This is a genomic window from Prochlorococcus marinus str. MIT 9515 (genome assembly GCF_000015665.1).
Classification (GTDB): domain Bacteria; phylum Cyanobacteriota; class Cyanobacteriia; order PCC-6307; family Cyanobiaceae; genus Prochlorococcus_A; species Prochlorococcus_A marinus_P.
On sequence record NC_008817.1, the window covers coordinates 343,980 to 805,352 of the forward strand.

A 461,373-nucleotide genomic window follows, 5' to 3' on the forward strand; every position below is an offset into this window, starting at 1 on the left:
GGGTATGTCTTTATTCATATTAATTCTGTTATTAAGTTTTAATAGAACGATGAATAGACTTACTAAACCAGTGAGTGCTCTATTGATCTTTTCTTTATTGAGTTCTGCTTTGATTAGTTCATTCCTCTATTTAAAAAAAATTGAGGGCGAAGTCTTTTTGTCTAATTATCTAAAACTCTTTGAAAATTCAAATTTAGTACTTCACCTAAATTCTTTAACTGAAAAAATCGTAATATTTTTTACAGTAATAATGGCAATAGTGATTGGATTTCTCTTTTACAAATTGCCAAGGCAAAAAGGTTATGTCTCAATGATTGTAGGAATTATCTTGATTTCTTCATCGGTAATTTTTGCATTAATGTTTTTGGACTTTTCAGTTTTAATTTAGGATTGAGTTATCACCGCAGAGGCTCCAGTAAGTTCTTCAACGTGATTAACTCATCTTGTGCAATTCCTTTTATCCTTTGATCATCAGGGTGTGTTTTTAAGAATTTTGTATAAGTATTTAATGAATCCTCTTCGATCTTGATGTTTACTTCATAAGCATTTGTTGGAGAACAGAAATAATAAATAATCATGATCCAATAATAGATTAAGTACAAGATGCCTCGTTAAAAAATAATCGATCCAAAACTTGTCTCCTTCCCTTCTCTCCATTTCTTTAAGGTGCTACGTTTCATTAATGTCTTGGTAAAAATGTTCTTTCATTAAAAACATTTTGATTCCATTTCTTATTCCAAGTGATTCTTTGAAATGAAGAACAGAAACAAAAGCAAAATAAGGAGAACTTGCAATAACTTCTAATACCCAAAATCTCTTTAAGTGCTTGTCATAATAAACAAGTCAAGAATTTTAAAGGTATTATTTACTATTAATCAATTCAAATACTTCATAATGAGCCCCTTTTTTATAGATATAATTACCTAAACATTAGATATCTCAACTTTTAACTGATAATTAATATTGTTAAAGGTTAAGCAAATTTACAATTAGGTATTGAAAAAAAATTTTTTTAATGCATATTTTATATAGTTAATTTGTTTAAATGACTTCAACTGAAAAGATTGCCAATGCAAAAAAAAGAATTAATGAGTTAGAGAGACTTATTAAATATTGGGATGATTCAGAAGAGAAAAATATCAAGAAAATCGGTTTTAAAGTTAATAATGAAAAAATAGCTGCTTAATTCTGTCGAGATTGAAATTATCTTTATTAGTTTTTATATCTTTAGTACATTATTTACTTTTTAAATATTCATATCATTCGTTTTTGATAATTTAGAGCATTTAAACCTATTTTCAAAATTCAAAATTACAAATAATCTTATTAGTTATTAGGTTTTCTATGAATACATTTTCTAACAAATACTTGTTTCCTATAAAGTTACTTCCTTGGCTATTTTGGGGAATTATCTCAGTTGTTAGTGTTTATTTATTCTCTAATGCATGGATAAATTAGAGATTGAATGGTTGCTTAGCTCCTTTTAATCCAATCAGGTGAGCCTCCAAACCAGTGAGGAATTTCATCTTTATTTGGATTGAAATGATTCTCTCCATCTAAACCATCGATGCCAAGCGATTGAATAAGTTCATTAATACTGCCTTTGCTCTGTGCTCCATATCTTCTGATACTAGTTGCTTTTTTTAACCAAAGAGATATTGTCGAATTTTTTTTTGCATATTGTTCAACGTATATTCTCTCTTTTAATGTCACTTCTTCATTTAAAGAAATTCTCCTAACTATTTCTTGAATTTTTAACCTTTTTAATTTACTTAAAAGCATTAGATGATAAATAACTTAATTTCTGAAGGATTCTATTTAAAAGTATATTGATTTTAATAGATTTCAACTTTTAAAAGTTTTTCAGGAGTATTTGGTTGTGAATTGTTCAAATAAGAGGTTAATTACCTTTCTTCATAGCAAGAAATATAAAAAATTTTATTAGGACGTGCGCTTTCAGAAACCCTAACTTGCGAAAATAGTATTCATGTACTAGTATTAGTACATAAATACTATTGAAATGAAAATTCTTTCCTCTTCCCCCTACGCTGCATTTGATCCGAAAGAGTGGAACTCGTTGTCAAAAGCTAATCGCAGTTTCTCTAACACTCCAATAAAAATTAAAAAAAAGTTTTTTAGTACCTTTAACAAGGAAAAATCTTCTAAAAATCCGCAATTAAATAAAGACCTCCCTAAACAAATACAACTTGCTTTTACTTGACTAAAAGTTTAACTAATATTCAGTTTTCTGAAAAATATTTTAAGAATCCCTATTCTTTGTTAGATTAATATAAATACAAAAGGTTTTAATTTGTCTGTAGATCGTGAACTTTTGAAAGAAGTTACCCAAGAACTTTGGAATACCGTTAAAAAACTAAGGCCTGAAATTGATAGGGAAACACGCCTTCAATTGGTTTTAAAAGCCTTATTAACTATTGGTGATTTACCAGATCAACTGCAAGCAGCAATGGTAGTAGGAGTTTGCGCCGAAATGGATAAAAGTGATAACAAAAATGTTGATGGTAATTCCAGCATCAAAGAAGATAATAGTTCTTCCTCCGTTGATACTTCTACTGGAAGAAAAGTTTTTAGAAGAAGTTCAGCAAAATAAAAGCTTCTTCTATAAAGTTAACCTTTAACTTTTTTTGATTCTTCTTTTGATAATTTTAGAAATAGAAAATATGAAATTACTAATAAAAGTGGTACAAAGATAGAATGTAAGGTCATCATCAGCTCTGTTTGACTCATTCCTATTAAATTTGAATCTTTTGGTAGCTGCTCTGACCATGTACCAGCTAAATGCCAAGCTTGAGGAATAGATAAGAAAAACATATAAAAGCTATAAGTAAAAATTATATTCAAATAAAGAATATCATCCTCAAAAAAAATTTCTTTTTTTCTTCTTATTTCTTAACTAAAGATCAATTAATTAATATTGCCGTATGTTTTAAAGATCTATCATTTTAAGAAGATTTTTATATTCTTTCTTTCCAATAATTTTTTCAGCAGCATATGCTCCACTTGCTGAAACTGCCGGTATGCCTATTCCTGGAAAGGTACTGGCGCCACAAGTAAGCAAATTTTTAATAGGAGTTTTACATCCGGGAAACAACCCTTGAGCTGCCGATAAGGCTGGACCGTAGCTACCGCAGTAAGTATTTGTAAATTTTTTATGTGTTAGAGGGGTTCCAAGCAACTTGATCTCAATTCTGTTATCTATATCAGGAATTATTTTTCTCAAAGATTTGAGGAATATTGAGCATCTTTCTTCTTTAAGCTTTTTGTAAGTTAAATCATTTGAGTTTAAATTCTCCCATATTTCCCATGGTTCATTGGCTGGAGTGTATCCATGAAGAACATGTTTCCCTTTTGGAGCCATACTCTTATCTAGTACAGAAGGAATTGAAAAGACTACTACATTTCTTTCTGCAGTAATCCCTCTCCCCCAATCATCAACATGTATTGAATGAATAGGTAAATTTTGTAAACCTGAGGCATCAAAACCTAGATGAAGGTGAAGAAAGGAACCACATTTATTTATATTTTTAGCCTTTGGCTTCCATTTTTTTTGGAGTTCTTGTGGAATTAATTTGCGAGAAGTCCAGATATCGGTATTCAGTACGACAAAGTCTGAAGTGAATTTGGAACCATTTTCTAACGTTACACCTAAGGCAATATTTTTCCTAAAGTTTATAGCTTCTACTTTAGATGAAACAATTAGTTCACCACCATTTTTTTTGAAAGCATTAATCAGAGCCTTTACGATGCTTTCACTTCCTCCCTTTGGATATTCTAAATAAGATGTAGGTTTAAACCATTCATCAAATAGGGTTGCCATTGCAGCAGAATTTGTATCATGCATTGGCATCCCACTTATTAAAAAACTAAGCAGATCTACCCAATTTCTAAGGAAAGGATCTTTAAGATGATTGTCGACAATATCCCCAAAGCCTCCATTAAGTTTTGGTAATAAATTTAGGTTTGGTAAGAATTTGGATGCTAACTTTATGAATCCTAAAATATTAATTGTTTCAGGTGAACTAGATAGGAGAGGAATCTCACTAACTAATTTACTAAGGGGTTTTATTGCTGACATCAATGAATCCCACTCTTCAACTGATCTATTACCTCTCAATAGCTTTATTCTTGATTTAAATGGCTCTTCGCCTACTTCTAGGTTAAAGTTGCCCTCAGGAACGTTTACTAGCCATCCTTGATATTTAATAAGTTCAACTTTTTCATCAATTAATCTAAGTATTTGTCCTAAAGGATTTGTAGTAGGCCACCTACCTAAACCACTCCATAATGAAGGGCCTGATTCAAATTTATAACCTTTTAAATTGAAGCTATGAGCAACGCCACCGGGTTGTGAATGTGCCTCACAAATTAAAACTCTCTTCCCAGCTAAGGCTAATATAGATCCACAACATAAACCCCCTATACCACTACCTACAATAACTACGTCATATTTATTCATTGATAACAAATTAAGCTCTAGAAATTGTAAGAATTAGGGCTTAAACGAAAGTATTTGTTGTGGTAGTGATGCTTAAAACAACTGCAAGAAAGAAGATGTAAGGAACCGCCTTAAGTGGTATATGCTTCTGTCTTTTTGAAATAAAATCCATTTGCTTGGTTAACTAATGTTAAGATAATAGCGAAAATTTGTTACGTATGTGTGACTCAAATCCATTTTTTTAGAAATATTATGAAACATGGAAGAAGGTTTAAAACTTTTTTTTGAAAACTTTCTTTATTATTAGTTAAATTTGCAATTGAAATGATTTTAGGGCCAAAAAATTTACCACAATATAAAGAGATAAAACTTTTAGAAAGTATTTCTATCAAAGAAGGTAGTGGTATAGATAATGAAGATTTAATAGGAACATGGAAATTTAATTCTGTTTGGAAAAAAGGTTCGGAAGAAATAGACAATATATCTAGTTCCATTCTCCAAGTATTATCTGCAAAATTAGAATTGAAGAAAAATAATTCTCAAAATAAAAGCTTTGATTTTGAGATTATCAATTCAATTAGTTTTGGGATATTATCGATTATTTTTTGTGGTCAAGCATCATTAAAAGGTAAAAGACCTTTATTGCCCTTTTTCTTTGAAAAACTAATCATAAATATTGGAAATTTCACTTTAGTTAATAAGCCTTTAAAAAAAATAATAGAAAAGCAAAGACCTTTTTTCTCCTTAATAGCTCTCAGTAAAGAAAATAATTGGATGTGTGCTAGAGGAAAAGGGGGAGGACTTGCAATTTGGATTAAGTCTTGATCTTTTAGTGATATTCCCCTGGATGATCAACTTTTCTGACAGTAACTTTATCTACTGTTTGGCCATTGAATCTTAAGAGATCATCTCCGGAAAAGTTATAACCAAGTTTTTGCGCAATAAGTGCTACATCATCGGCAGTTGCAGAAGAAGTTACATCTTTTTTTAAATTATCTTCTGATTGCATTTGTTTTAAAAATTTTCTTATTTCAGAGAAACTCATTTTAACTTTTAATAATAACTTTATATTAAAGCCTTAGAAAAAAATTAAATTGCTTCTTTTAAAGACCACTCAACCTAAATAAATACTATATTAAAAGCATGACTTACTTATTTTTATATGTAGTTGGGTTGGTTTTAATATGGTGGATATATCGTGTCGGTTGGATTGAGGCTTTAAAAACAGTAATTAAAGTTTTAGTACCTTCAATTTTAATAATTTTATTCAATATTAAAGCTGGAAGATTACTTTTCAAAAATCCCTTAGTTGGTATAGTGAGTGCTCTTCCCACTTCGATTTTTATTTATAAAGGATCTCTTCCATTAGTTGCATCTATTAATAACTGGATTGATACTAAAAGAAGCAATTATGATGAGTCCAAAGACGTAATAGATACAGAATCCGTTCCTTTAGATGATTAATTAACTTAGCTAATCAAAACCAAGAAATAATTCTTTGTGTACTACAAGAACATCGAATAAAGATGTTCCATGGGTAGGACTTATTGGGACTTTATCAACATTTAATGCCTCTGCGCATATTAGATGACCATCCCATCTTGTATTGTGTTCACTTATTTGAACTGACCAATCAATTACTTTGGTAAAATGTTCAGGCATTTCTGATCCAATTTTCCTGCATATTTGGCATAGATTTGTTAACAAAGGTGGTTTGGAGGGCCTTTTTAAATCTTTAACAAGACTTGGTTGGGTAAAAACACTAGTGTATCTAATGTAGTCAATCAACTCATAATCTGCCTCTGAAAGTTCTGCTTTATTTAATGCTATTTCAAATTCTTCGACAGGGGTAATTGGCCTCTGAATTATCTCATTTATCATTATCTGATTTTGATAAATCGGTTTGTTCTGATTCTTTAGTTAGTTGATCGAGATTATTTGTAAAATTTTCCCGTGGAGATTTTGGTAAATCTTCTTTTCCTGACTCGTTAATTACTTGATCGATCTCTTGTTGAAATTCGTTAGATGCTTTCTTTAGGCTTTTCAAAGTTTTGCCCAATTGCTTTCCTAATTCTGGTAATTTTTTAGGACCAAAAATTAATAGAGCTAAAATTAAAATGACTGTTACTTCTGGTAAACCTACTCCAAAGATGTTCATGATAGAAGTCTATTTAATCCATTATTAAAACTACTATTTAATATAATCTAACGATTTGGAAATATCTTTTTTTAAAATTGCTTTGTTACTCTTCAAAAAAGTTTGTTAAAAATAATTGTGATTAGTATGCCCTTAAAAAAAACCAACCAAAGTAGTTGATAATCGCTTAAATTAAATTTTTTCTGATACCAGTTTATGAATAAGCGGTGTCTTTTAAAAATTCTTTTGATTAATTTCAAAAACATACATTTATTACTTAATTTTAATTTTATATCAGAATTTATAGGATTAAATTGATTAATTAATAAATTTTTATTATCAATTAGACAATTTTTCAATAAGGAATCATATTTTGAAAGTAATTCTTTTTAGTCCCTTATTTTATAAAAATTAGCTTATTGTAAAATTAGTTATATTAAAAAAACTTTAATTAAATTATTTCAAATAACATGAAAATTTTATTGGTTCCTTTTTTATTATTTGCCTTTATCTCTCCATCAAAAGCTGTTACTACTAAAATGTTTAAAGTATTGGATACATGTGCTAGATACAGGCTTAAAGAAATTGATGCTAAAGCAGCTGTAGAAAAATTAAAATTAGAATCTAACAATTTCTCTGAACTTGGCTTAAGGAATATAGTAAGCAAGTACTGCTCTGTATTTACACCAAATCAAAAAATAGAATTCTAGATCTCATTATTATAGATATTAAATTCTTATAAACCAAGTAAAATTTTTTTATTTTTTTATTTCACTAAGTCTCTTTTTTCAGTTTATTTAAATGAAAAAGTAATTCAACAAATACAACAAGAAAGAAAATAAACCAATACTGTGAACTCTATGAGAATAGATTCATTGAATAGGTTAGTAAATTAAAAGAATCTTTTGGTATCTTTTAGTACAATCTATGAAAAATTTATCCAAAACTTTGTTGTTTTAGGCCACAGAAAAATATTAGTTGCTTCTACAATAAAGTTTTATATAAACTACTTTGAAGATTGGAGATAAAGTTCCACTTTTTTCTTTATTAGATCAGAATGGAACTAGAAGAACAAATGAAGGGTTAAAAAGTCCACTAGTTTTATTTTTCTACCCAAAGGATGACACCCCAGGATGCACTATAGAAGTTTGCGGATTTAGAGATAAGTATGACCTTTTTAAAGTACTTGGCGCTCAAGTTTGGGGTGTAAGTAACGGCACTTCATCAAGCCACTTAGCATTTGCTAATAAAAATAAATTACAATATCCTTTGTTGTGTGATATTGATGATTCATTAAGAAAAACATTTAAAGTGCCAAAAGTACTTGGTTTATTAGATGGGCGCGTTACTTATGTTATTGATAGAAACGGATTTGTTAAGCATATCTTTAGAGATTTGTTGAATGGCCCTGAACATATAAAAGAGGCTATAAGAGTCTTAAAAGAAATTCAAAATCAGTAAATTACTTACCCAAAATTTAAAAATTAATATCTTTTCATATAAGATAAATTCTGGAACCAAATTGATTTATGAAAAAAAAAGGGATGCAAGCGGTAGACGATGCAATAAAAAAAGGCATTGATTTAGATGGGACTCCAATTCCTTCAAAAATGCTTGAACTTTATAGCAGAATTATGAATGCGGAAAATCAAAGAGAAAGAAGCGGAGTCAAAAAATCTATGCGAAATAGATGCGTCAAAACAGGTTCTAAGCATTTTGATAAAGAAACATTAAATCAATTATTAATTGATTCTGGTTGGGAAGGATTAAAAGAAAAAGAAATTTTATTTTTCTACAATTAATTCCACTTGAATAATATATTTAATTAAACTAACTAATTTTGATATCCAAATAGTTTAGGTATCGATGATTTTGAATAAAAGACTATGTAAAATATATTATCTTGAAAAGGAATCAAAAATATTTTCAAAATTGAATTGACTGCTATTACTTAGATATACCTAATTTCATTATTGATATGGATCTTACTGAGTATTTATCCAAAATTTTTTTAGGACAGGAGTCAGTAATGATGAGTAACTTTATTTATGTAGTTTTTCCTGTTTTATCATTAACAGTTTTGATGTTTAGTTTAAGAAGTATTTTTCAAGGTTCTTATACTTCAAAAATGAAAAAAGAATAATTAACTAGACTTGTCTAAACTTTTGGAAGTTAAGGTGAATTGATTTATTTAAACCAACCTTTTTTAGTAGGAGAATTTGTTTCTTGCACTTTAATGTTGGCTATTTTTACAGCCTTTTTAAAGGCTAAGTTGGCTTCTACTAAAGTTATTGTTGATATTAAGAATAAACCTGCGATCCCTATTAGTTGGTTTGTTTGAGTTGGCTCTTTATCGCCTTGCAAGATTATCCCAATTGTGAACCATGCTGTTACTGCTCCTGCAGTTAAAAAGTATGGTATCCATCTTCTTTGGTAGAGATATCCGGTACCTACTCCTGGAAAGAAATTTAATAGGGATGCAACCCATCCGCTTGAAGTTGCAAGAACTTGTTCTCTTGAAAGTTTGTCCATTAATATTTATGTGTTTACTAAATGGTTATTAATGTAAGCGAAAGAGATGGCAGCACAAATTATCCAACTGAAAGGTAAAAACATTCTTACTCGCTCTTTATTTATATTCATGATTTTATTATGTATAAGATTTAATGAATTCGTGGTTAATTAAATTAAAAAAAAGACAGGTAAAAAAAACCGTTTTACTATTAAATGATTAAATGACGAAAAAACTATGCTTTTCCTTTAGTCCCAGAAATGAATTTAAGTTCATTCTTGACTTCTTTTCTCTTTCTTAAAGATGTTTTAGTTATGAATTAGAAGCATCTTCAAGTCTTTTCTTTGGGAAACAATATCATCAAGTTCTTTTTGCTGATCGGTTTCTTTAGTTCTTTCATGTCGCTATATGAGATGACATATAGGGGAAGATATGAAAGATTTTAAGAGCAGCAGATCAAACATTGAAGAAATAGTGCTATTTTTTTAAGAATATTTCAAATATCTTATAAAAATTTGAATATTGTAAGAATATAAACTGAAGAAAATAATACTCAAAATCAATCGAATTTCGATTTGCAATTCAAGACCGGCCAGTATTTATAGGCCTATATTTAATTGGTAATCAAACTCCTCTGTATATTTAGAAAGGAACTGAGAATTTTTTAGAAATAAAAATGGATTTAATTATTACACCTAAATTAGTAATTCCTTCAAGGGAATTAAAATGGCTTTTCTCAAGATCCTCTGGGCCGGGAGGTCAAAAAGTAAATAAAACTAATACTAAAGTAGAGATAATTTTTAATATCGAAGAATCAATAATATTAAATGATTATCAGAAGATGGTTATAAAGAAAAATCTGAAAACCAAATTAATAAATAATTGTATACGTCTAACCGTTCAGGATCAAAGAAATCAATTAGTAAATCGTCAGATAGCAATAGTAAGGATTAGCTCTCTTATTAGAAATTCATTAAAAAACTCATCCAAAGTAAGAAAATTAACTAAACCATCTTATGCTGTACAAAAAAGAAGAATCGATGCAAAAAAAAAACGAGGAGAATTAAAGAAAAATAGACAAAGAAAATATTAAATTAGTTAATTTAATTTTGATATAAATATTTTTTTAACTTTTGATATATAGGATTATTAATTTATTATTATCTGTTATTAACTTGTTTGAATTTAACTGCTTAATCAAATGAAAAAAGAAAATGATTTTTGGTTAATAGATTCTAACTCTGTAGGAGTTATTCGTTTTTATAAGAAAAATAAAAATAAAAAGGATTTGATCGAATATATGTTTATTGAGGAGGGTATTGTAATGGGTATTCATGGAGAAAATCCACCATTAATGAAAACGACAAAAGAAATAAAGATTGAGGAAGCAAGAATGTTTTGGGAAAGTTTAATAAATCAAGGATGGCAAAAAACTAATCCTCAATGGTGAATAAATTTTTAAAAAGCGTTTAAGATCATTTATTCTTAATAATCTTATTTTATGTAGCAGTTTAAATTTTAAAATCCATAAAGTAGATTAATTATTATTGAAAAGCCAGTTAAGTATTTAAGAAATGTACTTTACATAAATGGTATAAAAACTTAGAGATAAATTATTAATTCAAGTGATTGTAGGATTTATAAATCTATAAATTTATAAAAGTACCTTTAGGATATAAAACTGAAATTTTATTTCTTTGGAAAATTTTTCTTTTCATTAGATCATTTTCATATCTTCTTAACATCATTAAGTAATTTATGATTCCAAATAATATCAAAAAAATAATGAACTCAAAACCTGCCTCAAAATTCATATTTTTTATTTGATCTTTTTTAAAGATTGCAAATTTGTAATAAAAAATCATCAGTATTTATATCTAGTTAATTGAATTCTTAATATTTTTTCATTCTTTATTAGTAATTATTTTTTTTAATGTTTAAGATTACAATATCTAAAAATTTATATGGAAAATATACAAAAAGCTGAAAAAGCTTTTAATCAACTCCTATTGCACATAATAGGAAAAAATTTTCTTGAAAACTTATCTACGGACAAATTTGATGCAAAATCAATTATTGAAAAATCCATAGAAGAAATAAAAGAAGAGTATTCTTATTCATTATCATTACAAGCTCAATGTGTTCCTGATGCTGGAAGACTGATTAGCCAAGCAAAAAGAAAATTAGAAGGTCTTGAGGCATTACTTACTCTTGCGAAATTGTTATAAATTTAGAAATCTTTTTCTTATATTTAAAAAAATTATAAAATAATGTAATTATTAACAATGAGATTCCATAAAAACCTCCTAAGGGGTTTGTATTTATATAACCCGGACCTATTAACCAATTAGGAGCATCTAATGATATTTCCACTAAACCATTATTCATGAGAAACCATATTCCTACAAGACCTCCATGCATTCCGGCGCAACCCCACAAGGAATTATCATCTTTGATTCTTATTATTGATAATAAAATGCCAAGTAAAAATAGTCCAAAAAGGATACTGATCATTTGCCAAAAAGGCATATCGAAGCCTGTATGAGCCATACTAAATACTAATGATTGAATAATACAGGCCTTTTTAAATCCGTATTGATTTTTTAGTTCTTCTAAAAGCCAACCTCGAAATATTAGCTCTTCCGCAAAGCCAATCCCAATTATTAAAACTAAAGAATTCAATAATATTTCAGGTGATAATCTACCTAACCAATTTCCCCATTCATTACTAATAATTGGAATTAATATTAGGGATAACAAAATAAATGCGTATAATAAACCTCTGAGAAAATATATAAATCTTTCTGGCTTTTTATCAATTTTATTAATGCCTAGAAGCATCCACGTATCATTTAATCCCCAACGTATTTCAAACCATTTAGGCATTGCTGTAATAAATAATAAGAACGTAATAATGGTTCCTATTAGGGATATCTTATCTTCCCCTACACCTGTAAACAATAAAGGATTTGCTAATAGCCAACCTAATAAATAAAGGCAAGGCATGAATAAAATTATCGTTAATATTCGAGGTTTTATCAATAAGAATTTTTCATATATTGTTTTTATTGAGTTTAAAATATAAAACATATTCAAGGTTTATCTTTTTTTATAGATATCAAAAAAATATAAAAAGTAATCATAATATAATTTATGAAATTTTTCACATTTTATATTAGTACTTAATTAAGTATTTCGATTGAGTATGGTTTCATTTGGAAGGATTACTCTTTTTTCTTTTAATGAGAAATTTTCTGGTACTATAAATTCTTTCTTTGTAATTGATAGAAAAGATGCCCACCATGAAAAAGTGCTATTACTTAAAATCGCAAATTTTGAAGATCTTATGAGATTAAAATCATTTTTAATTGTATCTGAGTTTAACATTGAGATCTTTAAATCAATAAAGCATTTTTTTATTTCCTTTAAAAATTCTTTTCCATATTGTTGATCTTCCGAAATTAATTTGAAGGATCTATGTCCCTTTGAGATTGCATATTTTATTGATTTTTTATAGTAATCTAATTTACAAATATTTAAATCTGATATTTTGAGAAAATCACTTCCTCTTAAATGAATAACTACATCATTATCGCGAATCTTAAGATATTCATTATTTAATTCAATCGGTCTTAATTTTAATTGACTAAAGTAATTTTTAAGATTGGAGTAAGTCCATTTTTGATTAAAATATCCATCTAAGAACAAAAGTTTTTTTTCATTAAAATCATAATCCCTTGAATTGAAATTTCTATCATTAACACTTATTAATGGCATGAAACTCCCAAATCTTAAAGACGCTGATGTTTTAGCGACAAATTTTTTTAAAATATTTAGATCCTTTGAATTATCATAATAAAGCCAAGTAGGTTTCTCGAAAATAGAATTTAAACAATTAATTCTTTTAGGAATATGAATATCACCTAAAAAAGAAATAATGACTTTTTCTCTTGGTTTTCTATACTTTAAACATGCAGCGGTTTGGAATAGTTGATTGCCTAGTCCACCCACCATTCTTGAAAAAATCATTTCAAAAAAAATTATAAAGGGATTTAATTTGTTAATGTAAAAAACTTAATTTTTGGCTTTTTAATATTTAAACTACTATAGAGTAATTATATATAATTTTGAACAAATTGAAAAAAGAGCTTGATCCCATAGAAGAAAATGAACTTTTATTTAATATCATAGTGCCAATATTTAATGCAGAAAAATATATTGAAAAATGCCTTAACTCTATAATAAATCAGTCATATAAAAGATTTCAAGTACAAGTGGTTGATGATTGTTCCGGGGATTCTTCTTATGAAATTGCATCCTCGATATGTAAAAATAATAAGAATTTAAAAATCGTAAGGAATCCTAGAAGAATTGGAGCATTGAATAATATATCTAATCTGTTAAATAATAATATAAAAGAACCTAGCAAAACAGTAGATTTGATAATTGATGGCGATGATTATTTATATAGCGGTGATGTCTTTAATATCCTTAAAGAAAAGTATATGGAAACAAATTGCTTAATTACTTATGGTAGCCATATATCTTCCAAAGGCGTACAAGGGAAAAAATATCCTAGATTAATTCGAGAATTTAATTTATTCAGAAAATACTTCTGGTACGCTTCGCATTTAAAAACATTTAGACATGATTTATGGTTGGCTCTTAATCCTAAAGACTTAATTAATAAGAAAGGGGAATATTTTTCAGTAGCCTCTGATTTGGCAATAATGTTTCCAATGCTAGAGATGGCAGGCAATCGACAGGAGTTTATAAGTGAAATTTTATATGTTTATAATGATAATAATCCGATAAGTGATCATAAAATCAGAAGAAAAGATCAAATACTATCAGCAAAAGAGATAAGGCGAAAAAGAATATACAATAAGAGAACTTTTTCTTAAATATTTGAATTATGTAATTCTCGATTACTGTAAGAAAAATCTTATTTGGAAATTTTTAATTTTCTGATAAATTTCACCTCTCGGTATTTTTTATCTCTGATTAAGTAAAGTACTTTGTCAAGAAAAACTTATTTTTTTTTTCTATAGTCAAAAGAAATTATGAGAATTTTTAATATATTTCTTTTATATGTCAACAATAGAAATTCTACTTATTGCCAACACCTCAAATTAGTGTTTACTTAATTTGTATATTTACTTAGATTAAATGGAACTTAATTTTAAGACTTTAATGTTTACAGCATTATCTCCAATATTGATTGTGGCAGCTATTGTAGTTGTTTATTTATTCCATTAAATAGTATATTTTATTTAAAGCTTTACTTTTTAAAGTTTAAAATTTTTAAGGATAAATCATCCCTGCTTTTTCTAGAATAAAGGATAAGATTGCTATTGCTGCCATTAGTGAAAGGATCTTGTTTTTTTTAATGAAATCCATATTGAATATAGACAATTAATAGCAAGAGATTTTATTAAAAGTTAATTTCGTTTAGTCTCTAAGTTCTATACTTGATTTAATATAAATCAAATTTTATTAAAAATATATTTTTATAAAGTTATATTCTAATCTTTACATTATATTGTAATTAATTGTAGGTATAGATTGATGGATAAGAAAGGAGCAAAAGGTTATTGGATATCAACGGCAAAAATAATTAATCAAGAATTATTTGATGAATATGTTAATCAGGTTGGTCCATGGCTAAAAAATGTTGGTGGAGAAGTATTTGCTAAAGATAAAGAGCCAATTGGAAAGGAACGAACGGAAGATTCTAATTTAGCCGTTATTTGTGAATTTCCCTCTATGAGGGCAGCGGTTCAAGCCTACGAATCTAAAGAATATGCAGAACTTTCAAAGCTAAGAAAAAAAGCAACTGAAAACTCTACATTTACCATAATGGAGGGTTTGGATGAAGCTGCAAAGTTAAGAAGAGCCATGGGAAAATAATTTTAAATTAATCATTTCGTAAATTTATATATATAATATTCAATAAAATAAAAATTACAAAATATCAATGGAACCAAATTATGTAGGAGATTTAATACCTTCTATTGCTTCTTACCAGAAAATTATTGATAAATACGAAAGGGGTTTAAAAAAAGGTGAATTCTATGATGAACCTACTGGGGAAGATTTGATTTATCCAGATTGGTAATAATGCTTACGACAAAAATTACCTATGCACTAGCGGATTGGATAAGAGAATGGCGAAAATTCAGAAAAGAGAATCCATCTCTAGATGATTGTATAAAGTTTGCAGAATGGAAAATAAAAAATTATAAATTAACTGATAGTGATCTTATTATAATTGAGAGCATTTTACTTTATGAAACTGAAGAAAGTTGAAACTTTTAGTAATAAGATTTTAAGTATAGATTGCTCCCTTCCATTGCATCAATATATCTATATAAATTAAGACAATCAGATTATTCATCTTCGTATAAATCGATAAATAAGTAAATCAGCATTTTTACGGATTTACTTCAAATCGAGATAGTAGTAATTTATGAATGTTGAGTTGGGAGGCAATCTAAATGATTGATAGTCCGCCTGAAATTTAGTAAATTTACAAATATAGGAAGCGTATTCCTGACAATGGGATTATTCGAAAAATAAAGTTCAATCAATTAGTCTGATAAGACTTCGCTTTATAATTACTAGCGACAAACGGGACTTGAATTTATCGAAAAATATCCCTTAACTCACATATTTTAAAGTTTATGAGTAAATCAACTTTATATTATGTATTGCTAAAATCCTGTAAGTAGGAAATAAGAAATCTAAAAGGGGCTTTTTATTAAAGGCCTCTTTTTTCATGATTTATAAAATTACAAACACTTTAGTGTAGATAATATTAATTTTCTATTTGAAATAATTTATATTTATGGAATGAAAGAAAAAAAATTATTCCCCATAATAGAACCAAGAGAAAAGGGTTTTTTGCAAGTAAGTAGAATTCATTCTATCTATTGGGAAAGATCAGGAAATCAAAATGGTAAAAAGATACTAGTAATTCATGGCGGTCCTGGTGGAGGAAGTCAGCCAAGATATAGAAGATATTTTAATCCTGAGAAATTTGATATTATTCAATTTGATCAAAGAGGTTGCGGTGCCTCAAGACCTTTTTCAGAATTAAGAGAAAATACAACAAAAGATCTAGTAGATGATATTGAAAAATTAAGATTAAATCTTAATATAGATTCTTGGCATTTGTTTGGAGGATCATGGGGATCTACGTTAGCTTTGATTTATGCAATAAAACATCCATCTAGGGTCAAAAGTATGACCTTAAGAGGAATATTTTTATGTAGAAAATTTGAACTCTCATGGTTCTACCAATATGGTGCAAGTGAAATTTTCCCAGAAGAGTTTGAAAAATATATCTCAGTTATTCCTAAAGATGAAAGGTCTGATTTGGTATCTTCTTTTTATAAATATTTAACATCTCCTAATATCGAACTTAGATCAAAAGCTGCGGCTGCGTGGACAACTTGGGAACTTTCTACAAGTCATCTTATTAAGAGAGATATTGATGTTGGTAAAAGTAAAACTAATTCCTTTTCAGATGCTTTCGCAAGAATAGAATGTCATTATTTCATAAACCATATCTTCTTAGAGGAGGATTTTATTATGAAAAATATAAAGACTATAGAATCTATTCCAACTAAAATCATTCAAGGAAGATATGACGTGGTCTGTCCTGTGAGAAGTGCTTGGGATCTAAATAAAAAATTAAAAAATTCAGAATTAATAATCATTGATGAAGCTGGTCATTCTATGAGTGAAAAGGGAATCACATTGAAATTATTAGAATTAGTTGAAAAGTTATAAAATTTTTGGTAAAACTTTATTTAATATGATTTCATCAATATTTAGAGACCATTATCTTCAATATTTTTAGCAATACTTCTTAGTAATTCAACAATATCAGAATCTTCACATTCAGTATCCTCTTTAAGCAGGATACATTCGTCTCTAATACTTACATTAGTACTCCACCAAATTCCAGAACTATTAGTGTCGTCCCATTCAAATCTGTTAGACATTTTCCTACGATTTTATATTGACTTCTTCTTGCTCCTTTATATTTTCTTTGATTTCTTCCTTGACTTCTTCTGGCCATTCAATATCAAATCTTGCATACTCTTCTGTTGCAAATCCTTCAGGATGCCGCTTACAAACTTTTTTTCTTCTTACAAAAACATGATCAACTCTTTTTTCTTCATCCGGAGTAATTATCCTTTCAAGTTCTATAACTTCAGTAAATTCTGTTGATTTTAGTTCAATTGTAGGTTTCTTCATGCTTTGATAACTAACCTTAATACATTAATGCTTGCTAATAAGGATCGTGGATTTCAAATTGTAATTTATTTAACTTGAATCATTTTTATAAAATATAAAATTTTTTCTATTAAAAAAAATCAAAGTTTGTTTTGCCTTTAAAGTTTTAATTTATTTTCAAATTAATTAAATTAGTAAATCAAGATTTAATTGATTTTGAAGTTCTCTTTTTTTTCTCAAATTACTCTTTTTAGGATAATTTTTTCTCTTATTTAGAGCTTTTCTTCTTGAGCCATGTTTCATATAAATTCCTTTTGAAATATCCCAGTAACCTTCTCTTTGGGTTATTTCTTGAATTCTTTTTCGTGCATTTTTAGTTGTTTCTGAGAGGTTAATTATTGGTTTAATGTATTCAGAGTTTTCATATTCTTTGGAATTAAATTTTTCCATCAACCAAGGTTCATGGACGAAATTTTCAGGATAATTTTGTATCTCAGGAACCCATTTCTTAATAAAATTTCCTTTGGGATCATGATCTTTCCCCTGCTTAATAGGATTATATATTCTATTTACATTTATAGATGTTGTACCTGCTTGCATTTGACACTGATTCCAGTGAATTCCTGGCTCATAATCGAGAAATTTGCTTGCCAATTCAGAACCGGATTCTTGCCAAGGTATCCATAAATTATAACTTGCAAAAGACATTAGCATTGCACGCATTCTGAAATTAAGCCATCCATGAAAATTTAAAGATCTCATACAAGCATCTAAAAAAGGAAAACCGGTTTTACCTTCACTCCATAATTTGAGTAAATGACTATCTTTTTTTCTGATTTTTTGGAAATAAGGATGAAATTCTTTAAACTCTAATTCTGGTTCACTCTCAAGTTTTTGTATAAAGTGACAATGCCAAGTTAATCTGCTTTTTAACATTTTAGAATTGGGATTTGTTATTGAATTTGCTTTATGAATAATCTCTTTTATAGAAATACATCCCCAACTTATATAGGGAGATAATCTTGAACAGCTATCGAATGATTTCTCTGGGCTTGAAATATCTTTTGAGTAATAACTTAATTTATTACTGAAAAAATATTCCATTCTCTTTAGACCAATTTCTCTTCCACCCTTTAATCTCCCTTTGCAGAAATCATCTTTGAAGCAAAAGAAATTATCTGGTGGGATTTCTCCAGGATCAATTTCTATAGGATTAATTTTTGAAGGTTCAGTAAATAGTTTTCTCTCCATATTTTTTTTCCATTTTGTTGACCAATTATTTCTATCTAGCTTTCCTCTAAATACTGAAAATTGTAAATATTCTTTCCAAATAATTTTTTTCATAGAGGCCCATTTTCTAACTTCTTGATCTCTTTTATATGTCAAATAGTCTCCAGTTTCTTGATGGCTATAAATAGCTTTAATTTCAAAATTATTAGATATTTGATCAAAAATCTCAATTACTTTACCCGTTCTAATTATTAAAGGTTGACCAATATTTGCAAGTGAAATTCTTAAGTCTAAAAGACTTTCCTTGCAAAATTGCCATTGTCTATCTGAATAAGTTTTTTGACTCCATATTTCTTTTTCAATTATGAATATAGGTATAATGTCTCTATCCTTTAGAGATTCGATAAGAGCCTCATTATCGTTTATTCTTAAGTCTTTTTTAAACCATAAAATATTAATATTTTTCATCAAAAAAGTTTTTTCTCATTATAAAAAATTAATTATTAATTAGTAACTAAATACGAAATTTAATCTTTTTGGAATAATTTTAAAAAATCTTTATTATCCATTCCTGAAAAACTTTTTTCCTTTATGGATTCAATCACTTTTGTGTAGTATCTGTATTTAATTTGATACTCACTCATTAAGAGAATAATACGCCAATTTTCCATAGGAAACCTTCTCTGTATTTCATCATATTTTTTTTTATCAGTTTTTTCTAATTCCTCTTTACTACTTAAATATTTTTTTTCTATCCACTCAAATATATCTTTAATTTTCCCGTTAATTTTTCCGTTAGTTATCCATTTTTTTATATAAAATTCATCTCCATCTTCTAATTCAAAACATTTTTCTGGAGAAGGGAGCGTGTAATTATGAAATCTCTCTGTGTAATCTTCTATTAGCTTCATAATACTAATCCTTCTTATTAAGTTCTATTTCACGCATAAACATAAAAGCACCAAATGAAAAAGCAAGTGAGATTAAAAAAGTTAGGGGAAAATAAATTCCCCATAATTTCAATTTTAGTCTTTTCCCCTCTGCAACATAAAATATAAATATAGCAATGAGTAGTATAACTGTGTCAGCTGATATAAACCCTGAGGTGGGAGTTATCCATGCATCATCAAAAAATGCAGTTCCTATATCTATTACAGAACCCTGAATATTACCATTTCTCACTAAGCTAATGAATTGAATAATAAAATAAAATGGCCAAAGTAATCCTGCCAGACAAGTGGCTCCATAAATGCCAAGTCTAATTTTTGTCCACATAGTTTAATTTTATTTATATATTTATAGCTGATATTAGTAAATATTTGATGTATAAAATAATTCCAATCATTAGTTTTTTTTTAATAATACTAAGTTACCCCTAATATCCTTGATGCCATTTTGAATATTATCAATTTAATGATTTATATTCAAAATATACATGTTAATGTTTCTATTTTTTTTTAATTTGTTTAAAATTTTCTACAGTTAAGTGGAATTACTCACATCTTAAAATATGACCATCAGCTATAAATAATAATGAATAAAAAGATATTTATGACCCAAATTTATTTTGTTGATATTATTTTGGCTTGTTTAGGAGTATTGATTTATTTATTTGGTCTGAAAAAATTATTATTTAATCAGCCAAAGACTTTTCAAGACTAATAATACATGACGAAAAATAGTAAAGGAATGCCAATTGAAATAGGCATTAAACGTCTTTCTTTATTAAAGAAGAGAGGATTAATAACAGAGGAAATTTTCTCTGATGCAGAGGAATTACTTATTAAAAGTGAAATTGATATTTCTTCGAAAAAATAATTTTATTCAAACTAATATTACTCAAAATTTTAATTTATCCTTTTAAATAATTAATATAAAATCTTACCTAATTAAAATAAATGTTAGTAACGAAGAGATTATGGGAAAGTAATTTAAATCTTGCTTTATCAAGTTTGCAAACAAATTTTGTGCAAGGTATCAAAAATGGAAACTTGCCAAAAAATATATTTCAAGAATATTTGGCGCAAGATTATTTCTTCTTAGAAAGTTTTGCAAGGGCATATGGTTTAGCTATTTCTAAATCTAGAGATAAAAATTCAATTAAGGCTTTGAGTCAACTTTTAGTTGGAGTATCAGAGGAATTGATTCTTCATGAGACCTATTCAAAAAAATGGGATATTAATCTAAATAATAATCATATAAAACCAGCTACTCAAAATTATACGGACTTCTTAGAAGAAGTTTCTAAGAAAAAAAGTGCTGTTGAGATAATGTTCGCGATGACTCCCTGTATGCGTTTATATTCTTGGATAGGCAAATCTTTGTCAAGTAAAGTTTTAAATAATCCATACAAAGAATGGATAATTACTTACTCTGATGAAAACTTTGATAATCTTGCAAAATCTTTAGAAAATCTTATTGACTCTGCAAAGGAAGAATACGATACTAATCAAGCGAATTATTTATATAAGAGAGCAATGGAATTGGAATTAGAATTTTTTAATGCTTATTCCAACTACTAATAAAGAAACTTTTAAATTTTAAATAAAACTATGTATTCAAAAATTGCTCTTTCTATTGGTGGTAGTGATTCCGGGGGAGGTGCAGGAATTCAAGCTGATTTGAAAACTTTTATGGCTCTAAATGTTCATGGATGCTCAGCCATAACATGTATTACTGCTCAAAATAGTTTTGAAGTAAGCTGCGTAGAAGCGGTCCAAAAGGAAACTTTAATAAGCCAAATTGATACTTTGTTCTCGGATTTTGATATTAATGCTTTAAAAACTGGCATGCTTTTGAATGAGAGTATTATTGATACTACGGCTTTAAAACTAAAATCTTATTCTATACCCAAGATTATAGACCCTGTAATGGTTTCAAGAACTGGGTCAAAATTACTTGAGGATGCTGCAATTAATGCTTACAAAAAATTGCTTTTGCCAATAGCTGATATTGTTACTCCAAATATTTTCGAAGCAAATCTTTTATCAAATATTGAAATCAAAAATAAGAAAGATATAGAGCTCGCAGCACATAATATTATTGAACTTGGAGCCAAAGCAGTATTAATAAAGGGTGGAGGATTAAAAGAGATGCAAGGAAAGGATTTTTATTTTGATGTCACAGGAAAAAGCAAATGGTTTATTAATAAATTTATAAATACTAAAAATACGCATGGAAGTGGATGTACTTTAAGTTCGGCAATTTGCGGTTATCAAGCCTTGGGATTTGAATTGATAGAATCAATTGAAAGAGCGAAAGCATTTATTGAAAGATCCTTGGAGAAATCTTATAAAATTGGTTCTGGTCCAGGCCCCCTTGGACATTATCAATCACTTTAGACAAATAATAAGAGAATTTTGTAGCCTAAATTTTTTTGAAATTTTTTTAAAAATCGTTTTTTTATATTTATTATTTTTATAAATCAATAAATTTTTATTTACTATCCGCCTATTTTTTATTAAATATATTCCAATAATAATAAATTGCTTTCTCTGCTTGTTAAATAACTGAATATATTATCAAAGGCATCAAACCTAATTCATATCAAACCACTCTATTTTGAATTTAATCAAAGGTCTAAGCATGTGATTTTTTTCCTAAATAAGCTGTAATGCTTCTTCATTTCAAAGGAATGATTCTATGTTTGGATTTAATAATATCTAATTGGTATTAAATGTGACTTAAAAAAATTGATAGTAATTAAGACTTATTTTCATGAAATGCATTATTAGTTATTTTTAAAAATAATGATTCTGATTTTTTATGAGAAACCAAGAAAAGCCTATGCTAAAAACGATTGTTAATGTCGGATTTTGTGAAAGTAATTCGGAGTGGCTTAATCGTATAATGACTGAATTAGCTGATGAAAATAAAAATTTTGTAGATTTATCAGTCTTATGTGCTTAATTTAAATTTTGAAAGTTAATCTTTAATTGTTTTTTTATGGCTTCTTTTTTTTAATATAAACTCATGAATTTAATAAGTAATCAATTTATATATTCAATAAATTTTCTAAAAATAATTTAGCTAAGCAGGCGCTCACAGGTTATCTTTACAACAAATTAGTAAAAGTCTTTAAAAATAAAAAATTAATTATTTTATAAATAATTTTTTGATCTTCGAGCTTAAACAGAAAAATCTTATACTGACGATAATTTATATTATCTGGCTTTTCTAAAATAAATATTAATTTTTTAAGAGTTTTAGTTAATGACTTTAAAAATATTAGGATAAGTAAATAAAACTCTTAAAAAGTGAATTTCGATAAAAATACTTCTGATATTATTAATAAATTCAAATTGTCTATTCACCCGGAGGGCGGATGGTATAGAGAAATCTTCCGAGGTGAAAATTATGTGACAAGAAAAGATGGTCAAAAAAGAACGAATATTACTAGTATTTATTATTTGCTTTGTAAGGGAGAAAATAGTTCTTGGCACCGTGTTAATAATGCTGATGAGATATGGATTTTTCTTCAAGGTTCGCCTCTGAACTTAAGGTGTTTAGATGAGGATAATAAAAAAATCAAAAATCTAAACTTACATACTAATAATCCAATTGAAATAATTCCAGCAGGATATTGGCAGTGTGCTAGTACAAGTGGAGAATTCACTCTTACGAGTTGTTGCGTTGGCCCAGGATTTGATTTTTTGGATTTTGAAATGCTAAGAGATCTAGATCCTTCTTTAAGGCCTAGTAAAGCTATGAAGGATTTTATTTAATAAATTAATTTTTCCTGATTATTTTCTTTTAATGAATAAGGACAATATTAAAATCATTGGCAGAAGACAGATCTCAAGAGAAGAAGCTCTATTTTTCAATTTAAGTGAAGTTGAAGGACTGTATGATACTTTTGATAAGGATTTTTCTATATGGTCTGATTTTGATAGCTGGAAAAATATTAATGCACAACAATGGATTTTTTCTAGAGCTATAGATGTTTATGGAGGAAAGAAAATAGATATTAAATGTGAATGCTGTGAGTCTATTTATCTAACTAAAAGTGATTTAAAAATTACTCCGAATCAAAAATGCTATGGGGTTAAAAGTGCATATATGATTCAAAAAGTTTTGGAAGAAATCATATTGGCTAAAGTCAGAAGAGAGCATGATGGTATATATTCAGCATGAAAACAAATAGAATGGTGATGATCTATTGAAAAATCAATGAGAATTAATAGTAACTATGCAAAACATTTTATTTGATTCATAGTTAATATTTTATTTCCGAATTTTCCTTAAAAAGTTAACTATGGATTTAGGCATAATCCTTTTTATAAGACCTGATATAGTTGATTTTCTTAATTTAATAATTAATTGAGTTAATTGCTTAGATTCTTCTACCCTTATTTGATATAAATCTGGATGAATATAGTTCATAAGGGCTGTTTCTCTAATAGGCTCTATACCTTTTTCTTTAAATATTTTTTCAAATTTTGAATTACTTTTTAGGTATAAAAAAGTATTTTGACGGTACCAAACTTCTATCTCTTGATTTTCCCATACCTTTGAACGAAAAAGATCATAGGGCAAGTAACCATTTTTGATGAAAATTTTAGCCCAGTAAGAATGCGGTCTCTCATTAAAATGATCAGTACCTCCTTGACCACTAAAAGCAGCGCTAAATAGAATTGTTTCAGAAAAGTTTGTTAAGTAATTGACAAAGGTAGTTGCTTGTTCTGGTTTTAAATGCTCGGCCACTTCAAGTGACATGGCAAGATCAAATTTCTTATTAACAGGATTTTTAATGACAGTAGAACTAAGATCTATTGAATGGAATTTGATTTTTTTATCAAGCATATTTTCTTGGCAGACCCAATCACCATCTATCCCAACCAACTCTTTTGCACCTGAATCAGCAAATGCCTTTAACCATGGCCCTCGGCCACATCCAATATCAACAACTTTATTAGGTTTTATAAGTACAGAACTTAAAATAGATACATAATGCTTGGCACTAATATATGACCCATTTGTTAGTGATTTATAGAATTGATCATTATAGTTACTCCCTACATTCATATAATCTTTTCTCGAGAAATCATTAACCTAAATAATATAGCTTATTACAAAAGTTTTGATTCAAATAAATACATAATCTACAGGTTCTGCAAAATAAACTATTGATTCTTAATTAATAATCTTCTACCTTATTTCGCATCAATAGCTATTATTTCTGCTAAAAAGGTTCTACTTTTACTTATTGCCCTCAATTTTTAGTTAAATTCCTATCTACATTAAATACATCTTCAAGACTATATTCCAAATAAGAAGAACATTCCCAGTGAGATATTGTGACTAAAACTATTGTAGTCAGGGTGAATTTGATAAGAAAAACATAGCACTTTAATTCGCAATAGTTAAATAAATTTAAACTGAGTTTATTTTGCGGTTCAACAACTTCTAAAATATACTGCCTCTTTTAAGAAGTTTATTATTATGTTGAGTTAGATAAGTTTTTCATGAAATAATGATCTATAAAACTGTGCTTTTTAAGACCTAATATGGAAAGTCATCCGCGGAAAAAGAATTATCCATGTAACATAAAAAAGTCTTAATATTTTCTTAATATTTGATGGTTATAGCAATGACAAAGGGCTACAGCGAGCAGACCGCTGGGGCTAAGCTGTGTATTGACCTCGCAAGTGATTGGGCAGGTCAATGTATCGAAGCTTTAGATATTGAGAATAATTGTTTTCTCATGGATTATGGTGCTGCAGATGGTGGAACAGCTTCTGAATTTTGGGGAAAGATAATAAAAGATATTAAAGAACGAAAAACATCATCGCAAATCTCACTCATCGGAAATGATCTTTTTTCGAATGATAATCAATCTCTTATAAATAATCTCTCCCTACATTCTTCTGGTCAAGAATCAGCCTTTACTCTGATTTGCGCTGGCAGTTTTTATGAACAGCTTGTTCCAAATGGTTTAATTGATTTTGGTTTTTCCGCTACTGCTATGCACTGGCTAAACAAGAAGGTGGACACTCTTGATGATCATACCCATGTACTTGCATCAAATAATAAAGTTGCAAAAAATGATTTTCTGGAACAGGCGTTGTATGACTGGAATCAAATTCTTGAGATGAGAAGTAGAGAGCTAAAAGTAGGTGGTAAATTACTGACAGTAAATTTATCGAGAGATTACGAAGATAGATACCTTGGAAATAATGGGGGAAGAACAGTAAATGTTCATGACCAAATTCATTCAATTTGGAAGGAGTTGCTCAATGAAAAAATTATTTCTGAAATTGAATATAAGAATGGTACAATTCAAAATTTTTATAAGTCGCCCGAAGAATTTACTTCACCTTTAACCAATGAAAATTCAGCAGCCTATAAAAATGGCTTAAGACTTTTAAAGGAAAGAACAGTTTATGTAGATTGCCCCTATAGGAAAAAATGGAAGGAAAACCAAAATACTGAAGAATTTTCAATTGGATTGATGGAGACCATTCGAAGTTGGAGCAGGCATAGTTTCGTAGCTGCTTTGGATGAAAATAGTGAAAGAAAAGTCAATCCTGTTGATTTGCTTTTTGATCGATTAACTTGCCGAATAAATTCTGATCCTGAAAATTGGAGTCTTGATTATGTAGAACATCATCTGATGATGGAGAAAGTTTAATGGTTAATTTACAAACTCATTTAAAAAGTGAAGTGGGCGTTCTTGCTGAATATATAAGCGAAGAATTATCAGTTTTCATAGTCGCTGAAAATAAACCTGTTCAGTATCCTTCTAATGGAGGTTTAAGGCTTCTAAATTATGAAACAGATATTGAATGTCTTCAAGATGGATTTAGACTTGCAAATCTTATGAAGAGTAAACATGATATTTATTCGACAGGTTTTTCAGGTGGAAAAGTGGTGGCAAGATCACCAAATATTTCATCAGTTAAAGAAAAACTTATCTCAGTAACATCTGAACTTTTAGAAAATCTTGGTGGCAGAATGATTACTGGATGTGACTTAAATACTGATATGAATGATATGGAAAAATTATTCAAATTAACTCCTCATGTACTTGCCGCGGTCAATAGTAAGGTTGATGCTAGTACTGCTACTGCAATGGGTGTAATAGGAGCCTTTGAGGCTTTTAAGGAATTTATACCTTACGATCTTCCCAATGGTGTTTTGGTTCATGGATGCGGATCAGTTGGAAGTAAAGTCGCCTCTGAATTAATTAAACGAGATATAAAGACTTATGTCGTCGATATAGATACCGAAAAAACTTATATTAATGGTGCTATTTCCCTTGGGAATGATAAAAATTGGTATCGTAAGACTTTTGATGTTATATTACCTTGCTCTATATCAGGTCTTATAAATACAAATATTTCTCAATTTCTTCTTAAGACTAAAGCTATAATTTCAGCTGCAAATGCTCCTTTTGGAAATGATGTGATTCCTGAAAAGTTGAGGAATTCAAATGTTATTGTAATTCCCGATCCTTTAGTAAATGCTGGTGCGGTGATAGCTGATTCAATTGAAAGATATGCGCCAGTTAAATGGTCTAATACAAGACCTGAAAAGATTTATGATTTTGTCAAGAATGAAGTAAGAAAAAAATGTATTTCTTACCTAGCCTTGGAACAGAATGGATTAAGTTCTCTTGAAATTTTAGAACTAATAAAAAATAAAAAACAGCAAATCATAGGAGAGAAATTTTAAATCAATGAATATAAAGATCCCTGAACATGTTGATATAGCCATAATAGGTGGAGGTATGGCAGGCTTAAGTGCAGCAGCATCATTAAGTGAAATGGGAGTAAAAAATATAGCTGTTTTTGAATCTGAAAAACTTGCACATTCCGAAGGTAGCAGTTTTGGGGAGTCCAGAATGTACCGCGAAATGTATTCAGATCCTGTGTTATGCAAACTTGCTAAAGAATCAAATAAATTATGGGCCGAACAGGAATCAATAGCAAAATATTCTCTAAGAAAAGAACATGGATTATTGTTTTATGGTGAATCCTGGGATGAAGAAACCATAGAAGGTTCTATTCCTGGAGCTCAGAAAGTGATGGATGAGCAAAATATACCCTATGAATTTTTAACATCTGAAAAAATTTCTGAAAGATTTCCTATAAAACCTAAAGAACATTTTGTTGGACTTTTTGAACCAAGTGCAGGATCAATTTTAAGTGATAGAGCTATTGAAAATTGGATTAAAATCATAAGAAGTAATGGTAATCAGATTTATGAAGGTTGCAAAATTAAAAGAATAGAAGAAAAAAATAATTCTCTTGAAATAATAGGAAATCAATCTGTAAGTTTTGATCAATTAATAGTTGCATCTGGAATGTGGACTAATGAATTATTGGAACCAATAGGTTTAAAACAAGATGTAAAAATCTGGCCAATGCTTTGGGCACATTATCTGGTTGACGAAGATTTCATAAATAGTTATCCTCAATGGTTTTGTTTCCAAAAATCAAGAGGAGATGATGGTGGATTGTATTATGGTTTCCCCGTCTTAAGTCGAAATAAAAATAATATACCCAGAATAAAAGTTGGAATTGATTGGACCTCTCCAAAACTAATTGGTGGTGATGAGGGCGCAATGAAAAAACCTTTTATGGAACCTCTAATAAAAATGCTGGATGATTTCATTATCAACAATTTCGAGGGTGTTATCGTTTGTGATGAAACTTTTGTAAGTCCTTATACAATGACAAATGATGTTAATTTTATTCTCGATAAACCCAAGTCAAATATTACTGTTTTTTCTGGCGGATCTGGCCAGTCATTTAAATTTGCACCAATAATTGGTAAATGTCTTGCGGAAAAAGCATTAAATAAAAATTGTAGTTTTGATATAAGTTGCTGGGAATTTGACAGATTTCTTACAACAAAATAACATTTATTTTGTTTAAGCAATATTTTTACAAATTAAAATTTTCAAATTTATCATTTTTAAAAACTATGTCTACAGAAAATAATCTAGAAAAGAGCAGTCAAGATTATAAAAAATCTCAATATGGTAGTTGGTATAAAAAAAATGCTGAAAATAAAAAAAAGGATAAAAAAGAAGAAAAGAATAAAAAAGAAGTAAAAATTTCTTTTTTTAAAAAAATAAAGAGCCTTTTTAATAATTCTTGAATCATATTATTTTCTTTGATAGATAGATGAAATTATTTGATTTTTTTTTCAAAAATTTGAATAAAAGAGCAGAAATTATTTCGGAAGAATCACTTGATAATTCAAATGATCTTTGGGCTGATTCTGTAACAACTGGTTGGGAATATACCTGTAATTTATCATTAACAACTCCAAAAATTTGTATTGTAAATGATGGTTTTATTACTAACGATACATCAGTCAAACCAAAGTTAATAGGAGAACCAAACAATTTTGGAAAAGATGGAGACCCCTCAGGTGATTTTGGTTCTTGGATAAGAAGGCATGGACATGAAGAGGAATTTGAAGAATTGGCAAATATTTCTCAAGATATGATTTATGCAAGACCAACTGATATTGGAAGAATCCCACCGAAATCAAAATTAGAAGTTGATTTTAAAAGTTTTTTAATCGATTTTAGAAGTATAGTTGAGTCCAATATTTCTGTAGAAAAAAAAATTATTTATGATAAATGAGGAACTAAGTATTAAATCACAAGCTTATAAAGATATTTATAAAAAATTAGTAAGGGAAAAGAAATTTCCTGATTCTTTCTTTATCAATATTTTGTGCGAACTGAATGGAGTAGAATCTAAAACTGCTTCAATATTATGGGAATATGGATACCTTACAAAAGAACAAGTTTTGAATGCACCTTATAGTGAATTAATAGAGATTAAAGGTCTTGGAAAAAATTTGATTTCAAAAATAAAAAACTAAAAAAATGAATACTTGTAGCTCAGTTAATTCAATATCACTAGGAAAACTTTTGAAAAAATATAATTTAACACCAAAAAACAAACAAAAAGTAATACTTTCGGCTCAAAGAAAAATCTCAACTTGGTCAGGATTACATAGACTAGCGAGAAAGCTAGAATTTAAGCAATCAGCAGAAAATCAAAAACTATTGAATTAATGACTGAACAAAAAGATAATTTAGAAAGGATTTATCAGAAATTAAATGAAGAAGAAGATACTGTTTTAAAAAGATGGTATGAATCATTAATTCCCAAGATAATATTATTATTCCCCCTAATAGCCTTTGCCTTAACTTTTTTAAAAGTAAATACCGATAAATCGATTTTTGATTTACTTATTTTTATCGCCCTCGGGGTATTACTAGTTATGGGAGGAATATTGTTTAATTACTTTTTATCAAAGGGTGAATAAAGTCATAGAACCAAAGTGAACATAATGTAATTTCTATTCCATTTAAAAAATTTAAACTTCATTAATTGGTGGATTTAAGATACTTCCTATCAATCAGATTTCTTATAATCCCCATACTAAATATCAATATTACGCTTACTATAAATACAATCAAATATTCTCTTTGAAGTGAGGGTACTTCTCCATCAATAATTTTTTTAATATTGAAATTCTGATTTTGTAATTCTCTAAAACCATTTCCAGTAGCAACAAATGGCAGATCTGAAAGTAGAGAGCTAACGATTAAAGCTAGAAGAAATTTTCTAAACCTTAATTTAGTAAGCCCAACACCATAACTGACAAAATCAAACCAACCCGTCATTAGAAAACCGGTTAAAAGAAACAAGTTTTTCTCTAGATATTTCTTAGACAAATTTTCAAATTTATCTAAATATTTTTTTGACATAACTCGTTGCAGTATTTTTCTTCCAAATCTCCTTGATAATGAAAAACTAATCGAGCATGCTACTAAATCTGCGATAAAGCTTATTAGTAATCCATTTACTAATCCAAAAAGATATCCTGAAATTAATAAGCAATATGTACCCGGCAAGATAGGAATAACAATGCTTGTAAATCTCAAGAGTAAAATTAATAAAATTCCCCAGTTTCCTGATAAAGCTTCAACCACAAAAATCAATCTATTTTTAAATAATATATTTGCAATAAATACTTTTAGTTGATGAATAAATCAAAAGTTAATACAAAAAGTAAAATAGCTTTATTTCCAATGTATTTGTTTCCACCATTCTCTTACTTTTGAAGAGGAGCAATACCAGTTATTTCCAAAAAGACCACCATGTACTGTTTCAGGAAGAATTATTTGCTGTGAACCTTCTAAAAGAGATGATGACAAAGGAACTAAGCCGTCTCCATTAGCATTCTTATCTCCAGAAATTGATTTATATGATCCCCTCGCAACAAGTTTTGTTATTAATGATGTTTGTTTAGATTTAATTTCTACTTCACCTCCAACTGAAATATAATTTATATTTTTGAAGAAATTTCCTGGATATTTTTCATCCACAAATTTTCTCAATGCGGTTGCTTTTACAGCTTGATGTGGGCTACCTAATGTAATTAAATTTTTAGTATGAGACTTCCCATTAAATATCTTATTGTTAAAAGGTTCATCAGAAAGATAGAGTCTCATCATTACTCCACCAGAACTATGACCAATAAAATCAATTTTTGTAGAATTGTTTTCTACCAGTGCAATATTAACTGTATCTTTAACTTTATTTAAAATATCTACCCAACCTTGTACAGAATTGCTTTGAAACCAATCTTTTCTAGTTACATCTACTACATACACTTTTCTGTTAAAAACATTCTCAATTATATTTTTAGCTTCGTTATAGGCTTCTTTAGTAATCAGAAAACCACCGAGAATAATTATTGGATTTTTAATTTTTTTAATAAGTGTCTTTGAAAAATATACTCCGGTTTAAACCTGTCATAGGAAAAATGTTTATATTAAAAGATTTTGTAAATTTTAAAAATCTATATATCCTTTTCCCAAAAAAGATAAAGATTTGAAAATTGGTTTTTGGTTTCTACAACTGCTGTGGTAGTAGAAATTAACTTCCACCCTGCTGCATTACGTATTTTCATGATTGAAGCTATTTCACTTTCTTGTCTTTTAGTATTTGAATTTCCAACCGCGTAATAAATATCAATATCATTTATCGTGTTTGCCATTTTAGATTTCAGGGGTTTTTATAAGATTAATATTAGGAAATATTTCATCTATTCCAAAAAGTTTTAGATACGTTTGTACATATAATTTGTATATGTTTTTAATTTCTCTTCAAAATCGCTATTTTTTTATTGCTTATAAGTCCTGGTAATTTAGTCCCTTTTGATTTTAGATTTGAACTTATGAAAAATAAAAAGTAAATAATGTAAATTTGATTTATATTTAATTGAAAATGTAAGGTTAAAATATGTTTTTTTTTCTACTAGTCTCAATAGTAACTTTTATGTTAGCCTTAGGCACTTTCTTGATTGAAAGATATAGTTTCAATAATGCGCCTTTTCTTGAAAATAATAATTCTGAAAAACCTATAGAAACAAGTCTTACAATAATTGTCCCCGCATATAATGAAGAATTAAATATTATCAAGTGCTTAAAATCATTAAGCGAGATTAAAAGGCCTAGTGAAAATTTTAAAATATTAGTCATAGACGACTTAAGTACTGACAAAACTTTTTTAGAAGCAAAAAACTTAAAAGAAAAAATATTTAAAAATTCAAAAGAATTAGAAATCATTTCATCTGGAGAAAGGCCTCAAGATAAAAATTGGGTTGGTAAAAATTGGCCGTGTTATGTAGGGGCACAAAAAACAAATTCCAAATGGTTACTTTTTATTGATGCAGATGTAATTTTAGGAAAAAATTGTATTCATAATGCCCTCTCCAAAGCCTGTGCAGATGATATTGATTTATTATCTCTAGCTCCCAAAGTTAACTGTAATTGCTTAGCAGAGTGGATGGTGCAACCAATTATGACAAGCTTATTAATGCTAGGTTTTCCTATATATGCTACTAACGATAGTAAAAATAATTCATCATTTGCAGCTGGTCCTTTTATGCTTTTCAAAAGGCAATCTTATGAATTTATTGGTGGACATGAAGGCACTTTTGATGAAGTTGTTGAAGACATTTCTTTAGCTAAAAAGATTAAAAGTAATAATTTAAAATTAAATTTTTTAATAGCAATTGAAGATATTTCACTTAATATGTATCGAGATTTTAATTCCTTAATTGAGGGTTGGAGTAAAAACTGGTTTTTAGGTTTAGAGAAAGATCTCTTGAAATCAATATCAGGATCAATATTTGTATTTTTAAACTTTAGTGTTCCTTGGCTATTATTTATTACGTCAACGACTCTTTTAATAAATAATTACTCTTTCAAAATTTTCTGTATAAATTTAATTTCAGCTCTCTCTTTAATCACTTATCTTTTTAAAAGACTTTGGTTAAAGGCGAAGTATGAAATTCCCTCAAAATATTGGTATTTAAATGGAATAGGAGGGGTTATTGTCGTTTATATAAGTCTACTATCGATTTATAAAACATACACTGGAAATGGTTGGACTTGGAAGGGAAGAAATTTATTTAAAAGTTAATTAATTATTTAAATAAAATTGCTTTTTATTAAAGCATAAAATTTGTAAAAACATACCAAAAGTCAATAGTAAAATATCACAGCATTATGATATGTTTGACACTCCTTTTTTTATGATTATTTATTAGTTTATTTAAAACATTAAAGATATTGGAAATTACTCTGGTAGGAATTGGTTTATTAATTGGATTAGTCCTCAGTTGGATTATGGGACTTTCTGGTGGTGATGTTTTTATATGGATTTTCTGCCTATATTTTGGATTAGAAGTAGGACAATTAATTTTCTCAGATGATAGTAATGATGATGATGATGATTTTGATGGCGGTATTTTAACTCCAGTATTTCAGAGTAATTAATTTAGAACTAATCCTCCATCAACTACTAAATTTTGCCCAGTAACTGCCCTTGACCAAGGGGAGGCAAAAAATAATACAGCATCAGAAAAGTCCTCAGTGGTAGTTACTTTTCTTAAAGGTGTGATGCTTGAAATATACTCAAAAACACTATCGGGAGTTCCTTTGCTAGCATCAGTAACTTTTAATAAACCTCCTGAAACCATATTTACTGTGATATTAAATTGTCCTAGATCTATTGCCGCAGTTCTCGTAAGTGATAATAAACCCCCTTTGGCGGCAGTATAATCGTGATATGGGATCACTGGATTTTGAAATAAGTTAGTTCCAATAGATATGAATCTTCCAAAAGAATTTTTTTTCATGTTTGGGTTAAAAATATTCAGCAGATTTAAAAATCCTTTCTGAGAAGTTTCAATTTGGTTTTGGAAATCTTGCCACTCTATAGTATCAATTTTTTTTCTTTGATCACCATTAAAAACAAAATCATTTATTGCATTATGAACTACTGTATCCACTTTGATATCTTTATTATGCAATTCATCATGCATTTTAGAAACTTGATCTTTTTCTCTAATATCACCTTGGATTAAAATTACATTTTCTCCCAATGAAGCAGATAGTTTTTGGGCACTTTTAAATGACTTTCTATAATTGATTACTACTTTTGCTCCCTCTCGATGAAAAGATTTTGCTATTTCGGAACCTAAGCCTCTTCCAGCTCCTGTTATTAAAACAGTCTGTTCTTTTATTTGTAAATTCATAAGTTTTTCTGAAAAGGGTATTTAAAAAGGAAATAACTGAAAATTTGTTTATTAAATTTAGGTTCTACTTTTTCCCATAATATATATATCTTATAATTGTTAAAGTAAAAATTTTTAATAATTCGGAAATGCGGTCAAATATTCCTTGATTTTTCAGAAAATACTCCTAAATATAGATTAAAAAATTGTAAAGCTATCATTATTAATTCTGCAGTAAATTTCAAGATAATAATCTTTATAATTCAATGGTTGTTAAAGAAGTATATTGTCTCTTTCACATAAGAATTTAATTACTTTTAAGCAGTTTTTAATAAACTATTATGACTTTTAAGTTTTGATGAACTTAATTATAAAGAACAAAAGAGAAATTCTAGGTCAAGAAACTCTATTAAAAAAGAGCTACTATTTACAGCAGCCCTTATCCTATCTGATTATCAAATTAATTTTAAACTACGAATCTTGCAGTTTCAAATCTTTTTGAGATTGCTTAATTCTCTTCATAAAAACAGATATTTTATAAGGAGTGACTTCTCCATTTTTAGTTGCTAAAAGTTTAGCTTGGTTGAGTCTTCTAGCTTTGTTGATTTTTTCTCTAATGAGTACGAGGTCATTCATGTCCTTTGCAGTAAATGGAAATCCCGTTCCCTATTTCCATGTCATGCGTCCGTAAATTCAATTAGGATGAACGTAAATAAATAATAACATTAGCTTTATTTAGTCGTGAGAGTAAAAATCCCTAAACATTTTATCTTTTAGTTGCCATTCAATTAATTTCAATTATTAAATAATTGCTATAAAACAAGAATTTGATTGTTTAAATAGTTTTTGGCGAGCCTGTCTTCTCTCCATAAGCCTCTTCACCATGTTGAGAGATATCTAAGCCATCCTCTTCATCTGTTTCATTTACTCTGAAACTGCAACCAAGAGATTTTAAAACCAAAGCAATAATTAAAGTTCCGATTGCAGCAATTGCATATGCAATGAGAACAGCCTGAAGTTGACCAAGAATCAAAGCAATCCTTCCCTGTTCTTGAAGAACTAATCCTGCGGGATGAGTAGCTATCAACTCTGACTTAGCAAAAAGTCCAGTTAGAAGAGCTCCAACTGTTCCTCCAACACCGTGCACCGCAAAAGTATCTAAAGAATCATCAAAAGATAATTTAATTTTTAATTTAAGTGATAAAAAACAAATACCTGAGGTAATTGCTCCAATTAACATTCCACTTGATGGATTTACGAAACCAGCTGCAGGGGTAATTCCTACTAATCCAGCTACAGCACCAGTAGCCATTCCAATCGCAGAAGCTTTTCCATCTTTTATTGACTCAATTAAGGCCCAAGTTACTAGTCCAGCTGCGGCCGAAACATGAGTGGTTGTGAAAGGGAGCTCTGCTCCTCCTACGCTTAATTGACTTCCTCCATTAAATCCAAACCAACCAAACCATAGCAAACCAGTTCCTAATAGTATTTGAGTAATATCGTGAGGTGGCTTAATGCCTCTAGGCCAATTTCTGCGAGATCCAGCCAGACTAGCAAGAACTAAAGCAGAGACTCCAGAGCTTATATGAACAACTGTACCTCCTGCAAAATCAAGATCTTTTCCTAATAGTCCCCCTCCCCAAACCATATGAGCAAGTGGTGCATAAACAAACAAAATCCAGATAGGTGTGAAGAAACACCAAAAACGGAAACTAATTCTTTCTACAAGTGCCCCAGATATTAAAGCAGGAGTGATTATTGCAAACATGCCTTGAAAAAGAGCAAAACTAAGACCTGGAATTTGTAATCCCTCCCAATTAAGCGGAAGATTCTCTAAGAATGCATAGGTTGATGGATTTCCTATAAATGCATTTGAAGCTCCCCCATCAGAGAAGGCAAGACTAAACCCCACTATTGACCAAACAAGGGTAGCTATCCCCATCATCACAAAACTCATTCCCATCGTATTTAGAACATTCTTGGCCTGCGTAAAACCTCCATAGAAAAAAGCGAGACCAGGAGTCATTAGTAAAACCAGAGCAGATGAAGTCAAAATTAATGTATTGTCAGCATCTGAAATATTTGATTCAGAAGCGTGGATGGGCGCGAGCGATGCAAAAATAAGCTGAATTGCTGGGACAGTAAGAGTTGCTATTGCTATCTTGGCGGGTAGTTTTTTAAACAATATAAGAAAGTAACTGTTGCTACATTATTAGATTGAGGCGCAATAAAAAATGTTCACAATGAACATTTTTTATTAATTAAGTATTAACTCATATTCTTTAATATTCTAAATTCTTAAAATAAAATTTAAGGCTTGAATATAGTTCATATAATGCTTAATTACTTTTTATAAACTCTTATTCTTACTTAACTTATATTCTCCACTTTGTTAGTTTTTTTGGTCTGGGTGGAAATATTAGATCTACTGCCCCTATTAGGAATGGCAATGTATCTAGAGTATCGTATAAATGCAATTAATGAGCCTATTTATATTTGATGAAAAAATATGCATATGTGATTAGTAGAGGGTTCGCCGAAATCTTTTATGAAATAAAGCTTTTGGAGTCAAGCCAAAAGAATTATGATTAGATAATAAAATATGATTTTCCTAGTGTTTTGATTAATCACATATGACGAATTATTAGCAAATATTCTTGTGATCAATTAGTGATCAAATCTTTCTTTATATATTAAAGGAAGATAATTTCTCTTTTTTATGACTAATAAATTTTATCAATGGTGGAAAAACCATAGAAGAGTTGTAACATTTGGAGGTTTTTTACTCTTACTAGGTTTTTATTTATCTCCAGTAATTAAAGAAGCAAAATATAAAAACATATGTATAAGTATTTCTGAAAAAGGTGCTTTAAATAAATTTAAGGGTGATGATATAGGGGAAACACTCTTGAAAGAAACTGGTTTAACTATTGCGGAATTAGCAAAAATAGAAGGTTATAAGAATTGCATAAAATGAAACGTATACAATTTTTTTTTACTTAATAAATAATGAAACCTAAAGAAAATAAAGTAAAAGCTATTGATCAAATAATAAAAATAATTCATGATTTTAAGTACAATAATGAATTAAGTGAAAAATATAAAAGAGAAATTTTAGACCAAGATAAAATATATGAGTGAAGAATATTGTTTGATAAATACCAAAAGATCAAGAGTAAAAGGATTCTTAAAAAATAAATTGATTAAATATAAATTCTTTGAATATATATATATTTTGATTCACGGAAAATTGTTGTTTTAATAAAGTAACAACCACCTATCATAAAAACAAAAAAAGAACTAAAGATACATAAACAAGAGAAGAATGGAATAATTTTATGGATAAAGGTTGGATTGAAAATAAAGCAGTTTGGTAAATAATTTTATAACTTTTTATCAAACTGCTTCCTTTGGTATTAATCTTTACTTGCTAAATATCCATTCGCGCGTCTATAAATTCAAAAAATAAATAATTTATTAGTTTTGACTTGAAAATCTTTGCTGATTATCACTCTTTTCTTCCATTGCTTCTTGTCTATGAAATATTTTTTTATCAAAATATTTTGAGATTATAAAATTTAAATATTATCTAAATTGAAGTGTTTGAGAGTCATTGAATTAATCATTGTTCGGATTTTTATTTTTTAAAAATAGCTGTATAACAAAAATGGATGATACTGATGAGTTTAGAAAATAATATTAAAAATTAATATCTACAAGAAAATATGCAAACAGTTTATGTAAAAACAATCAAGGATTAATTTCTCTGCAGAAACATTGAAAATCTAAATTCAGAGACAAATTAAAGGTTTCTAAAATAATTGTTGTTAGATCAATAAGTAACTAATTATGATTTTTCATAGGACTTCTTAATACCAAATTCATGGATTAATTCCTGATGGTAGATTTAAGCTTAAGGTGAAAAAATGTTTAAGTAATATATTGCGTTTAGTGCATTTCACCCAAGGATAATTATGAAGCATTCAAATTAAATAAGTAAATTCCATGCTCCTGAAATAGCAGAAGTTTATGTGATTTTCAAAGCTAATAATCATTTAGCAATATCGGGAAATTTCGGAGTTTAGAGCTAAATTCGTACTTTAATGATTAATTGCTGCTAATTTAAATGATGAAGCGGAAATTAAAAGTAATAAGCAAGTTGCTGATGCAGTAGTTTCTAATGGATAATTAAATTGATTGACAGTTGATCTAAAATAAGGGGCAATTAGCTCCCTTTTTTATGCGCAAATTTAGAAATCTTTTACTCTCAGCAATAACAATTTCATCAGTTCTTCTCCCTTTGGAAATTGCTAAAGCTCAAGAGAAGATTGAAGTAATACCTCTTATTAAAAGTACAAAGGGTTTAGGAGGTAAAAAGATTTTTTACCCAAGATGGAAGCAAGCCGAGCTTAGATTCTTTAAAGTAATTATCCCAGTTGGCGCAAAGACTCCAATTCACATACATCCAGCACCAATGGTTGTTTATCTCGCTCAAGGAGAATTGAAGCATACAAGGGGAGATGTTATAAATTACTTTTCATCAAAGCAATCTTTAATAGAGAGCAATAATGGCGATGAGCATTTCGTTGAAAATATAGGAAGTAAACCAGCTGTTCTTTATGTAGTTGCGGCATCTGCCGTGGGACTTCCTACAACTATTAATAAGTAGAATCTCAATACTTTTATGATTGATCTCATCTAAAATAAAGGCTAATTGGCCGCTTTTTAAATGGAAAAGTTATTTATCGTTTGTACCTTCGATTGCTCTTTTCAGTATTATGAGGAGACTATTCATAGATGGGTAAAAGAACAGGGGGAGGGGACCGTAATAGATTATGAGCTAGTTAAAATAAATGATCATAAGTCTCATTCCTTTTTTACGGTTTCAAATTTAGAAGAGTTTTCAGAGATATTAGATTCAGAATGGGCTAGGGAGTGGGACAAGGCAAATAATTGTAAGGATATAGTTTATAAAATTGAGCTAATTGAATAACTCATATGTGCGGCTTCACAATATTTTGAATTTCTCAGCAGCGGAATGAAGGATTTTTCTCACAATTTAATTTCCAATAAATTACTTTTATATTTGCTCCATTATCTGAATCATTAAAAGTCTTGAAGTATTTAGGAATAATGGTATATGGAATATTTTTGTGCATGATTTTCTCTTGATTTATACATAAACGTTAACTACTAACTTATATCATTTATGAGTATCGATATGTACGGTTTAAGGAAGAATAAGGTACGGAAAGAGGACTAAATTTTAAACTTTTATTTAATTGCAAGTTCTAGAATGAAATTGGCTATGATGATACAGTCGCTGAGATGCAAATGCAGTAACAATAAGCTATTAAAGCTAAAGTTAACGCAGTCAGAAAAAGAGCGAGAAAGTAAATGATTACTAAAAAAGAAGAAACAGAATACGAAAAACCAAAATTATTTAGGATTTGGAATGTTCTTATCTATGGAAGTTTTTTTTCCATTGGTGCTTTCTTAGTTTATTTGTATTCTGCTTATATTTTCATAAATAAATAATTGAAATTGACTGGCAAATTCTAATAGATCAGAATTTAAAATATTTATGAAAAAATGATAATAGTATTTCTGAATAATTGGCGTATTTGTTTGATGAATCTGGAAAAAGAGTAAGAGTATAAATGAGAGAATTTCTTTCAAAGATAATAATAGTTTCTTTGCCAATAGATTTAGCTATAGAAATTTATGAAAGATTACTTTCTCAATTTTGTAGAAAAATAAAAATATTTTGGTGAGTTGTTTGTAATTGATATTCGATTTAAGATACGGAGAAATTAGCAAGTTTTTTATGTCCTCTACAATGAGAGATTTCTTGGATAAATTTTTTGATTTATGTAGAGAATATCAGGAAGAGATTTCACCTCAAAAGATGGCTGAAGTTTTAAGAGATTATGCAGATAGGTTAGATGGATAATATTAAATACTGATTAAGCAAATGGTTTTGTCAATTGATTACAAAACTGGAAAAATCTATTAAAGAAAATACTAAACCAAATGAATTTATTCGTTTGGATGGAAATATAAAAATGGATGAATCGCCCTAAGAGATAAGAGTTTAATTATAGGTATGTTTAGACATTAGTCAGAGCAATAATTACTTACTAATTTCAAGTGCATTTAGCCCCAAATACTCTCACATCTTTTTTCCCTAAATCTAATCCCTTTTGTAAGTTCTCATCTCCATGAATTAAACTTTGATCCAATGGAAAGGTTTGAATAATTACATAAGAGTCTGTCATTCTGTACCTGGAGTGACTGCATGATATATAAACTTTTTTCCTCTTTGGTTTCAGTTCTGAGAAGTGTTCGAAATAATGCCAAGAATGAGGATCTCCCATTAGTCATATGCATATTATTCCTCAAGCTTAATTACAACTCCATTAAAGAATTCTGCTAATAACTTTGATGGGTTTTGAAAAGATATTTCCCTATCCTTTTTGGATGGTTCTTTTTTAATAAGATTTAAGTTTTTCATGCTGATTAAGGTAATTCAAGTTCTTCAAAAGTCCAACCTTCTAATTGAAGGTCATGCCATTTATTCCAGGCATCGTCTAAATACATTTGACTTGATGATTTAATTGCCATGGGTTCACCAAGATCATTTGTATAATACGTATGGGCAAAAATCCTGATATTGTTTCTGCCTGATTTTTTGTTTCTTGTAAATAAAATTAGTCTGCTGCGATCTGGTTTAAGCAGCCAACCACTTGGGGACTCATTACGATAACCATAAGAAAAATTAGTCCAAACATTAGCTCCTCCTAGAGTCATTTAGCGAATAATACACTTGTACTATATATGTTGGCAGATGGGGATTAAATCGTCAAGTATTTTCAATAAATAAATTGATCACAATCATCAAAAGAAAATATCGTATTGATTGTAAAGATAATATTGAAGAGTATAAAGTATATTTTTTTAATGGTTTATTTTTTGATTAATGGGAAAAGAAACTTCTCAACTAACAGAAAAGGAAGCTTTGAGTATCTATGCGAGAATGATGCATACTCTTGATTCATCTGAGTTCGAATCGTTTTTGTCGGAAGATTTCTCATACTCCTCACAAAAAGTCTTGACCGATATGAACTCAAAAGATGAGTTCATTGAATATATCAGACCAAAGCTTGAAATAATAAAAAAAACTAAGAGTGCTGTTTATGCCGAATTGGGTGTCTGCCCAGCCTATGGTCATACCGATTGCCTTATATTGGCTCAAGGCGATAAGTCTAATTTACTTGGAGTTGCCTATGCTTCAGTAGATAAAGGGAAAATATGTAGTCTTGCCTTGTGCATTGTTCCAACACATAATTCGGCTGAGCGGAGTGGAATTTATCCAGGTCTTTAAGAGATGGAATTGACATTAGATCTAAAATAAGGGGCAGTTAACTCCTCATATAAGGAATAATTTTTCTGAATTTTAAAAGTAATGATAGATCTTAAAAGAAATAGTAAAAAGGAACCTGTTAAAGCAACTGGATTAAGAACGCGAGCATCTTCTTCTTATTCTCCTAATCAGAAACAAGATTTTAAAATTAGTAGAGGAAGGTTTTCTAATTTTTTAACCTGCAAAAGATGTTTTTACCTGGATAGAGTTAAAGGATTAGATCCACCAGGAACACCTGGATGGACTTTAAATGAGACTACTGATTTACTATTAAAAAAAGAGTTCGATTTTTGTCGAGAAAGACAAATACCGCATAGATTATTTATTGATAATGATTTAAGTCATCTAGTTCCTTTTGATCATCCTCAAATCGATGATTGGCGTAATTCTCTTCATAAAGGATTGATGCTTCGTCATAAGGATACAAACATTATATTGACTGGAGGAGTTGATGATATTTGGCAGCATAAGATTACAAAGCAATTAATAGTTGTTGATTACAAATCTCAGGCAAAACTTGGAAGAGTAGATAAAAAAGATTATCTTGATGATCCTTATCATGCAGGATATAAAATTCAAATGGACTTTTATGCATATCTTTTAAAAGGTATGGGATTTGATGTTCATAAAACAGCTTATTTTCTAGTTTGTAATGCGAAAAGAGATGATGAAGAATTTAATAAAAGAATGAATTTTGATGAATATTTAGTTCCCTATGATTGGAATGTTGATTGGATTGAAGAAGAAATAGATGAAATGGTTGCTTTGATGAATAATGAAAAGATTCCTGAACCAAATTTGTCCTGTAAAAACTGTGCTTATTCTGAGCAATATGCCAAATTGGTCTATAACCCTTTAAAAATTGAGGGTGAAGAAATTCAAGGAAATCTTTTTTAAGAAAAAGTATTTCTATTAATTATTTAATTCCATTTACTTTTCATAAAACCTAATTTTTATTTCCAAAATATTCTTTATATAGTTTATTAAACTGTCGAAGATTTGTTATTTTTAGACCTTTTTCGCAAACTTCTTTTGATTTATCAGAACCTAATTTGTCATTTACTTTTCTTCTTAGTTTTGGTAAAAACCGACTTTGAGTAACTATATCTTTTTGCTGCCACTTTTCACCATAAAAATAATATGAGTTATCAATTAGTGGCATTAAGTCACATTCTTTTTTCATAAATACTTCTAATCTGAAATCTTTGTTAGAGCATATATATTTTGGCTCTAGACAATAATACTTATCGCTTTTACTTTTTACATTTTTGTAAGGCAGCATACAACAGCCCCGAATATCATATTCATCTACTTCATCCCAGACTTTAGGGCTTGAATAATCATAAACAACAATTAGAAAGTGCTATTGCCGCAACTTTGACATTAAAAGGGTTTAGCAAATCTAATAATTCTTTTTGGAAGTCCTCTTTTTCCATTACATCATGTCATTTAGCATATAATTCCAATCAATAACGCCCCCATCTCTTTTGGTCTCTTGATCTAATTTGCGTAATTCTTTCCTGATTTCTTGCATTTCTTTGCAATATTTATGGTCATTCTTTGCATCTGGGTCACTAGTATAATTGCCGATATTTTCTCTAGTAAATAATTCCATAGTTTTATTATCGAGATATTTAATTTTAAACCAGGGTCTCAGTTCTTAATAACTATTCTCATAATACAAATATACTTCTTGCGCACCATTATTTCATTTGGCAATATAAGTAACCGACTCCATAATTGGCACATCAACTTAAGATGTTTCCCTTAATGGCCAGATAGAACTGAAGGATTGGAGATCAGGTTTTTAAAAATATTTTTCTTTCGGTTCAGCTGTTAAAAAGTTCCTACACAAATACTTCTAGACAATGAAAATCATTAAGAAACTCAGGTCGCTACCGAGCGATTCTCTGAGCGTTATTCGCCGCACCCCGCCACTTGTTTTCGCAATGGCTGTACTTTCTCTCGGAGGATTTATAGGCGCCTCTACTGTCCTTGTGAAAGGGTTCAGAACAGTTGAGAATACTATCACTGTAACTGGTGCAAGCACAGAGAGTTTTGAGAGTGACATAGCAAAATGGTCAGTCCAGGTAAAGACCTCAGGTAAAACTCAGATTGACTCATTTACTAAACATAAACAGTCCATTAAAAAGACAATGGAATTCCTAAAAGCCAATGGAATTGAGGACAGCGTAAAGCAGGATGTTTATCTTGGGCCTGCAAGTATTAGTGAATATACAACCAAGCATCCGAAGACTAATGAAATCATTAGAACTGAATGGATTACTTATCAGAATATTGAGATTGAAAGTAGGGATGTTTATAACATCCAGAAGACTCATAGTCAGATAACAGAATTGCTTGGAAAAGGTGTGAGAGTTAAGCCAAGCCGTCCTGAATTTACTTATTCCAAGCTTGCTGATAAACGCGTTGATATGCTTGCAAAGGCTGCAAAGGATGCGAGAGTCAGGGCTGAAGCTATCGCTCTTCAGGCGGGCTCTGAAGTGGGTGGATTAAAGAGGGTTAATACTGGAGTTTTTCAGATAACAGTTCCTAATTCCACGAGGGTAAGCAGCTGGGGTTCTTATGATACTTCAACAATAAAGAAAGACATCACTGCCGTTATGGGAGTGACTTTCGCGGTTAAGTGATGACTTAGGGAGTCTTCTTTTTGCCTTTAAGAATCATCAGCAAAGGCAGACCAATAAGCATCAGACTCCCATCAATTAATAAAAAAGTATTTAGATTCATTTATCCATTCCATCAGGAATATCCCAAGTAAGGGGTATTCCTTTTTTAACAGCATCCTTCTCTATCTCATCCATTTCTTTTCTTAGCTTGTTGTAATAGGCCAACTCTTCTGGATCATCAGAACCAAGACCATAATTCATGATCGCTGCAAGATAAATTTTATGCATTCGGTATGACGATAATGGCATTACTGAAGACAATCTCTATTAAATATATCTGAATTTAAGATAAAATGCTGACCTATCAGATCTTAGTCATACCAGTCAATTACGCAACCCCACCATAATACACGGGGGGAAGGGGTAAAAGACAAGAAATTGACTGGTACTAATTAATGGATGTGTATACATCATCATTGTAAGTAGGGGCAAAAAAACATAATCCCACCACCACTAAAACACCTATATAAATTACGTGGGTATGTGTGTAAACACATAATGCACGTACTGTATATAGGTACCTTTAGGGTGATGGTGATTATATTGTTTAAAACTGATTGGTTAGATGAGTAGTGAAGTAATACATAAGGTAAGTGAGCAGAGATCAAGGAATATGTCTGCCATTAAATCTAAAAATACAAAGCCTGAAATCGCGGTAAGAAAACTTTTACATTCAATGGGATATAGATTCAGATTACATAGAAAAGATTTACCAGGTTCTCCTGATATTGTTCTGCCAAAATATAAAACAGCAATTTTTGTACATGGATGTTTTTGGCATAGGCATGCGAATTGTAAGTATGCATCAACTCCAAAAACAAGAAAAGAATTTTGGGAAAATAAATTTAGAGCAAATGTAAAAAGAGATTTGGAAATTCAGGAAAAAATAAAAATTATGGGTTGGAAATCTGTCGTTATTTGGGAATGCGAAATTAAAAATAAATCTATCTTTGAAAAGAATTTTAATAATCTTTTTTTAGATGATTTTTAAATAGTATCATTTTCAATCTTTTTATTTGGGATATATTTTTGTAAATTTAGAATTCTCTCCAGTAGGTTTTCTGGACTCTCTTTATGAGCGCTAACTGATCTAGGTATAAGTAATGCATTAAATAAAACTGATAATTTTGCTGAAGCAATGGTAGGAGCTAAACCTCTTTGATCAACTAGTATACTAAATGCTTCTAAGTAGCAAATTCTAAATAATGGAGAGCCCCCAAACTCTCTGTCGAGAACATCAAAAAGTGCTTGTGATTTTTTATTTTCTGTGATTATCTTGGTATATTTATATGGGTCTTCACATCTAAAACATTCTAATTCAGAATCCTTTTCCCAAGGTGCATAAGTAAGTTCAGCAGCCCACCATAATCTTGATAAACCATTCCTTGCCAATGCATTTCTTGGTGATCCATCTAAATGCCATCTTGATAAAATTTTGTTATTCAAATTAGTACCCTTATCTGAATCTTTTAAGTTCCATCTTTTTTGCATATAGCTCCAAGAGTCTCGATGGGTCAAAGTAATCCATAATCTAGAATCGGAGGCTTGAATCCTATCTATTTTTAATGTTTCGAAAAGATATTTAGCCGTAATAAAATCATTTGATGAATCTAAAAATTTTTCTTCAATTGGTTTTAATTGAGTATCGAAAAATTCATATTGTTCTAATTCATTTAAAAAAGGATTTGAATAAGAACTATATTTTTGAATATTTTCATTAGCAAGATTTGCATCGCTGGCTTTTCCAGTTAATAAACTTACAGAAGATCTAGTTAGTAATTTTAAATTATTCATTCGCCCAATATTTCATCATCAATTTGTGATTGATGTTCTTCGTACTTGCTTTTTATTAAACTAATTAATGGAGATTTAAGAATTTTATTTGCTTTTTCAAAAGGGGTACCCTGTAAGTTATTTTCATCTATTAATTCGCAAAGATTATTAAACCAACCTTTGTTTACATATGAAGCATATTCTATCTGAGCATTAAGCTCAGCTTCACTCAATTTTTCTTCTGCAGATTTTAAAATTTCTATATAGTGAATAGCCATTTGAAGCGCTGGCAAAACAATATTATTGTAAATAAATGGTCCTAAAGATTTTCTTTTTATCGACTGGTATTGTTTAAAAGTATCTTCAGGTAACTTAATTAATATTTTTTCTTGAGTAAAGTCATGAATAGGCTCTTTTATTGTCTTATTCGTATTTGGCGTAATTAAGAAAATACTTTCTGGTTCTGCCTCAAATGGGTCGAAGCGATGTGGAATATTTTCAAATTTACTTTTGCTTTTACCGAGAATATTTAATTCTTTTGCTATGAAGTTTCTCTTTGGATAATCATTTGCCAATAATGTTGGTGCTACATCTAATTCTTTAATTGAAGATAGGAAAAATCTAACTCTAACCCGATTATTTAATACTCCATAATCAAAAGTTATTTCCTCTTTATTTTTATTATTGAAATCTAGTTCTTTGCAGATGAGGCTAAAAGTCGCAGGGCTATTTAGCTCTACGAAAAAACTTAATTGGCCTTCATCAAACAAATTTTGTATTTTTGTATCAGATATAGAAGGCTTATAAAATCTAAAAATTATTTTCTTTGGAAACTTTTCAACAGCATAATCAATATCCATTTTTGCAGTTGATTGATAATCACCTTCATTACCAATTACTGGACATGGATATGAGATTTGTTTGGATGTTGAGCTAGGCATTAGATGGTGGAAATTGCGAATTCAGCAGAATTTGGGAGTACAATCTCGCAGTCATAAAATTCATTAGTCTGCATCTTAATATCTTTAATTTTATTTTCATGCCATTGAATTTCTTTTCTATTAAATGAAATTTTCGACTCTACGGGTAAGGGCACGCAGCTCTTTTTTTCATTATTTACAACCATTCCTAAATTGATATCTCCATGTATATCTTGTAATGCAATTATTCTTAAAAGATATCTATTTTCGGTTGAAGAATTTCTTAGTAATCTTATTTTTATATCTTCATTAATAGTTAAAGATTCTTTCTTACCTTTTGGATCAAATTTAGCATTTCCTTGTTTATCTCCAGCACCGCTTCCTGGATTGCCACCTTGAGGGTTAACTTTTTTGTCAGTTTTTACTGTGCCTACAGTCCCGCCTGAGGTCCCTTGACTGCTTGCAGTTCTTTTAGTTGATATTGAGGAAGAATTTTTTTGAATGCTTGTAATAGTCGATTTATTGCTATCAGTAATTATTGAGGGATTGAATCCTTCCTTATTATTTGTATTCGGAATGCCTTCTTGAGAAGAGAAAAATGAACCATCTCCTATCCCAGTTCTAAGATCAGGGATTAAATCTGCCAGGCCTGGTATATCTTGCGTTTGACTAGATAAAGGATCAAGATTTTCTATTATAATTTGAACTTTTTTACTTAAATCTTGATAAATACTCCAATATTCATTTACATATTCTTCATCACAATAATCTCTTACTAATTTGAGATGAGTTGGATCCTCTAAATCCATAAAAACATCATTACCTTTATCAGATAAGACTTTTACAACTGCATTAAAAGGAATACCTATTGGTTTACTGAAATTTCTTATTTTCATAAGAGGTTGTCTCATTATGCACCATTCTTTCGTTAACTTTTGATCATCCTTATCTTGATATAAGGTCATTTCAACCTTTCCTATTTTTTTAACATCAATCAGATGAGTTGATCTTTTGCCTGTTATGGAAATTGAATGCTCGTTACACGTTGTTTTTAGAAATCCATAAATAGATTGCATTTCTTTGTTCCATGCCTTGCTTGATAGTCTCTTTTTAACTTGGACTTCCAAAGTAGAATAATATTCGTCTAAATTTTCATGATTTATTTCATGAAGAATTTCATTTGTATTATCGTTTATTATTTTGAAATTAATTAATTTTTCTCTTATTGCAGCAAAGAATCCTTTAATTAATCCCTTAGCCAATAAAAGATCCCAGTTATCAGATTCATGTTTAAAACCCCAAATATAGATATCAGTTCCATTAGTAGATCTTTCATAAGGAAAGTTAATATTTAAAAGATCATTATTTCTATAAGAGACAAATTTATTCGGGTTAATGACGTTACCTATAAATCCTGTTTCTTGAGTCTTATAGTTTTGGGTTGGATCAATGTGTGAACATAAGATTGAGTTGCCTGCAAATAAAGTTTCCTTTTCTTCGTATTCGTTAGTAAATTGAGAAAATAATGTATAAGCTTTTATATCAGATTTGGCAACTAAAGCATTTTGTCCATGACCAAAGCGTCCAGCTTTTGTACCTTGAGCAGCACTTATACCAGTTGACTTGATAAGACGAAAATATGGAGCAAAGTCTTCATCTTCTCCCCCTTTGAGGCCCTTAGTTCCATAATCTCTTATTGTTAAAACAGGAATTGTATCTTGATTTAGTATTCTCAAAGCTCTTGATAATTGTATTATTTCTTTGCCAATAGGTTTGTTTGATCCTGAAGAAGCTTCTTTATTTTGAAAATATTCAATTGCAGATTCTAATCTTTTTTTGTAGTCTTCAATTCCAGGGAAAAATCTACTTTCTATATTTTTTAATCGATATTCAACTGATACCTCAACATCTTCACCATTATCATCTTTCATACAGGAGTTTCTTGAATTTTGTGCTGTCTCAAGCCCAACGTTATCCAAGTGCTTAAATATGTCACTTGCATTATTCAGGCCTTTTTCCTTGCCATAGCCAAGGCTTGGAAAATTCCAGGGGTTGGAGTAATTAAAAATACTCATTTATAAAAGTTTGAATGAAGAATCGTTGTTAGTACCGGAATCAAATTTTCTACAGATCTCGTTAACTTTATCTTTAAGAGCTTTTTTAATTTGTTGCGATTGTTGCTCTGTGTAGGAATAGTTGCTTTTGTTTGCAAGATTTCCAACTAGGTCTAAATATTTGAGAGCTTTTGGAACTCTCTTATTAGCCAATTCAATAAAGTGTTCAGAGTTATTTTTTGTAGCCAATTACTTTTCCTGTTTATGAGAATCTAATTATTGCATTAAAAATTAAATGAAATATATGAGATTTAGGCTTTCAAAACAAAAGTCTTTTTTCCCGTTTCATTTGCAGGGGTAAAAGCTGCAAGTGCTTTATCAAGTTCAGATTGAAGGAATTTTTTGATATTTTTAATATCTTCCTCTGTGTAGTCTGACCTTCTTGATGAAAGTTTTGAGAGGATATCCAGAGCATAGGCGACTTTTTCTACGCGGCTGTTGGCCAATCTACAGAAAATATCTCTTCTGGATTCGACCGAATTTAAGTCTTGAGCAATAGATTTAGAAGTCATAATTGAAAAATAGAATGAATAAATGAGAGTAAATCTGGTGCTCACTCAGGAAAAACCAATAAAACCTGCCCTGCTTTACCCCATATCAAGGGTGCTATAGCTCTCAAACTACGTACAGAAGTCATCAGGACACCAGATAAACTTACTATGTACTATATATAGGTCAATTATATTTGTCAAGAAATTCATTTAGAGCGTACATATGTAATATGTACGGGCAGTAAATTATCAGGCAGCTTCTATCTTTTGCTCTTTTGGTAATAATTTTAATTTATTCTGGATAATTTCATCTGTATCTTCTTGTTTAGATAAAGCCAGTAAGGAGCAATAACCAGTACCTTCACTGTCTTTCTCTAATAAATGACCTATATGTATCTCTCTGTTCATGTTGCTGAATTTCAATTTCTCATAATCTAAATCCATCAACTTAGAAATAATTTTTGTTATTACTAAGGATTGTTTTATCTCAGTGGTCAGACCAACTGTTGCAAGAGCTCCTCTTACTGAATTCCTAGAAAATAAACCATAATCTTTTCTGGCTATTTCACTCCAGTCAATTTCATCTTTGTTTAAATCTTCAGCTAAGAGTTCTAGGGAAGGAATATATTTTTCAAGACTGAAACTTTTTATTTTCATCGTCCGCATTTTTATATTGTCATGAAGAAAACTTTCGGGATTAGGCCAGGACTTTTTCAGCTGTCTATATGTTTCCTTTTTTCTACCTTCCAGGTTTTTATCACTTTCTCCTACATTTTTTTTCTTTTTATCCTTATGATCCTTTTTGAAGGTTTCTGGGAGTAAGATTCCAAGGCATGCATTCCATGCTCTTACTTCATTTGGAATAATTTTTCTACCTTCTCTTTTTTTTGTCCAGATAAGTTCAACTTCTTTTTTATTTAATTCATACCAGCTAATAAGATTTTTTCGTAGTTGAGGAACTAAATCTGCCTGCATATAATCTTTTTTATTTTTTATCGATTTAATTAATGCTTTTCCTAGTTCATAAGCAACTATGGGTGCAACTGCTTCTCCAATTTGATGGAATCTATTAGAAGGTCCTCCATGAAAATTAAACCCATCCGGAAATGATTGAACTCTTGCTGCTTCTCTGACTGAGAGTGTTCTATTTTGTTGGGGATGGATATACCAGTATCCATCTTTTGACATATGAGCAGTGATTGTGAGACATGGTTCATTTGGTTTGAGAATATTATATTTATCACCAAAGCTATTCTTTTGATTTTCCTTTACTTTCTTGCCTTCCCTAAAAGCTCTGCTGGTTACTGAATATCTCCTTTGAGCTTCTGATAGTTGAGAATATTTAACTCCAGTGGATCTCATTAATTTAAATGTTTCTAGATCATCCTCTCTAACTTTTCTTATCAGGTGATCATGAATTACGTCATCATCAATTTCTAACCATTCTCTCATAGATGTTTGATAAGGGGTTATGGGGCCTCCATAGCTATATCTCTCATCCCACTTCTCGTTCCATCCTCCCTCCAAAGGAGGTAAATCAGAAATCGCATCTTCCAATGTAACTGCTTTATCAACGGAATTGTATGTTGGCTTTGGCCATTTCATTGGAGCACATTCATTTATCTTTGTTCCTGAAATAAATAATCTTGGTCTGAGTTGAGGGACTCCATACTGCCATGCATAAATCAATTTGGGGTCTATACGATAACCGGCTTTCTCAGCTCTATTAATTATTGATCTGAATATTTCCTGCTCTCCACCCTGGGCAATATCAGAAACATTTTCCATTAGAAAAGCTTTTGGCTTTACCTGCTCAACTATCGAAATAAATGATTCCCATAATTCTCTTCTATCTTCATTAAGTTCCTGATGTTGAGCCGAAACTTCTTCATTATGTTTCCTCCATTTGATATTTCTCGAAAAAGGCTGACATGGAGGCCCACCTGCAATAAGTGAAATTTCTCCACATTCGTTAAGTTTGTCAGCAATTTCATTAACAACCTTTCTTTTACTTAAATCACATTCATACGAGCAACCGCCAAAATGATGCCTGTGAGTCATTATTGAATCATTTCGAATATCACATGCAAGAATTACATCAAAATTTGCTCGATGAAGCCCAAGACTTAAACCACCAGCACCTGAAAAAAGATCAACAGCAAAGTTTGGGTCTTTTTTAAGACTACGAACTTTTGCCGCATAACCAGGAAGTTCATCAAATTCGCATGAATCAATATGAGGATCAAGTTCTGTTGAAGGACCTCTGACAGGAGTTAATCTATGTGGATCAATTTTTCCTACTGCATTCTTATGTATCATGAAGCCTCCTTATCCTGAATATCAATTAATTTTTGCAGTTGTTCTTCACTCAATAGATCAAGACATATAGAGCCACCCAGAGAATTAAGTTTTCTTATCGCAATTCTTACTTTGCTGTCTGGCAATTCAACAAGCTTTTCTGTTAATACTCTATTTATCTTGGGTATCAAGCCAAATTCTCTGTCACTTAAACCGAGATGAAGTTCCTGACTCGTGAAAAGTTTTTTGACCAGAGTGTAGTCAGATTGACTTTTATCCATCATCCTATCTGCGGCAAAGAAAAGTCTGGAAAAGGTATTTCTCCCATGACCATTAATTGAAGATGTCCCAAGAAATCTTATAGAAGGAACATGTTTTTTGCCTGTTCCAACCGTAAATCCATCTTCAGGGTCAATAGGAATACTCCCTCTCCATCTAAGCCAGGGAATGTTTGGATATTTTATTACGCAAAGCCAATGCCACATTCTCATATCAGTAAGAACATGAGAAGGAAGCGGTTTAAATGTTTTATGAACGCACTCGACCAATCTCTCATCCAGGTTTGAACCTTTTATATTTTCAAGGATTAGTTGATCTACAAGTTTTGAGAGGTCAGTAAGATCTACTTCGGATTCTACTTTCTCTAAACCTATAGACTCTGGATATCTTAAAGCTGAAATAAGTCCACTATTTATTAAAGGATTCTTTAATCTGAAAAGCTCTTCTCTCATGCGACCTCCTCTTTCTTAGGCATCTTTGAACTCTCTGATTCAAAACTACAACCTCTTGCCATTATTTCTGCTAATTCCATTATCTTTGTTTCCTGTTGAATTATTGAACTCATTTTTAGAATCAAATTTTGAAACGATTCAGGAGATCTAAGCTCATTAGCAAGTGCAATAACGGCTTCGTTCGGAGAAATATTTGTTTCAAGGAGACTGTTAGAGAATAATGAGAGTGTCTGAAGTTGGGATTGTGGGAGCTGTTCAATAACTTCTTCGCTGCTAAGTTCTCTGTTTGTATTGAGAATATTTTGAATGGAGTTCATTGCAGTTGCGACTAGCATTGTCCAAACAGTGGAACAGATTGATGTGAAAATAACATCTCTCTGTAAACAGTTGGTATCTTTTCTTAGAGATTTGCTCATCAAGAGCTTTTTAAGAGAAGCTGTTACATCCTCATTCATTTCAATCACTGGAGGTTCACTTGGGATTAATCTCCATAATTGATCGCGACTCTCAGACGGAAATGATTGCCACCTTATATCAAAAATTGACTCATTACTGATTTCAGCGTTTGCAAAACGAATTGTATGGATAAGACTTCTTCCTATTATCTGCCCCATCTCTGAAGCGTACCCACTTTTTGAGTCTGAACCTTTAAACTTTTCAGTCCTTACAAGAAGAGCTTCTGCTCTTATTTCCTCTCCATTCATAAATGGAATGTAGGAAATTTCGGAGAAGAAAAATCCACCCCCACCATCTTCCAAGTCTATGGTTTCTCTTCTTCCAGTTGAGCGACTTATTAAACGACAGATAAATTTAACAGGTGGATTCTCCCTCTCTGATGGATGAATTGTTTCTTCCCATTCATACGGAGCTGTAAGAAGTATTTCCAGTTTTGTCTTCTCAAGTTTGCCGTTGAACTTGAAGATAATACCATTGCTGACTTCTTGAATCACCTCTTCAGAAATACTCTCAGGAGCAGTGATTCTAAATGCTCCATCAAGATCGATTGTTCTCCAGGGGACGAAATGCATAACTAACCTACTTTCCTGAATCCAGCAATTTCAGGGTTCACTCCTATTGGAGGTTTGACTGTGCATTCAAAAGGAACTGATGAGAATTGATTTTCCGCAGAGAATACAAATCTTTTTGAATCTGAGTCATCTAGAGAAATATGTTTTTCACTTCCTAAAATCTGCATATCACTTATCCCCCACATTTCCCCCTGTCCACTGTCTGCGATGCTTTGAAAAGATAAATGAACTTTTGCAGATCTTTTTGAATCCCCTGATCTCACTAATTCTCCAGTTATTCTCCAGCCATTAGTTTTCTTGTTGAAGAAGGATCTCTGCCTGTCTATTACAACTTCAAGAGAAGAATTTCTAGCCTTTGACTGAATCTTCTTTTGCTTCATTCCTCTCCCTAGATTAAGCATTCTTCTAAGCATCTCAGGCCCTTCATCAGGACGAGAAACGAATGAGGTCAAAAGGTTTTGAATAAGTATTTGTCTGAGTTCGTATCGTATTCCTCTGAGTCTGTTTGCATGACCTTTCCAGGTATAGCTCTCCCTAAGTCTTCTGGTTGTTGGCAACCAGTCATCATGGGTGACAGGTTCACCAGCTCGGAAATATTCTTCAGCAAATAGAGCATTCTCTTTATTCAATTCAGTTTTTTCAGATTCAGCAATTTCATTCAATGATGTACCGACAAATGCAGCAGCGCAGTAGGAACCCCCATCATTTAATCTTGTCCCTTCGGCATAATCGACAACCATTCCCGAACCCCTTATAAGGGCGATTGTTGAACGGCAAGGTAAACTTTCCTCCTTGGATGAGACTCTTGTAACTCCAAGTCTGACAAAGCTTTTAAGCTCATCATGAAGAAGTTCTGGGTTGTCTGAGGGCTCGACTCTTGCAGGTATTGGAAACTCAATGTCTATTGAGGAACTATCCCCGGGGAATAATGATTTTGTATTTTCGAAAGGCTCAACTCTTCCACATTCAACAAATGAAGACCATATCCCATTAGCCGCAGCCTCAGATACAAACTCAGCCGATTTACCCTCTTCACGAAAAACCCTTGCTTTGAAATCAAGCCTTTTCCAGCTGATTGCCGGCCAGAACCATTTCGATGCAGCTTCTGTGAAATCTCTGCAGAGTTCTTCAGGCTCTCTTATCCCTGATGAACCTGTATCATCACGATCCGGTTCATGAAAAGTTGGGATGAGAATAGTTGTTCCGCATTCGGTTTCATTGTCACGATTAAGGAGAATTTTTTCTGCATCTCCATCTTTCAGCCATGTTGATTCTGCTACAGGTATTCCATCTTTCTTAATTTCAGAACCCATATAGGCTCCATCAAGCCAGGACTTGCCATTCATTTCATGAGCTGGAAGTTCACTTCTCCCAAAGATTCTCAGATCCTTTTCCCCTTCAATTCTGGAAGAGAAAAGAACAGTGAATATTCTGGAATGCATCCAACTGACTGCTTTCCCAAGACCAAAACTGCCCCCTAACCCTGACTCTTTCCCAGTTGAGAAATTCTGTACACAGAGCTTTCGGAAATTTCCTTTCTCATCCCAGTCATCACCAGTAAGGCCGTCAGTACCATAATCACTGATTCTCAGACAGACGAGGTCTGAGGATTTCATCGATTCCAATCCTGCTTTCAGAGTAAGAGCAGTTCCACTGGAACCTTTCACTGAAGAAAGATGAGGGATAAGAGTTTCACTGTTTATTGATTTCAGAAATTCCTCTTTTTTCTCTCCCTTGAGGATTATCAGATCAAAAAATATTTTCACCTTTTTATCCTTTCTCTGATCAAGACTGTTCTGACATATCTCTCTTACCAGGGTCTCGAGCAGAGAACGTTTTCTCTGAGAAGCACCTGCCTCAAATATCTCACTCGCAGCATTACCCCCACTGGATCTACCCTGACCCAGGGATGGCGTTCCAATCCATTTAAGTGGTGTCTTAGTTGTGTTCAAGTCTTCTTCAGACACTATATAAAGCGTTAATAAATAATAGTTGGGATAATTTTTTTTTCATCTTAAGGCCAGAGAATTGCAACATTTGGAAGTCAAAATCTCAAAATTCATTACAAATTTTGCTGAACGTTTTATACGTCCCATCATTTGATAAGTCCCCCCAATAGGGTAATTCATTATTTATATGGAAAGTTGAAAGTGGCTGTAGCTCATGAGCATTTTTATATCTCTGTGACTACTGCATGCACTTATCTCCGTGGCATTCATTCCGGAACTCCACATTCTGCTTATGGCAATATGCCTTAGATCATGAAATCTGAGAGTTTCAAGTCCCGCTTTTTTTCTGGCTTTATCAAATCCATGCCTCGCGCTACCTTTTGTAAGATCAATTATTCTTCCTTCCCTTTCCTGTAATTCTTCAATTATCTCTCTGGCTTTATCCGGTAAAGGAACAACTCTCATCTCAGATGAACTGACTCTGGCGGTACAATTCTTTTGATATATAGTAATTTTTTCTTCAGATCAATATTTCTTCAGGTCAGACTTAAAAGTTCGGACCGACATAATTCTTCTTTCTGATAAGGACCTGCCAGCCGCTGCCGCTTCTTCTGATTGTTGCCATTTGGTTTCATCGTTTGTGTGATGCACCTCCAGATATTTACCTTTAAAACAGAAAAGTGGACCCGTAATCGGACGTCCACTTCTGATGAATTCTTTTTAGCGATAGTGGTAATGCCACTGATACCAAGCTAACCAACGAGTGCCCTCGTCGGGACTTGAACCCGAGACCTCTCCCTTACCAAGGGAGTGCTCTACCGCTGAGCTACAAGGGCTGAAAATAAAGTGGGCCGGGTTGGATTTGAACCAACGTAGGCAGAGCCAGCGGATTTACAGTCCGCCCCCTTTAACCACTCGGGCACCGACCCCCACCATAAAAATTTATCAGTTAATGGTCACTTTGTGTGAAAATGTTTTGGTTTTTTTGTTTCTTTCTAGATAGGATTTAGAAGAAATTAGTTTCTTTTTAATGAATATTTTATTAATAAATGGACCAAATTTAAATCTATTAGGTACTAGAGAACCTGAAATATATGGTAGTAAAACCTTGAATGATATCGAAAATGACTTATCTAGTATTGCTAACGATAAAATAATTAATCTTGAATGTTTCCAAAGTAATCATGAGGGTGAAATTGTAGATAAAATTCAGGATTCTATTAAGAATGTTCAAGGAATACTTATAAACGCAGGAGCTTTTACTCATACTTCAATATCAATTAGGGATGCTTTGATCGGCTCTAAAATTCCATTTGTTGAATTACACATTTCAAATATATTTAGTAGAGAAGAATTTCGAAAAGAATCTTTTTTGACAGATAAGGCAATTGGAATTATTAGCGGATTTGGTATATCAAGCTATTCTCTTGGTTTATACGGAATTATAGAGTATTTAAAAAATAAAAAGTAAATGATAGTTGAAAATAAAAGACCTGATTTTCAAATAAAACATTTAACATCGTCAACTTCAGATGTTTGGATTAAATTAGCTTTGTCTAATCCTATCGATATCCTAATTGATCATGCTCATTGTGAAAGAAAGGCAGCAGGTGTTGCTATTCAATTGATGTTTAGATATCCAACTGAACCCAATTTATCAGAGGTTTTGAGTCCTATAGCCAGAGAGGAGTTGGAACATTTTGAAAAAATACTTTACTTCTTAAAGGATCTTGGACATTCTCTTAAAGCTCTAAAGCCGCCCCCATATGGTTCAGAATTGGCAAAGAATGTAAGAAAGGAAGAACCGCATAGGATGTTAGATAGTTTTTTGATTGCAGGACTCATTGAAGCGAGAAGCCATGAAAGACTAAGCATACTCTCATTAAACTCGGAAAATAAATCTTTTAGAGTCCTCTATAAATCTTTGTTAGAAAGTGAGGCAAGACATTTTGGTATTTATTGGAAGCTAGCGAAAAACAAATTTTCTAAAGATGAAACAGGTAAAAGGTTAAAGGAGCTTGCAAAAATCGAATCAGAAATTTTATCTGAGACATACTTTTTACCAAGGGTGCATAGTTAAATAATACTTAGGATATATTTTGAAAATGATGAAAATAAAAAATTTTCTTTATAGATTTTTAATTAAAAAAAGTAATTTTGGCTCGTTAACAATCGTTGGTGTTGGACCGGGACATTCTTCTCTCTTGACTATTGCGGCAGTTCAGGCAATAAAAAAAGCAAAAGTTATAGTTTTCCCAATTTCAAGTGATGATAAGAAGAGCTCAGCAGCTGAAATAGTTAAAGATTATATCAAATTTAAGAAAAAGATTCCTATTGTTTTTCCAATGGCTAGACAAGAATTTGAACCAGATGAAATATGGTCTAATGCTGTAGATATAATTGTTAAGTCTATAAAAAATAATAAATCAGTTGCTTTACTTTGCCTCGGTGATACTTCAATTTTTGCAAGCTCATCAAATATTCTGAGAATAATTAAAAATAATCACCCTGAAATAATTACTAGAACTATACCTGGGATATCATCTTTTTCAGCAGCAGCAGCATTAAGCAATTTTAATTTGGCTTCAAAAGGTGAGACCTTAATTATTAAAGAATGCCCTTCCCATAAAAAAGAATTAGTTGACTTGATAAGTATTAATAGAGAAAAGAAAACTGTCTTGGTTTTGTTGAAAGTGGGTAAGAGATGGGAGTGGGTTAAAACTTTATTAAAAAAAGAAGATATTTTTAGTAAAACAGTGATTGCAATAAACGTTGGAATGCCTAGTCAAATTGTGCAGGAGGCTTCTAAATTTGATCTTAATAAAGTGCCTTACTTCTCTTTATTGCTTATGAGATTTAATGATGATTAGAAAAGCTTATTATTTACCAGAAAAAAAATTTACTTGGCCTCTAAGTAAAAAATTACTATTCTCGATTCTTGATGATCAAGTAAGTGATGTGTTTGTCTGTGAATTAATTTGGGAGAGACTTTTTTATATTAAAGAAAAGCCTATTGAAAATTGGATTTGTAGTGAATATACCCCTTCCTATTGGTCAGAAAAATACAATAATTCTCCTCAAATAATTTCTGAGAGGGGTGCCTCAATTCATCTGACACGCTCTATACCTAAGGATCATAAACAAAATTTAAAAAAAGTACTTGATTTTAAAGGTTATAAGATCAATGAACTAACTCCAAGGAAAACTAGAAGAGCAACGGCAGTTAATTGGTTGATTTGTTGGGTAATTGAATATGAATCTATGCTTAAAGAATATGATAAGTTACCAATATTATCTTCCCCTCCCTTTAATCCAATGCATGGACATAAAGGAGATCCTGAAATTAAATAAATTTTCTTGTTTAGAGTAAAAGATCTTATTGAGGGTATAGTTATACTAGATCTGATTTTTTAAGGGGTATAATTGACTCTTCCATCAATAGCAATAATAGGAAGACCCAATGTTGGTAAATCGACCTTAGTTAATAGGTTATGCCAAAGTAATGATGCGATTGTATTTGATAAACCAGGAGTTACTAGAGATAGGACTTATCAAAACGCTTCTTGGGGTGGAAAGGAATTTCAAGTTGTTGATACAGGAGGACTAGTCTTTGAAGATGATAGTGAATTCCTTCCTGAGATTCGTACTCAAGTTTTTCTAGCATTAGAGGAGGCTTCTATTGCTTTATTTGTAGTTGATGGAAATCAAGGTGTAACTACGGGAGATTTATCAATTGCAAAATGGTTGAGGAATTCAGATTGTAAAACAATTGTTGCAGTAAATAAATGTGAATCTTTATCTTTAGGGATTTCTATGGCCTCTGAATTCTGGAAATTAGGTTTAGGGGAACCTTATCCTGTATCTGCTATTCATGGCTCTGGAACTGGAGATCTTTTAGACCTTGTTATTGATGAACTTCCTAAAGATTTTGATGTTGAGGATAAAGAAGATAAAGTAATGATGTCCATAATTGGAAGACCAAATGTTGGAAAGTCTAGTTTACTAAATGCTATCTGCGGAGAAAAAAGAGCAATAGTTAGTGATATAAGCGGGACAACAACTGATTCTATAGATACTCTAATAAAGAAAAATTCCCATCTTTGGAAAATAGTTGATACTGCTGGAATAAGAAGAAAAAAAAATGTAAAATATGGTACTGAATTCTTTGGTATTAACAGAGCTTTTAAATCTATTGATAGAAGCGATGTTTGCGTCTTGGTTATAGATGCTATTGATGGTGTTACTGATCAAGATCAGAAATTGGCAGGGCGCATAGAAGAGCAAGGGAGAGCATGCGTAATTGTTGTGAACAAATGGGATCTTGTAGAGAAAAACAATTCTACAATCTATCAAGTAGAGAAAGAACTCAGATCAAAATTATATTTTTTGCATTGGTCAAAAATGATTTTTATATCAGCTTTGACTGGTCAAAGAGTTGAAAATATTTTTGAGCATGCTCTTAATGCTGTAACCCAACATAGAATGAGAGTCACAACATCTGTTGTTAATGAAGTTCTTAAGGAGGCTCTTGGCTGGAAAAGTCCTCCAACTAAGAGAAGCGGTAAACAAGGAAGACTTTACTATGGCACTCAAGTAAAAAACCAGCCTCCAACTTTTACCCTTTTTGTTAATGATCCCAAATTATTTGGAATAACATATAGAAGATATATAGAAAAACAAATTAGATTAAATCTCGGCTTTGAAGGTTCTCCAATAATTCTACTTTGGAGAGGAAAGCAGAAAAGAGACTTAGAAAAGGAGACATCAAAAAAGAATATTAATATTATTCAAAAAGATTAATGAATATTCTTACTAAATTTTCTATTGGACAATATGTTGATGGGAATAGAAGTTGGTTAAGAATTATCGACAGTAGATTAAAAATAATTGCAGTATTGATTTTTCTAATTACGCCAATCTGGGCAGGTCCATTGTGGCGATTAAGTTTAGTTATTTGTCTGATATTAATTACTTTTGTAAGTTTGTTACCTTCTAGAGTTTGGTGGCGATCACTAGCCTTGCTTTTAGGATTATCATTATTAATTGGATTTTTATCATTAATAGCAGCTGCTGATATTCAATCTCTTGATAGCCCTTACAGAGATCCGAATGAATTGAATTTAATTTTAGAAAATCAGGAAAAATGGAACATTCTAGAAATTTCATCTAAGAAAATAGGATTTATAACAATTGGTCCCTATAACTTATCAAGGAAAGCTTTTGAATTAGGAATTAAAACGTCGACTTTAATTTTTACTGTTATTCATAGTGTAAATTTGATGCTCTTAACAACATTGCAAGAGGATATAGTCTGGGCATTCAGTTGGTTTATGAATCCTTTGAGAAAAGTTGGATTACCTATTGACAAATGGCTTTTTCAATTATTATTAGCTTTGCGCTTTATTCCTTTAGTCCAAGAAGAATTCCAGAATATCCTTAAATCAGTATCAGTAAGATCAATAAATCTTAGAAGTTTAGGATTTAAGAAATCTATTAATGTTTTGTTAACTATGTTTGAAAGACTATTTTTAAATATATTCTTAAGAATTGATCAAGGAGCTGATTCATTGCTGTCCAAAAAAAATATCCTTATAAAAACAAATAGACTAAAGACAATTGATAAAAAAAATCATCTAACTTTGATTATTAATTCATTATCGATATTTTTTATTTGCGTAGCAATTTTCCTTAGAAAACAGTATGGTGCATTGTAAACATCACAATATTTAAATTTGAGTTCAGAGAGTTATTTAAATCATCCAACATTTGGAATGCTATATCAAGTTTCTCCTGGAAATGAGGGGAAGTATATTTATGCGACTTTGTATGCGCAAAAAATGTTTTTTTTAGTCGAAAATAAAGAACGTGAATTTTCTTTTGAAGTTATACGATATTTAGATGCTAGAAATCAGTCTGAATTGAATTTGCAAAGATCTAGAAAAAAAACACCAGAGGATTATCAAAAATGGGAGAATTTATTTAAACAAACTTTTTTATAAAATTTGGAAATTTCAAATTACCTACAAATAAAAAAGGAATTACCACTTAATGTCAATTTACTTGCTGTGAGTAAGGGGTTTGGCAGTCAAGATATCAAAATTATTAATGATAAAGGTCAAAACGATTTTGGTGAAAGTAGATTTCAAGAAGCTATTGAAAAAAAACTCTTATTAAAAGATTTTAAAGATATAAAATGGCACTTCATTGGAAGAATTCAGAGTAATAAAATACGTAAAATAGTACAAAATTTTGACTATATACATTCTGTAGACTCATATGAAAAGTTACTAAAGATTTCTAATATTGCATTTGAAGAACATAAAAACCCATTAATAATGTTGCAAGTAAAATTAATGGATGATCCAAGTAAAGGAGGTTTTAATCCCAAAGATTTGTTAGGAAAATGGGATGAGATTAAACAATTGAAAAGTATCAAAATTAAAGGGCTTATGACTATTAACCCAAAAGGTTTAAATTCAACACAAAATATTAAACTATTTAAAGAATGCCGTAATCTTGCTAATTCACTAAAACTTCATGATTGTTCAATGGGAATGTCCCAGGACTGGAAGGAAGCGGTTGAGGCAGGCTCTACTTGGTTAAGACTAGGATCTATAATCTTTGGGAATAGATCATATTAGTCAGTAATTAATCATATTTTATAATAATCTTGTTTTTAAACTTGCGATTAACTATAACTAACGTTATTTAAGTATAGGTAGTTTATTCATTTATAAAAGATGGATGGATTACTTAAGGTTTTAGCCTTAGTTATCAATTTCAAGAGGATTTTAAAGGTGTCACTTATTTCTCGATTAAAGGCAGTTGTTGCAGGGGATGATTATTTAGATGATGACTTCGATGAGTTGGATTATGCATCAGAGGATGAATTGAACGGAGTTAATGATTACAAAGAAAATCGAAAAAACTCGAATGCTCTTTCTAATTCAAATCCATTCGACTTTATGAATAATAATAGATCATCAAATGTGGTCGGAATGCCTGGGATCTCTAATTCATCTTCTGAGGTCAGCTTGATGGAACCAAGAAGCTTTGATGAAATGCCTCAAGCCATTCAGGCATTAAGAGAGAGAAAGACTGTGATTTTAAATTTGACTATGATGGATCCTGATCAAGCACAAAGAGCTGTTGATTTTGTTGCTGGAGGTACATATGCAATAGATGGTCACCAAGAAAGAGTTGGAGAAAGCATTTTCCTTTTTGCTCCAAGTTGTGTAAATGTAACTAGTTCTTTTCCAGAAGAGGTTTCTCCTTCAAATATTTCAAGTAAAAAGACCTCTCCATATAGTTTAGAAACTAATACAACTCCAGAACCAGCTTGGGGTGAATCTAAATTATCTGCATTTTCTTAATTAATCTGTGACAAGTAAAATCGCAGTTATTGGTTTTGGAAATATTGCAAAAGCTATAATCACGCCTCTATTTGATAAAAAGATACTAAATCCAAAAGATTTTTATTGTTTAGTTAATACGAAAAAAAGTTTAGAAAATATTAGAAATAACTATAAATATAATATTAATATTTTTCAGGCGAACTCTAAAGATTCAGAGATTATTTGGGATTGCCCAGTTAAAATTCTATCTGTTAAGCCCCAGCAACTTAAAAACATAATTGAATTAGAAAAAAATAAAAATAATAGAAATTTATTGGTATCTATTTTAGCTGGTGTTTCTCTCGAAAAACTTATCAAAAGATTCCCAAATCATAAATGTGTTAGGGTCGTGACTAATATTCCAATAACAATTGGTAAAGGTTCAACTGGAATTGCTTGGGGTGATGAAATATCGGAAAATCAGAAGGAAGCTGTCAGAAGATTATTTGAAAATACTAGTAAAATAAATGAATTTCCTGAAGATCTACTCGATATTTTTTTAGCATTAACATCTTCGGGACCCGCTATAATTGCATTGATTATCGAAGCTCTAAGTGACGGAGGGTTAAGCGGTGGATTGCCAAAACAACTGTCTGAAGAACTTGTGATGGATATGATCTTAGGAACTATAAGTTTAATAAGAGAAACTAATTTAACAACTACTGAGCTTAAGAATATGGTTACTTCTCCTGGGGGTACAACAATATCAGCACTAAGGGTGTTAGAAAATAAGAGTTTAAGATCTGCTTTGATTGAGGCAGTTGTCTCTGCAAGTAATCGTAGTAAAGAATTTCGTTAAACTTTAGATGCTTTTATAATGTCTAAGTAAAGTTGTTCGAGAGCTTGGATGTTTTTTTTAATGGTATATCTTTCAATTACTCTCGCACGTCCCTTTTCCCCCAGAGCCTTAGTGAATGAAGGATGATCTATCAAAATTGGAATTATAGTTTTTAGTTGGGTAACAACATTATCTGTAGAAATTACAATACCTGCTCCCTTATCTAAAACTTCTCCGTCAGCTCCTGCATCAGTTGCAACGCATGCAGTACCAGTGGACATTGCCTCTAAAAGTGATAAGGATAGTCCCTCTATTAAGCTCGGTAAAAAAAATACCTCTGCGATTTGCATGATCGCTACTCTGGTTTCCAGATCAATTTCTGATCCCCACCAAATTAATTTATCTTTTCCTAAGTTGGAAAAACTATTTTCTAGTGTCGGTTTCATTGGGCCGTCTCCTACAATGACTAGTTTGCAATTATTAGTTTTTGTTTGACGCCAAGATTTTAAAAGGGCCTCAATATTTTTTTCGTTAGCAATTCTTCCCATATATATAAAGATTCTTCCTTCTCCTAATTTACTTTTAACTGAATTATATTTTTTACTTTTTACTTTCATAGGTTGCCAAATATTTTCATCAACTCCATTTGGAATAATTATTTGCTTTTCTTTACTAACACCTAAGTTTTCTAGAAGTGTTTTTTGAGGCTCTGAAAAAACAATAATTTTATCAAATTTAGCTAAAGACGGCGCATAAAGTTGATAAGTTAGTTGTTGAGTGCTTGCAGTTAAGTTTCTATTCTTTTTATCAAAAGCAGGATGAAATGTTCCTACTAATGGAAGGTTTATTTGTTTGCAAAGTTCAGGTAATCTAAAGTCTAAAGGAGATAAAGTTAAACTTGCATGAACTATATCTGGCTTTAATCTCTCTAACGAATGTCTTAATTCTGTTTCTGCTCTTGGAGAAGGGATTGTGTAAACTTGTGATTTAATTAAGTAAGGAAGACTCACTTCAGGATCGTTGGCTAAGAATAAGGGTTTAGATTCGTTTGCGCTAGATGGATTATCAAAATGGATAAAACTTACTTTATGACCTTTAACCTTTAATTGTTCAGTAGTTAAATTTCCATAACTTACGTTTCCACAAAAGGGAGATTTTTTACCTAACCAGGCAATATGAACCACATCAAATAAATTAACTATTTATAAAGTTAACAGTCAAAGTTCCAATCATCGAGATCTTTTAATTAAGTAACAATTTAAGACTTGATTAACTATAAAAGTCTCTTAACATTTTTAGTGATGATAATTCTTTTTCTAATTGAGCCGCAATCCAACTTTCAACAATTGACAATATTTTTAACCAAACGTTTTTGGGTCCTAATAATTCTCCATTTGACTTTATTGGTAATTCTGCGAAAATAAGCCTTTGTAGAAGAGCAATTTCAGAAGCATTCACTTTTAAAGCACTTTCTGTCTTTTCTACCGTGGAAAATCCTTCATTCGGTAAATAAGAACATTTCCAATCCCAGTTTCCTAAAGGTGGAATGATAGGCTCACCCGTGCTACAGCAAAAATTTACAGGGATATTTATTCCTCCAATAGCTAATAAATGAATTAAAGATTGAATACTCATTGAAAGCATTTTGAAGTCATCTTCACTTTCAATTTTATATTCATAAATTCGATCTAAATGAATAAGTAGACTAGGTAAGTAATCCTTTTGCTTATCGTTGTTGCCTACTAATAAAAAAGTTAATTCAGTTATTGCTTGGGCTGCTGCAAGACATTCAATATTTTTCCCCAAACCGTTATAGCTTTTGAGTATCTTAATCTGGCGAACAGACTTAAGGCTTCTTTTTCCAAAGATCTGAAAACTTAAATATGTTAAAGGGGTTGCTGCGGCAAGACTACTTTTTGGACGTCTTGCTCCTGGTGCTGCAAGCCTAATAATACCTTGTTCATCTGTAAGAACAGTTATTAATCTTCCACTTTCACCTAAGGGACTTGCTTTTATACAGAGACCTTTTAATCTACTTTCGCCTAACATTTATATCCGTTTAATTTCTTTAAATATCTCATCAAAATTTGACGTTCCAATACAATCTATACCTAAATCAAAAAAGTCAATAACCTGTGATAGGGTTTTGATACCTCCTACCACTTTTATAGAATTCTGGATACCTACAAATTTTAGTATTTCAACTATATCAACATTAGAAATAGCAGGTCCAAAACCATCTCCAAATTGAAAATTTGTTATACCTAGTTCTAGAGAAATTTTTATAGCTTTTTCAAAAAGTTCTTTGTCTAATTTACTTTTATTTATGATGATGGTGACTTTTAATTCGGAAGCATTAATACTCTCAATTTCACTCGCGAAATTATTTAAATTATTTTTAGAAAGATTAAGAAAATTAGGAGTGTATTCTATTCCTGTTGCACCGGCGTCTTGAGCATAACAAACAAATTCATCAATAAATTCAAATGGTAAATCAGCAAATGGATAAGAAATAAGAGAATTTATATTTAATTTATAATTTCCTAATACATTTTTTATATGACTTAAAAAGTTAAGGGATGTAGAAACATTTTTAATATTGTATTTTTGAATTAAAGCGCAGTTCGCATTTAATTCTTCCAAAGATAAATAAGGATTAATTATAATCGCATGTATTTTTTCATTTAATTCATAATCGATATTAAACATTTTTTATTATTTAGACTGGATTAAACCATAACCACCATGTTTTCTTTTATAGATAACTTGTAGTTCATTATTTTTCTTATTTCTAAAAACATAAAAATCATGATCTATTAAATCTAGTTGTTTTCTAGCCTCTTCCAAAGAAATAGGAATCATTTCAAAATATTTATTTTTAATAGATGGTTCAGGTAATTTTGCCTCTCTTTTATCATTAAATATATTTTTATCTATAGAATCTAAGTGTTCATTTGTATTAGTAAAAGAATGTTTATTTTTTTCAAGATTATAATTTAAATTTTTATAGTGTCTTTCTTTATATTTGCGTAATTTTCTACAAAGTTTATTTGAAACTAGATCAATACTAGAATATAGATTCTCTGTTTTTTCTTCAGCTCTAATAATGGTACCACTAGCAAAAATTGTAACTTCAGCTGTTTGGTATGAAAGTCTTGGATTCTTTTCGATTGAAAGATGTATATCTGCTTCTTTAACGATATCCTTGTAGTGATGAGTTGCTTTTTCTATCTTTGCCTCGGTATATTCTTTCAATGCACCTGTAAGTTCAATATTCTTCCCGTGGATTAAAATTTTCATAATAAATCTAAAAATATGTTCATACTTACTAAATCTACTTACATATGATTAATAGAACATCAATAATTAAACAACCTGATAAAATTTCATCTTTTTGTGATGTATATAAATTACAAAAAAAATATCAGGACGCATTAATTTCAGGTAAATCAAATATCGATTTTATTTGGTTAGGAGAACATCAACTTTGTTATACCATTGGAAGAGGATCGAATATGGGTAACTTACTTTTCTCATTAGACGAGCAAGATGTATTTAAAATTGATAGAGGAGGGGAGGTTACTTGTCATATGCCAGGACAGTTAGTCACCTATTTGGTTTTAGATCTGCATAATTTTAATAAAGATTTAAATTGGTATTTAAGAAAAATTGAAAAAATAATAATTAAAGTTCTCAGTAGTTTTAATATTGATTCCTCTACTAAAGATGGATTTACGGGGGTATGGACTGGAGAAAGAAAAATTGCTTCTATTGGAATTGGATGCAAAAGATGGGTCACAATTCATGGCTTTTCAATTAATGTAAACTGCAAATTAGAAAATTTTGATAAAATCGTACCTTGTGGTATCCAGGGTTGCCAAATGGCAAATATGTCTGATTACAAAAAAAATTTAGATATTAAAGAAGTTAAAATAATTGTTAAAAAAATCATTCAGGAAGAATTTTATTTTAATTTTATATCAGAATAGATACTAAAAATAGTTTGGAAAGATTATAAATATGAATGAACTAGCATATTGGCCCGCATCAAAATCTCATCCAAAAAATGAGAAATTTATTAGAGAAAGAAAGTACATAAACAATCTTGTTCACGTTGATCAAATATGGGAATACTTAAAGTTTAAATGTGGTGATACTTTAGCTATTAATGATTTAAGAGGAAAAAATAAAGAAAAATATTCTTATTCTGAGTTGGCTAATTTAATAACTAAAGTTTCTCTATCTTTTAAAACATATGGATTAGTTAAGGGTGATGTTGTCACAGTAATATCTGAAAACTCACCGAGATGGTTAATAGCTGATCAAGGGTTGATGCGTTTAGGAGCAATTAATGCTGTAAGAGGAATTAATTCACCTTCAGTAGAATTAGAGTATATTATTGACCATTCCAAATCTGTTGGTCTCATAGTCCAATCTAAGGAAGTGTGGTTGAAATTAAATGAAAAAGAGAAACTAAAAAAAAGATTTAAATTTATTATTAATCTGGAAGATGAACAATTTGAAGATTTAATAAATTGGCAAGAATTTATCAAAGTAGGAGATAAAGGATATTTTGAAAATAATAGTTTTGAAAAAGATAATAATCAGATTAATGATATTGCAAGTATTCTTTATACCTCAGGGACAACAGGGAAACCAAAAGGAGTTCCCTTAACACATGCAAACTTTTTACATCAAATCATAAATTTAGCCTATATCGCCGATCCGGAAACGGGAACTTCCGTATTGAGTGTATTACCTATTTGGCATTCATACGAAAGAAGTGCAGAATATTTCTTTTTTTCATGTGGTTGTACACAATTTTATACAAATCCAAAATTTTTGAAAGATGATATAAAAAAAGTCAAGCCAGTTGTTATGGCTACTGTCCCAAGGCTATGGGAGGCTATTCATGATGGTTTTTTCTTGGCTTTAAAAAAAATGAATCCTAAAAAACAGAAAACTATAAAGTTTTTGATAAAGAATAGTTCCATTTTTAAAAGAAATCTTAGAAAGATCAGAAATATAGAAATTAATCAAGTAAGTTCTCTAGCAAAAATATGTTTGATAATATCTGTCTTGGGTAGATTTTTTCTACATAAGATATCTTCTACTTTTTTGTGGCCAAGCATTCTGAAACAATTATGTGGAGAAAAACTTAAATTCCCAATTAATGGTGGTGGTGCTTTACCTGAACATGTTGATTTATTTTTTGAATCTTTGGGTATAGATGTTCTTGTGGGTTATGGGCTTACAGAAACATCTCCAGTACTGACTTGTAGAAGAAGAGAATTAAATGTAAGAGGATCTTCTGGACAGCCTTTAGCATTTACTGAAATTAAAATTGTGAATGAAGAGAAAGATAAGATTTTGGAGTTTAGAGAGGTCGGTAAGATTCTTGTTAAGGGACCACAAGTGATGAAAGGATATTTGAATAATGATTCCGCTACTAAAGATGTTTTATCAAAAGATGGTTGGTTTGATACTGGAGATTTAGGTTTTCTTATACCAAATGGATCTTTGGTCATAACAGGAAGAGCTAAGGATACTATAGTTCTCTCTAGTGGAGAAAATATTGAGCCTAATCCTTTAGAAACTCAAATTTTAAGTTCTGAATTTATTAATCAAGTTCAATTAGTAGGCCAAGATAAAAAATTTTTAACAGCGCTTGTAGTTCCTAACATTGAATTAGTAAAAAATAAATTCTTTGCGAATGATCTTTCTACATTAAACTCGAATAAAAATATTGGTTTATTTTTTAAATCTGAGATAAATAGTTTGTTAAAAAAAAGATTAGGAGCAAGATTTGAGGAACAGATATTAGATTGTTATTTTGTTGATGCTTTTACTTTAGAAAATGGTTTATTAACTCAAACTCTTAAGCAGAAAAGAAGAGAAATAGTAGATATGTATTCATCAAAGATAGAAGATATGTATAAAAAATAAACTTAAAAAGAAAATTCTATTTGGTGTATCTATATTGAAAGGGTAATTTAATTTTTTATGGAAACAAAAAACTCTATATCGATCAAACGTTCAATAGCTATAAAAGCTATAGTTACTCCTATTTGGAAAGAAGACGCTGAGAAGGAGTTAAGCAATGCGATTTCAGCTGTTGACCAACAATTATCACAACTTGAACAAGAAGGTCAACAAATAGTAAGTAATATAAGATCCCAATCAGTAAATCCATTAGATCCCAGAGTTCAAGAGCAGGTTGGTCAAGTTCAGCAACAAGTTGGTGCGAAAAGAAACGAACTAGAAGAGCAAAAAAGAAATCTATTGCAACAACAAAGCCAAGTTCGTGATTTAAAAATGGATGAAATTGTTGATCAAGGGCAGGTTGATAGCTTTTGCGATGTTTCCGTTGGAGACAATTTAATTAAGAAGATGCAAGTTTCAATAACAGTTAAAGATGGGATAATTCAATCGATTAATAACAATGAATAAATTTAAAGTTTTAATTTCCTTTTTGAATGTAAATCATAGTTTCCTTAGCGCTATTTTTTTGTAAAATATAAACATAACTATCTTTATTAATTTTGTAAGTTCTTAAAGTTAGTAAATTTTTAATATCTATCTGATGTCTCACGAAATATTTATGCCAGCTCTTAGTTCTACTATGACTGAAGGCAAAATTGTTGAATGGTTGAAAAATCCTGGAGATAAAGTTGAAAGAGGAGAATCTGTTTTAGTCGTTGAATCAGATAAAGCTGATATGGATGTGGAATCTTTTCAAGACGGATATCTTGCGGCAGTTCTCATGCCAGCTGGGAGCACTGCTCCAGTAGGGGAAACCATAGGACTTATTGTAGAAAATGAGGATGAGATAGCTTCTATACAAGAACAAAATAAAGGTAAACAGATTGAAGTATCCAGTGATGCCCAACTCAAATTGCCAAATAAAAAATCTGAAATAATAGAAGAGAAGCAAAAAGAGCTGCCTCAAATTAATGAGCAGCAAGTCGAGATTAAAAGGGAAAAAGTGATAAATACTTCTAATGAAATTCAATTTAATGCTTCTACTAGTAATAATTCCTCGAGAGTAATAGCATCTCCAAGGGCAAAAAAACTTGCTTCAACAATGGGAGTTGAATTGACAAAAGTGCATGGATCAGGACCTCATGGAAGGATTCAGGCTGAGGATGTATTGAAGGCAAATGGGCAACCTGTTTCTATCCCATGGATTGGAGAGGGGAGTTCTCCAGCTAGTATTGGCAGTTCCCATGTTCAAGCTGAAAGTAAGTCAGAGACATTAGGGAATAGTTTTGGTAAACCTGGAGAAACTGTTAAATTTAATACTCTTCAAAAAGCTGTTAATAACAATATGGAATCTAGTTTAAATGTTCCATGTTTTAGAGTTGGTTATTCAATTAATACTGATAAATTGGATAATTTTTATAAGAAAGTAAAGCAAAATGGTGTTACTATGACTGCATTATTAGTCAAGGCCGTTGCAAAGACACTTAAAAAACATCCCCAAGTTAATTCAAGCTTTTCAGAAAACGGAATTTCTTATCCAGAAAATATAAATATTGCTGTAGCTGTTGCTATGGAAGATGGCGGATTGATAACTCCAGTATTAAAAGAACCTTGTAACACTGATTTATTTGAATTATCTAGAGAGTGGAAAGACCTTGTGAAAAGATCTAGAGCAAAACAATTAGAACCTGATGAATACTCAACAGGAACATTTACGTTGTCTAATTTAGGAATGTTTGGTGTTGATAGATTTGATGCAATACTTCCACCAGGTACGGGTGCTATTTTAGCCATAGCATCATCTAAGCCAACAGTCGTTGCTAACAATGATGGTTCAATATCTGTTAAAAAAATAATGCAAGTAAATTTAACCGCTGATCATAGAGTGATTTATGGTGCTGATGGTGCTTCATTCTTGAAAGACTTGTCTTCTCTCATTGAAAATGAGCCAGAGACACTTGTTTCCTGATTTTAATTGAATTTTGAAATTTATAATGAAGAAATAGATCATAAGCTTGAAGCTTATGATTATTGTCTTGATGAATCATTAATAGCAGGTAAACCCTCTAAAGTAAGGCATGAATCTAGATTAATGATAGTTAGAGATAGTTCGCTAAAAGAAGATTATTCAACAAATAAATATACCAAGGATCTCTTGGCTGAACTTAGAGAGGGGGATCTGGTAGTCATAAATGATACAAAGGTGATGAAAGCGAGGTTAAAGGTTGAATTAGAAAATGGACAATTAGTGGAATTATTAGTGTTGGAGAAATCAGATCAATCTACTTGGCTATGTTTAGCAAAGCCTGCAAAAAAGTTAAAAATAAATAAACAATTAAATTTAAAGTCACCCTTTGCGAAAGATATAAAGTTAAAAATTTCTGGGATTGATGATGAAACTGGAGGAAGATTCATCAAGTTTCCAGAAAACATAAATGATTTAATTTCAATGAATAAACTCCTTGATATATTCGGAGAAATTCCAATCCCTCCATATATAAAAAGTTCTGAGGAAGAATCTTTTCATGAAAATAGTTATCAAACTGAGTATGCATGTAATCCGGGAGCAGTTGCAGCACCCACGGCAGGATTACATTTAAGTAAAAGTCTTATCTCAAATTTAAAAAAGAAAGGAATATTGGTTATGCCTATTACTTTGCATGTAGGTTATGGAACATTTAAGCCAATTGATCAAGAAGATTTATCTGATTTAAAACTTCATAAAGAGTGGGTCAGTGTTAGTAAAAAAGTAGTAGAAGAAATAAAAAGAATAAAAAAGACAGACAGACGAGTAATAGCTATTGGTACTACTAGCGTGCGAGCTCTTGAAAGTTGCTATTCATATGCAATGAAAGACTTTATTCCTATAGCTAAGTATGTTGATTTAGTAATTAAGCCAGGCTATAAATTTAAGGCAGTCGATGGATTATTAACCAATTTTCATCTCCCTAAGAGTTCATTATTACTCCTAGTAAGCGCGATGATTGGTAGAGAGAGGTTATTAGATCTATATAAAAAAGCCACAAAAGAAAAATTTAGATTTTTCTCTTATGGCGATGCTATGTATATTTCACCAGATTCATTTCTGGAGAAATAATATTTTTAAGCGTTAATTGGTTCCTCAATTATGCCGCTTGGGACTTCAGTAAACATTATTGATGATAAATATCTTTCCGCTAAATCAGGAAGAACAACGACAATAGTCTTGCCTGCATATTCATCTTGTTCAGCTAATTTAACAGCAGCAGCAGCAGCAGCTCCGCAAGATATACCAACGAGCAAGCCTTCCTCTTTAGCCAATCTTAAAGCCATTTCTATAGATTCATCGTTTGTAACCTGTTCAACTTTGTCAACAATTGATAAATCAAGATTTTTAGGGATAAATCCTGCCCCTATTCCTTGAATTTTATGTGGTCCTGATTTCACTTCCTCTCCATTAAGTGTCTGAGTAATAACAGGACTATGAGATGGTTCAACTGCTACAGAAGTAATATTTTTACCCTTTTCTTGTTTAATGTATCTTGAGACTCCTGTTATTGTTCCACCTGTTCCAACTCCTGCAACTAAAACATCAATTGCACCATCGCAATCATCCCAAATTTCAGGCCCAGTTGTTTTAAAATGAATTTCTGGGTTTGCTGGATTATCAAACTGACCTGGCATAAAATATTGAGAGGGATTGCTTTCCGCAATCTCTTTGGCTTTAGCAATTGCTCCTGGCATACCTTTTGAAGCCTCTGTTAAAACAATTTCAGCCCCTAATACTGCCATCACTCTTCTTCTTTCTATCGACATAGATTCTGGCATAGTAAGGATTAACTTATAACCTCTTGCTGAAGCAGTAAAAGCTAGGGCAATTCCAGTGTTTCCAGATGTAGGCTCAACAATTGTTTTATCTTTTGTGAGTTTCCCGCTTTTCTCAGCGTCCCAGATCATGTTTGCACCAATTCTGCATTTAACACTATAGGCAGGATTCCTTCCTTCAATTTTTGCTAGTACAGTAGCTTTAGCATTTTTAGTAACTGACTTTAATTTTACTAATGGAGTGTTTCCAATAGCAAAGCTGTTGTCCTCATAAATTTTTGCCATTTATGTTTTAAGAAAATATATTTTAATATTAACTATTTTTCGTAAAAAGAGTATATAAGTTTCTATACGGTAAATACTAGGGATTTAAAAATTATTTAATGCTTCAGAAAAGGTATGCCATAAGTGATTTTCGTCTTCTAGTCCTACAGATACCCTTAAAAGGTGTGAAGGTACACCAAAACTCTCAGCCCACTCCAATTCTTCATAATGAGCTAATAAAACATAAGGACATACAAGTGTAAATTTCGTACCTAAACTAGGTCCTTTAGATATTTGAAGAGAATCATAAAACTTTTTAGCTTTTTCTTTTCCTCCTTTTAATTCAAATGATAATAAGCAACCATATCCCCCATCAGAAGTTAGTATGGAATTGAAATTGGGACAATTTTCTGGATGGAAAATATTTTTTACTTCTTTATGGGTCTCTAATCTTTTTTTTAATTCCAAACAAGCTTTATTTTGCTGAAAAACTCGTTGTTTTACATCTCTACTAACTTTTTCTAAAGAAACTATATCTCCATCTGAAAGTATTGGAAGGTTAATTTGCTTTAATGCATTTCTAAACTGATCAATCCATCTGCTTTTTGGATTTAGTATTAATGAGCCAGCCAGAATATCTCCGCTACCTGAAAAGATTTTTGTAAGTGAGGTGAAAACGATATCTGCATGTTCTAGGGAATTTATATTCAAATTTGAACCAATGGTATCGTCAACTATCACAGGTATATTTAATTTATTTGCTATTTTTGAAATTTTTTTTATGTTTACACATTTGAGCATTGGATTACTTGGTAATTCAATAATCAAGGCTGCTGGATTTATTCTTAAAATTTCTAATTCAATATCCTTGCAATCTTCTTCTGTTATTAGCTTGGCTCCATGAAAGATATTCATTGGTAATTTAAGTACATCAACATATGGGAAACCAATTTGTAGAGTAGGTTTTTCGGGAAATAATTTATATATAATTTCTAATATTGTGTATAACGCAGACATGCCTGATGAAGTGAGGTGAATATCATTAGAGTCCGTTTTTGTAAACTTGGAAATTCTATTTTTTATTCTTTGATAACTTTCATTGGCTAAAGATTTTGATGGGCAATGCTCAAGGCCTAATTCAATTGCTGCCGCTCTTGAAGATAGACCAAGACCCGAATGTTGCCAAAAAGATCTTGCATATATATTTGCTGATTCTTGAGTGATTAATAAAGTAAAATTGTGCCTTCTTTCTATATATGAATATCCTTGAAAAGTATTTTTATCACAGTATTTTTTTGCTTTTAAAGCTATTCTTTCATCTGGATATGGCCAAATATTCTTATTATTGAATTGACTTTCTTTTTTTATCTTTTCACATAATCTTTTTACTAAAGGATTGAGTCCAAAACGAGGATAGATTGACTTTAATGCTTCTATACATTTTGGATCTTTTTCCTCATAGTTAATTACATCATTCCAAGTTGGTAATGCTACAGAAACAGCATGTTTACTATCAGGGATCGAAAAACCCAACTCTAAATTTCTCCATATGGGATTTTTAAGTAAATCTCTCAATTTTCAAAATTTATTTAAGGCAAATAAGATATCTGAGATTAAATCATTTGTATCTTCACAACCAACCGATAATCGTACAAGAGAATCGTCAATACCTAGGAGATTTTTTGTTTTATCATCAACAGATGCATGAGTCATTGTTGCGGGGTGGCAAATTAAACTTTCAACTCCACCAAGACTCTCTGCTAATGAGAAATATTTGAGAGATTTACAAAAATTAAAAGTGTCTGCTTTATTTAAGTTCAATTTAAGAGTGATCATAGAACCACCAGATTTCATTTGTGATTTTGCTAAATTAAATTGTGGATGTTTTTGATTAAAGGGATAAAGAGCTTTTCTAATGATCCTATGGTTTTCAAATTCCTTAGAAATTATTTCTGCACTTTTTGTTTGTTGCTCGATTCTTAGAGGGAGAGTTTTTACTCCTCTTGTAATTAGCCATGAATCAAAGGGCGAGGGTTGAAGTCCTAAAGCTTTTTGAGAGAAAAGTAGCTTACTATTCCATTCCTCATCATTAGTTAGCACCGCTCCACCAAGAGCATCACTATGACCATTTATAAATTTTGTTGTACTTATTAGCGATAGTGTTGCTCCAAGTTCTAAAGGTTTTTGAATGAGAGCTGTAGTAAAGGTATTATCTAGAACCACAGGTATTTTGTGTTTATTCGCTTCGTCACAGATCGATTTAATATCAAGTATTTTTAATAGTGGATTTGTTGGACTTTCGAGCCATATTAAAGTTGGCTTAAAGTCCTTAATTTTTTTGATACTTTCTTTATCCGTAAAATCTGTGTATAGAGTTTCTATCCCAAATTTTTTGAAAATTTTATCAAACATTCTTACCGTACAACCATAGAGATTAGACTCGCAAAGTATCTTATCTCCTGATTTTAATGTGGATGTTATTGCAGTTACTGCACTTATGCCGGATCCAAAAACTGTACAGTATTTAGAATCTTCTACTGATTTAAGTATATTTTCTAGAATTTTAAAATTTGGATTACCTGACCTGGTGTAATCGAAATTTTGTTTATTTCCATATTTGAAAGTAGATGTTGAGAAAATTGGAGGCATAACACAACCTGTCTCTTCGGCAAATGTTTCTCCATGGTGAATTGTTAAGGTTTTGACGCCTGGCTTTTTGATATTATTTTCCTTATTTCCCATTATTTTCAAAATAAGAATTTAATAAAATCTCTCTTCTTATCGAGGAGAGATTTAATAATCCAAAGAAAAGTTTTTTTAAACTTTTCTTGAATAATATTCAACAACTAGTAGCTCGTTTATTTCAAGAGCAACCCATTCTCTATCACACTTGCCGTTTATTTTACCTGTTAATTTAGGTTTATCTAATTCTATATGCGGAGGGACATTTGCTAAACCGGGGAATTCAATATTTCCTTCAACAAGTTTTTTACTTGCTTTTTTTTCCTTAATGCTAATTACATCTCCTGATTTACATTGGTAACCAGCAATATCAAGAACTTTGCCGTTAACAGTAACATGCCCATGATTTACTAATTGTCTTGAGCCAGGGATTGTCCCACCAAAACCTAATCTAAAACAAACATTATCTAATCTGTTTTCTAAAAGTCTAAGGAGGTTGGTTCCTGTAGAGCCTTCTTGAGCTCTAGCTTTTTTAACGTAACGAACAAGTTGTCTTTCAGAAACTCCATAGTTGAATCTAAGTTTCTGCTTTTCTTCTAGACGAATTGCGTATTCTGATCGCTTGCGACGGGCTTGGCCGTGCTGACCTGGAGGATTTGACTTCTTTGAAGCTTTCCTAGTGAGACCTGGTAGTTCTCCCAAGCGACGCGTAACCCTTAATCTTGGGCCGCGGTATCTTGACATAGGTTTAAATTAAAATTGAGATTTGCAATAAATTGGATAATTGATTAAATTCAACTAAACTAATTACTACTGAACTGTTATTTTACATCATTAAAGTGATTAAAAGCGTCAACAAACTAATTACATCTATACTTCTTTTAATGATTTCCTTCTATCAAAAATGGTTTTCGCCTTTTTTTGGACCAAGATGCAGATTTATACCAAGTTGTAGTTCTTATGGATACGAGGCTATTACAAGGCACGGCCCTTGGAGAGGTGGATGGTTGACCCTAAGAAGATTAAGTAAATGTCATCCGTTAACTCCATGCGGTTGTGATCCTGTTCCTGATTAAATGAATGAAAATATTTATTTTTGTTAGGCAGGGATGCTGCCTTTGTGATTCATTAAAAAACAAACTGGCAAAAATAAATCTTGATGAGTTATTCCCTAATCTAGTGGAGCTTAAAGAAATTGATATTGATAGGGTCGATTTATACAAAGATAAATATAAAAAATATGATTATGAAGTACCTGTTATTGCAGTTGAAGGAATTAGGTCTAACGAAATTATAGAATTGCCTCGTATTTCTCCAAGATTGAAGGATGATCAATTAAAGAATTGGTTTCAAAAAAATATTAATACCATTCTGAATAAATAATTTTTTATATGAGATCTGTAAAATTACATAAACTTTTAGATTTGGTAGGAATTATTCCTTCATTAGATTTAATCGATCATAAAATCAATAACATTTCTTTTAACTCTAAAGAAGTACAAAAAGGAACTTTATTTTTAGGTATGCCTGGTTTAAATGTTGATGGAGGAAAATATTGTATTGAGGCAATTGAAAATGGCGCAGAGGCTGCCATTATTGGGTCTGCTGCAAAACAGAAAATTGGATCTATTGATAGAAAAAGGATTTTGGTTATAGAGGATAATTTAGATTATATTTTTGGTCAAATAGTCGCTGAGTTTTGGAACAGGCCTTCAAGAAAACTTAAACTTATTGGTGTTACGGGTACAAATGGAAAAACGACAATTACTTTTTTATTGGAATATCTTTTAAAAAAATTAGGGAAAAAGACTGCATTATATGGGACCTTGTTCAATAGATGGCCTGGCTTCTCTGAAGTAGCCTCTCATACAACTGATTTTGCTGATAAACTTCAAAAGAAATTGAATGCTGCTGTTGAGGCAGAATCTGAATTCGCGATATTAGAGGTGAGTTCTCATTCTATTGCTCAAAATAGGATATCAGGATGTGAATTTGAGGCGGCTATTTTTACTAATTTAACTCAAGATCATCTTGATTATCACTCAGATATGGAATCTTATTTTCAAATAAAAAGAAAATTATTTTTCCCACCTTACTTAACAGAAAAGGATGGAATTTCTGTTTTAAATATTGATGACCCCTGGATATCTAAATTATCATTTGATCTTGAAAAAGGATCTTCATTAGTCTCTACAAAGATTACTGATAGTGAATTTGAAAAAGATGATTTTTTTTTCGTAACAGATAAAAAATTTACTGAAAGTGGCTCCACCTGTATTTTTCATACACCTAGGGAAAAAATTAAACTGTTTGTTCCACTTGTTGGTGAATTTAATTTAATGAATGCGATTCAAGCAATAACAATTTTGTATAAACTTAATTTCTCTTTAAAAGATTTATCAAAGTTAATACAATCTTTCCCCGGTGCTCCAGGGAGGATGGAGAAAATAGAAATTGATAATGATGACGTTTCATCATTACTACCAACTTTAATTGTTGATTATGCGCATACACCTGATGGATTAAAGAAAGTTTTGAAATCAATTAAAAAACTTTGTGAGGGGAAACTTATAACTGTTTTTGGATGTGGCGGAGATCGAGATTGTAGTAAAAGGCCTTTAATGGGATCAATAGCTGCAGAGTTTTCAGATCACTTGTTTATAACATCAGATAATCCAAGATCAGAAGATCCTCAAAAGATAGTAAATGATATTTTGATGGGTATAGAAAAAAGAGATCAAATAACAATCGAAATTGATAGATTTAAAGCAATAAATGAATCTATTAAATTTGCCAATAAAGAAGATATTGTTTTAATTGCAGGAAAAGGTCATGAAGATTATCAAATTCTCAATGATAAAGTTATTGATTTTGATGATAGGAAAATAGCTTATAAATTATTACAAGAAAAAAGCAAATCTAAATAAAATTTTCTAATCATATAAGAAATATCTTTACTCAAATCATAAGAAAAGTTTCTTAGAATCAATAAAGTTATTTTTTAATAAAATGAAAGGGTTAGCCTTAATTGTAGGCGCGGGTGGAATTGGAACGCAAATAGCTAAAGATTTGAGTGAAAATGAAAAAGACTTGGAGGTTATTTTGTGTGGAAGAAAAAGTGAATTTAATTCTTTTTGGGAACTAGATATAGAGGATTCTCAATCTCTTTTGCAGTTGAAAAATAAAATATCAAATCATCCTTCAAAATTAAGGTTAGTTGTTAATGCTACAGGGAGACTTCATAGTGATTCACTTCAACCAGAAAAAAGATTACAACATCTTGATAAAAAAAATATGATGGAAAGTTTCTCAATTAATGCCTTTTCTCCTATTTTGTTAGCTAAAGCAATTGAAGAATTTATCCCAAAAGATTTTTATTTTAATTTTGCAAGTATAAGTGCAAGAGTGGGAAGCATTGGAGATAATCAAACTGGAGGTTGGTATTCATATAGAGCTGCAAAATCTGCCCAAAATCAATTTTTTAAATCTTTAAGTATTGAGTGGACTAGACGTTTCCCAAAGGCTACTATTACGTTGCTTCATCCAGGAACAGTTGATACTGATTTATCTAGACCTTTTCATAAATTTGTTCCAAAACATAAATTATTTACTAAAGAAAAATCATCCAAATTTTTGATCAATATTATTAAAAATCAAACTCCAGAATTTACTGGAAAATTTATTGCATGGGATAGCTCAGAAATAATATGGTAAATCAAATTACTGTTGTTGAAACGGATAGAAAAGGATGAAAATATAAAATTGTAAATTGTTATCCAGATAAAGATCCTAAAAAATCGATAATTAAGACAATGAAGACTAGTTACAAGCTTTAAGTCAGTATTTTTTTAATTTCTTTAGAGAGTAAATTAATCTCAGCTTCTGTTGTCATTTGATGTACACATGCTCTAAACCATTTTGGATCTTCTAAAACTCTAATCCAAATTTTCTGTTCTCCAAGTCTCTTCACAAATTTGTCCTTATCTACAACATTTCCGATATTAAAGCTGACTATCCCATTTAAGTATTTTTTTTCTAAAACTAATTCAACTCCGTTTAATTGATTTAATTTATCCCAAAGTTTTCCACTTAATCTTTTGATGTTTTTGGTTTTTTCTTTTTCATGGCAATCTTTATCCAAAAGATCTAAAGAATTCCTGAGCCCAGCAAGTAAAGGAATACAAGATGTAGCCACTTCAAACTTCCTTGCATCTTCATGAAAAAGATTATCTGGCGGCTCATAAATTCCTTGTTCTTTTTTTAATGATTTCCAACCAATTATTGTTGGATCTGTTTCATGAATAAATCTATCTGAGACATAAATAGCTCCAAGCCCTTCAGGACCACATGCCCATTTATGAGAAGTTATGGAATATAAATCAGAATAAAAAACATCATCTTCAATTTTTATATGGCCAAAGGTTTGAGCACCATCAACAAGTAGATAAGAATTTTCTCGATTATTTTTTAATTCGATAGAAATTTTTTTTAAAGGAATTTTATATCCAAAGTTCCACAAAATATGAGAAATAATTAGGATCTTAGTCTTACTATTTAGATTTTTTTGAATCTCCAAAATTATATTTTCGTCATTTAGATTTTTAATTTTTTGGATTGGTAAAATTTTGAATATTAATTTATTTCTTCTGCAAAATTCTCTACTTGCAGCTACTACTCCAGGATGTTCACAGTCACTTATTAACAATTCTTCTCCCTCTTTTACTTTTATACCCCAAAAAGGCAAAATCATTCCAGAGGAGATATTCTCAGTTAAAGCTACATTTTTTGAATTAACACCTAATTTTTGCGCAATAATTCTTTTTGTAGTCAATATTTCTTTATAAATAAAAGGCCACATATTATTTGTAAATGGTCCTATATCTTGAATGATTTCCCAAGTTTTAACTATTTCTTCTAGAGAAGATTTTGGTAATGGTCCTTGACCTCCATAATTGAAGTAATATTTGTTTTTTAATGCGGGTATTTGTTCTCTTAAATTAATTGTCATTAAAATTTTTAAATTAAATTTCTTGAGAAGGACTAAATATTCCCTACTAAAGTAACTGTTCTAAATTCAATATCTTCAATAACTTTCCAAGGTTCATTACTTCTTTCAGCGAATTCTAAGTTTTTAAAACCTAGATCTTTAAAATCATTAAGGAATTCCGGCTCATACCATGCTCCACTTATACATCCTGTCCATAGATCATGATCATTTTGCAATCTTAAAGGAACTTTTTTACTTGAGACAATATCGCTAATAGCTATTCTGCCGTTACCTTTAAGAACTCTTTTTATATTTCTTAAAAGATTATTTCTAGATTCAGGATTTACTAAATTTAAAACACAATTACTTAAAATAATATCAATTGACTTGTCTGCTATTAATGGATTTAAATCTTTATTTAATTCATCGAGATTTTCAATTGACCCTTTAAGAAATTCTGTATTGTTGAAACCGATCTTTTCTGAAAATTTTTTGGAGGCAGATCTTGATAATGTAAGCATATCAGGATTTTGATCAACCCCAATTACTTTCCCCTCTTCCCCAACAATTTGAGAACAAATAAAGGCATTTTTGCCACTCCCACTACCAAGATCTAAAACAATATCATTCTTCTGTACATATTTTGTTGGATCACCACATCCATAATCTCTTTCAATAACTTCTTCAGGAATTGCTTCAAGTAAAACAGGATTAAAACCAACAGGAGTACAAAGACAACTCTCTTTTTCTAATGCAGCAGAACCATACCTTTCTTGGATAGCATCTTTATGATCAAGACCTTTCAAATTTTTATTTGACTCATCAGTATTGCAGCAATCGCTAGACATAAAAGTAATCTTAATACTTAAATAAATATAGCCAAAAAAAAACCCCTAAGAAGAGGTTTTTTTTTGGAATTAAATTATTTAGTGTAGCTTACACCTCGGTAATTTAGTTCTGCTTTTTTATTACTTAAAGAAGCCTCATTTATCCTATTGGTGTAGACGTTTCTTCTGTAAGTAAGTTCAAAAAGTTGCTTTTTAGCAGCCTTCTTATTTTGAAGGTAGTTTTTACCTCTGTAAGTTAAAGTAATCATGTTTCGATGTGACAAAACGGTCATCCCCCGTTCCCTGGTATGACTCGAACTGCGCCCAATATTATGGGTGAACGAAATGTAGCTATCACTACATAATTATTATAAAGGTATTTTTGTTTTCCCGTCCAGATATTACAATTAGAAATAAATTAAATTTTTAATAAAATTTTTTTAATTTATTATTTTTAGTAAATTTTATTATAAATAATATCTAAAACGTATTAAATTTAAATTTAGTGTTCGCTTTTTTAATTAATTTAGATTTATGACAGGGTTTTTATATTTTTTGGGTAATACTTTAAGATGGCCCGCCTTAAAACCGAAAGAATTTTTTTCTTTACATGCATACTTTACTATTATTTATTTGATAACTTTTACATTAAGTAAAAATGAAGTTAACCAATCAAATTTAGTATTTACTTTAGGCATCTTGGCCCCCCTTTTAATTGCTATAGGTCAAGGTCTCCCTATAAATTGCTTAGATTATAAAACTTCATTAATGAAGGAAATAGGCAAAGAGTCATAAAAATTTTTGGTAAATAGCTTATAAAACTTGGACAACTTCGCTTATCTCAGGAATCATTTCTTTTAATTTTCTTTCTATTCCCATTTTTAATGTCATAGTACTGCTTGGGCAACTTCCACATGCACCTTGAAGTCTTACTTTAACAATGGGTCCATCAATTTCCGCTATTTCAACATTTCCTCCATCTGAAATTAAGAATGGTCTTAGTTCATCTAAAACTTTTTCTACATTCTCGTTTGTGAGTGGTAATGTTTCAGTACTCATGATTTTTAGTTATCCTTATGATTAGACTAGAAAGAAATTTGATTTATTGCAAAAAATAAGTTTTCTGTTGTGACTTCAAAAAAATTTTCTGATAAAAAAAATAATTATGATGCGATATTGGTAGGAGCCGGAATAATGAGCGGGACACTTGCCTTACTTCTCACAGAAATTTTGCCTGAGCTAAAAATTTTAATTATAGAAAAGTTAAAGATTCCCGGTAGCGAAAGCAGTGGGGCATTTAATAATGCAGGAACTGGTCACGCTGCAAATTGCGAGTTAAACTATACCCCTTTGGATGACTATGGTCATTTAAAAATAGAAAAAGCTCTTTCTATTAATCGTTCATTTGAAAAATCGATGTCTTTATGGGCTTCATTGTATTCATCTCAGAAAATAGATATTAAAAAATTTTTAAAATTTATTCCCCATATTAGTTTTGTCACAGGCAGTGAAAATGTTTCTTTTTTAAAGAAAAGATTTAAAAAAATGACTGAATATAAAGAGTTTGAAGATATGGAATTCTCATCATCATTTAATCAAATCTCTTCTTGGGCTCCCCTTATTACAAAGAGTAGAAATCCATTAGATGAAGTTGCTGCTACCAGAGTAAAAAGAGGAACAGATATAAACTTTGAGGTTTTAACAAGAGAATATTTAAAATATATTTCTAAAAATAAAAATGTTGAAATTAGTTATGAAACAGAACTAAATGACTTGAAGAAAACTAGTAATAAAGAATGGGAATTAAATATTAGTATGGAGGGCAGAAAAGTTAATTTGAAGACTTCATATGTTTTTCTTGGGGCTGGTGGCAAAACAATAAACTATTTACAAAAATCTAATATTCCAGAAGCTAAAGTCTATGGAGGTTTCCCCGTTAGCGGTAAATGGCTTATTTGTGAAGAGAATTCTTTAACAGAAAAACATAATGCAAAAGTTTATGGAAGAGCGGATATAGGATCACCTCCAATGTCTGTTCCTCATTTAGATACAAGATGGATTGAAGGGAAAAAATTTCTTCTATATGGACCTTTTGCTGGTTTTACAACAAAATTCTTAAAACAAGGATCTTATCTTGATTTGTTTAATTCCCTCAAAAAGAATAATTTATTATCTATGCTTGATGTTGGAATAAAGAATAATGATTTAATTAATTATCTTTTTTCACAATCAATAAAAAGTCATAAATCAAGAGTTGAGAACTTAAGAAATATGATGCCATCTGCTGATCCTTCAAATTGGTATTTAGAGAATGCTGGTCAAAGAGTTCAAATAATAAAAAAAACGAAAAAAGGGGGATCTTTGAAATTCGGAACAGAAATTGTTAATGCTGCAGATGGTTCCCTTTCAGCTTTGTTAGGTGCTTCTCCTGGGGCGAGTACCGCAGTTTCAATAATGATTGAGGTTCTAAAAAAATCTTGTCTTTTTACGCTAGATAAAAGTATTCTTGAACAAAAAATAAGTCATCTTCTTTATGAATCTGAATTAAAAAATCAAAATGAAAATGACTTTTTAGAAAATTTAAAAAAAAGAAATAATTCTATTTTAGGTTTCCATCCATAATCTTAATTAGCTAGTATTAATTAAGAAGATAAGAAAGGAGTTGTTCTGAATTTTATATGACTGATATATCCGTTTCAAAAATAAGAAATTTTTGCATAATTGCTCATATCGATCATGGTAAATCTACTCTCGCAGATAGATTACTTCAAGATACTGGAACTGTAAAACAAAGGGATATGCAAGATCAGTTTTTGGATAGTATGGATCTTGAAAGAGAAAGAGGTATAACAATTAAATTGCAGGCAGCGAGGATGAAGTATAAAGCTGAAGATTCGCAAGAATATATCTTAAATCTAATTGATACCCCGGGGCATGTTGATTTTTCTTATGAAGTAAGTAGATCTTTACAGGCTTGTGAAGGTGCTTTATTAGTTGTTGATGCAAGTCAAGGTGTAGAAGCACAAACTTTAGCTAATGTTTATCTTGCTTTAGAAAACAATTTAGAGATCATACCAGTTTTAAATAAAGTTGATTTGCCTGGTGCAGATGCCAATAAAATAAAACAAGAAATTGAAGAGGTAATAGGATTAGATACTTCTAATGCAATAAATTGCTCTGCAAAAACTGGAGAAGGGATAGAAGATATATTGGAAGCAGTTGTTAGTAGAATTCCTCATCCTCAAAATGAAATAAAATCTCCAACTAGGGCACTTATTTTTGACTCTTATTATGATCCTTATAGAGGAGTAATTGTTTACTTCAGAGTTATATCTGGGTCAATTAATAAAAGAGATAAGATCTTACTAATGGCGAGTAAGAAGCACTATGAATTAGATGAAATTGGAATAATGGCTCCTGATGAGAAGCAAGTTGATGAACTTCATGCTGGGGAAGTTGGTTATTTAGCGGCTTCTATTAAGTCTGTTGCTGATGCAAGAGTCGGAGATACAATTACACTATTTAATTCGGCAGCTAAAGAGCCCCTCCCTGGATATAAAACAGCTAACCCAATGGTTTTTTGTGGATTGTTCCCAACAGATGCAGATCAATATCCAGATCTAAGAGAGTCTCTAGAAAAGCTTCAATTATCTGATGCTGCACTTAAATATGAACCCGAGACTAGTAGCGCTATGGGCTTTGGATTTAGGTGTGGTTTTTTAGGACTACTTCATATGGAAATTGTTCAGGAAAGGTTAGAGAGAGAATATGATTTGGATTTGATCGTAACTGCTCCTTCAGTTATTTATAAAATTAATTTAAATGATAAGGAACAGATCTTTATCGATAATCCCTCGACAATCCCAGACCCACAATCAAGAGAATCCATAGAAGAACCATATGTGAAAATGGAAATCTATTCTCCAAATGAATTTAATGGAACACTAATGGGTTTATGCCAAGAAAGAAGAGGTATTTTTGTTGATATGAAATACATCACAACAGATAGGGTGACTTTGATTTACGAAATACCTTTAGCTGAAGTTGTTACAGACTTTTTTGACCAAATGAAAAGTCGAACTCAAGGATATGCATCAATGGAATATCATTTGATTGGTTATAGAAAAAATGATCTTGTTAGATTAGATGTTCTTATAAATTCCGAAAGAGCTGATCCTTTAACTTCAATTGTTCATAAAGATAAGGCCTATGGTATTGGTAGAGGTTTAGTAGAAAAATTAAAGGAGCTTATACCTAAACAACAATTTAAAATCCCTATTCAAGCTTCAATAGGTAGTCGCATAATTGCGAGTGAAAGTATAAGTGCATTAAGAAAAGATGTTCTTTCGAAGTGCTATGGGGGAGATATTTCTAGAAAAAAGAAACTTTTAAAGAAGCAAGCTAAAGGTAAAAAGAGAATGAAAGCAATGGGTAAAGTTGATGTACCTCAGGAAGCTTTTATGGCAGTTCTCAAATTAAATCAGTAATAAATTTCAAATTAAAAACTAAAAGCTATTTTATCTTTCAAACAATAGTTATATTTTAGTTGATTCGAATAATCATAAAGCTGTGAATGCAAATCCATCAAGTCAAGTTGCTAAGAATATTAGAAAAACTGGATTTGTAATTGTACTTGTATATCTTCTAATAGTATTGATTATGAAAGTACTAGAGGCTAATAACTTTTTTGGATATTCTGTATCATCATTTAGTAGTGACGTTTTTTCACCACCTTCCCTGAAACATTTATGTGGTACTGATAGGTTAGGCAGAGATGTTTGTTTACGAACTTTACAAGGATCATCTATAGCTATTGAAGTTGTATTCCTTTCTATTTTCTTTGCTTTAATTTTAGGCTTGCCTTTAGGATTATTGAGTGGATATTTTGGAGGGATATTTGATAAATGCTTATCACTCATAATGGATACTATTTTTTCTATCCCAGTTATTTTACTTTCAGTAGTGGTAGCTTTTGTACTGGGTAAAGGGATTATTAATGCCTCTATCGCATTATGTATTGTTTATTCTCCTCAATATTTCAGGTTAATTAGAAATCAAACAATACTAATAAAATCAGAGACATATGTTGAAGCTGCAAGAGTATCAGGAGCTGATATTAAAACTATAATTTTTAAATATATATTCCCAAATGTTATTACTCCATTGCCTATTCTTCTTACTTTAAATGCTGCCGATGCGGTTTTAGTTTTGGGAAGCTTAGGCTTTTTAGGTTTAGGAGTTCCCGCAGATGTTCCAGAATGGGGCAGTGATCTTAATCTTGCTCTTGCTGCTCTACCTACTGGAATATGGTGGACTGCTTTATTCCCTGGATTAGCAATGTTTTTTTTAGTCCTAGGTCTTTCTTTTATAGGAGAAGAAATAGAAAATATTTTTGAGAAGCAATAGTTGACTTTTTTTTATTATTGTTTTTTTATAACTTCATTAATTTCTCCATCCTGATTAAGGGTTGGATATTTATTTCCAGACTTTTTATAAATAGAGGCTAACTCAGGATAACTCCATTCAAATAATGTCTTTTGATATTCTTTTTGACTTAAACCTTCCCCATTTAAAGGAAGTAAACTTTTAATTTGTCTTTGGCGAATAGCTTCAAAAAGTAAAATAGAGGCAGCTACTGAAACATTCAAAGATTGGACCATTCCTGTCATAGGGATAAAGATTGATTCATCAACCTTGGAGATAAGTTCATCACTTAATCCCCACTTCTCTGCTCCTAAAACAAAACATGTATTTTCTGCATAGTCAAAATTCCTGTAATCAGTAGAGCTATCATTAAGTGTTGTTCCATATAATTTAAATCCTTTCTTTTTTAGATGAGATACTGCAGAAATTGTTGTTTCATGATTATTCAATTTGACCCATTTTTGACTACCTTGAGCTGTACTGTTAAAAGTTTTAACTTCATCTCTTTTACAAATGAAATTCGCTTCAAAAACTCCTGCTGCATCACAGGTTCTTAATATTGCAGATAAATTATGGGGCTTATTTACTGCCTCTACTAAAACAGTTAAGTTTTCCATTCGACAATTTAAAACATTTTTTATCCTCTCAAATCTTCTTGGTAAAATCGACATTTGAAAAATGTTTTAATTATGATCTTAACTATATTAATCCCAAAAAAAATTTTTAAATATACAAATTTTAGTTTGAATAATTAATTATCTTTTACTACCAATTTAATAGAGGTATTAAATTGGATGTTATCTCCCTTATAATAAATCAAAATTAAATAGGATTAAATGGCTTACATCGAATGGGATTATACAGTAATAAAAAGTATGGTTGAAACACAAGGTTGGACATTGCCTGAACCGGATTCAAAAGAATATAAAAAATTTAGTGATGAACTTGGAGAGAAGATGAGAGGAGTAGGTATAGTTTTCGAGAAATATTGTAAGTTTGCTCCGGAAATTGGAGAAGGTGTACATTTATTAGACGATTGAACCTTAGAAAAAATTTAACCATTGATGTATCCCTTAATCAATGGCTATTAACTAATAACATAAGGGACTTTTGAATAAATTAGAGTAGGAAATTATTAAGGATTTATAAAGTTTATTTTGAAATTTGATTGTGGATTTAATAAAGAGATTTTTAGAAAAAAATTTGTAATTTTAAATTTTCCACAAAAAGCTTTTTAAAATTTTATATTAAATAAAAAAGAAAGATGCAAAATAAATTAACATTTTTGTTCGATGGTGGTTGTCCGTTATGTTTAAGAGAAACTAATTTTTTAAAAAAGAAAGACGCTCTTAATAAAATAAGTTTTGTTGATATCAATAATCAAGACTATAATCCAGTTCTTTTCAAGGACATTTCATATCCAGAAGCAATGTCAAATCTTCATGGCATTTTAGAAAATGGAGATATTATTAAAGGACTAGACGTTTTAGCATATTCATACGAATTAATAGGACTCGGCTGGGTTTACTATCCTTTAAAAATTAAATTTGTAGCACCAGTTTTAAGAGTGATTTATAAATATTGGGCAAAATATAGACTTAAACTTACTGGTAGATCAAATCTTGAAAATCTCTGTACCTCTGAATGTGAACAATAAATATGGAAATTGTTGATATAGATAGAGTTATTGAGATGTGTTGGGAAGATAGAACTCCATTTGAAGCTATTGAACACCAATTTGGTTTAAAAGAAAATGACGCTATAAAAATTATGAGAAATAACCTTAAACCAAAATCATTTAAAATTTGGAGAAAAAGAGTTTCAGGAAGGAGAACAAAACATATGGAGCTTAAGGATTCGACTAGATTTAAATCTACTCATAAAAGAAAATTATAAATTTTGAAAAATTTACCTAGCAAAACGTGTCCAGTTTGCAATAAGACATTTGATTGGCGCAAAAAATGGAAAGATTGTTGGAAAGATGTTAAATACTGTTCAAATAGATGCAGAAATAGGAAATCACTAGTATGAATCAAATATCAATCATCTTCCCAAATCAACTTTTTAGAGATAGTCCTATCTTAAAATTAAATTGTGAGATCTTAATGATAGAGGATTCCTTGTTTTTTGGAAATGATAAATTTCATAAGTTAATTAATCATAAAAACAAATTAATTTTTCATAAAGCTTCAATGCTCGCATATAAAAAATATTTAGAAAATTTAGGTTATAAAGTTTTTTATATAGACAACAAAAATAATTTTTCCACAGTTGATTATTTATCAAATTACTTAGAAAAAAAATATCAAAAGATAAATATTTATAATCCTCATGATTTTTTAATTATGAAAAGAATAAATAGCTTTGTAAAAGCCAACAAGCTTAAATTACAAATTTTCCAATCCCCAATGTTTATTACTAAAGAAGACTTAAGAGAGTCATTTAGGGTGAATCCCAAAAAACCTTTGATGGGTAGATTTTATGAGAATCAAAGAAAAAGTCAAAATATATTAGTTAATCTTGATGGCTCACCAAAGGGAGGTAAATGGAGTTTTGATGAATTAAATAGAAAAAAATTACCAAAAAAAATAACTATTCCTGAAATTCCAAGATTACCAAAAAATGAGTTTGTAATGCAGGCTGAAAATTTAATTACTGATTTAAATATTGAATTCATCGGGGAAAGTAATCATTTTATATATCCAACTTCTTTTTCTGAAGCAGATAATTGGCTTCATGATTTTTTCGAATCTAGAATTTTTTTATTTGGAGATTATGAAGATGCAATTAGTAAGAAAAAAGTTTTTTTATGGCATAGTTTGCTTTCTCCTCTTTTAAATAGTGGTTTATTAACTCCAAAAGAAGTTATAAATAAGGCATTAACTTTTGCTGAAAAAAATAAAGTTCCTATGAATTCTTTAGAGGGTTTTATTCGTCAAATTGTTGGATGGAGAGAATTTATTTGTCTTGTTTATGAAAAGCATGGTACCAAAATGCGTACTACCAATTTTTGGAATTTTGAGAACAATCCAATGCCTGATGTTTTTTATACAGGAAATACAGGGATTGAGCCAGTAGATATTGTTATAAACAATATTATTAAATACGGTTATTGTCATCATATTGAGAGACTAATGATCGTAGGCAACTTTATGCTTTTATGTCGTATACATCCAGATCAGGTTTATAAATGGTTCATGGAAATGTTTATAGATTCTTATGATTGGGTAATGGTACCCAATGTATATGGGATGAGTCAGTTTAGCGATGGAGGCATCTTTTCAACAAAACCTTATATTTCCAGTTCAAATTATGTAAAAAAAATGTCTGATTATAAAAGTGGATCTTGGTGTTCAATTTGGGATGGATTATTTTGGAAATTCATAAAAGATAATGAAACTTACTTTAGAAAACAATATAGATTGGCGATGTTAACAAGGAATCTAGATAAAATGAGTGACGAAAAGTTAAATGGTCATTTGACAACAGCTGAGGTATTTATAAAGAATCTTTATTAAAGAAACAACCATTTTTGAAAACTTAAGAGAACCTTACATTCTGATGAAAAATTAGATGTAGATGCTAAGTTGGTCCAAATTTAGAAATTAAATGAATATTAACGTTTTTTTTTGAATATAAATTTTAATCTAATTGCTTGAAACTTTCTTATCTAACTTATTTATGAAAAATAATAAAAAAATTAAATTATTATCTAGAGAAAAACTGCACTCTTTAAATATATATTTATTTTTAGGATTTAATTTTACCCTGGTAACTATTCTTGGTTTTATTTTGTTTAATACTACAATTAATAGTTAACTTCAATATTGTCAGTAAATAGTATATTAAATATATATATATTTTTAAATAACTTTAAGACACTTTGGCAACAGGATACCTTCAAAGAAAAGCATCTTGGGAAATTTTATTAAAGGTAAGTTCTGGTATCTATTCAGACCATGCACTTGAGAAGGTACTAAAAAATTATGAGTTTAATTCATTAGATATAGCCTTCATAACTGAATTATCTTTTGGATGTATAAGATATAGAAAATTTCTTGATACTTGGATAGATCACATCTCAAAACTTTCTCATCAAAAACAACCTCCAAAACTAAGATGGCTTTTACATATTGGTTTATATCAATTATTGAAAATGGATAAAATACCTTTTCCTGCCGCTATTTCCTCCACAGTAGAAGTAGCAAAGAGAACTGATTTAAAAGGTTTAGCTGGTACCGTGAATGCAATATTAAGAAATACTGTTAGAAATATAGAAAGAGATAATTGCCCAAAAATATCTACTGACGAAATGGAAAAGTTATCTTGTCTTGAGTCATTGCCATTATGGCTTGTAACTGAAATTGTTAATTGGGTAGGAATAAAAGAAGCTAAAAATATCTTTAAAGCATTTAATAAAAAACCTACGATTGATTTACGAATTAATTCACTGAAAACTAATTTCAATAAAATTTTGAAAGAACTTAATGAATGTAATATTCAGGCAGAGCCTATAAATCAATTAAATAATGGAGTTGCTTTAAATTCAAATCCAAGATCTATAAAAAATCTTCCAGGGTATAAAGATGGCCTATGGGTGGTTCAAGATAGATCTTCTCAATGGGTGGCTCCTCTTTTAAATCCGAAGAAAGGAGAAAAGATTCTGGATGCTTGTTCTGCTCCTGGAAGCAAAACAACTCATTTAGCTGCATTAGTAAATGATGATGCTGAAATTCTAGCTGTTGATAGATCAGAAAAAAGATTGAAAATACTACAGTCAAATTTAGAAAGATTAAATATAAAAAGTGTAAAAACCTTAGAAGCAGATGCCACAACTTTGATTGATATTAAGCCAAATCTCGCATCTTATTTTGATAAGATTTTAATTGATGCTCCTTGCTCAGGAATCGGAACCTTTGCAAGAAATCCAGATACAAGATGGTCTTTAAGTAAAGATAAAATAAATCAATTAATTATTCTTCAGGAAGGATTACTAGACAGTATTTTCCCTCTTTTAAAAAAAAATGGAACTTTAGTTTATTCAACGTGTACAATTTGCCCTGATGAGAATAACTTACTCATTAGAAGATTTTTGTCAAAAAATAAGGAACTTAAATTAGATAGTGAAAGACAAATTTTACCAAGATTTGATAAGCCAGGAGATGGATTCTATGCAGCAACAATATCCTATAAGTAAAACTAAAACTTTTTATTATTGAATTTTTAAATCAAAAATTTTACTTATAAATTTTTTCCAGAAATAAGCTGCATTACCACTTGATAAGTTAGATTTTTTGTTTTCATCAAAACCTATCCAAACTCCAGTAGTAAGATTTTTAATTGAACCAATAAACCAAAGGTCTCTATTCTCATCCGAGGTACCTGTCTTTCCAAATATCCTTTCTCCTTTTATTGAAGCTCCTATCGAAGTTCCTTCTGATACAGATTTCTCAAGTAGATTATTTAAATTTTTGTTTACTTTAGGAGCTAATATTTTCTTATGAACAAATTTGTTTTCCCAAATTAATTCTTGATTTTTTGACTCTATTTTTTCAATAATGCTAGGCTTATAGAGATTTCCATTGCTATTCAAAACTGCATAGGCGTTTGTAATATTTAGAAGGTTATCTCCATAAGATCCAATAGCTAATGGTAGAAATTCTTCAAGCTTTTGTTCATATCCTAGTCCAAATAAATTAGCTAAATTTATAATTTTTTTTAGGCCTATATTATTAGCTATTTTTAATGGAACTATATTAGAAGATTTTTTAAAAGATTCAGTTAAGGATATCTTACCAAGGTAGTTTTCAGAAAAATTGTTTGGACAATAATCTTTCCAGCAAGTAGGAATATCCTCGAATTTATCACTTAACTTTCTACCTTCTATAAGTGCTGCTGCATAAGGAATAATTTTAAAAGTTGAGCCTAAAGGTCTTACTGCTGAAGTGACTCTATTAAATTCGTTTATTGATGGATTTTTGCTGGTGATCATTGTTCTAATTAAACCTGTATTGGATTCAATTGATACCAAAGCTATTTCAATATTATTAGGACCTATATACTTTGAAATATGTTGTCCAATTTCTTGCCAATTTTTGTTGATACTTGATTTGATTTTTAAAAACTTATATTTTTTATGAGTCTTAATAATTTTATTTGCTTCCTCCAAAATATAATTTACTAATAATTTATCGTTAAGATTTTTGTTATCTATTTGATAATTTAATTTAACTTTTTCCTGAAGAGCTGAATCTTTTTCACCTAATGATATGTGGCCATCTAAATACATAGATTCTAAAATTTTATTTCTTTGTTTAATAGCTAAATCAATATTTTCATAAGGTGAATAAATTGAAGGAGCAGGAGCTAAACCTGCTATTAAGGCAACCTCAGATAATGTTAATTCGTTAATAAATTTCCCAAAATAAACTTGAGAGGCCTCATTTACTCCGTAAGCTCCAGATCCTAGGTAAATATTATTTAGATATAATTTTAAAATCTGGGATTTACTGTATTTAAAATCTAGTATTAAGGATATTATCATTTCTTTAATTTTTCGTTGAAAACTTAAATCATTATTTAAAAAAATTAATCTAGCTACTTGCTGCGTAATAGTACTTCCACCCTCCTTAAAGGACCTACTTTGAATATTATTAATCAAGGCTCTTGATAAACCTATTAAATCAATTCCATTATGTTTAAAAAATCTTTTGTCCTCTCCAGAGATAAAAGAATATTTTAGGAAAAATGGTATCGAATTTGTATCATCAAGGACATCAAATTTTCTACTTAATTTGCTTAATATTTTATTATCAGAAGATAATATTTCATAAGAATAGGTTATTGATTTTGAATTATTATTATTTTTAAGTGGATTAGAATTTAAAGTAAACCTAATTAAATTAATTACGGGGAAAAATATACCAAAGAAAATAAATATTGAGGGGGTAATAATAAGATATTTGTATTTTTTTTCATTCACTTTAAGCTACTAAAAAACTATGTCCTATTGCTAAGGCAGTTACTAACATTCCAGTTATTAGGAATGGCTGTGCGCTTGCCTGATATTTGACATCAAATTTTAGCGGGTCTCTTAGTAACCACATATCTTGAAACGTAATTTGAGGAATTACCAGTAAAACTAAAATTACTGATGCTAAATGTTGACCAATAACAATTAATACAATAACCATCGCCAATTGAAAAATATCAATGAGACCAGCACTTATTCGACTAGCATTTTTAATTCCAAATATTACAGGTAATGAATTTAAACCTAGTTTTGAGTCCCCTTCAACACTTTTAAAATCATTTATTACTGCTATGCCTAGCCCAGAAAGACTATAAGCAAGAGTTAGCAATGCAGTAACAATCGTTAATTTCCCAAATAAAGCTTGCCCTGCCCACCAAGGAAGAGCTATGTATGATGCTCCTAAAGCGTAATTTCCTAGCCAGCCATTTTGCTTCAATTTTAAGGGAGGAGCAGAATAGATGTAACTTACGAAAGAACCACCTAAAGCTAGAAGGAGGACAGAAGGAAAACTATGTTTTGCATATAAATCTAGTAAAAAAGAAACAACTAATCCAGAAATAAGTAATACCCAGATTTGTGTTTTCACTTCCTTAATCGAAATTTTTCCAGAGGGGATTGGTCTATTAGGTTCATTAATAGCATCAATATCTCTATCAAAATAATCATTAATAGTTTGTGTATAACCTGCTAAAAGTGGTCCGCTCATAAGCATGCATGCTAGTGAGGCTAAAACGTTGCTTATAGTCCACTGAAAGTTTCCGCTTGCAGCGGCTCCACAGATTACACCCCATATTAAAGGTATCCATGTAATTGGCTTCATCAATTGTATTCGGAGTTTCCAAATACTTGAGGTCTCTGAAGCACCTTTAATGCCTAATAATTGTTTTGGATCATTCACTTTAGCTATTTAACCTTTCTCAATTTCTTCAGGGAAAAACCAATTTTCTTCTCCATTTTGCAATCTAACAGTAATGCCAATACTTCTACCATCAGTCATTTTATATCCAGTTGTTACAACTCTTGGGTTTGATGATATTTGATCAATTAGCTTTGCAGGTAATCTATCTTTAACCTTGTTAATGTTGATTTTAACTTTACTACCAATTTTAGGTAATAATTTTGTTTGAGCCATAAGAGTTAAAATGGAAGCTATTATGCAAGATTAACAGTCTTTGGACAATTTTTTTTAAAATGGTAGCTCTTCGTTTAATTCCTTGTTTAGATGTAGCTAATGGCAGGGTAGTTAAAGGTGTCAATTTTGTAAACCTTAGAGACTCCGGCGATCCTGTTGAATTAGCTTGTAGATACTCAGAAGCAGGGGCGGATGAATTAGTCTTTTTAGATATTAGAGCTAGTGTGGAAAATAGAAAAACATTAGTTGATCTTGTCTCTAGGACTGCGAAATCAGTAAAAATCCCTTTTACTGTTGGTGGTGGAATAAATTCGATAGTCACAATAAATGATCTCTTAAGAGCAGGCGCAGATAAAGTAAGCTTGAATTCATCTGCAGTTAAGAATCCAAAAATAATTTCTCAAAGCTCTAAAAAATTTGGAACACAGTGTATTGTGATAGCTATTGATGCAAGAAAAAAACATAATGTATCTAATGAATGGGAAGTCTACGTTAAGGGGGGTAGAGAGAACACTGGTCTAGATGTGGTAAATTGGGCAAAAAAAGTTGAGGAATTAGGAGCTGGAGAAATTTTATTAACTTCTATGGATGGAGATGGGACACAAAATGGATATGACTTATTATTAACTAAAACAGTTGCGAAGGCAGTTAATATTCCTGTTATAGCTTCAGGAGGTGCAGGCTCTTTAGAAGATATTTTTGATGTTTTTACTGAAGGTGAAGCATCTGCAGCACTTTTAGCATCCTTACTTCATGATAAAAAACTTACCATTGAAGAAATAAAATCTTTTCTTATTAACAAGAAACTAATAATAAGGCCGAATGAAAAATAGCTTATTATTATTAATTTTTAAAATGATTAAATATGAGGCATAAAAAAATTAATGAGGTCAAAACTATTTTTAATAATATTTCTTGTAGTTATGACTTTTTAAATAGTTTATTCAGTTTAGGATTACATAGATTTTGGAAAAATAAATTAGTTTATTTATTAAAACCAATTGATGGAGAAGATTGGGCTGATCTTTGTTGTGGAACTGGTGATTTATCCTTTCTGATTTTTAAAAAAGTTAGTCCTAATGGAACTGTTACTGGTATTGATAGTGCAAAAGAAATTTTAAATATTGCAAGGAAAAGGTCCAAATTGATTGGAAATAAATATATATCTTGGGAAATGCAAGACATCTTTGAAATAGATGAAAACTTAAAAAATTATGATGGAATTTGTATGTCTTATGGTTTAAGAAATTTGATGAATGTAGAGGAAGGATTAAAAAAAGTCTTTAATCTTTTAAATAATAGTGGTAGAGCAGGGTTTCTAGACTTTAATCATTCTAAGTTGAATTCTTTAGCTGATTTATTTCAAAAAATATATTTAAGATCTATCGTGGTCCCAATTTCAAAATTTTTCCAATTAAGTAAAGAATATTCTTATATTGAAAAAAGTATTAAAAGTTTTCCGGAAGGAAATAAACTCATGCTTATCGCGAAAAAAGTTGGTTTTAAGAGGGTTGAATATAGGACTATTTTTTTCAATCAAATGGGAATATTAATAGTAGAAAAATAAAAAATGATCTTAACCATTTTTTCTCCAACAAAAAGTACATTTCCCCCATCTTGATATTTCACCTTTTGGTGCAGGACTATTACATAGTTTGCAAATAACCATATTATTATTCTTTATTCTGCTGGGATGATTCTCCCAGATGATTTTTGCGTTAATCTCTTTTTTATCTAAAGTTTGGACTTCATAATTTTGTATTATCTTGATTTCATTTAAACTAATTCCAAATTTGCTAATACTCTCTTTTAAACGGTGCTTGTTATAAATCAATGCCTGCCTCCATTGTGGATGATTTACAGCAATAGTAAGATTTTTTTGATCAATTTTTAATGGTTTGCATGCTCTAGATAATTCAAGACCAATTAACTTTTCCCAATTTTCATTTAGTTTGGATAATTTATCTAGGTCTTCCCATGATTTTTTGAAATTATCAAGACAATTTCTCATTGAAAATGGATATCTTTTATTTAATATTGGTAAATATTTCTTATTCAATTTGTTTAATTAAAACTATAAGATTTAAGATAATTTAATCTATTAAAGATTGCTTGTTTTTTAATATTAAGGTTTTGTGAAAGTTTTAGGTTCTGTAGCTAGGACAGCATTTTATTTCAAAAAAATTCAGGGATTGTGCCCAGATTGGAAACTGCAATACAAATTCAAATGTAGAAGTACTGAATATGAACTAACAAATTTGCTTCAAGATTCTCCTGTCCAGAGAAATAAACCAATAGCAATAGTGGCCAAAGAGCAATTATCAGGGATAGGTCAAAATTCAAGATCATGGTTTTCTCCTAAAGGAGGAATTTGGCTTAGTGCAGCTTATCCAATATTCTCCTCAGAATTTTCAAGTGAGACTTTGAGTCTTTCATTCGCAATTAAGTTATGTGAAATGTTTCAAATGGAATCTATAAATGTTGATTTGAAATGGCCAAATGATATTTTTTATGATTCTAAAAAATTAATTGGATTTTTACCTAGGGTCATAACAAGAGGAAAAGAAATTATTTATATGAGAATTGGTTTGGGAATGAATTTTTCAAATAAAACTCCATTAGAGGGGATTGCTTTATCAGAAATACTTAAAACTAAAAATATATGCGAACATTATTGGACTGCGAAAATTCTTAAAACTATTCATGATTCAGTCGAATTTAATGGTAAAAAAGAATATATTATTGAGAATGCAAATAAATACCTTACAAAAAAACAATTACCTAGAGGGTATAACTCCAAGTACTGGAAAATAAAAGATGTAGACAATAATGGGAATTTGAGAATTTATAATCAAACCCAAGAAAAAGTATTAAAAAGATTTTAAATTTATTTTATTTTTAATTCAACTATTTTCCCATCTTTAAACTTTGCAACTTTTTTTGCACGACTTGCAACTTCATCTTCGTGAGTTACTAAAACTATAGTTATCCCTGATTCATGTAATTTATCAAAAAGGTCTAATACATCTTCTGTTGTCTTTGAATCCAATGCTCCAGTAGGCTCATCTGCCAATAATAGTGAAGGATTATTTATAATTGCTCTTGCAATTGCGACACGTTGTTGTTGTCCTCCGGATAACTGATTAGGACGATTATCAATTCTCTTAGAAAGCCCAACTTTATCTAATGCGTTTTTAGCTCTTTCTTCTCTTTCAATTGGATTGACACCCGCATAAATCATTGGTAAAAGTACATTTTCTAGTGCTGTAGCGTCTGAAAGAAGATGAAATTGTTGGAAAACGAATCCTAATTTTTGGTTTCTTAACTCAGCTAATTCGTCATCAGATAAATTTTCAACTGGAGTCCCATTTAATTTATAAACTCCCTTGGAGGGCCTATCTAGACAGCCAATAATATTCATTGCAGTACTTTTGCCTGAACCACTTGCACCCATAACAGCCAAATAGTCACCTTTATAAATTTCTAAATTTACATTATCTAAGGCTTTTACAATAAGATCATCTTTACCGTAAGTCTTAGATACTTTTTCTAAGGTCGCAACTTTTTTAGTCATTTATGAATAATTTTTTAGAGCATATTATTTGTTACAGCTAAGATATCCTGTAAAAAAGGAGTTTCTGATACTGCTGAATTAGCTAATTTGAAAAGAGGGTTAGAAAGTATTCCTCCTAAAGCTGTCACAGCTATACAAGTATATAAAGCAATTCTTAACGGAGGTAATCCTATTATATTCCATTTGATTTCAGGATAGGATTTTACTATTTCAGAAGCTTCTTGGGGCTCTTTTACTACCATCATTTTTATAACCGAGATGTAGTAATAAATTGAAATTACTGAAGTAACCAATCCAACAACTACTAAAAGATATTGATGATTAGCCCAGCCTGCAAAGAACAAATATATTTTCCCGAAAAAACCTAACATAGGCGGAAGTCCTCCGAGAGAAAGAAGACATAAACTCAAACCCAAAGTAATTAAGGGATCTTTTTGATACAGGCCTGAATAATCTGAAATTCTATCTGAGCCAGTTCTAAGAGAAAAAAGTATTACACATGAAAAAGCTCCTAGATTCATAAATAAGTAAGCAGCCAAGTATAAGACAGCAGCTGAAAGACCATCTTGAGTCCCGGAAACTATTCCAATCATTACAAATCCTGCTTGACCAATTGAACTATAAGCCAACATTCTTTTCATTGAGGTTTGGGCCAATGCAACAATATTTCCTAAGGCCATACTTAAAATAGCTAAAATGGTAAATAGTAATTTCCATTGTTCATCAAAAGAAGAAAAAGAGGTGGTTAAAATTCTTATTGCAAAAGCAAATCCAGCAGTCTTTGAACCAACTGACAAAAAAGCTACTACCGGCGTGGGAGATCCTTCGTAGACATCGGGTGTCCACTGATGAAATGGAACTGCAGCAATTTTAAAAGCAACAGTTGATAAGACAAAGACTAGAGATAAGGATGTAATAAAAGATGGCTTATTTATTATCTCTACTCCAATAGTTGATAAGTTTGTGGAACCACTTAGACCATAAAGAAATGAGGATCCATATAAATAAATTGCAGCTGCTGCTGATCCGACAAGAAGATATTTTAAAGCGGCCTCTGAGCTTCTTGGGTCTCTTTTGAGGTAACCGGAAAGCAAATAACTTGCTACTGATAAAGTTTCTAAAGATATAAATACACTTACAAGGTCAGTAGATCCACACAAAAGCATGGCTCCTAAAGTTGCCGATAAAACTATTGCAGCAAATTCTCCGATTGGACTTCCACTCTGCTCTGTATAACGCCAACTAATGAGTAAGGAAATCAAAGTTGATAATGCAATGATTGATCTAAATGCAATAGCTAGATTATCTGAATTAAAAGAACCAAGGAATGCGTTATTAACAGGGTTACTCCACTGAAAAGCGAGACTTACCAGAGAACTGCCTAAAGAAATATAACAAATCACAGGCGCCCACCTAGAGGCTGTCTTTTCGCCAGCTAGATCAACAAGAAGAGTACCAACAATACCAAGCAAAATGAAAGCTTCTGGAATAATTGCTTGAGCATTTAAATTAATTGTAAAGATTTCGTTAGGCACTTAATTAAATTGAATGTTTGATTGTAAGGATGTAAGAGTTAATCTTAAGTTGATTATAATTTGTGGGTATGATTTTTGAAATTCTTGAGCAAGTTTGTTTTAAGAAGTTTCAATTAATCATAATATGCCCTAATTGATTAAAAAAACACCAATTATTTGAAATAGACCTTGGATCACACACTTGTTATTGTTGAAAGTCCCACAAAGGCAAAAACTATAAGAAGGTTTTTGCCTCCTAATTATGAAGTTTTAGCTTCTATGGGGCATGTAAGAGATCTTCCAAAAGGAGCTGCTGAAATCCCTGCATCAGTAAAAAAAGAAAAATGGTCAAGAATAGGTGTAAACACTACAGAAGATTTTGAACCACTTTATATCGTTCCTAAAGAAAAAAAGAAAGTTGTTAAAGATTTAAAAAATGCCTTAAAAGATGCTACCCAATTACTATTAGCAACTGATGAAGATAGGGAGGGAGAGAGTATAAGTTGGCACTTAATGCAAATACTTAAACCCAAGATTCCAACTAAACGGATGGTTTTTCATGAAATTACTAAAAAGGCTATTAATAAGGCTCTAGATGAAACTAGAGAAATTGATATGGAATTAGTTCAGGCCCAAGAAACAAGAAGAATTCTTGACAGGCTTTTTGGATATGAACTTTCCCCATTACTTTGGAAAAAGGTAGCCCCTAGGCTTTCTGCAGGTCGTGTTCAGTCTGTATCTGTAAGATTGCTTGTTAATAAAGAAAGAGAAAGGAGAGCTTTTAAAAAAGCTACTTATTGGGGATTAAAAGCCACTTTACTTAAGGATAATGTTTTTTTTGACAGTAAGTTATCTAGCCTATCTGGTCAGAAAATCTCTAACGGATCTGATTTTGATGAGAAAACCGGTAAATTAAAAAATGGTAATAAATCTTTAATTTTGAACGAAGAGAGAGCGAAGAGTTTGCTCAAGTCTTTATCTGAAGAAAAGTGGAGAGTTATAAAAATAGAGAAAAAACCAACAACTAGGAAGCCTGTTCCACCATTTACTACTAGTACCTTGCAGCAGGAGGCTAATCGAAAACTTCGATTATCAGCAAGAGAAACAATGAGATGTGCACAAGGCTTGTATGAGAGAGGTTTTATTACATATATGAGAACTGATTCGGTACATCTCTCAGAACAAGCAATAAGAGCGGCGAGAGAATGTGTGCAGTCAAGATACGGAAAAGAATATTTATCAAGTTCAGTTCGTCAATTTAATTCAAAAGAAAGGAATGCTCAAGAAGCTCATGAAGCTATTAGACCTGCCGGAGAAGTATTTAAAACACCCAGCGATACAGACTTGGCGGGAAGGGATCTTTCCCTATATGAATTAATTTGGAAAAGAACTGTTGCCAGTCAAATGGCTGAAGCAAGATTAACTATGGTTAATGCTGAAATAGAAGTGGGAGAAGGATTATTTAAGTCCAGTGGAAAAAGTATTGATTTTGCAGGATTTTTTAGAGCTTACGTCGAAGGTAGTGATGATCCAAGTGCATCATTGGAACAGCAAGAAGTAATTCTCCCAAATTTAACTCTTGGGTCTACTCTTGAGGTGGCCAGTAAAGAGGCTACTTATCATGAGACTAAATCTCCAGCCAGATATACTGAGGCTGCATTAGTTAAAGTTCTAGAAAAAGAGGGCATAGGCAGACCTTCTACTTATGCAAGTATTATTGGAACAATAGTTGATAGGGGTTATGCAAATATTTCTTCAAACTCTTTATCTCCTACCTTTACTGCTTTTGCTGTTACGGCATTACTAGAGGAGCACTTCCCTGATCTAGTAGATACTACTTTTACGGCAAAAATGGAATCTTCATTAGATGAAATTTCTTCAGGTAATCTAGAATGGCTACCATATTTAGAAACTTTTTATAAAGGTAAAAACGGTCTTGAGGTGAAAGTTCAGAAAACAGAAGGTGATATTGATGGGAAAGCATATAGACAAGTTGATTTTGATGATCTCCCTTGTGTAGTTAGAATCGGATCAAACGGGCCATGGCTAGAGGGAGTAAAAATAGATGAATCAGGAAATGAAATACAAGCAAAAGGAAATCTCCCTATGGATATTACTCCTGGAGATTTAGATAAAAAGAAAGTTGATCAAATACTAAGTGGCCCCTCAGATCTTGGGACTGATCCAAAAACAGGTGAGCAAGTATTTTTGAGATTTGGTCCTTATGGACCTTATGTTCAGCTAGGTAATATTGAAGAGGGTAAAGCCAAGCCAAGAAGGGCTAGTTTACCCAAAGACTTGAAAACTGATGACTTGTCATTATCGGAAGCTCTAGAACTATTAAGCTTACCAAAATTGCTTGGAGAGCATCCCGAGGGTGGAATTGTTGAGGCTGACAGAGGAAGATTTGGTCCTTATATTAAATGGATCAAAGATGAAGATACTTCTGAAAATAGATCTTTAAAAAAAGAAGATGATGTATTTAAGGTTGATCTTAAGCGTGCATTAGAAATCCTCGCGATGCCAAAATTAGGGAGAGGGGGACAAGAAGTAATAAAGGATTTTGGGAAACCTAAAGAGTTAAATGATAAAGTTCAAGTTTTAAATGGAAAATATGGAATATATGTGAAGTGTGGGAAAATAAATGTTTCTCTGCCTAAAGATACTGATTTAGAAAAATTTACAATTGAAAATGCCTTGATTCTTTTAGAAGAGAAAATGAAAGATAAAAAGGTTTCTGTTTTCAAAAAAAATAAAGTAATTAGTAAAAAGACCAAAAAAAATAAAAAAATTAAAAAATAAATATGGGTTTTAAAATAAAAAAAGTTTTTTTATTGATAATTTTATTTTTATTGCAATCATGCTCGGGAGGGAGAGTTGGAGATTTCTTAGAATCTAGTTTTAAAAATGTTGAAGAATCAAGAATTAAAGAAGATGCTAAAAATAATTTAAAAAATAAAAAAGTATTTAAACTTGAGGAAAATATTGAAAATATACAAATTATTAAAGAACAAATAATCAAAGATGATGTTAAAAATAATTTAAAGAATAAAAAAGTTATTAAGCTTGAGGAGAAACAAAAAAACACCAAAAAAATTAATAAGCAAAAAATTTCGATCCCAAAAAGAAAATATCAGCCTCAATCATACAAAATTATTTTTATTTTAAAAGATGTAGATCCAAAAGACCCTATTGAAGATCTAAGTAACATTTTAAGAAATTCTGATGTAAATTTCGAAATAGAAAAGATAGAACGTTTTCTTGACTCAAAAAACGAAAGTATAAAAAGGGATTAAATAGCGTGAAAAATCATATGAAATTTTTAAGAAAAAATGACGCACTTAATATTGTTGAACCTTCCTATTTAGCTTCTCTTTCTTCTTTACTTTGGGTCGCTTTATATTATTTACCTATAGGTGGAGCATTGTTGAGATTAGTATTACCACTCCCTATGATCTTGTTGCACTTGAGAAGAGGAACTAGTACTGCCTTGGAAGGCCTCATAATACAATTTCTTTTGTTATTAATACTTATGGGTCCAATTAGAGGGACTTTATTTTTATTCCCATATGGAATATTAGCCTTTTGGCTCGGATGGTCTTGGTTCAAGCAAAAAAACTGGTGGCTTAGTTGGAGTGTAGGTTTTATTCTAGGGACATTAGGTTTTTTTATAAGAGTATTTGCATTATCAACGTTAGTTGGTGATAATCTTTGGATAATAATAACAAGAGCAAGTTATGGACTTTTAGACAAATTTATAGAATTATTTAATTTACCCTTTTCACCTTCGATCAGAATTATACAATTAGTCGCACTACTATTAATAATTTTTCAAGAAATGGTTTATGTCTTAACTATACATATTCTTTCATATTCTCTTTTCCCTAGATTAAATTCAAATATTCCTGATCCTCCAAAAATAATGAATGGATTTGTTGATTTAGGTCTTTGATATAAGATTAAATAATGCAGAAAACGTATTTAGGAATAAAGTTATTTGGTAGTAAAATTAATCAAAAATTATGTTCTGAAAGAGTAGAAACTCTTAAAAAAGAAATTGATAATTTTATTTTCTATCTTGTTATTGCAGGGACAGAAACATCTCAAATTCGAGGTATATCTGCAGCCGGAATTAATTCAAAAGCTAGAAGGAAAACTGCATTAGCAGATGCTGAATTTCTTCTTTTTGGTGCCTTTATAGATCATAAATATAAATTACCTTTTTTAAATGCAGGAGTTACCCCAGCATTGATAAGTTATGTGTGCTCGAAACTGATATGTGCGAGTCCAATAGTTGTCCCCATAGGAATAAATGAAAAACCTTACTTTAGACATTTGATTGTGGAAAACTATTCGGTAGGTCCCTCTAAATGCTTAACTACGGGAAAATCTATGAATAAAAATAGAGTTTTGAGTCTTTACAAAAAAGGACTAGACATTGGAAAATCTACAAATCAACCCATATTTATTTCAGAATCTGTCCCAGGAGGAACCACTACTGCTCAAGCAGTAATGGAAGCTTTTGGTTTGAATGTAAATAAATTAATAGGGAGTAGTTTGATAAATGCTCCAAGGGCCTTAAAAACAAAAGTAATTAAAGCTGGGCTATTAAATTCAAATCTAAATTATGATTTTGACTCATTAGATGTTATTTCTTCAGTTGGAGACCCATTTCAAGCTTTCTCTATGGGACTATTGATTGGTGCAAGATTAGCTAATCAAACCGTTGTACTTTCTGGAGGTAGTCAGATGTTGGCTATTGTTTTACTTGCATTGGAATTTATTGACTCTAAAGAAAAACAAGAGTTTGTTGATTTCGTTTTTATTGCAACTACAGGATGGTTAGTTAAGGATAATGCATTGAATGATTTATTAGATTTAATCACTGAAAAACATAAAGTAAATTTAATAGGTTTAGCAAGTCCTTTAAATTTCGAATCATCTAAATATGAAGAATTAAGTGATTATGAAATAGGATATGTTAAGGAGGGTGTAGGCGCTGGAGGGATGTCAATTTTTGCTTTTCTTAAGGGTTTTAGCAATGAAGAAATAGTTTCTATGTGTCAAATTAATCTAGAAAGGATGAAGAAGTTAGGTCAAATTTCTTTAGAGGAAAATTTATAAATGCTTAAAAATTATTCAACAAGAAGGGAATTTCTTAACTATGGAAAACTATCGCTTCTTTTATTACTAAATTCATGTAGTAATTCCTCAAGAAAAATAAGTATTTCTTTACAAAGCTCTTTTTATCCTCAATCTTTAAAAGATACTTTGCCTAAGAGTTGGGAAAAAGAAATTATTAATTTGAGTAAGCTTGACTTAATAAAAAATAAAAAATTATCTAATTCTGATTATATGTTGATTAATGATGGATGGATAAACAGTTTAAATTTTGAAAACTTTCAGAGTTTAAATAATTTATTTAATAATGATAGATTAGATAATAGGTCTAAAGAATTTCTAAATGATTTTAAAGAATATCAAAGTAATAAATTATTTCCAATAGGTGTAGTTCCATATGCAGTAGTTATAAAAAATAATAAAAATTTAATTAGTGATGCAAGTCAGTCATGGGATTTCCTTCTCGCTGAAAAGTTGAAAGGAAAAATTATATTTCCTCAAAGTCCGAGAATAATAATGTCTATTTTAAAAAAAATTAATGCTAAAAATTCTTTTAGCAAACTTAAAAATCAAGTAATGTTATTTGATGATCAAAATTCAATAAATTGGTTAATTAATTCTCAGGCAACTGTTGCTATTGTTCCATATTCTCAATGTGTAAAATATCTCAAATTTGATTCAAGACTTTCTATTGTTTTTCCTAATAAAGGTGTTCCTTTAATTTGGTATTTCCTTTTAAGTAAATCAAAAGTTAATAATCAAATTTTAATTGATTGGATTAAATCTTTTGAAAATAGGAAAACTATCGACTTATTGGCAAATGAAGGTTGGTACCTACCTTTTAATGATGAATATTCTCAAAATAAATATAATATCAATTCTAAATATAATAATTCTGGCCCATCAAAAATTTGTTGGGAAAATAGTTGGTCTTTGCCTCCTATTAATAAAAAAGAAAAATCTAATTTGGAAAATTTATGGAATCAATCTTCAACCCCATAATCTTTTTTTAGGCTTTTCAACTAATAGGTTGTGAGTTTGTTTTAATAATTCTGGAATATTTAATTCACTTGGACATTTTGGAACGCATTCATTACACTCTAAACAAAAAGAGGCATTTTTCTCTTCCCACCAGTGGCCAGCTCTACCTATTAAATTATATCTTTCTTTAGCAAACTCTATCTGGCCATAACCTAAAGAGATATTTCTTAAACGAAGTATTTCAGGTATAGGGATTTCACTTGGGCATGGAAGGCAAGATCTACATTGCTCACATTTTGAGGACTTTAATTCTTCATTAGCGACCTTTTCGATATTTTTTAATGCATTAATTTCAGAAGAAGTAAGTTTTTGACTTGAATTAATAAGTTTTTCTGCAATATAAAAATCTTCAATTTTTGAAGCTCCTAAAGATAGAGTTGTAATTCCTTTTGAAAGTAAAAATCTATAAGCCAGTGCTAAAGGATGGTATGGTGCAGATGCTTTTAATAAAGTATCACTTGGTGCATATAATCTTCCGCCTTTATCAGCAGGGGATATAGCTAAAACACCCATTTTCTTTTTTAAAGCTAACTGGGCAAGGCTTATCTTCGATTGATCTAAAAAATGTAAATGAAGATTGCAAAAACTAAATACTTCACAATTAATTGCTTTTTCAATAAGTTTATAACTTCCATGCGAACTAAAACCAACTTGATCAACTAGGTCATTCTTAATTAACCACTGTAAAAACTTTACCCCCTCTCCATTTAAAACCCAATCCAAATGCTCATCTAAATTTATTCCATGAATAGCAAGATTATGAATTTTTTTTAGCTTTAAATTTTTTAGAGAATTTTTGAAATTTTTTTTTAGATAATTAAAATCTCCTTTAGGTAAAACTTTAGTAGTAATTATCCATTCTTTCTTCGTTATTTTTTCGGAATTTTCTAACTTATTTAATACTTCCCCTATCAGGATTTCTGCTTTTCCATAAGATGCAGCTGTTTCTAAATGATTAATGCCCGCTTGATGAGCCCTTTTTATCAGAGAGTACATTTTATTAAGATTTTCAGTCGCTCGCATTGTGCCTAAAGTAAATAAACTTACATTGCAACCTTTGCCAAATAATCTTTTCTGAGAATCAATAATCATCTTTATATAATTAATTTCTACTAAATAATTCTTTTATTTATTTATAGTTGATATTGGTTTAAAGTAAATTAAAATTAATATTTATTCTAAAAAAAATCTTTATTTAAAGTTATGTTTACAGGAATAATTCAGTCAGTAGGAAAACTTAAAAAAGAAAAAGATTTCTTAATTATTGAAATTCTTGATGAACCTTTTGATATGCAAATAGGCGATAGTATCGCAGTTAATGGGATTTGTTTAACGGTAAAAGAAATTTCAAATAATCAATTTAAAGTAGATGTAAGTGAAGAAACTTTTAAAAAAACTACTTTAGGAGATAAATCAAGTATCAATCAAATAGTTAATTTGGAACCAGCTATCCGTCTTTCAGATCGTCTTGGGGGGCACATAGTAAGTGGACATATAGATGGTTTGGGAAAAGTTGAAAATATAGAAAAACTAGAAAAATCATGGATGTTAAAAATTAAGTGGCAAAATAAAAAATTTTCCAAATACATAGTTGATAAAGGAAGTATATGCGTAAACGGAATTAGTCTGACAATTGCAAAATCTGAGAATCAAGGAGAAATTTTTACGATCGCAATTATCCCTCATACCTGGGATAACACGAATCTGAAAAATTTATCAATTGGCGATAGTGTAAATCTTGAAGGAGATGCATTAATTAAATACGTCGAAAAATTACTTCTATTTAACAAAAATAGAGAATCAGATAACTTTTCTGAAGAAATCTCTTCAAATTGGCTTAAAGAAAATGGCTGGGATAAATAATTTTTAATTAATTGGAATTAGGGAAATAGTTTTAGTATCTTTTTTGAGATCAATTTTATATTCTTGACCAGGCTCTAATCCTAATTTCTTTGTATAGGCATGACCTATTAATAAGTTGCCATTGCAATGAACTTTTGTTTTGAATTCTGCTTGTCTCCCTCTTGAAGATCTATTCCCTGGCCTTGTATTTCCACTACTACTTAACTTGTAACCCTTAGCTTCAACAAGTGCTCTATAAAAATTTTTTCTTAAGACTCTCCCACTTGGTCCTACATAGCCACAACCTCTAGCTATTTCATCCTCAGATTTATTGCTGAGTAATTTAGATTTTTCGAGAAGTTCTTTTCCTACAAGCATTATATAAATTATTTCTAATTATATATTCTTACTAATAATGAGAATTGTGGCAATATAAGTTAATAAAAAATAGACTTTTAAATAATAATTTTTAAATTATAAAAGATATAAAATAATAAATAAAACAACCCATATTCCATCTACAAAATGCCAATATAATTCAACAGCTTCTAATGGAAACATATTTTGATTGGTAATTCTTCCTCCCTTTGATCTTGCTTGCCAAGAAATAATTAATATCATTAACGTTCCTAAAGTTACATGGAGACCATGAAAGCCTGTTAAAGCATAAAAAGTACTTGCAAATAAATTATCCGTTAAACCGAAAGGTAAATTAAAATATTCGAATAATTGACATATTAAAAAAACTATCCCAAGAAGAGCAGTAACTAATAACCATTTCTGGGTATCGGAATTTTTATTTTTAAGAAGCGCTTTACCTGCTTTATGAAAGGTTGCACTACTTACAAGTAATAAAATTGTATTTAAAGTAGGTATAGGCAATTCTAATTCGTAGATAGCACCATCCGGCAAAGGATTGACTGCTTTATATGTGAGGTAGGCAGCAAAGAAACCAGCAAAAGTCATCCCATCAGCTATTAAAAAAGTGATTAATCCAAACATCCTGAAGTCTTCATGATGTTCCCTTAGCTCACTCTCATTTTTTTTAATTTCTTTTGAACTATCTAGAGTTGTCATACTTTTTGATTGATTTTATTTAGAGATTGGTTTTCCATAACCATAAGGTTCTTCTACTAAAGGTGCTTCTCCTTCCCAATTCTCAACGGGTGGAGGAGAGGTTGTTAACCATTCAGGAGTTAAAGCATCCCAAGGATTATCCCCAGAATCCTTACCATTTTTAATACTTGCATATATATTGATCAAAAAAGGGATAGTACTAATAGCCATTAAGAGAGCACCAAGGCTACTAATTTGATTAACAAATTGAAATTGAGGATCATATTCTGCCACCCTTCTAGGCATTCCATTAAGACCAAGCCAATGTTGAGGAGCAAAACATAAGTTAAATCCAATAAAAGTTATGGCAAAATGTAATATCCCTAGTTTTTCATTCATTAACTTACCTGTCACCTTTGGGAACCAATGGTATATGGATGAGAAGATAATAAAAACGGTCCCTCCGTAAACGATGTAATGGAAGTGAGCTACAACAAAATATGTATCATGGACATGAATATCAAAAGGTACTTGAGCTAGAGCAACTCCCGTAATACCTCCAAATACAAAATTAATTATAAATCCACATGAAAATAACATTGCACTATTGATAGATATTTTCCCGCCCCACAATGTTGCAACCCAATTAAAAAATTTAATTCCAGTTGGAACTGCTATAAACGCTGTCGCGATGGTAAAGAATAATCTCATCCAAGGTGGGGTTCCACTTGTAAACATATGATGAGCCCAAACAACTAGACCAAGAACAACTATTCCCATTATTGAAAAAACCATTGTGGTGTATCCAAAAAGTGGCTTCCTTGAATGTACTGGAAGGATTTCACTAACCAATCCGAAAGCAGGAAGTACCATTATGTAAACAGCTGGGTGAGAATAAAACCAGAATAAATGTTGATAAACGACTACGTTCCCACCCAAAACAGGGTTAAAGAAACCGGTATGAGCAACAATATCAAAGCTAAGCAATATTAATGTTCCAGCTAAAACTGGAGTTGACAAAACTACTAATAAACTTGTCCCTAACATCGCCCAACAATACATAGGTAGTTGCATAAGCTTTAATCCTGGTCTTCTTAATTTGATAATTGTTGCAATGAAATTTATCCCTCCAAAAATTGAGCTGCCTCCGAGCAATAAAACACTCATTATCCAAATTATTTGTCCCGATTGTGGGGTTGTTATACTCAAAGGAGGATACGCAGTCCATCCTGCCTGTGCAGCTCCTTCAACAAAATAACTAGCCACTAACATTAAACCGGAAGGGGGTATTAGCCAAAAAGCTACAGCATTCAGTCTTGGGAATGCCATATCTCTTGCTCCAACATAAAAAGGAATTAAATAATTCCCAAATGCACCATTTACTACAGGTACAATCCACAAGAAAATCATTATTGTTCCATGTAATGTTAAAACTTGGTTATATATATCTCTAGGCATAAAGTCCGACATTGGACTTGTTAATTCAATTCTTATAGCACTTGCCAAAGTTCCTCCAATTAAATAAAAAAGAAACCCACATACTAAATATTGGATACCTATTACTTTATGATCAAGACTAAAGCTAAAATATCTAAGCCAACCTTTAGGTTGAAGACTCTTGTTATTGGAATCTTGTGAATCAATTAATATTGTCATAAACTAACCTCAGTTTTTGTATTTTTGTTAAACCAATCTTTGTAATCAGATTCTTCTTCAACTATTATTGATGCTCTCATGCCTCCGTGATAAGGACCACATAATTCAGCACAAATTATTGGATATTTCCCAACTTTAGTAGGAGTGAAATTTAAAATCGTAGGTTGGCCTGGAATGATATCTTGTTTTATTCTGAATTCCGGAACCCAAAAAGCATGAATAACATCTTTCGATTCCATCTTCATAGAGACCTTATGATCAACTGGAACATGAAGCTCCCCAGAAATAAATTCACCTTTTGGATAATTAAATAAAAAAGCAAATTGCATTGCTGACACTTCAACAGATAAATTTTTATTTGCAACTTCATTATTTGATGTTTGGCTAATTCCAGCCCATATCTTTTCTGTATTTGATTTCATCATTTCATGGCTGTGATTAAGTTCTTTCATACCTCCCATACGATCGTAAATGTTATAGCTATATAAACCTATTATTAAAACAATAATAGAAGGGATAATTGTCCATACAATTTCAAGGCTTAAATTACCTTCTAAAGCTATCCCATCTCCGAATTGATCTTTCCTTTTTCTGAATTTAAATAAACTATATACAACAGCTATTGTCATTCCTATGAAAATTATTAATCCAATAATAAAAAGAATTTTAAAAAGCTCATCATATATTGGTGCATTTATACTTGCTTCAACAGGAAGTAAATTAACATTAAATCCGATCCAAAAAGATATACCAAATACAGCGGAAATTATAAGTATTAAATAAAAGTTTTTATTTAACAAGTTAGAAAAAAAGTAGTTATTTATATTTTCAAGATATTCTTTTTTTTTAATTTTGCATCGTTTGTTAATGGAAAATTATTGAAATTCACAACTTCTTAAGATTTATAAAATAAAAGAACTGTTATCAGTAACTTTTATAGATTTATGTCAGGAAAAAAAGATTAAAAAAACAAATAAATTTTTAAAATAAAACATTTACTTTTAATTAATGTTTGTTAATTGAATCTAAATTAGTATGCAAAAATAAGACCTTTGATTAACTTGTTCAATAACAAAATACATCAAAAAAGATTCAAATCAATTTTTCTGAAATTGGGAAATCATTGCGTTTTGGCATTAATAGCTTTAATAGTTATTGGAGGAGCTACAAGAGTTATGGAGGCAGGTCTTGCTTGCCCTGATTGGCCCTTATGTTATGGGACTTTTCTACCTCTAAATCATATGAATTTAAGAGTTTTTCTAGAATGGTTTCATCGCTTGGACGCCTTTCTTGTTGGTCTGTTAATTCTTTCTCAATTCATACTTTCATTAGTATGGAGAAAAGATCTTCCAAATTGGCTACCAAAGACATATTCAGTATTAGTTTTCTTAATAATTGTTCAAGGTTCAATTGGAGCATTAACAGTAATTAATTTACTTAATTCGTATGCAGTTACTGCACATCTTTTGACAGCTTTTTTACTCCTTATAACGACAATAACTATAAATCAGAACCTAGAAAATAATGAGGTGAATAAATCATTGCGTTGGTGGCGAATATTATTATTTGTTCCACTAATATTAACTTTAACTCAATCATTTATTGGAGTAAGGCTTTCATCAACTTGGTCTGCTCATCTCTGCTTATCTTTTAATAAACAATGTTTCATATTAAATACCCATAAATTATTTGCTATCCCAATTTCTGTTTTGATTGTATCTATTTTGCTCATATCAATATACAAACAAAATTTGTTCCTAAATAACTGGAAATATCTTTGCTCACTTTTTTTGCTTTTGATTTCCCAGATTTTTCTAGGGATATTAAGTCTTAAAACCAATTTAACTGAACCTATGCTTGTTATTGGTCATCAACTAAATGCTTCATTATTAATTGCGATCCTAACAGCATTGATTTTTAGAAATCCTAAGTTAAATAAAAAAATCAATCAATCATTTAATCCAGTAATAGTATCTTTAAACTCATGAAAAGTAATTTAGAAAACTTTAATTTTCAGACTTCAATTCGTGAACAAGTTGTACCCTCAAGAAAAAAAGTAATACTTCCTGCTTGGCTTGAAGTTGCCAAACCAAGATTGATTCCATTATTACTAGCTACAACTTTAGGTGGTATGGCATTGACGGAAGAATGGCCTTTATCCTCTCCTAAACTTATCTGTACTTTAGGAGGCGGTGCCTTGGCAGCTGCGGCAGCTGGAGCTCTTAACTGCTTATGGGAAATGGACCTAGATAAGAGGATGAAAAGGACAAGTAATAGAGCTTTACCTTCAGGTAAATTATCATTTAATACTGTATTTTTAGGGGCCGTATCTTGTACATTTGCAGCTGCAATGCTTTTGATAAGTGGAGTAAATTATTTAGCTGCCGGATTAACATTGCTGGGATTATGTAGTTATGTGATTTTGTATACGATAATTCTTAAACCAAGAACAACTCAAAATATTGTTTTTGGTGGAGTTGCAGGGGCCATACCTCCTTTAGTAGGAGCTTCAGCAGCTACAGGACATGTAGGTCTTAGTGGTTGGTGGCTATTTGGGTTGGTAATGCTTTGGACGCCAGCACATTTTTGGGCTCTTGCAATTTTATTAAAAGATGATTATGCGTCTGTCGGAATACCCATGCTTCCTTCCGTTAAAGGTTCAGCTTTTACAGTCAAAGCTATTTCACGTTATGGATGGGCAACAGTATTCATGAGTATTCTAGGTGTCTTTGCTTTACCTGAAGGAGGACTGCTTTATGTGATAATGCTTTTACCTTTTAATGGAAGACTTTTACAATTAATCAATAGATTGAAAAGTTCACCTGATGATTTAGAAAAAGCTAAAGGATTATTTAGATGGTCAATACTTTATATGTTTGGTATTTGTCTTTTACTTTTAATTTCAAGAACCCAACTTTCTGTTGATTTTGAGCAGCAGTCTATGCAAATATTCTTATCTTTGAAGGCATACTTTAATATTTAGATTGATGTAAAATGTTGATAGAAAAAATTCTGGTTTGATGAATTATATACAAATTACGGATCTTTCAAAATCATATTCTGATATTGAGGCATTAAAAAAATTATCAATGGAAATTAATGCTGGTACATTATTTGGAATCTTAGGTCCAAATGGTGCAGGCAAGTCTACTCTCATAAAAATTCTAGCGACTCTAGTCGAACCTGATAGTGGAGAAGTTTTTATAAATAATATTAATTTAATAAAAAATCCTAAAAAAATTAGAGAATTAATTGGTTATGTAGCTCAAGATATTGCTCTCGATAAAATTCTTACAGGACGTGAGTTATTAGATTTTCAGTCAGATTTATATCATATGAAAAAAAAGGAAAAATACGAAAGAATAAAATTATTAATAAAGCAATTAGATATGAATGATTGGATTGATAGAAAATGTGGAACATATTCAGGAGGAATGAAAAGAAGAATAGATTTAGCAGCTGGACTTTTACATTTACCCAAAGTTTTAATACTAGATGAACCAACTGTAGGTTTGGATATTGAGAGTAGAAATATAATTTGGAATCTTTTGAAAGATTTGAAGAATGATGGAATGACTATTATTTTAAGTAGTCATTATCTTGATGAAATAGATAAATTAGCAGATAGTTTGGTAATTATTGATGATGGGAAAGTAATAGCACAAGGAACACCTATTCAACTGAAAAATAAATTAGGAGGAGATAGGATTACTTTGAAAGTAAGAGAATTTAGTTCTGATGAAGAGTCTAAAAAAATATGCGAGATTTTATCTTCAATAGATGGAATTAGTCAGATTGTGACAAATAAGGCGCAAGGTTATTCACTAAATTTTGTTGTAGATAAGGATAAGGATTTACTCACAAAACTTAAAGTAGAATTAGCTTTTTCAAAGTTTGAAATTTTTTCTCTTGCTCAAAGCCAGCCTAGCTTGGATGATGTTTATCTACAGGCTACTGGCAAAACATTATTAGATGCTGAAATTTCCATGACGGGTAAAAGAGATCTTAAAAAAGAATCGAAGCAATCAATGAGATAAAGTAATAAATTTTTTGATATTTAATTATAATATCTATTAGAAGACACTACAAAATGGAATTAAATCAATATAGTTTATTTTTTTTGTATCAAGAAACTATTGCTTTAACAAAAAGATTATTCATCCAATTAAAAAGAAGACCCTCAACTCTTTTAGCAGGTATATTGCAACCTATAATATGGCTGTTTTTATTTGGAGCTCTTTTCTCAAATGCTCCTGAAGGTTTTCTCCCGGGAGTAGATTCTTATGGAAATTTTTTAGGAGCAGGACTAATTGTTTTTACTGCTTTTAGCGGAGCATTAAATTCAGGCTTGCCTTTAATGTTTGATAGAGAGTTCGGCTTTTTAAATAGGTTACTTGTTGCACCTTTAGCAAGTAGGTTGTCAATTGTTTTATCCTCTTTTTTTTATATAACTATTCTGAGTTTCGTTCAGAGTATCGTTATAATGATTGTTTCTTTTGTTTTAGGTTATGGATGGCCTGACTTTTATGGTTTAGGAATTGTATTTACAACATTAATACTATTAGTACTTTTTGTGACATCAATTAGTCTTTGTTTGGCGTTCATATTACCTGGTCATATCGAATTAATTGCTCTTATATTTGTAATAAATTTGCCTCTTCTCTTTGCAAGTACTGCATTAGCTCCTATTTCTTTTATGCCAAAGTGGCTAGGGTGGCTCGCCTCTTTAAATCCTTTAACTTTTGCTATTGAACCTATCAGGATTGCTTATACTCAAAATATGAATTTAGGTTTAGTGGCTTTACATGCACCTTATGGTGACTTAACTTGTAAGAGTTGTATCTCAATTTTATTTTCCCTAACAATTTTTTCCTTAATCATTATCAGACCACTTTTAAATAGAAAATTAAATTAGTAAATTTATGTTCTTAAAAGATCATTTAAAAGATTCTTATCAAAAAGCATCTTTTGATAAAAATAATTTAAAGATAGAAAATATAATTAATAGATGGGTACATAGGTTTGATATTGAATCTTTGAATGAGCTAATAGCTTCAAATCAAGATCAAATTAAATTATTAGAGGAAGATAAGCTAGTTTCAAATCAAGATCAAACAAGATCGGAATTATTAGAAATTGTTCAAAACGAAATAGAGGTAAAATTTAAATCTAATAAAGAAAACAAATATAAAGAAAATAAAATTAATAATAAAGATATTTATGGTTGTTATAAAAACAAGAGTGAAGATAACAAATTAAAGGAATTACCGCTGCCTAAAATAAATAATCTCAGAAAATGGATTAACAACGGTAAAAAAGCCAGCTAGCCTACATCATACCAGGCATACCCATGCCTCCCATGCCAGGCATACCCATGCCGCCCATGCCAGGCATACCCATGCCGCCCATACCAGGCATACCCATGCCTCCCATGCCAGGCATACCCATGCCTCCCATGCCGCCCATGCCTCCCATTCCACCCATCGGATCTGCTCCGGGTCCTCCAGGTGCAGGTGCCTCTGGTTCTGGGATGTCAGCTACTGCAACTTCTGTTGTAAGAATCATTGCTGCGATTGATACTGAATCTTGAAGAGCTAATCGAATAACTTTAGTTGGGTCTAATATTCCTGATTGATTTAAATTTTCATATTGTCCATTATTAGCATTAAAGCCTTTATTAAGTCTTTTAATATCCGCAATAACTACATCCCCATTAAAACCAGCATTTCTTGCTATTTGTTTGGTAGGTTCTAAAAGTGCTTTTGTAATAATTTTAATACCTGTATTTAAATCAACTGATTTTTCTTTGCCTAAATTAGAGAGTTCTTCTGAAATCTCTATTAAAGTTTGCCCTCCCCCTGAAACAACTCCTTCTTCTATGGCAGCTTTTGTTGCATTAAGTGAATCTTCTATTCTTAATTTTTTATACTTCATCTCTGTTTCCGTCGCCGCACCAACTTTAATTAGAGCTACCCCACCAGCAAGTTTTGCTATTCTCTCATTAATTTTATCCTTGTCGTATTCTGATTCAGTTATTTCTACTTCCCTTTTTAATTTTTCAACTCTTGCTTTTACTAAATCTTTGGTATCGTCAAAAGCCACGATGGTTGTTTTATCCTTTGAGATCGTTATTTTCTTTGCTTTCCCAAGATCATTGATGGTAACCTCTTCTAATTTCATTGATTGATCTTCGCTAATTAATCTAGCCCCAGTAAGAATCGCAATATCTTCTAAAGCAGCCTTTCTTCTTTCGCCAAATGATGGAGCTCGAACAGCTGAAACATTTAATACCCCACTATTTTTATTTAAAACAAGGGTCGTTAATGCCTCTCCTTCAATGTCTTCAGCTAAAACTAAAAAAGGAGAAGAGGATTTTTGAATTTCTTCGAGAATAGGAACTAGGTTTGTTAACGTTGAAATCTTTTGGTCTGTGATTAAGATCTTAGGATTTTCAAGTTCACAAATCTGTCTTTCTTGATCTGTTACAAAATAGGGCGAACTATAACCTCTATCAAAAGACATTCCCTCTGTGATATCTAATTCCGTCTCTAGTGATTGGGATTCTTCAACAGTTATAACCCCATCTGAAGTTACAATATCCATTGCTTTTGAAATTATTGAACCTATCTCTTCATCTCCTCCTGCACTTACTGTCGCAACTTTTTGAATATCTGAACCGTTTATTTTGATACTCTTTGATTTTAATTTCTCTAAAACAATATCTAATCCTTTCTCCATTCCTTTTTTGAGCTCGATTGGACTAGCTCCAGCTGCTATATTTTTTAAACCTTCTTGAACCATTATTTGAGTCAAGATTGTTGCTGTTGTTGTTCCATCCCCAGCACTCTCTTTAGTTTTTGAGGCTACTTGTTCAATTAATTTTGCCCCTAAATTAGAGATTGGGTTGTCAAGGTTGATTTCTTTAGCAACAGTAGATCCATCTCTCACTATGTCTGGTGAACCAAATTTTCTCTCTATTACAACATTCTTTGCTTTGGGTCCAATAGTTACCTTAACAGCATTAGCTACAGTATTAACTCCGTTTTCGAGCGCTTCTCGTGAGTCGTTCGAAAAGCTCAGTTGTTTTGGCATTTTATTGAAATCTTTAAGTTCTTATTATAATCTCCCATGAAATTAAATTTAAGGGATACTTAATTAAGTGGGGAAAGCCGAATTTCTCTTAAACAGCTATCCAAATTAGTTAAATTATGAGTATCTTTAGGTTATGGATAAAACTGATAATCTTATTTTTACTTTAACTGCTACCCTTGCAGTTGCAATGACTCTTATATACTTTCCTTTAAGATTTTTCTTGACTTTAACTGCTAGAAGTCGAAGATTAAAGTTATTACAAAAAATTAGAAGATTAAGGGATGAGTTAGGCCAACCATACGAAAGGAACTAATTAAATACTCATTCCACCATCAATACTTATTGTTTGTCCTGTAATGTAACTTCCAGCATTACTCGATACTAAAAATGAAACTAAGTCAGCTATTTGTGAGCAGCTACCTAATTTACCTAATGGTATAGCTTTGACTATTTCCTCATTATTTAATTTTTCAGTCATTTCTGTTTCTATAAAACCTGGAGCTATAGCATTAACATTTATTCCTCTTGAAGCAAATTCTTTCGCACATGTTTTTGTAAAACCAATTACACCTGCTTTTGCAGCAGAATAATTTGCTTGTCCTGGATTTCCAATTATTCCAACAATAGATGAAATATTTATTATCTTACCGCTTCTTTTTTTAAGCATAAATTTTGAAGCATACTTAGTACAAAGAAAAACCCCTTTTAGATTTGTATTTAGAACGTCATCCCATTGCTCTGATTTCATTCGCATTAAGAGCCCATCTCTTGTTATTCCAGCGTTATTAATAAGGATATCTATGGATCCATTGATTTTTATAATTTCTTCAAAAGCTTGACTAACAGATTCCTCTTTTGAGACATCAAATTTTAATTTATGAACTTTCCCTCCTAAACCTTTAATTAAATTTAAAACTTCTTCTGCTTTCTCATCGGAAGAGGAATAATTTATAATAACTTCTGCTCCCAAATTGCTAAGTTCTAAGGCAATTTCCTTGCCTATTCCTCTACTGGCACCTGTAATTAACGCAACTTTCCCTGTTAAAGATTCTTTATTTGACATTTGTAAATTTTTATAATTTAAGATCGTAGTACTTTTTGTGCAAACATATTGCTTTTATTTATAATTATCTAGAAAATATAAATTCAAATTATTGTGCATGTATTAATACCCGCTGCAGGTAGTGGCAGAAGAATGGAAGCTGGAAAAAATAAATTACTTATTGATTTAGAAGGTGAATCTCTTATTTATTGGACTTTAAAATCTGTATTCTCTGCAAGTTTGGTAAGTTGGGTAGGAATAATTGGACAACCAAATGATAAAAAAAAATTATTAAATTCAGTAAAAAAATTTTCTAATGAAATTGAATGGATTAACGGTGGAAATACAAGGCAAGAGTCTGTCTTTAATGGTTTAAATTCACTACCTTCTAATGCTGAGAAAGTTTTAATTCATGATGGTGCAAGATGCTTAATAAATCCTGACTTGATCAATAAATGTGCTTTGGAATTAGAAGAAAATGATGCAGTTATTTTAGCTACTAAAGTTACAGACACAATAAAAATAGTTGATAATGAAGGTTATATCCAACAAACGCCAAATAGACAAAATTTGTGGGCAGCTCAAACTCCTCAAGGTTTTCTAGTGAAGAAATTAAGAGAAGCTCATGAAATGGCGATTGAGAAAAATTGGAAAGTTACAGATGATGCCTCACTCTTTGAAATGTTGAATTGGCAAGTGAGAATTATTGAAGGGAATTCTTCGAACATAAAAATCACATCTCCATTAGATTTGCAAATAGCGAAACTATTTTTAAAAGATTATTAGTAACAAGGAATAGAAATACTAAGTATTCCATTATTTCCATTTAATGTAGCTTTACAACCAAGAGGAATGCATGCATTCCCAGATATATGTCCAATTGGGAGATCAAAAAGAATGGGAATATCAAATTCTTGAAATCTCTCAAAAATTAAGCTTTTGAGTAATTCTTTCCACTCAGGGGTATATAGATCATCTGAAAAACTTCCGAATCCAATTCCTGCAATTTCGTTTAATTTTTTTGTCATTCTCAAATAAGTTAACATTCGATCAATTTTATAAATATCTTCATTAATATCCTCAAAAATTATTATTTTTCCTTTTAATTCCGGAAAGTGATTAGTACCAATTAAAAAAGAAACAATAGTTAGGTTAGATACAATAATTTCTCCAGTTGCTTTTCCTTTCTGTAAAGGGATCCCCTTAATATCCTCAACATACCCCTCAAAAAGTAAATTTCTTAGTCTCCTTAAACTCCATTCAGGTTCTTTAAAAAGAGTAGTGATCATAGGGCCATGAATCGAGCCAAAGGATCCTTGTTTATATTTTGATAACAATAATGAACATGTATCAGAGAATCCCATCATCAAGCCATCACCCCAGTTTGGATTTTTTTCTAAAAGTCTTGCGGATCCCCAGCCTCCTTTAGCGAAAATGATAAGCTTACTATTTTGTGCTTTTTTGAGTTCTTCAAATCTAGTTTGATCATCTCCAGCAAAATAACCAAATTTTTTTGAGAGGTTACCGTTGATAGCAATTTTTAAATCCCATGTTTTTAAAATATTTATGCCTTTTGTAAAATTTTCTTCTTTATCGATAAAAGAAGCAGGCGCTAAAATGTTGATTTCATCGCCTTTTTTTAATTTAGTTAACATTAGTTTAATAATTTATGAGGAGATTATGATTCCCAACAAAATTAATCCACCATATATTGTTTGGTTTTTGAAATGATTACCAATTTTTTTAATGGAATGATTACTTTCAGGGAAGATTTTTAAGATATCTTTTTGCATTAAAAAAGCTGTTATTAACCAAATGGGCCAAAAAATTAAATTTAATTGATTGATTAAAGCACAAATTGCAAGAAAACTGGAAGTCAGAAAATAACAAATTTGTATGGTGATTTTTGTATTAGATGCAAGGTTAACCGCAGAACTATTCACCCCAATTTTAAGGTCATATTTCATATCAGCCAAAGCATATACAGTATCAAAACCAAATGTCCAAAAAATTGTAGCGAGCCAGCAAAAAAGTAAAACAATACTTTTAATATCCCCTTCGTTAGCAGCCCAAGGTATCAAAACTGCGAATCCCCAGCATAATGACAAGATAAGTTGGGGATATTTAAACCATCTTTTTGCAGAAGGGTAAATTAGGATTAACGGCAGGGCAAAAAAAGCAAGTGAAATAGAAAGTAGTCTTCCATTCTCTGGAAGTGACAAAGTTAAAAAGAAACTGCATATTATTAAAAATATAAGAATTAAATAAGCTGTTTTATTACCAATCTTATTTGCAGCAAGAGGTCTGTTTTGGGTTCTTAAGACTTTTTGATCTATTTTTTTATCCCAAATATCATTAGCAATACAACCTAAACCACTAACTAATAATCCCCCCATTATTATTTTCAATAACATATGAAAGCTTGGATTTGATTCTGGAGTAAGATACAAACTCCACCCAGCAGGGATAAGTAGAATAAGTCGACCAGTTGGTTTATTCCACCTTAGAAGTTCAAAAAGGATATTTAATTTATATCTGAAGTCTGTATTTATCACGAGTTCTTATATTTCATAACTTTAAATAATCTAACTAGTATTTAATTAATTCTATAATTTAATAATCAATTTTAAGTATATTAATTACGGTATTTAGGATCTCTGTTTTTTAGAGAATAAAAATGATACAAGAAAACGAATTAAGTAATTTGCAAGAAAAAAATATTTTAGTAGCCTCAATCGATATAGGAACAAATTCTACTCATCTTTTGATTTCAGAAGTTAATTTAGATCTCAAATCCTTTTCAATAAAATTTACTGATAAATCTACAACCCGCTTAGGAGAGAAAGATGAAGAGGGAAATCTTACTGAAGAATCAATTCAAAGAGTTTTATATACCCTTAAGCGGTTTAAGGAATATTGCAATAGTAATGGTGTTAATCAAATAGTAACTGCAGCGACAAGTGCTGTTAGGGAAGCTCCAAACGGTCGAGACTTTCTTAATAGAGTTCAAAAGGAATTAGGTATTCAAATAGAACTAATAAGCGGATCTGAGGAGGCTAGGTTAATTTATCTTGGAGTATTGTCTGGAATGGCTTTTGAAGATGAGTCCTACGTAATTATTGATATTGGTGGTGGCTCTACAGAGTTAATACTTGCAGATAAAAAAGACGCAATAGCTCTTACAAGTTCAAGAGTTGGAGCAGTTAGGCTTAAAAATGATTTTCTTAATGAAGAACCCATCAGTAATGAAAGATCTAAGTTTTTGAAGACTTTTATTAGAGGGTCTTTAGAACCATCTGTTGAAAAAATAAAAAGGAGACTACATAAAGAAAAAAGTGTTGCAATGATTGCTACAAGCGGAACTGCGATCTCACTAGGGAATTTGATTTTGTCTGATCTTAGTCAGCCAAAACAGAAAATGCATGGTTATAAATTTAAAAAAGATAATTTAGAGGTTATTTTGGAAAAATTAATTAAAATGCCCATCACTGAAATAAAGAAAATTCCATCATTGAGTGAAAGAAGAGCAGAAATAATAATCCCAGGAGCATTAATTCTTAATACTTCAATGGATATGCTGGATTTTAATGAGTTAACAATAAGTGAGAGGGCTCTAAGGGAAGGTTTAGTAGTTGATTGGATGCTTCGCCAAGGAATAATTAAAAACGAATTTAATATTCAAAGTAATATTAGAAAAACCACCATAGTTCATCAGGCTAGAAAGTTTGGTGTTGATAAAAATAGATCTGAAAAAGTTACTAATATCGCTTTTCAAATATACGACCAAACTAAAAATATCTTTCACAGCGATACTGACTCAAAAGCAAAAAAGCTCCTTTGGGCAGCTTGTCATCTTTATAGCTGTGGAAAATATGTAAACATAAATTCGTACCATAAACATTCTTGGTATTTAATAAAACATTGTGAATTATTAGGTTATTCTCAATTGGAAACAAATATTATTGCTTCGATTGCTAGATATCATCGAAAGACTTTGCCTAAAAAAAGACATGAATCGTGGCAAAGTTTAATTTCAAAAGAAGAAAAAACAATAGTACTTGAAATGTCCTTGATTTTAAGATTAGCGGCGTCCTTGGATCAAAGACCTGAGAATGTAATATCATCAATAAAAATTAAATTACAAAAAAATGCTCTTTCAATGGAAATAATACCTTTTAATTCAAATCAAGATCTTCTTCTTGAGAAATGGAGCTTAGAATCATGTCGCAATGCGATTAAAGAACTCAAAAACTTAGAGTTAAAAGTGGTTTGATTTTTCTTTTTAAGTTCTTGTTTTGGAATTTGATTTTGGAAAGAGTTTGAAATGACATTAAAAATTAGAGAGGAGGCTAAAAGGCCTAAAATTCCCGATATCAGAATAAACAAAATAGAGTTATTATTCTTGATTTTTTTGTTTTGTTTAGTTTTGATTAAAACTTCCTGAACAATTTCTTCAACTTTTACTTCCGGTCTTTCAGTTTTAAATTCGTTCATTATAAATTCTGTATCAACTTTAAGCTTTTCTGAAATTCTACGAACCATTGCTTTTATAAAAACTTTTTCTGGTAAATGTTCTTCATTACCGCCTTCTATTGCTTGAAGTTGGTGAGTTCCAATTTTTAAATCAGTAGCTAATTCTTCAATTGAAAGATTTCTGCTTAATCTGGCCTCTTTGATAAAATTCCCAATTCTTTTTAAAGAAGAATTATTTATTGAATTATTGTCTGAATTATTAGAATTTATTTCGTTCAAAGCAATTGATTTTTTCTCAATTATAGTGATTTATATTTATCTATCAACTTTAATCGATTATTTATTCCTAAAGAGATGATTGTAAGAAGGGTTATAAAGATTAGACCTATTTGTAATATTTTTAATTGCAGGACTAACAATATAAATAGTAGTTCTAATAATCTCTTTTTCACGAGTAAATTTTTCCATATCCTTCAATTCAATTAGAGATGTCCAACCATCATCCCAAGAGACTCTGTAGCCAACGATTACTTTAGTTTCTGGAGGGTAAAATTCTAATAAGATTTTTTGAGAATTCTTTACGTGCCTAGCACTTAGATAAAGACATAAAGAGGATTTGTGCTTCGCAAGTTCCTTAAGAGATTCTTTCTCAGGCATACCAGTTCGGCCTCCTGCTCTCGTCAGAATTATAGTTTGAGTAATATCCGGAATTGTAAGCTCAGCCTGATGATACGCAGCAGCAACTTGAAAAGCACTTACACCAGGGATGACTTCAGTCTTGATGTTGTTTAGCTTTAGTATTTCTATTTGTTCTTTTACTGCTCCATATAGGCATGGATCTCCATCATGCAATCTAATTATAGTTTTACCTTCATTGTATCTTTTTATCATTATTGACGTTATTTTTTCTAAAGTAAGCGTACTTGTTTTTATTTTTTCAGAACCCTCAAGTGAAAAATTTATAATTTTTTCAGGAATTAAAGAATCAGCCCAAAAGATAACCTCTGCTGATTTTATTTTTTTTAACGCTTTAATTGTTAATAAATCAGGATCGCCTGGACCAACTCCAATAAATGAGATTTTTTTATCCATTCTTTCTTGTTTTTTTATTATATGTTTTTAATCTTAAAAAAAATATTCCAATTAATCCAGAGGAAAATAAAACAATACTAATAAACTGAGCCATCCGTAATCCCCCATCGCAAAAGGGTGGGAGTCCCCCAAGACATAAAGGATCAATTCTTAAACCTTCAATCCAGAATCTTCCAAAACTATAGCCAATTAAATACAGACAACTTATAAAGCCAGGTCTTAATGAGCTATTAGTATTCTGTTTGTAAAAAATAGAAATTAATAATATAAAAATCAAAAAATTCCATAATGATTCATAGATAAATGTTGGATGAAAAAACTGATAATTTATAAACTCGATTGGCCTATTTTGGAGAGGTATAAATAACTTCCATGGTAACTCTGTCGGTATTCCAAAAGCTTCGTTATTAAAGAAATTGCCCCATCTACCAATTGATTGACCAAGAATAATGGATGGAATTAGTATATCCATAAAGGTCTTAAGATGAATATTTTTAGATTTGCAAAAAAATAAAATAGATAAAAATCCTCCAATTAATCCTCCATGGATTGCTATGCCCCCTTCCCAAATAGCAAGAAAAGAGGGTATTTGAATTACGTTATCAAACAGGTTAAAAGAAGTAAAAAAGTTATTACCACTATATTGTTTCCATTCAAAAATTACATAATAAAATCTAGCGCCGATGATTGATGATATTATTAAAGAAGGTAGAATATCACTTATATATTGAGGGTTAATATTCCTTGATTTTGCAAGCTTTTTAGAAATAAAAATTCCAATTAATACAGATAGGGAAATTAGCAGTCCATACCATCTAATAGTTAGAAAACCTAAATTTAAAAATGTATCTCCAGGTGATTGAATAAAAGCTTGATGTGTAAGCATTTAAAGCCTAATTAAATGCCCTCAGCAGCTTGTACTTTTTCAACTTGTTTCTTCTTAAGCACTAGTAATATTTGAGTTAGGCCTACACCGATAAAAAATGCAATTAAGCCTATAATTCTATAAGGGCTTTGTAATACTACTTCAGCATCTAATTGTCCAAAACCTCCGACATTAGGGTCACTAGTGAGAGGGGCTCCTACAGTTATTTGGTCTTGTTCTTTCACAATTAGTTTAGGACCAACTGGAACAGCCTCAGTAGTTATTTCCCCGTTCTCATTCTCAATATTGATCTGATAACTACCGTCTTCTATAGTTTCTATTGAATTGATAGTTCCTGCAGAAGAAGAAGTGAATATTACATTGTTACTCTTGTCACCAGTTGGATAAACTTGTCCTCTGCCTCTATTCCCTCCAATATGCAAGGAATACTTCCCATAGTGATATTCTTTATTGGTAGCTGGATTAGGTGAAAGAACTGGAAAAATAATTTCTTTATTAGTATCGCCGGGTAATGGTCCAACAATAATTATATTCTCTTTTTCTTCGCTGTAGTTAGTAAAGTATACCCCTTCCGTTTCTTCTTTTATTTCATCAGTCCATCTCTCCTGAGGAGCTAATTTAAAGCCGTCAGGCAGCATAACCACAGCCCCAACTTGTAAAGGTACCTCTGAGCCATCAGCGCCTATTTCCTTTATGTCATCTTTATAAGGTATTTTGACTACAGCTTTGAAAACACTGTCAGCCCCAACAGCTTGCGGTACTTCTGCAATAGTTGGCATTTGCGCTAAATGGCAATTTGCGCAGACTATTTTTCCTGTAGCTTCTCTAGGAGATTCGTAATTTTGCTGCGCCCAAAAAGGATAAGCCAAAGAAGATCTTGGGGCAATTAAAATACTGGAAACCAAGAGCATTGCGCAGAGAAAGAAAGTTGTTTTTTTCATTATTTGTTTTTTAAAATTAATCATTCTCTTAAGCCCACCATGGATTTTCATTAGTTCTAAAATCTGTTTCTGACCACTGTTTTACAAGCACAGCATCATCATCTACATCAACATGCGCCAAGGCCAAAGATAAAGGAGCAGGTCCTCTAACTACTTTCCCATTCGTATCATATTGACTTCCGTGACAAGGGCATATGAATTTATTGGCACCGCTGTCCCAGGGGACAACGCATCCTAAATGGGTACAAATTGCATTTAATCCAAATTCTCCTATATCTCCCTCACTATTAACAATTAAGTAAGTTGGATCTCCTTTGAGACCCTGCACTAAACTTCTATCTCCTGCTTGATGATTTGCTAGCCAGCCAGTCTTTGTAACTGGATTACCTAATTCATCTTTTGCAGAAGTTCCGCCACCACCACCACCAGCTCTTAGTGGCATGAAATAATTTGCTACAGGATATAAAGCTCCTAATGCGACCCCAGTTGCGGTACCAAATGTAAGAAGATTCATAAATTGCCTTCGACCCATGGAGGGGACGTCATTGGAACTTAATTGAGTCATTCGATACTTTGGACTGTTATTTATTAGTTATTATGGATCAGATTGCGCGATTTCTGTTGCAAATAGATAGGACTTTTAATATTTTAAAGTATAAGTTTTTATGAGATCGCTTAATTATTAAATTATGAAACCATTGGTAGTAGATGAGATTATCCATTACTTGATTCATCGATGGGGTAAAAAATATGACTTTAGACTTTTCAAAAGAGGTAAATATTTATATTTTCAAATGATGTGGGGTTTTTTAGGACAAGAATCTTTCCCATTAAATGAAGTGGAATACAAAAAATCAATTGCAGATAAAATTGAAATATTAAATAGATGTGGCTATTCAGATGAGGTAAGGGAATGGCTTAAAAAAGTAAATTCAAGACCAAGACTAGGAAGAGCTGTAAGCCTTCAACTTAATATTAATGAGAGGATGAAAGAGTTTTTGATTTAAGGTTTTCAGATATATAAGTTAGCCCAGCCCCTACAAAAAATAAAAAAATAATCGAAATTGAGAGTAATGACATAGTTAAGGGATCTGTTGAAGGTGTAATTACTGCCGATAGGATTGCAGATGAAATTACAACTATTTTCCAATTTGAAAGCATTTTTGCTGTAGTAATAATTCCAAGTGAACCAAGAATAAATTGCAAAACCGGTAATTGAAATGCTATCGCAGTACTTGACATTAACAATAAAACAAAGTCAAAGTATCTCTCTATGGACCATGTCGGTTCAACAATATCAGCTCCAAAATTTATAAAGAAATTGATTGCTGCTGGGACTAAAATCCACCAAGAAAAAAGCAAGCCAAGAAAGAATAATAAACCTGATCCAAAAACTGCGGGTAAAATTAGATTTTTTTCTTTTTTACTTAATCCTGGAGAAATAAATAATATTACTTGATAAAAAATGTATGGAATAGAGACGATTATCCCGCTATAACCGGCTACTTTGATGGCAACAAATAAAAACTCACCAGGGGCAAGTTGTAATAAATGTATGTCACTTGCAGGAATCTCTAAAAAAGAAATTAACGGCTTAATTATCAAAAAACTAAAAAAAATGGAAATTAATATCGAATAAATGGAATTTAGTAATCTTTGCCTGAGTTCATCTAAATGATCAGTAAAACTCATCGAATCATATTTATTATTTTTAATATCTTCTTTTCTCTTCATTATTGACCTTTTTATGATTTGAAATTAATAATCATTGATATTTATTTTTAAAGCATAATTTTTTATTATTTGGTTGCTAATTATTTACTTAATTTTGGATTGGTTGGATCAGGTAATAAAAATGGAGGAGCGTCATTTAAAGAGGACTCTCCATATGTTTCATATTCTCTATATCCACCCATTTTTCCATTTGTTTTCATCAAAGCACTTACAAAAGCAAGTAATAGAAAAACAGTTGGTGCTCCAATAATTAATGCTGCTCCAAATAAATACCCTACAATAAACTCTGGAAAGCTATGATTACCTAAAAATTCGTGAGTTCCTAGTAAAAAATCTAACATTTAAAAAATAATTTTTTTTAATTATAGGCTAAATTAGTCTTTTAAGATTTTTTTTAATGTAATCTTTTCCTCTTGTAGGATTACCCCAAATAATTTCTACATTGTGGAACGAAACACAGCCAGGACCGCCTTTAGTTATTTTTTGGAGGTCTTTTATATTTACAAGACTTATAGGGACTTTAATATTCATTTTTGCTTTACTAAATAAAGCTGCTAAATCTGCGGATATTTGAATATCTTCATCTGAAGGTTTTTGAGATGAGGACTTTAAAACAACATGACTTCCAGGTGATTCTTGTGCATGGAACCAAAGATCCCCTTTTTTTGAAAACTTAAAACTTATTAGATCATTTTGCCTCATATTTCTTCCTATTTGTATTTTTAAGCCTTTAGGAGTATTTATTTCTATTGGGGCTGACTCTAATCTAGACAAGTCTTTTTTTTGCGATCTTGTATTTCTGGTTCTCACATTAAACTCTCTACAAATTTCATCTTTAATTTCTTCCAGTAAATTGATTCTAATTGTCAGATTTTCATTTTTTAAAGAATTTAAGTTATCCACTAGAGCACTAAATTCCTCTAATCTATCAAGCTTGTTTTTATAAATATCAATCCTCTCTTTGATTAAATTTTGTGCTCTTTTTAGCTTTTTTGACTTTTTATAAAGCTTTTGGCCTTTGATAATATCTTTTTTTTGTATCTCATGAGTCATAAATATTTTGTCAGCTTTTTCTTTATATATTTGATAATTTTCGGAGTTAATCAAAAGATCAGATTGCAAATTAAAATTCTTTTTCTCAAGATTTGTTTGTTTAAAAATTATTCCGTCAATTTTTTTTATTAAGGCGTCAATTTTTCTTTGTTTTAGATAAAAATCATAATAGTTTTCTAATCCATTAATTTCATCAATATTATTGATGTTATTTATTTCACTCTTTAAAAACCAAACTGAATAAAAAAAACTGTCAAAAATTGAAAAATTAAAATTGTTATTATTAAACCTATCAATCCATATTTTCCAACTTTGGTATATCTTTTTTAAGTTGACTTCACTTATGAAATCAATATTTTTATTCATTATTTCTGAACTACCTAGATTACTAAAAGCCTCAAGTTGCTTCGTTAATATTGGACTTACACCTTGATATGTATTTATTAAGCAGTATTTAAGAGTTTCTGGAACTGAAGATATAGACTCTTTCCAATTTTCATAAGATTCGTCTGGACTGGGCTCCTTTTTCATGTTTTTGGGAGGCTCTGAATAGATAGAGCCTGTAGAAACGGTACGAAAGCTAGATTGATTAGAGTTTATTTGTTTGCCAACTGCAATTATTTTTTGATTATTATCTAAGTAAAAAATATTACTATGTTTACCCATTAGTTCAAAAATTAAGTACTTGTTTATCTCATCTCCAGGCTTTTTCGCAAATCCAAATTTAATAACCCTCTCAAATTTATCTTGCTTTATCGTTACTAAAGCCATATATTTCAAGCCAAATCTCAATTGTTTTGAGAGTGTACTTTCTGCTCCTAATTTTTCAGGCCTATTTATTTTAAGTATTCGTGCAGAATCACTGCTCCAAGATACTTCTATCCAAGTTTGGCTATTTATTCCTCTTAAACAGAATTGAATTATATTAGGTTCGGGTTGTTGAGCGGTTTCAAACCTTGAGGGTAGAATTTCTTCTGATAATTCATGCAACACAGATTTTATAGATGTAATATCCATAATCTGAGGTACACCTTTTTGCATTATTTCTTGTAGTTAATCACCAAAACCCACTTTACTGTAAAAATTTTAATATGAAAAATTTAAAAAAACTCATTATTATCACAGGCCCAAGTGGAGTTGGGAAAGGTACTGTTGTTAAACAACTTTTAGATAGTAAAAAAGATATATGGCTTTCTATCTCTGCGACAACAAGAAACCCCAGAATGGGAGAGAAAGATGGTGTGAATTATTACTTTATTAGTGATGAAAAGTTTAAAGATATGGTCGATAAAAAAGAATTTCTTGAATGGGCTCAATTCGCAGGTAATTATTATGGAACTCCACTATCTACTGTAAATGAAAAGATTGAAAGTGGATTTATTGTTTTACTGGAAATTGAAGTTGAAGGTGCCAAACAAATTAAAGAAAAGTTCCCAGAAGCTTTATCAATATTTCTTCTTCCTCCTAGCGATGAGGAATTAGAAAAAAGAATAAGAAATAGAGGTACTGAAAAAGAAGAGGCAATAAAAATGAGACTTAGGAGAGCTAAATACGAAATTGCTTCCTCAGATAGATTTGATTTTGTTTTAACAAATTATCATGTTGATGAGACAGTTAAAAGAATTTTCGAAATAATTAAGTCTTGAAATTTTTTTGAAAATCTCAGCTCATTGGATGGAATAATAAATCAGGAAAAAATCTATTAAATTCAATAATTATTCCAGCGGTGAGGCTTATCCAAATTGCCGCAACTATTGGGGCAGACCTCATGAATTTTGTATTAAAGATTTTGAACATTTGATTTTAAAATAGTGTTGAAAGGTGTTTTATCTAGGGCCATTTAGTGTGATATTTTTATCTTTCTCTCTTAAATCTCCGTTTCTTCCTTGTTTATTAGCTAATAAAGGCCATTGAGCACCTTTGATAAGGCATTTTCTTGCTAGGTCTAAATCAATAATAATTTCAAGGTCTGCTGGATTCTTAGTCTTTTTGGATTCAATCAAATACTCTCTCCCAGACCAACCTATTATTCCAGCTATGTAGATAAATAGTACACCTGGGATAAGGAGATCTCCTTCATGTCCTCTATTTAAGAGAGCTCCAAAAGGTTCAAGAGGCGGTCCTATTATTAAATGAGGTAATCCATCATCCCCACAAGCTGCTTTACCATATCTTTCAAATCTTGTGATATCTTTTTGGGTTTTAGCCGAACTTGCTCTTTCAATAAATTTAGGATTCTCTGAACATGTTGTTAAAGCTGATGCTGTGAATTCTGTGCTTGCTCTATCCGGATTTAATACTTGACCTTTAGCAGCCAAAGCAATTGGAGTTATTCCAAGAAACAGAAAAAACGAGAGTATGATTGAAAAAAAGAATTTCATAAGTTGCAATCTTTAATTCCTTTTGATGTTTTAATTAAGAAATTATTATTAAAATAGAACAGTATCGAATCAAATATGCTCAAAGTTCTGGCTATTGAAACAAGTTGTGATGAGACGTCAGTCTCCGTTGTCTCTAATAGTAATGATATTTATAAAATACATTCAAATATTGTTGCATCACAAATTGAAGATCATTCTAAGTGGGGAGGAGTGGTACCAGAACTCGCAGCAAGAAAACATTTAGAGTTAATTCCTTTTGTCCTTGAAGAGGCTCTAGAGGAATCAAAAATAAGTATTGAAGAGATTGATGCTATAGCCTCGACCGTAACTCCAGGATTAGTAGGCTGCTTAAGAGTTGGTTCCATAACTGCCAGATCACTATGTACTTTATACTCAAAACCGTTTTTGGGGATACATCACTTAGAAGGACATCTATCTTCAATATTATTTTCAAAGAATTATCCCAAGCCTCCTTTTTTAACCTTACTTGTTAGTGGGGGACATACCGAATTAATTAAAATTGGTGAGAGAAGAATAATGCAAAGACTTGGCAGAAGTTATGATGATGCGGCTGGGGAAGCCTTCGATAAAGTTGGAAGATTATTAGGACTTAGTTACCCTGGGGGGCCTGCAATTGCGGAAATTGCCAAAAAAGGCAATTCCTTAAAATTTAACTTACCTAAGTGTAAAATCTCTGACAAGAAAGGGGGTTTTTTGAAATATGATTTCTCTTTTAGTGGTTTAAAAACGGCTGTATTGAGGTTAGTTGAAAAAATAAGGTTAAATGGAGATGAAATACCAATTCCAGATATCGCTGCTAGTTTTGAGAGGGTTGTGTCAGAAGTATTGGTAGAGAGGACAATAAAATGCGCAGTTGATTATGATTTAGATAACGTTGTTGTTGTAGGTGGAGTTGCGGCAAACGATACGTTAAGAAAAATGATGATTAGTGAAGCAGGTAAAAAATCTATTAAAGTTCATTTAGCTCCATTAAATCTTTGCACCGATAATGCTGCGATGATTGGAGCCGCTGCCTTATTTAGACTTAAATTTAAGGCACATGAAAGTTCTCTTGAATTGGGTATTTCAGGAAGACTTCCTATTGACCAAGCAAATACTCTTTATGCAAACAAACCTCCTTTCTAATAACTAATGAAAAAACAAACCAAAATAGAGCTTAAAGAAACAAAAAAGTTTGTTGATAAACAAGAGCTTAATTTATGGAAAAGAGGTTTTACTCCTCAAGCAGAAATTTGGAACGGAAGAATGGCGACGATAGGTATAGGAATAATATTTATTGTTATTTTTTTTATTAGTAAATTTTCTTCTATATAGAAATTATTTAAAAATTTTTTGTTTTTTTTCTTTAAAAGAGAGGTCTGATTTCCTTAGTCTTTAATTAGATTTAATTAATAAATATTCTTTATAGTAGACTTGAAATAAGATTATTGATTTAATCAAATTAATTAATATTTTTATTAAAAGAAACCTTTATGACTCCTGAAAAGCTTGGCTTACTTTGGGGTATAACTGTTTTCGCAGGAGCATGCGCACGTCTTATCTCTTCTGTATTTGGTTTTCCAAGTGTTGTAATTTTACTACTCTCTGGATTATTCATTGGTCGTTCAGGTTTGGGACTTGTTGAGCCACTTGATCTTGGACAAGGACTAGAAGCTATTGTTGGACTTTTAGTTTGTTTGGTTTTATTTGAAGGAGGGTTAAATTTAAAACTACCGGAAGGAAACATAAGAAATACTGTCTTAAAAATTTCGTTAATCAGATTATTTATTTCATTATCAGCAGGAATATTTGTGGCTCATTGGTTAGCGGGACTATCTTGGCCAGTAGCTGGAGTATATAGTGCGATAGTTCTTGCAACTGGACCGACAGTAGTTTCACCTTTGGTCGACCAAATAAAATTAGTCTCCCCACTTCCCGAGGTTCTAAAAGCTGAAGGATTGGTTCTTGAGCCCATCGGTGCTGTCCTCGCTTTGTTGCTGTTAGAGTTGATATTAGGAGATTTGCATGGGATTAAGGAGGTGTTTATTGCTTTAATGCAGAGATTAGGTGGAGGGGTTTTGATAGGTTTAAGTTCTGGATGGTTGCTATCTGAAATTTTAAAGAAAATAAAAAACGAGGCATCATTTGGAATTGAGCTTCAAGTTACATTAGGTTTTATTTTCCTTGTGTATGGAATTTGTGAATACATTTTGCCCGAATCAGGGTTGCCTGCATCTGTTGCTTCAGGGTTTATTGTAGGTAAAAGAGAAATTATAGATAAAGAAAGATTAGATAATTTGATTGGTGAATTAGCTCAACTTGCCATTACAGTTCTTTTCCCTCTATTGGCATCAGATGTTTCTTGGGGAGAATTAAGCCCTTTGGGTTGGGGTGGTATTGTTTGTGTATTAATGCTGATGTTGATTGTAAGGCCAATTTCTATATCTTTAGCAACTATGGGAAGAGAGTTAGATATTAAACAAAGAGTGTTTTTAGCTTGGTTGGCGCCCAGAGGAATAGTTACTGCCGCTGTAGCATCTCTTTTCTCAATAAGACTTGAGCAAGCAGGTGTACTTGGTGCCGGACGTCTTCAAGGTTTGGTATTTCTTACGATACTCATGACAGTTGGGATTCAGGGTCTTACAGCAAGACCTCTCGCGAATTTTCTGGATTTAATAGAAAAGAAAATATAGTTAAATAAGACATCTTTCAATTAAGGTTATATCACTTTTGTTTTCAGAGAATAATTCCCAACTTTGAATTAAATCTGGTCCGCTAAGACAACCAAAAAAAGCTACCCTCAATGACTTCATTAAAATCCCTTTTTTTATAGAGTTTTCAACAGAAATTTTGTGAATTATTTCTTTAGCTTTATTACTATCAATGGTTGATATATTTTCTTCTTTTAGATAGCAAAGGATATATTTTAAAGACTCTCTTGTCTCATCTTTATTGTTCAGAAATTCTTCCCCCTCTTTTTGCATTTGAGACAAAGTAAAAAATGGTTTTGATTGATCAATTGCATCCTTTAACAAAAGCATTGAGTCTCGAATTAGATTTATTAGTTTCAAATCCCATTCTGCTGAAGGAGATTCCCAACCCATATCATCCCAGTAATTTTTTATGAGTTGTCTTAATTTTGTTAATTCCATTTGCTTAATATATTGAGAATTAATCCAATTAAGTTTTTCCCAATTAAATTTTGCACCAGCTTTATTTATATCTGATAAATTAAAAACTCTAGATATCTCTTTTAATGAGAGAATTTCACTTTCAGAATCTTTTATTGACCATCCCAAAAATGCCATGTAATTGGCTAAAGCTTCTGGTAAATATCCCATTTCTCTGAATTCATCAATTGAAGTTACGCAATCACGTTTTGAGAGCTTTTTACCTTCACTATTCAATATAAGAGGAGTATGAGAAAAAATTGGCAATTTAAAATTTAAGGCCTTATAAATCAAGATTTGTTTTGCAGTATTTGAAATGTGATCTTCACCCCTTACAACATGAGTAATATTCATGAAATTGTCATCTACCACGACAGCAAGATTATATAGTGGATCTCCTATTTCATCGCCTAAAGCTCTTCTAGACAAAACCAAATCGCCCCCAAGATCCCTCCCTTTCCATTTTATTTCGCCTCTAATCTGATCTTCCCATTTGATTTCTGTTTCATCATCAATCTTAAACCTTATGACTGAAGATCTTCCTTGAGATAAAAATGCTTTAATTTCGTTACTCGTAAGATTTCTATGTCTATTGTCATGCCTTGGTGGCAACCCACTTGATTTTTGCTTTTCTCTAAGCTCAGAAATCTCACTTTCTGAAGTAAAGCATCTATATGCAGCTCCAATTTCCAAAAGTTTTTTAATATTTTTTTTGTAAATAGAAATTCGTTTGCTTTGTTTAATAGGCTCTTCATCCCAAGAAAGTCCTAACCAATTTAATCCATCTAATATGTTGGTTGTATATTCAGACTTAGATCGGACAATATCAGTATCTTCTATTCGAATAAAGAATTTTCCATTAGTTTTTTTTGCATATAACCAATTAAATAGTGCTGTTCTTGCTGTACCTATGTGTAATAAACCAGTTGGACTGGGCGCTAACCTTAAACGTTTTTCCAATTTCTTTTTAGAAAAGAACGGGACCGACGGGATTCGAACCCGCAACTTCCGCCGTGACAGGGCGGTGCTCTAACCAGTTGAACTACGGTCCCAGAATTTTTGTTCTAATTAAGGAACTGACTTTAAAATTATCAGATAATAATACTTAATTAATGTTGTTGTAATAAAAAACATTCATTCATTTGTGGATTTAAAGAAATAATTAATTTTTTTTACAACATAGACAATAATTAATTTTGTTTAGGGCCTAAAGCCTGCAGGCTCTATTAATCTAACTTGGTTACCCCGAGCTGTAAATTCTCTGCCTTGATCGCTTTGAACAACAACTCTTCCTCCAGATTTTACTCTGATAACCCTTGCACGAACCCATCCTAAAGCGGCTGATTCTAGGACTTTAACCACATCCCCTGGTTGAAGGTCTAACTCCATCTCAATGAAAATAATAATTTACAAAATGTTGATCCAAACGCGCCGTGGAGGACTTGAACCCCCGACATCAGGTTTTGGAGACCTGCGTTCTACCAACTGAACTAACGGCGCAATAAAAAATATTATAAGCGCCTTTATGACCATTAGGTTGAAATAACTTTACAACCTTATCGATCAAAGCGTTGTTTTACGCGAGTAGCTTTTCCTACTCTATCCCTTAGATAGAATAACTTAGCTCTCCTTACTTTACCTCTACGTTCAACTTTTAGAGAGGCAACTTGCGGACTATGTAGCATAAATACTCTTTCGACTCCAATTCCCTGAAAAATTCTTCTTACTGTAATCGTTTGGTTAAGACCGCCATGTCTCTTTGCAATAACAACTCCTTCGTAAGGTTGAACCCTTTCTTTGTTACCTTCTGTGATTTTCACTCCGACTTTAACTGTATCTCCTACATAAATTTCGGGTAATTGTTTTTTTAACTGTTCACTTTCAAATTCTTTTATTAAGTTTGATGAACTATGAATTTTTTCAGTTTGGGAAATAGATGCTTTTTTTTCATTTTCAACAGTAATTACTGTAGATTTGTCAGTTTGGTTAATGATTTCTGACTCATTTTCTTGTTTCTCTTTTGCCATTTTATGCTCAATAATTCTACAAGATTCTTATTTTAACCTTTCAACTAGCCTTTAGTAACCTTTTTAGCAAATACAAATTTTTTTGAAAACATTATGAACCAAGTTATTGGCATCCAAATAAGTCCTTAAGAATGTAAGGTTACACAAATTAATCCTTCATTATCTCCAAGTCACTCTCCTTCGTATAGAGGCATTAACCACTGAATATTATCTCTTGAATAGCCTAATAAATCTCTCAATATGCTTTGAAAATAACCCTGTCAAAGCTGAAATGAATAACGGGGGGAAACCCAAGGTGCCAATGATTTATGAAATTGCCTAGAATTCTTAATAAAATTCATTTTCTGTTTTCTTACTGATAGATTAAAATGGCCAAGCAGTCTATGGCTATTTTGATGATATTTACCTATTTCCATTATTTATTCCAATGAAACATTTTGCAGATCTTTTATTAAATAAAAATAATTCAAGATCTAACGATCAAGTCCCTTTTATTCAAAGAAGAAGAGGAATAGAAATAAAGTCTTCGAGGGAAATAAAATTAATGAAGAAATCTAGCAGGATCGTAGCAACTGTTTTGCGAGAAATAAATGACTTGATAGAACCTGGAATGAGTACAAAAGATTTAGATGATTTTGCAGAAAAGAGAATTAGAGAAATGGGCGCAGCGCCAAGTTTTAAGGGTTATCATGGTTTCCCATCCAGTATTTGTGCCAGTATAAATAATGAAGTTGTGCACGGCATTCCAAATAAAAATGTAACAATTAAAGATGGAGATCTTGTGAAAATTGATACAGGAGCTTATTTAGATGGCTTTCACGGTGATAGTTGCATCACTATTTGTGTTGGTCAAGTAAGTGATCAAGCCAAAAAACTTAGTGAAGTAGCCTTAGAAGCTTTATTCTCAGGACTTTCGAAAATTAAATCGGGAAATACACTGCTTGATGTGGCTGGAGCTATTGAGGATGTTGTGAGATTAAATGGGTTTAGTGTTGTTGAAGACTATACAGGTCATGGGGTGGGACGAAATCTTCACGAAGAACCATCTGTTTTTAATTTTCGAACTAATGATTTACCGAATATCATTCTTCGTGAGGGGATGACGTTGGCTGTTGAACCTATCGTTAATCAAGGCAGTAAGTTTTGTAAAACTTTAAATGACAAATGGACAGTAATAACAAAAGATGGGAAATTATCAGCACAATGGGAACATACAATTGTCGTAATGAAAGATGGTATTGAAATATTGACAGACAGAGAATTTTAACTACTAACCTTTGATATTATTAGAAGCTTACAATACAAAAAAATGTATAACTCTTTTAAAGGAAAAAGAATGTATGAAAGTGGATTTGGACTAACAATAATCAAAAAAATATTTAAATTTGCAAAATCGTAAATTCTGTTAGACACAAACTTTGGATTCATAATTCCTATTGGGTTCAATTCTGACTTAAAAGGACCCAAAATGATTTTCTTTATTTTTAATTTTTTCTTTGTATTTTTATCGAGAAGGTTTTTTTTAAAGGATACTAATTGTCCAATGAGTGATTTACTTACTTCGTAGGATGGATTTAGAGCTGGTAATATTTCCGCTTCCGAAGTATTTATCCAAATTTCTTTTACAATGGGAGATTTGTTTTCGCTAGCAATTGTTTCAAATAAATTTAAGAATTTAAATTTGCTTAAAGCATTTATTTCTATTGAATTTTCATAACTTGAATTGTGTTTTTTTCTCACATCATAAATTCCATGGTTCAAAATTAAGATATCAATTTTTTTAAGATGTTCCTGTAATAAGAATTCTTTCCCAACTTCCCATTTTATCCATTCGTTTGGAGAATGATTATTTATTTCATTATTATTTTTACTATGTGTAAATCCGATCACTTTGTATCCTTTATTTCGAAATATTTTTGTTAACTCTTTTCCTAATGCTCCAGAAGCTCCCGTAATACCAATAGTTTTTCTCTCACTCATGCATTCAATGGAATTTTGTTTAAACCTGATAATAGATCAATTCACCTAAAATTAATTGTCTTTTAGCGTGTTTTTTAATTTATTTGATTAAAAGTCATAAATAAATAATTGTATACCTCTAAAAATAATATTATCTTGAATCTATGGATAAATTTATTTAATTCATTATGAGTCAGATATTGTTAATTGGTTCATGCGAACCATTTAGTGGTAAGTCAGCATTAGTACTTGGAATATCAAAAAAACTTATAGAGGAGGGAAAAAAAATCCGTATAGGAAAACCACTAGCAACTTGTACTGAACTTACTAATCTTCCTGCAATGACTTACGAAGGGCTTATAGATGATGATGTTAAATTTATTGGCTCTACCTTAAATATTGTAGAAGAGAACTTAATTCCTTCAGTAGGTTTATTAGACAATATCTCTGCGGAGAAAAGAATTGCTAATCAAGACTTAAGCCCAGGTAAAGGATTTAAACAAATTGAGGCATTAGTAAATGATAATTTTGATGGATTAAATATTCTTGAAGCAGCAGGTAGCCTAAATGAAGGGATGATTTATGGTTTAAGTCTTCCACAACTTGCAAAACAATTAAATGCAAAAGTCCTAATTGTTAATCTCTGGGAAGATAGTAAAAGTGTTGATGCATTACTAGACGCAAAACAACAACTAGGAGATCATTTTGTAGGAGCCGTTTTGAATGCTGTCGTACCTGAAGAAGTAGAAAAAATAAAAAACATAATAATACCATCTCTCCAAGAGATGAATATGAAAATTTTTGGGGTGATGCCCAAATCTCCATTACTTAGAAGTGTCACTGTAGGTGAACTGATAAATAGATTAGACGCTCAAGTAATTTGTTGCCCTGAAAAAGAACAATTACTGGTTGAAACATTAAGTATTGGTGCCATGGGGGTTAATTCTGCAATGGAATTTTTTAGAAGAAGGAGAAATATGGCTGTCGTTACAGGTGCTGATAGAACGGATATTCAACTTGCAGCATTGGAGGCTTCAACTCAATGTTTAATTCTTACTGGTTTAGGAGAACCTTTATCACAGATAATCCATAGAGCAGAAGAATTAGAAGTTCCAATATTAAAAGTAGAGTTAGATACTCTTGCTTCAGTAGAAATTATTGAACAAGCTTTTGGGCATGTCAGGATACATGAATCAATAAAGGCATCATATGCCGTCCAGTTAGTTCAGCAGCATGTAAATCTACAAAATATTTTTGAAACAATAGATTTCCCCTGCAATATCTCAGATCAATGCTAATTTCAAATATAGAAACAATTTTATTTTGAGTCGTTCTCTAGACCTACCCTCAACCCAAGGTGTTGACACTTTAGCTCAAGAACTAGCAAAACTTCAGGATAATGGGAAAAGAAGGATTGCTTTTTTGGGTAGTAGACACGTACCTGTTGTAGATATTCACTTGATCGAATTAATCGCAAGGTCATTAGCTGAAGAGGGACATACTATCATTACCTCTGGCTCTCAGGGAGTTAATGCTGCAGTAATAAGAGCTGTTTTGGAAATTAATCCATCTTTGTTGACTGTAATTTTGCCACAGAGTTTAGATAAGCAATTACCTGAAATTAAAGATCAATTGAAGAGCGTAATGCATTTGGTTGAGAAGAGTGAAAATAATGAATTACCTTTACCGATGGCAAGTAGTCTTTGTAATCAAGAAATTATAAATAGATGCGATCAATTAATTTGCTTCGCTTTTCATGATAGTGAAACAATACTAAATAGTTGTAGATGTGCTGAAGAAATGGGTAAGGTAGTTAGTTTGTTATTTTTTGATTAAATAAACTTTTTTTTTATTTTTTTTACTTTATTTGGAGTAATAATAAAATTAATTTAAATTTGAGTAATGGCAGAAAATTTTTCGTTTGATGTGGTTTCCGATTTCGATAGACAAGAATTGGTAAATGCTTTGGATCAAGTCAAAAGGGAAATTTCTCAAAGATATGATCTAAAAGGAACAGAAACCATATTGGAGTTAGAAAAAGAAAATATTTTTATAACTACAAATAGCGAATTAACTCTAAATTCTGTAATCGATATTATTAGACAAAAGGCAATAAAAAGAAAACTATCTTTAAAAATCTTTGAATACAAGAGTATTGAAGCTGTAAGCGGAAATAAAGTAAAGCAAACTATAACTTTAAAGAAAGGACTTAATCAGGAAATTGCGAAAAAAATAAGTAAAAATTTGAGAGATGAAATTAAAAAGATCAATGTAAGTATTAATGGAGAAACATTGAGAGTAATGAGCAAAAGCAAGAATGATCTTCAATTGGCAATAAAGTTACTTGAAAATTTGGAGGAGACATATAAAATTCCTCTACAAGCAAATAATTATCGATAACATGTTAATAATTAAAATCTTACAATGTCAGACTATACAAAATCACTTATTGAATCATTGAGCCTAAAAATAAAAGATTATCCACGCTTTTCTTTAACAGAAATTGAGAAGTTTTGTTGGATGGCGGCCCATGAACATAAACATGGAGTCCTACCTTCTGAATACGATATAAGAGAAATAGATGAGGATCTTTATTTGCTTCTATTACAGAAATTTAAAGTAAATAATTTATAGGATTCATTTGTAAGACAAGTAAAAGAATTATTAAAAAAATATTTTAATTAAATACCTAATTAATGCATAAATTAATTTCTTTAAATATGATTAATAAAAATCAAAATTAAATGTCAACATCTTTTAAGAATGTCACTCCAACGGGGCCCGGAGGGACAGCAACACTATTAATTGTTTTATCTTTTACTGGATTCCTTTTACTTACTCAATCTTTATTTGTAGTGCCTTCTGGACAAGTTGCCGTTGTAACTACCCTTGGAAAAGTTAGTGGAGGTTCAAGAAGAGCTGGATTAAACTTTAAAGTCCCCTTCGTTCAGTCCGTCTTCCCCTTTGATATAAAAACTCAAGTACAACCTGAGAAGTTTGAAACCTTAACAAAAGATCTTCAAGTTATTAGAGCAACAGCGACTGTCAAATATTCGGTTAAGCCAAATGAAGCAGGAAGGATTTTTGCAACAATTGCAAGTAGAAACAGTGATGTTTATCAAAAAATAGTTCAGCCTTCTCTACTTAAAGCATTGAAATCTGTTTTTTCACAGTATGAATTAGAAACAATAGCAACTGAATTTAATGTTATTTCTGAAAGGGTTGCTGATACCGTTGCTGAGGAATTGAACTCTTTTGATTACGTAGATGTTAAAAGCTTAGATCTTACTGGGTTAGAAATAGCTGAGGAATACAGAGCGGCGATTGAACAGAAACAAATTGCGGGACAGCTTCTTTTAAGAGCTAAAACAGAAGTAGAAATTGCAGAACAGGAAGCCTTGAGATACGAGACCTTAAATAAAGGCCTAAATGATCAGGTTTTATTTAAACTATTCCTTGATAAATGGGACGGTAGCACACAAGTAGTTCCCGGACTTCCTGGAACTAATGGAGGAACTCCACCTGTAATAGTTGGAGGAAATAATAGATAAAATTAATTTTTTATAACGCTAAAAGATTGATCGAATGCTTCTATGGTTCGATCAATTTCTTCTTCACTATGAGCTAATGAAGTAAATCCAGCTTCAAATGGACTTGGAGCTAAATATACGCCTCGTTTTATCATCTCCCTGTGTAGTTTTCCAAAAAGTTCTGAATTATTTGTTTTAGCTTCTTCAAAGTTTCTTACTGGACCTTCGCACAAGAAAAATCCGAACATTGCACTAACGCTTCCACCATTTATAGCGATACCATTATTCTCAGCAGATTGCATTATACCTTCAATTAATCTAGAGGTAGCTAACCCCATTTTTTCATAAGTACCTTCTTGTTTAAGTAGCTCAAGAGTTTTGATACCTGCTGTCATTGCTAATGGATTACCACTTAATGTTCCTGCTTGATATACAGGACCTGATGGCGCAACCATGGACATTATTTCTTTCCTTCCCCCATATGCTCCTACAGGTAAGCCTCCTCCAATGACTTTGCCTAGGGTCGTTAAATCAGGCGTAACTCCGAATTTTTCTTGTGCTCCTCCATAGCTAATTCTGAAACCAGTCATTACCTCATCAAAAACTAGTAAAGATCCATTTTCAGTTGTGAGTTCTCTCAATCCTTCAAGGAAACCAGGTTCAGGGGTAATAAATCCTGCATTACCAACTATAGGTTCAAGAATGACTCCAGATATTGCATCAGGATTTTCCGAAAATAATTTTTTTACAGCTTCAAGATCGTTGTAAGGTGCAGTTAGAGTGTTTGCTGTTGTAGTTCTTGGAACGCCGGGGGAATCTGGAAGGCCTAAAGTAGCTACTCCAGAACCAGCTTTTACCAAAAACATGTCAGCATGGCCATGGTAACAACCATCAAACTTTATTACTTTATCTCTTCCTGTAAATGCCCTCATTAGCCTTAGAACTGCCATGCAAGCTTCTGTGCCACTGTTGACAAATCTGACCATCTCTACCGAAGGAACAGCGTCAATCACCATTTCAGCAAGTTTATTCTCTTGAACACAAGGAGCACCAAAACTAGTGCCTTTTTCTATTGCCTCTTGCAATGCTGTAATCACTTCAGGGTGAGCATGCCCACAAATAGCTGGTCCCCAACTACCTATGTAATCGATATACCTGTTCCCATCAACGTCCCAGGCAAATGGGCCTTTTACTCTATCAAAAACAATGGGCTGTCCACCAACAGACTTAAATGCTCTTACCGGAGAACTAACCCCTCCAGGCATCAATTTTAAAGCGGAAGAAAAAACTTCTTCAGAATGAGTGATATTAAATATGTCAGTCAAAATTTAAATAAATAGATTTTTGAGAAAGTTTCGTCATGTTCTAAGTTAGAAATAAGTAAAAATTTTGTCAATCAATATAAAATTCTACATTATGATATTTTTATCGCGATATTTTGGAATGTAAATAATTAATTATGGAGAATTTTGACATTAATCTAATTGATTTCGAAATTTTTCTTTAATAATAAGCGTTTTGAGGGTTGATTTAAATACAAGATCTTTTTAACTATATTTCGAAAAGATCGTCATCATCATCAAAGTAAACTTCACTTTGATTATCGATTTCTAAATTAATTAATACTGGAGCATGGTCACTAGGTTGTGAATTTTCTCTTTGACTCCTTTCTATTACACAGCTCTTAAGTTGTGAGGAAAGATTATTACTAATATAAATATGGTCTATCCTCCAACCTTTATTTAGTTCATAGGCATTATTACGGTAATCCCACCAACTCCAATGACCGGTATTTTTCTCAAAAATCCGAAAAGAATCAATAAATCTTCCTTTGATAACTTTTTTTAGCGCTTCTCTTTCGATCTTTGAAGCCATTATTCCTCCTTCGTATTTCTGAGGACAATGAATATCTATGTCAAAAGGGGCTATATTAAAATCACCTACAAAACAGACTAAATCATCCTCTCTCACTTGCTTATCTAAGAATGATGATAAATGATTCAACCATTTAATTTTATAATCGAACTTGTCAGAGTCTAATGAAGATCCATTTGGCACGTAAACATTTATTATTTTTAACCCATTGATATCTGCCGAAATTAATCTTTTTTGTTCATTAAAATTTAAAAAATTGCTTTTTTCTTCATTTTCATTTGTAAATCCTTTTATGATATTTTCAATCTTAAATTTACTTATAATCGCAACACCATTATAAGATTTTTGACCATGTACAGTAACTTCATAACCTAATTCCTCGAAAGGTGTCAAAGGAAAAGAATTGTCAATAACTTTAGTTTCTTGAAGACAAAGGATATCTGGATTGACATTTTTTATCCAATTTATAATTTGAGAAAGCCTAGTTCTAACAGAATTTACATTCCAAGTAGCTATTAACAATTTATTATCAAACTATGTAAAATTAAAATAGCAAAAATTTGTTATCTTTAATTATTTTGAAATTAATCAAAATGAAATTCAATTTAAATAAATATATATACATATCAGCTAAATTTTTTATTTTTTTTATTGCAATAATCAGTATGAGATCCACAATATTAAACGCAGAAGACTCATACTTAAATGAACTTGAAATTGATAGTTCCACAAAATTTGATAAGAGTAGTTCAGAATTACCTTCTAATCCCTTTGAAATAGTTGAGATGCTCAGAAGGGCGAATAGTATGAATGAAGCAACTAAGCCTTCTATTGCCATTGATGATGCTTTAGAATTATTTAATAAAATCGAAGAAAAAGAAAATCTTTAATTCGATTAAAATAACGTTCAAAACAAAAAAATTCAAATACAAACAAATATGATCAAAAATCCTATTCAAGAAGTTACAAATAAATTACAGTACAGAGCAATAGGTATTGTTAAAGGTGTTTACAAGCCAAATGATGCAGAAAAATTAAATCGAGGAACATTAACCGATAAAGAAGGAAAAATAATCGACACAGTTGTTCTTGGTAAAGCTTTATCTCTATTAAAAAAATATATCAACTTAGAGAGGAATTATTTTTGGATAGTTTATCCAAGAAACAAAAGTACTAATAACCTACATTTACAGGTAGCAGGTATATGGGATCCATATCAATTAAATCAAGTTGATATTAGTGATTCTGAAAAGGATCCCAACGACTTATTAGATGAATTAAATTTAAACAATAATTATTTTTCTATTAGAGGTGAATTAGTTTATGTAAATACACAAAAGAAAGAGATTGTTATCAAAATCTGTTCTTCTCCCCGTTCAAAGAGGTCAAAAAATACAACTTTTAAAATAATTATTGAGGGTGAAATTCCTCTTCAATTTTTGAATAATTTTATAAGCCTTGATGTAACTAGAGATGGAAATACATTACGTATGGTTAAGTACGAAGTTATTGAAAAAATAAAATCTAAAAAAGTATAGTATTCCATATGATTAGAAATTTTTTATCTGTGAATTTTTATTATTAAAAATCTATAAAGGGCTATGGAAGAAATATTTATTGAATGTTCCCCTGGGGTCTCTGGCGACATGTTACTAGGAGCCTTTATCGACTTGGGTGTACCAAAAAATATAATTGAAAAAACTCTTACATGTTTTGGACTAGAAAAATTATATTACTTAAATTTTAGGGAATCGAAAAGTTGTTCAATTCGAGGAGTGAAGGTTGAAATTGAAAAAATTGATCAAAGCACAAAAAGAGATTGGAGTAGTATCAAAAATTTAATTTTAAAGGCTCAATTAGAAAAAAAATTAAAAAAAAGAATTTACGAAGTTTTTGAGTCTTTAGCTTTTGCAGAGGGAATAGTTCATGGTATTGATCCTGAGAAAGTTCATTTTCATGAGATTGGTGCAATTGATTCATTAGTCGATATCATTGGCGTTTGCGCTTCAATTGAATATTTAAAACCAAAAAAGGTTTTTTGTAATGAACCAACATTAGGGAGAGGTTTTGTTCAAACTGATCATGGCAAACTATCAATTCCATCTCCTGCGGTTATAGAGTTATTGAGAAAAAAAGATATTAAAGTGATTTCAAGGATTGATGTAATAGAGGGGGAATTGTCAACACCAACTGGAATAGCTCTCCTTTGTAATTTAGTTGAATCTTTCAATATCCCTAATAAATATTCTATTAATTCCTATGGAGTAGGTATTGGGAACTTGGAACTGTCATGTCCAAATTTGGTAAGGGTTTTAAAAATTAATACTGATAATGAAAATCTAATACATAAAAAAATCAGCCCAAGATATGAAGAGATTTCTATTCAAGAGGCATTGATTGATGATCAAACATCTGAAGAAATTGCAAATCTTTTAGAGATATTTAGAAAACAAGGAGCTCATGATGTTTCTTGTCAGACAATTAATATGAAAAAAAATAGAACTGGTTTTTCGATCCAAGTTATCTTACCTATTGAAAAGCAAGAATATTTCAGGAAATTATGGTTTCAATATTCCAACACAATAGGATTGAGAGAAAGGAAAGAATTTAGGTGGGTTTTACTTAGAAGAAGAGGAGAGTGTTTAACTACTTTTGGAAATATTAAGTTTAAACAATCAATGAAACCTGATGGAACTATTTCAATGAAACCAGAAAATGATGAAATTTTAAGATTGCAGATTGAACATAATAAAACAGCGCAAGAGGTAAGAAGAATTATTAAAGAGTCATGCAATGAATTTAAAGCCTTTGAAGATTGGAAATAAGATTTAAGATGCAAAAAGATTTTTTGATTAAGGTTCTTAAGAATATTAATTTTGAGATGCTTAAGAACCTTTTTTTTCTTTTGAGTTTATCTTATTTCTGTATTTATTTTTTTAAAAATTTTGATCAAATTTCATTCAATGTAGATTTCGCTAGAAACGCTAACTATATATTGTTATCATTTTTGCTTTGTATATTAAGCATTTTTTTTAACGCACTAGCTTGGAAAAATATAGTTATTTGGTTTGGTAAAACTAAGACAAAAAATAATTTAATTTCCTTTTATGCCATTACGAATATTCTTAAATATGTTCCGGGTGGTATTTGGCATTTTTTTGAAAGATATAGCTTTTTAAAAGATATTAGTAATCCTCAATTGGCTTTCTACACTTCACTTATTGAACCTTATTTTATGTTGTGTTCATCTTTTCTCTTGGCTTCGGTCGGAATAATTTTTTCCCCATTTTATTTTTTATTACTATTACCATTGCTATTTCTCAATAAAAAATTAATCTATCTAATTTTACGAAGGTTAGAAACCTTAAAAACTAAGACAATTAGCGTTTTGAAAATTAAAAATGCCAAGTATCAATTTAATGAAAGAATAAAAATAATTTCTTTCTTCCCTTCCAAAGCCTTTTTTTTTGAAACTCTTTTTGTTTTATCAAAATTTATTGGATTTATTATTTGCCTTTACATAGTAAATTTTGAGCAGCAATATAATATTTTCTATTTATTAGTAATTTTTTGTATGTCTTGGGCTATAGGTTTAGTAGTTCCAACTGCTCCTGGAGGGATCGGTGTCTTTGAATCTTGTTTCCTTTTTTTTGTTGGGAAAAACATTCCACAAAATCCAATCTTTGTAAGTTTAATTTATTTTAGATTGATATCTACTTCGGCAGATTTATTATTAGGCCTCCCTTTCTTATTTAGAAAACTTTTAAAAAGAATTTAATTCTTTTTTTCTAAACTTGGAATCAATGTACTCGATGCAATTAAACCCACAATCGTTATGAAGAGTGCTGGTAATAGTGCTTCAGCCATTCGCTCATCTCCAGCATATTGATATATCCTTACGGATAATGTATCAAAGTCGAATGGTCTGAGAATAAATGTAATTGGCAATTCCTTAATTGTATCTACGAACACTAAAAGTGAACCAACAAATATTGGTCCTTTTAATAAGGGAAGATGTATCTTTTTAATAACATCAAGCCAATTAGAGCCTAAGCCCTTTGCAGCCTCATCAAGACTAGGAGATATTCTCTCAAACCCAGAATCAAGAGTTCCTTTTGAAATAGTCAAAAATCGAACTATATAACCCCAGATCAGAAGACATAAAGCTATAAAATGGAACTTTGTATTAGAAATAGTTATTAATGATATCGCTAATACTGTACCTGGTATTGCATATCCTATCCCTGCAGGGAATGTTATGAATTTAGTTAGTAAGCTCTTACTTTGACGATTAGCTAGTGTAAATATTAGAGAGAAAAATAATGTTAATAATGCAGCAATTATTCCGAGGCTAACAGTTCTCAAGGTTAGAGAAAGTAATTCTGTCGTAAATCCTTTTTTTAACTGATCAATATTTAGTAGAAACCATGAAAATGGAAGCCCAATCGAAAACAATGGAGGAAATAAAGTTACTAATACTGCTAAGTAAGATCTATATCCTCTTAATTCCCATCCAAGCGAATCTAATGATGCAGGATTTTCACTCCAACGCTTTGTTTTCTTTCTTGAGAATTTTTCAAACAAAATTAAAGCAAATACTATCAATAGGGCAACTAATGATAATCCAATATCACTCTTAGGATTCCCCTCAATAATCCAGTTCTCTGTTATACCTTTAGAAATACTTGGGATATTTAATAACTCAACTGTTCCCAGCTCATTCATAACTTCCATACACATAAGGCTGATTCCAGTTGTCAATGCAGGCAATGCCATTGGGAGTGCAATTTTAAAAAAACTACCCCATGGTCCAATTCCTAAACCTCTACTAGCATTAATTTGATTAACTCCAAATTTATTAAAACTTTCATTGGCAAGTATGAAAACATAAGGATAAGTAGTAATAGAAAGTATAAGAACTCCCCACCATAAACCAGTTATTTGATATCCCAAAATACTTCCTAAATCCTGTAAAACTGCAGTAATCAAATATGCTGGAGTTGCCAGTGGAATTAGTTGAAAAATACGAAGATTTTTCCTTAATCTAAATTCACAATTTGAGAGTAACCATCCATTTAAGGTTCCTAACCCACCTCCAAAAAAACTAGTTAGGATTAAAAGTTTCAATGTGCCAAATATTTCTTTTCTACCTGAAAATCCTAAAGAAAAATTTCCTCCTAAAACATAACCTATGCCTTCAATCAAGAAATTAAAAATTGGAATTATAACTACAACTGCAACAATTAAAGATGCAATATCTAAAGGTTTTAAATAGGTTAATAATTTTTTTGTATGTTTAATAATAATTTTCAAAAATTAAATTAAAACTTTATTATGCTTCGTCTCTCGAATTAAATCTACAAGAATCAAGTTGATTCTTAATAGTTTGATGATCTAAATTTTTTCCTATGAGAACAATTTTATTTAATTTTTCATTTTCCCACTCATAATCGTCAAGTGAAAAACGTTTACCTGATAAATGAAAAATGTGTTTTCGTTCGCTTTCTACAAACCATAAAATTCCTTTTGCTCTAAAAACATTTTGAGAGATTTGATTATCTAAGAAATTTTGAAACTTCCTTAAAGAAAATGGTTCAATCGTCTTAAAAGAAACTGAAGTAAATCCCTCTATATTATTAATTAAATCATGAGAATGGGAAGAGTGATCATGAGAATGGGAAGAGTGATCATGAGAATGGGAAGAGTGATCATGAGAGTGGGAAGAGTGATCATGAGAGTGGGAAGAGTGATCATTCAAATCTATATTTTTCTTCATCTTCTCATTAAATTGAAAAGTATCTGTTTCAAAAAGTCCCACACTTATTATCGTTTGCAATCCCACTTCACTATTTATCGCCCTCAAAATTCTTGGCTCTTTTTTTATCCCATTAATGTATTTTTCAATCTTATTTAACTGTGCATCAGTTACTAAATCGCATTTATTCAGTAGTAAGATATCACCGTATAAAATTTGAGAATAAGCAACACTAGAATTTTTTATATCAAAATCAAAGTTATCGGCGTCAATTAAAGTAATGATAGAATCTAATCTTACTTTTTCTCTTAGATCCCCTCCTGCAAAAGTCATTGCCACGGGTAGTGGATCTGCAAGGCCAGTAGTCTCAACAATTAAATAATCTATTTTTTCAGGCCTTTCTAATATCTTAGAAACAGTGTTTAATAATTCTCCATTTATTGTGCAACAAATGCATCCGTTATTTAACTCAATCATATCTTCAGCAGTTTTGATAATTAATTCATTATCAATTCCTATCTCTCCAAATTCATTAACTAAAACAGCAGTTTTAATACCAACTTGATTTTTTAAAATATGATTAAGAAGCGTAGTTTTCCCTGATCCCAAGAATCCACTAATAATGGTTACAGGTATCAATTTTTCAATCATTTAAATTATGATCTTTTGAAAGAATAAAGTAATTCTATATTAAATTATTTTTCGAAAATTTCATTAATTTCCGAAGCAATTTTCTGATCTAAATTTGTAATACCTCCTAAATCATGTGTACTTAGTTTAATAATTACTTTCGAATAGACATTTTCCCAATTGGGATGATGATTATATTTTTCACAAATTAAAGCAATCTTTGTCATAAAGGAAAAAGCTTCTATAAAGTCACCAAAATTAAACTCTCTTTCTAAGTGATTTGAGATGATTTCCCATCCGGGTATTTTGGCAATTAGTTCTTTTAATTCCTCATTTTGTAGAAGGTGTGGTTTCATTTATATTTAATATTGCTGAATATCATTATAGATATTTTAACTTTTTGAACCAATAATATGAACACTTATAATTCTTTCTTTTTTACTAAATCGATGTTCCCATAAATAAATAGCTTGCCAAGTGCCAAGTATGATTTCACCTTCTTGAAAACTTAAAGACAAATTAGTATTAGTTAAAGCTGTTTTAATATGAGCTGGCATATCGTCCTCTCCTTCCTGAAAATGTTCATAGTATATTTCCTTTCTTTCTTTCGATAAGGAGGTATAGCAATTGTTAGGGACTATACTTTTCATGAATTTTTTTAAGTCCTTTAAAACATTTGGATCAGCATTCTCATTTATAGTTAAACTACAACTGGTATGAAGTGATGTTAAATTTAAAATACCTGATTGGAAGTTACTTTTTTGTATAAATAAATTTAAATTGTGAGTAATATCAGTTAACCCCTCTCCATTAGTTTTAAAGATTAATTTTGAAAAAATTTGTTCCATAAATATTTAAATTCCATATAATTAATATTCTATTATGCATATAGTTTTAAAATTTTTACACTTTCTTCAAAAATTTTGTTCTAAGATATTTACTAATAATATAAATATTTTTGGCTGAAACTGAATGGAATAAGCTAGGTGCTTATCTAAAAGAAACTCAAATATTAGGCTCAATACAGAGTACATTATATTGGGATCAAAATACAGGGATGCCCAAGAAAGGAGCCTCTTGGAGATCTGAACAACTTACCTACATTGCCAAGAAACTTCATAAAAGAAATTCCTCAGAAGAGTTTTCAGATTTAATAAAAAGTGCTGAAGATGAATTTGTTAGTTCCCTGGAAACATTATCGAGTCAAGAAATTATTCAAAGTAAAAAAAAGAATCTTGAATTATTAACCAAAGAGTTTAATAGGCAAAATAATTTAGATCCTAAATTAGTTGAATCTCTCGCTAAGGCTAAATCAAAAGGTTATGAAAGTTGGCAAGAAGCTAAATACAAATCAGATTTTAAAATTTTCTTGCCATATTTTGATGATTTGATCAAATTACGTATTGAAGAAGCAAACCAAATCTCTGAAAAATATACAAATTGGGAAACTTTAGCTCAACCATTTGAACCTGAAATAACCCTAGAGTGGTTAAATAATATTTTCATGCCACTTAAAGAAATTATCCCGTCTTTATTAAGTGATCTCAAGAAAGGAGAAAAATATCACTGGGATTTAAGTCCCAAATCTCAGCAAAATTTGTGCTCTAAATTACTTGATGAGTTTGGGAGAGATAAAGATATAGTCGTAGTTGCAAAATCTCCCCATCCTTTTTCTATAACCTTAGGTCCAAATGATTACAGGATTACTACAAGAATTGTTGAAGGTGAACCATTCTCTAGTTTTCTGGCTACTGCTCATGAGTGGGGACATTCGATTTATGAACAGGGTTTGCCTTCTCAAAGTCATCAATGGTTTGCATGGCCTTTAGGTCAAGCAACATCAATGGGTGTACATGAAAGTCAATCATTGTTTTGGGAAAATAGGATAGTTAAATCAAAATCTTTTTCAAAAAGGTTTTTCAGGCATTTTGTTTCTGAAGGTTGTTCTTTGAATAATCATTCAGAACTTTGGAAATCTATTAATCATTTGCAAGCAGGCTTAAACAGAGTTGAGGCAGATGAATTAAGTTATGGGTTGCATATTTTAATTAGAACTGAATTAGAAATAGATTTGATTGAAGGAGATCTAAATGCAAAAGATATTCCATCAGAATGGAATAAAAGATATGAAGAATTATTAGGTATTAAGCCATCTAATGATGCAGAAGGTTGTCTTCAAGATGTTCATTGGAGTGAAGGTGCTTTTGGATATTTCCCTTCATATTTATTAGGACATATTATAAGTGCGCAAATATCTTCAAAAATGGAAAAGGAAATAGGATTAATTGATAATTTAGTTGAAGATGGAGAATATGAAAAAATAATCTTTTGGTTAAAAAATAATATCCATAAATATGGAAGATCTCTTAACTCTATGGAGTTAGTGAGAAATGTGACAGGAGAAGAATTAACATCAAGTTATTTTGTTAATCATTTAAAATCGAAGTTAAAAGATTTTTGCTAAAAATTTACTTTATAGATTGTGATTGAGTGTAAGGATGTAGGATAAATAAAAATAATTTTTTGATGGCAAACCTTAATCAACCTCCTAGCAGAGTTACTCCTAATTTATTGCATATTTTAGATGCTTTTACAGACAGTAAAAAATCAGTAGTTAATACAATTGTCGAATTGAATTCTAATACCATAAATAAATATGAGCTAATTACAGAAACTGGACATTTGAAACTTGATAGAGTTGGTTATTCCTCTCTTGCATATCCTTTTGCTTATGGCTGTATTCCAAGAACTTGGGATGAGGATGGCGATCCTCTTGATATTGAAATAGTTGGAGTAACAGAACCATTAGTACCTGGTTCAATCGTGGAATCAAGGATAATTGGAGTTATGAAATTTGATGATGGAGGAGAAGTTGATGATAAGGTAATTGCTGTTCTAGCAGATGATAAGAGAATGGATCATATTAATACTTTTAAAGATCTTGGAGAACATTGGCTTAAAGAGACCAAGTATTATTGGGAACATTATAAGGATCTAAAAAAACCCGGAACATGTAGAGTTAATGGATTTTATGGAATTGAGGAAGCTGTAAAAGTAATTCAAGATTGTGAATCTAGATATCACAAAGAAATTGAACCTAAATTGGTTGATTAATAAAAGATTATTTATCCCTAAATTGTTCAAATATTTCCGAGAGAATTTTATCTGCTCCTTGAAGTTTCAGCTTTTCAGCTAGTTTTTTACCAACTTCCTCTGGATATTTAACATTTCCACTTGATTCATCCTTAATAAGTTTTTTCCCATCAATAGATGCGACCATTCCTTTTAGGCATATTTCATCATTTTGAATACTACTATTAACTCCAATTGGAACTTGACATCCACCTTCAAGTTCTCTTAAAAAAGATCTCTCTGCTAAACATTTTTGGCTTGAGGCCTTATCTTCTAAGACACTTATAATTTTTAGAACTTCTTTATCCTCAGATTTACATTCTATTCCTAAAGCCCCTTGCCCAACTGCATGGAGGGAAATCTCGTTAGGAATAATTTGGTGTATTCTTGATTCAAATCCCAATCTTTTTAAACCCGCTGCAGCAAGAATAATACAATCAAATTCTCCGGAATCTAACTTTTCTATTCTTGTAATAACATTTCCCCTGATGTCTTTGAAATTAAGATATGGGAATTTGTACCTTAATTGAGCCAGTCTCCTAAGAGAACTAGTTCCAACAATTGAACCCGCGGGAAGACTCTCTAATTGATAAATTTCATTTTTTTTATTAACTACTAGAGCATCAGAAGGATCTTCTCTTTTTGTTATACATCCTAATTTTAGTCCGTCAGGTAAGTTGGTTGGCAAATCTTTTAAAGAATGCACCGCAATGTCCGCTTTACCAATGAGCATTTGAGCTTCAAGTTCTTTTGTAAAAAGTCCTTTATCTCCTATTTTTGCTAATGCCACATCGAGAATTTTATCCCCTTGTGTTGCCATGGACTCTATGGATACTTCCAAGTTAGGAATATTTTTTTCTAATTGCTCTTTAACCCATAATGTTTGAACCATTGCTAATTTACTTCTTCTACTAGCTATCTTTAATTTTAATTTAGTCATTAAATGATAAGTTTAAATAGGTTTAAGATAAAGTCGAATTTATCTTAAGATAATTTTTGGCAACTTTACAAAGCTGAAAATTATATTTAACTTTCTTATTTAATATATTCCTTTAAAACCCCATTTCTGTTTGGATGTCTTAGCTTTCTCAGTGCTTTTGCTTCTATCTGTCTAATTCTTTCCCTTGTAACATCAAATATTTGCCCTATCTCTTCAAGAGTTTTCATTCTTCCGTCATCAATTCCATATCGCAATCTAAGGACATCCCTCTCTCTTGGACTAAGAGTCGCTAAAACTCCCTCCAAATCTTCTCTCAATAAGGTTTTGGATACATCTTGTTCTGGGTTCTCAATATCAGCCTCAATAAAGTCTCCAAGCCTTGAATCCTCTTCTTTACCAATAGGAGTCTCTAGAGAAATTGGAAGCTGAGCACTTTTAGCTATAAATCTTAATTTCTCAATTGTCATCTCCATACTCTCAGCTATCTCTTCTTCACTAGGTTTTCTTCCGAATTCTTGACTAAGAACTTTTGTTGTTTTTTTTATCCTAGAAATCGTCTCATATAAGTGAACAGGCAATCTGATAGTTCTACTTTGATCTGCTATGGCTCTCGTTATCGCTTGACGAATCCACCAAGTTGCATAAGTAGAGAATTTATAACCTTTTTCATGATCAAATTTTTCTGCAGCCCTTATTAAACCTAAGCTTCCTTCTTGAATTAGATCTTGAAAAGATAACCCTCTATTCATGTATTTCTTAGCTATGGAGACAACTAATCTTAAATTAGATTGAACCATCTTCTCTTTAGCTCTTCTACCTAAGAGAAGTCTTCTTCTGAATTTTGAAAGAGGCATGTCTATTAATTCAGCCCATTCTCTGACTGAAGGGAAATGTCCCTTCTCAGACTCGAATTGTGTAGCTAACTCTTCAAGTTGGAGTAGATCAGCTATTTTTCTAGCAAGTTCAATTTCTTCATCGGGTCTTAATAGTCTTATTCTTCCAATTTCCTGAAGATAAACTCTTATAGAATCCTCTGTATAAATACCTTTTGGTCCTAGCTTTATGTTCCCAAGAGCTTTAGCCTCTTCATCAGAACCACTAAATTCTTCATTATTCTCGATAATTTCTTTATCCTTCAAAGAATTTTGTTGCGAGTTCTTAACAGGATCTAGATTTGTAGTAATTTTCTCTTCTTCTTGACCGGTTTTTAAATTTGAATTAATTTTTTTATTAGTTTTTTTCTTAGAGCTAGGACTAGAGTTTTTTGATTTTGCTGCAACTGGACACATAATGGACTCCTTTCTACGGTGAATTTAACTAGGTAAAATTTTAATTAGGGCAATTTTATACAATTAGTAGTAAAAATTTGCCTTAAGGACTTAGAAGAACTAACTCACAAAAATTGTGAATAGATAAAGTTTTTTTTAAATTGTTGAAAAAATTAAATAGTGTTATAGATTACCTAAAGTAAAAAGTCTTGGGATTTCTCAGACTGGCAGATCATTTTTTGAATTTTCACTCAATGATCAAAGCTTCATGTCTCCCTTAAGAACAGGATACTTACAATGTGCAAAAACACTTTGTGGAATGTTCAACAATCCAATACTAAGAAAAAGTTTTGATGACGGCAAGTAATAATTTATCAAATACCTCTTTTAAGTTTGAGGTCTTGCTTGATATAGGTAGTCATAGTAATAGTTTCTCTTATTTAGACGGTAATAATCTCGGAGTAGAAGTTGGTGATATTGTTTCAGTAAAACTTAAAGGAAGATTATTAAATGGATTAACGATTGCTAGAAACCCTTTCTTAAAAAGGGATAAAAATGGAAAAGATTTTGATGAAGAATCTAGGTTTAGATATTTGTCTATAGAAGGTATTGTGCAAAAAAAAGTGATTCAAGACTGGTGGAGAGAATGGCTGGAGACTTTAGCTTTATCTTATCGAGTAAGCAACTTAAAAATGTTTAAAACAGCTTTTCCTCCGGGATGGATTGGAAAACATAAAAAAATATCTCAAAAATATAGATATCAAATATGGATTAAATTACAACCTAATTTTCACTTCAGGAATTATGAATTAAATAAGAGAGAACTTTCATTAATAAATTTTCTAGGTCTTAAAGGGAAATGGCAAAGCGAATTAATTAAGTTTGGTTTTAATTCAAAACTTATAAATTTAATGATTAGTAAAAAACTTTTGATAAAGACTAAACGAAAAAAAATATTTAATACCAAATTAAGTTCTTTTAAAAATGATTGTATTTCAATTAAAAAACCAAATCTTACACAGGAGCAAAAAAAAGTATATGTGGAAATGCAAGAGATGCAACCTGGAGAGGTCTGTTTGCTCTGGGGAGAAACAGGTTCTGGCAAAACAGAAGTTTATATGAGAATGGCTGAAGATCAACTACTTAATAAAAAGAGCTGTTTAATATTGGCTCCGGAAATTGGCTTGATTCCTCAACTTATTGATAGATTTAGTAAAAGATTTCAAAGTGAGGTCATTGAGTATCACAGTAATTGTTCTTCAAGGCATAGGACTTTAGTTTGGGAAAAAATAATAGATGAAGATGAACCCGTTATTGTTGTAGGGACAAGATCTGCAGTATTCCTTCCTATTCGGAATTTAGGCTTAATAGTGATGGATGAAGAACATGATGTTTCCTATAAGCAAGATAGTCCAATGCCTTGTTACGATGCGAGAGATGTTGCCCTTGAAAGAGTAAAAAGAAATCCAACTAAGCTAATTTTTGGAAGTGCAACTCCTTCAATGAGAACTTGGAAAAGGGTTGTTTATGAAAAAAAAATAAGGTTAATAAGAATGAAGGAAAGAATATCTACTACAGAAATACCCGAAATTAAAGTTGTTGATATGCGTAGTGAATTTAAAAAGGGAAATACAAAAATTTTTTGCAGCGAATTATTAGAATTAATTTCTAAGCTTAAAGAGAATCAAGAACAAGCAATAATTTTGATTCCTAGAAGAGGTTATAACGGTTTTCTAAGTTGTAGAAATTGTGGATTTATAATCAATTGCCCTAATTGTGATGTACCTTTATCCGTTCATATGGGATCAAAAGGTAAACAGTGGCTTAGCTGTCACTGGTGTGACCATAAAGCAAAACTTATTTACTCTTGTCCAGATTGTAAATCAAATGCCTTTAAGCCTTTTGGGATAGGAACTCAAAGAGTTATTGAGTTCTTGAATAATGAATTCCCCGAATTGAGGGTACTTCGTTTTGATAGAGACACTACCTCAGGTAAAGATGGTCATAGAAATATCCTTTCAATGTTTTCTAATGGGAATGCGGATATTCTTGTAGGAACTCAAATGTTAGCAAAAGGGATTGATATTCCCAATGTTACTCTTTCTGTGGTTATTGCTGCAGATGGACTTCTTCATCGTCCAGACATTTCTTCAGAAGAAAAATCATTACAATTATTTCTACAATTAGCAGGCAGAGCAGGTAGAGCTGATAAAACAGGAAAGGTTGTTTTTCAAACATATAAACCAAGTCATCCTGTCCTCTGTTATCTCAAAAATAGAAATTATGAGGGTTTTTTAGCTGAAAGCTCTATCTTAAGAAAAGATGCAAAACTATTTCCTTTTTGCAATGTATGCCTTTTTAAAGTTTCTGGAAAGAACTATGAATGTACTGAAAATACTGCAGCTGAGCTGGCAAAATATTTGATGAGTTTTTGTCAAGGAGATAAGTGGACGGTAATTGGTCCTGCTCCAAGTTTAATTGCAAAAGTTGGGAATAAATTTAGGTGGCAAATATTAATGCATGGTCCAGAAAACTCGGAAGTCCCTTTGCCAGATAGGGCTAAATTATGGCAATTAATTCCCAAAAATGTCTTTTTATCACTTGATCTGAATCCGGTAGAGCTATAGCTAATTGGAAGGAAGTTCTGGAAAGTTAGAACCTATCTGGTATCTATAAAATCTTATTAAATAAGTAAGTAATATCGATACTAAGATAAGTAAAAACCCTAAAAATAATTTGTTCCAAATCCAAAATGTGAACTCCAGGCTATTTAATTCTCCAGGGATTAATTGCCATTTTATAAAATTTTTAGATAATTCCACCTTATTTTCATCTAGGTCACGAACTCTAACTCTATTTGGGTTAATAATATTCAAAGTTAGTTCTAAATCATCAACATATAAAAGATTATGAAGATCAAAATCTATACTATAAATATATTTTTTAAAAAAGAAAAAATTATTTTCAACACTATTAATTTTTAGATCAGTTGATTCTCCTAATAATGTACTCGCTGTTTTTTCTATTTTGTAAAGGGTTTCTTGAGCTGTTTCGATATTTAGATTTTTATTTGTAAAAGAAAAATCTAAATTTCCTTCTGATATTTCAGCATCAGGAAAAATTTCTTTGACTTTCTGTTCGAAATTTATTTGCCAAGGAAATTTTTTAATATATTTGCTTTCAATTTCGAAACTATTATTAATTGAGTCAATCTCACTAAGATCTAGGGTGTCATCAATTTTAACGCAGCCGCTTAAAAGAGGAATTAGTAATAATAATAAAAAAGAAATGATAAATAGAAATCCTTTCTGAAATGGTTTTGTTTCACCTGTTGGAATATTTGAGATGTTTATAAACTTTTTTTCCTTTTTATTTTTATTCGGTTTTATAGAAGTAAGAGATGTTTTGTTTAAGTTGGAATTACTTTCAATGGTAATATTCCAATTATCAGGTTTCTTGATTTCAGGAGAATCGATGATTTCCATTAAATACTTTGCATTATCTCTCACTTTAAAATCATGAGATTTTAAAAGTTCCTTACAAAATATTTTTGCCTCTTCCTTTTTATTAATTCCAGATAAGGCTGTTATCATTATTGTTCGTAAATTAACTCCTTCTTTACTTGAGGGAGGGTAAGATTCGATTATTGGGTATAAATATTCAATACAGAAACTATATTCACCTTTAATAAGAGCAAACTCTGCTGTCTCAACAACTTGCTTGTATGAATCCATTATCAAGCATTAATCATTGTTCCAATCCCTGAGTTTGTGAAAATTTCTAGAAGTAATGAATGCTCAATTCTTCCATCAATTATGTGAGCAGCTCTTACTCCTTGAGCTAAGGCTCTAATACAACATTCGGTTTTTGGGAGCATCCCATTAGAAACAATATTCTTTTCAATAAATTTTCTGGCTTCTTTTAGGTTGATTTGTTTTGCGAGACTATTTGGGTTATTTCTTTCTTTTAGTATCCCCGGAGTATCAGTTAGAAGAATAAGTTTTTCGGCATTTATTGCAGCAGCAAGTTCACCTGCAACGAAATCTGCATTGATGTTATGGGAAATGCCATCTGTTGTAGAGCCAATACTTGATATGACAGGAATATATCCTTTCGCAATAAGAGGTTCTAATAATTCAGGGTTGATTTGTGTGACTTCTCCAACTAATCCATGACTCCCATCTCCTAATTCTCTCGACTGAATTAAGTTCCCATCGAGTCCTGAAATACCTACAGCTAATGAGCCTGTTTTGTTGATTCCTCTCACAATCTGTTTATTTACTCTTCCCATAAGCACCATCTCAACTATTTCCATTGTTTTATCATCTGTAACTCTTAGCCCCTTCTCAAATTTTGGAGATATTTCTAATTTGCTAAGCCATCGATTGATTTCGGGACCACCCCCATGTATAACTACTGGACATACACCAACACTTGATAAAAGAGCAATATCTCGGAAGAAAGCTTTTTTTAATTTTTCATCTTCCATAATGGAACCACCATACTTAACAACAATTTTTCTACCTGAAAAACTTTGTATGTATGGAAGTGCCTCGCTTAATATTGATACTCTTAGAGAATCATCCATAATGACAAGAATATTGAAATTTGATTTAATTAATTAATTGAATTTTCCTAAATATATTCCAATATTTAATAAAAGAAAATCAAATCGAATTCCTTTTTATTATCGTTGATAATAAATTCTGATTCAAGCCCTTTGACGAAAAACCTATTTAATCTCTCTTGTTTCTCAATCCATTTTTCAAAGGGAACATCATTGATTTCAAAACGCATCTTAAAGCCATTTTTTTCCTCTTTTGAAATTTCTTCAATCTCTTTTAGTTGGGGTGGATTATCTTCATTCCATAAATTTAATGCCTCTAGAGAAGATTCAAGATGCGCTTTTATTCCATACCTCCATCTAGTTACATCTCTAACTAATTCGGTTAATTCTTTTGGTCTATTAAATCTATTTGCCTTGAAATCGTTTCTATTTATTAATTTAACTGGAGGTATTTCAGAAGTTTTCAAGCCAAGTCCAATTAGCAAAATTGGAACTCCATAAAAGAATGTTGGCACGCTTAGATTAACTGAGTCAGTAAAGTAGGCTGTCATCCCAATAAAAGCCAAAACTCCTCCTGCGACTGTTATTATGTTTGCAGGAGATAGGTATTTCTTCATTTTGTTTTATTAGAAAAGTTATTGAATATTATGCAAGATCATAATTCTACAAATCAAGAAGATTTAATTTTAAAACTTGATCAAGAAAGATCATGGTTGTTGGAGAATCTTGATAAAGGAAAATGGTCTGAGATTAGGAGTGAACTTGCTGATCTCGAAAGAAAAATAAGCAAACTCATTATACGTGTTCAAGAATCAAATATTGATACTTGATTTTAAAAGGGTATTTCGTCAACTTCAGGTACTAGAGGAGAACTATTCCATTGCGTATTTTCTGTATTTCCAGATTTCTCTTCAGAAGAATTGCTATCTTTGGTTCGAGAAATATTAGTTTCTTTTCCCTCTGAGGTTATTTGTCCTGCTGGACTTATATTATGAATTCTAGAAGCTGTAAGTTCAGGCTGCTTTTCTTTAGTGCCATCTTGTCTGGTTATTGAGTTCATTCTAAGACGTCCTTCAATAACTATGTTTTGACCTTCTTTTAATTCGCTCACCATTTCTTGCGCAATATTGCCCCAACCTAAAACTTTTAATTCTCTGGATGGATCCTCATTGCGTAATCCTTTGAAAATAACAGTCATTTCAGCAATGGGTGTTTTATTATCTTTGGTGTATCTCATCTGAGGAGAGCTATTTATTACAGCTTGAATTAAACAATGATTCATGAACTTTCTATTTAATTAAAGACATCTTGATGCACAATTCAGAAAATTGCCACGAAAATGTGTGGATCCTTTCAGGAACTTCAGATGGACCAGCCATCGTTAACAAACTTTTAAAACTGGATTATGTAGTATTTGTAAGTGTTGTCACCCATAAAGCGAGTATGTCTTACTCTGAAAATTCAAAGTTACACATCATTACAGGAAAATTAAATGATTCGAGAGAAATTATAGATTTTATTGAAAAAAATAAAATTAATTATGTAATAGATGCAACTCACCCATTTGCCTTAATAATTTCTAAAAATTTAAATGAAGCATGCAAAAAAATCAAAAAGCCTCTTTTGGCTTTTGAAAGGAAATCGGAAATAAAACATTCCAAAAACTTTAACTATATAAATGGTTTAAAAGATATAAAGCGGCAAGGTCTAGTAAATAAAAATATTCTGTTAGCAATAGGATCTAGATTACTAAATGATACTGCAAGTTATTATTTAGAATGCGGTGCAAATGTATTTACAAGAGTAATTCCAACATATGAGAGTATATCTAAAGCTTTTGCCTCATGTATTAAAAATTCAAACATAGCAATACTTGAACCTAGTAAAAAAAAAGGAAATATTTTAGAAAAAAAACTTTGTGATCATTGGGACATAGATTATATACTTTGTAGAGATTCTGGAAGTTATGCACAAATGAATTGGGAGGCAATTGTTTATGGAAGTGATATCAATTTATTTTTAGTTAAAAGGCCAAAACTAAAATTTAAAAATCCGCTACTGTTTTTTGATTATGATGAGTTGATAAACCAAATAACTAAAAATTAATACTTTAGGATGAAGCCAGTCTTACTCGTGATATCAACTGAACTAAATAAAAAATCAGCTAAAAAAATTGCTAAGTTATTAATCAAAAAAAAACTTGCAGCATGTGTCTCCTTAAAAGATATTAATTCAATTTATGAATGGGAAGGAAAAGTTGTGGAGGTTAATGAGGTTGAGATTACAATAAAAAGTAAACTGGAATTGAAAAATGATTTGATAGTTTTCTTACGAAAGATGCTGTCTTATGATTTGCCCCAAATCGTTTATAAAAAATTTAAATCTGAAAAAAATTATATGAATTGGATAAACAAATCTTGCTTAAAATGAGTGTTCTTGTAATAAATTTTTGAGATTAATATTAGATCTAGAACCTAGCTGAGTAATTATATGACCAGCGCAAATTGAACCTAATTCTCCACACTTCTTTGTAGGATAGTTATTAATTAATCCATGAATAAATCCACCAGCATAAAGATCTCCCGCACCTGTTGTATCAATAATCTTTCCTAATATTTTGGGATTTATTTCTTCAAGCTTACCGTTATTGATAATTAAAGAGCCTTTACTGCCTAAAGTAATTATCACTAATTCGCAAATTGAGGAAATAGATTTTTGACAGCTTTGTAAATTATTTTCTTCAAATAGACTCAATACTTCAGATTCATTACAAAAAACTATATCTACATAGTTATCAATTAATTCTAAGAAACTTTCTCTGTGCCTATCTACACAAAAAGAGTCCGATAATGAAAGTATTATTTTTGTATCTGATTCTTTGGCAAGCTTAGAAGCTTTAAGAAAGGCTTTTTTGGCTAGATCACTATCCCATAAGTATCCTTCTAAGTATAAATATTTGCTTTCTTTAATTAAATTATAATCAACATCTTTAGGCTCAAACTCAATAGATGCTCCTAGATATGTACACATAGTTCTTTGAGCATCTGGAGTTATAAAAATTATTGAATGTGCACTTGATGGTCCTTTTTCTATTGGCGGGGTGTTAAAAATAGTATTACTTTTTTTAATATCAATAGAGAAGAAATTTCCAAAATTATCATTCTTCACTCTTCCAATAAATTGAACATTATTCCCTAACTCAGCCAGGCATACGACAGTGTTAGCAGAAGAACCTCCTGATATTTTTTTAATTACTGTGCAATTTTTTAACAAAGTTTCAGATTCATTAGAGTTGATAAGATTCATAGATCCTTTTTTAAGATCATTTATCTCGAGAAAATTATCGTTAACATTTACGATAATATCTACGATTGCGTTTCCCAAACCAATAAGATCAATACCTTTTTTTTGATCAAAATTTTTATTTTTTTCTTTCATTTAATTTAAAAATTTTTTGATTATCTTAGAAGAGCTCTCTTCGGACCGTGGATAGGATCTTCAATCACTATAGTTTGATCTCTATTGGCACCTAATGAAACGATAGCAATTGGTACTTCCATTAATTCAGCAAGAAATCTTAGGTAATTCATTGCATTTTCAGGCAGATCAGATAGTTTTCGGCAGTTAGCGGTAGAACATTGCCAGCCTTTTAATTTTTTAAATATTGGTTTGCATTTTTTTAAGTCATCAGAATTTGTGGGGAAATAATCTATTTCTTTTCCATCCAATTCATAGGCAATACAGACTTGAATTTCATCTAACTCATCTAGGACGTCTAGTTTTGTTACTGCTAAACAGTCAAGACCATTTACATAAACAGCATACTTACCAATAACTCCATCAAACCATCCACATCTTCTTCTTCTTCCTGTGGTGGTTCCAAACTCACTTCCTCTATCGCAAAGTTGATCATTAATACTTCCTTGTAATTCTGTAACGAATGGCCCCTCCCCAACTCTAGTAGTATATGCCTTTGCCACTCCTATAACCCTATCTATAAGCGTTGGCCCAACTCCAGCTCCGATACATGCTCCTCCAGATATAGGATTCGATGAGGTTACAAAAGGATATGTTCCATGATCTAAGTCAAGTAATGTTCCCTGTGCTCCTTCAAATAGAATGTTTTGCTTATTTTTCGCGGCTGAGTGAATAGTTCTCGTACAGTCAACTACATGCTTAGATAACCTCTTCCCATAATCTAGATATTCTTTAATTATTTCATCTTTACAAAGAGGTCTAATGCCATATATCTTTTCAAGTACTCCATTTTTTTCTTTAAGTGGGATCTCTAAAACATCTTTTAATCTATCTTCATTGAGTAAGTCTCTTATTCGAATCCCATTTCTCTGTGATTTATCAGCATATGTTGGGCCAATTCCTCTCCCCGTTGTTCCTATTTTATTTGAACCTCTATCTGCTTCCATAGCTTCATCTAATAAACGATGGTAAGGCATTGTTACATGCGAAGTAGATGAAATTTTTAGTCCCGAAATATCTATTCCATTCTCAATTAACATATCTATTTCTTTAAGCAATATCTTTGGGTCAACTACTGTTCCTGATCCAATCAAACAGGTAGTGTCTTCATAAAGTATTCCAGAGGGAATTAAATGTAACTTTAATACCTTATCATCGACAACAATGGTGTGCCCAGCATTCACACCTCCTTGATATCGAACAACAACATCTGCTGATCGACTTAATAAATCGGTTATTTTACCTTTTCCTTCGTCACCCCATTGAGCTCCGATAACAACAACATTAGCCAATTTTAAAAAAGCATTATTTTTGTACGAATATATAATATATTCAAAATTCTTGTATAACTCTAAAAAAGTAAATCATTTGTATTAACTTTCTCTGAGAACCATTTTTTCGGCAAGTGAGAATTCCTTAGTTAAACGCTCTTTAAGTTTATCCGGTAGAGGCCTTGTTGCAAAATTCTTGTAATGACCAGCCATAGCATTTAATGCTGTCTGCATTGTTGTAAATGATTGAGTTTTATTAACCATACCCCTATTTCTATATCTTGAAATATAGTCAGTTATTAGAGCAAGTGATTCATCTCTAACCTCGTTCTTATTAGGAGAATCTTTTGGTGTGTCAACTGCAATTTGTAAAGTTTTAACGACAGATATTGTATCTTGAGTGTAATCCCCAGTCATAGATGTCTTTGCTGCATATGAAGGGGAATTAAATAATGTGAAAAAAATAGATAAACAAATGGTAAAAGATATAACTTTTGCAAAAAAATCAGGAAATAATAAAGGCTTTTCTTTAACTAACATAACTTTACTCCGAATAAAATTTAGCTTTAAGAATTTTCATTGTACAGTATTTTTGATTCGGAAATAAATTTTTCTAACAAATTCTGTGAAGAAATCTTAATTTTTCTTTTGCTTGATCTGCATATAAATTCTACTTCTTTATTGATCGAATCTCTGCCAATAATTATTTGAAAAGGAATACCAATTAAATCCGCATCTTTGAACTTAACTCCTGCTCTAACATCTCGGTCGTCAAGTAACACATCAATTTTTTTGCTTTCAAACTCCTTGTAAATCTCTTCAGTAAGTTTTGTTTGATATGGATCTTTTAAATTAGTTGGAATAATTAAAATCTCAAAGGGAGAAATTTGAATTGGCCAAGAAATACCATTTTCATCATGATTCTGTTCAATAGCTGCTTGAGCGATTCTTGTAACGCCAATTCCATAACAACCCATCCATAAATTTTTCAATTTACCATCCTTGTCAGAGAATTTTGCATTCAATTTCTCGCTATATTTTTGACCTAATTGAAAAATATGTCCAATTTCAATACCTCTTTTTTCTTTTAACTCTTCATTACTTTCAAGGCTAATACGATCTCCTTTTTTTGCATTCCTTATATCTGAGATTAGGAATTGATTATCAATGAATGAAAATGTTTGGAATACTTTATGAAAATTAACTTTATTGCTACCACTTACAAAACTTGAAAGATTATTGGCAGAGTGATCAGCGATTCTTATCCAACTTTTGTCCCAACTTGAACTATTTTTTATTACTTCATCATTAATGTCTGGTCCAATGTAACCTAATGGAAAATTGGTTAGATTTTTTTCAATAGTTGCATTGTCTTCAATTATTTCTAGGCTAATCAAGTTTGAACTATATTTTTTGCTAATCAAATTAAAAAGTTTAATTTCATTTATATGTTGATCTCCTCTTATACATGTGAGGATTGGAAGTTGGGACTTGTTTTCAAATTTAGCGACGAATATAACGACTTTAACTATTTGGCTAGCATCCAAATCATTTTCCTTACATATATCAACAATTGATTTTTGATTAGGTGTTTCTAACCATTCAGTTTCAAAACTTTTTAAAGGAATCTCTTTTGAAGGTAAAGAAATGGCTTTTTCAATATTAGCTGCATAAGAACCACTTTCAGTAAATAAAATATAATCTTCGCCGGCATCTGCTGTTACCATGAATTCTTTAGATGCGGCCCCTCCAATAGCTCCACTATCTGCATCTACTCCAACTGTATCTAATCCACAATTTTTAAAAATATTTTCATATGATCTTTCCATTTTTTCATAAAAAGATGACAAATCTTCTTTTGAAGAGTGAAAAGAATAACCATCCTTCATTATGAATTCCCTACTCCTCATCAACCCAAATCGTGGCCTTATCTCATCTCTAAATTTTGTTTGTATTTGGTAGAAACATAAAGGTAGCTGCTTATATGAATTAATAATTTCTGATGCAATATTTGTAATTACTTCTTCATGTGTTGGTGCCAAGCCAAATTCTTTCCCTTGCCTATCCTTGAGATTAAACATTATTCCTTCCCCGGCTGTATAACCTTCCCATCTTTCACTCCTTTTCCATAACTCTGCTGGGTGGAGTTGGGGTAAAAGTAATTTTGAACAGCCATTATTATTTAGTTCTTTTTCAATTATGTTCGATATTTTTTCAATTACTTTGAGCATTATCGGCATGTATGCATATATTCCACTATTTACTCTGCGAATATAACCCCCTTTTAAAAGTAATTGATGAGAAATAATTTCTGCTTCAGAAGGAGTATCACGAAGCGTCCCCAGAGGAAAGGAGGTGGTGACGCGCATATAAATAAATTTGTAATTATGTTTAATTTTATCAATTAAGTCGTAAAAAAAATTTAAAGTATCTTGAGTCCCTGAAGGCAGGTAGTTTAGATTGAGCCTTTCTGCTACTTTCTTCAATAATAAAACTTAAAATTTTTAGGTAATTTCATTAACCTTGAAGGCATTTTTAATAAAGTTATGGACAATATAGATTCCAATATTTCTAGTTCAGAAGAATTAGTTGGTATTGATGAAGTTCAAAAATTCCTTAACCGATCAAGAGCCTCTGTTTACAGATACACAAATACAGATCTAAGGAATTTAAATCCTAGTTTCAACCCAAGAAAATTAAACCCAGAATATAGAACGGATCAAAAAGATCCATTACGTTTTCACCCAAATGAAATTGCCAGATTTGCAAAAGATATTTTAAGAATTAAAGAAGTGACTGTAGAAGTTTTTAATTCTCCATCTTCTGCTGCTCAAAATATACTTTCACAAATACTTGAAGAATTAAAAAGTATTAGATCGTTACTCGAAAAAAATTAGTTTAAAATTTAATTTTTTAAAATACATTTTGATTTATTTACTTTTTAATTGTAAAATTAAATTTGTTAAGTTTAATACTCAACTTTTAGCAAGTAAAACTCTTGAAATACTCAAATTCAAAGAAGTTTGTCGAAGGTAAATTAAGCGAAAACTCCTCTCTTATTAATACTCCAAGTGAATTAATAAGGGATGATGATGATGACCCCTTAAGTATGAGGAGCCTCTCTATATCTTTTCTTGGGATCATGATTGCTTTTCTTACAATTTTATTGCCTTCAATAAGTATTTTGCTTGGTAGACCTTTATCTCAAGGAAATGAGATTACTTCTTTTCACTTAATTAAAAAAGATGGATCTTAGTTTGATACCTCCATCTCCAACGAAGGGTATAGTAAATTTAGTGGTTGAAATACCAGCTGGGAGCAGGAATAAATACGAATATTGTTCTCAAGCTGGAATTATGGCACTTGATAGAATTTTACATTCTTCAGTAAGGTACCCCTTTGATTATGGTTTTATTCCAAATACACTTGCTGATGACGGGGCTCCGCTTGATGCAATGGTAATAATGGATGAACCAACATTTGCAGGTTGTTTAATTAAAGCAAGACCTATAGGAGTTTTAGATATGCATGATTGTGGGCATTATGATGGCAAACTTTTATGCGTTCCTGTAGCTAATCCAAGACAAGATAATATAACTAGTATTAATCAAATAGCTCCTAATCAATTAGAAGATGTCGCAGAATTTTTTAGAACAAGTAAAGGTTTAGACGGAAGAACAGTTCAAATAGATGGTTGGAGAGATTTTGAAGTGATTGAGGAACTTTTAAGAAAATGTACATCTTCAAAAAAGAAAACCTTTAAAGTTCTAAAAAAATCATCAATAGTTAAATAAATTGAAAAAAGTAATTTTTTATAGCTATCCAAAATGTTCAACATGCAGAAAAGCATCAAAATGGCTTGATCAAAATAATATAAACTATAAATTTATAGATATAGTTAAAGAACCTCCTTCAAAAAAATTTTTAGAAATTGCTTTAATACAATTTTCGTTTGATATTAAAAAAATATTTAATACAAGAGGTAAGAGTTTTAAATTAATTGATTTTGATATTTTTGACTTAACAAAAAAGAAAATTATTGAACTATTATCAAATGATGGAAAATTAATAAAAAGACCATTTTTAATTATTAACGAAAGTGAATTAATACTTGGATTCAATGAGTCTGAATATGCCGCCAATTTCAAATAGAGCTTTAATTTTAAAATTAAATAAATTTTATGAATTCATCCTATAAAAACAAACTTCTTGAATGGGGACCACTACTTTGTTTGACTTTTTTGGTTTCTTCTTGCAGATCTTTTATAGCAGAACCGCGTTACATTCCATCAGGTTCAATGCTACCTGAATTACAAATAAACGATAGATTGATTATTGAAAAAATTTCTTTAAAAAAGAAATTACCTCAACGAGGAGATATTGTTGTTTTTAAATCACCTTTTTCTTTCGATGAAAAACTTGTTATGTCACGATCAAATCCTTTGCCAAATAAAAGGTATTGTTTTTTTATGAGTTTTCCTCCCATGTCATTCATCCCTGGATTTAGAGATCAGGCTTGTGATGCATATATAAAGAGAGTAGTAGCTTTGCCTGGAGAATTAGTAAGTGTAAATGTTAAGGGTGAGGTAACAATAAATAATAAAAAAATTTTTGAGCCATATGTTACCAATTTCTGTTCCGAGTCCTATTTTAATAATTGCGGAGGATTTAAAAGTTTGAGAGTACCAAAGGATCATTTTTTGGTACTAGGTGATAATAGATCAAATAGCTGGGATGGAAGGTATTGGCCTGGAGGGAAATTTCTTCATAAAAAAGAAATTATTGGGAAAGCCTATTTTAGGTTTTGGCCTTTAAACAATTTTGGTTTTTTTAGAAATCAAGACCAACCTCGATCACTTTCCCTTTAATTAATTCATTCTTCTTAGGAAAATTTGAGGGGGAATCATATCCTAAATTTTTTTGACTATTCACCCATTTTGTATCAGGGTCAAATATAAGCCATCTTTTACTGCCTAGAGATAATTTCTCTTGATTTATATTTAATAAATTAGAGGAATTAAAACTTAAATAATTCCATAGCTTTGAGATCGGCCAATCTCTTTTGATAATAAATTCTTTCCACAATAATGGTAAAACCAATTCAAAAGAGCTTATTCCAACGGACCTATCATTTATTGGGATAAAGGTATTTTCATCATTAAATCCAATTGAGTTTACTGCAATAGCCTGAATTAAATCTTTTTCTAAACCTTTTATTAAAAATTCTCTATTTTCCTGAGAGCCCAATGGAGGATCTACTTTCCAACCAAGATCATCTAACTCCAAATTATTTGTATCTGCTATTAAGCTCCACCAACTAATGGTTGTTGAAATTGGAATTTTTTGCTTTTCAATTTCTTTAAGAGAATTTGAATCTGAGATATTTTTAATTATTATATTTTTACTTTGAAAAAGGTTCTTGAGTTCTAAGATGTTCTTAACTTCAGAAAGTTCATTATTATTATCAATAACGTAAAACCCCGATTGAAGTGATTTAAGATCTTTATTAACAATTCCTTTTTGAACTGAATTTTTTTTTGTTAATGAAAATATTATTGGAGATGAATTGACTGTATCAAGAGACAGGCCTTTGAAAATTATTGGAGAATCAAAAAAATTTCTTGTGCAGAGACCTATTGAACCTGATTTTAAAAGTTCATCATGAGGAGAAAGATTTATTCCTTCATCACCTAAACTAAAACTTCCCCAAAAATAAATATTTAGATCGAAAGAATTATTATTCTGAAAGGGTATTTTTTCAGGCTTATCTCTCCAATTGTCACTGTTTGGAAGAAAGGCAATTGCCCCAAAACCTGATTTTTTTGCTCTAGACTTTAATATTTCTAAGTTATCATTAGAACCTGTTAATGGATCTTTTAAAAATGAGTGAATATCGACCAGCAGCGGGGCAACTAATTTATTACCAGATTTAGAACTCTCAATATTTTTTTTTAAGGCTCGTTTTTTAGCTTCATCACCAAATGCTTCTATTTTTCCATCAATAATTAACAAACTATCTTTATATGCCTTTGTATTGGGGCCCATTAAAATGTTGATATTTTCAAAAAAAAATGTTTTCTCCATTTTTAAAGAGCGCCAGATGCTGTGGAATCTAATATCCCTCCAAGATGTGTAGTGATGTTTAGAGCACTTATAACATGATCTTTTTGGGGATCATTAAAAAGATCAATAATAGTTATACCTCCATTACCTTGTTTTATCATCCATATGTTGGAATAATCAATGCCTAATAAATTACAAATCAGAGTTTTGTTGACTGCATCATGTGCCACTAATAATGTTAAGTCATATTTTTTTTGATTAAGACAAATTTCTTCCCAAGCCTTAATAGATCTCTCAGATACTTCTCTAATAGACTCACCTTTAGGCATTGTTACCTCTTCAGGTTTTTCATGCCAACTTTTAAGTAATTCTGGCCATTGTTCTTTAATTTCATTTTCTAACTTGCCTTCCCATAAACCATGACTTATCTCTACTAATTTTTTAATTTTTTTAATTTCTATATCTGATTTGTTTTGAAGAATTATCTGTGCTGTTTCATATGGCCTATCCATTGAACTTGAAAAAGCTTTGTTAAAGTTTACTTCCTTTAAGTAAGTAGAAGCTTTTTTCGCCTGATCTTTCCCATTATCGTTTAATGGGATATTAATTTGCCCCTGAAATCTGCCTTCTTTGTTCCAGTTAGTTTCGCCATGTCTTACTAGGAATATTCTAGAGTCGCCAATCTGATCAGGTATTTTCTTATTTAGATGAGATGTCTGATTAAGACACTCAATTTGTGTTTTAAATGAATTTCTAAACTTTAAAATGTTGAGGATTGAAAAAGAGGCATTATCCAATTTTAATTTTCTAAAACCTTTTTGAGGTCTACCAATTAATGAGAGAATTAAACATCTAAGAATTGCATTGTGGCCAACAACTAAAATGTTAACTTCATTTTTTTCTAAATAGATATTTAAAATATTCTTGATGAATTCATTTGCCTGAGAATATAATTCTTGGATCGGTTGATACGGCAAATTATCATTACCATCTAATTTTAAATTTTCAGGATCAGTTTTCCAAAGAAGATATTTTTCTGGATATTTGTTTTTTATTTCATTAATAGTTAAACCAGACCATTTACTAAGATCTACCTCTAGTAAATTTTCGTCGTATATTATATTATTTTCTCCTTTTAAGTTTTTTTTAATTGTTTTTGCTGTCTCTGCTGCTCTTGAAAGTGGAGATGAATAGATCTTGTTGAAATTGATATCTGATAATGCCTCCCCCGACTTCAATGCCTGTTCATAACCTTTATCGGTTAAATATGATTCATCTGTCCTACCTTGGATTAATCCCTTTTCATTAAAACTGCTAAGTCCATGCCTAACTAAAACTAGTCTAACGCTCATTATATAGATTTAAGAATTGTAGTATTTTAATCATCTCATGGCGTGATAAAAATAGGTATAAGATTATTAGAAATTTCAATGAAAACTAAATTTAGTTTTATAATTTATTATCGTATATATGAATAAAAATACCTCAAAGACAAAAATATTTTTGGTTTTTATTTCCTTAATAATAACATTTCTTGTCTGGCAACAAGGACTTCGCGATAGTCTTAGCAGACCTTCCGTTGGATTTGATATAGGTCAAAAAGAAAAAGAAATTACAGAATTAGCTTTGCCTGCAATACCTGATGAATTTAGAAAAATTCTTGTTGTCAATGATCCAATTGAAGAGATTAAAACTTCTCTTTCTGAGATTTCTTTTAGTGAATTAACAGAGAGGAATAAATTAATTTGGATAATTTCTTTAAGTGACAATGAGATAAAAGATAATGATGAATACCTCAATAGCTTTGACAATAAAAAATATAAATTGGTAGTAAAAGATTTACGGAAAAGTAATATTGATAGTTCATATAAACCTGACGATGATTTACTAGATTTGTTCAAAGAGGATAGATTTCTATACCACTTGCTAAGTAAAAGATTTGATTTTAATGAGAGTCAATTGATAACAAATGCGCTTTCTAAAAAAATGTTTTTAAAAATCATAGTTATTAGATTAGTACCTATATTAACAATAGTTTTGGGTTCAATACTAGTCCTAAGAACATCATGGAGTCTTCTAGTCTCAAGAAAAATTGAATGGGGAGAATTCAAACCTCTAGATTTAGATTTGTTGGATATGATTTTGTTGATATCAGGAGGATTTGTTGTTCTGGGAGAAGTGATTTCCCCTTTGTTTTCTATAACTTTAGTTGAATTGTTCTCCTCTAATCTATCAATTGAGTTAATACAATCATTAAAAATATTTTTTGGATATCTTTTTATGGCAATTCCTCCTCTTTTAATTATTTATTATCAAATAAAGTCTTTCGATAATAAATTTATTTTTAAAAAAGATTATTTTCAATTTAAATTTTTACCCATTAAAGAATCGATATTTCAGGGATTCAAGGGTTTTTTAATGATAATACCTTTTGTTTTGTTGGTATCATTAATTATGAATCTTTTAATTGAGAATCAAAATGGGAGTAATCCGTTGCTTGAAATCGTTTTAAATAATAATAATTATTTTTCTTTTTTCCTTTTGTTTTTAACAACTACATTTTTAGCTCCGTTGTTTGAGGAGGTTATTTTTCGAGGAGTTTTGCTACCAATTTTATCAAGAGAATTTGGTATTATATTGGGTATTACGATTTCTGCTTTTATTTTTGCCTTGGCTCATTTGAGTATAGGTGAAATGCCACCATTGTTTACGTTAGGGTTGGGGTTGGGAATTACAAGAATGATTTCAGGAAGATTATCATCTTCTATAGTTATGCATTCTTTATGGAATGGAATGACTTTTTTGAATTTGTTACTATTGAGAACATAAAGATTGAGATATATTCCTTGCATAATAATTTAAAAGATGTTTACTTGATGCATAACACTTTTTATCTTTTTAATAATTCTTAGAGATGAACATATTTGAGAATGAAAATTCTTTAAGCAAAAATCTCTATAATACTAATCAAGAAAATTCAAAAAATATATCTTTATTTAATTTAAAATTAATCCATAAAATATTGAATAGCATAAATATTTCATTACTAATTTTAATTTTTATGCTTTCTTTTATTTCTTTTAAAAGTCAAAGGAACTGGACAATCATATACAAAAATCTAGCCAAAACAAGATCAAATAATAATAATCTTATAGATTACATTTCTAAGACTGAAGAGTTTTTTATTAATGAAGTTGAGTCCCTTAATACATTTAAAAAAACAACTCCAAAGGATTTAATTTACCTCGATAAGCAAATTCCTAAGCAGAAAAAAAATGAATTAATTAATAATATTCGAGATGGATTAAAGGATAGTCAATACCAAAGAGGCTATTAATGAAAAGAAATAAGAAAATTGTTAAACTCGCCCCTCTTAAAGCTCGAAGGTTTAAGGTCACGTATATATTTTGTTTGACATTAATTTTTGGACTTTTTGGCAGACTTGTAAATCTACAAGTTTTTAGTGCCTCTGACTTACAAAAAAAAGCTAGGTTAATTCAATTTACTAAAACTATTTCTCTAAGAAGTAGAAGATCAATAGTTGATAGGAATAATAGATTGATTGCTTATGATAAACCTCTTTATAAATTATGGGCTCATCCAAAATACTTTAACTTCCCTGGAGATCCTACTCAGAGGTTAAGAAGCATTGAAGAGGTAATTAATATATTGTCCCCAATTTTAAATGTAAAAGAAGAAATTCTCCTCTCAAAGTTTGATAATAAAATAACAGGGATAGAATTACTTGATGAAATAACAGAGAATCAAGCAAAAAAGATCAAAAGCCTTCATATAAGTGGTCTAGATCTAGTGAAATATTCTCAAAGATATTACCCTCAAAGTAATTTATATTCAAATCTCATTGGTTTTGTTAATCATGATAATAAGGGTTCAGCTGGTTTAGAACTGCACTTGGACAATCAAATTAAAGTATTTAATAAAAGTAATTTGCTAAAGAAAGGTGGAGACGGAACTCCTCTTCCAGATAATTCGGGTCCAAGAGATTTTATTAATGATTATCAGAGCTTAGGTTTAACAATAGATTCAAGATTGCAGAAAGCTTCATTTCAAGCTTTAAATAAACATGTAATGAAGTGGAAGGCAAAGAAAGGCTTCGCAATAGTTATGAATGTTAATAATGGTGAAATCCTATCGTTAGCGTCAATCCCATCTTATGATCCAAATAAATATTGGGAATATAATTCTGAAATCTTCAAAGGTTGGTATTCTCAAGATTTATTCGAACCTGGCTCGACTTTTAAACCTATAAATCTAGCTTTGGCATTAGAAGAAAAAGTAATTCAAAAAGATGGTTTAGTTGAAGATAGTGGGAAGGTTAATGTTGGAGGATGGACCCTTTCGAATTGGGATAAAAAGGGTAATGGATATATCGATTATCCAAAAGTTTTACAAGTTTCAAGTAATGTTGGGATGGTAAAAATAATGCAAAACTTACCGCCTAAAACCTATTGGGATTGGCTGAATAAATTAGGAATTAGTAAAAATATAAAGACAGATTTGTTTGAATCTACGGCAGGTCATTTAAAGTCAAAAGATATATTTGTTAATCAATCAATTGAGCCGGCAGTTGCTTCTTTTGGAAAGGGGTTTTCCATTTCGCCATTGAAATTAGCTCAACTTCATGCTGTCTTAGCTAATGGGGGGGTTGAAGTGATTCCTCATGTAACTTTAAATTTCAAAGATAATCTTAAAAATAAATCACAAGAAGAAATCTTCTCTAATGAGGTCTCTAGAACTGTTCTTGAATGGATGGAAAGTGTTGTTGATAAGGGTAGTGGAATTGGCGCAAAAATTGAGGGCTACAGAATTGGAGGGAAAACTGGAACCTCTCAGAAGGCGATTAATGGAAGATATACAAGTAAGAAGGTTTGTAGTTTTGTTGCTACTTTTCCTATAAATAATCCTAGGTATGTTGTACTTGTTGTCATTGATGAGCCATCTAAAGCCTACGCTTATGGCTCAACAGTTGCTGTTCCAGTTGCAAAAGAAATTATCGAAAGTCTAATTGTTATTGAAAAAATACCCCCGCAAATTGAAAAGAATAGATTAATTGTTAAAAAACCATGAAATTATCCGATTTTAGGTTTAAATAGTTGATATTTTAATGAATTCATTTTGAATTGAGGCTAACTTAAAGGTATACATGATTATCTAAAAATGAAATCAATTTTAGAACAATTGTCCTCTATTACTACTGTTGTTGCCGATACTGGAGATTTAGATGCGATTAAAAAGTTTCAACCCAGAGACGCTACTACTAATCCTTCCTTAATATTAGCTGCGGCTAAGAATCCTGATTATGTGAAATTAATTGATCAATCTTTAGAAAGTTCTAGAAAATCACTGCCTAATGGAGTCTCTGAAAGTGAATTAATAAAAGAGGCTATTGATCAGGTCTCAGTATTTTTTGGTAAGGAGATTCTTAATCTTATTTCAGGAAGAGTATCTACAGAAGTTGATGCAAGACTTAGTTTTGATACTGATGCCACAGTTAAAAAAGCAAGAAAGTTAATAAACCACTATAAAAGTTTTGGAATAGATAAAGAAAGAATTTTGATAAAGATCGCTTCAACTTGGGAAGGAATTAAAGCAGCTGAAATCTTGGAAAAGGAGGGTATTAGATGCAATTTAACTTTACTTTTTAACTTCTGCCAAGCTGTAGCCTGTGCGAATGCAAAAATCACCTTAATCTCCCCTTTTGTTGGAAGAATATTAGATTGGCATAAAGTAAAAACAGGCAAAGATAATTTCTCAGGGAAGGAAGATCCAGGTGTTATTTCAGTAACCAAAATCTACAATTACTTTAAAGAGAAAGGTTTTAAAACTGAAGTAATGGGTGCAAGTTTTAGAAATGTTGATGAAATAAAAGAATTAGCAGGGTGTGACCTTCTAACTATTGCGCCAAAGTTTTTAGATGAACTTAGTAAAGAAGAAGGGGAACTAATTAAAAAATTAGATGAAAATATTCAATCTAAGAGCTCAATTGACTATGAGTTTGATGAAAAAGACTTTAGATTAAGTATGTTAGAAGATCAAATGGCTAGTGAGAAGCTAAGTGAAGGAATAACAGGTTTCAGTAAAGCAATAGAAGAATTAGAAGAATTGTTACTTAAAAGATTTTCAGAAATTAATAATCAAAAATTAATTTCAGCAACTTAAGTTTTATCAACTTTTAATGGCAAGTTAACCTTGACTATTTGTTAATAGCCTCTTTATAACTCTCTTAGCTATATCTTCATAACTCATTTGACCAGATAATATTTGAGCGATTCTTTTTGGAGCTGTTTTTCGTTTGACTCCTAATTGATACCCAGTTTTTGGGAACCTATAAAAGATTTGAGCAATTCTCTTGCCCCATGCCATAGATTTCCCCCATTCATTATTAATTTTTATTGAATAAGTATTTAAATCACTTTTATTACTAGATAAACATTGGTGGATACTTTCTGCAGCGAAATAACTACTAATTAAAGAAGGCCTTATCCCTTCTGCTAAAAATGGATCGCAAAGGGATGCAGCATCCCCCACTGCAACTACTCTATCTCCATTGAGTTTGTGAGTGCCATTCCAAATCCTTAGTTTTTTATGAACTTTTTCAAAAGATAAATCTTCAAATCCGAAACTTTTTAATACTTTATTATTCAGGGCTTCGTCTTCTAAAAGCTTATTGTTTATAAAAGTGCCTAATCCAATATTGACACTATCTTTTAATGGGAATGCCCACGCAAACCCATATTTTATAAAACCAAACTCAAATCTAACTGAATCTTTGGGAATATTTCCTAAACCTTTTAACCTTAAGGCAATAGTGTTGGCAAATTTTGGTTTTCTTGGACCCAGATTAAAATAGCCTGCCCATTGTGATTGTGAACCGTCAGCGATAACAAGATATTTAGATTTATAAATATCTTTATGACTGCATTTTATTCTCCAAGTCTTATTTTGAGATATTATTTCTTCAACCTGCGCTGGTCTCAGTATTTCAATGCCATTCTTTAGAGCTTCATCAAGTAATAATTGATCTAATTTTTCTCTTCTAATTATCCAAAAAGGTGATTCGCCAGAAAGGTCAGCGTTAACATTATCAGATGATTCCCATCTGAATTCAACATTCCTTATTTTGGATTCTATTGCTTGATCAATATCTAATGGGAGATATTGTTTCATTGAAGATGCCATCCCTCCTGCGCAGGGCTTAATAATTCCTGTTGCTTCCTTTTCTATAATTAAAACTGAATAACCTTTTTTTGATAGGTTTAGAGCTGTTGAAGATCCAGATAAACCACCTCCAATTATTATGGCGTCAAATTCCTTCAAACTTTAAGTATCTCTTTCTCTTTTTCAGATAGTTTAGTTTCTATTAAAGAAATATATTTGTCAGTAAATTTTTGTATTTCTAATTGGTTATCCCTTGATTCATCTATTGATATTAAACCTTCCTTTTCATCTTTTTTTTCTTTATCAACAGCATCTCTTCTTATATTTCTGAGGGCTACTTTACCTTCCTCTGCATATTTCGAAGCCAACTTGCAAAACTCTTTTCTTCTTTCTTCAGTTAAAGGGGGGACATTTATTCTTATTACTTTTCCATCGTTATTAGGGGTGATCCCTAAGTCACTCATTGATATTGCTTTCTCTATAGCTTGTAAGCAAGAAATATCAAATGGCTGTATTGAAATTGTTTGTGAATCGACAGTAGCTATAGAGGCTAACGATTTTATGGGAGTTTCTGCTCCGTAGTATTCAACACTAATTCGGTCTAGTAAGGAAGCGTTAGCTCTCCCAGTCCTTATTGTATTAAAGTTTCTTTGAGTGGCCTCAACACTTTTATTCATACTTGATTGAATTTCTTGTTCTTTCATAATTAAAAAAGTAATTAAAATAAGTTTTAACTTATTAAAGATCCTATGGACTCTCCAGCAACAGCTCTCGAGATGTTCCCTTTTTTGAAGATATCAAAAACCATTATGGGAATATTATTATCTTTGCATAGAGCGATAGCGGTACTATCCATTACAGCAATTTCATCACTAAGAACTTGTTGATAACTCAGAGAAGAGTACTTTTTTGCTTCATTAAATTTATTTGGATCACGATCATAAACCCCATCAACTTTTGTAGCTTTCATAACAACTTCAGCATTTATCTCGGCAGCCCTCAATGCAGCAGTCGTATCAGTAGTAAAAAATGGGTTTCCACAACCACCTCCAAAAACTACAACTCTGCCTTTCTCTAAATGCCTCATTGCTCTTCTTCTAATATAAGGCTCGGCAATTTCTTGCATCTCTATGGCTGTTTGAACTCTTGTTTCTACCCCAACTCTCTCTAATCCATCTTGAAGGGAAATAGCATTCATTACTGTTGCTAACATTCCTACATAATCTGCTGTAGCTCTATCCATACCATCAGCAGAACCTTTTAGTCCTCTAAATATATTGCCCCCACCAACAACTATTGCAAGTTGAACATTATTTGCGATTACCTTCTCTACATCTTCAGCAATTGATTGGACTATGGCAGGATCTATCCCATACGGTTTATCACCCATTAGTGCTTCGCCACTAAGTTTTAAAAGAACTCTTTTGTAAGTCATTCACTAATCAATCTTTTAAGACTTTAGCAAGTAAATATAAAGAATTCCTTTTTTAATATGATATTGCTTGCGTCTTTAAACATTTCTTTGTCGGATAATGTGAAATTTAAATAAAATTCTGCTTATCAACCCTAAAACTCAATGCATTTCTGAGCTTTTATACCTTGCTCTTTAAAGGGATGCTTAATTAATTTCATCTCTGTTACTAGATCTGCTTGATTAATTATTGATTCGGAAGCCCCTCTACCAGTTAAAACAATATGATTTTTTCTTTTATTTACACTTTGTATGAAAGTAATTATTTCTTTTGGAGAAAGATACCCAAGTTTTGTTGCGATATTAATTTCATCAAGGATTATTAGTTTATAAGATTCATCTTTGATGAATGTTTTAGCAACTTGCCAAGCTCCTTTAACTAATTCTTCGTCCCTTATTCTATCTTGTGTTTCCCATGTGAATCCCTCTCCTAATGCATGCCAAGAAATATCTGGGGATAACATTTTAAGTGCTTTTTCTTCACCAGTAGTCCAACCACCCTTAATAAATTGAATAATAGCTACTTTATGACCATGGCCAATAGTTCTTAAAGCCATACCTAAGGAGGCAGTTGTTTTCCCTTTGCCATTACCAGTAAAAACAACTAATAATCCTTTTTTTGTTTTCCTTTCTTTTAATCTCTTTGATTGAACCTCTTTTCTTTGTTGCATTCTTTTTTTATAAAGGCTCTCATCGTTTTCAGGAGATAACTTTCCTCCAATCCCAAGTTTTTTAGCCTGAAGATCTAGACTGGTTGTTTTCCTAGAAGAGGTTTGTTCTTCACTTGGCATAGAAGTGCTTTATTTATCATTATAGTGATTTGAAAATTTCACGTTTTTTATATTTTGAAAGAGCATTATTAACTGCTTGTTGTTGATCACGTTTAGTTATCCAATGGTGATATGTTTGAGTATGAAGGCTAACGGAATGACCCATCATTCTGGCTGCTACTGTATCAGGTAAATCATAAAAAATTGTCCTTACTGCCCAAGCATGTCTAAGATCATAAGGCTTGATATTTAGAGAATAACGTTTAAATTGATCAGTTATCTTTTTCCCAATTTTTTGCAAAGTTGTATCTTTAAGATCTCTATTGATATTTGGCAGCAATCCTGGATCTTTTCCCAATTTACAAAGTTCGAATTTATCTATCCATTTCGGATGGAAAGGCCAAACCTGATGTTCCCCTGTTTTTGTTGTTGGTAAAACCCTTATGATTTTATCTCCATAAATGTTTAATGAGCTTAGGTCACAAAAAAAAACTTCATGATTTCTTAAGCCATAAGTTGCCATAAGCCCAAAAACATATTGCCATGATTTGTTTGGTATTTTATCCCATAGGTCTTCAATTACTTCATCAGAAGGAAGATCTCTAAAGCTTGCCTTATTTAAACCATATCCTTTAGCCATTAATTTCCAATCTTCTGGAAGTTTATGTCCTAAAAATTTCGCCAGAACACTAAGAGATGTTGCACATTGTTTTCTGCTTCTAGTACCTTCTTTGTAGGTTTTTAATGTTGCTATAAAAATATCATTTAAATCTTCAGTATTTGAATCGCTTTGGATGGAAATTATTCTTTTAAGGTATGGCTTATAAGAACTTCTCCAAGTTGTTTTTCTAGTACTTGATAAATATTCGTTCTTGTTTTCCTTGAAAAAAAATTCCTCAAATTCCTTAAGTTTGACTAGTAATTTAAATTCATTTTTAATTTCTTTCTTATCGGTTTTTTTTACCCAATTGATCCAATTAAATTGATTTAACTCTAATTGCAAAGTTATCAATTGTAATTTTTTTTTCGCTTCTTCTAACCCATTAAAATCTGCATTTAAACCGAGAGCTATTCGTTGAACAGAAAAATCATGTTCGTTTTTTTTTGAAGGCAGTGAACCTCTAATATTTAATTTCTCGCCCCTTTTTTCAATTTTAAGTTTGCTTCCTTGGGTAGCAAATTTATCATTGACATTATTGATTTCGTGAATTATGTTCATTAACTTATATAATTGACCTTATAATGACGTTTCTAATGTTTATTTTCAATATCCATATACTTTAAATGGAAAAAATAGGCGTCTTATTGATGAATCTTGGAGGCCCTGAACGCATTACAGATGTGGGTCCATTTTTATATAATTTATTTTCCGACCCTGAAATAATAAGGCTCCCAGTACCAGCTTTTCAGAAACCTTTAGCCTGGCTAATAAGCACACTTCGAAGTACTACTTCACAACAGGCCTACCTTTCGATTGGTGGTGGATCTCCTATTAGAAGAATTACTGAACAACAAGCCAGAGAATTGCAAAGTAAATTAAGAGATAAAGGTTTAAATGTCACAACTTATATAGCTATGAGATATTGGCATCCTTTCACAGAATCTGCAATAGCAGATATGAAAGCAGATGGGATAGATCAAATTGTTGTACTGCCTCTTTACCCTCATTTTTCTATAAGTACAAGTGGTTCTAGCTTTAGAGAATTAAAAAAATTACGAGACTCGGATTCCGATTTTAAAAAAATACCAATGAGATGTGTAAGAAGCTGGTTTAGTCAATCAGGTTATTTAAAATCTATGGTTGAACTTATTTCAGAGCAAATTTCACTTTGCGAATCACCTGCTGATGCACATATATTTTTTACCGCTCACGGTGTTCCAAAAAGTTATGTAGAGGAAGCTGGAGATCCATATAAAGAACAAATTGAAGATTGTTCATTACTAATTATTAATGAACTTGAAAAATATTTAGGCCATAGTAATTCATATACTCTCTCATATCAAAGTAGAGTCGGTCCTGTTGAATGGTTGAAACCTTATACTGAAGAAGTTTTGACAGACCTTGGTAAAGCGAAAGTAAATGATTTAATTGTAGTGCCCATAAGTTTTGTAGGTGAACATATTGAGACTTTGCAGGAAATTGATATTGAGTATAAAGAAATTGCCGAGAAAGCAGGGATTGTTAATTTCAGAAGAGTAAAGGCTCTAAATACACATCCTACATTCATTGAGGGTCTTAGTGATCTCGTTGTTTCTAGCCTAAATGGACCAGTTGTCAATATAGAAAAAGCTTCTGAGTTACCTGAAAAAGTTAAACTTTATCCTCAGGAAAAATGGCAATGGGGCTGGAATAATAGTTCAGAAGTTTGGAATGGGAGGGTTGCAATGATTGTTTTCCTAATACTTTTTATTGAACTAATATCAGGCTCTGGACCTCTTCATAAATTAGGTATTTTATAAATTACACTCCATAAATAAAAATCTAAACTACATTTAAAAATATTTAATTTAGAAGTGGTTCCTGACATTACGTTTCTAAATTAGGCAAAATTTTTTAATTAAGTTTAAGATTTATATAGAATTATTTTTCTTAGTGACTCTTACTTCTCCACCTTTGTCAAAAGGTGATTCAGAAAAAAAATACCCAAAATGGATTACAGGTGCAGAAGCACTTATGGATTCACTAAGAATCCATGGTGTGAGAGTTATATTTGGATATCCCGGAGGAGCTATACTCCCAATTTATGATGCTGTATATAAGGCAGAGAGTGATGGATGGTTGAAACACTATATGGTTAGACATGAGCAGGGAGGTTCCCATGCCGCAGATGGGTATGCGAGAGCAACTGGTGAGGTAGGAGTATGTTTTGGAACTTCAGGCCCAGGAGCTACGAATTTAGTAACGGGAATTGCAACAGCTCAGATGGATTCAGTCCCATTGGTGGTGGTCACTGGCCAAGTTCCAAGACCTGCTATCGGAACAGATGCTTTTCAAGAGACTGATATTTTTGGGATAACACTTCCTATCGTTAAACATTCATGGGTAATTAGAGATCCTTCAGATATAGCGAAAGTAGTTTCAGAAGCTTTTTTCATTGCATCCTCAGGAAGACCCGGCCCAGTTTTAATTGACATACCAAAAGATGTGGGTCAAGAATTCTTTAATTATGAAAGAATTTTACCAGGTGAAATTATTCCTAAAGGTTTTAAAAGGAATGGTGAAATTAATGATAATGATATCGATAAAGCAATTGAATTAATTAAACAGTCTGCAAAACCTTTGCTCTATGTGGGTGGTGGTGCTATATCTTCTGGGGCTCATAAGGAAGTGGAAATACTAGCAAAGAATTTTCAAATTCCTGTCACAACTACTTTAATGGGGAAGGGAGCTTTTGATGAAAGGGATGATTTATCTGTGGGAATGTTGGGTATGCATGGAACTGCATATGCAAATTTTGCAGTAACTGAATGCGATCTTTTGATTACTGTTGGAGCGAGATTTGATGATAGAGTCACTGGCAAATTAGATACATTTGCTCCATCTGCAAAAGTTATTCATATCGATATTGATCCCGCAGAAGTTAATAAAAATAGACGTGTTGATGTTGCAATCGTTTCTGATGTGGCTGTAGCTCTTTCAAAAATCAATGAAAAATCTTTAAGTAAAAATACTTCGTGTAATACTAGAAATTGGTTAGAAAAAATAAATTCTTGGAAAAATAAACATCCTTTATTTATTCCTCCTGAAGAAGGAGAAATTTACCCTCAAGAAGTACTTTTAAAAGTTAGAGATTTGTCCCCTGAAGCTTTCATTACAACAGATGTAGGTCAACATCAAATGTGGGCTGCGCAGTATCTCAGAAATGCCCCAAGAAGGTGGATTAGTAGTGCAGGCTTAGGAACAATGGGCTTTGGATTACCTGCCGCAATGGGAGTAAAAGCTGCATTACCAACATCTGAAGTTATTTGTATAGCTGGTGATGCAAGTGTTTTGATGAATATACAAGAATTGGGTACTTTATCTCAATATGGTCTAAAAATTAAATTAGTTATAATAAATAATCGCTGGCAAGGAATGGTTAGACAATGGCAAGAAAGCTTTTATCATGAAAGGTATTCTTCTTCCGATATGAGTTGTGGAGAACCAGATTTCGTTAAGCTAGCAGAATCCTTTGGAGTTAAGGGATTTTTAATCTCCGAGAGAAAACAATTACATAATGAATTTAAGTCTGCTTTAGATTTTGATGGTCCAGCCTTAATTAATGTTCGAGTTAGGAGGGGAGAAAATTGTTATCCAATGGTTCCCCCAGGTAAAAGTAATGCTCAAATGGTTGGTTACGTTAACTGTAAAAACTAATTATTGTTTTTGGATAAAATTAACAACTTATAATAAAAATAAATTATTGAGTTTACCTTAATTGAAAAAAGTTATATCGATATTAATAATTTTTGTTTTGGTTATTTTTTTTCCAATTAGAACATATTCTGCCGAAATTCTGCAGATAAATAGTTCAAGTAATATTTTAGTTGGAGATCAAAACAGAGATCTTCCAATTAAATTATTTTGTGTTGAGATTAATGATAAAGATAATGAACAAATAGCTATAAATCTTCTTAAGAAAGAATTCCCAAGAGGAAGTAAAGTTAAGATAAAACCACTTGGTTTCAAAGAAAATATATTATTAGCAAGGGTTTTTGATATTAATGAAACTAAGGAAATGTCAGAATTGTTATTTGCAAAAGATTTATTAAAAGAGAACTGTCAAAATTAAAGTTTTCTAAGGACTTATGAAACTCCATTGACGTGAATAGGTCTTAGATCTTCTCCAAGAATGAAAGTCATAATTTGATTCGTAGGTGCATAAGTCGGAGATATCAATATTCTTTTTTGGGATCTTTTCGTTAATAAGTTGAAGATGAGCATATTTTTTTAGATCTAATGCATTTAAAACTTTATTTTTATTATTAACTAATTTTTTTAACTTAAATAAAGTAGGCAAATTATCTATCAAGGAAATTGATTCATTATGAGGAACATATCTATAAAAATTTTCTAGGGTTTTATTATCTACCAAATAATATTTTTTTGATATTGATGGTCCTATTGCCACAATTAAATCTTCATTTGAACAACCATTATTATAAAATTTATCGATAATATTTTTTATTATTTTGTTTTCTAAACCTTTTCTTCCACAATGTATTGCCCCAACCTGTCTTTTGCTTTTGTCAGCAAACAAAATTGGCATACAGTCTGCTGTATAAATCCATAAAGTTTGGTTGTGTTTGTCGCTAAAAATACCATCTGCTTCTTCAATTTCGCTTCCTTGGGTCTCAGATCCAAATACAATTTGATTGCTATGAATTTGATTTAAAATGCAATCCTTATTATTTTCATTAAGCTGTTTTGATAAGACTGATAGATTGGTTTCAGAACTTGTTTTTGTAAAAAACCCATGTTTAAAATTATTTTCAACAAAAATAGGAGATAAAAAATATTTAAAAGATTTATCTTTTATTTTTAGGTCTTTTTCTTGAAATTTTTGTTGATTATCATCCATTGTCCTTCCATTATGAAATCAATTCAATATCTCTTAAAATCCAGAATCCTGCGAATTTTTCAATAAAAGGAGTTGATTGTATTGAAATAAACTGATATCCAAAAGAATCATTTTTATTTTGAGTGAATTTATTATTTAATTCCTTGGCAACTTTTTCTGATAAATCTGTTACCAACCATTTATTATCTTCTGAGGCCTCAAGTATGAGTTGATTCTTTTCGATATGCAGCTTGACTGGTTCTAAACTGCTAAACCAAGCGGCCAGAGCTAGTGATCTTTCTTTACTAAAAAGTCTAAGACCAGGCACTAAGTTCTCATTTTTAAGAGACTTTTTGATTGGAAAAATATCTCCAAATTCAATAGGCCAATTTTCAGCAGATTTTAATTCCTCTATAGATATTTCTGAAATTGTTAATGCATCACCTCTCACTGCTTCAGGCAAAGGAGTGGGATCATTAGCAATTCTTGATGTGAAAGTCGGAGCCAATACTCCTCTTACATATCCATTCTCGAGAGGGTAAACCTCTTTTTCTAGAAATTCAATTCTATCAAATAATTCATATGTCCTTCTACTAACAAGAGCCTCAATTCCAATATTCTCAATAGATTTCTTAATTATGGATTTCATTGATGCTCTCCAAAATCTTATCTTCGAGGGTTTCTCCCAACCCTTTCTTTCGGCGTCGTTTAGCGCTTCATTTAATGATTTTGTAAGCCATATCGAATTAACCTCGTTTGCGGGGCATATTTTATTCCAAAGAAATATATCCTCTGTTTTGAAGGTTTTTGAAGATGAAATAATTAATTCCCATCTTTTTTTACCGTTTTTTTCAATAATAGGCCTCGAATAAAAGTCCAATTCCCAATCTGATTTTTTAAAATTTTGAATCGAATCGATTTTTTTATTGGGAGTCATTTTGTAAGTTTTTTTTATCGAAAAGTGCTTTTGCTTTGAGAGCTCTTTCAGAGGCTTCAAGCATAACTTTTCCTTTATCAACGATTAATTCTCCAGGAGAGTTTTCTAATAACGCTGTATTTAAGCCAATTCTTCCTCGTTCTAGATCAATTTCTGTTATGAGCGCTTTGATAAGCTCACCCTCCTCAAAAATTTCTCTTAAATTACGAATCGAGCCATTTGTTATGGAAGATTGATGAAGAAGACCGCTTGCTCCTCCTAAATCTACAAAGAAGCCATAGGGTTTTATTCCTAAAACCTCGCCTTCAATTAATTGTCCTAATTTTAGACCTGAAAATTTAGAAACTAATAATGCTTTTTTTTCTGACAAAACAAGTTTTCTTGACTCTGGATTAACTTCTAAAAATGCAACTTTTAAAGTTTTGTTTACTAAAGATTGATAGTCTTGGCCATCTTCAAGTTGCGATCTTGGGATAAACCCTCTTAATCCATCAACATCGCAGGTAAGACCACCTCTATTAAATCCATTAATTGAGACTTGAATTAATTCTCCATTTTTTGCAGAATTTTCAACTTTTTCCCAACTTTGTCTAAGAATTAAAGCTCTTGAACTAATAGTAACCATCCCATCAGCATTTTGTTCTTTGATAACTAAAACTTCCATTTCAAGACCAATGGGAAATTTTTCCTTGAAATTGGTGATCACTCCTAATCCACATTCTTTTTTAGGCATGAACCCTGGTGCTTTCCCTCCAATATCTACATACAATCCATCACTTTCTAAGGCTATTATTTTTCCCTTTATTGTCTCTCCAGTGGTTCCAATAGGTTCATTTTCATTTAATGCTTCTAAAAAGGCATTTTCATCAAAATCAAATTCATCAACCTTCCTTTCTATTATAAATTCTTGATCTTCATCTTTAAAATTCACAGGCTTTGCTAACTCTTGATAACTTTTGTTCTCAAGATTAATGTTTGCGGAATGGTTTTCTTTATCTTCATTTAAAGGGGCTTCAATAATTTGTGGCTTTGTTGCATTTATATCTTTCGTAATTCCATTTGAAAGTTTTTGATTATCATCAAAATTTGCCTCTTTTTCTTTTTCGCTATCTTTTTTACTTATGTGAAGAACCTGAAGAGGTTTTTTAACATCGTTTTTTTGGCCCTTAATTTTCTTATCATTTTGGGCACCCTTATCATTAACTCCCTTCATAGGTAAAATAGGACTAATTTATTATTAACATATTCTAAATGCTAGTACTTACAATTAAAAATAATGAACTTTAAATCAATACCTAGTGAATTTGAATATTTATCTTGGCCAGAAGTGAAAAATATTTCAAAAGAGAAAAGATCCACAATTATCTGGCCATTTGGAGCGGTAGAACAACATGGTCCACATTTGCCTTTGGCTACAGATAGTATTTTTGTGGATGAGATAATTTGTGAAGTTTTAAAATTAATTCCCTCTGAGACACCCATAAAAAAACTTCCAACTCAATACATAGGATTTTCTCCAGAACATAAGGGATTTGATGGGACTATATCTCTTTCATCAAACCTAATAACCCTAATGATTAAAGAAGTTGGATCTCAATTAGCTGATATGGGTTTTAAAAGATTGGTGTTAATTAATGCACATGGAGGGCAAATTTCTTTGCTAAATACAGCAGCAAGAGAATTAAGAAGTATTGCTCCAAAACTTTCAGTTTTTCCATGCTTTTTGTGGAGCGGTGTTGATGGGTTAAGTGAATTGTTAACGAAAAAAGAAATTGAGAATGGATTACATGCATCTTTAGCTGAAACGAGTTTGATGATGGCTCTGAAATCTGATCTTGTTGGAGAGGAAAGACCATTTGAAGAAATTGAAAAGCAAATTCCTGAGGGCTGGAGTTTAGAGGGAAATGCTCCAACGGCTTGGTTCACAGACGATTTAAGTAAGTCTGGAGTTATCGGGGATAGCAGAGGTTCAAACAAAGAATTGGGTATCACCCTAAAAACTCTTTTGACTAATCATTGGTACAATATGATTAATAATTTAATGCAATCTGATTGGCCAAAATGATATTTTCATTATCATTTATTAATGAATAAGTTTAAAATTGAAACTATTTCCATCATATATTTATATTTTCATTATAATTGTGTAAAATCATCGCAAATTGATCAAAAGCTTTTCTGAAATGCAAACTCTAGAATCTAATAAAAACATCCAAATAGGCTCATCACCTGAAAGTGATTCAGCTAATCTTCCTGATTTTACAACAGATGCTTACAAAGATGCATACAGTAGGATTAATGCGATAGTTATTGAGGGTGAACAAGAAGCTTATGACAACTACATTTCAATTGCGACTCTTTTACCCAATGATTCGGAAGAATTAACAAAATTGGCCAAAATGGAGCTAAAACATAAAAGAGGTTTTACGGCTTGTGGTAAAAATTTGGGAGTAGAAGCAGATATGTCTTTTGCCAAGGAATTCTTTTCAAAACTACACGGTAATTTTCAGGCAGCGTTAAAGAATGAGAGTTTAACTACTTGTCTTCTAATACAAGCCATTTTAATTGAAGCTTTTGCAATTTCTGCTTATCACGTTTACATAAGGGTTGCTGATCCATTCGCAAAAAAAATTACTCAGGGTGTGGTTAATGATGAATATCTCCATTTGAATTATGGTGAGAAATGGCTCAAAGAAAATCTTAGTACATGCAAAGATGAGTTAATCGCTGCTAACAAAGTTAATCTTCCTATTATAAAAAAGATGCTTGATCAAGTCGCAGATGATGCGGCTACCTTGGCTATGGATAAAGAAGAGTTGATGGAAGAATTCATGATTGCTTATCAAGACGCACTTCTAGAAATGGGTTTAGATAATAGAGAGATAGCAAGAATGGCAATGGCAGCAATTGTTTAAATAATTAAGAATTTACATATATACTTCATAGTTATTTTTTATTTCTTTTAAGTAAATAGCTCTATGCTATTGTTCATAAGAATAAATAGTTTTACTTAATAAATTATCCATGTTTGGGCTTATTGGTCATTCAACTAGTTTTGAGGATGCAAAAAGAAAAGCTTCATTATTGGGCTTTGACCATATTGCTGATGGAGATTTGGATGTGTGGTGCACAGCTCCACCTCAATTAGTTGAAAATGTTGAGGTGAAAAGTGCTACAGGAATATCAATTGAAGGTTCTTACATTGATTCATGTTTTGTTCCTGAAATGCTTTCTAGATTTAAAACAGCACGAAGAAAAGTTTTGAATGCTATGGAATTAGCTCAAAAAAAAGGCATTAATATCACTGCTTTAGGAGGTTTCACTTCTATTATCTTTGAGAATTTTAATCTCCTTCAACATAAGCAGATTAGGAATACCTCTTTAGAGTGGGAAAGATTCACAACTGGTAATACTCATACTGCTTGGGTTATTTGCCGACAGTTAGAGATAAATGCTCCTAAGGTAGGGATCGAACTTAAAAAAGCAACTGTTGCTGTTGTTGGTGCTACAGGTGATATAGGCAGTGCTGTTTGTCGATGGTTAATTAATAAAACAGGTATTGGGGAACTTCTTTTGGTAGCAAGACAAAAGGAACCTTTGGATAATTTACAGAAGGAATTAGATGGAGGAACTATCAAAAGTTTGGATGAGGCATTACCCGAGGCAGATATTGTTGTATGGGTAGCAAGTATGCCAAAGACCATGGAAATTAATACAAATAATCTTAAACAACCATGTTTAATGATTGATGGAGGATATCCAAAGAATCTCGATGAAAAATTCCAAGGTAATAATATACATGTTGTTAAAGGAGGTATTGTGAAATTCTTCAATGATATAGGCTGGAATATGATGGAATTAGCGGAAATGCAAAATCCCCAGAGAGAAATGTTTGCCTGTTTTGCAGAGGCTATGATTTTAGAATTTGAAAAATGTCATACTAACTTTAGTTGGGGAAGAAACAATATATCCCTTGAAAAGATGGAGTTCATTGGAGCTGCTTCTGTGAAACACGGATTCTCTGCTATTGGCCTTGATAAACATCCAAAAGTATTAGCAGTTTGAACCATGCCAAGACGTTATCTTCTAGATTTTGAAAAACCTCTTGTGGAGCTTGAGAAGCAAATCGAGCAAATTAGAGAATTAGCTAGAGATTCAGAAGTAGATGTTAGTCAACAGTTATTACAACTAGAAACACTTGCCACAAGAAGAAGAGAGGAGATTTTTAGATCTCTCACCCCAGCTCAAAAAATTCAAGTAGCCAGACATCCACAAAGACCAAGTACTTTAGATTTCATTCAAATGTTTTGTGATGATTGGATCGAACTTCACGGCGACAGAAATGGAGGAGATGATATGGCTCTAATCGGAGGTTTAGGTTCGGTCAATAATCAACCTGTGCTTTTATTGGGCCATCAGAAAGGTAGAGATACAAAAGAAAATGTAGTTAGAAACTTTGGCATGGCAAAACCAGGAGGTTATAGAAAAGCTTTAAGGTTAATGCAGCATGCTGACAGATTCTCATTGCCTATTCTTTCTTTTATTGATACTCCGGGGGCATATGCAGGCCTTTCTGCTGAAGAACAAGGTCAAGGTGAAGCTATAGCTAGAAATCTAAGAGAAATGTTTGGTTTTAAAGTCCCAATAATTGCTACTATTATCGGTGAAGGCGGTTCTGGAGGTGCTCTTGGAATCGGAGTGGCTGATAGATTGCTGATGTTTGAACATAGTGTTTATACGGTTGCCAGCCCCGAAGCTTGTGCCTCAATACTTTGGAGAGATGCTGCAAAAGCTCCTGAAGCTGCAACCGCATTAAAAATCACTGGTAAAGATCTTCTTGAATTAGGGGTAATAGATGAAGTTTTATCAGAGCCCGCAGGAGGTAATAACTGGGCCCCTATAGAGGCTGGGAATACTCTTAAAGCTTCAATTGAGAGGCATCTTAGTGAATTATTGAAAATGAGTAAAGAGGAACTTTTAGAACAAAGATATTCAAAATTCAGAGTTTTAGGGAAATTTATTGAATCAAGTAGTGTTGAAGAAATTAAGGAAGAATTCACTCAAAAAAAAGAATAAATTGAAATTAGCATTTATTACAGGAGCATCAAAAGGTATTGGAAGATCTACCGCAATTACTTTCGCAAATGCTGGATGGGATTTAATTTTACTTTCAAGAGATTTAGAGATGATGGAAACATTAAGAGATGAACTATCAGAAACGAAGTCAAGAATCAATCTTGTGAAGTGTGATTTATCCAATTCAAATGAAATAGAAAGTTCTGTCAAAGAATCTATAAAAAAATATGGCTGCCCTTCCGTTCTCATAAATAACGCAGGAGCTGCTTTTAATGGGAATTTAATAGAAACGTCATTACAAAAATGGCAGGAAATAATTCAAATTAATCTGACAAGTATTTTTCAACTTTGTAGTTTAATTGTGCCAAAAATGCGGAAAAATGGCGGTTTGATTATTAATGTTAGTAGCCATGCTTCTTATAATCCTTTTCCACAATGGGGCCCTTACTGTGTTTCAAAATCTGCTCTTGCAATGTTTACTAAATGTTTAAGAGAGGAGGAAAGATCTAATTCAATTAGAGCATGTACAATTACTTTGGGTTCAGTGAATACACCACTATGGGACTCGGAATCAATCAATTCAGATTTCGATAGAACAGCGATGCTTTCCTCAACTAAAGTCTCTGATACGATTCTATATATCGCTGAGCAACCTGAATCACAATTAATAGAAGATCTAACTCTTATGCCTGCAGGAGGCGCTTTTTAAATCGAAGACCAGGATTTAAAATGTTCTTAAAGTGATCTTTTATTAGTCTAAATACACCCTAATGAACATTGAGATGTGATATAGTGTTTAGGCAATTTAACTAAAAGTAGATAAAGTAATTAAGTTTGCAGACTATTTTCTGATAACATTTCTATGACCTCTACAGTACCTAACGATAATCTTAAGGAGAATTTAGGCGATCAAATAAGCAATAAATTAGTTTCTGAAATAATCAGAAATAGAATTAAGGTTAATAAAAAAAGATTCCATGCTAACGACAACATCTCAGATTTCATAAATCCAGGAGAATTAGATATTCTACAAAAGGAGGTGGCCTCAAAAGTTAAGGATTTATTAAAGTCTTTAGTAATTGATATTGATAATGATCATAACTCTCAAGAGACTGCTGAAAGAGTCGCAAAAATGTATTTGAAAGAAGTTTTTAAAGGTCGTTATCAAAAAAGACCTGATGTCACTGACTTCCCTAATGCAAAGAAATTAGATGAGATATACACTCTTGGTCCAATAAGTGTACGCTCTGCTTGTTCTCATCATATGGTGCCTATTATTGGTGATTGCTGGATTGGGATTAAGCCTGGAGATAAAGTTATAGGAATTTCAAAATTTTCTAGAGTTGCTGATTGGGTTTTTTCTAGACCACATATTCAAGAGGAAGCTGTCATGATTCTTGCAGATGAAATTGAACGTTTATGTGAACCAAAAGGTTTAGCAATTCTTGTTAAAGCTAAACATTATTGCATGTGTTGGAGGGGAGTAAAGGAACCTAATACAAGTATGATTAATTCCATTGTAAGAGGGGACTTTAGACATGATATAAGCCTAAAACAGGAATTCTTTGAGTTAGTTAAACAACAACCAAATGCGTTATCTTGTTATTAGATTAGCGAGAAGTTATTTTTTATAGTTGTTTGATATTAATTATTTAAGAAATAGATTATTTATTTATTTCTCTAATTATATTTTTTGTTTTTTCTAAATCTTTTATTCCTGGAGAGATCTCGACGCTACTTGAAATATCAATCCCATTTGGTTTTATCTTTTTTAAAATCTCATATATCCATTCTTTAGAGACACCTCCAGCAAGCCACCATGGTTTACTAAAACTTAATTCCTCTAAATAACTTTTTTCTATTCTCTTACCAGAACCTCCATATGTTTCTTTATTCCATGAATCTAAAAGTATTGCGTCTACAAATTTTTCATAGATTTTGATTTTTTCAATATCTTTTTTATTTTTTATCCTAAACGCTTTCCAAATACCAATGTTCGGAATTTTTTGCCTTAATTGTTGACAGTAATCGACATCCTCATCTCCATGAAGTTGAATTATAGTTTCGTTTGGCTCTCCTAAGAAATTTTTAATAATTGATTCAATAGGGCTATTCTTTACTACCGAAACTCTCTCAATATTTGGATATAAAATTTTTAAAGTTTTGAAGATTTCTTTTTTTTTTTCTGGGGAAATATATCTTGGAGATTCATTAACAGAAATAATACCTATCGCATTAGTTCCTAATTCAGCTATTTGAACAGCTTGATCAATAGATGTTATTCCGCAAATTTTAACTAAAGTTTTGGTCTTAGGCATATCTTTATCATATATGTAGAATTAATATTATTTGTAAATATAAAGGAGATCTTTTTTGAGAAGTTTGCAAATTTTTAAAATATGGGGAATCCCCTTTAAAATCCATCCATATTGGTTTGCAATTCTTTTTTTATTTTCATGGAGCATTACTAATCAAGTTAATTTAACTTCTAGCGAAATTTATAATATCAAGGAAGCTTGGTTAATTGGTTTTTTAACCTCTTTTTTCTTATTGACGACTATTATATTTCACGAGGTCTTTCATACTTTTGTTTCGCTAAATCATGGAGTAAAAATAAAAAAAATTACTTTTTATTTCCTAGGGGCTATTTTGCAAATAGATAAGGAGTGCCAAACAGCTTTAGGTAATATAAAAATTGCTATTGTAAGGCCTTTCTTATGTCTCTTTACTGCTTTAATTCTTCTTTTAATAAGTTATCTAAGTAAATCTAATGAACATATATTCACAAATATAGTTAACAGACTTGCCATATTAAATCTTTTTCTAGCTTTTCTAAACTTGATACCGGTAGGTTCTTTAGATGGAGGTAATTTGTTGAAGAGTATTATTTGGTATTTTTCAGGGAGTAAAAATAAAGGAAGGAATTTTTTAAATAAATTTACTTTAGTATTATCAACTTTATTTTTTTTATCAGGCATTGCAATTTTATTTGGTCTAAATTTTTACTATGGATTATTAATATCTTTTTTAGGTTTATTCGGTATTAATTCATCAAAATCTGAAAGTCAATTTTTTAGAATTGAGAATATTCTCAAATTCAGTAAAGTTTCTGATCTTAAATTTAAGCCATTAAGAAAAATTGAATTCGATTCAAATTTTGTCGAGTTAAATAATGTTGTCAAAAATAAAAAAGATAATCAAGATAAATATTTATTTCTGACTAATAGTGGTAGATGGGATGGCTTTGTTGAGGAAAAGATTTTAAAAGATGTTTCAGTAAAAAAATGGAAGCATACTCTTGTTGGAGAATTTAAGAAGCCAATTAAAAATTTTATTAGTATAAGAGGTAGTACTGAATTATGGAGAGCCATTGAAAAACTAGAAAGTACTAATGAAGGGTTCTTACTAGTACTAAATTCTGCTGAATTACCTTTAGGAATTATTGACAGAAACAAAATTGGTTATTTTGTCTTTAGTAAATTAGGAGTTGAATTACCTTACAATCTAATTAGTAAATTCAATAATAAGAATCAGTATCCTTTAGGAATTGAATTTCCTAAAATCATCAATTTAATGAAACAGAAAGGAGATATTTAGTTAATTCAAGTCATAATAATTTTTTTATATCACTTTTTTTTAAGAGGATTTTTTCGATTTTTAAATTTGTTTTGGATTCTAAAAATGATTTCATTAGATATTTTATTATTTCCTCATTAGTAAGATTCAAATCAATCTTTGTAGGAGGCTCTTCTCCAAATATTTTGAACCATAATTCTCTTGGGGGGTTGAGTTGAATTTCACCATGCTGAAGAAATGCTCCTTTCTTTCGGTATTGGGCGCTTCCTATACGTTTAAATCCATATTGATCAACTAAATCAGATATGTAAGAAGATCCAAAGCAGTTTTCTTTTATAGTTGATTTTCTTAAATTACCTCTTTCTAAACCTAAACCTAATTCATTAAAACTTTTAATTAACCAGTTATTTACAAGCTCATAACTGAAGCTCTTGTAAGAGGACTTTTTAAATGTTAAAGCGTATGTTATTCCTCCAGAATGAAGGACGGCTCCGCCTCCTGAGGGTCTTCGCACGATTTTTATGATTCCATCTTTGAATAGCTTTTCCCAATGAGGCGGAATTATTTTTTGATGATAACCAAGAGAAATCCAATCTCCCTCCCAATAATAAAACCTTAATGTAAAAAGAATTTCAACTTTAGAAATAGTTTTTTCTAGAAAATGCAAATCCAGAGCCATTTGTTCAACTCCAGTTAATTTCATTGTTGGAATAATTAAAGCTTGATTATCTATTCTCAAAATTATTTTTTAATTTAATTACGTAACAGCAATTTGTAATAGTCTATCAATTTTTCGCTTTTGGGTAGAGAATATAGAAAATAAATGTGTATTTATTATGGAACCATCTCAATCAATCAATTTAATTATCCTTGGTCTAATTGTAGTAATGCATGCAGGAGTATTAGCTTTAAGGCTTGGCATAAGTTTAGCTAGAATTTAAAATTAATTTTGAGTCCTAATAACTTTATGTTATTAATAAAATAGGACTTTTTTACTAGGTCTTTTAAAAATTCTTAAAAAAATTTGTCTAGAAATTATTATAAAAGCATAGCTACAGATAAAAGATCTTTAGCATCTGCCATTGAAAAAAATTATAAAGATCAAGAAGATTTTGTAAGTTCTGTTTTTTTGGGGTTAAAAGTTTGTTTTACTCTTTTAGCTATGGTTAGTTTAATAAAAATTGGATATAGCTCAAAAATTAGATTAACTAGATTGAGGGAGATTAAAGATTCTTATTTATATGAAAAATCAAGGTTTGATGTTTTAAGTCGTAGATTTGATGATTTAATCTCATTTGAAGGCGAGCAAAGATTTATGAAGGATCAAGAGCAAATGATTTCTAGAGACATAATCAGAGTAATATGGCGTTGATAAGTATGATTATAAAGTCATTCAATTATCGAATTTTTAATTAATTTTCTTAGCTAGTGGGTAATAGTACTAAAGGCCTTGTTTTAATAACAGGAACAACATCAGGAGTAGGATTAAACACCCTAAAACCTTTATTGAGATTTGGATGGGAAGTTATAGCAGTTAATCGCTCAAATAAAAGAGCAATAGAAATAGCTCACCAATCCTTGACAGATTCCGAAATGAAAAATATGCATTTTATAGAAATTGATTTATCTGATTTAGATGATGTAAGAAATGGTTGTGACGAAATATTGAAAAAATTTAAAAAACCTATAAATTCGATGATTTGCAATGCTGCAGTTTATAAACCAAGATTACGGAAGCCTGAAAGGTCTGCCCAAGGGTTTGAAAATTCTATGGCAGTTAATCATTTTGGACATTTTCTCATGATAAATCTTCTCATAGATAAGATTTTGTCTTCTGAGAACGAAATTTATTTAAATGGTAAAGTTACTAAATTCAAACCAAGAATAACAGTATTAGGAACTGTCACTGCAAATTATTCAGAACTAGGTGGAAGAATTCCGATACCTGCCCCAGCTAATCTTGGAAATTTATCAGGTTTTAAAAATGGATTTTTAGCTCCAATTAGCATGGCTAATGGGAAAAAATTCAAACCGGGGAAAGCCTATAAAGATAGTAAACTTTGCAACATGATTACGGTACAAGAATTATCAAAAAAATATTCCAATGAAAGAATAATTATTAATTCTCTTTATCCTGGATGTGTCGCAGATACAAAACTTTTTAGAAATACCCCTTGGATTTTTAGATTTTTGTTTCCAATCTTTCAGAAATTTATCACAAAAGGATATGTCTCTCAAAGATTAGCGGGAGAAAGGGTCGCGCAAGTAGCTACTTTTAAAAAATATGCTAAACCAGCAGTTCATTGGAGTTGGGGAAATCGTCAAAAGTCGGGAAGAAAAGCCTTTTCTCAAAAATTGTCAAAAAGAATAATAGATTCTGACATTTCAAAACAAACTTATGAATTAACTAGAAAATTAGTTGGTTTGAATTAGGGTAGTTAGTCGAATCCCAATAAATCAAAGATTTCTCTATCTTTCAGTGGGGTGCCCTCAAGTGGTTCTACATTTTCTAACATATTTTTAGCGAGTGATAAATATTCATTTTGTACCTCTATTACATCTTCAGTTGGTTCCATTTCAAAAATAGTACACTTTTTGAGCCTTGATCTTCTAATAGCATCTACATCTTTAAAGTGAGCCATGGTTTTTAAACCAGTTCTATCATTGAACTTATCAATTTGATCTGTATCTTTGGATCTATTGGCGACTACGCCACCTAATCTGACTTTATAGTTCTTTGCTTTGGCTTTAATTGCAGAAACAATTCTATTCATCGCAAATATTGAATCAAAGTCGTTTGCAGTAACAATTAGACAGTAATTAGCATGTTGTAGGGGGGCTGCAAAACCTCCGCAAACAACATCACCTAAGACATCAAAAATAACTACATCGGTATCTTCTAATAAATGATGCTCTTTTAAAAGTTTTACTGTTTGTCCTGTTACATAACCTCCGCAACCTGTACCAGCTGGGGGACCGCCACTCTCTACGCACATTACTCCATTAAAACCTTCAAACATAAAGTCTGTTGGTCTTAACTCCTCGCTATGAAAATCGACTTCCTCCAAAATATCAATAACAGTTGGTACCATTTTGTGAGTCAGAGTAAAAGTACTGTCGTGCTTGGGATCGCACCCTATTTGTAGAACTTTTTTACCTAATTTCGAGAATGCTGCGGAAAGGTTGGATGATGTTGTTGACTTGCCAATACCTCCTTTGCCATAAACAGCGATTACTAATGCTCCTTCTTCAATATTCACTTTTGGGTCTTGCTTGACCTGAACGCTGCCTTCTCCATCAAGATGTTTATTTATAGTACTTGTCATTTTTAACTGAAATTAACGCTTTAATATATATATTCTTGCAGGTATATGGTTCTTGAAATGTATTTCTCAACAAATAGTTATTTATTATGATTAAAGATACAAGATATATGTTTATAACTAGATAATTTGGATTTATTAATTATATTATGAGTCTAAATACTCATGCTTAGATGATAGTTTATTTGTAGGCGCTAGCTGAAATATGCTTTTGCATCGTAAAGGGTCTCGTCGCTAATTTCAGGAAGACCTTTTGAAAGAGCGTATTTCTCGGTATTAGATTTAACTTTACCTCTTACAAAAAATGGAACTTTTGTAAGTTCTGCTCTCCCTGATTCTGTCCAAAGAACACCTCCATTCTTTTTGAGGGTGTCATTCTTTAGACCATGTTCATCTTCAATATTATCGAGCCCTTTTGTAGCAGTATGACCAAGATGACTTTGATGGCCATCAACGAATTCAAAATCATGTTTAAACATATCGATAAGATGTTCTTCAAGACCCATCATTAAAGGATGAACCCAGTCGTCAAAAATTACATTTGCTCCTTCCCATCCCATTTGGGGGCTATATCTAGCAGGAACATCTTGAACATGCATTGGAGTACTTATTACTGAGCATGGTATACCAAGTCTTTTTGCGCTGTGCCTTTCCATTTGAGTCCCTAAAACTAATTCAGGGGATGCTTTTTTCATCGCGTCTTCCACCTCTAGGTAGCTGTTAGTAATGAGTGCTTCTATATTTAAATCCTTAGCTGCAGCTCTAACTTGCCTTGCCATTTCTCTGCTGTAAGTCCCCAAACCCACAACTTCAAATCCTAGTTCATCCTTGGCAATTTTGGCTGCTGCAATAGCATGAGTCCCGTCACCAAAGATAAAAACCCTTTTTCCTGTCAAGTAGTTTGAATCAATTGATTTTGAATACCATGGTAATTTTGACTTGTGCTCTAGTTCCTCTTTATTTGTTAAGGGAAGGCCAAGTTTATCATGTACTTCATTAATAAAATTAATTGTATTTTTTATACCAATTGGAATAGTTGTGGTAAATTCCATTCCACATTTACGCTTAAGCCATTCACAAGAAGTCTCTGCAATTTCTTGATATAGACAAATATTAATATCAGCATCTATTAGTCTTTTAATGTCATCTGGACTTGAACCCAGTGGTGCAACAACATTAGTATCAATACCTTGCTCTGAAAGTATACGTTGAATCTCAATAACATCATCTCTGCATCTAAATCCTAATAATGTAGGACCTAATATATTTACTTTAGGTCTTCGACCTAAAGACTTCCATCTTTGAGGATTAATATTATTAATTTCATTCGTCTTATCGTTCAAAAGAGTTCTAATTATTTGATAAAAGGTTTCTGAAGCTCCCCAGTTTTCTTTTTTGCTATAAGCGGGCAGTTCAAGGTTAACTATTGGAATATTAAAACCCATACCCTTAGCAAGAGCTCCTGGTTGATCTTGTATTAATTCAGCAGTACAGCTTTCACCTATTAAAAGAGTTTTTGGTTTAAATCTTTCTACTGCCTCAGAAATATTTCTTTTAACTAATTCCGCTGTATCTCCTCCTAAATCTCTGGCTTGAAATGTTGTATAAGTTACAGGTGGTCTTTTACCTCTTCTCTCAATCATAGTGAAAAGAAGATCTGCATAAGTATCACCTTGAGGAGCATGGAGAACATAATGAATTTCTTTCATTGATGATGCCACTCTCATGGCACCTACGTGAGGAGGTCCTTCATATGTCCAAAGAGTTAATTCCATAATTTAATAAGTTGCTAATGTTTTAGAAGTAAGTATTTGATTCCTTGTTAAAGGCCTTGAGAAGAGCTCAGCCAAGTCTGCCGCTTGGTCAATTCCATGTATTGGACTAAATACCATTTCAATTGACCACTTTGTACTAATGCCCTCCGCTTCCAATGGATTCGCTAAACCCATTCCGCAAACTACTAAGTCAGGACAAGAAGCCCTGACTCGATCAAGTTGTTTTTCTACATGCTGCCCTTCAACTATTTTCGTATCATCTGGTAATAAATTAAGTTCCTCTTCCATTAAATCTTTATTTAAGTAAGGAGTTCCTACTTCAATTAGCTCCATTTCGCATTCGTTATGTAAAAATCTTGCTAATGAAATTTCAAGCTGGGATTCAGGTAAAAGGAATAATTTTTTCCCTCTTAATATTTCTGTATGTTTTTGTAATGCTTGCCTAGCTCTATTTGCTAAAGGGGCAATAACTTCATGAACTTTTAGTTCAGGAATTTTAAAGGCTGCTGCTGCTGCTAGAACCCATTTTGTGCTTCCTTCTACTCCCAGTGGAAATGGAGCATAAATTATTTCGCAACCTCGATGCTTAAGATCTCTAACCGTATCACTTAAGTATGGTTGAGTTAATATTACCTTTGTATTCTTTCCAATCTTTGGTAATTCGGTTGATTGCCTAGGGGGAAAACTTTCAACATTATTAATACCTATACTATTGAATATTTTTTTAAATCTATCTTCTACATTATTAGCTATTGTCCCCACTAATAATAATTTCTCATCATCTGTGGAATTCATTAAAGGTATAAGAGCTTTTAATGCTCCATCTTCTCCTTGAGTAAAGGTGGTTTCGATCCCACTACCCGAATAGTTGACGAATCTTACTTGACCTGAAAATCTGAGGTTTAATTTTTCTGCAACTGTTGCTAGATCAAGCTTAATAACTTCACTAGGGCAAGAACCAACCAGGAATAGAGTTTTTATTTCAGGCCTTCTAGAAATAAGATCATTGACGACTCTGTCGAGTTCTTCATGGGCATCGGCAAGACCTGCTAGATCTTTCTCTTCAAGAATTGCAGTCCCAAATCTTGGTTCAGCAAAAATCATAACCCCTGCCGCACTTTGAATTAAATGTGCACATGTTCTTGACCCCACAACGAGGAAAAACGCGTCTGGCATCCTTCTGTGCAACCAAACTATTGAAGTTAAGCCACAAAAGACTTCTCTAGGTCCAGTTTCTTTATTAAAATCTACTTTACTCATTAAAATGCTTAGATCTCATTCTTCAAGCTTGCATAAACTTTTGGTTTTAAGCATTAATTGATAAGTTCTCTTACAAAATGTATACATTTAAAAAACTTATATGAATGTTTTAAAACTTTAATAAGAATAATAAAACTAATTCTTTTTATTAAAATTTCAGTTCCTGTAATAAGAGCTTCCTTGGCCTATTTTAGATAATTTCCATACATTTCTAGCAATTTTGGTGGCTAATAATCCACCTCTTTCTATCTTTGATTTACCAGGCTTTGCACCCATTAAAATTGAAACTTCAGTAGTTGAAAGAGGTGCACCTGTGTTAATTGCTAATTCCGTTAACTCTAATCTGTCTCTAAGCTTTTTAACATTTATTTGATCTGGTTTCGTATCTACTAACCAACTAAATGAGGGATCTTTTTGAGATAACTTTTGCATTAAACTTAAGCTTACTAATCCGAGGGTTTGATCAGGGCTTAATTCATTTTTAGAGGAAGAAGAATCTGGTTCTTTTTTTTGAGAAGTTACCATAGAATTACATATCTTTAATTTGAAGTTATCGGTTTGTGCGAAGCATGCAAGTTAATTTAATAGAAAAAAAGAACCTTAATCCGTTATAGTCTCCTGAATGGAACCAACTTCTAGCCTAAATAGAGGAGAATCAAAAAAAGGAAGCTCTCTTGTAACGGGGTCTGAAGTTCAATCTCAGGCCAATGGAGCAAGTTGTTTTATTACAACTGACTCTGAAAAGTCATTAGTTTCTAGACAAGCAAGTCAAGTTGAGCAAATAGAACTAAGGACGTATGTCTTTTTAGACTCCCTTCAACCTCAGTTATCCGCATATATGGGAACTGTAAGTAGAGGCTTTTTACCAATACCTGGCGATTCTTGCTTATGGATGGAGGTGTCTCCAGGAATGGCCGTTCATAGAGTTACTGATATTGCTTTAAAAGCAAGCAATGTAAGACTAGGCCAAATGATTGTTGAAAGAGCCTTTGGTTCTTTAGCTCTTTATCACAAGGACCAAAGTACGGTTTTGCATTCAGGAGATGTAGTTTTAGATGCGATTGGTAGTGAAGTAAGGAAAAGAACAAAACCATCTACAAGCTGGACAGAAGTTATCCGTGCAATTACTCCAGACCATGCAGTTTTAATAAATAGGCAAAACAGAAGTGGATCTATGATTCAATCTGGAATGAGCATGTTTATTTTGGAGACTGAACCCGCAGGATATGTACTGAAGGCTGCTAATGAAGCTGAAAAATCTTCAAATATAACTATCGTTGATGTAAAGGCTGTCGGAGCTTTTGGAAGGTTAACTCTTGCAGGGAAAGAGGGAGATGTCGAGGAGGCTGCAGCAGCTGCAATAAGAGCTATCGAGCAAATATCAAATAATTAAATAGGTTTTTTAAATAATTCCAAATTCTTTTTTCAAAAAAGGAGATATATTTTTTGCTGCTTTGCCTCTACTTCCAAGTTTAATTAATTGAGAATGACTTAATTCTCCGTATACACAATTAGCTTCCTTGATCCAGAAAATAGATTCAAATTCTCCGTTAGGATATTTTGGTTCTTTAAGGATTTCCCCCCAGCAAATACCAGTTGTATCTTTTACTAAATTCCCCTTTGGATCACATAAGACCATACAACTAATAAATTTTGCGCTTCTGTAAGGGATATCGCTTAGTTCTCTTAGTAACTTGCTAATCTTTTCATTTTTGCTTTTGGCATATCTTGCAGAATATATGCCAGGTCGTCCATCCAAATAATCAACCTCAAGCCCTGAGTCGTCGGCTAATGCCCAAGTCTTAGTTTCTAAAGCAGCTGCTTTTGCCTTTAAAAAAGCATTTTCAAAATAGGTTTTACCTGTCTCCTCTACGTTTAGATATTCTGGTTGCTTTTTTACTTCTAAAGATAAAACGTCTAACATCTCAAATATTTCAGATACCTTCTTTGGATTACCGCTTGCAATTGTAAGAGCAGGAAAGTTCAAAATAATATAATAAATATCTGAAATATCATCTTACTTTAAAACTTGATACAGAGACAGGAAGGGTTGAACATTCCACACCTGTGTAGACAGGGCCTGCCTCGTACGGAAATAACTTAATGTAAATTTTTTATTAACACAACCGTATGTTTTGATGCTCTAACTAATTCCCATAAGTATTGACATATCAATAGTACCAAGGGTGATAAGTTTAACTTATCAATGATAGAAAAAACATTAATAGGGTTTTTAATGGAAAACGCTTGACTTATAAGTACGTTATGGACCATTCTTCCAATTGAACATTCCACATTTAGTAATTAGTAGGCAATGGCTACAGAAACAATGGGTATCGCACTCGGCATGATCGAGACACGCGGACTTGTACCTGCAATCGAAGCAGCAGACGCAATGACCAAGGCAGCAGAAGTTCGTCTTATTGGTCGTGAATTCGTAGGTGGCGGTTATGTCACAGTTTTAGTTAGAGGAGAAACAGGCGCTGTTAACGCAGCAGTTAGGGCTGGAGCTGATGCTTGTGAGAGAGTTGGTGACGGTCTTGTTGCGGCTCACATCATTGCTCGTCCTCATAGAGAGGTTGAGCCAGCTCTTGGTAATGGCGATTTCCTTGGTCAAAAGGACTAAATTAAATAAAGCAAAATATAATTTTGCACAAAAATATTTTCCCTTTATAGACCTTAATTTATCCTTATGAGTAAGAAGTATGACGCTGGGGTAAAGGAGTACAGAGATACATACTGGACTCCTGAATATGTCCCCCTTGACACTGACTTGTTAGCCTGTTTCAAATGCACAGGTCAAGAAGGTGTTCCGAGAGAAGAAGTTGCTGCAGCGGTAGCGGCTGAATCTTCTACAGGTACTTGGTCAACTGTTTGGTCCGAGTTACTTACAGACCTTGAATTTTACAAGGGTCGTTGTTATCGGATTGAAGATGTTCCCGGAGATCCAGAAGCATTCTATGCATTTATTGCATATCCTCTAGATCTTTTCGAAGAAGGTTCAATCACAAACGTATTAACATCATTAGTCGGAAACGTTTTTGGATTTAAAGCTCTAAGACATCTACGTCTTGAAGATATTAGATTCCCAATCGCTTTTATTAAGACTTGTGGTGGACCACCTAATGGCATAGTTGTTGAAAGAGATCGACTTAATAAGTATGGAAGACCTCTTCTTGGCTGTACCATTAAACCTAAATTAGGTCTGTCTGGTAAAAACTATGGTCGAGTTGTATATGAGTGTCTTAGAGGCGGTCTTGATTTAACAAAGGATGATGAGAATATTAATTCTCAACCATTCCAGCGTTGGAGAGAAAGATTTGAGTTTGTTGCAGAAGCAGTTAAACTTGCTCAGCAAGAAACTGGAGAAGTTAAAGGTCACTACCTAAACTGTACTGCAAACACTCCTGAAGAGCTCTATGAACGTGCTGAATTTGCAAAAGAGCTAGATATGCCAATCATCATGCATGATTATATAACTGGTGGTTTTACTGCAAATACTGGCTTGGCAAACTGGTGTCGTAAAAATGGCATGCTTCTGCATATTCACAGAGCTATGCATGCTGTTATTGATAGACATCCGAAGCATGGTATTCATTTCAGAGTTCTAGCAAAATGTTTGAGACTCTCCGGTGGAGATCAATTACATACTGGAACTGTTGTTGGAAAACTAGAGGGTGATCGTCAAACAACTCTTGGCTACATTGACAACTTAAGAGAGTCATTTGTTCCTGAAGATAGATCAAGAGGTAACTTCTTTGATCAAGATTGGGGTTCAATGCCAGGAGTTTTTGCTGTCGCATCAGGTGGTATTCACGTATGGCATATGCCTGCACTTTTAGCGATTTTTGGAGATGATTCTTGTCTTCAGTTCGGTGGAGGAACACATGGTCACCCATGGGGTTCAGCTGCTGGAGCTGCAGCCAACAGAGTTGCTTTAGAAGCTTGTGTAAAAGCACGTAATGCTGGTCGCGAAATCGAAAAAGAGAGTAGAGACATTCTTATGGAAGCTGCTAAGCACAGTCCTGAATTGGCTATTGCTCTTGAAACTTGGAAGGAAATTAAGTTTGAATTTGATACCGTCGACAAGCTTGACGTTCAAGGTTAAACCACATTTCAAAATTGAGGAGATTTTTCCTCTCCTCAAACTTCTATAAATCTCGTTCTTTTACGAGTAATTTCATTCACATTTAAATTTATTATGCCTTTCCAGAGCACAGTAGGCGACTATCAAACAGTTGCAACCCTGGAAACATTCGGTTTCTTACCACCGATGACCCAGGAAGAAATATACGATCAAATTGCATACATAATTGCTCAAGGCTGGAGTCCTGTTATTGAGCATGTTCATCCTAGTGGCAGTATGCAAACTTATTGGTCTTATTGGAAGCTCCCATTCTTTGGGGAAAAAGACCTTAACTTGGTTGTAAGTGAATTAGAGGCATGTCATAGAGCATACCCTGATCACCATGTAAGAATAATCGGATACGATGCTTACACTCAAAGCCAAGGAACAGCTTTTGTAGTTTTCCAAGGACGTTAAACCTACTTTATGTAGTAAATATCTTTCTCCAATATTTTTTGGAGAAAGTCTTTTTTAAAAGAGTTTTTTAAAGAGTTTCAAATTTGAAGATTATGTCAAAAAAAACCAGTAGAGAGATTGCACTTGAAAGAAGAAAGGCGATGAGCGATAGCGGTAAAAAAGCTGCTGCCTACTCTTCAACTACTAAAGAAAGAGTTCGATCTTCTCAAGATATAAAGATTTCTGGGACTCAGTCTTCTCCTAATAATCAAAATATTTCTAAGCCAGCAACAAAACATATTCCAAAAACTCAGGTAAGTAGAAAGTCTTCTTCAACAACTTTATCTAGTAAAGAGTTAGTAATAAATAGAAGAAAGGCAATGTCTACGCATGGGAAATCTGCTATAAATTCATCTGATAGAACTCGCACTGATGTTAAAAAAGAAATTCCTATAAATACAGTTAAATCAACCATAAACAAAAATCAAGAAGTTGAAAATTCCTATAATACAGAAATCAAAACTTCAAAACCAAACGTTAAAAGAAGAATAAAACAGAAGAGAAAGCCTATAACTAATACAAGTAGAGATATTGTTTTAGCGAGAAGAGAAGCTCAATCTAAGCATGGTAAATCAGCATCTAAACAAAATACTAGTGCCGCTTCTTTAGCTAGAAGGGGAGACCCAGATTTAAGTAGTAGAGAAATTTCTCAGAGAGTAAGAGAGCTAAGAAGTAAAACTGGTGCCACAGGTAAAAAAGGTAATGGTAAATGTAGACCATGTGGTCCAAATAAAAATGGAGCCAAACAAAATATTGCTGATGCTAGCTGGAAAGTTGGAACAAGTGAAACTGATTCAGGTCAAATAGTTACTGGAACACAAGCTAATAGATCTGTAAAAACTACAGGTAATGAAGCTAGTACATGCAGAACAGTTACTGGGACACAATACATGGGAGCAGAAGTAGCTGATCAATTTTGTCAAGATAGACCAATTTATAAACAACCACTTAGATCTACTGTTACCGCTACCACATCAGGTAATAAAGTAACTGGGAACGAAGTTGGTAGATCCGAGAGGGTAACAGGAGATGAGCCAGGCACTTGTAAAAACCTTACAGGTACTGAATACATATCTGCTAATCAATCACAGAAGTATTGTGGTGATATTCCAAAAAATCCTTCAAAGGTTAAACATAGTACTACAACCGACGGTCTAAAAGTATCTGGATCTCTTCCTGGTAGATCAACGTTGGTTACTGGAGATGAATCAGGTTCTGGACATCAGTTAACAGGAGATCAATATCTTGGCTCTGAGCCAAATCCACAAGGTAAAGCATTTGAAAAAGTAGGGAGTTATAACACTCTTAATGGGAATTCTGTAACTGGTACAGGGGTAGGCAGATCAGATCATATGACAGGTAATGAACATGGAAGCTGTAAAAATATAACTGGTGATGAGTATATAGGATCTCAACAATATGAGAAGTTTTGTGGTTCAAAACCAAAACCTGAAGCTAGAAAAGTAGGTTTAAGCCTTTCATCAAAGTCTAATTTGATAAGTGGGACTATGACAGGAAGATCAAAAATCGTAACTGGAGATGAACCCGGTTCATGCAAAGTGTTAACTGGAACACCATACGCAGGCTTAGATCAGATTAATGAAAATTGTAGTACTGAGATTTCTGAAGATATGAAATCTAGAGCCACAATCAATTCTGGAAATAATTCAAATGCAAGACTTACAGGACAGCAACCAGGGATTGGTGGAGTAATGACAGGTGCTAAGAAAGGTGCTTGTAAGAATCTCACAGGGACACCTTATGTTGGTGGAGATCAGTTCTCAAAAACTTGTGATAATCCCTCGCATGATACTGCCTATGCGAATCCGGAAAAGTCAGCAGGTAATTCTTGGAACGAATTCTCTGTTAAATCACCATCAAGGGACAAATATTCTGAAAAAAATACTCAAGGTGTTACCGGTAATGAATATGAAAATGGTTCAAAGATAACAGGCCCTTTTGATATGGCTGTAGACAAAGTCACTGGAACTGAAAAATTTAGATTCGAACCAAATAAAAATATTACCTATAAACAAAAAATGGAAATTGAAGAGACAGATCGTGCTGCAAATACACCTGAAAAAAGAGTTACATCTAGGATTACTGGTGAAGGACAATCAGTGGGGAACGTAACTGGTGATGATTGGGATCGTGGTGATAAGGTTACAGGTACAGAGGGAGCTTCTTCAAGGAAGAGAAATCCATCAAGAGCAGGATTTACTAGCGCAATGCCTCCTTTAGAGGTTAAGAGGAACGAGGAAGTAGAAAAACCAGATTTCTTGATAACTGGATCTAGTGGTAATACTCGTGAAGGACAACTTGTTACCTTTTCAGGTGGTGCAAGAGGTTAAGTAAATAATGCCTTTAAGAGGACTGGCTAAAGCCAAGAACTTCACATTGGGGCCAACAGCTCCAATGAAAACTTTTACGGAAAATATCCATATACAAACTAAAGAATCAAATAATTTACTAAATCCCGTAAATCTACACAAATTAACTAATAATATTCAAAATGAAAATCTATTTAAGTATGAGAGCAAAATAAAAAGTGATTTTGACGAAATTGTTCCAACTCTTAAGGAAATTGCACGAATACAACATCATGAAGATTTTATAAATAAGGCTCAGACAATATCTAGAAAAAATTTGGGAATAGATTTACCCCTTCATATATTAGATAAATCTTGGGTAAAACCTCTTGATATGAGAGCTTTATATGCATGGTGCGCTTTCAAACAGCATGAGAAACTTAGTGATAATTTTTTTAATAATGATCCACTTGAAGGTGCTGCTGGAAGTAGAGGTGCAGAAGACTTTGAAAAATTTCTTTTAGATTGTGGAATACATTTACTTGATATAACTCCTTGTTCAGATGGGCGATTAGCTCATTCAGTAGCATATGTAATGAGAATACCTTTTAGTTCAGTAAGAAGAAGATCTCATGCTGGAGCACTTTTTGATATTGAAAATACAGTAAATAGATGGGTTAAAACAGAACACAAAAGATATAGAGAGAATATTCCTAATGAAGCACATAAAGATACCAGATACTTAAAAGTTGTAACTTATCATTTTAGTTCAGTAGATCCTTTGCATCAGGGATGCGCAGCTCATGGGAGTAATGACGAGTTAGCTGCAGGAGAAGGTAGAAATAAACTATATGCTTTCAAAGAGGCTGTAGAGAATAGCTTTTGCTGCGGTGCATCTGTGGATTTAATGTTGATTGGACTTGATACAGACACTGATTCATTAAAAATACATTTGTCAAATAGCGATGGCAGTATAGATCTAGAAAAAACTATTTCTACATTAGATATTTATAATTCAACAATAAATTTTTCAGGGGATGATGCAGAAAGAGAGATTTGTCAAACAATTTCTAATCATTCTTCAAAAGATAAACTCCAGGGGCTGGAAAAATTTATGTATAAATTAATTGTTAATAATATTTCTCAGATTGATTACGTTAAAAAATTTCATAAAGGTTCATATGAAGATATTGGTCATGCTGAGAGGTTTATTGGTGTTGGAATTGGTTTCAAAGAGGTACATTTAAGAAATTTAACCTATTTTGCTCATCTTGATACTGTTGAAGAAGGAGCTCCAGATTTGGATGTAGGGGTAAAGATTTTTACAGGATTAAATGTTTCTCAAGATCTGCCTATTCCAGTAGTAATAAGATTTGATTATTCCGGTAAAGTTCCCGGAGCAAAAGATAGAGCGGCAAAAGATTGTAATAGAGTCAATAATGCGATATCAATTAGATATAAAAGTTTAGTTGATAAGGGGTTGTTACACACCTGTCTTACCATAAGAGATAGGGACAACATTCATTCCGCTCAAATTATTGGAATGTCTTTAGATAAAAAAACAGAGGAGGCTCACTAGTTATGTTAATTTGCAAGGTTGTAAAACCACTTGTATCAACCAATAGAATTCCTGGTTTCGAACATAAACATTTACAAGTAGTTTTAGATGGATCCTCAAACAAAGTTGCAGTGGATGCCGTTGGTTGTAAACCAGGAGATTGGGTAATTTGTGTGGGTAGTTCTGCCGCGAGAGAGGCCGCCGGTAGCAAATCATATCCAAGTGATTTAACTATTGTTGGAATTATTGATCATTGGGACCCTAATAGTCCAAAACAAATAGAGGTATAGAAATTTTGGAAATAATGAAAGTATGTGGAAGAATGGTATGCACTCAAAGAGTTCCAGGATTGGGACACATGAATTTAAGAATTTTAGAAAATAATAAAGGTAAAAAGGTTGTTGCGGTTGATCCTGTTGGAGCTAGAGAGGGGAATTGGGTTTTTACTTCTAGTGGTTCAGCAGCAAGGTTTGCTTGTCCTAATCCAGAAGTTCAAACTGATTTAACTATTGGTGGAATTATTGACTTCTGGGAACCTAATTAGACTTTTTATAGTTATTGCTTGATCAAATTTATTTGTAAAAAAATCAGGAAAAATATCGCATAAATGTATAGTATTAATTATTGTTATAAAATTCACCTAAATGTGGAACCATAGGGATTCTCCTTCAAGAATTGAAAAAAGATTTGAATTTGAAGAGTATCAAAAAATTAGTATATTTTTAAAAAAAATAGATGAATTATGTAAAGAAAAAAATATCTATCCAAATATTAGTTTTGGTAAGAATTTTGTAAGTGTATCAATATTTTTAGATTCTACGGAAATACTAAGTAATGAAAAAGAATTTTCTACAAGATTAGATAATTACTTTTTAGAAAAATAATCTTCTTAATAATTATTAGGTTTATTTATATCTCTTTTGATAAGAGCCATTAAATAGGTAGGAGCTTTATATCTGCCAGGTAGGCATCTATTTAATGTTTCAAGATGCCCCCAACATACAGTCCTCTCAATCTCTTTTATTGAGTTCCCTTTTAAAATTAATAACCTTAGAGCTTTACAAAATAAAGGATAACCTGCTTCTAGTTCGTCTATATTTAGCTTTGCTGCTGTCATAGATCATAGAAGAATTGTTATTAATAATCTATACAAATATGGTGCAGAATTGGCTCTTATTTCAAATTTCTAAATAATTATAAATTAATCTAAGTATGCGACACAATCTATTTCAATTAAAACGCCTTTAGGTAAAGAAGAAACTTCAACACAAGCTCTTGCTGGGGGGTTCTTTACCTTAAAGAAGTCACTATATATTTCATTGACAGTTTTAAAATTTTTTAAATCAGTTAGATATATAGTTGTTTTAATAACATCTTCCGCTGTGGCTCCTCCGGAATTAAGAACAGCTAGAAGATTTTTTAAAACTTGAGTAGTCTCCTTTTCGATATTCCCAAGGCAATTTATTTCATTTGAAACTGGATCAATAGCAATTTGACCAGAACAATAAATAAAATTTCCTGCTTTTATAGCTTGGTTATAAGGACCAACTGGGTCTGGGGCATTAGAAGTCTTAATTACTTTTGATGAGGACATTTGATGAAAGATGTTTCTATAAATTTAAACCCATGTATCTTTATTTGCTCTTAAGTAAGAAAATCTTTTTAAATTATCTGCTCTTAAAAACAGATTAATTATCAACTCTTCTTCGAGTAGAAATGGAATTGTAAGTTCTTTTAACGCAATTTTCTTTTCAACTTCAATTAGTTTATTTTTTATATTTTCGTTTTCAGGTTCAAGATCTAAGGCCCATAAAAGATTTGACTTTGTATACTCATGAGCACAGTAAATAGTGGTGTTTTTAGGTAATGACTTTATTTTTTTAAGTGAGTTATACATTTGTTTGTAAGTTCCTTCAAATATTCTTCCACATCCAGCTGAAAATAACGTATCACCAATAAAAAGAATTGGAACTTTATTATGAATGTAGAAAGCCAGGTGTGATCTTGTATGCCCTATTACTTCTATCACGTGAACTTCCTCGTCTAATAATTTTAACTTGTCTCCATCTTTGACAGATAAATTTTGAAATGGTATTCGATCTTTTTCTTTTGCTGAAGCTATAACTTTAACCTTAGGCCATTCTTTTATAAGTTCTCTTGTCCCTCCAATATGATCGTGGTGATGATGTGTTTGTAAAATAGCTTTTAAATAAAGATTATGGGTTTTTAGGTATTCTATTACAGGTTGAGAAAGGGCAGGATCAATTACTACTGCTGAATTATTCTTTCTCCATAACCATATGACATTATCACTGAGAACTCTAATTCCAATTATTGTTTGCTCTTTATTAAATTCCATTATTACCTTAGAATTAAAAGATTGCGTAAAAATTGATCTATGATTACTATAGCTTTACCCAAAGGAGCTCTGTTAGAGGATTCAATTTCAATTTTTAAAAAAGCAGGATTGAACTTCTCTGATGCATTATTAGAGAATAATAGATCATTAACTATTGAATCAGAATGTAAACGAGCAAAGGCCTTATTGGTAAGAAATGGAGACGTTCCCGTTTATGTAAGTTACGGACAAGCTGATTTAGGAATCGTAGGATATGACGTATTACAGGAGTCAGAATTAAAAGTAGCTAAGTTACTTGATTTAGAGTTTGGTGGATGTCATATGTCTCTTGCAGTAAAAAATACTAGTAATTATTCAAAACCGACCGATCTTCCCGCTAATTGTAAAGTGGCAAGTAAATTTACAAAAACGGCAAGGGCCTATTTTGATGACTTAAATATACCCGTTGAGATTGTCCATTTAACTGGGTCAGTCGAGCTTGGTCCTATTACGGGGATGGCTGAAGCTATTGTTGATTTGGTCGCAACAGGCAAGACTCTTAAAGAAAACGGTTTAAGTAAAATTGATGATCTTTTTTATTCAACTGCAAGGTTAATTGCCAATCCTCTCTCTATTAGATTAGATAGCAATCCTCTCCGAGATGTGATTTTATCAATAGAATCTTTTAAAGGTACATAGCATATTTAAATAAATGTTTTTGAATGATTTTAATAGAATCAAAAAATTAGGTAGATATTTAACTAAAGATAAGAAAACAATTTATCTTATTTTAATAGTCTTATTACCTGTTTCTTTTGCAGGAGCAATTCAACCATTATTGGTTGGTCAAGCGATAACAATATTAAAAAATGAGAGTACAGATGTTTGGTTAGGCAAAACCTTCTTTGGTCAATCTATAAATTTAATTATTATTACCTTGTTCATAACGGTTCTATTTAGATTGGTTTTGCAGGGCTATCAATCCTATAATATTCAATCCGTTGGACAGAGATTGACAGCGAGGATTAGAAGAGAGCTTTTCGAACATTCTATTTCTCTTTCTCTGAAGTATCACGATAAAATGCCTGTTGGTAAATTGCTAACAAGACTTACCAATGATGTAGATGCTTTGGCAGAAGTTTTTGGCAGCGGGGCGGTTGGAGTTATTGCTGATTTTGTAAGTCTTATAGTTATTTCATTAACAATGCTTTCGATAGATAAAGGGCTCGCAATGTTGCTTCTTTTAACTCAAATTCCGGTTTCCTATTTTATTATTTGGCTTCAAAAACGCTACAGAAAAGCAAATTATCAAGTGAGAGAGGAGTTATCTCAACTTAACTCTGACTTTCAAGAGAACCTTCAAGGATTAGAAGTCGTTCAAATGTTTAGGAGAGGATTTTTTAATAGCAGGAAATTTTCTAATACAGGTATTGCATATCAAAAAGCAGTAAACGGGACCATTTTTTATGATAGTAGTATATCTGCTTTTATAGAATGGATATCTCTTGCTGCAGTATCTTTGGTTTTAGCTGTAGGAGGGTATCTAGTAACTTCGGGTAATATTGGATTAGGAACATTAACAACTTTTATTCTTTACTCCCAAAGACTCTTCGAACCCTTAAGACAATTAGCAGAAAGATTTACTCAGATACAAGGAGGACTTACTGCTGTAGAGAGAATAAATGAATTATTAGATGAAGAAATTGAGATTAAAGACACATTTTCTTCTAAACAAATCTCAAAGGGTATTTTAAATAAGAATTATAAATTTAAAGGGAAGATTGAATTTCGTAATGTAAATTTCTTCTACAAAGAAGGTGAACATGTAATAAAAGATTTATCTTTTTTAGTTAATCCTGGAGAACATGTTGCTTTTGTTGGTCCAACTGGTTCTGGAAAATCAACCATCATAAGATTACTTTGCAGACTCTATGAGCCTCAAGATGGCGAGATTTTAATTGATGATGTAAACATTAAAGATATACCAATAGCAAGACTTAGAAATATGCTTGGGGTTGTGCTCCAAGATACTTTTATTTTTAGTGGTGATGTTGCCGATAACATAAAATTAAATAACGAAATAAATAATCAAGACTTAGAAAATATTTGTAAAGAGTTGGGTTTAGATACTTTATTAAAAAAGTTGCCTAATGGATTGAATACTTATCTTAGGGAGAGAGGGGGTAATCTTTCATCTGGAGAAAGACAACTTCTTTCAGTAGCAAGAGTAGCTATAAGAAATCCAATCATTTTGATAATGGATGAAGCTACGGCCTTTATGGATCCTTCCACAGAAGCAACTTTGCAAAAAGATCTTGAAAGGATTTTGAATAAAAGAACGGCATTAGTTATTGCGCATAGATTAGCTACTATTGAAAAATCTGATAAGATATTAGTCTTGAAAGGCGGAGCTTTAGTTGAAGAAGGAAATCACAGAGAGCTTAGACTCAAAAAAGGCTTATATTTCCAGCTCTCTGAACTTCAAGAAAAAGGATTCGCTAGCTTTTAATGATTTTTAGGAACAAGGGATCATCAATTAAGAAAACAAATAATCTTTCACAAGAAGAGCTCCTTAAGTATTATGGTTTGAATTCTTTTGAATTCACCCATAAATTAAAAGATGAGATTTTTGTTTGTAGTAAAAATAAGGAGTTTGATCTTATTGAGTTAGACCAACTTTTACAGACTGTAGGATGGAGTAGGCGGCCAATAAGGAGAGTAAAAAGAGCTTTGGAATTTAGTATTTTAGTAGTAGGTTTATGGCGTCATGATGAGAAATTTCCTAGGCTTGTAGGTTTCGCTAGATGTACAGGGGATGGAGTTATTGAAGCAACCATATGGGATGTTGCTGTTAATCCTGTTTATCAAGGACTAGGATTAGGTAAAGAATTGATGAAATATATATTAAAAGAACTAAAAAAAACTGGGATATCAAAGGTTACTCTATTCGCTGATGCAGAGGTAGTCTCTTTCTACAAAAGACAGGGTTGGATCCTAGAACCAAAAGGTTCAAAATGTGCTTTTTGGTATGCAAATTAATTTAATTTTTTATAGTAGTCATTATATAAAGATTTTATAGATTCCCCTCTTAACCACCTTTTTCTGAAATTCCAATTTTTGAATGCTTGAGAAATAATATTAGTTTTTTCCCACTTCCTGCTACTTGTATAAATTGGAATTGTTAACATTTTTAGATGTTCGTTATTCTTTAATCTTTTTATGAAATCTAGATCTTCCATCAAAGGAATTTTTCTATAACCATTATTTTTGAAATATGTCCGCCTGTGAATTATAAGTCCTTGATCTCCATAGGGATCTTTTAAAAAGAAACTTCTAAGGTTTACAACTATTTCAAGAAATCTATAAATGAGCTTTTCATTATTAATCTTGAATTTAAAAAAATAAATAAAGTTTTCTTTGTTTCTAATAACTGATTTCACTTTTTTTAACCAACCTTTACTAAGCCTAGAATCTGCATGTATGAAAATAAACCATTCTCCTTTAGCTTTTTTGGCTCCTAGATTTAATTGCAAACCTCTATTCTTTTCTTTTGATTTAAATATGTTTGTTCTATAAAATTTAGCTATGTCTCTAGTTTTATCTTCACTATTACAATCAACAATTATAATTTCTATTCCCTCATTGAATATTGATAAATCTGAAAGAAGTAATGATAAATGTTGAGATTCATTATACGTAGGAATAATTATTGAGATTTTAGGCAAGTTAATTATTCCCTTTTTTTTATATCAATTATTGTATCAATATCAATTTTTCTATGAAGAAAGTCGTGTGTTATGGCAACTTGATTGAAGTTATCTATGGTTTGTTTAAGGACATCTTCGCTACTCCATTTAATGTTTATAAAAGGTAAATATAAATCAGTTGATAATAATCTTTCTGAAAAAGCAATTAGCCAATATCCCCCGTCATTTGATGGGCCTAAAATAAGATCATTTTTTTTTAGTTTTGTAAGGGCATTTAATAAATCCAAATGACAAAAATCTGGAAGATCAGTCCCTATAAAAATAATATTTCGTGTTTTTGTTAGGTTGAATTTTTTATTTATAAGAATTTGTCTTCTCATCTTTTCTCCTAAGCATCCTTTCCCTTGTAAATTAAAGTTTCTAACTCCTAACTCATTAGACCATCTTTTACTCTTTTTGAATCCAAGACCAGAGATGGCTAAGGAAATATCTATTAAACCTTTGTTTTCTATAGCTTTAGCAACAGAAACTGTATGTTCTGTCATTTTTCTTTGCACATTTGCAGAACAAAATTTACCTATATCTTTTGATAATCTAGTTTTACAACGACCATAAGCATGCCACTTAGCCATCACAATTAGCAGTGCCTTGTCCAATAAAACTCCATATGTTTTCATTATTATAAGGTTTAGACAATGGTTAGAATTTGTAATTAAAAAAATTTTTTTATAATGCGCATTGTTAATAAATTTTAAATTTATCGTGATCTTGCGATTTGAGAATGACCAATTAATAAATCCCTACTAGATTAAATGTCTATTGAATAAATTTAGTGCAAGCAACCAATCCTATTTGGGCAGAAGTTCAACAATTACTTCAAAAAAATTTAAGTAAACCTTCCTTCGAAACTTGGATAAGGCCAGCTAAATTTAATTGTTTTGAAAATGGCTTGTTAACTTTGATTACTCCAAATAACTTTACAAGTGATTGGCTTAGAAAAAATTATAGTGAAACTATTGAAAAAGCTGCAGAAGAAATTTGTGGACATAATGTAAAGGTGATTTTTAAGTCTGAAAATAATGTCAACAACAATTCAAATATTCCTGACACCGTTAGCCAACAAAGTATTAAATCTCAGACAAGGTCTATTTCTACAAGTCAAGGGAATAATACAAATAATAGAACAAAAAAATCTCATTCTTTAAATATACGTTATGTATTTAAAAGATTTGTTGTTGGTCCTAACAGTAGAATGGCTCATGCCGCAGCTTTAGCTGTCGCAGAATCTCCGGGGAGAGAATTTAACCCGTTATTTATTTGTGGTGGAGTTGGTCTTGGTAAGACCCACTTAATGCAGGCAATTGGTCATTACAGAGTGGAAATTGATCCTGAAGCGAAAGTTTTATATGTTTCAACAGAAACTTTTAGTAGTGATTTGATTCAATCTATAAGAAAAGATGGAATGCATGTCTTTAAAAATAAATACAGATCAGTAGATCTACTATTAATTGACGATATTCAATTTTTGGAGGGCAAGGAATATACCCAAGAAGAATTTTTTAATACTTTCAATGCTTTGTATGAAGCTGGTAAACAAATTGTTATTGCAAGTGATAGGCCTCCTAGTCAGATTCCTAAATTACAAGAAAGGCTGATCTCTAGATTTTCAATGGGATTAATAGCAGATATTCAACCTCCTGATATTGAGACAAGAATGGCAATTCTGCAGAAAAAAGCTGAACAAGAAAGAATGAATCTTCCAAGAGATTTGGTTCAATTTATCGCAGGAAGATTCTCTTCAAATATTCGGGAATTAGAGGGTGCTTTTACTAGAGCCGTTGCATTCGCATCAATAACAGGCTTACCTATGACAGTTCAATCAATTGCTCCAATGCTTGATCCAAATAGTGTTGGAGTAGTCGTAACGCCAAAGCAGGTAATAAAAAAGGTCTCAGACTTCTTTTCAGTAACAGCTGAAGAATTAGTTAGTTCAAGCAGACGAAAGCCAGTTAGTCAGGCAAGGCAAATAGGCATGTATCTTATGAGGCAAGGGACTAATTTGAGCCTTCCAAAAATTGGAGATGAATTTGGAGGTAAAGATCATACCACGGTTATGTATGCTATCGAGCAAGTGGAAAAAAAATTGTCAAGTGATCCAAATGTTGCAAGTCAAGTTCAAAAAATAAAAGATCTTCTTCAAATTGATTCAAGAAAAAATTTATGATCTTTGATTTAATTTGAATTTCGAAGGGTCTTGATCATATCGATGTGTAACTGGAATCTTATCAGTTTTGGAATTAACATTAGGTGACCCTATTTTATTTAATGATTGCCTCAATAATCTTGCAGAAATGACAGGCATGTCTCTTGGGACTGAAATTCTATTTTTTAGGTAGTTGATAGACATGACAGCTTTGTCAGGAACTTTATTAATTTCAGAGGTAATCATATATGTAAGAGCAGATCTTAATGATTGATCAAATAAGTCTTTTTCATAAGGATTTGCATTGATAATATTATCTTTATGTTTCAAGACTCTTTTGAGGGCAAATTTAGCGTAATAATCTAAGTCAACAGCCTGATTAAATTCTGATTTCCCAAGCCCTTCTCCAACATCTATTAGATTAGATAATAAAATTTGTTGATCATTAACATCCTTAAAGCAGCCGCCCATTTGAGGAGGTAGATCATGAGAATGTGTATGAAAATCCCCTTGAGTACCTCTATAGGGAGACAGATTTTCGAGGAGAGAAAGCCATCTATCAATGTGAGGGTAATTATTCCTTAAATTGAATCCTTTGTAATAGCTTAGAGAAGCGTTCATTCTTTCTATATAGGGAATAAAAATAATATCTCCAGTCCCTGGCTCTATTTTATCTGAATCATTTATTTGTGAATCAATGAATCCTGTTTTGGATGAACTTAATATTTTTTCAAATTTTTGAATAGATTCCTTAAATTTATTTTTACTAAAGGATTCATCTAGATAACTAAAGCTTTTTCTGCAAAGCCAATTACACCATGATCTAAAAATTTCTCTTTCTAAAATTCTTGCTTCACGAATATCATTTGAAAGGAGCGATGAACCAAGTGTTCCATATTCATTTTCTAAAAGAGATATGATGTTATCACTTTCTGTTATTATTTCCCCATTCAAGTCTATTGCAGGTAATTTACCTGAACTTACTTTGTTGAGATACCATTTTTCTTTTTGACCATAACAATACATATTTATTTTTTTAACTTTGTATGGAATCCTCTTAAATTCAAGCCATAACCATATCTTTTGGCAGTAGGGGCACCATGAATGTCTATCTCTAAATAAAGTAAGATCAACTTCTTTTTCACTATGACCAAATAATCTTAAATTAGAGTAAGAATTATTTATCCCATTAACTCTATCAATATCATCAATTTCAAATTTACTTAAATCTGCCCAACTCAAAACTTTATTCATTATTTGATATTAGACTTCGTTATAAGGATATAATATATGTTTTAAAAAGATTTTGGAATTTGAATTTGATTTAATTGTTGTTGGCGCTGGTTCCGGCGGTTTGGCCGCTGCAAAGCGCGCTGCAAGTTATGGAGCAAAAGTTGCAATAATAGAAGTTAATAAGATTGGTGGAACTTGTGTTCTTCGAGGTTGTGTTCCCAAAAAACTGATGGTTTATGCTGCCAATAATAGAAGGAATATGGTTTCTGCTGAAGGGTATGGACTAATAAATAAAGAAATAACTTTTAATTCTAGTGTGTTACTAAAAAACGTTAGAGAAGAAGTATCTAGATTGAGTCACATACATTCAAACTCTTTAAAAAAATTAAACGTGACAGTTTTTGAAGGCTTAGGAAGATTTAAAAATCAAAATACAGTAGAAGTGGTTTGTCCAAAAACAAGAAACATTTTAAGAAAAGTAAGCGCTAATAAAGTTCTTATTTCGGTGGGTGGTAAACCCAAAAAACTAGAAATTCCAGGGGTAGATTTAGCATGGAGTAGTGATGATATTTTTGAATTGCAAGATTTTCCTAAAACATTATTAATAGTTGGTGGAGGCTATATTGCATGTGAATTTGCATCTATTTTTAAAAACTTAGGTACTGAGGTTATACAAATAATTAGAGGTCAGAACTTGCTAAGTGGATTTGACAAAGATTTGTCAGAATGTTTGAAAAAATCAATGACCTCTTTGGGCATAGATTTAAAATTTAATAATCAATTAAAGTCTATAAAAAAAATTAAGGGAAAACTACAGTCGACTTTAGTATCAGGAAGTAAATTTTTAACCAATAATATACTTATTGCAACTGGACGAGAGCCTGCTCTCAAAGAATTGCATTTAGATACTTTAAATCTTAAAATGGATGGTATTTATTTAGATGTTAATGAAGTTAATCAGACAAGTAATTCCAATATATTTGCGATTGGAGATATAATCAAGAGGCCAAATTTAACCCCAGTAGCAATAGAACAAGGGAGGGTTTTCGCCGATAATTATTTTGCTGATCGTAGAAGAAAAGTTAACTATCAAAATATTCCTAAGGCAGTGTTTACTATCCCAGAGATTTCAACCGTTGGACTTAGTGAGGAAGAGGCAACAGAAATTTACTCGGAATTAAATATAAAAATTTTCAAATGTAGTTTTACTCCTATGTCCAACACCTTTAAAAAAAACAAATCTAAATGTATGTTAAAACTTGTGGTCAACAAAAAAAATGATAAGATTTTAGGCTGCCATATGTTTGGTGAAGCAGCATCTGAGATTATTCAAATGGTTTCAGTCTCTTTAAATGCAGGAATAACTAAAAAGGATTTTGATAATACTATGGCTTTGCATCCAACTATTTCAGAGGAATTTGTAACTATGTATGGCTGATGAAATTATCTTCTAGATGTTTTTAACTTTTCTTGTGTAAAAAGATATACTGTGAATAAAGAAAAATAAATAAAAATACACACCCTCAATTGATAGAGATTGTTAAATTCTTTCAAGAACAATAACTTATCCATGATGTAAAAAATATAAAGATTCAAAAGTATAAAGCCTTCAATTCTAGAAATCTTACCTTTTGTCCAAAAAATTGGAAGGCACGCAAAAGTAGTCAAAACCATGAATGGTAGGTCAACTTTTATAAGGCTTTGATCAATTGTTAGACCTTTTAATCCGGAAAAAATACTGCAACTTCCCAGTATAAGAAGCTGATTGAGTAAATTACTTCCAATGACGTTACCAATAGCAAGATCTGTTTTACCTTTTAATGCTGCAATTATGGAAGTAACGAGTTCAGGCAGTGAGGTTCCCGTAGCAACTATCGTGAGACCAATAATTATTTCATTTACGCCTAATAGAGTTGCTAAAGATTGAGAACCATTTACTAAAGTATTTGAACCAAAACTTAGAAGAAGAATTCCAGATATCAATTTAAAAATAATGTTGAATTTGCTTCTCTCTCTTCCTTGAGATTCCTCAATCTCAGGCTCAGCCTTTTTTGTCTCCTCTTCATTCTCTTGTATTGTATTTATTTCCCAAATTGTATTTAAAGTTAAACAAAATATTAAAAAAATCCCTGCCTGCCAAGTTAATAGACCTGTTGATGACATTGCCCAAACTGCACATGAAATAGCTATTAGAAGAGGGACATCTCTTCTTACAATTCTGCTTTTTACTTTTAAAGGTGTTATCAATGAGCTTATTCCTAATACAACAAGAACATTAAAAATATTGCTTCCAATTACATTACTTGCTGCTAGAGAGTCACTCCCTTTGAAGATTGAATTTAAACTTACTAATAATTCAGGAGAACTTGTCCCTAAAGAAACAACAGTTAAACCTATTACAATTTGAGGTATACCTAAAATTAAGGATAAAGAAATCGCCCCTTGAATGAATAATTCTCCACCGGCAAAAAGTAATATTATTCCTATTAATATCTCCATTATTGGCAATATAAATTCACTCATATTTAAAAGACTTATTTAAATGATTATATCTTTAATTTATTCAATAATTATCTTAAAACTATTGTCAAAATTTATTTGCTGTTAAAATAGATTAAATAATTAAAATTTTGAAAGATTTAACTATATTAAAGCCTGATGATTGGCATTTACATTTAAGAGAGGGAATTGTTTTAAAAAATATAATTAAGTTTAGCTCCGAGTTTTTTGGCAGAGCTATTGTGATGCCAAATACCAAAAACCCAATAACATCTATAAATAAATGTATATCTTATAAAAAATCTATTTCTGAAGGATTACCTGAAAATTCAAAGTTTGAGCCATTAATGACGATATATCTTACGGATGAAACAATAAAAGATGAATTAATAGAAGGATTTAAAAATGATGTTTTCTTCGCAGCTAAATTATATCCTGCTAATGCGACAACAAACTCCAGTCAGGGCGTAAAAAAAATAGAAAATCTTTATGAAATTTTTGAAGTTATGGAAGAACTTGGAATGCCTCTTTTAATCCATGGAGAAGTGACTGATCCTAAAGTTGATATTTTTGATAGGGAAGTGGTTTTTATAGATAAAGAACTTTTACCTCTAATACAAAGATTTCCAAAGTTAAAGATTGTTTTAGAACACATAACCACCTCTTATGCTGTTTCTTTTGTCCAAGAGAATAATTTAGGCGCTACTATTACACCACATCATTTACATATAAATAGGAATGCAATGTTCTTTGGAGGATTAAATAGTGACTTTTACTGTCTACCAGTCGCTAAAAGGGAAAATAATAGAATTGCTTTAAGGAAAGCTGCTACTAGTGGAAAAAAATGTTTTTTCTTAGGCACAGATTCTGCCCCCCATTTGAGACAGTGGAAAGCTTTTTGCGGTTGTGCAGGTATTTTTAATTCACCAGTTGCAATAGAAAGCTACATCCAAGTTTTTGATGAGGAGGATTCACTGGATCAATTCGAAAAATTTGCAAGCTTGAATGGTCCTAATTTTTATAATTTGCCTGTAAATAAAGAAAAAATAAGATTAGTATCTAAATCAAATGAAATCCCAAAATTTATTGAAGTAATTGATAATAATAAGGTTGTTGGGCAAATAAAACCATTTCATGCAGGTGAAATACTAAACTGGCAAGTTGAAGGGATTGTGAATTAAATCTAATCTAACCACTCAAGAAAAGTTAAAATTCCCAAATTCTTATTGGTTAAATGTATTAATATCTACCAAGTTCAAAAGCTCAAGTTACTTTTAGAAGTGTGCCGAAATTGAAGATGGGCAAGGCTTAAAATGAAATCTATAATTTAATACATTAGCTAAAAAGAAATTTGCGGATTGAGGTGAAACTCATCCCCTTTATCAATTTATAACCTATCCACTATCCACATTAAGTTGAATTCCAAGACATAATTTAGCGACCTTAACTATAGAAATTTCTCATGTTTTTAAAGGTTTCTATTTATAAAGAGAGTTTTTAACTTTGAATCACAAGACAAAATATCTATTCTGCTTTTTCAATAGGAAAAATAACAGCCAATCCAAGATATATCAAAATTGGAATGCCAAAGGTGAAACATGCAGAGATGAAAAAAACTAATCGCCAGAAAAAAACATTTCCTCTATTAGATTTTTCTAGACCTTTGCAAACGCCTAAAAACCAAGAACCTTTTTTTGCTCTGATAATGCTTGACATCTATTTTTTAATTAAAGCTTATTATAGTAATTTATAAGCTATCTTATTTTTTCTATTAAATATTGGCATAATTCTAAATAAGCTATTCCCATATAGGTCAAAAGCGTCTATTGCTTCCCTAAAAGTGTAAATATTCGCATTTTTCTTGTTTAATTGAGAGACTTTCGGCTACGATTAAATTGTGCAAATTCCTTTTGGGAGTGTGGCGGAATTGGTAGACGCGCCGGACTTAAAATCCGTCGAGCGCTTTAGCTCGTGGGGGTTCAAGTCCCCCCACTCCCATTCTTTAACTATATATTAAGTTTTTACGATAACTTTTTATAATTGTTATCTTTTACTAGGAAACCAGAAATTCAAATGGAAAGCATTCTTAATAATTCAGTTATTACTTTTGTTGCTTACGTGGGTATTATTTCTATTTATTTATTTGTTATCCCTTTAATACTTTTTTACTGGATGAATAATAGATGGAACGTTATGGGTAAATTAGAGAGATTAGGAGTTTATGGATTAGTTTTTCTTTTCTTCCCAGGCTTGATTTTATTCTCTCCATTTTTAAATCTTAGATTAAGAGGAAATAACGAAGGGTGAATAATTGACTAAAGGTAAGGTTGTACAAATAGGTTTATTGATCTCTTTGTTAGGTATATTAATTTTTAAATTATTACCCCAATTTGGGATAGATAATCTTACCTCAAGTACTATCTCAAACTTTATCTTGATTTTGATTGTAATAACATGGGTAACATCTTACATTTTAAGAGTTGTAAACGGAAAAATGACTTTTATGGAACAAAGAAAGCGTTACAGAAAAGAATATGAAAAAATTGTGAATGATAAACTTGAAAATAAATTCAACTCATTACCAAAAGAAGAGCAGGAGAAACTAATGGAAGATTTAGAAAAAAATCTATAAAACACTTAACAATAATCAAATAAAAAAAATCAAAAATTCATGAAAGAAAACAAGAAACCTCAATTTACTAAAAATGAAACTTTATCAAAAATAAATGAGAAGTTTTTGGAATTAAAGAAAAGTAAAAAATTAGCCTTGATGCCTTTTATAATGGCTGGTGATCCAAATATTGAAAAAACATCAGAGATTTTATTAAAGTTGCAAGAAAAGGGTGCAGATCTTATTGAATTGGGAATCCCTTATAGTGACCCTCTTGCAGATGGACCGATTATACAATTTTCAGCATCTAGGGCTTTAAAATCAGGAACTACTTCCATAAAGGTTATTCAGTTATTAGAGTCGCTTAAAGATAAGTTACGTATTCCAGTTATACTTTTTACTTATTTTAATCCTATCTTAAATTTTGGACTTGAGAATTTTTGTGATTTAGCATCCAAAGCAGGTGTTGCAGGATTGATAATTCCTGATCTTCCCTTAGAAGAAGCCTCTAAATTTTCGGAAATTATTAGTTCTTATTTTATTGATTTAATATTATTAGTTGCCCCTACTACACCCTTTGAAAGAATGAAAATGATATCTAACAAAACAAAAGGGTTTACTTATCTTGTAAGCGTAACAGGAGTAACAGGAGAAAGAAGCAAAATGGGAAATAGAGTAGAAAGTCTTATTACTAAATTAAAAGAAATAAGCATTAATCCAGTAGCAGTTGGTTTTGGAATATCCGCTCCTGAACATGTTAATAGAGTCAGTAAATGGGGGGCAGATGGAGTAATTATTGGAAGCGCATTTGTTAAAAGAATTTCTAATAGTAATGAAAGAGAAGTTGTAAATGAAGTAGGAAACTTTTGCGAAGAAATGCGTAAAGCAGCTGATCAATAATAGTAAATAAGAAAAAAATTTTTTTTATAAACTTATATGATTCAAAATCATTAGCGTAATAGGGGAGTATTTATTTTTTTATAGTTAAACCAATTCTTTATCTTAATTAGTCAGCTGGTAATAATCTTATTTGCTTTCTCCCCAGCTTAATTTCAAACTCATCTCCTGCTTTCAAGTCTAAGAGTGCTGTATATGCTTTCCCAATTAAAAGATTTCCATTACCTTGGACTGTTGCTATGTAACTTAATTTTCTACCACCCTTTCCTATTCCTGCAACTCCAGCATCACCTAGGTTAATACCTTTTGCTTCAAGCAGTGCTTCGTAAAAGGCGGTGAAATTTAGACGTTCTGTTCCATTCTTTTTTGTGGAAACATATCCACAGGCACGAACAAGATCTGACTTGCTAACATCACCAAGTTCTTTAACTTTAGCTAGAAGATCGCTACCAGTGAGCATAATAAATTAATACAAAGTTATTCTTAATTAACATAGCAATTAGTGTGTAATTTGTGCAATTATTAATTATGTATTTATTAAATTAGTTATCTTTTAATAATGGAAAAATTTATAGTTTTTGGTAAGTACTGTGAGGATGCAATTAATAAAAGGGAACCATTTCGCAAACAACATCTTAAGCGACTTGGGAATTTAAAAGATAGAAATATTTTAGTTACTTTAGGACCTACTAAATGTACAAAATATTTATTTGGGATATTTAATGCTAATGATAAAAATGAATTAAGAGAATTAATAGAGAAAGATATTTATTGGCAAAAAGGTATATGGATTTCAATTGATATTTATCCATGGATACAGGCATTCTAATCTAAAGTAGTTAATAAAAAATAAGATTATCTATTAGCCCCTTTATATTTAATAAAACAATCATCAATTACATTTTTGATTGTTAAAAATTAGTTTTCAATGTATGAAACCAAATGATAAAAAACATTTATTAATAAAAAAAGATTCTAAAAATATTCTTTTTATGTAGATAACTAAGCTTGAAATTTTGTTAGATAATTTAGATAATCTTATTAAAGACTGTCTTTTTTTATTTGGTTTACTAAAGAGTCGATATCTAATTGATTATATGAATGGTTTTCCTTTTCTTTCTCAGAATCTGTTGGAATATTGTTTAGCCAATTTTGTTCTATCTTTATAAGATTTTTTGCAATATGGTAAACCCCTCCTTTTTTGTGAAATTCTTTAATTTTTTTAGTGATTTCGGAGGTTCGACTTGATTTGAGATTCAATTCATTAGCTAGATCTTTTTGGGTATATCCGTGAGATTTTAACCAAACTTTAATAAAATCTAAAAGTTCTTTCTCTTCTTGCGGGGATAGTTTATTCATTTCAAGAAAGGGAATAACTTATTAAGTTTCCTTTCTGCTCTAATTCTTATTGAAGGAGTCATATACTTACTCCAAATACTTAAGACTGCAGTGAGTGCAACAAAGTCATCGCTAAAACCTACTAAAGGCATAAAGTCAGGGAATAGATCAAAAGGCATTATTAAATAAGCTAATGCAGCCATTAAGGAAACTCTTACTTGAGTTGGAGTAAAAGGATCAAGGGCCATTTCTAAAACTTCTAAGGCAGGCTTTGCAATTGTCCTCCCAGCCTTTATTAGGATTTTTATGATGATATTTTCATCCAAAGATGAACTTTCAATAACCTCTGCATCATATATTTTTTCCTTTTCTTTTGTATTGGACTCATTCATAGTTTTAAATTATTAAATTAAAGGCTTTTAGCTAACACTATCTACAAGTCCATTCTGAATTCCGGCTTTTCTAAGCTTTCTCAAGGCTCTTTGTACAACTTGTCTACAATACTCTCTACTACAACTCATATGTCTTGCAACTTCAGCTAAAGTTTTCCATTCATTAGAGCCATCTAATCCAAATCTTAAACTTACTATTTTTCTTTCTTTTTCAGTAAGGTTGGCTTTATCTAATAGTGTCCAAGCAGAGGCTGTTCTCTCTGCAAGTTCTGCTAATTCCATTGGAGGGGTTTGATCACTTGGAAGAATATCAACCAATTCAGATGGGTCTGACTTGGACTTGACAGTGCCTTGAAGACTAACTGTGATGCTTCTTAACTCACAAGAAAGTAGTTCATCAATTTCTTCTTTAGTAATTTTCATCTCTTCTGCCAGCTCAAAGCTAGTTGGAGGAAAACCTTTAAGTTGCATTAGCTTAGATTTTGCTGCTCTTAATTTTGTTAGTTTTTCATTTATATTTACGGGTATTCTTATGGTTCTGCTTTGAGTTGATAAAGCCCTATTCAATCCCTGCCTTATCCACCAGTAAGCATAAGTGGAGAATCTATGACCTCTTGAAGGATCGTATTTTTCTACAGCTCTTGTAAGACCAAGAGTACCCTCTTGAATTAAGTCTAATAACTCTAAACCCTTCCCTTGATATCTTTTCGCAAGATTTACCACTAATCTAAGATTTGCTGTAATCATCGCATTCTTAGCCTTTTCACCAATTTTGATTTTCTTTTTTTCAACTTCAGAATATTCACAAGCAGAGCCTTTGCCTCCCGCAGTTTGACATCTGTTAATTAACACAACCATTTCTTGGACTTTTCTTCCCATAGTGAGTTCCTTCTCGGGTGTCAAAAGTTGATGACGACCTATTTCTCCAAGAAAATCGCTTAATGAACTCACGATTTACACCTTTAGTTAATGTATTCAACTTATAGTTAATTTCTTAATAAGCTACACATGTAATAATTAATTAATATTTAATTAATAATTATTATTTCTTAATTTGATGAAATTTCTTAATTTATAGTTTTCATATATAGATATTTGATTATCTTTTTTTTCTTCTTGATTCAAGAATATTTAGCACATCTCTCCACTCAACCCCCTTATACAGCAAAGCAACTTGGAGATGATATATTATATCTGCAGCTTCATTTGAGATTGAATTTTTGTCATTATCTTTGCAAGCCATTATAAATTCAGCAGTTTCTTCTCCTATTTTTTTTAAGATAGTATTACTACCTTTTGTTAATAAAAGATTGGTGTAACTTTTTTCAGAAGGATTAATTGATCTTTCATTAAGAGTATTAAATAATTCTGAACAAACATTAGACAAAGGCTTCTTTCTCTTTTCTTTTTTATTAATAAAATTATTATCTATTTTGTTGAAAAAACAACTTTTTTCACCTGTATGGCATGCTCCGGAGCCATTTTGCTCTATAGAGAGAAGAAGTGCATCATTATCACAATCAAATCTAATTTCTTTAAGAATTTGGGTACTACCGCTTGTTGCGCCTTTTCTCCAAATTTCAGATCTTGATCGGCTCCAGTAATGGACATTTTTTGTCTGAAGTGTTTTGTTTAAAGATTCTTTATTCATCCAAGCAAACATAAGAATTGAACCGTCTAACCAATCTTGCGCTATTGCAGGGATTAATCCATTATTGTCAAAGTGAAGATCTTCTATCGAAAAATTAGTTGAATAAGCCATTATATTAAATGTGTTAACTCTTTACTCTTTGTTTGACTAGAAATCATCTTAACAGCTAATTAATGAATATTCATTCTTCGAAATTTTCTTGCTCTAAAAGTTATGAGGATTTTCCCTGTTCTCATAGGCAATGGCGTCATGAAGGACACTGTAGGTTTGTGCATGGCTATTCGAGATCATTTACTTTTTGGTTTGTTGCAAAAGAATTAGATGTGAATGGTTTTGTTGTTGATTTTTCTGGATTAAAACCTCTTGAAATAAAACTAAAAGAACAATTTGATCATACATTTCTAGTTAATAAAGATGATCCTTTATTAAATTACTGGAAAAAGTTACATGATTTAGAAGCTTTAAATTTGAGGATTATGGATAATGTGGGAATGGAGTTCTCTTCTAAGATCGTATGGCAATGGGCAAATGAATTCTTAAAGGAAAAAGATAAAGGAAGAACTTGCTGCTGGAAAGCAGAATCAAAAGAAAATAAATCTAATTCTGCTAATTATGAAGAATTGCCAGAGTGGTTCTAAGACCTGTAAAAAGATTTTTTCGTAAATATTACTCTACAAACAATTTCCCATTCTTAATAAATATATCAACCTCTTTTTTATTTAAATAAATGTTATTAAGGATATTGTTTGCAATGTTTGTCGTGATTTGATTTTGAATAATCCTCTTTAATGGTCTCGCTCCATAATTATTATCAAAACTATTTTTGACTAAGTACTCAACCGCCTCATCTGAAATTTTTAATTTTAAATCTTTTTTAATAAGTCTATTTTCTAAATTTTTAAGTTGAATGTTTGCAATTTCTTTTAATTCATTTATTTCCAAATTTTGGAAAATCACAATTTCATCTAATCGATTTAAGAATTCTGGCTTAAAAAATTTCTTTAATTCAAGATCCACAATAGTTTTGATTTCATTTTTATCTTCATTTCTGATAGATAAATCATTTATTGATTGACTGCCTAAATTACTTGTAAGTACAATAATTGAATTTTTAAAACTAATAGTTCTGCCTTGACCATCAGTAATAATCCCATCATCAAGCACTTGCAAAAGAATATCTAAGATATCTTTATGAGCTTTCTCTATTTCATCTAAGAGAATCAATGAATAAGGATTTTTGCGAACTGCTTCTGTTAATTGACCTCCGGATTCAAAACCTAAATATCCAGGAGGAGCTCCAATGATTTTGCTAACTGAATGCTTTTCCATGTATTCAGACATATCTAGTCTTGTAATCGAATCACTTGAATCAAATATTGTTTCAGCTGTTACTTTGCTAAGTTCTGTTTTACCTACTCCAGTTGGTCCTAAAAATAAAAAACTTGCTAATGGTCTATTCGGATCATTGAGTCCTGTCCTTGATCTTTTTATTGAATTTGCGACAGCAAAAATAGCATTACTTTGGCCAATAATTTTTTCCTTAAGAGTTAATTCTAATTTTAAAAGTTTGTCTTTTTCAGATTGGTTTAAATTATTAACTGGTATTGAGGTCCATTTCGAAACTACCTCCGCAATATCATCAAAGGTTACTTCCTGTCTTAAAAGATTATTTTCACCATTTTTAAAAGAATCTACCAAAATTTCATTTTTTGATTTTAATTTTTTTTGTAATGAAATTAAGGTTCCAAATTCTAATTCTGCTGCTTTATTAAGATCAAAGCTTCTTTTGGCTTGTTCTATCTTTAATTGTGTAGATTCTATTTCTTCTTTTAAATTACTAATCTCATCAATTTCTTCTTTCTCTTTTCTCCATTTAATATTTAATTCAGATTGTTTAGACTTGAGATCTTTAAGCTCATTATTAATTTTTTTTATCCTTTCTAAAGAAAAATTATCGGATTCTCTTTTTAGGGATAAATTCTCCATTTCTAGTTGTAAAACTTTTCTATCAATCTCATCAATTTCTTCTGGTTTTGAAGTTATTACCATATTTAATCTTGAGGCAGCTTCATCAATTAGATCTATTGCTTTGTCTGGAAGAAATCTATCGTTGATATATCTTTCGCTTAAGCTGGCAGCGGCAACAAGAGCATTGTCAGAAATTCTTACACTATGGTGAACTTCATATTTTTCTTTAAGTCCTCTAAGTATTGAAACAGTATCATCTACTGAAGGCGCGTTTATTTTAATTTTTTGAAATCTTCTTTCTAAAGCGGGATCTTTTTCTATATTTTGTTTGTGTTCATTAATTGTAGTAGCACCAATACATCTTAATTCCCCTCTCGCGAGCATAGGCTTTAAAAGGTTACTTGCATCTAAAGAACCTCCGCTCGCACCTGCTCCAACAACTGTATGTATTTCATCAATAAAAAGAATAATTTTACCTGCAGAACTTTTAACTTTTTTTAAAACATTTTTAATTCTCTCTTCAAATTCTCCTCTGTACTTAGCTCCGGCTATTAATGAACCCATATCTAATGAGATTAAACGCCTATTATGTAAGGAAGATGGGACATCTCCATTAACTATTCTTTGAGCTAACCCTTCAACTATTGCTGTTTTGCCTACCCCGGGCTCTCCTATTAGAACAGGATTGTTTTTTGTTCTTCTGCTTAGTATTTGTATAGTTCTTCTGATTTCTTCATCCCTTCCAATAACTGGGTCTAAGTTACCCTCTGAAGCTGATTTAGTTAAATCAATACCGAATTTGTCTAAAGATTCATTAGGACTTTCAAAATTATTTTGAATTTTCGGATTGGATTTCATTTCAATTATGGTTTCTAAAAAGTCTGGAATTTTTTTCTTATTTAAAATTAACTTTCCGCACACTTCATCATAAGACAAACCGTAAAGCAAGTGTTCTGTTGATATCACTACATCGTTTAAGGAAACTCTTAAATCATTTGATTTTAAAAAAATGTTATTGAGGCTTTCTCCTATGTACAATATTTTTTGCTTGTTCTTCATCTTTGCTTTTGAATTTAATAAAGAAATTAAATCTTTTTCTATCTTTTCAATATCTACTTCGTTTTTCTTAAGTATTTCTTTTGCAAGACTGTCTTCTTTTATTATTGTAAGTAATAAATTTTCTGAATCTACAGTTTGCTGAAAATTATTAGCTGCTATTTTTTTCGACAAAATAAAATAGTCCCAGGCAGAATTTGAAAATTCAGTTGGGACTATTTTCATTAAAGCGAGGATTAAATACTTTAATTATTTCGAAACATTCACATGGATGATGAATATTTAAAAAACAATAAGAGGTTTTTATTCAACAATTACTTTTCCTACCATACCAGCTCCTATATGAGGCTCACAGTAGTAGTCATAAGTTCCTGCTGTATCAAAGGTTTCTTCCCAAGATTCTCCTGGAGCGAAGGCTAGATCAGCATGACTTAGTTCCTCATGGCCATCAAAAACAGCGTTATGAGGGGCTAATTTATTATTGATGAATTTAACAGTATCACCTGGACTTATAGTTACAGAACTTGGCTCGAAAGCAAGCATTCCAGCATCAGTTCCAAGTTTGACTTCAACTGTTTTAGCTGAAACTGAAGAGATACCAAGGCCTAGAGTTAGAACTATTGCGAATAAGCCTGTAAAAAATGAACGTAGCATAATTTAAATTAACTATATAACTATATTACAAGGGTTTGGTAACTAAATCGCGAGAAGTTTAATTGATATTACAGCTTGGTAATTTAGCTAACCTTAAAATATCATTCAGTGATTTAGCATGACTTTTTAGCTTAAATGTCTCTGGATTAGTCACTGGATGATGATTGAAGTCATATTTTTTAATACTGAAGCTATCCCATGGAGTTGCTTGAATAGGAAGTATTCTTAATAATATTTTCATTATTTTTTTTGTTAGAGTTATAGAAAAATATCTATTCATTCGATTCCTTTTTAAAAGGATATTAATCGCATCATCAATTGAAATATAGTTTTGACCTAATACAAATTTCTTGAAACCTTTATAGGCATCTTCTTTATGATTTTTTATTAGAAAGCCACAAATTTGTGCAATGTCATTGGCATGTATAAAGTGAAATTTTGAGTTAAGTTTTAGAAATCTTGCTAACCAGAGCCATTTATTTATTTCTAACAAACCGCTGGTTAGATAGCTTGTTGGATACTTACTTCTTTTATTAAGAGTTCCACCAAAAACTAGAGTAGGGAAAACTGCAAATGTTTTTTCTGCAAAAGAGCTCTCTCTAAGTCTTTGAAAACACTCATATTTTGTTTGAATGTATTCTGTTCCATAAGTTAAGGATTCTCTCATTAATTCAGTTTCTTGATTAAGTATGCTCGCTGTTGAAAAATAAATTATTTTTTCTAATTTATTTTTTTCAAGCATTCCCAATAACTCTTCAAACGCTTTTATATTTACTTCATAGGCTCTTTTCGGATCACCCCAAGCTGTGGCAGTGTGTATAAGAAAATTTATTTGACTAATTTCTTTACTGAATTTATTGCATTCTCGAATATCACATATGAGCAATTTAATTCTTTTGTTTTTCTGGATGGATAGTGATAATTTATTTTTATTTCTAACCATGAGATAAAGCCTAAATCGAGTATTTTTTAAAAACCAATCAATTAAATATTGACCAACACATCCGTTAGAGCCTGTTATTAATAAGTTTTTAGTTGCCAAAATATTAATTAATAAGTAAGTTTTTTCCCGTGTTCAAAAAATGTTTGAGCATTTTCTTCAGGTGTACCTGGTAAAATTCCATGGCCTAAATTAAGAATATACTTTCTTCCTTTTGATTTGTTAAAAGTAATATCTATCCTCTCTTTTATGGATTCTTTATTTCCGAATAATAGACCTGGATCAACATTACCCTGAATACCAATACCTTCAGGAATTCTCTTGCATGCTTCCTCGATATCTACAGTCCAGTCTAATGAAATTATGTCTACCCCAGTTCTTGCCATTCTTTCTAATAGCCCAGCACTTCCTGATATATATAAAATAATAGGAGTTTCTGGGTATTTTTCCTTAACTATATCAACCACTTTTTTTTGATAAGGACCAGCAAAAATATCGTAGTCTTGAGGACTTAATTGTCCTGCCCAAGAGTCAAAAATTTGTACAACCTGAGCACCAGATTTGATTTGATATTTTAAATACTCACCTATGGATTTTGCAAAATGATCAAGAAGCTTGTGTAGCAAATCAGGCTCTTTGAAAGCCATTGACTTTATTAAAGAATAATTTTTACTGCTTTTGCCTTCAACTACATACGCAGCAAGAGTCCAAGGTGCTCCAACGAATCCAAGAACAGTAGCTTCATTATTTACATCTTTTTTTAATGAGGATAGGACTTCTCCAACAAAACTTAAACTTTCGCTCGGAACTAATTCTTTCAAATTTTCTATCTGATGAATATTTTTTATGGGATTCTCTATGATTGGCCCCTTACTTTCTATTATTTCAAAATTGATACCCATTCCAGGCAGAGGGGTAAGAATATCTGAAAAAAGAATCACTCCATCCGGCTTGAAAGCCTTAAAAGGTTGCATTGAAATTTGATAAGAGAGTTCTGGGTTCTCAGATCTTTCCCTAAAACTTGGATAGCGCTCTCTTAAATCTCTATAAATCTTCATATACCTACCTGCTTGTCTCATCATCCATACTGGAGGCCTATTAACTTTCTTGCCTAAAGCAGCAGATAGTAAAAGTGGTAAATTCTCACCCATTTTTAGAGTTCAATATGTTTTTAAAAGAAAAAATAAAAAATCTTTAACTTAAAAAGTTTACAACGTGGAGCAGATTAAAATCGTTGATGTGAAGAATTAAATGAAATTAACTAATTAAAAAGCTTTTTTATTTCTTTAGCTGATGCTTAAAGATACTTACACTTAGTGGTGGGAGAGCAATTTCAAGAGCATTTTCATAATTGTGAATATTATATTTTAGGGTGTCCTTACCTCCCATATTCCCTTTGTTACTTCCTCCATATTTAGATCCATCTGAATTAAAAATCTCCTTATAGTATCCTTCTAATGGAACACCTATCTTATATGATTCGTGAAAATTAGGGGTAAAGTTTGCTATAACCACAAGCCATTCATTACTTTCATTTTCCCTTCTCATAAAACTAATAACTGAATTAGAGGTGTCATCGCAATCTATCCATTGAAATCCATAAGGATCAAAGTCATTTTTCCATAAAGATGGCTCATTTTTATAAAGTTTATTTAAGTCATCAATAAGGTTTCTAATACCTTTGTGGGGTTCATATTCTAGAAGTTCCCATTGAAGATCATCCCAAACATTCCATTCTTGCCTTTGTCCAAATTCCATTCCCATAAAAATTGTCTTTTTACCAGGATGTGTCCACATATAAGTTAATAAAGCTCTTGTATTCGCAAATTTTTTCCAATCATCTCCTGGCATTTTATGTAGAAGGTGACTTTTCCCATGAACAACCTCATCATGGCTAAGAGCAAGCATAAAATTTTCGGTATAGTTATAAGTTATCGAAAAGGTCACGCTATTTTGATGAAATTGTCTAAACCAAGGGTCTATTTCAAAATAATCGAGCATATCGTGCATCCACCCCATATTCCACTTTAAATTGAAACCTAAACCTCCTACATTTGTTGGCTCTGTAACCATTGGCCAAGTAGTGGATTCTTCAGCAATAGATAGTGCTCCCGGGAAATGTTGAAAAAGGACATGATTTGCTTGCTGAAGAAATTTAACAGCTTCTAAATTTTCATTTCCACCATTTTCATTTGGAATCCATTCTCCTTCTGGACGTAAATAATCTCTGTATAACATTGAAGCTACAGCATCTACTCTTATTCCATCAATATGAAATTCTTCAAACCAATAAATAAGATTTGCTACTAAAAAATTCCTTACTTCATTTCTACTGTAGTTAAAAATTAAAGTTCCCCATTCTTTATGTTCTCCAATACGAGGATCACCATGCTCATAAAGATGACAACCATCAAAGAAAGCTAAACCATGTTTATCTTTTGGGAAATGGCCAGGAACCCAGTCTAGAATGACACCTATGCCCTCTGCATGGCATTTATTTATAAACTCTTTAAATTCATTTGGAGTTCCATATCTACTTGTTGGGGCATACCAACCTGTAACTTGATATCCCCATGAACCATCAAAAGGATGTTCTGAAATAGGCATTAATTCGATATGAGTAAATCCTCTTTCTTTCACATATGGGATAAGCTTTTCGGTTAATTCAGGATAAGTTAAAAACCTTGTCCCAGGCTTTAAATCTGCTGCGGGTACTGGATGTCTTGGGTTGCCATTTTTTTCAATATACTTATTATCGGTTGAATCATGCATCCAACTTCCAAGATGCATCTCATAAACTGAAATAGGTTTGTTAATTTGACTTGATGAATCTCTACTAGTGATCCAAGAACTATCTTCCCAATTGAAGTTGTTGAGTTTAGATATTATTGAGCCATTTTGGGGCCTTACTTCATGAAGAAAACCATATGGGTCTGCTTTTTCATAAATATGCCCTTGTTGAGTTCTTATTTCATATTTATAAACATCTCCTTCCTTCAATATTGGCATAAATAATTCCCAAACTCCACCCAGCCTTTTTTGCATAGGATGATGTCTACCGTCCCAAGAATTTATATCTCCGATTATTGAGATTGATTTTGCATTTGGTGCCCAAATACAGAACATTACACCTTTTTGATTTATATCTTCACTGATATGGGCACCCATTTTCTTCCAAATATGATGGTGATTACCCTCTGCAAAAAGGTGCCTATCGACCTCCCCCATCCATTCATCCTTAAAAGCCCATGGGTCTTGTTGTGAATGAGAAACTCCTCCTCTCAATACATTTATTTGATAATTATTTTTTGGGTCTTCATGAAGAATTGCCTCAAACATCCATTTATGATTGGGAGTAGTTGTTTTATAGGTTTTATCCTTAAAAGTAATATTTACTTCATCTGCCTCTGGCATCCATACTCTTGTAACCCACTTCCCTTTGAAGAAATGGGGACCTAAAATATTTAATGGATTATCATTGCAACAATTTTCGAGGTTGAAAGCTTCTGATTTAATCCAGTCTGTTTGAATAGTTTCTTTCATGACTGGTAGCAGTTAAGAGATAAGTTTATCAAATTATCAACAAAAAAAAAATCAATTGAAAAATGGATTCATTTTCATAAATGTTTTACTGAGTTCAAAACTTAAAGTTATAATTTTGTGATTAATTGTGGGAGCTCCATTATTATTGTCGCTAGATCCTGAATTTATGCCAATTGCTGGGTATGCCGCAGCTGATATTGACAACCTAAGTTTTGAACCCTTAAGAAGTAGAATATTTGTTGGATGCATTTCAATTTTGCACTCACATTTTTCATTTTTCTTTGAGTTTTTAACTCTTAAAAATCCAGTTGAAAATTGATTGACAGTTTTTTCTTTTTCATTAACCATAGACAAGGCAAGACATATATCAAAGCTTTTCTGATCACATTTTACTGAGGTTTCGAGGGTTGGAATTCCTGAAATCTGAAGATCTTTCTGCAGAGAATTGGTTTGAAAAACCCCAACATCTAATCTTGTATCAAAAATATATCTATCAAACATCCCAGGGGTTGGACCTAAATGTCCTCCCTCTCCTTGAGACGGCCTCCATGGATCATTAACAATTGAAAACCAGCCTGAACCCTTTGAATTTAGCAGAAGACTACCATCAGTGACTTCAGTATTTGCGGTCCCATTACTTTCAAGGCCAAACTTATATTTTTGAACCTTTCCCTCTTCAATTGGTTCCCATTTTTTTAATGAAAGATTCCAAATTTTTTTATGTTTAGAAAAATTTTTTTCTTTAACTTCTTTATCACTTTTGAGGTGGGTATCAAAAAAGTTTAATAAAGTTTTTTGTGATCCCTCCCACCAATTCAAGTGTGTAGCATCACCAATTATTATGTCAGGATTTCCTCCTGCAGCTTTTGACTTTTGATAGAGGTCAAATGCACCTCTTAGATGAGGATCCCAAAGACCACCAATAATTAACATTGGTTTTTTTAACCATGATGAAATTAACTTTATCTCAAGAAAATCATTATCATGATTTATATTTTTATGCCATTCAAGTACAAAGTTATTAGGATCGTATTTTTTTAAAAGAGCTAATCCTTTTCTTAAATAACTTTTATTTTCCAGCGCTGAAATTATTTCTTCCCATCCTAAAGAATTATTTTCTCTTTTCATCTTTAAGGCAGCTATTTGTAATCCCCACGCAATATTATTATTCCACCAAAAAGCCCCACCATCCGAACTCCAGTGATTTTTTAAATCTATTCCCGTCATTGCGGGGGATAAGCAATCGGGAGGCTTTGAATCTTTGGTTCCTGTAAGTTGAGTCAATCCTTGATATGAAAAGCCATATAAGCCAAGTTTTCCATTGCATTCTTTTAAAGATCTTACCCATTGATGTGTTTCTGAGGTGTCTTTAGGTTCTTGAGAAAATCCTTTAAATATTCCACTAGATGAACCCTGACCTCTTACATCTTGAATTACGACCATGTAACCTTTTGAAGCCCACCATTCAGGATGAGAATAAGTAATTGTTGAAGCTATTTCTCTTCCATATGGTTGTCTCATTAATAAGGCGGGCCAAGAACCGTTTCCTTTAGGGGTCCAAATTCTTGAAGCTAGTTCTATCCCATCATTTAGTCTTAATGACTTATCAACCCAATTTACTTCCCGCATTTAATTATTTAAATAACCTGAGGGCAATGAAGTCCAATTACATAAATAGAGAGAATCTCAGCATTAATTGGGTTTAGGTTATTTTTTTTTGCAACAAACTCTATAGCTTTATCTGAACTGGCTGAGATACCTTTTGAATTTAATTCTTTAAATTTATTACACATCTTAATTGCATCACTAGGATTTTTTTTGACGCTCTCCAAAAGATTTGATTGGCTTAAAATTGGATTTATATAGGATAGAGATAAAAATACTAATAAAAGAAAGTTATTCATTTATTTATGATCTTTGCCAAATTCTACATTAAAAAATTTTTTTAATCAAAATTTTAAATGGATTTACAGATTTGATTAGCTCTTTTTATCCAATCTTTTAAAGTAGATAGAGTTATATTTGTTTGAGTTTGAGTTCTAAGACTTCTCTCCAATCTTCCAATTCTCTCCTTAAGATCATATGGGTTCAAAATTGAAAGTGATTTGATAGAACCTACCCCGCAGTGTAGTAGTAAGTAAGATTCATATGGATTTATTGAAAGCTCACTTTTGAAATTAGCAATAGCTCTTATTTTTCTTAAATTATTTAGAGTACATAATGAGTATGAATTTTGAATAATATTCAATTCTGAATCACTAAGCTGACTTAATTTTTTAAAATCATTTAGTTTCTTTTTAATTAAAAAAGATTTTTCATGTCTGAAGTTATCAGGTAAAACTTCTAAAAATTTCTCTTCAATCATTTAATAACTAATTCATCGTAAAGATTTTTTCTATCTCCCCAATAATTACTGGCTTACTAACATCATTTGAGATCTTCTCAAGTTTCCTAAGTTTAATTTTAACGGTTGAGCCGGATCTACTACCCTTTTTAAGGTTTGCAGATAATTGTTTTAATGTGGGCTCAATGGCTTCTTCTGGAAATTCATTATCAGCTTTGGTAACAATTAAATCAAATCCGTTATCATAAACAATTGGAACATATTTAGCTCCTTCTATTTTTATATTTTCTGTATAGCTTTGTATAAAAGCCCAACTGCTTAAGGAAAGTAATAATGAAAAGATAGTTGCTCCTGTAATTCTGAATTTAAAGCCAAAATTAAAAATAAATGAAATCAAAGTACCAAGAAAAAGAAATATTCCAAAGAATCCAAATATCTTAGGTGTATTCTCTAATAGTTCATAAAAAGACATTTACTGGCTTTGACCTCATTAATTTCTTATATTTTGTAAGACTACTCTATTTAGGATTCTAACTTGAAAAGAATTAGATCTCTAAATTTTAATAAAAAATCTTTTTTCTTAGTGGCTATTTTGTCAATTAGCTTTGTAGGGAATTTGTTATTAAATAGATTTGTTAAAGATTTATATGAGAATAGAAGAATAAGACTAGAGGACAGGATAGGAAGATTTTTAGATAAAGATGTGGACTTGGGCGATTATGCTGGCATCAGATATTTTGGGATTTCTTTAAATAATTTCAAAATTATTGATAATAATCATTCAAATTCTGAAATCGTAGCGAAGAATATATATATAAGCATTATGCCAATTAGATCTTTATTAAACCAAAGATGGATTTTTAATGTAACGCCAAAAAAAAGCAAAATTGACATAAATCAAGATTTTTTCAAAAGAGAAGAACTTGATAAAAAAGAAAAAAAATTTATTAAAAATAAATTAAATTACGATTTAAATTTTAATATAAAAGAATCTATAAATTTTAAACTAAAGGATATTGGAATAGAAACCAAAGTAAAAGGAAAATTAATATACAAATCAAAATCAAAACATTTTTTTGGAAATATTAATACTTATGCCAAAGGTAAGGGTAATTTAAATTTAAAACTAAATACTAAATTAAATAAAGGTTTTTTTAATCTTGAGATATTATCTCGTGGGATAAATTTGAAAGGATCTGAATATGGTTTCGGAGATAGTAAATTTGCTATAAGAAGCGGGAAAATTAAATCTAACCTTAAGTATTATAAATCTCCTAAACAAACATTTTGCAAAGGTAAGCTTTCTTTGAATAATTTAAGGTTGAAAACTAATAATCTTGTAGAGGATATTAATAGTGATTTTATTGGGCTTTTATGCCAAGGTAATAATATTATCGCTGATACAAAAAATCTTAATTACGGTACTTTAATATCAAATTTCAATCTAAATTTTCCTTTAAATCAAGATATTAATATTATAAATTTAAAAGGTAATGTTGGATATTTAGATAGTTTGAATCCTGAAATACAATTATCAGGAGATGTTCCGTATTGGTTTGATAAAAGTGGTATAAACTTTGGAGATATTAATTCTAATTTTATTCTTAATAGAACTCAATTATCAAATTTAAATATTTTCCGTAAAAATAGGATCAGAGGTTTTATTACTGCAAAAGGGGAATTTAAGGGTAAGATAAATAACCCGGATATTCAAATCAATTTCAATGTTGATTATCCACATTATAAAGGTATAAGAATAAGAGAAATATGGGAAGGAGAGATCAAAAATCAAGATAATCAATATGTCGTAAATATGAATAATAGATATTCACCCGTGCCTTCTTTTCTTACCTTTAATTTTGATTCAAAGATTAAGTTAGAAAATATAACCTTTAGTAGAATATTTAATTCCAATAAAGGTACTTTAAATCTAACTAAAGATGTTGATAAGTATCGTTGGAATGCGAATAATTTCCCTCTAGATGAGATTGAATTGGCTACTAATAATAATGAATTCGATCGAGTTAGTGGGATTGTAAATGGTTCGGGTTTTATATCTAAGGATCAAACCTATTATGACGGTCGTTTGGCTTGGAGTCTCGGCAAATATAAGAATATAAAATTTGAAAATTCATTATTTTATTTTACTTTTAATGATAAATCTTTTTATATAAATTCCTCATTGTATCCAATTGATGGAGGTATGATTGATCTTGAATATGATTCTAATAAAGATAATAATTTTAATATAATTTTTAATAATATTAGTACTAGTTGGACATTACTAACAGCTGTGGATATTTTAAATCTTGATAATAAAAAAATTCTTCCAAATAGTAATTCTAGAGCCTTAGATGATATAGAAATAAATAATACTAATAGCTCATTTAAGGATAAGATCCTTTTGATAAATAATTTTATAAATGATAAAGCTTTTTCAGATGATAAATTAAATTTAAAAAGATATTTAAGTAAATTTGAAAGTAGATACGATGCAAATGTAACTATAGAAAGTAATAACTCATCTGATTTCAAATTGAAAACTAAATTAAACGGATATCTTGATTTAAAAAATGATATTAAAGAAAGTTCTAGAGAAAATTTTTCACTAGATTTAGAAGGAGGGATTTTTACAGGAAAAGGTTTTCTAAATATTAATAAATTGCCTTTAAAAACTATAAATATTTTTCTAGACAAGCCTAGAGATTTTGAAGGGAGTTTCGATATTAATTTACTTTATGACCTAGATAAAAAATCTTTTGCAACTAATATTTCTTCAAATAATACTTCAATTTTTAATAACCCTATCATTCTGGATATTGGGGACATCCAATATAGGGACTCTATTTTTAATTTAGATTTATCTTTATTATTAAATAACTCTAGTACTCCAATAAATATTTCTGGTTATATACCTATTAATAGAGAGGAAAAATTAGACTTGAGATTAAATGGTAATGGTAAGTTTATTGAATTAATTGATATCTTTGCGGATGATTATTTCACCTTTAAGAAAGGTGATGTAAATCTAAGAATGATAATTAAAGGAACCCTTAATAAACCTATTGCGAATGGTTTTGTTTTTATAAAGGATTCTGAAATTGATATTTATAGCAATATTATTAAAAATATAAATAGTACTATTATTTTCGATTTTGATCATATAGAAATTAAAAACCTAAAGGCTTCAGATGATGATTCTGGTAATATTTTCGTAAATGGCTCACTACCTTTTTATAAAAAAAGTAGCACTAATGATAAAGATATTAGTTTGATATCAAATAAATTTAATATTAAATCTAGTAATATGAATTTTCTAATTGATTCTAAAATTAATATAGGAGGATCATTCAAAAAGCCCGTATTTGGCGGAAAATTAGCACTAAACAATGGATTCGTTAATTTAAATAACCCTAATAAAAAAAATATCAAGAAAAATAATGTTAAAGAAATAAATGATGAAAAGAATTGGCCCGAACTATATTGGGGAAAAGATGAAAGAATTGAAATAATTTCAAATGAAACGATATTAAATTCTTTCCTTTTGGGAGAAAATGTCCCGAATTATCTTGAGAATTTAAGTTTTAAGAACCTTAAATTAAAACTTGGTCCGGATTTTAGAATTCAATACTCAGAAATAATTAAAGCTTATTTAGACACTAAGTTAGATTTGAATTTCAATGGAAATGTTGGTAAAGATTTAAACGCTAGAGGACTTATTACCTTAAGTAAAGGTATAGCAAATCTATATACAACCCCTTTCAAATTGGATAAAAATAAAGAAAATTATATTTTATTTGCCTCAAGAAGTGGCATTGTTCCTTTTATCAACTTTTCACTAACTAGTAAAGTTCCAGATTTAATAATCCCAATTAGTGAAAATAATCAAGATCTAAATAGTTCAAGTGGTTTAGATTCGAATGTTGGTTCAAGTGGTTTTGGGGTAGTTGGAATAGGTAATACAAGACTTATAAAAATTGAGGCTTCATATGAAGGATTTCTCGATCAATTATCTTTTGAAGATGAAAATAAAAAAATACAACTAAGAAGTACACCTAGCTATAACAGATCTCAAATTATTGGTTTGATAGGAGGAAACTCTGCAAATTTAATAAATAGAGCATTTATTTCTCAAATAAATAGTTCAGATGGATTTAGTGATCGATTTCAACTATCTTTATATCCTGCTTTAATAGAGAATAATGAATCAATAAATAATGTTTTTTCAAATGAAAAATTTGAAGTCAATGATACCGAAGATTCATCTTCTAATGTAGGATTTTCTTCTCAAGCTTGGATTGCTGAAATAGGACTTGATATTACAGATAGAGTGAACTTTGCCGTTCAAGCAACACCCGACAGGGATGATTTACCGCCTCTTGGAATACTTACTTTGCAAGCTAATCCAAACTTAGAATTGTTAGGAACTATCGATTCTGATGGAAAGTGGAAAAGTCAACTACAGTTATTTTTTAGATATTAATTCCTAAAATAAAAGTTTTAAGAATGCTTATTTTGACTTATTATTAAATTTAAATAAAATCAAATTATGACTGATATATTTGAAGTTCCCAGCCCAGATAATAATCTTTTAGATAAAGCTGAGCAACTTCGCTTAGCTTCAATTAAAACTAGTCAAACAAATAATAATGAGAGAATTAGAGCTTTGAATTTAATGGCTGACTCTCTAGAAAAAAACTCAAAAGAAATAATTGACTCTAATTTTGAAGATTATAAAAAAGCAGAAATAAAAGGAATTTCAAAGGCCTTACTTTCTAGATTAAAGCTATCAAAAGAAAAACTAAATTTAGGAATAGAAGGGATAAGAAAAGTTGGTGACTTGTCAGATCCACTAGGTCAAATCCAAATAAAAAAGGAACTTTCCAAAGGACTCATTCTAGAGAGAAAAACAGTTCCTATTGGAGTGCTAGGAGTGATTTTCGAATCAAGACCTGATGCAGTAATGCAAATAAGTTCTTTGGCAATTAGAGCTGGGAATGGAGTAATGCTTAAAGGGGGGAGTGAAGCCAATTTTACTAATCAAGCAATTGTTAGTGCACTTAAGAAGGGTTTGCAGAAATCAAATATCGATGATAACGCTATCTGTCTTTTAACAAGTAGAAAAGATAGTATGGCGATGCTGAACTTAGAAAAATTTATAAATTTAATTATTCCAAGAGGAAGTAATGAACTCGTTAAATTTATACAGGAAAATACAGGAATCCCTGTTCTTGGCCATGCTGATGGGATTTGTCATTTATACATAGACGATGAAGTAAATCTTGATATTGCTTTAAAAGTGGCTTTAGATAGTAAGATTCAATATCCAGCTGCCTGTAATGCTATTGAGACTCTTTTAATACATAAAAGTATTGCCCCTGCCTTTCTGAAAAAAGCTATCCCAATTTTTAATTCTAATAATGTTAAGTTGATTGGAGATAAAAAAGCTGTTAAATTGGGCGTCGCTTTTGAAGCTAATTACGAGGACTGGCAAACTGAATATTTAGATCTTATTCTCTCTATAAAAATTGTTGATGATTTAGAAGAAGGAATTGCTCATATACAAAAATTCAGTTCAAAACATACAGATGGAATAATCACTGAAAATATAAGTAACGCTAATAAATTCATGAGTGAGATAGATAGTGCAGGGGTTTTTCATAATTGCTCAACAAGGTTCGCAGATGGTTTTAGATATGGCTTTGGAGCTGAAGTTGGGATATCTACTCAGACATTACCCCCAAGAGGTCCAGTAGGACTGGAGGGGTTGGTAACGTATAAGTATTTTTTAAGAGGTGAAGGCCATAGTGTTGATGATTTTTCATCTGGAAAATCAATATATACCCATAAAGATCTTTAAATATTATAAGAATGGGAACATATTTAAAAATTAAGAATATTAAACTTTGGTCAAGAGTTGGTGTCCTAGAAGAAGAAAGAGAATTAGGGCAACTTTTTAGTTTAGATGTACTTCTATGGGCTGATTTTGAAAAGTGTACTCAAAATGATGATATTAAAAGTACAGTTGATTATTCAAAATTAGTTGAAATAGTAAAATATCAATCCAAGAAAATATGTTGCTTTACTATTGAGAAATATTCAAATGAAATTTTAAAAATTATTGATGAAGAGTTTGAACTTAGCCGAATTAAAATAATACTAACGAAATGTAAGCCTCCAATAATTGGTTTTGATGGAGAGGTCTCAATTGTAAGAGTTTTAGAAAATAATTAAAAGTTTTGTCAAAAAGAGATCCCATAATATTAATTCATGGTCTTTGGAATACAGCAGATATCTTTTCTTCGATTACTTCGAAACTTGATGAGATTGGAATTGAATATTTTGCACCAACTTTGAAGCATGAATATGGAATGACATCTATTGTTGAATTAACTAGTTTATTAAATGATTTAATTTTAGAGAAATATGGTTATGAAAAAAAACTTGATATTTTGGGATTCTCAATGGGAGGAATAATTGGTAGGTATTGGATAAAAAAAATGAATGGTTATAAAAGAACTAGAAGATTTATAACGGTGGGTTCACCTCACAAAGGAACATTGGCATCACAATTAATTCCTAAATATCCATTTAAAGGAATATCTGAAATGAAAATAAATAGCTATTTATTAAGAGAATTGTCAAAATCTGATTATCTTCTTAAGGGGATTCATTGTATAAGTTTTTTTACTTATTGGGACCTTATGGTTTTCCCAGGATGGAGAGCAAATTTAAATTACGGTGACAAAATATCACTAAAAATTTATAAACATAGAAATTTAGTGAGGAATAAAGATGCGGTCGCACAAATTATTGACAGGCTTCTTGGGTAACAGATGATAGACCTAAGTGTCTTATCAAAGAATCTGTTTTTGGTTCTCTCCCTCTAAATAATTTAAATACTTCTAGTGGAGAGAAACTTCCTCCAAGACTTAAAACTGTGTCTTTAAACTTTTTGCCAATTTTCTTTATATTTTGATTATTTTCTAAATCTGCCTCTTCAAACATAGAAAAAGCATCGGCACTTAAAACTTCTGCCCATTTGTAAGAATAATATCCAGCTGAATAACCTCCTGCAAATATGTGACTAAAGCAGCAAAGGAATTTATCTTCTTGTATCGGGTTGATTACTGTTGTATCTCGTGCAATTTCTTTTCTGATCTCTTCTGAATTTTTATCCTTATTGCTTTTGATATTGCTATGTATTCTTAGATCTGTTATTGCAAAATGTAATTGTCTTAGAGTAGCCATCCCACAATTAAAAGTTCTGTTTTTTACTAATTTTTCAAAATTCTCATCAGATAGTCTTTCCCCTGTTTCATAATGCTTTGCAATATTTAACAAGGTTTTTTTGTGAAAACACCAGTTTTCCATAAATTGACTAGGAAGTTCAACAGCATCCCATTCAACATTATTAATACCAGCTGCTTGTGGAAGATTTACGGTGGTAAGCATATGTTGAAGTCCATGACCAAATTCATGGAAAAGAGTTTGAACTTCATCAAAACTCATCAAACTGGGCTTGTCTTTGGATGGTGGAGTTTGATTACAAACTAAATAGGCAACAGGCAAAATATTTCTACCATGATTATTTTTGTTAAGACATTCATCCATCCATGCACCTCCTCGCTTTGACTCGGGTCGTGAGTAGGGGTCAAGATAAAAGGAAGCTATTTTATTATCATCCTTATTTAGAATATTAAAATACAAAACGTCATCATTCCATACCGGCGCTTCATTAGTCGCTTCAACTACTTTGATTTCGAATAGGTTTTCACTAAGATTAAATAGACCTTTTAAAACATCATTAAGAGGGAACCATGGTCTAAGTGATTCTTGATCTAAATTAAGCTCCTCCTTTCTAAGGATTTCAGACCAATAACTAATGTCCCAAGCTTCAAGAGCTTCGAAAGGTGGAAATCCATTTTCTTTTGAAAACTTATTGAGTTTTTCTAATTCATTTTTGGCTGTTTTAAAAGCAGGTTTTCTCAATTCCTCTAAAAGTTTCTCGACATTTTTTATTTTATTAGCCATTTTTGTTGAGAGACTTAGTTCTGCCCAACTTTCATAACCAAGAAGATTAGCCTGTTTAGTCCTAAGAGATAGGATCTCTTCAATAATTTGACAGTTATTATTTTTTCCGTTAGAGGCTCTGCTCACAAACGCTTTATATAAATTTTCCCTTAGATTACGATCTTTTGCATATGTCATAAATGCGGTATAGGTGGGAATATCTAAACTTAATTTCCAAGGCCCATTTTTTGGATCAGCTTCGCCTTCTTTTTTTAAATATTCATGAGCTGATATAGACATTAATTCTAAAACCCTTTCTGGCAGTCCCTCTATTTGAGATTTATCATTTAATATTAAAAACCAAGCATTAGTTGCATCTAAGACATTATTACTGAAATTTGTAGATAATTTTCCAAGCTTTTCAGAAATAACATTGAATTCTTTTTGGTCATCTATATTTAATGAAATTCCTCGATGTTCCATTTCGAGGATTTCTTTATCAAGGATTCTACTTTTGACTTTATCAAAATTATTTGTTTCTTTAAGCTTTACTAATGCTTTATAAATAATTTTACTTTGTCCAAACTTATTACTTAAATTAATAATTTCAGGTAAAAATTTTGAGTAAATTTCTCTTAAACTTTCGGAATTTTTTACTCCATTTAGATGACTTATAACTCCCCAGCTCCACCTAAGAATCTCATTGACTTCATTTAGAGGATTGATCACCTTGTCCCAATCAAGATTCTTTTGGTTCAAGTAATTAGATAAAAAGTTTTCTATATTCTTGAATTCAAGATTTATTTTATCTATTACACTTGGAAATTCTTTATTAATTCTATCTGATGTAAATTTTTTAAATTCTGGCAATTCTCCATAATTAAAAATTGAAGTTTCCATTTTTTTGAATATTAAAATTAAGTGATGTTTGAAATTAACCCAACTAATTTAGCTAAAGTCAGTTGTTGACTGAGAGCATCTGTGGAAGATTCATATAAATTTATTGCTATTTTTGGCCAAAAACCTATAACCAGAGTAGGTAAAAGCAAACTAAAACCAATAGTTAATTCTCTCCCATTCATTTCTTTGACAGAAGCAAGTGCTGGGATCCTAGGCCCAAAAAATACTCTTCTACACATAGAGAGAAGATATATGGGCGTTAAAACTAAACCAATAGCTGCTATAAGAATCGTTATTGATCTAAAGAGTGAGCTAAAGCCTTCTTGACTTGTGATTCCCAAAAATACAGTAATTTCACTTATAAAGCCACTCATCCCTGGTAGTGCTAAAGATGCTAAAGAGCTAGCAAGGAAAAAAGCAAATGTTATGGGTAAAACTTTTGCTAAACCCCCCATGTTAGGAATCGAAAGGGTATTTGTCCTTTCATAAAAAGATCCAGTTACGAAAAACATAGCTGCAGCTATAAGACCATGGCTAATCATTTGTAGCATTGCACCGCTTATACCTAAAGCATCTACTGCACCGATTCCTAAAAGTACAAATCCCATATGACTTACTGAACTACATGCAATTCTTCTTTTAACATTATCTTGAGCAAATGCATTTAATGCTCCATAAATTATGTTAATTATTCCAAGAATAATTAAAGCTGGTGCAAGTTTAAGATGTACTTCAGGTAAGATTTGAACATTAAATCTTAAGAGTGCATAGCCACCCATCTTCAAAAGAATCCCAGCGAGAAGCATTGAAACAGGAGCATTAGCTTCACCATGAGCGTCGGGTAACCATGTATGTAGAGGGAAAATAGGGAGTTTAACTCCAAACCCTATTAAAAAGCCTAAATAAGAGAGTAATGCAAGACTTCCTTGTGCATGTTTATTAGTTAGTTCACTTAAATTTAAGGTAAAAGTATCCCCGCTCAGTGCTAATGCTAATCCACTTATAAGGATTAATAAAGAAGCTAAAGCAGTATAAAGTATAAATTTCGTAGCAGCATAAAGTCTCTTTTTACCTCCCCAAATAGCAATCAGAAGATAAACAGGGACGAGTTCTAATTCCCATGCCAAGAAAAATAATAAGAAATCTTGAGAAAGGAATACCAATGCCTGTGCTGAGGCCTGAACTAAAAGTAATGCAAAATATAAATTTGCTTTTTTCTTTACTTTCCAACTTGCTGCAGCTGATAAAAACGTAATTAATCCGCTTAAAGCGATTAAAGGAGCCGAGAGGCCATCTACCCCAAGAGACCATTCCAAGCCTATGGAAGGTAGCCAAGATAATCTTTCTAACAACTGTAATGAACTATCAGTATTGTCAAATTTCTGAAGTAATACACCTACAATGAGTAAAAAATCTATAAATAAAAAACCTAAAGATATATTTCTTGGAAGAGAATTATCTTCTCCCTCATTTGTTTTTAAAAAAGGCATTATTAACGCCCCAATCAAAGGTAATAAAACAATAGATGATAACCAAGGAAAAGATTCTAAATTCATTTATGTAATGAACAATTTTTTTATTGTAGTTGAAGATACTCCAGCTTGAGACTTTAACATTAAAAAGTGTAAGTAAAACTACTTACCTGAAATAGTTTTGAATTGACTCCCCTTCGTTTGGACATTTAAAAATGGAGCTCTACTTGCAATGCCTAAGTTTTCCCAAGCTTTTACCATCGCCTGACTTACTACCTTGCCATTATTACTTTTACATAAAGCTAAAATGCTTGGCCCAGCTCCACTAATTGCGCAACCTAAAGCTCCTGCTTGTAATGCAGCCTCTTTAACTTCTAATCCTCCTTTAATTAGTTTCCAGCGATATGGCTCATGTAATTTATCAAACATACCCTCTTTTATTAGCTCATCATTTCCAGTTTTTAAACCATTAAGTAATAAAGTAAGGGCACCCATGTTTGTAACGGCATCAGATATTGGAATATTTTTTGGCATCACTCTTCTTGCTTCGCTTGTGCTAAGTCGAATTGCGGGTATAGCTATAACTGCTTTTATCGAATCATGCCAATCACATCTAATAATTCTCCATCTTTGGGAAGATGATCTTGCTGTTAAACATAAACCACCTAAAAGAGATGGAACTACATTGTCAGGATGACCTTCTATATCGATCGCAAGTTCTAAGAGTTTTTCTTTAGGAAGTGGGGAGTTCATGATCGCATTGGCTCCAATAAGCCCTGCAACAATGGCAGTTGCACTACTACCTAGTCCACGAGCTGGGGGGACTGCAAGTTTAACTCTTGCCTCAAGAGCGAATGGGGATACATCTGCACTCTCCCATACTTTTTGTGCCGCTCGAAAGACTAAGTTCTCAGGACCTCCTCTCAAATGATTGCCGTCTGTACTCTCCATGATTAAATCAAATCTATCTCCATCACCTTCTATTCTTGTGAATATAAATTCATTATATAAGTCTAAGGCTGCTCCCAGACAATCAAATCCGGGACCTAAATTAGCAGTTGTAGAAGGAACTGTAACTATAATTTTTTTACCTAAATTGGGTATAGACATTCTTAGGGTTATGTTGTTTTTAATAGCATTTTTGCTCTGCAGGCTGCACTATAAAGTCCAAACTCTTCATCTAAAATTATTTTAATAGGAATAGATTTAACAATATCTATTAATCTTCCTTTATTTGAAATTTGTTTCAAAAATGAATCTGATTTAAAGTTTTTGAAATGTTTTGTAGCCGTACCTCCTGCAATCCATAATCCCCCAAAGCATAGTTCATGAACAGCGATATCTCCTAATAAAGAGGCATAAGCTTCTAACCATATCCTTTCAATTTCCATCATTAAAATATCCCCTTCATTTGAAAGTTTACAAATTTGACTAGGTATCTTTTTTCTTGATTCCTCAGAAATTTCTAATTCTTTAATAGTTTTTTGAAAAGGATGATTTTTAGCATCAGGTTTGCTTAATCTCCACTCAGCTATTCTTGAGAGACCTTCACCACTAACAATTCTTTCGCAAGAAATTCTTTCCACTTTTAAATGATTTTTTAGCCATATCTTTAATTCCCATTCTTCTTTTGACCTTGGGGAGAACTCCACATGACCTCCTTCGCTTGCTAGGACCTCTATATTATTTCCATTAATAAAGCCCCTCGCAATACCTAGACCTGTACCTGCTCCAACTATTGCGTGAAAATTTTTGCTGGAACTAACATGAAACTCTCCATTTTGAATTGTTGCAAATTGATTTTTTTGTAAGAATGGAATTCCATAAATTAATACTCCAAAGTCATTTATTAGTTCAACACTTTCAAATTTGAATTTCATTTTCAGATCATTACCTGAAATATTCCAAGACAAATTAATTATTTTTGCAGCATTATTTCTGACAGGACCCGCAATAGCAAAACATGCATGAAGAGGCCAAGTAATGTTTTTACACTCTTTCTCTAGAAAGTTTTCAATTATTGAATCAAAAGAATCCCATTCTGTAGATAAATATTTTTTTTTAAAGATTAATTTAGGAGTATCAGATTCAAGATCTTTTTCATAAATACCTACAAGAACTTTCGTACCCCCAAGATCACAAGCAAGAAAATTCATAAAATTAAATTAGTCTACTCTTCCCTTTTTCTCAATTAAAGTATTCATAAGTTTAAAAAGATTATCTAATTCATAAATTCCTAAATTCGATCCATCTAAAGCTCTCAAGGTAACTGAATTTAGTTCCTGCTCTTTGTCTCCAACAATACCAATTAATGGTATTCTGGCCAGCGTAGATTCTCTAATTTTATAACCAATCTTTTCGTTTCTAATATCAATTTTTGATCGATATCCTTTAGTATTTAATAAATTATTAAATTCAATACATTTTTTTATATTTCTTTCAGTAATACTTAATAAAATAATCTGAGTTGGAGCTAGCCAAATAGGGAATTTAGCTTCGTATTGTTCTATCAATATTCCTATAAATCTCTCAAAAGAACCTAATATTGCTCTATGCAACATGACGGGACTTTTTTTCTCGTTATTAATGTCTACAAAAGTCGCATCTAATCGAACAGGCATCGAAAAATCAACCTGAATCGTCCCACATTGCCATATCCTGTTAAGACAATCTTTAAGTGAAAATTCAATTTTTGGACCATAAAATGCTCCTTCCCCTGGTTGGAGTTCCCATTTGAGATTTTTATTATTTAAAGCTTCGGTTAGAGCTTCCTCAGATTTGTCCCAAATATCCTCACTCCCTACTCTTTTTTCTGGACGGGTTGATAACTTTATGATAATTTCATCAAATCCAAAAGTATTATAAACCTCAAAAACTAGATCAATAAAAGTTGAGACCTCTTCTTGAATTTGCTCTTCAGTACAAAATATATGAGCATCATCTTGAGTGAAATTTCTAACTCTCATCAAACCGTGCAAGGCTCCTGAAGGCTCATTTCTGTGGCAAGATCCAAATTCAGCCAGACGCAGAGGTAAATCTTTATAACTTTTCAACCCTTGATTAAATACTTGAATATGGCAAGGACAGTTCATCGGCTTAATTGCATAAGTTCTATTCTCAGAGGCAGTAGTGAACATATCATCTCTGAATTTTTCCCAGTGACCTGATTTTTCCCAAAGAGATTTATCAACTGCTTGGGGTGTTTTAATTTCGAGATATTCATTTTTTCTGAGAATTTCTCTTATGTATTTTTCAAGGATTTGATAAATTATCCAACCATTTGGATGCCAAAAAATCATTCCGGGAGATTCTTCTTGTATATGAAAAAGAGAATGTTTTTTGCCTAGTTTTCTATGGTCTCTTTTTTCGGCTTCTTCAATTCTTTTTAGATAATTAGTAAGATCCTTCTCCTTGCTCCACGCTGTACCATAAATTCTTTGCAATGATTCGTTTTTGCTGTCACCTCTCCAATATGATCCGGATAATTTTAATAACTTAAAGTGTCTAAGATGTCTTGTGTTTGGGACATGAGGTCCTCTGCACATATCAATATATTCTTCATGTTTATATAAATTTATTGAATCTTTTTCATCGATTTCTTCAATAATTCTTAATTTGAAAATCTCATCTCTTTCTTTAAAAGTTTTAATAGCTTCTTGTTTTGAAACTTGCAAAACTTCAACGTCATAATCCTTTCTAATGAGTTGATTAATTCTTTCTTCAATTTTGATTAAATCTTCAGGAGTAAACCTATATTCTGAAAAAATATCATAATAAAATCCATCCTCAATTACTGGACCAATAGCCATTTTTATATTTGGATATATTTGTTTAACGGCATGACCAATTAAATGAGCAAAAGAATGTCTAATTATCTCAATACCCTCCTTATCTCGTGATGTAATTATTACCACTTTAGAATCATTTTTTATTGGCAGAGTTGCATCAAAAAGAACGTTATTTACTTTCCCCGCAATTGTTGCTTTGGCTAACCCTGCTCCAATACTTTTAGCAATATCAAGAGTAGTTACAGCTTTTTCGAAAACTTTTTTAGTACCATCAGGGAGTGTTATTTTTGGCATGATTTATTTTTCCATTGAAAAGAAACCTAATTCTGATTTAACTCTACTTAGAGTTTTGTTTGCTACTAACTCAGCTTTCTCTTTACCCTCTAGAAGTATCTTATTTAGTTCATATGGATCATTAATAAGAACATTATATCTTTCTTGAATAGGTTCAAGCGATTCTATAACTTGTTCAGTAAATATTTTTTTAAAAGTTCCCCATCCTGTTTGCGAGAAATCATTCTCTAAATCAGAAATTTCTTTACCACTTAATAATGAATATATCATTAAAAGATTTCTGGATTCAGGCCTATCGGGATTATTAAATTCCATTCCGATATGACTATCACTTTTAGCTCTTTTTATTTTTTTTGTAATAATTTCTGGAGTATCTAATAGATTAATTCTACTACCCTCGTTAATATCGCTTTTGCTCATTTTTTTTGATCCATCATTTAGACTCATTATCTTTGAACCTTTCTTCATAATTATTGGTTGAGGAATTTTTAAAATATTTTTTTTCTTACTAAACTTGGCATTTATTCTCTGTTGGGCAATATCTCTAGCAAGTTCTAAATGTTGTTTTTGATCTTCTCCTACGGGAACATAATCAGCATCGTATAGCAAAATATCAGCAGCCATTAATATTGGATAATCAAATAATCCAATAGAAACATTATTTCCTTGCTGGACAGATTTCTCCTTGAATTGGATCATCCTTTCCATCCAATTTATGGGAGTCATGCAATTTAATATCCAGCAAAGCTCTGAATGAGCAGATATCTGGCTTTGAACAAAAATAGAACATATTTTTGGATCTATACCACAAGCAACATATAAAGCAGCTGTTGAAAGTGTATTCCTTGAAAGCTGTTTTGGGTCATATTCTGTAGTAATTGCGTGCAAATCAACCACACAAAGAAATGTTTCGTGCTTCTCTTGAAGTGCAACCCAATTGTTTATTGCTCCAAGCCAGTTTCCAATGTGTAAATCTCCTGTAGGTTGAACTCCAGAAAGAACTCTTTTTTTATTTGTCATCCCCTTCTTCTTCTTCTCCTTCTCCATCTCCTTTGAGCTCCTCTGTTTTTGGTGTAATTTTTTCAATAGGCTGATTCTTAACTGGCCTTGCAAAAGGATTAGGCGCTGCTTTTATACTTTCGCTCTCAGAAGCTACTGCTTTACTCGGTGAAGATGTGTTTTTATTATTTTTTGCAAATTTAGTTATCGATTCCATTAAGCTTTTATCTTCAATTATTTCACTAAGTGTTCTGACTGAAAAACCTAAAACTGCAACTGTAGATTTAAGTTGAAAAGCCTCCTGTATTGATTTAACCGCTTTCATCTCATTATCACTTAATCTTATTCGAAATCCTCCCCCATCTCTATTTCCTCCGGATCTATTCCTAAAATTAGATCTATCATTATTACCACGACTTCTATAGTTTTCTTGACCAAAATTATTGTCGTAATTGGAATTTGACATCTTAGGGAATCTTTTTTTTATGTAGTCAGTCTATTAATTTACCACCTAGTGATGCAAGAAGTCTTAAATTGAACCTTAAATTTCTTATCTAAAAATTAAAGAGTTATGAAATTTTACTTTTTTCATTCACAAATTGCACTAAAATAGAAGAAAGATATTAAAGAATCGTGTCTAATATTAGTAAAGAAAACTTATTAACGGATTTAATAAAATTTCCTAAAAAAAATATATTTATAATCTTACTTGTTTTGGGTTTTGGAGAATGGTTTTTAAGTGATGTAATAAACTTTGCGGGCGGTTCAATAGGCTTTTTGATTTTATGTTTTGGTGGATATTTTTATCTGAAAAATGAAAAACCAAAATTTAATGAGCCAAAGAATTTAAATGGTTGGATAAACCTTTGTAATGAGGATTTAGATTTCTTTGAGGAAATTGAATTGAATAATAATTTGGAAAAAGAAAATATCAAAAGGAAACAATCTCTTAAATCAATAATTTATAGAGAAAAAAAAGAAGAAATTTATTGTATCGGGCAGAACAATTTTGATTCGAATAATGCATTATTTATAAATTACTTTAAAGAAGAAAGGTACGATTTAAATTTCATTGAGAAACTTCCAAAATATAATTCTTCTGAAATGATTCCTGAAGAAATTTTGAATAGTGACGCTATTTTGTATTTTTTAAAGTTACCCTTATCCGCAAATGATTTTTTATGGTTAGAAAAACTTCCTAAAAGTATGCCTATTTGGTTAGTTGCTTTACCTAAAAATGGATTAGACTATAAAAAAGAATTAGAGGAATTAAAGGCTCAGATTTCTGGAGATTATTTAAACAGAATAATTATATTTGACACAACTAAAAAGGAACTTATTAGCATACCATTCTCTTTACGCAAGTTTTTTATTAGTTCAAGTAGCAATATTGAAAATACAAAAAAAAGACTTTTGAAGAGATTGCATATTAATTGGCAATCTGAGATTGAGGGGATAAGAAGACTTCAATTGAAGGATTTACAGAGGAGAAATCAGATAATGGTAGCCACTTCGGTATTCTTTTCTCCAATTCCATCCATAGATGTTTTATCAATGACTGTTTTAAATTCCTTGATGATTAAAGAAATCAAATCTATATGGGGATGTAATTGGTCTCCAGAAATATTGGATAAAGTATCTAAGCAAATAATAAAAACTGCAATTGCGCAAGGAGTAATAGAGTGGAGTGGCCAGACGTTATTAGGTCTAACAAAATTGCATGGCCCAAATTGGCTAGTAACTGGATCATTCCAAGCAATAAGTGCAGCATATTTAACCAGAGTAGTATCAAGTTCTTTGGCAGATTTCATGGCAATAACAAAGGGAGTCTCAGAACCTGACTTGGAATTTATAAAAGAAAATTCTGAAAAAATTGTTGAAAAAGCATTTGAAAAAGAGAAAATAAATTGGAAATCACTCATATCTGATTTAAAAAACCCATTAATGGGACTAACTTAAAAGTCTGAAACGATATCTTTCTTGAAAAAAATGAGAAAAAAGTTTTTACTTTTAATTTTTTCTTTTCTAATTTGTCTTAGTGCAAATTCTTGTAAAAAGAATTCATTTGAAAATGAAACTAATAAGGAAGTGATTTTGGCAAGTTTCACAGTTTTGGCTGATATTATAGAAAATATTGCTAAAGATGAGTTTGTTGTTAGATCAATTACTAAACCAGGAATGGAAGTTCATGGTTATCAGCCAACTCCAAGTGATTTAATAAAAGCATCTAAAGCCTTCGTTTTTATTGATAATGGGTTTGGTTTTGAATTATGGGCAGAAAAATTTGTTTCGAACCTTGACCTCAAAAGAGTAACTATTTCAGATAGATTAGATCCCATTTTTATTAACGAAGATTTCTATAAAGGTAAACCTAATCCTCATGCTTGGATTTCTCCAAAAAGAGGGATGATTTATGTTGATATTATCGTTGAATCTTTATCAGAAATAAGACCATCTAAAGCAGAATTATTTAGAAAAAATGGAAAAATATATAAGAGCAAAATCTCTAAACTAGATAAAGATTTTTCAATTTTTATTAATAACTTAGATAAAAATAATAGGTATCTAGTAACTTGTGAAGGAGCATTCTCTTATTTAACTAATGATTATGGAATGAAAGAAGCTTATTTATGGCCTGTAAATGCAGAAAGTCTAATTACCCCTAAGAGAATGGCTAGAACAATATCTCTTGTTAGAGATCAAAAGGTTCCTTCTGTCTTTTGCGAGAGTACTGTAAGTAATGAATCACAAATCATTGTTGCAGAGGAAACTGGAGCAAATTTTGGTGGAGATCTTTTTGTTGATTCATTATCTGAGGCCGATGGCTTGGCTAATAGTTATTTAAATATGCTTCAACACAATTTGGTCCTTATAAAAAAAGGTTTGAGTTAAAAAGATGGAAACACCCAAATATAAAAACTATAGAATCGAGGCAGAAAATATCTGTGTCGATTATCATGGTAAAGTTGCCTTATATGATGCAAATTTGAAACTAAAGGCAGGACAAATTTGTGGTTTGGTAGGAATGAATGGAGCAGGCAAAACAACTTTCTTTAATGCTTTAACTGGGTTCGTAAATATCTCAAAAGGAAAAGTTAGAATCAATGGAGAATCTTTGAGAAGTGCTCAAAAAGATCAGTCTATTGCATACGTTCCTCAACTTGAAGGTATAGATAGTCAATTCCCTGTAAACGTATGGGATGTTGTAATGATGGGTCGATATGGGTCTATGAATATTACGAGATCTCCAAGAGAATCAGATATTCAAGCTGTCAAGGATGCTATTGAGAGGGTTGATCTCATTGGACTATCATCTTCTCCCATTGGAAACTTGTCCGGGGGACAGAGGAAAAGAGCATTTTTAGCAAGAGCTATCGCACAAAGAGCATCTATTTTATTACTTGATGAACCTTTTGCAGGAGTTGATATTAGAACTGAGAAACTTATCTCAGAATTATTTATTCAATTTAAAAGTGAGGGGAAAACAATTTTGCTATCTACTCACGACATAATACATGTTCGCGAATTTTGCGATTTGGTTCTTTTGATAAATAAGACAGTTGTTGCTTATGGAGAGACTTCGGAAGTATTTACGCCTGAAAATATTACAAGTACTTTTGGGGGAATGTCACCAGATGTTTTGTTTGGACCTGAGTCATAAAAGTTAGTTAAATGGATCTATGTTTTTTATCTATAAATATAAATTCTTTTATCGTAGATCCATTAAGTCATGAATTTATGAGAAAAGCACTATTGATGAGCTCTTTAGTCGCTGCTGTTTGTGGTTTTTTATCTAGTTATTTAACTCTTAAAGGTTGGGCTTTAATGGGAGATGCCGTTTCTCACTCTGTAATGCCTGGTGTGGTTGTCGCGTATGCTTTGGGACTCCCTTTCTCCTTAGGGGCATTCATTTTTGGCGTAGGTTCTGTAGCTTTAATAGGATTTGTAAAACAAAAGTCGAGAGTGAAAGAAGATACAGTTATTGGTTTAGTTTTCACAGGCTTTTTTGCACTTGGAATAGTTTTAGTTTCAAAGATTAAAAGTAATATTGATCTTCATTCAATTCTTTTTGGGAGCCCTCTAGGTATCTCTCTATCAGATGTTAAACAAACTGTATTTATTTCTTTATTGGTGGTACTACTATTATCAGTCTTTAGAAAGGACTTAATCCTTTATTGTTTTGATCCAAGACACGCAAAAACAGTAGGAATTAATGTATTATTTCTTCATTATTTATTACTCACATGCTTGTCTTTAGCTGCTGTAGTTGGATTACAAACCGTTGGGATAGTTTTGGTCGTTGCTATGCTGATAACTCCTGGTGCAACAGCATATTTATTAACAGATAAGTTTGATATTATGACCATTATTTCAGTAATTAGCGCCATCATTTCAAGTTTACTAGGGATCTATTTTAGCTTTTGGTTCGATCTTGAAACCGGTGGCTCAATTGTCTTGGTTCAAACGTTTATATTTTTATTTGCTTTTTTGTTTGCTCCAAGATATGGGTTATTCAAAATTAGAAAAATATTTTCTAATTATTAACAATAATGTATAAAGAACTAAATAATAAAAGTTGGAATTGGTGGCCTTTATTTCCCCTTTATCCATATGGAAATAAGAAAACTATTCTTAGAGAAATAGTTCCTAATGAAATATGGTCCTTGGAACAGATTCAAGGTTTGTATTATGTTGCAGTTCCAATAAGAATGACAATAATTAAGGTTAATAATGGGCTAATGCTAATTAATCCTTTACCTCCTACGAAGGAACTTGTAACTGAATTAGAAAAATTAGTTTCTATTTATGGAGAAGTAAAAACAATTGTCCTTCCTACAGCTTCAGGATTAGAACATAAAATTGGGTTGCCAGCATTAGCAAGGGTTTTTAAGGATTCTGAGATTTGGTTATGCCCTGGCCAATGGAGTTTTCCTATTAATCTACCTTTAGATTTTCTCGGGATTCCTTCAAAAAGGACAAAGATACTTTTCGAAGATGGAATTCCTTATGAAGAATGTTTTAAATGGTCTTCAATAGGGCCTTTAAATTTAGGACTTGGTAACTATCAAGAGGTGTGTTGTTATCATCTTTCAACAAGGACATTACATGTTACAGACGCAATAGTTGGAATCGATTCAAAGCCTCCAGAAATATTTAATTTCGACCCTACCCCATTATTATTTCATTCGAGAGATCGAGGAGATGAACCTGTCCTTGATACTTTTGAAGCTAGAAAAAAAGGCTGGGCAAGGATTGTTTTGTTTGCATCTTTTTTGAAACCAGGAAAATTAAGAATCCCCTCTCTGAAACAAATAATCAAATATTCTTTTAGAGAAGGTCTTCGAAATAAAAAAGCACATTTTGGTATATATCCTTTTTCTTGGGATGAAGATTGGGAATCATCTTTAGTTGAAATAATGGGTGAAAATATTCCTAAGATTCAGATTGCTCCTGTTTTGCAAAATTTAATATTTCCTCGATCAAAACATGTACTTCTTTTATGGCTTGAGAAGATTAAAACTTATAAAAATATGGAATATTTGATATCAGCTCATTATTCTGCACCTGTTAATTTTAGAAAAGAAGATTGTCAAAATTTAATAGATGAAATTAATTCAGAAAAATGGAACAAATCTCCTGATGATAATAAATTCCTTATTAATTTTTATAAGAAATTATTTGAATTGGGGATAATTCCCGAAAAAGTAAATATTTAGAGAGTTATTCGTTTTCAATGGACATATCTTCATCTTTTTTTAGAGTTTGTTCAAGCTCTTTCCTTTGCTCCATTTGTCTTAAGAAATATCCTGTCATCATTGCAGAGGAAAGTAAATTTGAGATATTGTCTTTTGAAGATGTTATTTTCACATCAAATTGATCAGATGGCAACATCCCTAAAAGACCTTGAACATTGTGCCTTATGATTTCTTGAATATCTTCACTAGCTGATTTGGCGACCCTCTGCAAAACCTCTGGTGACTGTTTTTGAAGATATTGAATTAAATCATTCTCATCATTTGGATCATTATTTTCAGTAGCCAGAAATTCAGGATTGAACATTTATGCAACTTCAACTTATAAAAACACTACAACACCATGAACCCTTTATACTATTTTATTAAGACTAGGGAATTTAATAGGCCCAATATCTTTTAATGGCCAATATCTAAAAATAGCTTTTCCTATAACTTTTTCATAAGGAAGAAATCCCCATACATGTGAGTCCATGCTGTTATTTCTGTTGTCTCCCATTACCCACAATGAACTCTCTGGAACAACATATGGACCAGTTGAATAATCAATATTACTATCAGAAATATAATTATTTTGAACAATATCATTTATGTATAAATTACCTTCTTTTACTTCAATTTTGTCCCCGGGGGTTCCAATAACCCTTTTGATTAATGCAATATCTGATTCATACCCAGCTTTAATTAATTGTTCAGGAACATTAAAAACAATTATTTTATTTTTAAATTTTGATAGGTTTGATTTGGAGGTTATTTTAGGAGTTATTTTCTCAACCAATATTTTGTCTTGGATTTGAAGGGTAGGTAGCATAGATCCTGAGGGGATCCATCTTGGTTCAATTACTTGCCATCGTATAATTAAAGAAATTATTATCCAAATAAAAAGATTTTTAAAATCATTTTTGATTGAACTTTTTTTTTCTAGTAGATTTGGCATTTTAGTTTAATTATTTATTTGTAAAAAAAGGAATTTCTAAAGTATTTATATAATTTATGACATCATCTATTGAATGCCAAAATATTTTTAGAAGTTTACAACTTTTAGATCTTTTTATAAAGATAGGAGTTAAAAATTTAATTTTATGTCCGGGAAGTCGATCAGCCCCTTTAGCAATAGCAGCAGGAGAGTTATATAAATATGGAATTTTAAATGTATTTAATTCGATAGACGAAAGATCTGCTGGATTTCATTCACTTGGAATTTCTACTGCTTCGGGAGATATTTCATTAGTTGTTACGACATCAGGGTCTGCCGTTGGAAACTTATTGCCTGCGGCCGTTGAGGCAGATAGATCCTGTAAATCAATCGTATTTATAACTGCTGATAGACCCTTAAGGTTAAAAAATTGTGGTTCTAATCAAACAGTAAATCAAGAAGCATTTCTGAATTCAGTTTGCAGAAGTACTTTGAGCACGAACTTAAATGGAATTCATAAGAATAATGACGATGATATTTTGAAAATAGTAAAAATGATAAAAAAACAATTGCTCCAATCGCCTGGCCCTATTCATTTAAATATTCCTTTTGAAAAACCTCTAGATATTTCTCTAAAAAATAAAAGAAAGACTTTAAAGGTTTTTGAAACACTTTATTTGAATAAAACCTGTAAATTTTTAAAACAAAATGAACAAAATAAAAGTATTCATTTTTCTAAAAGAATTTTTGAAAGTTTAGATTTGTCTAACTCAGGAATAATTATTGTTGGTCCGTATCAGGGATCGATAAAAGATTTAGTTTCCTTTAATAATTCTTTAGAAAAAATACAATCAATTACAGGCTGGCCCGTTTTTGCTGATCCTGTGTCAGGCGTATCAGCTGACTTGAGAGGATTAGTAGAAAATTGGGAATTAATTATTAAAAAAAATAATAACGTTATCAAATGTAATCAGATTTTGAGACTAGGTCCTCTTTCCTCCTCAAACAATTTAGAGAAATTTTTATCAGATTTTGATGGCATACAAATTCTTGTCAAAGAAAATAATAGAAGAAAACTAGATCCTATAAAAAAATCTTTAGAATATGAATTTGGCTTAACTAATTTTGTTAATCAACTTTTAGGAACCTATTCAGATGATCAAAAAAAGAAGAAACCTCTAATTAATTTGGTAAAAGTTTTGAGGAGAGAAGGACAAAAAATTAGCAAAATTTTAAATGAACAAATTTTTTTAAATAAAGAAATAACAGAATATAAACTTGCAAATTTTGTACCTAAAATTTGGCCAGAAAACTATCCTATTATGCTTTCAGCAAGCAGTCCTATTAGAGATTGGCTTACATTCTCTGAAAATGGAACTTTAACAAGGAAATGTTTTAGCTTTAGAGGGGCTTCAGGGATAGATGGGACTTTATCTCTTGCATTAGGAATCGCTAGAATTACTCAACCTTTACTTTTGGTTACTGGGGATTTAGCCTTAATTCATGATATAAACGGTTTCCTTATTGAAAATTCAATTGATTTAAATCTGACAGTTCTATTAATAAATAATAATGGTGGAAATATATTTAATAATTTATATAAAAATAATTTAGAAAAAGAAGAATTAAAGAAACTTTTTTTAATGCCTAAATCTATCAACTGGGAAAACCTTGCGAAAGCTTTTCAAGTGCCAATTAAAATTGTTTCAGATTTAAATAAATTACCAGAATCTTTTGAATGGAGCCTTTCTATGCAAAAATCAGTAATAATTAAAGTCGATATTAATGTTGATAATGAAATGAAAGAAAGAAGTTTAATCTTAAAAAAAATCCTCAATAATTAATGAAATTGCTTTTTAAAATTATTTAAATCTATGAAAATTTTACCTGGAAAAAATAACGCAGATTGGAAAGAATGGAAATCCTATGAAGATATCTTGTTTCATAAGAGTGGAGATGGAATAGCAAGAATTGCAATTAATCGACCTGAAAAAAGAAATGCATTTCGTCCAAAAACAGTTTGTGAGCTCTTAGAGGCTTTTAACCTTGTTAGGAATGATAAGAGTATCGGAGTTGTTCTTTTGACAGGGGCTGGCCCAGATAAAAAAGGAATTTTTTCGTTTTGTTCAGGTGGTGATCAAAGTGTTAGGGGTAAAAATGGATATATAGATGATCAAGGAAATCAAAGGCTGAATGTATTGGAATTGCAGAAATTAATAAGAACTATACCAAAAGTAGTTATAGCTTTAGTACCTGGTTTTGCAATAGGAGGAGGGCAAGTTTTACATTTACTTTGTGATCTAAGTATTGCTTCTGAAAATGCAATATTTGGCCAAACAGGTCCTAGAGTAGGAAGTTTTGATGCGGGATTTGGATCAAGCTATTTAGCTAGACTGGTTGGACAAAGAAAAGCTAAGGAAATTTGGTTTTTATGCAGAAAATATAATTCTAAAGAAGCCTTTGAAATGGGATTGGTAAATGCGATTACAAAGATTGAAGAATTAGAAGCTGAGGGTGTAATCTGGGCAAGAGAGATTCTACAAAATAGTCCTACTGCTATTCGAATACTTAAGGCGTCATTTAATGCTGAATGTGACGGGATAGCAGGAATCCAGGAATTATCTGGGTATACAACTCAGTTATTTTATTCTACGGACGAAGCTAAAGAGGGTAGAGATGCTTTCCTTGAGAAACGGCCACCTGATTTTTCTGATTGCGGATGGACTCCTTAATAGCTTATTTCTCTTCAAAAATAACTTTTTAAAATAATGAATCAATGAGAATTCTTCTTGCTGCTGCTGAATGTGCTCCAATGATCAAAGTTGGAGGGATGGGAGATGTCGTTGGTTCCTTACCACCATCATTGATAAAACTTGGTCACGACGTAAGGGTAATAATTCCAGGATATGGAAAATTGTGGAATCTACTAGAAATATCAAGTGAACCAGTCTTTAGAGCAAATACAATGGGGAATGAGTTTTCTGTATATGAAGCAAAACATCCGATACACAATTATATAGTCTACTTAGTAGGGCATCCAACTTTTGATTCAGGACAGATATACGGTGGAGAAGATGAGGACTGGCGATTTACTTTTTTTGCTAGTTCTACTGCAGAATTTTCTTGGAATTATTGGAAACCACAAGTCCTACATTGTCATGATTGGCATACTGGCATGATTCCTGTTTGGATGCATCAAGATCCTGAAATAAGTACTGTTTTTACTATACATAATTTAAAATATCAGGGACCATGGAGGTGGAAACTTGAAAAAATGACGTGGTGTCCATGGTATATGCATGGTGACCATACTATGGCTGCTGCGATGCTTTATGCAGATAGAGTTAATGCTGTTTCTCCAACATATGCCGATGAGATAAAAACGCATGAGTATGGGGAGAGTCTTGATGGACTGTTGAATTATATTTCTGGAAAATTGAGAGGCATACTTAATGGCATAGATTTAAATGAATGGGATCCTAATATAGATAAAGTTTTACCTGCTCAATTCAATATTAAAAATTTAGAAAGAAGATCAGAAAACAAGATAATTCTTCAAAAAGAAATGGGACTAGAAGTTAATAGTAAAAAATATCTTTTAGGAATGGTTAGTAGATTAGTAGATCAAAAAGGCGTTGATTTGGTTTTGCAGGTCTCTAAAAGATTACTAGCATATACAGATTCTCAAATAGCTATATTAGGCACAGGAGATAAATATTTAGAATCTGGATTATGGCAATTAGCACTAGATTATCCCGGGAGATTTTCTGTATTTCTTACCTATGATGATTCTTTATCAAGGCTAATATATGGAGGATCTGATGCATTTTTAATGCCAAGTCGATTTGAACCCTGTGGTATCAGTCAATTACTTGCTATGAGGTATGGATCAATTCCAATAGTAAGAAGAGTTGGAGGATTAGTTGATACTGTTTTGCCCCATGATCCAGAGAATAATTGTGGAACGGGATTTTGCTTTGATCGATTCGAACCGATTGATTTTTATACGGCTTTAGTGAGATCTTGGGAGGCATTCAGACATAAGGATAGTTGGAAATTATTACAAATCAGAGCTATGAGCCAAGAATTCAGTTGGCAGAGATCAGCATTAGAGTACGAATTGATGTATAAGGATGTATGCGGCATTAAGGAGCCATCACCAGATATTACTGAAATTGAAAAGTTTTCTTATGGTCAATCTGCTGATCCTTCTTTAAAAAAAATATGATTTAATTTTTAATGGATTTTTCTGTATGTAATATAAATACAATTTTAGGGAATTTAAAAAATTCGGAGAATCTTAAAAATCAATCTCAAACTTTTAAAAATATAAGCTTAGATAGTCGGAATATCTTAAATAATGATCTTTTTATCGCAATAAAAGGAAAAAATTTCGATGGACATGATTTTCTCAAAGAGGTCTTAAAAAAAGGCGTAAAAGCAGTTGTTATTCGAGACGGGATGCAGCATTTATTACCTGAAAAGTTTCCTTATTGGCTTGTACCTAATACTCTAGAATCTTTCCAAAAATTAGCTTTACATAAGAGAAGAACATTAAATATACCTGTTGTAGGAATTACAGGATCAGTCGGGAAAACAACAACAAAAGAAATGATGGGAGAAGTGTTAAAGCAACTAGGAAAAATCAAATTAACCCAATTAAACTATAATAATGAAATTGGAGTAGGCCGTACTATCCTTGATTCGGATTTCAAAGATAAAATTTTGATAATCGAGATGGGAATGAGAGGACTAGGACAGATTGAAAATTTATCTAAATTTTCTGAACCTGATATTGCAGTTATTACAAATATTGGAAGTTCGCATATCGGAATTTTAGGCTCAAAAGAAAATATTACTTATGCGAAATGTGAAATAACCAAGTATTTAAAACCCAGTGGAGTCGTAATTATTCCTGCTAATGATTTATTCTTAGAAGAAACTTTAAAAAAAAATTGGAGTGGGAGAATTATTAAGGTAGACCTCTTAGATATAAATCAAAAAGTTGATAGTATTAATAAAAAAAATTTAATAGGATTTTTTAATCGATCTAATAATTCGATCATCATAGAAGATAAGCTTTTTGAAATATCACTTAAAGGTTTTCATAATGCCTTTAATTTCTTATTTGTATATGCAGTTGCTAAAGAGTTTGGAATAGAATTCAAAGATACTAATAAATTCAATTTTCTTACTTTAGATGGAAGGAATAAAATTATTAAATCAAAAAAAACTGTCATATACGATGAAACTTATAACGCATCCCCTGAATCCTTAAAAGCATGTATTATAAATTTATTAAATAATCCAAATAATCATTTTCTAATTTTTGGGAGTATACAAGAATTAGGATCTAAAAGTAAAAAATATCATAAGGAACTTTTTGATTTTATAGTTAAATCAGATATAAAAAAATGTATATTTATATGTGATAGAAATGATGAGATCTATTATGCCGATTATTTAAAAAAAAGTACTAAATTTATATTTTTTAATGACGTAAATAAAGTTGGTATTACTATAAATAAATATACAAAAAAAGGAGATTTTATCTTGGTTAAAGGTAGCCGAAATTGGCAGCTTGAAAGTATTCTTAAATCAATTGATTAATTTTTGAATTTAATTTTTTTTCCAATTTTCAATATTTACTTGTTTGGTTCTTGCAATAGCTAAAGAATTATTTTGAGAATCTTTAGTAATTACTGAGCCTGCTCCAGTTGTTACTGAATCACCAAGATTAATAGGCGCAATTAAAACCGTATTGGCACCTATACTGGAATTTTCCCCAATAAAAGTTGGATGTTTCTTTTTACCATCAAAATTTGCTGTAATTGTTCCTGCTCCAATATTGGTATGTTTCCCAACTGTAGAATCGCCAATATAGCTTAAATGATTAACTTTAACTTCTTTATCTAATTGACTATTTTTTATCTCAACAAAATTCCCAATTCTGCTGTAAGAAGATATTTCACAATTAGGTCTTATGTGACTGTAAGGACCTATATTTACAAAATCCATTAAAACTGAATTAAAAATAGTTGAATTTATAATTTCACAATTTTCATTTATGATCGTATCTTTTATGAAAGTATTTGGACCAATTTTACAATTATTAGAAATTTTAGAGTTTCCCCTTATATGAGTATTTGCATCGATTATTACATCTTTTCCGATTATTGATTCTTCACTTACTGTACAACTTGCGGGATTAATAAAAGTTACTCCTCCAAGCATATGTTTCTCTTTAATTAAATTTTGGATGGTTTCTTCGCATTTTGATAATTGAACTCTATTATTTATTCCTTGAAGTTCTCCATTATCTAAAATTTCAAAGCTATAAGATTTTTTTAGCAAATAGATAGCGTCGGTTAGATAAATTTCGTTTTGTTTATTATTACTTTTTATAGTATTAATTATTTTTGATAAACTTTTCCAATTAAAGCAGTATATGCCTGCATTTATCAATAAATTGGATTTTTGAACGTTATTACAATCTTTTTCCTCGATTATCATTTCAATTAAATTATCTTTAGCAAATACTCTTCCATAACCATGTGGATTCTTTTTCTTCGTGGTTATTAAGGAAACATCGGCTTTTTGTGAATCATGATAATGAATAAGTTTTTTTAAAGTCTCACCTTTGATAAGTGGCACATCTCCATTAAGGACAATCAATTTACCGTCATGTTTTTTTACTTTCTGAGAAAGAACTTGAACGGCGTGTCCAGTTCCCTTTTGTGGCTTTTGAACAATAAAGTGAATATTATTATTTTTAAATACGGAATCTTTTACCTCCTTTGATTTGTGTCCAACGATAATAAATATTTTATCAGGTTTTAATTCATTGCAAGAATCGATAACTCTTTGAAGAAGAGTTTTTCCAGATAATTTATGTAAGACTTTAGGCAGTGAGCTTGCCATCCTAGTACCCTTACCTGCAGCTAATATCGCGACAGTTAACATATTTATTAAGATATTTTATTTAAATCTTACTGTTTAAGATCTATTTCGTCATTCCCCATTTATCTCTCCATTCTTTTGGAGTTATAAGATTAGAGCATAATTGCTCTTTCACTCTTTTTTGAATAATATCATTAGCATTTGAATTTAAAGTAGGATCGCGATATGGAATACTTGCTTTAGTCAATAAATGTTCTTCTTCCATCGAAGATAATTTCGTAAAAGATAGATTGCTTTTGGAAATTTTTTCGTCAATTATATTTATTGCAATAGTCCCATTACTCCATAAATTTTTAGATACAAAATTTGGTTTTATATTGAAAATATTCAAACCAAAATTTCTTAATGTTTTTCTTATCGCAGCTGAAGAAGAGTAGGTTATTAAATATCCATTAGTATTGAGTCTTTGAGTTACTTTTTCTAAAAATTCAACTGACCAAATTTGAGGACATTTTTGAGGAGAAAATCCATCTAAATAAATCAAGTCGAACTTTATATTTGCAGGAATACTATAAATTGTTTTTCTGGCATCGCCCCATAAAATATCACATTCAAAAAATTGATCCTTATATTTACAATTCTGAGCTAAAGATTTAAATATTTTTAAAACTTTCTGATCCCATAGTTTTTTAAATGATTTATTTCTTAAAGAATATTCTAGAGGTTTATTATCAATCTCCAAGGCATACCATTTTAAAAAAGAATTTTGTTTAATTAAGTTACTAAACAACGAAGCAGAGTTATATCCTAAACCGAAGCAAATATCTAATACATTTACAGACTTATCCTTAAATCTTTTTAAATTGGAAGGATTTATGAATTTAATTTCAGTTTCTTTAAGTGCTCCTTCAAGGCTATGAAAATTCTCTTGAAAAAAAAGACTCCTAAGAGAAATACTTCCGTCCCGAGTTGAAATCTCCTGAAATTCTGTAAACAATTCTATTAGATTAATTAATTAGTTTTTCAAGATCATCCCAAAAAGTTGGATACGATACATTAGAAGCCCCTGCTCTTGCAATCCTTGTCGAGCCCTTAGCTAAAAGTGATGCTATTGCAAGGCTCATCGAGACTCGATGGTCAGTTTCACTGTCAACTTCAGCAGAATGGAATTTAGACTCGCCAGTTATTATTAAACCGTCTTCTTTCTCAGTAATATTTGCACCAAATTTTTTAAGTTGTCTGGCCATAACTTTTAATCGGTCGGTTTCTTTAACTCTTAATTCTTTTGCATCTTTAATTTCTGAAACCCCATTGCAAAAACAAGCTGCAACCGTAAGTATTGGAATTTCGTCTATGAGTTTTGGAAGGATATCACCTTGTACTTTAAAAGGTTTCAAATTACTTACATATTTTACCTTTATAGAACCTATGGGTTCGCCTGCAATAGTTGATTTTTCAATTATTTTATAATCGCATCCCATTTCATCCATAACATGTAATATCCCCGTTCTTGTTGGATTTAGGCCTACATTTTTAACCAAGATTTCAGATTCAGGCACTATTGATGCTGCAATCATCCAAAAAGCTGCTGAGCTGATGTCTCCTGGGATCAATATATTTTGACCGGTTAAATTATTACCTGATTTTATTACTATATTTCTTCCTAATTCCCCTCTTATTTTTATGTCAGCCCCGAATGCTTTAAGCATTCTTTCAGTATGATCTCTGGAAGAGGCAGGTTCAATAACCGAAGTAGTTCCAGAGGCATTTAACCCTGCTAGTAAGATTGCAGACTTAACTTGAGCACTTGCAACCGGAGTTCCAATGACGCAACCCTTTAGTTTGTTCCCCGTTATGGAAATTGGAGCTTTTGTACCATTTTCTCTTCCATAAATTTTCCCTCCCATTAATGATAGTGGCTTACTAACTCTTCCCATTGGTCTTTCATTAAGAGATTTGTCTCCAGTTAATATGAAATTCCTATCTGTTTGACCAGCCAAAAGTCCCATTAATAATCTCATTGTGGTACCTGAATTACCACAATTAAGAATTTCTTTAGGTTCTCTAAATCCATCAATACCTAAACCTCTAATGGTAAAAGGCTGATCCTTTTTAATTTCAGGAATATGTACACCTAATTTTCTTAGACAATCAGCAGTTGAAAGTGGGTCTTCAGAATATAAAAAACCTTCAATATTAGTTTCACCTTCTGCAATACTTCCAATTATTAAAGATCTGTGCGAGATTGATTTATCTCCAGGGACTTTTATTGTTCCTTGTAAACTCTTTTCACCTTTAACGGTGCGTATATCGTTTGTATTCAAATTAATAATTAGTTGGATTTTATAAGTTTTTAATTAGATATATAATATCAATAAGTTTGTTTTTAAAAAAAAATATTCAAAGTTAAGTAACTGTTTTCTATAATATTTATAGCTTGCCTACTTACTATTAATCTTTATTATTACCATGTTGCAGATGATGTCCTAGAAACGGATTCTGATATTGCTGTTGTTATTGATGTTTTAAGAGCGTCAACAACTATTTCTTGGGCATTAAAAAACGGTGCAGATTCAATTCAGTTTTTTTCTGATTTAGATCTATTGAAGGAAACTGCTGAAAGATGGGATGCCAATAAAAAATTAATGCTTGGCGAAAGAGGTGGAAAAAAAATTAATGGTTTTGATTTAGGGAATTCTCCATTATCTGTAACGAAAGAGAAAGTTCAGGGTAAAAGACTATTTATGAGTACAACGAATGGGACTAAATCATTAAAAAAGGTTCAAAATGTAAAATATTTATTTGCAATGGCTCTTCCAAATAGAAAAGCAGTTGCTGAAAGGATAATGTCTTTAAATAAAAAAAACGTACTTATACTTGGGAGCGGATGGGAGGGCTCTTATTCCTTGGAAGATTCCTTGGCTGCAGGAGCACTCGCTTCTTACATAAAATATAATTTTAATAATGAAGTTAATATTTCTAATGATGAATTGCAGGCTTCATTAGCTCTTTGGAATACATGGAAGAACGATATCCTAGGATGCTTGAAGACAGCGACTCACGGAAAAAGATTGACAAGTCTCGGTGACTACGATGATGATCTTAAGTGTTGTTCTGAACTTGATTGTTTAGATATTGTTCCTACTCAATTTGAGAGAGGTGTAATTCGTGCCTCATGATTTGCAAATTTATTATCTTGGAGTTAAATCTTGACTGATTTTTTAGTTGCCGCTTTACAAATAACGAGTACTTCAAATGTTGAAACAAATTTTGCTGAAGCTGAGGAGCAGATTGAATTAGCCTCTAGAAGGGGTGCAGAATTAATTGGATTACCTGAAAATTTTGCATTCCTAGGAGAAGATAATGAAAAATTAAGGTTGGCCTCTGAATTGGCAATAAAGTGTACTAATTTTTTAAAAACGATGTCTCAGCGATATCAAGTCTTTCTTTTGGGTGGTGGTTATCCCGTTCCTGCAGGAGATAATAATCATACTTTTAACAGATCAGCCCTTTTTGGGAAAGATGGACAGGTTTTGGCCAAATATGACAAAATTCACCTTTTTGATGTTGATTTGCCCGATGGTAATTTATACAAAGAATCATCAACTATCCTATCAGGTAAAGAACATCCTCCAGTCGTAGACGTGCCGGGACTTTGCAAGATAGGGCTTTCTATTTGTTACGATGTAAGATTTCCCGAACTCTACAGAAACCTCTCTTTGAATGGTGCAGAACTCATAATGATCCCAGCAGCTTTTACAGCCTTCACAGGTAAAGATCATTGGCAAATTCTACTTCAAGCAAGAGCGATAGAAAATACAGCTTATGTAGTAGCGCCTGCTCAAACAGGTATTCACTACGGGAGAAGGCAAAGTCATGGTCATGCCATGGTAATAGACCCATGGGGTACAGTTTTGTCTGATGCGGGGAAAACACAGGGGGCAGCAATAGCTCCCGCTGATAAAGAAAGAGTAAAAAAGATAAGAGAGCAGATGCCAAGCTTAAAACATAGAAAAACGAAACTTTTCGCGGAATGATGTCAAAGTTTTTTTTTAATAAACTTTTTCGCTGCCTATCAATATTTTTACTTTTTAATTCAAGTATTTCTCCAGCCAGATCATCTAGTGCACTAGCTGCATGGAGTTTAAATTCTAATGGAGTTTTAGAATTAAGGACTAAATCAAATTCAAAATTAAAGGCCTACTTTCAAAAAGGAGGGAAAAATTTTGGGGATAGATTTTGGATAGATTTCCCTGGGGAACTTCAAACTCCGAGAACTATAGAGGGAAATGGTCCAATAAAAGAAATTAGATTGGGCAAACCAATTAAAGGCAAAACTAGATTAGTAGTTGAATTTTCTGCTGATAATAATAATTTGAAACCTCTTAGTTGGAGGCTAGTAGGTATAGATCAAAACACATGGAAAATTAAATTATTTTCTTTACCAAAAAATTCATTTCAAACAATTGGTGAAGGTCTTGTTAGTAAATCGAGAATTAATCTTAAGGCTAATAAAAAGCTAATTAAACCAAGAAAAACAAATTATGAGTTTTTGCAATTGCCGGATATTGAGAGAAATAAGTTTTATGTTGTTTTAGATCCAGGCCATGGTGGCCCAGATCCAGGAGCAATCGGTATAGGGGGGGTAAAAGAAGCAGATGTGGTCCTTGATGTTTCTAAAAGAGTTAGAAATTTATTATCTAAAAAAGGTGTAAATGTAAGAATGACGAGAAATAAAGAAGTTGATTTGGATTTACCTCCAAGAGTCTCAATAGCTAATAGGACTAATGCTGATGTTTTTGTGAGCATTCACGCTAATGCCTCAAGAGGTAAAAGAAGAGATATTAATGGATTAGAAACTTTTTATTACACGGGATGGAGGGGCAGACTATTAGCCAAAAAAATTCAAAAACAAATCCTTAAAGTTTCACCTGGAAGTCCAGATAGAGGCGTAAGACAGGGGAGATTTTTCGTTATTAAAAATACTAGAATGCCAGCAGTTCTTGTAGAAATAGGTTTTTTAACAGGAAGATTAGATGCGAGAAGGTTAGAAAAATCTATTCATCGTGAAAGAATAGCTTATGCAATTACAAAAGGTATTCTTGAATATCTTTCTAAGGCAGGGTGAAAGTTAAAATAGGAATTTTTGACAGTGGAATAGGAGGGTTTACGATCCTTGATTATTTACTTAAGACTCGCAAGGATCTTGAGATTTTTTACTTGGCAGATACAAAGAGAGTTCCTTATGGCGATAAAGATTTTGAACAAATAAGAATTATTGCAAAAGAAATTTGTAATTGGTTTGAAGATAAGAATTTGGATGCATTGCTAGTAGCCTGCAATACGACAAATGCATGTGCTTTAGATATTTTAGAAAATCATCTGGGAATACCTGTTTTTGATCTAATTAATTCAGTTTCAGAAATAGTGAGTAAAAAATGTATAGGAGTTTTAGCAACTCCTGCTACCATTAAAACTTCTTATTACAAAAAAATAATAGAATCTAAAGGAGAAAATATAAAAGTGTTCCAGCAGGCATGTCCTGAATTTGTATCAGAGATAGAAAAAACCAAGCTAAATTTAAATAAATTAAATTATCTTTCGGATTCATATCTAAATCCTTTATTTAAAAAAAATATTGAAGAAATAATACTTGGATGTACCCATTATCCTCTGATTTTTAACGTTTTAGAAAATAAAATACCTTCAAATATAAAAATTATTGATCCCTCAGTTGCTTTAGTAAATAAATTTAATAATTCATTCTTAATTCCAAAAAATGACTGCAATAATAGTATATCTCAAGAAAATGTAAAGTTCTTTGTCACCTCAAAAAGTGAAGAATTTTCTAAAAAAGTAAAATATTGGTTAGAAATTAATAAAGAAATTAGGCTAGTTAACCTCCGAAGCAATGCTTGATTCTTTAGTATATTAAGGAGGTCAATTATGAATACAGTAACAGAACTTCTACAGCCAGTTGAAAATGATCTTGATGATCTTATTCTCGAACTGAAAAATTTGATAGGTGCAGGTCATCCAATCCTTCAAGCTGCAGCGGAACATTTATTTAGTGCAGGAGGAAAAAGATTAAGGCCTGGGATAGTTTTATTGATTTCAAAGGCTATTTCTCGAGATTTTAATTTAACCACTAAACATAAAAGACTTGCAGAGATTACTGAAATGATTCATACAGCATCATTAGTTCATGATGATGTAGTTGATGAAGCATCCACAAGAAGAGGTGTTGATACTGTTCATAGTAGATTTAACACTAGGGTAGCTGTTCTTGCTGGGGATTTTTTATTTGCTCAAGCTAGTTGGCATTTGGCAAACTTGGATAATGTAAAAGTAGTTAAATTACTTAGTAGAGTAATAATGGATTTAGCAGAAGGTGAAATAAAGCAAAATCTTAATAGATTTGATTCTGGACAAACTTTTTCGAAATATATTAATAAGAGTTATTGTAAAACAGCCTCTTTAATTGCTAATAGTACTAAAGCTGCGGGTGTCTTGAGTAATTTAGAAGATGATAAATTAAATTGTCTATATGAATTTGGTAAGAATATTGGATTAGCTTTTCAAGTGGTTGATGATATTCTCGATTTTACAGGAAACGATAAACAATTAGGAAAACCAGCTGTAAGTGATCTTGCTAGTGGTTACCTTACTGCACCTGTTTTATATGCTCTAGAAGAAAATAAAAATTTATCTGTTTTGATAAATAGAGAACTTGTAGAAAAGGAAGACTTAAATAATGCTTTAAATATTGTTATGAACTCTCAAGCTATTCAGCGTTCTAGAAAATTAGCCGAAGATTTTGCCGTTCTCTCGAAGGAAGCTATATTATGGCTTCCTAATTCAGAATATAAAAGAGCTTTACTAGCTTTACCAGAATTCGTTCTGAGTCGTATTTCTTAGATTTATCAAAAAATAAATTTTTGTAGTTTAAAATACATTAAATTTCTTTCAAATTTATAATGTATTTGACTAAATAAATTGTGACTAGATTCATCTAATGACACTAGATAAGAAACATTCAATCAATAATATTCTTGAAGAAAAGAGACTCTTCCCTCCTTCAAAAGAATTTTCAGAAAAATCAAATATAAAAAGTTTTGAAGAATTACAACTTTTAAAAAAACAGTCTTTAGAGAACCCAATGAAATTCTGGGAATCCTTTGGAAAATCGGAAATTGATTGGTTTGAACCATTTAAGACTGTTTTAGACCGAGAAAATGCTCCCTTTTTTAAATGGTTCAAGGAAGGTAAATTAAATATTACTTATAACTGCTTAGATAGACATATTAAAAACGGGATTGGGAATAAAACAGCACTTATATGGGAAGGTGAGCCTGGGGATAGTAGGAAATACACTTATCAAGAACTTCTCAATGAAGTATGTAAAGCTGCGAACGCTTTTAAATCTTTAGGAATTAAAAAAGGTGATTTGGTATGTATTTATATGCCAATGATTCCTGAGGCGATGTTTGCCATGCTAGCTTGCGCAAGAATTGGAGCTGCACATTCAGTTGTCTTTGGGGGATTCTCTTCAGAAGCGTTAAAGGATAGATTAATAGACGGAAGTGTGAAATTTGTTATTACTGCAGATGGTGGGTTTAGAAAAGATAAGGTGATTGAGCTTAAGAAAGCTGTTGATGCTGCAATTGAAAGTGGGGCAAATGAAATTGTTGAAAAAGTTATAGTTGTTCAAAGAACTAAAGAAAATATTTTGATGATAAATAATAGGGATTTTTGGTGGCATGAATTATTAAGAGATCAAAAAGATTGGTGTGAACCCGAAATTATGAATAGCGAGGATAGATTATTTGTCTTGTATACTTCTGGTTCTACTGGTAAACCCAAGGGAATAGTTCATACTACTGCTGGTTATAATCTCTGGTCTCACTTAACATTCAAGTGGATTTTTGACATAAAAGATGACGATATATATTGGTGTACAGCAGATGTTGGGTGGATTACTGGTCATAGTTACATAGTCTATGGGCCCTTATCAAATGGAGCAACAACTCTTATGTTTGAGGGTGTTCCAAGGGCCTCTAATTTAGGAGCTTTTTGGGAAGTGATCCAAAAATATAAAGTTACAATTTTCTATACAGCGCCTACAGCGATAAGATCATTTATGAAATCTGGACGTGAAATTCCTGATCAATATGATTTAAGATCTTTGAGACTGTTGGGTACAGTTGGCGAACCTATTAATCCCGAAGCATGGATTTGGTACAGAGATGTAATAGGTGATAATAAGTGTCCGATTGTAGATACATGGTGGCAAACAGAAACTGGGGGTATAATGATTAGCCCCTTCCCCGGGGCCGTTGCTACGAAGCCAGGTTCGGCATCATTCTCTTTGCCAGGTATTGAGGTTGAAATTGTAAATAAAAATGGAGAAAAGGTAGCGAAAAATGAGGGAGGATATTTAATCGTTAAAAAACCTTGGCCCGGGATGATGCGAACAATTCATGGTAATTCTGAGAGATATTTAGAAAGTTACTGGAATTTTATTTCTTATAAGAATGAAAAAAATGTTTATTTCGCTGGAGATGGAGCACGAATTGATAATGATGGATATATCTGGATTATGGGAAGAGTCGATGATGTTATAAGTGTGTCAGGACATCGCTTGGGAACTATGGAAATCGAATCTGCACTAGTAAGTCATAAATCAGTTGCGGAAGCTGCGGTTGTTGGAAGAAAAGATGATTTAAAAGGTGAGGTAATAGTTGCGTTTTTATCTTTAGAAAAGGATGTCAAGAGTTCTAAGGAATTAGAGAAGGAATTAAAGAATCACGTCGTAAAAGAAATTGGAATAATTGCCAAGCCAGAACAAATAATAGTTTCAGATTCTCTTCCAAAAACACGAAGCGGAAAAATAATGAGGAGAATTTTAAGATCCTTGGCGGCGGGGGAAAAAATCAATGGAGATATAAGTACCCTTGAGGATAGTTCTGTTTTGGAAAAATTAAAGAAGAGTACTTAAATTGAATTTTCAATCAAATTTGAAATCTGTTTAATTGTATATCTTTTTAAATCATCATCAGCCCAATCTCCTAATAAATTTTCCCTTAGCCCAGCGCTAGCGATAATAGTATGCGTTCCTTTAAGCTTTATCCCTTTTGAGTTGTCTTCTTTTCTTGCTCTAAGACAAGAAAGTAATTTATCTGTTTGATCTAATTTATCTGAATTAAATTTTATTAGAAAATTATTTTTTTGAGTATAAGTTTTTTCAATTATCCCGTATGTTCTGTTGGGGCTTGGACTGAATTCACTTTTGAATTCTAATTTCTGAGAAAATTGCTTTAAAAATGGAATAGATCGGTTTGCACTAAAATTATTAAAACTTATAGATATAAATTTTTCACAATTCCTACCCCCATCTGGAGAAATTAGGTGAAGTTTACAACCAAGACTATGCCCAATTCTAATAGATGGAATTGATATTCCTATTCTTTTTGATAATGATCTTTGACAATTTTTAAAATCTTTCCATGCTTTAATAGCTAGTTCTTGATGATCAAATTGTGGGGTATACCTATATGCGTGAACTGCATAATTTTTGTTTATTAAGCTTTTTATAAATCTTTTATAAGTTAAATCTGGTTTTGATGCTAGATAACTTCCTCCAATAAATTCAATAATTTTTTTTGGATTTGAAGGCCAATAGCAATAGTTACTAAATTGATATTTTGAATAAATCATTGTTATGTATTTTATTCAGAATTTAATGAGGTTTTTCTAAATAAGATTAAAATTCTTAATTAATTTTGTTTAATTATTATTAATTTAAGAGAAAAAAATATTAAATGCGTCAAGATAAATTAGAGTTTTTTTTGATAATTGGAACCATCTAACAAAAAAGTATTAAATCAACTGGATTTTCTTAAAAATGAAATTACAAATAATGATCTTGAAATAAAAAAAACTTTAAATCAATCAATCTCAAACTCTAAAGTAAGAACTCAAAATAAAAAAATTGAAAAAATTTTAATTCTTGATACTGAAACTACTGGTTTAGACGAAAATAAAGATGAAATTATCGAGATAGGTTGTATTTTATTTCATGTGACTTCTAAATCAGTGCTCTCACAGGTTTCGTTCTTATTCCCAGTAAGTTCAAATGAAGCGGAACATGTTAATGGGATATCTGCAGAAGTTAGTAATATTAAACAACCTTGGGAAGAGGGCTTGAATTTCTTTTTGAAACTTGTGGATTGCGCAGATTTAATAGTTGCCCATAATGTTGAGTTTGACAAGAAATGGTTTGGTAAAGGGAGATTGCCCAATTTAGAGAAAAATTGGATTTGTAGTTTAGAGGATATTAATTGGTCATTTCAAAAAAACTTAAAAAATAGACCTTCAGTAACTGATCTTGCTTTGTCTTTCTCAATCCCCGTTTGGAGCTTACATAGAGCCTTATCTGATTGCTTTTATATCTCGGAAGTCTTCAAAAAATGCGAGAATTTAGAGGAACTTCTTATTAAAGCGACAGAACCAAGATTTTTATATAAAGCATTGGTAACTTATTCAGAAAGATCACTAGCTAAGAAGGCGGGATTTCGCTGGAATAATCCTGCCGAGGGTGCTTGGGCTAGAAAATTAACTGTTGAAGAGGCTAATAGCCTTGATTTTAAAGTGCAGATAATAAACTAATATTTTATTTTTTCTAAACTTAAATATTATTAGTGGTTTTTACATGGCATCCATTTCTCTCCCATTTTGTGTGCACCTATGCAGCCATATTTTGCAGCCTCTCTTTCAGCTTCTTCTTTTGTTTTAAAAAGTCCTGGCATGATTTTCTCGGATCGACTCTGATGATCATGGATTTGTGATTTGGGAGAATATTCCCATAAACCCATTGTGGTAATTCCAGCAGAAATGATTCCCATACCCACTACTGATAAGTTGACTATTCCCATAGCAACAGCACCAAAAGAAAAAACACCCATTGGAACGACCCCAATACTAATAACACCCATTGGTACTATTCCAATGGAAACAATACCCAAAGGGGCAATGCCGAATGCAACTTTTTTTGGCTTTGTGCCACAATGCTGACTCTCTTTATTATTAGTTATTCCCAATATTTTGTAAGAATGTTAGATTAAATTATGACATACAGAATCTCAGCAAAATTGAATTTCTATGTAAATTAAAAAATTTGAATTATTAATTTAGAACTTTGAATAACCTTAAAAATCTTAGAGGAACAGTTGATCTTTTGCCTGACAACTTAATAAAGTGGCAAAATGTTGAAAAAATAATATTAGAGCTGCTTTTAAGAGCCTCTGTGAAGGAAATTAGAACTCCTATATTAGAAATGACTGAATTATTTATGCGAGGTATTGGAGAGGGTACCGATGTCGTTAGCAAAGAGATGTATACATTTTTAGATAGAGGTGAAAGGTCATGCACTTTAAGACCAGAGGGGACTGCCTCCGTTGCAAGAGCAATAATACAAAATGGAATATCAAGTAAATCCTTACAAAAACTTTGGTACATGGGGCCAATGTTTAGATATGAGAGACCTCAAGCAGGCAGGCAAAGGCAATTTCATCAGTTAGGAGTTGAATTTATTGGTTATGATTCGGTAAGGAGTGATATCGAGATAATTGCTTTGGCTTGGGATATTTTGGAGAAATTAGGAATAAAAGAGCTAAATCTTGAAATTAATACTTTAGGTGACTTTAATGACAGGTCAAATTTTCAGAAAGCTTTCTTAAAATGGTTAGAAGTTAACAAAAATGACTTAGATTTGGATTCTCAAAATAGAATAGTTAAGAACCCTTTAAGAATTTTTGATACTAAGAATGCGAAAACAAAAAGCATTCTTGAAGATGCTCCAAAATTATTTGACTTTTTGTCTGAAAAAAGTCTTAAGAGATATATAAATATTAAAGAAATGTTAAAGCTTCTTAAAATACCTTTTATAGAAAATTTCAATTTAGTAAGAGGGTTGGATTATTACACACATACTGCATTTGAAATTACAAGTGGTGCACTTGGCTCGCAAGCTACAGTTTGCGGGGGAGGCAGATATGATAATTTGATTAATCAAATGGGAGGAACAGAAACTCCAGCAATTGGATTTGCAATTGGATTAGAGAGACTTATTCTTTTGGCGGGTAAAGATCTTGAAGAAAGTAGAGAAACTGATATTTATATTGTTAATAAAGGGTTTCAAGCTGAAATATTGGCTATTGACTTATCAAGGAAGCTAAGAAATTATGATTTGATAATTGAATTAGATTTAAGTGGAGCATCATTTTCTAAGCAATTTAAAAAAGCTAATAAATTAAAATCAAAAAGTATTATTATAATTGGAGATGATGAAGCTTTAAAAAATGAATTTAAAATAAGGCTTTTTAATAATATCAATGTAGAAAATCATGAAGCTAATATATCCTTTGAGGATGATATTAAATTAGAAAAGTGGTTAAAGACTAATTTTCTTTTAGATAAAAACCTTTAGAATATGAAGATTGTATTATTTGTTTCTTTATTAGTTATGTTTTCATTTATATTTCTAAAATTTTACAAATATAAAAAAGCTTTAAAAAAAAATAAAGATATTACCTTTAATAAAGGTAATTTGTATGAATGGATGGATTTGACAAAAAAAGAAAGATTTAATTTGTCAAAAAACGACTCTAATTCATACTTTAAAAAAAGGAAAAGTCTATTAAATGAAATTAGAAAAGAATATCAAAATATTTCTAAAAATGATAAAAAAAGTTTATAAGTTTTTTAATAATTGTGAAAATCTGCTGGACTTCAAACAAATCAATTAAGGGATTAAGACATTTTGTTTTAGTTAATGAAATCAATGAAGAAGATCAAATTAATTTTTTGATGGTTTCTGTTATTGATGTAGAAGTCAGCTTGAAAATCTCAAGCCAAGAATTATTTAATAGCGGTAATTGGAATGAAGGATGGTTAAATATGCCTAAAAGTGAATCGATAACTAAAGATTATTTAGATTACAAATTAAGTAAAAATTTTAAAAAAAGCTTTAACAAAATATTTGTTAACAAAAATTCCTTATTTAATATCTCTTGATTTTAGGTAAAAATATTAAATCAAACTAACAACAAAGTTTGTATTCTTATCAAATTAACAATTATTTAAAACTTTACTCCCCTTTCAAAGTTTGAAAATAAACGTTATTAAGGATTAATAATATTTACTTAATCAATGTTAGAAAATATATGGCACTCATCTTACTCTACTGCCAAGAATTTAGGAACTACGGAAGTAAAACTCTCCTATCTAAGAGAGAATGGTTTTTTTAAACCGGGTATACATTGGAAAAGCTGTCCTCATGGTCAAAATAAACCTTGGAATCCAGATGCTCTTTATAATCCAATATTGTGTAAAAAAATTATTGATAAATTCTATTTTGAAGATGAATATGGCAAATATGTAGCTTGATTTAGGCGTAATCTTAAAATCTTTCAGATTCAGGATATCAATTTTAAAGCAGAATTCTATTTAACTAGATTTTCGTCCTCACAATCAGCCAAAGTGGTTTGTAGTATTGGATACAAATTAATCATATTAATATATTGCTCTGATTTGCGATAAGATTTTGCAGCTTCTTTGTAATGCCCTTCTGATTTCATTTCTAATGAAATTTTTCTAGAAGATCTTTGAGAGGTTGTCATGAGAAGAGTTATCTTCTTCTCTTTTTAGTAATTGTTTGATCTTGGGTCAATAATGTATTTGCTTTATTACACAAAAAATTGTGAATGTCAGCAAAAAAAGATTTATAACAATTTTGAATTCATTTAAAAATCTATTAGATGCAATTAATTTTTCAAGTAAATCTAACTTCTTTGCACTCTAGATTTCACTTGAAATAAGCTTTACTTAAATCTCTTTAGAATTAATAACCTTTACAATTTTGTTGTGAATTAAGCTCTTTGATGAAATATAAAGTATTCTCGAAACGTTTAAGCTAATCAATTCCTAAATGCAAACCTATGGCAATCCAGATACTACCTACGGATGGTGGGCTGGTAACTCAGGTGTAGCGAATCGCTCAGGAAAATTCATTGCTGCTCATGTAGCTCATGCAGGATTAATTGTTTTCTGGGCGGGTGCTTTCACCCTTTTCGAACTTTCACGATTCGACCCAAGTGTTCCAATGGGACATCAACCTCTAATCGTTCTACCTCATTTAGCAACCCTAGGAATTGGGTTTGATGCTGATGGAGTAATGATGGGAGATACTAAGCCTGTCCTTGCGATAGCAATAGTTCACTTAGTCTCTTCCATGGTTTTGGCTGCCGGAGGACTTTTACATTCTCTACTTCTTCCAGGGAATTTAGAAGAGTCTGACGTGGCTAAAGCTAGGAAATTCAATATTGAATGGGATAATCCAGACAAATTGACTTTCATTCTTGGACATCACCTTATTATTCTAGGATTTGCTGTCATTGCTTTCGTCGAATGGGCGAGAGTCCACGGTGTTTATGATCCAGCTATTGGTGCGGTAAGAAAGGTTGAGTATGATTTAAATCTTGCTCATATTTGGAATCACCAAACTGATTTCTTGACTATTGATAGTCTTGAAGATGTTATGGGAGGACATGCCTTCTTAGCTTTTGTCGAAATTACTGGTGGTGCTTGGCATATTGCTACAAAACAAGTTGGTGAATTCACTAAATTCAAAGGGAAAGGACTTCTTTCTGCAGAAGCCGTACTTTCATGGTCTCTTGCAGGAATTGGTTGGATGGCAATTATAGCTGCCTTCTGGAGTGCATCAAATACAACAGTTTATCCAACTGAATTTTTTGGTGAACCACTTGAATTGAAATTTAGTATTTCTCCTTATTGGGTTGATACAGTTGATCTCCCTGATGGTTCTTACACCTCAAGGGCATGGTTAGCAAATGTACATTACTATTTTGGTTTCTTCTTTATTCAAGGTCATCTATGGCATGCATTAAGAGCATTAGGATTTGACTTTAAGAGAGTTACAAATGCTATCAGTAATATTGATAGTGCTACTGTTACTCTTAAAGATTAAATTTTAAATCATTAATAATATTTAAAGGCCTCATTATTTGAGGCCTTTTTTATTTGGTAAGATTAATTTATTAAATTAAATTTATAGAGTTATTAAATCTCGAACTAATTGAATATTTCTTTCCTACAAAATAAAGATGTTTTTTCAAATTCCCTTTTAATAAGCTTTTCCGGATTTTTAATAATATCTTTTTTCTTGATATTTGGGAGAAGATTAAAACTAGCTGTTCAATTAGAAAGATTTGGATTACCCATCGCAGTTATTTCAGGTGTCGCTGGTATCTCAATAGGACCTTATGGTTTAATCCATTTTTTATCTAAAGAGACTACAAGTGTTTGGAGTAATTTCCCAACTCCTCTATTGTCATTAGTTTTTGCAACTTTGATGATGGGAAGACCAATACCTAACATTAATGGTTTAATTAAGCCTATTGTCAACCAGTTTTTACTTGCTCTTTCCTTAGGGTTTGGCCAGTTTTTTATTGGTGGATTAGTTGTTAAATACCTTTTAGCTCCTCATATGGATATAAATCCTTTAATGGGATGTTTGATAGAGGTTGGTTTTGAGGGGGGGCATGGAGCTGCCACTATTATTGGAGAAAGTTTTGATAGACTTGGATTCTCAGATGGACTTGATCTCGGACTAGCGATGGCAACAATGGGACTTTTGACGTCTTCATTATTAGGCAGTATATTCATTTTTATTGGAAGAACTTTAAGGCTTTCAGATACAGAGGAAATTATAGATAAAAAAGAAAATTTAAATACAAATATAAATCTTAAAACCGAATTTTTAGTAGATTTGAGAGTATTGCTAATAAATCTTGGTTTTGCAGGTTTAGCAATCATTTTTGGTGTATTGCTTCTTCAGTTTTTAAGATATATTTCAAATTACTTTGGTGAATTTTCAAGAGAAATTATCTTTTCACTTCCTGTCTTTCCTCTTATTCTTATAGGCTCTCTTTTGATAAGATATATTTTAGAAAAAACAAAAAATACAGATTTTATCTCTAATATTCTTCAAAGAGAAATAGGCATACTATCAACAGATTTATTGATTTTTACAGCAATGGCAAGTTTAGATATCGCAACTGTTTTTGAAAATTGGGTTCTTATATTATTGCTTACTATTTTTGGTTTGTTCTGGAATTTGATTTGTATTGCTTATTTTGCATACTTTATATTTGATGATTACTGGTTTGAGAAAAGTTTAATAGAGTTTGGTAATTCTACAGGTGTAGTTGCTTCGGGTTTATTATTGTTGAGGCTTGCAGATCCTAAAAACATTTCTAAAACTCTTCCTATTTTTACATCTAAACAACTTTTCGCCCAATTAATACTATCAGGAGGCTTTTTTACTGTAGTAGCACCTCTAGTTATATCTAAAATCGGACTAGATTATTGGACAGAGATTTGCGCATTAATAACTTTTTTAATTATTATTATCGCTTTTTTATTTAATAAAAAATTTTCTGCAAGTTACCAATAAGAAGTTCAGTTAGTATTAAAATATATTTCTATTGATTCATGTCGCATACCCCATACGATATTCCTCCTCAAGAAAACAAGGAAAAATGGTTTAGGAGTCATTTGCTTGGTAGAGAGATTGAACTTGGAGAATTATATAGTCTTGGATTTAATGAACTTGATTTAATCATGGCTGAAACTGCAGAAATTAGAAGCGATATTGAATTTAAAGAAAAAAATATTGGAAAATTTAGAACTGCAGGATATTTCTTAGAACTAGCAAGGATTATAGAAAAAAGAAAATTACTTGAAAGCTAATAAAAAGGAAAATAAACTTTTTTGTTAGCTGGTTCCCATGGATTATATTTATGCATTAATTTTTTAAAATATTTATGTTTTTCAAATGATTCTAACCACTCTTGTATAGGAGACTCAAAATAGTTTGTTTTTTTTTGACTCTCGCAGGCAATTTTATATTGCCTAACAAATGGCCAAATACACCAATCAGCAATTGTAGTTTTATCTCCAATTATCCATCTGCTTTTTGAGATATTTCTGTTCCATTTTTTGATGAATTTAGTAGCTTCTGAAAAATGATAATCTTTATCGCAGGCAGTAAATCTTGCTGAATATTTAAAACGGTCTAAATGATATTTAAAACTATTATCATTTTCGGAAATTATTTCTAAAATCTCTTTTTCTTTATTTTTGGGAATATAAAAGTTTTTTATGCCTTCCTTCTTTGATTCTCCAAGTGCCCAAATTATAATATCTAAACTTTCTTCTATAACTTTATTATTTTTTTTTAATAAAATGGGAACAGTATTAGTTCTTGATTTATTCGTAAATTCTAAGGGCTTATTTTTTAAATCAACTTCTCTTATTTCTAGTTCAATTTCGCAAATTAATAATGCCCATCTAGCTCGAATTGCATATGGACATCTACGAAATGAATATAATATATCTGTTGTCATTTTGTAAAAAATTAAAATCTTTTTGATTCTTTTAGTATTATTTACATAGAAATAAAATTAATCTTACATCGCAAATGGCGGGATATGTTTACCTCATAAGAGTTGGAGATCTTTATCGTATTGGTAAGGCAGATAATCTTGATAAGAAAATTAGAAAACTTAAACCTGATGAATTATTAACTTCCATAATGACTAAGGAACCTGAAACACTTGAAGCCAGGTTATTAAGAAAATATAAATCTCAAAGGATTCCTGAAACTGGATATTTAAAGCTCACTAAAAGACAGATATCTGAGTGTAAAAAACAATTTGAATTAAAAGGAAATTTACCTCATACACTTGATGCTGAAGTCTCTATAACCTTATTCGCATCCTTTTTATTTTTTGGAATAACTTTTTTAATTCTTAATTATTTTAATGTTGTATTTTTAAGAAATATTTCCTATTCATTCGCTTTAGCATCAGTACCTATGCTCATCTTGTCACTTACAGGCAGTTTTGGGGGATATTTTTCGGAAGATTTATCTCTGTTTTCATTAGTTACTAATAGAATAAAAGGTTTTTTTATGGCAATTGCTATGATTACAATGTCTTTTTTAATGTTCAGATTAAATTAAATTTCATGATTACAATTTAAAGCTATTTCAAAAGGAACTGACTGCATTGGTAATTTCAATATAGTAGAACAGATCTCAGCGATATCATTTGGTTGAGTCATTTTTGACTTTTCTAATGATGAAATCTTCTCAGCCATATCTGTATTAACCCAACCAGGACAGATAGCCGTAACCCTAATATTTTCTTCCCAACCTTTGTTCTTTATTGTTTGGCAAAGACTCATCAACGCGAATTTAGATGCGGAATATGCAGCTAAATCTCCTTTAGACCTTTTGCCACTCATTGAGACTAAAACTATAATTCTTCCATTATTAGATTTACTTAAGTGTTCCCAAGACAGTCTGCATAGATTCCAAATAGCTAAAAAATTTATATTTAAAGTATTCAAAATTTCTTTTTCATCCCCATCTTTATATAAAAAAGGAATTTTTGAAAGTATCCCAGAGCAATTTATTAATGAATCAAAACCTCCAAAATTAGAGATCGTATTTTTAATCCATTTTTCGGCAGATAACTTATCTAATGCGTCGTATTTATTAATAAGAATTTTATCTTTGCGCCAATTATTTGGATCAATAACGCTCCCTTTAATAGATTCTAAATCTCTAATTCCAATGCTAATTCTATTTCCTGCTTTTAATTCTCTATGTGCAATATTTAAACCTATCCCTCTGTTGGCTCCGCTTATTAGTATAGTTCTCATTCTTTTAATTATATATTAGGCAAAACTATCCTGAGTAACATTTTTAATTCTTTACCATGCATAATCATTAATCCCTTTTTGACGCTCCAAGGAGCCCTTATAAACATTATGCACATTGCGTATACTATTTCTCTTAAGGAGAGTGTATCAGTTAGAAATCCATACCATTGAGTTTTTGGTAATTGAAAAAAACTGCCAAAAAATTCTCTTAATAATTTCTCATCGAATCTCATTAGTTTTTCTAAACCAAATTGATAAATTGATTTTTTTCTTATTAATTCTGTTGGCCATAAACTCTCCCATCCTTTACGAGCAATATTATAGGTACTTAGTTTCTTATCATTCATTGCCGTTGATATGGCTTTTGCGACTAATGGAGCTCTTCTGAGGACGTTACCAATTAAATATCCAGATGCTGGATGAACCATTGAGGCCGCGCCACCATAGCCTAATATTTGTTGTTTGAAATTTGGGATAGGCATATTCATTGGTAAAAACAAACCGAGTTCTTCATGTTGCATGCTGGTAATTGATATATTTCTGTAAGAAAGCCTTTTCTCTAACCTTTCCTTTAGATTTTCCATTGTCAAAGGATTTACTAATCCAAGAGAAGTCTCTTCAAGAAAATACTTACCATTCCCCATATCCATTGCATACAAAAAAGTAGGAGGTTCTTTTTTTTGTTCTTCGTTTAAATGATCATTTCGATAATCCATTAGGACAAATTGGCCTTTTTTTAGTGGAGGCTTACTAAAAGTTCCTACTATCCCATAACAAGTCTGAACTGCTAATGGTCCACATGATTTTAATTTAAGAAATACGGGATCATATCCAGTTGCATCTACAACTAATCTTGCTGAGTAAGTTTCCCCATTTTTGGTAGTAACTGTAGTTTTATATTTTTCAAAATTTATCTTCTCTGCAAAACCTTCATGCCACTTAATAAGGGACTTATTACATTCATTTAACCAGTAACTATGTAATTTCTTCTTATCAAATAATCCATAATCTAAAGAGTGCTCGGTTGCTTTGTTTTCATAGTGATGTTCTTCAATAGAACCATGTCCAAAAAAACTAACGGTATTTTTCCATCTATACTCAAGTAAATCCTGAAGTCCAAGTTGATCTACTTCCTTTCCCCATATACCATAAGTATTTGGCCAAGGTTCGTCAGGGCCCTTAGGTGAGAGTACCTCTACCTCTAACTTCTCTTTACCTAAAGCCGATGCAATCGCCATCCCTGCCGGTCCTGCGCCCAAAACTAGTACATCTGGTAAACCTTTGGAAGACATTAATTATAAAATTTTAAAGTTATAAAATTTTTCGAAAAAATAAAAAGTATCTGAAATTTCTTTTTTACAATTCATTCAAAATTTTGTAATGAGAATAAATTCAATAATAAGCAAGAGAATCTATAACTAGGACCTATGTTTTAAGTGTTTTAACAATAATTTATAAGATTTCAAAAGAAAAAATAATATATAATTTCTTATTATGAATAATATTGTTTTTTAGATCTGATGTTGAAAGATAAAAATATCTTAATAACAGGTGGTAATTCTGGGATTGGTTTTTATGCAACTATTAACTTATTGAAGGCTAAAAATAATTTATATATTCCAATAAGATCTATACCAAGAAAAGATCAGTTTTTTTTTAAACTTCTCAAATATTTTGATAAAAAATACCTTGATAAGTATCTAAATCTTATTGAAAATATTGATTTAGCTAATTTAAGAAATATTGAAATACTAAGAGATTATTTAAACAAAAAAAATGTATCTTTTGATGTGATTATCCTTAATGCAGGTTTGCAATATACGGGATCTTTTTATCCTAAAGTCTCAAAACAAGGCATTGAACTAACTTTCGCAGTCAATCATCTCGCACATTTTTACTTAGTTAATTCTCTTATCGGACTAATAAATAATAAAAAAGAATCAAGAATTATTATTACATCATCTGATGTACATGATCCAAAGAGTTCTGGAGGCAATGTTGGTAAAAAAGCGGGCTTAAATAACCTAGTCAATTTTAAACAAGAAATTACAGGGAAATATTTAAATTTTAATTCAGATAAAGCTTACAAAAATAGTAAATTGTGTAATATATTATTTGCTAAAGAACTTTCAAAAAGATTACAAATTAAAGCTTATGAAGTAGCTGTTATTACTTGGGCCCCAGGACTTGTAATTCCAAATGAAGATTTAGGTTTCTTTAGATATAGTAAAAAGTTTAATTTTTTTGGGTATATCATTTTTTCTATTATTGCAAAAAATATTTTAGGTATTTCTGAAAATGTAGAAAATGCAGGAAAATTGCTTTCTGAAATTGTTACTGATCCTGAATTCAATAATATTAAGTACCTGCATTTAAGCAATAAGCTTGTCTTTTTTAAAAAACATAAATTACTCAAAAGTGAGATTAGTGAAGAAGCTAATAAAAGTGATCTTGCTTTAAGACTTTGGAATCTAAGTGAAGAATTATGCCAATCATTTGGGTTCGTATCTCTCAATATTTAATGTTTGAGTTGGGAATGCAAATTCTATTTTGTTAGCGGAGAATTCTTCAATAATTCGTAAGTTAATACTTTGTTGAGCTTCCATAGCAGCTAAATAATTATTTGTTGGTATGAAATAAACTAATTCGAAATTTAGACTGAAGTCTCCGAAATCTGTAAAGTGACATCTATCAAAAGAGGCATCTTTAGTTTCTTCAATAATTTTTTTTATAATATTTGGAATCATTTTCATTAGAGATGGAGAGGTTTCATAAACTACGCCCAATTTATGAACAAGTCTTCTTTTCTTCATTTGAGCATAATTTGAAATTATCCCATTAGTTAATGCACTGTTGCTCATTACTACTACTTCTCCGTTGATACTTCTTATTCTTGAGGATCTTACTCCTACCCTTTCTACCATTCCTAATACGCTATCGGACTTTATAAATTCACCTTTTTGAAAAGGTTTATCAAGCAAAATTGTTATGTATTCAAAAAATTCTTGAACTGGATCTTTTAATGCTAAACCTGCCCCGATACCGCCTGCACTAAGCAATGCCCAAATCGCAGTCATTTTCACACCTATATTTTGCAAGAAAAATATAGATCCTATAGTCCATGTAAATGCTTTAATTAAAGGTGTTAATGATGAGATCATCGAACTGATTGAAGAATCATCAATTTTTGCAGTGGATTCTGTTAAAGATTTAATTAGTACTTTATTAAGAGCTTTAATAATGATTATTAATATCAGTAATTTTTGAATATTTAAGATTACAGATATAAAAGTTATTTCATCAGTGAAAAAATAATCAATTGAGAAATAGCCTGATAGAAGAAAACCTATTGGCTTTAAAACTCCATTAATTGTATCAAAAATAAAATCATCGAAATTTGTTTTTGTTCTTTTAGAAATCCTTTTAAAAATAACCTTGGAAATTTTAGATATTATGATCGATATTATTATTCCAATAAGAAATATCGAAATTGCCAAAATCAATTTTTCTGTAAATACTTTCATATCTAATGAATTCTCTAAAAACAATATATAAAGTTTAAATTATCTCTAAAAATAAACCAGTCTTATTTATCTTTGATTTTTAATTATATTGCTAATTTCTTTAAATTCTTTTCTATCTGAGGTTTGACAAATTTCAAAAATTATTGATTCGGTAGTAGTAATAATTGCTCCTTTATGTAGCATTCTCTGTAGTGCGATTTCGTGATCTAAATCGTTTCTACTTCCCATGGCATCGCATATTAAAAGTACTTCATATCCCTTTTTTAAAAATTCTAAGACACTTTGCTGAATACATATGTGTGTCTCAAATCCGCAAATTATTAAATTAGTAATATTTTTTTTAGCAAATTCTTCAAAAATAAGTTGACTACTAGCTAAGCTAAAATCCATCTTTTCGATTTGAGTAAAATTAACTTCAGGTAATATATTTGGGATTGTTTTGCCCAATTTCAGAGGGTTTTGCTCTGAGAGGAAAATGTTTTTTTCTAGGATTTGGTAAGCTCTCAATAGCTTCTTGATGTTTTTAATTATTGAATCTTTATTATTAATTGGATTTATAATTTTCTCCTGAATATCTATGAGAAGTAAGGCTTTTTTTTTTTTTTTTCTGATTCGCTTCTAATAAAATTTTTCATTGGATTTTTAATATATATATAAAACTTATACTTAAAATAATCTTATTAGGTAAATTAGTAAATATTTATATGTTAAAAGTTGTTTTAATCTCATCAAGAGTTATTATTGAGAATAATTAGTATTTATTTTTTTTGTCGCTATCTTCTAAATACAAAGTAATTACTTCCCCTTTAGGAGATGGCCTACACAAAGATGGTAAAAGGTTAACCCCTCAAAGACTTAAAGTTTTAAATTTATTTGAGAATATTGGAGCAGGAAATCATTTAAGCGCTGAACAGGTGCATGAAAAATTAGTTCAATCTAGTTCAAAAGTTTCTTTGGCAACAATATATAGAACTTTGAGACTTCTTGTTCAAATGGGCTTATTACATGAATTAGAGCTTAGTGAAGGGGGGCATAGATACGAATTGCTTTCTAATGAAACTGCAGATCATCATCACTTGATTTGCATAAGGTGTGGAAGAACTGAAGAATTTGAAAATGATGATGTGTTAAAGGCTGGTAAAGTAGCCGCAAAAGTTAATGGTTTTAAACTTATTGAATCTTCGTTAAATGTTAGAGCTATATGTCCTAATTGTGTTTAGAGAAAACTAAGATAAAGTACCTCCACAGCTTGAACCAGCCCCTGCGGTGCAAGCAAAACAATGTTCTTTAACAGCTACTCTATAATTAAATTTAAATGATTTATTCATTAAATCAAAAAGAGTCTTTGGTCCTTTATTTTCCTGTAAATTTATTTGTTGGTTAAAGTCACAATCATATATTTGTCCTTGCCAATTAACACTTATAGTTTTTTTGCACATAAGGTTTTCTAGATTATTTTTATTAAAATTTTCTTTGAGTAGTTTGTAATAAGAACTAAGTTTATCCTCTCTCTTAAGGGAATCTGCGTATCTATTAATTGGCATATTAGTAATCGTATAAAGATTATTAAATGAGATATCATATTTCTCAAAAAGAATTCTTTTATAATCAGCTTGTAGGATTTCTTGAGATGGAGGAAGTACTGGATTTACGGGATTATAAACTAGATTTAATTGCAGTTCATTTTTACTTTTTCCATACCCCAGTTTATTGAGTATTTTTAAAGCATTAATACTTTTATCAAAGACCCCGAAGCCCCTTTGTTCCTCTACATTATTTTTTTCATAGCATGGAAGTGATGCTGTAACTATTACATTATTATTCGCAAGAAATTGCGGTAAATCTTCATACCCCTTTTCAAAGAAAATTGTTAAGTTACATCTATCAATAATATCAATATTTTTATTACTTAAACTTGTGATTAAATTTCTAAATTCAGGATGCATTTCAGGTGCTCCTCCAGTAATATCTAAAGTTTTGATTTTATATTTATCTATTATTTTTGGAATAAGAGAAATTATTTCATTAGACATTTTTTCAGTACGTAATGGGCTTGAATTTACGTGGCAATGCCTGCATGCTTGATTACATTTATAACCTATATTGATCTGTAAAGTATCAATAGGCTCTTTACATATGGATGGGAATTTATCTATCATAATTGGAATAATTTTAAGTTTAGTTTGGATAAATTAAATTAAGTTTTTTTTTATTTTGGAACGATTTTTCACAAATTCAATAAACCAATTTATATATTCTCTAGGACCATTTTGAAAAATCATATCAAATTTTAAGTGATCTTCTTCATCACTTATTCCATTTAAACCAGATATTTTGGTTGAAGGTCTATTAACTTCTCCCGAACTACTATCAACGAAAATTATTTTATTATTACTTTTAAATTCTTTTCCTAGTAATTGAATAAATTCTAAAAAAGAACGATCGCTCCCACCTCTTAAATAGAGATTATTAATATTTTTCTTTGATGTTACTGTATCTCCAATTCCTATAATAGTTGGCATGTCTTTTGAATTAATATTATTTTTACAGAAATCTACTTTTTCTTTAAGAGAATTAGGTGAATCTCTAAAATTAAAGTTTCTACCAAATGGAGCTTTGCCAGTTTTATCATAAATAAATTTATTTAATAAAAATAGAACTCCAGAGTCTTTAACTGCCCCTTTAAGAAGTAGCTGTATATCGGTTGATCCAATATCATTTTTAGTAGAGAGTTTTATTATTTCATTTCCATTCTTACTTCCTAGATTTGGAGAGATATGAAGAAAAAAGGAATTTTTAAGTCCCTGACACTCTGCTTTGTAAATAATATTTTTCATCATATCTTCAAAACTTCTTTGAATAAGTTTTCTTTTTTCAGAATCTTCCTCTACCAAATCGAAAAGACTATTGAAATTAATTGTTGGTGAGAACCTTGTCTCACATATCGACTTCAATGCATGTGAATTTATTTCTTCTTGATCGAGATTCGGAAAAATTTTCTTTACAATTGTTTCGAAATCAGGTCTCATCAATTCAGGAACTTTATTTAAGAAATTAACTTCTTTTTTTGATACCCCCTCAAAACTTATATGCCCATTATTATCTTGATATTCGACACCACACGCCGCTAAACCCCTTAAATAAAGACCTTTTTCTTTTGGCGTGATATTACTATTTAAGCTTCTTTCAACTATTCTATTAACCCCTCTTGGGCCGTCATGTTCTCCACAAGTTAAGACAAAAAATTCATCTTCTAAATCTTTTGCTGCAAATATATATTTTGATTCCAATTTTCTAGTCATTGGATCTTTCACTAGTGGAATACATACCCCATCAATGTCTTGAATAAATAAGATATTTTTAGAATTAATAATAATATTTTCAAAATCTAATTTATTATGATTCATTTCCTATTATGAAAATTTTTTCTCTTTTAAGCTAACAATAAACATTAAACTTGGAAATAAAAAATATAATATTCATATTAAAACGATTTGCTAAGGCAATAAATTGGTTTAATGTATAAAAATGTTTGTTATGAGTAAACTTTAAGATAATTCTATGGATAAAAAACAAAATGAATAATAGTTTCTTTGGTCAATTAAACAATGAAGAATCATTTTGTTCATTTTTAGAAGATATTAAAAACTGCAAGGTGGGATTCTACAGTGTTGGATTATATCCAGCATCATTGGCATATAATTGCGCAATGCATTCTGATTCTCCTAATATTCTCTTGGCTCCAAGACCCGGGAGAGAATTGTTGGGTGCTTTTTCGAAAGATGTTCTATCTAATATGGAACATGAAATAATAAATAAAATTGAAAGCATGGGAAATCATGTTTTTGAAGGTAAAAGAAAGTCTAATACTCTCGAAGATCTTCTTCAAAAATGTAAGTTGGTTATTATAGCTTCAAATAGTAATCACATACAAAATGATATTAGACGTGCCATAGAATTAAGAAAAATTTTAAATCGAGAAAATGTAGTTCTTGCATGTCTTGTGGGTTCTTTTTGCTTTGATGATCAAAATGAAAAACCCTATATTTTGTGTAATCAATATCCAAATCTAGCATTTTTTACAGGATTCCATCGACATGGAGCATTGAGAAATCCCAAAGATAGTTTTACAGCTAATTTTTGTCATCCAGACTCTTTAACAGCCCTAATTGGTGCAAGGATTATGAATCAATTATCACCAAAGATTCAGGTTTCTCCAGGTGTTCATAATATTGAATCTCAATACATTAAGTCTATTAAAAATATTTCTTCCATATTTGCAGGATATGTAAATAACTACCACTCAGATAAGCCAGGGATGTTGCCCACCATAAATACTGTTTTATTAACTCAATGTTTGGATCAAGCAGCAACAGTTTCTTTAAAAGTCAGAAAAGAAAATAAATTTCAAAACTTACATTTTTCTTTAAAAGAACTTGGTTACGGAGAAGATTGTATTATCGCCAAAGAAAATATTGGGAATGAATTTTTTGAATCTGCTGATCATACTTTCTCTCAGCTAAATGCGGTTAAAGCAGATGTTTTGGGAAGTATGTCTTTACCAACAGAGGGTAAACCAACAAGGAATTTTCAGGCAGGACAAGTTTTGTCAGATATGCTTTTGACTCTCAAGAGATGCCCTAAGAATGTCTCTGAGTTTATTGATTGGTGTAATAAATTCAACTTAAGTCAAGGTGGCCTTGAGGGCTTGAAATCGTTAAAATTCTGGCCCAAAATATACAAGGAATTTAATATTAAAAATAATAATTGCTCGATGATTAATTTAATTTATTTATGTTTTAATGCAGAAGCTGATGAAAAAAAAGAAATTTATGAGGTTTTAATTAATTCAGAGGCAATAACTAATTTTTGTCAGGAATCTGTAAAACCTAATCTATGTTTAGAACTAAATTTTAAACTTCAAGGAATAGATGTTTTTGATACTAGCAAAATCCTTTATGAGAAATTATTTTTTGATAAAAGTAAAATTAAATTAGAAAAAAAGGCATCTAGAAGTAAACCTTCTGTAAACAATCCAAATTACATTCAAACTATAAAAATAATAAATAAATACTTTACTAATTAGTACAATACTTATTATCAAATTTCTTTAAATCAATTGAGTTGATCTTTTCTATTATTTACTTATACTAACTTCAGCGTTAAACTTATTAAGTTAAATAAGGTTATTTTTTGAATAAGGAACTAACACATCGCTCCCATGAACTTAAAGCTCTTGGATGGAGCCAAGAAGATCTATCAAGATATGAAGATTTATGGGACTATAGTCAAAGATGGGGATTGATTAATTTAGAGAGAGAGGATAGACAATTTTTAAAAAAAGCAGAAAAGTTGCTTCCGAAAATACAAAATAAAAAAGCATCAATTAAAAAATCTATTGAAGAGAAATCTTACTATTTATGGTTAAATTTTTATCTTGAAGAAATACAAATTTTTAATGAATCTTATTTACCCGAAAAACAAGTAAGTGTTTGGACTCTTATGATTGAAGAGGAGTTAAAACTTCTTAAAGAGTTGCAACCAGTAATGGGTCTGACAGATACTTTGAAGGCAAAAAATTTGTTTACTATTAGAAAACAACTAATTCAAAAAGCATATAATAAATACGGTGCCAAAAATAATAAAGAGCCTTTTGATTTCAGTGAAATTCTTAATAAATCTGAAAAAGATTTGAGTAAAAGCTGGAAATCTATTACTGAAAAAGATACTGAGGCAAATCAAACTTTTCCTATTATTGATAGCAAAAAAATAGACGCTTTTAGAACTGACATAAATAAAGATTTAAAATCATTTATGAGGGAAAATTATCCATCATTAAAAGAGGATTTATAAAGATTTATCTTGTTTATATTTATTTTTAGGAAGTTTTTAAGTTAAATAGATAATAGGATTAATTAAAAAATTTTGAGTAACCAAAAGTTCGAGACTCTTCAGTTACATGCAGGCCAAGAGCCTGATCCAACTACTAACTCCAGAGCTGTACCTATCTATCAGACAAGTTCTTACGTTTTTGATAACGCAGAACATGGAGCTAATCTTTTTGGATTAAAAGAATTTGGAAATATCTATACAAGACTCATGAACCCCACAACTGATGTCTTCGAAAAAAGGATGGCAGCTTTAGAAGGCGGTATGGCTGCATTGGCAACTTCATCAGGTCAAGCTGCTCAATTCCTTGCAATAGTCAATTGCATGAAAGCAGGGGATAATTTTGTTTCTACTTCCTTTTTGTATGGTGGAACTTTTAATCAATTTAAAGTTCAATTCCCTAGGTTGGGAATAGAAGTTAAATTTGCTGAGGGAGATAGTGTTGATAGTTTTAAAGAGAAAATAGATGATAAAACTAAAGCAATTTATGTTGAATCAATGGGAAATCCTAGATTCAACATACCCGATTTTGAGGGCCTTTCTAATTTGGCTAAGGAAAATGGTATTCCTTTAATTGTTGACAATACTCTTGGTGCAGGAGGCGCTTTAATTAAACCAATTGATTTTGGTGCAGATATTGTTGTAGAAAGCGCAACTAAATGGATAGGAGGACATGGAACTAGTATCGGAGGAGTAATAGTTGATGCTGGAACTTTTGATTGGGGAAATGGAAAATTCCCACTTATGAGTGAACCAAGCGCTGCCTATCATGGTTTGGTACATTGGGATGCATTTGGATTTGGGAGTGATATATGTAAATCTTTAGGTGTCCCTGACAATAGAAATATAGCTTTTGCCTTGAGAGCTAGGCTGGAGTGTCTAAGAGATTGGGGCCCGGCTCAAAGTCCTTTTAATTCTTTTTTATTATTACAAGGCTTAGAAACTTTAAGTTTAAGAATAGAGAGACAAACTTCTAACGCGCTTGAGTTGGCAAAATGGTTAGATTCAAACCCTCAAGTTACCAGCGTTAATTTCCCTGGTTTGGAATCCGATCCCTATCATACAAGAGCAAAAAAATACACTACAGGCAGAGGTATGGGATGTATGCTTATGTTCTCTTTAAATGGCGGATATGACAACGCCGTTAAATTTATTGACTCATTAGAATTAGCTAGTCATCTTGCTAATGTTGGAGACTCTAAAACTTTAGTTATTCACCCTGCCTCCACAACACATCAGCAATTATCAGAGGAAGAACAATTATCAGCAGGTGTTACTCCAACAATGGTAAGAGTATCTGTTGGGATAGAGCATATTGATGATATAAAAGCAGATTTTGAACAGGCGCTTACAAAAATTACTTAAATAATGGAGATTCATTGGCTTTAATAATACCTAGCAATTATCACAAGATTAGTGATGTTGAGAAAAATCATATTTCTTGGATTGAACCGGAATTGGCAGAAAGACAGGATATACGTCCATTAAGGATTGGTATTCTAAATATCATGCCTCTTGGTAAGCAATATGAATTTAATTTATTACATCCTCTTGGGTTGTCTCCTCTTCAAATTGAGCCTGTTTGGATAAAATTGAAAACTCATTCATATAAAACATGGGATCTTAACCATTTAAAAAATCTTTATACAACATGGGAGGAGGCAAATGATCCGGAACCATTAGATGGGGTAATTATTACCGGAGCACCAGTAGAGCATTTAGCCTTTGAAGAAGTTAAATACTGGGATGAATTCGTAAATATTACTAATGAAGCAAGAAATTTATGTGCAAGCACTCTTGGATTGTGTTGGGCTGGATTTGCGCTAGCTTATTTAGCGGGTGTTAATAAGAAAGTATTTGATAGGAAATTATTTGGAGTATTCCCATTGAAGAGCCTTGTTCCCGGTCATCCTTTAATGGGCACGCAAGATGATGAATTTATCTGTCCACAAAGTAGATTTGCAGGGTTGCCTGATCTTGAAATGGAAGAAGCTCAAAAAGAAGGAAAATTAAATTTGCTTGCATATGGAAAAGATGTCGGTTACACAATATTTGAAACCAAAGATCAGAAACAATTTATGCACTTAGGACATCCTGAATATACAGTTCATAGAATTATTAGCGAAATTAACAGAGATAAAGAAAAGGGAGATGTACCTCCTCCTGTGAATTTTGACATTAATTGTTCAAATACATCTTGGAGATCTCATCGGAATCTCCTTTTCCAGCAATGGCTATGGTTTTGTTATCAGCAAGTTAGTCTAAATTAAATTAGTGAGAGGTCTCGAGACCTCCTAGTCTTTCAAATAAGTTCAAACTCTCTTTATTTAAACCAATAATGTCAACTTTTGAACCGCTATTTTTGAATTTTCTTATAATTTGATCTAAAGCAACAACTCCACTCTGATCCCAAATATGAGCTAAAGACATATCAATTAAAATATTTTTCGGGTGTTCATGAATATCGAATCCCTGTAGAAAATAAATTTTGCTTACAAAAAATAATTGACCCTCAACTTTGTATGTTATTTGGTTTTTATCTTTATCTTTAACTTTTGAAACCGTAATAACCTTTGCAACTTTCCTGCTAAAGAGTATTGCGGCTAAACCAACTCCTGCTATTACACCAAGAGCAAGATTATGTGGTTTTGTAAGCATCGTAACCGCAAAAGTCATAAGCATTACTGCCGTGTCACTCTTTGGTATCTTTCTAATATTCTTTAAACCATTTAAATCAGCCGTACTTATAGCAATCGTGATCATTATTGCTACTAAAGCAGCCATGGGGATTGCTCCTATCCATGGTTTTAATAGAATTATCATCAACAGTAATGACAAACCTGAAGTTAATGTTGACAACCTAGATTTGCCTCCATTCTCATTATTCATAACTGATTGTCCTACGAGCGCACAGCCCGCCATTCCTCCAAATAAAGAGGATATTAGATTTGCTATCCCTTGTCCTCTAGCTTCTTTATTTTTATTGGAACTAGTATCCGTGGCGTCATCTAATATATCTTGAGTTAAGAATGTTTCCATCAAACCTACTAGCGAGATGGCTAGCGATGTGGGCAAAATGACTCCTAACGTTGAAAGGTTGAAAGGTACTTTCCCATTCTCTAATTCCCCAAATGGTAATGAAAAACTTGGAAAGCCATTTGGTAAAGTGCCTAAATCACTAACAGTAGGAATATCTAATTGGAAAAATAAACTTGTAAAAGTAAGCAAAACAATAGCAACTAATTGAGAAGGGATTACTTTTGTTATTTTGGGAAATCCGTAAATAATGATTAATCCAAAAATTACAAGTATCCATACTGTAGGTACTTGACTAATTGTCGGATATTTTGTGAGTTCATTTTCTAATAGTTTCCCTTCATTGATCCCAATACCCAATTGAAGGAATTGGGCTTGAAATATTAATAATGCAAGTGCATTTACAAAGCCGCTTAGTACACCTGTTGGAACAAACCTCATTTGATAAGCCAGTCTTAGATATCCCCAGAGTATTTGAAAAACACCGGTTAATAGTCCTGCCGCTATTAAATAGGAAAGACCAAGATTTGTCCCAGGAGCCTGAGCCTCTCCAATAGAGACAACTCCAGTCATTAAAAGAGCTGTTGAGCCTGTGGCGGAGGTGATCATACCCCTCCTGCCACCAAGAATCGCGATTGTTATAGATAGGCAGAATGCGCCATAAAGTCCGACTTTTGGATCAACACCAGCTATTCCTGAAAAAGCAATTGCTTCAGGAATCATTGCAAAAGCTACTACTAAACCCGAAAGAATATTAGATTTTGGATCATCTAACCAATTTTTAGATAAATATTTGGTGAAATTTGACATTTTTAATATCTTTTATACTTAAAAAGTTACTCTATAGAGGTGGCAAAATACTTTCTGGATCACAAATATTCTTTAAAGTTTTTAATTCACTAAGTCTTTCCTCAAAAGATAAATAGACTTCTTCTTCGTGTGAATTTAAATGATTGTGAATTTGAGCTAGATGTATTTTGGGGAAAAATATTTTTAGCTTTTCCCAGGATTCATTCATCCAATTCAAAACAATTTCTTTTTCTTTAAGATCATCTTTTTTCCATGAGGCATAGATCCAAGGTTTCCAAGTACTTTTTCGATGAATAAAGAAACTTGATTTAGGATCAATTTCTTTTGTCTTTCCTCCAAGCTGCTGTGAGGCGACATAACAAGAATTATTTGGTTTGCTTCGAATTATTTCTTTCATACACTTGATAAAAATTTGAATACGCTCTTTTAAATCTTCCCCTAGGAGACTTATTACTTCAGAATGGTTATTCTTATTTAATTCAAAAAGATCTAATTCTTTGGGAAAGAAATTTATCTGATTATAGTTCTCATAAGTTTTTATTTTGAGAGAAGAAAAATTTTCAAGTTTGTTTAAATATTTTTTTGTGATTTCTTTATCTAAATCATTTCTTATTTCCGCTAAAATGTAAATATATATATCTTGAGCGTAAATCCATTGAAGGCTTAAATTTTCTGGAAATCCCTCTGCTAAATTAATAATCTTTGAAAGTTCATTGTCATTAATAAATCCCTCAATAATTTGAATAGGGTGAGCTTGGAAAGTTTTGAGCCCGATTTCTGTAATTATTGCAAGGAAAGGAGCAGCACCTTTAAATCCTTCCCATAGAAGTTTTTGGTCTGAACTTAGATTGTTTTTTTCTAATGATATGAATGTCCCATTACCTAGATATCCTTTTATGGTTTCGATATTGTCTATGGCCAGTCCATACCTTCTACTGAGAGGACTTATTCCACCTGTGAGTAAATATCCTGCTCCAGGGAGTTTTGATAGGCCAGTAGGGAAAATTTTATTTTGACTCCCTAAAAAATTCATTAGATCCTTCATAATTACTCCACCTCCGATCTTTATTAAATTCTTTTCTTTTTCTAGATGAATATGATCATATTCTTTTCTTAAATCCAGAGTAATAAAATTATCTCTAGCACAACTTGATGTTGTACCTCCGCTGCAGACGCATAGATATTCAGATTTTGAAAATGAATTGAAGAACCGATTAAATATATTATCCTCAACTTTATAAATTATTTTTTTAAGTTGCGCATCACTGGAGTTTATATTTGGGACTTCAAGTAAATTTTTATTTTTTTTCACTACTGATTGTCCATCCTTACTATCATGATATAAGTAATTGATTAAAATTGGATACTTTAGATTCGAACTTAAATAAGAAAATTGGGATCCTCATTTGTGGTCATGGAAGTAGAAATAAATTAGCTATTACCGAATTTAAGGAACTAACTAGGTGTATACAAAAAAGATATCCATCAATGCTTGTTGAATTTGGCTTTTTAGAATTTGCAAAGCCCTCCCTTACAGATGCGTTGGATAAATTAAGAAATAGTTCTGTAAAAAAAGTAATAGCGATACCAGCGATGCTTTTTGCCGCTGGCCATGTAAAAAATGACATACCAAGCCTCCTTATGAATTACGCAAAGAAAAAAGATATCGAAATAATCTATGGAAGAGAATTAGGAATTAATAATTTAATGATTAGTGCTGCCTGCGAGAGAGTTAAAGAAGTTTTCAGGAAAAATAATTCTCTTACTCCTGAAGAATCATTATTAGTAGTTGTAGGGAGAGGCTCCTCTGATCCAGATGCTAACTCTAATGTCTCAAAAATTACAAGAATGGTAGTTGAAGGAGTTGGGATGGGATGGGGAGAAACTGTATTCTCGGGAGTAACATTTCCATTAGTTGAGCCTGGGTTGCGAAATGTTGTAAGACTTGGTTACAAAAACATAATTATTTTCCCTTATTTTCTTTTTTCAGGAGTCCTCGTTACGAGGATAAAAAGGCAAAGCGACTTAGTCGCAATAGATAATCCACATGTTGAGATACATGAGGCGAAGTATCTTTCATCCCATAAATATGTTGTTGAAACCTTTGTAGAGAGGATTGAAGAAATTTTTAATGAAGAGAGCAGTAATTATATGAATTGTTCCCTATGCAAATATAGATCAAATTTAGTTGGTTTTGAAAAAGAGGTCGGAATGGTGCAAGAAAGCCATCATGATCATGTTGAGGGCTTAGGTCTCAGTTGTGATTTATGTGATTCTGAATGCAGTGGAGCTTGCGAAACGCAAGATCAAAGTTCAATTAATGACCAAAATCAGACTGCACTTTTATTAGATAAAGCTAAGGATGGACATCATCATCATCATCATCATCAGAATGTTTACCCAAATTCAAAACATCCGTTAGGACCTGTTACGCTTCGCTTGCTTAATGACGGTCAAATCTTAAGAAATTCAGTTGAAAAAGAGTGAATCAATCGTCTCTTTCTTGACTTAGTCTCAATAGACTTATCATATATAAGTATTACTAATGGAAACTTAAAAAAGTATTTTGGGTTATTTTTTCCACAATCTATAATAAGTTTTCCACGTCCATATCCACATGGGATGAGCTTTAAAGCGTTGTTTCGAAAATAACAGCACTTCAACATTATTATTGACTTTTCTTAAAGCTTTTTTCAATAAACGTTCCAAAAAATCTTTTTACATCAAAATTGATCTATAACATGAGTCTCGTTTGATAATGGTATATGACTGATAAAAATATATTTTTGACTTTTAAAAAAAAATAGACAATTATATTTAAACCTAAGTTTTTGTTTTTATGAGTCAAATAAATCAAGAGAAAATCATTGAAGCTAAATATGATAATTCTTTAAACTCAAAAGTTTCTCTAGAAACAGAGCTTTCAGAAAGTCTTTATGAAACGATGAAAGATTTCGTCTTACATAATCCTACTTGGGATCAATATAAACTTATAAATTCTGCTTTAGCTACTTTTCTTATTCAAAATGGTTGTACTGATAATTCAGTTTCCGAGATTTACATAAATCAACTTTTTTCGCCTTCTAAGTCTTTTTAACTTTTAAACAAGCTCTTCTGCTTATAGCCATCATTGTTAAAGTTGGACTCTGCCATGAAGAAGTGGGCCAACATGCACCATCTAATACAAGAACATTCTTACATCTCCAAAGTCTATTTGATTTATTTACAACACTATCTTCCTCTCTAAATCCCATTGGTGCTCCTCCTACTTCATGGATATAGTATCCCGGGGGTGGCGGATTTCCTGAAAGAGCAATTGATTTTTTTGTAAACAACCCTGCATATGGGATTTTTATAAGTTCATCGATCCCTTTGATTTTTCCATCTGCAGCTTTTATTGAATCTCGCATCGTTCTCTCCATATGTTTAGCCATATTTAATTCATTTTCACTCCATTCGAATTCAATATGAGGGACCGGAATCCCCCATCGGTCTGTTTTGTCAGAAAGGGAGACTGAATTTTCTTCTCTTGGTAGGACCTCACCATGAGCGATTAGAAAACCTGTAGAAGAATTTAAGTCTTTTTGCAAAAACTTTGGTATTCCTAGACGGTCAATTGCTCCCCAAATTCCATAACCCCGTAAAAAATTAATACTTTCAGGTTTGGGCAGATTTGTCCCAAAGGGTATGAAAAAACTCCCAGCTCCGGAAAGATCAGGATACGAATTAGATATATTGTTTCTTTGAGTTGTATTTGGAACTGAAAAAAACCTACAGACAGAAATATGATCCATTAGAAATTTTCCTAATTTTCCAGATGTATCTTTAAAACCAGAAGAATTTGATTTGGTTTCAGAGTTAAGTAGTATCCTCAATGTTGAGATTGTTGATGCACATAGAATAATTAAATCGCAATTTAATGATTTTCTTTTACCATTTTCAACATTTACGATGATTATTTTTGAAGCAAGCTCTGTTATTTTATCCGTTTCGAATGATTCTACTAAGTGATTAGAGAGTATTTGGACATTTCCAGTCTCTAGTGCTTTTTTGAATGTGGTCCCTACACTCGAAGATTTTGGCCATTGTTCCTCTTTTACTGAAGAATTACGATCGAATCCTCTAGATTGAATAAAGGGATAGTTTAATTTCGATTTGACTTGATTGCCAAAAATACTTTCAATTTTTGTAAGAGGTATCTTCCCAATATATTTACCATTTGGGACTTCTTTGATGTTATCTTTATGTCCATATATTCCACAAAAATTTTCTATAAAATCATAATGAGGTGATAATTCGTCGTAGGAAATAGGCCAATCTGGCCCATATCCATCTTTTTTTGATGGATGAAAATCCTCTCTAGAAAATCTTAAGGTAATACCTCCCCACGTTAATGATCTTCCTCCATATTGGTTTCCTTGAGTCCAAAGGAATGGCTTGTTTTTTTGTTGAACATAAGGATGTTTTAATTCGTTTTTATATAAATTAGGATTATTTTTCCAATAACCGGGATGCTGACATTGATTAGCGTGTTTTTTTGATATTATTCCTGATAATCTGTTTAAGGTATCTTTTGGCTCATTACTGCTAGCCTCAGTTCTTTTAATTTGAGGACCAGCTTCTATTACTAGCACTCTTATTCCTTGTTCGGCTAAAGTAAGTGCAGCTACTCCTCCTGTGGCACCTGAACCTACTACGATTGCATCATAAGGATTTATATCCAAAATCTACTTCAGTATTTTTCATATAAACAAATATAGCATTCAGTAAAAAATCTATTTCATGTTTTCAACTCTAGAAGTTAGAATTTATTTAAGTATTTTTAGGTTTTAATGAGATCTATATTATTGATTATATGTTTGATTGCTTTAATCTTTCCATCAAATTGTTTTGCAGCATTAGATTATGGTAAACAATCATTATTAGGAACAGATTTTTCAGGTTCTGATTTAAAAGGTGCAACTTTTTATTTGACAGATTTACAGGACGCAAATTTGTCAGATTGTGATCTACAGAATGCAAGTTTATATGGAGCAAAATTAAAGGATACAAATTTAAGTAATTCTAATTTAAGAGAGGTTACTCTTGACTCAGCAGTATTGGATGGAACTGATTTAACAAACACTAATTTAGAGGATTCTTTTGCTTACAGTACTCAATTTGAAAATGTAAAAATTCAAGGTGCAGATTTTACAAATGTCTACTTGCCAAAAGATATCGTGAGGGAATTTTGTAAAGAGGCCTCTGGCACGAATCCTTTTACAAATAGAGAAACTAGAGAAACTTTAGAATGTGATTATATTTAACTTTAAGCTAATGAAAGTTCTTTTTTGATTTTTCTCTGTTTGTAAAGAGATCTTCCAACGGGCCAGCCTAAAGTAGACAAATGTCTAATTAGAATATTTGAATATGTGATATTTAGTTTTTTGGAAAAATTCATATCCAATTCTTTTAAAGTTTTTATTAATAAATTAAGATCTTGCTGTTTGCCCATCTTCTTATCTAATAAAATAAATTCGCTATGCAAAACCTTATTTTGTAGGATTTTATTGTTTTCAGCAAAACCTACTTCAATTAAATTAAACTTATCAGAATAAAGAGTATAAACTATTCCAAATTTTGATTTTTGAGGAGCTAAATTTAAATTTAAAGATGATGGAATTAATTTAAGATACTTTGTTTTTATTTTTTTTAATTCCATTTTATATCTCCTCGTTTTGAGAGATCTCATACTTTTCTAATAAATTATTCACTTCCGCTAAAGCAATTCTCTTTTGGCAAGCTGAATCATATCTATTTATCGCTATTGAAGGGATCGAACCTTTGCTTTTCATCTCTCTAAGACCAGTTTCTAGGCATTGAAATGCAACACTTGATAGATCGCGGCCTTCTGCTGCCGCCCAAACCTTCAAAAGATAATTGAGATTTGATGGGACGGAAATTTGAACTTTGTTCGAATTAGAAGTATTTAAAGCAATATCATCTAGACTTATTTCTTTTGATAAGATAGTTTCTTTAACTTTTTTCTTCAAACTTCTCACTTGCCCAGAGGTATCTTCGTTATTTTTTAATTTTCTTTCTATTTCAAACAAGTCATTTTCGGTACTAATTAAAGCTTCTAATGCCCACTTGGCATCGTCCTCCTTGATAGTTGTGCGCTTAAGCCATTCATCTCTTATGTAAGACCAATTCTTGGGCATGAAATTCCAGCTTTATTTTTAGGATAGTAAAATCTATATAGATTGTCTATATAATCTATTTAGAATATAAATAGATTGTATTATTACTTATTTTAATTTAGCTTTTTGATGAGCTTTGTTTAGATATTGTTTTTTCTATGAGTTCTATTTTATAGTTACCAGAACCTTCAACAAAGCTGAAATTATTTTAATTCGACGAATTTGCTTAGGTAGTCTTGTTACTTTGCCGCTATTCTCATAAAGATTCTTACAAATTTTGTAACTGTTTTGATTTTTTTTTTACTTTGATCGTTTGCTTCTACCTTTAAGTGGCTTATTAAAATTATAAAAGAGTTTTATTACTGCATTATCTTTCTTATCTCTTTAACTAAATATGGTAATTGTTAATTCGCATGGTTGATAAATAAATTTTTACATTAGGTTAATTTTTAATCTATTTAAATTAATTAATAGACATTTTTGTATCAGTAACTTTAAGTATGGTATAGGGAGTTCTCATTAAAAAATTTTTTTATAAATTATAGTATTTTACTAATTAGGTTTTAATGAAAATAAGTTAATATAAAAAAATATAGATAATAAATTTAATTGAATCAAATAATTCAACGAATCACTTCAGTTTTTTTTTACACTTCGCCATTAAAAACCGCATTTCCTTTTGGATATTATTTGCTCTATAAATTTTCTTTTTTAAAAATCCTTTTTTTTCTTACCTTTCCAGTTGCGATACTTGAGAAGTCCTTACCTTTTGGGGGACTATTGTTTTTTTTTATAATTTTTGCAGGAGTTGTTAGGAATCCCAAAGTCCCTTATTTCATTAGATATAACGCTTGTCAATCATTACTCCTTGACATTGCCTTGATAATACTTACTTACCTTTTACGTATCTTTCCTTTAATTGAATTTGGTTCAATAATATTTATATCTACACTTTCTATTTTTATTTTTTCAGCTTATCAATGTCTTAACGGTGTTGAACCTGAAATACCACTTATTAGCAAATCTGCAAGAATGCAAATTTAGAAAATTCTTGACTTTTAACAATCATTCAAAATTGATTCCCATCTTCTCTGACTAGATTTAATAGTTTCAATAGGAGGTTCAGTTCCTACTATCTCAAATGCTTTAATTAAGGATTTATTAGCTAATAATCCTAATCTAGCGGCTTCTCTCTGTCTTGAACATACATTTTTTCTAGAACCCTCCTTGAGATTAGTTTCTATCTCTTTGAGAATTTTACTGGCCTCATTTGATTTTGAATAAAAATCATTCATATAAACATCTATAGATGTTTCACTTCGTGCTTGATTCGGAGAAATGATGAAAGTTGATAAAATTAAAAGAAAGATAAATATAAATCTGCTCATAACAAAATCTTAGGAAGTTTATTATTTGATCTCTTCAAAACTAAATAAAAAGTTATTGTACTAATTGTTCCAGATGGGCCAATAAAAATATGCCAAATTTGATCGCCAGTTATTGATAGATTTGCTCCAAAGAAAGTTGTAAAAAAAATACCAAAGATTGGATAAGCTATCAAGATCCAATCTTTAAAAATTCTTTGCCAATTTATTATCAAAAATATACTAATAATTACTTGAAAAGAGAGAGCGATCGTTTTATCAACTAAAAAATAGGAAACTATTGAGCAAAAACATAAGAAGATATTTGTTCCAATAGCAAATTTATTTTTAATTACGGATGTCGATAAGCTTGTTAACCCTAAGGCAAGAAAAGTATAAAAAAGCCAATTAAATAATGAAGAATGATTTACATAAACCCAATTTGTTTTTGTGTGATCAATCATCTCAAACATTGAGGCCAAACCTAAAAAAATAAAACCAAAAGGAATTAGAATGTGGTTTTTAAATTTTTTGAATTGATTAATTGATTTAATTCCCACAAATATTGGAAATAATAAAGCTTGTAAATGAGCTAAAATTAAGAAAAATAAAAACAAATTAATAAACGCTATTTTTTAATTTTAAATTTAAATTTTATAAATAGTTTTAGATTATCTCAAAAGAGAAATATACCATTGCCCAATAAAAACGATTAAAATGGTTAGGACAAGAGGAAATCCAGGGTAACGAGTTTGAAAGTTTGCTGGTGGCCAAGGTGACCAAGAAATCAGTCTACCTTGAGGTTCTGCAGGGGATGTGTTTTTCTTTATTTTGTTGGGACCTGAATTTTTTGTCGCGAATCCTTTGCCCATAACTCAAATCTGAAAAACTTATAATAACAAGAACAAATATAAAGAGTGTATTTAAGACTAAATTAAATCTATTTTGGACTAAGATTAAAGCAGAATTATTTTTTAAATGGGAGAAGCCAAAAGAAGAAAAGATTTAGGTTTGCCACCCCGAGAAAAAGAATTTGTTTTACCTGAATTTAATAAAGAAAAGGTTAAGCAGAAAGTTAGAAATACTTTATATAAATACCCAATTATTCCTTTTGTTTTTTATGGTGTTGCAATTATTATTCTTTTTGTTGGCGTATTCAGTGTAATAAAATACTATAGATAAGTTTTAAGTTTATTTGAATAAATAATAATGTGGGAATTAGAAAAGATTGCAAAAGTTCTAAAACATAGAATTATTAAGTCGGAAGAAGAATTAGATAATAAACCTTCTATTTTATTTTGTGGAATGGATTCCTATCAAAAGAGGGGTCTTCATAGTGAAGCAAAAAAAGTAGGATTCAAACCTGTATATTCAATGAAGCATCCATCAATAAAAGTTGTAATGCAAAAGTCATCTTCAAGAAAAATAGAAACTGATAAGTTCAAAACAATTACTATTGACATAGAACATTTTTGGTATTTGTGTAGAAAACTTTTATAGCCTTATTACTTTACTATTTGTTTGTGTTTGTTTTTAAAAAGTTTTATTTGACTCCAAGATTATTGAAATTACCATTAAATTAAATTAAATTAAATTAAATTTATTATTTTTAGTAATTAATATAAATTTTAACTATGGCTCGAGCAAGATCTAATTTTAGATTTAGTCAATGTATTTTGTTTATAACTTTAGGAATGATTTTAGGAGTGGGAGCTATTTGGCCAGGATTTCTCACCGAAAAAGGAAGAAAATGTTTTTTAAAAATAATACAAGATAGTACTGACGGTAATGTAACTATTGGAACTCTCTTTTCAATATCTCCAAATTATCTTATTAAAATTCATAATGAAAAAAATAAATATAACAAAATATTGTTAATAGGTGATTTTTGTTTTAGAAAATTCTAGTTCAGTTAATTTAACAAAATGCTTATCTCTGCCTTTTTTAATGTTTCTTATACCCAATTAATTCTTAAGTAAAAAAGAAAGCACATAAAAAATATTATTTTTTATTCAAAATATTTTGTTGATACTTAAATAAGAAAATTAAAAATAAATGTGTTTTGCGATTTTTCAATAAAATCAAAAATTAAATTTAGAAAACATATTCAAAAAAATAAAAAAAACAAATTTTTTTATCTTAACCACTTAAATGTTTATTTATTTATTTATTGATTTTTTTTCTCTTATGCTTATTTTCATTTTACAAATTCTTTTAATATCAAAGTAGATGAGATATTTAATGTTTCCTGAATAAGAAAGTAGGAGTTAGAGCAAAACAAAAGTAAACTTTTAGATAAAATGATTTAAAGCTTTGAACCTCACTCACTGAATTATTCTAGAATCTAAATATTAATTTTATTTTAAATAAGTAAAAATATATTCGTTCAATCGATTGTTTAAAAGAACGGAGGGGGTGGGATTCGAACCCACGGTGCCCTTGCAGACACGCTAGTTTTCAAGACTAGAGCCTTAAACCACTCGACCACCCCTCCAAAGGGCTATTAAGTTTTGTTGAACTTGTTTAGCTTAACATGGTACGTCAGTGATAGGCTAGAAAATACAGAACTAGATATCCAGATAAATATTTTTGGCTAATCTCATTCCTTGTTACTAATTCGTGAATAGTCATTGACTATAAACTTAAAAGTGGGAACATATGGCTAACATCTTTATGATTATTACTTAAGTTAGACCTCTCCAATTTTCTTTAAAAACGTTAATCGCTTAAATCAAATATTAGAAAAAGAATCGTCGAGCTTATCTTTAAAAATTTAAAAACTTTTTTAAATAATTTCTCTATGTTTGATACTAAAAATGTTTTTAAACGAAAAATCATTTAAACAGGTAGCTAAGAATAGTCCAATTGCGGCTATTGATTTATGTATATTTAATGAAGCTAAAGAAATCCTTTTAGGTAAGAGAATTAACCCTCCAGCAAAGAGTTTTTTCTTTGTTCCTGGTGGCAGAATTAGGAAAGGTGAAACATTATTTATTTCAACAAAAAGGATCCTAAATAATGAAATGAATTATGAAATTACTGAAAAAGATTTCAATACTTTTTCTTTATTAGGTGTATTTCAACATTTCTATAATGACAATTTTTGTGGGAATAAACAATTTTCTAGTCACTATGTTGTAATCGTTTATTTGGTCCCATTGAAAATCTTAAAAAAGTCGAAATTTGGAAATTTTAAAGATCAACATGATGAGTATATTTGGTACAACAAAACTACTCATGAGAATTTGTTAATACATCCTTACTGTAAAGAGTATTTTAAAAAATTATAAATTTAAGGTTATTCAAAGTTATTAATTTTTTCAATTATTTTTTTAACTTGATAACCACTCTTAAATGAGGGCAAGTCTCTCTTTGATGCACCATTTACAGATAAAATAAATTTTTTGTATAGTTCTCTTAATGAGAATGTTCTTGTGTCTTCATAATTAGTTGGAATGATATTTGAGGCATTGAATAATGAAATCTTTTTGTTTTCTTTCTCTACAAAAACTGATTGATCGCATGCTCTGAATGGAGGCTTATGCTCAAATATTAGTTTCTCTTCATTTCTATTTATTGTGATCTGCAAGCCAATTGACGTTGCATTACAATTGCTAACTTTAGATGAAGCTAGAATATTGTTTTTTAAAATAAATTCTACTTCAGTAAAATCCTCCGCAGTTACAGGCCTCACATTCGAATAATTATCTCTTCGGTAAGGTATTATTATTTTATTTTTTGATTTAACCACATCATTTATTTCGCAGTTCAATAGCCATTGTATTAAATCAATTATATGTATTAAAAAAGCATTTATTACGCCACCACCCTGCTGCTTGTCATTCCTCCAAGTCCATAAACTGTTGGGATCTTTTCTTCCGGATGTTAGCCAAATCACCTCAACTGATTTTATGTTATCGATATCTTGATCATTGATTTTAGATTTTAAAAACTGAATTCCAGGTTCAAATCGATATTGAAAATTTATACAACTAGCAAGTTTAAACTTTTCAATCAATGAATTGGCCTTTAGCCCTTCAGTAGATGAAATACAAAATGGTTTTTCGCATACTATATGAATATTACTTTGAGCGAGTTTTGATATCAAATTAAAGTGGTTACAAGGAGGAGTAGCTATCGTAATTACATTTGGTTTTGATTTAATTAAAGATTCTATAGAGTTAAAATATAACTCAGAATTTGTAAGCTTTGAAAGAAGCCTACCTGAACCCGAATCAGCTATTCCGACAATATCTATACCTTTTATATTTTTTAAAGCTTCGAAATGAGAGTCATATCCAAATCCTCCTCCAATAATTCCAAAGCGCATCTTTTTTTTTATTTAATCAATCGATTATCCTAACTTCAGGAAGTGGGATAATAATTTTGGATTTGAGACCTTTTGCTCTAAGCTTTTCAACAATTGGCTCCCAATAGTGCCATGAAAGTATAATCGCAATATCTGGTTGATCTTCAAACATTATTCTCTCATCAACTATCGGGATATATGTTCCAGGGGTGAATAATCCTAGTTTTAAGGATGTACTTTGTTCTGCAATATAATCTAAAGCATCTGCATCTAAGTTGCAGTAACTCAATAATGTTGTAGCTCTCCCAGGACAGCCAATTCCCACAATTTTTAGATTATTATTTTTACCATCTAAAATAAGATTTTGTAGCTGAAGTTTCGATTTTTTTATTTTGTTTTTGAAATCCTCGTAAATTAAATTGTTATATAAGCCTCTATCCACTTCTTCTTTAAGAAGATTTTCCACTTTAGTTGAAACCTCATGCGATTTTCCTTTTTTTGCATAAACCCTTATGGAGCCTCCATAATTAGGAATTCTATCTATATCGATAACAGTAAAATTGTAATACTCAAAAAGTTTTATAATTGATTTGACAGAATAATACTTAAGATGTTCGTGATAAATCGAATCATACTGAACAGTGTCAATTAAATCTAATAAGTAATGAGATTCAGTAACAAATAAACCATTATCCACTAATAGATTCTCCGCACCCATAATTAGGCTTCCTAATTGAGATACATGAGCAAACATATTACAAGCGGTAATCACTTCGGCTTTGCCATACTTTTTAATTATTTCAGGAACTAATGAATCATTAAAGAATTTTTGAATTGTTTTTATTCCTTTCTCATTGGCTAGGTTTGCTATATTAGTAGGCTCAAAACCAAGGACTTTCATGTTTTCTTTTTGAAAACCTTCTAGTAATGTGCCATCATTTGAGCCAAGATCAACAGCTAGTCCTCCTTTTGGTAATTGATATCTTTTTACAATAGTTGATGCAGTGTTTCTTAGATTATTAGCAAGGGTTGAAGTGATTCCACTTCTATAAGGATATTCAGCAAAAAATAATTCTTGAGGCTCTACAACATGGTCTATTTGAACTAAACCACACTCTTTACATCTTTGTAAGTTGAGAGGATATCTTTTTTCGGGTTGATTTAGCTGTTCTGGCCATATTAGAGAATCACATGGTGCTTGGTGCCCTAAATTTATGACGTTTATTAATTCCTTATTACTACAGATTTGACAACAAGTTATTTTCCCATTACTCAGATTATGATTATTATTCATTGGGTTCAAAAAAATAATTTAGATATTTGAGTAAAAAAGATTTAATCTATAATTATACACAATAGAACTTAGAAATTCGTAAATATTTATTTATCTAATAAATTTATTAAGTATAGTATCAAAATGTGGGAATTTTTATACTAATAATCCATTTTTAGATCTTTTTAATTTTACTGTATTTGGTGATTTCCTCAACCAAAAAGTTTCAAGAGCATATAAATACCATCTCAAGTAATTAAAAACCCATTGATATGTCTTAAATCTACTTTTGCCAAATTTTCTCTCTTCCCAACAAGAAGGAACTTCAGCAATTGAAAGTCCTAACCTATTCGCTTTAACTAATAACTCAATTGAAAAAGTAAATCCCTTTGTAGATTCAATTTTGACCATATTGAGATACTTAAGTGAAAAAAGTCTAAAGCCGTTGCTCACATCTTTTACAGAAATACTAGATAAATAAAATAGAGAAAATGAAGCTAATCTTACTAAAATTGACTTTATTAATGGACAATTTCTCATCGCACCTCCTTGTATAAATCTGCTGGGTACAACAACATCATTTCCCATCAGATATTTTTCATACATTAGATCCAGAATTTTTGTATTTATGAAGTCATCAGCAGGATATACAATAACTGCCTCTGATTTACATTCTTCAAAACCTGAAAGGATTGCGCCTTGAGGTCCAATGTATTTATTCTTGATTTTGAAAATTCTGAAATTATAAGATTTCTCGTTATACGAAGTAAGAGTTTTATCTGATTCATCATCATAACAAAGTAGAACTCTGAATTTTGATGAAACATCTTTTTCTAAAAGGTCAAATAATTTAGCAATATGTACTTCATTAAAGACAGGAATAATAATATCTATTTTGTTTTTAGAATCAGACAATTTTATAATTAATAAGCTTATGTAAATCTTATTATATTTAATTAATCAATAATTTATTTACTGCTAATAGTAGAATGAATGTTAATAATAAAATTATTTATTTCTATTTTAATAAAAATATTTAATTCAATAATTCTCGATTTATAAATGTTATGAAAAGTTTACTTAAATATCCAGATAAATTCTTTTTTAAAAGATGTGATAATTTAATTTTAAAAATATTTTCTGATACAGAAATTGGCTGGAAAATAGACTTGAAAATAGCACTTATTGCATTTGGAACAACCATCTTTTTTGCGTTTCCTTCTTTATGGATTTATTTCAGGCCAGACAAAGCAGGACGCTTGTTTTATCAAATGCTTCAATCTGAAAACCCTCTAAATAGGGATCTTCCACTCACTGCTCAAATATTAAGCTATAGATTTTTTGTCCCAACGTTGAATTATTTTTTAGGATTAAGAGGCTATAGTGTCGTTGTTATACCGGTTATATCCTCTTTTATTAATTTATATTTTATTAGTCGAATCATTAGGAAAAGTACAAGAGATATTTTGTTCAGTGCTATTTGTGTAATTGGAATTTCATTAACTTGGTTTATTACAGAAGGAACTGCTTTTTGGAATACTACAGATTCTGTATCACATTTATTACTTTTACTACCTGCTGCATTTAGGCTTAATCCTACTTATTTTATTTTCGCACTTCCATCTGCATTATTTGTAGATGAAAGATCTATTTTTGCCTGTGCTTTTCTTTGGTTATTTCTTTTGAGAAGAGATCTAATGTGTGGCGATTATTTAAATGAAATTGGTAGTAATTTTTTTAATTTGAAAATAACGAGAAATATACTACTTACTACCTATTCAATGTTTATTGGCTTTGTTTTTTGGATAATTGGTCGTTACCTAATTGATTCTGGAATAATTGCTCCTGCCCCTGACATAAGTTTAGTTACTAACCAGATAACTGATTTTTGGGAATTCTTTGGAAAACATTGGCCCCCACAGATTTTAAATTATTTAAGCTCCTTTAGGTGGGTTTACTTTTTCCCTTTAGTATTGATTTTTAAATTATTGAAAAAAAGCTCAAACAGTTTCAGGAAAAGATATGGTTTTAACTTTAAGAGTTATTTTGGAATACATCTTTTACTTTTTATTTTTTATAGCTCAATAGTAATGATTAATGGAGATGTTTGGCGATCAATGTCCTTTTCCTATTTTTTTATATTGGAATCTATTTTGATTCTATATACTTTAAATAAAAAATTAATTTCGGTATTGAATTATTGGATAACATTTCTAATGTTACTAACTCCTGTTACTTTCTTTGGATTGAATTTAACCCCTCAAATATCTTTTCCTATGCCTATTGTTTTATTAAGAACTTATTTTGGATTTGGAGATTCTTATATGATATTTTTTAAAAAACTATTTATATTCGTACCTAGTTAATCATTTAATTAATGAAAGGTTAAAAACCATTACCTGTATAAGGATCTCGTAAAAGCAAACTTCCTTTTTTAAGTAAAGATCTATATCACCTTTTTATTTGGTTTTGGATCTGATGAATTTCATTATCAACTCTAAAATATTAGATTTTTAAACAAATTGAAAATTAGTTACTTTAACCAAAATTAACGTTTTGCTGGAAGATTCCAAATAAATTATTACCAACTATTGCAGCAATTATTAAAATAAAGGCTACTATCGCAAAAAGGGCACTTACATCTTTAATGTCATAAGGTGCTTTAAATAATGGTTTTTCCTCTGTCATGATTTCCTTCTTAATGTTCAATATTAGATCATCTTATATCATTGTTTGAAAGAACAATTGGGTATTTTTTCACTTGACTTCATTTGTAAAGATGTCCTAAATAGCAGATAGTTATAAAGGAGGTTTATGAAACTTACAACACCTTTTACCTTCCTCAATAATTCATTGAATAATGCTTGGAAGATGAGTGATTTTAATTATCAATTACCAAAAGATAAGTTTAATGAGTTTTGGGACGAAGAATGTATTTTGCACCCTACAAATTCTCATTGTAAAATTTATGATGAATAATAAGATAATTATTATCTAATTTTTTAGTAAAAAAAAGCCACTAAAAGTGGCTTTTTTATTTAATAACTAAGTTACTAGCTTGTGTAAGTTTTCCCTCTGTAAATTAATGAGTTATGCTGTTTTTTTGCAGCTGATTTATTTTGAACATACTTTTGACCTCTGTAAACTAGATTCATTTTCTTGCCCCGGGTTCGCCTAAGTCCCCGTTCCATGGCTTAGATCGATCTGCGGCTTGCATGCGCAAGTTGAACGTTTTAGTAGAAAATACTACCTCATCAAATTAACACAAAGAGGATATTTTTGAGAGCTCCAGATTATGTTTTATATTGCTAGTTCGCAAAAATTTATCGTTTAAAAGGATTAAAGACTTTTTTTGTGGGATTTTAATGAAACTTAGAGGTTACATTTTGTTCAATTAATCGTTTAATTTTTAATAAACTTGCATTTTAAATGTAAAATTCAAAAGATTATATTGTTGTTTTATGTTCTCAAGAAACAAAAAATCCCCTAGTAAAAGAGCTACTGTTGTTGAAGAAAAACCTTTGTATGCACAGCTGCTTCCATTTGCGAATGTTATGACCGAGAAGGTTCAGGTGGTAAATGCTTTAGCTTTTACTTTAATAATGGGTGTTTCAATTTTTGGGATAGCTCTTTGGAGACTCTCTGCCTTAACTTAATTATTTAATTTTTCAGGTTATTAATTTCTGATTCCTTGTTATTAATCATTGTAATAAGCCACTTAGAAGCCAAAGCTCTTGATATTGATCTATTTTTAAGAAACCTACAGATATAAACATGTAGGTTTTTTTCATTTTTGGAGTTGAATTTTACTTCGAATTCCAATATCTCCTTTTCAGTAGTTTTTTTTCTAAGTTCATCAACTAAAGCGTGGCTAGCTGAATCATTAAAAAAATTACCGATATTTATGCTTAATGTCATAATCGATTTATTTACTTACTTAAGATGTAGCTATGGATTGATTATTAAAAAACAAATATCGTCTTTATTAATAAATAATTTAATATTTAATTCTTTGGATTAGCTAACGGAAGGAGGCATTTATCCGAATCACACCCAGCTGGTCCTGCTTCGGAGAGCTCTCCAATATCATATTTATTAAGTGCATCAAAGAAATCGTTATTTACTTTCCTTTCAGTAACTTTTTTCTGCAAAGATAAATATTCCTCTTTACTTATGGGTTCAAAAGGTAATCTTGGGAATGTGGCATTTGCACTGAATCTAGCTAATAATGCTGCTGATATATATCCTTCGTTGTGTTCTATTGCGTTATGTATTGCTTTTGCTAGATCTTCAATTTCATTTTCTCTGAATTCAACAGTTGCAGAAGTATTATGCTCTGTATAATACTTCTGAACTTGCATATAAAAATCAAATTGTGCAAGAGCAGAGAAATTATTTATATCTATTTTATCTGCTCCCTCTATATTTGCCCAGCTTACTTCTGTTGGTATTTCAACTAGCCATTCAGTACATCTTGGATCAAATGGGTTATCAAGTAAGCAGCCTTTTTCATCTTTGTCAGATTGAGATGGGACAACAGAGTAACCATAATCCATACAAGCTAAGGCAATAGGATCATTCTTTCTGAAAGTTATTCTTCTTAAAAATCTTTGTGCTTTTGGGGGATGCCATCCAGGAGCAGCTCCTGTTAAAAGACTTTTAGTTCCGGCAGGTTGAACTGTCGTACATCTATTTGGTCTTCTTAGATTATGTTTGTCGCAGTATTCCCATACAGTTTCTTTAACAATATTTCTCCAAGAGTCTAAAAATTTAGCTTCTTGCTTTTTAAAATCCCTACCTTCTTGATTATCAGGTCTTCCCGCTTCCCACCATTTCAACCATGGGGTTCCAAAGGCATGTACACAGAAATCAAATAATCCTGTAAAACTAACTCCAACAATAGGGTCATACTCCCTGCTTTTTCTATATCTCTCAACTTCAAATTCATGATTTAGCAAGCATGCCACTGAAAGCGCTGCAGCTTTAAAGGCTTTTTTTTGCTCTTGAATATTTTTCGGGTCAATCTGATTTAGATGAACTTCGGCTAAATTGCAATGAAAATCATTACCTAATATTTCTCCGCAAGGATTAAGTCCATATCTACTCATCCTATGGTTTAATTCTTCTTCAGAGAATGGACCATAATTAAGATTAATCCAATTTCTGGCTTCATCTTTACCCTGTTCAGAATATATTTCTATGAATTCGTTTTTAAGATCTTTTTCGTTCAAAATATCTGCATTTGATCTTGCTATTGCCTCTGGTGCAAATTGAATTGCTCCTTCACCTGAATGGAATTGCTTGGTTACAGCATCCAGAATTGTTTGATAAGAGGGCTTAGTATGATAAACCCTTGTATGATTTGCCATTCTAAGAGCGTCCTTTTCGGGATCAATTCTCCAATTACCATCCTGGTCTTGACTCCATAAATTCTCTTTCGCGCTTGCTGCTTCCTTATCATCAGATGAAAACTGTCTCATGCCAGCGCTTCTTCTTATATTACCTGCAACAATAGTCACAGCTGCCTCATCAATAAGTAAACAACACTCCACTGTATTGAGTTTTCTACCAATAGCTTTTCCTAAAAGAGAAGCAACTCTTGAGTAAAGATCCTTTAATTTGATAGGATTTGCCATGCCACCAAAACCTTTTAGTGATTCTCCTGCTGGCCTAATATCTTCTAAGTTAATATGAACGTCAATTTCTTTTTCAAGACTTTCATTGCTTGAGGCTTCAAGAAGATATTTATAGCTATCTACCCAGCCTCTTCTGCTATCCCCGACTTTTATAAAAATATCCTTGCCTTTAATTTCTAAAGAGGATTTTTCCTGCCTTTGGTCTTTTGGAGTTATTCCTACTTCGCTAACTGATTTTATAGTTATTTTATTTTTTACTGTTGGAAGCTTATTTATGAAATGGGGTTCTATTATTGCTCCTGTGCCGCAACCCATCATAGCTAAATCCATCATTAAGGCAAAAGCTTCCCAATCAATTAAATTTGTCGAAGTACAATTATACGCTCCTGAAAAATTCTGATTTTTATTAATCCATGGAGTACCTCCAATCCATAACCATCTTCCTGATGGTTGTGCTTTTTGGTTACTCTGCATTTCTCTCATTAACATCATTTCTTGATCAGAGAGTTTTCCTAATTCTTTTAATCCAGATAAGTTTCTTTTCCCAACTTCACTCCAATTCTCTCTTTTTCCAGAAACTGTCTTTCTACTATATGACCTGAAAAAAACAGGGTAAGCTGCTGGAGCTGTTTTTGGGAAATCATCTTTTCTAAGATTATTAGAATTGCTCTCGGAGGAAGCTTTATTTGGTGCAATTGTCACGATGAAAAAAAGTATGTAAATTTACCCGTATAGGAAGAATAACTCTACCTATGGTGCCTGCAACTATTCTTACCACTATTTAATGGTTTGTGTAAAAATATATTTATTATGAAATCTTTGTTTACGGAAGTTTATGGAAAGAACTGTAGAACCAGAATTGATGGAAAGAGAAGATCAGGTTATTTCTTATGCTAAAGCTGACTTTTCAGATGGAGAGAATAATCTTATTAATCAAATAAATTATTACTTGATTAAAAATAATATTAATTTGAATGACAAAGAATTGATTGTTGATTTGGGATGTGGGCCAGGAAATATATCTGAAAAGTTATCAATCAAATGGCCTAAAGCTGAGGTTGTGGGTATTGATGGCTCCAAAGAGATGATTCGAGTAGCTGAATTAAATAAAAAGAATTCATCTAATCCGAGTCAATTAAAAAATTTGCGTTATATGTGTGCTGATATAAAAAGCCTTAAATCAAGTGATATCTCTCTCGAAAAAAATATAAGTTTATTAGTTAGTAATAGTTTAATTCACCATATTACTTATCTTGATGATTTTTTTTATTGCTTAGAGAAATTATCGAGTAAGTTGACAATAAATTTTCATAAAGATCTGAAAAGACCGAATGATGAAAAATCAGCTTTACATTTAAAAGAAAAATGTGCAGAGAAATATAATGATATTTTGACTAATGATTATTATGCATCATTAAAAGCCTCTTACACTTCAAAAGAATTAAAAAATTTTATTTTTGAGAATAAATTATCTTCTTTAGAAGTGTTTGAAGAAGGTGATCAGTATTTAGTCATTTATGGTAAAGTTTAAGGTTAGTGAGATTGTTAAAATAGACTTTAATGAGTTCAAGTACTAACAACTTAAATAATAAAAATATCTTAGAAGCGGTAAATAAAAGAAGAAACTTTGCGATTATTTCTCATCCTGATGCGGGTAAAACAACTCTTACTGAAAAACTTCTTTTATATGGAGGAGCAATACAGCAAGCAGGGGCTGTAAAAGCAAGAGGTAATCAAAGGAAAGCTACTTCTGATTGGATGGACCTTGAAAAACAAAGAGGGATTTCAATTACTTCCACTGTATTGCAGTTTGAGTATGAAAGAGCAGTAATAAATCTTTTGGATACGCCTGGCCACAAGGATTTCTCAGAAGATACTTACAGAACTTTAGCTGCCGCAGATAATGCAGTTATGCTTGAAGATGCGGCTAAAGGATTAGAACCTCAAACAAGAAAATTATTTGAGGTATGCAGAATGAGAAAAATACCTATATTTACTTTTATTAACAAGATGGATAGACCAGGAAGAGAACCTTTTTCTTTGATTGATGAAATTGAGTCGGAACTTGGTTTAAATACTTTGCCAGTAAATTGGCCTATTGGTATGGGGGAGGAATTTAGAGGAGTTATTGATAGATTTACAAGAGAAGTTATTTTATTTGATAAGGCTGTTAGGGGGAAACAGTCAAATGAGAAAAGAATGAGTTTAGATGATAAAGAACTTTCAAAATATGTAGAAAGAGAATTACTTGATATCTCTCTTGAAGAGCTAGAGGTTCTAGACGAAGCAGGTTCGAAACTAGAAAAAGAAGAAATTTTTAAGGGTTCACTTACGCCTGTTTTTTTTGGTTCGGCGATGACTAATTTTGGGGTTAGACCTTTTTTAGATAGTTTTTTAAAAATGGCGCAAAAACCAACTTCAAGGAATAGTAATAAAGGGGATATTGAGCCTGCAAGCGATGAATTTAGCGGTTTCGTATTTAAGTTACAAGCAAATATGGATCCAAAACATAGAGATAGGGTTGCATTTATTAGAGTTTGTAGTGGAAAATTTGAAAAGGATATGTCAGTTAAACATTCAAGGACAGGAAAAACGATTAGATTATCTCGACCTCAAAAAATATTTGGTCAAGAAAGAGAAGTTGTTGATGATGCCTATCCTGGGGATGTTATTGGACTAAATAACCCAGGGATGTTTTCTATAGGAGATACCTTATATACAGGAACTTTTCTTGAATATGAGGGCATACCCTCCTTTAGTCCTGAAATATTTTGTTGGTTAAGAAATCCAAATCCTTCAGCATTTAAAAACTTTAGAAAGGGTGTAAACGAACTTCGAGAAGAAGGTGCTGTTCAAATACTTTATGACTTTGATGAGAGCAAAAGAGATCCTATCCTCGCAGCTGTTGGACAATTACAGTTGGATGTGGTCATTCATAGATTAAAAAATGAATATGGCGTAGATGCCAATCTTGACTCGATGCCATACCAATTGGCAAGATGGGTTTCAGATGGATGGTCAGCTATTGACGAATTAGGTAGAATATTTAATTGTAAAGTAGTAAAAGATTGTTGGAATAGGCCAGTGATTCTTTTTAAAAATCAGTGGAATCTTAACCAATTTATTGAAGATAACGCTAGTTTTAGTTTAAAAAAAGTATCACCTGTTGTTAGTGGCGTGGAACCAATTGCTTTATAAAGTCCTAATGGATAATAAAATTGGTTAATCTATAAATAATATAAAAAACAATTGGATTCAAATAAAAGCAAAAACAATCCTGATAAAACACCTTATGAAATATTGGGTGTTAATGAAGGAGCTGATTTTGAAGAGATACAAAAAGCAAGAGATATCAAAGTTAAGGAGGCTGGTGAAGATTTGCTACTTAAGGCAAAAATAGAATCATCTTTTGATCAATTATTAATGGATAGTTTGAAAGCAAGGCAGTCAGGTAATGTTAGTTTCGAGGCTCAAAAGGCATCAAAAAAAGAGAAACAAATTAATAAACTCATTAATAATGATTTCCCTCTTTTATCAAAAATAAAGAATATAAATAAGAACGTTAACAATTCAAACGAATATAGCCTTCCAAAAATAACCCCTCCATCTTTTGATAATCTTTCAATCAAATTATCTGCTGGATTATTATTTTTGATAATACTTTTAATTAGTCCTGATCCTTACAACAGACTTCTGCTCTCTATCTCAACATTGATACTTACTTATATTCAAATTAAATCGGGTAAAAAGTTTATTAGTTCATTAGGTTGGAGTGTGACATTTCTTTCTATAGGATTGATATTTGGAGGTTTATTTGAAACTAATTCATTTATTCAGGAAATATCCAATAACTCTCTATCAATTCAAAAAATTCAAAGTTTACCAGCAATGATAATTTTGTGGATAGGAGTAATTTTCCTATAAATTAAGCTTTAATCATTTCTTCAATCTCTTCAAAATTTATTAAATATTTATTCTTACAAAATTCGCAAACTAATTCGGCTTTTCCTTCTTTTTTTAAAATGTCTTCTAATTCGTCTTTATCAAGCATTTTCATTGCATTTAAACTTCTTTGTTTAGAGCACCTACATTCAAATCTAACTTCTTGAGTTCTAGCATTCTCAGAAATTGATTTATCGTCAATATCTGGAAATATATTTTTTATTATTGAAAGTAGATCATCTTTTGATTCAAATAAATCTTCGCTGAAAGAATTTATTTCTTTACATCTATCTTCTAACAATGAAACTAATAAAGGATCAGTTTCTTTTTTAGGCAAAACTTGTGCTAATAATCCTCCGCTACAAATAAGATTCTTATTTTGAATCTTTTCCCCAATAAATACAGCTGAGGGAGTCTGTTCAGAATGATATAAGTAAGATGCTAAATCTTCTGCAATGTTCCCATTCACTAACTCAACAGTGCTTGTAAAAGGTTCACCAAAACCATTGTCTCGAATAATATTTAAATATCCTGTACCAAGTGCTTTTGTAAAATCAAAAGAATATTTATTTGATTTTGTTTTAACTAAATCTAATTCCAAATTAGGATTACCTACATACCCTCTGACTTTGCCATCTCTCCCTGCATCAACTAGTAATCCCTTTAAGGGCCCATCAGATCTTACTCTTAAGGTGACTCGACCATGCATTATTTTCATTGAACTTGCTAACAGAAGAGAGGCGCTGAAAGCTCTGCCAAGTATGGAAGAGGTTAGATAGGATAGCCCATGCCTCTTTTTCGCTTCCCTGGTAGCATTAGTTGTTAATACTGCAACTAATCTTATTCCTCCATTAGCGGCAGTTGCTCTTACAATTTTATCCCCCATAATGTTCTTTCATTAATTTCTTAATCTTTCCTTTCTCAAGGGTTATTATTTTATATGGTATTCCCTCAAATAAAGAGGGTTCATGAGTAACAATTATTATTGTATTTTTATTTTGGAGATTGTGAACTAAATTCTTAACATCATTTTTCATAGACCAATCAAGCCCAGCAGTAGGCTCATCTAGTAAAAGAATTGTTGGATTTCTCATCAGTTGAACAGCAACGGCTAATCTTCTTTGTTGTCCACCACTGAGTTTTTCAGGTGCTTGGGCCAAATTTATACCTGATAATCCAACTTTTTTTAAAACTATATCTATATTTTTTTCTCTCAAACTTTTATGACCAAATTTTAATTCTTTCCCAACTGTTGTTCCTAAAAAGTATCTTTCTGGAAATTGAAATACTACTCCACTTATCCATCTTCTTTGCCTCGCAGAAATAGTTTTATTTTTCCAACTAATGCTGCCTTTTTGGGGAATAGTTAGTCCACTAATTATTTCGAGAAGAGTTGTTTTCCCTGCACCACTATTACCGCATATTAATATAAGCTCATTTTCATGAACATTGAAACTAATATCATCTAGTATTTTTTCACTTCCTGTTTGGGGTTGATAAGTTATCTCTCTTAAATCAAGCATTATTAATTTAATTTGAAGGTATAGATTTTAAACTTTGAATTACCTATTTATAATAATTATATAACTAAATAAAATTAACAGTAAAAATGAATGTTGTATTTAGGGAAGTTGATCCTTTTAATTGTTGGATTTGGATAAAGTTTTTTGAAATTCCAGCTGAAGCAGAAAAAAATTATTTAGATGGTGTTTTTGATAGTTGGTACGTTTTAGGTAGGTTAGGTGGTTTTAATTCTGAGAATTTACAAACTCATGAAGAGGGTTCCGAGTTAAGTTGGATGTCATACAATAATGATCAAAAAGAATCTTCCTTGCCAGCATTAATGCATAATTTAGGTGTTATGGAATATCAAAATCTGTGGTCTAGATGTTGGGTTGATTTCGGAACGTCAGATTCTCTTTCTATTGATATTTTAATAAATACTTTAAATGAGATCTCTAATAATTATGTAAAAATTGATCAATTAATTATTGGAGGAGAAAATAAGGATTGGTCAATTGAGGAACATGAAGATTTAGTTTTTAAAAATTGATATTCATATATGGATGATTTAATAAGATTACTTATTCAAAATGAAAGAATAATTGGTAATAAAAACAAGAATTTAAAACTTACAAAAGAAGAAGCTCACTATTTAAATAAAGTAATGCGTATAAAAATTGGTAGAGAAATTTTTATAACTAATGGTCAAGGTTCTCTATGGAAAGCTAAGAAATTGGAACAAAACTTTTTAGAGATAAATAATATTGATAATCCATATTTTGTTCAAGAAAAAGAAAAAGTTTCTTTAGGAATAGCTGTTGTTGTTCCAAAGAATGGCTTTGAGGATATTCTTAAGATGTGTACTGAAATAGGAATTGATTTAATACAACCTTTATTTTCAGAAAGACAAGTTAAAAATAACTCTAACTTTTTAAAAAGAAATATAAGATGGAATTCAATAATCAATGAAGCGGTTGAACAAAGTGAAAGGTTATGGAGACCACTCATCTTAGGTGGAGTTAATTTAATAGATTGGATAGATTCAAGGGATTCCAAAGATATAATTTCAATCTCTATTACAAGAGATGATAGTTCTGAAAATTTAAATCATTGGTTAAAAAGAAAGCAAAATCTTTTGAAAAAAAATGGTGGAGTTTTATGGAATGTCGTTGGACCTGAGGGAGGTTGGTCAAGAAATGAAATTGAATTTTTTTTAAAAAATAAAATTTCTTTTGTCAAACTTTCAGAAACTATTTTGAGAACTTCAACAGCTACTGTTAATGCAACTTCAATTCTTAATCAATGGCGAAATGATTTAAAATTAAATAATTATTTATAAATTATGAGTTTAATTTCTAATAGTTTTGTATTGGGTTTCTGCATAAATTTTAGTTTAATTCTTTTGTTTTATAGGTTCCCATTGATGACAAAAGGTGGATGGATAAGTGCTGGAGTTTTAGGATCTATTTTATGGGGATGTTTGTCATGGCAAGGTTGGATCTCTGTTGTAATTTATCTATTATTCGGATCTCTTGTAACTAAAATAGGTTATAAATTTAAAAGTCAAAAAGGCATAGCTGAAAAACGAGGTGGAAAAAGAGGACCTGAAAATGTTTGGGGATCAGCTGCTACTGGATTGTTTTTTGCGATTATGGCTATATTGAATTCGTCTAATTTACTTTTTTACAAAATTGGTTTTGCTGCGAGTTTTACTGCAAAGCTGGCAGATACTTTTGGTAGTGAAATAGGAAAAAGATTTGGGAGAGATACATATCTAATTACTTCATTTGGAAAAGTCGATAGAGGAACGGAGGGAGGAATTAGCTTTGAGGGTACGATAGCAAGTTTTGTAGGTGCAATATTCATGTCGTCCATAATGCTCTTATTGTCCATTATCACTACAAAAAATCAATTTGTAATAGTCTCAATTTCTGGATTCTTAGCAACAATATCTGAAAGTATAATTGGTGCTAAATTCCAAGAAAAATATAAATTAAGTAATGAATTTGTAAATGCTATTCAAACAAGTATCTCATCAGTAATTGCTATTTTTTTATCATTTATTATTTAAATTTTTCTAATTAAATATTATTAAAAAGATATCAAGAGTCCTTCCATTTTTTTAAAATCTCCCAACTTTTAATACGTTGATAAATCCAAAGATGTCCATTTGAATTTAAATGAATACCATCATCTGAGATCCAATTTTCACTTCTTGGGTCAGAATACATTTCTCTAAAAGTTGGTAGGAATGGAACATTTTGATTGATACATACTTCCTCCATTCTTCTTTCATAAGAATGACAAAAGTTATTTGAATACCAAAGACATCCTGCAAATGGCATTTTTTTCTCATTAACTGGATTTAAACCAATTACAAAAACTTGTGTATGTGACTTCATTTCGAATATTAGTCTTTCTAATCCATACTCGAACCCGTTTATCTCTAATTGATGCCGACCGTTTTTTTGTCCAATTGTTGGAGTGTCATTAATGCCAACACTTAAAAGGATTGCTTTAGGTTTATTTCTTCTCGTTTCACCTCTCGAGGACCATTCTTTTTCCCAACGAAAAGAAACTTTTTCAATTCCGTCTCCTCTAACACCTAATTGATAAATAATAGGAGCATTTTGAATCTTGGACCAATCTTTTCTAAGTCTTTCGCACCATCCACCTCCTTCAGTATCTCCCCATCCATAGACTGAACTATCTCCAATTACGACCAATTGTTTTGGTAATACAGGCACTAATTTCTTTAAAAATTAACTCACTTGATTTAATAAACTTTTATAAAAATCAAGCTAGATTACTTTTGATTTTACCATTTATTAATTCTCCAAGTATTGCAATAGAGCTATAAGAAAACAAAATTATTAGGACTTCTTCCCATGCAAATGAACTCAATGATTCTTGAAGTTGCCAACCTAAGCCGACACTACCAATTATTCCTAAAATAGCCGTTTCTCTTATTATAATGTCAGACCTGTAGGCACAATAAGCTAAGTAACTCCTTGCTTGCTTAACAAATATTCCGTAAAGCCAACTAGACCTTTTTGAAACTCCTATTGATTTCATTGCAATATATTCTTTTTTGTCTTGGTTATGTAAATTTTCTAAAAGCAATTTGCTTGTTACAGCAGCATTATGAAATCCTAAAGTTGTTGCTGCTAAAGATATTGTAGGATTATTGAACATTAAAAGTATTAAAATTATTATTGGTGCAGGTATTAAACGAAATAGAAATGATGTTGATTTTAAAATTATAATTCCTGTTTTATTATTAAAAATTAATAAATAGATAGGAGGAAAACTTATAGCTATTCCTGTAGAAAAAAGACTTAAAACTATTGTGTCAAATAATAGCTTTAAATAATCATATGAAAATAAAATAGAATTTGAGTTGAATATATTATTGATCGAGTTGAAAGTTATTGTATTTTTATTAAATATAAAATAAACAAAGAAAGATAAAGAAAATAAACTAATAGAAAATATTGCTATTAAATAAAATATCAAGACATTCTTAGAAAAATTAAGGATGTTTATTCTTTTTAATAGTTCGTTAGAAATAATTATCAAAAAAGCTAAACCCCAAAGATAAGTCCATAGCTCTCTAAAATTTAAAGTTTGAAAAGATAAAAATATACTTGTACCTATTCCTCCAATTCCAAACAATCCCAAAACGGCTGTACTTCTTATGGAACATTCTAAACGATATAAACCAAAATTTTTTAAGGTTTCTATAATTGGAGACCATACTAAAGTTATTAAAGAGGAAAACTTAATACCATTAATTTGTTTAATAGATTCAATAGTTGCAATATTAATATTTTCAAGTTGCTCACTAATAACTTTTGCATTTATTGCGATAAAAGGTATGCAAATAGCTATTATTCCAACTGAAAAATTAATACCATATATTTGCATTAAAATAATTCCCCAAATTATTTCATGTATAGATCTAGAAATAGTTAAAAGAAACTTTAAAAATTTTTTTAAAAATTTAGGTAGGATAAAGATTTCATATAAAATATCTGAGGATAATATTCCAAAAACAACTCCAAATATAATGCTTACAAGCCAACTAAAAAATGCAATAAATATTGTTTCATTTAATCTTTCTATCAATATGATTATAATTTCATTATTAATTTTTGGATTTATAGAAGAAATAATAAATTCTTTAAATAATTCTATTCCTCCAATATGAAAATTATTTAAAAGTTCATAGGCTAAAGGTATGCAAACTATTACAGGTAGAAATGATATTGAAGTAGGATTTAGTTTTAATTTATTCAATTAGCTAATAAATCTTTTTTAAATGAAAGTTTTTTAATTTATTTTTCTCTAAATCAAACAAAATTTCACCGTTTTTCATTCCAATAATTCTACTAAAACCATCTAGTAAATCTAATCTATGCAAAGAAATTAAAGTTGTATTGGGCACTTTTAATTTGTTTTTAGAATTTAATAGTAAATACTTGATATTTTGAATTAGTTTTGGATCTAAATTATTAAAAGGCTCATCAGCTAGAAGGATATCTGATTCTTGAATTAATGATCTTGCAATTGCTACTCTTTGCTTTTGTCCTCCAGAAATTTTTCTAACATTTTTCGAATAAATAGATTCCTTAAGAGCACAAATTCGCATATATTTATGTGCTTTACTAAAAGAACTAATATTTAATAGATTTTTCAAAGCAAATAGAACGTTTTCTTTTCCAAGAAGTCCGCAATTAACATTTTGTTCTACAGATAGATCTTCTATTAATCTTAAGTCTTGCCAGATAGTTGTTATCTTACGCTTTTGATCATAGTTTAATTTTTCAAATTCTTTATTGAAGAATTTAGCTTTACCTTTAGTTGGATTTATTGTTCCATTAAGAACAGATATAAGAGTAGTTTTACCTGCACCACTTTTACCCAATAGGGCAATTTTCTCACCATATTTAATTTGCAAATTTATCTTATTTAGGATGAGGTCATTTTTATATTTATAATTTACGTCTTTTAATTCTAGAAGAGTATTAATCATCTAATTTTTTTTAATTTCCTCCCAATTAATTCAATTTTTTTATAATCATCAGATTTTGCGGGTATAAATTTCTTAGCGTTGAACATTTCTAATATCTTTTTATCTTCTTGATTATTAATATCTAAATTTAGGATTTCAGATCTAAGTTTATCTGTAAAACCTTTTCCAAATTTATTATCAAGATTTCCTTGAGCTAACCAATGATAGTCTTCATACTCAGGAGTAACCCAAAAAAAGCTAACATTCTCAGTTCTCTTTGGATTATTCTTAACGTTATTTTCCCATACTTGTTTATTTAAAGCACCTGCATCATAGGCTCCACTATTAACTAAGGCGATTGTTGCATCATGACTACCACTAAAGCCTGCTTTTTTACCTTTAAAGTCTTTAACTTTTATTCCAACTTTATTCATGAAATATTCTGGCATTAACCTTCCTGAGGTTGAATTTTCAGAACCAAAAGTAAATCTTAGATTCTTGAGCTTTTTAAGTCCTTTTTTATTTGAAATTGGATTGAGTTTTAATTTCTTATTGACTATAAAAACGCTTTTGAATTTTTTATCTATATCTCTTTGAGCAATTACAATTGCACCAGAGCTTTGCAACCTTGCTTGAACTCCTGATAATCCTCCAAACCATACAAGATCTAAATCATTTGTTCTAAAGGCAGTAACCGCAGCAACATAATTAATCACAGGCTTATAACGTACCTCCAAATCAAGACTCTTGGATAACTTTTTTGAAAGTAAATTAAATCTTTTATCTAAAATCTCTTGATTTTGATCGGGTATTGCACCAACTCTTAAAACTTTTTTATAAGCATTTAAGGGTGAAGAAAAAATAGTAAAAAGTAATGTAGAAGCTAAAAGTGTTTTTTTTAAGAATTGTAATGACATTTTTCTAAAAATAATAATTATGAACCGCTTTTTTTAACCTTGATAATCCGTCAATAATTTTTTCTTTTGATGTTGCACAAGATATTCTAAAGCTTTGATTATCTCCAAATGGTTTCCCGGGTACTATTACTAATCCATAATCATTTAAGATTTTTTTGCAAAAATCAACAGAACTTATAGATTTATTAGGTAATCTAGGAAATGCGTAAAAAGCTCCATTAGGTTGATGAACAACTAAACCTTCAATATTTCTAAGGCCTTCATAAAGTATTTCTCTTCTGAGATCATAATGACTATTGATTTTTAAGAAAAATTCTTGATTTATCTTTAAAGCTTCTAAAGCTCCTCTTTGAACGAAAGAACAAACATTACTTGTGCTTTGACTTTGTAAAGCGGATGAAGCTTTAATAACCTCTTTTTTTCCTACTAAATAACCTACTCTCCAGCCAGTCATCGCCCACCCTTTTGCAAAACCATTAATAATAAAAATTCTTTCTTTTAAATCAGTAGCTAATGAAGCTAAACTTAAATGACGAAATTCTTTTTTAAGAATTAATTCGTAAATCTCATCTGAAAGAACATTAATATTTTTATGCTCTCTTACTACTTCCGCAATTTGTAATAACTCTTCTTTTGCCATTATTCTGCCAGTTGGGTTATTGGGAGAATTAATTATAATAAATTTAGTTTTTGAGGAAATTTTAGATCTTAAATCTTGTATATTAATTTTGAATCCATCTTCAGGGGCTGAATTTAGGAAGATAGGTTTTCCACCCGCCAATCTAACCATTTGTGGATAGCTTAGCCAATATGGAGCAGGTATTATCACTTCGTCACCATCATTCAATAAAACCTGGAAAAGATTATAAATTGCCTGCTTTGCTCCATTTGTTACCATTACATTTTCAAATTCAACATTTAAATTGTTTTGAATCTGCAATTTTTTTGCAATAGCTTTTCTAAGTTCTTTATCCCCTGCGGCAGGACCATATTTTGTATGTCCATCGAATATAGCCTGACTTGTGGCATTTAAGATTTCTTTTGGAGCATCAAAATCTGGTTCTCCAGCACTTAAATTACAGATATCTTTCCCCTCTTCTGAAAGTTTTTTAGCTTTAGCACTTATCTGGAGAGTAAGTGAAGGTTCAAGTGAGAGAGCTCTTTTTGATAAATTTACTTCACTCATTTGATCTATAGTTCTTTAGATATCACTATTAAAGATTTTTAATCATAAAATAAGAATAATTAAAAGTATCACAGATTGGTTTAATTTGCTTCATTTTCTTAATTTATTTTATTTTCATGTTCTATTTCTCTGAAAATATAAAAAAAAAGAGTAAAGAATTGTATAGTTGATTTTCTTTTTTTTCATATTTTTTAATTTAATATTATTAATAAATTTCGATCTTAAATTTTACTTTGAAAAGGTTAGTAATTAGCAGAGGAAATGTTTTCGCAAATTTATTAATAATCGGTGAAGCGCCTGGGGCTCAAGAAGATTTAGAAGGAAAACCTTATGTTGGAAAGTCAGGAAAATTATTGAATGAACTATTAATAGAAGCAGGAATTGACTTTCAAAATGACGCATATTTCTGTAACGTCATTAAATGTCGTCCTCCAAATAATAGAAAGCCAACGAACACAGAAATAAATATTCATAAACCTTGGTTATTGCAACAAATTAAAATAGTTGATCCAAAATTTATTATTTTAACTGGTTCTACTGCTATGAGGACTATTCTGGAAATAAAAGAACCAATTTCTAAGTTAAGAGGAAAATGGATAAAAAATGATGGTCGAGAAATTATCTCTATTTTTCACCCATCCTATTTGTTGAGATTCTCTTCAAAAGAAGTTGGGAAACCATATGATCTAACTTTAAAAGACCTTAAGAATGTTAGTAGGAAACTATATGCTTTATAATTTAAAGAAGACTTTTTAGAATTTCTAGAATTTAATGTCATTAACTCAATCAAAAGAGGTGAATAGTCTCTCAAGAAGATATTCAACTCATATTGAGAGAAGGATTACTAGAACTGTAATGGTTGGAGATATTGCAATTGGTAGTGACTATCCAGTAAGAGTTCAGTCAATGATAAATGAAGATACTATGGATGTGGATAATGCTTACTTAGCCATTAAAAGACTTCACGATGTGGGCTGTGAAATCGTAAGACTTACTGTCCCTTCTCTAGCTCATGCAAAAGCTGTTGGAGATATTAAAGAAAAATTAATTAAAAGTAATATAAATACACCACTAGTCGCAGATGTTCATCACAATGGAATGAAAATTGCAATGGAGGTTGCAAAACATGTTGATAAAGTAAGGATTAATCCAGGATTGTTTGTTTTTGAGAAATCAGATCCTACAAGAACTAAATATACTGATGCAGAATTTGAGACTATTAAAAATACAATCCTAAAAAGATTTACTCCACTTGTAGAAGTTTTGAAGTCGAAAAATAAAGCTCTAAGGATCGGAGTTAATCATGGTTCTTTATCCGAGAGAATGCTTTTTACTTATGGGGATACACCTTTAGGAATGACAGAATCTGCAATGGAATTTGTAAAAATTTGCGATGAACTTGATTTTCATAATATTATTATTTCTATGAAGGCTTCAAGAGCACCAGTAATGTTGGCAGCATATAGGATGATTTCAGATAGATTGGATGCAGAAGGATATAACTACCCTTTGCATTTAGGCGTCACTGAAGCTGGAGATGGAGATTATGGAAGAATTAAGAGTACTGCAGGTATAGGAACACTCCTTGCAGAGGGTCTTGGAGATACTATAAGAGTCTCATTAACTGAAGCTCCTGAAAAGGAAATTCCAGTATGCTATTCAATTTTGCAATCCTTAGGATTAAGAAAAACAATGGTTGAATATATAAGTTGTCCTAGTTGCGGAAGAACTCTTTTTAATCTCGAGGAAGTTGTAGATAAAGTTAGGAATGCTACCTCTCATTTAACTGGTTTAGATATTGCAATAATGGGTTGTATTGTGAACGGACCTGGAGAAATGGCAGATGCTGATTATGGCTACGTAGGGAAAGGAAAAGGGACAATTGCTCTTTACAGAAGGAAAGAAGAGATAAAAAGAGTACCTGAGGATGAGGGGGTTGATGCTTTAATTAGACTTATTAAAGAAGATGGGAAATGGATTGATCCTTAAATAAATTTTTAATTTATAATTCGATAAATAGAAATTTTAATTTTGAATACTACTTCCAAGCCTTTAAAGATAAAAAAATTATTTAAAAAGCAGATTGTGTTTTTATTAGCGACTACTTTTTCTGGAATATTAGTAAGTGATTATGCAAAGGCCACTATTTTAATAAATAACTACAAAGAGGTCATTGATCACGTTTGGCAAATTGTCTATAGAGATTTTCTTGATTCGAGTGGAAAATTCGAGAGATCAAATTGGATAAATATAAGAAAGAATTTTTTAGATAAAAAATATTCAGATAGTAACGAGGCTTACGATGCTATTAGAAGTATGCTTTTAAAATTAGATGATCCTTATACTCGATTTTTAGATCCTAAAGAATTTAATCAAATGAGAATAGACACTTCAGGAGAATTGACTGGAGTTGGAATACAAATTGTTAAGGATAAAGAGTCTGATGATTTAATAATTATTTCTCCCATAGAGGGTACTCCTGCTTATGAGGCTGGAATTAAAGCTAGAGATAAAATCTTATCGATTGACAATATCTCGACTAAAGGAATGAATATTGAGGATGCTGTTAAATTAATACGAGGTCAAAGAGGTACAAAAGTTAAACTTGAAATTTTTAGAAATGGTGATTCTTTTTACAAGTCTTTATTTCGAAAAAGAATAGAAATAAAGTCTGTTACAAGCAAAATAAATGATACTAAAGATGGATTTTTAATAGGTTACGTGAGAATTAAGCAATTTAATGCTAATGCTTCAAAAGAGATGAAGGAAACAATAAAAGATTTAGAAATGAAAAAAGTTTCAGGATATGTTCTTGACTTGAGAAGTAATCCTGGCGGATTATTAGAATCAAGCATTGAGATTTCTCGTCAGTTTATAGATAAAGGCATAATCGTTAGTACCTTATCTAAAGGTGGTTTAAGAGAAATTAAAAAAGGCAATGGTAATGCTTTAACACAAAAACCCTTAATGGTTCTTGTCAACGAAGGTTCGGCGAGCGCAAGCGAAATAGTTTCAGGAGCAATTAGAGATAATAATAGAGGCAAATTAGTTGGTATGAAAACTTTTGGTAAAGGTCTTGTTCAGTCTATGAGAACTTTGGTGGACGGTTCAGGTTTAACAGTTACAGTCGCCAAGTATTTAACTCCCAATGGAACAGATATCAATAAGTTTGGTATTGTTCCAGATATAGAAGTCAAAATGAATTCTAATCCAATTCTTCTGAAGGAAGTTGGCACTAGAAGAGATAGACAGTACAGAGTTGCTGAGAAGGAACTCATAAAATTGATTAAAAAATCTGATTTAGTAAGAAATTTTGAACCAAATTCTTCAAATTTATCAGAAGTTTTTGGAGAGAAATACCATAATCTGGTTTATAAATTTTATTAGCTGCTCATATCTAGCATCCTCTTTATGGGCTTATAAGCTTTTTTAATTATTTCAGGTTCCAATTCAATTGATGGAGAATTATTTTTCAAACAATCTAAAATTTTATCTAGTGTATTTAATTTCATATAGGGACATTCATTACATTTACACCCATCTATATCTGGCACTTCAATAAATTTCTTATTAGGTTCTTTCTTTTTCATTTGATGAATTATCCCCGGTTCAGTTAAAACCATATAAGTATTAGAATGATCATCTCTAATAAATTCAAGTAACTTACTTGTCGAACCAATAAAATCTGAAAGTACTAACAAATTTTGACTACATTCAGGATGAGCTATTACCTTCGCTTCTGGATATTTATATCTTAATTTTAATAAAGCTTCTTCGCTAAATGTTTCATGAACTATACAGCTACCTGGCCAAAGTTTAAGGTTTCTACCAGAATTTTTTTGAACCCATCTACCTAGATTCTGATCTGGTGCAAATATGATCTTTTTATCTTTAGGTATCTTTTCTACTAATGAAACAGCATTGCTACTAGTACATATCAAATCACTTTGAGCTTTTACTTCTGCAGTACAGTTTATGTAACTCACAACATAATGATCTGGATTCTCATCTCTAAACTTTTGGAATTCTTCTGCAGGACAATCATCTGCCAAAGAACAACCTGCATCAATATCAGGTAATAATACTGTTTTATTTGGGCTAAGTATTTTCGCTGTTTCTGCCATAAAGTGGACACCACAAAAAATTATTATATCTGCATTATTATTTGCTGCTTTCCTAGATAGATCTAAAGAATCCCCAATAAAATCAGCAATATCTTGTATCTCTGGCGCTTGATAATAATGAGCAAGAATTATCGCATTGGTTTCTAAGCAACGCTCCTTGATTTCAGAAATCAAATCTTTTTCGTTTTTAATAGATTTCTGTTTTGCAGTAGAAGTTATACTGGTCAGGATTTACAATGTCTCTTAATAGATTATATGCCTTTAAATAGAAAAAATTCTGTCAAATTTAAAAATTGCTATTGTTGGTGACTGTCACGGTCAATGGTCAGAGGCGGATATTGGAATTTTGTCTCTTATAAAACCGGATATTGTTTTATTTGTTGGAGATATTTCGGATGGTAATATCAGAATAATAAAGAAAATTAATCTTATAAATATCCCTACTTTTGTGATTTTAGGAAATCATGATCGAGGAAAAGATTCTTCAGGAGAGACTCTTTTAAAACAAATACGTGTTCTGCAAGAAAAATATTGTGCTTGGGATTTAAAGATTTTTAATAATCAATTAAATATCTTAAGTGCCAGACCCTGTAGTTCAGGAGGTGGTTATTTTCTTTCAACTGAGGTTAAAGCTGTTTATGGTCCAATAAGTGAACAAGAGTCAGTTAATAAAATCCTCAAATGTTCAGAAAAAATTGTTAAAGACTTACCTCTTATTTTCATGTCTCATGCAGGACCCTCTGGCTTAGGTTCAGATTCAAGCAGTATTTGTGGCAAAGATTGGAAAGAGCCCGCTTGTGATTGGGGGGATAGAGATTTGGCGGTAGCTATTTCAAAAATACAAAAAAAAAGAAAAATAGATCTTGTTATTTTTGGTCATATGCATAATCATCTAAAAAGAAATAAAGGGTTTAGAAAAATGTTTGAAATTGATAAAAAAGGTACAGCTTATTTGAATTCTGCAATAGTTCCAAGATATAAAAAAAATGAAAAGGGCGAATTAGCTGTTAACTTTTCATGGGTTGAGTTCCGAGGCACTAAACTTACTCATATTTCTCACCGATGGTATTCAGAGTTGGGAGAGATACTTGAAGAAGAAATTCTTTTTTGAAATGGAGAATTTAGGAAGAAAATCTTTAACCTTTTTTGGGTTTCTCATACCGAGAGAATACAGTTTGAGATAATAGGTATCCTGCGATTGCTGCTGCAGTAAAAGCGAGACCATTTTTGAATAACGGGATTATTTCGCTTGTCCTTGAAATTATTGGTGCCAAACCAAAAATGCCAAATAGCATTCCCCATAAAGGAGAAAGAAGAGCCAAAAATCCAATTGATATGATTTGCCCCTCTTTTCTTGGAGCAGCAGCAAAACCTGCCACTAATCCTCCTAAGATAGAAGTACACAAAGTCCAAATATATTGTTCTTTTGGTAATCCAGGGACAACTTGGCACCCTCCTCTGTTAAGACAAATTTTTACTGCATTAATTGCATCTAATACAGCTCCATCTTCTCCATGATCTTTTACATAATATTGATTCCCAAACCTTGTTTGAAGTTCTACCCAAAATAATCTTGGCATAAAAGCAAAATATGCATCCCCAACATTAAAATTCAATAAATTCCCGCCTCTAGGATCTGCAATTACTAATAAACTTGTTTCATCTAGATCCCAATAATCTTTTATTGCAATTCCAGGGATACTTTCAAATTGAGATAAATATTTAATCTTCCAACCACTTTCGATTTCTAAGTTATTAAGATTTTCTTCTAAAGATATTTTCTGATTAGGACTTAATGTTTTGGCTAAATCGATAACAGGAGTCTTTTCTTCTGGTAAAAGATTTGGATTATTAATAGCTAAAGAAGGCTCATTAAAAATTAAAACTATTAGAGATAGAATTATTCCTAAGAAATAGTTAATCTTTGAATGCATAAAAAGTTTTTTGTCTTTATGTATTTTCGCCGATGAACAGCTTACCCGCGAATAATCCAGAGTGGTTAATAAAAAAAATAATAAAAAAGGGAGGAACTATTAGTTTTTATGACTATATGAACTTGGTTTTGAATGATCCAAATAACGGATACTACGGAAGTGGTAAAGCTAATTTAGGATCTAAGGGGGATTTTGTTACTGCACCATCGATGTCTGATGACTTTGCTTTTTTCTTATCGAAACAAATTTACCAATGGTTGATTCAAGTGAAAAGCAAATCAGTTTCTTTTGACAATCTATCTGTTCTTGAGTTCGGAGCAGGAGACGGAAGCCTTATGAGTGGACTTCTTCATTATTTATTTATTTATAACAAACAATTTTTTAGCAATGTTTCTTTTATCATTATTGAACCTAATAAAGGAATGATAAATAAACAGAAAGAGAAATTAGAAAAATATTTAAATTTGGGTTTTAATATTATGTGGAGAAGCTTAGAAGAGTTAGAAGATAAAAGTTTAAATGGCGTTATCCTAGCTAATGAAGTACTTGACGCTTTGCCAGTAGAAAGATTAATAAATTTAAAGGGTAAAATTTATCGTCAAGGAGTGTCTTTAGATAAGGAAACGGGACGATTATTTTTTAAAGAAATTAAAATTTCAAAAGAGTTAGAAAAAAGTATAGTTTTTGCAAAAGAAAATTTAAATATTTATATTCCTCCTAAGGATGCTCCTGAAGGATGGACTACAGAATGGCATACAGATAATAAAAGTTGGTTAAAGGCTGTTTATGAAAAAATTAATAATGGAATTCTACTTGTAATTGACTACGCCAAAGAGGCTAAAAGATATTATTCATTGAGTAATAATAATGGAACATTAATTTCTTATAAAAACCAAAAAATTATTGAAGATGTTTTTGAGTCTCCAGGAAATTGTGATTTAACTTCTCATATTTGTATTGAAAGTTTAATTTATGATTCTGAAACTTTAGGCTTTGAAACTATGGGTATAGTCAAACAAGGCGAGGCACTATTGTTACTTGGTTTGGCAGAGAGACTTTTTGAAATTCAGAATGAACTAAAGGATGATATCTCGAAGGCTCTTTCAAGAAGAGAAGCGTTATTGAGATTAGTTGACCCAATATGTTTAGGAGATTTTAAATGGTTTGTTTTTAGTAAATTTAAGAACAAGAAAATAAAAATAAAATCAAGATGTATTAGCTAATCGAAATATTTTAAGAATTGTGACTCTTTTATATCATTAAAAATATCAACTTCTCCAATCCCTTTAGGTAGAATAAACCTCATTTTTCCATCGCGTACCTTTTTATCACCCATTAGTATTGTAATCACATCATGCTTTTTGATTTTTGGAGTTTGTGTTGGTAGACCATAACTTTCAATGAGTTTATCTTGTCTTAAAGAATCCTCTTTTAACCATAAATTTTTTTCTGTAGAAATATCTCCTGCAATTTTCATTCCAATTGATATTGCTTCGCCGTGTAGATACTCTCCATATCCACATAAATTTTCTATTACATGACCAAATGAATGCCCATAATTTAATATTGCTCGAATTCCATTTTCTTTCTCGTCTTTGGAGACTATATATGACTTTGTTCTAATTGACTTGTTGATAATTTTTATTAATGATTCGTTGTCGAGATTGAGAATTTTTTCTCTATTTTTATCAATTTCTAAGTATTCAAATAGTTCTTTATCTTTTATCACTCCATATTTGATAACTTCTGCCATGCCTGCTTTAAATTCTCTTATAGGAAGAGTTTTTAGAGTTTCCGGATCAATAAAAACTGCTTTGGGTTGATAAAAAGCTCCTATTAGATTTTTACCTTTTGGATGATTAACAGCTGTTTTCCCGCCTACCGATGAATCAACCATAGATAATAGTGTTGTCGGAATCTGAATATAATCAATACCTCTTAACCATGTAGCTGCAGCAAAACCAGTTACATCGCCTACAATGCCTCCCCCTAGTGCAATCAGCAAGGCATTTCTGTCTAACCCAAACTCAAAAGCAGCATCATATATCTCTCTTAAACTTGCCAAATTCTTATAAGATTCTCCTGCTTTAATATTAAATATTTCAGCACTAAAATTATATTTTTTTAAATCATTAAGAAGTTTACTCCCAAATAAGTTTGAAATTTCTTTATTAGAAACTATTAGTATTTTTCTATTATTGTTTATCCCAATTTGGGTTAGCTCTTTCCCAATGCTGTTTATGATTCCTTGTCGTATTGTAACTTCATATGAATTATTACTTAAAGGAACTATAATTTTGTTCTTATTCACAATACATATCCTGGAAGAGTTTTTTATTAATATTAAAATTTTATTTTTTTATTCTAACCTCATGGTGACTTAAAAATTAGATTAAAATAATCTGTTGTTAAGAATTAAAAATCATAATAAGATCATCATATGACTCAAAAAAGAAATATAAAAAATATTAGTAAAAATTATTCACTAGGAATAATTGGAGGAGGTCAATTAGCCTTAATGCTTACTGAAGCGGCAAACAAAAGAGGAATAAAAGTATGCGTTCAAACTAAATCTTCCAATGACCCAGCAGGCTCAAAAGCAGATTGTGTTATTGAGGCTGATCCTCTTAAGATAAAAGGAAATAAGGATCTAATTAAAAAGTGCGAAAAAATTATTTTTGAAAATGAATGGATTAGAATCGAAAAATTAAATTTAATTGAATCTAATAATATTTTTGTACCAAGCCTGCAATCGATTCAACCTTTGGTAGATAGAATTTCTCAAAAAAAATTAATAGAGAAAATGGGCCTGCCCTCACCAAGATGGATTTCAATAAAGGATTTTAAAATTCTTGAGCATAAAGAAATTGAGGATTGGAATTTTCCCTTAATGGTTAAATCTCTTAAAGGAGGATATGACGGTAAAGGAAATAAAAAAATTAATAACAAAGAAGATTTGAATTCCTTTTTGGTTGGAGCGGAATCAGACGATTGGCTAATTGAAGAATGGATTGACTATAAAAAGGAGCTTGCTCTGGTTGGATCAAGAGATTTTGATGGCAAAATAAGGCTATTTCCCATTGTTGAGACATTTCAAAAAAATAACGTTTGTGATTGGGTTTTGTCTCCAGCTGAAATTAATTATGACTTGAAAACTTTTGTGATTAATATTTTTTCCTCAATAGTAAATGAACTCAATTATGTTGGAGTAATGGGAATTGAATTCTTTTATGGTGATAAAGGACTATTAATTAATGAAATTGCCCCTAGAACTCATAATTCTGCTCACTTTTCTATAGAGGCTTGTACTTCAAGCCAGTTCGATCAATATATTTGTATATCTTCAGGTGCCAAGCCCCCAGATATTAATTTGAATTCTCATGGCTCCTTAATGATAAATTTATTAGGTTTGAAAAAAGATTTCCCTTTGTCAATAGAAAAAAGGATAGAGTTTTTAACACAAATTAAGGGGTCTAACCTTCATTGGTATGGAAAATCTAAAGAAAGTGTTGGACGGAAAATGGGTCATATAACTTTTTTACTGAATGAGAATAATTATTTGAAAAGGAATGAAAAATCAAGAGAAATATTAAATAAGGTAAGAGAGATTTGGCCATCTCCAAATGAATAAAAAAATAAGTTAATATTTAAGTACTGGATCTTTGGTTAAGTTCTTCTTTATGTGCTCTGATCTGACTCTTTTTCGACTTGAGGAGACTGTCGTGATGTAGACGTAAACCAATCATGTAATTGGAAACGAAAACCCACTTTGACTCCTCTTCTGGCTTTCCCAGGTCGACGCTCAGAGGACTGACGGGGATTCGGTGTAAAGGCTTAGGACTGTTGTTGTAACAGCGTTCTGAGCCTTTCTCTATTTCCATGATGTAGAGATGTTTTTCCATCATCTCTAATAGAGGATATAAAAAAATATTTCTAGTAAGTTATCGAATCACTTACTCCATGAGAATTGGAACTATCCTGACATATATGCTTTGTTTAGAAGTATGAATGATTTCCACAGCTTTCGAGTTCCGTTCATGGCTTCCCTTGAATTATTTTAAAAAGTCTTAATTATTTACTGAATATTTACACATACCTGTCTTGAACCTCAGAGTTGCTTATGTCGTGTAAATTTTATACCAAAACTCTAAAAATTATTGATCAAAGATTAGTTTTGAATTCTCCCGAATTAATAAGATTATTTATTAAGTGCTCTTTTTCTGATTTGAGATTTTCTAGTGCTGAATTAGTAAATTGTTCTTTCGCTTCAAATCTTGGTGTTCTAGCTATCTTTTTAGTTGGGAACTTTTTATATGACTTTAATTTCATTTATCTAGTTTGTAGGAATCTGATATTACATGATTCAGAAGCATTTTAAGGTACATACTTTTACAAAATATTAGTTAATTTTTGTAATCCACAGGTTGTTAATATTAACTAACAACCCTGTGGAAAAAACTGTTGAAAAGTAGTCAACAAGAAAAATTTTCAAAAGGAATCATTATGATAATTCACTTCCTTTTTTATTTTTTAAACTAATTTTGAAAATAATTATTTTTAATAAATAGAAGTGTTAAAAATAATTTTATAGAAGAGTGGTCACTTTATTTAATGGATTAAATTTGATGAGAAATAATTATTTTGTAGCCGAAAAATTTATAGGATTCAAAAGATTTGTATGGATTAATTTTTCAATTACTTTTGAAATTAAGTGATTATAAAAAATAAAAACTCATAAGATTCAATTATTTGTTTTTGATTATTTTGAAAAAATATTTTTAAAAATTTTTGATCTAAAGCTTTTTAAATGATAGGTTAATTAAAATAGTAGCTGTATTACATTAGAGCTAAATTATTGATATCAATACTTTATAAAGCTCTTATTCTTTTATTAATCATAAAGATTTAAATAGAAAATAAATCTAATTAATAAAAAATTTATTTAATCCAAGTTTGAGCTCCATTTGGAGAAGTTAACCATCTCCATAGATTTAGTGGAAGAGGAAGAGCAGGACTGGACCACTCTAGCGGATTAGTTTTCCACCAATTAGGTGGGACATAAAAAACCTTTGCTGCAGGAGTTAATATATTAAACATAAGAATAAAATTCAAAAAATATATTAATTTTTCATTACTCCATTTACCAATGTCTTTTATTATTAACATAGAAACTGGTATTAGTGGATAACAAAAAGATATTGATCTCCCTATATCTGCATTTATAGCAATAACCAAGGATGAAAGAAGTATAGGGATTAATAATGAATAGAAAATAATTATTTTTTTATGTCTAACACAAATTGTTAAAGCAACTAAAGGTAAAATCCATAACCATCTAAATCCTAGGAAAATAAGGAAAATAAACTGAGGCCATTTAGATGGATTTAAAACTATAGGAAGGAAATAATCATTTAAAAGGCTAATAAATAATGAATGTTCTTTTTCTATACCCGGACCTATATAACCATTGATTAATGCGAACTTGAATAAAAATAAGATTAATATTCCTATACCAAAAGCAAATATTGATTTGTATAAGTTTAATTTTTGTCCCTCTTTTTGATCCGTAAGATGCCACCATAACAAAAGAAAAGGTATCGATAGAATAAATCTTTCGTCATTAAAACTTCCTATAAAAGTACAAAAAACAATAAAAAAGTAATTCCTTTTAAGTAAAAGTATCGATATTGGTAAAAAAGTAAGTGAATCAGGATGTCCCCAATGGGTATTTGTCCATTGAGTAACCATTGAGGTTGAGATGGCAAATGTACCAGCAATTGATAAGCCTTTGCAAAAATATTTTCGTAATGCACAATATAAAAATGAAAGAGTAAAGATTAGAGCTGAATAAGCTATTCCAGGACTTCCTAATAAAGCCAAAAAATCTCTTCTTTCTCCACACCATCCAAGAAGATTAGCTATTGATGGCTGCAAAATTCTTGTATAAAGTTGATGTCTTTCAACTCCTATCAAGTGACGTGTAAATGGATCAATACACTGCAACAATAAATTATCTCTTCTTGTGGTACCAGAATCTTTACCCAAAAAAAGAATAAATCTAGGCGAATAAAGGAAAAAACTAAGTAACCAAGATATTAATCCAACAAAAAAACAATGTAAGGAATATTTTATTTTAGTAAAAAACATCTTTTAAAAACTATTTAATTTTAATTTAATAATTGAATTGAGAAATTTATCAGAAAATTATGATTATTACTAATTTAATGAAAATCAAAAAATAATAAATTTGTGATAGTTTAAAATATAATTTGCTAGATTAACTAATTATTAATCAAAATGGAAGTGGAAAAAATATCATATGCAAAAACTGTTTATGGTAAAGAAGAAATTAATGCTGTTATAAAATGCCTTAATGAGTCCACCCAAATGGGAAAGTATGCTAGAGAGTTTGAAAAAAATATTGCAAACTTATTCAGTAAAAAATATTGTGCATATCTTAATTCAGGTTCCTCCGGCTTATTTCTATGCATTGACGCCTTGGATTTCCCGGAAGGTAGTGAAGTTATAACTCCTGCATTAACATTTTCAACAACTGTGGGTTGTTTGATTAAAAATAATCTGATCCCTAGTTTTGTTGATGTTGAACCGTTAACATTTTGTATTGATGCAGATAAAATTGAAGATCAAATAACTCAAAAAACAGTCGCCATATTGGCTCCAAATCTATTAGGTAATCTATGCGACTGGCCAAAGATAAGAGAAATAGCAAATAAACATAATTTAATAGTTATTGAAGATAGTGCTGATACTATTGGATCAACTATAGATAATGTAAATACTGGGAGATATACAGACATATCAATAACAAGCTTCTATGGTTCTCATATTATCAATTGTGCAGGTAATGGAGGAGCAATTGCTTTAAACGACGAAAGAACTTTTAAGAAAGTTAAGTTGTTGCGCTCATGGGGGCGGAGCTCATCATTATTCGATGAGAGTAACAGTGAATCAATTGAGAATAGATTTAATATCGATTTAGATGGTATTGAGTATGATTCCAAATTTGTTTTTGAAATGGTAGGTTACAATCTTGAAGGTAGTGAAATAGGAGCTGCTTTTGGATTAGAACAGTTGAAGAAACTATCTCAAAATATTCAAACAAGAAATAAAAATTTTATTAGGCAACAAGAATTCTTTTCTAAATACCATAACTATTTCTCAACCCCAAAAGAGTTACCTAATTCAAAAACTGCTTGGTTAGCTTATCCAATCTTAATAAAAGAGAATGCACCATTTTCAAGAAGAGACTTACAAATATATCTAGAAAAAAATGAAATTCAAACTAGAGTTGTTTTTACTGGAAATGTATTAAGACAACCAATGTGCAAAGGAATTAAAAAAAAGATAGATAAAAGAGGGTATCATAATTCAGATAATGTTATGAAAAATGGTGTTTTATTACCTGTTCATCATGGATTATCAGAAAGTATGTTTATAAGATTGCATGAGACAATTGAAGATTTTCTGAAAATGAATAAATGTTATGCGCTTTAAGAAATATGATTCCATCAGTGAGATATTATATTGGGGCATACCTTATTAACTTAACTTAAATTGAAAGCTATAATTCTTGCTGGAGGAATGGGTACTAGGTTAAGTGAAGAGACTCTCATAAAGCCAAAGCCCATGATTGAGATAGGAAGTAGACCTATACTTTGGCACATAATGAAGATATACAGTTTTTATGGTATTAATGAATTCATAATATGTTGTGGATATAAGGGCTTTCAAATAAAGCAATACTTTGCCAACTATTGGATTAATGAAAATGATATTACTTGTCATATTGATCAGAAAAAAATTGAAATTCATGAAACAAAAACTGAATCTTGGAAAGTTACACTTATCGATACAGGTGAATCTACTGAAACTGGTGGCCGATTAAAAAGAATTGCAAAATATCTCAATGACGAAGATGTTTGTATGACTTATGGTGATGGTTTATCAGATGTGAATATCTCTGAACTTATTAAATTTCACTTTGCTCATAATTTACCGGCTACTATAACCTCTGTTAGACCTCAAGCAAGATTCGGAGCATTAAAAATTGGGGCTGATGGTACTACCGTAGAAAAATTCAACGAAAAACCAATTAGTGAAGGTGGGAGAATAAATGGAGGATTTTTTATTTTAAATTCAAGGGTTTTTGATGAAATAGATTCAGACGAAACAAAATGGGAGCAAGAGCCTCTTGTTAAATTGGCACAACAAAAGAAACTAAAAGCATTTACTCATAATGGATTTTGGCATCCTATGGATACATTAAGAGATAAGAATTATCTAAATACATTATGGAATGAAAATAGAGCACCTTGGAAAATATGGTAAATATAAACTTAGATTTTTGGAAGGACAAGAAAGTAATCATTACTGGACATACTGGTTTCAAAGGAAGTTGGCTGCTTATTTGGCTTATTACACTTGGTGCTGAAGTTTATGGAATATCTATTTCAGAAGGAGAAGAAAGTAACTTATTTAATTCTATAAAAAGAAATATATCTAATAAATTTGATCATAAATTAATAGACATTAGAGATTTAGGAAAAGTCTCTAACGCTATCTCTCAAATCAAGCCAGATATAATAGTTCATATGGCTGCTCAAGCATTAGTACAAGAAAGTTATAAAGATCCGATAACAACTTGGTCTACAAATCTTATGGGTACCATCAATTTATTAGAAAGCGTTAGCAAAATTAAGAATCATTGCGCTTTAGTTTGCGTCACAACAGACAAAGTTTACGAAAACAAAAATTGGTGTTATGGATATAGAGAGAATGATAACTTAGGTGGTGCAGATCCTTATAGTGCAAGCAAAGCGGCTGCAGAAATAGCTATTAAAAGTTGGAGAAAAAGTTATTGTGGAGAAAATAATTTCGAAATATCTAACCTTGGAATTGCGACAGCAAGAGCAGGAAATGTTATTGGGGGTGGAGACTATGCTGAAAATAGATTAATTCCTGATTGTTATAGAGCATATGTCAAAGAAAATATAATTAAAGTGAGAAATCCTAATTCAATTAGACCATGGCAATTTGTACTTGAACCATTGTACGGTTACCTTTTATTAGCTGAAAGACTGTATCTAGATCCTAAAAACTATTCATCAGAATATAATTTTGGTCCGAATAATGACAGTAACAAGACTGTCTTAGAAGTTGTTAAGCACATATCTTCTTGTTGGAAAGTTAGTTATGCTGTTCAACAGGAAAATGATTTTTTTCAAGAAGCAAATATATTAAATTTAGATGTATCTAAATCAAAACAAGTTCTGCAATGGGAACCTATATGGGACTTTGAACAGTCCTTAAATAAGACAGTAAATTGGTATAAAAATATAAAGTTAGGAGGAGATCCATATAAAGAATGCTTGAATAATATAAATTCTTTTCAAACTGAAAATTAATTTATTAAAGTCTTTAATTTTTATAAATTAGAATTATAGATAAATTAATAATTTATCCTATGAAATTATTTATAACTGGTGCGAATGGGACTATTGGCTCTGAATTATGCAAAATTTGTTATTCAAATAAAATTTTCAATAAAATATTTCTTAGAAAAAATAGTATATGTAATCATAAACTGTATAAAGAAAAGTTAGTTCTTGATGATATATCTGAGGTTAATTTTGAAGAATTAAGAGGAACTGATGTTTTTGTCCATCTTGCTTCAGCTGGAGTTGATCAGACTAAAGAAGCTGATCCTAATGAAATTTTTGATTTTAATGTTTTAAAGTCATTAGAATTACTTTTAAAAGCAATAAAGGCAGGGGTAAAAAAATTCATCATAGTAGGTAGTTTTTTTGAATACGGGAAAACAGCTAATTTAACAAATAAAGATATTTCAGTTACAGATCCATTAATACCAACGAGTATTTATGGGGCAAGCAAAGCTGCATTTACTAGTGCCTGTATTGGGCTAGCGTATTCATATGGTGTATCCGTTTATATTCTTAGACCGTTTTATGTATATGGCGAAAACGAATCTAAAAACAGACTATATAAAAGCTTATTAAGTAAAATAAAAAGTGGAGAAGATTTTCATTTAACTGAAGGCTCTCAAATTAGAGATTTTTCAAGTAGTGAAGAAATGGCAACTTTGATTTTTGAAGAGATATTTAAAATTTACAAAGAAAATGAAAAGAAACTTAAAATAAAAAATCTAGGTAGCGGAAGATCAATGTCAATTTATGAATTCGCTAAAAAAATTTGGATAGAAAATAAAGCAAAAGGAAAACTAATAAAAGGTTCTTTGCCCTATAGAAATAATGAATCAATGCGAAGTGTGCCTAATCTTGAACTAATTTTTGAAGATGATATTAAATAATATTTATTATTTTGAAATAATTAAATTTCATTTTTCTAAAGTTTTGAAAACAAGATTTTTCAGAATTTACTCTACTAAGTTAGAAATTTAGACAAAATTATAAATTCTAATAAGATAAAAGTATCAAATATAAATTTGAATATGGAAAATGCAATTAATATTCAATTCATCATTCCAACCTATAACGAGGAACACAACATAAATTCTTTATTTGATACGTTATCGATAATGAAAAAAGAAGTAGAAAAACAATATCTCTCAGATAAGTTTAATTGGTCTTTGTTAGTAGCAGATAATGCAAGTAATGATAAAACACTTGAAACTCTGGATTTCAATGGTAAGAAGTTTGAAAATCTAGAAATTCTTCCATTCTACAAAAACTATGGATTTTCTTTTTCTACTTCATATCTACTGCACAAATCTTCAGGAGATATTTGTATCCTCATTCCTGCTGATGGACAAATACCTATTGAAATTGTTATTAGAGGAATAGTTAATTCTATTGATAGCAATACCAATACTTTATTTGTAAGGGCCCCAGAAACTAAATCAAATTATCTTGGGATAAATATCATTAATAATTTCAAAAAATTGTTTTATTTGATGATAAATAAGTTTAATGAGGAAACTCCAAAAGGTTTTTTTGGAATGGGAGTTTATTTGGGTAATTCCTTAAAACCTGTTAGAGAACTACCTAAAGGTTTTGTTCCTTTTCAAATCAGAACGGTTTTACCTTCTTTGTTAGAGGATTACTCCATACTAAAGTTTAGAGAATTAGATAGAAGTCAAGGGAAAAGTGGGTTTAATTTATCAAGCTATGCAAACGAAGCATTATCTATATTAATTAGATCTGAATATATAAGCAGATATGCCGTGAAATTTATAATTTTGTCAATTTTCTTCCTTTTGTTTGCAGGTAGCTTAATTGTTTTCCTAATAAAGTTATTTATTCCTGGAGCTATTATTCCAGGTTTCACAAGTATAATATTGCTTGTTTTAACATCCTCAATGTTAAACATCATTAGTATTTACTTTATTGCAATAAGATTAGAAAAAATATTATTAATGCCCTCAAATTATTCACCTAGAATAAAAAAAATAAAATAAGGGCTTTTAAATTTCTAAATAAGATTAATGAAATTCATCATTTTTTATTTGCTCTATTGGCAATCTTAGGAATTTTCTTTAATTATCTTTTATCTAACTAAAAGAAATGATTAATAAACAAAGGTTTTAGTTTTGCCCAAGAAATAAACTAAATCATCCCCATTCCCAAACTAATCGTTTCTATTTCAATAGCGCCATGTTGAAAAAAACTTTACATTAAGCCTGATTATTGTTTGAATCATCTTAATGATATTTGTGGGGGTTGATCTATATAGAAAATTCTGTAATAATTAGAATCCCCATCACCTAGGCTCGGCATACAATGCAAGAGTCTTTTTTTTTTTTTTTATTACTAGGTTTACTACATTAACAAAGAATTATCTTCATTATTAAACTTACTTGAGAAAGTATAAATTCAATACAATAAAAATTTAAGGAATGACAATTAACTATATACTCACAGTTAGGATTTTTTTGTAACATAATAAGTTTACATAAAGTAATAATTAGATGAAAAAACTTTTACCTTTCATTGCATTTGCCTTTACTACTGCCTTTACTTTGACGAACAGTACACCTGTAATAGCAGCTGGTTGTAACGGTCATTTTAATAAAAGTGACATAAAAGAGTGCGCTGAAAACGACAACGAATGTCAAACTAAAAAAGCAAAAAAGAATAAGTTAAGTAAAACGGTCAAGTCATAAAAATGACTTCACTTAATTTATTCATATACTCTGCTCCAAAAGACTTAACTGATTTCATTTTCTTCTTAGTGATTGGTTATACCGCAGGCTCACTAGGTCTTATTTAAAAAATGATGAGTACTAATTCTTTCTTTCATATATTTGTAAGCTCAATATTTATCTATATAATGGCTTGTTTATGGCGAGACCTCATTAATCAGAAAGTTAACATCTAAAAATTAATGTTTGTTAGTAAAAATAAATTTAAAAGTCAATATAAGACATTCTTTCGGATAAACTCCTAAAAGCTCTTCACAAAGAACTACAGTGAAAAGAAATATAGGATAAATATCTTACTTGTCAAAAAAAATTAAATCTTCGGATAATTTCCCTTGGGATAATCAAATTGGTAATGATAATTACCAAAAAGAACCTTGGATTCTTAATAAAGGTAAAGAGTATGTCACTATCAAAAAAAATTATGATAACAAAGGATTCTTTTATGTTCAAAAAAACGAAGAGAAACTTCTATCACTAAATCCTTTACAAATCAAATCAACATATAATCAATTAATTGAGTTTGGTTATAAGCTACGAAAAATAAAAATATAATTTTCATACTTCTAAACTTAATCTTTAAGTTAAATTTTTTGTGAGTTGAAAATAGCCGTTCTTATGCAAAGAATATTTATCAAACCAAAGGTTTAGTAAATTATCAAGCCCGATTCCCGATAGATTTTTTTTATTCAGAATTTTATAGTCTGATAAGGCTAATAATAAGTAAGGAAAGATCATATCAGAAACTCCTGTTGGAAGTTTGTTTAAGGGGACACAGTGACCTTTTTCCCAAATTATTTGCATATCTTGAGTAAACAAAGAGCTCCAATTATTAAAATCACAATATAATTTTTCTGGAGGTAAAAGATTAATCTTTAATATCTGCGTCGGATAATTCATATTGGAAGGATGTAGAAATAAAGATTATAAAAACTTCTGAATATTTTACCTATTGTTAGAGAATAAGTATTAAATATTCGTCCTTAGAATTGAAGAATTTACATTAAAAATATAACTAAAAGTGAAGTACAGTGCAACACTTTGTCTATGATTCACTTGTTTTCATTCTTTCTTGGAATTGAAGAAACATGATGAATTTAGAGTAAATTTCATTATCTAGAGTCTGATCCTTCAATTCTTGAGAATTTAAATTATTCTCTTTTAGTAGTTTATTTTTGTACTTATTATCAAATTCGTTATTAACACGCTCAAACCTGTCTTGATTTATTTTTTTCCAATTATTATTTTTCTCATCAATATAAATAACAGGCGATATATTGAAAAGACCTCTTTTATATAATGCTTCTTCAACTAAAATATTAATTATTTTTGAATAACTTAGATTATTATCAACACTCAATTTATTGATTATTTCTAATACATCGTTTCTTGGTATGAAACCTACTCTTCTTTTTTTTGTGGGCATATTAAAGTTCAGCACTAAACTGTAATAAGTGTTGCACTGTATTCGAAGCAAGTCAATAATTCCACTTTTTATTCTACCTTTCACTATTTTATTCGGCCCATTTGGGTATCTTTATTACAAGTCAAAGGATGTACTGTCTTTAGTTGAAGGAGAGCAGTTAGATGCTCCTAAAAAGCAAATAGAAGGAGATTATTAATGCAAGTACTTGGAAGACTTATTTATCTAATAAAAATAAGTTAATTATTACTTACCAAAACCCATGAAGTAGGAATGCAAGCTTAGTAATAAAAGTATTGAAGAGCCAAGATACCAAACAAGGAACCAAGTGATGAAATCAATTTCACTTGACTTCTTCTTTTGCAATTTATCTAATATTTTTGGTAGATAATTAATATTGTATGTAGAGATTCTTAAAGACTTCATAATTAATTGTTTATTTTTAATGAAGCAAAAAAAAAATATCTACGCAAGTTTTTACTCTATTTCTTAAGAAGAATTCGAAATTTCATATATTAAAGTAAGAATAGAATTAACGATAAACAAAAAATTTTAAACCGTACAACTTCGTTTCATAACCGAACAAGTAAATACTTTAATCAGTAATTAATATGTAAGGTAGCTAATACATGCAGTTATGACTGTACATCAAGATTACGAAATAAAGATCAACATAAATGAGTTGATTGAAAAAAGGATTCCTTGTTGTGATTTATTACATCCAAATCATTGTCTAACAGAACAACAAGTTTCCGAAATAGCTCACGACATTCGAATGGACTTAAACCTTCACGACTTATATAAGCAAGTTGACCAGCATATTATGAATTACGTTAATGCAGCTGGTATTGATAATAAAGACCACTGGGTAGAACCCCATCTTCCTGATTTAGATAGAGATATTAAAGAAGAAGTTGGAATAGAATTTGATTGACTCCTTTGTTATTGAAAAAACTCTTTTTTCTCTAATAAATTGAATCAGCTATTTAATAGTAAAATCAACCATAATAAATAATATTTTTAAATGGGTTATAATTTCTTTATATACTCAACAAAACTATTCCCATAATTTGATAACAAATTTATTAGAAATAAAACTATCATCAATGTTTAAATCACCAAGATAAGAGAGCTTTTTAACTTATTATTTATAAACTTTTTTTATTACTTAAATACTTTCAGTTTTCAAAAAGGAAGTTTTTATAGAATTAATAAGTTTTTCTAAGCTTAATTAAGATAATTAATTTTAATAACCATAATAAGTTATGACCAAATTCAACTACAAACTACTACTTATTTCTAATGTAGTAATAAAATTAAAAAATGCTTAAATACTTTGCTTTAACACTAAATGAAATAGGAATTGGAAAATTAGAAATAATTGTGATAGGAATAGTATCTTTATTATTTCCAACATTATTCATAATTGCATCTAGAAATCTTGATGCAAAGGGTGTTTTTGATTGGATGATGGAAAAGCCAAATGATTGGATAGGTAGAAAGTAAAAATATATATATTATTTGAATGTTAATTTTTCTAATTCATATTCTGGGAAGTCAAAAATCTGACAATTATTCTCGAGGCTTAAAATTATATTTCTATTAAGAAGATCATAATCAATATATTGGTTCAAATTATTATTTGAAAATTCTTTATTAGTCTCACCAATTGAAAATTTTAAAGCCCCATCATTGGAAATTCCAAATTTAATTGAGTTGCAATATGTCTTTGAAAATTTTTTAGAAATCTTTAAAGTATAGTTTTCAATAGACTTTTGGGAAAACTCAATAGTATAAGCGGGGGTATCGAATGTAAATAAAAGGAATATAAGAATGATATTAAAAATATTTCTAAACATTGGAAGAAAAAATTCTTTCTAATTTACATTAAAGAGAGATAATTAACAATCTTATTTTTAAATATTAAAAATACTATATCTAATTCAAAATAAAAAAGGATTCTATTTGATTATAAATACCCTTATTGAATAGTTTAAGGCTTTATTGTGTTAGGTATTTTAAACTAAACGATTTTAGGAATAAGAAAAATTTTTTATTAAATAATATACATCCATTTTGATGTACAACAAATTTTAAAAAATAATTTCAAATCAAAATTCAATTTTTTATTCCAACATAAATTGTATTCTCAATCATTTAATCTTGAATGATCAAACATAACTAATAATACTTCTAAAAGGAATTTATAAAATCGAGTTAATACTTTTAAGAAACTCTCCTATCTTAAAAAACATTTGAGAATCAAATGACTAATTAAAAGGTTAAGAAGTGAATCATAAGATACTTGAAGGAAGCCTAAAAAATACTTTTTTTTCAAGGGTCTTGATGATTTAAAAAAATTTTTTCAAAGATTGCTACAAATGATAGAGAATTTTTCTTTTATCATAATTTGATTATTTACTTGAGTTATAGTTCCGAAAGATAACTTGCCAATTAAAAAAAGAGATTAGTTTATGGAAAATAAGCAAATTAATTTTTTTAAAGCTAAAGATATTAATACCGTTTTAAAACCTTATAAAAAGGGTACTGTAGTTAATATCGATAACTTTGAGGCGAGAGAAAGACAAAAAGAATTAAAGACAGGTTTATATGGATGGTATGCAATTTGCCCTTCAAATGTACTTAAGAAAAATAAGATTCATTATTTCTCCTTATTTGATGAACCTCTTCTTCTATTTAGAGACAATAAAAATAATGTAAGATGTATCAAAAATATTTGTCCCCATAGGGGGGCCTCTTTTTATGGTGGATCAATTTCTAATGGAGAATTAACTTGCCCATACCATGGAGCAAGATTCAGTTCTGAAGGTAATTGTCAGAATATTGATAGCATAACTTGTAGACATATTGTTGATAATAATTATGATAATTATGCTAAGAGGATACACTTATCTCAATACAAAACAGTAGAAGAGGATAACTACATTTTTATATATTTTTCCGATAAGTCTGAGATGGATTTGAATAATATTAAAGAAGAGCCATCAATTAGTAATTATGAATTAATTAGTAACGGATTTTCTATTGAAGACTCAGTATCAGAAGAGGTTTTAGTTGATTTTAAATGTGATTGGTCAAGAATAATTGAAAATCATTTAGATATTCTTCACATATTTTGGGTACATGGAGATACAATTCCAGATAAAGAAGTAAATAAAAATGTTTTGGTAAGTTTTAATCAGAAAATAAATATCAATCCAAATTATATTGAAAGCATATATTTCTATAAAAAAAATCCAACAAAAGAATTTATAAGAATAAAGTATATTCCTCCAGGAAGAATTTTAATTTATAAGGGAGATCCAGCTGTTTCAAGGTATGTTCAAGTGCTTGATCATATCCCCTTAGGCGAAAATAAAGCAAGAGTAATTGTTAGACATTACAGGAAATTTCTTAAAAACAAATTACTTAATAACCTAATATTGTTTAAAGAAAATCAAAAAAAGATTTTTTATAAAATTTTTAATGAAGATTACATGATTCTTAAAACCCAGACTTACAATCATAAGATGGGATTAATAAAAAATGATGAGATAAAACTACTTGGTGAAGATAGAATGATTAATTATTTCTGGAATTGGTATAAAAAATCGGAAGAAAAGGATACTCCATGGAAATATATAAATAATAAAGAACTTAACGTTTATGATGAAATTATATTTAAATATCCTCCCGAAATTAAGAAATTAGAAGTAATTAATAATATCAATATAATAAGAAAAGCATTTATAAGATATGCTGCCCCACTTATCTTTTTACTGCTAATAATATAACTTTGATGAAAAAAGTTAATAGACCAGCTTGGCTTAACTGGCTTTATCTTATGATATTTCTTTTAAGCTCAATACAGTTATTTATATTTTGGAGTAGCAAATTTAAGTGACTAGTGATTATTGGCTTGAAGCAAAAAATATTAATTGTTTTAAGAATGGATATGAAGTTGTCAAGGATTTAAATTTAAAACTGAAATATAGTGATAACGTGGTTTTGATTGGACCAAATGGGTCAGGGAAATCATCTTTATTAGAATTAATAAATAGAGATATTTATCCAGTTATTAAAAAAAATGTGGTTTTTAAATTATTTAATGAAGAGCTTATCAATATATGGGAACTTAGAAAAAAAGTTAGTATAGTAAATTCTGATCTTAAGACAAGAATTAACCCTAAGCTAAAAGTTTTTGATTTAATTATTAGTGGTTTATACGGCAAATACTGCAAAATAACTGATAAATCAAAAAAAGATTATTTATTAGTAGAAAACCTGATAAATAAAATGTCCATAATAAATTTATCTCAAAAATATTTTTCTCATTTGTCCGAGGGAGAAAAACAAATTGTACTAATAGCTAGAGCATTAGTAAAAAAACCAGATATTTTAATTTTAGATGAGCCAATTGCTAATTTAGATTTGAAATCAAAATTTTATGTGATAGATCAAATTAATGAATTAAATAAATTAAAAACAACAATATTTTGCGTAACTCACGATATTTCAATGATTACTGAAATGTATAACAGGATCATAATGTTGAAGGACAGAACGATAATTGCAGATGGAACTCAAAGTGAAACTATGATTAATAAAAATATAAATAATTTATTTGATATTAATATTGAACTTAGAAGACATAAAGAAACCTGGCATATTTACAGGAAATCTAAACAACGACTATCAAGAAAATAATCAAGGCAATTACAAAATAAATAAAATTTTTATTTTTAAGTGGAGAAAAAGATTTATTTCTAAAAGAAGAGGAACCACATTTAAAACAAACCATTCTGCCCCCTAATGATCTATCAGAAACAAGATCTGAGCTGCCGCAATTTAAACAGATTTTATTAGAATTCATTTCTTGTTTTAAAAAACTCTAGTCATCAATAAAATTATATTCAATAATTAAATGTAAAGAAAAACATCAGAACAAATAATGTAAATAAGAATTTATTGCAACAAGTGCAAAAATGACGCATAATTGATAATAATTCTCATTATCAAAATAAATTATGAATTTCCGCACTTATGGGGAGTTCTCATCTAAGACAGTAAGAATAATAACTGGTCAGTCAGTTCTTATAGATCCATCATCAAGACCAAAAGGTACCTGTCTTGAAGTCGAGAGTGGAATTGCAAGAGTATATTGCCCTTGCGAAGAAACAGAGGGTATGACTCTTGCTTTTTTACAGTCAGGAGATCAATTAAGAACCGATTTATTATGTAGTGAAGGGGTTTGTGTAGAAGCTTTAACCGACTTATCATTTCATAGTAATGTAAACATTTCTGAAAATATTGGATTTGATGCTGTTAATGAGTGGACTCTTCAACTCCTAAGAATTAGACATTTAGGCAATGCTGAACAAAGATTACAAGCTCTTTTCTCAATATTAGTAAACCGTTTAGGAAGAAGATGTGGTCAATGGTGTGAATTACCTTTTAGACTTACTCATGAAAGGATAGGAGAATTAATAGGGTCAACAAGAGTAACTTCAACCAGATTAATTTCTAAACTACGTTCATCAGAGTTGTTAATAGCACCAATTGGAACTCAGACAGTAAGTGTAGCCCCTTCTTTTATTGAATCCTCACCTCTATAAATAATTATGTATAGATCAGAATCTATAATCAATAACTTATTTCTAGAAGTTGATTCATTAAGTCTAAGGATTACTAATATTAAAAATGCTTACTACAACACCTTTCATGATGGATTGCGAAAGAGATTATTTAATGAGGATAAGAATATTACTCAAAGATTAAATGAGATATATTCAATAGCTAAAATGTTAAAACAGAGGACAAGTGAAAATATAAACTTTTCTAGTTTATTGGTAGAAAAATGTCAAAGAACTATTGAGCAAAAAAGAACAGAAAAGAATTTATTTTTTCTTTAATTCAGTATCAATCAAGAGAATTGCAGAAGGTTGATTCTCCGCAAATTTAACTTTTCCTAGTATATGAGCAAATTCATCTTCAGATTTTGTTTGGGCTTCAATAATCGGGTCAAGGAAAACATTGCTTCTCGTATCTGAAATTCTCTCTGCAATTGAATATAGCTGTTGTAATGAAGATGTTAAATCAGCCTCCATATTGAATGAATAAGATATTAAGTCTTCAATTGAATCCCATGTTTGAATTGGTGCAGGTAAATCTTTCAAGGTTACGGTTTGGCCACGAGCTATAAAATAATTAGCGAATTTATAGGCATGTTCCATCTCATCCTGAGCTTCACGGAGGAAGTAAGAGGCAAAGCCATCTAAATCTCTTTCTTGGAACCATAAGTAAATAGAAAAATATTGAACATTTGCATATCTTTCCATCGTTAGATGATCATAGAAGTTGTCCAGCAACTCAGCATCCATTTGCTGAGCAACAGCTCTTCCAGAAGGACCCAAATTAATTAATTTGTTTGCTTTTAAATTATTCTCAATCATTTTTATTTATTCATGTAATTAAATAATACAACATTTTGTATAATTTGGTAATTTAATGGAGATAAAAAATACATAATTCAATATGATAATGAATATCAATAGCAAAATTAATGAAATGAATTTTGAAAATGATTATCCTAATTTGCTATTTTTCAAAAAATATTATGAAAATAAAAAAAAGAAATGTAAAAAGAAAAAATGCTCAAACTGGAAGGGAGGCAAGTGTAATTGCCTATAAAAATTTCTAAATAAAAACTTTATGTGCTCCTGGATATATAAAACAAAAGCTATCTTTAGTAATACTTAAAAAACAATTGTCACCAACATTAAAACTATTATCTATATTCGTTTTTACCCTTAAAGTTTCACCTGAAAAAGCTAATTTATAAATAAAATACTCACCCAAGAATTCTTTTGAAACAATTTTCGCGTCACCATCTTTAGATTTTTGAATATCAATAAATTTTGGAGATATTGACATATATTTGAAATTTTTATTTTTTTTTAAATACGAAGTTTTTAATGATCCTAAGCAACACGAGTAAGAGTTTTCATTTTTTTTGAGTTTAAGAATATTGTTACCAAGAATGAAACTACTTACAAAAAGTGTTTTTGGGTTTCTTAATAGTTTTATAGGTGAGTCAACTTGATGTATTTTACCTTCATTCATTACTGCAACCTTATGGCAAATAGACATTGCTTCTTCTGGATCATGTGTGACCATTAAGCCACTAGCATTACAGTTTCTAAGAATATTTGGAAGCTCACTTCTCAATTTTAATTTTACGTGCATATCAAGACTACAAAATGGTTCATCTAATAATATAAAGTTAGCTCCAGGTGCTAGAGCTCTAGCAATAGCGAGCCTCTGTTTTTGTCCTCCTGATAATTCATGTGGATACCTATTAGTAAATTTATCAAGCCCAACAGTATTTATTAGAAAATTTACTCTAGATTTATTTTTTTTATCTTTTAAACCAAACATTGCATTTTCTAAAACAGTTAAATGTGGGAACAGTGCATAATCTTGAAAAACCATTCCAATATTTCTTCTTTCTGGAGTTAATATATTATTTCTAGTTGAAATTTCTTTGTTATTTAAAATAATTCTTCCTTTATAAGGATATTCAAATCCTGCTATTAACCTTAAAAGAGTAGTTTTCCCACAACCAGAAGGTCCGAGAAGACCTAATAATTCACCACTTTCAATTTTCAAATTAATTGCATTTAATATCCAATTTGAAATTTTTTGATTAGTATATTTATGATGTAGATCATCAATTATTAACGCCTCTTTTGTCACAAAAAAATTTTTTATCTAATTTTTTAAATTAGCAGAAAATATTCTTTCCCTATAGCACCCGTATAATTTTATACAGCCACTAAAATAAAATTAATGAAAAAGAGTGAAAGAGCAGAAATAATTCTTAAAGAACTAAATAAACTATATCCATCACCACCAATTCCTCTTGATCATACTAATGCATTTACTCTTCTTGTTGCAGTGGTATTAAGTGCCCAGTCAACAGATAAGAAAGTTAATGAATTAACTAAGAAATTATTCAAAGTCGCAGATACTCCGCAAAAAATGGTAGAACTTGGTGTTTCTAAAATTTATGAGTACATAAAACAATTAGGTCTATCAAACCAAAAATCTAAAAATATTTACCTTTTATCAAAATTAATAGTCAATAAATTTAATTATCAAGTACCTAATTCCTTCGAAGATCTTGAATCACTTCCAGGAGTTGGCCATAAAACTGCTTCAGTTATTATGTCTCAAGTCTTTAATATCCCCTCTTTCCCTGTTGATACACATATACATCGTTTATCTCAAAGATGGGGTCTTACAAAAGGAGATAATGTAAGGCAAACAGAGAAAGACCTTAAAAATTTATTTCCAATCTCAGAGTGGAATAAATTGCATTTACAAATTATCTTTTACGGAAGAGAATTTTGTACGGCAAGAGGATGTGATGGAACAAAATGCTTAATGTGCAGAACATTATATCCTAATAGAAAAAAGAAATTTGTATGTAAAAAGCCTTAAAATTTTATTATACTAACCATGTTTGTTTTAAAATTATGAGAATAGCAATTACTGGAGCTTCCGGTAAAACAGGTTACAGAATAGTCGAAGAAGCTCAAAAAAAAGGATTTAAAGTAAAGAAGATAGTTAGAAAAAATTCAAAAGTTATAGACGACTCTAAAAATACAGAAACGTTAAGATTTTCATTAAATAATAAAGATGCTTTAGATAAAGCTTTAGAAAATGTAGATGCATTAATAATTGCGACTGGAGCAAGAGCCTCAGTAGATTTAACTGGTCCTGCGAGGGTTGACGCTCTAGGTGTCTACAGACAATTGCAGAGTTGTAAAAGAGTTGGTCTTAAGAGAGTTGTATTAGTTAGCTCTTTATGTACTGGTAAATTGTTTCACCCACTAAACTTATTTGGATTAATTCTTATCTGGAAAAAGATAGGTGAGAATTTTCTAAGAAATCCATTTTTTGAATGGACAATAATTAGACCTGGTGGATTAAAGGAAAGCGAAATAATAGATTTAGAAAATATCGATTATACAAATGAGGATACTCAATTCAAAGGCTCTATTCCTAGAAGACTTGTAGCAAAATGTTGTATTGACTCACTAAGTAACAAACAATCTATAAATAAAATAATTGAAGTAACAAGTTCCAGTAAGAATAAAAAAATTTCTTTTAAAAAAGCTATGCAAACTATCTAAAAGATGTAAAAATAAACATAAACTATGAAGATAAGCCCAAAGATTGATGCATTGCAATTAATGCTCACTGACTTACGAACCAGAAATGAGCCCATAAGGCATAAAGCAGCATTTAAAGGGTGCCAACCTGAGTTTCAAAATCTTGTTTCTAGATTAATAAAACAGTTAGAAGATGAATTAAATACTGAAAAAGTTATTAATAGAAATAATTAGTTTTTAAATTTTATTTAAATGAATTTAAGTAATCAAATTGAGCTTGCTTTGAAAGTTCATCATATCCCCCAAAAAATTTATCATCTAAAAATATCTGGGGAAATGTTTCATGGTTGCTTAAAGAATTAACTTTTTGAAAGTCTTTATCATTTTCAATTAGGACCACTTCATGCGGAATAGATAATGAATCGAGTAATCTAAGGCTTCTTTTCGACCATGGACAACTTTTTAGAATATATGCTTTCACTCGAGCTTGTTTTTTTATTGAGTTTTGATTTGAAATATTAATAGTTTTGTTTTCAAAAGAGACTAATAATATATCAGTTCCTTTTTTAACAATCGAACCCTCCTCTAAATGCCCCCCTATAACATTACATCTCTCATCAGCGAAACTTAAATGGAGATGAACAACTCCTTTATTAAAATGTCCATTTAGAGATACTATTTCTAGATTACCTTCAAATATATTAACTTTTTGATCCCCAGGACACTGAATACAAGCCTTACTAAGATTGCCTACTACGCCGGAGACATACCCATATAGATTATTTAAAAATGAAAATTCTTTAATACAAATTATCAAATCAGAATCGGGACCTAGCTTTAAGCTATGAGGTTGCATTAAGGTAACTATAATGATCTAATAATATAAAATATGATGATAGCGGTTTGAAAAAGTTTTCAAATTCTTTAGGATTTTGTTAGAACCTAAAGTTAGACAAAAGTGTAAAAATTATTTTATAAAAAAAATTGTTAAACAAAAATAAAATTTTTAAAAGATTTTACTTAAATATTCCAAATATTTTGACAATATCTAGATTATTTCTAGTATTTCCTCTAATCCTATTTTTAGAACTAACCAAAACCAAATTTGTTTTTGCTTTAATTGTTCTTGGTGGAATAACTGATTATTATGATGGATTTTTTGCAAGAAAATTAAATTTAAAAACTAAGTTTGGAGCTATTCTTGACCCATTATCAGATAAAATATTTCTGTTAATACCATTAATATGGCTTTGTAAGATTAAGTTAATACCTTTTTGGTCATTATCAATAATATTATTTAGAGAATTAATAATATCTGCATTAAGAACAAGGATAAAAGATGGTTTGCCAGCCTCTCAGCTAGGAAAATATAAAACTGTTTCTTTCTTTATTTCATTATTATTATTTTTTCTACCATTTGAAATAGATTCATTTTCTAATTTAGGAATAATATTTTATTGGCTAGGGTTTATTTTATCTCTTATAACTTTAATAGATTATTTAAGAGCTAAAAAGAACTTTATCTGAGTTGTTATCAAATTCCTCGTCTTTTTTAAGATCATAATCATTAATAAAACTGTCTTTCAAACCTCTCAATAAATCAAATTTTGGTTCCCAATTTAAATCATTTTTTATTTTGGATATATCAGTTTGATAATGATTTAATCTTATCGGGAAATTCTTTCTTGATTTGGTATCTAATTTTTGAAAATCGAATTTATTTAAAAAAATATCTTTTTTATTTAAACCACAAACCTCTGCACACATATAAATTAAACCCTTGATAGTTACTCCTTTATTTCCAGAGCAGTTATATATATTATTTTTTGATTTTTCAAAATCTAAACACCTAATCATTACATCACTTAGATCGGAAACATGTCCTAACTGAGTAATCAAGGAACCATCAGCAGGAATCGGGATTGTTTTAAGATGAAAAAGTCTTTCAAAGAACCAATTTTCAATTTTATTATAATTTCCAGGACCATAAATATAAGTAGGTCTAAAACTTGTAAAAGGTATCTTTTGCTTAACTAACCAATTTTCAGTTTCGAATTTCCCTTTGTGTCTACTATTAGGGTCTAGGGGAGCATTCTCGGATAAAGGTAATTCATAATTATCTTTATAGACTCCAGCAGAACTAACATAGATATATCTATGGAAAGAATCGGCTAAAATCTCCATAAGAAGTTTAGTTTGTTCTAATTCACGACCAGATATATCGTAAATCACATCATATTTTTTATTTTTTAGTTTAAGTAAACTTTCAATGTTATTTCTATCACCTTTTATTAAATTTGTATTCTCAGGATTAGATTTATTGCCCCTTGTAAAGATATCAATATCATACTTATGATTGAGCAACTTACCTACCAAAGACTTTCCAACAAATCTTGTTCCACCCATTACAAGAATTTTCATATTTCAAAAGTATTAAACAAAAGTAGTAATCTTAATTAGAACTACATAATGAATAGTACTACTAAGAAGTAATTAATGAAAAGGATGAATCAATGAAATTAATTCCAGCAATAGATTTGATGAATGGTAAATGTGTAAGACTTTTTAAAGGTGACTTTAACAAGAGAAAAGACTTCTCTAGAAAACCTTATGAGCAAGCTAAATATTGGGAAGAACAGGGTGCAAAATGTATTCATATCGTTGATTTGGATGCCGCTAAAAGCGGATATCCATCAAATGATCAATCAATTAAAAAAATTGCCAAAGAAGTCAATATTCCTATCCAAATTGGAGGGGGTATAAGATCTTTAGAAAGGATTGAACAATTATTTTCATACGGTGTAGATAAGGTAATAATGGGTACCTCAGCTATTGAAAATAAAGAACTAGTTAAAAATCTATCAACCAAATTTCCAAGAAGAATAATTATTGGAATTGATGCAAAAGATGGGAAAGTAAGCACTAGAGGATGGATAGAACAATCAGATGTATTAGCCACAGATTTAGTAAAGGAATTTTCCAAGTTTGAAATTGCCAGTTTTATTGTCACCGACATCAATACTGATGGAACCTTAGAAGGGACAAATGAAGTTTTTATAAAAAAGATTCTTGAAATTACTGATATTCCTGTTATCGCTTCAGGAGGAGTAGGTGCAATTTCTGATTTATTGTCATTAACCAAATTTGAACATTTAGGACTATGTGGAGTAATAGTAGGAAAAGCACTTTATGAAAATAAATTTAAGATCAGTGAAGCTAATAACATATTATCTCCTGAAAGATTACAAGATATTCCAATTAATAAGGACTATTTCGCTTGAAAATACAAGAATTATTTATGTGGCACTGGTTTTTACAAGATTTGTTAGTTAATTTTGAATGAGAGGTAAACTTTGAGCATTGGAATTAATTAAGAAGAAATCACTCCTAATTATTGCTCCAAGCTTAATTGCAGAATCATTATCATTAAAATTAACTTCATTAGATAATAATTTAAATATCTCATTAAATGGTAATACTAAAGGGTTAAATCCAGATTTAATAATATGGAATATCCTTAATTACCAATCAGAAGAACTCATAAGATTGGAACTATTAAGATTAAAAGAAAGATTTGATGAATCAAAAATTCTTGTAATTTTTTCTGGTGAGCTCATAAATAAAGCAAAAGTAGCACCAACTTTAAATAGTGAAGGTTTACTTTTAAACCCTAGTGTAGATAAGGTTCTTGAATCGATAAATATCATTATAGAAGGGGGTAGAGTTTTTGATCTTTGTAATAATCCCTCAGTCAAAAACAACAAAGTAAAAGAACTTACTTTTAATCAAAAACTATTATCTTCAGGTCTTAAACAGATTGATACAGAGATTAATTATATTTTTAAATATGTAAATTCTGACTCAACCCCCGAATTTTATAAGTTTATTTTAAAAGGAAGATTAAGAGAGCTTATTACAGCTAAATCTTTTCTTATATTTTTGTGGGGTAATTCATTAGAACTTTATTCAGAAGCTATTTACACTGAGAACAAAATTAACTTTGAAAATAAAGATAATAATACTATTTTTATAAAAAATAAAAATTCAATTGAAATTTGGGATTTAATTCTTAAACGACTTAGTAAGAGATATAACACAACTAATTTTGATGTTGACTTTAATAATTCATCTATCATTTTGTCAGGAATGAAAAAAGAATTTATTTCACGTTTAATATGTAAAATGCTTGATGAACTTGATAATTTAATAAAAAACATAAAGGAAAACTATAAAGAAAAAGACTACAAAGAGGATTTCAATTCTCTTATTGAAGAACTAAGGCTTAATACTATTTCAAACATAACTGAAAGTTATTTTAGAGTTAAAAAAGATGGTGAATCCATCTCACTAAATGAATATATTCATAAAGAAGTAACCTGTAACGAAATAGATAGAGAATCTCATGATTCAATAATGTTTATCGATCCAATAATAAAAAATGAGCCAATAGATTATGACGGCAAATTTTTACCTTTATATGAAACAGAATCATTTATTGTTCTTGAAAATATAATATCTAATTGGATAATAAGAAATTGCAATTTACTAGCTTCTGAAGTATTTAATATTTGTTCAAGTTGGCCAGAATTAAGAACGATCCTCATAAATCCCCAATTGCAATCTACAAGATCCTTTGAAAGATTTAGAAATAATATTAATAACTACAATAGGTGGCATGAAAATATCTATATGCCTATTTATTTATATGAAAGTAAACGTGAATATATTGATATAATTGATTCTAAATTCACTAGATATTATAAAAATGAGAATAGAGAAAAAGAATTAGAAAATTTAGAGTGGTTTCAAAAACAAGTTACTTTATTAGTTGAAATTAGAGATGCAATAGCTCCACAGCTTGAAATTGCTGTAAAATATATTGGTAACCTTTTAGTGAGTTTCTTAACAAAAGTAGTTGGCAAAGCTATTGGATTGGTTGGGAAAGGCATCTTACAAGGTTTAGGTAGATCTAGTACAAAATAAAATTCCAAACTTTAATGAAGCTATTTCAATCAATACTTATTTTATTAATCTTTTTAACTTCTTATCCAGTTAATGCTAGTAGAGATAGTGATAGTTATGACGGAAATATTTTTCCAATATATGCAGGAAATGGTGCAGTAGTACCTCCTCAAACAACTATTGAAGAATCTTTAAAAAACGAAAGGGTTTCTGTTTTGTTTTTTTATCTTGATGATAGCTCTGATAGTAAAGCTATGGCACCAGTTATTTCTGGTTTAGATCTAATATGGAGAAATAATATTGACTTGATAGCTATTACCACAGATGAATTACAAAGCGATAACTCAGAAACAGACTTATATCAACCCAAGCACTATTGGAATGGTTTAATCCCTCAGACTATAATTTTGGATAGCAATGGACAAGTTAGATTTGACATGAATGGCATGGTTAATATTGATGATCTGAATAAAGTTATTGGTGAATTAAAAGGAATAGATATAAGCGATTCTTCATTCTCAGTTGAAAGCTTTAACGAATATAACAGTATAATTTCAGAGAAAAAATGATCCCTAATTAGTTTTTTAAATAAGAATCACATGTTTATACTAAATATATTTTTCATATTTTTATTGATATTAATTATTTCTGATTTATTTATTAAATACTTCCCAAAAACAAATTTAGTTTTACTCCCTGTAGATTTTAAAGTAAGAAAAAAGGAAAATAACAGTGAGGTGATTATTGATTTAAAAATAGTCAATAAAAGTAAATCTAAAGAAACTATGGTTTCTAACCTTAATATAGATTTAGATTTTTTTAAAAGTAAAAATAATCAATATCTTAAAGAGTTGGATTATGAACAAAGTATTTATATTTATTCTGGATCCTCAAAAAAAAATATAAATAATTATTGGCCAACAACAATTATACAAACAAACTCAAAACTGTTTATACAAGTAATTATAAAATTCAAAGATAGTGATTTGAGAAACAAAATTAAATATATATGGTTAAAAGTGTTTTGGGATAATTACGGTCATTTTGGAATAACTAAAAAGCAAGATGGTTTATTAGTTAACTTGAATCAACATAATCAAAACAAAAAAGAGCTAATTCATATTCCTCTGAAACAAAATTTCAAAGCTATAGCTGTTAAAACTGATTTGCTTGGATCATTTGATAATCCAATAGAAACTGTTATGAAATACTGTAAAAACGTCGTAAGAAAAAATGATATTTTAACCATAGGTGAGACACCGTTGGCAATAATGCAAGGTAGGTATATATCTCCTCAAAATTTAGAATATAGTACATTTTCAAAAATATTATGTTATTTTTTCCACCCAACAAGTAGTTTGGCAACGGCTTGTGGAATGCAATTACTAATCGATAAAATAGGAGTGACTCGGATAACTCTTTCCTTGCTTTTGGGAGTGCTTTTTAAGTGTATTGGAGTAAAAGGAATATTTTATAAATTAACAGGTTTTGAATCCTCACTAATAGATGACATTAGTGGGACAGTTGTTCCTTATGACAAAAGCATAGTTATGGGTCCAATTAAGACTAAATTATTTTGTGATAAGTTATCAAAACAGCTTGGTGTAGAAGTGGCAGTAGTTGATGTTAATGATCTTGGTGGTGTGAAAATATTAGCATGTTCAAATAATTCATTGAATAATATACTCAATGAAATCTTAAAGGTTAATCCAGCAGGCAATTCTGATGAAAAAACACCTATAGTGTTAATAAGGAAAAATCAATAAATGAAACAAGATACAAATCATGTTTTAAATTACAATGATGATAAAAAGGCAACCTTTGAGGAACTTCATATTCGTCATTTAAATTTATTATTAGATTTAAGAAGTAAAAAGCTAAATAATTGGTTTTTAAAAATGGCGATTATAAACACTTTTGATGACTTAAAGATTTTTTTAAATCACTTAAAAAAAAATAAACATAAATGCATTATTGCGATTAAAGAAAAAAAAATTATAGGTTATTTAAATATATTTCCCCTAAACGATAAAGGAACTTGTTTAAAAATATCAAACCCTAATCTAATAAAGATTAATTCCTCTATAAATGAAAAAGATTTGATAGTGGGATTGATTAAGAAAGCAATCTCAATTACAGATATGAAAACTTCAAGCTGGGTTATTAATTCTGATTTAGAAAATAATCACCTTATTTCAAGCGCGCGAGAATTAGGTTTTCAACCACTAGATAAGGTTAAACTTTGGAGTAAAAATAAAATTAATAAATCTATTAATAATGCAAATAAAAATTCTTATTCAATTGATGAATTTCAAAAAATTAATAAATTAAATTTTATAAATGTACTTAACTTTATTCGTTCAAATCAATCGCCTTTAACAAGAGCAATTTTGGATCTTAGTCAAAAAGACATCTCGAATAGAAATGATTTAAATAGTGGTGCTGTAATTTATAGTGATTCGGTATTATGTACAATCTTAAAAGATATAAATTTTCAAGATAGTAGAATTTATACTTTAACCATTGGCAGATGTTGGGATAATAGATTAAATCCTATTTTAAAAGACATCTTAAATAATTTTTTTGAAAAATCTCCTCAGTCGATAATTAAAACTCATGAAGAGAATACTGAATTAAATTCTTATCTAGAAAATTCTGGTTTTACAGATAAATTCCAAGAAATTATCCTTGTTAGAAATACTATTATTAGGAATGAATATAAACAGACTAATAAAATAAACCAATCATTAGAATCAATTTTTGGAAAATTAAATCCGCAAGGCAATGCTTACCCATCTCCATTTCCTTTGAAGTCCAAGTGAAATATTCTAAGCCTAAATCTAAATCAATATTAAGTTTAGATATAGGGACAAAAAGAATAGGATTAGCCTATTGTGATTCACTATTTATTACGGTAAATATTCTTCCTGCATTAAGGAGAGAAAAAAACAAGAATGAGTTCAAAACTATTAAAAGCCACATTAAAAAACTTAATTTAACTGGTTTTATTGTTGGCTTACCACTTGATGATAAAGGGAGAATGACATCTCAAGCTTTTGATTGCAAAACTTATGGGGAATATCTTTTTAATGAGTTAAAACTCCCATTCTCCTTTGTTAACGAACATAGTTCAACTTGGGAATCAGAAAACAGATTCGGGGTCAAGAAAGATAAATCAGGGCTTATCGATAGCTTATCTGCCAAAGTAATTCTTGAACAATGGATTCAGGAAGGTCCTGAGTTAAAAGAATTAATGGGTAATAAACAAATATAATATTAGTATAAATCTATATAAGTTAAATCAAAAATGAACGATCATAAATCCCAAGATAATTACGAGGCTCAGACTCTTATTTTAAATGACTCAAATGGAAATGAATTATTTTGTTATCTCGAACAAATTGTAAAAGTTGAAGAAAAAGAATATGCATTATTAACACCAGTTGATACTCCAGTAAGTCTTTTTAAAATAAATGATAAAGAGGAACCAGAATTAATTGAAAAAATTGAGAAAAATGAACAGGTTTTAAAGAATGCTGATGCCGTACTTCAAGAACATGATCTGAAACTTATAAGGTCCGCTGTAACATTAACTGTATCAGGGGAACTCGAAGAGCCTATTTATGATGAGTTAGAAGAAGATGAACTTGATGATGAAAGTGAGACATATGAATTACTTGTAAGTTTTAATTTGTTAGAGCAAGAATACGGATTATATATCCCTTTAGATCCTTTTTTTATTGTTGGAAAAATTATAGGGAAAGGGGCCTCACTAATTGAGGACGATGAGTTTGATAAAGTCCAGCCTTTAATCGAGTCTGAGTTGGAAAAGAGTAGTTTGTAAAATAATGAATTCTTTTGTAAAAGCCGATTGGGATTCTAAACTACCCATATATGAGATATCTCATTTAAAACTACAAAAAGAAGGAATTAAAAGCTTATTAATTGATGTTGATGGTACATTATTAAGCCGACAATCAAATGTAATTCCAATAAATGTTAAAAATTGGATCAAGGAATCAAAAAAGTTATTCTCTATGTATTTAATAAGTAATAACCCTTCTGATAAACGTATTAGAAAGATAGCCAAGGAATTAGATCTCAGATATAAATCAAACGCACTAAAACCAAGAAAAAAAATTACTTTAGATGTAATTTCAGAAATCAAAGAGGATTCGCGAAACATCGCTATAATCGGAGATCGAATCTTTACGGATATAATCGTAGGAAATAGATGTAATATCCAGACGATCTTAGTAAAAAGATTAAGCAGAGAGGGTTTGCCGATAAAAATAAATTTAACATTAATACTAGAAAAATTGATTTCTACTTTTTTAAAATGAAAACGTGGGTCGTTAAAGTTGGTACTAGTATTCTCAGAGGGACAAATGAGAAATCTACAGAACAAGTAATAGAAAGTTTATGTAAATCTTTAACAAGTTTTATTTTGAGGGGTAATAAAGTGGTTCTAGTAACCAGTGGAGCAGTTGGATTAGGATGTAATAAATTAAATTTGAATAGAAGGCCAAAGGAACTTAGTTCTCTACAAGCTGTAGCTGCTGTAGGACAAGTAAATTTAATGACTTTGTATGATAAAACAATGAAAAAGCTAGGTCATAATATAGCACAAATACTCATAACAAAAACTGATTTCAATTCGCGTGAGTCTTTCAATAATGCATCCAAAACATTTAAAAAATTAATTGATCTTAATGTCATCCCGATAGTTAATGAAAATGATTCTATTGCTAATGAAGAGCTAAAATATGGAGATAATGATACTCTCTCTGCATTAGTTGCTTTAGCAATTAATGCAAATAAGCTTATTTTATTAACTGATATAGAAAATTTATATTCTAAAGATCCCAGAAATAATAAGGATGCTCATCCAATAAGAGAAGTTAATACTAATGAATTAAAAATTATTAGAGATAAAAATAATAAAATTTATAATAATGAATGGGGGACAGGAGGCATTACTACAAAACTTATTGCTGCTGAAATTGCTACAAAAGGAGGAATAGAAGTTCAATTGGCCGATGGCAGAAATGAAAATAATTTAATAGATATTTTTAATGATAAAAAAATAGGTACAATATTTCATCCTTTAGATAAACCTGTTGGTAATAAAAAAAATTGGTTATCTCATGCGATTAAAACTGTTGGAGAAATTACTTTAGATGAAGGTGCATGTTTAGCTATTGTAAAAAAAGGAGCGTCTCTTTTAGTCGTTGGAGTTAAAGAAGTAGAGGGAGATTTTACGGTTAATCAAGCTGTTAGAATTGTAAATACAGATAAGAAAGAAGTCGCAAAAGGTATAACATCAATGAGTAGTGATTCTCTAAAAAGAATTTTAAATAAAAAAGAAACCATTAATTCATCAATGATAGTGGTACATAGAGATGTTCTTGCTCTTTCTTAAAAAATAAATTAAAAAATGTTATTAAGTAAATTGGTTGATCTTATAAAAAGTGGAAATTCAAACTTTATTAAAGCAAATATATTTGAAAATATAGATATACAAAATGCTGCTTCTTTAGATGTCGCATCAAAAAACCAAATATCCTTTTTAGAAGAAAACAATATATTAAAAGAGAATTTAGGTAGAACTGCCGTTTCAGCAATTATCACATTTAACAATAGTGAAATATTAGGTTTACTTGAATCAAAAAATATTTCAAATATAGTTGTAGAAAATCCCAGAATCGCATTTGCAGAAGTATTAAATTACCTTTATGAACAAATCAATTTCAACCCAGGTATTGATGATTCGGTTGTCATGAAAGAATCTTCAAAACTAGGAGAAAATTGTTATCTAGGACCAAATGTTTACATTGGCGAAAATACAGTAATTGGTAATAATAATAAGATTTTCCCCGGCACAACTATTTTAGGAAATGTCCGATTAGGAGATAACAATATAATTCATCCGAATTGTGTGATTTACGAAAATACAAGAATTGAAAATAATTGCGTTATAAATTCGAATACTGTTATTGGTTCTGAAGGATTTGGTTTTATTCCGCAAGATGGCAAATGGATTAAAATGCCTCAAAAAGGTTCAGTAATAATAAAGAGCTTTGTAGAAATCGGGACAAACTGTTGTGTTGATAGGCCATCTGTCGGAAATACATTGATTGATGAAGGGACTAAAATAGATAACTTAGTTCAAATAGGTCATGGAGTTAAAATAGGGAAAAATTGTGCTTTAGCAGCTCAAGTTGGCATAGCAGGAGGTGCGGTTATTGGGGATGGAGTTATACTTGCCGGACAAGTAGGGGTTAATAATAGAGTTAAAGTTGGTAATAATGTAATAGCAAGCTCAAAATGCGGGATACATTGTGATATTGAAGATGGAGAAGTTGTAAGTGGTTTCCCAGCCATGAAAAATAAATCATGGTTAAGAAGTTCAAGTATTTTTAAAAAATTGCCTGAATTAGCAAAAAAGCTTCGACAACTAGACAAGAAATAAATTATTCTCTTAATAAACCAACAATAAAATGAAGAAATATAAAGTTGTTTTACTTTCTGGAGATGGTATAGGACCTGAAATATCAGAAATTTCTTCAGAAATATTAAAAAAACTATCTCATAAATATTCTTTTGATATTGAGATTAAAGAAGAATATTTTGGTGGAATAGCTTACGAAAAGTATAAAGATCCAGCTCCGAAAGCGACATTAGATCAGTGCAAATCAAGTGATGCAGTTCTTTTAGCTTGTGTGGGAGATTTGAAATATGATTCTTTACCAAGAGAATTACGACCAGAAAGTGGTTTACTTAAATTAAGATCTGCGCTGAATTTATTCGCTAATATAAGACCGGTAAAAATAAGAAAATCACTTTTAGATGCCAGCTCTTTAAAAAAAGAAATCATTGAAGATGTAGATTTAGTCGTAGTAAGAGAATTAATAAGTGGAATATATTTTGGACAGCCCAGGGGACAAATTACTAACACTAAAGTTAAAAAAGCTTTTAATACAATGGTTTATGACACAAAAGAAATAGAAAGAATTACAGAAGTTGCAATTAAAATAGCAAATCAAAGAAGTAAAAAAATATGTTCGGTAGATAAATCAAATGTACTAGAAGTAAGTCAATTGTGGAGAGATACAGTTTTAGATGTAGCTTCAAAAAATAAAGATTTAAGTTTAAGTAATATGTATGTAGATAATGCAGCTATGCAACTTGTAAAAGACCCAAGCCAATTTGACGTTATTTTAACTAGCAATTTGTTCGGCGATATTTTAAGTGACTTAGCCGCAATGATAACTGGTTCTATTGGAATGCTTCCATCAGCATCTTTAAGCAATTCAGGGCCAGGAGTATTTGAACCCGTTCATGGGTCTGCTCCAGACATAGCTGGTAAAAACTTAGCTAATCCCATTGCTATGGCTTTATCAACCTCAATGATGCTAAAAATTGGTTTGAATGAGGAAAAAGCTGCAGATGATATTGAAATAGCTATTGATAATGTTTTATCAAAAGGATATAGAACATCAGATTTAGACAATGGTGATTGCAACGTTCTATCTTGTAGTGAAATTGGAGAAAAAATCATTCAAGAAATTTGAATAAAAAATTAATAAATTAAAAATTATCTTTAACTAGATCAAAAAGTTGGCATATGACCTGTCAGAATCATTAAATATTGTTTTAATTAAATGTCTAAACGTCATCCAGTAGTTGCTGTAACAGGATCATCAGGAGCAGGAACAAGTACAGTAAAAAGAGCATTTGAGCACATTTTTGCAAGAGAAGATATTATTCCAGCTGTAGTCGAAGGTGATAGTTATCACAGGTTTGAAAGAATGCCTATGAAAAAAGCTATGGCTGAAGCCCTTTCAAAAGGAGAAAATTTTTCTCACTTTGGTCCGGAAGCAAATCTTTTCGACAAGTTGGAGGAACTTTTTAAAGTTTATGGGGAAACTGGTGGAGGGAAAAAAAGATATTATCTTCACAGTACTGAAGAAGCTCAGGAACATAATGAAAGGCTAGGTACATCATTAGAACCAGGACAATTTACTCCGTGGGAAGATATTCCGAACGGAACAGATGTTCTCTTCTACGAGGGTTTACATGGTGGTGTTGAGGGGGAAGGCTACAATGTTTCTTCCTTTGCTGACTTGCTTGTGGGTGTTGTACCCATAACCAACCTAGAGTGGATACAGAAAATTCATAGAGACAATGCTGAGAGAGGTTATTCAGCTGAAACTATAGTTGATACTATTTTGAGAAGAATGCCAGACTATATAAATCATATTTGTCCACAATTTAGTAAAACTGATATAAATTTCCAAAGAATACCTACTATTGATACCTCGAATCCTTTTATATGTAGAAATATTCCAACACCTGATGAAAGTTTTGTAATAATCCACTTTAGAAAAGGAGCAAGAGAAAAATGGGGAATTGATTTTCAATACCTTCTAGGAATGATTCATGATTCATTCATGTCAAGTCCAACAAGTATTGTTGTTAATGGAGGGAAAATGGGTTTTGCAATGGAATTGATACTTACTCCAATAATTCATAAGATGATTGAAGAAAAGAAGCATGCTTAGATATTTTTTATTTCTATTCCAAAAGTCTTGGGTTAATTAAGAAAAGTTATAAGACTTTAATTGTTTAATTAATGATTTCATTAATTTTGTGAAACAAAGATATTGAATATTTTCAAATTTTTATATAACTTCCTTGATAAAAGGGCCTTTTTTAGACTTTAATAGAAAAAAAGAGAATATTGTGTCTTTAATCGACTGGTTTGCTGCAAGGAGAAAGGATCAATTTGTTGGGAAGGTTTCTCAAGATACTGAGGAAAGTGATGGCCTATGGGTTAAATGTTCGGAATGTGGGCAAGTTGCTTATAGAAAAGATTTAATATCAAATTTTAATGTATGCAGTAATTGTAGCCATCACAATAGAATTAATAGCGATGAAAGAATTAATATAATCGCTGACAAAGATTCATTTAAAGAGTTTGATGATTCATTAAGTCCTACTGACCCATTGAAGTTTAAAGATAGGAGATCTTATTCAGACAGGATAAAAGAAAGTCAAGAGGGGACTGGTCTCAAAGATGGAGTAATAACAGGTATATGTTCCATTAATTCAATGCCTCTGGCTTTAGCTGTAATGGATTTTAGATTTATGGGAGGGTCGATGGGGTCTGTTGTAGGAGAAAAAATTACTAGAATTATCGAAAAAGCAACAATAGAAAACTACCCAATAGTTATTGTTTGTGCTTCTGGTGGAGCAAGAATGCAGGAAGGAATGTTAAGCCTTATGCAAATGGCAAAAATATCTGGAGCACTAAAAAAACATAGGGCTAAAAATCTACTTTATATGCCTTTATTAACGCATCCTACAACTGGAGGTGTTACGGCAAGCTTTGCAATGTTGGGTGATCTAATATTGGCAGAACCAAAAGCTCTTATTGGATTTGCTGGGAGAAGAGTAATTGAACAAACTTTAAGAGAAAAATTACCTGATAATTTTCAAACAGCAGAATATCTTTTGGAACATGGATTCGTTGATGTGATAGTAAATAGGAAAGAACTTAAAAGTACTCTGACAAGTATTTTAAAAATTCATGGAGTAAAAGATCTTATGGGAGCAAATTAATAAGATGAAAATCGTTTCTAATTTAATTGGTCTATTTTTTATTTTTTTAATGTTTTTTTTTAATAATTCTAAATTGGCGTTCGGAAGTGGGAATGTAGATTGGATCCTTTTAAAAGAAAATAATGATGGAAAAGAATGGCTAGATATGGGTAGCATTAAGAAATTTGATAATAATGAAATAAGTGTTTTAACTAAGTTTTTTAAAAATCCAAAAGATTCAAGCGATAAAGGTCAATTATCTCTTTACGTTATGAGAATTAACTGTGATGACAATAGATTTAAAGATACTTCTATTAATGGAATCCCACAGCTCAGTTCAAAGTGGCAAACATCAAATAATGATGAACTTATTGATGTTGTCATCGAAAAAAGCTGTTCTGAGATCATAAATTAATGAATTTTAGTAATGCTACTGACAAATTAAGAGTCGCAATTGCTGGTTTGGGATTTGGAAAAAAAATTCATTTGGAAGCATTAAAAGAATCAGATTATTTAATTCCAACTGCAATTTTTCACTACAAGAAAGAAAAAGGACCATCTTTAGAGAAGGAAACTGGGTTAAATTTTTATCATGATTGGGGAGAATTAGTTAAATCCAAAGATATAGACGGAATCATAATTGCTACATCTCCCGAATCAAGATTTGAATTGGCAAAGGAAGCTCTTGAGAATAATAAACATCTTTTATTAGAGAAACCTGTAGCCTTAACCTCCGAGGAAATTAAAGAACTTCAAAGAATATCATTAGTTAATAATTTGAGTGTTTGTGTAGATTTTGAATATAGAGCAGTACCACTTTTCCTACAAACCAAGAAAATGATAGATGAGAATATTTTAGGAAAAATATATTTAATTAAGCTTGATTGGTTGATGGGTAGCCGGTCAGATCCCAATAGGGCTTGGAATTGGTATTCATTAAAAGAAAAAGGTGGTGGGGTTGTTGGAGCTTTAGGTACTCATGCATTTGATATGTTGAACTGGTTTTTTGGAGAATCGATTGTAGTATCCGGGAAATTATCAACATCAATCAAGAAAAGATCCTTACCTAATTCCTCTAAGTTTTTGAAAGTAACAAGTGAGGATATTTGCATAGCTAACCTTGAAATAAAAACTTTCGATGACATCATAGTTCCATGTCAGGTTTCTTTATCCTCGATTTCAAAGTGTGGAAGAGGATTTAGTTTGGAAGTATATGGAAGTGAAGGCTCACTTTTCCTTAAGAGTGAGAATCAAAAAGATTATGTTCATGGTTTTAATTTAAAGATTTCAAATCGAGAAGATAAGACATACAATTTATCCGCTGATCCACGCTATGATTTTGAAAAAACCTGGACTGATGGAAGAATTGCACCTGTCCAGAGAATTCAAAGTTTATGGGCTCATAGTATCAAGAATCAAACTCCAGTAATCCCAGGACTGTCTGAGGGACTTAATAGTCAAAGAGTTTGTGAAGCTATAAGAAAATCTGCAGAGAGCGGTTTAAATGTAAGAATTTAGTTTTTAACATTAGTAAGTAACAATTATTACTCGAATAGGTATTGAATTGATTTTATTTTTTCTTCATATTCTGGAAAAATCAACTGAACCTAAATTTTTAAAGAATGGCATTAAATTACTACAAAAATGAGCTTAAAGAAAATGCTCAACTTTTAGCTTCCAAAGGTAAAGGGATATTAGCTGTAGATGAATCAACTAAGACAGTAGGTAAAAGATTGGCTGGTATAGGGGTAGAAAATACAGAAGAAAATAGAAAGGCATACAGAGGAATGCTTTTCACCACTGAAGGTCTTGGCAAGTACATAAGTGGTGCAATTTTATTTGAGGAGACACTTTTCCAGAACCATCAAGATGGTGAATCAATGGTTAAAAAGCTAAATGACTTGGGAATAATTCCAGGTATAAAGGTTGATAAAGGTTTAAACCCTCTTCCAGGAGGAGGAGATGTAGAAACTTTTTGTTCTGGTTTAGATGGATTAGTAGAAAGAGCGGCGAAATACTACGAACAAGGCGCAAGATTTGCAAAATGGAGAGCAGTTCTACAAATAACTGAAGATGGTTGTCCTTCAAAATTATCGATACAAGAAAATGCATGGGGATTAGCCAGATATGCTAGGTCAGTCCAGGAATCAGGATTAGTTCCAATAATTGAACCAGAAATTTTAATGGATGGTAATCACACTATTGAGAAAACTGCTGAAGTTCAAGAAGAAGTTATTAAGCAGGTATATATTGCTTGTCAGGCAAATGGAGTTTTCCTTGAGGGAACACTCTTAAAACCTTCGATGACTGTTAATGGAGCTGAGTGCCCGACAAAAGCTGATCCTATGAAAGTTGCTGAAATGACAATAAGAACAATGGAAAGATGCGTACCGGCATCAGTTCCTGGAATTGTATTCTTGTCCGGAGGGTTAAGTGAGGAAGCTGCTTCAGTTTATTTAAACAACATGAATACTCTTTATAGAAAAGCTTTATGGAATGTTTCGTTCTCTTATGGACGTGCTTTACAGCATTCTTGCTTAAAAGCATGGAAAGGTAGCGAAATAGAGGCTGGGCAAAAGGCTTTAATTGCAAGAGCTCAGGCAAACTCTGAAGCCTCAACGGGTTCATATGTTGCAGGATCTCAGCCATCATCTGATGAGCAATTGTTTGTAGCAGGCTACACATATTAAAAAGCAGAAAATATACACTTAGACATCTAAATAGTTTCATTAATATTGCACTTAATTTAATTATTAACGTGACATTTGATACCTTCGTATATTAAACTCTCGGAACATATTGCTTATTTATTTTAAGCATTTAATTAAATTTTAATTATGGCCCTTGTTCCACTGAGATTACTTTTAGATCACGCTGCCGAGAATGGTTACGGTATACCAGCTTTTAACGTTAACAATCTTGAACAAGTTCAAGCGATTATGGAGGCTGCTTATGAAACTGATAGTCCTGTCATTCTTCAAGCCTCAAGAGGAGCGAGAAATTATGCTGGAGAAATTTTCCTTCGTCACCTAATCCTTGCCGCAACCGAAACTTATCCTAATATTCCAGTCGTAATGCATCAGGATCATGGAAATGAGCCATCAACTTGTTATTCAGCTGCAATAAATGGTTTCACATCAGTAATGATGGATGGTTCTCTTGAGGCAGATGCAAAAACACCTGCAAGTTACGAGTATAATGTGGCAGTAACAAAAAAAGTAGTCGACTTTGCTCACTCTGTTGGAGTGAGTGTTGAGGGAGAACTAGGATGTTTAGGTTCATTAGAAACTGGAAAAGGCGAAGCTGAAGATGGACATGGATTTGAAGGTGAGCTTTCAACAGATATGCTTTTAACTGATCCGGAAGAAGCCGCAGATTTTGTAACTAAAACGAATGTTGATGCTTTAGCTATCGCTATAGGAACAAGTCATGGAGCATATAAATTCACAAGAAAGCCAACAGGAGAGGTTCTTGCAATAAGTAGGATTTCTGAAATCCATAACGCTATTCCAAATACTCATCTTGTAATGCATGGATCTAGTTCAGTACCACAGGAATGGTTAGATATCATAAATAAATACGGGGGAGAGATTCCGCAAACATATGGCGTGCCTGTTGAAGAAATTCAAGAAGGTATCAGAAATGGAGTAAGGAAAGTTAATATCGATACTGATAATAGACTTGCCTTTACAGCAGCAGTTAGAGAAGCGGCTTTTTCAGACACAGCAAACTTCGATCCAAGACATTTCAATAAACCTGCCAGAAATTATATGAAGCAAGTTTGTCTTGATAGATACAGACAATTCTGGTGTGAAGGTCAAGCAGGTAGGATCAAGCAAAGCAGTACAAATTATTATGCTGATCTTTATGCAAAAGGTAACTTAGGTTCAAAGGTAAAAGCAAAAGTTTAGTTCAATAAGTTATTCCCAAATAAAAAAGACCTTCAATATATGAAGGTCTTTTTTTTTATTAATTAAATCATTAATGACTTCAAAGTATATAGTCCATCTGTTCCACCAATAACTTCATCACATGCTCTTTCAGGATGAGGCATTAATCCTAAAACATTTCCTTTTTCATTAGTTATGCCTGCAATATCAAAAGTTGAACCGTTTGGATTATTTTTGTATCTTAGTGCAATTAAATCATTATCAATAAGTTTTTTTAGTGTATTTTGATCGCAATGATAACGTCCTTCTCCATGAGCTATTGGTAATTTAATTTTTTGTGTTTCATCTGAATTTTTAAACCAACCGCCTTTTGAAGTAATCACATTCAAATCAGCATCATCACAAATAAAATTGAGATTTTTATTAGCAACAAGAGCTCCGGGAAGAAAACCTGACTCAGTCAAAATCTGAAAACCATTACATATACCTAATACTCGTCTACCACTTTTAACAAAATCATTTAAAGAATTTATTAATGGGGAAAATCTTGCAATTGCTCCGCACCTTAAATAATCACCATAACTAAATCCTCCTGGCAAAACGATTGCATCAATTTCATTTAAATCAGATGATTCATGCCATAAGAATTTTGTTTTAATGTCTAAACAAGCTTCTAAAGCCCATGCAACATCACGATCACAATTAGATCCAGGGAAGACAACAATTCCAACAGTAAAACAAGCCATTTATAATTTTTTTATTGAGTATTCAAAGTCTTCAATTACTGTATTAGCAAATAATCGATCGCATAATATATCAATTTTTTCTTTAATATCACCCTCTTTATTCCCTTCGATTTTTACTTCAATCATTTTTCCTATTCTTAAGGATTTAATTCCTTCAACTCCAAGTTTACTTGAGGCAGACTTTATTGCCTCTCCTGCAGGATCAAGAACAGAAGGTCTTAACCTTATGAAAACTTTAACTTCAAATTGATCCAATTAAAAATTCATTTCTTATAAAAGAATAGTTTAAATATCAATAAAAAAGTACTTTAAATTAATAAACAAATATTTTTATCCTTAAATACCAAATTAACTAATTAAATGTTTATAAAACCTTTTCCGTAACATTCTAAGCAAGTTCTTCTTACGTTTTCTGAAGTTTTAAAATTTCCTGAGCCAGCACATTTGGAGCAAATTACTTTAAAAGAAGAAATTGAAGTTTCATTTATTATGTTAGCTTTGTAAGTTATTTTTGAATCTTCCATTTTCAGTTTTGAAATAAGGGAAATCATTCTGGTAAGTAACTATAAAGTCAAATCCTTATTTATGGGCCATTTAAAATCTTAAATTTCTCTTTAATTTTTTTTATGAGTTTTTTAATTGATACATCATCAAAAGAAATTATAACCAAGTCAAGTCCACCACTATCTATTGGTCTCCAACAATTTAAAGGTGCCTCCTCATACCAAGTGTTAATTTTCTTTCCAACAATTTGTATTTGTAAAGGTAATGATTTCTTTGGGATCCATAAACGTCCTTTAATTCGAAGAATATTACTATCACTTAAAACGTTTACCATCTCTTTTTCAAATTCCTTTTTATCAAGAAAATAATTTAATTTTATTGAATCAGAGACGAGTTCAATATGATTATGATCATGTTCCTCTGTAATAAATTTTTTATAATTATCCTTTTTTAATTCAAAATCAAATATGTATTTTAAATCAACTATTCCATTAATAGATTTCAGAATAGGAACAGTTGAATTAAACTTATTTTTGATTATATTTTTTATAGATTTAAATTCTTGTTCATTTAAAACATCACCTCTCGAAATTAAAACGAGATCAGAAACTTCTAACTGTTCTTCAAAAAGTTCGTCAATCGATGATTTATGGTCAATTTTATTAAGAGAATCGTATTGATTAGTTATTTCACTTAAGTCATTTATTGGAGAGCCCTTAAGCATTGATTCTCCATTAACTATTCCTATAACTTGATCAAGATATATTGAGGTCCTTATCTCAGGCCAATTAAGTGCTTGTAACAAAGGTAAGGGTAAGGCTAGTCCACTTGTCTCAATAATTATTGCATCAATATCAGGATTAAAATTTAGAAGTGATTTAATCGAGGGAATAAAATCATCTTGAACAGTGCAACATAGACACCCATTATTTAATTCAATAATGCAATCTGTATCTGAATCATCGCAGCCATTACAACTTTTAACCAAATCACCATCAATTCCAACATCTCCAAATTCATTAATTATTAAACCAAATTTTTTATTACTATTTTTTAATAAATACCTTAAAAAGGTTGTTTTCCCTGAACCAAGAAATCCAGAGATTACAATTACAGGTGTTCTTTTATTCATAAATTAGTTTTAACAACCAAGACTATATTCAGTACTTTCTCCTGTTGAACTATTTGTGCCATTAGCTATTGCACATAATTCCTTTTGTTGAATCCGACTAAGAACTGCATTAGTAAAATCTGCGCCATCAATTTTTGCACCTTCAAAATTACTTTCCATTAACAAAGCATTTGTAAAATTAACATCTGAAAGATCTGCATCTGTAAAATCTGTTGCATATGCTAAAGCATCAGTTAGATTAGCCCCATTTAGGGTTGCATTTTGCAATTTACTATTATTGAAAACAGCCCCTTCTAAATTACTTTGACTGAAATCAAATCCATTTAAATTAAATTTTACAAATTCATTACCACTAAGATCTTGACCATGCATATCTTGTTCTAGATCAAGGTCTTGCTGATTTCTTATTTCGGGTGGTCGTTTAGCCCAAGCAGAGTTTACAAAATTAAAAAATAATATACCAATAAAAAATATAGTTAATAAAGCATTCTTAAGAGAGGGAAGACTAATTGATTTAATCATAATAAAAATGTATTTTAGATCTAGGGTTTTAAAGTTTGTTTATTCATCTTAAAGGAAAATATATGGCAATGTCACTAAAGGTTATTGTTCCACCTCATCCATTAATAAAACATTGGCTTTCTATTTTAAGAGAGGAAAATACTCCAAATATTTTATATTCAACTGGTTATGAACAACTGGGAAAATGGCTAACTTATGAGGCATTAAGAGATTGGCTTCCATACAAAAAAGAGACGATAAATACGAATAATGGGAAGGCAGAAGGATTTTTTATAAATAATGATTATCCAATAAAAGTAATAGCGCAGATGCCAGAGGGACTTTCTCTTTGGTATGGAGCAAAAGAAGTGATCCCAAATACAACTCTATATTTAGGTGAATTACCTACGAAAATTGATGACAATGTTGGAGTTATTCTTTATTCAGAGCAAATAAAGATGAAATCAAATCCAATTGAAACTCTTATTAACTTAAAAAGATTAGGAGTTGAATCAAATAGGATCTTATTAATAACATCCATTTGTAGCAATAAAGGTCTAAATGAAATTGCAAAGATATTTCCTCAACAAATGATATATACATCTTGTATTGATGAAGAAGAAGATAAATCAAATTTATTAAAACCCGGTATTGGAGAGCCTTTATTGCGTTTGAGTACTATATTTTCTGTTAAGAACTAAGATATAATATATGTAGAAATAAATTACCAATGTCTGAATACAGAGATTCGTCTTCAAATAATTTTTTATCATTGATTAGTGGTGCTTTTATTGGTGCTGCTGGTTTGGCATGGTGGTTAATATCTGAAGCTGATAAAAGAAAGGAAGAAAAGAAGCAAAAAGCAATGATGTATTCATCTAGAATTCAAGATGGTTCAGAGGCTCTTGACACTAACGAAAACTTAAATGAAGTTGAAGGTGAGAAGTTAGAACAAAAAGTTGAACAACTAAATTCTGCAATTGCTGATGTAAGGAGACAACTTGAGGAGTTAGGACAATAAAATAAAACAGGTTCTCAAATCATATGAATAAATTAAGATCTTCTGCAATAACTCAAGGTGTTCAAAGATCTCCTAACAGATCAATGTTAAGAGCAGTTGGATTTAGTGATGATGATTTCACTAAACCAATCATTGGAGTCGCTAATGGATATAGCACCATTACACCCTGCAATATGGGCCTTAACAAGTTAGCTCTTAAGGCAGAAGATTCAATAAGGAAATCAGGAGGAATGCCTCAAATGTTCGGAACTATCACCGTAAGCGATGGGATCTCCATGGGAACAGAAGGAATGAAATATTCTTTAGTTTCAAGGGAAGTAATAGCCGATTCAATAGAAACTGCCTGTAATGCGCAAAGTATGGATGGTGTTTTAGCTATTGGTGGTTGTGATAAAAATATGCCGGGTGCAATGATAGCAATTGCAAGAATGAATATCCCTTCCATATTTATTTATGGAGGAACAATAAAACCTGGAAAGTTAAACGGTGAAGACTTAACGGTTGTCAGTGCATTTGAAGCTGTTGGGCAATTAACCTCGGGTAAAATAAATGAGAAGAGATTAAATGAAGTTGAGAAAAATTGTATTCCAGGAGCAGGAAGTTGTGGAGGAATGTTCACAGCTAATACTATGTCAGCAGTTATAGAAGTCTTAGGTTTAAGTCTTCCTCATAGTTCAACAATGGCAGCCGAAGATTATGAGAAGGTGGTAAGTGCTGAAAAAAGCGCTGAAATACTTGTAGATGCAATAAAAAAAGATATAAGGCCACTAGATCTTATGACTAAAGAATCTTTTGAAAATGCAATATCTGTAATTATGGCTATTGGAGGTTCGACAAATGCAGTGCTTCACATATTAGCGATAGCGAATACTGCAGGTATAGAGATCAATATTGATGATTTTGAAAGAATAAGACAAAAAGTTCCTGTGATTTGTGATTTGAAACCTAGCGGCAGATATGTCACAGTAGATCTTCATAATGCAGGAGGCATTCCACAAGTAATGAAAATACTTTTAAATGCAGGATTAATAAATGGTGATTGCAAAAATATCGAAGGTAAAACAATATCTGAATATTTACTTAATATTCCAGATAATCCTCCTGAAAATCAAAATGTTATTAGAAACATAAATAATCCTCTTTATAAAAAAGGTCATTTAGCAATATTAAAAGGTAATTTAGCTTCGGAAGGTTGTGTAGCAAAAATCAGCGGAGTAAAGAATCCAGTTTTAAAGGGTCCCGCTCGAATTTTTGAAAGTGAGGAAGATTGTCTTAAATCAATTTTGAATAATGATATTAAAGCTGGTAATGTTGTCGTTATAAGAAATGAAGGTCCTGTGGGAGGACCGGGAATGAGAGAAATGTTAGCTCCAACATCTGCAATTGTTGGGCAAGGGCTGGGAGAAAAAGTAGCTTTAATAACTGATGGTAGATTTAGTGGAGGTACCTATGGCCTTGTTGTTGGACATATCGCACCAGAGGCAGCAGTAGGAGGGAATATAGCTTTAATAAGAGAGGGAGATTTAATCACTGTTGATGCTGTAAACCAATTAATTGAAGTTGAACTATCTGATGGGGAATTAGAAAAAAGACGAATTAACTGGATAAAGCCTATTCCGAAATATAAGAAAGGTGTACTTTCAAAATATTCAAGAATTGTAAGTACTTCAAGCTTAGGTGCAGTTACAGATCTGGAAAAATAATATCCAAAAAATAAATTTTTTTAAGTAATAAAATTTTTTATTCTAGTAGCAAGATTCTCCAATTTTGAACTATATTTTGGAGGTAAACATTTCTTCCCACTATTACTGTTCATCCATATTGTTTTTATACCACTCCACAAAATAGGTTCATCGGGATAGTTAAGCTTCGAAATAACTAAAACTAATTCCCTATTTGATCTAAAAAGTTCTAACTCAAGATCATAGATTTCTAATCTTTTACCCTCATTATCTCTACATAGAATATTTACAGTTAAATCAATATCCTCATTATTTATTTCATATTCTCCATTAATCTTTACAACTGAGTGCAAAAAAGGTTTATTTGTTAAATCAGCAGATTTAGCAATTAATCTATTCAATTCATCTTGCAAATTTTCAAATAACACTGATTGATTTAATTAAAATTTTTATTGGACCAGACTTAAATTCATTATTTGGAAGACCATCATCTCCAAATTTTGAATGAAGAAGCTGTAATCTTTTGATTTTTGATGGTTTAAATTTGAATGGAAAACTTACCTTATTAGCTCTAATTGATGGCTTAAGAGAATTAAAAGGAATTTGAATATCGGTTGTCCCAAATTTTTTAGTGGGAAATGATTTTATCCATCTGAGACCACCAGGAATAAATTCAGTAAGTCCTAGGAGGTCATCTTCACATGCAACTGCAAATTTAAAAGTTCTTCCTTGACCATCTATTTTTAATTCAAAAGATTCATACTCCTTTATATCTAGTGTAGGTTTGTATATCGAAGATCTGCAGCTAACAAAACCACCAGCTTTCTCTATGATGTTTCCCTTTAAAAGCAATCCAGACTTTATATTTTCACAATAAGCTGAGCTTGATCCGCCCATTACCGTATCATTTAGGGTTTTCCATCCTTCAAATTTTTGTTTTTGGAATAATACTTTTTTCTTACTCATTAATTTATTAACTAAAGTTTCTATAAAGACTTTAACTAAGTTAATAATTCTTTTGAAGATTCTTCATCACAAAATATTGATATCTGGTTACTTGATTTAATTAATTTAGAAGGAGTCCTTTCTTGAGATTCGTTTTTATCCAGTAACCTCTTAAGGGCTAATTGTTTAGAAGCTCCACTAACCAAAAAAATTATTGTTGAAGAAGCTGATAGTAATTTAGGAGTTAGAGAAATTCTTTTAAGACCTTTCCCATCATTAAAAATAACTAAATCATCAGTATTATTATTTTGATAAGGAAATAAGGAAGCAGTATGGCCATCATCTCCAAGACCTAATAAAGTTAAATCAAAAAATTGAGGATTACCATTACACTTTTCATATAGTTTAGAGATTAACAATTTTTTAGAGATATTGTCATCAACTTTTTTTTCGCTAAAGATCTCATAGAAAAAAGCCTTAGAACCAAAATTTGCTAACAATGAATTTTTTAACATAAAAGAGTTACTTAACTCGGAATTTGGATCAACACACCTCTCATCACCTAAAAAAATATCAACTTTATCCCATTCAATATCCCTTTTTGATAGAAGTTGATAAATGGACTTCGGAGTTGAACCCCCACTTACACAAAATTGAAATCTTTCCTTAGTCTTTATTGTTTGGATAATTTGATTTTCTATAAATTTAGAAACTTTAGATGAAAGTTCTAATTTATCTTTATATATGTTTAAATCGTATCCATCAACAGATTTCTTAATCATTTCATCCATTCAGTATGAAAACTCCCCTCTTTATCAATTCTCTCGTAAGTATGAGAGCCAAAACAATCTCTCATAGCCTGCACCAGGTTTTGTGGAAGTCTGTTTGTTCTGTAACTATTTAAATAATCAAGGGTACTTGATAAACAGGGCACAGGGATGCCAGCTTTTGTTGAGGAAGAAACAACATTAGCTAAATTATCTATCCTCGAAGAAATTTCCATATTGAACCAATCATCAAATATTAAATTTTTTAAGTTAGGCTCCTTTTGGTATGCATCCTGAATTTTTCTTAATAATTTTGATCTTATAATGCACCCACCTTTCCATATTTGAGCAATTGACGGCATATTCAAATCATATTTATATACGGATGATGCTTCACTTAATATGTCCATGCCTTGAGCGTAACTAGCGATAGTAGCAAGAACCACGGCATCAAACAAAGGTTTCATTCCATTAGAAATATCTCCTAAATCAAAATCATTAAAAGCTTTTATTGGGAGTGTTTTCTCAATTTCACTACGTTGGTCTTTCAGTGAACTCATAACCCTTGCATTTAAAGAGGCATAAATAGTTGGAACTGACACACCAAGTTCTAACGCACTAACCACCGTCCATAAGCCAGTACCTTTTTGGCCAGCTTTATCCAATATTTTCTCAACAACATCTTCACCAGTTATTTCATCTTTAGTGTTTAAACAGATCTCTGTTATTTCGACAAGATACGAGGCTAACTCATCTGTATTATTCCAAATACCAAAGACTTCTGACATTTGTGAACCATTCATATTTTTAACTCTCTTCATAAGGTCATAGGCTTCTGCAAGTATTTGCTCAATACCATATTCAATACCGTTATGAACAGTTTTGACGAAATGGCCTGAACCACCAGGGCCAACATAAGCAACACAAGGACCGTCTTCTACTTTCGCAGCCATTTTAGTCAATAAGCTTTCTATTGCGTCGTAAGAAGCCTTAGTACCTCCTGGCATCATACTGGGACCTTCTAGAGCACCTTTAGCCCCTCCGGAGACACCCATCCCAATATATCCAAAACTTTTACTTTCAAGAGTCTTAACTCTTCTTTCCGTATCTTTAAATTGAGAATTGCCTCCATCTATTAATAAATCTCCTTCTTCAAGATATTCAGAAATATTGTCAATCACAGCATCTGTGGGAGAACCAGCTTTTACCATCATTAAAATTCTTCTTGGTCTCTCGAGCTTATTAACAAATTCTTGAAGTGTTTTAGCTCCTTCTATATTTTTTCCTAAACCTCTTCCCTTTAGAAACTCTTCGGTTTTTGAATAAGTTCTATTAAAAACCACACTAGAAAATCCATTCCTTTCTGCATTTAGAACTAAATTCTCCCCCATGACTCCAAGACCGATTAAACCAAAATGTGCCTTGGACATAAAAAATAAAAAACGCAATATTTATATATTGCATGTAACTAAGAGAAATTGCTTAAAAAAGATTCCTTTTGTCAGCGAAAAATGATCGAAATATAAAATTAAATAATTGTTCCATTGGCAATAGTTGCATTTTTAACTACAACAACAATTCCATTTCGTATATAAAATCCCAACTCAGGTTTGTCTGCTTCTTCTACTCTATCCTTGTTCACTATGACTACATTGTCTCCTATTCTTGCATTCTTATCAAGGATTGCTCTTTTTATAGTTGAGCCTACACCTACACCAAGAGGTGTACCACCACCTTTTCTTAATTCAACCCTTTCTTCTTGCGATTCAAAGAAATCAGCCCCCATTACTAAGGCATCTTCAATGACAGAATCGCTTTCAATTCTACTTCTAACGCCTAAAACACAATGCAAGATACTACATGATTTTAAAATAGTTCCCTCACAAACTATTGAATCAGTAATTTGAGCATCTACAAGTTTTGATGGAGGAAGATATCTTGGCCTTGTATAAATTGGAAATTTTTCATCATAAAAACTAAATGGAGGTTTAGGTTGACGTGTTAATGCTAAATTCGATTCGAAAAATGCTCCAATAGTACCGATATCTTCCCAGTAATCATCAAAGACATAACTTTTTAAATTATCTCCTCTTCCTAAAGCTTCAGGGATAATATCTTTACCAAAATCAGTATAATTAGGAAATTTATTTAAAAGATCAAAAAGAGTCTTTCTACTAAAAACATATATACCCATCGAGGCAAGATAGGGTTTCTCTAATGCTGATTCCTTCGTTAATCCAAACTTAGAAGTATCAACAGCCATTGACTTTAATTTTTCACCAGTTGGCTTTTCGCTAAATTCTTTAATATTACCCAAATCGTCTGTTCTCATCAGACCAAAGCCTTCAGCCTGAGCTTCATCAACTGGTAAGGCTGCCACTGTTAAATCGGCACCATTATCTCTATGATGCTGAACAAATAAACTATAGTCCATCCTGTAAAGCTGATCTCCTGACAATATTAAATATTCATCAACATCCCATTCCTGAAATAACCATTGATATTTTCTTACTGCATCAGCAGTCCCTTCAAACCATTTAGGGCTGTCAGGAGTCTGCTGAGCAGCAAGAACCTCCACAAATCCTTGACCAAAAGGTGCACTTAAATTGTAAGTTCTTCCAATATGTCTGTTAAGAGATGCACTATTGAACTGAGTCAATACATACATTTTATTAATACCAGAATTAATACAATTACTAATTGGAATATCAATCAACCGGTATTTCCCCGCTAAAGGGACTGCAGGTTTAGCCCTCATTTTTGTTAAGGGATAAAGCCTAGAACCTTTTCCTCCTCCGAGGATGATTGCCAATACTCGCTTCATTCAATTTATTGGAGGTATACTCAACTATTAAAATTAACTGATTATGTGCAAATATAAAAATGAAAAATGCCACTTTACAAAGGTATTTAGATAAATCTAATGAAAAACTTAATATAAAGTCAGAAATTTTTAATTATTTTTGCTCATCATCCATTAAAGAAAACAATTTTTCTACGATTTTTAATGATGCTTGTCTTTCTTCTCTCGACTGAGGACTTCTCAATTTTGTAACTGGTGTGTGAAGAATTTTATTAATTATTCCTTTAGTTAAAGCCTCCACAACTTTTCTTTCTCGAGCAGAAAAATCCGGCCCCATTCTACTTAGTGCTTTTTGTAACTCTTCTTTTCTTATAAGTTCCAAATCAGACCTTAATTTATTTATTACTGGAACTGCTTCTAAACTTGCCCACCACTCCAAAAAAATGATTCTTTCCTCTTTCACTAAAGACTCAGCCTCTTTTGCTATTTTTTGCCTGAATTCTTGATTTCTAGAAACAACTTCTTCTAAGTCATCGACATCAAATGCTTCTATTAAATCGTGTTGTTTTACATCATTAGAAATATTTCTTGGTACACCTATATCAATAAATTTAAGTTTATTATTTAAACTTATATTTTTAATTCTTTCTAAATCAATAAATGGTTTTTCAGAAGCGGTACTTGTGAAGACTAGTGAAGATAATGTTATGCTTTTATCCAATTCATCTAAACCCTTACAAATAATTTCAATATCTGGGAAATCACCTGAAAGATTGATAGCTCTATCAATATTTCTATTTAAAAGGGTGAGCTTATTACATCCTTTAGATTTCAAATGCGTAATTAACAGTCTACTCATCCTTCCAGCTCCAACGACAAGAACTTTTTCTCCTTTCAAACTAACAAGCCCATCAATGCCGTTATCTTGACCAATTTTTAATTGGGCTAGTTCCACAGCCGCTGAACTTATCGATACAGCACCAGTTCCTAAGTTCGTTTCAGCTCTTACTTTTTTTCCTGCGCTAACTGATTGACTTAATAATCTATTAAGAATTGGGCCAGTAGATTGATTCTCCTGACCTAATCTCATCATTTTTTTTACTTGTGAGAGAATTTGCCCTTCTCCCAGAACAAGGCTATCTAATCCAGCTGATACTTTCATTAAATGCAAAACAGCCTCTTCTTGCCTAAAGTCAAATAAATGAGGAGTTAGAACTTCACAATTAACTTGAGAATAATCTGATAAAAATTCCTTAATTGATGAAATACCTATATTTTTATCTTTTACAAGACCGTATATCTCTAACCTGTTGCAAGTACTTAAAATGGAAACTTCTAAAATGTCAGAATAGGCCCTAAGACTTTTTAGTGATTCAGAAATAGCTTGATCCGGAATACTTAACTTTTCTCGCACTTCAACAGGTGCCGTGCGATGACTTAGTCCGACGACAACAATTTGCATAAAATTAAATAAAAAGATTAAAGATTGATGCTTTTAGCGCCATCTTTCATATGAATAGTATTTGTAAATCGACATGTACTATCTAAAGTACTTATTACTAAGCTACTAGTTCTAGTACAGTCCTTTTCAAATTTGACTCCGTCGAATAACAAGCCATCAGTAATTCCACTACCCGCAAAAATAACATTTTCTCCTGATGCCAGTTCATTGGCCTCATAGATTTTGTCAATATCAGTAATTCCCATTTCATTTAAACGTTTTATATTTCCTTCTTTTGTATAGTCTGCCCACTCAGAAGTTTGTGCAATCGAGGGATCATATACTAATTGTCCTTGAAAATGCCCCCCTAAAGCTCTCATGGCAGCGGCTGATATTACGCCTTCAGGAGCTGCTCCAATTCCCATTAGACAATGGGTACCTGTGCCTGCAAATCCACATGCAATTGCAGCTTGAACATCTCCATCAGAAATTGGTTGAATTTTTGCACCGCATTCTCGAATTTCCTTTATCAACCCTTTATGTCGAGCTCTATCCATAACAACTACTGTAAGTTCATCAATTGCTAAATCCAAGCAATTACTTAAAATTTTTAAGTTTTCAGTTGCTGAATTCCTAATATCTACTTTTCCTTTGGCTGCTGGAGGTGCTGCCAGTTTATTCATGTAAAAATCAGGTGCATTAAAAAGCCCACCAGTGTCAGAGGCCGCTAATACTGCCATAGATCCTCTTTGGTTGTTAGCACAAAGATTAGTACCCTCACAAGGGTCTACAGCAAAGTCAACACCAGGCCCATTGCCACTGCCTACCTCTTCACCTATGTATAACATTGGTGCTTCGTCACGTTCTCCTTCACCTATAACAATTTTCCCCTTCATCTCAATTTTGCCCATTCGCAATCTCATTGCTTCAACAGCAGCAGCATCGGCTTCATCTTTCTGGCCGAGACCTGTAAGTTTCGCTGATGCGATTGCGGCTTGCTCGACTACTTCGAGAATTTCTTGAATTAAAGTTTGATTCACAATTAAATTTAAAAAGATTTCTTAAGAGATTTAAATATGTTCTCATAAAAAATGACTTTTTTATAAGAATTATTTTGCTAATTAGCTTTTTTTAACTCTTTGCAGCTGTTACTTTATCAGGCCATGACTTTAAATTAGGAATAAGCAACCAAATATAGTATCTTTATTAAATATTTTAAAAATTAAATGACCGAATCTAATTCTAAAAACTCATATAGTGTTAATCGACCAATTCAAATAATTCCTTCTGTCTTACCTGCAGATTGGGCAAATATGGGGGGATGTGTAAAAGATCTTGAGGAAGCAGGGGTTGATCGTATTCAATTTGATGTAATGGATGGTAATTTTGTTCCAAATCTTACATTTGGTCCTGAAATGATTGCTGCATGTAGGAAATATTGCAAGGTTCCTTTTGAGACTCAATTGATGGTAAGCCAATATAACTGTGAGACAATGCTCGAGTCATACGTTAATTCAACAAAAGGACCAAATGGAGAGCCAGGAGTTGTAATCGCTCATGCTGAATCAAACGTTCACCTTCACAGGATTCTTGGAAGGATAAGAGATCTTGGTGGATCGCCATCGGTTGCATTAAATCCTCATACACCATTTGAAATGATTGAAAATATAATGGATATGGTGGATCACGTCTTAGTAATGACAGTTAACCCAGGATTTGGAGGTCAAGCATACATACCAACTATGCTAAGTAAAATAAGAAAAATTAGAGAATTTGTAATTGAAAAGAATTTGAATATAGACATCGAAGTTGATGGTGGAATAAAAGCAAATTGGACCATTTCGCAATGTGCAGCGGCTGGGGCTAATTGTTTTATCGCAGGGAGTGGAATGTTTGCTTATCCCACATTGAAAGAGGGTTGCGATGAATTAAGGTCAGTTGCCCAAGATGCTCAAAATGGAAAGATAATTTCAGAGCCCTAAGAATGAACATTTGAAATTAATTTAATATTCCAAATATCCAGCCATAACTATGCAAACCTATACCTAAAAAATTAACTCCGAGATAACATATTAGTACAACAAAAAAGCCTGAAGTTGCGAATAAGGCAGGTCTTCTACCTTGCCAGCCTCTACTAATTCTCATGTGTAAATAGGCAGCATAGAATAACCAAGATATGAAGGCCCATGTCTCTTTAGGATCCCAACTCCACCAAGTGCCCCAAGCTTCATTAGCCCAAATGGCTCCGGTTATTAAACCAAGAGTAAGAAGAACGAATCCGACTAATATTGATCTATAACTAAGAGTATCTAATTCCTCCGTATGAGTGAAATTTATAGGCTCATTGAAATTATTGCCAGAGTACTCATTAGACATCCTAAAACCTCCTATACCTGTAGAACTGCTTCTAAGTTGAAGAGGTTGTCTGTTATTAATAAAAAGTACGGAAGCTGAAAGTAAAGAGCCAATTATGAGCGCGGCATAACTTAGCATTACTACGCTTACATGCATAATTAACCAGCTTGATCTCAATGCTGGAACAAGATTAGAAGATAGTTTTAAATCATCAGGCAAAACAAAGCATGCAAAAGCTATAGTTAAAAGCTCAATAGGTATTGCTATTACTGGTATTATGGGATTTGGGTATTCTTTCTCTACTAATAATTGACCTAGAGATATGCCCCAAACTAAAAAATAAAGAGATTCATATAAATTACTTATTGGGAAATGTCCAGATAAAATCCATCTGAAGATAAGCTGTAAAGCTATGAAAAGATTAATTAAAATTGTAAAAAATCTCACAAAAGATGAGGATTTTTTATTAAATAAAGCTAATAAAGAAATTGGCAGATTAATTAATAAAAAATAAAATATTAAAATGCCTAAGGTAGATACTGGGTCGTAAATCAAATTTTTGATAAAACCATCAAATATCATCAGTAGAATAAAAAACTGTATTAGTTAACTTAACTATAAAGTAATTTAAAAAATATTTATTTTTTGTTTATTTAGAATATTTTAATTTAAATTAATTTGTAAATTAATAGCTCAAAGCTGAAAATTATCTCCAAGATAAAACTTTTTCACTATTTGATTATTTGCAAGTTCATTAGATGATCCATGGGCTAGGATCTTCCCTTCACTCAAAACATATGATTTGTTTGTGATTAAAAGAGTTTCTCTAACATTATGGTCAGTGATAAGAATTCCCATTCCATTTTTACTTAGTTTAATAATAAGTTTCTTTAAATCATTTACAGCCAAGGGGTCGATCCCTGCGAAAGGTTCGTCTAAAAGTAAATATTTAGGTCCTTTTCTTCCAACTGATAGAGCTCTTGCTATCTCACACCTTCTTCTTTCCCCTCCAGATAGTTGATAACCATAATTATCAACAACTTTATTTAGATTAAATTCATTAATTATTTTTTCTCTCTTATTTCTAACTATTGCGCTACTGGAAAAAGAATGTTGTAAGGCCAAGTCTATATTTTCTTTAACTGTAAGATCTCTAAAGATACTTGCCTCTTGGGTAAGATACCCTAAACCAAGTCTTGCTCTACTGGGCAAAGGTAAATTTTTAATGGACTTATCATTCATTGAAATATCTCCTTTATCAGGTTTTAAATTACCAACTGCAAGATTAAAAGTAGAGGTTTTGCCGGCACCATTAGGACCCATTAAACCTACAATCTCACCAGGGGATACAGTTATTGACACATCATTAACTATTGATTTGCCTCCAATGGTCAGAAATACGTTTTTTATTTCAAAATTCATTTTTCACTCGTCTCACTAAGTAAGGTTTATCATTTTCATTTAAGTCTTCTTTATATTGAAGCTTTCTTAGTAAATCCTCTAGACATTTGCAAAAAGATTCAAGGTCTATTCCTAAATTAATGTAAGTTCTATTTTTTATCCTACCCAAACCTTCCCCCATTAATATAGTTGCACCATTCAAATTTCCTTTACTTAAGTGAAATTGAGAAACGGAAACTTGGATTATTCCTTGTACAATTTGTCTTTCATCACCATCAAGAGTATTCCATATATCTTCAAAAGCATCATGAGCCTCATACCATTTTTGATCATTAAAGAGATTTAAAGCATTAAGAAAGTTCTCCTCAAAACTTTTTTTTATTTCTTCATCTCCCATAAGAAACTATTTTTTTAAGGCCTTTTTCTTATTTAATTTTCTCATTCTTATTGAATCAGGCGTTACTTCTAACATTTCATCGGGACCTATATATTCAAGCGCTCTCTCAAGTGTAATATCTACAGGAGATTGTAAAGTATCCAATTCTTCTGCTCCTGCAGATCTCATGTTTGTCAGTTGCTTTGTTTTGCAAATATTTAACTCTAAATCTTGTGATCTATTATTCTCGCCAATAATCATACCTTTATAAACCTTTGCTCCCGGTTTAATAAAATAAACACCTCTATCTTCTGCATTTTTTAAAGCATAGAATGTAGCAACACCCTCTTCAAAGGAAATAAGTACACCATTTCTTCTTGTCTCAAAATCTCCAGCTTTAGGTTTATATTCATAGAATGAGTGGCTCATAATTCCTTCCCCTCTAGTTATTCTCACAAATTCCCCACGAAAGCCTATAAGACCTCTTGATGGCACAAGAAATTCTAGTTGTGTTCTTCCATCTGAACTTGTCTGCATGTTTTTCATCTCAGCCTTTCTTGAACCAAGTTTTTCAATGCAAGAACCAACTGCGGCTTCTGGAACATCTAAAACTAATGTTTCTATAGGTTCGCATTGAACATTATCAATCTCTCTAAAAATAACTTGCGGTTGCGATATTTGGAATTCAAAGCCCTCTCTTCTCATTGTTTCTATCAAAATCCCTAAATGCAGTTCGCCTCTCCCAGAGACAGAAAATCTATCTGGTGAATCTGTTTCTTCAACTCTTAGGGCTACATTAGTTAATAATTCTCTTTCTAATCTATTTTTTAATTGTCTGCTTGTAACAAATTTCCCTTCTTTGCCAGCAAATGGAGAATCATTTACGACAAATGTCATATTTAGTGTAGGCTCATCAACTTTAATCAAAGGAAGTGGATGAGGAGAATCAGGACAAGCTATGGTCTCTCCAATATTTACATCATCGAAACCAGAAACTGCAACAATATCTCCGGCAAAAGCTTCATTAATATCAATTCTTTGCAATCCCTCAAATCCTAAAAGTTTGCTTACTTTTCCTTTGATAGTTTTTCCACTTTCTTTTATAAGGCTTGCTTGTTGACCATTTTTTATAGTTCCATTATGAATCTTTCCAATTACAATTCTTCCTAAGAAATCAGAGTAATCCAAAGTTGTAATTTGAAGCTGCAATGGCTTATTTAAATCACCTACAGGTGGAGGAACATGCCTAAGAATAGCTTCAAAAAGGGGCATCATATTATCATTATTTGACTCCATTTCTTCTTTTGCAAAACCTGATAATCCACTACCGAATAAATAAGGAAAATCGCATTGATCATCATCTGCACCTAATTCAAGGAATAAATCAAGAACTTTATCAACTGCTATTTCTGGAACTACTCTAGGTCTATCAATTTTATTTACGAAGACTATAGGTCTTAGACCTTTTTCTAAAGCTTTTTTTAATACAAACCTTGTTTGGGGCATAGGCCCTTCATTAGCATCAACGATTAATAAACAACCATCAACCATTCCCAAAACCCTTTCAACTTCACCTCCAAAGTCAGCATGTCCCGGGGTGTCAATAATATTAATTCGGGTGTTTTTATAATTAACAGCTGTATTTTTTGAAAGGATTGTAATACCTCTTTCTCTCTCCAAATCATTCGAGTCCATTACGCAAGTAGGAACTACTTCGTTATCTCTAAAAATTCCTGATTGAGATAATAATGCATCGACAAGGGTTGTTTTCCCATGATCTACATGAGCTATAATTGCGACATTTCTTATATCTTTAATTGAAGTTGACATCTAAAAACTTACAAACCAAAAGTTGATTATATTAAGGCTAACTCAAAGAATGCTTATTCTGAAGAATTTATCTGTAAGACTTTGAAAATCATATATAAAAATTGTTATTAGTTTTTAATTAAGTTGTTTTTTTAAATTCCTATTTGATGCTTCAAAAACTTTAAGTGCTTCGATCGACCCTTCATATCGCCAGTGCCAAGGCTCATAATCAACATTTTTATTATTTTTATTGAATGATAATTTGAAGTGATACTTAGCTGCGTTGTTTTTAAGCCATCTGAAAGCATTCGTATTTTCAAATTCAACTTCAAAGTCTGTTTCTCTTTTATCGGCATCTCCAATATCAATAGCGAATCCTGTACTATGCTCAGAATATCCTGGTGGTGCTGAAACCCTAGCCCTTTCTGCAGCAATCTGATTTCTCATGGATTTTAAAGAATAAAAAATATCTTTCTGTAGATTTATTGATCTATATCCACTAAGAAAGACCAAATATATACCATCTTTCATAGCATCATTTTTCATTTTAAGAAGTGATTCACTCATGTCGATATGAACTTCAATATTTGGTTCAATGACAACCAATTTTTCTTTCGAAATTTCCTTATATGGGAGATGGCCTAAGATACTATCATCAAAATTATTAGTATTTTTAGTATTGATATTTATTAATCGACTTTGATTTAAATTTTTGTTCAATCTCAACCCAGCGATAGAAAAAAGTAATAATAAGACTGGAATTACTAAAAATATATATATTTTATATTTTGGATTTACTTCATTTGTATATTTTCTCTCAGCGACTGGGATATCAAATGACTCTTTTAATTCTTCTTTACGGTCCAAGATTAAAAGTTTATTAGAAAAACATATTTCGATATTAACTATTAATTTACGAAATGTACTTTTATAAAGAATTTGATGTAGCTTTTTAATAGGATACTTTTTTTTTTGATATGTTGAGAGTTGCTGTTATCGGTGGAGGTCCAAGTGGTTCATGTGCTGCTGAAATACTTGCAAAATCTGGGATAAAAACATGGATTTTTGAGAGGAAGTTAGATAATGCCAAACCTTGTGGAGGCGCTATTCCTCTTTGTATGGTAGAAGAATTTGATTTGCCAGAATCAATTATTGATAGAAAAGTTAGAAATATGAAAATGATCTCCCCATCCAATAGAGAAGTAGATATTATTTTGGATGATATTTACCCAGGAAGTAAAAAAGAGTATATAGGGATGTTAAGGCGCGAAGTTATGGATTCATTCATGAGAAATCGCGCTGCAGATCTGGGAGCAACCTTAGTCAATGGCCTGGTATCCAAAATAGAAACCGGTACGAACAAGCAAGGGCCATACACACTTCATTACAATGAAATTCTTAATGATCAATCCGAAGTAAAAGGAAAACAGCTAGAGGTTGATTTAATTGTTGGTGCCGATGGTGCAACGAGTAGAGTTGCAAAGGCTATGGATGCTGGCGATTATAACTATGCGGTAGCAATCCAAGAAAGGATAAAACTTCCCAAGGAAGAGATGAAATATTACGAAGATAGAGCAGAAATGTATGTAGGAACTGATGTATCACCAGATTTTTATGGTTGGGTATTTCCAAAATACGACCACGTTGCAGCTGGAACCGGAACAATGAAACAGAATGGAGGTTTAATAAAAAGCCTTCAAATTGGTGTAAGAGAAAGAGCAAAGAAAAGACTAGTTAATGGTGAAGTCATAAAAGTTGAAGCTCATCCTATTCCCGAACATCCAAGACCAAGAAGAGTTGTAGGAAGAATGGCTTTAGTTGGAGATGCTGCTGGTTACGTAACCAAAAGTTCAGGAGAAGGGATATATTTTGCGGCAAAAAGTGGAAGGATGTGTGCTGAGCAAATTGTCGAATCAAGTCAAAATGGAAAAATCATCCCTACTGAAAAAGATTTAAAAATATACTTAAAAAAGTGGGATAAGAAATATGGAACAACTTATACAGTTTTAGATATCCTCCAACGAATTTTTTACACAAGTGATGGAGCTAGGGAAGCATTTGTAGAGATGTGTGGTGACATGGATGTACAGAGACTTACATTTGATAGTTACCTCTACAAGACGGTAGTAGCAATGAAACCACTTCAACAATTAAAACTTACTCTTTTAACTCTAGGATCTGTTTTAAGAGGTAAGGCATTAGCGCCAAGCACATACAAGCCAGTCCCAAGTGCTGTAAGAGATGACAAGGAAGTTGATAAGATGTTGGCGGTTAGCTCAATTAAAGGTGGGATTAAAAAAAATAAAAGTCAATAACAATTGTTTTTGAATTATTAATTTAGTTTAGTAAAATCAGCAATTTTTAAAGAGTAATTTCTGATCAAACCTAGTAAATTTAATCGATTATTTTTGATTTCTGGATCTTCTGACATAATCAAAACCCCCTTATCATTATCAAACAGTTCATTAAGGTTATTGGTATTATTTTCAAATAAATTAAAAAGCTCAAAATAATCCCAATTAGTTGATGAAATAAATACTTCTATTTCTTTGATGAATTGAAATACTTTGGTTTCACATTCTTTTTCAAATAAATTTGGATTAACATAATCCTTGCTTGCAAAAATTGATCTTTTTAAATTACCACTTTCAGCTAATTTACAAACTCTAGAGATGACTTTTTGAATCTCAGAAAAATTTGCTTTCTCTTTAAGCTGTTTAATAGTATTAATCCTTTTTTTTAAATCCAAAATATTCACTATTCTTGTTTCAACTGATGAATCAGTAAAACAAGTAGCTTTAATTACATCTTTACTGATTGATAGTTCATCAAGATGGCTAGCAATTCTTTGATTAGAAAATTCAATTAAGTCAGTTAAAACTTTTTCTTTCTCAAATTTTAAATTAGGTAATGAAATTTCCCAATATTCAATAAGTTCCCTAAATATATTTTCAATAGCTATATCAAGTTCAAATTGCCAAATAATTAAAATAACCCCATTTAAATTTCTTCTAAGTGCATAAGGGTCAGAGGAACCACTTGGTCTTTTTCCCGAAATAAATATACTTATTAAAGTTTCTATTTTGTCAGAGATAGAAACAATAGCTCCGTATTTTGTAGAAGGTAAATCATCTTTATAAAAACGTGGCAAATAATGTTCAGCTACAGCAATACAAATTTCTTTGCTAAAACCTTCATTTCGTAAGTATTTACCTCCCATTATCCCTTGCAATTCGGGAAATTCATAAACAATTTCACTACACAAATCGTTTTTACAGTACTTTGCAGCTTCTATAATTTTATTACTATCTAAAGATTGATCATTTAAATAATTTAAAATCTTCTCTGAGGTGGCCTGAATTCTTTTTACTCTCTGAAAAACATTACCCATACCTTTCAAATAAGAAACAGATTTTAGTTTTTCATTACGGACATTAGAAGCAACTTTTTTGTCACTTTCTACAAAAAACCTTGCATCAGAGAATCTTGCCCTAAGTACTTTTTCATTCCCCTTTGCAATAGTATTGTTAGATTCTTTAAGACCATTAGATAGGACAAAGAATTTTGTACTTATAATTTCTTCAGAACTCAAACCTAATTTGGAAAATTTTTTATTCTTTTTTAGAAGAGGAATGTATCTTTGATGATTTTTCATTACTGTTGAAAGAACTTCAACAGGCAAATTAAGAAATTGCTTATCAAAATTACAAGTTATTAAATTAGGTGATTCAACTAAATCAGTTAGTTCGTTGAGCAAACTCTCAGAGAGACTAGGGTCTAATTTTAACAATTGAGATTCCTGGTTTATTAGATTATCAATTTTTTCTTTTCTTTCTTCTCTGTTAACAAAAACTCCACTTTCAGCCATTAATCCAAAATAATTATATGAAGATTGGATTTCAATAACTTTATTTATTAACCTGTGACCGTTTGATTTGTTACCTATTTTGATCCTAGGATCACATTCATCGAAAGCAAAATCAAGAATTTCATCATCATAAAGTGAGACAATCCAGCGGATAGGTCTTGAAAATTTAAAGCTACCGTACCCCCATTTCATAAATCGAGGACCTTGCAAATTTTTTATTAATTTTGGAATTATTAAAGATAAAGCAGACTTTGTAGATTCTCCTTTTTCAATTTTCGTTCCAAATACAAACTCACCCTTTTCTGTTTTTCTTATTTGGAGATCTTCTATATTAATCCCTAAACTATTTGCAAAACCAAGAGCAGCTTGGGTTGGAACTCCATTTAAAAATGCAGCAGAAGCTTTAGGCCCTTTTCTTGTAACTCTCTTATCATCGGCATAATCAACTAAACCTTCTAAAAATAGAACTATTCTTCTTGGTGTGGAGGTGCAAATAATATTCTTGTATTTGATAAGTTTCTTATCAAATTCAAATTTGATATTAGAGTAAATTTGGTTTATTACAGAATGAGAAAAATTGGCCGGTAACTCTTCTGTTCCTATCTCAAGTAAATATTTAGACAAAAATAATTTATGGGCTATTACAACTATAATTTACTACCGGTTAAATAAGCTTTTCGCTAATGTATAAAAAGAGATATGTTTTGGTCCCTTGATCAAGGTCGAAAAAGTAAAAAAGAAAAAAAAGATTGAAAAACAAGAGACGGTTTGCTTAGCAAATGGTCTAGAGGTATCTAAGTTTGAAAATTTCAAGAAGGGCAGTGAATTTCTCAAGGAACCACTTGCAAGCGAACTAAAGAATGAAAGTGATCATTTTACAAATGATGCTGTTCAACTATTGAAATTTCATGGAAGTTATCAACAAGATAATAGAGAAAACAGAAAGCCTGGCAAAGGGAAAGATTGGCAGATGATGCTTAGGCTAAGAAGTCCTGGGGGAGAAATCCCAGGAAAACTATTTCTATCTTTAGATGAATTATCAGACAAACTCGGGAACGGCACACTGAGAATAACAACTAGACAAGCCTTTCAAATGCATGGAATCAGGAAAGATAATTTGAAGAAAGTTATTAAATCTATTGTAAATTCAATGGGCTCAACTTTAGCTGCGTGTGGGGACATAAATAGAAATGTCATGGCTCCTGCCGCACCTTTTGAAACATCAGAATACATAACTGCAAGAACTTTAGCCGTAAAAGTTGCCGATCTCTTAACACCTGTAGCAGGACAAGGAACTTTTTTAGAGCTTTGGGCTGACGGAGATTTGGAATACACTATAAAACCAGATAAAGAGATTGAAGAGAATAGAAAATTACAGTTTAAAGAGAATGTTTTTAGCGGGTCCAAAAAGGAACCTTTATATGGATCTACCTACCTCCCAAGGAAGTTTAAATGTGCTGTCACCGTTCCTGGCGATAATTCTGTTGATCTTCTTACTAATGATATTGGAATAGTTGCATTCACTTCTAAAGAAGGGGAATTCGAAGGATGTAATTTTTATATAGGTGGAGGTATGGGTCGAACTCATAATAATGAAGAGACCTTTGCAAGAATTGCAGATCCACTTGGTTATGTTGATAAGAAAGATATATATGAACTAATTCAAAGTATCGTTGCCATTCAAAGAGATTATGGAGATAGAAAATCAAGGAAAAATTCTAGAATGAAATACCTTTTGCATAGAAAAGGTATTAAATGGTTTAAAAAAATTCTTTTAGATAAATATTTTAGAAAAGAAATTAAGCCTTTAAGAAAAGAACCAGAGAATAAATTAATTGATTATCTAGGTTGGCATAAACAAAATGAAGATTATTATTTTGTTGGTTTACCTTTATTATCGGGAAGGCTTTATGGAAAGAAGAAATCACTAATAAGAAATATTGTTAAAGAAAATAATCTTGATTTAAGACTTACACCTAATCAAGATATTTTACTTTGTAATATTCCCAAAAAAAACAAAAGAGAAATTCAAAAAGCCTTAAAAAGTATTGGATATGACAATCTTCATGATATCAATGAAATTCAAAGACACGCTTTAGCATGTCCAGCCCTCCCTCTTTGTGGTCTGGCCATGACCGAAGCCGAAAGAATTTTGCCTGAAGTTCTCAGTAGAATTGAAAATTTATTAAATGATATGAATATAGAAAAGACGATATTGTTCCGCATGACAGGATGCCCAAACGGATGTACAAGACCTTATATGGCAGAACTGGCTCTTGTAGGGAGTGGGCAAAATAAATATCAACTATGGTTAGGCGGCAGTAAAAACCTTCAAAGGTTAGCGAGACCGTACTTGCAAAGAATGGATCTCGATGATTTAGAAAAAACTATTAAACCATTACTTGAATTTTGGAAGAAAAGCAATCCAGAAAAAGATTTTGGTGATTTTATAAATAATGAAACTGATTCTTCTATTAATAATTTATTAATAGAATTTGATTAATATTTAAATTATCCCATATAAAGCATTAGCTTTTTTATTCTTCCAAGCCCATAATTGATCTCCATAGCTAAAATGCCACCATTCATTTGGATGTTGTACGAATTCAAATTTATTCATAATTTCTTTTAATAATTTTCTTCTATTATCGAAGACAATTGCATCTTCTTTTTCAATATTTTTATAAAAATCCGGTTTAGATTTCTCATTCATCTCATCAATATTACTCCCCATATCAATTATATTTCCATACTTATCGGCCAAAGTTATATCCAAAGCGCCTCCAGTTGAATGAGGAGGAGGAAATCTATCATCGAATGATGGGTATGCCCAAAATTCCTCAACTTTTTTTGTATTAGAGGATAGCTTTCCATATCTTTTTCAGAAGCATCAATATCTAACCGTTTACATTCCAAAATAAAAGCTCTATTAAACATAAATTCTTGGACTTCGATAGGACGCCAACTGTCATAAATTAAAAGGTGAAAATTACTATTTCTTAATTTTAAATATTCATTTACTTTAATTAATCTTTTAATAACTTCTTCTCTTAATTTCCAAATCCCCTCATCCTCTCTATAAGGAGCACCCATATCATAATAAGGATGAGGACTAATAAATTTGAAACAATTAGGTATTGCTATCAATTTATCTTTATTCTCTTCAATTGGGACTTTATTCCAAATTTTCAAATATTTTTTTTAATTGATCTCATATTTGCATATATTTTAAAATTTACAATTATTAAATTATTAATTTAAGAAATCATGTACAAATTTATTATCAGAATTGTCAATTAACAAATCTTTCAACATAAAATTTTTTCTTAAGTCAGGATCATCCTTTATTACGTTCTGCGCCTCTTCTCGAGCTTTTTCAATTAACACCTTATTATTTGGTAAGTTATCCAATACAAAATCTGGTAATCCTGATTGCTTATACCCCAAGAGTTGCCCTGGACCTCTTATCTCTAAATCTTTTTCCGCGATATAAAAACCATCATTAGATTTTTCTAAAACTTTTAGTCTTTTGTTTTCTAATCCATTTTTATCAGAGGTTATTAAGTAACAAAATGATTTATGGGTGCCTCTCCCAACTCTTCCTCTTAACTGATGCAACTGAGATAATCCAAATCTCTCTGAGTTATAAATTATCATGATTGAAGCATTAGGTACATCAATACCGACTTCAATAACTGTAGTGGATACCAAAATACTAATTTCATTTTTTAAAAATGAATTAATTACGATATTCTTCTCATCAGAATTTAATTTCCCGTGTAATAGTCCAACTTTATTTTTTAAAAAGATCTCCTCTGATAAATACTGAAAAATGTTTTTTGCAGAGCTTAAATTCATTTTTTCAGAATCTTCGATTAATGGCAAAATTACATAAGCTTGTTTTCCATTATCTATTTCATTCTCTACAAGTGAAAATAGTTTATCTAAATCATCCTCTGTAATTATTTTTGTAATTATTGGAACTCTTCCTGGTGGCAGTTCTGTAATCTGACTAATATCTAGATCTCCATATAGTGACAAGGCAAGTGTCCTTGGTATTGGTGTGGCTGTCATTGATAACAAATTCGTATTATCGCCTTTATTCAGTAATCTATTTCTTTGAGTCACCCCAAACCTATGTTGTTCATCAATGACCACCATACCTAATGAATTAAAAATAACTTTATCTTCAAATAATGCATGAGTACCTACAAGAATATCTACCATTCCATTTTTTAAATTTATTAGTATTTCTTTTCTCTTTTTTTGTGGGGTGTTACCTGTAAGTAGTTCGACCGAAACAGAAAGTGGATTTAGATATTTTAATAAATTTTTATAGTGCTGATTAGCAAGTACTTCTGTAGGAACCATTAATGCACCTTGCTGATCTTTTTCAAGAATAATTAAAAGGGAAACAATTGCAATAATAGTTTTACCACTACCAACATCTCCCTGAAGTAGTCTGGACATAGGGGTTAAATCTGATATGTCTAATTTAATTTCATCAAGGACTTTTTCCTGAGATTTTGTTAATTGAAAAGGAATTTTATTTAAAAAATCTTGGAGTAAAAATCTTTTTTGAGCAAATGTTCGATTAGTTGATTTTTTATTATTCTTACGCTTTCTCAATAAAAACTTCATTTGTAATAGAAATAGTTCATCAAATACCAATCTTTTTTTTGATTCAATCAAAGCATCCTGATTTGGAGGTAAATGAATGTTTATTAAAGAATCACTTTTTGGTAATAAAGATAATGAACTAATTTGTTTTTGAGTAAGTAAGTCTGGATAATCTTTTGAATAAATAATTACTTTTTTAATTAATTTGATAAAACTTATATTTGAAAATGATTCTGATAAGGAGTATAAAGGCATAATCTTACCAGAGAAATTAAAAGATTCATCATTATTATTTAAAATCTCTATCTGCGGATCAATAAAATTTTTTCCATATTCAGATAGTTTGACCTTACCAGAAATAGCTATTTTAGTACCAGGAATATATAAAGATTTCTGAGAAGTATAAAAGGAATAAGATCTATATCTTTTTCCTAAAAAAAATTTTGTAACTTTAATAGATGATGTCTCATCAAAAATTACTATATTCATTATGGATAAATTACTATTATTTTGACTCTTATAAATAGAAAACTTTTTAATAGTTGCAATACAAGTGTATAAATTATCTGGTTTTAGATTAACTATTTTTACTCTATTTGTATAATCTAAATAAGTACGTGGAAAATAATTGATTAAGTCTTTTATGTTAAATATACCTAATTCGTTTAGTTTCTTTTTAGTTACTTTACCTATACTTTTTATCAAGGAAATATCTGAGTATAAAGATAGATTTGAATCTGCAAATCTTGAATAATTACTAGTAGTATTTTTACTAGAGTAAATTAAATCAATAGATGTACTTAATTTTAATAGACATTTTCTAGTATCAATTACAAGTCTTTTTCTCTGATTACTATCTAAATTATTATATTGAGAATATTTAATTGAAAATTCACTAAATAATTTGATATATTCATCAGTTAATTTAAGATTTTCTAAATTGCTTAATGATTCATAAAGATAATCATTAAAAAATTGTTTTCTACCATGTAAATTAGTAAATTTATTTTCTGACTCTAGTGTGAGTGATTTTTGAAGGGGTCTAATCCAATTCTTAATTAAATTTATATATTGTTTATTATTCGTCACTTTATCTGAGAGATAAACTTAAGATTTTATTATTTTAAATTTTTAAGGTAAAGTTCCTTATTTTTCCAATATAGATGTTTTTTATTTAATAATCTAAATTTATTCTTTAATTCGTTAATATTATTTCTACAGATTGAAAGCTCTAAATTATGAAATTCTAATTCAATATCTGAGATGTTAAACAAACTTATATTGCCTGATTTATTATTAAATTCAGTAAAGTTACTTGGGTTTAGATCATAACTAATTACGAAAGGATGAGGATGTTTTATTAAATTATGATTATTTGATAAGAATTTGAAAATATCTTCGGATATGTTTTTTTGAATTAATTTTATTTTGAATAATTCTGAATTTACCTTATATGAAAGGTCTACTAAAAATTGGTTAAAACCTTTATCAACTTTTTCAAATAAGTTTAAATTATCACTATATAGAGAAACATCATTTTCTTGATCATTAAAGTTCTTAGGATTAATTATGTTTTTTTCTTTTGTTCCTTCTATTAATTCAAGAACAGAATCAATGATATGTTTCTCATCTTCAAGATCTTTAATACTAGGTTGTTTCGAATAGTAATTTAAACAATCATTTTCATCCAAATTTACAGATGAAAATTCATCATCATTTATAGACTCATAATATTGATATGAATTTAACTTATTACTGCAATTAAATTCAATGGATTCTTTAGTAATTAATTCCGTTTCATAGTCAAAATTAACCGTTTTAGATTTTTTTAATTTTAATAATTCTTTTAATGCTTTTTTATTTATTAAATGTATTTGGGTCTCACTATTATCGATTAACTTCAACTGCTCAATTGTTAATAATGGAAGTTTTGATTGGATAAGAAAGCTAATATCATTGTTTAAAAAGTTGATTAATTCTAGGTTTTTATATTCTTTATCGCTGTTCCTAAGAGATAGATCAGAATAAAGTCCAAATATCCCTTTCTCAGTAGACGAAAGAATAGATTTTCTTACAATCCTAAAATAAATTTCATATTCTTTATAAATATTTTTTAATAATATATCTTTTTTAACCTCAGCCCTATCGAGCTGAATCTTCACCTCTTTTGAATATCTACCTTTGATACTATTATCCAAATTTATTAATTTGACTTTAAAGATGCGACTTCATCGGCAAAGTCCATTTCATTCTTTTCAATACCCTCACCTAACGTATATCTTGTGAAACGCCTCACTTTGATATTTTCACCAATTTTAGCTGCTGCCTGCTTTACTAAATCTTCTACTGTTAGAGAACTATCCTTTATATAAGGTTGAGAAAGCAAGACCAACTCATTTAGTCTTTTAGCAATTCTACCTTCAACAATTTTTTCTTTAATATTTTCGGGCTTACCAGACAAGTCATCTCTACCCATTTCTATTCCTTTTTCTTTTTTTACAACATCTTCCGGTATTTCATCAATAGAAACGTATTCAACATTTGGACATGCGGCTACTTGCATCGATACATCCTTTAAAAGAGATTGAAAAATATCTCCTCTAGCAACGAAATCAGTTTCACAATTTAGTTCTAAAAGAACACCTACTCTAGAACCTGTATGAATATAACTGCCTATAGAACCTTCCGCAGCAACTCTCCCCGATTTCTTCTCTGCACTTGCGATTCCTTTTTTTCTTAACCACTCTAGGGCTTTTTCAACATTTCCATCTGTCTCATTTAAAGCCTTTTTACAATCCATCATCCCGGCTCCAGTCTTATCTCTAAGATCTTTTACAAGTTTTGCTGTAATGTTTGCCATTTAAATAATAATTTTTTGGTTTTTTGAAGTTTTAATAAAAATTAAACTTTTCTTTGATCATTAGAACCTTTTCTACCTTCATTAATTGCATCTGCAAGTCGTCCTAAAATAAGTTGAACAGATCTCACTGCATCATCATTGCATGGAATAGGAACTTCACACAAATCAGGATCACAGTTAGTGTCTAACATTGAGACTAAAGATATATCTAATTTTCTTGCTTCAAGGACAGCATTAGATTCTCTTCTTTGATCAACAAGTACAACTACGTCAGGTAATCTTCTCATTCCTTTAAGACCACCTAAATACTTTTGCAAACGTTCTAGCTCTCTTCTTAAAACCGCAGCCTCCTTTTTAGGTCTCATGGCTATGGCACCGCTACTTTCCATTCTTTCAAGATCTTTTAATCTTTCTATCCTTGCTTTCATGGTGGACCAATTAGTAAGCATGCCTCCTAACCACCTTTGGTTAACATATGCTGCACCACATCTAACAGCTTCTTGAGCAACAACATCTGAAGCTTGTTTTTTTGTTCCAACAAAAAGAAATCTTTTTCCGCTCTTTGCAGCATTTCTAGTCCACTTATAAGCGTTATTCATGCATAAAGCGGTTTTTACAAGGTCAATAATATGAACCCCATTCCTTGCGCAATAAATATACTTAGACATTTTGGGATTCCAACGTCTAGTTTGGTGCCCAAAATGAGCACCAGCTTCCATCATTTCAGATAGAGATACAACAGCCATGTTTAAATAGTTTCGGGTTAGCCTCCATCCGACGGGGAATTTAAATATTTAAATCACCCGAAAACAGTCAGATGTGTGGTTTTTAATTTTATTTATTGTAGCAAATAATCAGCATTCCTTGAAGAGATTATTTAAATTCAAATTAATCTTCCAAGCTCTTTTACATAAATTAAATTCAAAGGTATCCTAACAATTTCGAGTGCGATTCTATTTTTACCTGAATCAACTAGAAATTTTAATAATGGAAATAATCTTTTAATAGTTATCAAACCACCTAGGCACATTATTTCCCAAAGTAAAGTATGAATCGGGGTTAATTGAATCATAAATCTAACCCTCAAATTTGAATGCTTTTTATAAAAGACTAAAGCCATCCTTGCTCTTTCTTTTTCTTGGGATATTAAAGATTCAATCTGTCCACAATCAAAAGGGGGATGCCAATGAAAGCCAACGGCTTCTGGGCATTTAACTAATTTTGTCCCGATTTTTTTCAATCTCTCTCCCAGCTCTAAATCTTCCCATCCATAAAGGCTAAAGGAGCTATCAAATAATCCAACATTTAAGAGTAAATCTTTTGATATCGCAACATTTCCAGTCGCAAAATATGCAAAAGAAACATCAGTTAACTTAAACTTTTCATTTTCTGGATTTTTAAAGTTAGATGTATTTATTACTGAGCCATAAGTAAAACATTTTTTATTATCTCTTTCCCAAGAGAAAGAGAGTTTATTAACATGGCAAACTAAAAAGTCTTCTAAAACAATAAGATCGCTATCAATAAATATTATGACTTCATATTTGGACTTCATTACTCCAAGGTTTCTTCCTAATGCAGGCCCTCCATGTTTTTGTTCAAATAAGACGACATGAGGTAAGATTTTACTATTATTTCTTATCCAAGAAGGGGTACCATCTGTTGATCCATCATCAATAACTACTATTTCATAATTACTAATAGTCGCATTTAAAATTTGTTTTTCTAAAGCCTTTAGGCATTTTTCCAATATTGGCTTTCTATTATAAGTTGGAATAACAATGCTTACATTCATAACCATATATTATGTATTTGTAAATATACAGAATTTAAAAAATATAAGATCAAAAGTTAGTCTAATCTGCTGCTCCACCATTATTTGCAGTTCCAGTAACGTTGCTCATACCGTCGGGTCTGCCGTCAGTTCTAAGCTTTCTCTTCTTGAACTTTCTTGCGTATGCACGATTACGGTCTTGCTTTTCTTTTTTTAAATTCCTTCTCTTTGACATAAATTTTTTTACTTTCGACTATCTTAGCTCACTAAGTGCATTAAATATTTTACCATCTTCCATATTTAATATCCTATCCGCCATATCTGAAATCCTTGGGTCATGTGTCACCATTAGGACAGAACAATTCTGTTCTTTTGCCAATTTCTTTAAAAGGGAAACTATTTCTCTTCCTGTAACGCTGTCTAAAGCGGAAGTTGGTTCATCTGCAAGTAAAAGTTTGGGATTAGCAGATAATGCCCTTGCAATTGCAACTCTTTGTTTCTGACCTCCAGACAAATCACTTGGAAGTTTTTTATTATGGTCAGCCAGTCCAACTGCGGATAACCACTTCCTCGCAATTTCTCTTCTTTGCAAATATGTTAAATTTCTAAGCAAATCAGCCCCCATTTGAACATTTTGTTCTGCTGTTAAACATCTGAGCAAATTATGTCCCTGAAAAATCATCCCAATATTTCTTCGAAGTATTTGTCTGGTTTTTCTTGAGGCACCATTTAATTGTTTATTTAAAACCGTCAAATCACCGCTTTGACAGGTTCTAAGGGCACCAATCAAGGTCAAAAGAGTTGTCTTGCCACAACCGGATGGGCCTTTCAAAAGCACTAATTCACCTCTCTCAATAAAAAAATTAACATTATTAAGAACTTGTTTCTTATTTTCATTTTTTCCGTAAAAATGACTCAAATTATTGATAGAAACAGTTTTTAAATTTTTATTTAAGCTTGAGTGCATATAAATTATTTAGTTAAAATATTTCTGCAGGGTCCGCATCAACTAATTTACGCATAGCAATTCCAGCTGACCCCATACACATAATTAAAATTAAAACAAAAATTAAAATTGTTTTATGAGCATCCATCACTATTGGAAGCTTTGTAGAATTTCTGACAACTGAATAAAGTATTTGCCCTGAAAAATAAGCGGGTAGATAACCAAATAAAGCCAATAAAAAGCCTTCTCGTGCAACCACAAAGAAAAGAGATTTTAGTCTATATCCCATAGCTAATAAAGTTGCATATTCAGGAAGATGGTCAGTGACATCACTATAAAGAATTTGATAAACAACAACGCAACCAACTACAAAACCCATTAAAGCTCCCAAACTAAATATAAAACCAATTGCAGTACTATTTCTCCAATAATTTTTTTCAAATTCAATAAATTGATTTTTTGTTAAAACACGAACATCATTAGGGAGAGATTTATTTAATATTTCAGATACCAAAATTGGGTTTGAGCCATTTCGAAGTTTCACTAAACCAATTTCAATGCTTCCTTTTGGATTTGCTGGGAATAGTCTTAAAAATGTTTCTCTACTTGTGATTAAATTTCCATCTGCTCCAAAGGATGGACCTAGCTCTACAAGGCCCTCCACTATTACTCTTTTACCTGCAACTTCTGTTTCTACTTTCTTTCCTGAAAGAAACCAATCCTCTATGGGGCCAAACTCTGGTCTTGATAGTTTATCAAAAAGTACTCTCCCTGGATTTTTTAGTTTATCTGACTTTCTTGAAAATCCACTATCAAGAAGAAGAGAATCTGCAGGATTAAATCCCAAAGCTAATATTGATCTTGTTTTTAGATTTTCTGGATTTCTCCACAGAAGATAAGTTAAGTTAACAGGTGCAGTTTTTTCTACATCTTCTAAAGCTAAAGTTTGAATTAATCTTCTTTTTGGAAAGCCGCTCATACTTATAGAACTTTTTGATCTAGGACTTATCAAAACAAGATCAGCATCCAAAAGTTTGTGAATAGTTACACTTGTATCAAATAAACCATCTCTAAATCCTAATTGCATAAACATTAGAATCCCAGCGAAGCTAATTCCTGCAATTGCAACTATTAACCTAAGAGGTTGTCTAGTAAGCAACAACCAAGCTAAAGGAATTTTCCGGAATTTTATGAGAGAAAATTTCATTAAGGTAGAAATTTAGCAATAACCTTCATACCTGTGTAGTTTCTCACTAATTTTATCGATTCATCGTTAAGCTTCACTAGAACCTCAATAATACGAGCATCAGCATCGCCCGTAGGATCTGTAGATAAAACTTTTCTCTGTTTTACTTGAGGACTAATTCTTATTACCTCGCCTTTTAAAATCTTTGAAAATCCTCCATTCTCACTACTTAATTCAACTTTTTGAGAAACAAACACTCTATTAATATCAGATTCATATACTTCTATGAGAGCCTCCATGTTCTGACTTGAACCAACCTCGAGGATTCCTTCATTGTTGGGTCTTTCACCAACTCGTGTATTAACCGCGAGGATAAATCCATCAATTGGACTTCTAAGTTGAGAATTAAAAAGATCTATCTCAATATTATTTTTATCGCCAATATTTACTATTTTTTGTTTTTGTAATTTAAGTAACTCGTCTTTTCTCTGAGAAAGTTGAACTAAAGAATATGCAGATTTTTCTACTGCTAATTCATATCTTTTAATTTGATCTTTTTTTAATGAAATCTCAAGATTGTTTGTCTTGATAAGATTATTTTTTCTTTCGAGATCTGAGATTAATTTCTCCCTATTTTCAAAAACAGCTAGAACTGATCCTTTTTTGACAAAATCACCCTCACTCACTAACAGCTGAGACAAACGAGGAGAAGAGCCAAATTGACTTATTGGCGCTGCTAATTTCCTTATCTCGCCAGATGGTGAGAGTTGTCCTAGGGCAGCGACTGCATTTATTTGAAAAATAATATCAGAAGAAATTTCTTTATCGCTAGAAATTAATTTCTTATTTTGAGAACATGAACTAATCCCAAGCGATAATGGAAAAAATATCAAGAAACAATAGATTAAATTTTTAAATTTACTTACAAACATCAAAAATCAAATAGTACTTTTTTGATATATTCATCTACCCATTTTTTGTCGAAATACTTCAGTAGAACCAAACTTGTTTTTTCATTTTTCATTTGTTGTCTACAATAATTTTTTTGAAAATCGATTCTTTCTTGAATTATTTCTTGATCATGATCAAGTATAGAACTTTTACTTAATTTTATTAATACTAATAGGTAGTGATCAACAATTTTACAAAAAGCACTTTTTTCACTCTCATTTTTTAAAGAAGCAAAAAATACATTTTGAGAGAAGATATCTCCCCATCCTGGGATCTCCCTCTCTGATTCAAATACACTTTTATCAATCGTAGACAACAAGTTATCGTATTTTAAATTTTGATTCTTTGAAGAAGGGGATAAATCAACAATAGCGGCAGAAACCACTTCATTTACTTTGACTAAATCCATACCAAATATTGGAATATCATAATGTGGGTCAGGGAAGAATACACAATGTAAAATCTTAAGACGCCTAGAAAATTCAGCTACTTCGATATGTAATTTTCTAAATCCTTTTGCCTTATGGAATTCATTTTCAATATATAGTTCTTTACCTTCCTTATCCGAAATTATATTTGAAAGCTTAGGGTCTATCTTAATGGATTTAAGGTTTTCTAGATTAGACCTATGTCCTCTAATATTTTGCAATAAAGTCAAAATAAGTGGATCAATTAATTTGGTTTTAGTTAAAGATTCAGACAACAAGGGTAAATGGTATCAAAATAAAGAGTAAGAAAAAAGTTGCGATGAACTTAGGAGAAATTAATTACTATAACCATTCAAGCAAACCTAAATGCGTATTTGTGGAAAATAAAGAATTACCCCTAATCTGTATAGATTTTTGGTTTAAAGCTGGTTCTTCATTTGAAGAATCAGATAAAAGTGGAACAGCTCATTTGTTAGAACATATGATTTTTAAAGGCAGTAATAAAATAATGCCAGGCGAATTTGATCATAGAATCGAATCTCTGGGTGGAATTAGCAATGCTTCAACTGGATATGATGATGCACATTACTATGTTTTAGTACCTAAAAACAACTTTAAAGAGTCACTAGCTCTTTTGACAAACATTCTCAGATCACCAAATTTTAATATTAACGAATTTAATAAAGAGAAAAGTGTTGTCATCGATGAAATAAAGCAACAAAATGACCAGCCTGATGAAAAGCTTTTTAATTATTTCTTGGGTAGAGTATGGATAGACAACTTTTATGGCAAAACCATATTAGGAACTGAAAAGGATGTCCAATCATTAGCAATAGATGATCTAGAAAAATTCCATAAGAAATTTTATAATATCGAGAATTCTTGTATCTCGATTGCTGGAAATATCGCAAAAGTAACTTTTGAAGAATGTTACGGAAATAACTTTTCTTATCTTGGTGAGGCTAACAGTTCTCAAATAATTAGTAAAAATAAATTAATTGCAATCCCAAGAACTGGTAGAGAAGAAATTGATTTTAAGAATATCGAATTTTCTAGAATATATATGGCATGGAGTATACCCAGCATTAAAAATCAAAGAATAAATATAGGATTTGAAATTTTAACTTCGATACTTTCTGTGGGAAGAAATAGTAGATTAGTTAAGGTTTTAAAAGAAGATAAAAATTTGGTTGAGTCAATATATGTAGATGTAAATGGAGGAGAATTAGGGGGTTTATTAGTGATTGAAGCTTGCTGCGATAATGTAAATTTATTAAAAACTGAGGAAGAAATTAATAAAATAATTAAAGAATTGGTTAGTTCTAAAAATTTAACTATTAATGAGTTGACAAAAGCGTTAAACATTGTCAAAAGTAACTATATATTTAATCTAGAAACTTCGACACAACTAACTTCATTTTTTGGAAGTGAATTTTTGTGGGGCAGAAAAAATTCCATAAATGATTTAGATAATCATCTGCGCTACTGGAATAATTTAAATAATTTCAGGAAAATACTACATTATCTATCAAAAGATAAATTTACATTAATTGCATCAGCAAAATAATGAAAAATAGATTTTTTAAAACAAAAACCCAACGAAATTTTTCTGTGGCGATGGTTTGGATAAATGGTGGTAGCAGTGAAGATAATGAAGGTAAAAAAGGAATAAATAAAATCCTTTCATCATTATTGGGTAGAGGGTGCAAAGGTTTTGATAATTTAGAGTTTTCTGATTATATAGATTCTCATGGAGCAGAATTAAACCTCGAGACATTAGAGGATGGGACTTTAATTAGCCTTAAATCTTTAGATGAGTATTTTTATAAACTGTTCCCTTTATTGGATTTAATAATAAATAACCCAATGCTTTTAGAAAGCCAGTTCCAAAACGTAAAGAAAAATACTATTGATTCCCTATGTAAGGAGAAGGAAAACCCATTCAACATAACTTTTGAAAAATGGAGGAAACTTGTTTATTTTAAACACCCTTATGCATATAATCCCTCTGGATATGTAAAAGATATTTCAACAATCACTTATTCTGATGTTTTAGTCGAATACAATAATTTTAAGAATAGAAATATATATCTTATTTCAAATAATTTAAAAATAAATAACAAAAATTTTGAGTTAATTAATAAAAACAATCAGAAAAACAAACTTAAACATCTTAAAAAAAATAGGAATGATTTTGTTAGGTATGCTAGTACTTTTAAGGATTCTAATCAAATAATTTTAATGATAGGTAACCAAACATGTTCACAATCAAGTCATGAATATTTGCCTTTAAAAGTATTAGAATCACATCTTTCATATGGAATGAGCTCTGTATTATTCCAATTGTTTAGAGAAAAGAATGGTTTAACTTATGACGTTGGAGTATTTAACCCAATAAGGCAATATAATGCCCCATTTTTAATTTACCTTTCTGTCTCTAATAAGAATGCTATTTTAGCCTTTGAAATCCTTCTTGAATTACTGAAAAATTTAGTTTCTTCTCCAATTTCGGAAAAGCAACTTAATCTAGCGAAAGTAAAACTAAAAAGTTCATTTCTAATCTCAAACCAATCTTTAGATGAAATCTTACAGAGAAGACTTCAATTAATTGGTTACGATTTGAATCCAGATTTTGATTTAGATTGTCTTAATAAGATTGAAGAGATCATTCCAGAAGATATTTTAAAAATTACTAATAAATATTTATCGGAACCTTTTATGAGTATCTATGGTGATAAAAAAAAATGTAGTGAAATCTATCAGCTTTGGCAAAAAAATTTTTAAATTTATATTTTTTCGATTTTGTCAGTGTCAATTAAAAAAGAACCTCTCCTAAATTTTATTTCAACAGTTTCAGGAGATTTAATGGATATTATTTCTCCAACTTCATCTATAGCTACCAAATCAGGAGGCCTTAGCATAGGCATATTGTCGGAGGTTTTTAGGTAAGACAAAGGAACAATTAGTTTAACTTTATCTTGAATATTAAATTTCATGATTTTTGTAAAATATTCCACAATCAATCTACTACAAAAAATAATGTAAAAAAAAATATCAACGAAATGGAATGTTTCATTCTAGAATTATAAAAATTTTGTGATATGAGTTAATGAATCAAAAACTTAAAACAATCATTTTATGGGCTTTACCAATAATCCTAGTTATTGCGCTTTCATACCAATTTCTCTCTACAAGTAACGTTGATAACCTTAAGTCTAATGGAACAACTATTGCACCGAAGAATACTGCGGTAGCAAGAGTAAGTTATGGCAGATTTTTAGACTATATTAAATCTGGCAGAGTTACTTCCGTTGATATATTTGATGGGGGAAGGAACGCCGTTGTTGAAACTGTTGATTCGGATTTAGATAATAAAGTTCAAAGATTGAGAGTTGATTTACCAGGTTTAACTCCTGAATTAATAAATAATCTAAAAAATGAAGGTATAAGTTTTGATGTTCATCCTGTAAAAGCAACACCACCTGCACTTGGCATTCTTGGTAATCTTCTTTTCCCAGCCATCCTAATAGGTGGATTGATTCTATTGGCTCGGAGATCAAATGGGATGCCCGGAGGTCCAGGACAAGCTATGCAGTTTGGAAAATCAAAAGCCAGATTCGCGATGGATGCTAATACTGGAGTAGTTTTTGACGATGTAGCCGGCGTTAATGAAGCTAAAGAGGATTTAGAAGAAGTAGTTACATTTCTAAAAAAACCTGAAAAATTTACTTCAGTCGGGGCACGTATTCCTAAAGGAGTTTTATTAGTTGGTCCTCCGGGAACAGGAAAAACACTTTTAGCAAAAGCAATTGCTGGTGAAGCAGGAGTTCCATTCTTTTCACTAGCAGGTTCAGAATTTGTTGAAATGTTTGTGGGAGTAGGTGCTAGTAGAGTTCGAGATCTTTTTAAGAAAGCTAAAGAGAATAGTCCATGCTTGATCTTTATCGATGAAATCGATGCTGTTGGAAGACAAAGAGGCGCTGGTATTGGAGGAGGTAATGATGAAAGAGAACAAACACTTAATCAACTTTTAACTGAAATGGATGGATTTGAAGGGAATAGTGGAATAATTATTATTGCAGCGACTAACCGTCCAGATGTTTTAGATTCAGCATTAATGAGGCCAGGTAGATTTGATAGACAAGTAACAGTAGATGCTCCTGATATCAAAGGAAGATTATCAATACTTGAAGTACATTCAAAAAATAAAACTCTTCAAGAAGATTTAACTTTGGAAAGTATCGCCAGGAGAACTCCTGGCTTTACAGGTGCTGATTTAGCTAATCTTCTAAATGAAGCTGCAATCTTAACCGCAAGGAGAAGAAAAAAGTCTATAAGTATCTTAGAGATTGATGATTCAGTTGACAGAATTGTTGCAGGAATGGAAGGTTCCCCTCTAACAGACGGAAGAAGTAAACGATTAATTGCTTATCACGAAGTTGGTCATGCAATAATAGGTTCTTTAGTAAAAGCCCATGACCCCGTTCAGAAAGTAACTGTCATTCCAAGAGGGCAAGCAAAAGGACTTACTTGGTTTACACCTGATGATGATCAATCTCTCATAAGCAGAGCGAACTTGAAAGCAAGAATAATGGGTGCTCTTGGTGGAAGAGCTGCGGAAGATGTTGTATTCGGCAGAGGTGAAATAACAACAGGAGCAGGTGGAGATTTTCAACAAGTTGCCCAAATGGCAAGACAAATGGTTACGAGGTTTGGAATGAGTGATTTAGGTCCTATAGCTCTTGAAAGCGGTAATCAGGAAGTTTTTGTTGGCAGAGATTTAATGACTAGAAGTGAAGTCTCTGATTCCATATCCAAGCAAATTGATGAAAGCGTAAGAGTCATGGTTAAAGATTGCTACAAGGAAACTTATTCTATAATTAGTAAAAATAGAGAAGCCATGGACAAATTAGTTGATCTTTTAATAGAAAGAGAAACTTTAGATGGTGAAGAATTTGTAAAAATACTTTCCGAATTTACAACTGTTCCTGAGAAAGAAAGAACCCCACAATTATTGAATTAAGTTCCTCTGATAGGTTTTTTATCCAAAACTAAGTCAATTAAGCCATATTCAACGGCTTCTAGAGGAGACATATAAAAATCCCTATCTGTATCCTCTTTAATAGTTTCTAAATTTTTGCCAGTTCTTTCAGATAATTCAGAATTTAATCTTTCTTTTAAATATAAGATTTCATCTGCTTGAATTCTTATATCACTTGCTTGTCCTCTTGCACCACCAAGTGGTTGATGAATCATAATTCTTGAATGTCTCAAACTACTTCTTTTACCCTTTGTTCCTGCTGCAAGTAAAAAAGCTCCCATACTTGCTGCTAATCCAACGCAAACTGTATGAATATCAGGCTTTACATGTTGCATAGTATCAAATATACCTAAGCCATCATAAACAGAGCCTCCCGGTGAATTTATATACATATATATATCTTTTTCAGGATCTTCTGCTTCTAGAAAAAGTAATTGAGCAACAATTCTGTTAGCAGTATCACTCGTGACTTGTTCTCCTAGAAATATAATCCTCTCTCTTAAAAGTCTTGAGTAAATATCAAATACTCTTTCACTTCCACCAGATTCTTCCAAAACTAAAGGGATCATAATAATATTTATCTGTTTATAAGATCCTAGCGATATTGAGTCAACATACGCTATGGTTATTAAGGTTTACATATAAAAAATTGAAAGAAAATTTGACTGTCTCAGAAAGTAAGAAGTTATTCCATGAACAATTCCCTTTCGTTATTCCGGGTTTATATAAAAGGATAGTTGATGAAATGCTTGTTGAACTAAATCTTTTAAATCACCAAAATGAATTTATTCAAGATGAATTGTTTTGCGTTGGTCTTACGGAAACTTTCAAAGAATTGACAAAAGGGTATAAGCCAGAGTCTCATTTAGAACTTCTTTTTGAATCATTATGTAAGTCTTCAAATTTTATACCTTCAAAAATCAAAGAAATTTCTCTTAAAACTCTTGAACAATATAAGGATAAATCTTTAAAAGAAATTTCAATTTTATTAAAAGAAAAAAGTACTTCTAATTTATACTCATCGAGAATATTGAATATAGGTATTTATTTGATTATCGCTAATGCCACTGACTTTAAGGGTTTGAAGGATTCCGAGAAAAATAAAGCTATTACTGACAATATCAACAATTTAAATTTATCAGTTAATAAAGCAGAAAAAGATATTGGTATTTACAAAAGTAGTATTAAGAAAATGGAGCAAGCAAAAGAACTTCTTGAAGAAGCAAAAATTCAAAATAAGAAAAAAGAGAATAAATAATTCATAATTAAAAATTATTTATTAATTCTTCTCTTGTCTTTCCAGGAAATGTAAGAAATATAAATTACAGCAATGGTTATTAGAGTTAGTAAAGAAAAAGATCCAAAAAGAAGAAATTCATTTAGATAGCCTTCATAGTTAAATGATGGGAAATCATATATCAATAGATCCATCACCATTTCTGCCCCAAACTACCATCGCAATTGAAAAAGTAAAAATTGCTGCCAAAGCAGCCCAACCTAATTGAAAAATCATCATAGTTTAGTCGTTAATCTAAATATAACAGAACTTACAAATTTTTTTAACTATAAAAATAATCTTCAAATAAAAATTTATTTCTCAGAATTACAATCTAGTAAATATGATATAAAAATATATATAAATACTTTGGGTAGAGTTGTTTTAAATCATAGTACTCATATAGAAGGATTGATTCCAATTCTTAAAAAATTAGCATTAAACGAAAGAATTAAAATTATAACTCCAGCAATAATTTCAAGAGCAAAAGGAAAATCAGCAAAATTAGTATTTAGAGTTTCTATAAAAACAATTAACGGTTATAAAGCTATTGCTAGAAAGGGAAAATCAGCACAAGAAGTTTTTATATCAACTGACTTAAGTAAAGATGAATTAAAAAAGCTTTTAGATGTATGTAATCATAGTTAATGTTAAAAATATGACTTTAACTTCTATATAGTTAAAAATAATGAAATCTTTTTTTATAACACTTCCGTATTTATTAATTTTATTTACATTTGCAAATAGTGCTTATTCATTATCTGAAAATCAAATAAAGGAAATATGTCAAAATAAGCCAAGAAGATTAACTTGTAGAAAAAATTTAAAATTTAAAAAATTAAATTTATTACAAGGATATCAAATTGAAATACCTGTAATACCTTTCAAAAAGTAAATATTTTTTAAATTTCAAATTCTGACTCAAAAAGAGAAAAAGCTTTATTGTAATCGGCAATTAAATTTTCAGAATTTTCATTGAATCCAATTAATTCATAGTCTTTTTTTAGCTGGTCATAAGTATAAACAACTTCGTTAAAGGCGCTTATATATTCTTTTTGTATATCCTCATCGTCAATGTCATAAATTTTGGCCAAAACTAATTCCACATTTTTTTTCGATGAATATATTTCCTTCTCGAATTCTTTATTTAACTTTCTTCTTTTTTTAGGCATTATAAATTTATTTTAAAATTATAGATTTACAATAATCAAGATCATGGATAAATTAAATTAAAAATTAAAAAATAAAAATATAGTTTTCAAATCAAAATAAAAACAGTATATTCCAATTAAGCAATTTTATAATATGGAGAAAAAAGAACCAAGAAAGGCTCAAGATATAAAAAATCCAACCTTTGTGAATAAAAAATTAAAAGCTTCTAGCAATTCAAATAATAAAAAAGATAAAATCTTACCTTGGTGGGTGGAATTATTGTTTGTTCAAATTGGATTGCCTGATAAATGGCTGATTAAAGTATTACAGTCAAAAAGAAAAAGTACAGAGTTAATTAAAAATGAAAAAAGATTAATAGTTACATTTTTATTAATCTTAGCTGGTCTCACTTATTTTTATCCAGTGGTTAAATATTCTAAAACCAAATTAGAATGCGAGAGGATTGCTAAAAATTATATTATTGAGAATAAGAATTTAATAAAAATAAAGCGACAACAATTGAGAATGTTATCTACTAATTTTTGCAATGGCGGTGATGAAATATATCAACTTGAAAATCTCAAAGATTGATCTAATTATTTTTTTTCAATTATGATTTAATATAAACTAATATAAGTTTACAAAATAAAATTTAATTTAAATTAAATACTTTTTCTATGACAGACTTGAGCCAAAAAAAAGAAAATGTAAAAATGCATTTAAAAGATTTAAGACTAGATTTGAAAAAAATGCATCTTGCTGTTACCGAAGAGTTATTATTACCAGAACCTAATGAAGTTAAGAATCTAATTTATAAGATGGATCAATTGTTAAAAGCAATCGAATAAGATAGAAAATGATTTATCCTAATTAAAAATATAGTATCCAAAGACATTTAAATTAAATGAAAAAATCTATTAACTTTATACCATTTTACTTAATTATGATATTTTTAACATCTTGCAAAATATCAGTTAATAATGAGGAATCATTTAGTAATTCAGAAGACCCGAAAAGTGAACAAATTAATTCAGCCAAAAGCAAAATGAAATTAAGATATGCTTGTGGTGAAGACGGAATTTCTGAATTTATTAATGATGGGTGGATTATTGTTGAAGAATATTCAGAAGAAAAAATATGTACTTGGAAATCGATTCCTGCCACTAAAAATTGCGATATGGAAAAAGATAAAGGTTGTAAAATAACAATACCAGATAAAATAGGTGAAGAAAAAATTTATTTATTAGAAAAATAGTTAAACATAAATGTCTAAAAATAAAGAATATTTGATTGAATTAATATTTAAGAAGTTAAATAGTAATTCTAGAAAAATAAATTTGCAAAAAAAGGAATTTACCAAATTTATTAATTTCCTTATAAGTAATAATTAATTGTAATATTTAACAATCAAAATTTGTTAAAGTATTCAAAACTTGAATAAAATTTAAATACATATTAAAAAATAAATGTACGATTTTTCCTTATTAACGATAATACTAGTAGGTATTTTTGTTTTAAGTTTATTCTTTTTATTTAAAGTTACCTCTAAAGCAAACGATTAAAAAGATTTATTTAAAAATTTAATTTCTAAAAAAAGGACATCTTATTTAACAATAAAAATATATTTATAAAAAATATATTGCTTTAGCCACTCTTTTTTTTTCACCAAATTCATATACTTTACCTATATTGTTGTATCTTTTCTTATTATTATCAGTCATGATATTAATACAAATTTATTTCATCTAAAATTTTAATTAATAGGAAATTATAAATTATTCTAATATTTATACGTTATTTACAATTTTTTGTATTATAAAAGACAATAAAAATATTTTTCAAATAGGAGTATCAAACAATACTAAAATAAACTTACTATATTTGTAATAATTATATTATTTAAGAATTATGTCTTACGAAGCTGGCAGTAAAGAGTGTAGACATTTGATAGAAGCAAAAGAAAGTCTCTTATTAGCAATGGAGTCTTTAAGTAATATAAATTCAACGGATGTCTTACAAACACAAATTAAGGATATCTATAATGAATTAGAAGTCCTACATGACAAGCGCAAAAAAATAGAATATAGTCCCTAATTATTTATTAATTTTTTGGTAACAAACTTAGAAATTTTCAAATTCATTTTTTATCTTCTTTTTACGTTTATCTGATAATAATTCAAAAAGAGCATCTAATTGGGCATGAATTTCCTTTGCTTCACTGATATCGGGCAACAAATCATCCTTAATAAGCATTTGATGCATCTCTCTTAGCTCTTGCCTTATGTATCTAAGGTGTGAACTTACTTCTTCTCTCTTTGATGCACTCATATCAACTGATTAGCATCAACATTATACAATATTGCGTTTGTCATATATCTTTAAAAATACTCTACATAACTATAAATCGATAAAAACTTAAATTATTAATTAAGTATTTATATTAGTGTGTTGTAAGATATTTGATATGAAGAAAAAAACATCCAAAAAGAATCTCAAAAAAAGAATCAAAAAAGATAAAAATGTATTAGGTCAAACAAAAAACTCAGCCAAATTAATTTTATTTGTCTTTGGTATAGGACCTATTATTGGTATTATAGTTTTTTTATATAGTAAAGGATTTTTTAATTCCCCAAATATTTGATTAGAAAATTAAATTATTAAAAAATGATTCTTAATAATTTAAAATTATAAAAACTTTTTAAGTGAATATATTCTAAATTTAGCAACATTTCTGGCATTATCAGGATTAGAAATGGCAAATGGATGATCAGACAAAATTCCAATTACTTTATCCATCTTTTCTGTTAGATCTTTACAATTAACTTTTTGCCATTCATCGTCAAAAGATTTGGCAAAACTGTCTGCGTTATCATATGTTTTATCTTTCATGAAATTGTAATTACAAGTTGAAAATTCTAAAAAAAATAAATTCTAATCAAATGGGTAATCATAAAAATGAAAAATCTCTAAATAAGAAATTATTTAAAAATAATATAATGTAAAAATGTTTTACAAACTATTTTTATACATAATTAAGTTATAAATAACCAATACAGGCCTATTTACGATTAGAATTGACAGAAGTGTTACAATAATGACAAATACTTTTTTGATATGGAAAATACAGTTAAACGGATAGGATATTTACCTAGGAAAAGAGTTCTCGAAATAATAGATCAAATATCTAAAAGTGAATCCATAAGTATGTCTAAGGTTGTTGGGATATTAGTAGAAGAAGCTTTAGATGCGAGAGGTATAGCAAATTTTGGTTATAGCAATTTGAGTAAGACAAAATCTTTAAATTCTGAAAGTTATGTAGATAATCAAACTATTAAAAATATTTCCGATTCAGAGGATGAATTTGTAGATGATAGTGGATATACTATTTCCTCTCACAAAAAGCTTGATAGATCAATATCAACAGCAGATATTGAACTTGCGAATAAGATTAATATCTTAAAAGAATCGGGTTTGATTTAATAAAAAAGTTCATTATTTTTATTTTTTAATTTAATTAATGCACTATGTATAATCTCTGATTATTCTGTAATCGATATTATATTATTTATGTATTCATTTTGATATCAACTCATTTATTAAAATGAAATTTCTTTATTAATGAAAATGAAAGATATAAAATGTCCATCATGTGGTAAGACTTTCAGAATAGATCCAAGCAGCTTTGAAGAGATACTTCTTCAGATTAAAGACGAGGAATTTAACAGGCAAATAGAGGATAGGCTAAAGTTAGCTGAAGAAGATAAGAATAAAGGGATAGAAATTGCTAAACAAGAATTAAAAATAAAGCTAATGGAAGACAGGCAAAAAAAGGATTCAATAATTCAAGACTTAGAGTCTAAGCTCAATATCGCTGAAGAAAAGAAATTAAATGCATTAAATGAACTAAAAAATAAAGCATCGAATAAAATAAATTTACTCAATAATGAAGTGATTAAATTAAAGGAAGATATTGAAAGGCAATCTATAATTAATGATTTATCTTCTAAGAATAAAGTAATTGAAGCTGTAAATAATTTAGAAAAAGAAAAAAATACATTAATAAACTCAATTGAAAAAATGAAATTAGAGCAATCTATAAATGAGAAAGTAATTGAAGAAAAATTTAAAACTAAAATTAGTGAAAGAGATTTGGCTATTCAAGAACTAAGAGATATGAAATCTAAACTATCTACAAAGATGATTGGGGAAACATTAGAAATACATTGTGAAACCCAATTTAATTTAAATCGAGCTACGGCATTTCAAAACTCATATTTTGAAAAAGATAATGATGCCAGATTAGGAAGTAAAGGTGATTATATTTTTAGAGAGTTTGATGATAATAAGATTGAAATTGTTTCTATCATGTTTGAGATGAAGAATCAAAGTTCAGATGGTCTTAATAAAAGAAAAAATGAAGACTTCTTTAAAGAATTAGATAAAGATAGAACTCAGAAATCATGTGAATATGCAGTATTGGTTTCCTTATTAGAACCGGAAAGTGAATTATATAATTCTGGTATAGTTGATGTTTCTTATAAATATCCAAAAATGTTTGTTATTAGGCCTCAATTCTTTCTCCCAATAATTTCTCTTCTTAGGAATGCCTCTTTAGAAACATTAAAGTATAAAACTCAAATAGATTTAATGAAACGAGAGAATTATGACATAACAAATTTTGAAAGTACTCTTGACCAATTCAAAAATGCTGTAGGAAAAAATGTTTCATTAGCTCAAGCTAGATTTAATGATGCAATTTCTGAAATAGATAAATCAATAAGTCACTTGCAAAAAACAAAAGAAGCTTTGCTTATTTCTAAAAAACATCTTTTATCTGCTGATAGTAAATCACAAGATTTAACTGTTAAAAAATTAACTAAAGATAATCTTACTATGAAGAAGAAATTTAATGATTTAAGAATGAATGAAGATTGAATTTAAATCAATTCAACTACAGAAAGTTGATAATGATTTCAAATTTAATAATTTATGAATTAATCAAGATATAATAATATTATTATTAATTTTTTAATAAAATAATGGCTTCCAATATTCCGATATATAACATTGCTAAGGAACTTAATATTGATACTAATAGAATTATATTAGCTTGCAAATCAATAGGCATTAATGCAAAAGGAGCAACAAAGCGACTTAATCAAGAAGAGTTAGAAAAATTAAAAAATTACTTTGAAACAGGTAAAAACGTTTCTGAGGAAATAGTTGAAATTAACCAAAAACCTTCTTCAGTAAAACTCAAAACTCAGAAATTAAAAAGAAAAAGAAAAACAGAATATTTCCCAAATAGACTTATTGGTAAATCTTAAATAAAACAAATTATTTTCCTATTTGTCAGATGTAAACCCACAAACTAAATATTTAATAAATTATTATAAGTAAAAATACTTAAAATGCAAATCACTGAGGCCTTAAAATCTCTTGAAAATTCTTGGTCAAGAGATATAGTTCTTTTAAAAATAAAAAATGGCGAAAATTCAGAAAAAATAGTTAATGATTTTTTTAATACTAAAAAGAAAGAGATTGAAATCTTATCTAATTCTTTAACCCAAAAAGATAGAATCCTCTTAAGTGAAATAGAGAAATTATCATATATTGAATCAAAACTAATAAAAAAGATTAAACATTACAACCCTAATAAAAGTTTATTATCAGTTGTTGAAAAAGATCCAACTAGTACTTTACATTACGAAGAAAATAAATCATTTAATTTAGGTTTTTTCATGATGAAATGGAGTAATAAATTTGTTTTTATTTCTTTATTAGTAATATCAGCTATAGCCTTAACTAAACAGGCATGGGCATAATTGGCTAAATTAATCTCATGAAAATATATTAAACTTTTGAGAGAAGATAGCTTTCATTTAATCAAATATACTAGCAGTGGTTTGTATTGCGAAGTTGCTGATTTATGGATTGATCCAAAAAAGCCGGTAAAACAAGCTATCATAACTCATGCTCATATGGATCATTTTACTTTTGGATGCGAAGAGTATATCTCAACTTTAGAAACAGCCATAATTTTAAAGGAGAGAATAGGAAAGGATATCAATATTAGAACTTATGAATATGAAAAAGAATTTAAGGTTAACGGTATTAAAATTTCTTTTCATCCTTCAGGACATATTCTTGGCTCAAGCCAAATAAAAATTAATATGGCTGATGAGATTTGGTTGATAACTAGTGATTTTAAACGCCAAAAAGACGATACTTGTAAAAAGTATGAAATAGTAAAGACTGATTTTTTAATAAGTGAATCAACTTTTGGGTTACCAATATTTAATTGGGATGAACCTCAAAATACCGCATTAGAAATAAAAAAATGGATACATACATCTCATGAAACAACATATTTCTTATTTTGTTATTCTCTTGGGAAAGCACAAAGACTATTAAATGAAATTAGTAAATTAAATTTTACAAATAATATTTTCACACACAGCAGTATAGATAAGATGAACAAATGTTATAAAAATTTTGGAGTTGAAATCATAGAGACAAAGAAATTTGAAAATAATAAAAATATTGGTGATCTTAAAGGAAGTTTAATATTACTTCCACCAGCATTGAATAGAAATTCTTTTCTGAAGAGATATAAAGACTTTCAAACTGGATTTGCAAGTGGTTGGATGTCAATTAGGGCACTTAGAAAAAGGTCTGGATATGATAAAGGTTTTCCAATCTCAGATCATGCTGATTGGAGTGGTATTTTAAAGACAATAGAAGAATCTAAAGCTAAAAATGTTTTTTTCCATCATGGAGATAGTGAAGTTTTAATTAAATATTTAAAAGAAAAAAAATCTATCAATGTTCTTGAATTTGAATATAAAAAATGAGCCTAAAAAAGTTTTCAGAATTATATTTAGATTTAGATTCTTGTAATAGTACAAATAAAAAGATTGAAATCTTAAATAATTATTTTTCTTCTAATGAAGATTTAGAAAACGCATGGACAATTTATTTACTAACAGGGAAAAAAAATAAAAGATTTATAAGTGGATCATTACTTAAAACTTTATTTTCGGAAATTTATGAATATCCTTTATGGTTAATTGATTCATGTTATTTAAAAGTTGGAGATTCTTCTGAAGTTATATCCTTATTATTGAGGAATAAGATCATTGGAAGAAATTATAAATATCAAAATATCTCGCTTAATGAATTATTAAATAAATTTCTTCCTGATTTATATATTCTGAAAGAAGAAGATAAGAAGTTAAGGTTGAAAGAAATTTGGGAAAATATTCCAAAAGAAAACCATTTAGTTATTAACAAAATCTTAACTGGTACTTTTAGAGTTGGAGTATCAATAGGCTTAATAACAAAATCTATAGCAAAGTTAATTAATTTAGAAGAGGCAATCATTTCTCATAGATTAATGGGTGATTTTATTCCCTCTCCTGAAACATATCAATTATTAATAAGTAAAAAAATAAATCCTTCAGAATTAAATTACAAACCTTATCCATTTCTACTTGCTAATACTTTTGACAAGAAAATTATAGATAAATCAATTAATGATTTTCAATTTGAATGGAAATGGGATGGAATTAGAATTCAATTAATAAAAAGGGATGGTAAAATTTCAATATGGTCAAGAGGCCAGGAATTAGTAAATAAATCTTTTCCTGAATTAGTAGAGAAAATAGTATTTATCAAGGATGACTTTGTAGTAGATGGTGAATTATTAGTTTGGAATTCTATCGAAGATCTTCCTATGAATTTCTCACTACTTCAAAAAAGACTTAATAGAAAAGAACCTTCGAGAAAAATTCAAAAAAGTTTTCCTATTACATTTATTGCCTATGATCTTTTGGAAATAGATGGAGAAGATCAAAGAGAGTTTAATCTAAAAAATAGAAGAATTAATTTAGAAAATAATTTCTATAAATGGTTAAATGAAAGTGAAGAGGACCTCTCAAATATTTTTAAAATAAGTAAATTAATATATCCAAAAAATTGGAAAGAAGCAGAGATGTTTAAAAATAATTCTAGAGATAATGGTACAGAGGGATTAGTCATTAAAAATAAAAACTCAAACTATTCTCCAGGAAGGAAGAAAGGGCTTTGGTGGAAATATAAAGTTGATCCAATGCAACTTGATGCAGTATTGATCTATGCCAAAGGAGGTACTGGAATAAGAGCAGGTTTATATACTGACTATAGTTTTGGTCTGTGGAAAGATGGAGAATTAATAAAATTTGCAAGTGCATATTCTGGTTTAAATAATACTGAGATTAAAGAACTAGATAAATGGATAAGACAAAATACTATCGAAAGATTTGGACCTGTAAGATCTGTAAAACCTAAAATGGTCTTCGAAATTTCTTTCGAAAACATTCAAAGATCAAAACGTCATAAATCAGGAATTGCCGTTAGATTTCCTAGAATTACAAAATGGAGAAAAGATAAATTTATACAAGATGCTGACACCTTAGAAAATGCTCAAAAACTAATTCTAAGTGAATAATGGAAAGGTTCTCAAATAAATCTTCTATAAATTACATAAGAAAATTTTTTAATAAAAATGGTTGGGACCCTCTGCCATATCAAATAGAATCGTGGGAAGCATATCTGAATGGAGAAAATGGAATCATTCAGGTTCCAACTGGATGTGGTAAAACTTATGCTGCTTTGATGGGGCCTCTATTGATGTTACAAGCTTCTCCAGAAAAATCAGGATTAAGTATTTTAGTAATTACTCCTTTAAAGGCATTAAGTAGAGATTTAAAAAATAATATTTATTTGGCAGCTCAATTTTTCAATAAAGATTTAACAGTTGGAATAAGAAATGGAGATACAAGTGCATACGAAAAGAAAAAGCAAATACTTAAACCACCAAATATTCTTATAACTACTCCCGAATCTCTTTCTCTTCTATTGTCTAATAAAGAAGCTAATAAAATATTCAACAATTTAATTTCAATTATTATTGATGAATGGCATGAGTTAATGGGTAGTAAAAGGGGGAATCAATGCGAATTATCCTTAAGTTGGCTAAGAGGAAATAAAAAAGATTTACAAATTTGGGCAATGTCCGCAACTATTGGAAATATTAAAGAAGCAGCAAGAGCAATTGTTGGAATAAAGGGCGAAATGCCAAGAATTATTAGTACTTCTATTAAGAAAGAAATTGAAATTTTTAGCGTCTTACCCGAAGAAGAAACAACCTATCCATGGAGTGGACATTTAGGTATCAAGAGCTATTCTTTACTACTCAAAGTATTAGATAAAAACAAAAGTACCTTACTTTTCACTAATACTAGAAATCAATCTGAAAGATGGTATCAATGCTTAAGATATTGTCTACCTGAAATGCAAGATAGGATTTCTTTACATCATGGCTCATTGGATAAAGATCAAAGATTGATAGTTGAGGATGGGGTAAAAAACGGATCTATAAAGTGGGTTGTTTGCACAAGCTCATTAGATTTAGGAGTTGACTTTCAACCTGTTGATCAAATTGTTCAAATTGGAAGTGCTAAAAACTTAGCACGACTGATTCAAAGGGCAGGGAGGAGTGCTCATAGACCAGGAGGAAAGTCAAAAATAATTTTTATGCCTACTAACTCATTAGAATTACTTGAAATTAGTGCAATGAGGAGAATAATAAAAAGTGGTATATCTGAAAATATTAAGCTCCCTGAATTGTCTTTTGATGTTCTACTTCAGCATCTAGTTAGTTTAGCTTGTGGGCCAGGTTTTAATCCCAATATTGAGAAAGAAAGAATAAAAGGTTGCTGGAGTTATAGAAATCTTGATGATAAAGAATGGGAGTGGTGCATTGACTTTTTAGAATATGGAGGAAAGTGTTTGAAGGCATATCCGAAATATAAAAAAATAGAAAGAGAACAACTAAAAGATGATGAAAATAACTTCAAATATTTTGTAAAAGATAAATCCTTAATAAGAATGCATAAATTCAATATTGGAACAATAACTAGCGATAAATTTATTAATGTAAAATATTTAAAAGGAAAATCATTAGGTAATATTGAAGAAAATTTTGCTACTAAATTAAAACAGGGAGATACTTTTTACTTTGCTGGTAAAATTCTACAGTTTGTGAAAATTAGAGATATGACTTTATATGTGAAAAAATCTTCAAAAAAAAGTTCTTTGATTCCTTCATGGGTAGGAGGTCAAATTGCTATTTCTGATCTGTTAAGTGATAATTTAAGAAGTGAAATAGATATTTGTACAACATTAGGAAATGATGGTCGATACTTTAATAAAGAATTAAAGTCATTGCTTCCAATTTTAAAAAAACAGAATAAGCTTTCTGATATTCCCAAAAGGAATCAACTGCTTATTGAAATCTACAAGACTAAAGAATTAACAAGCCTTTTTGTGTTTACACTTGATGGTAAATTTGTTAATGAAGGGATAGCATTTTTGTGGGCTTTAAGAATTGCTAAAAAAAAGGAATCTACATTTAGTATTTCTTCAAATGATTTTGGATTTAGCTTAACTACTTCAGCAGATTATGACTTTTCAATTATAGATAAAGAATTTTCATATTTAATAGAAAATAAAAACTTGGAAAAAGATTTAGAGAATGCAATAAATTTTTCAGAATTAACAAAGAGAAGATTTAAAAATATTGCCCAAATCAGCGGATTAGTTAATCAAAATAATCCAACTAAACCAAAAAGTTCATCTCAACTCCAAATAAGTTCAAGTCTTCTTTATGATGTTTTTACTAGATATGAAGAAGATCACTTGTTAATTAAACAATCACATCAAGAAGTAAAAGAGTACCAATTAGAAAATAGAAGAATTAAAAATGCTTTAGAAAGAATTTCTAATTTAAAAATAATATTAAACGAGACTAAAACTCCTAGTCCATTTGCCTTCCCTTTACTAGTTGAAAGATTAAAAAATACATTAAGCAATGAATCAATAGAAAAGAGAGTTGAAAAACTCATACAAAAATATAAGAGTTAAATGAAAAAAAAGTATTTTTCAATAGGTTGGGGGGATTCAACAATACAAATGCTCCCTTCAAAAGCATTATTTCTGCCTAAAACAAAAGAACTATTAATTTGTGATGTTCATCTAGGGAAAGCAGACTATTTTCAGAAGAATGGTATCCCTCTTACGAATAATTCAGATGAGCAAAACTTATTAAGAATAAAAAATGTAGTAATAAACAACAATCCTAATAAATTAATTATTTTAGGAGATTTGTTTCATAGTAAATATTCGATTAGCGAGTTATTAAAAAGTAAAGTAGAACATCTTTCAGAATCGTTAAATATAAAAATTGAGTTAATTGTTGGAAATCATGATATCGGCTGTAAAGTCAAAAATATAAAATTTATCAATTATAAAAGGTCTAGTAATTTTATATTTAGTCATGAGCCATTAGGTAAATTTGAAAATAATATTTTAAATATTTGTGGACATTATCATCCTAAAATCTTTTTAAAAAATTCAAAAGATAAATTATCCTTTAAATGTTTTGCTATGGATAAAAAAAATAATACACTATACCTTCCAGCTTTTGGAGATCTAACTGGAGGATATCCATGTAAAAGTTCATTCAAAAAATGGGTTATAGTTTCTGATACAGAAATTATTGAAATATAAATCTTTTAAGAATAATCAGAATTAATTTTTTTATTTATCATTTATATATGTTAATAGATACATATTAATCTCATAATTAGTTTTTGTTTATTAGCATGTTGGTAAATTATTTAATAACTCGTAAGGAATACTTTAATGAAAAATTACATATACCTTCTTACCTTTCCATACATTAATAATTACGTTATAAAATAATAAACTTTACTTATAATAATGAAAAAACTAATAACTTTACTCATATTTCAACTAATCCTAAATCCTTTTGGGCTAAATGCTAATGAAAATTTTTCTGTAGAGATTGAAGCTCTTACACTAGTAATGGAACAATATGAAAAAGATGTTCCTGAAAATGAACTAGAACTGAATAATAAAAAGCCTAGCTATATGGCTCTCAAACAAGATGAATGCAACGCAACTGTTAAAGTTACCGAAAAAACAGGACTAGAAATTGTTGGGACTGAATCTTTCGATGTAAATGTTTGCAAGAAAGAAGTTAATAAGGTTTTAAATTAAATTCTGAAAGATTTAATTAATGTGTGTGCATTTGATTCAAAGCTAATAGTTCTTTAACTTAAAAAAAAGAATAAACTAAAAGAATTGTAGAAATATTGAGAATGGAAATATCGATTAATTTTCTATATGAACTTTTTTGCACAGAAATAATAAAAAATGCAATTTAAATATCTATTTTTAATTTTTTATTTATTCTTTTTAGAAACTTTTTGCATTTCTTCTCTAGACATTAGAGCCTCTATTTGAGCTAGAACCTTATGTAGCTCTTCAGTCTTTGTTAGAGATGCTTCTGCTACTTCTCTTAGTTTTTCCAATTGCTCTTGAGTTTTATTCATAATTAATTAGTTAGAAATACACCACTTGAAATGATGGTTTTAAAACAAATTTTTACTCACACACAAACTTATATTCACTCTCTTTTTCATAAAGTCAAATAAATTTCGAATAATTGATGTTTTGTAAGGAATTACAATTAAACCTAAAAAATTAATAAACAAAAATATAAGACTTTTAGAGAATTTGTTTATGAAGAGGTAAATACTGGTAACCCTATTGTAGCTGTGGTTATTAAGGCACCTGCAAAGATTAAAAAGGGAAGGTAAGGAAAGTTCTTCAAAATTTAATTTAATAATTCGTTAAACTATATAGGTATTTATACTGTTTGTCTACCCCTAATTTGATTAAAGATTAATATCTTGCTTCAAAATGTAAAAAATAAATGTTAACCGAATTTTCCTGAGATATATTCTTGAGTAGTTTTTTCCTTAGGAGAACTGAAAATTCTTTTTGTAGAATTAAATTCCGCAAGATATCCAACTTTACCTCCATCGCCATCTTCGTGTTCTATTGCGTTAAAGAAAGCGGTCATATCACTTACTCTTAGAGCTTGCTGCATATTGTGAGTAACTATTATTATTGTGTAATTTTTCTTCAGCTCATGCATTGTTTCTTCTATTTTCAGAGTTGAGATAGGATCTAGTGCCGAGCAAGGCTCATCCATAAGTATGATTTCAGGTTCAATTGCAATGGTTCGGGCAATACATAATCTTTGCTGTTGTCCACCTGATAAAGAGTAACCACTATCATTTAATTTATCCTTACATTCGTCCCACAAAGCAGCTTTTCTCAAGGACCTTTCCACTAGTTCATTCATGTCACCAGCAAAGCCATTAATTCTTGCCCCGAATGCAATATTTTCATAGATAGATTTTGGGAAAGGATTAGGTTGTTGAAAAACCATCCCAATTCTTCTTCTTACTTCAACTGGATCTACTCTTTTGTCATAAATATTAGTTCCATCAAAAAGAACAGTTCCATTCAGTGAACAATTAGGAATTAGATCATTCATTCTGTTTAGAGATCTAAGAACAGTTGATTTACCACAACCTGAAGGTCCAATAAGAGAGGTTATATTTCCTTTTTTAAAGTTACAAAAAACATTTTTTACAGCTTCAAAAGTTCCATAGCTAATAGATACATTATCAAGAGATAAAATGATATTCTTTGCTGTTTTTTTATTATTTTTAATCATTTATACTCTCTTAGTTTTCTCATTAAAAGCGGTTAATATCCTTGAGAATATATTTACTGATAGTACCGATAAAACAAGAATAAAGGAAGCTGCCCAAGCAAGTTTATTCTGTGCATCATATGGTTCAAGAGCAAAATTATATATCAATACGGCCAATGAACCCATCTCATAAAACAAATCTCCAAAACCAGTTATGTAGTAGTAAGAAAATAAAGCAGTAAATATCAAAGGTGCTGTTTCCCCTGCAGCTCTTGCAATGCCAAGTACAACACCAGTAGCAATTGATCTAAATGCAGAGGGTAGGGTTACTTTTAATATTGTTGTATACATACTTGCTCCAACTCCAAGAGAGGCATATCTTAATTCATTGGGCACTAACTTTAGACCTTCATCAGTTGTTTTGATAATTGTAGGTAACATCAATATTGAAAGGGCCATACCTCCAGCCAAACCGCTATACATACTTCCAAATAAGATCTTTGTTGAAACAATTAAGGCATAAATAAATACTCCAGCAATAATTGAAGGTACTCCAGCTAAAACATTTACCCCGAACCTGATAAATCTCGAAAAAAGGCCTCCTTTTGAGTACTCTGCTAAATATATACCGCCTCCAACACCTACTGGAATCGCAATAATTGAAGCAATGGAAGTGATTATTAATGTCCCTACTAATGCAGGATTAATACCACCTGCATCTAAATCATCTCCAGGTGGATTTGGTTCTAACGTAAATAGTTCTGGTGTAATTTGAGATCCACCTTTAATAAGAATATAAGTAACCAGAAAAATCAAAGGCAGTATCGCTATTACTGCACAAATTACTGATAAAGAAGTAAAGAATTTATCTCCTATATTTCTTGATAATCTTTTCTGGTAATAAAGTGAATTCATAATTATCTAATATTTGAGACTAAATTTTTTAACTAGCCACTGCGCAAAGATATTTACAAATAAAGATAGGATCATCAGTACAAAAGCCGCATAAAAAAGTGATGAAACCTGACTTCCATCAGCCTCACCAAACTGGTTTGCAAGCATTGAAGAAATAGTATATCCAGGAGATAATAGAGACCAACTAAATTTATTGGAATTACCAATAATCATTGTTACAGCCATCGTTTCACCCATTGCCCTGCCTAAAGCCAATAAAACACCCGCCATAATTCCTGATAATGCTGCCGGCAAAATCACTGAAAATATTGTTTTCCATCTACTTGCTCCAATTCCATATGCTGCATTTCTTAGCTTTTTAGGAACCTGATTAAGTGAATCCCTTGCAATTGATGTCACTATAGGTAAAAGCATTACGACTAATATCAATATTGCTAGCAAGGAATTTCTTCCAGAAGGTTCCGAACTGAATAAAGGTATCCAACCAAAGAAATTATGTAAAAAGACAAAAAATTCTCTAAAAAAAGGTTCAATGACAAATATTGCCCATAGCCCTAATACAACTGATGGTATCGCTGCTAGTAATTCAACAAATGAGCCTATAATTTCTCTAGCAACTTTAGGTACAAAGTCTTCGGTAAGAAATATTGCGGTCCCAACTCCCAGAGGAATAGTTATTAATAACGAAAGAATTGAGGTTACCAATGTCCCATATATTGCAGTAAAAGCTCCGTATTCATCTTTTACTGGATTCCATTCAGAGGTTACTAGAAACTGCAATCCGTATCTTGAAAAAGATTCAAATGACTGAAAAAAAACTACCAAAATAATTCCTAAAAGTATTATTGCTACGAAACTAGACAAAAATAGAGCAGTATTCTTGAAGATAATATCTATATTTTTTTCGATACCGAATCTTTTGCGATTCTTGAAAAGAGTTAATTTCTCTTCCATTAAAAAAAGAATATCTCTATAAATCTACTACTAAATGTTGTAAAAGACTTTAAGAGGGGTTAAAGGTATATGAAAGTCATGATAATTTGACATGTATTGAAAAATTTATCTACCAATTTTTTTACTGCGGCTCTAACTTTCTCAAGGATATCACCTTGCAAATCTACTTTAAAAGTTCTACTGCTACAACAAGATTTCCTAAAAGGTTTTTCAAAATATTTAGTTGTTCTTTACTACCAAATGCTATTAATACTTGTCCTGGCTGAAGTATAAAGTTACCTCCAGGATTGGTCACTAACTTCTCGTATTCCTTAATAGCTAATATTTTTGCACCACTCTTTTTACCTATTCCTAGTTCAGAAAGAGATCTTTTCTCTGCCGTTTCAAAAAGATTAATATCATTACTTAGTTCAAATTCTTCAATTTCACATTCACTTCCAGCGAGAAGATCAAGAAAGTCAATAGCTATTGGTCTTAAAGCCATTGATGCCATTGCTCTACCTGCAGCGATATAAGGACTCACAACTATACTTGCACCAGCTAATCTCAATTTGCTTGCGGCCTCTTCAGTTCCAGCTCTTGAAATAACTCTTATAGAACTTCTTATACCTTTAGCACTCAAAACCACATATAAATTTGCTGCATCATTAGACAAGGTAACGACCAAACTCTTGCATTTTTCTAATCCTGCAAGTTTTAAAGTTTCATCAAGGGTCGCATCTGCACAAAGCACTTCTAAACCATTTTCTTCAGCAATCTTTTTTCTGGCTTCATCGCTTTCAACAACAATAATTGGAATATTTTGTGTTTTTATTTGGTTAGATATTTCTTGACCTACCCTTCCATATCCGCATAAAATTACATGATTTTCCATTTTTCTAAGAATTCTCTTAAAACGTAATTCATTTACTCTTTGAAAATAGCCGGATTCAAATAATCTAACAGTTTTTTGAAATGTAAATTGAACAAAAATTAATCCCCCAACGATTATTAGAACAGTTATTATTCTGCCTTCAGGACTTAACGGTTGAACCTCTCCAAAACCAATTGTGGTTATTGTGATTAGAACCATCCATAAACAATCACTCCATTCCCAACCCTCTGTTATTCGATACCCAGAGGCACCTAAACAGAATAGAAAGAATAAGGAATAAATAAGACCTAGCCAAGGCCTCAAATAGTCTTTAACAAAATAGTATTCGAATAATCTAAGTTTCATATTTCCTATTATCGTTAAATATTTAAAAATTTCAGAAATATTTTTTTATTATGTATAAAAAGAATTTATTAATTTAGTGGGATACATATTTAGTCGGATATTAATATTTATTTTTATCGCATTTTGTATTAAACAAATGCTTTCTGTTTCAGGGGTTATTTAAACCTTCCCAAAAAATCTTTATTGTTTTACTTTTACTGACTCAATTAAAAAATCAGAGGCTGATCTTAACCAATCCGCTACAGTCAAACGTAAATCAGGCTGTGAGTACACTAAAGCGATAATAATCGCGACTAAAATTATCTTTACCATGTCACTTAAATATTATTTTGAATTAAAGCATAACTATTTAGTAAAAAGAACCTTTTCTAATAAAAATCAGAATAATTACCTAATTTATCTTTTCTCTAGTTGATTAAATAAATATTCTACTCTTCTTAAATTAACTCCTAAATCTGATTGACCTAATCTTGCCGCCGATCTTATTTGGATTATTCCTTTTGATCTATCAATATAACTTCTTGCATCGAGTTTTAATATTTCAAGATCATCTGGAAATCTGAAAATTGCACTTCTACAAACGCCTCTCCAGTAATTTCTGCCGCTTTCAAGGACTTCGGTTCTAGGTAAATTCTCCGCTATAGAAACAAGTTGAATAAATTTTTGATCAACATTTATTAATTTCTTTTCAATTAAAACACTATTTAAGGGGTTTGTTACTGGAGCAAGACCTTGAGCTGTATAAGTCATTTTATTTAATACTATTTGAATGTTCTAACCGATTCTTTATGCAAAGTGAGAGCAAAAAGAAAACTAATTTTTCCTGAACCAATAGATCTTTCTAAAAATATTTATTAAAAAGGTCAAAACTTTAGATTTTTAATAATCTTTTTTGATAAGGAGGGTTGTCTATCCTGTTTACTTTTCAATTTTTTTATCCAAAAAACAACTCCAATTAATAAAAAAAGTTCAACAGTTATAACTATAAAGATAGAATACATTATTATTTTTTCTCGTTTTTCTTATCAGATCCCTGAACATAAGGAACAAAAATATTTAATAACGAATTCTTAAAAAAATTTATTGGATTCATTATTTACTTATCCTTTTCCCACAAGCTTCTTCCTTTAATTAGATCTTCAATGTTAGGCCAGGCTGCTATTAATTCCTTAAGGGCTTTTCTATTTGGCGTATAGAAAATACATGAGAATGAACTAACTATATAAATAATGAACCAAACTTTGTTTTCTGAATAAGCTAAAAAGAATGAAAATATAAAACTTCCAATAAAGAAAAAGAAAAATAGCCTGTTAACTATTTCAAGAGGGGTTCTTTTCAGCCTGTAAAATCTTTTGTTTTTATTATCGATATCAGAATCCACTACAAATTTATTTTCGTATGAATTAATTATTTCTTCCTCAAGAATATCTTCATAATCTAAATTCTTTGTTGGATTAGTATTATTTGTCTTTCTACTCATAAACTTTTTATCAAATATATTTAATCAATAGTTATTATAAATCTTTGTAAGAAAAAATTTAAGTAGAAACTTTACATGCTTCAGATTAGACAAAAAAGTCATGTTTTTGAAAATATTCAAAAATAGCTTTATTTATAAATAAAATTTTAGATAAAAAATTCTTTTTGGTTTTATCAATTTTTAGAATCATTGCTTAAGTTACTTCTTTTAGATTTGTAGCAAACATATAGTTGAAAGGCATATTATATTATCAAGTTAGGATATTAAAATTTTTGGAATTAAATGCAGAATTATTAAAAATTTTATGTATTTGTGATTGAGAAGATCAAAAAAGGAGAAATGTTTATTATTTGGTAAGAATCGTGAGGAATGTATAACATATCACATAACTATAAAGTTTATTCCTAGATTTTTATTGTCTAAAATCTCATTTTACGTACCACATTTAGTTTAGATTCTACAGAAACAAATTGGAAACAAAGCATCTATGGAAAAAATGAATGTTCTCATAGCGTATAAATCTTTAAAAATATTTTTTATTTTTTTTTTAATCCATCAATACTTCATATATATTTAGGTGCTTTAAAAAAGGTTGAAAATTTTCAATGATGTTTATTCTTGTCAAATCTGTTTTAAAGGAAAATTGTTTTTTAAAAATATTAGTAAGTATTATTTTCATTTGTTTTGAGGCAAACTCTAGAATCCCTAACTTAATGCTTAAAAGATAGACCTTTCCCAAGCTATTCATCATCAAGATCGTGTTAAAGAGTCGTTTTATAACCTGAGGAGCCTATTGATGATTTAATTTAGTTACTTTAGGAATAAAAGATAAAAAGTTTTTTATTCTCAATTTCGCAATATTCCTTTTCTTCTTTACTGATATCAAGATTTATATCCTGTGCCTCTTTTTCAACATTTAAGTTATAAGTTTCATGAATTTGATCTCCCTTAAAAAGAGCTGCAATACCAATATCCGTTATGTACCAAACAAAATGAAAAGTCTCACCAATTGGATCGGCCTCTAAAGAGTCAATTATAAAATTATTGATAGAGTCCATTTAGTTTAGATAATTCAACTACCTCCATACAGTATCTGAAAGCTTGATCTATAGTACTTCCATTTTCTACAATTTGAGTGACACAAGTATTAAATACTTTGAATTCCTCTTTAAATGAGCAAAATCCAAAAGCAATTGTGGTTAGAGCTATTGCATATACAAAACTAGAACTTAGTTAAATTAAACTATAAGCAAGCATGATTTTTTCCTTCCGCAGGATTTCTTAGACTCTTTTTTTTAAGAGGCATTTTTATTTTTTAACTTTTTTAATGTATTTGATAAATTTTAAACGTAGAAAAAATTAATCATAGATAAAAACGAATTAATCATATTTTTTCAAAACTTGAAGAAAACTAGTAACTAATTAAGTAAAATTTGTAAAATTTTTATTTACTAAAATTTTCATTTTGAAACATGTTCAAAAAAAAGAAAAAGTTGGATTTCTTCAGTTTAAATAAATTCTTTTTTAATATCTTTTTTTTTGAAAAGTAATGATCCCATTGTTATTTCAGTTAGTTTAATTGATTATTAAACTATATTTAATAATTTATTGATGAAGTATTAATACTTAGAAAATAAGCATTAAAACCCAGTTTTTACCTTGATCCCAAAGAGTTATCCACTTTTTGAGGCTTTTTCAACAGGTTTTTCCACAGCTTGTAGATTTAATTCACTTTTCTATGAGCGAAATAAAATATAAGTTTTTTTTGTAAAATATGTCACGCAGAATTTTTTAAGGAACGATAAGATCAAATCTGTTTTTAATTAACATAAAATTTTATGATTGATAAAATTATCAAAAAACAATCATTTAATACTCAAAAAGACTTTAATAAATCAAATCTTGACATTTTGACTGATGAAAATGATCGCTTACTAAAAAACATCAAAAGGCCAACTGGATCATGCAAAGCTGTTTAATTTTTTTTATTTATAACTCTTGAAACAAAAGTATTTCGCTAATGAACATTTTTCTTAGATAACTCGTTATAAAAAACATTATTAGAAATTCCAACCGCCAAACTAACTTAACTATTAAGATTTTCAAAATAGCGTAAGAATTAAAATATAAAATTTCTGTTAAATCCAGTTATATACAGGTCAAATCTTAACGGTAGTAATTAAAAGTAGTTATATTAATTTTAATATCTCATTGAGATTAGAAAATATTTCTTTTGTGAAAATTTCAAGAAAAACTTTATGTTTTCTTTCCAAATATCGATTTTAATTAATCATTCCAAATTCCAGAACCATGACCATAAAAGAACTAAAAGTAAATTACAAAAAGCTATTAAATAAAGCTGATAAAGCTAATGGCCGTAAAGAAACTGTTTCTTTCTTGAATAGAGCTGCTAAGATCAAATCTAAGATCTATTCAAAAACTAAAACTTCTTGCATTAAATGTAATGGGGTAGGTTACCTTAGAACTTCATTAGACGAAGCTAGAACTTGTCTGTGCTGCTACGGAAAAGGTTTTTTGATTAAAGAGATCCATAGAATTTAAATTATAAATTAATTTATTAAATGAAGAATCTAATACAAGCTCATAAAAAACTGATTATCACGGTTAAAGAGCAGATGGGATTATCAGATTATGGAATGTACTGGTTAGCTTTTATTGAAGGTGGGTTAACAATATGGTTTTTAGAAAGAATCTTTTTTCACTGGTTAAAGTTTTAAAGATAAAAATTAATCATTTTAAAAATAAATTCTAATTTTTTTTTTTTTTCGAATATCGAATCCATTTAAATAGTTGTAAAATATTAAAAAACTAATCGTATGCAATTATTAGGTTTAATTTTACTCGCGGCAAGTAGTTGGTATCTTTGGAAACTCACTTCAAGATTTCTTGATGAGCCCACAAAAAAAGAGATCACGAATAGCTTTAATAGGTTAAAAAATAAATTGAATGAGAGTAAAGAAAGTTTTTCAAAAGAAAAAATAAGTGAAGCATGGGAAAAATATAAAGAGGAAGGCGGCGCCCTTAGTAACAAAGAAAAAAAATAGTGGATTTTTTTAGTATCACTAGTTTTACTAGAGAAATTTCTCGTATTGACCTAATTGGTATTTTGGTTGGGCATTTTGTATTTGCTTTAGCATTAACCCAAATTTTGGATTGGACATGGCTAAAGAATTTAATGAGTGAGGAGGATAAAATAAAAATGCTCAATAGTTACACATGGAAAGACTTATTAGTTGACGGAGCTGTCATTGCAGTAGTTATTGGAATTATTTTTCTCATAGTAAGCATATTTCTATAGATGAACATTACGTATATATATTTGACATCTTTATTATCCTCATTGTTAATATTTTCCTCAATAGTAAAGTCTTTAGAAAAAAACCGATAATAAATGTCAGAAATTTCTAGCAACTCATCATCAGGTTGGTATCTAATAGCAATTGTTAGTACAATTTCCTTTTTAGCTTTGATATATTTTGGGAAAACAAAGTAAACTTTATTAAATCATTTTTAGTTACGCCGTTAATAAAAAATTTATTACGTTACTTCTGATTAAAGATTCCAAATGAAACGACTATTAGTCTTGCAGCATATAGAAATCGAAGGACCAGGCCTTTTTTACCAGATAGCCAAAGAGAGGCAGATGAATATAGAAATTATCCGTCTAGATCAAGGGGATAACTTACCTAAAACTAATGAAGACGATTTAATTTTAATTATGGGTGGACCAATGGGAATACAAGATATTGGAAGTAAAAAATATCCATGGCTAAAAAAAGAAAGAGATTTTATTAAGTCAGAATTAAAAAAAAAGACACCTATTATTGGAGTTTGTTTAGGAGCGCAGTTATTGGCGAACGCAGCCGGTGGAGATATCGAAATTTTAAAACAAGGAAATCCCCCTAAACCTTTACCAGAAATTGGTTGGTCTCAAATCTTTTTTAATCAAACAAATAATGACATAAAGAAATTTTGTAAAACTCCTTTTCATGTCCTACATTGGCATGGGGATAAAATTTTACTGCCGGGTAATGCAGAACTTATAGCAAGTAGTAAACGTTGTAAAGAGCAATTTTTTAGGATTGGCGAAAGAGCTTATGGTTTACAATTCCATATTGAGTCAATAAAAGAAATGACCGAAAAATGGATTAAAGAGGATAAAATCTTTATAAATAGAAGCTTAGGAAAAAATGGTCAGGCAATTTTAAGAGAAGAAGAAAAAAAGTTCGGAGAAAAAACAGTTTTAAAAAGAAGACTTTTAATAAATGAGCTTTTCAACTTGTTAAGTAAACATTAAAAAAGCTTTACCAATACATGAGTGGTAAAGCTTTTTATTTATATGTAATTTTTATATAAATCTGTTAATTATAAAACCTTTCTTCTTTATTGAAGAATAAGAGACCAATGAACAGGTTGTAGATACTGATTTCACGGCCTCTTTTGTAACCGTAATTTTCGGTAGATACGACAATGAATCACCTCCTTTACTAATGTTTTACTCAACATAACTAAAACCGTAAAACAAAGAAACTAAATTAATCAAAATTTAAAGCTTTTTTAACAAATCAAAATTATAAAAAGTGAGAAATTTAAGTTGAATTTACCAAGGCAAGATCTCTCCATTCGTGTGCCAAAAAGTTCCAGTATTGTTCCTATTAAGAGAGTCAATGCGTTTTAAAAGTCCATTGGCAGATTCTTCTGTAGATATACCGTTCTTAGTAAATCCAGTCATACGCGTACTTACTAAGCCTGGATGTAAAATAGCAACGTAGATTTCTTCTTTTAACAAATCTCTTGAAAGCGATTTCGCCGCCATAGATAAGGCAACTTTGGACATCCTATAGCCATATGAACTACCAGATGAATTATCACCTATAGAACCCATTCGACTTGTGATAAATCCAATCTTTGAAGATTTTTTTAAAAAACCTTTCAGAGATTTAGTCATAGATAGTGGACTCAATGCATTTACTACAAATTGACGAATTACACTTTCTTGATCCAAATCATCAATTGAATTAAATTCATAAATACCTGCATTATGAATTAAGCAATCTAATTGGATCCCTGATAAATTTTCTCTCAAACTATTTATGGAATTTTCAGAAGTAATGTCAACTTCCTCCTCAATTCGTACACTTAAGTTTTTTAATTCTGCAGAAGCCTTTCTACAGGTGGCTATTACTTTATCTCCTCTTTCAACTAGTTGTTTGCATAGTTCCAGGCCAATTCCCCTATTTGAGCCTGTAATAAGATAACAAGACATTTATCCAAATAATTTATTATAAATATTATAATTCTGTTACTTAAAAAAAAAGAAAGTAAATTTTTTCATAAAGTGAAAAAAAGTTTTTAGCTATAATTAGTAGATGTCAGAAAATAGAAGTACATTTGATGGTATTTACAGGTTAATAGCATCGCAACCTTGGATGACCGAAAATGAGGCAAAAGTATTATTAGTAATGATGTACGCTTCAGGAACAAAGTCGTTAGGATTAGAAGGTAAAACTTTAAACAAATTTTTGGAGAGGTCACTAGAAAAGATGTGTTCTGATAATAAGGAAAATTTACAAGAATTTCTTTTGAAAATTAAAGATAAATTTCCAAATAATGAACTACTTTCTAAAAATTAATATATGGAGTTTTTAAATCAAGAAGTTACTCAAGAATTTCTTAGACTTACATGGCGAAATCCTGCTTTTATGGCGATTGCAATAGCATTGATATGGATAATTCCCCAATTATTAATTAGGAGAGTTTTGTCACGAAATTATGAGAAAAAGAAATTAGATAAACAAAAGGAAAAAATTGGTAAGCTTTATCCTAAAACTTTCAAATAATAATTTTAAAGATTAGTTTCTTAAAATTAATATATAAAAAAAGTTTTTCTATGAAATACAAAATTAAAAGAATCGATGGAAAAGAAGATAGCATTACTTCGCTAACCTTTTCAAATTATTCAGATGCATATGATGTTTTAAACAATCTATATGGAGATATATGTTGTTCAGATGCTGATTATGAAGATATTACTTATTACGATATTGTAGAAAATTAGAAACAAGCAAAAAATGAAAAAGGAAATTGAGAATTGGGAACCTACCCATGAACAAAACATTGGAATAATTTCAAGCGTTTATGAATTTATTAAAGGCGAACTTTCTGAGCTTCAAGAAGTAACAGAATGTCCAGACTCCTTTATTTATGATTTCGTAGGTAGGATTCAACATGAATGGCATTCTGAATCTTGTAATTCTTTGGCTAGAAATAACAAAAAAAACAATATAAATTAAATATATTCAAATAACTATCAATATTTGAAAAATTATTTGTTAAATCTTTCTAATTTCTTTAATGCTTATTAAAGAAGGAGTTATATTCTCTAAAAATTTTTTTATTTCACTATATACATATTTAAACAAGTATGGAATAAATTGAAAAAGAGTATTCTTGTAGGAAATAAAATCAGAGAAGAAAAGAGGTTTTCTTTATTTTTTTTATATTCAAGATAAGAATCATTTTCAAAAGCAATTAATAATTAATACAATCAATTTACTCATTAATATTTTTTTTTTATTATTCAACAATCTTTATTTGTTAGAAAATGTTTATTCGCATTTTGGGTATAGTTTTGATTCTTGGAACTATTGCATACTATGGGTTGGTTTTGACGGGTAATAGTAATTTATAAGTCCTTTCATATCAATAATTTTATATGAAATGGCCTCCTACAAGTTGCTGGACAGCACCAAAAACAATAGACGGTAATCGTCATTATCAAGTTAAAGCCTATGGAGGAAAATTTGATAAAAGATGGGTAGATCTATTTCCGACCAAAAATAAAAAAGATATTATTAGGATTTCATGGAAAACTTTAAAATCAACTTGGATTAGTGGTTGGTCTAGACTACCAAAAGATTTATGATTAATTGTTCATAAAACTTTCAAAAAGAAATTTTTTACCCTATTTCTCTCTATCTTCTCAAGATTAAAAACTTATTTAAAAAATTATATGTATCTAATTTTTTTTGCAAATAAAATTATGGACTAATTTTTTGTAAAAATTCATACTTTAAAAAATTTTTCTATCTTTTATTATTCATTCAGAAATTAATTTAAGATGACGTCAGAACCGACAAACAAATTTCCTAATAAAAAAATTATAAAATCTGCAAATTTTGAAGCAAAAGAACAATTTACTAAATCTGCATTGGAAAATCTAAAAACTGAAAGGGAAAGAATTGTTAATTCTTTAAAAAAATCCGGTGAAATTGATTAATAAAAGGGATATATTTCCCAATTATTTTTTTATTCTACAGAACAAATAATTATTTCTTATTATATTTTTAAAACAAAAAACCTAAAATGGATAAAATTTCTTTAGCTAATGCTCATTTACCTCAACTTATAGGATTAGTATTAATGTCGATTGGTTACACACTTGGGAATAGGTTTTATCTTCCAGTAGTTGACAAAAAATAAGAATTTCAATAAAAATTAAATTTTTTTATTTAAATTTAAATATATATATATTCGAAATTGACATTTTCGTAACATATTAGTATCAGAAATTCCATTTTTAAGTAAATTTTCCCCTTAATTATTACATTATTTAATATATGTGTTACATTAGATAACAATTGGGTTATTAAAGATGACAAGACATAGAGAGCTAGAAAAGGAAAAATTTTTAGCCGAACATTTTAATGTATGTCCCTTAAGAGTTGTTACCATACTCTCTATTGGAGATTATATTACAACTGGTCAAAATCTTTTCATGGATAATTTAGACCGATGAGCCCACTTACTGGATTCATAATTGTTCTAGTAGCTATAACTTTTCAGTTTACTTTATACACAATAAAAAGATTACAAGAGCCCTTAGAACCAAATTTAACTACAACTCAAACATCCATCAAAATGAACAATTCTAAAAGAAGTTATTGGAAAAATGCTGAAATAACAAACGGTAGATTAGCTATGGTGGGACTTTTAGCATTAGTCGTAAATTATGGTTTTTTTGGTTGGATAATTCCAGGATTTATTTAAAAATTATTATATCAACAACATTTAATTAGAATTTATCACTTATTCTATTAATACGTTTGGAAAATATTTTAATGATACTAATTTTCAGCATAACTATTAATAAATTTTTAAAATCTTTAATGGAATTTATATCACTCAAAAATATAAATTAAAGCTAATGCTTTTATTTCAGTTAAGGTGAAATGTATAAAATTTCCTTATATTGGTTGTGAAAAAATACATAGCTCTTAAATTAAAGTTATTTAATTTATTCATCATTAGGCAATAATAAGTTAAAATAAGGATCATCTAAAGTATTCATAAATATTGACTGATTTTTGAGCTTTATATATTTTTTAAAAAATAAAATCTTTTTTAGTTAATTAGAATATTAAATTTTGATGAAAATAAAATAAAGATTTTCAATAACAAAAGTCAGCATATATCCCTACCTGCTGACTTTCATGACGATATAATTTTAAAAATTTATGCTGGCAATCTACAATCAATTTCTATTATTCCTTCATCCATTTGACGACCAATTTTCAAAACTAATGCCATATCTAATCTTGAAAAATCTGATTGATGATTTGTAATCCAATCCAATTCAGATAAAGTTATTACCCCTGAAGTATTAACTTTTAGGAAAAGTAATCCCAAATTCATTTTACTAAATCAGTTGTTTTTTTCCCTTTAGCAATCATAACTACTGGGACTAAGAGATATGTAAAGAATGAGATTAAGAAAATGTCTAAGTTCATTTTAAAAAATTCCAGGGATGATCCAGCCAAAAAGGCCGTAGTTTACTACTAATGCTAAGAATCCCATCATCGCCATTCTTCCATTAGTTCTCTCGGCATTTTGCCAATAGTTAGTTGTTGTTTTTTCCATTTTTGTTTCTGTTTGTTTAGTTAGAGTTTGTATTTAAACGAAACCGGGAATAATTTGACCTGTAGTTAGATATGCACCAACTGCAGCTATAAGACCGATCATTGCGAATCTCCCGTTAAGAGTTTCTGCAACAACCTTTTCCTTCTCGATTGTTTTTGTTTTTGTTTTTGTTTTTGTTTCTGTATTAGTCATTTGATTTTTGTTTGAATAGATTAAATTTTCTTCTTGAAATTGTTTAGCTAAATAAGCAACGAGTAGAGCAGTTAAAGATACAATGAAAATCAAAAAATCTGCTAAGGGGCTCATTAGAAAATACCAGGAATGATTTGGCCTGTTGATACGTATGCGCCTAATAGTGCTACGAAACCAATCATTGCCCAACGTCCATTAACTTTTTCAGCATTTTGAGGGTAACTATCGTAAGAAACCGTCTCGTCGATATAAGGACGTGTTTCTGATGGAAACATGTTTTGTCTTCCGCCAGACTCAGTTGTGGTGTATGAAGAGTTTGACATTAGAACCATCCAGGAATAATTTGACCTGTTGTTACATATGCTCCAACTGCTGCAACGAAACCGAGCATTGCTGCCCAACCGTTAAATCTTTCTGCTTCTGGTGTCATAATTAAAAATTGATTATGTAAAGTAATATAACACAACTATTAATTATTGTAAAGATATTTGCTTAATTACTTGTTTTGACATTATATATGTTACGTTTATGTAGCAATATTGTTTATTTAATGTGTATTGATAAATTTACTTTAGTAAGGCAGGAATTAAGTGAAAGTGAAAAAACGGTATTACAGCATTTTTGAAAGTAGTGAGTTATCCAGTGATCGATAATCCAAGTTATCCTTGAATCTTTTCAATAAAGAAATTATTTGAAAGCGATGGAGAAATGAAACTTTAATTATCTACATTAACCACATTTATAAAAAAAATTTAAGAAAGGCCTATCTTTTCAACCAATATTTAAAAAGATGGTAGGCCTTTTAGATAGTTTTTTTAAGATTAATCGCGATAAGTTTTTAGTCATAAATAACAATTTATCCTACTCTTTCTTGTTGCACCCTCTTTAGGTTCTTCAGTCCTGATGTTTGACGCTACTAATAACTAATAGCCTCTTTGTTTAGCTAGGAGATCTTGCTCTAGGAAATTATTCATTTGGAACTCTATTTCTACAGTTCTTTGTGTGTTTTTCTTAGGAGCATCACGCTTAGCGTAGGGAATTACTGTGTTGGATTGAAAATAGCTCTTGATGACAAGTTACTATGGTTATTCCGTACAAAGAATCAGTTGCATTACTTGAAGTTTTTAAAACGTTCATCAAAGTTATAACTTTTTTCCTGTTTTAATTGTTCTCTTATTTTATTATTGTTTTGCTTGATCTTTAATCTTATTCAACAATGAAAAATTAAATTCATGTTTAGTGATTAAAATTAATTTACATTTGAATATCTTTGGAAATGATTAAATATATTATTTCAATATAAAAGTAGAGGAAATGTTGTTATGACCCAAAAAAACAGTTAACCACCATTGCAGTAACGAACAGCTTCTGATTGCATATCGCCCATTTTTTCAACTCTTTCTGCTACGCATTCATTAAAAACTTTTGATTCTTTTTTTACTGAACAGAATCCAAATGCTATTGCGGCTAAAGCAACTGCAGAAATAACTGTTGAGCCTAGCTGAATTACACCGTATGCAAGCATAGCTTTATTTTTTCCGCCACACTTATTAGTATCTTTTTTTTCTTCTGACATTTTTGTTATATATTTACCTTATTTTAGATGATTTAAAAGTTTTTTGGGTTTTATCTTGGTAAACAACGTCGATATTAATCCGAGAGATATGAAGAGAAGAATGCGTCGATCGATCAAAGTCAACGGAACTAGAAATTACAAATAATTTATAAAAAATTTAATTATATTTATAAATTATTATCTGCATATTTCAGTAAAAGTAATATAAAAAAGATGTAAGCCTAGGCAAAGCATAATGGGAGAACAGCAAATGAGAATAGAAAAATGTATGATTCACTCTTCTTAGGGCCTAGAGAGATAGCTTGGGAGCAGCATGTAATAAGGGTTGAAGATTAGGGGACCTTAGGAAATATTTTTATCTCGCTTTCTAACTACAAGACTTAAAACTCTTTATATATTTTAAAATTAAATTGTTAATCCTCTATCCGTACATGGGAGTACTTCAAACCGTACATTTTTTATTAGACGGTTTTTTAATCTAACTAGTTAGAACTAATAAGCAAAAGAAATAAGTTCAAATGTCTTCAACACCTATTAAATCTTGTAAAAAATATTTACTGAGTTATAAAGATTCATCAAATAGTACACATCAAATAGGTTTCTATGCCCGTGATGCATATGATTGCCTACTGCTTGCAAGAGAATTTAATACTTACATCCATGATCATCCAAGATCTGTAATCAGAATCCAACAAAAATTATGAGTTAATTATGAATTTCAAAAGATCACCATTCTAAATTCAAGACATTAAATTGAGAGATCTTGATCGTGCTAAAGAATACCCAACTCTTAAGGATTTAATGATAGAAAAGGTTTTGTCTTCTGACTTTGCTGATTACTGGGATAAGGAATGTCAAGACAATCCCTCTCACCCACATTGCTTGATCTACGAAGATTAGTAATTATTGCTTGGTTGGTACACCAATATTATTGCTATAAATTAAATAGATGCTTTTTATAAATGCCATTAGACGTTTTTCTAATAAATATGTGTGTTGTGGTTATGTGTTTACTTGTCAGAAGAGAGATCAAACTTAGGAAAAACAGATAATGTATGAAGTCACAAAATTTTAAAGAGTATTATATTCCAAATATCCAAGCAATCACTATACTTTTAATGTTTCTGTTATGTCTGTGGTTGCCTTTGGCACTAAGATTTTTGTTACTAATTTAGTCAAACAGTTTGTATCTGAAATTGAATTCTCAAATTTTAAGCTTGTTGTTAAATATAGCTTTCAGAATTTATAGTATTTTTTATTTAGTAATTGATAATGTTTCTTTTTTCTTCAATTTTTCGTATTCCAAGTGCAGAATACCCAAGCACCAAAAATCCTTTTGTAACTCTAATTAGAAGTCTTACCTCTGAAGGTTTATGTCCCTTCATCTCCAAGAACCATTCCTGCCAAGAAGTGTTCTTCCCTTTTGTATTCTGTCTTTAAAAGGTATCTATAAAATCAGGTAGATCCTTCCATTCCTTTAAAAAGGTTAGGTTTAAAACTCGGTAATGATTTCTATATTTTTGCAATTTATGTCCAATTATATTTTTTATTTTAAATTCTAAGACTGAGATAATTATATAGAAATCCTCTAAATCATTTCGCTCATAAAAATTTATGTTATGAGCTATTGCTGTCATTTTTCTTGAATAGAAATGAGATGTTGCATCTAATTAGGTCTTACCTCTTGATCGATCAAAATAAATATAGTCACTAAAAAAGCAGCTTTAAAGCTGCTTCTAATTGGTGGCGGGGAGAAGATTTGAACTTCCGACCTTCGGGTTATGAGCCCGACGAGCTACCAGACTGCTCTACCCCGCGATATATATCTAGCATACATCTGAAAGGGTTCTTTTTTTTCTTTTTTTAGGATTCTTGGAAATTTAGTTGACCTTTTACTTTTATTTGCACACCTTCAGATAGTTTTAAGATCTTGTCCTCTATGTCTTGTATTCTTAATTCAGAAATCCATCCTAGTTGTTTTAATAAATGTAAGCCCACAGCTTGTTTCGCTCTTTTTGAACCATCTTCTACTTTTATAGCTAAACCCATTCCTTCATTTACTTTGCAAAGGCATTGGATTCCCTCTGCACCTCCTTTACTTATAACTTGCCCATGTGAGGCCTGTATTACTTCCGTATCGAATCTGTTTTGGCCACTTATCATTGTTGGATGAGTTGTCATAGCTCTACTTATTTGCTCTAACTCAGCGTTGACCGAACTACTTAAAAGTGAATATAGTTTTGCCATTTCTATTAACTTCATATAAAGAGTAGGAGCACCGCAGTCATCTCTTTCTGCATAAATTTCCTCTAGTGGAACTTCAAGAAATTCTGATATTTTTCTGAATATTTCTACTTGAAGAGGATGATCTCCCTTTAAATAACTTTCTAAAGGCCAATTTAATTTTTTACATGTTGCGAGAAAGGCTGCATGCTTACCTGAACAATTATGTTCTAATGGACTTTTTATTTTTAAAGGGCATTTAAGACTATGTATATCTATATCGTATTCCCATAAGATTTTGAAAGCTTCTCTTATGTGTGATATGGATCCACTATGAGATCCACATGATAGTGCTATTGACTTTGATGAATTTTTAATTTTTGATGAAGCACCACTACTTACAAATGGAATTGCTTGAAAAGGTTTTAATGCTGATCTTATAAAGCTTTTATATTCTGGATTGCCCGCACACATCAAAACCCTACCTTTTTTATCACTTATTACAGCATGTACCAAGTGAATTGATTCAAGTTTTGAACCTCTTATTAGGAGCACTTCTAAAGGAGGATTATTAGATGTATATAAATTTTTAAAATTAGAACTCATCTTAAATATTTTTGTATTGGAAGAGCAAAATTCCAAGTAAAGCAAAAATTATAATGAGAGATAAAATTTGAATTAAATTTTTTAAAATTGGTTTTACTTCTAATGATGCTATTAATGATTCTTTCTCCTTTAAATTAATTGGTTTGATCCATATTTGTCCGTCATACCAACCTGATTCTTCATATTCTACTTTCTCAGAAGTTAATCTTTTGAATATATGATTCCAGCCAAGATATAACCTAATAGAGAAGAGAAAAGGTATGGACAAACTACAAAAAAAGCTCAATAAAATGTATCTTATTGTGGCAGTTTGAAAATATACACTACCTGAAGAAATAATAACGAATAATAGAAAAGTACCTACCCAAAATAAAAGTAAAATAAATAAAAAAGTTTTTTTGGATTTTGGCAATGAAAATATTCTAGATTTTGATAATTCAATAAATTCATTTGTTGGTTGTTGGTCTTTAGGAACAGGACAATTAGATTCGTTCATCAATATTAATTAAGGAAATTTCAAGTTATCTCCATTGCTCCAAAAAGATTCAAGGTCATAAAACTTTCTTATTTCAGGTTGAAAAATATTGATTATTAAATCACCATAATCAAGTAGAGCCCATTTTGCCTCATTAACTCCCTCTTTTCTAATTGGTTCGATATTTGCATTTTCTCTCAATTCCATCTCAACAGAGTTAGTAATCGATCTAACTTGAACATCTGAAAGGCCTTCAGCAATAAGTATCCATTCACTAATGTACGAAACTTTATTAATGTTAATCAATCTTATCTCTTTGGCCTTTTTTTCATCACAAGCTTTTGCTGCCATTAAAACTAAAAATTTACTGTCCATAAACGTTTTCGCTTGATACTGATTTGCTTGAACCTTCTTGTTGTGATAGTTCTGATCTTGCTTTTTCTGCGCTTTTTCTTAGTGCTTCTAATCTATCTTCAAAAAAACTTCTTTTTTTCTTCTTTCTGGTTTTTTCTATTAACTCTTTTAATGCTCCTCCAAGACTTTTATATGCATTAGGTACACTATAACCAAACCTACATGCAAGGTCTATCGCTCTTTCATCTGCAAAAATAGCATCTTGTAGTTTTTTTTCTGAATTATTTTTTATATAAAGCCTATATCCTGCAAAACCAGATAAACCTAAGGCAAGTAGTAAAAGTAATCCATCTTGTACCCATAGTTCGCCAATAGCTCCACCAAGTCCTATTGCTAAAGCTGCCATTTCCCAACCATCTCTAGGAATAGCATCGTTCTGAATCTTTCCTACTTCATGCCAAAATAATAAGTTTCTATGATCTATTGCATAATTATCCCATTCTTCTAAATCTATTTGAATTTCAACCTCGTCGCGACCAATTTCCTCCAATGTAATTAAGGGCGGATCTATAGCGGCGGCAGCTTCGATAAAAACCCAACTTTCATTCTCAGGAGGCAACAAACTTTTTAGTCGCTGAAGTTCGCTCATATAAAATATTTTTATTACCAATACTATAGAAACAAATGTTTCTTTTCAAGTAAGTTGATTAACATCTGATGATTTGTAAGTAGCATACGGTAAATGAAGTTATCAAATTATGCCTCAAAGAGGTGATCTTAAACGAATTCTTATTCTTGGTTCAGGTCCAATTGTTATTGGACAAGCATGTGAATTTGATTATTCAGGTACTCAGGCATGTAAAGCTTTACGAAAAGCTGGCTATGAAATTATTTTAATTAATTCTAATCCAGCATCCATAATGACCGATCCTGATATTGCAAACAAAACATATATTGAGCCTTTAACTCCTGAAATTGTTTCTCAAATAATTTTAAAAGAAAAACCTGATGCAATACTTCCAACTATGGGTGGTCAGACAGCCCTTAATCTAGCTGTAAAACTCTCTGAATCTAATTTCTTGAAGAATAATAATGTTGAATTAATAGGAGCAGATTTAAAAGCTATTAATAAGGCTGAAGATAGAAAACTATTTAAAGAATCGATGGAAAAAATTAATGTAAATGTTTGTCCTTCTGGTATTGCTTCTGATTTAGTTGAAGCGATGAAAGTTTCTAAGCAAATAAATTCATATCCATTAATTATTAGGCCCGCTTTTACTTTAGGAGGAGTAGGAGGAGGTATAGCATATAACCTTGAAGAATTTAATGATCTTTGTAAATCTGGTTTAGATGAAAGTCCTAGTAATCAAATATTGATTGAAAAATCTTTAATCGGTTGGAAGGAATTTGAATTAGAAGTTATGAGAGATACCTCTGATAACGTAGTGATAATTTGCAGTATTGAAAATTTGGACCCTATGGGAGTTCACACTGGCGATTCGATTACAGTAGCTCCTGCTCAAACATTAACTGATAAAGAATATCAGAGACTCAGAGATTTATCATTAAAAATTATTAGAGAAGTAGGTGTTGAAACAGGGGGGAGTAATATCCAATTTGCTGTAAATCCCAATAATGGTGATGTGATAGTTATTGAGATGAATCCGAGGGTAAGTAGATCTTCTGCATTAGCTAGTAAAGCTACAGGTTTTCCAATAGCTAAAATTGCAGCTTTATTATCGGTGGGATACACTCTGGATGAAATTATTAATGATATTACTAAAAAAACCCCTGCATGTTTTGAACCGTCGATTGATTATGTAGTAACCAAAGTTCCAAGATTTGCTTTTGAAAAATTTAAAGGTTCTTCAAATATTTTGAATACGGCAATGAAGTCTGTTGGAGAAACAATGGCAATTGGTCGTTCATTTGAAGAATCATTTCAAAAAGCATTGAGATCTTTGGAAATTGGAATTTTTGGTTGGGAATGCGATTCTATTGAAGATTTCAATAATGAAAATGATTTAAAAAATAATTTAAGAAATCCCACTGCTGAAAGAATTTTAATAGTAAAAAAAGCAATGGAAGCTGGTAAGAGTGATAGTTATATCAACGAAATAACCAATATAGATTTATGGTTTCTTGAGAAGTTACGAAATATTTTTAATTTTCAGAACCAATTTTTGAAAGAGAAAAATCTTAATGAAATTGATAGAGATTTAATGTTAAGGGCTAAGCAAATTGGTTTTTCAGATCAACAGATTGCAAAATTAACTGACTCTGATTTTTTTGAAGTAAGAAACTATCGAAAAAAATTAAATATCCTACCACTTTATAAAACAGTGGATACTTGTTCGGCTGAGTTTTCATCAGAAACTCCCTATCATTACTCAACTTATGAAGAATCTTTTTCTGAGAGTAATTTACATTTTTCTGACAATGAATCATATTCAAATAAAGCCAATCCTGCAAAAAAAATCATGATATTAGGAGGTGGACCTAATAGAATTGGTCAAGGGATTGAATTTGATTACTGTTGTTGCCATGCCTCATATCAATCTTCAAGTAATGGATATCAAACCATTATGGTTAATAGCAATCCTGAAACTGTTTCAACTGATTATGATACTAGCGATATTTTATATTTTGAACCTGTTACTTTTGAAGATATTCTAAATATAATTGAGGCTGAAAATCCATATGGATTGATAGTCCAATTTGGAGGCCAAACTCCCTTGAAATTATCGTTACCTCTATCAAATTGGTTGAAATCCAAAGAGGGTCTAAAATGTAATTCAAAAATTCTTGGAACTTCCCCCCTCTCAATTGATATTGCCGAAGATAGAGAAGAGTTTACAAAAATCCTTAAAGACTTAAATATTAGACAACCTCTCAATGGAATAGCGCGCACTCAAGAGGAAGCATTATCAGTTTCACAAAATATAGGCTTCCCTCTGGTGGTTAGGCCTTCTTATGTTTTGGGAGGAAGAGCTATGGAAATAGTTAAAGACAAAATTGAATTATCAAGGTATATATCTGAGGCTGTTAAAGTTTCCCCAGATCATCCAATCCTTTTGGATCAATATTTAAGTAATGCAATAGAGATTGATGTTGATGCATTGTGTGATGAAAATGGTTCTGTCGTAATAGCAGGACTTATGGAACATGTAGAACCTGCTGGGATCCATTCCGGTGATTCAGCCTGTTGCCTACCTTCTATTTCATTATCACAACTTACATTAGAAACTGTAAAAGAATGGACAAAATTAATTGCAAATAGATTAAACGTTGTTGGCTTAATTAATTTACAATTTGCAGTTACAAATATAAATCATCAAGAAAATGAACTATATATTCTTGAGGCTAATCCACGAGCATCTAGAACAATTCCTTTTGTTTCTAAAGCTATTGGTAAGCCTGTTGCGAAATTAGCAACTCAATTAATGCAAGGAAGTTCTTTAAAGGATATAAATTATACTGAAGAGATAATTCCAAAATATCAAGCTGTAAAAGAAGCTGTTTTACCTTTTAAAAGGTTTCCTGGCTCGGATACTTTGCTTGGCCCTGAGATGCGTTCTACTGGCGAAGTTATGGGCTTGGCTGAGGACTTCGGTTTAGCTTATGCAAAATCAGAATTAGCATCAGGGAATGGAGTCCCTTCTGAGGGAGTTGCTTTTTTATCTACAAATGATTTAGATAAAGATAAATTAGAGGAGATCGCCAGAGAACTAATAGTTTTAGGTTTTAAATTAATTGCAACAAAAGGTACTGCAAGCTATTTATTAAATTTAGGTATTGAGGTAGATGAGGTTTTGAAAGTTCATGAAGGAAGGCCCAATATTGAAGATTTAATTCGTTCTGGTCTTATCCAATTAGTTATAAACACGCCTATTGGTTCTCAAGCATTTCATGATGATGCTTATCTCAGGCGTGCAGCCTTAGAATATAATATTCCAACATTTACAACTATTCCAGGGGCAAAAGCAGCTTTACAAGCAATTAAATCTTTGCGTATAAATAAAATTGATACACTATCACTTCAAGAAATTCATAAAGATTAGAAACTATTAATATTTCTAAGTTTTTCTCTTAATTGATTAGCTAGAGAGTTTCTACCAATGGATAATAATTTAAGGGTGTCGTCATACATTTTTAATTGAGTTTCAGCAATTTGTAATCCTCTAATTAATTCTTTTGTATCGTCAGGTAACTCATTTACATTATATTTTTTGCCCTCAAATGTTAATACTGGATTATTATCAATGTTTCTTTCAGTCATAATTTTTGATTTTAATAAATTAAATATAGTCAGGATATCTTAATCAACTGTTTTTCACATAATTCTTTATAAATGCCATCCTTATTTAAAAGATCAATATGTTTCCCACTATCGATAATTTTACCTTTATCAAAAACCACTATTTTATCTGCTCCCTGAGTCGTAGATAATCTGTGAGCAATAATAATCACAGTTCTATTATTCATAGCTTGATTTAACCCTTTTTGAACTTCTGCTTCTGATTCTGCATCTAGGGCACTAGTAGCCTCATCCAATAAAAGTATAGATGGATTTCCTAATATTGCCCTAGCAATCGCAATTCTTTGAATCTGGCCTCCTGACAAGTTTGTACTTCTTTCGCTTATTTTAGTTTCATATTTACTTGGAAGTTTTTGAATAAATTTATGTGCATTTGCAATCTTGGCTGACTTGATTACATCTTCTTCACTGAAATCTCTCCCCATTTTTATTACTTCCATAATTCGTCCGGAGAATAAAAAAGGTTGTTGTTGAACTAAAGCTATATGAGTCCTTAAATCAATAGAGCTTATAGATTTTATTTCTTTATCATCTATTAAAATCTTGCCTTTACTAGGAGTGATGAATTTTAGGATTAAATTCATCATTGTACTTTTACCAGCTCCTGAAGATCCAACGAATGCAATTACCTGTCCTTTTGAGATTTCCAAAGTTATATCTTTTAAAACTTGATTGTTCTTTTTATATTCAAAACAAACTTTTTTGAATTCAATTTTTCCTTCTATTTTTGATATATTTTTTAAAAATTTATCATCCTGTTCTAGCGGTTCCAAATTTATCTTTCTTAATCTTTTTAAAGAAGCCTCCGCTTGCTTGTATTCATTAAAGTTAGTGCTAATATGGCTGATTGGGTCTATAAGCATTAGAATTGCTGCAAAAAAACTGCTGAATTCTTCGCTAGTTAATAGACCTTGGTTAATTCTTAATGCTCCTATACCTAAAATTGCCAATATTCCAAAAGCTTCAATAAAACCTACAATTGGATGTTGGAACGCTAGTAACTTAAGTGTTTTATATTTTGCTTTTTTATTATTTCTCAATCTTTTATTAAATCTTCCCTTAATCCAATTTTCTGCTGCAAATGCTCTTATCGTTGAAATCCCATTTATAGACTCTCCTATTAAACCGGCTAAATCGCTTGTTGATTCTTGACTTTTCTCGGCAGCTATTAAAACTCTTTTCCCAAAGCTATTTACAGAAATAACAATTATCGGTGCAATAATTAAAGTAGATAATGATAATGACCAATCTAAATAAAACATATAAATAGTTACGGCTAGTAATTGCAGAACACATGGCAATGTATCTTGAAAAGATTTATAAATCACTTCACTGACTCTGTCAGCATCTTCTGTAAGCCTGTATGTAATATCACCAGCAGAGATATTATTAATAAAGTTCATTTTAATTTTTTGAATATTACTAAATAATTTTTGTCTCATTACTTCACTTATTTCCAGTGAAGGCTCAGCAATATATACATCTTGACCAAATTGGGCTATTTTTTGAATCAAGAAAATAACAAGAGTACTGAGTATTATATTCGAAACACTTTTAAGATCCCCTGCGCCTATTGCGGGTATTAATTTTCCTGCTACAAAAGCTAATATTGGCCAACATACTACATAAACAATCATGCATACAAACCCTTTAAGAAATCTATTAATATAGGGAGTGATTGGTGGAATTAATCGCAAAATATTCTGTTAATGTATTTCTTTTACTTTATCAACAGCTGAGGTTTTATAAAACAATGAAATTAGATCAATTTTTAAAATGGCATAACTTTGTTTCTTCTGGGGGCGAAGCAAAAATCTTTATAAAATCTGGTCAGGTTAAAGTTAATGGAGAAATAGAAACAAAACGAGGAAGAAAATTAGTCAAAGGAGATAAAGTTATGTTTCTAAAAAATGAATTAATTTTTGAATAATTAGCCTATTAGCTGCAAGTTATATTAGTATTATTTTCTTGGACAATATATTTTGAGAAAATCTGTAATCGCCGGTAATTGGAAGATGCACATGACTTGTGCTGAAACAAAAAATTATTTGGAGGAATTTATTCCTCTTATAAAAGACCTTCCTAATGATAGGAAGATTGTTATTGCCCCTCCATTTACAGCAATTTCAACTTTTTCGAGTTACTCTAACTTTGATTATTTAGATATTGCAAGCCAAAACATTCACTGGGAAGATCAAGGTGCTTTCACAGCAGAAATTTCTCCAAAAATGCTTATTGAACACAATGTTAAATATGCAATTGTTGGACATAGTGAACCTAGGAAATATTTCAGTGAAAGTGATGAACAAATTAATAAGAGAGCAGTATTTGCTCAATCAAGTGGTCTCACTCCAATAGTCTGTGTTGGTGAAACTCTTGAACAAAGAGAAAGAGGAGAAGCTAATAGAGTCATCACAA

General features: G+C 30.7%; 536 protein-coding genes, 7 tRNA genes, 1 other RNA gene and 2 pseudogenes (1 of these 546 cut by a window edge). 288 read left to right on the forward strand and 258 right to left on the reverse strand.

The genetic code is table 11. The features are described from left to right. Positions 1-49 precede the first annotated feature (49 nt). Together P9515_RS01855 and P9515_RS09580 are read left to right on the forward strand one after the other, a co-directional pair. Entirely contained in the window at positions 50-388 is a 339-nt protein-coding gene (locus tag P9515_RS01855; RefSeq protein WP_225867092.1) for an NADH-quinone oxidoreductase, read from the forward strand. Between the two features lie 657 nt (positions 389-1,045). Further along, on the forward strand, positions 1,046-1,186 hold the full coding sequence (locus P9515_RS09580) for a hypothetical protein (protein ID WP_011819687.1): 141 nt from the start codon (positions 1,046-1,048) through the stop codon (positions 1,184-1,186). A 287-nt stretch (positions 1,187-1,473) separates the two neighbouring features. Here P9515_RS09580 and P9515_RS01860 read toward each other — a convergent pair whose 3' ends face one another. Beyond that, the gene (locus tag P9515_RS01860; protein WP_011819688.1) at positions 1,474-1,782 is read right to left on the reverse strand and encodes a hypothetical protein; all 309 of its coding nucleotides are present in this window, start codon (positions 1,780-1,782) and stop codon (positions 1,474-1,476) included. 238 nt (positions 1,783-2,020) lie between these two features. On the opposite strand from P9515_RS01860, the gene P9515_RS01865 reads away from it, so the two are divergent. Beyond that, positions 2,021-2,221 (forward strand): hypothetical protein, encoded by a 201-nt coding sequence (locus tag P9515_RS01865; protein WP_041710551.1) that lies wholly within the window; start codon positions 2,021-2,023, stop codon positions 2,219-2,221. 90 nt (positions 2,222-2,311) lie between these two features. After that, positions 2,312-2,611: a TIGR03894 family protein gene (locus tag P9515_RS01870; RefSeq protein ID WP_011819689.1), complete on the forward strand. Its 300-nt coding sequence runs from the start codon at positions 2,312-2,314 to the stop codon at positions 2,609-2,611. 17 nt (positions 2,612-2,628) lie between these two features. Here P9515_RS01870 and P9515_RS01875 read toward each other — a convergent pair whose 3' ends face one another. Together P9515_RS01875 and P9515_RS01880 are read right to left on the reverse strand one after the other, a co-directional pair. After that, the gene (locus P9515_RS01875) at positions 2,629-2,832 is read right to left on the reverse strand and encodes a hypothetical protein (RefSeq protein WP_011819690.1); all 204 of its coding nucleotides are present in this window, start codon (positions 2,830-2,832) and stop codon (positions 2,629-2,631) included. Positions 2,833-2,947: 115 nt separating this feature from the next. Next, positions 2,948-4,477 carry a phytoene desaturase family protein gene (locus P9515_RS01880; RefSeq protein WP_011819691.1) on the reverse strand — a complete coding sequence of 510 codons (1,530 nt, stop codon included), beginning with the start codon at positions 4,475-4,477 and terminating at the stop codon, positions 2,948-2,950. 303 nt (positions 4,478-4,780) lie between these two features. Here P9515_RS01880 and P9515_RS01885 point away from each other — a divergent pair, with 303 nt between their 5' ends. Beyond that, a complete protein-coding gene (locus P9515_RS01885; RefSeq protein ID WP_011819692.1) occupies positions 4,781-5,281 on the forward strand; it encodes a hypothetical protein in 501 nt (166 codons plus the stop codon). A gap of 4 nt (positions 5,282-5,285) precedes the next feature. On the opposite strand, the gene P9515_RS01890 is transcribed toward P9515_RS01885, so the two are convergent. Beyond that, positions 5,286-5,501, reverse strand: coding sequence for a Nif11-like leader peptide family natural product precursor (locus P9515_RS01890; protein ID WP_041710552.1), 216 nt, complete (start codon positions 5,499-5,501; stop codon positions 5,286-5,288). Positions 5,502-5,599: 98 nt separating this feature from the next. Between P9515_RS01890 and P9515_RS01895 the strand changes: the two genes are divergently transcribed. Beyond that, positions 5,600-5,920, forward strand: coding sequence for a hypothetical protein (locus tag P9515_RS01895; protein ID WP_011819694.1), 321 nt, complete (start codon positions 5,600-5,602; stop codon positions 5,918-5,920). 9 nt (positions 5,921-5,929) lie between these two features. Here the strand turns inward: P9515_RS01895 and P9515_RS01900 are convergent, their stop codons facing one another. Both P9515_RS01900 and P9515_RS01905 read right to left on the reverse strand, forming a co-directional pair. Further along, on the reverse strand, positions 5,930-6,337 hold the full coding sequence (locus P9515_RS01900) for a hypothetical protein (protein WP_011819695.1): 408 nt from the start codon (positions 6,335-6,337) through the stop codon (positions 5,930-5,932). Beyond that, positions 6,327-6,614 (reverse strand): TatA/E family twin arginine-targeting protein translocase, encoded by a 288-nt coding sequence (locus P9515_RS01905; protein WP_011819696.1) that lies wholly within the window; start codon positions 6,612-6,614, stop codon positions 6,327-6,329. Before P9515_RS01905 ends, P9515_RS01900 begins: the two co-directional genes overlap by 11 nt. 449 nt (positions 6,615-7,063) lie before the next feature. On the opposite strand from P9515_RS01905, the gene P9515_RS01915 reads away from it, so the two are divergent. The 3 genes from P9515_RS01915 (at position 7,064) to P9515_RS01925 (ending at position 8,395) form a co-directional block, all read left to right on the forward strand. After that, positions 7,064-7,303 (forward strand): hypothetical protein, encoded by a 240-nt coding sequence (locus tag P9515_RS01915; RefSeq protein WP_011819698.1) that lies wholly within the window; start codon positions 7,064-7,066, stop codon positions 7,301-7,303. Positions 7,304-7,604: 301 nt separating this feature from the next. Next, positions 7,605-8,054 carry a peroxiredoxin gene (locus P9515_RS01920; protein WP_011819699.1) on the forward strand — a complete coding sequence of 150 codons (450 nt, stop codon included), beginning with the start codon at positions 7,605-7,607 and terminating at the stop codon, positions 8,052-8,054. A gap of 68 nt (positions 8,055-8,122) precedes the next feature. Next, positions 8,123-8,395: a small RNA NsiR4-regulated ssr1528 family protein gene (locus tag P9515_RS01925; RefSeq protein WP_011819700.1), complete on the forward strand. Its 273-nt coding sequence runs from the start codon at positions 8,123-8,125 to the stop codon at positions 8,393-8,395. A 385-nt stretch (positions 8,396-8,780) separates the two neighbouring features. Here P9515_RS01925 and P9515_RS01930 read toward each other — a convergent pair whose 3' ends face one another. Beyond that, on the reverse strand, positions 8,781-9,125 hold the full coding sequence (locus tag P9515_RS01930; protein WP_011819701.1) for a hypothetical protein: 345 nt from the start codon (positions 9,123-9,125) through the stop codon (positions 8,781-8,783). Positions 9,126-9,781: 656 nt separating this feature from the next. Between P9515_RS01930 and arfB the strand changes: the two genes are divergently transcribed. The 3 genes from arfB (at position 9,782) to P9515_RS01950 (ending at position 11,333) form a co-directional block, all read left to right on the forward strand. After that, the gene (gene arfB, locus P9515_RS01935; protein WP_011819702.1) at positions 9,782-10,198 is read left to right on the forward strand and encodes an alternative ribosome rescue aminoacyl-tRNA hydrolase ArfB; all 417 of its coding nucleotides are present in this window, start codon (positions 9,782-9,784) and stop codon (positions 10,196-10,198) included. A gap of 108 nt (positions 10,199-10,306) precedes the next feature. Then, positions 10,307-10,555, forward strand: coding sequence for a DUF1651 domain-containing protein (locus P9515_RS01940; protein ID WP_011819703.1), 249 nt, complete (start codon positions 10,307-10,309; stop codon positions 10,553-10,555). Between the two features lie 514 nt (positions 10,556-11,069). Next, positions 11,070-11,333, forward strand: a complete 264-nt coding sequence (locus P9515_RS01950) for a hypothetical protein (protein ID WP_011819705.1) — start codon at positions 11,070-11,072, stop codon at positions 11,331-11,333. On the opposite strand, the gene P9515_RS01955 is transcribed toward P9515_RS01950, so the two are convergent. After that, positions 11,311-12,111, reverse strand: coding sequence for a CPBP family intramembrane glutamic endopeptidase (locus tag P9515_RS01955; protein WP_225867093.1), 801 nt, complete (start codon positions 12,109-12,111; stop codon positions 11,311-11,313). The two genes, P9515_RS01950 and P9515_RS01955, sit on opposite strands and share 23 nt — an antisense overlap. A gap of 180 nt (positions 12,112-12,291) precedes the next feature. Further along, positions 12,292-13,134 carry an alpha-1,2-fucosyltransferase gene (locus P9515_RS01960; RefSeq protein WP_011819707.1) on the reverse strand — a complete coding sequence of 281 codons (843 nt, stop codon included), beginning with the start codon at positions 13,132-13,134 and terminating at the stop codon, positions 12,292-12,294. Positions 13,135-13,241: 107 nt separating this feature from the next. Here P9515_RS01960 and P9515_RS01965 point away from each other — a divergent pair, with 107 nt between their 5' ends. The 5 genes from P9515_RS01965 (at position 13,242) to pip (ending at position 16,899) form a co-directional block, all read left to right on the forward strand. Then, on the forward strand, positions 13,242-14,009 hold the full coding sequence (locus P9515_RS01965) for a glycosyltransferase family 2 protein (RefSeq protein ID WP_225867094.1): 768 nt from the start codon (positions 13,242-13,244) through the stop codon (positions 14,007-14,009). A gap of 664 nt (positions 14,010-14,673) precedes the next feature. After that, the gene (locus P9515_RS01970) at positions 14,674-15,015 is read left to right on the forward strand and encodes a DUF1330 domain-containing protein (protein WP_011819710.1); all 342 of its coding nucleotides are present in this window, start codon (positions 14,674-14,676) and stop codon (positions 15,013-15,015) included. A gap of 67 nt (positions 15,016-15,082) precedes the next feature. Further along, entirely contained in the window at positions 15,083-15,223 is a 141-nt protein-coding gene (locus tag P9515_RS09585; RefSeq protein ID WP_011819711.1) for a hypothetical protein, read from the forward strand. 2 nt (positions 15,224-15,225) lie between these two features. After that, positions 15,226-15,414: a hypothetical protein gene (locus P9515_RS01975; RefSeq protein WP_041710553.1), complete on the forward strand. Its 189-nt coding sequence runs from the start codon at positions 15,226-15,228 to the stop codon at positions 15,412-15,414. A gap of 543 nt (positions 15,415-15,957) precedes the next feature. Beyond that, positions 15,958-16,899 carry a prolyl aminopeptidase gene (gene pip / locus P9515_RS01980; protein ID WP_011819713.1) on the forward strand — a complete coding sequence of 314 codons (942 nt, stop codon included), beginning with the start codon at positions 15,958-15,960 and terminating at the stop codon, positions 16,897-16,899. Positions 16,900-16,940: 41 nt separating this feature from the next. Here pip and P9515_RS09590 read toward each other — a convergent pair whose 3' ends face one another. From P9515_RS09590 to P9515_RS02000, 5 genes are all read right to left on the reverse strand, one after another. Next, positions 16,941-17,114 (reverse strand): hypothetical protein, encoded by a 174-nt coding sequence (locus P9515_RS09590; RefSeq protein WP_011819714.1) that lies wholly within the window; start codon positions 17,112-17,114, stop codon positions 16,941-16,943. Between the two features lie 4 nt (positions 17,115-17,118). Beyond that, positions 17,119-17,370, reverse strand: coding sequence for a hypothetical protein (locus tag P9515_RS01985; RefSeq protein ID WP_011819715.1), 252 nt, complete (start codon positions 17,368-17,370; stop codon positions 17,119-17,121). A gap of 165 nt (positions 17,371-17,535) precedes the next feature. Next, positions 17,536-19,047 carry an FAD-binding domain-containing protein gene (locus P9515_RS01990; protein ID WP_011819716.1) on the reverse strand — a complete coding sequence of 504 codons (1,512 nt, stop codon included), beginning with the start codon at positions 19,045-19,047 and terminating at the stop codon, positions 17,536-17,538. A 59-nt stretch (positions 19,048-19,106) separates the two neighbouring features. After that, positions 19,107-19,490: a hypothetical protein gene (locus tag P9515_RS01995; RefSeq protein WP_011819717.1), complete on the reverse strand. Its 384-nt coding sequence runs from the start codon at positions 19,488-19,490 to the stop codon at positions 19,107-19,109. Between the two features lie 4 nt (positions 19,491-19,494). Then, positions 19,495-19,854, reverse strand: coding sequence for a DUF2834 domain-containing protein (locus P9515_RS02000; RefSeq protein ID WP_011819718.1), 360 nt, complete (start codon positions 19,852-19,854; stop codon positions 19,495-19,497). A gap of 393 nt (positions 19,855-20,247) precedes the next feature. On the opposite strand from P9515_RS02000, the gene P9515_RS09595 reads away from it, so the two are divergent. The 5 genes from P9515_RS09595 to P9515_RS02020 all read left to right on the forward strand — a co-directional run bounded on the left by P9515_RS09595 (position 20,248) and on the right by P9515_RS02020 (position 23,712). Next, positions 20,248-20,397 (forward strand): hypothetical protein, encoded by a 150-nt coding sequence (locus P9515_RS09595; protein ID WP_187146034.1) that lies wholly within the window; start codon positions 20,248-20,250, stop codon positions 20,395-20,397. 80 nt (positions 20,398-20,477) lie between these two features. Further along, positions 20,478-21,101, forward strand: coding sequence for a TenA family protein (locus tag P9515_RS02005; RefSeq protein ID WP_011819719.1), 624 nt, complete (start codon positions 20,478-20,480; stop codon positions 21,099-21,101). A 30-nt stretch (positions 21,102-21,131) separates the two neighbouring features. After that, positions 21,132-21,920: a bifunctional hydroxymethylpyrimidine kinase/phosphomethylpyrimidine kinase gene (gene thiD, locus P9515_RS02010; RefSeq protein WP_011819720.1), complete on the forward strand. Its 789-nt coding sequence runs from the start codon at positions 21,132-21,134 to the stop codon at positions 21,918-21,920. Positions 21,921-22,835: 915 nt separating this feature from the next. After that, a complete protein-coding gene (locus P9515_RS02015; RefSeq protein WP_011819722.1) occupies positions 22,836-23,303 on the forward strand; it encodes a cupin domain-containing protein in 468 nt (155 codons plus the stop codon). 31 nt (positions 23,304-23,334) lie between these two features. Then, on the forward strand, positions 23,335-23,712 hold the full coding sequence (locus tag P9515_RS02020) for a hypothetical protein (protein WP_011819723.1): 378 nt from the start codon (positions 23,335-23,337) through the stop codon (positions 23,710-23,712). A 90-nt stretch (positions 23,713-23,802) separates the two neighbouring features. On the opposite strand, the gene P9515_RS02025 is transcribed toward P9515_RS02020, so the two are convergent. After that, positions 23,803-24,603: a class I SAM-dependent methyltransferase gene (locus tag P9515_RS02025; protein ID WP_011819724.1), complete on the reverse strand. Its 801-nt coding sequence runs from the start codon at positions 24,601-24,603 to the stop codon at positions 23,803-23,805. A gap of 553 nt (positions 24,604-25,156) precedes the next feature. Here P9515_RS02025 and P9515_RS02030 point away from each other — a divergent pair. From P9515_RS02030 to P9515_RS02055, 8 genes are all read left to right on the forward strand, one after another. Next, on the forward strand, positions 25,157-26,209 hold the full coding sequence (locus tag P9515_RS02030; protein WP_011819725.1) for a class I SAM-dependent methyltransferase: 1,053 nt from the start codon (positions 25,157-25,159) through the stop codon (positions 26,207-26,209). Next, entirely contained in the window at positions 26,209-27,252 is a 1,044-nt protein-coding gene (locus tag P9515_RS02035; RefSeq protein ID WP_011819726.1) for a Rossmann-fold NAD(P)-binding domain-containing protein, read from the forward strand. The genes P9515_RS02030 and P9515_RS02035 overlap by 1 nt, the downstream gene beginning before the upstream one ends. 4 nt (positions 27,253-27,256) lie before the next feature. Further along, positions 27,257-28,441: an FAD-dependent oxidoreductase gene (locus P9515_RS02040; RefSeq protein WP_011819727.1), complete on the forward strand. Its 1,185-nt coding sequence runs from the start codon at positions 27,257-27,259 to the stop codon at positions 28,439-28,441. Between the two features lie 65 nt (positions 28,442-28,506). Further along, the gene (locus P9515_RS09600) at positions 28,507-28,683 is read left to right on the forward strand and encodes a hypothetical protein (protein ID WP_187146035.1); all 177 of its coding nucleotides are present in this window, start codon (positions 28,507-28,509) and stop codon (positions 28,681-28,683) included. A gap of 56 nt (positions 28,684-28,739) precedes the next feature. Continuing rightward, entirely contained in the window at positions 28,740-29,177 is a 438-nt protein-coding gene (locus P9515_RS09950; protein ID WP_225867095.1) for a hypothetical protein, read from the forward strand. Beyond that, positions 29,167-29,421: a helix-hairpin-helix domain-containing protein gene (locus tag P9515_RS09955; protein WP_011819730.1), complete on the forward strand. Its 255-nt coding sequence runs from the start codon at positions 29,167-29,169 to the stop codon at positions 29,419-29,421. The genes P9515_RS09950 and P9515_RS09955 overlap by 11 nt, the downstream gene beginning before the upstream one ends. Before the next feature lie 4 nt (positions 29,422-29,425). Next, positions 29,426-29,617: a hypothetical protein gene (locus tag P9515_RS02050; protein WP_011819731.1), complete on the forward strand. Its 192-nt coding sequence runs from the start codon at positions 29,426-29,428 to the stop codon at positions 29,615-29,617. Beyond that, positions 29,617-29,871 carry a hypothetical protein gene (locus P9515_RS02055; protein WP_011819732.1) on the forward strand — a complete coding sequence of 85 codons (255 nt, stop codon included), beginning with the start codon at positions 29,617-29,619 and terminating at the stop codon, positions 29,869-29,871. Before P9515_RS02050 ends, P9515_RS02055 begins: the two co-directional genes overlap by 1 nt. A 61-nt stretch (positions 29,872-29,932) precedes the next feature. Here P9515_RS02055 and P9515_RS02060 read toward each other — a convergent pair whose 3' ends face one another. The 3 genes from P9515_RS02060 to P9515_RS02070 form a co-directional block, all read right to left on the reverse strand. Then, on the reverse strand, positions 29,933-30,541 hold the full coding sequence (locus P9515_RS02060; protein WP_011819733.1) for a TVP38/TMEM64 family protein: 609 nt from the start codon (positions 30,539-30,541) through the stop codon (positions 29,933-29,935). A gap of 90 nt (positions 30,542-30,631) precedes the next feature. Then, a complete protein-coding gene (locus P9515_RS02065; protein WP_187146041.1) occupies positions 30,632-31,330 on the reverse strand; it encodes an esterase/lipase family protein in 699 nt (232 codons plus the stop codon). Between the two features lie 83 nt (positions 31,331-31,413). Then, a complete protein-coding gene (locus P9515_RS02070; RefSeq protein WP_011819735.1) occupies positions 31,414-31,611 on the reverse strand; it encodes a hypothetical protein in 198 nt (65 codons plus the stop codon). A 245-nt stretch (positions 31,612-31,856) separates the two neighbouring features. Between P9515_RS02070 and P9515_RS02075 the strand changes: the two genes are divergently transcribed. Further along, the gene (locus P9515_RS02075) at positions 31,857-33,041 is read left to right on the forward strand and encodes a glycosyltransferase family 2 protein (RefSeq protein WP_011819736.1); all 1,185 of its coding nucleotides are present in this window, start codon (positions 31,857-31,859) and stop codon (positions 33,039-33,041) included. A 149-nt stretch (positions 33,042-33,190) separates the two neighbouring features. Then, positions 33,191-33,397, forward strand: a complete 207-nt coding sequence (locus P9515_RS02080) for a hypothetical protein (protein ID WP_011819737.1) — start codon at positions 33,191-33,193, stop codon at positions 33,395-33,397. On the opposite strand, the gene P9515_RS02085 is transcribed toward P9515_RS02080, so the two are convergent. From P9515_RS02085 to P9515_RS02090, 3 genes are all read right to left on the reverse strand, one after another. Continuing rightward, on the reverse strand, positions 33,394-34,158 hold the full coding sequence (locus tag P9515_RS02085) for a 3-oxoacyl-ACP reductase (RefSeq protein ID WP_011819738.1): 765 nt from the start codon (positions 34,156-34,158) through the stop codon (positions 33,394-33,396). The two genes, P9515_RS02080 and P9515_RS02085, sit on opposite strands and share 4 nt — an antisense overlap. A 450-nt stretch (positions 34,159-34,608) precedes the next feature. Next, the gene (locus P9515_RS09605) at positions 34,609-34,773 is read right to left on the reverse strand and encodes a hypothetical protein (RefSeq protein ID WP_011819739.1); all 165 of its coding nucleotides are present in this window, start codon (positions 34,771-34,773) and stop codon (positions 34,609-34,611) included. A 199-nt stretch (positions 34,774-34,972) separates the two neighbouring features. Continuing rightward, positions 34,973-36,322: an ammonium transporter gene (locus P9515_RS02090; RefSeq protein WP_011819740.1), complete on the reverse strand. Its 1,350-nt coding sequence runs from the start codon at positions 36,320-36,322 to the stop codon at positions 34,973-34,975. A 534-nt stretch (positions 36,323-36,856) separates the two neighbouring features. Here P9515_RS02090 and P9515_RS02095 point away from each other — a divergent pair. The 4 genes from P9515_RS02095 to P9515_RS02105 all read left to right on the forward strand — a co-directional run bounded on the left by P9515_RS02095 (position 36,857) and on the right by P9515_RS02105 (position 39,130). Beyond that, positions 36,857-37,114: a hypothetical protein gene (locus P9515_RS02095; RefSeq protein WP_011819741.1), complete on the forward strand. Its 258-nt coding sequence runs from the start codon at positions 36,857-36,859 to the stop codon at positions 37,112-37,114. A gap of 32 nt (positions 37,115-37,146) precedes the next feature. Then, the gene (locus P9515_RS10030; RefSeq protein ID WP_011819742.1) at positions 37,147-37,278 is read left to right on the forward strand and encodes a hypothetical protein; all 132 of its coding nucleotides are present in this window, start codon (positions 37,147-37,149) and stop codon (positions 37,276-37,278) included. Between the two features lie 1,099 nt (positions 37,279-38,377). After that, entirely contained in the window at positions 38,378-38,806 is a 429-nt protein-coding gene (locus tag P9515_RS02100; protein WP_011819743.1) for a cupin domain-containing protein, read from the forward strand. 60 nt (positions 38,807-38,866) lie between these two features. Further along, positions 38,867-39,130 carry a hypothetical protein gene (locus P9515_RS02105; protein WP_011819744.1) on the forward strand — a complete coding sequence of 88 codons (264 nt, stop codon included), beginning with the start codon at positions 38,867-38,869 and terminating at the stop codon, positions 39,128-39,130. Between the two features lie 34 nt (positions 39,131-39,164). Here P9515_RS02105 and P9515_RS10035 read toward each other — a convergent pair whose 3' ends face one another. Further along, a complete protein-coding gene (locus P9515_RS10035) occupies positions 39,165-39,296 on the reverse strand; it encodes a hypothetical protein (RefSeq protein ID WP_263969688.1) in 132 nt (43 codons plus the stop codon). A 238-nt stretch (positions 39,297-39,534) separates the two neighbouring features. Between P9515_RS10035 and P9515_RS09610 the strand changes: the two genes are divergently transcribed. Together P9515_RS09610 and P9515_RS10040 are read left to right on the forward strand one after the other, a co-directional pair. Then, positions 39,535-39,675 (forward strand): hypothetical protein, encoded by a 141-nt coding sequence (locus tag P9515_RS09610; RefSeq protein ID WP_011819745.1) that lies wholly within the window; start codon positions 39,535-39,537, stop codon positions 39,673-39,675. A 289-nt stretch (positions 39,676-39,964) separates the two neighbouring features. After that, entirely contained in the window at positions 39,965-40,090 is a 126-nt protein-coding gene (locus P9515_RS10040; protein ID WP_263969689.1) for a hypothetical protein, read from the forward strand. Positions 40,091-40,283: 193 nt separating this feature from the next. Here P9515_RS10040 and P9515_RS02110 read toward each other — a convergent pair whose 3' ends face one another. The 3 genes from P9515_RS02110 to P9515_RS02115 are packed head-to-tail and all read right to left on the reverse strand — an operon-like array spanning position 40,284 to position 40,947. Then, positions 40,284-40,514, reverse strand: a complete 231-nt coding sequence (locus P9515_RS02110) for a hypothetical protein (protein ID WP_041710554.1) — start codon at positions 40,512-40,514, stop codon at positions 40,284-40,286. A gap of 14 nt (positions 40,515-40,528) precedes the next feature. Next, positions 40,529-40,651, reverse strand: coding sequence for a hypothetical protein (locus P9515_RS10045; protein ID WP_011819747.1), 123 nt, complete (start codon positions 40,649-40,651; stop codon positions 40,529-40,531). A gap of 5 nt (positions 40,652-40,656) precedes the next feature. After that, the gene (locus tag P9515_RS02115) at positions 40,657-40,947 is read right to left on the reverse strand and encodes a DUF1651 domain-containing protein (protein ID WP_011819748.1); all 291 of its coding nucleotides are present in this window, start codon (positions 40,945-40,947) and stop codon (positions 40,657-40,659) included. 301 nt (positions 40,948-41,248) lie between these two features. Between P9515_RS02115 and P9515_RS02120 the strand changes: the two genes are divergently transcribed. Next, the gene (locus tag P9515_RS02120; RefSeq protein WP_225867096.1) at positions 41,249-41,521 is read left to right on the forward strand and encodes a hypothetical protein; all 273 of its coding nucleotides are present in this window, start codon (positions 41,249-41,251) and stop codon (positions 41,519-41,521) included. An 81-nt stretch (positions 41,522-41,602) separates the two neighbouring features. After that, positions 41,603-42,457, forward strand: a complete 855-nt coding sequence (locus P9515_RS02125; protein WP_011819750.1) for a PD-(D/E)XK nuclease family protein — start codon at positions 41,603-41,605, stop codon at positions 42,455-42,457. 49 nt (positions 42,458-42,506) lie between these two features. Here the strand turns inward: P9515_RS02125 and P9515_RS02130 are convergent, their stop codons facing one another. Both P9515_RS02130 and P9515_RS02135 read right to left on the reverse strand, forming a co-directional pair. Continuing rightward, positions 42,507-42,842: a hypothetical protein gene (locus tag P9515_RS02130; RefSeq protein ID WP_011819751.1), complete on the reverse strand. Its 336-nt coding sequence runs from the start codon at positions 42,840-42,842 to the stop codon at positions 42,507-42,509. Between the two features lie 153 nt (positions 42,843-42,995). Beyond that, entirely contained in the window at positions 42,996-43,175 is a 180-nt protein-coding gene (locus P9515_RS02135) for a hypothetical protein (protein ID WP_011819752.1), read from the reverse strand. Positions 43,176-43,428: 253 nt separating this feature from the next. On the opposite strand from P9515_RS02135, the gene P9515_RS02140 reads away from it, so the two are divergent. Continuing rightward, a complete protein-coding gene (locus P9515_RS02140; RefSeq protein WP_011819753.1) occupies positions 43,429-44,211 on the forward strand; it encodes an SIMPL domain-containing protein in 783 nt (260 codons plus the stop codon). Positions 44,212-44,307: 96 nt separating this feature from the next. Here the strand turns inward: P9515_RS02140 and P9515_RS02145 are convergent, their stop codons facing one another. Beyond that, entirely contained in the window at positions 44,308-44,499 is a 192-nt protein-coding gene (locus P9515_RS02145) for a hypothetical protein (protein WP_011819754.1), read from the reverse strand. A 316-nt stretch (positions 44,500-44,815) separates the two neighbouring features. Here P9515_RS02145 and P9515_RS02150 point away from each other — a divergent pair, with 316 nt between their 5' ends. Further along, complete coding sequence (locus P9515_RS02150; protein WP_011819755.1) at positions 44,816-45,241, forward strand: very short patch repair endonuclease; 426 nt, start codon at positions 44,816-44,818, stop codon at positions 45,239-45,241. Here P9515_RS02150 and P9515_RS02155 read toward each other — a convergent pair. From P9515_RS02155 to P9515_RS02210, 13 genes are all read right to left on the reverse strand, one after another. Continuing rightward, positions 45,238-46,044 (reverse strand): DUF6339 family protein, encoded by an 807-nt coding sequence (locus P9515_RS02155; protein ID WP_011819756.1) that lies wholly within the window; start codon positions 46,042-46,044, stop codon positions 45,238-45,240. The genes P9515_RS02150 and P9515_RS02155 overlap by 4 nt on opposite strands. Then, positions 46,041-46,964, reverse strand: coding sequence for a hypothetical protein (locus P9515_RS02160; protein WP_011819757.1), 924 nt, complete (start codon positions 46,962-46,964; stop codon positions 46,041-46,043). Before P9515_RS02160 ends, P9515_RS02155 begins: the two co-directional genes overlap by 4 nt. Beyond that, positions 46,964-49,018, reverse strand: coding sequence for a hypothetical protein (locus tag P9515_RS02165; protein ID WP_011819758.1), 2,055 nt, complete (start codon positions 49,016-49,018; stop codon positions 46,964-46,966). The genes P9515_RS02160 and P9515_RS02165 overlap by 1 nt, the downstream gene beginning before the upstream one ends. Beyond that, positions 49,019-49,246 carry a hypothetical protein gene (locus P9515_RS02170; RefSeq protein ID WP_011819759.1) on the reverse strand — a complete coding sequence of 76 codons (228 nt, stop codon included), beginning with the start codon at positions 49,244-49,246 and terminating at the stop codon, positions 49,019-49,021. A 62-nt stretch (positions 49,247-49,308) separates the two neighbouring features. Further along, a complete protein-coding gene (locus P9515_RS02175) occupies positions 49,309-49,569 on the reverse strand; it encodes a hypothetical protein (protein WP_049750650.1) in 261 nt (86 codons plus the stop codon). 228 nt (positions 49,570-49,797) lie between these two features. After that, positions 49,798-51,867 carry a DNA cytosine methyltransferase gene (locus tag P9515_RS02180; protein ID WP_011819761.1) on the reverse strand — a complete coding sequence of 690 codons (2,070 nt, stop codon included), beginning with the start codon at positions 51,865-51,867 and terminating at the stop codon, positions 49,798-49,800. Then, positions 51,864-52,577: a DUF6339 family protein gene (locus P9515_RS02185; RefSeq protein WP_011819762.1), complete on the reverse strand. Its 714-nt coding sequence runs from the start codon at positions 52,575-52,577 to the stop codon at positions 51,864-51,866. Before P9515_RS02185 ends, P9515_RS02180 begins: the two co-directional genes overlap by 4 nt. Continuing rightward, positions 52,574-53,605 (reverse strand): hypothetical protein, encoded by a 1,032-nt coding sequence (locus P9515_RS02190; RefSeq protein ID WP_011819763.1) that lies wholly within the window; start codon positions 53,603-53,605, stop codon positions 52,574-52,576. Before P9515_RS02190 ends, P9515_RS02185 begins: the two co-directional genes overlap by 4 nt. Positions 53,606-53,607: 2 nt before the next feature. Beyond that, positions 53,608-55,572 (reverse strand): hypothetical protein, encoded by a 1,965-nt coding sequence (locus P9515_RS02195; protein ID WP_011819764.1) that lies wholly within the window; start codon positions 55,570-55,572, stop codon positions 53,608-53,610. A 165-nt stretch (positions 55,573-55,737) separates the two neighbouring features. After that, the gene (locus tag P9515_RS09960; protein ID WP_011819765.1) at positions 55,738-56,019 is read right to left on the reverse strand and encodes a tyrosine-type recombinase/integrase; all 282 of its coding nucleotides are present in this window, start codon (positions 56,017-56,019) and stop codon (positions 55,738-55,740) included. A 60-nt stretch (positions 56,020-56,079) separates the two neighbouring features. Beyond that, positions 56,080-56,205 (reverse strand): hypothetical protein, encoded by a 126-nt coding sequence (locus P9515_RS10050; RefSeq protein WP_263969690.1) that lies wholly within the window; start codon positions 56,203-56,205, stop codon positions 56,080-56,082. A gap of 113 nt (positions 56,206-56,318) precedes the next feature. Beyond that, positions 56,319-56,390, reverse strand: a tRNA-Thr gene (locus P9515_RS02205). A gap of 11 nt (positions 56,391-56,401) precedes the next feature. Further along, positions 56,402-56,483: transfer RNA gene (locus tag P9515_RS02210), tRNA-Tyr, on the reverse strand. Positions 56,484-56,584: 101 nt separating this feature from the next. On the opposite strand from P9515_RS02210, the gene aroQ reads away from it, so the two are divergent. The 10 genes from aroQ (at position 56,585) to proC (ending at position 63,747) form a co-directional block, all read left to right on the forward strand. Beyond that, the gene (aroQ, locus tag P9515_RS02215; protein ID WP_011819766.1) at positions 56,585-57,025 is read left to right on the forward strand and encodes a type II 3-dehydroquinate dehydratase; all 441 of its coding nucleotides are present in this window, start codon (positions 56,585-56,587) and stop codon (positions 57,023-57,025) included. Continuing rightward, the gene (locus P9515_RS02220; RefSeq protein WP_011819767.1) at positions 57,026-57,634 is read left to right on the forward strand and encodes a MiaE family protein; all 609 of its coding nucleotides are present in this window, start codon (positions 57,026-57,028) and stop codon (positions 57,632-57,634) included. Positions 57,635-57,662: 28 nt separating this feature from the next. Next, on the forward strand, positions 57,663-58,424 hold the full coding sequence (locus tag P9515_RS02225; RefSeq protein WP_041710555.1) for a precorrin-2 C(20)-methyltransferase: 762 nt from the start codon (positions 57,663-57,665) through the stop codon (positions 58,422-58,424). Further along, the gene (locus tag P9515_RS02230) at positions 58,414-58,905 is read left to right on the forward strand and encodes a DUF1823 family protein (protein WP_011819769.1); all 492 of its coding nucleotides are present in this window, start codon (positions 58,414-58,416) and stop codon (positions 58,903-58,905) included. Before P9515_RS02225 ends, P9515_RS02230 begins: the two co-directional genes overlap by 11 nt. Positions 58,906-58,977: 72 nt before the next feature. Beyond that, a complete protein-coding gene (gene der / locus P9515_RS02235; protein ID WP_011819770.1) occupies positions 58,978-60,354 on the forward strand; it encodes a ribosome biogenesis GTPase Der in 1,377 nt (458 codons plus the stop codon). After that, a complete protein-coding gene (locus P9515_RS02240; RefSeq protein ID WP_011819771.1) occupies positions 60,354-61,268 on the forward strand; it encodes an energy-coupling factor transporter transmembrane component T family protein in 915 nt (304 codons plus the stop codon). Before der ends, P9515_RS02240 begins: the two co-directional genes overlap by 1 nt. Before the next feature lie 18 nt (positions 61,269-61,286). Beyond that, a complete protein-coding gene (locus P9515_RS02245; RefSeq protein ID WP_011819772.1) occupies positions 61,287-61,553 on the forward strand; it encodes a PII-interacting protein PipX family protein in 267 nt (88 codons plus the stop codon). Between the two features lie 3 nt (positions 61,554-61,556). Next, entirely contained in the window at positions 61,557-62,195 is a 639-nt protein-coding gene (locus P9515_RS02250) for a YggS family pyridoxal phosphate-dependent enzyme (RefSeq protein ID WP_011819773.1), read from the forward strand. A gap of 156 nt (positions 62,196-62,351) precedes the next feature. Beyond that, on the forward strand, positions 62,352-62,927 hold the full coding sequence (locus P9515_RS02255) for a cell division protein SepF (protein WP_011819774.1): 576 nt from the start codon (positions 62,352-62,354) through the stop codon (positions 62,925-62,927). 7 nt (positions 62,928-62,934) lie between these two features. Then, positions 62,935-63,747 (forward strand): pyrroline-5-carboxylate reductase, encoded by an 813-nt coding sequence (proC, locus tag P9515_RS02260; protein ID WP_011819775.1) that lies wholly within the window; start codon positions 62,935-62,937, stop codon positions 63,745-63,747. Here proC and P9515_RS02265 read toward each other — a convergent pair. From P9515_RS02265 to hpf, 4 genes are all read right to left on the reverse strand, one after another. Then, the gene (locus tag P9515_RS02265; protein WP_011819776.1) at positions 63,744-64,910 is read right to left on the reverse strand and encodes a glycosyltransferase family 4 protein; all 1,167 of its coding nucleotides are present in this window, start codon (positions 64,908-64,910) and stop codon (positions 63,744-63,746) included. The genes proC and P9515_RS02265 overlap by 4 nt on opposite strands. Positions 64,911-64,995: 85 nt before the next feature. Continuing rightward, on the reverse strand, positions 64,996-65,775 hold the full coding sequence (gene recO / locus P9515_RS02270; protein WP_011819777.1) for a DNA repair protein RecO: 780 nt from the start codon (positions 65,773-65,775) through the stop codon (positions 64,996-64,998). Beyond that, positions 65,776-66,435 carry a beta/alpha barrel domain-containing protein gene (locus tag P9515_RS02275; RefSeq protein WP_011819778.1) on the reverse strand — a complete coding sequence of 220 codons (660 nt, stop codon included), beginning with the start codon at positions 66,433-66,435 and terminating at the stop codon, positions 65,776-65,778. It abuts the gene before it with no gap. Positions 66,436-66,441: 6 nt separating this feature from the next. Then, complete coding sequence (gene hpf / locus P9515_RS02280; RefSeq protein ID WP_011819779.1) at positions 66,442-67,026, reverse strand: ribosome hibernation-promoting factor, HPF/YfiA family; 585 nt, start codon at positions 67,024-67,026, stop codon at positions 66,442-66,444. A gap of 44 nt (positions 67,027-67,070) precedes the next feature. Here hpf and lipB point away from each other — a divergent pair, with 44 nt between their 5' ends. From lipB to queA, 5 genes are all read left to right on the forward strand, one after another. Further along, on the forward strand, positions 67,071-67,715 hold the full coding sequence (gene lipB / locus P9515_RS02285; protein ID WP_011819780.1) for a lipoyl(octanoyl) transferase LipB: 645 nt from the start codon (positions 67,071-67,073) through the stop codon (positions 67,713-67,715). A 31-nt stretch (positions 67,716-67,746) separates the two neighbouring features. Further along, positions 67,747-69,672, forward strand: coding sequence for an AMP-binding protein (locus P9515_RS02290; protein WP_011819781.1), 1,926 nt, complete (start codon positions 67,747-67,749; stop codon positions 69,670-69,672). A gap of 57 nt (positions 69,673-69,729) precedes the next feature. Continuing rightward, a complete protein-coding gene (locus tag P9515_RS02295; RefSeq protein ID WP_011819782.1) occupies positions 69,730-70,176 on the forward strand; it encodes a YlqD family protein in 447 nt (148 codons plus the stop codon). A 133-nt stretch (positions 70,177-70,309) separates the two neighbouring features. Continuing rightward, entirely contained in the window at positions 70,310-71,677 is a 1,368-nt protein-coding gene (locus P9515_RS02300) for a dihydrolipoamide acetyltransferase family protein (RefSeq protein ID WP_011819783.1), read from the forward strand. A 6-nt stretch (positions 71,678-71,683) separates the two neighbouring features. After that, positions 71,684-72,805 (forward strand): tRNA preQ1(34) S-adenosylmethionine ribosyltransferase-isomerase QueA, encoded by a 1,122-nt coding sequence (gene queA / locus P9515_RS02305; RefSeq protein ID WP_011819784.1) that lies wholly within the window; start codon positions 71,684-71,686, stop codon positions 72,803-72,805. Positions 72,806-72,810: 5 nt separating this feature from the next. On the opposite strand, the gene cysK is transcribed toward queA, so the two are convergent. The 4 genes from cysK to rpsD form a co-directional block, all read right to left on the reverse strand. Beyond that, positions 72,811-73,797, reverse strand: a complete 987-nt coding sequence (cysK, locus tag P9515_RS02310; RefSeq protein ID WP_011819785.1) for a cysteine synthase A — start codon at positions 73,795-73,797, stop codon at positions 72,811-72,813. Positions 73,798-73,881: 84 nt separating this feature from the next. Then, positions 73,882-75,351 (reverse strand): PLP-dependent transferase, encoded by a 1,470-nt coding sequence (locus P9515_RS02315; protein WP_041710556.1) that lies wholly within the window; start codon positions 75,349-75,351, stop codon positions 73,882-73,884. A 3-nt stretch (positions 75,352-75,354) separates the two neighbouring features. Next, positions 75,355-76,518 (reverse strand): trans-sulfuration enzyme family protein, encoded by a 1,164-nt coding sequence (locus tag P9515_RS02320; RefSeq protein WP_011819787.1) that lies wholly within the window; start codon positions 76,516-76,518, stop codon positions 75,355-75,357. A 75-nt stretch (positions 76,519-76,593) separates the two neighbouring features. Further along, on the reverse strand, positions 76,594-77,202 hold the full coding sequence (gene rpsD, locus P9515_RS02325) for a 30S ribosomal protein S4 (RefSeq protein ID WP_011819788.1): 609 nt from the start codon (positions 77,200-77,202) through the stop codon (positions 76,594-76,596). A 95-nt stretch (positions 77,203-77,297) separates the two neighbouring features. Between rpsD and yidD the strand changes: the two genes are divergently transcribed. The 4 genes from yidD (at position 77,298) to P9515_RS02345 (ending at position 80,172) form a co-directional block, all read left to right on the forward strand. Further along, on the forward strand, positions 77,298-77,534 hold the full coding sequence (yidD, locus tag P9515_RS02330; protein WP_041710557.1) for a membrane protein insertion efficiency factor YidD: 237 nt from the start codon (positions 77,298-77,300) through the stop codon (positions 77,532-77,534). Between the two features lie 4 nt (positions 77,535-77,538). Next, the gene (locus P9515_RS02335; RefSeq protein ID WP_011819790.1) at positions 77,539-77,841 is read left to right on the forward strand and encodes a glutaredoxin family protein; all 303 of its coding nucleotides are present in this window, start codon (positions 77,539-77,541) and stop codon (positions 77,839-77,841) included. Positions 77,842-77,849: 8 nt separating this feature from the next. Then, the gene (locus P9515_RS02340) at positions 77,850-79,385 is read left to right on the forward strand and encodes a UDP-N-acetylmuramoyl-L-alanyl-D-glutamate--2,6-diaminopimelate ligase (protein ID WP_011819791.1); all 1,536 of its coding nucleotides are present in this window, start codon (positions 77,850-77,852) and stop codon (positions 79,383-79,385) included. Between the two features lie 82 nt (positions 79,386-79,467). Further along, on the forward strand, positions 79,468-80,172 hold the full coding sequence (locus P9515_RS02345; RefSeq protein WP_011819792.1) for an SDR family NAD(P)-dependent oxidoreductase: 705 nt from the start codon (positions 79,468-79,470) through the stop codon (positions 80,170-80,172). Positions 80,173-80,290: 118 nt separating this feature from the next. Here the strand turns inward: P9515_RS02345 and P9515_RS02350 are convergent, their stop codons facing one another. The 3 genes from P9515_RS02350 to P9515_RS09290 form a co-directional block, all read right to left on the reverse strand. After that, a complete protein-coding gene (locus P9515_RS02350; protein ID WP_011819793.1) occupies positions 80,291-81,466 on the reverse strand; it encodes an aminotransferase class V-fold PLP-dependent enzyme in 1,176 nt (391 codons plus the stop codon). Between the two features lie 32 nt (positions 81,467-81,498). Beyond that, positions 81,499-82,293: a methyltransferase domain-containing protein gene (locus tag P9515_RS02355; protein ID WP_011819794.1), complete on the reverse strand. Its 795-nt coding sequence runs from the start codon at positions 82,291-82,293 to the stop codon at positions 81,499-81,501. Positions 82,294-82,367: 74 nt separating this feature from the next. Continuing rightward, the gene (locus P9515_RS09290) at positions 82,368-82,565 is read right to left on the reverse strand and encodes a DUF4278 domain-containing protein (RefSeq protein WP_420805068.1); all 198 of its coding nucleotides are present in this window, start codon (positions 82,563-82,565) and stop codon (positions 82,368-82,370) included. A 241-nt stretch (positions 82,566-82,806) separates the two neighbouring features. Here P9515_RS09290 and P9515_RS02360 point away from each other — a divergent pair, with 241 nt between their 5' ends. Further along, the gene (locus tag P9515_RS02360) at positions 82,807-83,067 is read left to right on the forward strand and encodes a hypothetical protein (protein ID WP_011819795.1); all 261 of its coding nucleotides are present in this window, start codon (positions 82,807-82,809) and stop codon (positions 83,065-83,067) included. Positions 83,068-83,085: 18 nt separating this feature from the next. On the opposite strand, the gene P9515_RS02365 is transcribed toward P9515_RS02360, so the two are convergent. Further along, entirely contained in the window at positions 83,086-83,331 is a 246-nt protein-coding gene (locus tag P9515_RS02365) for a NifU family protein (protein ID WP_011819796.1), read from the reverse strand. A 69-nt stretch (positions 83,332-83,400) separates the two neighbouring features. Here P9515_RS02365 and P9515_RS02370 point away from each other — a divergent pair, with 69 nt between their 5' ends. The 3 genes from P9515_RS02370 to P9515_RS02380 all read left to right on the forward strand — a co-directional run bounded on the left by P9515_RS02370 (position 83,401) and on the right by P9515_RS02380 (position 87,678). Further along, positions 83,401-84,894, forward strand: coding sequence for a malate:quinone oxidoreductase (locus tag P9515_RS02370; RefSeq protein WP_011819797.1), 1,494 nt, complete (start codon positions 83,401-83,403; stop codon positions 84,892-84,894). A 56-nt stretch (positions 84,895-84,950) separates the two neighbouring features. Further along, complete coding sequence (lepA, locus tag P9515_RS02375) at positions 84,951-86,759, forward strand: translation elongation factor 4 (protein ID WP_011819798.1); 1,809 nt, start codon at positions 84,951-84,953, stop codon at positions 86,757-86,759. A gap of 172 nt (positions 86,760-86,931) precedes the next feature. Beyond that, entirely contained in the window at positions 86,932-87,678 is a 747-nt protein-coding gene (locus tag P9515_RS02380) for an ABC transporter permease (protein WP_011819799.1), read from the forward strand. Between the two features lie 14 nt (positions 87,679-87,692). On the opposite strand, the gene trmH is transcribed toward P9515_RS02380, so the two are convergent. After that, positions 87,693-88,367, reverse strand: a complete 675-nt coding sequence (gene trmH, locus P9515_RS02385) for a tRNA (guanosine(18)-2'-O)-methyltransferase TrmH (protein WP_011819800.1) — start codon at positions 88,365-88,367, stop codon at positions 87,693-87,695. A 165-nt stretch (positions 88,368-88,532) separates the two neighbouring features. Here trmH and P9515_RS02390 point away from each other — a divergent pair, with 165 nt between their 5' ends. The 6 genes from P9515_RS02390 (at position 88,533) to P9515_RS02410 (ending at position 92,893) form a co-directional block, all read left to right on the forward strand. Continuing rightward, complete coding sequence (locus tag P9515_RS02390; RefSeq protein WP_011819801.1) at positions 88,533-88,736, forward strand: hypothetical protein; 204 nt, start codon at positions 88,533-88,535, stop codon at positions 88,734-88,736. A gap of 224 nt (positions 88,737-88,960) precedes the next feature. Further along, positions 88,961-89,353, forward strand: coding sequence for a thiol-disulfide oxidoreductase DCC family protein (locus P9515_RS02395; protein ID WP_011819802.1), 393 nt, complete (start codon positions 88,961-88,963; stop codon positions 89,351-89,353). 2 nt (positions 89,354-89,355) lie between these two features. After that, complete coding sequence (locus tag P9515_RS02400; protein WP_011819803.1) at positions 89,356-89,592, forward strand: TIGR03643 family protein; 237 nt, start codon at positions 89,356-89,358, stop codon at positions 89,590-89,592. A gap of 3 nt (positions 89,593-89,595) precedes the next feature. Continuing rightward, positions 89,596-89,727, forward strand: a complete 132-nt coding sequence (locus P9515_RS09295) for a DUF2256 domain-containing protein (protein WP_071818446.1) — start codon at positions 89,596-89,598, stop codon at positions 89,725-89,727. Next, positions 89,724-91,214 (forward strand): cryptochrome/photolyase family protein, encoded by a 1,491-nt coding sequence (locus P9515_RS02405; RefSeq protein WP_011819804.1) that lies wholly within the window; start codon positions 89,724-89,726, stop codon positions 91,212-91,214. The genes P9515_RS09295 and P9515_RS02405 overlap by 4 nt, the downstream gene beginning before the upstream one ends. Positions 91,215-91,579: 365 nt before the next feature. Next, on the forward strand, positions 91,580-92,893 hold the full coding sequence (locus tag P9515_RS02410; protein WP_011819805.1) for a 16S rRNA (cytosine(967)-C(5))-methyltransferase: 1,314 nt from the start codon (positions 91,580-91,582) through the stop codon (positions 92,891-92,893). A gap of 15 nt (positions 92,894-92,908) precedes the next feature. Here the strand turns inward: P9515_RS02410 and P9515_RS02415 are convergent, their stop codons facing one another. The 3 genes from P9515_RS02415 to petP are packed head-to-tail and all read right to left on the reverse strand — an operon-like array spanning position 92,909 to position 95,861. Continuing rightward, positions 92,909-94,678 (reverse strand): transglycosylase domain-containing protein, encoded by a 1,770-nt coding sequence (locus tag P9515_RS02415; protein WP_011819806.1) that lies wholly within the window; start codon positions 94,676-94,678, stop codon positions 92,909-92,911. Position 94,679: 1 nt separating this feature from the next. Continuing rightward, positions 94,680-95,627, reverse strand: coding sequence for a chlorophyll synthase ChlG (gene chlG / locus P9515_RS02420; RefSeq protein ID WP_011819807.1), 948 nt, complete (start codon positions 95,625-95,627; stop codon positions 94,680-94,682). Positions 95,628-95,636: 9 nt separating this feature from the next. After that, positions 95,637-95,861 carry a cytochrome b6f subunit PetP gene (petP, locus tag P9515_RS02425; RefSeq protein WP_011819808.1) on the reverse strand — a complete coding sequence of 75 codons (225 nt, stop codon included), beginning with the start codon at positions 95,859-95,861 and terminating at the stop codon, positions 95,637-95,639. Positions 95,862-95,920: 59 nt separating this feature from the next. Between petP and hisF the strand changes: the two genes are divergently transcribed. Together hisF and P9515_RS02435 are read left to right on the forward strand one after the other, a co-directional pair. Beyond that, the gene (gene hisF, locus P9515_RS02430) at positions 95,921-96,694 is read left to right on the forward strand and encodes an imidazole glycerol phosphate synthase subunit HisF (protein WP_011819809.1); all 774 of its coding nucleotides are present in this window, start codon (positions 95,921-95,923) and stop codon (positions 96,692-96,694) included. A 32-nt stretch (positions 96,695-96,726) separates the two neighbouring features. Next, positions 96,727-97,428 (forward strand): ubiquinone/menaquinone biosynthesis methyltransferase, encoded by a 702-nt coding sequence (locus P9515_RS02435; protein ID WP_011819810.1) that lies wholly within the window; start codon positions 96,727-96,729, stop codon positions 97,426-97,428. Positions 97,429-97,437: 9 nt separating this feature from the next. Here P9515_RS02435 and P9515_RS02440 read toward each other — a convergent pair whose 3' ends face one another. Continuing rightward, positions 97,438-97,920, reverse strand: coding sequence for a DciA family protein (locus tag P9515_RS02440; RefSeq protein WP_011819811.1), 483 nt, complete (start codon positions 97,918-97,920; stop codon positions 97,438-97,440). Positions 97,921-97,996: 76 nt separating this feature from the next. On the opposite strand from P9515_RS02440, the gene P9515_RS02445 reads away from it, so the two are divergent. Then, complete coding sequence (locus P9515_RS02445) at positions 97,997-98,746, forward strand: biotin--[acetyl-CoA-carboxylase] ligase (protein WP_011819812.1); 750 nt, start codon at positions 97,997-97,999, stop codon at positions 98,744-98,746. A gap of 2 nt (positions 98,747-98,748) precedes the next feature. Here the strand turns inward: P9515_RS02445 and P9515_RS02450 are convergent, their stop codons facing one another. After that, entirely contained in the window at positions 98,749-99,435 is a 687-nt protein-coding gene (locus P9515_RS02450; protein ID WP_011819813.1) for an ABC transporter ATP-binding protein, read from the reverse strand. Between the two features lie 14 nt (positions 99,436-99,449). Then, positions 99,450-100,970, reverse strand: a complete 1,521-nt coding sequence (locus P9515_RS02455) for an NAD(P)H-quinone oxidoreductase subunit N (protein ID WP_011819814.1) — start codon at positions 100,968-100,970, stop codon at positions 99,450-99,452. 168 nt (positions 100,971-101,138) lie between these two features. Here P9515_RS02455 and topA point away from each other — a divergent pair, with 168 nt between their 5' ends. From topA to P9515_RS02480, 5 genes are read left to right on the forward strand one after another with little or no spacing between them, the layout of a single operon-like run. Then, on the forward strand, positions 101,139-103,751 hold the full coding sequence (topA, locus tag P9515_RS02460; RefSeq protein WP_011819815.1) for a type I DNA topoisomerase: 2,613 nt from the start codon (positions 101,139-101,141) through the stop codon (positions 103,749-103,751). 50 nt (positions 103,752-103,801) lie between these two features. After that, positions 103,802-104,245 (forward strand): hypothetical protein, encoded by a 444-nt coding sequence (locus P9515_RS02465; RefSeq protein ID WP_338048803.1) that lies wholly within the window; start codon positions 103,802-103,804, stop codon positions 104,243-104,245. 17 nt (positions 104,246-104,262) lie between these two features. Then, positions 104,263-104,901, forward strand: coding sequence for a DUF2232 domain-containing protein (locus P9515_RS02470; RefSeq protein ID WP_041710558.1), 639 nt, complete (start codon positions 104,263-104,265; stop codon positions 104,899-104,901). 14 nt (positions 104,902-104,915) lie between these two features. Then, positions 104,916-106,073, forward strand: a complete 1,158-nt coding sequence (locus tag P9515_RS02475; protein ID WP_011819818.1) for a nicotinate-nucleotide--dimethylbenzimidazole phosphoribosyltransferase — start codon at positions 104,916-104,918, stop codon at positions 106,071-106,073. Next, complete coding sequence (locus tag P9515_RS02480; protein WP_011819819.1) at positions 106,074-107,072, forward strand: type 2 periplasmic-binding domain-containing protein; 999 nt, start codon at positions 106,074-106,076, stop codon at positions 107,070-107,072. On the opposite strand, the gene P9515_RS02485 is transcribed toward P9515_RS02480, so the two are convergent. Continuing rightward, positions 107,061-108,203, reverse strand: coding sequence for an aldo/keto reductase (locus P9515_RS02485; protein WP_011819820.1), 1,143 nt, complete (start codon positions 108,201-108,203; stop codon positions 107,061-107,063). The two genes, P9515_RS02480 and P9515_RS02485, sit on opposite strands and share 12 nt — an antisense overlap. 111 nt (positions 108,204-108,314) lie before the next feature. Here P9515_RS02485 and P9515_RS02490 point away from each other — a divergent pair, with 111 nt between their 5' ends. Continuing rightward, positions 108,315-108,974 (forward strand): riboflavin synthase, encoded by a 660-nt coding sequence (locus P9515_RS02490; protein ID WP_011819821.1) that lies wholly within the window; start codon positions 108,315-108,317, stop codon positions 108,972-108,974. A gap of 3 nt (positions 108,975-108,977) precedes the next feature. Here the strand turns inward: P9515_RS02490 and P9515_RS02495 are convergent, their stop codons facing one another. The 4 genes from P9515_RS02495 to coxB all read right to left on the reverse strand — a co-directional run bounded on the left by P9515_RS02495 (position 108,978) and on the right by coxB (position 112,465). Beyond that, positions 108,978-109,331: an AbrB family transcriptional regulator gene (locus P9515_RS02495; protein WP_011819822.1), complete on the reverse strand. Its 354-nt coding sequence runs from the start codon at positions 109,329-109,331 to the stop codon at positions 108,978-108,980. A 96-nt stretch (positions 109,332-109,427) separates the two neighbouring features. Further along, a complete protein-coding gene (locus P9515_RS02500; protein ID WP_011819823.1) occupies positions 109,428-110,030 on the reverse strand; it encodes a cytochrome c oxidase subunit 3 in 603 nt (200 codons plus the stop codon). 15 nt (positions 110,031-110,045) lie between these two features. After that, positions 110,046-111,665 (reverse strand): cytochrome c oxidase subunit I, encoded by a 1,620-nt coding sequence (ctaD, locus tag P9515_RS02505; RefSeq protein ID WP_011819824.1) that lies wholly within the window; start codon positions 111,663-111,665, stop codon positions 110,046-110,048. Further along, on the reverse strand, positions 111,662-112,465 hold the full coding sequence (gene coxB, locus P9515_RS02510) for a cytochrome c oxidase subunit II (protein ID WP_011819825.1): 804 nt from the start codon (positions 112,463-112,465) through the stop codon (positions 111,662-111,664). Before coxB ends, ctaD begins: the two co-directional genes overlap by 4 nt. A 252-nt stretch (positions 112,466-112,717) precedes the next feature. Between coxB and P9515_RS02515 the strand changes: the two genes are divergently transcribed. Genes P9515_RS02515 through P9515_RS02535 form a run of 5 tightly spaced genes read left to right on the forward strand, consistent with a single transcriptional unit; the run spans position 112,718 to position 116,992 of the window. Beyond that, positions 112,718-113,653, forward strand: coding sequence for a COX15/CtaA family protein (locus tag P9515_RS02515; RefSeq protein ID WP_420805069.1), 936 nt, complete (start codon positions 112,718-112,720; stop codon positions 113,651-113,653). Beyond that, positions 113,650-114,648: a heme o synthase gene (locus P9515_RS02520; protein ID WP_011819827.1), complete on the forward strand. Its 999-nt coding sequence runs from the start codon at positions 113,650-113,652 to the stop codon at positions 114,646-114,648. Before P9515_RS02515 ends, P9515_RS02520 begins: the two co-directional genes overlap by 4 nt. A gap of 37 nt (positions 114,649-114,685) precedes the next feature. Next, a complete protein-coding gene (locus tag P9515_RS02525; protein ID WP_011819828.1) occupies positions 114,686-115,702 on the forward strand; it encodes an ABC transporter ATP-binding protein in 1,017 nt (338 codons plus the stop codon). 53 nt (positions 115,703-115,755) lie between these two features. Further along, entirely contained in the window at positions 115,756-116,580 is an 825-nt protein-coding gene (locus P9515_RS02530; RefSeq protein ID WP_011819829.1) for an ABC transporter permease, read from the forward strand. A gap of 7 nt (positions 116,581-116,587) precedes the next feature. Further along, positions 116,588-116,992 carry a hypothetical protein gene (locus P9515_RS02535; protein ID WP_011819830.1) on the forward strand — a complete coding sequence of 135 codons (405 nt, stop codon included), beginning with the start codon at positions 116,588-116,590 and terminating at the stop codon, positions 116,990-116,992. Between the two features lies 1 nt (position 116,993). Here the strand turns inward: P9515_RS02535 and groL are convergent, their stop codons facing one another. Further along, positions 116,994-118,757, reverse strand: coding sequence for a chaperonin GroEL (gene groL / locus P9515_RS02540; protein WP_011819831.1), 1,764 nt, complete (start codon positions 118,755-118,757; stop codon positions 116,994-116,996). Positions 118,758-118,890: 133 nt separating this feature from the next. Between groL and P9515_RS02545 the strand changes: the two genes are divergently transcribed. Next, positions 118,891-119,070 carry a hypothetical protein gene (locus tag P9515_RS02545; protein WP_011819832.1) on the forward strand — a complete coding sequence of 60 codons (180 nt, stop codon included), beginning with the start codon at positions 118,891-118,893 and terminating at the stop codon, positions 119,068-119,070. On the opposite strand, the gene fabG is transcribed toward P9515_RS02545, so the two are convergent. Then, on the reverse strand, positions 119,071-119,820 hold the full coding sequence (gene fabG, locus P9515_RS02550; RefSeq protein WP_011819833.1) for a 3-oxoacyl-[acyl-carrier-protein] reductase: 750 nt from the start codon (positions 119,818-119,820) through the stop codon (positions 119,071-119,073). It lies immediately after the preceding gene. Positions 119,821-119,913: 93 nt separating this feature from the next. Between fabG and ispD the strand changes: the two genes are divergently transcribed. Then, on the forward strand, positions 119,914-120,585 hold the full coding sequence (gene ispD / locus P9515_RS02555; RefSeq protein WP_011819834.1) for a 2-C-methyl-D-erythritol 4-phosphate cytidylyltransferase: 672 nt from the start codon (positions 119,914-119,916) through the stop codon (positions 120,583-120,585). On the opposite strand, the gene P9515_RS02560 is transcribed toward ispD, so the two are convergent. Further along, a complete protein-coding gene (locus P9515_RS02560) occupies positions 120,582-121,454 on the reverse strand; it encodes a S66 peptidase family protein (RefSeq protein ID WP_011819835.1) in 873 nt (290 codons plus the stop codon). The genes ispD and P9515_RS02560 overlap by 4 nt on opposite strands. A 12-nt stretch (positions 121,455-121,466) precedes the next feature. Beyond that, positions 121,467-122,354, reverse strand: coding sequence for a 4-hydroxybenzoate polyprenyltransferase (locus tag P9515_RS02565; protein WP_011819836.1), 888 nt, complete (start codon positions 122,352-122,354; stop codon positions 121,467-121,469). Between the two features lie 122 nt (positions 122,355-122,476). On the opposite strand from P9515_RS02565, the gene P9515_RS02570 reads away from it, so the two are divergent. After that, positions 122,477-124,072 (forward strand): Ppx/GppA phosphatase family protein, encoded by a 1,596-nt coding sequence (locus tag P9515_RS02570; RefSeq protein ID WP_011819837.1) that lies wholly within the window; start codon positions 122,477-122,479, stop codon positions 124,070-124,072. Here the strand turns inward: P9515_RS02570 and P9515_RS02575 are convergent. The 5 genes from P9515_RS02575 to petC are packed head-to-tail and all read right to left on the reverse strand — an operon-like array spanning position 123,985 to position 127,756. Beyond that, positions 123,985-124,551, reverse strand: coding sequence for a helix-turn-helix domain-containing protein (locus P9515_RS02575; protein WP_011819838.1), 567 nt, complete (start codon positions 124,549-124,551; stop codon positions 123,985-123,987). The genes P9515_RS02570 and P9515_RS02575 overlap by 88 nt on opposite strands. 57 nt (positions 124,552-124,608) lie before the next feature. Further along, complete coding sequence (gene cobM / locus P9515_RS02580) at positions 124,609-125,364, reverse strand: precorrin-4 C(11)-methyltransferase (protein ID WP_011819840.1); 756 nt, start codon at positions 125,362-125,364, stop codon at positions 124,609-124,611. Then, positions 125,357-126,250 carry a prolipoprotein diacylglyceryl transferase gene (gene lgt, locus P9515_RS02585; RefSeq protein WP_011819841.1) on the reverse strand — a complete coding sequence of 298 codons (894 nt, stop codon included), beginning with the start codon at positions 126,248-126,250 and terminating at the stop codon, positions 125,357-125,359. Before lgt ends, cobM begins: the two co-directional genes overlap by 8 nt. A gap of 11 nt (positions 126,251-126,261) precedes the next feature. Then, entirely contained in the window at positions 126,262-127,191 is a 930-nt protein-coding gene (gene petA, locus P9515_RS02590) for a cytochrome f (RefSeq protein WP_225867099.1), read from the reverse strand. A gap of 28 nt (positions 127,192-127,219) precedes the next feature. Further along, positions 127,220-127,756 carry a cytochrome b6-f complex iron-sulfur subunit gene (petC, locus tag P9515_RS02595; protein WP_011819843.1) on the reverse strand — a complete coding sequence of 179 codons (537 nt, stop codon included), beginning with the start codon at positions 127,754-127,756 and terminating at the stop codon, positions 127,220-127,222. 124 nt (positions 127,757-127,880) lie between these two features. Here petC and P9515_RS02600 point away from each other — a divergent pair, with 124 nt between their 5' ends. Beyond that, a complete protein-coding gene (locus P9515_RS02600; protein ID WP_011819844.1) occupies positions 127,881-128,198 on the forward strand; it encodes a DUF3067 family protein in 318 nt (105 codons plus the stop codon). On the opposite strand, the gene tatC is transcribed toward P9515_RS02600, so the two are convergent. The 3 genes from tatC to P9515_RS02615 all read right to left on the reverse strand — a co-directional run bounded on the left by tatC (position 128,167) and on the right by P9515_RS02615 (position 130,995). Further along, positions 128,167-128,925, reverse strand: coding sequence for a twin-arginine translocase subunit TatC (gene tatC / locus P9515_RS02605; RefSeq protein ID WP_011819845.1), 759 nt, complete (start codon positions 128,923-128,925; stop codon positions 128,167-128,169). The two genes, P9515_RS02600 and tatC, sit on opposite strands and share 32 nt — an antisense overlap. An 80-nt stretch (positions 128,926-129,005) precedes the next feature. Then, the gene (locus tag P9515_RS02610; protein ID WP_011819846.1) at positions 129,006-129,266 is read right to left on the reverse strand and encodes a hypothetical protein; all 261 of its coding nucleotides are present in this window, start codon (positions 129,264-129,266) and stop codon (positions 129,006-129,008) included. Positions 129,267-129,294: 28 nt separating this feature from the next. Next, positions 129,295-130,995 (reverse strand): NFACT RNA binding domain-containing protein, encoded by a 1,701-nt coding sequence (locus P9515_RS02615; protein ID WP_011819847.1) that lies wholly within the window; start codon positions 130,993-130,995, stop codon positions 129,295-129,297. Positions 130,996-131,069: 74 nt separating this feature from the next. On the opposite strand from P9515_RS02615, the gene gmk reads away from it, so the two are divergent. Next, the gene (gmk, locus tag P9515_RS02620) at positions 131,070-131,624 is read left to right on the forward strand and encodes a guanylate kinase (protein ID WP_011819848.1); all 555 of its coding nucleotides are present in this window, start codon (positions 131,070-131,072) and stop codon (positions 131,622-131,624) included. 16 nt (positions 131,625-131,640) lie between these two features. Here gmk and psaJ read toward each other — a convergent pair whose 3' ends face one another. Continuing rightward, on the reverse strand, positions 131,641-131,775 hold the full coding sequence (psaJ, locus tag P9515_RS02625; RefSeq protein WP_011819849.1) for a photosystem I reaction center subunit IX: 135 nt from the start codon (positions 131,773-131,775) through the stop codon (positions 131,641-131,643). A 29-nt stretch (positions 131,776-131,804) separates the two neighbouring features. Beyond that, entirely contained in the window at positions 131,805-132,359 is a 555-nt protein-coding gene (locus P9515_RS02630) for a photosystem I PsaF protein (subunit III) (protein ID WP_011819850.1), read from the reverse strand. A 75-nt stretch (positions 132,360-132,434) separates the two neighbouring features. Between P9515_RS02630 and tsaD the strand changes: the two genes are divergently transcribed. The 3 genes from tsaD (at position 132,435) to P9515_RS02645 (ending at position 135,052) form a co-directional block, all read left to right on the forward strand. Beyond that, positions 132,435-133,505 (forward strand): tRNA (adenosine(37)-N6)-threonylcarbamoyltransferase complex transferase subunit TsaD, encoded by a 1,071-nt coding sequence (tsaD, locus tag P9515_RS02635; RefSeq protein WP_011819851.1) that lies wholly within the window; start codon positions 132,435-132,437, stop codon positions 133,503-133,505. A gap of 6 nt (positions 133,506-133,511) precedes the next feature. Then, complete coding sequence (locus P9515_RS02640) at positions 133,512-133,694, forward strand: hypothetical protein (protein WP_011819852.1); 183 nt, start codon at positions 133,512-133,514, stop codon at positions 133,692-133,694. A 158-nt stretch (positions 133,695-133,852) separates the two neighbouring features. Beyond that, positions 133,853-135,052, forward strand: coding sequence for a cation:proton antiporter (locus tag P9515_RS02645; RefSeq protein WP_011819853.1), 1,200 nt, complete (start codon positions 133,853-133,855; stop codon positions 135,050-135,052). Here the strand turns inward: P9515_RS02645 and gltX are convergent, their stop codons facing one another. The 5 genes from gltX to rplS all read right to left on the reverse strand — a co-directional run bounded on the left by gltX (position 135,053) and on the right by rplS (position 137,556). After that, the gene (gltX, locus tag P9515_RS02650) at positions 135,053-136,489 is read right to left on the reverse strand and encodes a glutamate--tRNA ligase (RefSeq protein WP_041710696.1); all 1,437 of its coding nucleotides are present in this window, start codon (positions 136,487-136,489) and stop codon (positions 135,053-135,055) included. Between the two features lie 18 nt (positions 136,490-136,507). Then, a tRNA-Asp gene (locus tag P9515_RS02655) sits at positions 136,508-136,581 on the reverse strand. Positions 136,582-136,729: 148 nt separating this feature from the next. Continuing rightward, positions 136,730-136,918 carry an SH3 domain-containing protein gene (locus P9515_RS02660; RefSeq protein ID WP_006043540.1) on the reverse strand — a complete coding sequence of 63 codons (189 nt, stop codon included), beginning with the start codon at positions 136,916-136,918 and terminating at the stop codon, positions 136,730-136,732. Positions 136,919-136,956: 38 nt separating this feature from the next. Next, positions 136,957-137,029: transfer RNA gene (locus tag P9515_RS02665), tRNA-Trp, on the reverse strand. 56 nt (positions 137,030-137,085) lie between these two features. Next, entirely contained in the window at positions 137,086-137,556 is a 471-nt protein-coding gene (rplS, locus tag P9515_RS02670; RefSeq protein WP_011819855.1) for a 50S ribosomal protein L19, read from the reverse strand. A gap of 427 nt (positions 137,557-137,983) precedes the next feature. Here rplS and map point away from each other — a divergent pair, with 427 nt between their 5' ends. Further along, entirely contained in the window at positions 137,984-138,823 is an 840-nt protein-coding gene (map, locus tag P9515_RS02675) for a type I methionyl aminopeptidase (protein WP_011819856.1), read from the forward strand. Here map and P9515_RS02680 read toward each other — a convergent pair. Beyond that, positions 138,820-139,536, reverse strand: a complete 717-nt coding sequence (locus tag P9515_RS02680) for an SDR family oxidoreductase (RefSeq protein WP_011819857.1) — start codon at positions 139,534-139,536, stop codon at positions 138,820-138,822. The genes map and P9515_RS02680 overlap by 4 nt on opposite strands. A 167-nt stretch (positions 139,537-139,703) precedes the next feature. On the opposite strand from P9515_RS02680, the gene P9515_RS02685 reads away from it, so the two are divergent. The 5 genes from P9515_RS02685 to P9515_RS02705 all read left to right on the forward strand — a co-directional run bounded on the left by P9515_RS02685 (position 139,704) and on the right by P9515_RS02705 (position 143,066). Continuing rightward, positions 139,704-140,813 (forward strand): phosphotransacetylase family protein, encoded by a 1,110-nt coding sequence (locus tag P9515_RS02685; RefSeq protein ID WP_011819858.1) that lies wholly within the window; start codon positions 139,704-139,706, stop codon positions 140,811-140,813. A 25-nt stretch (positions 140,814-140,838) separates the two neighbouring features. Then, complete coding sequence (locus P9515_RS02690) at positions 140,839-141,351, forward strand: DNA-processing protein DprA (RefSeq protein ID WP_011819859.1); 513 nt, start codon at positions 140,839-140,841, stop codon at positions 141,349-141,351. Positions 141,352-141,417: 66 nt separating this feature from the next. Continuing rightward, entirely contained in the window at positions 141,418-141,915 is a 498-nt protein-coding gene (locus P9515_RS02695; RefSeq protein ID WP_011819860.1) for a YajQ family cyclic di-GMP-binding protein, read from the forward strand. Positions 141,916-141,939: 24 nt separating this feature from the next. Next, positions 141,940-142,149, forward strand: a complete 210-nt coding sequence (locus tag P9515_RS02700) for a hypothetical protein (protein WP_011819861.1) — start codon at positions 141,940-141,942, stop codon at positions 142,147-142,149. Positions 142,150-142,259: 110 nt separating this feature from the next. Then, on the forward strand, positions 142,260-143,066 hold the full coding sequence (locus P9515_RS02705) for a prohibitin family protein (RefSeq protein ID WP_011819862.1): 807 nt from the start codon (positions 142,260-142,262) through the stop codon (positions 143,064-143,066). 2 nt (positions 143,067-143,068) lie between these two features. Here P9515_RS02705 and hemL read toward each other — a convergent pair whose 3' ends face one another. Both hemL and xth read right to left on the reverse strand, forming a co-directional pair. Then, positions 143,069-144,370 (reverse strand): glutamate-1-semialdehyde 2,1-aminomutase, encoded by a 1,302-nt coding sequence (gene hemL / locus P9515_RS02710; RefSeq protein ID WP_041710560.1) that lies wholly within the window; start codon positions 144,368-144,370, stop codon positions 143,069-143,071. A 226-nt stretch (positions 144,371-144,596) separates the two neighbouring features. Then, positions 144,597-145,442 (reverse strand): exodeoxyribonuclease III, encoded by an 846-nt coding sequence (xth, locus tag P9515_RS02715; RefSeq protein ID WP_011819864.1) that lies wholly within the window; start codon positions 145,440-145,442, stop codon positions 144,597-144,599. A gap of 143 nt (positions 145,443-145,585) precedes the next feature. On the opposite strand from xth, the gene P9515_RS02720 reads away from it, so the two are divergent. The 4 genes from P9515_RS02720 (at position 145,586) to P9515_RS02735 (ending at position 148,698) form a co-directional block, all read left to right on the forward strand. Next, positions 145,586-145,810: a hypothetical protein gene (locus P9515_RS02720; RefSeq protein ID WP_225867100.1), complete on the forward strand. Its 225-nt coding sequence runs from the start codon at positions 145,586-145,588 to the stop codon at positions 145,808-145,810. 48 nt (positions 145,811-145,858) lie between these two features. Further along, positions 145,859-146,458, forward strand: coding sequence for a hypothetical protein (locus P9515_RS02725; protein WP_011819866.1), 600 nt, complete (start codon positions 145,859-145,861; stop codon positions 146,456-146,458). A gap of 63 nt (positions 146,459-146,521) precedes the next feature. Further along, a complete protein-coding gene (larC, locus tag P9515_RS02730) occupies positions 146,522-147,745 on the forward strand; it encodes a nickel pincer cofactor biosynthesis protein LarC (RefSeq protein ID WP_011819867.1) in 1,224 nt (407 codons plus the stop codon). 8 nt (positions 147,746-147,753) lie between these two features. Beyond that, positions 147,754-148,698 carry a lysylphosphatidylglycerol synthase domain-containing protein gene (locus P9515_RS02735; protein WP_041710698.1) on the forward strand — a complete coding sequence of 315 codons (945 nt, stop codon included), beginning with the start codon at positions 147,754-147,756 and terminating at the stop codon, positions 148,696-148,698. Here the strand turns inward: P9515_RS02735 and P9515_RS02740 are convergent. From P9515_RS02740 to P9515_RS02755, 4 genes are read right to left on the reverse strand one after another with little or no spacing between them, the layout of a single operon-like run. Then, a complete protein-coding gene (locus tag P9515_RS02740; RefSeq protein WP_011819869.1) occupies positions 148,695-150,233 on the reverse strand; it encodes an ABC transporter permease in 1,539 nt (512 codons plus the stop codon). The two genes, P9515_RS02735 and P9515_RS02740, sit on opposite strands and share 4 nt — an antisense overlap. A 19-nt stretch (positions 150,234-150,252) precedes the next feature. Then, the gene (locus tag P9515_RS02745; RefSeq protein ID WP_011819870.1) at positions 150,253-151,326 is read right to left on the reverse strand and encodes a CobW family GTP-binding protein; all 1,074 of its coding nucleotides are present in this window, start codon (positions 151,324-151,326) and stop codon (positions 150,253-150,255) included. A 44-nt stretch (positions 151,327-151,370) separates the two neighbouring features. Then, positions 151,371-151,661, reverse strand: coding sequence for a 4a-hydroxytetrahydrobiopterin dehydratase (locus tag P9515_RS02750; protein WP_011819871.1), 291 nt, complete (start codon positions 151,659-151,661; stop codon positions 151,371-151,373). Between the two features lie 36 nt (positions 151,662-151,697). Then, positions 151,698-152,153 carry a secondary thiamine-phosphate synthase enzyme YjbQ gene (locus P9515_RS02755; protein ID WP_011819872.1) on the reverse strand — a complete coding sequence of 152 codons (456 nt, stop codon included), beginning with the start codon at positions 152,151-152,153 and terminating at the stop codon, positions 151,698-151,700. A gap of 110 nt (positions 152,154-152,263) precedes the next feature. Here P9515_RS02755 and P9515_RS02760 point away from each other — a divergent pair, with 110 nt between their 5' ends. Together P9515_RS02760 and P9515_RS02765 are read left to right on the forward strand one after the other, a co-directional pair. Beyond that, positions 152,264-153,769: a carboxypeptidase M32 gene (locus tag P9515_RS02760; protein ID WP_011819873.1), complete on the forward strand. Its 1,506-nt coding sequence runs from the start codon at positions 152,264-152,266 to the stop codon at positions 153,767-153,769. Between the two features lie 62 nt (positions 153,770-153,831). Then, entirely contained in the window at positions 153,832-154,419 is a 588-nt protein-coding gene (locus P9515_RS02765; RefSeq protein ID WP_011819874.1) for an inorganic diphosphatase, read from the forward strand. Positions 154,420-154,426: 7 nt separating this feature from the next. Here P9515_RS02765 and hemC read toward each other — a convergent pair whose 3' ends face one another. Together hemC and rpoD are read right to left on the reverse strand one after the other, a co-directional pair. Beyond that, positions 154,427-155,377, reverse strand: a complete 951-nt coding sequence (gene hemC / locus P9515_RS02770; RefSeq protein ID WP_011819875.1) for a hydroxymethylbilane synthase — start codon at positions 155,375-155,377, stop codon at positions 154,427-154,429. Between the two features lie 95 nt (positions 155,378-155,472). Further along, on the reverse strand, positions 155,473-156,666 hold the full coding sequence (rpoD, locus tag P9515_RS02775) for an RNA polymerase sigma factor RpoD (protein WP_011819876.1): 1,194 nt from the start codon (positions 156,664-156,666) through the stop codon (positions 155,473-155,475). Positions 156,667-156,995: 329 nt separating this feature from the next. Between rpoD and priA the strand changes: the two genes are divergently transcribed. Next, entirely contained in the window at positions 156,996-159,272 is a 2,277-nt protein-coding gene (gene priA / locus P9515_RS02780) for a replication restart helicase PriA (RefSeq protein WP_144038776.1), read from the forward strand. Here the strand turns inward: priA and P9515_RS02785 are convergent, their stop codons facing one another. From P9515_RS02785 to P9515_RS02795, 3 genes are all read right to left on the reverse strand, one after another. After that, the gene (locus tag P9515_RS02785) at positions 159,273-160,379 is read right to left on the reverse strand and encodes a DUF3153 domain-containing protein (protein ID WP_011819878.1); all 1,107 of its coding nucleotides are present in this window, start codon (positions 160,377-160,379) and stop codon (positions 159,273-159,275) included. Between the two features lie 2 nt (positions 160,380-160,381). Then, the gene (gene argB, locus P9515_RS02790; protein WP_011819879.1) at positions 160,382-161,233 is read right to left on the reverse strand and encodes an acetylglutamate kinase; all 852 of its coding nucleotides are present in this window, start codon (positions 161,231-161,233) and stop codon (positions 160,382-160,384) included. Positions 161,234-161,298: 65 nt separating this feature from the next. Next, on the reverse strand, positions 161,299-161,829 hold the full coding sequence (locus P9515_RS02795) for a DUF2854 domain-containing protein (protein ID WP_011819880.1): 531 nt from the start codon (positions 161,827-161,829) through the stop codon (positions 161,299-161,301). A gap of 30 nt (positions 161,830-161,859) precedes the next feature. Here P9515_RS02795 and P9515_RS02800 point away from each other — a divergent pair, with 30 nt between their 5' ends. Beyond that, entirely contained in the window at positions 161,860-162,042 is a 183-nt protein-coding gene (locus tag P9515_RS02800; RefSeq protein ID WP_011819881.1) for a hypothetical protein, read from the forward strand. A 2-nt stretch (positions 162,043-162,044) separates the two neighbouring features. Here the strand turns inward: P9515_RS02800 and P9515_RS02805 are convergent, their stop codons facing one another. After that, a complete protein-coding gene (locus tag P9515_RS02805; protein ID WP_011819882.1) occupies positions 162,045-162,494 on the reverse strand; it encodes a single-stranded DNA-binding protein in 450 nt (149 codons plus the stop codon). A 29-nt stretch (positions 162,495-162,523) separates the two neighbouring features. Between P9515_RS02805 and P9515_RS02810 the strand changes: the two genes are divergently transcribed. Both P9515_RS02810 and cutA read left to right on the forward strand, forming a co-directional pair. Further along, entirely contained in the window at positions 162,524-163,318 is a 795-nt protein-coding gene (locus P9515_RS02810) for a precorrin-6A/cobalt-precorrin-6A reductase (RefSeq protein ID WP_011819883.1), read from the forward strand. Between the two features lie 27 nt (positions 163,319-163,345). Continuing rightward, the gene (cutA, locus tag P9515_RS02815; protein ID WP_263969691.1) at positions 163,346-163,642 is read left to right on the forward strand and encodes a divalent cation tolerance protein CutA; all 297 of its coding nucleotides are present in this window, start codon (positions 163,346-163,348) and stop codon (positions 163,640-163,642) included. Here cutA and P9515_RS02820 read toward each other — a convergent pair. The 4 genes from P9515_RS02820 to P9515_RS02835 all read right to left on the reverse strand — a co-directional run bounded on the left by P9515_RS02820 (position 163,634) and on the right by P9515_RS02835 (position 168,329). After that, positions 163,634-164,650 (reverse strand): adenosine kinase, encoded by a 1,017-nt coding sequence (locus P9515_RS02820; RefSeq protein ID WP_011819885.1) that lies wholly within the window; start codon positions 164,648-164,650, stop codon positions 163,634-163,636. The two genes, cutA and P9515_RS02820, sit on opposite strands and share 9 nt — an antisense overlap. Before the next feature lie 20 nt (positions 164,651-164,670). After that, on the reverse strand, positions 164,671-165,981 hold the full coding sequence (locus P9515_RS02825) for an adenylosuccinate synthase (protein ID WP_011819886.1): 1,311 nt from the start codon (positions 165,979-165,981) through the stop codon (positions 164,671-164,673). An 81-nt stretch (positions 165,982-166,062) separates the two neighbouring features. Further along, positions 166,063-166,500, reverse strand: coding sequence for a photosystem II protein Psb27 (gene psb27, locus P9515_RS02830; RefSeq protein WP_011819887.1), 438 nt, complete (start codon positions 166,498-166,500; stop codon positions 166,063-166,065). Between the two features lie 26 nt (positions 166,501-166,526). Continuing rightward, positions 166,527-168,329: a proline--tRNA ligase gene (locus P9515_RS02835; RefSeq protein ID WP_011819888.1), complete on the reverse strand. Its 1,803-nt coding sequence runs from the start codon at positions 168,327-168,329 to the stop codon at positions 166,527-166,529. Between the two features lie 177 nt (positions 168,330-168,506). On the opposite strand from P9515_RS02835, the gene P9515_RS02840 reads away from it, so the two are divergent. The 5 genes from P9515_RS02840 to lepB (P9515_RS02860) all read left to right on the forward strand — a co-directional run bounded on the left by P9515_RS02840 (position 168,507) and on the right by lepB (P9515_RS02860) (position 170,828). Continuing rightward, on the forward strand, positions 168,507-168,857 hold the full coding sequence (locus P9515_RS02840; RefSeq protein WP_011819889.1) for a hypothetical protein: 351 nt from the start codon (positions 168,507-168,509) through the stop codon (positions 168,855-168,857). 101 nt (positions 168,858-168,958) lie between these two features. Beyond that, a complete protein-coding gene (locus tag P9515_RS02845; RefSeq protein WP_011819890.1) occupies positions 168,959-169,216 on the forward strand; it encodes a hypothetical protein in 258 nt (85 codons plus the stop codon). Next, entirely contained in the window at positions 169,206-169,754 is a 549-nt protein-coding gene (locus P9515_RS02850; protein ID WP_011819891.1) for an inorganic diphosphatase, read from the forward strand. Before P9515_RS02845 ends, P9515_RS02850 begins: the two co-directional genes overlap by 11 nt. 1 nt (position 169,755) lies before the next feature. Further along, complete coding sequence (locus tag P9515_RS02855; RefSeq protein WP_011819892.1) at positions 169,756-170,112, forward strand: Spx/MgsR family RNA polymerase-binding regulatory protein; 357 nt, start codon at positions 169,756-169,758, stop codon at positions 170,110-170,112. A gap of 29 nt (positions 170,113-170,141) precedes the next feature. After that, positions 170,142-170,828: a signal peptidase I gene (gene lepB, locus P9515_RS02860; RefSeq protein ID WP_041710562.1), complete on the forward strand. Its 687-nt coding sequence runs from the start codon at positions 170,142-170,144 to the stop codon at positions 170,826-170,828. Here lepB (P9515_RS02860) and P9515_RS02865 read toward each other — a convergent pair. Both P9515_RS02865 and P9515_RS02870 read right to left on the reverse strand, forming a co-directional pair. Further along, positions 170,791-172,044 carry a dihydroorotase gene (locus P9515_RS02865; RefSeq protein WP_011819894.1) on the reverse strand — a complete coding sequence of 418 codons (1,254 nt, stop codon included), beginning with the start codon at positions 172,042-172,044 and terminating at the stop codon, positions 170,791-170,793. The two genes, lepB (P9515_RS02860) and P9515_RS02865, sit on opposite strands and share 38 nt — an antisense overlap. Before the next feature lie 2 nt (positions 172,045-172,046). Continuing rightward, complete coding sequence (locus P9515_RS02870) at positions 172,047-173,375, reverse strand: histidine phosphatase family protein (RefSeq protein WP_011819895.1); 1,329 nt, start codon at positions 173,373-173,375, stop codon at positions 172,047-172,049. Between the two features lie 118 nt (positions 173,376-173,493). Here P9515_RS02870 and P9515_RS02875 point away from each other — a divergent pair, with 118 nt between their 5' ends. The 4 genes from P9515_RS02875 (at position 173,494) to tal (ending at position 178,203) form a co-directional block, all read left to right on the forward strand. Beyond that, positions 173,494-174,852: a CPBP family intramembrane glutamic endopeptidase gene (locus P9515_RS02875; protein WP_011819896.1), complete on the forward strand. Its 1,359-nt coding sequence runs from the start codon at positions 173,494-173,496 to the stop codon at positions 174,850-174,852. Between the two features lie 232 nt (positions 174,853-175,084). After that, entirely contained in the window at positions 175,085-175,360 is a 276-nt protein-coding gene (locus P9515_RS02880; RefSeq protein ID WP_225867101.1) for a hypothetical protein, read from the forward strand. Further along, positions 175,360-177,111 carry a peptidoglycan D,D-transpeptidase FtsI family protein gene (locus tag P9515_RS02885; RefSeq protein ID WP_011819898.1) on the forward strand — a complete coding sequence of 584 codons (1,752 nt, stop codon included), beginning with the start codon at positions 175,360-175,362 and terminating at the stop codon, positions 177,109-177,111. Before P9515_RS02880 ends, P9515_RS02885 begins: the two co-directional genes overlap by 1 nt. Positions 177,112-177,201: 90 nt before the next feature. Next, on the forward strand, positions 177,202-178,203 hold the full coding sequence (gene tal / locus P9515_RS02890) for a transaldolase (RefSeq protein ID WP_011819899.1): 1,002 nt from the start codon (positions 177,202-177,204) through the stop codon (positions 178,201-178,203). 24 nt (positions 178,204-178,227) lie between these two features. Here tal and P9515_RS02895 read toward each other — a convergent pair whose 3' ends face one another. The 5 genes from P9515_RS02895 to P9515_RS02915 form a co-directional block, all read right to left on the reverse strand. Further along, positions 178,228-179,361: an NAD(P)/FAD-dependent oxidoreductase gene (locus P9515_RS02895; protein WP_011819900.1), complete on the reverse strand. Its 1,134-nt coding sequence runs from the start codon at positions 179,359-179,361 to the stop codon at positions 178,228-178,230. After that, complete coding sequence (frr, locus tag P9515_RS02900) at positions 179,358-179,906, reverse strand: ribosome recycling factor (RefSeq protein ID WP_011819901.1); 549 nt, start codon at positions 179,904-179,906, stop codon at positions 179,358-179,360. Before frr ends, P9515_RS02895 begins: the two co-directional genes overlap by 4 nt. Before the next feature lie 26 nt (positions 179,907-179,932). After that, on the reverse strand, positions 179,933-180,637 hold the full coding sequence (gene pyrH, locus P9515_RS02905; RefSeq protein WP_011819902.1) for a UMP kinase: 705 nt from the start codon (positions 180,635-180,637) through the stop codon (positions 179,933-179,935). A 131-nt stretch (positions 180,638-180,768) separates the two neighbouring features. Next, positions 180,769-181,464, reverse strand: a complete 696-nt coding sequence (gene cobO / locus P9515_RS02910) for a cob(I)yrinic acid a,c-diamide adenosyltransferase (protein ID WP_011819903.1) — start codon at positions 181,462-181,464, stop codon at positions 180,769-180,771. Between the two features lie 19 nt (positions 181,465-181,483). Further along, positions 181,484-182,662: a site-specific integrase gene (locus P9515_RS02915; RefSeq protein ID WP_011819904.1), complete on the reverse strand. Its 1,179-nt coding sequence runs from the start codon at positions 182,660-182,662 to the stop codon at positions 181,484-181,486. Between the two features lie 65 nt (positions 182,663-182,727). On the opposite strand from P9515_RS02915, the gene hemH reads away from it, so the two are divergent. The 3 genes from hemH (at position 182,728) to P9515_RS02930 (ending at position 186,215) form a co-directional block, all read left to right on the forward strand. Continuing rightward, a complete protein-coding gene (gene hemH, locus P9515_RS02920) occupies positions 182,728-183,903 on the forward strand; it encodes a ferrochelatase (protein WP_011819905.1) in 1,176 nt (391 codons plus the stop codon). 133 nt (positions 183,904-184,036) lie between these two features. Further along, complete coding sequence (ilvB, locus tag P9515_RS02925) at positions 184,037-185,800, forward strand: biosynthetic-type acetolactate synthase large subunit (protein WP_011819906.1); 1,764 nt, start codon at positions 184,037-184,039, stop codon at positions 185,798-185,800. A gap of 61 nt (positions 185,801-185,861) precedes the next feature. Continuing rightward, on the forward strand, positions 185,862-186,215 hold the full coding sequence (locus tag P9515_RS02930; protein ID WP_011819907.1) for a hypothetical protein: 354 nt from the start codon (positions 185,862-185,864) through the stop codon (positions 186,213-186,215). A 6-nt stretch (positions 186,216-186,221) separates the two neighbouring features. Here P9515_RS02930 and pgeF read toward each other — a convergent pair whose 3' ends face one another. The 3 genes from pgeF to P9515_RS02945 are packed head-to-tail and all read right to left on the reverse strand — an operon-like array spanning position 186,222 to position 189,133. After that, positions 186,222-187,004, reverse strand: coding sequence for a peptidoglycan editing factor PgeF (gene pgeF / locus P9515_RS02935; protein WP_011819908.1), 783 nt, complete (start codon positions 187,002-187,004; stop codon positions 186,222-186,224). A 10-nt stretch (positions 187,005-187,014) separates the two neighbouring features. Then, positions 187,015-187,920 (reverse strand): Tab2 family RNA-binding protein, encoded by a 906-nt coding sequence (locus P9515_RS02940; RefSeq protein ID WP_011819909.1) that lies wholly within the window; start codon positions 187,918-187,920, stop codon positions 187,015-187,017. After that, positions 187,907-189,133: a S1 RNA-binding domain-containing protein gene (locus P9515_RS02945; protein WP_011819910.1), complete on the reverse strand. Its 1,227-nt coding sequence runs from the start codon at positions 189,131-189,133 to the stop codon at positions 187,907-187,909. Before P9515_RS02945 ends, P9515_RS02940 begins: the two co-directional genes overlap by 14 nt. Positions 189,134-189,196: 63 nt before the next feature. Between P9515_RS02945 and P9515_RS02950 the strand changes: the two genes are divergently transcribed. The 6 genes from P9515_RS02950 to folE all read left to right on the forward strand — a co-directional run bounded on the left by P9515_RS02950 (position 189,197) and on the right by folE (position 194,605). Beyond that, positions 189,197-189,985 (forward strand): creatininase family protein, encoded by a 789-nt coding sequence (locus P9515_RS02950; RefSeq protein ID WP_011819911.1) that lies wholly within the window; start codon positions 189,197-189,199, stop codon positions 189,983-189,985. Positions 189,986-190,103: 118 nt separating this feature from the next. Further along, positions 190,104-190,835, forward strand: coding sequence for an aldehyde oxygenase (deformylating) (locus P9515_RS02955; RefSeq protein WP_011819912.1), 732 nt, complete (start codon positions 190,104-190,106; stop codon positions 190,833-190,835). Positions 190,836-190,944: 109 nt separating this feature from the next. Further along, positions 190,945-191,985 carry a long-chain acyl-[acyl-carrier-protein] reductase gene (locus P9515_RS02960; protein WP_011819913.1) on the forward strand — a complete coding sequence of 347 codons (1,041 nt, stop codon included), beginning with the start codon at positions 190,945-190,947 and terminating at the stop codon, positions 191,983-191,985. 3 nt (positions 191,986-191,988) lie between these two features. After that, entirely contained in the window at positions 191,989-192,996 is a 1,008-nt protein-coding gene (locus P9515_RS02965) for an acetyl-CoA carboxylase carboxyltransferase subunit alpha (protein ID WP_011819914.1), read from the forward strand. A gap of 1 nt (position 192,997) precedes the next feature. After that, positions 192,998-193,705 carry an SDR family oxidoreductase gene (locus P9515_RS02970; protein WP_041710701.1) on the forward strand — a complete coding sequence of 236 codons (708 nt, stop codon included), beginning with the start codon at positions 192,998-193,000 and terminating at the stop codon, positions 193,703-193,705. 153 nt (positions 193,706-193,858) lie between these two features. Then, positions 193,859-194,605, forward strand: coding sequence for a GTP cyclohydrolase I (folE, locus tag P9515_RS02975; RefSeq protein WP_011819916.1), 747 nt, complete (start codon positions 193,859-193,861; stop codon positions 194,603-194,605). Between the two features lie 55 nt (positions 194,606-194,660). Here the strand turns inward: folE and P9515_RS02980 are convergent, their stop codons facing one another. After that, on the reverse strand, positions 194,661-195,314 hold the full coding sequence (locus P9515_RS02980) for a phosphoribosylanthranilate isomerase (RefSeq protein WP_011819917.1): 654 nt from the start codon (positions 195,312-195,314) through the stop codon (positions 194,661-194,663). 64 nt (positions 195,315-195,378) lie between these two features. On the opposite strand from P9515_RS02980, the gene P9515_RS02985 reads away from it, so the two are divergent. Then, positions 195,379-196,593 carry a site-2 protease family protein gene (locus P9515_RS02985; RefSeq protein ID WP_225867102.1) on the forward strand — a complete coding sequence of 405 codons (1,215 nt, stop codon included), beginning with the start codon at positions 195,379-195,381 and terminating at the stop codon, positions 196,591-196,593. A 10-nt stretch (positions 196,594-196,603) separates the two neighbouring features. On the opposite strand, the gene P9515_RS02990 is transcribed toward P9515_RS02985, so the two are convergent. Next, the gene (locus P9515_RS02990; protein WP_187146042.1) at positions 196,604-197,275 is read right to left on the reverse strand and encodes a lipoyl protein ligase domain-containing protein; all 672 of its coding nucleotides are present in this window, start codon (positions 197,273-197,275) and stop codon (positions 196,604-196,606) included. Between the two features lie 133 nt (positions 197,276-197,408). Between P9515_RS02990 and psaM the strand changes: the two genes are divergently transcribed. From psaM to P9515_RS03005, 3 genes are all read left to right on the forward strand, one after another. After that, on the forward strand, positions 197,409-197,513 hold the full coding sequence (psaM, locus tag P9515_RS02995) for a photosystem I reaction center subunit XII (RefSeq protein ID WP_011819920.1): 105 nt from the start codon (positions 197,409-197,411) through the stop codon (positions 197,511-197,513). A gap of 83 nt (positions 197,514-197,596) precedes the next feature. Next, positions 197,597-197,944: a hypothetical protein gene (locus tag P9515_RS03000; protein ID WP_011819921.1), complete on the forward strand. Its 348-nt coding sequence runs from the start codon at positions 197,597-197,599 to the stop codon at positions 197,942-197,944. 56 nt (positions 197,945-198,000) lie between these two features. Continuing rightward, complete coding sequence (locus P9515_RS03005; protein ID WP_011819922.1) at positions 198,001-199,005, forward strand: SDR family NAD(P)-dependent oxidoreductase; 1,005 nt, start codon at positions 198,001-198,003, stop codon at positions 199,003-199,005. Between the two features lie 5 nt (positions 199,006-199,010). Here the strand turns inward: P9515_RS03005 and bchL are convergent, their stop codons facing one another. The 4 genes from bchL to P9515_RS03025 form a co-directional block, all read right to left on the reverse strand. Then, a complete protein-coding gene (bchL, locus tag P9515_RS03010) occupies positions 199,011-199,898 on the reverse strand; it encodes a ferredoxin:protochlorophyllide reductase (ATP-dependent) iron-sulfur ATP-binding protein (RefSeq protein ID WP_011819923.1) in 888 nt (295 codons plus the stop codon). 191 nt (positions 199,899-200,089) lie between these two features. Beyond that, positions 200,090-201,670 (reverse strand): ferredoxin:protochlorophyllide reductase (ATP-dependent) subunit B, encoded by a 1,581-nt coding sequence (locus P9515_RS03015; RefSeq protein WP_011819924.1) that lies wholly within the window; start codon positions 201,668-201,670, stop codon positions 200,090-200,092. 3 nt (positions 201,671-201,673) lie between these two features. After that, complete coding sequence (locus P9515_RS03020; RefSeq protein ID WP_011819925.1) at positions 201,674-202,930, reverse strand: ferredoxin:protochlorophyllide reductase (ATP-dependent) subunit N; 1,257 nt, start codon at positions 202,928-202,930, stop codon at positions 201,674-201,676. 156 nt (positions 202,931-203,086) lie between these two features. Continuing rightward, positions 203,087-203,455, reverse strand: coding sequence for a hypothetical protein (locus tag P9515_RS03025; protein ID WP_011819926.1), 369 nt, complete (start codon positions 203,453-203,455; stop codon positions 203,087-203,089). A 97-nt stretch (positions 203,456-203,552) separates the two neighbouring features. Between P9515_RS03025 and P9515_RS03030 the strand changes: the two genes are divergently transcribed. Further along, positions 203,553-204,323 (forward strand): hypothetical protein, encoded by a 771-nt coding sequence (locus P9515_RS03030; RefSeq protein WP_011819927.1) that lies wholly within the window; start codon positions 203,553-203,555, stop codon positions 204,321-204,323. A gap of 9 nt (positions 204,324-204,332) precedes the next feature. Here the strand turns inward: P9515_RS03030 and P9515_RS03035 are convergent, their stop codons facing one another. Then, positions 204,333-204,917, reverse strand: coding sequence for a non-canonical purine NTP pyrophosphatase (locus P9515_RS03035; protein WP_011819928.1), 585 nt, complete (start codon positions 204,915-204,917; stop codon positions 204,333-204,335). 327 nt (positions 204,918-205,244) lie between these two features. Here P9515_RS03035 and P9515_RS03040 point away from each other — a divergent pair, with 327 nt between their 5' ends. The 8 genes from P9515_RS03040 to P9515_RS03075 all read left to right on the forward strand — a co-directional run bounded on the left by P9515_RS03040 (position 205,245) and on the right by P9515_RS03075 (position 212,263). After that, complete coding sequence (locus P9515_RS03040; protein WP_011819929.1) at positions 205,245-205,556, forward strand: alpha-carboxysome major shell protein CsoS1; 312 nt, start codon at positions 205,245-205,247, stop codon at positions 205,554-205,556. A gap of 66 nt (positions 205,557-205,622) precedes the next feature. Continuing rightward, complete coding sequence (locus P9515_RS03045; protein ID WP_002805854.1) at positions 205,623-207,038, forward strand: form I ribulose bisphosphate carboxylase large subunit; 1,416 nt, start codon at positions 205,623-205,625, stop codon at positions 207,036-207,038. Between the two features lie 93 nt (positions 207,039-207,131). Then, positions 207,132-207,473 (forward strand): ribulose bisphosphate carboxylase small subunit, encoded by a 342-nt coding sequence (locus P9515_RS03050; protein ID WP_011376108.1) that lies wholly within the window; start codon positions 207,132-207,134, stop codon positions 207,471-207,473. A gap of 92 nt (positions 207,474-207,565) precedes the next feature. Beyond that, positions 207,566-209,863, forward strand: a complete 2,298-nt coding sequence (csoS2, locus tag P9515_RS03055; protein ID WP_011819930.1) for an alpha-carboxysome scaffolding protein CsoS2 — start codon at positions 207,566-207,568, stop codon at positions 209,861-209,863. A gap of 7 nt (positions 209,864-209,870) precedes the next feature. Beyond that, positions 209,871-211,400: a carboxysome shell carbonic anhydrase gene (locus tag P9515_RS03060; protein WP_041710564.1), complete on the forward strand. Its 1,530-nt coding sequence runs from the start codon at positions 209,871-209,873 to the stop codon at positions 211,398-211,400. Between the two features lie 2 nt (positions 211,401-211,402). Further along, entirely contained in the window at positions 211,403-211,669 is a 267-nt protein-coding gene (locus P9515_RS03065; RefSeq protein ID WP_011819932.1) for an alpha-carboxysome shell vertex protein CsoS4, read from the forward strand. A gap of 5 nt (positions 211,670-211,674) precedes the next feature. Continuing rightward, positions 211,675-211,923 carry a carboxysome peptide B gene (locus tag P9515_RS03070; RefSeq protein ID WP_011819933.1) on the forward strand — a complete coding sequence of 83 codons (249 nt, stop codon included), beginning with the start codon at positions 211,675-211,677 and terminating at the stop codon, positions 211,921-211,923. 100 nt (positions 211,924-212,023) lie between these two features. Further along, complete coding sequence (locus P9515_RS03075; RefSeq protein WP_011819934.1) at positions 212,024-212,263, forward strand: 4a-hydroxytetrahydrobiopterin dehydratase; 240 nt, start codon at positions 212,024-212,026, stop codon at positions 212,261-212,263. A 5-nt stretch (positions 212,264-212,268) separates the two neighbouring features. Here P9515_RS03075 and P9515_RS03080 read toward each other — a convergent pair whose 3' ends face one another. From P9515_RS03080 to gloB, 3 genes are all read right to left on the reverse strand, one after another. Continuing rightward, on the reverse strand, positions 212,269-212,496 hold the full coding sequence (locus tag P9515_RS03080; protein WP_011819935.1) for a DUF3136 domain-containing protein: 228 nt from the start codon (positions 212,494-212,496) through the stop codon (positions 212,269-212,271). A gap of 84 nt (positions 212,497-212,580) precedes the next feature. After that, positions 212,581-212,973, reverse strand: coding sequence for a Rid family detoxifying hydrolase (locus tag P9515_RS03085; RefSeq protein ID WP_011819936.1), 393 nt, complete (start codon positions 212,971-212,973; stop codon positions 212,581-212,583). Positions 212,974-212,997: 24 nt separating this feature from the next. Continuing rightward, positions 212,998-213,738: a hydroxyacylglutathione hydrolase gene (gloB, locus tag P9515_RS03090; protein ID WP_011819937.1), complete on the reverse strand. Its 741-nt coding sequence runs from the start codon at positions 213,736-213,738 to the stop codon at positions 212,998-213,000. Between the two features lie 39 nt (positions 213,739-213,777). Here gloB and hisG point away from each other — a divergent pair, with 39 nt between their 5' ends. From hisG to P9515_RS03105, 3 genes are read left to right on the forward strand one after another with little or no spacing between them, the layout of a single operon-like run. Continuing rightward, positions 213,778-214,416, forward strand: coding sequence for an ATP phosphoribosyltransferase (gene hisG, locus P9515_RS03095; protein ID WP_011819938.1), 639 nt, complete (start codon positions 213,778-213,780; stop codon positions 214,414-214,416). A gap of 13 nt (positions 214,417-214,429) precedes the next feature. After that, complete coding sequence (locus P9515_RS03100; RefSeq protein WP_011819939.1) at positions 214,430-216,226, forward strand: ABC transporter ATP-binding protein; 1,797 nt, start codon at positions 214,430-214,432, stop codon at positions 216,224-216,226. Then, positions 216,226-216,756: a GNAT family N-acetyltransferase gene (locus P9515_RS03105; protein ID WP_011819940.1), complete on the forward strand. Its 531-nt coding sequence runs from the start codon at positions 216,226-216,228 to the stop codon at positions 216,754-216,756. Before P9515_RS03100 ends, P9515_RS03105 begins: the two co-directional genes overlap by 1 nt. Here P9515_RS03105 and P9515_RS03110 read toward each other — a convergent pair. Both P9515_RS03110 and P9515_RS03115 read right to left on the reverse strand, forming a co-directional pair. Then, positions 216,753-217,442, reverse strand: coding sequence for a TIGR04283 family arsenosugar biosynthesis glycosyltransferase (locus tag P9515_RS03110; protein ID WP_011819941.1), 690 nt, complete (start codon positions 217,440-217,442; stop codon positions 216,753-216,755). The two genes, P9515_RS03105 and P9515_RS03110, sit on opposite strands and share 4 nt — an antisense overlap. 5 nt (positions 217,443-217,447) lie before the next feature. Next, entirely contained in the window at positions 217,448-218,056 is a 609-nt protein-coding gene (locus P9515_RS03115) for a TIGR04282 family arsenosugar biosynthesis glycosyltransferase (RefSeq protein WP_041710565.1), read from the reverse strand. A 200-nt stretch (positions 218,057-218,256) separates the two neighbouring features. Here P9515_RS03115 and dnaA point away from each other — a divergent pair, with 200 nt between their 5' ends. Continuing rightward, complete coding sequence (gene dnaA, locus P9515_RS03120; RefSeq protein WP_011819943.1) at positions 218,257-219,648, forward strand: chromosomal replication initiator protein DnaA; 1,392 nt, start codon at positions 218,257-218,259, stop codon at positions 219,646-219,648. Here dnaA and P9515_RS03125 read toward each other — a convergent pair. Next, the gene (locus P9515_RS03125) at positions 219,643-220,881 is read right to left on the reverse strand and encodes a glutathione S-transferase (protein ID WP_011819944.1); all 1,239 of its coding nucleotides are present in this window, start codon (positions 220,879-220,881) and stop codon (positions 219,643-219,645) included. The genes dnaA and P9515_RS03125 overlap by 6 nt on opposite strands. A 52-nt stretch (positions 220,882-220,933) precedes the next feature. Here P9515_RS03125 and gorA point away from each other — a divergent pair, with 52 nt between their 5' ends. Then, entirely contained in the window at positions 220,934-222,298 is a 1,365-nt protein-coding gene (gorA, locus tag P9515_RS03130) for a glutathione-disulfide reductase (RefSeq protein WP_011819945.1), read from the forward strand. 5 nt (positions 222,299-222,303) lie between these two features. Here gorA and P9515_RS03135 read toward each other — a convergent pair whose 3' ends face one another. Next, positions 222,304-223,383, reverse strand: coding sequence for a calcium/sodium antiporter (locus P9515_RS03135; RefSeq protein WP_011819946.1), 1,080 nt, complete (start codon positions 223,381-223,383; stop codon positions 222,304-222,306). Between the two features lie 107 nt (positions 223,384-223,490). Here P9515_RS03135 and pyrC point away from each other — a divergent pair, with 107 nt between their 5' ends. Next, on the forward strand, positions 223,491-224,540 hold the full coding sequence (gene pyrC / locus P9515_RS03140) for a dihydroorotase (protein ID WP_011819947.1): 1,050 nt from the start codon (positions 223,491-223,493) through the stop codon (positions 224,538-224,540). A gap of 343 nt (positions 224,541-224,883) precedes the next feature. Here pyrC and P9515_RS03145 read toward each other — a convergent pair whose 3' ends face one another. Then, on the reverse strand, positions 224,884-225,075 hold the full coding sequence (locus P9515_RS03145) for a PspC domain-containing protein (protein WP_011819948.1): 192 nt from the start codon (positions 225,073-225,075) through the stop codon (positions 224,884-224,886). A 196-nt stretch (positions 225,076-225,271) separates the two neighbouring features. Here P9515_RS03145 and P9515_RS03150 point away from each other — a divergent pair. The 4 genes from P9515_RS03150 (at position 225,272) to trpA (ending at position 226,870) form a co-directional block, all read left to right on the forward strand. Then, a tRNA-Leu gene (locus P9515_RS03150) sits at positions 225,272-225,357 on the forward strand. 75 nt (positions 225,358-225,432) lie between these two features. Further along, positions 225,433-225,666, forward strand: coding sequence for an NAD(P)H-quinone oxidoreductase subunit L (locus tag P9515_RS03155; protein ID WP_011819949.1), 234 nt, complete (start codon positions 225,433-225,435; stop codon positions 225,664-225,666). Between the two features lie 4 nt (positions 225,667-225,670). Beyond that, the gene (locus P9515_RS03160) at positions 225,671-225,991 is read left to right on the forward strand and encodes a DUF3007 family protein (protein ID WP_011819950.1); all 321 of its coding nucleotides are present in this window, start codon (positions 225,671-225,673) and stop codon (positions 225,989-225,991) included. Positions 225,992-226,030: 39 nt separating this feature from the next. After that, positions 226,031-226,870, forward strand: a complete 840-nt coding sequence (gene trpA, locus P9515_RS03165; protein WP_011819951.1) for a tryptophan synthase subunit alpha — start codon at positions 226,031-226,033, stop codon at positions 226,868-226,870. Between the two features lie 106 nt (positions 226,871-226,976). Here trpA and P9515_RS03170 read toward each other — a convergent pair whose 3' ends face one another. Next, the gene (locus tag P9515_RS03170; RefSeq protein WP_011819952.1) at positions 226,977-227,327 is read right to left on the reverse strand and encodes an AbrB family transcriptional regulator; all 351 of its coding nucleotides are present in this window, start codon (positions 227,325-227,327) and stop codon (positions 226,977-226,979) included. Positions 227,328-227,426: 99 nt separating this feature from the next. Here P9515_RS03170 and P9515_RS03175 point away from each other — a divergent pair, with 99 nt between their 5' ends. After that, a complete protein-coding gene (locus P9515_RS03175) occupies positions 227,427-227,696 on the forward strand; it encodes a YciI family protein (protein WP_011819953.1) in 270 nt (89 codons plus the stop codon). 212 nt (positions 227,697-227,908) lie between these two features. Here the strand turns inward: P9515_RS03175 and P9515_RS03180 are convergent, their stop codons facing one another. The 4 genes from P9515_RS03180 to hisIE form a co-directional block, all read right to left on the reverse strand. Then, on the reverse strand, positions 227,909-228,226 hold the full coding sequence (locus P9515_RS03180) for a LexA family transcriptional regulator (protein ID WP_011819954.1): 318 nt from the start codon (positions 228,224-228,226) through the stop codon (positions 227,909-227,911). Further along, positions 228,223-228,597 (reverse strand): YkvA family protein, encoded by a 375-nt coding sequence (locus P9515_RS03185; RefSeq protein WP_011819955.1) that lies wholly within the window; start codon positions 228,595-228,597, stop codon positions 228,223-228,225. The genes P9515_RS03180 and P9515_RS03185 overlap by 4 nt, the downstream gene beginning before the upstream one ends. A 27-nt stretch (positions 228,598-228,624) precedes the next feature. Then, on the reverse strand, positions 228,625-229,548 hold the full coding sequence (locus P9515_RS03190; RefSeq protein WP_011819956.1) for a sigma-70 family RNA polymerase sigma factor: 924 nt from the start codon (positions 229,546-229,548) through the stop codon (positions 228,625-228,627). Positions 229,549-229,696: 148 nt separating this feature from the next. Next, the gene (gene hisIE / locus P9515_RS03195; protein WP_011819957.1) at positions 229,697-230,359 is read right to left on the reverse strand and encodes a bifunctional phosphoribosyl-AMP cyclohydrolase/phosphoribosyl-ATP diphosphatase HisIE; all 663 of its coding nucleotides are present in this window, start codon (positions 230,357-230,359) and stop codon (positions 229,697-229,699) included. Between the two features lie 62 nt (positions 230,360-230,421). Between hisIE and P9515_RS03200 the strand changes: the two genes are divergently transcribed. Further along, the gene (locus P9515_RS03200; protein ID WP_011819958.1) at positions 230,422-230,886 is read left to right on the forward strand and encodes a 6-carboxytetrahydropterin synthase; all 465 of its coding nucleotides are present in this window, start codon (positions 230,422-230,424) and stop codon (positions 230,884-230,886) included. A gap of 28 nt (positions 230,887-230,914) precedes the next feature. Here P9515_RS03200 and P9515_RS03205 read toward each other — a convergent pair whose 3' ends face one another. The 9 genes from P9515_RS03205 to P9515_RS03245 form a co-directional block, all read right to left on the reverse strand. Then, positions 230,915-233,497 (reverse strand): ATP-dependent Clp protease ATP-binding subunit, encoded by a 2,583-nt coding sequence (locus P9515_RS03205; protein ID WP_041710567.1) that lies wholly within the window; start codon positions 233,495-233,497, stop codon positions 230,915-230,917. 78 nt (positions 233,498-233,575) lie between these two features. Continuing rightward, positions 233,576-233,926 (reverse strand): plastocyanin, encoded by a 351-nt coding sequence (gene petE, locus P9515_RS03210; RefSeq protein ID WP_011819960.1) that lies wholly within the window; start codon positions 233,924-233,926, stop codon positions 233,576-233,578. Between the two features lie 58 nt (positions 233,927-233,984). Continuing rightward, positions 233,985-234,968 (reverse strand): NAD-dependent epimerase/dehydratase family protein, encoded by a 984-nt coding sequence (locus tag P9515_RS03215; protein WP_041710568.1) that lies wholly within the window; start codon positions 234,966-234,968, stop codon positions 233,985-233,987. A gap of 8 nt (positions 234,969-234,976) precedes the next feature. Next, positions 234,977-236,017, reverse strand: a complete 1,041-nt coding sequence (hemE, locus tag P9515_RS03220) for a uroporphyrinogen decarboxylase (protein ID WP_011819962.1) — start codon at positions 236,015-236,017, stop codon at positions 234,977-234,979. Positions 236,018-236,144: 127 nt separating this feature from the next. Further along, the gene (gene glgB, locus P9515_RS03225) at positions 236,145-238,409 is read right to left on the reverse strand and encodes a 1,4-alpha-glucan branching protein GlgB (protein WP_011819963.1); all 2,265 of its coding nucleotides are present in this window, start codon (positions 238,407-238,409) and stop codon (positions 236,145-236,147) included. Positions 238,410-238,460: 51 nt separating this feature from the next. Beyond that, the gene (locus P9515_RS03230) at positions 238,461-240,038 is read right to left on the reverse strand and encodes a CocE/NonD family hydrolase (RefSeq protein WP_011819964.1); all 1,578 of its coding nucleotides are present in this window, start codon (positions 240,036-240,038) and stop codon (positions 238,461-238,463) included. Between the two features lie 8 nt (positions 240,039-240,046). After that, a complete protein-coding gene (locus tag P9515_RS03235) occupies positions 240,047-240,313 on the reverse strand; it encodes a hypothetical protein (protein ID WP_011819965.1) in 267 nt (88 codons plus the stop codon). A 53-nt stretch (positions 240,314-240,366) separates the two neighbouring features. Then, positions 240,367-240,774 carry a DUF4332 domain-containing protein gene (locus P9515_RS03240; RefSeq protein WP_011819966.1) on the reverse strand — a complete coding sequence of 136 codons (408 nt, stop codon included), beginning with the start codon at positions 240,772-240,774 and terminating at the stop codon, positions 240,367-240,369. A gap of 7 nt (positions 240,775-240,781) precedes the next feature. After that, a complete protein-coding gene (locus P9515_RS03245) occupies positions 240,782-241,225 on the reverse strand; it encodes a DUF2518 family protein (RefSeq protein ID WP_011819967.1) in 444 nt (147 codons plus the stop codon). A 63-nt stretch (positions 241,226-241,288) separates the two neighbouring features. Here P9515_RS03245 and P9515_RS03250 point away from each other — a divergent pair, with 63 nt between their 5' ends. From P9515_RS03250 to P9515_RS03265, 4 genes are all read left to right on the forward strand, one after another. After that, on the forward strand, positions 241,289-245,236 hold the full coding sequence (locus P9515_RS03250; protein ID WP_011819968.1) for a translocation/assembly module TamB domain-containing protein: 3,948 nt from the start codon (positions 241,289-241,291) through the stop codon (positions 245,234-245,236). 66 nt (positions 245,237-245,302) lie between these two features. Next, the gene (locus P9515_RS03255) at positions 245,303-246,613 is read left to right on the forward strand and encodes a glutamate-5-semialdehyde dehydrogenase (RefSeq protein ID WP_011819969.1); all 1,311 of its coding nucleotides are present in this window, start codon (positions 245,303-245,305) and stop codon (positions 246,611-246,613) included. An 11-nt stretch (positions 246,614-246,624) separates the two neighbouring features. Next, positions 246,625-246,987 carry a dihydroneopterin aldolase gene (locus tag P9515_RS03260; RefSeq protein WP_011819970.1) on the forward strand — a complete coding sequence of 121 codons (363 nt, stop codon included), beginning with the start codon at positions 246,625-246,627 and terminating at the stop codon, positions 246,985-246,987. 5 nt (positions 246,988-246,992) lie between these two features. Next, on the forward strand, positions 246,993-247,586 hold the full coding sequence (locus P9515_RS03265; RefSeq protein ID WP_011819971.1) for an esterase/lipase family protein: 594 nt from the start codon (positions 246,993-246,995) through the stop codon (positions 247,584-247,586). Here the strand turns inward: P9515_RS03265 and P9515_RS03270 are convergent. From P9515_RS03270 to P9515_RS03300, 7 genes are all read right to left on the reverse strand, one after another. Further along, positions 247,564-249,666 (reverse strand): M3 family metallopeptidase, encoded by a 2,103-nt coding sequence (locus tag P9515_RS03270; protein WP_011819972.1) that lies wholly within the window; start codon positions 249,664-249,666, stop codon positions 247,564-247,566. The genes P9515_RS03265 and P9515_RS03270 overlap by 23 nt on opposite strands. Positions 249,667-249,683: 17 nt before the next feature. After that, complete coding sequence (locus P9515_RS03275; protein ID WP_011819973.1) at positions 249,684-251,222, reverse strand: NAD(P)H-quinone oxidoreductase subunit 4; 1,539 nt, start codon at positions 251,220-251,222, stop codon at positions 249,684-249,686. A 78-nt stretch (positions 251,223-251,300) separates the two neighbouring features. Continuing rightward, positions 251,301-252,248 (reverse strand): homoserine kinase, encoded by a 948-nt coding sequence (thrB, locus tag P9515_RS03280; RefSeq protein ID WP_011819974.1) that lies wholly within the window; start codon positions 252,246-252,248, stop codon positions 251,301-251,303. An 8-nt stretch (positions 252,249-252,256) separates the two neighbouring features. Then, positions 252,257-253,294 carry a glucokinase gene (locus tag P9515_RS03285; RefSeq protein WP_011819975.1) on the reverse strand — a complete coding sequence of 346 codons (1,038 nt, stop codon included), beginning with the start codon at positions 253,292-253,294 and terminating at the stop codon, positions 252,257-252,259. 9 nt (positions 253,295-253,303) lie between these two features. After that, positions 253,304-255,220, reverse strand: a complete 1,917-nt coding sequence (gene thrS / locus P9515_RS03290) for a threonine--tRNA ligase (RefSeq protein ID WP_011819976.1) — start codon at positions 255,218-255,220, stop codon at positions 253,304-253,306. A gap of 3 nt (positions 255,221-255,223) precedes the next feature. Beyond that, complete coding sequence (gene trpS / locus P9515_RS03295) at positions 255,224-256,240, reverse strand: tryptophan--tRNA ligase (protein WP_041710569.1); 1,017 nt, start codon at positions 256,238-256,240, stop codon at positions 255,224-255,226. Then, the gene (locus P9515_RS03300; protein ID WP_011819978.1) at positions 256,230-256,685 is read right to left on the reverse strand and encodes a hypothetical protein; all 456 of its coding nucleotides are present in this window, start codon (positions 256,683-256,685) and stop codon (positions 256,230-256,232) included. The genes trpS and P9515_RS03300 overlap by 11 nt, the downstream gene beginning before the upstream one ends. A 167-nt stretch (positions 256,686-256,852) precedes the next feature. On the opposite strand from P9515_RS03300, the gene P9515_RS03305 reads away from it, so the two are divergent. Genes P9515_RS03305 through P9515_RS03325 form a run of 5 tightly spaced genes read left to right on the forward strand, consistent with a single transcriptional unit; the run spans position 256,853 to position 261,936 of the window. Continuing rightward, positions 256,853-258,178 carry a YcjF family protein gene (locus P9515_RS03305; RefSeq protein WP_011819979.1) on the forward strand — a complete coding sequence of 442 codons (1,326 nt, stop codon included), beginning with the start codon at positions 256,853-256,855 and terminating at the stop codon, positions 258,176-258,178. A gap of 30 nt (positions 258,179-258,208) precedes the next feature. After that, on the forward strand, positions 258,209-259,111 hold the full coding sequence (locus tag P9515_RS03310) for a metal ABC transporter substrate-binding protein (RefSeq protein ID WP_011819980.1): 903 nt from the start codon (positions 258,209-258,211) through the stop codon (positions 259,109-259,111). Between the two features lie 4 nt (positions 259,112-259,115). After that, positions 259,116-259,880, forward strand: a complete 765-nt coding sequence (locus tag P9515_RS03315) for a metal ABC transporter ATP-binding protein (RefSeq protein ID WP_011819981.1) — start codon at positions 259,116-259,118, stop codon at positions 259,878-259,880. 11 nt (positions 259,881-259,891) lie between these two features. After that, positions 259,892-260,764: a metal ABC transporter permease gene (locus tag P9515_RS03320; RefSeq protein ID WP_011819982.1), complete on the forward strand. Its 873-nt coding sequence runs from the start codon at positions 259,892-259,894 to the stop codon at positions 260,762-260,764. 5 nt (positions 260,765-260,769) lie between these two features. Beyond that, positions 260,770-261,936 (forward strand): DUF4336 domain-containing protein, encoded by a 1,167-nt coding sequence (locus tag P9515_RS03325; protein ID WP_011819983.1) that lies wholly within the window; start codon positions 260,770-260,772, stop codon positions 261,934-261,936. Positions 261,937-261,940: 4 nt separating this feature from the next. Here P9515_RS03325 and P9515_RS03330 read toward each other — a convergent pair whose 3' ends face one another. Together P9515_RS03330 and lepB (P9515_RS03335) are read right to left on the reverse strand one after the other, a co-directional pair. Further along, on the reverse strand, positions 261,941-262,279 hold the full coding sequence (locus P9515_RS03330; RefSeq protein WP_011819984.1) for a DUF760 domain-containing protein: 339 nt from the start codon (positions 262,277-262,279) through the stop codon (positions 261,941-261,943). Positions 262,280-262,324: 45 nt separating this feature from the next. After that, positions 262,325-262,909 carry a signal peptidase I gene (gene lepB, locus P9515_RS03335; RefSeq protein WP_011819985.1) on the reverse strand — a complete coding sequence of 195 codons (585 nt, stop codon included), beginning with the start codon at positions 262,907-262,909 and terminating at the stop codon, positions 262,325-262,327. Positions 262,910-262,965: 56 nt separating this feature from the next. Between lepB (P9515_RS03335) and menD the strand changes: the two genes are divergently transcribed. The 4 genes from menD to P9515_RS03355 are packed head-to-tail and all read left to right on the forward strand — an operon-like array spanning position 262,966 to position 268,498. Further along, positions 262,966-264,732, forward strand: coding sequence for a 2-succinyl-5-enolpyruvyl-6-hydroxy-3-cyclohexene-1-carboxylic-acid synthase (menD, locus tag P9515_RS03340; RefSeq protein WP_011819986.1), 1,767 nt, complete (start codon positions 262,966-262,968; stop codon positions 264,730-264,732). A 30-nt stretch (positions 264,733-264,762) separates the two neighbouring features. Further along, positions 264,763-265,620, forward strand: a complete 858-nt coding sequence (menB, locus tag P9515_RS03345; protein WP_011819987.1) for a 1,4-dihydroxy-2-naphthoyl-CoA synthase — start codon at positions 264,763-264,765, stop codon at positions 265,618-265,620. A 44-nt stretch (positions 265,621-265,664) separates the two neighbouring features. Further along, positions 265,665-267,116 carry a glycogen synthase GlgA gene (gene glgA / locus P9515_RS03350; RefSeq protein WP_011819988.1) on the forward strand — a complete coding sequence of 484 codons (1,452 nt, stop codon included), beginning with the start codon at positions 265,665-265,667 and terminating at the stop codon, positions 267,114-267,116. Between the two features lie 11 nt (positions 267,117-267,127). After that, complete coding sequence (locus tag P9515_RS03355; protein ID WP_011819989.1) at positions 267,128-268,498, forward strand: UDP-N-acetylmuramoyl-tripeptide--D-alanyl-D-alanine ligase; 1,371 nt, start codon at positions 267,128-267,130, stop codon at positions 268,496-268,498. 9 nt (positions 268,499-268,507) lie between these two features. On the opposite strand, the gene glmU is transcribed toward P9515_RS03355, so the two are convergent. Genes glmU through aroA form a run of 3 tightly spaced genes read right to left on the reverse strand, consistent with a single transcriptional unit; the run spans position 268,508 to position 272,112 of the window. Further along, positions 268,508-269,851, reverse strand: a complete 1,344-nt coding sequence (glmU, locus tag P9515_RS03360) for a bifunctional UDP-N-acetylglucosamine diphosphorylase/glucosamine-1-phosphate N-acetyltransferase GlmU (protein WP_011819990.1) — start codon at positions 269,849-269,851, stop codon at positions 268,508-268,510. Positions 269,852-269,891: 40 nt separating this feature from the next. Continuing rightward, on the reverse strand, positions 269,892-270,785 hold the full coding sequence (locus P9515_RS03365; protein ID WP_011819991.1) for a tRNA (5-methylaminomethyl-2-thiouridine)(34)-methyltransferase MnmD: 894 nt from the start codon (positions 270,783-270,785) through the stop codon (positions 269,892-269,894). Positions 270,786-270,795: 10 nt separating this feature from the next. Then, a complete protein-coding gene (aroA, locus tag P9515_RS03370) occupies positions 270,796-272,112 on the reverse strand; it encodes a 3-phosphoshikimate 1-carboxyvinyltransferase (RefSeq protein WP_011819992.1) in 1,317 nt (438 codons plus the stop codon). Between the two features lie 126 nt (positions 272,113-272,238). Here aroA and P9515_RS03375 point away from each other — a divergent pair, with 126 nt between their 5' ends. The 6 genes from P9515_RS03375 (at position 272,239) to acs (ending at position 278,786) form a co-directional block, all read left to right on the forward strand. Continuing rightward, positions 272,239-272,967, forward strand: a complete 729-nt coding sequence (locus P9515_RS03375; RefSeq protein ID WP_041710570.1) for a 2-phosphosulfolactate phosphatase family protein — start codon at positions 272,239-272,241, stop codon at positions 272,965-272,967. A gap of 30 nt (positions 272,968-272,997) precedes the next feature. Continuing rightward, positions 272,998-273,825, forward strand: a complete 828-nt coding sequence (locus tag P9515_RS03380) for a carbon-nitrogen hydrolase family protein (RefSeq protein WP_011819994.1) — start codon at positions 272,998-273,000, stop codon at positions 273,823-273,825. Further along, positions 273,825-274,916 carry an N-acetylmuramoyl-L-alanine amidase gene (locus P9515_RS03385; protein WP_041710571.1) on the forward strand — a complete coding sequence of 364 codons (1,092 nt, stop codon included), beginning with the start codon at positions 273,825-273,827 and terminating at the stop codon, positions 274,914-274,916. Before P9515_RS03380 ends, P9515_RS03385 begins: the two co-directional genes overlap by 1 nt. Next, positions 274,913-275,707, forward strand: coding sequence for a glutamate racemase (gene murI, locus P9515_RS03390; RefSeq protein ID WP_011819996.1), 795 nt, complete (start codon positions 274,913-274,915; stop codon positions 275,705-275,707). Before P9515_RS03385 ends, murI begins: the two co-directional genes overlap by 4 nt. Before the next feature lie 27 nt (positions 275,708-275,734). Further along, positions 275,735-276,706, forward strand: coding sequence for a solanesyl diphosphate synthase (sds, locus tag P9515_RS03395; protein WP_011819997.1), 972 nt, complete (start codon positions 275,735-275,737; stop codon positions 276,704-276,706). Between the two features lie 97 nt (positions 276,707-276,803). Then, positions 276,804-278,786, forward strand: coding sequence for an acetate--CoA ligase (gene acs, locus P9515_RS03400; RefSeq protein WP_011819998.1), 1,983 nt, complete (start codon positions 276,804-276,806; stop codon positions 278,784-278,786). Here the strand turns inward: acs and P9515_RS03405 are convergent. Then, positions 278,783-279,505, reverse strand: coding sequence for a DUF1350 family protein (locus P9515_RS03405; RefSeq protein WP_011819999.1), 723 nt, complete (start codon positions 279,503-279,505; stop codon positions 278,783-278,785). The two genes, acs and P9515_RS03405, sit on opposite strands and share 4 nt — an antisense overlap. Before the next feature lie 138 nt (positions 279,506-279,643). Here P9515_RS03405 and P9515_RS03410 point away from each other — a divergent pair, with 138 nt between their 5' ends. After that, positions 279,644-280,456 (forward strand): 3'-5' exonuclease, encoded by an 813-nt coding sequence (locus P9515_RS03410; protein WP_011820000.1) that lies wholly within the window; start codon positions 279,644-279,646, stop codon positions 280,454-280,456. A gap of 29 nt (positions 280,457-280,485) precedes the next feature. Here the strand turns inward: P9515_RS03410 and P9515_RS03415 are convergent, their stop codons facing one another. Further along, positions 280,486-280,887: a hypothetical protein gene (locus P9515_RS03415; RefSeq protein WP_011820001.1), complete on the reverse strand. Its 402-nt coding sequence runs from the start codon at positions 280,885-280,887 to the stop codon at positions 280,486-280,488. A 98-nt stretch (positions 280,888-280,985) separates the two neighbouring features. Between P9515_RS03415 and hisS the strand changes: the two genes are divergently transcribed. The 4 genes from hisS to P9515_RS03435 all read left to right on the forward strand — a co-directional run bounded on the left by hisS (position 280,986) and on the right by P9515_RS03435 (position 283,234). Beyond that, positions 280,986-282,275 (forward strand): histidine--tRNA ligase, encoded by a 1,290-nt coding sequence (gene hisS / locus P9515_RS03420; protein WP_011820002.1) that lies wholly within the window; start codon positions 280,986-280,988, stop codon positions 282,273-282,275. Positions 282,276-282,278: 3 nt separating this feature from the next. Continuing rightward, on the forward strand, positions 282,279-282,545 hold the full coding sequence (locus P9515_RS03425; RefSeq protein WP_011820003.1) for a hypothetical protein: 267 nt from the start codon (positions 282,279-282,281) through the stop codon (positions 282,543-282,545). A gap of 14 nt (positions 282,546-282,559) precedes the next feature. Beyond that, entirely contained in the window at positions 282,560-282,862 is a 303-nt protein-coding gene (locus P9515_RS03430; protein ID WP_011820004.1) for a TIGR02450 family Trp-rich protein, read from the forward strand. A gap of 135 nt (positions 282,863-282,997) precedes the next feature. Continuing rightward, the gene (locus P9515_RS03435; RefSeq protein ID WP_011820005.1) at positions 282,998-283,234 is read left to right on the forward strand and encodes a hypothetical protein; all 237 of its coding nucleotides are present in this window, start codon (positions 282,998-283,000) and stop codon (positions 283,232-283,234) included. Positions 283,235-283,290: 56 nt separating this feature from the next. Here P9515_RS03435 and P9515_RS09615 read toward each other — a convergent pair whose 3' ends face one another. Continuing rightward, positions 283,291-283,467, reverse strand: a complete 177-nt coding sequence (locus P9515_RS09615) for a hypothetical protein (protein ID WP_011820006.1) — start codon at positions 283,465-283,467, stop codon at positions 283,291-283,293. 308 nt (positions 283,468-283,775) lie between these two features. Between P9515_RS09615 and P9515_RS03440 the strand changes: the two genes are divergently transcribed. The 3 genes from P9515_RS03440 to P9515_RS03450 all read left to right on the forward strand — a co-directional run bounded on the left by P9515_RS03440 (position 283,776) and on the right by P9515_RS03450 (position 286,618). Continuing rightward, positions 283,776-284,834: a chlorophyll a/b binding light-harvesting protein gene (locus P9515_RS03440; RefSeq protein ID WP_011820007.1), complete on the forward strand. Its 1,059-nt coding sequence runs from the start codon at positions 283,776-283,778 to the stop codon at positions 284,832-284,834. A 108-nt stretch (positions 284,835-284,942) separates the two neighbouring features. After that, entirely contained in the window at positions 284,943-286,322 is a 1,380-nt protein-coding gene (locus tag P9515_RS03445; RefSeq protein ID WP_011820008.1) for a sodium/glutamate symporter, read from the forward strand. Positions 286,323-286,360: 38 nt separating this feature from the next. Continuing rightward, positions 286,361-286,618: a hypothetical protein gene (locus P9515_RS03450; RefSeq protein ID WP_011820009.1), complete on the forward strand. Its 258-nt coding sequence runs from the start codon at positions 286,361-286,363 to the stop codon at positions 286,616-286,618. On the opposite strand, the gene P9515_RS03455 is transcribed toward P9515_RS03450, so the two are convergent. After that, positions 286,615-287,274 (reverse strand): glutathione S-transferase N-terminal domain-containing protein, encoded by a 660-nt coding sequence (locus P9515_RS03455; RefSeq protein ID WP_011820010.1) that lies wholly within the window; start codon positions 287,272-287,274, stop codon positions 286,615-286,617. The two genes, P9515_RS03450 and P9515_RS03455, sit on opposite strands and share 4 nt — an antisense overlap. Before the next feature lie 74 nt (positions 287,275-287,348). Between P9515_RS03455 and P9515_RS03460 the strand changes: the two genes are divergently transcribed. Next, positions 287,349-287,891 (forward strand): GIY-YIG nuclease family protein, encoded by a 543-nt coding sequence (locus P9515_RS03460; protein ID WP_011820011.1) that lies wholly within the window; start codon positions 287,349-287,351, stop codon positions 287,889-287,891. Here P9515_RS03460 and P9515_RS03465 read toward each other — a convergent pair. Next, a complete protein-coding gene (locus P9515_RS03465) occupies positions 287,888-288,595 on the reverse strand; it encodes an SDR family NAD(P)-dependent oxidoreductase (RefSeq protein ID WP_011820012.1) in 708 nt (235 codons plus the stop codon). The genes P9515_RS03460 and P9515_RS03465 overlap by 4 nt on opposite strands. 8 nt (positions 288,596-288,603) lie before the next feature. Next, positions 288,604-289,887, reverse strand: a complete 1,284-nt coding sequence (gene crtL, locus P9515_RS03470; protein WP_011820013.1) for a lycopene beta cyclase — start codon at positions 289,885-289,887, stop codon at positions 288,604-288,606. Between the two features lie 228 nt (positions 289,888-290,115). Between crtL and P9515_RS03475 the strand changes: the two genes are divergently transcribed. Next, positions 290,116-291,117, forward strand: coding sequence for an SDR family NAD(P)-dependent oxidoreductase (locus P9515_RS03475; RefSeq protein WP_011820014.1), 1,002 nt, complete (start codon positions 290,116-290,118; stop codon positions 291,115-291,117). On the opposite strand, the gene P9515_RS03480 is transcribed toward P9515_RS03475, so the two are convergent. Together P9515_RS03480 and P9515_RS03485 are read right to left on the reverse strand one after the other, a co-directional pair. Continuing rightward, positions 291,088-292,119, reverse strand: coding sequence for a mechanosensitive ion channel family protein (locus P9515_RS03480; RefSeq protein ID WP_011820015.1), 1,032 nt, complete (start codon positions 292,117-292,119; stop codon positions 291,088-291,090). The two genes, P9515_RS03475 and P9515_RS03480, sit on opposite strands and share 30 nt — an antisense overlap. A gap of 66 nt (positions 292,120-292,185) precedes the next feature. Further along, on the reverse strand, positions 292,186-292,731 hold the full coding sequence (locus tag P9515_RS03485; protein ID WP_041710572.1) for an isochorismatase family protein: 546 nt from the start codon (positions 292,729-292,731) through the stop codon (positions 292,186-292,188). 155 nt (positions 292,732-292,886) lie between these two features. On the opposite strand from P9515_RS03485, the gene P9515_RS03490 reads away from it, so the two are divergent. Continuing rightward, complete coding sequence (locus P9515_RS03490; protein ID WP_011820017.1) at positions 292,887-293,339, forward strand: Fur family transcriptional regulator; 453 nt, start codon at positions 292,887-292,889, stop codon at positions 293,337-293,339. A gap of 6 nt (positions 293,340-293,345) precedes the next feature. Here P9515_RS03490 and arsS read toward each other — a convergent pair whose 3' ends face one another. Further along, positions 293,346-294,278, reverse strand: a complete 933-nt coding sequence (gene arsS / locus P9515_RS03495; protein ID WP_011820018.1) for an arsenosugar biosynthesis radical SAM (seleno)protein ArsS — start codon at positions 294,276-294,278, stop codon at positions 293,346-293,348. Positions 294,279-294,311: 33 nt separating this feature from the next. Further along, positions 294,312-295,526: a glucosylglycerol 3-phosphatase gene (stpA, locus tag P9515_RS03500; RefSeq protein WP_011820019.1), complete on the reverse strand. Its 1,215-nt coding sequence runs from the start codon at positions 295,524-295,526 to the stop codon at positions 294,312-294,314. A gap of 170 nt (positions 295,527-295,696) precedes the next feature. Between stpA and P9515_RS03505 the strand changes: the two genes are divergently transcribed. The 4 genes from P9515_RS03505 to P9515_RS03520 all read left to right on the forward strand — a co-directional run bounded on the left by P9515_RS03505 (position 295,697) and on the right by P9515_RS03520 (position 300,278). Continuing rightward, a complete protein-coding gene (locus P9515_RS03505; RefSeq protein WP_011820020.1) occupies positions 295,697-297,205 on the forward strand; it encodes a hypothetical protein in 1,509 nt (502 codons plus the stop codon). A 107-nt stretch (positions 297,206-297,312) separates the two neighbouring features. Beyond that, positions 297,313-297,972 (forward strand): hypothetical protein, encoded by a 660-nt coding sequence (locus P9515_RS03510; RefSeq protein WP_011820021.1) that lies wholly within the window; start codon positions 297,313-297,315, stop codon positions 297,970-297,972. 72 nt (positions 297,973-298,044) lie between these two features. Next, a complete protein-coding gene (locus P9515_RS03515; protein ID WP_011820022.1) occupies positions 298,045-299,373 on the forward strand; it encodes an O-acetylhomoserine aminocarboxypropyltransferase/cysteine synthase family protein in 1,329 nt (442 codons plus the stop codon). A 14-nt stretch (positions 299,374-299,387) separates the two neighbouring features. Further along, a complete protein-coding gene (locus tag P9515_RS03520) occupies positions 299,388-300,278 on the forward strand; it encodes a homoserine O-succinyltransferase (protein ID WP_011820023.1) in 891 nt (296 codons plus the stop codon). Position 300,279: 1 nt separating this feature from the next. On the opposite strand, the gene P9515_RS03525 is transcribed toward P9515_RS03520, so the two are convergent. Beyond that, positions 300,280-301,854 (reverse strand): SulP family inorganic anion transporter, encoded by a 1,575-nt coding sequence (locus P9515_RS03525; RefSeq protein ID WP_011820024.1) that lies wholly within the window; start codon positions 301,852-301,854, stop codon positions 300,280-300,282. Positions 301,855-301,885: 31 nt separating this feature from the next. Then, positions 301,886-303,166, reverse strand: a complete 1,281-nt coding sequence (locus P9515_RS03530) for an FAD-binding protein (RefSeq protein ID WP_011820025.1) — start codon at positions 303,164-303,166, stop codon at positions 301,886-301,888. A 47-nt stretch (positions 303,167-303,213) separates the two neighbouring features. Here P9515_RS03530 and P9515_RS03535 point away from each other — a divergent pair, with 47 nt between their 5' ends. Next, positions 303,214-304,341, forward strand: a complete 1,128-nt coding sequence (locus P9515_RS03535; RefSeq protein ID WP_011820026.1) for a sirohydrochlorin chelatase — start codon at positions 303,214-303,216, stop codon at positions 304,339-304,341. A 352-nt stretch (positions 304,342-304,693) separates the two neighbouring features. Continuing rightward, positions 304,694-304,951 (forward strand): DUF2811 domain-containing protein, encoded by a 258-nt coding sequence (locus tag P9515_RS03540; protein ID WP_011820027.1) that lies wholly within the window; start codon positions 304,694-304,696, stop codon positions 304,949-304,951. On the opposite strand, the gene P9515_RS03545 is transcribed toward P9515_RS03540, so the two are convergent. Then, complete coding sequence (locus P9515_RS03545; protein WP_011820028.1) at positions 304,938-306,578, reverse strand: GMC oxidoreductase; 1,641 nt, start codon at positions 306,576-306,578, stop codon at positions 304,938-304,940. The genes P9515_RS03540 and P9515_RS03545 overlap by 14 nt on opposite strands. Before the next feature lie 108 nt (positions 306,579-306,686). Here P9515_RS03545 and P9515_RS03550 point away from each other — a divergent pair, with 108 nt between their 5' ends. After that, a complete protein-coding gene (locus P9515_RS03550) occupies positions 306,687-307,160 on the forward strand; it encodes a pentapeptide repeat-containing protein (protein ID WP_011820029.1) in 474 nt (157 codons plus the stop codon). A gap of 2 nt (positions 307,161-307,162) precedes the next feature. Here P9515_RS03550 and P9515_RS03555 read toward each other — a convergent pair whose 3' ends face one another. Next, complete coding sequence (locus tag P9515_RS03555) at positions 307,163-307,555, reverse strand: hypothetical protein (RefSeq protein ID WP_041710573.1); 393 nt, start codon at positions 307,553-307,555, stop codon at positions 307,163-307,165. Position 307,556: 1 nt separating this feature from the next. Further along, on the reverse strand, positions 307,557-308,054 hold the full coding sequence (locus P9515_RS03560) for a VHS domain-containing protein (RefSeq protein WP_011820031.1): 498 nt from the start codon (positions 308,052-308,054) through the stop codon (positions 307,557-307,559). A 588-nt stretch (positions 308,055-308,642) separates the two neighbouring features. Between P9515_RS03560 and P9515_RS03565 the strand changes: the two genes are divergently transcribed. Beyond that, positions 308,643-309,077, forward strand: a complete 435-nt coding sequence (locus P9515_RS03565) for a Tic20 family protein (protein WP_011820032.1) — start codon at positions 308,643-308,645, stop codon at positions 309,075-309,077. 14 nt (positions 309,078-309,091) lie between these two features. Here P9515_RS03565 and P9515_RS03570 read toward each other — a convergent pair whose 3' ends face one another. From P9515_RS03570 to P9515_RS03580, 3 genes are read right to left on the reverse strand one after another with little or no spacing between them, the layout of a single operon-like run. Beyond that, a complete protein-coding gene (locus tag P9515_RS03570; RefSeq protein WP_011820033.1) occupies positions 309,092-309,421 on the reverse strand; it encodes a hypothetical protein in 330 nt (109 codons plus the stop codon). Beyond that, complete coding sequence (locus P9515_RS03575) at positions 309,418-310,014, reverse strand: hypothetical protein (RefSeq protein WP_011820034.1); 597 nt, start codon at positions 310,012-310,014, stop codon at positions 309,418-309,420. Before P9515_RS03575 ends, P9515_RS03570 begins: the two co-directional genes overlap by 4 nt. Positions 310,015-310,068: 54 nt before the next feature. Continuing rightward, a complete protein-coding gene (locus P9515_RS03580) occupies positions 310,069-310,269 on the reverse strand; it encodes a hypothetical protein (RefSeq protein ID WP_011820035.1) in 201 nt (66 codons plus the stop codon). 106 nt (positions 310,270-310,375) lie between these two features. On the opposite strand from P9515_RS03580, the gene P9515_RS03585 reads away from it, so the two are divergent. From P9515_RS03585 to P9515_RS03595, 3 genes are all read left to right on the forward strand, one after another. Then, complete coding sequence (locus P9515_RS03585) at positions 310,376-310,579, forward strand: DUF2839 family protein (protein ID WP_011820036.1); 204 nt, start codon at positions 310,376-310,378, stop codon at positions 310,577-310,579. Positions 310,580-310,606: 27 nt separating this feature from the next. Further along, positions 310,607-310,897 carry a hypothetical protein gene (locus P9515_RS03590; RefSeq protein WP_011820037.1) on the forward strand — a complete coding sequence of 97 codons (291 nt, stop codon included), beginning with the start codon at positions 310,607-310,609 and terminating at the stop codon, positions 310,895-310,897. A 134-nt stretch (positions 310,898-311,031) separates the two neighbouring features. Further along, the gene (locus P9515_RS03595; RefSeq protein ID WP_011820038.1) at positions 311,032-311,304 is read left to right on the forward strand and encodes a hypothetical protein; all 273 of its coding nucleotides are present in this window, start codon (positions 311,032-311,034) and stop codon (positions 311,302-311,304) included. Between the two features lie 500 nt (positions 311,305-311,804). Here P9515_RS03595 and P9515_RS03600 read toward each other — a convergent pair. Then, a tRNA-Ser gene (locus P9515_RS03600) sits at positions 311,805-311,891 on the reverse strand. 322 nt (positions 311,892-312,213) lie between these two features. Between P9515_RS03600 and P9515_RS03605 the strand changes: the two genes are divergently transcribed. Continuing rightward, complete coding sequence (locus P9515_RS03605) at positions 312,214-312,687, forward strand: GDP-mannose mannosyl hydrolase (RefSeq protein ID WP_041710574.1); 474 nt, start codon at positions 312,214-312,216, stop codon at positions 312,685-312,687. Between the two features lie 8 nt (positions 312,688-312,695). Here P9515_RS03605 and P9515_RS03610 read toward each other — a convergent pair whose 3' ends face one another. The 3 genes from P9515_RS03610 to P9515_RS03620 form a co-directional block, all read right to left on the reverse strand. Next, positions 312,696-313,727, reverse strand: coding sequence for a Gfo/Idh/MocA family oxidoreductase (locus tag P9515_RS03610; RefSeq protein ID WP_011820040.1), 1,032 nt, complete (start codon positions 313,725-313,727; stop codon positions 312,696-312,698). A gap of 16 nt (positions 313,728-313,743) precedes the next feature. Then, positions 313,744-315,000 (reverse strand): class I SAM-dependent methyltransferase, encoded by a 1,257-nt coding sequence (locus tag P9515_RS03615; RefSeq protein ID WP_011820041.1) that lies wholly within the window; start codon positions 314,998-315,000, stop codon positions 313,744-313,746. 135 nt (positions 315,001-315,135) lie between these two features. Next, entirely contained in the window at positions 315,136-315,894 is a 759-nt protein-coding gene (locus tag P9515_RS03620) for a glycosyltransferase family 2 protein (RefSeq protein WP_011820042.1), read from the reverse strand. Positions 315,895-316,046: 152 nt separating this feature from the next. On the opposite strand from P9515_RS03620, the gene P9515_RS03625 reads away from it, so the two are divergent. Further along, a complete protein-coding gene (locus tag P9515_RS03625) occupies positions 316,047-317,345 on the forward strand; it encodes a hypothetical protein (RefSeq protein ID WP_011820043.1) in 1,299 nt (432 codons plus the stop codon). 172 nt (positions 317,346-317,517) lie between these two features. Here P9515_RS03625 and P9515_RS09620 read toward each other — a convergent pair whose 3' ends face one another. Beyond that, a complete protein-coding gene (locus P9515_RS09620; RefSeq protein WP_187146036.1) occupies positions 317,518-317,667 on the reverse strand; it encodes a hypothetical protein in 150 nt (49 codons plus the stop codon). A gap of 126 nt (positions 317,668-317,793) precedes the next feature. Between P9515_RS09620 and P9515_RS09625 the strand changes: the two genes are divergently transcribed. Next, positions 317,794-317,958 carry a hypothetical protein gene (locus P9515_RS09625; RefSeq protein WP_011820045.1) on the forward strand — a complete coding sequence of 55 codons (165 nt, stop codon included), beginning with the start codon at positions 317,794-317,796 and terminating at the stop codon, positions 317,956-317,958. A 74-nt stretch (positions 317,959-318,032) separates the two neighbouring features. On the opposite strand, the gene P9515_RS10115 is transcribed toward P9515_RS09625, so the two are convergent. Continuing rightward, positions 318,033-318,170 carry a DUF4278 domain-containing protein gene (locus P9515_RS10115; protein WP_144038777.1) on the reverse strand — a complete coding sequence of 46 codons (138 nt, stop codon included), beginning with the start codon at positions 318,168-318,170 and terminating at the stop codon, positions 318,033-318,035. Positions 318,171-318,440: 270 nt separating this feature from the next. Between P9515_RS10115 and P9515_RS03630 the strand changes: the two genes are divergently transcribed. Further along, positions 318,441-318,635 (forward strand): hypothetical protein, encoded by a 195-nt coding sequence (locus P9515_RS03630; RefSeq protein ID WP_011820046.1) that lies wholly within the window; start codon positions 318,441-318,443, stop codon positions 318,633-318,635. A gap of 4 nt (positions 318,636-318,639) precedes the next feature. Here the strand turns inward: P9515_RS03630 and P9515_RS03635 are convergent, their stop codons facing one another. Continuing rightward, positions 318,640-318,897: an RNA recognition motif-containing protein gene (locus P9515_RS03635; RefSeq protein ID WP_011820047.1), complete on the reverse strand. Its 258-nt coding sequence runs from the start codon at positions 318,895-318,897 to the stop codon at positions 318,640-318,642. Between the two features lie 86 nt (positions 318,898-318,983). Next, positions 318,984-321,317 (reverse strand): ribonucleoside-triphosphate reductase, adenosylcobalamin-dependent, encoded by a 2,334-nt coding sequence (gene nrdJ, locus P9515_RS03640; RefSeq protein WP_011820048.1) that lies wholly within the window; start codon positions 321,315-321,317, stop codon positions 318,984-318,986. Between the two features lie 133 nt (positions 321,318-321,450). Here nrdJ and P9515_RS03645 point away from each other — a divergent pair, with 133 nt between their 5' ends. From P9515_RS03645 to P9515_RS03655, 3 genes are read left to right on the forward strand one after another with little or no spacing between them, the layout of a single operon-like run. Then, positions 321,451-322,146 carry a class I SAM-dependent methyltransferase gene (locus P9515_RS03645; RefSeq protein ID WP_011820049.1) on the forward strand — a complete coding sequence of 232 codons (696 nt, stop codon included), beginning with the start codon at positions 321,451-321,453 and terminating at the stop codon, positions 322,144-322,146. A gap of 29 nt (positions 322,147-322,175) precedes the next feature. After that, positions 322,176-323,813 (forward strand): peptide chain release factor 3, encoded by a 1,638-nt coding sequence (locus tag P9515_RS03650; protein WP_011820050.1) that lies wholly within the window; start codon positions 322,176-322,178, stop codon positions 323,811-323,813. A 51-nt stretch (positions 323,814-323,864) separates the two neighbouring features. Beyond that, positions 323,865-324,539 carry a CPP1-like family protein gene (locus tag P9515_RS03655; RefSeq protein WP_011820051.1) on the forward strand — a complete coding sequence of 225 codons (675 nt, stop codon included), beginning with the start codon at positions 323,865-323,867 and terminating at the stop codon, positions 324,537-324,539. 1 nt (position 324,540) lies between these two features. On the opposite strand, the gene hslO is transcribed toward P9515_RS03655, so the two are convergent. Then, positions 324,541-325,443, reverse strand: coding sequence for an Hsp33 family molecular chaperone HslO (gene hslO / locus P9515_RS03660; RefSeq protein ID WP_011820052.1), 903 nt, complete (start codon positions 325,441-325,443; stop codon positions 324,541-324,543). Next, positions 325,433-326,080, reverse strand: a complete 648-nt coding sequence (locus P9515_RS03665; protein ID WP_011820053.1) for an ABC transporter ATP-binding protein — start codon at positions 326,078-326,080, stop codon at positions 325,433-325,435. The genes hslO and P9515_RS03665 overlap by 11 nt, the downstream gene beginning before the upstream one ends. A gap of 86 nt (positions 326,081-326,166) precedes the next feature. Here P9515_RS03665 and P9515_RS03670 point away from each other — a divergent pair, with 86 nt between their 5' ends. Genes P9515_RS03670 through P9515_RS03680 form a run of 3 tightly spaced genes read left to right on the forward strand, consistent with a single transcriptional unit; the run spans position 326,167 to position 328,131 of the window. Further along, complete coding sequence (locus tag P9515_RS03670; RefSeq protein ID WP_011820054.1) at positions 326,167-326,610, forward strand: DUF3531 family protein; 444 nt, start codon at positions 326,167-326,169, stop codon at positions 326,608-326,610. Between the two features lie 9 nt (positions 326,611-326,619). After that, positions 326,620-327,399 carry a 16S rRNA (uracil(1498)-N(3))-methyltransferase gene (locus P9515_RS03675; RefSeq protein WP_011820055.1) on the forward strand — a complete coding sequence of 260 codons (780 nt, stop codon included), beginning with the start codon at positions 326,620-326,622 and terminating at the stop codon, positions 327,397-327,399. 3 nt (positions 327,400-327,402) lie between these two features. Next, positions 327,403-328,131: a DUF92 domain-containing protein gene (locus tag P9515_RS03680; protein WP_041710575.1), complete on the forward strand. Its 729-nt coding sequence runs from the start codon at positions 327,403-327,405 to the stop codon at positions 328,129-328,131. Between the two features lie 31 nt (positions 328,132-328,162). On the opposite strand, the gene P9515_RS03685 is transcribed toward P9515_RS03680, so the two are convergent. The 5 genes from P9515_RS03685 to P9515_RS03705 are packed head-to-tail and all read right to left on the reverse strand — an operon-like array spanning position 328,163 to position 333,177. After that, positions 328,163-328,807 carry a GDSL-type esterase/lipase family protein gene (locus P9515_RS03685; RefSeq protein ID WP_011820057.1) on the reverse strand — a complete coding sequence of 215 codons (645 nt, stop codon included), beginning with the start codon at positions 328,805-328,807 and terminating at the stop codon, positions 328,163-328,165. A gap of 49 nt (positions 328,808-328,856) precedes the next feature. After that, complete coding sequence (locus P9515_RS03690) at positions 328,857-330,359, reverse strand: PhnE/PtxC family ABC transporter permease (protein ID WP_011820058.1); 1,503 nt, start codon at positions 330,357-330,359, stop codon at positions 328,857-328,859. A 4-nt stretch (positions 330,360-330,363) separates the two neighbouring features. After that, positions 330,364-331,095 carry an ATP-binding cassette domain-containing protein gene (locus tag P9515_RS03695; protein ID WP_011820059.1) on the reverse strand — a complete coding sequence of 244 codons (732 nt, stop codon included), beginning with the start codon at positions 331,093-331,095 and terminating at the stop codon, positions 330,364-330,366. Continuing rightward, entirely contained in the window at positions 331,092-331,991 is a 900-nt protein-coding gene (locus P9515_RS03700; RefSeq protein ID WP_011820060.1) for a putative selenate ABC transporter substrate-binding protein, read from the reverse strand. Before P9515_RS03700 ends, P9515_RS03695 begins: the two co-directional genes overlap by 4 nt. Before the next feature lie 4 nt (positions 331,992-331,995). Continuing rightward, a complete protein-coding gene (locus tag P9515_RS03705) occupies positions 331,996-333,177 on the reverse strand; it encodes a pyridoxal phosphate-dependent aminotransferase (RefSeq protein WP_011820061.1) in 1,182 nt (393 codons plus the stop codon). Positions 333,178-333,410: 233 nt separating this feature from the next. Here P9515_RS03705 and P9515_RS03710 point away from each other — a divergent pair, with 233 nt between their 5' ends. Genes P9515_RS03710 through P9515_RS03720 form a run of 3 tightly spaced genes read left to right on the forward strand, consistent with a single transcriptional unit; the run spans position 333,411 to position 336,564 of the window. Next, positions 333,411-333,914, forward strand: a complete 504-nt coding sequence (locus tag P9515_RS03710) for a uracil-DNA glycosylase (protein WP_011820062.1) — start codon at positions 333,411-333,413, stop codon at positions 333,912-333,914. A gap of 34 nt (positions 333,915-333,948) precedes the next feature. Next, positions 333,949-335,166: a (E)-4-hydroxy-3-methylbut-2-enyl-diphosphate synthase gene (gene ispG / locus P9515_RS03715; RefSeq protein WP_011820063.1), complete on the forward strand. Its 1,218-nt coding sequence runs from the start codon at positions 333,949-333,951 to the stop codon at positions 335,164-335,166. 42 nt (positions 335,167-335,208) lie between these two features. Continuing rightward, positions 335,209-336,564: a S41 family peptidase gene (locus tag P9515_RS03720; protein WP_049750653.1), complete on the forward strand. Its 1,356-nt coding sequence runs from the start codon at positions 335,209-335,211 to the stop codon at positions 336,562-336,564. Here P9515_RS03720 and nadA read toward each other — a convergent pair. Then, positions 336,561-337,529 (reverse strand): quinolinate synthase NadA, encoded by a 969-nt coding sequence (gene nadA, locus P9515_RS03725; protein WP_420805071.1) that lies wholly within the window; start codon positions 337,527-337,529, stop codon positions 336,561-336,563. The genes P9515_RS03720 and nadA overlap by 4 nt on opposite strands. Before the next feature lie 109 nt (positions 337,530-337,638). On the opposite strand from nadA, the gene P9515_RS03730 reads away from it, so the two are divergent. After that, complete coding sequence (locus tag P9515_RS03730; RefSeq protein ID WP_041710576.1) at positions 337,639-338,412, forward strand: TIGR04168 family protein; 774 nt, start codon at positions 337,639-337,641, stop codon at positions 338,410-338,412. A 25-nt stretch (positions 338,413-338,437) separates the two neighbouring features. Here P9515_RS03730 and P9515_RS03735 read toward each other — a convergent pair whose 3' ends face one another. Next, positions 338,438-339,235: a hypothetical protein gene (locus tag P9515_RS03735; protein ID WP_011820067.1), complete on the reverse strand. Its 798-nt coding sequence runs from the start codon at positions 339,233-339,235 to the stop codon at positions 338,438-338,440. A gap of 32 nt (positions 339,236-339,267) precedes the next feature. Here P9515_RS03735 and P9515_RS03740 point away from each other — a divergent pair, with 32 nt between their 5' ends. After that, a complete protein-coding gene (locus P9515_RS03740; RefSeq protein WP_011820068.1) occupies positions 339,268-340,458 on the forward strand; it encodes an SAM-dependent methyltransferase in 1,191 nt (396 codons plus the stop codon). Here the strand turns inward: P9515_RS03740 and aroB are convergent. Then, positions 340,455-341,546, reverse strand: a complete 1,092-nt coding sequence (gene aroB, locus P9515_RS03745; protein WP_011820069.1) for a 3-dehydroquinate synthase — start codon at positions 341,544-341,546, stop codon at positions 340,455-340,457. The genes P9515_RS03740 and aroB overlap by 4 nt on opposite strands. A 129-nt stretch (positions 341,547-341,675) precedes the next feature. Here aroB and P9515_RS03750 point away from each other — a divergent pair, with 129 nt between their 5' ends. Both P9515_RS03750 and ssrS read left to right on the forward strand, forming a co-directional pair. After that, positions 341,676-342,866, forward strand: a complete 1,191-nt coding sequence (locus P9515_RS03750) for a 5-(carboxyamino)imidazole ribonucleotide synthase (protein WP_011820070.1) — start codon at positions 341,676-341,678, stop codon at positions 342,864-342,866. Between the two features lie 17 nt (positions 342,867-342,883). Beyond that, a non-coding RNA gene (ssrS, locus tag P9515_RS09305) (6S RNA) lies at positions 342,884-343,067 on the forward strand. Between the two features lie 329 nt (positions 343,068-343,396). Here the strand turns inward: ssrS and P9515_RS09630 are convergent. After that, positions 343,397-343,564 (reverse strand): hypothetical protein, encoded by a 168-nt coding sequence (locus P9515_RS09630; protein WP_011820071.1) that lies wholly within the window; start codon positions 343,562-343,564, stop codon positions 343,397-343,399. 609 nt (positions 343,565-344,173) lie between these two features. Further along, positions 344,174-345,280, reverse strand: a complete 1,107-nt coding sequence (locus P9515_RS03755) for a hypothetical protein (protein ID WP_144038778.1) — start codon at positions 345,278-345,280, stop codon at positions 344,174-344,176. Between the two features lie 252 nt (positions 345,281-345,532). Between P9515_RS03755 and P9515_RS03760 the strand changes: the two genes are divergently transcribed. The 7 genes from P9515_RS03760 to P9515_RS03790 all read left to right on the forward strand — a co-directional run bounded on the left by P9515_RS03760 (position 345,533) and on the right by P9515_RS03790 (position 351,986). Then, positions 345,533-346,750: a DegT/DnrJ/EryC1/StrS family aminotransferase gene (locus P9515_RS03760; protein ID WP_011820073.1), complete on the forward strand. Its 1,218-nt coding sequence runs from the start codon at positions 345,533-345,535 to the stop codon at positions 346,748-346,750. Positions 346,751-346,810: 60 nt separating this feature from the next. Next, positions 346,811-347,584: a glucose-1-phosphate cytidylyltransferase gene (gene rfbF, locus P9515_RS03765; RefSeq protein WP_011820074.1), complete on the forward strand. Its 774-nt coding sequence runs from the start codon at positions 346,811-346,813 to the stop codon at positions 347,582-347,584. Then, on the forward strand, positions 347,578-348,660 hold the full coding sequence (rfbG, locus tag P9515_RS03770) for a CDP-glucose 4,6-dehydratase (protein WP_011820075.1): 1,083 nt from the start codon (positions 347,578-347,580) through the stop codon (positions 348,658-348,660). Before rfbF ends, rfbG begins: the two co-directional genes overlap by 7 nt. Before the next feature lie 59 nt (positions 348,661-348,719). After that, positions 348,720-349,583 (forward strand): NAD-dependent epimerase/dehydratase family protein, encoded by an 864-nt coding sequence (locus tag P9515_RS03775; protein ID WP_011820076.1) that lies wholly within the window; start codon positions 348,720-348,722, stop codon positions 349,581-349,583. A gap of 141 nt (positions 349,584-349,724) precedes the next feature. Then, the gene (locus tag P9515_RS03780; RefSeq protein ID WP_041710578.1) at positions 349,725-350,690 is read left to right on the forward strand and encodes a glycosyltransferase; all 966 of its coding nucleotides are present in this window, start codon (positions 349,725-349,727) and stop codon (positions 350,688-350,690) included. A 561-nt stretch (positions 350,691-351,251) separates the two neighbouring features. Next, positions 351,252-351,395, forward strand: coding sequence for a hypothetical protein (locus tag P9515_RS03785; protein ID WP_225867104.1), 144 nt, complete (start codon positions 351,252-351,254; stop codon positions 351,393-351,395). 336 nt (positions 351,396-351,731) lie between these two features. Then, entirely contained in the window at positions 351,732-351,986 is a 255-nt protein-coding gene (locus tag P9515_RS03790; RefSeq protein ID WP_011820079.1) for a hypothetical protein, read from the forward strand. A 24-nt stretch (positions 351,987-352,010) separates the two neighbouring features. Here the strand turns inward: P9515_RS03790 and P9515_RS03795 are convergent, their stop codons facing one another. The 3 genes from P9515_RS03795 to P9515_RS09480 all read right to left on the reverse strand — a co-directional run bounded on the left by P9515_RS03795 (position 352,011) and on the right by P9515_RS09480 (position 353,280). After that, positions 352,011-352,331, reverse strand: coding sequence for a hypothetical protein (locus tag P9515_RS03795; RefSeq protein WP_011820080.1), 321 nt, complete (start codon positions 352,329-352,331; stop codon positions 352,011-352,013). Between the two features lie 145 nt (positions 352,332-352,476). Then, the gene (locus tag P9515_RS03800; protein WP_041710579.1) at positions 352,477-352,857 is read right to left on the reverse strand and encodes a hypothetical protein; all 381 of its coding nucleotides are present in this window, start codon (positions 352,855-352,857) and stop codon (positions 352,477-352,479) included. A gap of 243 nt (positions 352,858-353,100) precedes the next feature. Continuing rightward, complete coding sequence (locus P9515_RS09480; protein WP_011820082.1) at positions 353,101-353,280, reverse strand: hypothetical protein; 180 nt, start codon at positions 353,278-353,280, stop codon at positions 353,101-353,103. A 211-nt stretch (positions 353,281-353,491) separates the two neighbouring features. Here P9515_RS09480 and P9515_RS03805 point away from each other — a divergent pair, with 211 nt between their 5' ends. Then, positions 353,492-353,788, forward strand: coding sequence for a hypothetical protein (locus tag P9515_RS03805; RefSeq protein WP_011820083.1), 297 nt, complete (start codon positions 353,492-353,494; stop codon positions 353,786-353,788). Positions 353,789-354,177: 389 nt separating this feature from the next. After that, the gene (locus tag P9515_RS03810) at positions 354,178-354,360 is read left to right on the forward strand and encodes a hypothetical protein (RefSeq protein WP_011820084.1); all 183 of its coding nucleotides are present in this window, start codon (positions 354,178-354,180) and stop codon (positions 354,358-354,360) included. 11 nt (positions 354,361-354,371) lie between these two features. Here the strand turns inward: P9515_RS03810 and P9515_RS03815 are convergent, their stop codons facing one another. Continuing rightward, entirely contained in the window at positions 354,372-354,713 is a 342-nt protein-coding gene (locus P9515_RS03815) for a hypothetical protein (RefSeq protein ID WP_011820085.1), read from the reverse strand. 615 nt (positions 354,714-355,328) lie between these two features. Between P9515_RS03815 and P9515_RS03820 the strand changes: the two genes are divergently transcribed. Both P9515_RS03820 and P9515_RS03825 read left to right on the forward strand, forming a co-directional pair. Continuing rightward, complete coding sequence (locus P9515_RS03820; protein ID WP_011820086.1) at positions 355,329-356,648, forward strand: Rieske 2Fe-2S domain-containing protein; 1,320 nt, start codon at positions 355,329-355,331, stop codon at positions 356,646-356,648. 106 nt (positions 356,649-356,754) lie between these two features. Continuing rightward, the gene (locus P9515_RS03825) at positions 356,755-357,561 is read left to right on the forward strand and encodes an ABC transporter ATP-binding protein (RefSeq protein ID WP_011820087.1); all 807 of its coding nucleotides are present in this window, start codon (positions 356,755-356,757) and stop codon (positions 357,559-357,561) included. On the opposite strand, the gene P9515_RS03830 is transcribed toward P9515_RS03825, so the two are convergent. Next, positions 357,536-357,727: a hypothetical protein gene (locus P9515_RS03830; RefSeq protein ID WP_011820088.1), complete on the reverse strand. Its 192-nt coding sequence runs from the start codon at positions 357,725-357,727 to the stop codon at positions 357,536-357,538. The two genes, P9515_RS03825 and P9515_RS03830, sit on opposite strands and share 26 nt — an antisense overlap. A gap of 154 nt (positions 357,728-357,881) precedes the next feature. Between P9515_RS03830 and P9515_RS03835 the strand changes: the two genes are divergently transcribed. Then, positions 357,882-358,469: a Crp/Fnr family transcriptional regulator gene (locus P9515_RS03835; protein WP_011820089.1), complete on the forward strand. Its 588-nt coding sequence runs from the start codon at positions 357,882-357,884 to the stop codon at positions 358,467-358,469. Between the two features lie 6 nt (positions 358,470-358,475). After that, positions 358,476-358,766 (forward strand): hypothetical protein, encoded by a 291-nt coding sequence (locus P9515_RS03840; protein ID WP_011820090.1) that lies wholly within the window; start codon positions 358,476-358,478, stop codon positions 358,764-358,766. Here P9515_RS03840 and P9515_RS03845 read toward each other — a convergent pair. Together P9515_RS03845 and P9515_RS03850 are read right to left on the reverse strand one after the other, a co-directional pair. Beyond that, complete coding sequence (locus P9515_RS03845) at positions 358,752-359,306, reverse strand: ferritin (RefSeq protein ID WP_011820091.1); 555 nt, start codon at positions 359,304-359,306, stop codon at positions 358,752-358,754. The genes P9515_RS03840 and P9515_RS03845 overlap by 15 nt on opposite strands. A gap of 244 nt (positions 359,307-359,550) precedes the next feature. Then, entirely contained in the window at positions 359,551-360,609 is a 1,059-nt protein-coding gene (locus tag P9515_RS03850) for an ABC transporter ATP-binding protein (protein ID WP_011820092.1), read from the reverse strand. Positions 360,610-360,702: 93 nt separating this feature from the next. Here P9515_RS03850 and nth point away from each other — a divergent pair, with 93 nt between their 5' ends. From nth to P9515_RS03865, 3 genes are read left to right on the forward strand one after another with little or no spacing between them, the layout of a single operon-like run. Beyond that, entirely contained in the window at positions 360,703-361,356 is a 654-nt protein-coding gene (gene nth, locus P9515_RS03855) for an endonuclease III (protein WP_011820093.1), read from the forward strand. A gap of 35 nt (positions 361,357-361,391) precedes the next feature. After that, entirely contained in the window at positions 361,392-362,051 is a 660-nt protein-coding gene (locus P9515_RS03860) for an SDR family oxidoreductase (RefSeq protein ID WP_011820094.1), read from the forward strand. Positions 362,052-362,075: 24 nt separating this feature from the next. Next, positions 362,076-362,264 (forward strand): hypothetical protein, encoded by a 189-nt coding sequence (locus P9515_RS03865; RefSeq protein ID WP_011820095.1) that lies wholly within the window; start codon positions 362,076-362,078, stop codon positions 362,262-362,264. Between the two features lie 10 nt (positions 362,265-362,274). Here the strand turns inward: P9515_RS03865 and P9515_RS03870 are convergent, their stop codons facing one another. After that, on the reverse strand, positions 362,275-362,886 hold the full coding sequence (locus P9515_RS03870) for a PCC domain-containing protein (protein ID WP_011820096.1): 612 nt from the start codon (positions 362,884-362,886) through the stop codon (positions 362,275-362,277). A 128-nt stretch (positions 362,887-363,014) separates the two neighbouring features. Between P9515_RS03870 and pgsA the strand changes: the two genes are divergently transcribed. Beyond that, the gene (pgsA, locus tag P9515_RS03875; RefSeq protein ID WP_011820097.1) at positions 363,015-363,557 is read left to right on the forward strand and encodes a CDP-diacylglycerol--glycerol-3-phosphate 3-phosphatidyltransferase; all 543 of its coding nucleotides are present in this window, start codon (positions 363,015-363,017) and stop codon (positions 363,555-363,557) included. On the opposite strand, the gene P9515_RS03880 is transcribed toward pgsA, so the two are convergent. Next, positions 363,531-364,451 (reverse strand): NAD-dependent epimerase/dehydratase family protein, encoded by a 921-nt coding sequence (locus tag P9515_RS03880; RefSeq protein WP_011820098.1) that lies wholly within the window; start codon positions 364,449-364,451, stop codon positions 363,531-363,533. The two genes, pgsA and P9515_RS03880, sit on opposite strands and share 27 nt — an antisense overlap. Before the next feature lie 92 nt (positions 364,452-364,543). On the opposite strand from P9515_RS03880, the gene hisA reads away from it, so the two are divergent. From hisA to fba, 17 genes are all read left to right on the forward strand, one after another. Beyond that, the gene (gene hisA / locus P9515_RS03885; protein ID WP_011820099.1) at positions 364,544-365,311 is read left to right on the forward strand and encodes a 1-(5-phosphoribosyl)-5-[(5-phosphoribosylamino)methylideneamino]imidazole-4-carboxamide isomerase; all 768 of its coding nucleotides are present in this window, start codon (positions 364,544-364,546) and stop codon (positions 365,309-365,311) included. Between the two features lie 79 nt (positions 365,312-365,390). Beyond that, the gene (locus P9515_RS03890; protein ID WP_011820100.1) at positions 365,391-367,013 is read left to right on the forward strand and encodes a DUF3685 domain-containing protein; all 1,623 of its coding nucleotides are present in this window, start codon (positions 365,391-365,393) and stop codon (positions 367,011-367,013) included. 14 nt (positions 367,014-367,027) lie between these two features. Continuing rightward, positions 367,028-367,561, forward strand: coding sequence for a thylakoid membrane photosystem I accumulation factor (locus P9515_RS03895; protein WP_011820101.1), 534 nt, complete (start codon positions 367,028-367,030; stop codon positions 367,559-367,561). 30 nt (positions 367,562-367,591) lie between these two features. Further along, the gene (locus tag P9515_RS03900; protein ID WP_011820102.1) at positions 367,592-368,758 is read left to right on the forward strand and encodes a hypothetical protein; all 1,167 of its coding nucleotides are present in this window, start codon (positions 367,592-367,594) and stop codon (positions 368,756-368,758) included. Next, complete coding sequence (locus P9515_RS03905) at positions 368,759-369,814, forward strand: hypothetical protein (protein ID WP_011820103.1); 1,056 nt, start codon at positions 368,759-368,761, stop codon at positions 369,812-369,814. Continuing rightward, positions 369,811-370,266: a Holliday junction resolvase RuvX gene (ruvX, locus tag P9515_RS03910; protein ID WP_011820104.1), complete on the forward strand. Its 456-nt coding sequence runs from the start codon at positions 369,811-369,813 to the stop codon at positions 370,264-370,266. Before P9515_RS03905 ends, ruvX begins: the two co-directional genes overlap by 4 nt. Before the next feature lie 33 nt (positions 370,267-370,299). Then, positions 370,300-370,836 carry a DUF3727 domain-containing protein gene (locus P9515_RS03915; RefSeq protein WP_011820105.1) on the forward strand — a complete coding sequence of 179 codons (537 nt, stop codon included), beginning with the start codon at positions 370,300-370,302 and terminating at the stop codon, positions 370,834-370,836. 4 nt (positions 370,837-370,840) lie between these two features. Beyond that, on the forward strand, positions 370,841-371,335 hold the full coding sequence (locus P9515_RS03920; RefSeq protein ID WP_011820106.1) for a YqeG family HAD IIIA-type phosphatase: 495 nt from the start codon (positions 370,841-370,843) through the stop codon (positions 371,333-371,335). Next, positions 371,332-372,414 carry a glutamate 5-kinase gene (proB, locus tag P9515_RS03925; RefSeq protein ID WP_011820107.1) on the forward strand — a complete coding sequence of 361 codons (1,083 nt, stop codon included), beginning with the start codon at positions 371,332-371,334 and terminating at the stop codon, positions 372,412-372,414. Before P9515_RS03920 ends, proB begins: the two co-directional genes overlap by 4 nt. A gap of 15 nt (positions 372,415-372,429) precedes the next feature. Continuing rightward, positions 372,430-373,464, forward strand: coding sequence for a UDP-3-O-(3-hydroxymyristoyl)glucosamine N-acyltransferase (lpxD, locus tag P9515_RS03930; RefSeq protein ID WP_011820108.1), 1,035 nt, complete (start codon positions 372,430-372,432; stop codon positions 373,462-373,464). A 28-nt stretch (positions 373,465-373,492) separates the two neighbouring features. Continuing rightward, positions 373,493-374,566, forward strand: coding sequence for a 3-isopropylmalate dehydrogenase (leuB, locus tag P9515_RS03935; protein WP_011820109.1), 1,074 nt, complete (start codon positions 373,493-373,495; stop codon positions 374,564-374,566). Between the two features lie 90 nt (positions 374,567-374,656). Next, entirely contained in the window at positions 374,657-375,556 is a 900-nt protein-coding gene (locus tag P9515_RS03940; protein ID WP_011820110.1) for a phosphoribulokinase, read from the forward strand. 181 nt (positions 375,557-375,737) lie between these two features. Then, positions 375,738-376,616 (forward strand): acetyl-CoA carboxylase, carboxyltransferase subunit beta, encoded by an 879-nt coding sequence (gene accD / locus P9515_RS03945; RefSeq protein ID WP_011820111.1) that lies wholly within the window; start codon positions 375,738-375,740, stop codon positions 376,614-376,616. 4 nt (positions 376,617-376,620) lie between these two features. Beyond that, positions 376,621-377,010: a hypothetical protein gene (locus P9515_RS03950; protein ID WP_011820112.1), complete on the forward strand. Its 390-nt coding sequence runs from the start codon at positions 376,621-376,623 to the stop codon at positions 377,008-377,010. Beyond that, positions 377,010-378,113 (forward strand): Gfo/Idh/MocA family protein, encoded by a 1,104-nt coding sequence (locus tag P9515_RS03955; RefSeq protein WP_011820113.1) that lies wholly within the window; start codon positions 377,010-377,012, stop codon positions 378,111-378,113. Before P9515_RS03950 ends, P9515_RS03955 begins: the two co-directional genes overlap by 1 nt. 104 nt (positions 378,114-378,217) lie before the next feature. Further along, positions 378,218-379,285 carry a class I fructose-bisphosphate aldolase gene (locus P9515_RS03960; protein ID WP_011820114.1) on the forward strand — a complete coding sequence of 356 codons (1,068 nt, stop codon included), beginning with the start codon at positions 378,218-378,220 and terminating at the stop codon, positions 379,283-379,285. A gap of 147 nt (positions 379,286-379,432) precedes the next feature. Then, positions 379,433-380,506, forward strand: coding sequence for a class II fructose-bisphosphate aldolase (gene fba, locus P9515_RS03965; RefSeq protein WP_011820115.1), 1,074 nt, complete (start codon positions 379,433-379,435; stop codon positions 380,504-380,506). A gap of 62 nt (positions 380,507-380,568) precedes the next feature. Here the strand turns inward: fba and purQ are convergent, their stop codons facing one another. The 5 genes from purQ to P9515_RS03990 all read right to left on the reverse strand — a co-directional run bounded on the left by purQ (position 380,569) and on the right by P9515_RS03990 (position 383,389). Continuing rightward, positions 380,569-381,231, reverse strand: coding sequence for a phosphoribosylformylglycinamidine synthase subunit PurQ (purQ, locus tag P9515_RS03970; RefSeq protein WP_011820116.1), 663 nt, complete (start codon positions 381,229-381,231; stop codon positions 380,569-380,571). Beyond that, complete coding sequence (purS, locus tag P9515_RS03975) at positions 381,232-381,486, reverse strand: phosphoribosylformylglycinamidine synthase subunit PurS (RefSeq protein WP_011820117.1); 255 nt, start codon at positions 381,484-381,486, stop codon at positions 381,232-381,234. Positions 381,487-381,587: 101 nt separating this feature from the next. Then, the gene (locus P9515_RS09635) at positions 381,588-381,755 is read right to left on the reverse strand and encodes a hypothetical protein (protein ID WP_187146037.1); all 168 of its coding nucleotides are present in this window, start codon (positions 381,753-381,755) and stop codon (positions 381,588-381,590) included. A 59-nt stretch (positions 381,756-381,814) separates the two neighbouring features. Beyond that, complete coding sequence (locus tag P9515_RS03985) at positions 381,815-382,867, reverse strand: GTP-binding protein (protein WP_011820119.1); 1,053 nt, start codon at positions 382,865-382,867, stop codon at positions 381,815-381,817. 9 nt (positions 382,868-382,876) lie between these two features. Further along, complete coding sequence (locus tag P9515_RS03990) at positions 382,877-383,389, reverse strand: pentapeptide repeat-containing protein (protein WP_011820120.1); 513 nt, start codon at positions 383,387-383,389, stop codon at positions 382,877-382,879. Between the two features lie 62 nt (positions 383,390-383,451). Here P9515_RS03990 and P9515_RS03995 point away from each other — a divergent pair, with 62 nt between their 5' ends. Genes P9515_RS03995 through ilvD form a run of 3 tightly spaced genes read left to right on the forward strand, consistent with a single transcriptional unit; the run spans position 383,452 to position 386,092 of the window. Next, the gene (locus P9515_RS03995; RefSeq protein ID WP_011820121.1) at positions 383,452-384,069 is read left to right on the forward strand and encodes a uracil phosphoribosyltransferase; all 618 of its coding nucleotides are present in this window, start codon (positions 383,452-383,454) and stop codon (positions 384,067-384,069) included. Between the two features lie 29 nt (positions 384,070-384,098). Then, positions 384,099-384,389, forward strand: a complete 291-nt coding sequence (locus P9515_RS04000) for a hypothetical protein (protein ID WP_011820122.1) — start codon at positions 384,099-384,101, stop codon at positions 384,387-384,389. Between the two features lie 23 nt (positions 384,390-384,412). Next, positions 384,413-386,092, forward strand: coding sequence for a dihydroxy-acid dehydratase (gene ilvD / locus P9515_RS04005; protein WP_011820123.1), 1,680 nt, complete (start codon positions 384,413-384,415; stop codon positions 386,090-386,092). 20 nt (positions 386,093-386,112) lie between these two features. Here ilvD and P9515_RS04010 read toward each other — a convergent pair whose 3' ends face one another. The 7 genes from P9515_RS04010 to glpX all read right to left on the reverse strand — a co-directional run bounded on the left by P9515_RS04010 (position 386,113) and on the right by glpX (position 393,067). Then, a complete protein-coding gene (locus P9515_RS04010; RefSeq protein WP_011820124.1) occupies positions 386,113-386,499 on the reverse strand; it encodes a hypothetical protein in 387 nt (128 codons plus the stop codon). Further along, positions 386,489-387,037 (reverse strand): CIA30 family protein, encoded by a 549-nt coding sequence (locus P9515_RS04015; protein ID WP_011820125.1) that lies wholly within the window; start codon positions 387,035-387,037, stop codon positions 386,489-386,491. Before P9515_RS04015 ends, P9515_RS04010 begins: the two co-directional genes overlap by 11 nt. A gap of 35 nt (positions 387,038-387,072) precedes the next feature. Then, positions 387,073-387,807: a 6-phosphogluconolactonase gene (pgl, locus tag P9515_RS04020; protein WP_011820126.1), complete on the reverse strand. Its 735-nt coding sequence runs from the start codon at positions 387,805-387,807 to the stop codon at positions 387,073-387,075. Continuing rightward, positions 387,795-389,213, reverse strand: a complete 1,419-nt coding sequence (gene gndA / locus P9515_RS04025; RefSeq protein WP_011820127.1) for an NADP-dependent phosphogluconate dehydrogenase — start codon at positions 389,211-389,213, stop codon at positions 387,795-387,797. Before gndA ends, pgl begins: the two co-directional genes overlap by 13 nt. 98 nt (positions 389,214-389,311) lie before the next feature. After that, the gene (locus P9515_RS04030) at positions 389,312-390,607 is read right to left on the reverse strand and encodes a glucose-1-phosphate adenylyltransferase (protein WP_011820128.1); all 1,296 of its coding nucleotides are present in this window, start codon (positions 390,605-390,607) and stop codon (positions 389,312-389,314) included. Between the two features lie 133 nt (positions 390,608-390,740). Beyond that, positions 390,741-392,048, reverse strand: coding sequence for a glutamyl-tRNA reductase (locus P9515_RS04035; protein ID WP_011820129.1), 1,308 nt, complete (start codon positions 392,046-392,048; stop codon positions 390,741-390,743). Between the two features lie 17 nt (positions 392,049-392,065). Further along, a complete protein-coding gene (gene glpX, locus P9515_RS04040) occupies positions 392,066-393,067 on the reverse strand; it encodes a class II fructose-bisphosphatase (protein WP_011820130.1) in 1,002 nt (333 codons plus the stop codon). A 186-nt stretch (positions 393,068-393,253) separates the two neighbouring features. Between glpX and rpe the strand changes: the two genes are divergently transcribed. Continuing rightward, on the forward strand, positions 393,254-394,009 hold the full coding sequence (gene rpe / locus P9515_RS04045; RefSeq protein WP_011820131.1) for a ribulose-phosphate 3-epimerase: 756 nt from the start codon (positions 393,254-393,256) through the stop codon (positions 394,007-394,009). A 16-nt stretch (positions 394,010-394,025) separates the two neighbouring features. Here the strand turns inward: rpe and ccsB are convergent, their stop codons facing one another. The 5 genes from ccsB to P9515_RS04070 all read right to left on the reverse strand — a co-directional run bounded on the left by ccsB (position 394,026) and on the right by P9515_RS04070 (position 398,835). Continuing rightward, on the reverse strand, positions 394,026-394,964 hold the full coding sequence (ccsB, locus tag P9515_RS04050; protein ID WP_011820132.1) for a c-type cytochrome biogenesis protein CcsB: 939 nt from the start codon (positions 394,962-394,964) through the stop codon (positions 394,026-394,028). A 111-nt stretch (positions 394,965-395,075) separates the two neighbouring features. Further along, on the reverse strand, positions 395,076-395,804 hold the full coding sequence (gene lptB / locus P9515_RS04055; RefSeq protein ID WP_011820133.1) for an LPS export ABC transporter ATP-binding protein: 729 nt from the start codon (positions 395,802-395,804) through the stop codon (positions 395,076-395,078). Beyond that, complete coding sequence (locus P9515_RS04060) at positions 395,794-396,180, reverse strand: DUF309 domain-containing protein (RefSeq protein ID WP_011820134.1); 387 nt, start codon at positions 396,178-396,180, stop codon at positions 395,794-395,796. Before P9515_RS04060 ends, lptB begins: the two co-directional genes overlap by 11 nt. 6 nt (positions 396,181-396,186) lie before the next feature. Then, entirely contained in the window at positions 396,187-397,989 is a 1,803-nt protein-coding gene (gene typA, locus P9515_RS04065) for a translational GTPase TypA (RefSeq protein WP_011820135.1), read from the reverse strand. A 114-nt stretch (positions 397,990-398,103) separates the two neighbouring features. Next, positions 398,104-398,835, reverse strand: a complete 732-nt coding sequence (locus tag P9515_RS04070; RefSeq protein ID WP_011820136.1) for a M15 family metallopeptidase — start codon at positions 398,833-398,835, stop codon at positions 398,104-398,106. A 110-nt stretch (positions 398,836-398,945) separates the two neighbouring features. Between P9515_RS04070 and chlP the strand changes: the two genes are divergently transcribed. Beyond that, positions 398,946-400,283 carry a geranylgeranyl reductase gene (gene chlP / locus P9515_RS04075; protein WP_011820137.1) on the forward strand — a complete coding sequence of 446 codons (1,338 nt, stop codon included), beginning with the start codon at positions 398,946-398,948 and terminating at the stop codon, positions 400,281-400,283. Positions 400,284-400,300: 17 nt separating this feature from the next. On the opposite strand, the gene glyS is transcribed toward chlP, so the two are convergent. Continuing rightward, complete coding sequence (gene glyS / locus P9515_RS04080; protein WP_011820138.1) at positions 400,301-402,460, reverse strand: glycine--tRNA ligase subunit beta; 2,160 nt, start codon at positions 402,458-402,460, stop codon at positions 400,301-400,303. 88 nt (positions 402,461-402,548) lie between these two features. Between glyS and P9515_RS04085 the strand changes: the two genes are divergently transcribed. Beyond that, positions 402,549-404,339 (forward strand): NADPH-dependent assimilatory sulfite reductase hemoprotein subunit, encoded by a 1,791-nt coding sequence (locus P9515_RS04085; RefSeq protein ID WP_011820139.1) that lies wholly within the window; start codon positions 402,549-402,551, stop codon positions 404,337-404,339. A gap of 3 nt (positions 404,340-404,342) precedes the next feature. Here P9515_RS04085 and P9515_RS09965 read toward each other — a convergent pair. The 12 genes and pseudogenes from P9515_RS09965 to P9515_RS04135 form a co-directional block, all read right to left on the reverse strand. Then, positions 404,343-404,627 (reverse strand): annotated as a pseudogene (locus P9515_RS09965) (M15 family metallopeptidase); the annotation flags it as partial. Beyond that, positions 404,603-405,028 carry a M15 family metallopeptidase domain-containing protein gene (locus P9515_RS09970; protein ID WP_225867107.1) on the reverse strand — a complete coding sequence of 142 codons (426 nt, stop codon included), beginning with the start codon at positions 405,026-405,028 and terminating at the stop codon, positions 404,603-404,605. The gene P9515_RS09970 and the pseudogene P9515_RS09965, both read right to left, overlap by 25 nt. Before the next feature lie 60 nt (positions 405,029-405,088). Next, on the reverse strand, positions 405,089-407,545 hold the full coding sequence (recG, locus tag P9515_RS04095) for an ATP-dependent DNA helicase RecG (RefSeq protein ID WP_011820140.1): 2,457 nt from the start codon (positions 407,543-407,545) through the stop codon (positions 405,089-405,091). 29 nt (positions 407,546-407,574) lie between these two features. Continuing rightward, complete coding sequence (locus tag P9515_RS04100) at positions 407,575-408,654, reverse strand: adenylate cyclase (protein WP_144038779.1); 1,080 nt, start codon at positions 408,652-408,654, stop codon at positions 407,575-407,577. 5 nt (positions 408,655-408,659) lie between these two features. Further along, positions 408,660-409,316, reverse strand: coding sequence for a translation elongation factor Ts (tsf, locus tag P9515_RS04105; protein WP_011820142.1), 657 nt, complete (start codon positions 409,314-409,316; stop codon positions 408,660-408,662). A 41-nt stretch (positions 409,317-409,357) separates the two neighbouring features. Then, positions 409,358-410,062, reverse strand: coding sequence for a 30S ribosomal protein S2 (gene rpsB / locus P9515_RS04110; RefSeq protein WP_011820143.1), 705 nt, complete (start codon positions 410,060-410,062; stop codon positions 409,358-409,360). 137 nt (positions 410,063-410,199) lie between these two features. Further along, positions 410,200-411,111, reverse strand: a complete 912-nt coding sequence (locus P9515_RS04115; protein ID WP_041710704.1) for a glycosyltransferase family 2 protein — start codon at positions 411,109-411,111, stop codon at positions 410,200-410,202. Between the two features lie 61 nt (positions 411,112-411,172). Further along, on the reverse strand, positions 411,173-411,325 hold the full coding sequence (locus P9515_RS09485; RefSeq protein ID WP_011820145.1) for a hypothetical protein: 153 nt from the start codon (positions 411,323-411,325) through the stop codon (positions 411,173-411,175). A gap of 18 nt (positions 411,326-411,343) precedes the next feature. Beyond that, positions 411,344-412,057 (reverse strand): DevA family ABC transporter ATP-binding protein, encoded by a 714-nt coding sequence (locus P9515_RS04120; RefSeq protein WP_011820146.1) that lies wholly within the window; start codon positions 412,055-412,057, stop codon positions 411,344-411,346. Positions 412,058-412,070: 13 nt separating this feature from the next. Next, positions 412,071-413,243, reverse strand: a complete 1,173-nt coding sequence (gene devC / locus P9515_RS04125; protein ID WP_011820147.1) for an ABC transporter permease DevC — start codon at positions 413,241-413,243, stop codon at positions 412,071-412,073. Beyond that, positions 413,243-414,154 carry an HlyD family efflux transporter periplasmic adaptor subunit gene (locus P9515_RS04130; protein WP_011820148.1) on the reverse strand — a complete coding sequence of 304 codons (912 nt, stop codon included), beginning with the start codon at positions 414,152-414,154 and terminating at the stop codon, positions 413,243-413,245. The genes devC and P9515_RS04130 overlap by 1 nt, the downstream gene beginning before the upstream one ends. After that, the gene (locus P9515_RS04135; RefSeq protein WP_011820149.1) at positions 414,154-414,879 is read right to left on the reverse strand and encodes a phycocyanobilin:ferredoxin oxidoreductase; all 726 of its coding nucleotides are present in this window, start codon (positions 414,877-414,879) and stop codon (positions 414,154-414,156) included. Before P9515_RS04135 ends, P9515_RS04130 begins: the two co-directional genes overlap by 1 nt. Positions 414,880-414,920: 41 nt before the next feature. On the opposite strand from P9515_RS04135, the gene P9515_RS04140 reads away from it, so the two are divergent. Beyond that, entirely contained in the window at positions 414,921-416,168 is a 1,248-nt protein-coding gene (locus tag P9515_RS04140; protein WP_011820150.1) for a M16 family metallopeptidase, read from the forward strand. Further along, on the forward strand, positions 416,168-417,385 hold the full coding sequence (locus P9515_RS04145; protein ID WP_011820151.1) for a M16 family metallopeptidase: 1,218 nt from the start codon (positions 416,168-416,170) through the stop codon (positions 417,383-417,385). Before P9515_RS04140 ends, P9515_RS04145 begins: the two co-directional genes overlap by 1 nt. Positions 417,386-417,387: 2 nt before the next feature. On the opposite strand, the gene P9515_RS04150 is transcribed toward P9515_RS04145, so the two are convergent. Then, complete coding sequence (locus P9515_RS04150; protein ID WP_041710580.1) at positions 417,388-417,597, reverse strand: NAD(P)H dehydrogenase assembly family protein; 210 nt, start codon at positions 417,595-417,597, stop codon at positions 417,388-417,390. Between the two features lie 113 nt (positions 417,598-417,710). Between P9515_RS04150 and ftsH the strand changes: the two genes are divergently transcribed. Then, complete coding sequence (gene ftsH / locus P9515_RS04155) at positions 417,711-419,624, forward strand: ATP-dependent zinc metalloprotease FtsH (protein ID WP_011820153.1); 1,914 nt, start codon at positions 417,711-417,713, stop codon at positions 419,622-419,624. On the opposite strand, the gene clpP is transcribed toward ftsH, so the two are convergent. After that, a complete protein-coding gene (gene clpP / locus P9515_RS04160) occupies positions 419,621-420,211 on the reverse strand; it encodes an ATP-dependent Clp endopeptidase proteolytic subunit ClpP (RefSeq protein ID WP_011820154.1) in 591 nt (196 codons plus the stop codon). The genes ftsH and clpP overlap by 4 nt on opposite strands. Before the next feature lie 35 nt (positions 420,212-420,246). Between clpP and psb29 the strand changes: the two genes are divergently transcribed. Further along, complete coding sequence (psb29, locus tag P9515_RS04165; protein WP_011820155.1) at positions 420,247-420,900, forward strand: photosystem II biogenesis protein Psp29; 654 nt, start codon at positions 420,247-420,249, stop codon at positions 420,898-420,900. Between the two features lie 153 nt (positions 420,901-421,053). On the opposite strand, the gene petN is transcribed toward psb29, so the two are convergent. Continuing rightward, positions 421,054-421,155, reverse strand: coding sequence for a cytochrome b6-f complex subunit PetN (gene petN, locus P9515_RS04170; protein ID WP_041710582.1), 102 nt, complete (start codon positions 421,153-421,155; stop codon positions 421,054-421,056). A 132-nt stretch (positions 421,156-421,287) separates the two neighbouring features. On the opposite strand from petN, the gene P9515_RS04175 reads away from it, so the two are divergent. Together P9515_RS04175 and P9515_RS04180 are read left to right on the forward strand one after the other, a co-directional pair. Continuing rightward, on the forward strand, positions 421,288-421,566 hold the full coding sequence (locus P9515_RS04175; RefSeq protein ID WP_041710705.1) for a DUF2103 domain-containing protein: 279 nt from the start codon (positions 421,288-421,290) through the stop codon (positions 421,564-421,566). A 40-nt stretch (positions 421,567-421,606) separates the two neighbouring features. Next, a complete protein-coding gene (locus tag P9515_RS04180; RefSeq protein WP_011820157.1) occupies positions 421,607-421,813 on the forward strand; it encodes a hypothetical protein in 207 nt (68 codons plus the stop codon). Between the two features lie 7 nt (positions 421,814-421,820). Here the strand turns inward: P9515_RS04180 and P9515_RS04185 are convergent, their stop codons facing one another. Continuing rightward, on the reverse strand, positions 421,821-422,090 hold the full coding sequence (locus P9515_RS04185) for a hypothetical protein (RefSeq protein ID WP_011820158.1): 270 nt from the start codon (positions 422,088-422,090) through the stop codon (positions 421,821-421,823). Positions 422,091-422,223: 133 nt separating this feature from the next. Here P9515_RS04185 and P9515_RS04190 point away from each other — a divergent pair, with 133 nt between their 5' ends. The 4 genes from P9515_RS04190 (at position 422,224) to P9515_RS04200 (ending at position 424,164) form a co-directional block, all read left to right on the forward strand. Continuing rightward, complete coding sequence (locus P9515_RS04190) at positions 422,224-422,661, forward strand: hypothetical protein (RefSeq protein WP_011820159.1); 438 nt, start codon at positions 422,224-422,226, stop codon at positions 422,659-422,661. Between the two features lie 86 nt (positions 422,662-422,747). Next, complete coding sequence (locus tag P9515_RS09640) at positions 422,748-422,918, forward strand: hypothetical protein (RefSeq protein WP_011820160.1); 171 nt, start codon at positions 422,748-422,750, stop codon at positions 422,916-422,918. A gap of 95 nt (positions 422,919-423,013) precedes the next feature. After that, positions 423,014-423,325, forward strand: coding sequence for an alpha-2-macroglobulin (locus P9515_RS04195; RefSeq protein ID WP_225867108.1), 312 nt, complete (start codon positions 423,014-423,016; stop codon positions 423,323-423,325). 653 nt (positions 423,326-423,978) lie between these two features. Then, a complete protein-coding gene (locus P9515_RS04200) occupies positions 423,979-424,164 on the forward strand; it encodes a hypothetical protein (protein ID WP_041710584.1) in 186 nt (61 codons plus the stop codon). 27 nt (positions 424,165-424,191) lie between these two features. Here P9515_RS04200 and P9515_RS04205 read toward each other — a convergent pair whose 3' ends face one another. Both P9515_RS04205 and P9515_RS04210 read right to left on the reverse strand, forming a co-directional pair. Continuing rightward, positions 424,192-424,398: a hypothetical protein gene (locus tag P9515_RS04205; protein ID WP_011820163.1), complete on the reverse strand. Its 207-nt coding sequence runs from the start codon at positions 424,396-424,398 to the stop codon at positions 424,192-424,194. 357 nt (positions 424,399-424,755) lie between these two features. Continuing rightward, positions 424,756-424,959: a hypothetical protein gene (locus P9515_RS04210; protein WP_011820165.1), complete on the reverse strand. Its 204-nt coding sequence runs from the start codon at positions 424,957-424,959 to the stop codon at positions 424,756-424,758. Between the two features lie 225 nt (positions 424,960-425,184). On the opposite strand from P9515_RS04210, the gene P9515_RS04215 reads away from it, so the two are divergent. The 9 genes from P9515_RS04215 (at position 425,185) to P9515_RS04255 (ending at position 434,193) form a co-directional block, all read left to right on the forward strand. Continuing rightward, positions 425,185-425,550: a hypothetical protein gene (locus tag P9515_RS04215; protein WP_011820166.1), complete on the forward strand. Its 366-nt coding sequence runs from the start codon at positions 425,185-425,187 to the stop codon at positions 425,548-425,550. Positions 425,551-425,694: 144 nt separating this feature from the next. Beyond that, complete coding sequence (locus P9515_RS04220) at positions 425,695-427,005, forward strand: DUF2130 domain-containing protein (protein WP_041710706.1); 1,311 nt, start codon at positions 425,695-425,697, stop codon at positions 427,003-427,005. 104 nt (positions 427,006-427,109) lie between these two features. Then, entirely contained in the window at positions 427,110-427,397 is a 288-nt protein-coding gene (locus tag P9515_RS04225; RefSeq protein ID WP_011820168.1) for a translation initiation factor IF-2 N-terminal domain-containing protein, read from the forward strand. A gap of 84 nt (positions 427,398-427,481) precedes the next feature. Further along, positions 427,482-427,895: a hypothetical protein gene (locus tag P9515_RS04230; protein WP_011820169.1), complete on the forward strand. Its 414-nt coding sequence runs from the start codon at positions 427,482-427,484 to the stop codon at positions 427,893-427,895. Positions 427,896-427,931: 36 nt separating this feature from the next. Beyond that, positions 427,932-428,924, forward strand: coding sequence for a ligase-associated DNA damage response exonuclease (locus P9515_RS04235; RefSeq protein WP_011820170.1), 993 nt, complete (start codon positions 427,932-427,934; stop codon positions 428,922-428,924). Next, positions 428,921-430,558 (forward strand): ATP-dependent DNA ligase, encoded by a 1,638-nt coding sequence (locus P9515_RS04240; protein ID WP_011820171.1) that lies wholly within the window; start codon positions 428,921-428,923, stop codon positions 430,556-430,558. Before P9515_RS04235 ends, P9515_RS04240 begins: the two co-directional genes overlap by 4 nt. Continuing rightward, positions 430,558-433,035, forward strand: a complete 2,478-nt coding sequence (locus P9515_RS04245) for a ligase-associated DNA damage response DEXH box helicase (RefSeq protein ID WP_011820172.1) — start codon at positions 430,558-430,560, stop codon at positions 433,033-433,035. Before P9515_RS04240 ends, P9515_RS04245 begins: the two co-directional genes overlap by 1 nt. Then, positions 433,036-433,680, forward strand: coding sequence for a ligase-associated DNA damage response endonuclease PdeM (pdeM, locus tag P9515_RS04250; protein ID WP_011820173.1), 645 nt, complete (start codon positions 433,036-433,038; stop codon positions 433,678-433,680). 213 nt (positions 433,681-433,893) lie between these two features. Then, positions 433,894-434,193 carry a hypothetical protein gene (locus tag P9515_RS04255; protein WP_011820174.1) on the forward strand — a complete coding sequence of 100 codons (300 nt, stop codon included), beginning with the start codon at positions 433,894-433,896 and terminating at the stop codon, positions 434,191-434,193. Positions 434,194-434,378: 185 nt separating this feature from the next. On the opposite strand, the gene P9515_RS09645 is transcribed toward P9515_RS04255, so the two are convergent. The 8 genes from P9515_RS09645 to P9515_RS04295 all read right to left on the reverse strand — a co-directional run bounded on the left by P9515_RS09645 (position 434,379) and on the right by P9515_RS04295 (position 441,329). Continuing rightward, positions 434,379-434,528, reverse strand: coding sequence for a hypothetical protein (locus P9515_RS09645; RefSeq protein WP_011820175.1), 150 nt, complete (start codon positions 434,526-434,528; stop codon positions 434,379-434,381). Between the two features lie 386 nt (positions 434,529-434,914). Then, positions 434,915-435,724, reverse strand: coding sequence for a phosphate ABC transporter ATP-binding protein PstB (gene pstB, locus P9515_RS09490; protein WP_011820176.1), 810 nt, complete (start codon positions 435,722-435,724; stop codon positions 434,915-434,917). Further along, positions 435,725-436,618: a phosphate ABC transporter permease PstA gene (gene pstA / locus P9515_RS09495; RefSeq protein ID WP_011820177.1), complete on the reverse strand. Its 894-nt coding sequence runs from the start codon at positions 436,616-436,618 to the stop codon at positions 435,725-435,727. Positions 436,619-436,624: 6 nt separating this feature from the next. Continuing rightward, on the reverse strand, positions 436,625-437,572 hold the full coding sequence (pstC, locus tag P9515_RS04270; protein ID WP_011820178.1) for a phosphate ABC transporter permease subunit PstC: 948 nt from the start codon (positions 437,570-437,572) through the stop codon (positions 436,625-436,627). A 163-nt stretch (positions 437,573-437,735) separates the two neighbouring features. Continuing rightward, positions 437,736-438,791 (reverse strand): potassium channel family protein, encoded by a 1,056-nt coding sequence (locus P9515_RS04275; RefSeq protein ID WP_011820179.1) that lies wholly within the window; start codon positions 438,789-438,791, stop codon positions 437,736-437,738. Positions 438,792-439,187: 396 nt separating this feature from the next. Then, a complete protein-coding gene (locus P9515_RS04280) occupies positions 439,188-439,541 on the reverse strand; it encodes a DUF1499 domain-containing protein (protein WP_011820181.1) in 354 nt (117 codons plus the stop codon). 346 nt (positions 439,542-439,887) lie between these two features. After that, on the reverse strand, positions 439,888-440,271 hold the full coding sequence (locus P9515_RS04285; RefSeq protein ID WP_011820183.1) for a hypothetical protein: 384 nt from the start codon (positions 440,269-440,271) through the stop codon (positions 439,888-439,890). An 815-nt stretch (positions 440,272-441,086) separates the two neighbouring features. Continuing rightward, the gene (locus P9515_RS04295; RefSeq protein ID WP_011820184.1) at positions 441,087-441,329 is read right to left on the reverse strand and encodes a hypothetical protein; all 243 of its coding nucleotides are present in this window, start codon (positions 441,327-441,329) and stop codon (positions 441,087-441,089) included. A 780-nt stretch (positions 441,330-442,109) separates the two neighbouring features. On the opposite strand from P9515_RS04295, the gene P9515_RS09650 reads away from it, so the two are divergent. From P9515_RS09650 to P9515_RS04315, 6 genes are all read left to right on the forward strand, one after another. Further along, the gene (locus P9515_RS09650) at positions 442,110-442,250 is read left to right on the forward strand and encodes a hypothetical protein (protein WP_011820185.1); all 141 of its coding nucleotides are present in this window, start codon (positions 442,110-442,112) and stop codon (positions 442,248-442,250) included. Positions 442,251-442,581: 331 nt separating this feature from the next. Then, complete coding sequence (locus tag P9515_RS04300) at positions 442,582-442,833, forward strand: hypothetical protein (RefSeq protein WP_011820186.1); 252 nt, start codon at positions 442,582-442,584, stop codon at positions 442,831-442,833. A gap of 20 nt (positions 442,834-442,853) precedes the next feature. Then, the gene (locus P9515_RS09655) at positions 442,854-443,009 is read left to right on the forward strand and encodes a hypothetical protein (protein ID WP_011820187.1); all 156 of its coding nucleotides are present in this window, start codon (positions 442,854-442,856) and stop codon (positions 443,007-443,009) included. 99 nt (positions 443,010-443,108) lie between these two features. Continuing rightward, complete coding sequence (locus P9515_RS04305; RefSeq protein ID WP_011820188.1) at positions 443,109-443,336, forward strand: hypothetical protein; 228 nt, start codon at positions 443,109-443,111, stop codon at positions 443,334-443,336. Further along, positions 443,336-443,590, forward strand: coding sequence for a hypothetical protein (locus tag P9515_RS04310; protein ID WP_011820189.1), 255 nt, complete (start codon positions 443,336-443,338; stop codon positions 443,588-443,590). The genes P9515_RS04305 and P9515_RS04310 overlap by 1 nt, the downstream gene beginning before the upstream one ends. Before the next feature lie 267 nt (positions 443,591-443,857). Then, positions 443,858-444,589, forward strand: a complete 732-nt coding sequence (locus P9515_RS04315) for a type 1 glutamine amidotransferase (protein WP_011820190.1) — start codon at positions 443,858-443,860, stop codon at positions 444,587-444,589. A 303-nt stretch (positions 444,590-444,892) separates the two neighbouring features. Here the strand turns inward: P9515_RS04315 and P9515_RS04320 are convergent, their stop codons facing one another. Continuing rightward, entirely contained in the window at positions 444,893-445,558 is a 666-nt protein-coding gene (locus P9515_RS04320) for an SDR family oxidoreductase (protein WP_011820191.1), read from the reverse strand. A gap of 103 nt (positions 445,559-445,661) precedes the next feature. On the opposite strand from P9515_RS04320, the gene P9515_RS04325 reads away from it, so the two are divergent. The 8 genes from P9515_RS04325 to P9515_RS09410 all read left to right on the forward strand — a co-directional run bounded on the left by P9515_RS04325 (position 445,662) and on the right by P9515_RS09410 (position 448,341). Further along, a complete protein-coding gene (locus P9515_RS04325) occupies positions 445,662-445,925 on the forward strand; it encodes an envelope glycoprotein-lik protein (RefSeq protein ID WP_011820192.1) in 264 nt (87 codons plus the stop codon). Between the two features lie 3 nt (positions 445,926-445,928). Then, positions 445,929-446,132 (forward strand): hypothetical protein, encoded by a 204-nt coding sequence (locus P9515_RS04330; RefSeq protein WP_011820193.1) that lies wholly within the window; start codon positions 445,929-445,931, stop codon positions 446,130-446,132. Positions 446,133-446,182: 50 nt separating this feature from the next. Continuing rightward, positions 446,183-446,350, forward strand: a complete 168-nt coding sequence (locus P9515_RS09660) for a hypothetical protein (RefSeq protein WP_011820194.1) — start codon at positions 446,183-446,185, stop codon at positions 446,348-446,350. Positions 446,351-446,363: 13 nt separating this feature from the next. After that, positions 446,364-446,585: a hypothetical protein gene (locus P9515_RS04335; RefSeq protein ID WP_011820195.1), complete on the forward strand. Its 222-nt coding sequence runs from the start codon at positions 446,364-446,366 to the stop codon at positions 446,583-446,585. 422 nt (positions 446,586-447,007) lie between these two features. Next, complete coding sequence (locus P9515_RS04340; RefSeq protein WP_011820196.1) at positions 447,008-447,217, forward strand: TIGR02450 family Trp-rich protein; 210 nt, start codon at positions 447,008-447,010, stop codon at positions 447,215-447,217. A 195-nt stretch (positions 447,218-447,412) separates the two neighbouring features. Continuing rightward, positions 447,413-447,571, forward strand: a complete 159-nt coding sequence (locus P9515_RS09665; RefSeq protein WP_011820197.1) for a hypothetical protein — start codon at positions 447,413-447,415, stop codon at positions 447,569-447,571. A gap of 375 nt (positions 447,572-447,946) precedes the next feature. Continuing rightward, positions 447,947-448,090, forward strand: coding sequence for a hypothetical protein (locus P9515_RS09670; protein ID WP_187146038.1), 144 nt, complete (start codon positions 447,947-447,949; stop codon positions 448,088-448,090). Then, positions 448,087-448,341: a chlorophyll a/b-binding protein gene (locus P9515_RS09410; RefSeq protein WP_011820199.1), complete on the forward strand. Its 255-nt coding sequence runs from the start codon at positions 448,087-448,089 to the stop codon at positions 448,339-448,341. Before P9515_RS09670 ends, P9515_RS09410 begins: the two co-directional genes overlap by 4 nt. A 465-nt stretch (positions 448,342-448,806) precedes the next feature. Here the strand turns inward: P9515_RS09410 and P9515_RS04350 are convergent, their stop codons facing one another. From P9515_RS04350 to P9515_RS04375, 6 genes and pseudogenes are all read right to left on the reverse strand, one after another. Further along, the gene (locus P9515_RS04350) at positions 448,807-448,986 is read right to left on the reverse strand and encodes a hypothetical protein (protein WP_011820200.1); all 180 of its coding nucleotides are present in this window, start codon (positions 448,984-448,986) and stop codon (positions 448,807-448,809) included. Between the two features lie 96 nt (positions 448,987-449,082). Beyond that, a pseudogene (locus P9515_RS04355) lies at positions 449,083-449,205 on the reverse strand (chlorophyll a/b-binding protein); the annotation flags it as partial. Positions 449,206-449,244: 39 nt separating this feature from the next. Next, positions 449,245-449,517, reverse strand: coding sequence for a chlorophyll a/b-binding protein (locus tag P9515_RS04360; protein ID WP_011820202.1), 273 nt, complete (start codon positions 449,515-449,517; stop codon positions 449,245-449,247). After that, positions 449,517-449,726, reverse strand: a complete 210-nt coding sequence (locus tag P9515_RS04365) for a high light inducible protein (protein ID WP_041710710.1) — start codon at positions 449,724-449,726, stop codon at positions 449,517-449,519. The genes P9515_RS04360 and P9515_RS04365 overlap by 1 nt, the downstream gene beginning before the upstream one ends. Further along, entirely contained in the window at positions 449,726-449,833 is a 108-nt protein-coding gene (locus P9515_RS04370; protein ID WP_011132751.1) for a high light inducible protein, read from the reverse strand. Before P9515_RS04370 ends, P9515_RS04365 begins: the two co-directional genes overlap by 1 nt. A 909-nt stretch (positions 449,834-450,742) precedes the next feature. Beyond that, entirely contained in the window at positions 450,743-450,979 is a 237-nt protein-coding gene (locus tag P9515_RS04375; RefSeq protein ID WP_011820204.1) for a hypothetical protein, read from the reverse strand. Positions 450,980-451,497: 518 nt separating this feature from the next. Here P9515_RS04375 and P9515_RS09320 point away from each other — a divergent pair. Both P9515_RS09320 and P9515_RS04380 read left to right on the forward strand, forming a co-directional pair. Then, positions 451,498-451,683: a hypothetical protein gene (locus P9515_RS09320; RefSeq protein ID WP_071818450.1), complete on the forward strand. Its 186-nt coding sequence runs from the start codon at positions 451,498-451,500 to the stop codon at positions 451,681-451,683. A gap of 49 nt (positions 451,684-451,732) precedes the next feature. Then, entirely contained in the window at positions 451,733-451,879 is a 147-nt protein-coding gene (locus tag P9515_RS04380) for a hypothetical protein (RefSeq protein WP_011820205.1), read from the forward strand. Positions 451,880-452,238: 359 nt separating this feature from the next. Here P9515_RS04380 and P9515_RS10055 read toward each other — a convergent pair whose 3' ends face one another. The 6 genes from P9515_RS10055 to P9515_RS04410 form a co-directional block, all read right to left on the reverse strand. After that, positions 452,239-452,364 (reverse strand): hypothetical protein, encoded by a 126-nt coding sequence (locus P9515_RS10055; RefSeq protein ID WP_263969692.1) that lies wholly within the window; start codon positions 452,362-452,364, stop codon positions 452,239-452,241. A 356-nt stretch (positions 452,365-452,720) separates the two neighbouring features. Next, positions 452,721-452,797, reverse strand: a tRNA-Met gene (locus P9515_RS04390). Between the two features lie 45 nt (positions 452,798-452,842). Then, positions 452,843-453,808, reverse strand: coding sequence for an asparaginase (locus P9515_RS04395; RefSeq protein WP_041710588.1), 966 nt, complete (start codon positions 453,806-453,808; stop codon positions 452,843-452,845). A 1-nt stretch (position 453,809) separates the two neighbouring features. After that, positions 453,810-454,304: a CGLD27 family protein gene (locus P9515_RS04400; RefSeq protein WP_011820208.1), complete on the reverse strand. Its 495-nt coding sequence runs from the start codon at positions 454,302-454,304 to the stop codon at positions 453,810-453,812. A 9-nt stretch (positions 454,305-454,313) separates the two neighbouring features. Next, positions 454,314-454,658 (reverse strand): ribosome silencing factor, encoded by a 345-nt coding sequence (gene rsfS / locus P9515_RS04405; protein WP_011820209.1) that lies wholly within the window; start codon positions 454,656-454,658, stop codon positions 454,314-454,316. Beyond that, on the reverse strand, positions 454,648-455,286 hold the full coding sequence (locus P9515_RS04410) for a DUF3318 domain-containing protein (RefSeq protein WP_011820210.1): 639 nt from the start codon (positions 455,284-455,286) through the stop codon (positions 454,648-454,650). Before P9515_RS04410 ends, rsfS begins: the two co-directional genes overlap by 11 nt. 109 nt (positions 455,287-455,395) lie before the next feature. On the opposite strand from P9515_RS04410, the gene carB reads away from it, so the two are divergent. Further along, on the forward strand, positions 455,396-458,698 hold the full coding sequence (gene carB / locus P9515_RS04415; protein ID WP_011820211.1) for a carbamoyl-phosphate synthase large subunit: 3,303 nt from the start codon (positions 455,396-455,398) through the stop codon (positions 458,696-458,698). Here carB and P9515_RS04420 read toward each other — a convergent pair. Together P9515_RS04420 and P9515_RS04425 are read right to left on the reverse strand one after the other, a co-directional pair. Continuing rightward, positions 458,695-458,916 carry a DUF6447 family protein gene (locus P9515_RS04420; RefSeq protein WP_011820212.1) on the reverse strand — a complete coding sequence of 74 codons (222 nt, stop codon included), beginning with the start codon at positions 458,914-458,916 and terminating at the stop codon, positions 458,695-458,697. The two genes, carB and P9515_RS04420, sit on opposite strands and share 4 nt — an antisense overlap. Positions 458,917-458,945: 29 nt before the next feature. Beyond that, a complete protein-coding gene (locus P9515_RS04425; protein WP_041710589.1) occupies positions 458,946-460,652 on the reverse strand; it encodes an ABC transporter transmembrane domain-containing protein in 1,707 nt (568 codons plus the stop codon). Positions 460,653-460,708: 56 nt separating this feature from the next. On the opposite strand from P9515_RS04425, the gene P9515_RS04430 reads away from it, so the two are divergent. Next, positions 460,709-460,885 carry an RNA-binding S4 domain-containing protein gene (locus P9515_RS04430; protein ID WP_041710711.1) on the forward strand — a complete coding sequence of 59 codons (177 nt, stop codon included), beginning with the start codon at positions 460,709-460,711 and terminating at the stop codon, positions 460,883-460,885. A 52-nt stretch (positions 460,886-460,937) separates the two neighbouring features. Next, positions 460,938-461,373, forward strand: partial view of a triose-phosphate isomerase gene (gene tpiA, locus P9515_RS04435; protein WP_011820215.1) — the 5' portion only. 290 nt of this gene lie beyond the right edge of the window; only the first 436 of its 726 coding nucleotides appear in the window; it begins with the start codon at positions 460,938-460,940; its stop codon lies off the right edge, out of view.

Coding starts and splice junctions, on each gene's coding strand:
- P9515_RS03325 (WP_011819983.1), top strand. CDS start 260,770: ATGTATAAAGAACTAAATAATAAAAGTTGGAATTGGTGGCCTTTATTT.
- P9515_RS02005 (WP_011819719.1), top strand. CDS start 20,478: ATGTTAGTAACGAAGAGATTATGGGAAAGTAATTTAAATCTTGCTTTA.
- P9515_RS04325 (WP_011820192.1), top strand. CDS start 445,662: ATGTCAGAAAATAGAAGTACATTTGATGGTATTTACAGGTTAATAGCA.
- P9515_RS01890 (WP_041710552.1), bottom strand. CDS start 5,501: ATGAGTTTCTCTGAAATAAGAAAATTTTTAAAACAAATGCAATCAGAA.
- P9515_RS03135 (WP_011819946.1), bottom strand. CDS start 223,383: ATGAGTGAATTTATATTGCCAATAATGGAGATATTAATAGGAATAATA.
- P9515_RS03810 (WP_011820084.1), top strand. CDS start 354,178: ATGCTTAAATACTTTGCTTTAACACTAAATGAAATAGGAATTGGAAAA.
- P9515_RS09585 (WP_011819711.1), top strand. CDS start 15,083: ATGGAACCAAATTATGTAGGAGATTTAATACCTTCTATTGCTTCTTAC.
- P9515_RS09590 (WP_011819714.1), bottom strand. CDS start 17,114: ATGTCTAACAGATTTGAATGGGACGACACTAATAGTTCTGGAATTTGG.
- P9515_RS02290 (WP_011819781.1), top strand. CDS start 67,747: ATGAATGAACTAGCATATTGGCCCGCATCAAAATCTCATCCAAAAAAT.
- hslO (WP_011820052.1), bottom strand. CDS start 325,443: ATGGGGGATAAAATTGTAAGAGCAACTGCCGCTAATGGAGGAATAAGA.
- P9515_RS02570 (WP_011819837.1), top strand. CDS start 122,477: ATGATACAAGAAAACGAATTAAGTAATTTGCAAGAAAAAAATATTTTA.
- recO (WP_011819777.1), bottom strand. CDS start 65,775: ATGTTAGGCGAAAGTAGATTAAAAGGTCTCTGTATAAAAGCAAGTCCC.
- P9515_RS09615 (WP_011820006.1), bottom strand. CDS start 283,467: ATGACAACCTCTCAAAGATCTTCTAGAAAAATTTCATTAGAAATGAAA.
- P9515_RS03680 (WP_041710575.1), top strand. CDS start 327,403: ATGAGTTTAATTTCTAATAGTTTTGTATTGGGTTTCTGCATAAATTTT.
- P9515_RS03125 (WP_011819944.1), bottom strand. CDS start 220,881: ATGAATAAAGTTTTGAGTTGGGCAGATTTAAGTAAATTTGAAATTGAT.
- P9515_RS02735 (WP_041710698.1), top strand. CDS start 147,754: ATGCAAAAAGATTTTTTGATTAAGGTTCTTAAGAATATTAATTTTGAG.
- petC (WP_011819843.1), bottom strand. CDS start 127,756: ATGACTCAATTAAGTTCCAATGACGTCCCCTCCATGGGTCGAAGGCAA.
- P9515_RS04230 (WP_011820169.1), top strand. CDS start 427,482: ATGCAAATCACTGAGGCCTTAAAATCTCTTGAAAATTCTTGGTCAAGA.
- P9515_RS03635 (WP_011820047.1), bottom strand. CDS start 318,897: ATGACATTAAGCATAAATATCGGTAATTTTTTTAATGATTCAGCTAGC.
- P9515_RS04195 (WP_225867108.1), top strand. CDS start 423,014: ATGATATTTTTAACATCTTGCAAAATATCAGTTAATAATGAGGAATCA.
- P9515_RS09665 (WP_011820197.1), top strand. CDS start 447,413: ATGACGTCAGAACCGACAAACAAATTTCCTAATAAAAAAATTATAAAA.
- P9515_RS03315 (WP_011819981.1), top strand. CDS start 259,116: ATGGAAACACCCAAATATAAAAACTATAGAATCGAGGCAGAAAATATC.
- P9515_RS09625 (WP_011820045.1), top strand. CDS start 317,794: ATGAAACTTACAACACCTTTTACCTTCCTCAATAATTCATTGAATAAT.
- P9515_RS03610 (WP_011820040.1), bottom strand. CDS start 313,727: ATGCGCTTTGGAATTATTGGAGGAGGATTTGGATATGACTCTCATTTC.
- P9515_RS03870 (WP_011820096.1), bottom strand. CDS start 362,886: ATGCAACCTCATAGCTTAAAGCTAGGTCCCGATTCTGATTTGATAATT.
- cobO (WP_011819903.1), bottom strand. CDS start 181,464: ATGCCAAGTGAAGAACAAACCTCTTCTAGGAAAACAACCAGTCTAGAT.
- proB (WP_011820107.1), top strand. CDS start 371,332: ATGAAAACGTGGGTCGTTAAAGTTGGTACTAGTATTCTCAGAGGGACA.
- psaJ (WP_011819849.1), bottom strand. CDS start 131,775: ATGTTCAAAATCTTTAATACAAAATTCATGAGGTCTGCCCCAATAGTT.
- P9515_RS02175 (WP_049750650.1), bottom strand. CDS start 49,569: ATGACTTCTAAATCTATTGCTCAAGACTTAAATTCGGTCGAATCCAGA.
- crtL (WP_011820013.1), bottom strand. CDS start 289,887: ATGTCTTCCAAAGGTTTACCAGATGTACTAGTTTTGGGCGCAGGACCG.
- P9515_RS03270 (WP_011819972.1), bottom strand. CDS start 249,666: ATGGAAACTTCAATTTTTAATTATGGAGAATTGCCAGAATTTAAAAAA.
- P9515_RS02745 (WP_011819870.1), bottom strand. CDS start 151,326: ATGATTGAAAAATTGATACCTGTAACCATTATTAGTGGATTCTTGGGA.
- P9515_RS04035 (WP_011820129.1), bottom strand. CDS start 392,048: ATGCAAATTGTTGTCGTCGGACTAAGTCATCGCACGGCACCTGTTGAA.
- P9515_RS03050 (WP_011376108.1), top strand. CDS start 207,132: ATGCCTTTCCAGAGCACAGTAGGCGACTATCAAACAGTTGCAACCCTG.
- P9515_RS03200 (WP_011819958.1), top strand. CDS start 230,422: ATGAATATTCATTCTTCGAAATTTTCTTGCTCTAAAAGTTATGAGGAT.
- P9515_RS03245 (WP_011819967.1), bottom strand. CDS start 241,225: ATGTCTTTTTATGAACTATTAGAGAATACACCTAAGATATTTGGATTC.
- leuB (WP_011820109.1), top strand. CDS start 373,493: ATGAAGAAATATAAAGTTGTTTTACTTTCTGGAGATGGTATAGGACCT.
- tatC (WP_011819845.1), bottom strand. CDS start 128,925: ATGAAGAGAAAAGAAGATATTAAAAATAATAAATATGATTCGATGAGT.
- P9515_RS02030 (WP_011819725.1), top strand. CDS start 25,157: ATGGTTATAGCAATGACAAAGGGCTACAGCGAGCAGACCGCTGGGGCT.
- P9515_RS02785 (WP_011819878.1), bottom strand. CDS start 160,379: ATGGATTCATACAAGCAAGTTGTTGAGACAGCAGAGTTTGCTCTTATT.
- P9515_RS03285 (WP_011819975.1), bottom strand. CDS start 253,294: ATGAATTTTCTTGCTTGTGATCTTGGGGGTACGAAAGTTCTTGTAGGT.
- P9515_RS02220 (WP_011819767.1), top strand. CDS start 57,026: ATGATAGTTGAAAATAAAAGACCTGATTTTCAAATAAAACATTTAACA.
- P9515_RS04275 (WP_011820179.1), bottom strand. CDS start 438,791: ATGAAACTTAGATTATTCGAATACTATTTTGTTAAAGACTATTTGAGG.
- P9515_RS09485 (WP_011820145.1), bottom strand. CDS start 411,325: ATGTCAAAGAGAAGGAATTTAAAAAAAGAAAAGCAAGACCGTAATCGT.
- pstA (WP_011820177.1), bottom strand. CDS start 436,618: ATGAATTCACTTTATTACCAGAAAAGATTATCAAGAAATATAGGAGAT.
- P9515_RS04330 (WP_011820193.1), top strand. CDS start 445,929: ATGGAGTTTTTAAATCAAGAAGTTACTCAAGAATTTCTTAGACTTACA.
- lepB (WP_041710562.1), top strand. CDS start 170,142: ATGAATTCATCCTATAAAAACAAACTTCTTGAATGGGGACCACTACTT.
- rpe (WP_011820131.1), top strand. CDS start 393,254: ATGACCGAATCTAATTCTAAAAACTCATATAGTGTTAATCGACCAATT.
- P9515_RS02350 (WP_011819793.1), bottom strand. CDS start 81,466: ATGACAATTAATTTAAGAGAACAAATACCCGCATTAAAAAACAAATAT.
- trpA (WP_011819951.1), top strand. CDS start 226,031: ATGAAAGAAAACAAGAAACCTCAATTTACTAAAAATGAAACTTTATCA.
- chlP (WP_011820137.1), top strand. CDS start 398,946: ATGTTGAGAGTTGCTGTTATCGGTGGAGGTCCAAGTGGTTCATGTGCT.
- P9515_RS04190 (WP_011820159.1), top strand. CDS start 422,224: ATGGAGAAAAAAGAACCAAGAAAGGCTCAAGATATAAAAAATCCAACC.
- P9515_RS03255 (WP_011819969.1), top strand. CDS start 245,303: ATGACTGATATATTTGAAGTTCCCAGCCCAGATAATAATCTTTTAGAT.
- P9515_RS03775 (WP_011820076.1), top strand. CDS start 348,720: ATGAAATTATTTATAACTGGTGCGAATGGGACTATTGGCTCTGAATTA.
- P9515_RS02115 (WP_011819748.1), bottom strand. CDS start 40,947: ATGACTCTAGGAGGAGCTAATGTTTGGACTAATTTTTCTTATGGTTAT.
- ccsB (WP_011820132.1), bottom strand. CDS start 394,964: ATGATATTTGATGGTTTTATCAAAAATTTGATTTACGACCCAGTATCT.
- P9515_RS10115 (WP_144038777.1), bottom strand. CDS start 318,170: ATGGAACGGGGACTTAGGCGAACCCGGGGCAAGAAAATGAATCTAGTT.
- P9515_RS02140 (WP_011819753.1), top strand. CDS start 43,429: ATGAAAATCATTAAGAAACTCAGGTCGCTACCGAGCGATTCTCTGAGC.
- P9515_RS09670 (WP_187146038.1), top strand. CDS start 447,947: ATGACAAGACATAGAGAGCTAGAAAAGGAAAAATTTTTAGCCGAACAT.
- P9515_RS03435 (WP_011820005.1), top strand. CDS start 282,998: ATGTTAGAAAATATATGGCACTCATCTTACTCTACTGCCAAGAATTTA.
- hisG (WP_011819938.1), top strand. CDS start 213,778: ATGATTACTATAGCTTTACCCAAAGGAGCTCTGTTAGAGGATTCAATT.
- cobM (WP_011819840.1), bottom strand. CDS start 125,364: ATGGATAAAAAAATCTCATTTATTGGAGTTGGTCCAGGCGATCCTGAT.
- carB (WP_011820211.1), top strand. CDS start 455,396: ATGCCTCAAAGAGGTGATCTTAAACGAATTCTTATTCTTGGTTCAGGT.
- P9515_RS02275 (WP_011819778.1), bottom strand. CDS start 66,435: ATGTTTAATATCGATTATGAATTAAATGAAAAAATACATGCGATTATA.
- pgeF (WP_011819908.1), bottom strand. CDS start 187,004: ATGGATGATAATCAACAAAAATTTCAAGAAAAAGACCTAAAAATAAAA.
- P9515_RS04060 (WP_011820134.1), bottom strand. CDS start 396,180: ATGGGAGATGAAGAAATAAAAAAAAGTTTTGAGGAGAACTTTCTTAAT.
- P9515_RS03820 (WP_011820086.1), top strand. CDS start 355,329: ATGGAAAATAAGCAAATTAATTTTTTTAAAGCTAAAGATATTAATACC.
- pstB (WP_011820176.1), bottom strand. CDS start 435,724: ATGATTAAAAATAATAAAAAAACAGCAAAGAATATCATTTTATCTCTT.
- P9515_RS01860 (WP_011819688.1), bottom strand. CDS start 1,782: ATGCTTTTAAGTAAATTAAAAAGGTTAAAAATTCAAGAAATAGTTAGG.
- P9515_RS01955 (WP_225867093.1), bottom strand. CDS start 12,111: ATGCCTTGCCTTTATTTATTAGGTTGGCTATTAGCAAATCCTTTATTG.
- P9515_RS02125 (WP_011819750.1), top strand. CDS start 41,603: ATGATAGATCTTAAAAGAAATAGTAAAAAGGAACCTGTTAAAGCAACT.
- psb27 (WP_011819887.1), bottom strand. CDS start 166,500: ATGTTAGTTAAAGAAAAGCCTTTATTATTTCCTGATTTTTTTGCAAAA.
- P9515_RS03920 (WP_011820106.1), top strand. CDS start 370,841: ATGAATTCTTTTGTAAAAGCCGATTGGGATTCTAAACTACCCATATAT.
- P9515_RS02340 (WP_011819791.1), top strand. CDS start 77,850: ATGAGATCTGTAAAATTACATAAACTTTTAGATTTGGTAGGAATTATT.
- psaM (WP_011819920.1), top strand. CDS start 197,409: ATGGAACCATCTCAATCAATCAATTTAATTATCCTTGGTCTAATTGTA.
- P9515_RS02870 (WP_011819895.1), bottom strand. CDS start 173,375: ATGAGCGTTAGACTAGTTTTAGTTAGGCATGGACTTAGCAGTTTTAAT.
- P9515_RS04340 (WP_011820196.1), top strand. CDS start 447,008: ATGAAATGGCCTCCTACAAGTTGCTGGACAGCACCAAAAACAATAGAC.
- P9515_RS03480 (WP_011820015.1), bottom strand. CDS start 292,119: ATGAAAGTATTTACAGAAAAATTGATTTTGGCAATTTCGATATTTCTT.
- P9515_RS03955 (WP_011820113.1), top strand. CDS start 377,010: ATGAATTTTAGTAATGCTACTGACAAATTAAGAGTCGCAATTGCTGGT.
- P9515_RS01925 (WP_011819700.1), top strand. CDS start 8,123: ATGAAAAAAAAAGGGATGCAAGCGGTAGACGATGCAATAAAAAAAGGC.
- pyrH (WP_011819902.1), bottom strand. CDS start 180,637: ATGACTTACAAAAGAGTTCTTTTAAAACTTAGTGGCGAAGCACTAATG.
- P9515_RS02320 (WP_011819787.1), bottom strand. CDS start 76,518: ATGGGAAATAAGGAAAATAATATCAAAAAGCCAGGCGTCAAAACCTTA.
- P9515_RS02700 (WP_011819861.1), top strand. CDS start 141,940: ATGTCAGACTATACAAAATCACTTATTGAATCATTGAGCCTAAAAATA.
- P9515_RS03170 (WP_011819952.1), bottom strand. CDS start 227,327: ATGCTCACTGGTAGCGATCTTCTAGCTAAAGTTAAAGAACTTGGTGAT.
- P9515_RS03260 (WP_011819970.1), top strand. CDS start 246,625: ATGGGAACATATTTAAAAATTAAGAATATTAAACTTTGGTCAAGAGTT.
- P9515_RS01855 (WP_225867092.1), top strand. CDS start 50: ATGAATAGACTTACTAAACCAGTGAGTGCTCTATTGATCTTTTCTTTA.
- P9515_RS02145 (WP_011819754.1), bottom strand. CDS start 44,499: ATGCCATTATCGTCATACCGAATGCATAAAATTTATCTTGCAGCGATC.
- P9515_RS09630 (WP_011820071.1), bottom strand. CDS start 343,564: ATGAAATTAAAGTCATATAAAAAGTTCCCAACTAAAAAGATAGCTAGA.
- P9515_RS09480 (WP_011820082.1), bottom strand. CDS start 353,280: ATGAAGTCTTTAAGAATCTCTACATACAATATTAATTATCTACCAAAA.
- P9515_RS09595 (WP_187146034.1), top strand. CDS start 20,248: ATGACGAAAAATAGTAAAGGAATGCCAATTGAAATAGGCATTAAACGT.
- P9515_RS03175 (WP_011819953.1), top strand. CDS start 227,427: ATGGAAAAATTTATAGTTTTTGGTAAGTACTGTGAGGATGCAATTAAT.
- P9515_RS04420 (WP_011820212.1), bottom strand. CDS start 458,916: ATGACTGAAAGAAACATTGATAATAATCCAGTATTAACATTTGAGGGC.
- P9515_RS04205 (WP_011820163.1), bottom strand. CDS start 424,398: ATGAGTGCATCAAAGAGAGAAGAAGTAAGTTCACACCTTAGATACATA.
- glmU (WP_011819990.1), bottom strand. CDS start 269,851: ATGTTAACTGTCGCGATATTAGCTGCAGGTAAGGGTACTAGGATGGCA.
- P9515_RS02705 (WP_011819862.1), top strand. CDS start 142,260: ATGTCAACATCTTTTAAGAATGTCACTCCAACGGGGCCCGGAGGGACA.
- P9515_RS04185 (WP_011820158.1), bottom strand. CDS start 422,090: ATGCCTAAAAAAAGAAGAAAGTTAAATAAAGAATTCGAGAAGGAAATA.
- P9515_RS02520 (WP_011819827.1), top strand. CDS start 113,650: ATGAAAAGTAATTTAGAAAACTTTAATTTTCAGACTTCAATTCGTGAA.
- P9515_RS02945 (WP_011819910.1), bottom strand. CDS start 189,133: ATGAAGGGAGTTAATGATAAGGGTGCCCAAAATGATAAGAAAATTAAG.
- P9515_RS09650 (WP_011820185.1), top strand. CDS start 442,110: ATGATTGATAAAATTATCAAAAAACAATCATTTAATACTCAAAAAGAC.
- typA (WP_011820135.1), bottom strand. CDS start 397,989: ATGTCAACTTCAATTAAAGATATAAGAAATGTCGCAATTATAGCTCAT.
- P9515_RS03670 (WP_011820054.1), top strand. CDS start 326,167: ATGAATGTTGTATTTAGGGAAGTTGATCCTTTTAATTGTTGGATTTGG.
- P9515_RS03020 (WP_011819925.1), bottom strand. CDS start 202,930: ATGAGTAAAGTAGATTTTAATAAAGAAACTGGACCTAGAGAAGTCTTT.
- acs (WP_011819998.1), top strand. CDS start 276,804: ATGACACTAGATAAGAAACATTCAATCAATAATATTCTTGAAGAAAAG.
- P9515_RS02025 (WP_011819724.1), bottom strand. CDS start 24,603: ATGAATGTAGGGAGTAACTATAATGATCAATTCTATAAATCACTAACA.
- P9515_RS02720 (WP_225867100.1), top strand. CDS start 145,586: ATGAGATCCACAATATTAAACGCAGAAGACTCATACTTAAATGAACTT.
- P9515_RS04255 (WP_011820174.1), top strand. CDS start 433,894: ATGAAAAAACTAATAACTTTACTCATATTTCAACTAATCCTAAATCCT.
- P9515_RS03115 (WP_041710565.1), bottom strand. CDS start 218,056: ATGGCTAAGTGGCATGCTTATGGTCGTTGTAAAACTAGATTATCAAAA.
- P9515_RS02295 (WP_011819782.1), top strand. CDS start 69,730: ATGGAAACAAAAAACTCTATATCGATCAAACGTTCAATAGCTATAAAA.
- P9515_RS04285 (WP_011820183.1), bottom strand. CDS start 440,271: ATGAGTAGAAAGACAAATAATACTAATCCAACAAAGAATTTAGATTAT.
- folE (WP_011819916.1), top strand. CDS start 193,859: ATGACCTCTACAGTACCTAACGATAATCTTAAGGAGAATTTAGGCGAT.
- cysK (WP_011819785.1), bottom strand. CDS start 73,797: ATGGCAAAAATTTATGAGGACAACAGCTTTGCTATTGGAAACACTCCA.
- arfB (WP_011819702.1), top strand. CDS start 9,782: ATGGATTTAATTATTACACCTAAATTAGTAATTCCTTCAAGGGAATTA.
- P9515_RS02380 (WP_011819799.1), top strand. CDS start 86,932: ATGAAAGTACTAGAGGCTAATAACTTTTTTGGATATTCTGTATCATCA.
- P9515_RS03815 (WP_011820085.1), bottom strand. CDS start 354,713: ATGTTTAGAAATATTTTTAATATCATTCTTATATTCCTTTTATTTACA.
- P9515_RS02495 (WP_011819822.1), bottom strand. CDS start 109,331: ATGCTTGTAGGAAAAGAACTTCTCGAAAAATCTAAATTACTCAGCAAT.
- P9515_RS03230 (WP_011819964.1), bottom strand. CDS start 240,038: ATGCGGGAAGTAAATTGGGTTGATAAGTCATTAAGACTAAATGATGGG.
- P9515_RS03105 (WP_011819940.1), top strand. CDS start 216,226: ATGATTTTTAGGAACAAGGGATCATCAATTAAGAAAACAAATAATCTT.
- P9515_RS02020 (WP_011819723.1), top strand. CDS start 23,335: ATGAATAAGGACAATATTAAAATCATTGGCAGAAGACAGATCTCAAGA.
- P9515_RS02535 (WP_011819830.1), top strand. CDS start 116,588: ATGTTCTTAAAAGATCATTTAAAAGATTCTTATCAAAAAGCATCTTTT.
- P9515_RS02480 (WP_011819819.1), top strand. CDS start 106,074: ATGCTTAAAAATTATTCAACAAGAAGGGAATTTCTTAACTATGGAAAA.
- ilvD (WP_011820123.1), top strand. CDS start 384,413: ATGAATAAATTAAGATCTTCTGCAATAACTCAAGGTGTTCAAAGATCT.
- P9515_RS02965 (WP_011819914.1), top strand. CDS start 191,989: ATGCCAAGACGTTATCTTCTAGATTTTGAAAAACCTCTTGTGGAGCTT.
- P9515_RS02135 (WP_011819752.1), bottom strand. CDS start 43,175: ATGGAATTATTTACTAGAGAAAATATCGGCAATTATACTAGTGACCCA.
- P9515_RS10040 (WP_263969689.1), top strand. CDS start 39,965: ATGTCCTCTACAATGAGAGATTTCTTGGATAAATTTTTTGATTTATGT.
- P9515_RS09600 (WP_187146035.1), top strand. CDS start 28,507: ATGTCTACAGAAAATAATCTAGAAAAGAGCAGTCAAGATTATAAAAAA.
- menB (WP_011819987.1), top strand. CDS start 264,763: ATGAAAATTTTACCTGGAAAAAATAACGCAGATTGGAAAGAATGGAAA.
- lgt (WP_011819841.1), bottom strand. CDS start 126,250: ATGCTTACACATCAAGCTTTTATTCAATCACCTGGAGATACATTTTTA.
- P9515_RS10030 (WP_011819742.1), top strand. CDS start 37,147: ATGAAACCTAAAGAAAATAAAGTAAAAGCTATTGATCAAATAATAAAA.
- P9515_RS03915 (WP_011820105.1), top strand. CDS start 370,300: ATGAACGATCATAAATCCCAAGATAATTACGAGGCTCAGACTCTTATT.
- P9515_RS03540 (WP_011820027.1), top strand. CDS start 304,694: ATGAGTCAAATAAATCAAGAGAAAATCATTGAAGCTAAATATGATAAT.
- P9515_RS02180 (WP_011819761.1), bottom strand. CDS start 51,867: ATGATACATAAGAATGCAGTAGGAAAAATTGATCCACATAGATTAACT.
- P9515_RS03750 (WP_011820070.1), top strand. CDS start 341,676: ATGACTCAAAAAAGAAATATAAAAAATATTAGTAAAAATTATTCACTA.
- P9515_RS03525 (WP_011820024.1), bottom strand. CDS start 301,854: ATGTCAAATTTCACCAAATATTTATCTAAAAATTGGTTAGATGATCCA.
- P9515_RS10055 (WP_263969692.1), bottom strand. CDS start 452,364: ATGAAGGGACATAAACCTTCAGAGGTAAGACTTCTAATTAGAGTTACA.
- P9515_RS02100 (WP_011819743.1), top strand. CDS start 38,378: ATGCGCAAATTTAGAAATCTTTTACTCTCAGCAATAACAATTTCATCA.
- P9515_RS02530 (WP_011819829.1), top strand. CDS start 115,756: ATGGAATTAAATCAATATAGTTTATTTTTTTTGTATCAAGAAACTATT.
- P9515_RS03235 (WP_011819965.1), bottom strand. CDS start 240,313: ATGAATAACTTTCTTTTATTAGTATTTTTATCTCTATCCTATATAAAT.
- P9515_RS02795 (WP_011819880.1), bottom strand. CDS start 161,829: ATGAAGAAATACCTATCTCCTGCAAACATAATAACAGTCGCAGGAGGA.
- P9515_RS01895 (WP_011819694.1), top strand. CDS start 5,600: ATGACTTACTTATTTTTATATGTAGTTGGGTTGGTTTTAATATGGTGG.
- P9515_RS09605 (WP_011819739.1), bottom strand. CDS start 34,773: ATGAATGACCTCGTACTCATTAGAGAAAAAATCAACAAAGCTAGAAGA.
- glgB (WP_011819963.1), bottom strand. CDS start 238,409: ATGAAAGAAACTATTCAAACAGACTGGATTAAATCAGAAGCTTTCAAC.
- P9515_RS03760 (WP_011820073.1), top strand. CDS start 345,533: ATGGAAGTGGAAAAAATATCATATGCAAAAACTGTTTATGGTAAAGAA.
- purQ (WP_011820116.1), bottom strand. CDS start 381,231: ATGGCTTGTTTTACTGTTGGAATTGTTGTCTTCCCTGGATCTAATTGT.
- P9515_RS03780 (WP_041710578.1), top strand. CDS start 349,725: ATGGAAAATGCAATTAATATTCAATTCATCATTCCAACCTATAACGAG.
- P9515_RS02645 (WP_011819853.1), top strand. CDS start 133,853: ATGACTCCTGAAAAGCTTGGCTTACTTTGGGGTATAACTGTTTTCGCA.
- P9515_RS04220 (WP_041710706.1), top strand. CDS start 425,695: ATGAAAGATATAAAATGTCCATCATGTGGTAAGACTTTCAGAATAGAT.
- P9515_RS03695 (WP_011820059.1), bottom strand. CDS start 331,095: ATGATTAATACTCTTCTAGAATTAAAAGACGTAAATTATAAATATAAA.
- P9515_RS01880 (WP_011819691.1), bottom strand. CDS start 4,477: ATGAATAAATATGACGTAGTTATTGTAGGTAGTGGTATAGGGGGTTTA.
- pip (WP_011819713.1), top strand. CDS start 15,958: ATGAAAGAAAAAAAATTATTCCCCATAATAGAACCAAGAGAAAAGGGT.
- P9515_RS02800 (WP_011819881.1), top strand. CDS start 161,860: ATGCAAGATCATAATTCTACAAATCAAGAAGATTTAATTTTAAAACTT.
- P9515_RS03425 (WP_011820003.1), top strand. CDS start 282,279: ATGAAGATTGTATTATTTGTTTCTTTATTAGTTATGTTTTCATTTATA.
- P9515_RS02940 (WP_011819909.1), bottom strand. CDS start 187,920: ATGACTCCCAATAAAAAAATCGATTCGATTCAAAATTTTAAAAAATCA.
- P9515_RS01985 (WP_011819715.1), bottom strand. CDS start 17,370: ATGAAGAAACCTACAATTGAACTAAAATCAACAGAATTTACTGAAGTT.
- P9515_RS02150 (WP_011819755.1), top strand. CDS start 44,816: ATGAGTAGTGAAGTAATACATAAGGTAAGTGAGCAGAGATCAAGGAAT.
- P9515_RS09290 (WP_420805068.1), bottom strand. CDS start 82,565: ATGACCGTTTTGTCACATCGAAACATGATTACTTTAACTTACAGAGGT.
- P9515_RS03085 (WP_011819936.1), bottom strand. CDS start 212,973: ATGTCCTCATCAAAAGTAATTAAGACTTCTAATGCCCCAGACCCAGTT.
- lipB (WP_011819780.1), top strand. CDS start 67,071: ATGATTAATAGAACATCAATAATTAAACAACCTGATAAAATTTCATCT.
- P9515_RS02755 (WP_011819872.1), bottom strand. CDS start 152,153: ATGGAACAAATTTTTTCAAAATTAATCTTTAAAACTAATGGAGAGGGG.
- P9515_RS02095 (WP_011819741.1), top strand. CDS start 36,857: ATGACTAATAAATTTTATCAATGGTGGAAAAACCATAGAAGAGTTGTA.
- P9515_RS03865 (WP_011820095.1), top strand. CDS start 362,076: ATGAAGATAAGCCCAAAGATTGATGCATTGCAATTAATGCTCACTGAC.
- P9515_RS03895 (WP_011820101.1), top strand. CDS start 367,028: ATGAAGCTATTTCAATCAATACTTATTTTATTAATCTTTTTAACTTCT.
- P9515_RS03060 (WP_041710564.1), top strand. CDS start 209,871: ATGCCTTTAAGAGGACTGGCTAAAGCCAAGAACTTCACATTGGGGCCA.
- P9515_RS02050 (WP_011819731.1), top strand. CDS start 29,426: ATGAATACTTGTAGCTCAGTTAATTCAATATCACTAGGAAAACTTTTG.
- P9515_RS04120 (WP_011820146.1), bottom strand. CDS start 412,057: ATGCACTCAAGCTTAAATAAAAATTTAAAAACTGTTTCTATCAATAAT.
- P9515_RS02805 (WP_011819882.1), bottom strand. CDS start 162,494: ATGAATCATTGTTTAATTCAAGCTGTAATAAATAGCTCTCCTCAGATG.
- P9515_RS04280 (WP_011820181.1), bottom strand. CDS start 439,541: ATGACTTATACAGCTCAAGGTCTTGCTCCAGTAACAAACCCCTTAAAT.
- P9515_RS04015 (WP_011820125.1), bottom strand. CDS start 387,037: ATGAGTAAGAAAAAAGTATTATTCCAAAAACAAAAATTTGAAGGATGG.
- P9515_RS09660 (WP_011820194.1), top strand. CDS start 446,183: ATGAAATACAAAATTAAAAGAATCGATGGAAAAGAAGATAGCATTACT.
- P9515_RS02055 (WP_011819732.1), top strand. CDS start 29,617: ATGACTGAACAAAAAGATAATTTAGAAAGGATTTATCAGAAATTAAAT.
- P9515_RS02110 (WP_041710554.1), bottom strand. CDS start 40,514: ATGGGAGATCCTCATTCTTGGCATTATTTCGAACACTTCTCAGAACTG.
- P9515_RS02160 (WP_011819757.1), bottom strand. CDS start 46,964: ATGCCTAGCTCAACATCCAAACAAATCTCATATCCATGTCCAGTAATT.
- P9515_RS03405 (WP_011819999.1), bottom strand. CDS start 279,505: ATGATTTATTCAAAATATCAATTTAGTAACTATTGCTATTGGCCTTCA.
- P9515_RS03740 (WP_011820068.1), top strand. CDS start 339,268: ATGAACAGCTTACCCGCGAATAATCCAGAGTGGTTAATAAAAAAAATA.
- P9515_RS02600 (WP_011819844.1), top strand. CDS start 127,881: ATGAAACCATTGGTAGTAGATGAGATTATCCATTACTTGATTCATCGA.
- hemH (WP_011819905.1), top strand. CDS start 182,728: ATGGAAAAAATAGGCGTCTTATTGATGAATCTTGGAGGCCCTGAACGC.
- P9515_RS03450 (WP_011820009.1), top strand. CDS start 286,361: ATGTCGCATACCCCATACGATATTCCTCCTCAAGAAAACAAGGAAAAA.
- P9515_RS03240 (WP_011819966.1), bottom strand. CDS start 240,774: ATGATTGAAGAGAAATTTTTAGAAGTTTTACCTGATAACTTCAGACAT.
- P9515_RS04140 (WP_011820150.1), top strand. CDS start 414,921: ATGAACTTAGGAGAAATTAATTACTATAACCATTCAAGCAAACCTAAA.
- P9515_RS09620 (WP_187146036.1), bottom strand. CDS start 317,667: ATGACAGAGGAAAAACCATTATTTAAAGCACCTTATGACATTAAAGAT.
- P9515_RS02500 (WP_011819823.1), bottom strand. CDS start 110,030: ATGACAACTCTAGATAGTTCAAAAGAAATTAAAAAAAATGAGAGTGAG.
- devC (WP_011820147.1), bottom strand. CDS start 413,243: ATGAAATTTTCTCTCATAAAATTCCGGAAAATTCCTTTAGCTTGGTTG.
- P9515_RS03580 (WP_011820035.1), bottom strand. CDS start 310,269: ATGGGCAAAGGATTCGCGACAAAAAATTCAGGTCCCAACAAAATAAAG.
- P9515_RS03045 (WP_002805854.1), top strand. CDS start 205,623: ATGAGTAAGAAGTATGACGCTGGGGTAAAGGAGTACAGAGATACATAC.
- P9515_RS03030 (WP_011819927.1), top strand. CDS start 203,553: ATGGAACCAACTTCTAGCCTAAATAGAGGAGAATCAAAAAAAGGAAGC.
- P9515_RS03455 (WP_011820010.1), bottom strand. CDS start 287,274: ATGACAACAGATATATTATATTCATTTCGTAGATGTCCATATGCAATT.
- P9515_RS02000 (WP_011819718.1), bottom strand. CDS start 19,854: ATGTGGACAAAAATTAGACTTGGCATTTATGGAGCCACTTGTCTGGCA.
- P9515_RS03835 (WP_011820089.1), top strand. CDS start 357,882: ATGAATTTCCGCACTTATGGGGAGTTCTCATCTAAGACAGTAAGAATA.
- P9515_RS04315 (WP_011820190.1), top strand. CDS start 443,858: ATGAAACGACTATTAGTCTTGCAGCATATAGAAATCGAAGGACCAGGC.
- rplS (WP_011819855.1), bottom strand. CDS start 137,556: ATGGCAAAAGAGAAACAAGAAAATGAGTCAGAAATCATTAACCAAACT.
- P9515_RS03145 (WP_011819948.1), bottom strand. CDS start 225,075: ATGTCAAGCATTATCAGAGCAAAAAAAGGTTCTTGGTTTTTAGGCGTT.
- rpsB (WP_011820143.1), bottom strand. CDS start 410,062: ATGGCTGTTGTATCTCTATCTGAAATGATGGAAGCTGGTGCTCATTTT.
- P9515_RS02335 (WP_011819790.1), top strand. CDS start 77,539: ATGAAAATATTTATTTTTGTTAGGCAGGGATGCTGCCTTTGTGATTCA.
- gloB (WP_011819937.1), bottom strand. CDS start 213,738: ATGGAATTTAATAAAGAGCAAACAATAATTGGAATTAGAGTTCTCAGT.
- fabG (WP_011819833.1), bottom strand. CDS start 119,820: ATGTCAAATAAAGAATCTTTAACAGGGAAAGTTGCGTTAATTACAGGT.
- P9515_RS02190 (WP_011819763.1), bottom strand. CDS start 53,605: ATGCATTTCGTCCCCTGGAGAACAATCGATCTTGATGGAGCATTTAGA.
- P9515_RS02545 (WP_011819832.1), top strand. CDS start 118,891: ATGGATAAAACTGATAATCTTATTTTTACTTTAACTGCTACCCTTGCA.
- P9515_RS03830 (WP_011820088.1), bottom strand. CDS start 357,727: ATGAATTCTAATAAAATCTGTTTAAATTGCGGCAGCTCAGATCTTGTT.
- P9515_RS03860 (WP_011820094.1), top strand. CDS start 361,392: ATGAGAATAGCAATTACTGGAGCTTCCGGTAAAACAGGTTACAGAATA.
- argB (WP_011819879.1), bottom strand. CDS start 161,233: ATGGATGATTCTCTAAGAGTATCAATATTAAGCGAGGCACTTCCATAC.
- P9515_RS03465 (WP_011820012.1), bottom strand. CDS start 288,595: ATGAGAACTATACTAATAAGCGGAGCCAACAGAGGGATAGGTTTAAAT.
- P9515_RS04300 (WP_011820186.1), top strand. CDS start 442,582: ATGACCATAAAAGAACTAAAAGTAAATTACAAAAAGCTATTAAATAAA.
- petP (WP_011819808.1), bottom strand. CDS start 95,861: ATGGCTCAAACAAAATTATTACCTAAAATTGGTAGTAAAGTTAAAATC.
- rpsD (WP_011819788.1), bottom strand. CDS start 77,202: ATGTCAAGATACCGCGGCCCAAGATTAAGGGTTACGCGTCGCTTGGGA.
- P9515_RS02865 (WP_011819894.1), bottom strand. CDS start 172,044: ATGGAGAAAACATTTTTTTTTGAAAATATCAACATTTTAATGGGCCCC.
- tsaD (WP_011819851.1), top strand. CDS start 132,435: ATGCTCAAAGTTCTGGCTATTGAAACAAGTTGTGATGAGACGTCAGTC.
- pstC (WP_011820178.1), bottom strand. CDS start 437,572: ATGGAAGAGAAATTAACTCTTTTCAAGAATCGCAAAAGATTCGGTATC.
- P9515_RS03665 (WP_011820053.1), bottom strand. CDS start 326,080: ATGCTTGATTTAAGAGAGATAACTTATCAACCCCAAACAGGAAGTGAA.
- P9515_RS03180 (WP_011819954.1), bottom strand. CDS start 228,226: ATGAATAAACTATCCCCGCAAGAAGAGAAAGAACTTTTAGATTTTATT.
- P9515_RS03275 (WP_011819973.1), bottom strand. CDS start 251,222: ATGAATTTAGAATCTTTTCCTTGGTTATCATCTATTGTTTTATTACCT.
- P9515_RS03185 (WP_011819955.1), bottom strand. CDS start 228,597: ATGAATGAGTCCAATACAAAAGAAAAGGAAAAAATATATGATGCAGAG.
- P9515_RS02915 (WP_011819904.1), bottom strand. CDS start 182,662: ATGAACATAATTCACGAAATCAATAATGTCAATGATAAATTTGCTACC.
- P9515_RS04360 (WP_011820202.1), bottom strand. CDS start 449,517: ATGAGCCCCTTAGCAGATTTTTTGATTTTCATTGTATCTTTAACTGCT.
- sds (WP_011819997.1), top strand. CDS start 275,735: ATGAATACAGTAACAGAACTTCTACAGCCAGTTGAAAATGATCTTGAT.
- gmk (WP_011819848.1), top strand. CDS start 131,070: ATGAAAAATTTAAAAAAACTCATTATTATCACAGGCCCAAGTGGAGTT.
- P9515_RS04295 (WP_011820184.1), bottom strand. CDS start 441,329: ATGGACTCTATCAATAATTTTATAATTGACTCTTTAGAGGCCGATCCA.
- P9515_RS03615 (WP_011820041.1), bottom strand. CDS start 315,000: ATGAATAATAATCATAATCTGAGTAATGGGAAAATAACTTGTTGTCAA.
- P9515_RS02950 (WP_011819911.1), top strand. CDS start 189,197: ATGAACTTTAAATCAATACCTAGTGAATTTGAATATTTATCTTGGCCA.
- P9515_RS01970 (WP_011819710.1), top strand. CDS start 14,674: ATGGATAAGAAAGGAGCAAAAGGTTATTGGATATCAACGGCAAAAATA.
- P9515_RS02400 (WP_011819803.1), top strand. CDS start 89,356: ATGGAAATTGTTGATATAGATAGAGTTATTGAGATGTGTTGGGAAGAT.
- groL (WP_011819831.1), bottom strand. CDS start 118,757: ATGCCAAAACAACTGAGCTTTTCGAACGACTCACGAGAAGCGCTCGAA.
- P9515_RS04240 (WP_011820171.1), top strand. CDS start 428,921: ATGAGCCTAAAAAAGTTTTCAGAATTATATTTAGATTTAGATTCTTGT.
- menD (WP_011819986.1), top strand. CDS start 262,966: ATGACATCATCTATTGAATGCCAAAATATTTTTAGAAGTTTACAACTT.
- ctaD (WP_011819824.1), bottom strand. CDS start 111,665: ATGACAATATTAATTGATTCACAAGATTCCAATAACAAGAGTCTTCAA.
- P9515_RS03595 (WP_011820038.1), top strand. CDS start 311,032: ATGGCTCGAGCAAGATCTAATTTTAGATTTAGTCAATGTATTTTGTTT.
- P9515_RS03705 (WP_011820061.1), bottom strand. CDS start 333,177: ATGAGTGAAGTAAATTTATCAAAAAGAGCTCTCTCACTTGAACCTTCA.
- P9515_RS09955 (WP_011819730.1), top strand. CDS start 29,167: ATGATAAATGAGGAACTAAGTATTAAATCACAAGCTTATAAAGATATT.
- P9515_RS04430 (WP_041710711.1), top strand. CDS start 460,709: ATGAAATTAGATCAATTTTTAAAATGGCATAACTTTGTTTCTTCTGGG.
- P9515_RS02640 (WP_011819852.1), top strand. CDS start 133,512: ATGAAAAAACAAACCAAAATAGAGCTTAAAGAAACAAAAAAGTTTGTT.
- P9515_RS02185 (WP_011819762.1), bottom strand. CDS start 52,577: ATGAGAGAAGAGCTTTTCAGATTAAAGAATCCTTTAATAAATAGTGGA.
- hemE (WP_011819962.1), bottom strand. CDS start 236,017: ATGGGTGAGAATTTACCACTTTTACTATCTGCTGCTTTAGGCAAGAAA.
- P9515_RS02875 (WP_011819896.1), top strand. CDS start 173,494: ATGAATAAAAATACCTCAAAGACAAAAATATTTTTGGTTTTTATTTCC.
- P9515_RS01875 (WP_011819690.1), bottom strand. CDS start 2,832: ATGTTTTTCTTATCTATTCCTCAAGCTTGGCATTTAGCTGGTACATGG.
- frr (WP_011819901.1), bottom strand. CDS start 179,906: ATGAAAGAACAAGAAATTCAATCAAGTATGAATAAAAGTGTTGAGGCC.
- arsS (WP_011820018.1), bottom strand. CDS start 294,278: ATGATAGATAAATTCCCATCCATATGTAAAGAGCCTATTGATACTTTA.
- P9515_RS03040 (WP_011819929.1), top strand. CDS start 205,245: ATGGCTACAGAAACAATGGGTATCGCACTCGGCATGATCGAGACACGC.
- fba (WP_011820115.1), top strand. CDS start 379,433: ATGGCCCTTGTTCCACTGAGATTACTTTTAGATCACGCTGCCGAGAAT.
- P9515_RS03700 (WP_011820060.1), bottom strand. CDS start 331,991: ATGTCATTACAATTCTTAAAAAAAACACTTTTAGCTTCTACATTACTT.
- hpf (WP_011819779.1), bottom strand. CDS start 67,026: ATGAAAATTTTAATCCACGGGAAGAATATTGAACTTACAGGTGCATTG.
- P9515_RS04410 (WP_011820210.1), bottom strand. CDS start 455,286: ATGAGCGAACTTCAGCGACTAAAAAGTTTGTTGCCTCCTGAGAATGAA.
- nth (WP_011820093.1), top strand. CDS start 360,703: ATGAAAAAGAGTGAAAGAGCAGAAATAATTCTTAAAGAACTAAATAAA.
- P9515_RS02990 (WP_187146042.1), bottom strand. CDS start 197,275: ATGAAATTAACTGGAGTTGAACAAATGGCTCTGGATTTGCATTTTCTA.
- P9515_RS02750 (WP_011819871.1), bottom strand. CDS start 151,661: ATGAAACCACACCTTCTACAAAATGAGGAATTAAAAGAACTAATTGCC.
- P9515_RS02075 (WP_011819736.1), top strand. CDS start 31,857: ATGTTTTTTTTTCTACTAGTCTCAATAGTAACTTTTATGTTAGCCTTA.
- P9515_RS02525 (WP_011819828.1), top strand. CDS start 114,686: ATGAATTATATACAAATTACGGATCTTTCAAAATCATATTCTGATATT.
- P9515_RS03025 (WP_011819926.1), bottom strand. CDS start 203,455: ATGGTAACTTCTCAAAAAAAAGAACCAGATTCTTCTTCCTCTAAAAAT.
- P9515_RS09580 (WP_011819687.1), top strand. CDS start 1,046: ATGACTTCAACTGAAAAGATTGCCAATGCAAAAAAAAGAATTAATGAG.
- P9515_RS03555 (WP_041710573.1), bottom strand. CDS start 307,555: ATGGAATTAAAAAAAATAAAAACAAAGTATCTTAAATTAATTCCATCA.
- P9515_RS10035 (WP_263969688.1), bottom strand. CDS start 39,296: ATGCACAAAAATATTCCATATACCATTATTCCTAAATACTTCAAGACT.
- P9515_RS03625 (WP_011820043.1), top strand. CDS start 316,047: ATGAAAAGTTTACTTAAATATCCAGATAAATTCTTTTTTAAAAGATGT.
- P9515_RS02955 (WP_011819912.1), top strand. CDS start 190,104: ATGCAAACTCTAGAATCTAATAAAAACATCCAAATAGGCTCATCACCT.
- P9515_RS04370 (WP_011132751.1), bottom strand. CDS start 449,833: ATGACACCAGAAGCAGAAAGATTTAACGGTTGGGCAGCAATGCTCGGT.
- petA (WP_225867099.1), bottom strand. CDS start 127,191: ATGAAAAAAACAACTTTCTTTCTCTGCGCAATGCTCTTGGTTTCCAGT.
- stpA (WP_011820019.1), bottom strand. CDS start 295,526: ATGAATCATAATAAATTAGATTTTGAAAATATTATTATTAATTCTAAA.
- P9515_RS04350 (WP_011820200.1), bottom strand. CDS start 448,986: ATGAATTTGGGATTACTTTTCCTAAAAGTTAATACTTCAGGGGTAATA.
- P9515_RS09635 (WP_187146037.1), bottom strand. CDS start 381,755: ATGGAAGATTCAAAAATAACTTACAAAGCTAACATAATAAATGAAACT.
- P9515_RS01930 (WP_011819701.1), bottom strand. CDS start 9,125: ATGGACAAACTTTCAAGAGAACAAGTTCTTGCAACTTCAAGCGGATGG.
- P9515_RS02850 (WP_011819891.1), top strand. CDS start 169,206: ATGGATCTTAGTTTGATACCTCCATCTCCAACGAAGGGTATAGTAAAT.
- P9515_RS03960 (WP_011820114.1), top strand. CDS start 378,218: ATGGCATTAAATTACTACAAAAATGAGCTTAAAGAAAATGCTCAACTT.
- P9515_RS03100 (WP_011819939.1), top strand. CDS start 214,430: ATGTTTTTGAATGATTTTAATAGAATCAAAAAATTAGGTAGATATTTA.
- csoS2 (WP_011819930.1), top strand. CDS start 207,566: ATGTCAAAAAAAACCAGTAGAGAGATTGCACTTGAAAGAAGAAAGGCG.
- P9515_RS01885 (WP_011819692.1), top strand. CDS start 4,781: ATGATTTTAGGGCCAAAAAATTTACCACAATATAAAGAGATAAAACTT.
- P9515_RS02610 (WP_011819846.1), bottom strand. CDS start 129,266: ATGTTAGATTTTTTACTAGGAACTCACGAATTTTTAGGTAATCATAGC.
- P9515_RS02435 (WP_011819810.1), top strand. CDS start 96,727: ATGAGGCATAAAAAAATTAATGAGGTCAAAACTATTTTTAATAATATT.
- P9515_RS09645 (WP_011820175.1), bottom strand. CDS start 434,528: ATGAATAAAACTCAAGAGCAATTGGAAAAACTAAGAGAAGTAGCAGAA.
- P9515_RS02040 (WP_011819727.1), top strand. CDS start 27,257: ATGAATATAAAGATCCCTGAACATGTTGATATAGCCATAATAGGTGGA.
- P9515_RS03310 (WP_011819980.1), top strand. CDS start 258,209: ATGAGAAAAAAGTTTTTACTTTTAATTTTTTCTTTTCTAATTTGTCTT.
- P9515_RS03650 (WP_011820050.1), top strand. CDS start 322,176: ATGAGTTCAAGTACTAACAACTTAAATAATAAAAATATCTTAGAAGCG.
- P9515_RS04210 (WP_011820165.1), bottom strand. CDS start 424,959: ATGAAAGATAAAACATATGATAACGCAGACAGTTTTGCCAAATCTTTT.
- P9515_RS02725 (WP_011819866.1), top strand. CDS start 145,859: ATGATCAAAAATCCTATTCAAGAAGTTACAAATAAATTACAGTACAGA.
- P9515_RS03015 (WP_011819924.1), bottom strand. CDS start 201,670: ATGGAATTAACTCTTTGGACATATGAAGGACCTCCTCACGTAGGTGCC.
- P9515_RS02820 (WP_011819885.1), bottom strand. CDS start 164,650: ATGAAAGAAAAAAATAAAAATTTTGATCAAAAAAAAGGTATTGATCTT.
- P9515_RS03950 (WP_011820112.1), top strand. CDS start 376,621: ATGAAAATCGTTTCTAATTTAATTGGTCTATTTTTTATTTTTTTAATG.
- P9515_RS03995 (WP_011820121.1), top strand. CDS start 383,452: ATGGCAATGTCACTAAAGGTTATTGTTCCACCTCATCCATTAATAAAA.
- P9515_RS02225 (WP_041710555.1), top strand. CDS start 57,663: ATGAAAATAAAAAATTTTCTTTATAGATTTTTAATTAAAAAAAGTAAT.
- P9515_RS01865 (WP_041710551.1), top strand. CDS start 2,021: ATGAAAATTCTTTCCTCTTCCCCCTACGCTGCATTTGATCCGAAAGAG.
- trpS (WP_041710569.1), bottom strand. CDS start 256,240: ATGACAAATAAAAAAAGAGTTCTTTCTGGAGTTCAACCTACAGGAGAT.
- P9515_RS03805 (WP_011820083.1), top strand. CDS start 353,492: ATGACTGTACATCAAGATTACGAAATAAAGATCAACATAAATGAGTTG.
- P9515_RS03985 (WP_011820119.1), bottom strand. CDS start 382,867: ATGAATAAAAGAACACCTGTAATTGTAATCTCTGGATTTCTTGGTTCA.
- P9515_RS03300 (WP_011819978.1), bottom strand. CDS start 256,685: ATGTCAAATTCCAATTACGACAATAATTTTGGTCAAGAAAACTATAGA.
- P9515_RS09610 (WP_011819745.1), top strand. CDS start 39,535: ATGATTACTAAAAAAGAAGAAACAGAATACGAAAAACCAAAATTATTT.
- pgl (WP_011820126.1), bottom strand. CDS start 387,807: ATGGATGAAATGATTAAGAAATCTGTTGATGGATACGATTTAAACATA.
- P9515_RS04200 (WP_041710584.1), top strand. CDS start 423,979: ATGTCTTACGAAGCTGGCAGTAAAGAGTGTAGACATTTGATAGAAGCA.
- trmH (WP_011819800.1), bottom strand. CDS start 88,367: ATGTCGATTTTACCAAGAAGATTTGAGAGGATAAAAAATGTTTTAAAT.
- P9515_RS03900 (WP_011820102.1), top strand. CDS start 367,592: ATGTTTATACTAAATATATTTTTCATATTTTTATTGATATTAATTATT.
- P9515_RS03460 (WP_011820011.1), top strand. CDS start 287,349: ATGGCGGGATATGTTTACCTCATAAGAGTTGGAGATCTTTATCGTATT.
- P9515_RS01975 (WP_041710553.1), top strand. CDS start 15,226: ATGCTTACGACAAAAATTACCTATGCACTAGCGGATTGGATAAGAGAA.
- P9515_RS03205 (WP_041710567.1), bottom strand. CDS start 233,497: ATGAAAATAGTCCCAACTGAATTTTCAAATTCTGCCTGGGACTATTTT.
- glgA (WP_011819988.1), top strand. CDS start 265,665: ATGAGAATTCTTCTTGCTGCTGCTGAATGTGCTCCAATGATCAAAGTT.
- P9515_RS02960 (WP_011819913.1), top strand. CDS start 190,945: ATGTTTGGGCTTATTGGTCATTCAACTAGTTTTGAGGATGCAAAAAGA.
- P9515_RS02680 (WP_011819857.1), bottom strand. CDS start 139,536: ATGAGTGAGAGAAAAACTATTGGTATTACGGGAGCTTCTGGAGCATTA.
- P9515_RS04395 (WP_041710588.1), bottom strand. CDS start 453,808: ATGAGTTCTAATTTTAAAAATTTATATACATCTAATAATCCTCCTTTA.
- P9515_RS02980 (WP_011819917.1), bottom strand. CDS start 195,314: ATGCCTAAGACCAAAACTTTAGTTAAAATTTGCGGAATAACATCTATT.
- ftsH (WP_011820153.1), top strand. CDS start 417,711: ATGAATCAAAAACTTAAAACAATCATTTTATGGGCTTTACCAATAATC.
- P9515_RS02490 (WP_011819821.1), top strand. CDS start 108,315: ATGTTTACAGGAATAATTCAGTCAGTAGGAAAACTTAAAAAAGAAAAA.
- thrB (WP_011819974.1), bottom strand. CDS start 252,248: ATGTCTATACCCAATTTAGGTAAAAAAATTATAGTTACAGTTCCTTCT.
- P9515_RS04215 (WP_011820166.1), top strand. CDS start 425,185: ATGGAAAATACAGTTAAACGGATAGGATATTTACCTAGGAAAAGAGTT.
- P9515_RS02365 (WP_011819796.1), bottom strand. CDS start 83,331: ATGAGTACTGAAACATTACCACTCACAAACGAGAATGTAGAAAAAGTT.
- P9515_RS02485 (WP_011819820.1), bottom strand. CDS start 108,203: ATGATTATTGATTCTCAGAAAAGATTATTTGGCAAAGGTTGCAATGTA.
- P9515_RS04375 (WP_011820204.1), bottom strand. CDS start 450,979: ATGTCAGAAGAAAAAAAAGATACTAATAAGTGTGGCGGAAAAAATAAA.
- P9515_RS02885 (WP_011819898.1), top strand. CDS start 175,360: ATGAAAAGAAATAAGAAAATTGTTAAACTCGCCCCTCTTAAAGCTCGA.
- P9515_RS02230 (WP_011819769.1), top strand. CDS start 58,414: ATGATGATTAGAAAAGCTTATTATTTACCAGAAAAAAAATTTACTTGG.
- petE (WP_011819960.1), bottom strand. CDS start 233,926: ATGCTACGTTCATTTTTTACAGGCTTATTCGCAATAGTTCTAACTCTA.
- P9515_RS02630 (WP_011819850.1), bottom strand. CDS start 132,359: ATGAAATTCTTTTTTTCAATCATACTCTCGTTTTTTCTGTTTCTTGGA.
- map (WP_011819856.1), top strand. CDS start 137,984: ATGAAACATTTTGCAGATCTTTTATTAAATAAAAATAATTCAAGATCT.
- P9515_RS01960 (WP_011819707.1), bottom strand. CDS start 13,134: ATGATTTTTTCAAGAATGGTGGGTGGACTAGGCAATCAACTATTCCAA.
- P9515_RS03880 (WP_011820098.1), bottom strand. CDS start 364,451: ATGAAAATTCTTGTAATGGGTGGAACAAGATTTGTTGGAAAGTCTTTG.
- P9515_RS03075 (WP_011819934.1), top strand. CDS start 212,024: ATGTGGAACCATAGGGATTCTCCTTCAAGAATTGAAAAAAGATTTGAA.
- ispG (WP_011820063.1), top strand. CDS start 333,949: ATGTCATTAACTCAATCAAAAGAGGTGAATAGTCTCTCAAGAAGATAT.
- P9515_RS02070 (WP_011819735.1), bottom strand. CDS start 31,611: ATGGCAAACACGATAAATGATATTGATATTTATTACGCGGTTGGAAAT.
- P9515_RS02470 (WP_041710558.1), top strand. CDS start 104,263: ATGAAATTTTTAAGAAAAAATGACGCACTTAATATTGTTGAACCTTCC.
- P9515_RS02835 (WP_011819888.1), bottom strand. CDS start 168,329: ATGCGCGTCACCACCTCCTTTCCTCTGGGGACGCTTCGTGATACTCCT.
- P9515_RS03940 (WP_011820110.1), top strand. CDS start 374,657: ATGTCTAAACGTCATCCAGTAGTTGCTGTAACAGGATCATCAGGAGCA.
- P9515_RS02405 (WP_011819804.1), top strand. CDS start 89,724: ATGAATCAAATATCAATCATCTTCCCAAATCAACTTTTTAGAGATAGT.
- P9515_RS04320 (WP_011820191.1), bottom strand. CDS start 445,558: ATGTCTTGTTATCTTATTACAGGCTCAAATAGGGGAATTGGCCTGGAA.
- P9515_RS02355 (WP_011819794.1), bottom strand. CDS start 82,293: ATGTCTAGCGATTGCTGCAATACTGATGAGTCAAATAAAAATTTGAAA.
- P9515_RS03630 (WP_011820046.1), top strand. CDS start 318,441: ATGTTCTCAAGAAACAAAAAATCCCCTAGTAAAAGAGCTACTGTTGTT.
- P9515_RS04400 (WP_011820208.1), bottom strand. CDS start 454,304: ATGAACGAATCTAATTGTCCTGTTCCTAAAGACCAACAACCAACAAAT.
- P9515_RS03065 (WP_011819932.1), top strand. CDS start 211,403: ATGTTAATTTGCAAGGTTGTAAAACCACTTGTATCAACCAATAGAATT.
- lptB (WP_011820133.1), bottom strand. CDS start 395,804: ATGAATTTTGAAATAAAAAACGTATTTCTGACCATTGGAGGCAAATCA.
- P9515_RS04130 (WP_011820148.1), bottom strand. CDS start 414,154: ATGTTTGTAAGTAAATTTAAAAATTTAATCTATTGTTTCTTGATATTT.
- P9515_RS04115 (WP_041710704.1), bottom strand. CDS start 411,111: ATGAATGTAAGCATTGTTATTCCAACTTATAATAGAAAGCCAATATTG.
- P9515_RS02360 (WP_011819795.1), top strand. CDS start 82,807: ATGACAGGGTTTTTATATTTTTTGGGTAATACTTTAAGATGGCCCGCC.
- pdeM (WP_011820173.1), top strand. CDS start 433,036: ATGAAAAAAAAGTATTTTTCAATAGGTTGGGGGGATTCAACAATACAA.
- P9515_RS03385 (WP_041710571.1), top strand. CDS start 273,825: ATGTCAAAGTTTTTTTTTAATAAACTTTTTCGCTGCCTATCAATATTT.
- P9515_RS03550 (WP_011820029.1), top strand. CDS start 306,687: ATGAGATCTATATTATTGATTATATGTTTGATTGCTTTAATCTTTCCA.
- larC (WP_011819867.1), top strand. CDS start 146,522: ATGGAAGAAATATTTATTGAATGTTCCCCTGGGGTCTCTGGCGACATG.
- P9515_RS02695 (WP_011819860.1), top strand. CDS start 141,418: ATGGCAGAAAATTTTTCGTTTGATGTGGTTTCCGATTTCGATAGACAA.
- P9515_RS01950 (WP_011819705.1), top strand. CDS start 11,070: ATGGAAAATATACAAAAAGCTGAAAAAGCTTTTAATCAACTCCTATTG.
- P9515_RS02880 (WP_225867101.1), top strand. CDS start 175,085: ATGCTTTCTTTTATTTCTTTTAAAAGTCAAAGGAACTGGACAATCATA.
- P9515_RS03590 (WP_011820037.1), top strand. CDS start 310,607: ATGTGGGAATTAGAAAAGATTGCAAAAGTTCTAAAACATAGAATTATT.
- tsf (WP_011820142.1), bottom strand. CDS start 409,316: ATGGCAAACATTACAGCAAAACTTGTAAAAGATCTTAGAGATAAGACT.
- P9515_RS03320 (WP_011819982.1), top strand. CDS start 259,892: ATGGATCTATGTTTTTTATCTATAAATATAAATTCTTTTATCGTAGAT.
- lpxD (WP_011820108.1), top strand. CDS start 372,430: ATGTTATTAAGTAAATTGGTTGATCTTATAAAAAGTGGAAATTCAAAC.
- P9515_RS09655 (WP_011820187.1), top strand. CDS start 442,854: ATGAAGAATCTAATACAAGCTCATAAAAAACTGATTATCACGGTTAAA.
- P9515_RS02130 (WP_011819751.1), bottom strand. CDS start 42,842: ATGCTGCCTTACAAAAATGTAAAAAGTAAAAGCGATAAGTATTATTGT.
- P9515_RS03735 (WP_011820067.1), bottom strand. CDS start 339,235: ATGCATTCAAAGATTAACTATTTCTTAGGAATAATTCTATCTCTAATA.
- P9515_RS02840 (WP_011819889.1), top strand. CDS start 168,507: ATGGACAATATAGATTCCAATATTTCTAGTTCAGAAGAATTAGTTGGT.
- P9515_RS04305 (WP_011820188.1), top strand. CDS start 443,109: ATGCAATTATTAGGTTTAATTTTACTCGCGGCAAGTAGTTGGTATCTT.
- P9515_RS03560 (WP_011820031.1), bottom strand. CDS start 308,054: ATGCCCAAGAATTGGTCTTACATAAGAGATGAATGGCTTAAGCGCACA.
- lepB (WP_011819985.1), bottom strand. CDS start 262,909: ATGCCAAATCTACTAGAAAAAAAAAGTTCAATCAAAAATGATTTTAAA.
- P9515_RS03905 (WP_011820103.1), top strand. CDS start 368,759: ATGAAACAAGATACAAATCATGTTTTAAATTACAATGATGATAAAAAG.
- P9515_RS04030 (WP_011820128.1), bottom strand. CDS start 390,607: ATGAAGCGAGTATTGGCAATCATCCTCGGAGGAGGAAAAGGTTCTAGG.
- P9515_RS03605 (WP_041710574.1), top strand. CDS start 312,214: ATGTTTTTAAACGAAAAATCATTTAAACAGGTAGCTAAGAATAGTCCA.
- P9515_RS04150 (WP_041710580.1), bottom strand. CDS start 417,597: ATGAAATTTAATATTCAAGATAAAGTTAAACTAATTGTTCCTTTGTCT.
- thrS (WP_011819976.1), bottom strand. CDS start 255,220: ATGCCAAAAATAACACTCCCTGATGGTACTAAAAAAGTTTTCGAAAAA.
- P9515_RS02300 (WP_011819783.1), top strand. CDS start 70,310: ATGTCTCACGAAATATTTATGCCAGCTCTTAGTTCTACTATGACTGAA.
- P9515_RS03355 (WP_011819989.1), top strand. CDS start 267,128: ATGGATTTTTCTGTATGTAATATAAATACAATTTTAGGGAATTTAAAA.
- thiD (WP_011819720.1), top strand. CDS start 21,132: ATGTATTCAAAAATTGCTCTTTCTATTGGTGGTAGTGATTCCGGGGGA.
- P9515_RS04145 (WP_011820151.1), top strand. CDS start 416,168: ATGAAAAATAGATTTTTTAAAACAAAAACCCAACGAAATTTTTCTGTG.
- P9515_RS02560 (WP_011819835.1), bottom strand. CDS start 121,454: ATGTTAACTAAATTAAAAAAAGGCGATGAAATCAACATTTTAGCGCCT.
- P9515_RS01940 (WP_011819703.1), top strand. CDS start 10,307: ATGAAAAAAGAAAATGATTTTTGGTTAATAGATTCTAACTCTGTAGGA.
- P9515_RS09640 (WP_011820160.1), top strand. CDS start 422,748: ATGACAGACTTGAGCCAAAAAAAAGAAAATGTAAAAATGCATTTAAAA.
- clpP (WP_011820154.1), bottom strand. CDS start 420,211: ATGATCCCTTTAGTTTTGGAAGAATCTGGTGGAAGTGAAAGAGTATTT.
- P9515_RS02450 (WP_011819813.1), bottom strand. CDS start 99,435: ATGACTAAAAAAGTTGCGACCTTAGAAAAAGTATCTAAGACTTACGGT.
- P9515_RS03080 (WP_011819935.1), bottom strand. CDS start 212,496: ATGACAGCAGCAAAGCTAAATATAGACGAACTAGAAGCAGGTTATCCT.
- P9515_RS02035 (WP_011819726.1), top strand. CDS start 26,209: ATGGTTAATTTACAAACTCATTTAAAAAGTGAAGTGGGCGTTCTTGCT.
- P9515_RS04245 (WP_011820172.1), top strand. CDS start 430,558: ATGGAAAGGTTCTCAAATAAATCTTCTATAAATTACATAAGAAAATTT.
- P9515_RS01995 (WP_011819717.1), bottom strand. CDS start 19,490: ATGAAGCTAATAGAAGATTACACAGAGAGATTTCATAATTACACGCTC.
- P9515_RS02810 (WP_011819883.1), top strand. CDS start 162,524: ATGCACAATTCAGAAAATTGCCACGAAAATGTGTGGATCCTTTCAGGA.
- P9515_RS04000 (WP_011820122.1), top strand. CDS start 384,099: ATGTCTGAATACAGAGATTCGTCTTCAAATAATTTTTTATCATTGATT.
- lepA (WP_011819798.1), top strand. CDS start 84,951: ATGACTGATATATCCGTTTCAAAAATAAGAAATTTTTGCATAATTGCT.
- P9515_RS02345 (WP_011819792.1), top strand. CDS start 79,468: ATGAAAGGGTTAGCCTTAATTGTAGGCGCGGGTGGAATTGGAACGCAA.
- P9515_RS03645 (WP_011820049.1), top strand. CDS start 321,451: ATGGAAAGAACTGTAGAACCAGAATTGATGGAAAGAGAAGATCAGGTT.
- P9515_RS02395 (WP_011819802.1), top strand. CDS start 88,961: ATGCAAAATAAATTAACATTTTTGTTCGATGGTGGTTGTCCGTTATGT.
- P9515_RS02660 (WP_006043540.1), bottom strand. CDS start 136,918: ATGGAGTTAGACCTTCAACCAGGGGATGTGGTTAAAGTCCTAGAATCA.
- P9515_RS09410 (WP_011820199.1), top strand. CDS start 448,087: ATGAGCCCACTTACTGGATTCATAATTGTTCTAGTAGCTATAACTTTT.
- P9515_RS02105 (WP_011819744.1), top strand. CDS start 38,867: ATGGAAAAGTTATTTATCGTTTGTACCTTCGATTGCTCTTTTCAGTAT.
- P9515_RS02685 (WP_011819858.1), top strand. CDS start 139,704: ATGAGTCAGATATTGTTAATTGGTTCATGCGAACCATTTAGTGGTAAG.
- P9515_RS04225 (WP_011820168.1), top strand. CDS start 427,110: ATGGCTTCCAATATTCCGATATATAACATTGCTAAGGAACTTAATATT.
- gndA (WP_011820127.1), bottom strand. CDS start 389,213: ATGTCCAAGGCACATTTTGGTTTAATCGGTCTTGGAGTCATGGGGGAG.
- P9515_RS04180 (WP_011820157.1), top strand. CDS start 421,607: ATGAAATCTTTTTTTATAACACTTCCGTATTTATTAATTTTATTTACA.
- rpoD (WP_011819876.1), bottom strand. CDS start 156,666: ATGTGTCCAGTTGCAGCAAAATCAAAAAACTCTAGTCCTAGCTCTAAG.
- P9515_RS02615 (WP_011819847.1), bottom strand. CDS start 130,995: ATGGATATTACATCTATAAAATCTGTGTTGCATGAATTATCAGAAGAA.
- P9515_RS01900 (WP_011819695.1), bottom strand. CDS start 6,337: ATGATAAATGAGATAATTCAGAGGCCAATTACCCCTGTCGAAGAATTT.
- P9515_RS09320 (WP_071818450.1), top strand. CDS start 451,498: ATGTCTTCAACACCTATTAAATCTTGTAAAAAATATTTACTGAGTTAT.
- P9515_RS10045 (WP_011819747.1), bottom strand. CDS start 40,651: ATGAAAAACTTAAATCTTATTAAAAAAGAACCATCCAAAAAGGATAGG.
- P9515_RS03155 (WP_011819949.1), top strand. CDS start 225,433: ATGGAAAGCATTCTTAATAATTCAGTTATTACTTTTGTTGCTTACGTG.
- P9515_RS02165 (WP_011819758.1), bottom strand. CDS start 49,018: ATGAGTATTTTTAATTACTCCAACCCCTGGAATTTTCCAAGCCTTGGC.
- hemC (WP_011819875.1), bottom strand. CDS start 155,377: ATGACTAAATTAAAATTAAAGATAGCTAGTAGAAGAAGTAAATTAGCA.
- P9515_RS03840 (WP_011820090.1), top strand. CDS start 358,476: ATGTATAGATCAGAATCTATAATCAATAACTTATTTCTAGAAGTTGAT.
- P9515_RS09960 (WP_011819765.1), bottom strand. CDS start 56,019: ATGAGAGTTGTTCCTTTACCGGATAAAGCCAGAGAGATAATTGAAGAA.
- P9515_RS03990 (WP_011820120.1), bottom strand. CDS start 383,389: ATGATTAAATCAATTAGTCTTCCCTCTCTTAAGAATGCTTTATTAACT.
- bchL (WP_011819923.1), bottom strand. CDS start 199,898: ATGACAAGTACTATAAATAAACATCTTGATGGAGAAGGCAGCGTTCAG.
- hisIE (WP_011819957.1), bottom strand. CDS start 230,359: ATGGCTTATTCAACTAATTTTTCGATAGAAGATCTTCACTTTGACAAT.
- P9515_RS03475 (WP_011820014.1), top strand. CDS start 290,116: ATGTTGAAAGATAAAAATATCTTAATAACAGGTGGTAATTCTGGGATT.
- P9515_RS02085 (WP_011819738.1), bottom strand. CDS start 34,158: ATGAATTTACAAATAAAAGAACAGACTGTTTTAATAACAGGAGCTGGA.
- P9515_RS03570 (WP_011820033.1), bottom strand. CDS start 309,421: ATGAGCAGATTTATATTTATCTTTCTTTTAATTTTATCAACTTTCATC.
- P9515_RS04335 (WP_011820195.1), top strand. CDS start 446,364: ATGAAAAAGGAAATTGAGAATTGGGAACCTACCCATGAACAAAACATT.
- aroQ (WP_011819766.1), top strand. CDS start 56,585: ATGAATATTTTATTAATAAATGGACCAAATTTAAATCTATTAGGTACT.
- P9515_RS03505 (WP_011820020.1), top strand. CDS start 295,697: ATGAATAATAGTTTCTTTGGTCAATTAAACAATGAAGAATCATTTTGT.
- rfbG (WP_011820075.1), top strand. CDS start 347,578: ATGGTAAATATAAACTTAGATTTTTGGAAGGACAAGAAAGTAATCATT.
- hisA (WP_011820099.1), top strand. CDS start 364,544: ATGAAATTAATTCCAGCAATAGATTTGATGAATGGTAAATGTGTAAGA.
- P9515_RS03440 (WP_011820007.1), top strand. CDS start 283,776: ATGCAAACCTATGGCAATCCAGATACTACCTACGGATGGTGGGCTGGT.
- hisF (WP_011819809.1), top strand. CDS start 95,921: ATGGTAGCTCTTCGTTTAATTCCTTGTTTAGATGTAGCTAATGGCAGG.
- P9515_RS01905 (WP_011819696.1), bottom strand. CDS start 6,614: ATGAACATCTTTGGAGTAGGTTTACCAGAAGTAACAGTCATTTTAATT.
- P9515_RS02155 (WP_011819756.1), bottom strand. CDS start 46,044: ATGAATAATTTAAAATTACTAACTAGATCTTCTGTAAGTTTATTAACT.
- P9515_RS03845 (WP_011820091.1), bottom strand. CDS start 359,306: ATGATTGAGAATAATTTAAAAGCAAACAAATTAATTAATTTGGGTCCT.
- petN (WP_041710582.1), bottom strand. CDS start 421,155: ATGATTTTTCAATTAGGTTGGGCTGCTTTGGCAGCAATTTTTACTTTT.
- P9515_RS03585 (WP_011820036.1), top strand. CDS start 310,376: ATGGGAGAAGCCAAAAGAAGAAAAGATTTAGGTTTGCCACCCCGAGAA.
- tal (WP_011819899.1), top strand. CDS start 177,202: ATGAAATCAATTTTAGAACAATTGTCCTCTATTACTACTGTTGTTGCC.
- P9515_RS01915 (WP_011819698.1), top strand. CDS start 7,064: ATGAAAATTTTATTGGTTCCTTTTTTATTATTTGCCTTTATCTCTCCA.
- P9515_RS02390 (WP_011819801.1), top strand. CDS start 88,533: ATGGCTTACATCGAATGGGATTATACAGTAATAAAAAGTATGGTTGAA.
- P9515_RS02240 (WP_011819771.1), top strand. CDS start 60,354: ATGAATATTCTTACTAAATTTTCTATTGGACAATATGTTGATGGGAAT.
- rsfS (WP_011820209.1), bottom strand. CDS start 454,658: ATGGACAGTAAATTTTTAGTTTTAATGGCAGCAAAAGCTTGTGATGAA.
- P9515_RS03675 (WP_011820055.1), top strand. CDS start 326,620: ATGGATGATTTAATAAGATTACTTATTCAAAATGAAAGAATAATTGGT.
- P9515_RS04365 (WP_041710710.1), bottom strand. CDS start 449,726: ATGTCAAACTCTTCATACACCACAACTGAGTCTGGCGGAAGACAAAAC.
- P9515_RS03795 (WP_011820080.1), bottom strand. CDS start 352,331: ATGAATTATCCGACGCAGATATTAAAGATTAATCTTTTACCTCCAGAA.
- P9515_RS02765 (WP_011819874.1), top strand. CDS start 153,832: ATGGCAAACCTTAATCAACCTCCTAGCAGAGTTACTCCTAATTTATTG.
- P9515_RS03800 (WP_041710579.1), bottom strand. CDS start 352,857: ATGCCCACAAAAAAAAGAAGAGTAGGTTTCATACCAAGAAACGATGTA.
- P9515_RS02475 (WP_011819818.1), top strand. CDS start 104,916: ATGCAGAAAACGTATTTAGGAATAAAGTTATTTGGTAGTAAAATTAAT.
- P9515_RS03330 (WP_011819984.1), bottom strand. CDS start 262,279: ATGTTCAATCCTGAATTTCTGGCTACTGAAAATAATGATCCAAATGAT.
- P9515_RS01990 (WP_011819716.1), bottom strand. CDS start 19,047: ATGAAAAATATTAATATTTTATGGTTTAAAAAAGACTTAAGAATAAAC.